General features: G+C 48.5%; 306 protein-coding genes, 2 tRNA genes, 4 pseudogenes and 3 riboswitches. Of the genes and pseudogenes, 216 read left to right on the top strand and 96 right to left on the bottom strand.

The annotated features are described in order from the left end of the window. Positions 1–158: 158 nt before the first annotated feature. The 10 genes from LG211_RS07800 (at position 159) to LG211_RS07755 (ending at position 9,607) form a co-directional block, all read left to right on the top strand. The gene (locus tag LG211_RS07800) at positions 159–1,370 is read left to right on the top strand and encodes a thiolase family protein (RefSeq protein ID WP_148398146.1); all 1,212 of its coding nucleotides are present in this window, start codon (positions 159–161) and stop codon (positions 1,368–1,370) included. Between the two features lie 22 nt (positions 1,371–1,392). After that, a complete protein-coding gene (locus LG211_RS07795; protein WP_269477292.1) occupies positions 1,393–2,250 on the top strand; it encodes a 3-hydroxyacyl-CoA dehydrogenase family protein in 858 nt (285 codons plus the stop codon). Between the two features lie 12 nt (positions 2,251–2,262). Next, positions 2,263–3,030 (top strand): enoyl-CoA hydratase/isomerase family protein, encoded by a 768-nt coding sequence (locus tag LG211_RS07790; RefSeq protein WP_269477291.1) that lies wholly within the window; start codon positions 2,263–2,265, stop codon positions 3,028–3,030. 15 nt (positions 3,031–3,045) lie between these two features. Then, complete coding sequence (locus tag LG211_RS07785; protein WP_269477290.1) at positions 3,046–4,275, top strand: 2-hydroxyacyl-CoA dehydratase subunit D; 1,230 nt, start codon at positions 3,046–3,048, stop codon at positions 4,273–4,275. 1 nt (position 4,276) lies between these two features. Continuing rightward, entirely contained in the window at positions 4,277–5,404 is a 1,128-nt protein-coding gene (locus tag LG211_RS07780; protein WP_269477289.1) for a 2-hydroxyacyl-CoA dehydratase subunit D, read from the top strand. A 31-nt stretch (positions 5,405–5,435) separates the two neighbouring features. Then, positions 5,436–6,218 (top strand): acyl-CoA dehydratase activase, encoded by a 783-nt coding sequence (locus tag LG211_RS07775; RefSeq protein ID WP_148398142.1) that lies wholly within the window; start codon positions 5,436–5,438, stop codon positions 6,216–6,218. Between the two features lies 1 nt (position 6,219). Next, positions 6,220–6,660, top strand: a complete 441-nt coding sequence (fabZ, locus tag LG211_RS07770) for a 3-hydroxyacyl-ACP dehydratase FabZ (RefSeq protein ID WP_253020675.1) — start codon at positions 6,220–6,222, stop codon at positions 6,658–6,660. 33 nt (positions 6,661–6,693) lie between these two features. Then, the gene (locus tag LG211_RS07765) at positions 6,694–8,010 is read left to right on the top strand and encodes an acetyl-CoA hydrolase/transferase family protein (protein WP_148398141.1); all 1,317 of its coding nucleotides are present in this window, start codon (positions 6,694–6,696) and stop codon (positions 8,008–8,010) included. A 197-nt stretch (positions 8,011–8,207) separates the two neighbouring features. Next, positions 8,208–8,630, top strand: coding sequence for a PaaI family thioesterase (locus LG211_RS07760; protein WP_148398140.1), 423 nt, complete (start codon positions 8,208–8,210; stop codon positions 8,628–8,630). A 29-nt stretch (positions 8,631–8,659) separates the two neighbouring features. After that, positions 8,660–9,607, top strand: a complete 948-nt coding sequence (locus LG211_RS07755; protein WP_148398139.1) for an AEC family transporter — start codon at positions 8,660–8,662, stop codon at positions 9,605–9,607. Between the two features lie 308 nt (positions 9,608–9,915). Here LG211_RS07755 and LG211_RS07750 read toward each other — a convergent pair whose 3' ends face one another. Then, complete coding sequence (locus tag LG211_RS07750; protein ID WP_148398138.1) at positions 9,916–11,649, bottom strand: phospho-sugar mutase; 1,734 nt, start codon at positions 11,647–11,649, stop codon at positions 9,916–9,918. 69 nt (positions 11,650–11,718) lie between these two features. Between LG211_RS07750 and LG211_RS07745 the strand changes: the two genes are divergently transcribed. Continuing rightward, positions 11,719–12,633, top strand: a complete 915-nt coding sequence (locus LG211_RS07745) for a glucokinase (protein WP_253020674.1) — start codon at positions 11,719–11,721, stop codon at positions 12,631–12,633. On the opposite strand, the gene LG211_RS07740 is transcribed toward LG211_RS07745, so the two are convergent. From LG211_RS07740 to LG211_RS07710, 7 genes are all read right to left on the bottom strand, one after another. Further along, positions 12,616–15,843 carry a 4-alpha-glucanotransferase gene (locus tag LG211_RS07740; RefSeq protein WP_269477288.1) on the bottom strand — a complete coding sequence of 1,076 codons (3,228 nt, stop codon included), beginning with the start codon at positions 15,841–15,843 and terminating at the stop codon, positions 12,616–12,618. The two genes, LG211_RS07745 and LG211_RS07740, sit on opposite strands and share 18 nt — an antisense overlap. 12 nt (positions 15,844–15,855) lie before the next feature. Then, positions 15,856–17,337, bottom strand: coding sequence for a glycogen synthase GlgA (glgA, locus tag LG211_RS07735; RefSeq protein WP_269477287.1), 1,482 nt, complete (start codon positions 17,335–17,337; stop codon positions 15,856–15,858). Between the two features lie 16 nt (positions 17,338–17,353). Next, a complete protein-coding gene (glgD, locus tag LG211_RS07730; RefSeq protein WP_148398135.1) occupies positions 17,354–18,457 on the bottom strand; it encodes a glucose-1-phosphate adenylyltransferase subunit GlgD in 1,104 nt (367 codons plus the stop codon). Then, on the bottom strand, positions 18,450–19,610 hold the full coding sequence (locus tag LG211_RS07725; protein ID WP_269477286.1) for a glucose-1-phosphate adenylyltransferase: 1,161 nt from the start codon (positions 19,608–19,610) through the stop codon (positions 18,450–18,452). The genes glgD and LG211_RS07725 overlap by 8 nt, the downstream gene beginning before the upstream one ends. A gap of 44 nt (positions 19,611–19,654) precedes the next feature. Next, a complete protein-coding gene (locus tag LG211_RS07720; protein WP_269477285.1) occupies positions 19,655–22,069 on the bottom strand; it encodes a glycogen/starch/alpha-glucan phosphorylase in 2,415 nt (804 codons plus the stop codon). After that, positions 22,050–24,008, bottom strand: coding sequence for a 1,4-alpha-glucan branching protein GlgB (glgB, locus tag LG211_RS07715; RefSeq protein WP_269477284.1), 1,959 nt, complete (start codon positions 24,006–24,008; stop codon positions 22,050–22,052). Before glgB ends, LG211_RS07720 begins: the two co-directional genes overlap by 20 nt. Before the next feature lie 93 nt (positions 24,009–24,101). Further along, positions 24,102–24,494, bottom strand: a complete 393-nt coding sequence (locus tag LG211_RS07710; RefSeq protein ID WP_148398131.1) for a helix-turn-helix domain-containing protein — start codon at positions 24,492–24,494, stop codon at positions 24,102–24,104. A gap of 226 nt (positions 24,495–24,720) precedes the next feature. Between LG211_RS07710 and LG211_RS07705 the strand changes: the two genes are divergently transcribed. The 15 genes from LG211_RS07705 to LG211_RS07635 all read left to right on the top strand — a co-directional run bounded on the left by LG211_RS07705 (position 24,721) and on the right by LG211_RS07635 (position 41,671). Then, positions 24,721–25,101, top strand: coding sequence for a helix-turn-helix domain-containing protein (locus LG211_RS07705; RefSeq protein ID WP_148398130.1), 381 nt, complete (start codon positions 24,721–24,723; stop codon positions 25,099–25,101). Positions 25,102–25,222: 121 nt separating this feature from the next. Continuing rightward, the gene (locus LG211_RS07700; RefSeq protein WP_269477283.1) at positions 25,223–25,966 is read left to right on the top strand and encodes a DUF4367 domain-containing protein; all 744 of its coding nucleotides are present in this window, start codon (positions 25,223–25,225) and stop codon (positions 25,964–25,966) included. A 693-nt stretch (positions 25,967–26,659) separates the two neighbouring features. After that, on the top strand, positions 26,660–27,880 hold the full coding sequence (locus tag LG211_RS07695) for a glucose-6-phosphate isomerase (protein WP_253020667.1): 1,221 nt from the start codon (positions 26,660–26,662) through the stop codon (positions 27,878–27,880). Between the two features lie 127 nt (positions 27,881–28,007). Continuing rightward, positions 28,008–28,856: a 3-hydroxybutyryl-CoA dehydrogenase gene (locus LG211_RS07690; RefSeq protein WP_148398127.1), complete on the top strand. Its 849-nt coding sequence runs from the start codon at positions 28,008–28,010 to the stop codon at positions 28,854–28,856. A 538-nt stretch (positions 28,857–29,394) separates the two neighbouring features. Continuing rightward, positions 29,395–30,900: a transcription termination factor Rho gene (gene rho / locus LG211_RS07685; RefSeq protein ID WP_253020666.1), complete on the top strand. Its 1,506-nt coding sequence runs from the start codon at positions 29,395–29,397 to the stop codon at positions 30,898–30,900. Between the two features lie 2 nt (positions 30,901–30,902). Next, positions 30,903–31,964: a DUF1385 domain-containing protein gene (locus tag LG211_RS07680; RefSeq protein ID WP_148398125.1), complete on the top strand. Its 1,062-nt coding sequence runs from the start codon at positions 30,903–30,905 to the stop codon at positions 31,962–31,964. Further along, positions 31,946–32,812 (top strand): peptide chain release factor N(5)-glutamine methyltransferase, encoded by an 867-nt coding sequence (gene prmC, locus LG211_RS07675; protein WP_148398124.1) that lies wholly within the window; start codon positions 31,946–31,948, stop codon positions 32,810–32,812. Before LG211_RS07680 ends, prmC begins: the two co-directional genes overlap by 19 nt. A gap of 209 nt (positions 32,813–33,021) precedes the next feature. Beyond that, positions 33,022–33,975 carry a [FeFe] hydrogenase H-cluster radical SAM maturase HydE gene (hydE, locus tag LG211_RS07670; RefSeq protein ID WP_269477282.1) on the top strand — a complete coding sequence of 318 codons (954 nt, stop codon included), beginning with the start codon at positions 33,022–33,024 and terminating at the stop codon, positions 33,973–33,975. Positions 33,976–33,994: 19 nt separating this feature from the next. Beyond that, positions 33,995–35,413 carry a [FeFe] hydrogenase H-cluster radical SAM maturase HydG gene (hydG, locus tag LG211_RS07665; protein WP_269477281.1) on the top strand — a complete coding sequence of 473 codons (1,419 nt, stop codon included), beginning with the start codon at positions 33,995–33,997 and terminating at the stop codon, positions 35,411–35,413. Between the two features lie 13 nt (positions 35,414–35,426). After that, complete coding sequence (gene hydF, locus LG211_RS07660) at positions 35,427–36,629, top strand: [FeFe] hydrogenase H-cluster maturation GTPase HydF (RefSeq protein WP_465250786.1); 1,203 nt, start codon at positions 35,427–35,429, stop codon at positions 36,627–36,629. Between the two features lie 121 nt (positions 36,630–36,750). Next, entirely contained in the window at positions 36,751–38,046 is a 1,296-nt protein-coding gene (locus LG211_RS07655) for a TrkH family potassium uptake protein (RefSeq protein ID WP_269477280.1), read from the top strand. Positions 38,047–38,060: 14 nt separating this feature from the next. After that, positions 38,061–38,735 (top strand): potassium channel family protein, encoded by a 675-nt coding sequence (locus tag LG211_RS07650; RefSeq protein ID WP_269477279.1) that lies wholly within the window; start codon positions 38,061–38,063, stop codon positions 38,733–38,735. 554 nt (positions 38,736–39,289) lie between these two features. Next, on the top strand, positions 39,290–39,490 hold the full coding sequence (gene rpmE / locus LG211_RS07645; protein WP_148398149.1) for a 50S ribosomal protein L31: 201 nt from the start codon (positions 39,290–39,292) through the stop codon (positions 39,488–39,490). Positions 39,491–39,510: 20 nt separating this feature from the next. Continuing rightward, a complete protein-coding gene (locus LG211_RS07640) occupies positions 39,511–39,876 on the top strand; it encodes a hypothetical protein (RefSeq protein ID WP_269477278.1) in 366 nt (121 codons plus the stop codon). Between the two features lie 169 nt (positions 39,877–40,045). After that, positions 40,046–41,671, top strand: a complete 1,626-nt coding sequence (locus LG211_RS07635) for an amidohydrolase (RefSeq protein ID WP_269477277.1) — start codon at positions 40,046–40,048, stop codon at positions 41,669–41,671. 49 nt (positions 41,672–41,720) lie between these two features. Here the strand turns inward: LG211_RS07635 and LG211_RS07630 are convergent, their stop codons facing one another. After that, a complete protein-coding gene (locus LG211_RS07630) occupies positions 41,721–43,043 on the bottom strand; it encodes a MerR family transcriptional regulator (RefSeq protein WP_269477276.1) in 1,323 nt (440 codons plus the stop codon). A 187-nt stretch (positions 43,044–43,230) separates the two neighbouring features. On the opposite strand from LG211_RS07630, the gene LG211_RS07625 reads away from it, so the two are divergent. Both LG211_RS07625 and LG211_RS07620 read left to right on the top strand, forming a co-directional pair. Further along, entirely contained in the window at positions 43,231–44,856 is a 1,626-nt protein-coding gene (locus LG211_RS07625) for an amidohydrolase (RefSeq protein WP_253020660.1), read from the top strand. A 112-nt stretch (positions 44,857–44,968) separates the two neighbouring features. Further along, positions 44,969–46,615 (top strand): APC family permease, encoded by a 1,647-nt coding sequence (locus LG211_RS07620; protein WP_227755599.1) that lies wholly within the window; start codon positions 44,969–44,971, stop codon positions 46,613–46,615. Between the two features lie 332 nt (positions 46,616–46,947). On the opposite strand, the gene LG211_RS07615 is transcribed toward LG211_RS07620, so the two are convergent. After that, a complete protein-coding gene (locus tag LG211_RS07615) occupies positions 46,948–47,739 on the bottom strand; it encodes an arylamine N-acetyltransferase family protein (RefSeq protein WP_269477275.1) in 792 nt (263 codons plus the stop codon). 234 nt (positions 47,740–47,973) lie between these two features. Here LG211_RS07615 and prfA point away from each other — a divergent pair, with 234 nt between their 5' ends. The 6 genes from prfA to LG211_RS07585 all read left to right on the top strand — a co-directional run bounded on the left by prfA (position 47,974) and on the right by LG211_RS07585 (position 53,450). Further along, positions 47,974–49,035 carry a peptide chain release factor 1 gene (gene prfA, locus LG211_RS07610; protein WP_148398091.1) on the top strand — a complete coding sequence of 354 codons (1,062 nt, stop codon included), beginning with the start codon at positions 47,974–47,976 and terminating at the stop codon, positions 49,033–49,035. Continuing rightward, the gene (locus LG211_RS07605; protein WP_269477274.1) at positions 49,035–50,039 is read left to right on the top strand and encodes an L-threonylcarbamoyladenylate synthase; all 1,005 of its coding nucleotides are present in this window, start codon (positions 49,035–49,037) and stop codon (positions 50,037–50,039) included. Before prfA ends, LG211_RS07605 begins: the two co-directional genes overlap by 1 nt. An 18-nt stretch (positions 50,040–50,057) precedes the next feature. Then, positions 50,058–50,489 carry a ribose 5-phosphate isomerase B gene (gene rpiB / locus LG211_RS07600; protein ID WP_148398089.1) on the top strand — a complete coding sequence of 144 codons (432 nt, stop codon included), beginning with the start codon at positions 50,058–50,060 and terminating at the stop codon, positions 50,487–50,489. A gap of 139 nt (positions 50,490–50,628) precedes the next feature. Continuing rightward, the gene (upp, locus tag LG211_RS07595; RefSeq protein WP_253020656.1) at positions 50,629–51,258 is read left to right on the top strand and encodes a uracil phosphoribosyltransferase; all 630 of its coding nucleotides are present in this window, start codon (positions 50,629–50,631) and stop codon (positions 51,256–51,258) included. 13 nt (positions 51,259–51,271) lie between these two features. Then, the gene (tyrS, locus tag LG211_RS07590) at positions 51,272–52,597 is read left to right on the top strand and encodes a tyrosine--tRNA ligase (RefSeq protein WP_148398087.1); all 1,326 of its coding nucleotides are present in this window, start codon (positions 51,272–51,274) and stop codon (positions 52,595–52,597) included. An 82-nt stretch (positions 52,598–52,679) separates the two neighbouring features. Beyond that, positions 52,680–53,450, top strand: a complete 771-nt coding sequence (locus LG211_RS07585) for a response regulator transcription factor (RefSeq protein WP_227755597.1) — start codon at positions 52,680–52,682, stop codon at positions 53,448–53,450. A gap of 126 nt (positions 53,451–53,576) precedes the next feature. On the opposite strand, the gene LG211_RS07580 is transcribed toward LG211_RS07585, so the two are convergent. The 4 genes from LG211_RS07580 to LG211_RS07565 are packed head-to-tail and all read right to left on the bottom strand — an operon-like array spanning position 53,577 to position 58,655. Continuing rightward, positions 53,577–54,848, bottom strand: a complete 1,272-nt coding sequence (locus LG211_RS07580) for a cysteine desulfurase-like protein (RefSeq protein ID WP_269477273.1) — start codon at positions 54,846–54,848, stop codon at positions 53,577–53,579. 10 nt (positions 54,849–54,858) lie between these two features. Next, a complete protein-coding gene (locus LG211_RS07575) occupies positions 54,859–56,049 on the bottom strand; it encodes a PucR family transcriptional regulator (protein ID WP_269477272.1) in 1,191 nt (396 codons plus the stop codon). Position 56,050: 1 nt separating this feature from the next. Next, positions 56,051–57,535 (bottom strand): Na+/H+ antiporter NhaC family protein, encoded by a 1,485-nt coding sequence (locus tag LG211_RS07570; protein ID WP_148398224.1) that lies wholly within the window; start codon positions 57,533–57,535, stop codon positions 56,051–56,053. A gap of 13 nt (positions 57,536–57,548) precedes the next feature. Next, positions 57,549–58,655 carry an alanine/ornithine racemase family PLP-dependent enzyme gene (locus tag LG211_RS07565; protein ID WP_269477271.1) on the bottom strand — a complete coding sequence of 369 codons (1,107 nt, stop codon included), beginning with the start codon at positions 58,653–58,655 and terminating at the stop codon, positions 57,549–57,551. A 243-nt stretch (positions 58,656–58,898) separates the two neighbouring features. Between LG211_RS07565 and LG211_RS07560 the strand changes: the two genes are divergently transcribed. From LG211_RS07560 to LG211_RS07485, 16 genes are all read left to right on the top strand, one after another. After that, positions 58,899–59,087: a hypothetical protein gene (locus LG211_RS07560; RefSeq protein WP_253020651.1), complete on the top strand. Its 189-nt coding sequence runs from the start codon at positions 58,899–58,901 to the stop codon at positions 59,085–59,087. After that, positions 59,081–59,227, top strand: coding sequence for a hypothetical protein (locus LG211_RS07555; RefSeq protein WP_253020650.1), 147 nt, complete (start codon positions 59,081–59,083; stop codon positions 59,225–59,227). Before LG211_RS07560 ends, LG211_RS07555 begins: the two co-directional genes overlap by 7 nt. Positions 59,228–59,710: 483 nt before the next feature. Continuing rightward, entirely contained in the window at positions 59,711–61,339 is a 1,629-nt protein-coding gene (locus tag LG211_RS07550; RefSeq protein WP_269477270.1) for an amidohydrolase, read from the top strand. Between the two features lie 12 nt (positions 61,340–61,351). Further along, entirely contained in the window at positions 61,352–62,638 is a 1,287-nt protein-coding gene (locus tag LG211_RS07545) for an MFS transporter (RefSeq protein ID WP_253020648.1), read from the top strand. After that, positions 62,635–64,251 (top strand): amidohydrolase, encoded by a 1,617-nt coding sequence (locus LG211_RS07540; RefSeq protein ID WP_269477269.1) that lies wholly within the window; start codon positions 62,635–62,637, stop codon positions 64,249–64,251. Before LG211_RS07545 ends, LG211_RS07540 begins: the two co-directional genes overlap by 4 nt. Before the next feature lie 1,617 nt (positions 64,252–65,868). Continuing rightward, positions 65,869–66,555: a response regulator transcription factor gene (locus LG211_RS07530; RefSeq protein ID WP_148398231.1), complete on the top strand. Its 687-nt coding sequence runs from the start codon at positions 65,869–65,871 to the stop codon at positions 66,553–66,555. Continuing rightward, positions 66,542–67,531 (top strand): sensor histidine kinase, encoded by a 990-nt coding sequence (locus tag LG211_RS07525; RefSeq protein ID WP_148398233.1) that lies wholly within the window; start codon positions 66,542–66,544, stop codon positions 67,529–67,531. Before LG211_RS07530 ends, LG211_RS07525 begins: the two co-directional genes overlap by 14 nt. Before the next feature lie 82 nt (positions 67,532–67,613). Further along, positions 67,614–68,303 carry an ABC transporter ATP-binding protein gene (locus LG211_RS07520; protein WP_148398235.1) on the top strand — a complete coding sequence of 230 codons (690 nt, stop codon included), beginning with the start codon at positions 67,614–67,616 and terminating at the stop codon, positions 68,301–68,303. After that, positions 68,300–70,888 (top strand): ABC transporter permease, encoded by a 2,589-nt coding sequence (locus LG211_RS07515; RefSeq protein WP_269477268.1) that lies wholly within the window; start codon positions 68,300–68,302, stop codon positions 70,886–70,888. Before LG211_RS07520 ends, LG211_RS07515 begins: the two co-directional genes overlap by 4 nt. A gap of 269 nt (positions 70,889–71,157) precedes the next feature. Next, positions 71,158–71,586, top strand: coding sequence for a 50S ribosomal protein L13 (gene rplM, locus LG211_RS07510; RefSeq protein WP_148398238.1), 429 nt, complete (start codon positions 71,158–71,160; stop codon positions 71,584–71,586). 19 nt (positions 71,587–71,605) lie between these two features. Next, complete coding sequence (rpsI, locus tag LG211_RS07505; protein ID WP_148398240.1) at positions 71,606–72,001, top strand: 30S ribosomal protein S9; 396 nt, start codon at positions 71,606–71,608, stop codon at positions 71,999–72,001. Positions 72,002–72,237: 236 nt separating this feature from the next. Beyond that, positions 72,238–72,522 carry a RhuM family protein gene (gene rhuM, locus LG211_RS20040; protein ID WP_336246041.1) on the top strand — a complete coding sequence of 95 codons (285 nt, stop codon included), beginning with the start codon at positions 72,238–72,240 and terminating at the stop codon, positions 72,520–72,522. Further along, entirely contained in the window at positions 72,497–72,712 is a 216-nt protein-coding gene (locus LG211_RS20035) for a Fic family protein (protein ID WP_336246040.1), read from the top strand. Before rhuM ends, LG211_RS20035 begins: the two co-directional genes overlap by 26 nt. A gap of 83 nt (positions 72,713–72,795) precedes the next feature. Continuing rightward, positions 72,796–73,284 (top strand): pyridoxamine 5'-phosphate oxidase family protein, encoded by a 489-nt coding sequence (locus LG211_RS07495; RefSeq protein WP_148398244.1) that lies wholly within the window; start codon positions 72,796–72,798, stop codon positions 73,282–73,284. A 183-nt stretch (positions 73,285–73,467) separates the two neighbouring features. Next, positions 73,468–73,842: a BlaI/MecI/CopY family transcriptional regulator gene (locus LG211_RS07490; RefSeq protein ID WP_269477267.1), complete on the top strand. Its 375-nt coding sequence runs from the start codon at positions 73,468–73,470 to the stop codon at positions 73,840–73,842. Next, a complete protein-coding gene (locus LG211_RS07485; protein WP_269477266.1) occupies positions 73,839–75,296 on the top strand; it encodes a M56 family metallopeptidase in 1,458 nt (485 codons plus the stop codon). Before LG211_RS07490 ends, LG211_RS07485 begins: the two co-directional genes overlap by 4 nt. Positions 75,297–75,793: 497 nt before the next feature. Here the strand turns inward: LG211_RS07485 and LG211_RS07480 are convergent, their stop codons facing one another. Further along, positions 75,794–77,092: a hypothetical protein gene (locus LG211_RS07480; protein ID WP_269477265.1), complete on the bottom strand. Its 1,299-nt coding sequence runs from the start codon at positions 77,090–77,092 to the stop codon at positions 75,794–75,796. Next, the gene (locus tag LG211_RS07475; protein WP_253020627.1) at positions 77,052–77,618 is read right to left on the bottom strand and encodes an RNA polymerase sigma factor; all 567 of its coding nucleotides are present in this window, start codon (positions 77,616–77,618) and stop codon (positions 77,052–77,054) included. The genes LG211_RS07480 and LG211_RS07475 overlap by 41 nt, the downstream gene beginning before the upstream one ends. Before the next feature lie 156 nt (positions 77,619–77,774). On the opposite strand from LG211_RS07475, the gene LG211_RS07470 reads away from it, so the two are divergent. The 10 genes from LG211_RS07470 to LG211_RS07425 all read left to right on the top strand — a co-directional run bounded on the left by LG211_RS07470 (position 77,775) and on the right by LG211_RS07425 (position 86,983). Next, positions 77,775–78,443 carry a manganese catalase family protein gene (locus LG211_RS07470; protein WP_148398253.1) on the top strand — a complete coding sequence of 223 codons (669 nt, stop codon included), beginning with the start codon at positions 77,775–77,777 and terminating at the stop codon, positions 78,441–78,443. A 650-nt stretch (positions 78,444–79,093) separates the two neighbouring features. Next, positions 79,094–79,624, top strand: a complete 531-nt coding sequence (locus tag LG211_RS07465) for a sigma-70 family RNA polymerase sigma factor (protein ID WP_148398255.1) — start codon at positions 79,094–79,096, stop codon at positions 79,622–79,624. Continuing rightward, positions 79,611–80,378, top strand: coding sequence for a hypothetical protein (locus LG211_RS07460; protein ID WP_269477264.1), 768 nt, complete (start codon positions 79,611–79,613; stop codon positions 80,376–80,378). The genes LG211_RS07465 and LG211_RS07460 overlap by 14 nt, the downstream gene beginning before the upstream one ends. Before the next feature lie 17 nt (positions 80,379–80,395). Beyond that, the gene (locus LG211_RS07455; RefSeq protein WP_148398259.1) at positions 80,396–81,271 is read left to right on the top strand and encodes an ABC transporter ATP-binding protein; all 876 of its coding nucleotides are present in this window, start codon (positions 80,396–80,398) and stop codon (positions 81,269–81,271) included. Further along, the gene (locus LG211_RS07450; protein WP_269477263.1) at positions 81,271–82,506 is read left to right on the top strand and encodes an ABC transporter permease subunit; all 1,236 of its coding nucleotides are present in this window, start codon (positions 81,271–81,273) and stop codon (positions 82,504–82,506) included. The genes LG211_RS07455 and LG211_RS07450 overlap by 1 nt, the downstream gene beginning before the upstream one ends. A gap of 368 nt (positions 82,507–82,874) precedes the next feature. Beyond that, a complete protein-coding gene (locus LG211_RS07445; protein ID WP_269477262.1) occupies positions 82,875–83,780 on the top strand; it encodes a LytR/AlgR family response regulator transcription factor in 906 nt (301 codons plus the stop codon). A 127-nt stretch (positions 83,781–83,907) separates the two neighbouring features. Then, a complete protein-coding gene (locus tag LG211_RS07440; RefSeq protein ID WP_148398264.1) occupies positions 83,908–84,750 on the top strand; it encodes an ABC transporter ATP-binding protein in 843 nt (280 codons plus the stop codon). After that, positions 84,751–85,470 (top strand): ABC transporter permease, encoded by a 720-nt coding sequence (locus LG211_RS07435; RefSeq protein WP_148398266.1) that lies wholly within the window; start codon positions 84,751–84,753, stop codon positions 85,468–85,470. It begins immediately after the preceding gene. Between the two features lie 95 nt (positions 85,471–85,565). Continuing rightward, positions 85,566–86,165 (top strand): RNA polymerase sigma factor, encoded by a 600-nt coding sequence (locus tag LG211_RS07430; protein ID WP_253020622.1) that lies wholly within the window; start codon positions 85,566–85,568, stop codon positions 86,163–86,165. Positions 86,166–86,203: 38 nt separating this feature from the next. Beyond that, on the top strand, positions 86,204–86,983 hold the full coding sequence (locus tag LG211_RS07425) for an EFR1 family ferrodoxin (protein WP_253020621.1): 780 nt from the start codon (positions 86,204–86,206) through the stop codon (positions 86,981–86,983). Here the strand turns inward: LG211_RS07425 and pdxR are convergent. Further along, on the bottom strand, positions 86,980–88,377 hold the full coding sequence (gene pdxR / locus LG211_RS07420; protein ID WP_253020620.1) for a MocR-like pyridoxine biosynthesis transcription factor PdxR: 1,398 nt from the start codon (positions 88,375–88,377) through the stop codon (positions 86,980–86,982). The genes LG211_RS07425 and pdxR overlap by 4 nt on opposite strands. 116 nt (positions 88,378–88,493) lie before the next feature. Here pdxR and LG211_RS07415 point away from each other — a divergent pair, with 116 nt between their 5' ends. From LG211_RS07415 to LG211_RS07385, 7 genes are all read left to right on the top strand, one after another. Continuing rightward, a complete protein-coding gene (locus tag LG211_RS07415; RefSeq protein ID WP_269477261.1) occupies positions 88,494–88,964 on the top strand; it encodes a pyridoxamine 5'-phosphate oxidase family protein in 471 nt (156 codons plus the stop codon). A gap of 80 nt (positions 88,965–89,044) precedes the next feature. Further along, positions 89,045–92,152: a UvrD-helicase domain-containing protein gene (locus tag LG211_RS07410; protein WP_269477260.1), complete on the top strand. Its 3,108-nt coding sequence runs from the start codon at positions 89,045–89,047 to the stop codon at positions 92,150–92,152. A 76-nt stretch (positions 92,153–92,228) separates the two neighbouring features. Then, positions 92,229–93,608: an MFS transporter gene (locus tag LG211_RS07405; protein WP_148398278.1), complete on the top strand. Its 1,380-nt coding sequence runs from the start codon at positions 92,229–92,231 to the stop codon at positions 93,606–93,608. A 162-nt stretch (positions 93,609–93,770) separates the two neighbouring features. Beyond that, complete coding sequence (locus LG211_RS07400; RefSeq protein WP_148398280.1) at positions 93,771–94,211, top strand: LytTR family DNA-binding domain-containing protein; 441 nt, start codon at positions 93,771–93,773, stop codon at positions 94,209–94,211. Positions 94,212–94,224: 13 nt separating this feature from the next. Beyond that, positions 94,225–94,668 carry a hypothetical protein gene (locus tag LG211_RS07395; protein ID WP_148398282.1) on the top strand — a complete coding sequence of 148 codons (444 nt, stop codon included), beginning with the start codon at positions 94,225–94,227 and terminating at the stop codon, positions 94,666–94,668. A gap of 163 nt (positions 94,669–94,831) precedes the next feature. Next, entirely contained in the window at positions 94,832–95,683 is an 852-nt protein-coding gene (locus LG211_RS07390; RefSeq protein WP_253020617.1) for an anthrax toxin lethal factor-related metalloendopeptidase, read from the top strand. A 600-nt stretch (positions 95,684–96,283) separates the two neighbouring features. After that, positions 96,284–97,039: an exodeoxyribonuclease III gene (locus tag LG211_RS07385; protein ID WP_269477259.1), complete on the top strand. Its 756-nt coding sequence runs from the start codon at positions 96,284–96,286 to the stop codon at positions 97,037–97,039. Positions 97,040–97,184: 145 nt separating this feature from the next. On the opposite strand, the gene LG211_RS07380 is transcribed toward LG211_RS07385, so the two are convergent. Further along, on the bottom strand, positions 97,185–97,868 hold the full coding sequence (locus LG211_RS07380; RefSeq protein WP_148398288.1) for an NAD(P)H-hydrate epimerase: 684 nt from the start codon (positions 97,866–97,868) through the stop codon (positions 97,185–97,187). A 14-nt stretch (positions 97,869–97,882) separates the two neighbouring features. Further along, entirely contained in the window at positions 97,883–99,439 is a 1,557-nt protein-coding gene (locus tag LG211_RS07375) for a phosphohexomutase domain-containing protein (RefSeq protein ID WP_148398290.1), read from the bottom strand. A 189-nt stretch (positions 99,440–99,628) separates the two neighbouring features. Between LG211_RS07375 and LG211_RS07370 the strand changes: the two genes are divergently transcribed. Next, entirely contained in the window at positions 99,629–101,029 is a 1,401-nt protein-coding gene (locus LG211_RS07370) for an alanine/glycine:cation symporter family protein (protein ID WP_148398292.1), read from the top strand. On the opposite strand, the gene LG211_RS07365 is transcribed toward LG211_RS07370, so the two are convergent. Further along, positions 100,983–101,363 carry a putative ABC transporter permease gene (locus tag LG211_RS07365; protein WP_148398294.1) on the bottom strand — a complete coding sequence of 127 codons (381 nt, stop codon included), beginning with the start codon at positions 101,361–101,363 and terminating at the stop codon, positions 100,983–100,985. The genes LG211_RS07370 and LG211_RS07365 overlap by 47 nt on opposite strands. Positions 101,364–101,437: 74 nt before the next feature. Here LG211_RS07365 and LG211_RS07360 point away from each other — a divergent pair, with 74 nt between their 5' ends. Continuing rightward, positions 101,438–101,809 carry a VOC family protein gene (locus tag LG211_RS07360; protein ID WP_148398295.1) on the top strand — a complete coding sequence of 124 codons (372 nt, stop codon included), beginning with the start codon at positions 101,438–101,440 and terminating at the stop codon, positions 101,807–101,809. Between the two features lie 43 nt (positions 101,810–101,852). Here LG211_RS07360 and LG211_RS07355 read toward each other — a convergent pair whose 3' ends face one another. The 9 genes from LG211_RS07355 to LG211_RS07315 all read right to left on the bottom strand — a co-directional run bounded on the left by LG211_RS07355 (position 101,853) and on the right by LG211_RS07315 (position 107,731). Beyond that, positions 101,853–102,569 carry an ABC transporter permease gene (locus LG211_RS07355; RefSeq protein WP_253020615.1) on the bottom strand — a complete coding sequence of 239 codons (717 nt, stop codon included), beginning with the start codon at positions 102,567–102,569 and terminating at the stop codon, positions 101,853–101,855. Between the two features lie 3 nt (positions 102,570–102,572). Further along, the gene (locus tag LG211_RS07350) at positions 102,573–103,382 is read right to left on the bottom strand and encodes an ABC transporter ATP-binding protein (RefSeq protein ID WP_269477258.1); all 810 of its coding nucleotides are present in this window, start codon (positions 103,380–103,382) and stop codon (positions 102,573–102,575) included. Beyond that, positions 103,382–104,179, bottom strand: a complete 798-nt coding sequence (locus LG211_RS07345) for a MerR family transcriptional regulator (protein ID WP_148398300.1) — start codon at positions 104,177–104,179, stop codon at positions 103,382–103,384. The genes LG211_RS07350 and LG211_RS07345 overlap by 1 nt, the downstream gene beginning before the upstream one ends. Before the next feature lie 124 nt (positions 104,180–104,303). Next, entirely contained in the window at positions 104,304–104,597 is a 294-nt protein-coding gene (locus tag LG211_RS07340; protein WP_269477257.1) for a helix-turn-helix domain-containing protein, read from the bottom strand. Beyond that, a complete protein-coding gene (locus LG211_RS07335) occupies positions 104,594–104,965 on the bottom strand; it encodes a type II toxin-antitoxin system RelE/ParE family toxin (RefSeq protein ID WP_269477256.1) in 372 nt (123 codons plus the stop codon). Before LG211_RS07335 ends, LG211_RS07340 begins: the two co-directional genes overlap by 4 nt. A 70-nt stretch (positions 104,966–105,035) precedes the next feature. Further along, positions 105,036–105,413: a MazG family protein gene (locus LG211_RS07330; protein WP_148398305.1), complete on the bottom strand. Its 378-nt coding sequence runs from the start codon at positions 105,411–105,413 to the stop codon at positions 105,036–105,038. Positions 105,414–105,425: 12 nt separating this feature from the next. Further along, positions 105,426–106,241, bottom strand: a complete 816-nt coding sequence (gene larE / locus LG211_RS07325) for an ATP-dependent sacrificial sulfur transferase LarE (RefSeq protein WP_336246039.1) — start codon at positions 106,239–106,241, stop codon at positions 105,426–105,428. 8 nt (positions 106,242–106,249) lie between these two features. Continuing rightward, positions 106,250–106,792, bottom strand: a complete 543-nt coding sequence (locus LG211_RS07320; RefSeq protein ID WP_148398307.1) for an HDIG domain-containing metalloprotein — start codon at positions 106,790–106,792, stop codon at positions 106,250–106,252. Positions 106,793–106,804: 12 nt separating this feature from the next. Continuing rightward, positions 106,805–107,731 carry a DMT family transporter gene (locus LG211_RS07315; protein WP_269477255.1) on the bottom strand — a complete coding sequence of 309 codons (927 nt, stop codon included), beginning with the start codon at positions 107,729–107,731 and terminating at the stop codon, positions 106,805–106,807. 301 nt (positions 107,732–108,032) lie between these two features. Here LG211_RS07315 and cobT point away from each other — a divergent pair, with 301 nt between their 5' ends. Genes cobT through cysK form a run of 6 tightly spaced genes read left to right on the top strand, consistent with a single transcriptional unit; the run spans position 108,033 to position 112,427 of the window. Beyond that, entirely contained in the window at positions 108,033–109,148 is a 1,116-nt protein-coding gene (gene cobT / locus LG211_RS07310; protein WP_465250785.1) for a nicotinate-nucleotide--dimethylbenzimidazole phosphoribosyltransferase, read from the top strand. Beyond that, positions 109,148–109,681, top strand: a complete 534-nt coding sequence (locus LG211_RS07305) for a bifunctional adenosylcobinamide kinase/adenosylcobinamide-phosphate guanylyltransferase (protein ID WP_148398313.1) — start codon at positions 109,148–109,150, stop codon at positions 109,679–109,681. Before cobT ends, LG211_RS07305 begins: the two co-directional genes overlap by 1 nt. 7 nt (positions 109,682–109,688) lie before the next feature. Further along, entirely contained in the window at positions 109,689–110,489 is an 801-nt protein-coding gene (locus tag LG211_RS07300; RefSeq protein ID WP_269477254.1) for an adenosylcobinamide-GDP ribazoletransferase, read from the top strand. Position 110,490: 1 nt separating this feature from the next. After that, entirely contained in the window at positions 110,491–110,865 is a 375-nt protein-coding gene (locus LG211_RS07295; RefSeq protein ID WP_148398317.1) for a hypothetical protein, read from the top strand. Positions 110,866–110,876: 11 nt separating this feature from the next. Continuing rightward, positions 110,877–111,497, top strand: coding sequence for a histidine phosphatase family protein (locus LG211_RS07290; protein WP_269477253.1), 621 nt, complete (start codon positions 110,877–110,879; stop codon positions 111,495–111,497). A 9-nt stretch (positions 111,498–111,506) separates the two neighbouring features. Further along, positions 111,507–112,427: a cysteine synthase A gene (cysK, locus tag LG211_RS07285; protein WP_269477252.1), complete on the top strand. Its 921-nt coding sequence runs from the start codon at positions 111,507–111,509 to the stop codon at positions 112,425–112,427. Positions 112,428–112,716: 289 nt separating this feature from the next. On the opposite strand, the gene LG211_RS07280 is transcribed toward cysK, so the two are convergent. From LG211_RS07280 to LG211_RS07260, 5 genes are all read right to left on the bottom strand, one after another. Further along, positions 112,717–112,863: a hypothetical protein gene (locus LG211_RS07280; protein WP_269477251.1), complete on the bottom strand. Its 147-nt coding sequence runs from the start codon at positions 112,861–112,863 to the stop codon at positions 112,717–112,719. A 142-nt stretch (positions 112,864–113,005) separates the two neighbouring features. Then, the gene (locus LG211_RS07275) at positions 113,006–114,700 is read right to left on the bottom strand and encodes an AAA family ATPase (RefSeq protein WP_269477250.1); all 1,695 of its coding nucleotides are present in this window, start codon (positions 114,698–114,700) and stop codon (positions 113,006–113,008) included. 21 nt (positions 114,701–114,721) lie between these two features. Next, positions 114,722–115,849, bottom strand: a complete 1,128-nt coding sequence (locus LG211_RS07270) for a glycoside hydrolase family 3 N-terminal domain-containing protein (RefSeq protein WP_269477249.1) — start codon at positions 115,847–115,849, stop codon at positions 114,722–114,724. Between the two features lie 26 nt (positions 115,850–115,875). Further along, positions 115,876–116,433, bottom strand: a complete 558-nt coding sequence (locus LG211_RS07265; protein ID WP_269477248.1) for a biotin transporter BioY — start codon at positions 116,431–116,433, stop codon at positions 115,876–115,878. 10 nt (positions 116,434–116,443) lie between these two features. Then, the gene (locus tag LG211_RS07260; RefSeq protein ID WP_148398328.1) at positions 116,444–117,415 is read right to left on the bottom strand and encodes a biotin--[acetyl-CoA-carboxylase] ligase; all 972 of its coding nucleotides are present in this window, start codon (positions 117,413–117,415) and stop codon (positions 116,444–116,446) included. An 858-nt stretch (positions 117,416–118,273) separates the two neighbouring features. On the opposite strand from LG211_RS07260, the gene hutH reads away from it, so the two are divergent. The 11 genes from hutH (at position 118,274) to abc-f (ending at position 130,450) form a co-directional block, all read left to right on the top strand. Beyond that, complete coding sequence (hutH, locus tag LG211_RS07255) at positions 118,274–119,809, top strand: histidine ammonia-lyase (RefSeq protein WP_269477247.1); 1,536 nt, start codon at positions 118,274–118,276, stop codon at positions 119,807–119,809. Positions 119,810–119,823: 14 nt separating this feature from the next. Next, the gene (locus LG211_RS07250; RefSeq protein ID WP_148398332.1) at positions 119,824–121,845 is read left to right on the top strand and encodes a urocanate hydratase; all 2,022 of its coding nucleotides are present in this window, start codon (positions 119,824–119,826) and stop codon (positions 121,843–121,845) included. Between the two features lie 222 nt (positions 121,846–122,067). Then, positions 122,068–123,297 carry an imidazolonepropionase gene (gene hutI, locus LG211_RS07245; RefSeq protein ID WP_148398334.1) on the top strand — a complete coding sequence of 410 codons (1,230 nt, stop codon included), beginning with the start codon at positions 122,068–122,070 and terminating at the stop codon, positions 123,295–123,297. Further along, complete coding sequence (locus tag LG211_RS07240) at positions 123,294–123,923, top strand: cyclodeaminase/cyclohydrolase family protein (RefSeq protein WP_253020602.1); 630 nt, start codon at positions 123,294–123,296, stop codon at positions 123,921–123,923. The genes hutI and LG211_RS07240 overlap by 4 nt, the downstream gene beginning before the upstream one ends. 16 nt (positions 123,924–123,939) lie before the next feature. Then, entirely contained in the window at positions 123,940–124,836 is an 897-nt protein-coding gene (ftcD, locus tag LG211_RS07235; RefSeq protein WP_269477246.1) for a glutamate formimidoyltransferase, read from the top strand. A gap of 78 nt (positions 124,837–124,914) precedes the next feature. Next, positions 124,915–126,117, top strand: a complete 1,203-nt coding sequence (locus LG211_RS07230) for a 2-oxoacid:acceptor oxidoreductase subunit alpha (protein ID WP_148398340.1) — start codon at positions 124,915–124,917, stop codon at positions 126,115–126,117. Further along, positions 126,110–126,922, top strand: coding sequence for a thiamine pyrophosphate-dependent enzyme (locus LG211_RS07225; protein ID WP_148398342.1), 813 nt, complete (start codon positions 126,110–126,112; stop codon positions 126,920–126,922). Before LG211_RS07230 ends, LG211_RS07225 begins: the two co-directional genes overlap by 8 nt. A 4-nt stretch (positions 126,923–126,926) precedes the next feature. After that, positions 126,927–127,142 carry a 4Fe-4S dicluster domain-containing protein gene (locus LG211_RS07220; RefSeq protein ID WP_148398344.1) on the top strand — a complete coding sequence of 72 codons (216 nt, stop codon included), beginning with the start codon at positions 126,927–126,929 and terminating at the stop codon, positions 127,140–127,142. Beyond that, complete coding sequence (locus tag LG211_RS07215; protein WP_148398346.1) at positions 127,139–127,705, top strand: 2-oxoacid:acceptor oxidoreductase family protein; 567 nt, start codon at positions 127,139–127,141, stop codon at positions 127,703–127,705. The genes LG211_RS07220 and LG211_RS07215 overlap by 4 nt, the downstream gene beginning before the upstream one ends. Further along, positions 127,702–128,679: a P1 family peptidase gene (locus tag LG211_RS07210; RefSeq protein WP_465250784.1), complete on the top strand. Its 978-nt coding sequence runs from the start codon at positions 127,702–127,704 to the stop codon at positions 128,677–128,679. Before LG211_RS07215 ends, LG211_RS07210 begins: the two co-directional genes overlap by 4 nt. 295 nt (positions 128,680–128,974) lie before the next feature. Next, positions 128,975–130,450 carry a ribosomal protection-like ABC-F family protein gene (gene abc-f, locus LG211_RS07205; RefSeq protein WP_269477244.1) on the top strand — a complete coding sequence of 492 codons (1,476 nt, stop codon included), beginning with the start codon at positions 128,975–128,977 and terminating at the stop codon, positions 130,448–130,450. 78 nt (positions 130,451–130,528) lie between these two features. On the opposite strand, the gene LG211_RS07200 is transcribed toward abc-f, so the two are convergent. The 8 genes from LG211_RS07200 to LG211_RS07165 form a co-directional block, all read right to left on the bottom strand. Further along, on the bottom strand, positions 130,529–133,153 hold the full coding sequence (locus tag LG211_RS07200; RefSeq protein WP_269477243.1) for a cation-translocating P-type ATPase: 2,625 nt from the start codon (positions 133,151–133,153) through the stop codon (positions 130,529–130,531). A 232-nt stretch (positions 133,154–133,385) separates the two neighbouring features. Beyond that, the gene (locus tag LG211_RS07195) at positions 133,386–134,006 is read right to left on the bottom strand and encodes a LysE/ArgO family amino acid transporter (protein ID WP_269477242.1); all 621 of its coding nucleotides are present in this window, start codon (positions 134,004–134,006) and stop codon (positions 133,386–133,388) included. 365 nt (positions 134,007–134,371) lie between these two features. Next, positions 134,372–134,800 (bottom strand): DUF4430 domain-containing protein, encoded by a 429-nt coding sequence (locus tag LG211_RS07190; protein ID WP_148398766.1) that lies wholly within the window; start codon positions 134,798–134,800, stop codon positions 134,372–134,374. A gap of 17 nt (positions 134,801–134,817) precedes the next feature. Continuing rightward, the gene (locus LG211_RS07185; RefSeq protein WP_253020597.1) at positions 134,818–135,444 is read right to left on the bottom strand and encodes a TetR/AcrR family transcriptional regulator; all 627 of its coding nucleotides are present in this window, start codon (positions 135,442–135,444) and stop codon (positions 134,818–134,820) included. Between the two features lie 52 nt (positions 135,445–135,496). Then, a complete protein-coding gene (gene alr, locus LG211_RS07180) occupies positions 135,497–136,633 on the bottom strand; it encodes an alanine racemase (RefSeq protein WP_148398762.1) in 1,137 nt (378 codons plus the stop codon). 49 nt (positions 136,634–136,682) lie between these two features. Then, positions 136,683–137,978: an adenylosuccinate synthase gene (locus LG211_RS07175; protein WP_269477241.1), complete on the bottom strand. Its 1,296-nt coding sequence runs from the start codon at positions 137,976–137,978 to the stop codon at positions 136,683–136,685. Between the two features lie 76 nt (positions 137,979–138,054). After that, the gene (purB, locus tag LG211_RS07170) at positions 138,055–139,482 is read right to left on the bottom strand and encodes an adenylosuccinate lyase (RefSeq protein ID WP_269477240.1); all 1,428 of its coding nucleotides are present in this window, start codon (positions 139,480–139,482) and stop codon (positions 138,055–138,057) included. A 152-nt stretch (positions 139,483–139,634) separates the two neighbouring features. Continuing rightward, on the bottom strand, positions 139,635–141,680 hold the full coding sequence (locus tag LG211_RS07165; RefSeq protein ID WP_269477239.1) for an oxidoreductase: 2,046 nt from the start codon (positions 141,678–141,680) through the stop codon (positions 139,635–139,637). 140 nt (positions 141,681–141,820) lie between these two features. Between LG211_RS07165 and LG211_RS07160 the strand changes: the two genes are divergently transcribed. Further along, positions 141,821–142,186 (top strand): winged helix-turn-helix transcriptional regulator, encoded by a 366-nt coding sequence (locus LG211_RS07160; RefSeq protein WP_253020594.1) that lies wholly within the window; start codon positions 141,821–141,823, stop codon positions 142,184–142,186. Between the two features lie 91 nt (positions 142,187–142,277). Here the strand turns inward: LG211_RS07160 and nrdD are convergent. Together nrdD and LG211_RS07150 are read right to left on the bottom strand one after the other, a co-directional pair. Continuing rightward, positions 142,278–142,424 (bottom strand): annotated as a pseudogene (nrdD, locus tag LG211_RS20210) (anaerobic ribonucleoside-triphosphate reductase); the annotation flags it as partial. 290 nt (positions 142,425–142,714) lie between these two features. Further along, a complete protein-coding gene (locus LG211_RS07150) occupies positions 142,715–143,467 on the bottom strand; it encodes a LuxR C-terminal-related transcriptional regulator (RefSeq protein ID WP_148398752.1) in 753 nt (250 codons plus the stop codon). Positions 143,468–143,684: 217 nt separating this feature from the next. Between LG211_RS07150 and LG211_RS07145 the strand changes: the two genes are divergently transcribed. Next, positions 143,685–144,218, top strand: a complete 534-nt coding sequence (locus tag LG211_RS07145) for a helix-turn-helix domain-containing protein (RefSeq protein WP_253020592.1) — start codon at positions 143,685–143,687, stop codon at positions 144,216–144,218. Between the two features lie 52 nt (positions 144,219–144,270). Here LG211_RS07145 and LG211_RS07140 read toward each other — a convergent pair whose 3' ends face one another. Further along, positions 144,271–145,083 (bottom strand): MATE family efflux transporter, encoded by an 813-nt coding sequence (locus tag LG211_RS07140; protein WP_269477297.1) that lies wholly within the window; start codon positions 145,081–145,083, stop codon positions 144,271–144,273. 66 nt (positions 145,084–145,149) lie between these two features. Between LG211_RS07140 and LG211_RS07135 the strand changes: the two genes are divergently transcribed. The 8 genes from LG211_RS07135 (at position 145,150) to LG211_RS07100 (ending at position 154,657) form a co-directional block, all read left to right on the top strand. Continuing rightward, positions 145,150–145,707 (top strand): helix-turn-helix transcriptional regulator, encoded by a 558-nt coding sequence (locus LG211_RS07135; protein WP_269477238.1) that lies wholly within the window; start codon positions 145,150–145,152, stop codon positions 145,705–145,707. Positions 145,708–145,899: 192 nt separating this feature from the next. Then, positions 145,900–147,264 carry a Na+/H+ antiporter NhaC family protein gene (locus tag LG211_RS07130; RefSeq protein ID WP_148398746.1) on the top strand — a complete coding sequence of 455 codons (1,365 nt, stop codon included), beginning with the start codon at positions 145,900–145,902 and terminating at the stop codon, positions 147,262–147,264. Between the two features lie 10 nt (positions 147,265–147,274). After that, positions 147,275–148,891, top strand: coding sequence for an amidohydrolase (locus tag LG211_RS07125; protein ID WP_269477237.1), 1,617 nt, complete (start codon positions 147,275–147,277; stop codon positions 148,889–148,891). Positions 148,892–148,922: 31 nt separating this feature from the next. Then, the gene (locus tag LG211_RS07120) at positions 148,923–150,098 is read left to right on the top strand and encodes a benzoate/H(+) symporter BenE family transporter (protein ID WP_269477236.1); all 1,176 of its coding nucleotides are present in this window, start codon (positions 148,923–148,925) and stop codon (positions 150,096–150,098) included. A 483-nt stretch (positions 150,099–150,581) separates the two neighbouring features. Continuing rightward, positions 150,582–151,511 carry an AEC family transporter gene (locus LG211_RS07115; protein ID WP_269477235.1) on the top strand — a complete coding sequence of 310 codons (930 nt, stop codon included), beginning with the start codon at positions 150,582–150,584 and terminating at the stop codon, positions 151,509–151,511. Positions 151,512–151,595: 84 nt separating this feature from the next. Further along, positions 151,596–151,671, top strand: a tRNA-Arg gene (locus LG211_RS07110). Positions 151,672–152,258: 587 nt separating this feature from the next. Beyond that, entirely contained in the window at positions 152,259–153,437 is a 1,179-nt protein-coding gene (locus tag LG211_RS07105; RefSeq protein WP_269477234.1) for a GGDEF domain-containing protein, read from the top strand. Beyond that, the gene (locus tag LG211_RS07100; protein WP_148397955.1) at positions 153,434–154,657 is read left to right on the top strand and encodes a GGDEF domain-containing protein; all 1,224 of its coding nucleotides are present in this window, start codon (positions 153,434–153,436) and stop codon (positions 154,655–154,657) included. The genes LG211_RS07105 and LG211_RS07100 overlap by 4 nt, the downstream gene beginning before the upstream one ends. A 115-nt stretch (positions 154,658–154,772) precedes the next feature. Here LG211_RS07100 and LG211_RS07095 read toward each other — a convergent pair whose 3' ends face one another. From LG211_RS07095 to LG211_RS07080, 4 genes are all read right to left on the bottom strand, one after another. Further along, positions 154,773–156,290: an amino acid permease gene (locus tag LG211_RS07095; protein ID WP_148397954.1), complete on the bottom strand. Its 1,518-nt coding sequence runs from the start codon at positions 156,288–156,290 to the stop codon at positions 154,773–154,775. Between the two features lie 180 nt (positions 156,291–156,470). Further along, positions 156,471–157,238, bottom strand: coding sequence for a Na-translocating system protein MpsC family protein (locus LG211_RS07090; protein WP_269477233.1), 768 nt, complete (start codon positions 157,236–157,238; stop codon positions 156,471–156,473). Between the two features lie 5 nt (positions 157,239–157,243). Beyond that, positions 157,244–159,004, bottom strand: coding sequence for a sensor histidine kinase (locus tag LG211_RS07085; RefSeq protein WP_269477232.1), 1,761 nt, complete (start codon positions 159,002–159,004; stop codon positions 157,244–157,246). 99 nt (positions 159,005–159,103) lie between these two features. Further along, positions 159,104–159,250 (bottom strand): hypothetical protein, encoded by a 147-nt coding sequence (locus LG211_RS07080; protein WP_253020582.1) that lies wholly within the window; start codon positions 159,248–159,250, stop codon positions 159,104–159,106. Between the two features lie 152 nt (positions 159,251–159,402). Here LG211_RS07080 and LG211_RS07075 point away from each other — a divergent pair, with 152 nt between their 5' ends. The 8 genes from LG211_RS07075 (at position 159,403) to LG211_RS07040 (ending at position 168,124) form a co-directional block, all read left to right on the top strand. After that, the gene (locus tag LG211_RS07075; protein WP_253020581.1) at positions 159,403–160,341 is read left to right on the top strand and encodes a LysR family transcriptional regulator; all 939 of its coding nucleotides are present in this window, start codon (positions 159,403–159,405) and stop codon (positions 160,339–160,341) included. A gap of 662 nt (positions 160,342–161,003) precedes the next feature. Beyond that, the gene (locus LG211_RS07070; RefSeq protein ID WP_148397950.1) at positions 161,004–161,591 is read left to right on the top strand and encodes a 2-oxoacid:acceptor oxidoreductase family protein; all 588 of its coding nucleotides are present in this window, start codon (positions 161,004–161,006) and stop codon (positions 161,589–161,591) included. Continuing rightward, entirely contained in the window at positions 161,591–161,896 is a 306-nt protein-coding gene (locus LG211_RS07065; protein ID WP_148397949.1) for a 4Fe-4S binding protein, read from the top strand. Before LG211_RS07070 ends, LG211_RS07065 begins: the two co-directional genes overlap by 1 nt. Further along, a complete protein-coding gene (locus LG211_RS07060; RefSeq protein WP_148397948.1) occupies positions 161,896–163,083 on the top strand; it encodes a pyruvate ferredoxin oxidoreductase in 1,188 nt (395 codons plus the stop codon). The genes LG211_RS07065 and LG211_RS07060 overlap by 1 nt, the downstream gene beginning before the upstream one ends. Next, positions 163,083–164,012, top strand: coding sequence for a thiamine pyrophosphate-dependent enzyme (locus LG211_RS07055; protein WP_269477231.1), 930 nt, complete (start codon positions 163,083–163,085; stop codon positions 164,010–164,012). Before LG211_RS07060 ends, LG211_RS07055 begins: the two co-directional genes overlap by 1 nt. Before the next feature lie 373 nt (positions 164,013–164,385). Beyond that, positions 164,386–165,381 (top strand): NADH:flavin oxidoreductase, encoded by a 996-nt coding sequence (locus LG211_RS07050; protein WP_148397946.1) that lies wholly within the window; start codon positions 164,386–164,388, stop codon positions 165,379–165,381. An 11-nt stretch (positions 165,382–165,392) separates the two neighbouring features. Further along, a complete protein-coding gene (locus LG211_RS07045; RefSeq protein WP_148397945.1) occupies positions 165,393–166,415 on the top strand; it encodes a helix-turn-helix transcriptional regulator in 1,023 nt (340 codons plus the stop codon). 89 nt (positions 166,416–166,504) lie between these two features. Beyond that, a complete protein-coding gene (locus tag LG211_RS07040) occupies positions 166,505–168,124 on the top strand; it encodes a carboxylesterase/lipase family protein (RefSeq protein ID WP_269477230.1) in 1,620 nt (539 codons plus the stop codon). A gap of 97 nt (positions 168,125–168,221) precedes the next feature. Here LG211_RS07040 and LG211_RS07035 read toward each other — a convergent pair whose 3' ends face one another. From LG211_RS07035 to LG211_RS07020, 4 genes are all read right to left on the bottom strand, one after another. Continuing rightward, on the bottom strand, positions 168,222–169,565 hold the full coding sequence (locus LG211_RS07035; RefSeq protein ID WP_269477229.1) for an APC family permease: 1,344 nt from the start codon (positions 169,563–169,565) through the stop codon (positions 168,222–168,224). A 95-nt stretch (positions 169,566–169,660) separates the two neighbouring features. Continuing rightward, a complete protein-coding gene (locus tag LG211_RS07030) occupies positions 169,661–170,944 on the bottom strand; it encodes a saccharopine dehydrogenase family protein (RefSeq protein WP_148397942.1) in 1,284 nt (427 codons plus the stop codon). 262 nt (positions 170,945–171,206) lie between these two features. Then, positions 171,207–171,434 (bottom strand): hypothetical protein, encoded by a 228-nt coding sequence (locus LG211_RS07025; RefSeq protein ID WP_269477228.1) that lies wholly within the window; start codon positions 171,432–171,434, stop codon positions 171,207–171,209. A 242-nt stretch (positions 171,435–171,676) separates the two neighbouring features. Continuing rightward, positions 171,677–172,696, bottom strand: a complete 1,020-nt coding sequence (locus LG211_RS07020; RefSeq protein ID WP_148397941.1) for a response regulator transcription factor — start codon at positions 172,694–172,696, stop codon at positions 171,677–171,679. A gap of 315 nt (positions 172,697–173,011) precedes the next feature. Here LG211_RS07020 and LG211_RS07015 point away from each other — a divergent pair, with 315 nt between their 5' ends. From LG211_RS07015 to srtB, 9 genes and pseudogenes are all read left to right on the top strand, one after another. Next, positions 173,012–173,461: a hypothetical protein gene (locus LG211_RS07015; RefSeq protein WP_148397940.1), complete on the top strand. Its 450-nt coding sequence runs from the start codon at positions 173,012–173,014 to the stop codon at positions 173,459–173,461. Between the two features lie 91 nt (positions 173,462–173,552). Further along, positions 173,553–173,666: pseudogene (locus LG211_RS07010) on the top strand (LPXTG cell wall anchor domain-containing protein); the annotation flags it as partial. 401 nt (positions 173,667–174,067) lie between these two features. Next, positions 174,068–175,378 (top strand): phenylacetate--CoA ligase family protein, encoded by a 1,311-nt coding sequence (locus LG211_RS07005; RefSeq protein ID WP_253020579.1) that lies wholly within the window; start codon positions 174,068–174,070, stop codon positions 175,376–175,378. Between the two features lie 16 nt (positions 175,379–175,394). Then, positions 175,395–177,122, top strand: coding sequence for an indolepyruvate ferredoxin oxidoreductase subunit alpha (gene iorA / locus LG211_RS07000; protein WP_148397938.1), 1,728 nt, complete (start codon positions 175,395–175,397; stop codon positions 177,120–177,122). A 2-nt stretch (positions 177,123–177,124) separates the two neighbouring features. Beyond that, positions 177,125–177,700 (top strand): indolepyruvate oxidoreductase subunit beta, encoded by a 576-nt coding sequence (locus LG211_RS06995; protein WP_253020577.1) that lies wholly within the window; start codon positions 177,125–177,127, stop codon positions 177,698–177,700. 27 nt (positions 177,701–177,727) lie between these two features. Further along, positions 177,728–179,029 (top strand): phenylacetate--CoA ligase family protein, encoded by a 1,302-nt coding sequence (locus tag LG211_RS06990; RefSeq protein ID WP_148397936.1) that lies wholly within the window; start codon positions 177,728–177,730, stop codon positions 179,027–179,029. Positions 179,030–179,052: 23 nt separating this feature from the next. Continuing rightward, the gene (locus tag LG211_RS06985; protein ID WP_148397935.1) at positions 179,053–179,496 is read left to right on the top strand and encodes an acetolactate synthase; all 444 of its coding nucleotides are present in this window, start codon (positions 179,053–179,055) and stop codon (positions 179,494–179,496) included. A 301-nt stretch (positions 179,497–179,797) separates the two neighbouring features. After that, entirely contained in the window at positions 179,798–180,595 is a 798-nt protein-coding gene (locus LG211_RS06980; RefSeq protein ID WP_253020576.1) for a hypothetical protein, read from the top strand. Between the two features lie 185 nt (positions 180,596–180,780). Further along, positions 180,781–181,539, top strand: coding sequence for a class B sortase (gene srtB, locus LG211_RS06975; RefSeq protein ID WP_148397933.1), 759 nt, complete (start codon positions 180,781–180,783; stop codon positions 181,537–181,539). Positions 181,540–181,641: 102 nt separating this feature from the next. Here the strand turns inward: srtB and LG211_RS06970 are convergent, their stop codons facing one another. Further along, complete coding sequence (locus LG211_RS06970; RefSeq protein ID WP_148397932.1) at positions 181,642–182,283, bottom strand: CvpA family protein; 642 nt, start codon at positions 182,281–182,283, stop codon at positions 181,642–181,644. 87 nt (positions 182,284–182,370) lie between these two features. Here LG211_RS06970 and LG211_RS06965 point away from each other — a divergent pair, with 87 nt between their 5' ends. The 5 genes from LG211_RS06965 (at position 182,371) to LG211_RS06945 (ending at position 186,329) form a co-directional block, all read left to right on the top strand. Beyond that, a complete protein-coding gene (locus LG211_RS06965; protein WP_148397931.1) occupies positions 182,371–183,240 on the top strand; it encodes a hypothetical protein in 870 nt (289 codons plus the stop codon). A gap of 96 nt (positions 183,241–183,336) precedes the next feature. Beyond that, on the top strand, positions 183,337–183,792 hold the full coding sequence (tadA, locus tag LG211_RS06960; RefSeq protein WP_148397930.1) for a tRNA adenosine(34) deaminase TadA: 456 nt from the start codon (positions 183,337–183,339) through the stop codon (positions 183,790–183,792). Then, on the top strand, positions 183,789–184,670 hold the full coding sequence (locus LG211_RS06955; protein WP_148397929.1) for an Ig-like domain-containing domain: 882 nt from the start codon (positions 183,789–183,791) through the stop codon (positions 184,668–184,670). Before tadA ends, LG211_RS06955 begins: the two co-directional genes overlap by 4 nt. A 44-nt stretch (positions 184,671–184,714) precedes the next feature. Next, positions 184,715–185,641, top strand: a complete 927-nt coding sequence (gene ispE, locus LG211_RS06950; RefSeq protein ID WP_269477227.1) for a 4-(cytidine 5'-diphospho)-2-C-methyl-D-erythritol kinase — start codon at positions 184,715–184,717, stop codon at positions 185,639–185,641. Positions 185,642–185,657: 16 nt separating this feature from the next. Continuing rightward, positions 185,658–186,329, top strand: coding sequence for a GntR family transcriptional regulator (locus LG211_RS06945; protein WP_148397927.1), 672 nt, complete (start codon positions 185,658–185,660; stop codon positions 186,327–186,329). A 90-nt stretch (positions 186,330–186,419) separates the two neighbouring features. Here LG211_RS06945 and LG211_RS06940 read toward each other — a convergent pair whose 3' ends face one another. Next, positions 186,420–187,994, bottom strand: a complete 1,575-nt coding sequence (locus tag LG211_RS06940; RefSeq protein ID WP_148397926.1) for a helix-turn-helix domain-containing protein — start codon at positions 187,992–187,994, stop codon at positions 186,420–186,422. 191 nt (positions 187,995–188,185) lie between these two features. Here LG211_RS06940 and aguB point away from each other — a divergent pair, with 191 nt between their 5' ends. Further along, positions 188,186–189,073, top strand: coding sequence for an N-carbamoylputrescine amidase (gene aguB / locus LG211_RS06935; RefSeq protein WP_148397925.1), 888 nt, complete (start codon positions 188,186–188,188; stop codon positions 189,071–189,073). Between the two features lie 18 nt (positions 189,074–189,091). Continuing rightward, a complete protein-coding gene (locus LG211_RS06930) occupies positions 189,092–190,729 on the top strand; it encodes an amidohydrolase (RefSeq protein WP_253020574.1) in 1,638 nt (545 codons plus the stop codon). Between the two features lie 280 nt (positions 190,730–191,009). Here the strand turns inward: LG211_RS06930 and LG211_RS06925 are convergent, their stop codons facing one another. The 8 genes from LG211_RS06925 to LG211_RS06890 all read right to left on the bottom strand — a co-directional run bounded on the left by LG211_RS06925 (position 191,010) and on the right by LG211_RS06890 (position 199,527). After that, complete coding sequence (locus LG211_RS06925; protein ID WP_148397923.1) at positions 191,010–192,239, bottom strand: shikimate kinase; 1,230 nt, start codon at positions 192,237–192,239, stop codon at positions 191,010–191,012. 11 nt (positions 192,240–192,250) lie between these two features. Further along, positions 192,251–193,393, bottom strand: coding sequence for a bifunctional chorismate mutase/prephenate dehydratase (locus LG211_RS06920; protein ID WP_148397922.1), 1,143 nt, complete (start codon positions 193,391–193,393; stop codon positions 192,251–192,253). Continuing rightward, positions 193,393–194,469 carry a chorismate synthase gene (aroC, locus tag LG211_RS06915; protein ID WP_148397921.1) on the bottom strand — a complete coding sequence of 359 codons (1,077 nt, stop codon included), beginning with the start codon at positions 194,467–194,469 and terminating at the stop codon, positions 193,393–193,395. The genes LG211_RS06920 and aroC overlap by 1 nt, the downstream gene beginning before the upstream one ends. Continuing rightward, positions 194,459–195,700 carry a 3-phosphoshikimate 1-carboxyvinyltransferase gene (locus LG211_RS06910; protein WP_269477226.1) on the bottom strand — a complete coding sequence of 414 codons (1,242 nt, stop codon included), beginning with the start codon at positions 195,698–195,700 and terminating at the stop codon, positions 194,459–194,461. The genes aroC and LG211_RS06910 overlap by 11 nt, the downstream gene beginning before the upstream one ends. Beyond that, positions 195,697–196,767, bottom strand: a complete 1,071-nt coding sequence (aroB, locus tag LG211_RS06905) for a 3-dehydroquinate synthase (RefSeq protein WP_269477225.1) — start codon at positions 196,765–196,767, stop codon at positions 195,697–195,699. The genes LG211_RS06910 and aroB overlap by 4 nt, the downstream gene beginning before the upstream one ends. Further along, entirely contained in the window at positions 196,767–197,606 is an 840-nt protein-coding gene (locus LG211_RS06900) for a prephenate dehydrogenase (RefSeq protein WP_253020570.1), read from the bottom strand. The genes aroB and LG211_RS06900 overlap by 1 nt, the downstream gene beginning before the upstream one ends. Positions 197,607–197,618: 12 nt before the next feature. Then, positions 197,619–198,626, bottom strand: a complete 1,008-nt coding sequence (aroF, locus tag LG211_RS06895; RefSeq protein WP_148397917.1) for a 3-deoxy-7-phosphoheptulonate synthase — start codon at positions 198,624–198,626, stop codon at positions 197,619–197,621. A gap of 376 nt (positions 198,627–199,002) precedes the next feature. Next, positions 199,003–199,527, bottom strand: a complete 525-nt coding sequence (locus LG211_RS06890; RefSeq protein ID WP_332108548.1) for a nitroreductase family protein — start codon at positions 199,525–199,527, stop codon at positions 199,003–199,005. A 335-nt stretch (positions 199,528–199,862) separates the two neighbouring features. On the opposite strand from LG211_RS06890, the gene LG211_RS06885 reads away from it, so the two are divergent. From LG211_RS06885 to LG211_RS06875, 3 genes are read left to right on the top strand one after another with little or no spacing between them, the layout of a single operon-like run. Next, positions 199,863–200,531, top strand: a complete 669-nt coding sequence (locus tag LG211_RS06885; protein ID WP_269477224.1) for a hypothetical protein — start codon at positions 199,863–199,865, stop codon at positions 200,529–200,531. A gap of 14 nt (positions 200,532–200,545) precedes the next feature. Continuing rightward, complete coding sequence (locus LG211_RS06880) at positions 200,546–200,848, top strand: DUF2089 family protein (RefSeq protein WP_148397915.1); 303 nt, start codon at positions 200,546–200,548, stop codon at positions 200,846–200,848. Then, a complete protein-coding gene (locus LG211_RS06875; protein ID WP_148397914.1) occupies positions 200,838–201,452 on the top strand; it encodes a hypothetical protein in 615 nt (204 codons plus the stop codon). The genes LG211_RS06880 and LG211_RS06875 overlap by 11 nt, the downstream gene beginning before the upstream one ends. A gap of 73 nt (positions 201,453–201,525) precedes the next feature. Here LG211_RS06875 and LG211_RS06870 read toward each other — a convergent pair whose 3' ends face one another. Continuing rightward, positions 201,526–201,726: a hypothetical protein gene (locus LG211_RS06870; RefSeq protein WP_148397913.1), complete on the bottom strand. Its 201-nt coding sequence runs from the start codon at positions 201,724–201,726 to the stop codon at positions 201,526–201,528. 320 nt (positions 201,727–202,046) lie between these two features. On the opposite strand from LG211_RS06870, the gene LG211_RS06865 reads away from it, so the two are divergent. From LG211_RS06865 to LG211_RS06815, 11 genes are all read left to right on the top strand, one after another. Continuing rightward, a complete protein-coding gene (locus LG211_RS06865) occupies positions 202,047–202,871 on the top strand; it encodes a DNA-formamidopyrimidine glycosylase family protein (RefSeq protein ID WP_148397911.1) in 825 nt (274 codons plus the stop codon). 13 nt (positions 202,872–202,884) lie between these two features. Then, positions 202,885–203,460 carry a pentapeptide repeat-containing protein gene (locus tag LG211_RS06860; RefSeq protein WP_253020568.1) on the top strand — a complete coding sequence of 192 codons (576 nt, stop codon included), beginning with the start codon at positions 202,885–202,887 and terminating at the stop codon, positions 203,458–203,460. Positions 203,461–203,662: 202 nt separating this feature from the next. Beyond that, a complete protein-coding gene (locus LG211_RS06855) occupies positions 203,663–205,141 on the top strand; it encodes a sigma-54 interaction domain-containing protein (protein ID WP_253020567.1) in 1,479 nt (492 codons plus the stop codon). 275 nt (positions 205,142–205,416) lie between these two features. Beyond that, positions 205,417–206,646 (top strand): saccharopine dehydrogenase family protein, encoded by a 1,230-nt coding sequence (locus LG211_RS06850; protein ID WP_253020566.1) that lies wholly within the window; start codon positions 205,417–205,419, stop codon positions 206,644–206,646. A 51-nt stretch (positions 206,647–206,697) separates the two neighbouring features. Then, positions 206,698–207,315, top strand: coding sequence for a hypothetical protein (locus LG211_RS06845; protein ID WP_253020565.1), 618 nt, complete (start codon positions 206,698–206,700; stop codon positions 207,313–207,315). 32 nt (positions 207,316–207,347) lie between these two features. Continuing rightward, positions 207,348–208,793, top strand: coding sequence for a sodium:solute symporter family protein (locus LG211_RS06840; RefSeq protein WP_253020564.1), 1,446 nt, complete (start codon positions 207,348–207,350; stop codon positions 208,791–208,793). Between the two features lie 18 nt (positions 208,794–208,811). Further along, the gene (locus LG211_RS06835; protein WP_148397905.1) at positions 208,812–209,027 is read left to right on the top strand and encodes a hypothetical protein; all 216 of its coding nucleotides are present in this window, start codon (positions 208,812–208,814) and stop codon (positions 209,025–209,027) included. A gap of 21 nt (positions 209,028–209,048) precedes the next feature. After that, complete coding sequence (locus tag LG211_RS06830; protein ID WP_253020563.1) at positions 209,049–210,656, top strand: amidohydrolase; 1,608 nt, start codon at positions 209,049–209,051, stop codon at positions 210,654–210,656. Between the two features lie 111 nt (positions 210,657–210,767). Beyond that, positions 210,768–211,742, top strand: a complete 975-nt coding sequence (locus LG211_RS06825; RefSeq protein ID WP_253020562.1) for an alpha/beta hydrolase — start codon at positions 210,768–210,770, stop codon at positions 211,740–211,742. Between the two features lie 89 nt (positions 211,743–211,831). Further along, a complete protein-coding gene (locus LG211_RS06820; protein WP_253020561.1) occupies positions 211,832–212,248 on the top strand; it encodes a secondary thiamine-phosphate synthase enzyme YjbQ in 417 nt (138 codons plus the stop codon). Between the two features lie 2 nt (positions 212,249–212,250). After that, positions 212,251–212,694: a GNAT family N-acetyltransferase gene (locus LG211_RS06815; protein WP_253020560.1), complete on the top strand. Its 444-nt coding sequence runs from the start codon at positions 212,251–212,253 to the stop codon at positions 212,692–212,694. Positions 212,695–212,713: 19 nt separating this feature from the next. On the opposite strand, the gene LG211_RS06810 is transcribed toward LG211_RS06815, so the two are convergent. The 7 genes from LG211_RS06810 to LG211_RS06780 all read right to left on the bottom strand — a co-directional run bounded on the left by LG211_RS06810 (position 212,714) and on the right by LG211_RS06780 (position 221,824). After that, positions 212,714–213,610, bottom strand: a complete 897-nt coding sequence (locus LG211_RS06810) for a DMT family transporter (protein ID WP_253020559.1) — start codon at positions 213,608–213,610, stop codon at positions 212,714–212,716. 15 nt (positions 213,611–213,625) lie between these two features. Continuing rightward, the gene (locus tag LG211_RS06805; RefSeq protein ID WP_253020558.1) at positions 213,626–214,543 is read right to left on the bottom strand and encodes an AEC family transporter; all 918 of its coding nucleotides are present in this window, start codon (positions 214,541–214,543) and stop codon (positions 213,626–213,628) included. A 147-nt stretch (positions 214,544–214,690) separates the two neighbouring features. Next, a complete protein-coding gene (leuB, locus tag LG211_RS06800; protein ID WP_272490545.1) occupies positions 214,691–215,761 on the bottom strand; it encodes a 3-isopropylmalate dehydrogenase in 1,071 nt (356 codons plus the stop codon). Positions 215,762–216,572: 811 nt separating this feature from the next. Next, a complete protein-coding gene (leuD, locus tag LG211_RS06795) occupies positions 216,573–217,052 on the bottom strand; it encodes a 3-isopropylmalate dehydratase small subunit (protein WP_253020557.1) in 480 nt (159 codons plus the stop codon). 1 nt (position 217,053) lies between these two features. Continuing rightward, positions 217,054–218,316, bottom strand: a complete 1,263-nt coding sequence (gene leuC, locus LG211_RS06790) for a 3-isopropylmalate dehydratase large subunit (RefSeq protein ID WP_269477222.1) — start codon at positions 218,314–218,316, stop codon at positions 217,054–217,056. A 15-nt stretch (positions 218,317–218,331) separates the two neighbouring features. After that, entirely contained in the window at positions 218,332–220,032 is a 1,701-nt protein-coding gene (gene leuA, locus LG211_RS06785; protein WP_253020555.1) for a 2-isopropylmalate synthase, read from the bottom strand. Positions 220,033–220,435: 403 nt separating this feature from the next. After that, positions 220,436–221,824 (bottom strand): sigma-54 interaction domain-containing protein, encoded by a 1,389-nt coding sequence (locus tag LG211_RS06780; protein ID WP_269477221.1) that lies wholly within the window; start codon positions 221,822–221,824, stop codon positions 220,436–220,438. Positions 221,825–222,106: 282 nt separating this feature from the next. Here LG211_RS06780 and LG211_RS06775 point away from each other — a divergent pair, with 282 nt between their 5' ends. From LG211_RS06775 to LG211_RS06730, 10 genes are all read left to right on the top strand, one after another. Next, positions 222,107–223,366, top strand: coding sequence for an MFS transporter (locus tag LG211_RS06775; protein WP_269477220.1), 1,260 nt, complete (start codon positions 222,107–222,109; stop codon positions 223,364–223,366). An 18-nt stretch (positions 223,367–223,384) separates the two neighbouring features. After that, positions 223,385–224,785 (top strand): amidohydrolase, encoded by a 1,401-nt coding sequence (locus tag LG211_RS06770; protein WP_269477219.1) that lies wholly within the window; start codon positions 223,385–223,387, stop codon positions 224,783–224,785. A gap of 23 nt (positions 224,786–224,808) precedes the next feature. Beyond that, positions 224,809–225,120, top strand: coding sequence for a DUF6506 family protein (locus LG211_RS06765; protein ID WP_253020551.1), 312 nt, complete (start codon positions 224,809–224,811; stop codon positions 225,118–225,120). 453 nt (positions 225,121–225,573) lie between these two features. Next, the gene (gene ilvB, locus LG211_RS06760) at positions 225,574–227,235 is read left to right on the top strand and encodes a biosynthetic-type acetolactate synthase large subunit (RefSeq protein ID WP_253020550.1); all 1,662 of its coding nucleotides are present in this window, start codon (positions 225,574–225,576) and stop codon (positions 227,233–227,235) included. 13 nt (positions 227,236–227,248) lie between these two features. Continuing rightward, positions 227,249–227,764, top strand: coding sequence for an acetolactate synthase small subunit (gene ilvN / locus LG211_RS06755; RefSeq protein ID WP_253020549.1), 516 nt, complete (start codon positions 227,249–227,251; stop codon positions 227,762–227,764). 53 nt (positions 227,765–227,817) lie between these two features. Next, positions 227,818–228,813, top strand: a complete 996-nt coding sequence (gene ilvC / locus LG211_RS06750) for a ketol-acid reductoisomerase (protein WP_148397886.1) — start codon at positions 227,818–227,820, stop codon at positions 228,811–228,813. Between the two features lie 560 nt (positions 228,814–229,373). Then, the gene (gene ilvD, locus LG211_RS06745; RefSeq protein ID WP_417448593.1) at positions 229,374–231,038 is read left to right on the top strand and encodes a dihydroxy-acid dehydratase; all 1,665 of its coding nucleotides are present in this window, start codon (positions 229,374–229,376) and stop codon (positions 231,036–231,038) included. A gap of 172 nt (positions 231,039–231,210) precedes the next feature. After that, complete coding sequence (locus tag LG211_RS06740; protein WP_148397884.1) at positions 231,211–231,720, top strand: hypothetical protein; 510 nt, start codon at positions 231,211–231,213, stop codon at positions 231,718–231,720. Between the two features lie 226 nt (positions 231,721–231,946). After that, positions 231,947–232,294: an arsenate reductase family protein gene (locus LG211_RS06735; protein ID WP_148397883.1), complete on the top strand. Its 348-nt coding sequence runs from the start codon at positions 231,947–231,949 to the stop codon at positions 232,292–232,294. Between the two features lie 43 nt (positions 232,295–232,337). After that, positions 232,338–232,511, top strand: coding sequence for a hypothetical protein (locus tag LG211_RS06730; RefSeq protein WP_269477218.1), 174 nt, complete (start codon positions 232,338–232,340; stop codon positions 232,509–232,511). Between the two features lie 340 nt (positions 232,512–232,851). Here LG211_RS06730 and LG211_RS06725 read toward each other — a convergent pair whose 3' ends face one another. Both LG211_RS06725 and LG211_RS06720 read right to left on the bottom strand, forming a co-directional pair. Then, positions 232,852–233,739 (bottom strand): DMT family transporter, encoded by an 888-nt coding sequence (locus LG211_RS06725; RefSeq protein WP_253020547.1) that lies wholly within the window; start codon positions 233,737–233,739, stop codon positions 232,852–232,854. A gap of 4 nt (positions 233,740–233,743) precedes the next feature. Beyond that, complete coding sequence (locus tag LG211_RS06720; RefSeq protein ID WP_148397881.1) at positions 233,744–234,469, bottom strand: nitroreductase family protein; 726 nt, start codon at positions 234,467–234,469, stop codon at positions 233,744–233,746. Between the two features lie 119 nt (positions 234,470–234,588). Here LG211_RS06720 and LG211_RS06715 point away from each other — a divergent pair, with 119 nt between their 5' ends. Both LG211_RS06715 and LG211_RS06710 read left to right on the top strand, forming a co-directional pair. After that, positions 234,589–235,296, top strand: a complete 708-nt coding sequence (locus LG211_RS06715) for an AzlC family ABC transporter permease (protein ID WP_253020546.1) — start codon at positions 234,589–234,591, stop codon at positions 235,294–235,296. Beyond that, positions 235,293–235,604 (top strand): AzlD domain-containing protein, encoded by a 312-nt coding sequence (locus LG211_RS06710; protein ID WP_148397879.1) that lies wholly within the window; start codon positions 235,293–235,295, stop codon positions 235,602–235,604. The genes LG211_RS06715 and LG211_RS06710 overlap by 4 nt, the downstream gene beginning before the upstream one ends. 12 nt (positions 235,605–235,616) lie before the next feature. Here the strand turns inward: LG211_RS06710 and LG211_RS06705 are convergent, their stop codons facing one another. After that, a complete protein-coding gene (locus LG211_RS06705; protein ID WP_269477217.1) occupies positions 235,617–236,840 on the bottom strand; it encodes a MerR family transcriptional regulator in 1,224 nt (407 codons plus the stop codon). Positions 236,841–236,992: 152 nt separating this feature from the next. On the opposite strand from LG211_RS06705, the gene hisD reads away from it, so the two are divergent. Next, positions 236,993–238,270: a histidinol dehydrogenase gene (gene hisD, locus LG211_RS06700; RefSeq protein WP_269477216.1), complete on the top strand. Its 1,278-nt coding sequence runs from the start codon at positions 236,993–236,995 to the stop codon at positions 238,268–238,270. Between the two features lie 18 nt (positions 238,271–238,288). Then, positions 238,289–239,776: an APC family permease gene (locus LG211_RS06695; protein WP_253020543.1), complete on the top strand. Its 1,488-nt coding sequence runs from the start codon at positions 238,289–238,291 to the stop codon at positions 239,774–239,776. Between the two features lie 44 nt (positions 239,777–239,820). Here LG211_RS06695 and LG211_RS06690 read toward each other — a convergent pair whose 3' ends face one another. Beyond that, a complete protein-coding gene (locus LG211_RS06690; protein ID WP_269477215.1) occupies positions 239,821–241,542 on the bottom strand; it encodes a hypothetical protein in 1,722 nt (573 codons plus the stop codon). A gap of 526 nt (positions 241,543–242,068) precedes the next feature. After that, a complete protein-coding gene (locus tag LG211_RS06685) occupies positions 242,069–243,262 on the bottom strand; it encodes an ATP-binding protein (RefSeq protein WP_148397865.1) in 1,194 nt (397 codons plus the stop codon). 201 nt (positions 243,263–243,463) lie between these two features. Here LG211_RS06685 and ilvA point away from each other — a divergent pair, with 201 nt between their 5' ends. Beyond that, positions 243,464–244,669 (top strand): threonine ammonia-lyase, encoded by a 1,206-nt coding sequence (ilvA, locus tag LG211_RS06680; RefSeq protein ID WP_269477214.1) that lies wholly within the window; start codon positions 243,464–243,466, stop codon positions 244,667–244,669. Between the two features lie 79 nt (positions 244,670–244,748). On the opposite strand, the gene LG211_RS06675 is transcribed toward ilvA, so the two are convergent. Beyond that, complete coding sequence (locus tag LG211_RS06675; RefSeq protein WP_269477213.1) at positions 244,749–245,819, bottom strand: branched-chain amino acid aminotransferase; 1,071 nt, start codon at positions 245,817–245,819, stop codon at positions 244,749–244,751. A 225-nt stretch (positions 245,820–246,044) separates the two neighbouring features. Between LG211_RS06675 and LG211_RS06670 the strand changes: the two genes are divergently transcribed. The 4 genes from LG211_RS06670 (at position 246,045) to LG211_RS06655 (ending at position 249,949) form a co-directional block, all read left to right on the top strand. Further along, positions 246,045–246,749 (top strand): SanA/YdcF family protein, encoded by a 705-nt coding sequence (locus LG211_RS06670; RefSeq protein ID WP_269477212.1) that lies wholly within the window; start codon positions 246,045–246,047, stop codon positions 246,747–246,749. A 98-nt stretch (positions 246,750–246,847) separates the two neighbouring features. Further along, entirely contained in the window at positions 246,848–248,020 is a 1,173-nt protein-coding gene (locus LG211_RS06665) for a DUF362 domain-containing protein (RefSeq protein WP_253020537.1), read from the top strand. 9 nt (positions 248,021–248,029) lie between these two features. Next, positions 248,030–248,761, top strand: coding sequence for a DNA alkylation repair protein (locus tag LG211_RS06660; protein WP_269477211.1), 732 nt, complete (start codon positions 248,030–248,032; stop codon positions 248,759–248,761). Positions 248,762–248,815: 54 nt separating this feature from the next. Next, entirely contained in the window at positions 248,816–249,949 is a 1,134-nt protein-coding gene (locus tag LG211_RS06655) for an aminotransferase class V-fold PLP-dependent enzyme (protein WP_253020536.1), read from the top strand. A gap of 15 nt (positions 249,950–249,964) precedes the next feature. Here the strand turns inward: LG211_RS06655 and LG211_RS06650 are convergent, their stop codons facing one another. Continuing rightward, the gene (locus LG211_RS06650) at positions 249,965–250,519 is read right to left on the bottom strand and encodes a ribonuclease H family protein (protein ID WP_148397853.1); all 555 of its coding nucleotides are present in this window, start codon (positions 250,517–250,519) and stop codon (positions 249,965–249,967) included. A gap of 107 nt (positions 250,520–250,626) precedes the next feature. On the opposite strand from LG211_RS06650, the gene LG211_RS06645 reads away from it, so the two are divergent. The 5 genes from LG211_RS06645 to LG211_RS06625 all read left to right on the top strand — a co-directional run bounded on the left by LG211_RS06645 (position 250,627) and on the right by LG211_RS06625 (position 254,797). Then, positions 250,627–251,421, top strand: coding sequence for an MBL fold metallo-hydrolase (locus LG211_RS06645; protein WP_148397851.1), 795 nt, complete (start codon positions 250,627–250,629; stop codon positions 251,419–251,421). A 3-nt stretch (positions 251,422–251,424) separates the two neighbouring features. Further along, positions 251,425–251,904 (top strand): 23S rRNA (pseudouridine(1915)-N(3))-methyltransferase RlmH, encoded by a 480-nt coding sequence (rlmH, locus tag LG211_RS06640; RefSeq protein ID WP_253020535.1) that lies wholly within the window; start codon positions 251,425–251,427, stop codon positions 251,902–251,904. Between the two features lie 14 nt (positions 251,905–251,918). After that, a complete protein-coding gene (locus tag LG211_RS06635; protein WP_148397848.1) occupies positions 251,919–252,389 on the top strand; it encodes an HD domain-containing protein in 471 nt (156 codons plus the stop codon). Positions 252,390–252,548: 159 nt separating this feature from the next. After that, entirely contained in the window at positions 252,549–253,226 is a 678-nt protein-coding gene (locus LG211_RS06630) for a Crp/Fnr family transcriptional regulator (protein WP_253020534.1), read from the top strand. Positions 253,227–253,459: 233 nt separating this feature from the next. After that, positions 253,460–254,797 carry a purple acid phosphatase family protein gene (locus tag LG211_RS06625; protein ID WP_253020533.1) on the top strand — a complete coding sequence of 446 codons (1,338 nt, stop codon included), beginning with the start codon at positions 253,460–253,462 and terminating at the stop codon, positions 254,795–254,797. A gap of 195 nt (positions 254,798–254,992) precedes the next feature. Here the strand turns inward: LG211_RS06625 and LG211_RS06620 are convergent, their stop codons facing one another. Continuing rightward, positions 254,993–255,316: an ArsR/SmtB family transcription factor gene (locus LG211_RS06620; RefSeq protein WP_148397843.1), complete on the bottom strand. Its 324-nt coding sequence runs from the start codon at positions 255,314–255,316 to the stop codon at positions 254,993–254,995. Between the two features lie 172 nt (positions 255,317–255,488). Between LG211_RS06620 and LG211_RS06615 the strand changes: the two genes are divergently transcribed. Beyond that, positions 255,489–256,145: a hypothetical protein gene (locus LG211_RS06615; protein ID WP_253020532.1), complete on the top strand. Its 657-nt coding sequence runs from the start codon at positions 255,489–255,491 to the stop codon at positions 256,143–256,145. Here the strand turns inward: LG211_RS06615 and LG211_RS06610 are convergent. Next, positions 256,139–256,903 (bottom strand): DeoR/GlpR family DNA-binding transcription regulator, encoded by a 765-nt coding sequence (locus LG211_RS06610; protein WP_269477210.1) that lies wholly within the window; start codon positions 256,901–256,903, stop codon positions 256,139–256,141. The two genes, LG211_RS06615 and LG211_RS06610, sit on opposite strands and share 7 nt — an antisense overlap. A gap of 212 nt (positions 256,904–257,115) precedes the next feature. Between LG211_RS06610 and LG211_RS06605 the strand changes: the two genes are divergently transcribed. Then, positions 257,116–258,276, top strand: a complete 1,161-nt coding sequence (locus LG211_RS06605; RefSeq protein WP_148397837.1) for a saccharopine dehydrogenase family protein — start codon at positions 257,116–257,118, stop codon at positions 258,274–258,276. A gap of 146 nt (positions 258,277–258,422) precedes the next feature. Here the strand turns inward: LG211_RS06605 and LG211_RS06600 are convergent, their stop codons facing one another. Next, a complete protein-coding gene (locus tag LG211_RS06600) occupies positions 258,423–260,222 on the bottom strand; it encodes a sensor histidine kinase (protein WP_148397835.1) in 1,800 nt (599 codons plus the stop codon). Positions 260,223–260,320: 98 nt separating this feature from the next. Here LG211_RS06600 and LG211_RS06595 point away from each other — a divergent pair, with 98 nt between their 5' ends. From LG211_RS06595 to LG211_RS06570, 6 genes are all read left to right on the top strand, one after another. Continuing rightward, positions 260,321–261,598 carry an MFS transporter gene (locus tag LG211_RS06595; RefSeq protein ID WP_148397834.1) on the top strand — a complete coding sequence of 426 codons (1,278 nt, stop codon included), beginning with the start codon at positions 260,321–260,323 and terminating at the stop codon, positions 261,596–261,598. A gap of 103 nt (positions 261,599–261,701) precedes the next feature. Beyond that, positions 261,702–263,654: a hydantoinase/oxoprolinase family protein gene (locus LG211_RS06590; protein WP_269477209.1), complete on the top strand. Its 1,953-nt coding sequence runs from the start codon at positions 261,702–261,704 to the stop codon at positions 263,652–263,654. A 463-nt stretch (positions 263,655–264,117) separates the two neighbouring features. Further along, positions 264,118–264,762: an HAD family hydrolase gene (locus LG211_RS06585; RefSeq protein WP_148397828.1), complete on the top strand. Its 645-nt coding sequence runs from the start codon at positions 264,118–264,120 to the stop codon at positions 264,760–264,762. A 241-nt stretch (positions 264,763–265,003) separates the two neighbouring features. Further along, the gene (locus LG211_RS06580; protein WP_148397826.1) at positions 265,004–265,849 is read left to right on the top strand and encodes an HAD hydrolase-like protein; all 846 of its coding nucleotides are present in this window, start codon (positions 265,004–265,006) and stop codon (positions 265,847–265,849) included. 114 nt (positions 265,850–265,963) lie between these two features. Continuing rightward, complete coding sequence (locus LG211_RS06575) at positions 265,964–267,298, top strand: MFS transporter (protein WP_148397824.1); 1,335 nt, start codon at positions 265,964–265,966, stop codon at positions 267,296–267,298. A 53-nt stretch (positions 267,299–267,351) separates the two neighbouring features. Then, positions 267,352–268,485: a 2-aminoethylphosphonate aminotransferase gene (locus LG211_RS06570; RefSeq protein ID WP_148397822.1), complete on the top strand. Its 1,134-nt coding sequence runs from the start codon at positions 267,352–267,354 to the stop codon at positions 268,483–268,485. 72 nt (positions 268,486–268,557) lie between these two features. On the opposite strand, the gene LG211_RS06565 is transcribed toward LG211_RS06570, so the two are convergent. Continuing rightward, the gene (locus tag LG211_RS06565) at positions 268,558–269,268 is read right to left on the bottom strand and encodes a response regulator transcription factor (RefSeq protein ID WP_148397820.1); all 711 of its coding nucleotides are present in this window, start codon (positions 269,266–269,268) and stop codon (positions 268,558–268,560) included. A 725-nt stretch (positions 269,269–269,993) separates the two neighbouring features. On the opposite strand from LG211_RS06565, the gene greA reads away from it, so the two are divergent. From greA to LG211_RS20205, 30 genes and pseudogenes are all read left to right on the top strand, one after another. Then, the gene (greA, locus tag LG211_RS06560) at positions 269,994–270,470 is read left to right on the top strand and encodes a transcription elongation factor GreA (RefSeq protein ID WP_148397818.1); all 477 of its coding nucleotides are present in this window, start codon (positions 269,994–269,996) and stop codon (positions 270,468–270,470) included. An 18-nt stretch (positions 270,471–270,488) separates the two neighbouring features. Continuing rightward, entirely contained in the window at positions 270,489–272,030 is a 1,542-nt protein-coding gene (gene lysS / locus LG211_RS06555) for a lysine--tRNA ligase (protein WP_148397816.1), read from the top strand. Between the two features lie 92 nt (positions 272,031–272,122). Beyond that, entirely contained in the window at positions 272,123–273,520 is a 1,398-nt protein-coding gene (gene asnS, locus LG211_RS06550) for an asparagine--tRNA ligase (RefSeq protein WP_465250788.1), read from the top strand. 35 nt (positions 273,521–273,555) lie between these two features. Beyond that, on the top strand, positions 273,556–275,649 hold the full coding sequence (locus LG211_RS06545; protein ID WP_269477208.1) for an EAL domain-containing protein: 2,094 nt from the start codon (positions 273,556–273,558) through the stop codon (positions 275,647–275,649). Positions 275,650–275,771: 122 nt separating this feature from the next. Further along, positions 275,772–277,727 (top strand): elongation factor G, encoded by a 1,956-nt coding sequence (locus LG211_RS06540; RefSeq protein WP_148397812.1) that lies wholly within the window; start codon positions 275,772–275,774, stop codon positions 277,725–277,727. Positions 277,728–277,915: 188 nt separating this feature from the next. After that, positions 277,916–278,794 carry a TerC/Alx family metal homeostasis membrane protein gene (locus tag LG211_RS06535; protein ID WP_269477207.1) on the top strand — a complete coding sequence of 293 codons (879 nt, stop codon included), beginning with the start codon at positions 277,916–277,918 and terminating at the stop codon, positions 278,792–278,794. Further along, entirely contained in the window at positions 278,763–279,617 is an 855-nt protein-coding gene (locus tag LG211_RS06530; protein WP_269477206.1) for an MBL fold metallo-hydrolase, read from the top strand. The genes LG211_RS06535 and LG211_RS06530 overlap by 32 nt, the downstream gene beginning before the upstream one ends. A 25-nt stretch (positions 279,618–279,642) precedes the next feature. Continuing rightward, positions 279,643–280,062, top strand: coding sequence for a pyridoxamine 5'-phosphate oxidase family protein (locus LG211_RS06525; protein ID WP_253020526.1), 420 nt, complete (start codon positions 279,643–279,645; stop codon positions 280,060–280,062). Between the two features lie 190 nt (positions 280,063–280,252). Then, a complete protein-coding gene (locus tag LG211_RS06515) occupies positions 280,253–280,840 on the top strand; it encodes a GNAT family N-acetyltransferase (protein WP_465250783.1) in 588 nt (195 codons plus the stop codon). A 370-nt stretch (positions 280,841–281,210) separates the two neighbouring features. Further along, a pseudogene (locus tag LG211_RS06510) lies at positions 281,211–281,774 on the top strand (helix-turn-helix domain-containing protein); the annotation flags it as partial. 86 nt (positions 281,775–281,860) lie between these two features. Continuing rightward, positions 281,861–283,741, top strand: coding sequence for a recombinase family protein (locus LG211_RS06505; RefSeq protein WP_269477205.1), 1,881 nt, complete (start codon positions 281,861–281,863; stop codon positions 283,739–283,741). 16 nt (positions 283,742–283,757) lie between these two features. Next, positions 283,758–284,111, top strand: coding sequence for a TnpV protein (locus LG211_RS06500; RefSeq protein ID WP_269477204.1), 354 nt, complete (start codon positions 283,758–283,760; stop codon positions 284,109–284,111). A 134-nt stretch (positions 284,112–284,245) separates the two neighbouring features. Continuing rightward, positions 284,246–285,211, top strand: coding sequence for a helix-turn-helix domain-containing protein (locus tag LG211_RS06495; protein ID WP_269477203.1), 966 nt, complete (start codon positions 284,246–284,248; stop codon positions 285,209–285,211). Between the two features lie 130 nt (positions 285,212–285,341). Beyond that, complete coding sequence (locus LG211_RS06490; RefSeq protein ID WP_269477202.1) at positions 285,342–285,947, top strand: MptD family putative ECF transporter S component; 606 nt, start codon at positions 285,342–285,344, stop codon at positions 285,945–285,947. Positions 285,948–286,039: 92 nt separating this feature from the next. Then, complete coding sequence (locus LG211_RS06485) at positions 286,040–286,810, top strand: energy-coupling factor transporter transmembrane component T family protein (RefSeq protein WP_269477201.1); 771 nt, start codon at positions 286,040–286,042, stop codon at positions 286,808–286,810. 2 nt (positions 286,811–286,812) lie between these two features. After that, the gene (locus LG211_RS06480; protein WP_269477200.1) at positions 286,813–288,279 is read left to right on the top strand and encodes an ABC transporter ATP-binding protein; all 1,467 of its coding nucleotides are present in this window, start codon (positions 286,813–286,815) and stop codon (positions 288,277–288,279) included. Positions 288,280–288,293: 14 nt separating this feature from the next. Continuing rightward, a complete protein-coding gene (locus LG211_RS06475; protein WP_269477199.1) occupies positions 288,294–290,078 on the top strand; it encodes an ABC transporter ATP-binding protein in 1,785 nt (594 codons plus the stop codon). Next, positions 290,079–291,824 carry an ABC transporter ATP-binding protein gene (locus LG211_RS06470; RefSeq protein WP_269477198.1) on the top strand — a complete coding sequence of 582 codons (1,746 nt, stop codon included), beginning with the start codon at positions 290,079–290,081 and terminating at the stop codon, positions 291,822–291,824. Positions 291,825–291,835: 11 nt separating this feature from the next. After that, a complete protein-coding gene (locus LG211_RS06465; protein WP_269477197.1) occupies positions 291,836–292,204 on the top strand; it encodes a metal-dependent transcriptional regulator in 369 nt (122 codons plus the stop codon). Between the two features lie 442 nt (positions 292,205–292,646). Beyond that, positions 292,647–293,084, top strand: coding sequence for an RNA polymerase sigma factor (locus tag LG211_RS06460; protein ID WP_269477196.1), 438 nt, complete (start codon positions 292,647–292,649; stop codon positions 293,082–293,084). Positions 293,085–293,168: 84 nt separating this feature from the next. Further along, a complete protein-coding gene (locus LG211_RS06455; RefSeq protein WP_269477195.1) occupies positions 293,169–293,624 on the top strand; it encodes an RNA polymerase subunit sigma-24 in 456 nt (151 codons plus the stop codon). Between the two features lie 10 nt (positions 293,625–293,634). Continuing rightward, positions 293,635–294,102, top strand: a complete 468-nt coding sequence (locus tag LG211_RS06450; protein WP_269477194.1) for a sigma factor-like helix-turn-helix DNA-binding protein — start codon at positions 293,635–293,637, stop codon at positions 294,100–294,102. After that, the gene (locus tag LG211_RS06445) at positions 294,099–294,620 is read left to right on the top strand and encodes a DUF5720 family protein (RefSeq protein WP_269477193.1); all 522 of its coding nucleotides are present in this window, start codon (positions 294,099–294,101) and stop codon (positions 294,618–294,620) included. Before LG211_RS06450 ends, LG211_RS06445 begins: the two co-directional genes overlap by 4 nt. A gap of 11 nt (positions 294,621–294,631) precedes the next feature. Further along, positions 294,632–294,913 (top strand): DUF3847 domain-containing protein, encoded by a 282-nt coding sequence (locus LG211_RS06440; RefSeq protein WP_269477192.1) that lies wholly within the window; start codon positions 294,632–294,634, stop codon positions 294,911–294,913. 302 nt (positions 294,914–295,215) lie between these two features. Beyond that, positions 295,216–296,655 (top strand): MobQ family relaxase, encoded by a 1,440-nt coding sequence (mobQ, locus tag LG211_RS06435; RefSeq protein ID WP_269477191.1) that lies wholly within the window; start codon positions 295,216–295,218, stop codon positions 296,653–296,655. Then, positions 296,652–296,801 (top strand): hypothetical protein, encoded by a 150-nt coding sequence (locus LG211_RS06430; protein WP_269477190.1) that lies wholly within the window; start codon positions 296,652–296,654, stop codon positions 296,799–296,801. The genes mobQ and LG211_RS06430 overlap by 4 nt, the downstream gene beginning before the upstream one ends. Continuing rightward, positions 296,782–297,180, top strand: coding sequence for a cysteine-rich VLP domain-containing protein (locus tag LG211_RS06425; RefSeq protein ID WP_269477189.1), 399 nt, complete (start codon positions 296,782–296,784; stop codon positions 297,178–297,180). The genes LG211_RS06430 and LG211_RS06425 overlap by 20 nt, the downstream gene beginning before the upstream one ends. A 114-nt stretch (positions 297,181–297,294) precedes the next feature. Further along, a complete protein-coding gene (locus LG211_RS06420; RefSeq protein WP_269477188.1) occupies positions 297,295–298,020 on the top strand; it encodes a phage replisome organizer N-terminal domain-containing protein in 726 nt (241 codons plus the stop codon). Continuing rightward, complete coding sequence (locus LG211_RS06415) at positions 298,017–298,874, top strand: ATP-binding protein (RefSeq protein WP_269477187.1); 858 nt, start codon at positions 298,017–298,019, stop codon at positions 298,872–298,874. Before LG211_RS06420 ends, LG211_RS06415 begins: the two co-directional genes overlap by 4 nt. Beyond that, a complete protein-coding gene (locus tag LG211_RS20205) occupies positions 298,871–299,143 on the top strand; it encodes a transposon-encoded TnpW family protein (protein ID WP_465250782.1) in 273 nt (90 codons plus the stop codon). The genes LG211_RS06415 and LG211_RS20205 overlap by 4 nt, the downstream gene beginning before the upstream one ends. 48 nt (positions 299,144–299,191) lie before the next feature. On the opposite strand, the gene LG211_RS06405 is transcribed toward LG211_RS20205, so the two are convergent. After that, complete coding sequence (locus LG211_RS06405; protein ID WP_269477186.1) at positions 299,192–299,593, bottom strand: putative toxin-antitoxin system toxin component, PIN family; 402 nt, start codon at positions 299,591–299,593, stop codon at positions 299,192–299,194. Beyond that, the gene (locus tag LG211_RS06400) at positions 299,590–299,865 is read right to left on the bottom strand and encodes an AbrB/MazE/SpoVT family DNA-binding domain-containing protein (RefSeq protein ID WP_269477185.1); all 276 of its coding nucleotides are present in this window, start codon (positions 299,863–299,865) and stop codon (positions 299,590–299,592) included. The genes LG211_RS06405 and LG211_RS06400 overlap by 4 nt, the downstream gene beginning before the upstream one ends. A gap of 383 nt (positions 299,866–300,248) precedes the next feature. Here LG211_RS06400 and LG211_RS06395 point away from each other — a divergent pair, with 383 nt between their 5' ends. The 5 genes from LG211_RS06395 (at position 300,249) to LG211_RS06375 (ending at position 308,822) form a co-directional block, all read left to right on the top strand. Then, complete coding sequence (locus LG211_RS06395; RefSeq protein ID WP_269477184.1) at positions 300,249–300,623, top strand: hypothetical protein; 375 nt, start codon at positions 300,249–300,251, stop codon at positions 300,621–300,623. After that, entirely contained in the window at positions 300,620–301,549 is a 930-nt protein-coding gene (locus tag LG211_RS06390; RefSeq protein WP_269477183.1) for a hypothetical protein, read from the top strand. Before LG211_RS06395 ends, LG211_RS06390 begins: the two co-directional genes overlap by 4 nt. Before the next feature lie 58 nt (positions 301,550–301,607). Further along, positions 301,608–302,444 (top strand): TerC/Alx family metal homeostasis membrane protein, encoded by an 837-nt coding sequence (locus LG211_RS06385; RefSeq protein ID WP_148397807.1) that lies wholly within the window; start codon positions 301,608–301,610, stop codon positions 302,442–302,444. A gap of 99 nt (positions 302,445–302,543) precedes the next feature. Then, positions 302,544–303,953, top strand: a complete 1,410-nt coding sequence (gene radA / locus LG211_RS06380) for a DNA repair protein RadA (protein WP_148397806.1) — start codon at positions 302,544–302,546, stop codon at positions 303,951–303,953. Between the two features lie 162 nt (positions 303,954–304,115). After that, a complete protein-coding gene (locus tag LG211_RS06375; protein WP_269477182.1) occupies positions 304,116–308,822 on the top strand; it encodes an LPXTG cell wall anchor domain-containing protein in 4,707 nt (1,568 codons plus the stop codon). A gap of 456 nt (positions 308,823–309,278) precedes the next feature. Here LG211_RS06375 and thiD read toward each other — a convergent pair whose 3' ends face one another. Genes thiD through thiC form a run of 4 tightly spaced genes read right to left on the bottom strand, consistent with a single transcriptional unit; the run spans position 309,279 to position 312,830 of the window. Further along, the gene (thiD, locus tag LG211_RS06370; RefSeq protein ID WP_269477181.1) at positions 309,279–310,058 is read right to left on the bottom strand and encodes a bifunctional hydroxymethylpyrimidine kinase/phosphomethylpyrimidine kinase; all 780 of its coding nucleotides are present in this window, start codon (positions 310,056–310,058) and stop codon (positions 309,279–309,281) included. After that, entirely contained in the window at positions 310,055–310,696 is a 642-nt protein-coding gene (gene thiE / locus LG211_RS06365; RefSeq protein WP_269477180.1) for a thiamine phosphate synthase, read from the bottom strand. The genes thiD and thiE overlap by 4 nt, the downstream gene beginning before the upstream one ends. Next, complete coding sequence (thiM, locus tag LG211_RS06360) at positions 310,683–311,504, bottom strand: hydroxyethylthiazole kinase (RefSeq protein WP_148398457.1); 822 nt, start codon at positions 311,502–311,504, stop codon at positions 310,683–310,685. Before thiM ends, thiE begins: the two co-directional genes overlap by 14 nt. Before the next feature lie 15 nt (positions 311,505–311,519). Continuing rightward, positions 311,520–312,830 (bottom strand): phosphomethylpyrimidine synthase ThiC, encoded by a 1,311-nt coding sequence (gene thiC, locus LG211_RS06355; protein WP_148398459.1) that lies wholly within the window; start codon positions 312,828–312,830, stop codon positions 311,520–311,522. A 67-nt stretch (positions 312,831–312,897) separates the two neighbouring features. Continuing rightward, positions 312,898–313,007, bottom strand: a riboswitch (TPP riboswitch). A 361-nt stretch (positions 313,008–313,368) separates the two neighbouring features. Here thiC and LG211_RS06350 point away from each other — a divergent pair. Then, positions 313,369–316,023, top strand: coding sequence for a cation-translocating P-type ATPase (locus LG211_RS06350; protein ID WP_269477179.1), 2,655 nt, complete (start codon positions 313,369–313,371; stop codon positions 316,021–316,023). Positions 316,024–316,174: 151 nt separating this feature from the next. Here the strand turns inward: LG211_RS06350 and LG211_RS06345 are convergent. The 6 genes and pseudogenes from LG211_RS06345 to LG211_RS06320 all read right to left on the bottom strand — a co-directional run. Further along, positions 316,175–316,528 (bottom strand): annotated as a pseudogene (locus LG211_RS06345) (phosphomethylpyrimidine synthase ThiC); the annotation flags it as partial. A gap of 37 nt (positions 316,529–316,565) precedes the next feature. Next, a riboswitch (TPP riboswitch) is annotated at positions 316,566–316,675 on the bottom strand. Between the two features lie 125 nt (positions 316,676–316,800). After that, positions 316,801–318,216, bottom strand: a complete 1,416-nt coding sequence (locus LG211_RS06340) for an MDR family MFS transporter (protein ID WP_148398461.1) — start codon at positions 318,214–318,216, stop codon at positions 316,801–316,803. Beyond that, on the bottom strand, positions 318,209–318,640 hold the full coding sequence (locus LG211_RS06335; protein WP_253020520.1) for a MarR family winged helix-turn-helix transcriptional regulator: 432 nt from the start codon (positions 318,638–318,640) through the stop codon (positions 318,209–318,211). The genes LG211_RS06340 and LG211_RS06335 overlap by 8 nt, the downstream gene beginning before the upstream one ends. 262 nt (positions 318,641–318,902) lie before the next feature. Beyond that, on the bottom strand, positions 318,903–319,097 hold the full coding sequence (locus LG211_RS06330) for a DVU_1557 family redox protein (protein ID WP_148398463.1): 195 nt from the start codon (positions 319,095–319,097) through the stop codon (positions 318,903–318,905). Beyond that, positions 319,066–321,369 (bottom strand): pyridine nucleotide-disulfide oxidoreductase/dicluster-binding protein, encoded by a 2,304-nt coding sequence (locus LG211_RS06325; protein ID WP_253020519.1) that lies wholly within the window; start codon positions 321,367–321,369, stop codon positions 319,066–319,068. The genes LG211_RS06330 and LG211_RS06325 overlap by 32 nt, the downstream gene beginning before the upstream one ends. Positions 321,370–321,458: 89 nt before the next feature. Then, the gene (locus LG211_RS06320) at positions 321,459–324,374 is read right to left on the bottom strand and encodes a molybdopterin-dependent oxidoreductase (protein WP_253020518.1); all 2,916 of its coding nucleotides are present in this window, start codon (positions 324,372–324,374) and stop codon (positions 321,459–321,461) included. Between the two features lie 79 nt (positions 324,375–324,453). Then, a riboswitch (molybdenum cofactor riboswitch) is annotated at positions 324,454–324,581 on the bottom strand. 322 nt (positions 324,582–324,903) lie between these two features. Here LG211_RS06320 and LG211_RS06315 point away from each other — a divergent pair. From LG211_RS06315 to LG211_RS06260, 12 genes are all read left to right on the top strand, one after another. Next, a complete protein-coding gene (locus LG211_RS06315; protein ID WP_269477178.1) occupies positions 324,904–326,343 on the top strand; it encodes a radical SAM protein in 1,440 nt (479 codons plus the stop codon). 16 nt (positions 326,344–326,359) lie between these two features. Beyond that, positions 326,360–327,067, top strand: coding sequence for a DVU_1556 family methyltransferase (gene trsM / locus LG211_RS06310; RefSeq protein WP_148398471.1), 708 nt, complete (start codon positions 326,360–326,362; stop codon positions 327,065–327,067). A gap of 21 nt (positions 327,068–327,088) precedes the next feature. Continuing rightward, the gene (locus LG211_RS06305; protein ID WP_148398473.1) at positions 327,089–327,460 is read left to right on the top strand and encodes a C-GCAxxG-C-C family protein; all 372 of its coding nucleotides are present in this window, start codon (positions 327,089–327,091) and stop codon (positions 327,458–327,460) included. A gap of 11 nt (positions 327,461–327,471) precedes the next feature. Continuing rightward, positions 327,472–328,476 carry a DVU_1553 family AMP-dependent CoA ligase gene (locus LG211_RS06300; RefSeq protein WP_253020517.1) on the top strand — a complete coding sequence of 335 codons (1,005 nt, stop codon included), beginning with the start codon at positions 327,472–327,474 and terminating at the stop codon, positions 328,474–328,476. Continuing rightward, positions 328,466–329,080, top strand: coding sequence for a hypothetical protein (locus tag LG211_RS06295; protein WP_148398477.1), 615 nt, complete (start codon positions 328,466–328,468; stop codon positions 329,078–329,080). The genes LG211_RS06300 and LG211_RS06295 overlap by 11 nt, the downstream gene beginning before the upstream one ends. A 21-nt stretch (positions 329,081–329,101) precedes the next feature. Then, the gene (locus LG211_RS06290) at positions 329,102–329,806 is read left to right on the top strand and encodes a DUF5714 domain-containing protein (protein ID WP_148398479.1); all 705 of its coding nucleotides are present in this window, start codon (positions 329,102–329,104) and stop codon (positions 329,804–329,806) included. Between the two features lie 62 nt (positions 329,807–329,868). Then, positions 329,869–330,690, top strand: coding sequence for an XdhC family protein (locus LG211_RS06285; protein WP_148398481.1), 822 nt, complete (start codon positions 329,869–329,871; stop codon positions 330,688–330,690). Then, positions 330,683–331,879, top strand: coding sequence for a histidine phosphatase family protein (locus tag LG211_RS06280; RefSeq protein WP_148398482.1), 1,197 nt, complete (start codon positions 330,683–330,685; stop codon positions 331,877–331,879). Before LG211_RS06285 ends, LG211_RS06280 begins: the two co-directional genes overlap by 8 nt. 26 nt (positions 331,880–331,905) lie before the next feature. After that, positions 331,906–332,877, top strand: coding sequence for a D-alanyl-D-alanine carboxypeptidase family protein (locus LG211_RS06275; protein ID WP_253020516.1), 972 nt, complete (start codon positions 331,906–331,908; stop codon positions 332,875–332,877). 73 nt (positions 332,878–332,950) lie between these two features. Next, positions 332,951–333,027: transfer RNA gene (locus LG211_RS06270), tRNA-Pro, on the top strand. Between the two features lie 278 nt (positions 333,028–333,305). After that, positions 333,306–333,599, top strand: a complete 294-nt coding sequence (locus LG211_RS06265; protein WP_269477177.1) for a type II toxin-antitoxin system RelB/DinJ family antitoxin — start codon at positions 333,306–333,308, stop codon at positions 333,597–333,599. After that, entirely contained in the window at positions 333,596–333,877 is a 282-nt protein-coding gene (locus LG211_RS06260; RefSeq protein ID WP_465250781.1) for a type II toxin-antitoxin system YafQ family toxin, read from the top strand. The genes LG211_RS06265 and LG211_RS06260 overlap by 4 nt, the downstream gene beginning before the upstream one ends. Before the next feature lie 200 nt (positions 333,878–334,077). Here the strand turns inward: LG211_RS06260 and LG211_RS20030 are convergent, their stop codons facing one another. Further along, positions 334,078–334,455, bottom strand: coding sequence for an NYN domain-containing protein (locus tag LG211_RS20030; RefSeq protein ID WP_253020515.1), 378 nt, complete (start codon positions 334,453–334,455; stop codon positions 334,078–334,080). Between the two features lie 261 nt (positions 334,456–334,716). After that, positions 334,717–336,702, bottom strand: a complete 1,986-nt coding sequence (locus LG211_RS06250; protein ID WP_269477176.1) for an oxidoreductase — start codon at positions 336,700–336,702, stop codon at positions 334,717–334,719. Positions 336,703–336,916: 214 nt separating this feature from the next. Between LG211_RS06250 and LG211_RS06245 the strand changes: the two genes are divergently transcribed. Both LG211_RS06245 and LG211_RS06240 read left to right on the top strand, forming a co-directional pair. Then, positions 336,917–338,020 (top strand): tetratricopeptide repeat-containing glycosyltransferase family 2 protein, encoded by a 1,104-nt coding sequence (locus LG211_RS06245; RefSeq protein ID WP_269477175.1) that lies wholly within the window; start codon positions 336,917–336,919, stop codon positions 338,018–338,020. After that, positions 338,010–339,986: a collagen-like domain-containing protein gene (locus LG211_RS06240; RefSeq protein WP_269477174.1), complete on the top strand. Its 1,977-nt coding sequence runs from the start codon at positions 338,010–338,012 to the stop codon at positions 339,984–339,986. The genes LG211_RS06245 and LG211_RS06240 overlap by 11 nt, the downstream gene beginning before the upstream one ends. Positions 339,987–340,159 lie beyond the last annotated feature (173 nt).

Genomic DNA, 340,159 nt, shown 5'->3' with positions numbered 1-340,159 from the left:
GGGATGCAGACCTCGGATATCATCGTGGCCATCAATAAGGATCCGGAAGCGCCGATGATGCAGCTGGCCGACTACGCCATCTGCGGCGATCTGAAGAAGGTCATTCCGGAAATCATCGAAGCCTGGGACCAGGAGTAACAACTTAAGGGAGGAAAACAATGAAACCATGCGTAATAACAGGTGCGGCAAGAACAGCCGTAGGAGCTTATCTAGGAAGCTTAAAGACAGTTGAAGCTCAGGATTTGTGCGCTGCGGCTATCACAGCTGCGGCAAAGAGATCCGATATAGAACTTGGGGATTTGGATCAAGTCATTATGGGCGATGTATATGGATACACACCTAACGTATCCAGATGCGCAGCTCTGGTTGCGGGAGTCCCTGAAGAAGTTCCTGCCTATGTCGTCGACCGTCAGTGCGCATCTTCATTGCAGGCAGTGGTTAGTGCTTGCTATGAGATCGCAGCAGGCGAAGCGGACATCGTCATGGCAGGCGGGGTAGAGGTTATGTCGAGGCTGCCCTTCTACCTAGATCCATCCGCCCGATATAAACCATTTAGGCTGGGGGATAAACCACTGTTTGACACCTTCAACCACGGGGTAACGATGGTATCGTCCAAAAAATATCCGGGTCTCAACATGGGACTGACAGCAGAAAACGTTGCTGATAAATATGGTATTACAAGGGAAGAGATGGATGCTTTTTCCGTTGACAGCCAAAGAAAAATGGCCGCGGCAAAAGCTGCGGGCAAATTCAAAGAAGAGATTGTTCCTTTCGAGGTACAAGACCGAAAAGGGAACTTTATCGTCGACGAGGATGAACATAACACGCCGAATACAACGATGGAAAGTCTGGCCAAACTGAAACCTGCTTTTAAACGGGACGGCGGTCTGGTTACAGCAGGAAACTCCTCCGGCATGAACGACGGTGCCTCTGCAGTCGTTGTCATGTCAGAAGAAAAGGCCGAGGAACTGGGTAAAAAACCTCTGGTAAAGATCATCAGCATGAGCGCGACAGGCTGCGATCCCAGAATCATGGGAATCGGCCCTGTATCGGCTGTTAAAAAAGCTTTGAAAAAGGCCAATCTAACTCTGGAAGATATGGATCTGGTGGAACTTAATGAAGCTTTTGCGGCCCAGAGCTTAGGCTGCTTGAAAGAATTAGGGATCGGCATGGACACCGATTTTTACAAGGAACGGGTCAATGTCAACGGCGGAGCTATCGCCCACGGCCATGCTCTCGCAAATAGCGGTACCAGAATCCTGACAACCCTGATTTATGAAATGAAGCGTAGGGATGCAAGATATGGTCTGGCCACTCTCTGCATTGGAGGCGGTCAGGGAATGGCAATGATCGTGGAGAATTGCAAATAGATAAGCAGGAGGAATCAAATCCATGGATATAAAAAAAGTAGGAGTTGTAGGCGCCGGCATGATGGGAGCAGAAATCGCGCTGTGCTTTGCACGGGCGGGGATTGAGACCATTATCAGCGATACTTCCCGGGAAATAGCAGAAAAAGGAAAAGAAAAACAAGCCGCAGTGCTGGATAAGAGTATAAAAAAGGGCAAGATTGATGAGGCAGCCAAAGCGGCGACGCTGGAAAAGGTTACGCCCACTGGAGATCTTTCCGATATGGCGGACTGCGATTTTATCATAGAAGCTGTTCTGGAAAATCTGGAGATCAAACAGGGAATCTATAAACAGCTGGATGAAATCTGCAAAGAGAGCACCATTATTGCCAGCAATACCTCCAGTATCTCCATCACGAAATTGGCATCTGCTGTCAGCGAAGGCAGAAAAGGCAAGTTCATTGGAACTCACTTCAACTCACCGGCCAGTGTCATGAAATTAGTAGAAATCATACCAGCGCTTTTGACCGATGACGAAACCGTAGATATTACCAAAGAGCTGCTGCTGTACATTGAGAAAGAACCGGTAAAAGTTAAGGACGTGGTAGGCTTCGGGCTGAACCGCTTATTCCACTGCTTTTACCTGGAAGCATGCAGACTGGTAGAAGAAGGCGTCTGTACACCAGAGGATGTGGATAAGATTTGTAAATACGGTCTGGGCCATCCAATGGGCATTTTTGCACTGCTTGATATTACCGGCCATGACCTGAATCAGAGCGTTGACCAAATCCTGTTTGAAGGATATGGAGAACGGTTCAGACCCAGCCCTGTTATACAAAGGCTGGTGGATTCGGGAAGACTGGGCAGAAAATCAGGAGCCGGTTTTTATGACTACGAGAAATAGGAGGCAGAGAATATGGCACAGGTATTATTAAAAAAAGAGGAGAACATTGCCATTATCCGGGTAGATCGGCCGGAAGCTCTCAATGCCCTAAGCCGCAGCATCATTGATGAAATGGATGAGCTGGTAGAAGAAGTGATGAGGGATAAGGACATTCGCTGCCTGATCCTTCACAGTGAAAAAAACTTTGCGGCAGGCGCAGATATCAAGAAAATGGTCGAGTGCAACGAAGAGGAAGCACGGGCTTTCCTCTTTTCGCCCACCTACAACAAGATTGCGGACCTGAGTATACCGGTTATCGCCGCCATTGAAGGCTATGCACTGGGCGGCGGAATGGAGCTGGCCATGACTGCAGATATCCGCATTGCCGGCGAGAGCGCCAAGATGGGTTTCCCGGAAATCACATTGGGGATCATGCCCGGAGCCGGCGGTACCATCCGCGTTCCCAGAATTATTGGAGAAGCCAGAGCAAAAGAATTAATTTTTACCGGTGATGTGATAACAGCGGAAAAAGCTCTGTCCATGGGCCTTGTTAATCGGGTGTCCGACGACGAACATGTTTTTGACGAAGCGATGAAACTGGCAAAAAAGCTGGCAAAGAGAGCCCCGATCGCAATGGCTATGGCAAAGAAGACGATCAAGGCCGGACAGGAAGAGCAAAGTCATACGAAAGGCATTGAGATTGAGGCTGACAACTGGGCAAAACTCTTCACAACCCAAGACCAGAAAGAAGGCATGCGTGCATTCCTTGAAAAGCGAAAACCGGACTTTCAGAATAAATAGTTAAGAGGAGGAGACATGATGGATGGCAAACCAATGACATCAAAAGAAATGCTCAATCATTTGGTGGCAAAACACTACGAAGGCGCTCTGCAGGCGAAAAAAGAAGGCAGACCCGTTGTCTGGGCCACCTCAATCTGCCCGCAGGAGCTGCTTGAAACAATGGACCTGACCACCGTTTATCCGGAGAACCATGCTGCGGCTATCGGAGCAAGAAAAGAGGCGCTGACCTTTATCGAACATTCCGAAGCGGAAGGCTATTCGGCGGATATCTGTTCTTATGCGAGGGTAAATATGGGATATGCGGATATTCAGCACGCAGAGGCACAGGATATACCGCTTCCGGATCTGATTTTCTGCTGCAGCAATATCTGCAATACGGTGATCAAGTGGTATGAAAATCTTGCGAAAAAGCTCAATATTCCGTTGATTATGTTTGATATGCCCTTTAACCATACATACGAAGTGCCCGAGCACAGTGTAAAGTATATGCGGGGACAGATCGAATACGCCATTAAACAATTAGAGGACTTTACAAAGAAAAAATTTGATTATGATAAATTCGGCCAGGTCATGGAGCTTTCCAACGCTACCTGTGAGTGGTGGAAAAAAGCGACTGACTGGGCCAAAGTAAAACCGTCCCCGCTCAATGGTTTTGATATGTTCAACTACATGGCCATGATCGTCTGCATGCGAGGTAATGAGGACGGACACAAACTTTTCAAATTGTGGCACGATGAGATGGAGGCTAAGGCCAAGGCAGGCAAAGGCCCGTGGAATTCCGCTGATGAGAAATACCGGGTAATCTGGGATGGAATCGCATGCTGGCCCCATTTGGCCGTGACCTTCAAGACTCTGAAAAAATACGGGATCAATATGGTAACGTCCACTTATCCCGAATCCTGGAACGTTCGTTATGAAACCAATGATCTTTCTGGTATGGCAAAGGCCTATGCGTCCAATTATGCCAACCGCAACCTGGACTATGATACAAATAATATGAAAGCTCTCGTAGAAGACTTCAGCGTGGACGGAATCGTCTATCACTCCAATCGAAGCTGCAAGCTGATGGACTTTAGACAGTATGAGGTACAGCGGAGAGTCGCCGAGGCCACAGGAGTCCCTTCTGTTGTATTTGATGGAGATCAGACCGACCCTAGAAACTTTTCTGAAGCACAGTACGAAACGAGAATTCAGGCATTAGTTGAAATGATGGAAAAAAATAAGGAAGCAAAGAGGAGGGGTTAAGATGAGCTATCAGGATACGATCAAAAAATTAGAGCAGGCGGCTCTTCATCCGGCCAAGACGGTTACTGAACAGATCAAAGAAACCAGAAAAGACGCCTTCGGATGCTTCCCCATCTACACGCCGGAAGAAATCATCTACGCGGCGGGGCTTCTGCCCATAGGCATGTGGGGAGGAAAAACTGAGCTGAAGCTGGCGGACCGGTATTTGCAGAGTTTTTGCTGCTCGATCATGCGTTCCAATATCGAATATGGGATGAAAGGTACTTATAATATGCTCAAAGGAATTATTCTACCTACCTTCTGCGATACGCTGAAATGCATCTGCGAAAACTGGAAGGTAGCGGTGCCCCAAGTACCCATCGTACCCATCGTTTATCCGCAGAACCGCAACATCGATGCAGGGTTTACCTACATCGTAGAAGAGCTGCAGCGGGTAAAAGGCGAGCTGGAAAAACGGATAGGCAAGGTTATCAGCAGCGATGATCTGGAGGCTGCCTGGGAGCTCTACGAAGAGTATCGGAAAACAATGCGGGAATTTACGGATGTTGCAGCCGAGTATCCCCACATCATAGGGGCCAAGACGCGGCATCTTATCATAAAAGCCGGATACTTTATGGATAAAAAAGCGTACACGCGAGATATCCGGGATATTATCGCCGGACTGAACGCAGAGGAAAAGAAGCCCTTTGCCGGAAACCGGGTGGTGGCGACCGGCCTTTTAGCAGAACCGGTTGAACTGCTTGATATCTTTGAAGAAAACCAGGTTGCCTTTGCAGCCGATGATCTGGCTCAGGAATCAAGGCAGTTCCGTACGCCGGGAAGAAGCCAGGGAAGTTTCTTTGAAAAAATGGCCGGCAGAATCTGTGATCAAAAAGGCGATACCTTCCTCTATGAAGAAGAAAAGACAAGAGGCCAAATGCTCATTGACCTGGTAAGAGAAAAGAAGGCTGACGCAGTTGTGATCTTTATGATGAAATTCTGTGATCCGGAAGAATTCGATTACCCGATTTATAAAAAGGAACTGGAAGCTGCGGGTATTCCGATGCTGTATCTGGAAATTGATCAGCAGATTGACTCTTTTGAACAAATTCGAACGAGAGTCCAGAGCTTTACAGAAATGCTCATATAAATGATCAAATAAATGTGGAAGGGAAAATACCATGTATTTAGGAATTGATATTGGCTCATCTTCATCGAAAGTCGCCATTCTTGATAGCCAAAAACAGATTGCTGCTGTTTCGGTTCTAAACTTGGGAACTGGGACGAATGCTTATGAAGATGTAATAAAAGATGCAATGGAACAGGCTGGTGCCGGCAAAGAGGACATTTTATATATCGTTGCTACTGGATACGGTAGAATCAACTTTAAAGGCGCAGACAAACAGATTACAGAAATTACCTGCCATGCAAAGGGCGCGGGATTTTTGATGGATGACATACATACCATTATTGACATCGGGGGTCAAGACGCAAAGGCCATCAAGCTGGGCGAAAACGGTCAGGTAGCGAACTTTGTTATGAATGAAAAGTGCGCTGCCGGAACAGGCCGGTTTCTGGAAGTAATGGCCAGAGTCCTGGGCTGCGGAATTGATGAGCTTTCATCTCTTGCCCAAAAATCCACGAAAGAAATATCGATCAGTAACGTGTGCACCGTATTCGCCGAGAGTGAAGTCATTTCCAGACTTTCGGCAGGAGAAAAAGTGGAAGATGTTGCTAGAGGGGCCCATATGGCTATTGCCAAACGGGTCATGGGTATGGCTGGAAGAGTAGGCTATGAACCAAAAGTGGCTATGACTGGCGGTGTCGCCCTCAACCAGGATATGGTAAGATGTATGTCAAAGGAAATGGGCTGCGATGTGGCGGTTGTCCCCCATTGTCAAGCGGTGGGAGCCATCGGCGCGGCAGTCTTTGCATATGAAATCAGCCATAAAGAGGAGAAATAAAATGGAAACAATCACAATGAACAAAGATCAGATCAAAGAAGTCATCCCCCATAGGGAACCGATGCTTTTAATCGATGAAGTTTTAGAAATGGTGCCGGGTGAAATGATTAAGACGGCGTTTTACCTGGATCCGGAACTGGATTTTTTCCGCGGACATTTTCCGGGTGAGCCGGTTATGCCGGGAGTATTGACCGTGGAATCCATGGCCCAGACTGCCGATGTGCTGCTTTTGTCCATGGAAAAATACGCAGGCAAGGTGCCTCTGTTCATCGGCATCGATCAGGTGAAATTCAAGAGAAAGATCGAACCGGGCGACAAAATTGAAATAGAAGCAAAGATCGTTAAGGTAAATGAACCCAAAGCCGTGGTTACCTGTGAAGCTGTCGTATATAATAAGGGCGAAATTTCCACGACAGGACTGGTAACACTAGCTATGCGTTGAACAGCATGAGACAGAAAGGATACAAAAAAGAAGATGGACTGGAAAACGATATATAAAGAAAGAACCGTCAGCGCAGAAGAAGCGCTGAGCCATGTAAAATCGGGCGACAGCGTCGTTCCCGCTCATGCTGCGGCAGAGCCGCAGTACCTGATCAACAAGCTGCTGGAACGCAAAGATCAGCTGGAAGGCGTGAGAATTACTCAGGGCCTTAACATCGGCGATGCGCCTTACGCAGCGCCGGAATACAAAGACGCCTTTGTAAACGTAAGCTTTTTCTGCGGAAAGAATAACCGCAAGTGCATCCAGGAGGGCCGGGGCGAGTTCCTGCCCATCCATTTCTACGCCCAGCCAAGGGCGATCCGGGAAGGGATCCTGCCCTGTGATATCGCGCTGGTTCAGGTGACGCCGCCGGATGAAAACGGCTATGTCAATATGGGAACCTCCTGCGACCAGACACGGGTAGCTATTGAAAAGGCCAGAGTGGCCATTGCCCAGGTAAACCAGAATATGCCTCATCTGTGCGGAGATACGCTGGTACATGTATCGGATATTGATTATTTTGTCGAATACGACGAGGATATCTATGAGATTCCGCTGATCAGCAGTGATGATCCGGTTGCAGAGAAAATTGGATATAATATATCGACTTTAATCGAGGATGGAGCTACGCTTCAAATGGGTCAGGGGACCATTCCCAACGCCATTCTCAAATTTTTGGAAGACAAAAAAGATTTGGGCATTCATACGGAAGTGTTTTCCGACAACCTGATCCCGCTGGTAAAGGCAGGTATCGTCAACGGCAGAAGAAAATCCATCAACCGGGGCAAGATCATTTCTACCTTTGTACAGGGTACAAAAGAGCTGTACGAATATGTAGATAACAACAATATGATTCAGCTGATGCCTGTGGACTATACCAATGATGTGGCGGTGATCGCAAAAAATGATAACATGGTTGCCATTAACTCGGCTCTGGAAGTAGATTTGATGGGTCAGGTCGTGGCCGATGCCATTGGATCCAAGACTTTCAGCGGTGTAGGCGGCCAGCTGGATTTCCTCAGAGGCGCAGAACAGGCAAAGAACGGCAAGCCGATCATTGCCCTGCCGTCAACGGCTAAGGGCGGTGAAATTTCGAGAATTTCCGCCGTACTCAAGCCAGGAACCCCAGTGACAACGACCAGACAGGATGTACATTATGTGGTTACCGAATATGGAATCGCCTATCTGTTTGGCAAGACCATCAAGCAGAGGGCCGAAGCTTTGATTAACATCGCCCATCCAAAATTCAGGGACCAGCTTAGAGAAGAGTTTCAGGACTACTGCAAGTCAGCAGGCCAGTTGTATTTCTAATAATCGTTCCTTCTTTTAACATTAACAATATTCAGTCAAGGAGAATGCCTCACGGAAAAAGAGTGGAGACATTCTCTTTGCTTTCGCCGGGATTGCAAAAGAAATAGTGGTCCGATCAGGGTTTTTGTTTTATAATAGAGAGTACGCAAAAAGCGGACAAAACGACAGGAAACAATTTAAAGGAGGATTTTATATATATGGAAGAACGTTTTCAAGAAATTTTAAATTATATCAAACATCCAAAAGAGGTCAGATTGAACAATATGCTGGACCCGTACTTTTTGGGGGCAGACGAAGATGAGATGATTGCCGACATCTTGTTTTGTACACAAGAATGGGAGCGGAATCAAAGAAATGAAATTCATGGAGGCGCCATCGCATCCATGTTTGACACGGCGATGGGTGTCAGCGCTGCCGCATTTCAAAAACAAGGCAGTGTTTCTACCGCCGATCTTCAAGTCAGCTTTATCCGGCCTTTTCTCAGCGGAGCGTTTATTTTTACCACGCAGATTACTAGTATGGGCAAGACACTGATCCGTGCCACCTGCATTGCACGGGAAAAGCAGAGCGGAAAAATCGTGGCCACTGCGTCTGGAACCTTTGTGCCATTTAAGAAATAGACCGGATTCTATTAGGGAGAAGAACGAGTATGTACGCCAAATATTTTGTCTTGTTTGCGATTTTGTTCACAGGATATTTTCTGCGAAAAATCAATTTTTTAGACGATAACATGAACCATGGACTTAATAAGTTCATCGTCTATTTTGCATACCCCTGTATGATCGTACATAATCTGGGGACCCTCACCATGGACAGACGGCTGATTTTCAACTTTTTATTGATGCTGATTCTGACGCTGGTCTGCTTTTTCCTTTACGCCGCATATATGTACTGGTACTGCAGACTGCGCAAGACCCCTCGGGAATTCTCCCATATTGTGGAGTTTTCCTCTTTCTGTCCTAATAATGGATTCATGGGCTTTCCCATTACCCTGATCTTCTTTGGGGAAGAAGGGCTATTTTTGATGCTGGCCCACAATGCTGCAATGAACTTTTTCTTTTTCGCTTACGGCGTGCGGCTGATGAGGCGCAATAAGGACGAGGTGAGAAAGCGGACGCCCCGGGCTGCAGCCCGTGCGGTTCTCAAGGTTCTGCTCAACCCCAACATTATTGCTCTGGCAGCAGGCTTTTTAATCAGCATTACCCATGTGGGTCTGCCCGAGCCGGTGGATGAATATCTGCTGTATATCGGAAATGTTTCAACGCCCATGGCCATGATCTTCATCGGGTCCACCCTGGCAAACTGCAATTTGCTGGAGATTATCAAAGATCATATTGTGATCGAGGCGACGGTCAACAAGTTGTTTCTGCTGCCGCTTTTGACCTTTGGCCTGGCTGTTTTCCTGCCCATCGACCCGCTGATCAAGGCGATGCTGGTGCTGGGCTGCTGCTTCCCGGCGGCTGCTATGGTATCCATGCTGGCGGAACAGGAAGGGGAGGATCAGACCATGTCCAGCAAGATCCTTTTTCTGAGCACCCTGATCTCGGTTATTACCATACCCCTGTCCATTCAGCTGCTCAGCCGAATTTTTTTGTAAGAATTTTGGCGCTAAGGGTCAGAATCGGATTCTGATGCCGGTCGGCTGTTTTCAACGATTGATCCACCTCAAATCCGGCTTGAAGCAGAAGTCTTCACTCTCTGTCAAGATCGGGCCCCGCAAACCCATTGCTCTGCGTAAAAAATAAAAAATTTTATAAAAATTTTCCCGGCCCTGGGCCATGGCCTCCAGGCCTAGAACCTGATTTCGGAACGCTGCCCAAATGGAAATCACCCTGTATAACAAAGCATTTGTCAGGAATTGCAGCCTGTAGCCGTTGGAAAAATCTCAACAATTTGGTCAATATGTCACAAAAGCTGCTCGATCAAGGAAAAGAAATCCTTCTTTGTCCGCTCCAGAGTTTCCTCCGCATCCCGGCGGCCGTTGCCGGCGACACAGAAATAAAAGCGAATCTTGGGTTCCGTGCCCGACGGTCTGGCTTTGATGAATCCGCCGTTTTCAAAAGTCAGTCCGACGATGTTGACCTTTGGAAAATCCAAATCCAGCATGCAGCCGTTTTTTAACTGCTTGCCTCTGTCATAATATTCCCGGCTGATGATTTTTTGGCCGCCGATCCGGCAGCGATCATCGGCTGCTAAGAACTTCATAATCTGGTCGATCCGTTCTTTTCCGTCTTTTCCCATGAGCGTACAAGCAACCTGTTCATCGAGGAAATAGCCGTAGGTATCAAAGAGTCCGTCCAGAACATCGGTCAATGTCTTTCCCTCGATCTCCTGATAATAGAGCGCGGCTTCCGCTACAAGTGCAGCGCCCAGGACCGCATCCTTGTCCCTGGCGTATGTGCCTTTGAGATAACCCAGACTTTCCTCAAAGCCAAACAAAAAACTTCCTTTGCCCGTCTCTTCCATCTCTTTAATCTGTTCCCCGATAAATTTAAAGCCGACCGGTACCTTTTTCAGTGGTACGGCCAGTTCCTCCGCCAGCTTTTCGGTCAGGGCAGTGGAAACGATGCTTTGCAGCATGATACCATCTGCGGGCAGGCCCTTTTCCGCTTTTTGCGATCCAATGATGTAATTGGCTAAAATGACTCCTACCTGATTGCCAGTCAAATGCTGGTATTCCCCTTTGCTGGTCCTGCACTGAACTCCCAGACGGTCCGAATCCGGATCCGTAGCCAGCAGCAGATCGGCCTGCAGTTCTTTAGCATAGGTCAAAGCAAGTTCCCATGCACCTTCATCTTCCGGATTGGGAACGTGAACCGTAGAAAATTCCGAATCGGGCTCAGCTTGTTCAGGGACAGTAAAGATCTGGGAAAATCCGTTCTGGGAAAGGATGCGCTCAACAAAAACCCGGCCAGCGCCGTGGAGCGGGGTGTAAACGATCTTCAGTCCGCAGCCCTTCTGCTGATCCAGCTGGGGATGGAGCAGCTGCTCCTGGACGCAAGTCATATAACAATCGTCCACCTCCTGGCCGATCATTTCCAACAGCCCTGAAGCAAGGGCTTCCTCGCGGGAAAGGACAGAAACATCCCATCCGCACTCGTCCATCTTGGCCATGATCTCATCGGCTTGGGCCGGAGGAAGCTGGGCGCCGTCCTCCCAGTAGACCTTATAACCGTTGTATTCTTTTGGATTATGGCTGGCGGTGATCATGACGCCGGCAATGGCATGCTTGTGGCGAATGGTAAAGGATAATTCCGGTGTTGAACGGAGAGATTCAAACAAGTATGCCCGAATACCATGAGCTGCAAGTACCAGGGCCGTCTCCATAGCAAAATCCTCTGAAAACCGGCGGGAATCATAAGCGATTGCTACTCCCCGATTTTTCGCATCTTCGCCGTGGTCTGCAATGACGCGGGCAAAGCTGGCTGTCAGTTTACGGATCAGATATAGATTCATACGATTGGTTCCGGCTCCAAGCATACCGCGCATGCCTCCAGTTCCAAACTCCAGATCGCAGTAAAAGCGATCCTCGATATCCTTTTCATCGGTTATAGCCTTGAGCTCCGCCTTCGTAGCTTCGTCAAAATACGGGCTGGTAAGCCACTGCTGATAACGGTCTTCGACTTCTTTATTTAACATAGCATTTCCCTCACTTCCTGAGTTGATCTGTGATATACTGAATATAATTAAGACACGGAGGCCTTACCTATGATCATGACAATGGATATTGGCGGAACCAAAACCTTATGCACCTTCTGGGAGGACGGCCGGCCGGCGGAGAGACAGCGGATCCCCACCGCATCAATCGATGACCTTGGCCGTCTCATATCCCAGCTGGCCTGCGGCAGGACCGTGGAATGCCTCTGCATTGCAGCCGCTGGCCCCGTCCACAGGCAGACGGTGGAACTGACCGGCACGGGGCTGCGTATTGATCGGGACTCCCTGAAAAATGCGCTTCCCCAAATCCCGACGATTATACTCATGAACGATCTTGCAGCGGTGGGATACGCATTGCCTGCCATTGCGACGGGGCAGCTCTTATCTTTAAAAGAAGGCTCTCCCCAAAAAGGCGCAAAGGCAGTCCTCTCTCTGGGAACCGGCCTGGGGGTCTGTGTGATTACCCCTGTAGGGGAAGTACTGCCATCAGAAGGCGGCCATATGGATTTTGCTCCCGGAGACCTGCGCCAGCAGCAAATCTGCGATACACTGCACAAGCAATATGGCCGTCTCAGCTGTGAACGGCTGCTATCCGGCCAGGGACTTGTCAATATCTATGGTGCACTGACCGGTGCCTGGGGCCTGAGCCCTGCGCAGATCACTGACAAAGCTTTCAAGCAAGAACCCGATGCCATGGAAACCATGACGGTGTTTTCTCAGATCCTAGGTTCTGCCTGCGGTAACTTTGGCTTGATCTTCATGGCATCGGGGGGCATTTATCTCAGCGGCGGCATTCTTCCAAAGATCCATCCTCTGCTGGACCAGAATGCTTTTTTGAACGCATTTCTAGATAAGGGCCGGGTACGAGATCTCCTGGAGGAGATCCCCATCCGTCTCATCCTGGATGAAACCGCCCCATCGCTGGGAGCGGCCCTTTACGCAGCCAGGCTATCTGCCACTGTCTAACGCCCATCTTCGCACTTTTGCTGCCAGCTCCTGTGTCAACTGAGAGGGCTGGGCCTGCCAGGTCCAATTGCCAAGTGCCCGGCCCGGCACATTCATCCGGCTTTCATCCCCCAGCCCCAGCAAATCTTGAAGAGGCGTGATGATCCAGGCGCCATTGCCTTTATATAATGACTCTATTATAGCATCACTTCCCCGGGGCTGGGTAGTATTTTCTGCGCACCATGCGGCGAGAGTCCGGTTGTCGTGGGTGCCGGTATAGTAAAGTTTTTCTGCCGCCGCCTTATCGGGCAGGCACTCCATTTCGCCATGAGAAAACTGATAGACCATCATCCCCGGATATCGGCAAAGATGGAGCAGGTTTTTAACCTGGATGTCCAGACAACCTAAATCCTCCGCTAAAAGGGGCAGCTGACCCAGATGCTTTGTTAAACAGCGGAAAAAATCCTCGCCCGGACCGGGAAGCCATACGCCCTCGCAGGCTGCTTTACCAGGAGGAATGGCGTAAGCAGCTGAAAATCCTCGAAAGTGGTCGCAGCGAATATAGTCATAATGCCTCATTGCCTGGGAAATGCGCCGGCGCCACCACCAATAGTCTTCCTTTTTCATCCGATCCCAATCACATAATGGATTACCCCAACTCTGTCCGTCCGGGCAAAATTCATCGGCGGGCGCCCCGACATAAGCCAGTGGGAGACCGTCATCCCCAAGGAGAAACAAGTCCCTGTGGGCCCAGGTATCGGCGCTGTCGGTCCCGGGACTGAAGGGCAGATCCCCGATGACCGAGATTCCTTTTTCATTGGCATAGGTCTTTAAATGTTCCCACTGGGACCAAAAGCAGAACTGACGGCGGCGGATTGCTTCCAGCCGCTGTCCCGCCTGCTGTTTCCAAGAATCCAGGTTCGTTCGATCCCGCTCGGGCTGAGGCCATTTCTGCCAGGGTAAATCCGAAAACTCTTCCTTTAACACCATATATAGCGCAAAGTCCTCCAGCCAAAAGGCTTCCTGGCGGCAAAAGGCTTGATAACGGTCCCAATCCAGGGGAGCATCCTCATCCATAAGACGCTCATCTCCCGCAAAGACTGCTGGGCTGGAATAGGGCGAATCTCCCTCCCCTCCCGCGGGGTTGAGGGGCAGGATCTGCCATAATTTCTGACCGCAATCGGACAGATAATCAATAAACTGCTTTGCTCCAGAGTCCATCTTTGCCGAAGGTATGGACGAGATGTGGCATAACACGCCTGCCCGCCGCTTCAGCGAACGCTTTTGGGGCGGATTGGTACGGCAGTCGAGGACCATGGCCGATAGCGGCGGCAGATTAACTAAGAGGCTGCCATCCTTTGGATAAAAGACCCTCGAAGTAAGAAGCTCCAGTACATAGGTCGTTTTTTCGGGCAGGGACAATTGAAAAGAGACCGCTCCAAAGATATGACGATTAACAGCGGCGATTAGCCTGCGGCCGTCCCCTTTTTCCCACCTGGTACATATAAAAACATGTTCCCCTTCCCAGGAAAACCGGTAGTCTCCATCAGCAAGAAAGGCATACTGCTTTCTCAAAGCAGCCAGCATCCGATAATGTGCCAGCAGTTCCTGGTCCTCCCGGCCCCAGGGATAGGTGCCCCGGTTATAAGGATCTTCGTATCCCTGACAGCCAGCCTCATCCCCATAGTAGACAGCGGGAACTCCCGGCAGAATGAACTGGAGCAGACTGATAAGCTTCAGCCGCTGCTTTGCCAGGGCATATTTATCCTTTGACAGTCGGTATCCCTCCTTCTTGTCGTATTCCAAATCCTGGGGAGCATCGCCCAGCACAGTGAGAATACGAGGCTGATCGTGGCTTCCAAGGAGATTAAATGACGCGTAGAAGTTCTGAGGCGGATAATTTTCAGCCAGGCTCAAAAGGCGGCGCACTGCGTTTTCCGCAGAACACCGGCCGCACATGTAATCCATTAGAAGACCGCGCAAGGGATAGTTCATCACCGCGTCCAGCTCTCCTCCCAGAAAATACCGCCGCCGCTGCCCATAGCTGATCTTGTTGCTGGCATCCTCCCACACTTCCCCGATGAGGACGCCCTTGGGATCATAATCCTCCATGGCTTTTTTGATGCCGGCAATGAAGGAATCGGGAAGCTCGTCAGCCACATCCAGTCGCCAGCCGCCTGCCCCCTCATTCAGCCAGCGGCGGATGACACTGTCTCTGCCGCCGAAGATAAATTCCTGATAGGAGGAATTGCTTTTATTAACCGCGGGAAGATCGGCAACCCCCCACCAGCTGGCATACTCATCGGGAAAACTGGTAAAGGAATACCAATCGTAATAAAGCGATTGCGGCCCCTGGCAAGCGCCGGGCTCTCGGTAGCGGCCAAAGCGGTTGAAGTATTTACTGTCGGCGCCGGTGTGGTTGAAAACCCCGTCCAGTATGAAGCGGATTCCCAGGCGCTCCCCATCTCGGATTAGGCGGGAAAACTCCTCCAGGCTGCCAAAGGACGGATCAATGCGCAGGTAGTCGGCCGTATCGTATTTGTGATTGCTGCGTGCCAAAAAAATAGGATTGAGATAGATGGTTCCCGCCCCCAAGCTTTTTAAATACAAGAGCCGGCTGCGAATTCCTTCCAGGCTGCCGCCGAAAAAAGGCCAGCGAATTACTTCTCCCTTTGTATTCCGGCTATAAAAGGGCTGATCGTACCAGTTCTGCTGAATCAGCCGCGAAGGGAAAGTCTCTGCGAATGGCTCGGCGGCGGCATCGGCCTGTCTGGAAAGCCAGGCGTCATCTCGGGCAAATCGATCAGGAAAAATTTGATAAAGAATGGAATGAGTATACCAGTCAGGAACGGAAGACGGCGCATAGACGGTAATCTGAAAGGGCGGCGGAATATGGTCGTACAGGAGGCCTTCTCCGCCGAGCTGCTGGGGATTGTTCCCATAATAAAGGGGAGATCCGTCGGTGCCGGTTATAGAAAAATAATACCAGCATAATGCCGGGCTGGCAGAAGCGACGATTTCTATGGAAAAAAGCTGCAGATTCCGGGAGTGCCGCACACCTTCCATTGCAGCAGGCTCAGCATTCGTCCCGTCCATATACAAGTACAAGAAGCAGCCGGGGCACGGACACTCCCCTTCCACCGCCAGGGAAAGACAAATGCGCGTTCCTGCAGCTACAGCGCCTTTTGGAGACCGATAAGCCGGATCCTGTGAATTGTGATAAACGTTCATAAATCATTCCTTTTATAGATGGATTAAATCCCGGTAAAGGGCAGCATATTTTTCTGCCGAAGCTTTCCAGGAAAAATTTTTTTTCATAGCGCGCACTGCCAGAGCATCCCAAGACGCTCTGCGGTTGGTGTAAAGATCCAAGGCGCTCTTGATGGTAAACAGCAGTTCATGAGCATTATAGTTGGCAAAGCTGAATCCGTCGCCGGTATCCTCATATTGGTTATAGGCGATGACGCTGTCCGCCAGCCCTCCGGTTTCCCGTACTATGGGAATCGTGCCATAACGCATAGCTGCCATTTGTGACAGGCCGCAAGGTTCGAACTTGGACGGCATCAACAGAATATCAGCAGCAGCATAAAATTTAGATGACATGGGAGCGTCAAAAGTCATGCAGGCCCGAACTTTCTGAGGCATGCGGGCCTGATAGCCGCGGAAAGCATCCTCGTATTTGGCATCCCCAACTCCCAGGACAGCCAGCTGGACTCGCTCACAGAGGAGCTCATCGAGAATTCCCAGAACCAGATCGAGGCCTTTCTGCTCAGTCAGACGGCTGATGATGACAAGAAGCGGTATGCTTTCATCCCTTTTTAGCCCCAGTTCTTCCTGAAGAGCACGTTTGTTGGCGGCCTTTCCCTGCTGAAAGGAAGACGGCCGATACCTTTCATAAAGGCATCGATCTTTAGCCGGAGAATACTTTGATTGGTCGATTCCATTGAGAATTCCAGTGAGAACGGAGCTTCGTCGTCGAAAGATTTCTTCCATGTGCTCTCCGTAATATGCAGTGCGGATTTCTTTGGCATAGGTAGGACTGACTGTGGTGAGCCGGTCGCTGTAATAAAGGGCTCCCTGAAGATAGTTAATACTCCCCTCAAAGGCCAGCTGGTCAGAGGCGGACCTGCTATGGGCAAGCCCCAGGACATCAGCCAGCATCGACTTGGGAAAAATACCTTGAAATTTAAGATTATGTACAGAAAATACGGTGCGTAGCCGCGTATATTTTGGGGCTTCCATGTATTGTTCACGGAGGAATACCGGAATTAGAGCCGTATGCCAATCATTGCAGTGGAGGATATCTGGAAAAAAATCCGGGAGATGCTGGAGGCACTCCAGTACTGACTTGCAGAAAAAAGCGGTACGCTCACCATCATCCTCATAGCCGTAAGGTCCGGACCGCTTAAAGTAATATTCGTTGTCCACAAAATAATAGGTGACGCCTTTTTCCCGCAGCATTTGGATGCCGCAGTACTGCCGCCGCCAGCCCAGCGGAACTTCAAACTGGGTAATGGTGATCATCCTGCTTTTAAATTCCTGTGGGATTGAGGCCAGCTTGGGCAGGATGACCCTTACCTGCACGCCGGTTTTGCATAAGGCAGCGGGAAGGGATCCTCCTACATCTCCCAAGCCGCCTGTTTTAATAAAAGGGTCGGCTTCGAATATGGCGTATAGAACTTTGATCGGACTTGTCTTTTGTGTATGGTTGCTTTTGTTGGTCATATTGAATTCCTTTGCTCTAAACTTCTTTACTTTTTTCGATTACCAGCGGCGTATAGCGGTTGCCGCTGAGGCGGGTATCCTCGTTAATCCGCACGAATTTGTCGCAGATCACATTTTCCATAAAGGCGCCGGTTTTAATATTGCTCTGCTGCATGATCACACAGTTTTTGACCACTGCTCCCCTGCCGATGCGGACGCTCCTTGAGAGGATGCTGTTTTCGACAGTTCCTTCGATGACACAGCCGTTTGCAATCAGCGAATTGGACACATGGGATCCAGATCGATATTTGGACGGCGGCGAGTCCTGCACCTTTGTAAAAATTTTGCGGCCGTTATTGAATAATTCGTCGCTGATTTCGGGCTTGAGCAAATCCAGCGAGCAGCGCATGTAGTCATAAGTGCTGTCAACTGCACCCACATAGCCGTCAAAACGATAGGAATCGATCTTCATATCAATTATATTTTCATAAATAATTTCCATGAGATCAACATAGCTCATGGTTTCATACCAATCCATCAAGGCCAACAGATCTTCTTGGTTAATGACAAAACAGTCCATGAACCAGGCGGCGTGACCGGCTGTCTGCCTGCGGATTCCCACCAGCCTGCCGTCCTGTCCCAGATCGAGGAAGGGGCCCTGCTTCATATGGGCGTCTGCGATCTCTTTGTAAACCATGGTGATCTGGGCGCCCGATTGGCGATGCTGGCGAATCAGCGGCTGGAGGTCCATGTTATAGATCTTATTGCTGGCGCTTACAACGACCAGATGCCCATTGGCCCGAGCAAGATACGGACGATTGTCAATAAAGTCCCGCAGCAGGAACTTTCCTTCAAACCGCTTTAATCCATAGATGGAACCCGGCAGGAAAAACAGGCCTCCTGATTTTCGATCTAAAGACCAGTACTTTCCATCTCCCAGATGGTCGATGATGGAGCGGTAGCAGTGAGAAGTGGTGATGCCCACAGAACGAACTCCGGAATGAACCATGTTGGAGAGAGGAAAATCCACCAGCCGGTATCTGCCGCCAAAGGGAATGGTAGCTGCCGGCCGGTTCTGGGCCAGGGGGCCGAAATGGCCGTTGGTATAATTGGTGGTAATCAGTCCGATAACCTTATTCATGGCTTCCTCCTTCCTGTTGCTTGAACACGGTCTGATTGTCGCCGATGACCGTGATTTCGTGTCCTTTTCTGTTTCCGCAGATAGCGTCCTCCCCTACTATGGCATGTTCGCCGACAATGGTCCGGAATACCTGGGCGCCTTTTTTCACGGACGCGCCGGGCAGGAGAATGGAATCGGATACACTGGCTCCCGCCTCAATGGAGACCTCAAAGCTGAGAATGGAATTTTTTACATCACCCAAAATGCGGCTGCCATTGCAGATGAGGCTGTTTTCCACCACAGCGCCGCGGCCGATGTAATGGGGCGGATAAATATTGGAATTACTGAAGATTCGCATATCCTCTTCAAAGATATTAAACTGGGACTGGGGATTGAGAAGCTCCATGTTTGTATGATAATAGCTGTCAATTGTTCCCACATCCTGCCAGTAGCCGGAAAAGGTATAGGCACAGAGCCTTTTGCCCTGATTTAGGAGCATGGGAATCACATTCTTGCCAAAATCATGGTCGGAGCGGGAATTTTGATGATCCCCTATAAGGGCCTCTTTTAGAACCTTCCAATTAAACATATAAATGCCCATGGAGGCCAGGTTGCTGTCGGGATCCTTCGGTTTTTCGGAAAATTTGACGATTTGATGCTTCTCATCGGCAGTCAGAATGCCGAATCGGCAGGCGTCTTCCCAGGCCACTTTCATTACGGAAATGGTCAGGTCGGCTCCGGTCTGCTTGTGTTCTTCCAGCATTAAGCTGTAATCCATTTTATAAAGATGATCGCCAGAAATAATTAAAACGTATTGAGGATCGTAGTTATCAATAAAATCTATGTTTTGAAAGATAGCATCTGCAGTTCCCTGGTACCATTGACCGCCTGCCTCGGTGGCGTAGGGCGGCAGCACGAATACGCCTCCGTAAGCATCATCCAGATCCCAGGCGGCGCCGGTACCAATGTAGGAATTGAGCAGCAAAGGTTTATACTGTGTCAGCACGCCCACCGTATTGATGTTGGAATTGGTACAATTGGACAGGCTGAAGTCAATGATTCTATATTTTCCGCCAAAAGCTACAGCCGGCTTGGCAATATTTCTGGTCAGCGCGCCCAATCGGCTGCCTTGCCCGCCGGCCAGCAGCATCGCTACGCATTCTTGCTTTCGCATAATAAACCCTCCTTAGTAAACAAGTACTTAAACGATACGACCTTTTATTTTATCTTCCAGATTTCTTTCGCATATTGGGAAATCGTGCGATCGCTGCTGAAATGCCCGGCCATTGCGATATTGGTAAGGGCCATTTTGTTCCAGCGCCGCCTGTCAGTGTAAGCCTGGTCTGCCTCAAAGAAGGCCCTCATGTAATCCTCAAAGTCCGCAAGTACAAAATATTCGTCGTTGTAGCGGATGAGGGCATCGTGTATACTCCAAAAGGCGTCCTTATCGGAGCCAAAAAATCCATTGACCAGTTGGTCGATGATTTCCATGAGTGCAGAAGAACGCTCGCAAATGTCCAAAGAACGATAGTTCCCCCGAAGATCCGTGATCTGACTGGAAGTAAGGCCGAAAAGAAACATGTTATCATCGCCTACAAGCTGATGAATCTCCACATTGGCCCCATCCATGGTTCCCAGGGTGAGGGCGCCGTTGAACATGAATTTCATATTACCGGTGCCGCTGGCCTCTTTTCCGGCAGTGGAAATCTGTTCGCTGATATCGGCGGCCGGATAGATCAGCTGGCCGATGCTGACGCTCAAATTCTCAAGAAAAACGACCTTCAGCTTTCCGCCTATCTGCGCATCATGATTGACCACATCCGCCATCGCATGAATCAGACGGATCACTTCCTTGGCGAACTCATAGCTTTGGGCTGCTTTTCCTGAGAAAAGAAAGGTATGGGGATGGAGGTTCAGATCCGGTTCTTTTTTCAGCCGATTATAAAGGTACATAATTTTAATCATATTGAGCAGCTGGCGTTTATATGCGTGAATTCGCTTTACCTGTACATCAAAGATGGATGCCGGATCGACGGTAATTCCGTTATGTTCTTTGATATATTCCGCCAGACGGCACTTTTGGACATATTTGATTTTTTCCAGCTGATTCAGAAACAAATCGTCATTGGCATAGGGGAGCAGATTTTCCAAATGATAGGCATTGGAAATCCACTCCGGTCCGATTGAAGTGGTGATCAGCCTGCCTAGAGCTGGATTGGCCTCTAGAAGAAAGCGCCTGTGGCTGACCCCATTGGTTTTATTATTGAATTTATCGGGGCTCTCCTGATAAAAGGTCTGAAAAACATCGTGTTTAAGAATATTGGTATGAATGGAGGCTACGCCGTTGACGGAATGGCTGCCGATAATGGATAAATTGGCCATGCGCACCTGGCCGTCCCAGAGGATCGCAGAGGAACGGGTCCGGTCCTGCCAATCTGCTTGGCTGCGGTCAATATTTTCGCGGTAACGTCGGTCGATTTCCTCGATAATCATGTAGACCCGCGGCAGCAATCGCTGTATGAGATCAATGGGCCACTTTTCCAGAGCCTCGGGCATGATCGTATGATTGGTAAAAGAAATTGTTTTTGTTACAATGTCCCAGGCATCATCCCATTCCAGGTTTTCTTGATCCAGGAGAATCCGCATCAGCTCCGGAACACACAGCGCCGGATGGGTATCGTTGGTATGGATGGCTGTGCGGTCTGAAAAGGCGCGCCAGTTATCTGCGCCGTATTGATGCTTATAGTTATCAATGATGGAAGCGATTCCGGCAGCGGTGAGAAAATATTCCTGTTTTAAGCGCAGTTCTTTTCCGGCAGGTGTACTGTCGTCGGGATAAAGGATGGCTGTGATCGCTTCAATCTCATTCCGCTCACGGACTGCTTCACTGTATTTACCGTTGTTAAAAGCAGCAAGGTCAATCTTTTCCTCTGCTGGTTCGGCTTGCCAGAGCCGCAGCATGTTTACAGTTTTGCCGTCATATCCCACAATGGGTACATCGTAAGGAACGGCCAGGACGGTCTGATAAGCCGTGTGCTCAAAATTGATTTTACCATCTTCATAGGTCCGTTCCACCTTACCGCCAAAGTGTACGGAAACGGCGCTATCCGAATTGCGGATCTCCCAGGGATACCCGTTGACCAGCCAGGGATCCGGTTCTTCGGTCTGACGGCCGTCCTCAATGGTCTGTTTGAATAGTCCGAATCGATAACGGGCGCCCATACCCATCCCCGCAAGATCCAGGTAGGCCATGGAATCCAAAAAACAGGCTGCCAGCCGTCCCAGTCCTCCGTTGCCCAAGCCAGGGTCCGGCTCCATGGGAAGAAGCTGATCCAAATCCTCTCCCAGTTCTTTGAGTCCTCGACGAACTGTTTCTTCGATTCCCAAGTTAATCAGGTAGTTGTTCAGCAGCCTGCCAATGAGAAACTCCATGGAAAAATAATAGACCTGCTTTCGCTGCTGGCTTATGTGCCGCAGCCTGGTTTCAGTGTGAAGCTTTGCTGCTCGGCTGCAGATCATTTTTGCCAGTACTTCGTATCTTTCCCGCTTGGTGCACTCTTCAAAGGGCTTTGCCATGGTTTTAGTAAATTCCGCCAGATATTGTTCCTTAAAGTCATCCTTGCTTGCAAACATAATTCTTGTTATCCTCCTTTAATTCCTCCGATCTTTTTTTTGGCGGACAGTAAGTAAGGATCATCCCGCCGACCGGAGGAACTAAGATCGATAGATACTGCTTCTGCCCGTGGTACTCGCCTTTTCTTGTTCTTAGGAGACGGCGGTTGACGCAGCCGCTTCCCCCGAAATCTTTATCGTCTGAATTGAATACCTCCCGGTAGATGCCCGGCTCCGGTACGCCGATCTTAAAGTCTTTATAGGTTTGAGGCTGAAAGTTGAGGAGGATGATAGCAAAATCCGTTTTTTTCTCACCCTGCCGTTTAAATATCAAAATACTTTGCCGGCAATTATCAGCATCGATCCATTGATAACCGTTCCAAGTATAGTTTTCTTTCCAAAGGGCGGACTGACGAAGATAACAGTGGTTCAGCGCTTTTACATATTGCTGATGTTTTGCATGGGCTTCATAGTCCAGCAGGAACCATTCCAGTCCTTCGTAGAATCGCCACTCGATGAATTGGCCGAATTCACTGCCCATAAAGTTAAGTTTGGCGCCGCTGTGGCACATTTGATAAAGGAGCAAGAGTCTCAGCCCCGCAAATTGCCGCCAGTAATCGCCCGGCATGCGGCCGATTAAAGAAGCTTTACCATGGACCACTTCATCGTGTGACAAGGGCAGGATAAAGTTTTCATTAAACGCATACATCATGGAAAAGGTCAGCAGGTTATGGCTGCCGTCGCGGAAAGGAAAGTCCAGTGAGCAGTATTTGAGGGTGTCGTTCATCCAGCCCATATCCCATTTGTAATGAAAGCCCAGGCCGCCTTCTTCCGGCGGATAGGTAACCAGGGGCCAGGCTGTACTTTCTTCTGCGATGGTAAAGGCATCGGGAAAGAGCTGGCCTACGGTTTGATTGAGCTTTTGCAGGAAGGCCTGTGCGTGGAGATTTTCTTCGCCTCCCCGCTCGTTATATCGCTTTAGGCTGGGCTTATCGATTCCGTAGTTGAGATAGAGCAGACTGCTGACGCCGTCCACCCGCAGCCCGTCAGCATGATATTCCTCCAGCCAAAAAACGGCGTTGCTGATAAGAAAATTAGCTACTTGCGGTCTGCTGTAGTCAAAATTAAACGTACCCCAGTGGGCGTGTTCCTGGGATTCATATAACTTTGAGCCGCAGAAGCTGCAGAGCCCATGTCCGTCTCGGCAGAAATGGCCTGGAACCCAATCCAAGATCACGCCGATGCCCGCCTGATGCAGGCAATCGATCAGATATTTGAAATCCTGCGGCGGTCCATAGCGGCTGGTAGGGGCATAATAGCCGGTGATTTGGTAGCCCCAAGAACCGTCGAAGGGATGCTCCATTACCGGCATCAATTCCACATGGGTGTACCCCATTTCTTTCACATAATCGGTCAGCTCTTTGGCCAGCTCCCGGTAAGTATAAAAGACCGGTTCCTCCCCCTCTTGTATGCCTCGCTTCTGCTTCCAAGAACCAAGGTGGACCTCATAGATGTTCAGGGGCTTTTTAAAATGAGATTGTTTTTTTCGCTGTGCCATCCAGCTGGAGTCGCACCACGTGTATGAAAGGTCTGTCAGTCTGGATGCCGTTCCCGGCCGCTTTTCGGCATAAAAGGCGAAAGGGTCTGCTTTATACAGCAGGCCGCCGGAGGGCGTCTCAATTAAGTATTTGTACAGCATGCCTTCTTTTGCATGTGGAACAAAGGTTTCCCATACCCCGCTTTCCTCTAGCTGCCGCATGGAGGTTTCCCGTCCCTGCCAATCGTCGAAGTCGCCGATGACCCGTACACTTCTTGCGCCTGGAGCCCAGACCGTAAATCGGTAACCGCTTTGGCCGTCCTTTCGATCCTTGTGGGCGCCAAAACTTTGATAGCAAAAGATATAATCGCCCTGCTCAAAAAGACGAAGTGCATTTCTGTCCGGAAAGTTGTATGTGGCCATGTGTCACCTTCTTCCTCTCAACGATATAAACCTAAATGCAATATTATGAAAGCCGGCCTCATAATATGAGTACCGGCTTTAATTTTTTTGGTGTTAATAATCCACCTGCAGAGCCTCTTGTCTTTTCCGAATGTCCAGCCGGGCCAGCTCTTCCGCCCGTTCCAGGAGTTGTCCTTTTGATACTTCCGAAAGCTTTGAATAAAGATTGAGAAGTTGGTGTTCGTCCTTGGTAATGTTCTGGTGCAGAAAGTAATCGCTTAAAATCGATTGCACATCACATTTTACCAAAGCATCCATCTCCACATGATAAAATTGAGAAAGGGAGTAAAGTGTATTGAGATCCGGCAGCCGTTCACCCTGCTCGAGCAGGCTGTAAGAAGATCTGCATAATCCGATTTTTGCGGCCAGCTCTGCTTGGTTGAGCCGGACAGTCCTTCTCAATGTTTTTAAGTTCCTGGAAAGTCTTAAATGATCATCGATTTTCATAAACACCTTCTTTCCGTAATTTAGGGTTCAAAAAACACGATATTATAGACTACAAATTTAGACAAAAAGACGCAACTTTCGACAAATGATATAAAATTTTCCAAAAATTCTCTTTAAAGATATACTTAATTACACCAATAGTTTATTTCCGCGGGAGCTGAGAACACTAGACTATAAGTAGAGATAATTGTAACTGTGAGTGGAAACAGTTCCTGGGAGGAGAAGAATGAAGAAAAAGACCAGTTTAAAGGAGATCGATCTTAAGAAAATGGGGCGGCGGATCCGGACGCAGCGTGAAGCGATTCATATGACCAGGGGGCAGCTGGCAGCCAAATTAGGCGTCTCCAGTAAGTTTGTAGCAGATATTGAATATGGAGATAAAGGGGTATCTATTCAAACCTTATATCGGTTGACGCAGATTTTGAATTTGAGTGCTGATTATATTCTGGCTGGAGACAAGGCCGCCACAGATACTGCAGATCCGGAAATAGAGCGAATTAAGGAAAATATTATGGGTCCGCTCTCGGCCTGCTCGGTAGAACAGTTGAAATGTATGGAGCAGATTGCAAGATATTATGTGGAAGGAATTGTCGGCAAGGAAGAGTGATCCGTATCGAAGCATTTGAAAGAATTGCATAGAACATTAGATTGAATTATAATAAACCTATTAAGTACACCGCAGTGGCAACTACAGATAAAGGGGTAACACCGTAAAGAAAGGAAAGAACATGGCTGAGAAAAATAAGGATGAAAGAACGACGGCAAGAAGCGCAGTTGAGAACGCATTGGTAAAGGCCCTATCTGATGATATGGGGGAAATCCCGGAAGTGTCGATTACGGTAGAGGAGCTCAAAGCTTTGGACGCTGCAGATAAAAAAAAGCGCAGAAAACGAGCGGCGAGGTGTGCTAGTGTAGCGGCAGTTGCGGTAATTGTGTGTGCAGCGGTGGTTTATATGGCGTGGCCGGAAACAGTAGTTCCGGTCGACGCCGACAAAAATACGGAACAGCGGGTTGAGACCGGGGATGGAGAGATTGTGATTAATGAAGGGGAAATCCAGGGCGATAGTGGAATGGTAGAAATTGATGAATTCGATTGGAAGAATATTGAAAATTATAGGAAAGATGTTCCTGAATTAGGGATTCCACATTATGTTCCTGAAGGATATAAGTTTAAAGTGCTTCATATCGAAATTTATAAAGAAGATGGGTTTAACGCGGAATATAAATTTAATAAAGGTGATGAAGAATTATTTATTAAACAAAGAAAATATAATAAAAGAGATGTTAAAACAGTTTTACTTGAGGGGAATGCTGAGGAAATCGTAACTAAGCAGGGTAAGGTATATATATTAAAAGATGATAAAGAACCAACTACTATTATAAAACAAAGCGGTGCTAGTGATTTAACTGTTATGGGTAAGATAAACACAGATGATTTAATAGATATTATAAATAGAATCGCTATGCCCTGAGCATAGCGATCTGAAAACATAACTAGAAAGTACCACTATAAAGAGTTCTAGAAACACTGGAAGTTCCTTTTTTACTAGTAAAGACTGCTTTAACACGATAGATTTTGCCTTTAACCAACTTAAAGGTATATGGTAAAGATAAACTTCGAGTATTCGACTTAGTACGGGATACTGTTTTTACAGAGACACCCGTTGCAGTTCTCCATGACCCGTTATACTTTTCTTGTAAAGTCATTTTAGTTGTACAGGAATCTACAACGCTCGAATATGTAACATCTGCTGATACGTTAGCAGATGTGTTACTAGTCCGGTTGGCGTTGACGGTTGCAGACGTGGTATATGCACTGACCACACTGACCGATCCAAACACCAGCACTAATGCAATAACGAGAAATAGACATTTTCTTTTCATTTTTTACCTTACCTTTCTTTCCGTTAATGTGTAATAGAATAATTAAATAACGTGAAATCAATTTATCGTTATAAAGCTATGAAGACAATGAATTGCAAGGACCGCAAAGTCGCATTGTCTTTTTTTTGGTCAAAAGCCGAAAGAGGTGACAGAATAATAGGGAAAAAACACAAATTAATACTGTTTTTTGAGTGACTTGAAGATAAATCAGGAAAACATTTTCTTGAATAACAGGAACAGGCAGATTACAATAAAAAGGATAGGGATAAAGGAGGTTTTGTATGGATATAAAGATAGACGTTTCCAGAAGCTGTTTGGTACAAGGGGATATAGACCGCAAAAGAGAAAAGGCCGATGAGGCCCTGGAAAGGCTATGGTCAGGAAAAGAAGATTTTACAGGGTGGGTAAAACTGCCTATGGAGTATGATAAACAAGAGCTGGAAAGCCTTTTGGCTGTTTCCGACGCCATTGGCCTCCAGTGCGAGCTTTTGATTGTAATCGGCATCGGCGGCTCCTACCTCGGCGCGAAAGCTGCGATCGAGGCCCTTCCCAAAGAACCCGGCGCGCCGGAGGTGAAGTTTGCGGGAACCAATCTAAGCGCTGCCTACCATGCACAGCTGCTGGAGGAAATGGGCAGAAAAGAAGTCTGCCTCTGCGTGATTTCCAAATCCGGCACTACGGTAGAGACGGCCGCCGCATTCAGCATTTTCAAAAAAGAGCTGATTCGTACATATGGAGAAGCAGAAGCGAGAAAACGGATCTATGTGATAACCGATCCGGAAAAAGGCGCTTTGCGGGAAGAAGTGGAGAAGGAAGGTTATATCAGCTTTTCTGTTCCCTCTGACATCGGCGGCCGCTACTCGGTTCTGACTCCTGTGGGACTGCTTCCCATCGCGGCTGCGGGAGCCGACGTCAAGGCCATGCTGGACGGCGCTGCGGCTGCGGCTCTTTCTACGGACTGGGATTTTGACGCCAAGGACTATGCCATCGCAAGGTATTTGCTCCTGCAAAAAGGAAAAGTCATTGAAGGGATTCAGTACTTTGAGCCCAGGCTCAAATCCTTTGTTTCATGGATGAAGCAGCTTTACGGAGAGAGCGAAGGCAAAAACGGAACCGGCCTCTTTCCGTCCGGTCTGGAATTGACCACCGACCTTCATTCCATCGGGCAGTTTTTGCAGCAGGGAAACCAGGTTTTCTTTGAAACGGTACTCAATGTGATGGAAGCGGACGTCGATCTGACCATTCCATCGGGGCCGCTGGCGGGAAAGACGCTGAACCAGCTCAATAAGGCGGCGGTCAAGGGCGTCATCCAGGCTCACAGCGGGGCGCAGATCCCCATGGTCCGCATTGACATTCCAAAGCTTGACGCCTATCATCTAGGCCAGCTGATCTACTTCTTTGAAACCACCTGCGCTCTTACCGCAATGCTGATGGAAGTAAACCCCTTCGACCAGCCGGGCGTGGAAGCATATAAAAAAGAAATGAAAAAAGAAATTTCCTAATGCAAAGAAGGCAAAAATAGTTTACAATAGATGAGTGTGTGGTATATAATATACCATGAGGATAAAGTTAATTTTTTAACAATCGGCTCCGAGAAGGCGGATTGTTACACTACAAGGAGGACATACAATGAAAAAAGTAGGAGTATTAGGAACAGGCACAATGGGTGCCGGAATTATTCAGGTTCTTGCTCAGAACGGATACGAAGTTGTACTGAGAGCCAGAAGACAGACTTCCGTTGATAACGGACTTGCTACTGTTACAAAGAATCTGGACAAAATGGTAAAGAAAGAAAAGATTACAGCTGCTGACAAAGATGAAATCCTTAGCAGAGTACATGGATCAACAGATATCAGCATCGTTAAGGACGCTGATCTGATCATCGAAGCTGCCACAGAAAACATGGAAGCAAAGAAAGCACTCTTCCAGGAACTGGACGAACTGTGCAAGCCGGATACAATCATCGCTACTAATACTTCTGCACTGTCCATCACAGAAATCGCTGCGGCAACCAACAGACCGGACAAAATCATCGGAATGCACTTTTTCAACCCGGTACCTGCCATGAAGCTGGTAGAAATTGTTAAGGGACTGACCACATCCGAAGAAACGAGAGAAACCATCATCGAGCTGACCAAGTCACTGAAAAAGACACCGGTAGATGTAGCGGAAGCTCCTGGATTCGTAGTAAACAGAATCCTGATCCCGATGGTAAACGAAGGAATCGGAATTCTTGCAGACGGAGTTGCTGATGTGGAAGGAATCGACACTGCAATGCAGCTGGGCGCCAACCACCCGATGGGACCTCTTGCACTGGGCGATTTGATTGGACTGGACGTATGCCTTGCTATCATGGAAACCCTGTACAGCGAATTCGGCGACACCAAATACAGACCGCATCCGCTGCTGAGAAAAATGGTTAGAGCCAACAAGCTGGGTAGAAAGACCGGCATTGGTTTCTACGACTACAGCAAATAAACCGATACATAAACAATCGCATAAATATAAAGCAACGAAAAAGAGACTGTTCATTTTGTGTTCAGTCTCTTTTTGATTCTATGCGCCGCGCCGATCCCTCGACGGCCGCACCCCCCCAATCAACTGCAGCTCCTCAAGTTTCCCGTTCCGCTCCAGCCGTACTAAACCGCCTCGCTGCAGCTTTCGCCCCAGCCGAAGCCTCTCCAGAAAAAATTTCATCGTGAACCGCACCGAAAAGGCAAGATCACGATAATTCCGCCCCGCCCGGCCCTTATTCATCCCGGGCCACACCTCAACACCCCAAGTGGCCGCCTTCCGGCCCGGCTTCTGCTCACAACCCCCAGCCCCGGCATATTTTTCCTTCTAACGCAAGAAAACCATTGTACCAATTCTCGAATTGGTATATATTATTAATATTAGAATGTCTCAAAATCTTATCTGTTTTATCTATTTACACGAAATCTAGTGAAATCACCAAAACAGGATGACAAAAGCAAGAAAGGAACGCACCGTTCGGATGTGCGTAGAAATGTGATTTATGGAAGAAAAGACGCTAAAGGGAAAGAAAGTGGCCGAACTGAGGGAAATGGCAAAGAATCTGGGAATGAAAGGCTGCGATTCCATGCGGAAAGCGGAACTGATTGCTGCTCTCATGCAGGAGCCTGCCCAGCCGGAGGCCAAAGCAGAGAAGCCGGAGGAAAAACCCAAAACCAAAGAAAGAACCAATAAGAACACGGCAAAGCCTGGGAACGAAAAGGGCAGGGACGGGAAGAGGGCTAAAGCGCCCAAGCCCAAGGCTGAACCAAAGCAGCTGAAAGAAAAGGAAACTGAGAAAGCAACGGAAGCGACCGCTCCGCCAGAAGAAGAAACTGGAGAAACCAGACCGAGAAAAAACGAACGAAAAATTGTACCGGATAAAGAGGACCGGCCGGAAGTAGAGGGCATCCTGGAGCTGGCCGAAGGGGGATTCGGCTTTCTGCGATTTTCCAACTTCCTCACCAGCGACAAGGACATCTACGTGTCCCCTGCTCAGATCCGCAGATTCAATCTGAAAACAGGTGATAAAATCCGCGGAATCTCAAGGAAACCCAATGAAGGAGAACGGTTCGGCGCACTGCTCTACGTGGTAACGGTCAATGGAGACGAACCGGGAGTGGCAATAAAGCGCCCTCATTTTGAAGATTTGACGCCGATCTTTCCCAACCAAAGATTGACGCTGGAAGATGGAACCAGAGATCTGTCCATGCGCCTCATCGACTTAATCGCCCCCATCGGAAAAGGGCAGAGGGGCCTGATTGTAGCGCCTCCCAAAGCGGGTAAGACGGTGCTTTTGAAAAAGGTGGCCAACAGCATTGAAAAAAAATATCCCGATGTTGAAATGATCGTGCTTTTGGTGGATGAACGGCCGGAGGAAGTTACGGATATGAAACGCTCGCTCCAGGGCGGTGAAGTGATCTATTCCACCTTCGACGAGCTGCCCCAGCATCACGTCAAGGTAGCAGAAATGGTGCTGGCCCGCGCTCAGCGCCTGGTGGAACACGGAAAAGATGTCGTTATCCTGCTGGACAGCATCACCAGATTGGCCAGAGCCTACAACCTGGTGGTACCGGCATCGGGAAGAACGCTGTCAGGTGGACTGGATCCGGGAGCGCTTCACAAGCCGAAAAAATTCTTCGGCGCCGCAAGAAACATGGAAGAAGGCGGCAGCATCACCATTCTGGCTACTGCCCTGGTGGAGACTGGAAGCCGCATGGACGACGTTATCTTCGAGGAATTTAAAGGCACCGGAAATATGGAGCTGCATCTGGATCGAAAGCTTTCCGAAAAACGGATTTTCCCGGCCATCGATCTCAACAAATCGGGAACAAGAAGAGAAGACCTGCTGATGAACCAGGAAGAGCTGGGGGCCGTATGGGCCATGCGCAGAGCCCTGTCAAACGGCAGCACCCAGGATGTGACAGAGACTATCATCGATAATCTGGCACATACCAAAAACAATCGGGACTTTATCCAGGTAATCAGGAAGGTAAGGCTTGAGGGGTAAACATGGATCTGAAACGAATATTTGTAAAAGACGCCTGTCCGACAAAGGTGGGAGGACAGGCCGTTTTAGACGGGATCATGATGAAGGGGGAGGACCGAACAGCAGTTGCCGTGCGCTTTCCCAATAAATCAATACACCTCAAAACTGAGAAATTGAAAAAACCTGCCAAATGGATGAAGATTCCGATCCTTAGAGGGGTGGGCGTCTTTGTGTCTTCCCTGGTGACAGGAACAAAGACGCTGATGTATTCGGCAGAGGTCCTGGAAGGTTATGACGGCCCCGATGCAGTGGAATATGAAGATGATAAATTGAGTCTGTGGCTGGAAAAACGGTTCGGTGAAAAGGGGGCATGGAATGTGATGCTTTACGCCTCCGTAGTGATCGCTCTGCTTTTGACCGTCGGCATCTTTATCATCCTGCCCACGGCAGCGGTCAATTGGCTGGGACACTTTACCGACAGCGGCATCCTGCTCAATCTGGTAGAAGGCGTTCTTCGTATTCTGCTCTTTATCATCTATGTGCTGGCGATTTCCAAAATGCAGGATATCCAGACTGTATTCCGCTATCATGGAGCTGAGCATAAGTGCATCCATTGCTTTGAAAACGGACTGGAGCTGACGCCGGAAAACTGTCAGAGCTTTTACACCCTTCACCCCAGATGCGGAACCAGCTTTCTCATGTTTGTCATGGTAATCAGCCTGGTACTGTTTTCCCTTTTAGGATGGCCCAATCTGTTCTGGAGGATTGCCTCAAGGCTGCTGCTCATTCCAGTGATCGCCGGTCTTTCATATGAGCTTCTCAGATGGGCGGGCCGCAGCGATAACTGGCTGGTCAAGGTTCTCAGCCTGCCAGGACTGTACTTGCAGAAGCTGACAACCTCCGAACCGGACAAGGAGCAGCTGGAAGTGGCGATTGCAGCCATGAAAGCGGTGATGGTTGACCCCGAAACGCCTTGCTTTGAAGGCTTGTGCGATAAGGACGGCAGACCCCTTGAAAAAGAGGAGGCGCAAACGAAAGAAAATGAAGGAGAGAAGGAAGACGATACATGCTCGTTAGAGAAATGATAAAGGCTGGAGAGATCAGGCTCATCGAGGCCCACTGCATGGATCCCTGGCTGGATGCGGAACTCCTGTATTATTATTTGACCGGACAGGATCGGGTGGATCTGTTTCTGGCTTCCAACAGGCCGGTGGATCCGGATTTGCAGCGCAGATACTTTGATCTTATCAGCCAGAGGGAAAAGCGGATCCCTCTGCAGCATATTACCGGATCGCAGGAATTCATGGGCTTGACCTTTCAGGTAAATCCCGATGTTCTGATTCCCCGGCAGGATACAGAGATCCTAGTTGAAGAGGCCGCGAAGATTCTACGGGGAGATAACCCCCGCATCCCAGGCAGAAGGAGCTGGAGAGTGCTGGATCTTTGCTGCGGAAGCGGCGCTGTCGGCATCTCCCTGGCCCGGATCTGCCAAAACATAAAAGTGACCGCCAGCGATTACAGCGGACCGGCCCTTGAGACAGCCAGATTTAATGCAGAGAAAAACCGGGTAAAAATCCGTTTTGCGCAGGGCGACCTTTATGAAGCGGTGGCCAAGAAACGATTTGATATGATCGTTTCCAACCCGCCTTACATCCGCACCCATATGATTCCCATTTTACAGGATGAAGTAAAATCCTTTGAGCCTCTGATGGCTTTGGACGGAGGAGAGGACGGTCTGGACTTCTATCGCAGGATCATCGCAGGAGCGCCGGCCCGTCTGCGCAAAAAAGGAATCCTGGCGCTGGAAATCGGCCATGACCAGGCAAAAGACGTGTCCGAGCTGATTAGAGCGACAAGGAAGTTTACCAAAGTCAATGTGGTGAAGGACCTGGCAGGGCATGATCGGGTCGTATATGCAGCAACATTGTACTGAAAATGAGGTGGTTGAATTTCCATTTTTGTGGTAAAATCATATTACACCTGAGAAAAAGGGATTAACCGATTTCAAAGGGACAGAAATATAAATCGTACTGAACCAGAAAGAAGGGATTCTTATGGAAAGGCGGTGGCATATGTATAAAAGGAACAATCTCTGTACAGCCATAGCCTGGGCAGAGATTTTTTGATTGAATGGAGTAAGTTATGGACAAAAACGAGTTGGTAAGATTGCTGGCCCTGGAGGATTTCGGCCCGGTCTATGAAAAAGCCGACCAGGTGAGGCGGGAAAATGTGGGCGATGAAGTACAGATCAGAGCCATCATCGAGTTTTCCAACATCTGCGGAAGAAAATGCAGATACTGCGGAATAAACAGCACCAACAAAAGCATCATCCGCTACCGCATGTCCCCGGAGGAGATTGTGGAAACCGCAAGGCAGGCGGTGTCGGCAGGATACCGTACTATTGTTTTACAGTCCGGGGAAGATCCGTGCTTCCATAAAGAGACGATGGGTCAAATCGTCAAAGCAATCAAGCAAATGGGAGCGGCCGTGACCCTTAGCTGCGGCGAGCTCACCTCCAGCGAGCTGGCGTACCTGAAGGAATGCGGCGCTGATCGCTATCTTTTAAAACATGAAACAGCCGATCCGATTCTCTATCGAAAGCTTCATCCGTGCGGCACCTTAGAAGATCGGATTGAATGCCTGCGGACCATCGATCGTCTTGGGTATGAGACAGGCAGCGGATTTATGATTGGTCTGCCCGGGCAAAGCCTAAAGACCATTGCCGATGATCTCTTGCTGCTAAAGCAGCTTCATTGCAAAATGGCGGGAATCGGCCCCTTTATTCCCCACCCGGATACGCCCCTTTGGAATGAAAAAGAAGGAAGTCCGGAACTGACCAAGCGGGCGGTGGCCCTGGCCAGGCTGGTTCTGCCCAAAGCCAACCTGCCAGTGACCACTTCCCTGGGCGTGATTAATCAAAAGGAAAAAGAAAACGCCTTTGCCTGCGGGGCTAACGTCATCATGAAAAAAGTAACGCCGGATCCTTATAAAGAGGCATACCAAATCTATCCGGCAAAGCTGGAGAAAACCGATATTCAAAAAGACAGGAATTTATTAGAGGAGCAGATTAGAGGGCTGGGAAGAATTCCCCTCTAGAAAAAAGGAAGGAAGAACCATGTACAACAGTAAATCCAAAATCGCAACTGAATTTATCGATGATGCAGAAATTAAACGCACCCTGGAATACGCCAAAGAGCATAAAGACGATCTGGACGCCATGCGCCGGATTCTGAAGAGAGCGGAAGACTGTAAGGGACTTAGCTATGAGGAAGCCGCCCTGCTCCTGGAATGTGAAGATCCCGAAATCCATCAGGAGATTTTCAGCCTGGCCGAGCGGATCAAAGAGAAGTTTTACGGCAACCGTATTGTGATGTTTGCTCCGCTGTACCTTTCCAATTACTGTATTAACGGCTGCAAATACTGCCCTTATCACGGACAGAATAAGCACATTCGCCGCAAAAAACTGACGCAGGAAGAAATCGTGCAGGAAGTAACGGCCCTGCAGGATATGGGCCATAAGAGGCTGGCACTAGAAACCGGCGAAGACCCCAAGATGAACCCGATTGAGTATGTACTAGAATCCATAAAAACCATTTATGGAATCAAACATAAAAACGGCGCCATCCGCAGGGTGAACGTCAACATTGCCGCTACCACCGTGGAAAACTATAAAAAGCTCAAGGAAGCAGGAATCGGCACCTACATCCTCTTCCAGGAAACCTATAACAAAGAAGCGTATGAAGACCTTCATCCATCGGGACCAAAGAGCGATTATGCTTATCATACCGAAGCCATGGACCGGGCCATGGAAGCAGGCATCGATGATGTGGGCTGCGGTGTTCTCTTCGGGCTTAACTTATATAAATATGATTTTGTGGGAATTCTGATGCACGCCAAGCATTTGGAAGACACCTTCGGATGCGGACCCCATACGATCAGCGTGCCACGGGTGCGTACGGCAGACGATATCGATCCGGATGCATTTGACAACGGGGTACCCGATGAAATCTTTAAGCGGATTATTGCCTTACTTAGAATCGCAGTTCCTTACACGGGAATTATCATGTCCACAAGAGAGAGCAAAGAAATGCGTGCAGCAGCCCTTCATCTGGGAGTATCCCAGCTCAGCGGCGGCAGCCGTACCAGCGTGGGCGGATATGTGGAGGAAGAAGCGGAAGAGGATAATTCCGCCCAGTTCGAAGTCAGCGATACAAGAACGCTGAACCAAGTGGTTGACTGGCTGATCGATGAAGGACACGTACCCAGCTTCTGCACAGCCTGCTATCGGGAAGGCCGGACGGGTGACCGTTTTATGAGCCTGGTAAAGAACGGGCAAATCGCGAATATCTGTCAGCCTAATGCGCTGATGACCTTAAAGGAATATCTGGAAGACTATGCTTCACCGGAGACGAAAGCCAAAGGCGAGGAGATCATTGCCAAGAGGTTGGAAATGATCCCCAACGAAAAGGTGAGAGAAGTCGTGAGGGAACACCTCGGCGATATCCATGAGGGGCGCCGCGATTTCAGACTGTAACTTTGAGGAGGATATGATGAGTTTAAATGAAACACCGAGAGCGGACAGACTGCATGTTGCCATTTTCGGAAAGAGAAATACAGGAAAATCTTCGCTGATCAATGCTTTGACCGGTCAGAATATTTCTTTGGTATCCGACCGGCCGGGAACGACGACAGACCCGGTGTTCAAAGCTATGGAGCTGCATCCCATCGGGCCGGTTGTATTCATTGATACTGCCGGATTTGATGATGATGATGGAGAACTGGGGCTGCTGCGGGTTGAAAAAACCAGTGAAATAATTAGTCAGACCGATGTGGCTGTTATGCTCTTTGAAGACGTAGATTTCAGCAAAGAAAAACGCTGGGTACAAAAACTGGAGGCAGCAGGAATTCCGGTAATCCCGGTGATCGGAAAGGCTGACGAGATTTATGGAGAAAGTTCGCTGGCAAAGGCCATAAAGGAAGAAATGGAGATTGACCCTATTTTTGTAAGTGCCCTTAGAAGAGAAGGGATGGACGAGATTAAGGAGGCGATTGAAAAGGCGGTGCCGGAAGACTTCAAGAGGAAACGAATTTTGGGGGACTTGGTTAAACATGGTGAACTGGTTATGCTGGTCATGCCTCAAGATATTCAGGCGCCGAAGGGGCGGCTGATTCTGCCGCAGGTGCAGACGATCCGCGAGCTTTTGGATAATAAGTGCACTACCGTATGTACGACTGCCGATGGGTTCATTCGAAGCCTTAAAGCACTGGGACGCGCGCCTGGGCTGATTATTACCGATTCTCAGTGCTTTAAGGAAGTGTTCGAACATAAACCCAGAGAAAGCCGCCTGACATCATTCTCTGTTCTCTTTGCCGCTTATAAAGGGGATATCCATGTTTTCGCAGAAGGAGCAGCGGCTATAGACAACTTAACGGCTCGTTCCAAGGTACTGATCGCTGAGGCTTGTACCCATGCGCCGTTGGAAGAGGATATCGGCCGGGAGAAAATTCCGCGCATGCTGCGAAATCGTTTTGGAGAAAATCTGCAGATCGATATGACAGCCGGAGCAAAGTTTCCTTCGGATTTAAGCAAATACGATTTAATCATACATTGCGGAGCTTGTATGTTCAACAGACGGCATCTTCTCTCTCGGATTTCGGAAGCCCAGGCCGCAGGGGTAGCCATCACCAACTATGGCATTACAATGGCTAAGCTCAATGGGATTTTGGATAAAATCCAGATGCCGGAATAGGGAAGGACTTTTAAGTACATAATAGGAATAAATTACATGGGCAAATATGTTTTATTTGCCCATATTGTGCTATAATAATCCCGTCTGCCAGAAATAGACTTTAAGGAGAGGTCAAACGAACATGAAATCGAAAAGGTTGAAGCCCAGGAGGATGGTCGTTCTTGGGTTTTTATGCGTAATATTATTGGGGACGGTTCTTCTCATGCTGCCTGCTGCCTCTGCGACAGACAGGGGCATTTCCTTTGTGGACAGCTTGTTTACTTCTACTAGCGCCGTATGCGTAACAGGGCTGGTCAGTGTCGATGCAGGAACATCTTTCAGCTTGTTCGGACAGGTGGTCTTGGCGGCGCTGATACAAATCGGGGGCCTGGGTATTACCTCCATCGGTGTAATTGTCATTTTGAGCGCAGGCGGCCGGTTTGGTATCGGAAAGCAGCGGCTGATTAAAGAATCTCTCAACCTTTCTTCGGGAAAGGGGCTGACTGCGGTGGTGAGGGCTGTATTGTATGTGACGGTAGCCTTTGAGCTTTTAGGGGCAGTGTGCAGTTATATATCGTTTTCCAAAGATTTTTCCACCGGGGATGCTATTGGGGTAAGCCTGTTTCACTCCATCGCGGCCTTTAACAATGCCGGCTTTGATGTGCTGGGCAATTTTCAAAGTCTGACCGGATACCATTCCGATGTGTGGCTTTGCCTGGTGACCAGCGGTTTGATCATTTTCGGAGGGCTGGGTTTTTTTGTGATCAGCGAGATGGTTTCAGGTAAATCCCCTAGAAGATGGTCACTGCAGACGAAAGTGGTTCTTTCCACAACGCTGATTCTTTTGGCAGGCGGAACGGTTCTGCTCAAATTTACGGAAGGCAGTTCCTTTACCTGGCTGGATGCTTTTTTCCAAAGTGTATCCGCACGGACGGCGGGATTTGCCAGTGTTGAGATCGGCGCTATGAGCAAGGCCGGCTTGTTGGTTCTGATGGTACTGATGTTCATTGGGGCGTCTCCGGGATCAACGGGAGGCGGTGTGAAAACAACTACGATTTTTGTTTTATTTCAGAAGGCGCGCAGTGTTATTTTTAATAAGCACTGTACGGTTTTTAAACGAAAGATCCCAGAGGCGGTTGTGATGAAGGCATTCACGGTTTTCGCCATGGCGGTGGGCGTGATTATATTCAGTACCTTTCTTGTTTGTGTTCTGGAGCCGGAATTCACCTTTCAGCAGATCTTTTTTGAGATCATCAGCGGATATGCGACTACGGGGCTTTCTACGGGAATTACCCCTTCCCTGTGCGGGGCAAGCAAGATTATTATTTCTATTACCATGTTTGTAGGAAGACTGGGGCCTTTGACAATTGCGACGATTTGGCTCAATAGAGATGCCCCGGCCGTTACCTATTCGGAAGAAGATGTGACGATCGGATAAGGAGGTTAGTTAGGATGAAGGAAGGAAGAAGATCCGGGTTCGGGATCATAGGGTTAGGCCGTTTCGGCCTGGCGCTAGCAAAAACGCTGGCGGAGTCAGGCGCCGAGGTAATTGCTATTGATGGCGATGAAAATAAACTGCGGCTGATCCGAAATCATGTTCAGGATGCGTTCAGGCTGGGAAAGCTGACTAAGGACGCCCTTGAAGAGACAGGTATTGGAGAATGCGAGACGGTTGTGGTTTGTATTGGTGAGAAGGTGGACGTAAGCCTTTTGACCACTCTCAATGTTTTAAATTTGGGCGTGCCCAGGGTCATCGCCAAGGCTGACAGCGTGGAGCACGGAATCATACTGGAGCGGATCGGCGCGGAAGTGGTTCATCCGGAAATGGAGACGGCTACCCGTCTGGCTGCTGTTTTGCTGGGATCGAAGGCGCTGGATATGATGCGGCTCAACGATGACTATGTGATCTCGGAGATTAAAGTCAACAAGCATCTTTATGGCAAAACGATTCGGGAGCTGCATTTGGATAAATATGACTTAAATTTAATCGCGCTGGAGAAAGAGCCCAATATAACTTTGCCAGGCGCCAGTCAGGACGAGATGTTGACAGAGGATGACGCCATTTTAGTCATCGGAAAGTTCGCCGACGCCGATCGCTTTGAGCGGAAAGTGATGAACCGGGATTAGGCGGGGCGGAGTATATTGGCAATGAAAATTTTTGTTGTCTTTCTGTAAATTTGGTGTATAATAAAAATAGAAAGAGAGCCAGTGATAACCGGCTCACCAAAACTATAACGAATGATTTGAAAAACCACTCAGCTTGGCAGAGCAATGAGTGGTTTTTACTTTACCGGATTTTGTTAGCTATGTATGAAGCATAGCTAAACATCATGCCGATAGCCGTAAATAATAACGACAATAGCTCAAACACGATGGCTGCCTCTCCTTTCATTAGATTTGGTCATGAAACCACCTCCTTGAAAGATGTACAGCCGGTCACCACTCTTCGGTAAGGCTCTTTTCCATTATTATACATTAAATCTGCAATATAGACAATAAATTTTGTCTTGATTCGTAATAAGTAATAATTTAAAATGAACATCACTATGTCTTGCCTTGACGAATAAAAGGATTGCAAAAAAACACTTGTTTTTCAGAGCCAGCTGTGGTATATTATATAGGCTGTATATCAGTAATTTTGCAAAGGGTGGTAAGACCCGAGCAGGAAAGAGGTGAGAAGCATGAAGGAAGGAATCCATCCTGACTATAAGGAATGTAAAGTAACTTGCGCATGCGGTAACACATTTGTTACAAAGTCCACACAGGAAGAAATCCGTTTGGACGTTTGCTCAGAGTGTCATCCATTCTTTACAGGTCAGCAGAAGTTCATCAATCGTGGTGGACGTGTTGAGAAGTTCAAGAACAAGTACAAATTGGACTAGTTCAAAGCAAATTGATTATTATGATAGCCATCTTTTGGGCGCTGTTTTCTGCAGAGATGCAGGGGAGCATAGCGCTGGGAGGTGGTTATTTTTTTGTGGAGAAGAAGGAGAGTGGAAGGAAAATTATATTCCCAGGAAAACCTTTACTTATAGCTGGTGAATCAGCAGACTATCAGAAACCAGCCGAAAATCCTGCGATATTCATACTTTTGCGGCCACCTCGTAACGCAATGCAGGAAAGGAAGATGACGATAATAAACCGAATTGCGCATCTCGCCTCCCCGCCAATCTGGCGGCGGCTCAACGAGCGCCGCCTCATTTCCCCAAAACCTAAAGCATCACTTCAGATTTTTCACAAAAACAAATCAAAATACATCTTGACTTAACCCCTAGAGAAGATACTATAATTAATTAAATAGTAAAAATTTTTAAAAAATTAGCATAACAAGGCGGGCTCTGTGATAGATTTCATGAAAAGGCGTTGGGCGGTCCGGCGGCTGACAATTATAAGATATTTCCAAGAGAGCCCGGGATTGAAAAAAAGAGGAGGAAAAAATGAGCGCGGATAAACTATTTATAAACGGCAAAATTTACACAGTGAACAAGGACCAGGAGTGGGCGCAGGCCGTCGCCGTAGAAGGAAACCGGATTGTTTACGTGGGGGATAGGGACGGAGCGGAAGCGCTATGCGACGAGAATACGAAGATTTGCGATCTGGAAGGAAAGATGATGCTGCCAGGTTTCATCGACGGCCACTGCCACCCTGTGATGGCAGCCCATTACCTTTGCGGCGTATATCTTCAGATCGAATGGAGCCCGGAGGAATGTCTGGCGGAAATCCAGCGGTTTGTGAAAGAACATCCTGAAAGCGACACTTATTTTGGCATCGGATACGCGGAGTGGATGTTCGATGAAACCGGACCCAAAAAAGAACTGCTGGATGCCATCTGCCCAGATAAGCCGATGATGATCCTCGGCAGCAGCGCCCACGAGGCATGGGTCAATACCAAGGCCTTGGAACTGGCTGGAATCACCAGAGATACGCCGGATCCCATCCCAGGATTTCATTATTTCCACAGAGACGGGGAGGGAAATCCCACCGGCCACCTGCTGGAGATGGCCACGCAGAATATGATTATGGAAAACATAAATTTCTTTGATGCGGACAAGATCGAAGAAGTGCTGGCAGCGGCCTCAGATGGCTATGCGGCCATGGGCGTCACATCGACCTGTGACATGGGCGCGCCGGAATTTGTTATGCGAGCCTATTTTGAGACTGTGCCGGAAATGATTGAAAAAGGCTCTTACAAACAGAGATTCGTCGGCTGCGGCCGCATGGTTTCCGAAAAGAGCGATGTGGAAATCGTGATGCCCAGGCTTAGAAGGTATAAAGAAACCTATGACACCGATCAATTCAGAATTAACTTCCTGAAAATCATTAATGACGGAACCCTTGAAACCAGATCCGCAGCCCTGAGCCAGCCTTATGATGAGGACGGCAGCATGGTAAAGCCGCTTTTTACAAGAGAAGAAATCGCACAGCTGGGCGTGGAGGCCGCAAAGGAAGGGCTGAATATCAATGTCCACGGCATCGGCGACGAAGCCATCAGCGGGACTCTGGCCATGGCAAAGGCAGTCCGGGAAGCGGGGTACGAAGATTGCCGCATTACCAATTCCCACTGCGATTATGTGAAGGACGAAGAGCTGGAGCTGTTCGGCAAATACAATGTGATCGCCAACACTACCTGCGTATGGCATTACGGAAACCCGGACATGGAAAAAGTAATCGGCGACAGACAGAATCATACATTCAGGATCAAAACCATGATAAAAGGCGGCTGCCGCATGGGACAGGGCTCCGACTTTCCGGTGGATGAATTCGGAAGAGAACCCCTCAAAGGCATTGAAATGGGATGCACGAGACAGCTGTTCAATCATCCCGAGCTGCCGGTGCTGAAACCTTACGAAGAAAAGCTTTCCGTCAAGGACGGGATCGAAAGCTACACCATAAATAATGCTTACCAGATGCACATGGATGATAGGCTCGGCTCCATAGAAGCAGGTAAATATGCAGATTTGGTTATCCTGGAAAAGAACATCTTTGATGTTCCGCTGTCCGAAATCCATAAGGTTAAAGTATGTGAAACAATTATGGACGGCAAAACCGTATATAAGAGCTAGCAATCAAAAGATACATCGAGGCAAGGTACGTTCAATCCAACCAAAACGGCTATAGAATCCTGCGTTTAGCAAGATAGACGATGTTGGTTCTGGTGTCCCCGGCGATATGATATTCAAAAAATCGGCCGGGGTTGTACCCCTTGCTTATTTTTTCGATTTTTTCCATGATAAAGTCATTTTTCTCCAAGGTCGTTTTGACAAAATCGAAGGTAAAGACATCAGCGGCCGCATTGGAATATAGCTCGTGAATTCTCCTAATGGAAGGACTGCCGGGGCAATAATATTCTGCTGTACCTACCGCTAGTGCATCCGGCGCGATATAAGGGATAACCGTATCCAAATAGTGAGTTTTCTGAAAGAATCCCAGATTACAGGAACCCATGTAGTCGATTATGACATCGATGCAGCCATTTTTAAGGGGCAGACGTCCATTTTGATTGATGATATACGCCACCTTTAGATTGGGATTGGCATTTGCGATATGCTGCCTCATGGAGCGGATTGATCGTTCGGATAAAGCCGTAACCAGGAAGATGCAATTACGGGCATTCTCTCCGTCATGGCGGCTGTATAAATACTGGCAGGACAGATCCGGAAAAAGGATCGTTTTTCCGCGAAAATCGTAGCTGGACAGCGCATTATATATCCAGAGACTGCTTTTATATAAGTTGGTCAGATACTCATTGCTGTGCTCTTTCATCCCCATTAAAAGCATCCCATCCTCATTAGTGATTAGATTTTCTTCACCAAAATAACATTCCAGGAACTTGGGGTCATTCTCCAAATCCTTTAAATTCTCAGTAAACACCACTCCGTTTCGAATCGCTGCATGATATCCGCAGCTGCAGGTCAGAATGCCGCTCACAATTGAATCACCGCAAATATCCACATTGGAAAGTGTGAGCTTGCATTGGCAGTGAGGACAATAAAGCAAAGTGACCGCGCTGAGAGGAAAGCCTGGCAGCTGGCCGTTCTGTTCAGGCATAGCCGTATATACGGTCTTGCCCGCCGAATAGATGTGATCGGCTTCTATTTCTTTGATTTTCTTATTGATCATCCGGATATAGGTATTAATTTGATTGCGTTCCTCATACAAACGATTCTTTTTATCATTCAAGTATTCCACAAGCTTTTCATAGAGAAAGTAATCGTCCTTGTTGTAAAAACGGAAGATACTCAGATATTTATTCAATTCATTCAGCTTGAATCCGGCATCCTTCATAGAAATGATAATTTCCATCTCCTTACAATCAGAAGCAGTAAATCGGTATTGGAATCCATCTTTTTCAGGCACCAGCAGCCCAAGATTGATATAATGACGGACCGTAGAAACAGAAACATTGAACTTTTTCGAGAACTCCCCGATTTTCATGACGCACCCCCCACCCTAAAACGACAACTACTGAGGGACATTATAGCACAAATGTAAAGTATTACTTTGCGTTTTTTAGAAAATACCTGAAAAAACACCTTGACCTAACCCCTAGGCAAGATAATATAATAAATGAAAAGTTGAAATTTTTAAAAAATTTAAATGATTATTATAAAAGGAGGATATCATGAGCGCAGATAAACTTTACACAAACGGCAGGATTTTCACAGTAAACAAGGATTGCGAGTGGGTCGAAGCCGTGGTTACCCGCGGCAATAAAATCGTTTACGCAGGCGATCAGGCCGGTGCGGACGCATTTTGCGATGCCAACACGCAAGTCTGCGATTTGAAGGGCAAAATGATGCTGCCCGGGTTCATCGACGGACATTGCCACCCGGTGATGGCGGCCCATGTGCTGTCTGGAGTCGTATTCGATATCGATTGGACCCTGGATGAGTGCCTTGCAGAGATTAAACGATATGTGGAAGAGCATCCCGATAACAAAACTTATTTCGGCCTGGGCTATGCGGAATGGATTTTCGATGAGAAAGGGCCGCGCAAGGAACTTTTGGACGCCATCTGTATGGATAAACCGATGTTTTTCCTGGGAAGCGGCGCTCATGAGGCTTGGGGAAACAGCAAATGCTTTGAGGCTGCGGGAATTACCAAAGACACGCCCGATCCTGTGCCAGGACTTCATTATTTTTCAAGAGACGCGGAAGGAAATCCGGCAGGTCATATTGTGGAAGGTCAGCCTCAAGCGATGATTATGAGCAAGATCGACTTCTTTGATGAAGAAAGCGTGATCAACCTCATGGCCAAAAACTCTGAGGACTATGCGGCCATGGGCGTTACAGGCACTGCGGATATGGGAATGTATACTTACTTGGAGAAGCAGTATTTCGAAGCTCTGGATGCCATAAAAGGCAGCGGCAGATATTTGCAGCGATTTGTGGGCTGCACCTGCCACGTGGATGATACGCAGATGGTAGATTTTCGAATTTCCGAACTTTTGAAGGCACAGAAGATTTACAACGATGATAAGTTCAGAATGAACTTTCTCAAGATCATAAATGACGGTACCATGGAAAGCCGCTCAGCGGCCATCAGTGAGCCATACCCGGAAGACGGCTCTGTGGTTAAACCCCTCATGGATGAAAAGCTGTCCGCTGAGGTGGGCGTAAAAGCGGCGAAAGCCGGTCTGAATATCAATATGCATGCCATCGGGGATGTGGCGGCCAAGTCGGTGATCGCAATGGCTAAGGCGGTAAGAGAAGCAGGTTATGACGATTGCCGCATCACATGCTCCCATTCTCAGTATATTGCGCCCGATGACATACCGCTGTTCGGCAAATACAACATAATTGCTAATTCCACAGGTGTATGGATGTATGGCAATCCATTGATGGATAAAGTGCTGGGTCACATCAACAATGAAACCTTCCGCATGAGGAGCATTATCGACAGCGGCGCCCGCATGGCATTGGGGAGCGACTTCCCGGTGGACGAATACGGCAGGCAGCCTCTTAAAAGCATTGAAATGTGCGTAACTAGAAAAATGTACGGACAGCCGGAGGCTCCGGTGCTGGAACCCAGCGGCGAAGCCGCGACTGTGAAAGAGGCCATCGAAGGATTTACCATCAATAATGCCTATCAGATGCATATGGAAGATGTCATTGGATCCATCGAAGCGGGTAAATATGCTGATTTTGTGATCCTGGAAGAAAATATTTTAGAGATACCTCCAGAAAACATTCATAAAGTCAAGGTTTGCGAGACCATTATGGACGGAGTAACCACTTACAAAGCGTAGTGGACATTTATTACAGTTACAAACCAGTTTGGTTATGTATATCGATCATTCGAATTTTTGAATGATCGGGCAATCATTTTATTATTTTAATCATGTTGAAAGGAGACAAACGATGTCCAAAAAAGGTTACACAGGGGGGCAGGTACTACTTGATGCCACACCTGGGTTAAAGAAAAAGACCTTCACGCTGGCAGCCATGACGTTCTTCATTTATTGCGCTTGCGCGGGCGGTGCGTTTGGTATCGAGTCAATGATTTCATCGGCAGGCCCGGGACTTACATTGATTCTGCTAGTGTTGATTCCAATTCTATGGGCCATGCCCATCGGGCTTTATTGCTCAGAGCTTACAAACCTGGCTCCGGTAGAATCCGGCCCATATGTTTGGGCCAAGATGGCCTTCGGCGAATTCTGGGGATTTTCATTCGGATTTTGGATTTCCCTGGCCATGTATTTGACCGGAGCGGCTTATGTCGTGCTGGCCGCGGACTATATCGGGCTTTTCGTAAATCTTACGCCCCTGATGTCTTTTGCCATTAAAGCAGCAATCATCATTATTTTTACCATCGTCAATTTGATGGGACTGGAAGAGGTAAGTACAGCCAGTACGATTTTCAGTATCATTATTCTGATCGCTTTTGCGGCTGTGGCTTTCGTAGGTATGGCCAATTGGCAGTATAATCCTATGGACCCAATCGTTATCCAGGGACAGAACGCTCTGTCCAGCTGGGGAACCGGAATTGCCATCGGCGTTTGGATGTACTGCGGTTATGTGGCGGTTTCCTTCCTGGGCGGCGAGATTGAAAATCCGCAGATTATCCCTAAAGGAATGAAAATCGGCATCGTTGTCATCGCCCTCAGCTACATTCTGCCTACCTTGGGCGGTATCGTATCTACGGGACCGTGGACCGAATGGGGCGTCAGCATCGACTATTCATCGGTACTGTACCAGCATGTAGGACCTTGGGCAGGCGCGGCTTTCATGATCGTTGCCGTTATCGCCCAATGTGCGATTTTCAACGCAGCGATTACCGCGGCATCAAGGAGCTTTATTGTATTGTGTCAGGATAATCTTTGTCCCAAATTCTTATCCACTGTTTCCAAGAAGAGAAGAGTGCCTGTCTGGCCGATCCTGATCCTGGCAGCGCTCAACCTGGTGCTGGTAAACCTGAACTTTGAAATCCTGGTTACCATCTTGTCGCCGGTTCTGTTCGTTTTGTATGTGGGCCTCAGCTTTGCATATGTCAAGATCAGAAAGGATTATCCGGTTGAAAAAAGAGGAAATCTGTACTATATGAAAGGAAAACTGGCTCCCCTTTACATATGCGGAGGACCGCTGATCGTAGGAATTATCAGCTTCCTGGTAAACGGAACTGAATATTTCCTTCTGGGATTCATCGCTATCATTGCGGCTGTCATCTTCTACCCCATCTTCAAATGGATTTATGGCGGTCTGAGCAAAACCGACCCGGAAGGAAATCCGATCAACCCCAAGACCAAGCTGGCCAAGGGCGACATCGGAAGATTTGGAATCTTTTTCCTTCTGTTTGGCATCATTGCTTTCCTGGGGTCCTTCTTTCTGGTATGGTACGAAGGGTCATGGGGACCTGATTATTATCTGGAAACCTACGGCTCCGGCATCATGAGCAATTTCTGGGGAATGATTAAGATCGCTCGCTGGGGCGGTGTAGCCATGCTGGCTCTGGGCGCTGTTTTGTTCCTGGTTGGAAAGAAGTGTGACCCGATTCCAAAAGAAGATTAAAGAAAACATTTTAAAAGAATCGTACGGACATTGGGCTGCTGCGTGAAGCTAATCGCTTTTCATGCAGCAGCCTTTTTGTGGTACGCCCAGCAGCATATTTTTTAATTTCCAGCGCTGCGGTTTTTCGGAAATAAATTAAAATAAATTTTAGTTTTTACGCATTTTTCAACGATTGCGCCCCCTCAAACTCAGCCAGAGGCAGCAAAGCCTGCTTTTTCTTACTATCAGGCCTCGCAAACCCACAACTCTGCGTAAAAACCGAAAACTTTCTATAAAGTTTTCCCGATTGAAGCCAATGCACCGCGAAGGCGGATTGCAAACGCGGCACCAACCTAAAGATGAAAGACCTCCGCCAGCAGTGCTTTCTCCCGCTTCTTTGTGAGATCGGCCTCGATGATTTCCTCCACACCGCCCCGCTCTTTGAGAAAGGACCCGGAGCGAAGGGCATAAAAACAGCCGTCTATGTACAAAGAAACTTTCGTCCTTTTATTGATCCTGGAATCGGGATGAGCCTCTGCATAGAAGGTGGCGGGCACAAAATCCAGATCAATATGCGGCTCCTCGGTGAAGCCCAGCTTTCTGCGCCATCCATGGCCCGGCCGGTTCTGCCACATCACCCAGCCCCAGAATTCATCGCGGACCAGCTTGTACTCGCATTCTCCATCCGACTGGACCAGGTTTTCCTCAAGGAGCAAGGGAATTCGGTGATGCTCATAGTTAAACCCGGCATCGGTGAGATAAATCCTGCCATCCAACTTCACACCCATCACCCGATGACTCTGGGGCTGAATGGGCAGCGTTTTGGCGATGATGCGGGAACTGTAGCTGACAACCTGAAAGCCCAGGGACTCCAGCAGCCAGTTGTACAGGGTATTGATCTCCGAACAGACGCCTCCCCGGCCGCCTCGGATCATTTTCCCATATAGAACTTCCCTTTCCAGGGACGTTTTTTTGTTTGCCATGATATCCAGGTTTTCGTAGGGGATGTGCTGCATATGAGCCCATTGCAAACGGGAAAGATAGGATAGATCCAGGCTTTCCGGAGCCGGCATTCCGATCCGCTTCAAATATGCGTTTATCTTTTCCGGCGGCATGGGCGCGCCGTTTATTTGGTTATGTATCATTTCCTTCGCCTCATTTTCAAAGATGGCTCTATTGTATAAAAGCCGGAAAGAGCTGTCAATGCGGCCGTATAAAAAACGACGCGGGCAGAGTAAATATGCATAATTGATAAAAAAGTTGAGAATGATCGAAGATAATCAAATTTTTGGTTTGTTTTTTTCCCATATGGTGCTATAATATTAAGTTGAAGTAGTAGGCTTGAAAGCCCAAAAAATACAGAATCGCGGGAGTTAAACATGTTTGATAAATTAGACTTCATTTTGGAAAAATATGAAGAGCTTTCACAGAAGGTTTCCGATCCGGCCATCATTAACAATCAGCCGGTTTGGCAGAAGTATGTGAAAGAGATGGGGGAAATGGAACCCATCGTAAAAAAATACAAAGAGTATAAAAAGGCAAAATCCGAGCTGGCTGACGCCAAGGAAATGCTGGAAGAGAGCGACGAGGAAATGCGGGAACTGGCCAAGATGGAAATCTCCGAGCTGGAAGAGACCATCGGCCAGCAGGAAGAAGATTTGAAGGTCTTGCTGCTGCCCAAGGACCCCAACGATGAGAAAAACGTAATCCTGGAAGTCCGCGCCGGAACCGGCGGCGAAGAGGCGGCTCTCTTTGGCAGCGACCTTTTGCGCATGTACAGCAGGTACGCGGAAAGAAAGGGCTGGAAAACCGAATTGATGGAAATCAACGATACCGGTCTTGGCGGCATCAAGGAAGCGGTTATGCTCATCAAGGGCAAAGGCGCTTATTCCAGGCTTAAATACGAAAGCGGCGCCCATCGCGTCCAGCGAGTACCCGAGACCGAATCCAGCGGCAGAGTTCATACGTCGGCGGCTACGGTGGCGGTGCTGCCTGAGGTGGACGACGTGGAAGTGGATCTCAATCCCAATGATGTGCGGGTAGACGTGTACCGCGCATCTGGAAACGGCGGACAATGTGTAAACACGACGGACTCCGCTGTCCGGCTGACCCACGAGCCCACCGGACTTGTTGTAACCTGTCAGGACGAAAAATCGCAGATTAAAAATAAAGATAAAGCCTTCAAGGTTCTCAAATCCAGATTGTACGATTTGAAAATGCAGGAGCAGAACGACGAAATTTCCGCCCAGAGAAAGAGTCAGGTTGGAAGCGGTGACCGGAGCGAACGAATCCGTACCTACAACTTCCCCCAGGGCCGGGTTTCCGAACACAGAACCGGCGTCACCCTCTACAAGCTGGACTATATTCTGGACGGCGATTTGGACGAAATTATTGATGGCCTGATCACCAGCGACCAGGCGGAAAAGATGAAGAATTTCTAATGGATACGAAACTATTAACTGAGAAAGATATAAAAGTAGCGGCGGATATTATTAAAAACGGAGGGCTGGTCGCTTTCCCGACGGAAACCGTATATGGATTGGGCGCCGATGCGCTCAACGCCCAGGCGGTTGCCAAGGTCTATGAGGCAAAGGGCCGTCCCAGCGACAATCCAATGATCGTTCATATCGGCAGAGCCAGCGATATCGGACAGCTGACGCCCAGGCTCAGCCCGGATATCGTAGCCCTGATCGAGAACTTCTGGCCCGGTCCTCTGACCCTGGTGGTCAAGCGCAAGTCCTGCGTTCCGGACAGAACCACCGGCGGCCTGGACACTGTGGGCGTTCGCATGCCTGACAGCAAAATCGCACTGGATCTGATCACCTGGTCCGGATGCCCTATTGCGGCTCCCAGCGCCAATCTATCGGGGAAGCCCAGTCCCACCAAGGCAGAGCATGTGATCGAGGATCTGCAGGGCAAGGTTGACGCCATCATAAAGGGACCCGACTGCAGAGTCGGCATTGAATCCACAGTCTTGGACGTGACCGGCGATACGCCGACAATTCTTCGGCCAGGGGTCATTACTGCAGAGAACATCGAAGCAGCCATCGGCAAAAAAGTGGCGGTGGATCCGGCGCTGTACGTCAATCGGCCCCGGGATGTGAGCGACGAGGAATTTAAACCCAAGTCCCCGGGAATGAAGTACAAGCATTATGCGCCCAAGGCGGATATGACCATCATCGAAGGCAGCCGGGACAAAGTGAAAACCGAGATTGAACGGCTGCGCGTTCTCAACGAGCGAATTGGAAATAAAGTCGGGGTCATTCTCTTTGAAGAAAGAGCCTTTATCGAGGCAGCCCATGACTTCTTCGCAAAGCTGCGAGAATTGGACAAGCAGGAAGTAGATTTGATCCTGGCGGGAGCCATGAGCGACACCGACGGTGTGGGCTTTGCAGTCATGAACCGAATGCTCAAATCAGCGGGATACAATATTGTAAGAGTATAGAATAAAGGAGAAAGGCCGATGAAAATAGCCATTGCCAGCGACCACGGCGGTTACCAGTTAAAAGAAGAAGTAAAAAAATATCTGCAAGAGAGGGGAATCGAGGTCCTGGATTTGGGGACCGATTCTGAAGAATCGGTGGATTATCCAGCCTTTGGATATGCCTGCGGCGAAGCGGTTGCTCAGGGAAAAGCCGACCGGGGCATCGTATGCTGCGGCACTGGCATTGGAATTTCAATCGCTGCCAACAAAGTGAAAGGAATCCGCTGCTCCCTGTGCACCAATGTGACTATGGCCGAACTGACCAGGAAGCACAACGATTCCAATATTCTCGCCATGGGCGGGAGAATAACCGATACCGAGACCGGGCTGGCGATCACGGCCGCCTGGCTGGATACGGAGTTCGAAGGCGGACGCCATCAGCGCCGTGTCGATATGCTCAATCGTTACTAATGCGGGATACCGCATTCAGATAAAGAAATCATTTCGACAGGACGCAGCCAGAAAGAGCCTGTTGAAATGTACTCGATGCAGTTGATAAATTAATTCAAGCACAAGAGGACTTTAACAGGTCTTGCAGGGAGGTAAAAAAATGGGTAATGTATATGTATTCGATCATCCGTTAATTCAGCACAAAACAGCAATGATAAGACAATCGGAAACAAGCGTCAAAGATTTTCGCGAACTGGTTAAAGAAATCGCCATGCTGATGGGCTATGAAGCTACGAGAAAGCTTCCGCTGGAGGAAGTGAAAATTACAACGCCTATTTGCGATACAATGGTCAATATGTTAAAAGGCGAGGACATCGCCATTATACCGATCCTGAGAGCAGGACTGGGCATGGTAGACGGAATGCTGGCGCTGGTACCCAATGCGAAAGTTGGACACATCGGATTATACAGAGATCCGGATACCCATGAACCGGTTGAATATTACTGCAAACTCCCCAATGATATTGAAAAGAGAGAGATTTTCGTTGTGGACCCGATGCTGGCCACTGGTGGAAGCGCGGCCGCAGCCATCGATTTCATCAAGGCAAGAGGCGGTAAAAAGATCATCTTCATGTGCCTGATCGCGGCTCCGGAAGGCATCGAAGTGCTTCAGAAGGCCCATCCCGACGTTGATATCTTCATCGCCGCCAAGGACGAAAAATTAAATGAACACGCATACATTGTTCCAGGCCTGGGAGATGCGGGGGACCGGCTGTACGGAACAAAGTAACTGGAGGAAAAGAATGAATTTTATACCTGATCATGTTAGCCAACATACCAACGTATATGATGTATTAAAAGAAAGAGGCTTTATCGAGCAGACCACCGATGACGAAGCCATTCGGGAGCTGCTGGGAAAAGAAAAGATAAAATTTTATATCGGCTTCGACCCGACGGCCGACTGCCTGCACGTAGGGCATTTCATGCAGGTCATCATCATGATGTACATGCAGAAGTACGGCCATACGCCGGTGGTTCTCATCGGCGGAGGCACGGGAATGGTAGGCGACCCTTCCGGCCGCACGGATATGCGGCAGATGATGACGCCGGACACCATTCAGGACAACTGCAGCTGCTTTAAAAAACTTTTCGAGAAATTTATCGATTTTGATGAAGAGTGGCAGTACAGCGGCAACAACGGCGTATATAGCCCGGGAAAAGAGAATAAGACGCCTGAGCCGGGAAAAGCGGTCTGCGTCAATAACGCATCCTGGCTGCTGCCCCTCAACTATATTGAGTTTATCCGTGAGATCGGCTGCCATTTCAGCGTCAACAACATGCTGCGGGCCGAGTGCTTTAAGCAGAGAATGGAAAAGGGCCTGTCCTTCCTGGAGTTCAACTATATGCTGATGCAGAGCTACGACTTCATGGTTATGGCCAGGGACTTCGGCGTCAAGATGCAGTTCGGCGGAAATGACCAGTGGTCCAACGTGCTGGGCGGTATCGAGCTGACCAGAAAAGCTTGCGACAAACAGGTTTACGGAATGACCTTTTCCCTGCTGACCACCAGTGAAGGCAAGAAAATGGGCAAGACTCAGAAAGGCGCTCTGTGGCTCAATGCGGAAAAAACGTCTCCCTATGAATTCTACCAGTACTGGAGAAATGTCGCTGACGCAGATGTGGAAAAATGCCTGCGCATGCTGACCTTCCTGCCCATGGATGAAGTTCGCGCTCTGGCCGCTCTAAAAGGAGCTGAGCTGAATAAAGCGAAAGAAATTCTGGCTTACCAGGTTACCGAGCTGGTTCACGGCGAGGAAGAAGCAAAGAAAGCTCAGGAGGGCGCTCGTGCGGCCTTTGGCGGCGGCGGATCCCTGGAAAACATTCCAACCGTGCAGAAAGCGGCAGAAGACCTGGCGGGTGAAGGCATCGGCGTCGTTACTTTCATCAAGGAACTGGGGCTTGTACCCAGCAACCGGGAAGGCTTCATGACCATCGAACAGGGCGGACTGAAGCTGGACGGCGAAAAGGTGACGGACAAAAAGATGATGATTACAGCTGACACCTTTAAGGATGGAAAACTGCTGGTTGAAAAAGGAAAGAAGAAGAAACTGGTCGTTGAATTAGTATAAATAACAATCAGCCGTCCGGGGAAGGAAGTTCCTGCCGGACGGCTGATTTTGCATTACAAGCCCGATGGGAGAGAATTTGAAAATGGCTGAAACACTTTTAAACAATGAATGGAACTTTGTTCATGAGATCACATTAAAAGTTCATACCCATGACGATGTGGATCAAATGAGAAAGGAGTTTCTGACCCTGCTGCAAACGCTGATCCGATTTGATTATGCGTCCTTTTACCTAGAGGAAGAGGGAAAGCCTGCCCGGCCTGTAGGCGTGGGGCTATCCAGGGAAGAGCTGGAATTCTATATCCGGGAATTGGAGCCGATCGATCCTTTTCGGCCCTTATGGTCCCTGCTTTCCGACCCAAAACATTCTGCCATCAGAGTGAGCGACTATGTTCTAAATCGGGAAATCGAAGAGACCGAATACTATCAGCGGACTTGGAAACCGAAAAACATTCAATATTCTCTGTTCGCCGGTTTGGGATATGAGGGGAGGCCCCTTGGCTCCCTGAGCCTTTACCGGACAGGACAGGGAGAGGAGTTTTCAGACAAAGAAATCCTGATCCTGAATCTTTTAAAGTCCCATCTCAACCTCTGGCTTTGGAAGCAAAGGAAACCGCAGATCTTGAACCAGGAATTCAGTCCCTCCCTGTATGCTCTAAAAAAAGCTTACGCAGTTACCGATCGTGAGCTGGAAGTCATTGATCTGTGGAGCAAAGGCCTGACAGACAGTGAAATCTGCCAGGAAATTTCCATCTCCAAAAACACTCTGAAAAAACATATCAGCAATATTTTTAGCAAGCTCAGCATTAACAACCGGGTGGAACTGCTGAAACGACTAAAGAAGCCGCAAGGGTGAAAATGTCCGGGCGGCGGTGTGAAGGCGGTGGGTTGCCGGTGCTGTTGGTTTACCGTAATGAAAACGGGATTTTTGACGCAAATTAGTGCAATTCTAGGTCTCAGATGGAGGCAGGAATCCTTTCTCTTATCTTCCAAACTCCTTTACCACTTCATACACCCGGTCAACCTCAGACATGAGGTTATAAGGCGCGAATCCGACTCGGACAAGCCCGCCGACCGGTTCAAGTCCCAGAACATCTCTTATGGTGGCGATGGCATAGTAGTCTCCATCCCAGACATTAAGCCCCTTATCAGCAAGGGCAGCGGCAATGTCATGGGCATGGACGCCTTCGATCCGGAAGGAAACAGTGGGTGTTCTTGGAGCCCCTTCTCCCGGGCCGTAAATTTTGAGCCCTGCGATATCCGTTAGCTTTGCCCTAAGCGCATCCGCCAGTTCGTCCTCATAATATTCGAAGGCCTTCATGCCTGCTGCGATTTCTTTTCTCAGGCCCGAATAATTCTTAACCTCATCTTCCAACTGATTCATGTGATGTTTCCCTGCGTCTGCGATGAATTTAACTGCTTCTGCTGCGCCGTTTACAAGCTCCATGGCTAGGGTGCCGGTTTCAAGCTTGAGCGGCATCCGGGTATTATCATATGCCTGGACTTTGGTTGAATTCAGCTTGTCGCCCAGTTCCTTTTTACAGTATGTAACGCCAAGGTGGGGGCCAAAGTATTTATAGGCGGAACACTGTAAAATATCGGTGTCGATCTCTTTCACGTCAATGAGCTTGTGAGGCGCGTAGTGTACAGAGTCTACGATCGTAATCGCTCCGTACTTATGAGCCTCGGCGATAAATTTTTTAACATCCGTAATCGTTCCGCATGAGTTGGCGGCCCAGTTGATTGCAAATAGCTTGGTCTTATGAGAAAGCTTTGACTGAAAGTCTTCAAAATCCAGTGTTATTGTTTCAGGATGAATATCGACAACCTTAACGACAAAACCCAGCTGCTCCAAAAGCCTCCACGGCGAACGGTTCGCCTCATGATCGATGTTGGTAATTAAAATTTCATCTCCGGGCTCAAACATCCTTGCGAAACAAAAGGCCATCTTAAAGTTATTGGATGAAGTGTTTTCACCGAAAGCAACTTCGCAGGGGTCGCAGTTAAAGAACTCAGCAAAAATTTTCCTGCAGTTTACAACCAGCTCGTCGCTCTTGACGGATGTTCGGAATGCGCCTTCTTCGTTGGCGTTGTAGTAAAACAGATAGTCGCATACGGCCCTGGCGACTCTGCGCGGCACCTGTGTCCCTCCGGGGCCGTCCAGAAATGCTTCGTGATATCCGTTTACTGTTTTCGCCAATGCCGGGAACTGCTCCCTGATGTAGTCCACGTCAAATTTAAAATTCTTTTTCATTTCTTTCTCCTTATAGATTTATCATTACCTGCAATATCTTATAGAGTCTTGCTAAGAGATACATATGCACATAAGCATCTTCCGGCTTGTCCGTTCCAATGATCGATCTTATCCGCTCCAGCCTGTGCCGAATCGTATTTTCGTGCTGGAGCATCTTTGCCGCAGTCAGAGAGATGCTGCCCTCGCTTTCCGCATAGGTCATCAGAGTTTCAAACAGCCGTGCATTATGTTTTCTGTCGTACTTGTTGAGTTTATCTACCTCCCCTTCATAGACTGTCCGGATCCAGCTATGATTGCAAATTGGAATCAGAAGCGAATCCATTCCAAGATCACAATATCTGAGCACGGCCTCTCTGTCCACGGAAGCCGATATGTTGGCGTACATGCTTTCTTTCAGCGCAAAGCTAAACTCATTATGCTTATGATGGACATCGCTAAAACCGATAAATAGTTTTTTTCTCATGGCCAGCGCCGAAAGAATTTTTTCCGCACATTGAAAAACCGACTGATCACCTGCTTCTGCTTTCATAGAGAAAATAATAAGAAAGGAATCTCTAAGCTTGATTGCAGCAGAAAAGCTGTTTTCAAAATTTGAACACTGGGTTTGGAAATATTCTCTGGCTTGTTCACACTGCTCCACGACCAGAGTGCCGATCCTCTGGTCTTTGTGATATCTTGGCGTTGCATACATGCAGAGATAATGTTCATAAAGGAAGGGACTGACCCTGTTCATAGCCTTTGCGGAGTCCTCGCGGGATGGCTCTTCACTCCAAAGAAGCTCTTCGATTTTTTCCGCCGCAACATCTCTTACCACATCTTCCTGAAGGGCGTTTCTGACAACAAAGATAATGTCATCCGTGTAAGTGTCTTCAAATAAAAATATGGGAACATGTTTTTCGTTTGCCAATCGGATGATTTCCTTTGGCACGGACTTATAAAAAAGGGTTTTTATACATACGACAGATGCGTGATTTTCCAAAAGTGCCTTGAATCTTCGCAGCAAATCGTCGGGCCTGTATTTGGCTTCACTCAATGTGGTGATTATGAATTCTCTCCTGGAAAAGGTCCTCGCCATGTCTTCTGGCTCTTCCCAGTCAAAGATTCCTGTCCCCAGAACTTCATTATACAGCCCTTTATGGCCTGCAACGATTCGAAACCCTTTGAACAGCGGGTCCGCCATGATATCCTGAACCGTTATCATATCAACTCCTTTCAGCTATTTTTTCATTTGCATATTTTTTAAGCCTTACTGCAGGTTCCTTGGGGATTCCAAATTTGGGGAAGATTCGATCTAACCCTGTAAGTGTGAGAACGAGCAGTGAAAGCACCGAAATCCATGCAAAGAAATTGAGCGGAATCAGATCAAAGGCCCCGAACTTAACCAGTGGATAGACGGCTCCCGCCAGTCCTACATAATAGATATTGCATACATGCCAGGGAATCAGTTCGCCTGCAAGGACCCCGATGGCATCGCCGTACATCGCGTTTCTGCATCTGAGATCGTACAAATCCTCTTCGCTGCCCTCAACGCCTTCGTCAACAATATTTTTAATAACGGGCCCCATGGTCGCCATCTGCGCCTGGTCGTCGGACAAGAGCATATTGCCGATGATACAAAGAACCGCATTCCAGAACATCAAATGGCGGACCTTTCTTGAAAGCATCATGCACAGTTTGGCTAACGGTTCAAAGGCGCCCATCTCCCGCATGACTCCGCCAAAGAAAATAACCCACATAACCATGATCAGAATCCAGCTTCCTGCATCGGCAAATGAATCGTACATCATCTGCGTAAATTCAGTGAAGGAGGTAATGGTTCCGATAAATGCGCCCATGACTGCCGCGCTGATAATTCCGGAAGCCAGACAAACGAGGGTAGGGAAGTGCAGCACTGCCATAGCAATGATTATGATGATGGGAATGATCATCCAAATCGGGATACTGCCTCCTTCGACTTGATGGAGAAGCTCAACCGCCGCGGGCCTTTCTTCTTCCAGCGTACTCCATGCAGCCGCAGGGATATCAGATATCGCGTTGGATGCCTCAGCCGCCTCCGTGGGCAATCCTTTTACGATTCCGACGATGTAGAAGAGAACGGATGCAAGGGCTACGTTTGTAAGGGACCATGCCAATTGCTTGTTAAACCGATCAACGACCTCAACCTTCTGGATGGCGCATGTCATAATGGTTGTATCGGAGATGAGCGCTACGTTATCACCAAACGCCGCTCCGCCGGCGCATGCGCACATGGTCATTACCGGATCGCCGCCCACAATATGGCCGAGCCACATAAAAATTGGAATGGTTGCCGCAAAGGTCCCCCAGGAAGTCCCGGTTGCCATCGATAACACGCAGCTGACCAGAAAGGCTACGACGGCGATGCTCCGGCCGCTGACGCCCATTTTAATTGCCGCTAGAATAACGCTGGCACCAACGCCTGTGGTCATAAAGAATGTCGCGACTGCGTAGGCCAGCATAAAAATGAAAAAGACCATCATGGCATCTTTTACGCCGCCTAATGCGCTCTCCAATATATCCATGACTTTTCGCTTTGTGGTAAGCCAGCAAATGATTGCCGCGTAAAGCAGAGCGATCGGGGCAGCCATCAGGGTATCAAAGCCTTTCATTACCAAACCGCAGAGAAGAAATATGGGTGAAAGCTTCACAATTATTAAAAGTGGTTTCATTTTTTTCCTCCTTTCACTTATAAATTACATTCACATATGGATCATTGCTTAAATACATCATTGAGGGATAGCTGATATGAAATGTGACGATATTTCCAACTTTGACTTCTTCTTTGCAGTCTTCAATGTCGAGAATCATGTGGTCGCTGCTGGAGCCGATTACCGCGGCTCCTTCCAGCTTGGGGAATATTTTATCATCAAGGGTAAAGTCCAGCTTGCCTGCCGCCAAAAGTGCTCTCTTTCGAATGCCCCTGTCCTTGTACTCAGGCTGTCTGCCGAAAGAATCGATGCATATTTCACCGACCGGGTGGGACGGTTTATTCCTTACCTCAATGACTTCAGCCTGGAAGGTAAAGACATCCTGGTACATGTTTTCTATATCAAGGCCCCATATTTCCGGTAAATCGTAGTTATTCAGGATTCCTTCTCCGATCCTCAGATGGTTGATTCTCTCCGGCATGGATTGATCCAGGACAAGGACGTAGGAACTGGTCGCTCCGCCCGAAATGATGTCCAGCTTTCGACTGATTCGTGTTTCCACAAGCTCTGCGATGGATATGAGGTCATTCATTTTCGCGACAGTGGGCTTGATGGACCCATAGCATCCCAGGTTTGTTCCCACACCTTTGAGAACGATATGGTCCAGCTCTGTTTCGATAACCTCCGCGCAGCTGGCCAGTTCTTCCTGGTCCCAGAACCCTTCGCGCAAATCGCCCAGATCAGCCATAAGAATCACCTCGTGGGACGTCCCAGCTTTCGCGGCCGCATCATTCAGCGCCCGGATCACCTGCAGATCACTATTCAGGCTAATATCCGCATATTTTACCACATCGTCTGCTTCACTGAGCATCGGCACTCGAAGGAGCAGGTACTTGGCATTTATGCCCAGCATGGTAAGTTCTTTTATCGTCCGCATGCGGGATGTTCCCAACTGGGAAAAGCCGGCTTGGGCAAATTCTTCTACGGCTTTTGGAAGGCCGTTAAATCCTTTAATGGCTCCGCAGACGCTAATGTTTGCCTGATTACAATTTTCCAAAACCACGTCAATATTGTGCCTGAGTTTTTTCAGATCGACGATCAATTTTGGGTAGGGCGCATTTGTGATATTGTTTGAATTCATCGCTGTTTCACCTCCTTTTAATTCTCTTCATTCTAGCTCTGAAAAAAAGCTTTTACAATTGTCGGATAATTCACATTATTGCCTTTCTCATTGTAGGTTTCTACACTTCCGCGGCTTTAAAGCTGAGTTTTTCAGGGGCAGAAGCGGGCGAGGTTTTTGTGAACTTTAAACCTTGATACTGGGAAAATCGCTTGCTTCAGACAGCACAGATGGGGCATTCGCGATTTAGACTTGGATAAAGTGATGGAATTACATCAAATCATATACGGCCTTCTGGCAGCGCAGATTGAGTTCGGTACATATCGATACAAAGACCCATTGCCCAAAATGGAGGAAGTCAGCCAGTGGTTTTCCGTTTCATTGGGTACAGTCAAAACTAATGTGGACCCCAAAAAACGGACACCAAGGGACAAGGCACTGATAATATGGTAAAGGTCAGTCCAAGAGAAGAAGAAAACGAGAAGATTTATCATAACCTTCTGGAGAGCTTTCTTGCCAGCAGGTGCTCCATGGGAGCAAGAAGAATCGCGCCAGAACGAACAAACCGGAAATTCGTCAGCGACACGACCTAGATCGCAACGGAAGAAGGCTGGCTGTATTTAGCGGCAATTATGGACTTGTACGGTCGAACGATCGTAGGGGTGGCCGTTAGTCCCCATAACGATCAGGAACTGGTCATCGAGGCTCTGAAAGACGCGAAGAGGTGAATCGGGAAAGAGAAACTGAGGGGGTGCATCCTTCATTCAGACCGGGGTTCCACCTATTTTTTACTTTTGTAATGTTCGTTACCACAATTAAAATAAAGTGCATATTTCTTGCGCGAATACCCAAAGACTATTTAAGCCCTAAAGTAGTTACGAAAGACTACAGGGGGCTTTTTTCATTATGCAGCAAATTTCAATACCCCTTATACTTCCATCGAAGTATTCTGGTAAAAAAGAGGTACGACCGGTAGTAGAAAAATACAGATTCTAAGTGTTTTAAAAATTTTCAAAAGATTTAAACTTTAATTAAACGAATTCGTTGAACATTACAAAGGAAACGAGGAAGCAATTATGGAGAGAGCAGATTACATATTGAAAGGAGCCGCAATCTTTGATGCGGTTGCGGATGAACCCTTCGCAGGTTTTCTTGCAGTCAAAGGCCGGCGAATCATCAAAGTCGGCCGGGGAGACGCGGATGAGCAGAATTTTATTGACAGCCATACCCAGGTTATCGATTGCGGCGGCGGGCTCATCATGCCGGGACTGATCGATGCACATATGCACTTTTTTGACGGCATTTTTCAAAACAGCAAGTACATGTGCAGAGAACTCTTCGCCTGCAAATCCGCCCGCCAATGCGTGTCGGTAATCAGAAAATTTGCAGAAGAGCATCCCGACTACAAAACGATTACAGGAATGGGATGGTTTATTCCAAGCTGGGAAGATGGGGAGCCGCCCCACAAGAACATGCTGGATCAAATTTGCCCGGACAGGCCTGTTTACCTGATGTGCGCTGACGGACATTCCTTTTGGCTCAACTCAAAAGCCCTGGAAGAATGCCGGGTCGATCCCAACAGAAAGCTGCTTTTCGGCTCCATCGAGGTGGATGAAACGGGCGAGCCTAACGGCCTGCTCCATGAGATGGATGCCTGCGCGCCCTGTGCGGCGGCGGCTCAGGCCCTGCCGGAAGGGCAGAAACGGGAGCTGATTGTGGACTTTATCCGCCAGCTTTCCAGCCATGGAATCACCAGCACCACCGACATCACCGTGCTCCCGGAGCCGGGTCCTGTTAGCGAAGAATTGGAGATCGTTGGGGATCTGGAAAAGGAGGGAAATCTGGATATACGGCTCCATCTTTATCCCAGCCTGGGGACATCGCCGGACTTCACCACAATTGAGGAATACCGGCAGCGGTTTCATTCGAATAAATTGCGCGTGGCCGGTCTGAAAGCATTTGTGGACGGCGTTCATGGAAACCATACGGCGCTGCTGCTAAGCCCATATGCGGATCAGGCGGACGGAGCAGGCGCTTCCTTTTACCCGTTTGAACATTACAAGAGGCAGGTCACCGCTGCCAATGGGTGCGGTCTTGGCGTCAAGCTCCACTGTACTGGCGAGGGGGCCGTGAGAATGGCTCTGGATGCATATGAAGCTTCCCGTCAGGCCAACGGACCGCTGCCGGTGAGAAATTCCATCGAACACGTGGAAACGCTCCAAGAATCCGATATTAAGCGATTTGCCAAGCTGGATGTTACCGCTTCCATGCAGCCGGTTCATTTAATGGCCATCGGCAGCGGTTTGAAAGATAAGCTGGGCGAAGAACGGGCCAGATACCAATATGCAGTCAGGTCCCTGCTGGAAATCGGCGCCAATGCAGCTTTCGGCACCGATTATCCGGTGGCGCCTTTCCAGCCATTGCCGAATGTCTATTTTGCTGTAACAAGGTGCGATGAAGAGGGACAGCAGGTGGAAGAGCCGATTCGGGAAAATATCACGTTAGCGCAGGCACTTCGGGCGTACACCTATGGCAGCGCTTACTGCCTTCATGCAGAGCAGCAGCTGGGCACCCTGGAGGAGGGAAAGCTGGCCGACATAGCCGTTTTCAGCGAAAACCTCTTCCAACTGGAGCCCAGGGAGCTTTTAAAAGCGCGGATTTGCTTGACTATGGTGGATGGAACGATTGTATATAAACAGAAATAGGAGGTAAGTATTATGAAATCATTCTCGTTCAAAGATGAAAACGGAAAATTTTATTACGGATGGTGGATCGTCATCACCGGTGCCATTATTACCGGTCTGGTTTACAGCGGCATTGTGTCCGTGACCGGCGTCTTTATGCTGCCGGTCACCCAGGACCTGGGCCTTTCGGTGGCAGCCTATTCCTTTTACCTGACCATCATGTCCATCACCGGAATCATTACCCTGGCCATTGTCTCAAAATTCTTGGACGAAAAGCGGATTAAAAAAATCATGATCACCGCGGGAATCATCGGGGTCATTTCCTTTATTGGGTTCGCTTCAGCTAAAAGTCTGACCATGTTTTATATCTTTGCCGTGCCTCAGGGCTTTTGCTTTGCTGCCATGACCATGACTCCATGCCAGCTGCTGGTGTCCAACTGGTTTGGCGAAAAAGCAAAGGGCAGGGCGATCAGCCTGCTGCTCACCGGTATGACACTGGTTTACATCGCAGAGCTCAATATCCTCAATTTGGTGATCGGCAAAATGGGATGGCGCGCAGGATACATCGTCCTGGCTGTATGTGTGGCAATTGCCGTTTTAATCGCAGCAAAGCTGGTCGTCTGGAGTCCGGAGAAAAAGGGTCTAAAACGAATCGGTGATGTGGAAGACGCAGAAAGGGAGCAGCTGCAAGCTTCGGGAACCAGAGGAATTGCTTTCAGCGTCGCTATTCGCAGGCCCATTACCTGGCTGGTGCTGATTTCATGCAGCCTGGCTGTGATCGCGTCCAGCTCCATTTTACAGCACGGCATTCCCACCATGGTAATTGCCGGATTCTCCGCGCCCCAGGCCACGGCCATCACCTCTATCCTTTCCCTGATCATGGTGGTAACAGGACCCGTAGTAGGATGGATCTGCGATCGGTGGCGTCTGTCCATCGCTGCAGTAGGCAGTGCCCTGTGCTTTGCCGGATCTGCTGTGGGACTGTCCCTTCTCAGCGTTTCCAAGAGCGCGGTCATCGTGTACAGCGCCTTCTATATCTTCGGTGTTGCCAGCATCAATATCATTTCCCCGCTTTTGATGAACTACATGTACGGCGAAAAGGATATGCCCAGGCTCATCGGATATGTCAACATGTTCGTTGGAATCGGCGGAGCCTTTGGAGCCGCCGGGCTGGGAGCCTTGTACGAACATTTCGGTTCCTATCAGATTCCATGGCTGATCATGGCGGCTATTCTGGCAGTGGTAGCTGTGATCCGTGGCTTCAGTACCACTAAAAAAAGAAAATATTGCCCGGACAATGAAGGAGTGGAAAGCAAGTGAAAGCAGATTTGATTTTGAAAAGCAGGACCATCTTTACGGGGCTTGATGATGCTCCCATCTCCGGCTCGGTGATCATAAAAGGAAACCGCATCCTCTCAGTGGGAGAAACGGACCTTTCCCAATATGACTGCGATGTGGTTTTGGACTATGGAGACAAGCTGATTCTTCCGGGTTTTGTAGACGCCCACGTCCATTATTTCCTGGGAGCGATCGCAGAAAGCGGCCGTATGTGTACGGAAATCGCAAAGGCCGCATCTGAAGAGGAATGTCTGCGGATGGTGAAAGCCTTTGCCGCCCGACACCCGGAGGAAAAGCGCATTCTGGGAATGGGCTGGTTTCCGGCCAACTGGAACGATGCGCCCCTTCCGGATAAACGATCTTTAGACGCAATTTTTACAGATAAGCCGGTCTATCTCATTTCCGCGGATGTCCACACCTTTTGGCTCAACAGCAGGGCCCTGGAAGAAGCGGGGATTACGGAAGATTTGCGTCCCAGGAGCGGGTCTGTCGGTAAATTTGAAAACGGTGAGCTGAGTGGACTGCTCTTTGAGCCGGAAGCCTTTGGTCCTGCGATGGCCAAAGTCATGGATTTTGATGCCCAAGAGATGAAACAGTTTCATAAAACATTCCTATCCCGCATCAATGCCTGCGGTGTTACCTCCATCAGCGAAATGTCCGCCGATGATTACAACGAGACGGCAAATCGGAATTATGCGATCATAAAGGAAATGGAAGAGGCTGGAGAACTCACCTGCCGTCTGCACATTTATACCCGTTTGGATGGCTATACGGACTTTGAAAAAGCTAAGAAACTGCAGGCCAGGTACTGCTCGGAAAAGCTGCGGCTGTCGGGAGTAAAGGGGTTTCTTGATGGGGTCACTTCCACCTATACGGGTCTGCTGCTGGAGCCTTATTCCGATCGGCCTCAGACCTGCGGGGAGGGGGTGCCGGGTGCTCCCTTTGAGGAAAACCAGGCATCCGTTACGGCGGCCAACAAGGCGGGGCTTGGCGTGAGGCTTCATTGTATCGGAGACGGCGCGGTTCGTATGGCACTGGACCTGTATGAAGGATCGCTGAAAGCCAATGGAAACCACGGCCAGGTGAACACCATTGAACATATTGAAAGCATCCATCCTCAAGACCTTCCCCGCTTTGCCCGGCTGGGCGTGATCCCTTCCATGCAGCCTTACCATCTGGTTCTGGATCAGAATGAAAAAATCAGCCGCATCGGAGAAGCCCGCTGCAGATGGGAATGGCCTCACCGTTCCATTTTGGATGAGGGCGGCCAGCTGGCCTTTGGCACCGATTATCCGGTGGTGGATTTTAATCCGTTTCCATCGATCTATGCGGCTGTCACCCGGATGGACGATCAGGGACAGCCCGCAGGGGTCAATCCGCAAGAACGCATCAGTCTGGCGGAAGCATTGAAAGCTTATACATCCGGGGCGGCGAGGGCGTATGGAAGGGAGGATATCGGAGCCCTGCAGGAAGGAAAGCTGGCGGATCTTGCAGTGGTGGACCGGAATCTGTTCGCAGCGGATGCCAGTGAAATCAAGGATGCCTCCGTTGTGTTGACGGTGATGGATGGAAAAACTGTATATTCGGGGATATAAAGTGTTGAAAATCTGTTGAAATGAGACGGGACTTTTGCAGTTCCGTCTTTGCCGTGCCTTGGCTTAAATTGGGAAAATTTTATTGGAAGTTTTCGCTTTTTACGCAAAGCAGTAGGCTTGCAGGGCCTGATCCCGGCAGCTTACGGTCCTCGTGGCCTCGCTGCGAATTTGACAGCGCCAGATCGTTGGAACTTGCGTAAAAAGCGAAAGTTTGTTTCAGTTTTTTCCCGAAGATCCCCACATTGTATCTCCAAGCCGCCGCAGCCTGGCATTGCGGAAAACTTCTGTAAAAATCTGCATTTTTTACGCAAAGTTGTAGGCTTGCAGGGCCTGATCTCGGCAGCTTACGGTCCTCGTGGCCTCATAGCGAATTTGACAGCGCCAAATCGTTAAAACTTGCGTAAAAAGCGAAAGTTTGTTTCAGTTTTTTCCCGAAGAACCCACAGCCTATCTCCAAGCCGCCGCAGCCTCACATTGCGGAAAACTTCTGTAAAAATCTGCATTTTTTACGCAAAGCAGTGGGTTTGCGGGGCCTGATCCCGGCAGCTTGCGGCCCTCGCGGCCTTGCTGCGAATTTGACAGCGCCAAATTGTTGGAACTTGCGTAAAAATTGAAAGTTTGTTTCAGTTTTTTCCCGAAGAACCCACAGCCTATCTCCAAGCCGCCGCAGCCTGGCATTGCGGAAAACTTCTGTAAAAATCTGCATTTTTTACGCAAAGTTGTAGGTTTGCAGGGCCTGATCCCGGCAGCTTGCGGTCCTTGTGGCCTCATAGCGAATTTGACAGCGCCAAATCGTTGAAACTTGCGTAAAAATTGAAAGTTTGTTTTAGTTTTTTCCCGAAGATCCCCACATTGTATCTCCAAGCCGCCGCAGCCTGGCATTGCGGAAAACTTCTGTAAAAATTTGCATTCTTTACGCAAAGTTGTGGGTTTGCAGGGCCTGATCCCGGCAGCTTGCGGTCCTCGCGGCCTCATAGCGAATTTGACAGCGCCTGGTCGTTGGAACTTGCGTAAAAAGCGAAAGTTTGTTTCAGTTTTTTCCCGAAGCGCCGGGCGGCCTATCTTCACTCCTGTAAACAGGGCTGTCACATGAAAACTTATAAAAGTGTGATGATGCACACAGAATTATCAATAATTGTGTGATTGAATTGTGATTTTATGATAAACTGCATGTATAAAATGGTTTGAAGCACTTCTGAAAAGAACATACTTTCTGAAACGGCGTTTTCGTTTTCGCCAAACGAGTATATTTCAATCCACTGCAAACTGTTTGAGGGAATATTCATCTTGCGGTGTTTGTTTCAAGGCTGTGGCAAATCCATATTTTCGGAGAGGGCAATACGCGAACAACGGCCGTGTTCTTTATTAAGTATCTGAGAACACTTGGCTTTTCAGCGGCAAATGATATCTTTGCAGAACATGCGTGGTATTTCAGAAATGCCCTTGTTCGCGCCAACTATACCGACCTGCAGCAAGGTATTTACGGGACAACGGAGTACCTTGAAGCGTTCCTCAGAAATCTGCTTTTGGATGAAAAAAAAGCTGCACAATCAGAATCTGCACATAAAGAAGTAATCGTCTGAAGAGGTGCTGCAAAATCATGTAAGGAGGGATCCAATGCCACGAATTTTTTTAGTCGAGGACGACAAGGCCATTTCCAAAAATCTAATGCTGCTGCTCCGCTCCGAGGGCTTTACGGTTACCTGCGCCGGCTCGCGCGGAGAAGCCCTGGAGGCACTGGAGGAAAATAAGTTTGATCTGGCCCTTGTGGACATCTCCCTGCCCGATGGCAACGGCTTCACCGTTTGCACGGAAATTAAGGCGTCCCAGGACATTCCCGTGATTTTTCTGACGGCTTCCGGCGACGAAGCCAGCGTGGTTACCGGACTCAATATGGGAGCAGACGATTATATCACCAAACCGTTCCGCCCCCGCGAGCTGATTGCCAGAATCAAGACGGCTCTGCGGAAAAGGGGACGCCCCGGATCGGAGGTTGAGATCGGAGGACTTCATGTGGATACGGCCAGCGGCGTTGTTCGAAAGGACGGCAGTGAGGTGTTTCTTTCCGCCCTGGAGTACCGCCTGCTGCTGATCTTTATCAGCAATCCCAAGAGCATTATTACCAGAGGTAGGCTGCTGGACGAACTATGGGATGCAGCCGGCGAATTCGTCAATGACAACACACTGACGGTCTACATCAAGCGCCTGCGGGAAAAGATCGAAAGGGACCCGGCAAACCCGCAGATCATCCTCACTGTTCGCGGGACCGGTTACAGACTGGGGGACGGATATGCTTCGGAATAGAGAATTTCGCAGGTTCGCCCTGGTGTTTACCCTGATCGCCGCCATTTTTACAGCGCTGGGATTTTCCATAAACGCGGCCGCGGGAATCCTTTTCCTGGGCGGAGCCGCTGCTTTTGCGACGGCTTTTTGTGTGTTTACCAAAGCCCGGTATCAAAACATAGCTCGAATCTCCGACCAGATCGATCAGGTGCTTCATAATGCGGAGCATCTGTTTATCAGCGATTCGGAAGAGGGGGAGCTTTCCATCCTCAGCAGCGAAATCCAAAAAATGACGCTGCGGATTCGGGAGCAGAACGATATTTTAAAAAAAGAAAAGGCACATCTTGCCGAATCCCTGGCCGACATCGCCCACCAGCTCCGCACCCCGCTGACCTCGGTAAACCTGATTTTATCCTTGCTGGACAATTGCACGGATGAAAAGGAGCGGAAAGCCTTTGTGCGGGAAACAGAAGAACTCCTGGTGCAGATGGACTGGCTGCTCACTTCCTTATTAAAGCTGTCCCGCCTGGATGCAGGGGTTGTTGTCTTTCAGTGCCAGCAGGTGGATGTGAGAGAAATGATCTCCGCCGCCGTCCGGCCGCTGGCCATTTCCATGGAGCTGCGCGATATCGATCTGACGGTGGACGTGCCTGAAGGAATGGTGATTGAAGGAGATGGCGGCTGGCTTTCAGAAGCGGTTCAGAACATTATCAAAAACTGCATGGAAAGCGCTGGGGAAAAGGGGACAATTCAGATTTATTGCGCAGATAACCCGCTGTTTGCCCAGATTACCATCCGCGACAGCGGCAAAGGCTTTGAGAAAGAGGACTTGCTTCATCTGTTTGACCGGTTTTACCGGGGAAAAAGCGAAAACGCAGCCGGATATGGCATTGGGCTGGCCCTCTGCAAGACCATCCTTACGCGCCAGGGCGGAGCGATTACAGCCAAGAATCATCCCAAAGGAGGGGCGGTTTTCATCATCCGTTTTCCAAAGTGACGGATCTCTCACTTGAAAGTCACGGAGATGTAAGTTTAAGGTTCTATTATATGGGTAAACCAAGAGAAAGGAGACTCACATAATGGACTTTTTAAGAATTGAAAATCTAAGTAAGGTCTACGGCAAGGGCGCCAACCAAGTGATCGCCCTGGACCACGTTTCACTGACAATCCAAAAGGGGGAATTTACTGCCATCATCGGTTCGTCAGGATCGGGCAAATCCACCTTGCTGCACATCATCGGCGGCGTGGATGTGCCCACAGGCGGCAAAGTGTACTTGGACGGACAGGACGTTTATGCTCAGAACAATGAAAAGCTGGCTGTTTTCCGCCGTCGTCAGGTGGGGCTGATTTATCAGTTTCACAATCTCATTCCAACCCTCAATGTGGTGGAAAACATTACCCTGCCCATCCTGATGGATAAGCGCAAGGTAAACCAGGAGCGGCTTAGCGATCTGCTGGAGCTTTTGGGTCTGCAGGATCGGAGGAACCATTTGCCCAATCAGCTTTCAGGAGGCCAGCAGCAGCGGGTTTCCATCGGGCGGGCTCTGATGAACGCCCCGCAGGTCTGCCTTGCCGATGAGCCAACCGGCAGCTTGGACAGCAAGAACGGACAGGAAATTATAAGCCTGCTCAAGCTGAGCAATCGAAAATACGGCCAAACCCTGATCCTGGTTACCCATGATGAGAACATTGCTCTGCAGGCAGACCGCATTATTTCCATCGCGGACGGAAAAGTCGTGCGGGACGAGAGGCAGGCGGTACGGCTATGAACATCTTTAATAAAGTTGCCCTCCAAGGCATGAAAAAGAGTCCGACCCGTACCATCGTAACGGTGATCGGCGTGATTCTATCCGCTGCGATGATTACGGCGGTTGCCGCGTTTGCTGTCTCTTTGCAAACCTATATGGTAAAGGGCGCAATGGAGAAATACGGAGATTGGCATGTGGAGTTTCTGGACGTAAATGACGCTTTTGTCAAGGAACAGGCCAAAGATCAAGAAGTTAAAAATACCGCGGCCATTGAAAATATTGGCTATGCAGCGCTCAAGGGCGGAAAAAACCCGGAAAAACCGTATTTGTTTGTGGCGGGATTTTCTAAGGAAGCCTTTGATACCCTGCCGATTGATCTTCTTTCCGGGCGGATGCCTGAAAACAGCGGGGAAGTTGTTCTTCCTGCCCACGTGGCTTCAAACGGAGGCGTGAAATACGAAGTGGGCGATACCTTGTCCCTGGCTGTCGGCGATCGGGAAGCGGGCGGAAAGGAGTTGGGCCAGCACGACCCGTACGCTGCCGGCAATGAGAAGAATGCGGTCAGAGAACATCTGGAAACAAATGACCAAAGGACTTACAAAATCGTCGGAATCTGCGAAAGACCGGCTTTTGAAGAGTTTTCCTCACCGGGCTATACCCTGATTACTGCGGCGGACTCGGCGCACCCAGCAGGCAGTCTCAGTGTCTTTGTCACCCTGGACAATCCCAAGGGAACCCGGGATTATGCAGCCAGCGCGGCCGGAAGCCATGCCTGCGTCTTTAACGACGATGTGCTGCGGTTCATGGGTCTTTCAAACGACAACTTGTTCAATATGCTTTTGTATTCAGTGGTGGGAATTCTGGTCGTTATGATCATGATCGGCTCGATCTTTTTGATCTATAATTCCTTCAACATTTCCCTGAATGAACGCACGCGGCAGTTCGGAATCTTATCATCGGTAGGAGCTACAGCCAGACAGCTGCGAAACTCGGTGCTCTTTGAAGGATTTTGCATCGGCGCGGTGGGCATACCCATCGGCGTGCTGGCGGGAATCGGCAGCATCAGCCTGGTCATTTCCATAATCTCCAAAAACTTTGCCAGCTTTGCTTACAGCAGCGTACCTTTGAAACTGATGGTGTCCGTTCCGGCCATTATCGCTGCGGCGGTGGTGAGCATGATTACCATTTTGATTTCCGCTTATATCCCGGCTAAGAAAGCTGCCGGCACTCCTGTGATGGAGAACATTCGGCAGACCAATGAGGTGAAAGTGGACCCAAAAGCCGTTAAAACATCAAAGCTGGCGCAGCGGCTTTACGGTTTGGAGGGCACACTGGCTTTGAAAAACTTTAAACGCAACAAGGGGCGTTATCGGAGCATTGTCCTCTCTCTCACTTTGAGCGTGGTTCTGTTCGTTTCGGCAGGAACGTTCGGTGCTCATCTGAAGCAGGGAGCGGAGCGGTCGGCGGTAAACAGCGACTATGATATCTGTCTCTATACACAAAATGGAAATGACGACGAGTTATTTGGACTTTATGACCGGCTTCGGACTGCGGGAGGTGTTTACGAAAGTTCTTATCAGAGCATTTTAAAGTACAGCTGTCCGGCCGCAGCCGGGGATTTTTCCCAGGGGTCTCAAAAAGCTGCCGGACTTGATGGGACAAAGGAAACGGTTGATCTGTCCATGGATATTCAATTCATCGAGGACAGCATATATCTGGATTTTATCAAAAGCCTGGGTTTGTCTCCAACAGAATATACCGGGGAAAACGCCAAATTGATCGCTGCTGCCAAGGTGAAAAATGACAGGCAGAAGCAGGATGAAAAGAATTCCCTGATTGATTTGTTCGCAAAAAACTCAATTGACGTGCGCATTGCGCCTGAAAAAGACGGTAAGCCCCAGGCAAAGCAGGGACAGGATGTGAGCATCACCTTTGTCGATACCATCCCGTCGGATACGCTGCCAACAGATCCTTCTGAGGTAAAGCGGTATGTTTTTATCGCAGTGGCTCCTTATCAGTTAAAGGATCGATTCGATGGTGCCGGGGTCCAAAATCAGATGGGATTGACGTTCCTCTCAAAGAACCCGGCCCAGTCGACGGCGGAAATGGAAAAGATGATCCAGGGTGCGGGACTTGCATCCAAATATACCCTTTACAATGTGCATAAAATATTTGAGCAAAACCGCAGCTTGCTCTTTGTGGTAAATCTGTTCGCATACGTTTTTATTATCATGATTTCGCTGATTGCCATTGCCAATGTGTTCAATACCATTTCCACTAATATCAGACTGCGCAGGCGGGAGCTGGCTATGCTTCGTTCTGTGGGAATGTCTGATCGGGATTTCCAGAAAATGATGAATTTTGAATGCGCCTTTTATGGCATGCGCACCCTGCTGCTGGGACTTCCCATCGCAGCGGTCCTCTCCTTTCTGATTTACAAGGTGATGGCAGCGGGCGGGCTGGATCTGGAATTCATCTTCCCATGGAGCAGCATGGGCATCAGTATAGCCGGGGTGTTCCTGGTCATTTTTATCACCATGCTCTATGCCATCAGCCGCATCAAAAAAGAAAATATTATCGATGTGCTCCGTGACGATATGGCCTGATTTTAGTCCGATTTGCGGTAATTGGGCCTGAAAGGAAAAGAAAATGCCCAAAAGGTGCAAAAACCTTTGACTTTCAGGCCCAGTAAGTGTAAAATATCCTCGTGTCGCAAACAGTGGCACGTTTTTCGCGCGAGCAGGATGGGAGAGCCGTCCGGAGCGAGCGCGGCTAAAAATCGTTTTAGTTCGTCGAAACCAATTCTTTAGAATTCGAGTAGACAGAGCCGAACCAGATCCCGCAGGGATCCCAGTAGGTAGAAAGGAAAAGGAAAATGAGTTCATTTATCGCAAAGCCTCATGAAGTTGAACGTAAATGGTACGTTGTAGACGCAGAAGGCAAGAACCTCGGCAGAATGGCTTCGCAGGTCGCGGCTATTTTAAGAGGAAAGAACAAACCGACTTACACACCTCACGTTGACTGCGGTGATTATGTGATCATCGTCAATGCTGACAAAGTGGAAGTGACAGGCAAGAAGAGAAAAGAAAAGATCTACAAGAGACATACCGGATATCCGGGCGGTCTGAGAGAGGTCACTTTCGAGCAGTTAATGGAAAAACATCCGACTGAAGTGGTAAGACATGCGATCAAAGGCATGATGCCAAACGGCAAACTCGGCAGACAGATGTACAAGAAACTGAAGGTTTATGCGGGACCGGAACACGATCACGCAGCGCAGAAGCCGGAAGTTTTGGATATTTAGAGAAGGGAGGAATTGAACAATGGCAAAAACGCAATATTACGGAACAGGAAGAAGAAAGTCTTCAGTTGCTAGAGTGAGATTAATCCCTGGTACTGGAAACGTGACAGTAAACGGAAAACCTCTGGACGATTATCTGGCAATGGAAATCGTAAAAAGAGAAGTTAAGCGGCCTTTCGAAATCGCAGGCTGCGAAGGCAAGTTTGACGTAATCGCTACCGTGAGCGGCGGCGGATACACCGGACAGGCCGGAGCTCTGAGACATGGTATTTCAAGAGCACTGTGCGAAGCGGACAGAGACGCCTACAGAGCGCCGCTGAAAGCTGCCGGATTCCTGACAAGAGATTCAAGGATGAAGGAAAGAAAGAAATACGGACTCAAAAAAGCCAGAAGAGCAAGCCAGTTCTCAAAACGTTAAGAACTGCACCGCAATTCGAACTATCATCAAACCCCTTCCGGGAGCTATCCGGAAGGGGTTTTTTGGAAAGGCGCCCAGCATCGGGCCGGGGAGGCTGGGATATTGAGGCAGCAAGGCTTTAAAAGTTTTTGCACGATGAATGACCTTGATGAATAATCTTGAAGTCTGGCAAAATGCTTGTCCAAATTTAGCCTCTCACGATAGCAAATGAAACAACTTGGATTAATAGAACTCAAATGGCAGAACTATTTGGTCGGGATATTAAAACAATAGGAAAACATATTAATAATGCTTTGCGAGAAGAACTTTCAGAGGAAAACTCAGTTGTCGCAAAATTTGCGACAACTGCTTCAGATGGAAAAACCTATATGACAGAACACTATAATCTTGATGCCATCATTTCCGTAGGATATCGCGTAAAATCTAAAAGAGGAGTAGAATTTCGGGTGGGGAAGATTTATATCCCACTAGTTAGAAGAGAAAGCTGCGAATTTATTGTACTTTGTCACAAAGAACCATAGCTTTTCAGACGGAAATAAACGAATAGCAGCAACCATATTTCTTTACTTCATGGATAAGAATAATGCGTTGTTTCATGAAGGTGAAAAACAGATTGATGACCATACGCTTGTGGCGCTCACAATCATAATGGAGTCAAATCCGGAAGAAAAAGAAATGATGATAAGTGTGATTATGAATTGCCTAAAATAATTAATTTGGATATTATTTTCTTTTTGTACCTGCCGGGCTAAATGAGATATAATAATTCAAAACATAAGAAAGAGGTGATCCATATGTTTCGACCTATGAGACGCAAGAATCAGGAGTTATCGTTTGGAGAAAGCGCGGCGATTTTGGAGAGAGGCACTTCTGGCGTGCTGGCCGCGGCAGGGGATGATGAATATCCATACGCAGTTCCCCTCAGCTATGTGTATGCAGACTCAAAGATCTTTTTCCACTGTGCAGCGGAAGGCCATAAGATGGATGCCATTGCAAGGAACCATAAAGTGTCTTTTTGCGTCATCGACCAGGACCAGATCGTTCCCGAAAAATACACCACTTATTTTCGGAGCGCAATCGCCTTTGGAAAGGCAAGGGTGCTGGAAGACGAAGGGGAAAAACGGGCGGCCATAGAGCTTTTGGCAGAGAAATATTCACCGGAGTTTGAAGAGGGCCGCAAGCAGGAAATAGACAGTCAATTTGAGCAGGTGCGCATGGTTGAGATCGATATTGAACACTTGACCGGCAAAGAAGCGATTGAATTGGTGAAGGCGAAGGGTTAATTGAGTATGCACTTACGAAACTTGGGGAAGAACGATTAAAGTATCTGCCAGCAAAATAAACTTTTAAAATTGGCGCGTGTATAGGAAAAAATGGTGTGGTCCTTGACATCTTCTACAAACGTAGTATATATTACTACAGATGTAGAAGATGTTTTTTAATGCCTGCAGAAGGGAGGGATAACAATGGGTGATATGAAAAGACTGCCGGAAAGTGAGCTGGAGATCATGCAGATCGTTTGGCGCAGCACGCCTCCGGTCTCAAGGGCGGTCGTTGAAAGCGAGCTGAAGGAATCGCACCAGCTGGCGCCGACCACCATTCTTACGCTTTTGACCCGCCTGTGCGACAAGAACTTCCTCGCCATTGAAAAAAAGGGCCGTACCAATTATTACATACCACTGATCACGGAGCGGGAATACCTGGCCTCGGAGAGCCGCAACCTTTTGGACCGGCTTTACGGCGGCTCCCTGACCACACTGGCCACTGCCCTGTGCGACAGCGGAATCAGCAAGGAAGAACTGAAAAAGCTTCATGATCTTCTGGAAAGGGGCGAATTATGACGATGATGGGACTTCGAATTTTCTGGTCCGTTTTTCTGGCCTCTATGCTTGCCTACGGATTTCGCCGCTCATGGAGAATCGAACATGGACAAACGCAAAAGCTGATCGGGGACACGGATGAAGCCGTCGTATGGATAACGCCCCTGATCTTTCCTATGATTGTTGTGATTATCTTCCTGGCCGATTTTATACTTGGCGGAGTGGGAGAGATCAAACAATTTATGCGGCTGGCGGTGGACATTTTTATCAGTATGAGTGTGTATTTTTTCTTTCTAATGATCCTGCTGCCGGTACTGCGCAGATATTTCAGCGCCAGAGCCTGTGCGACCCTATGGCTGCTGCCGGTGCTGCTCTTTTACCAGCCGGTCACATTGGCGGACAGCGCCTTTGTGCCGCTGTTTACCTTCTATATCCCGGGAAATGTTCTGCAGGTATTCGGCTATATTTGGATGACTTTTGCTGCTGCCATATTTACTGGAGAAATCCTTTTCGGCCTGGTTTTCCGCCGCAAGCTGCTCAAAGGAGCCTGGCCGATTGAGGATAAAAGGATCCTGCAGCTGTGGGAAGAGGAGAAAAGAGCCATTCGCTACAGCAAGTCAGTGCGCCTTATGACCAGCGCGGATATTACCACGCCTTTGTCCATGGGCATGTTTGCGAAAAGCCAGGTAACCCTTTTGCCGGAGCGCTTTTATACGATGGATGAACTGCGGCTCATTTTTCGCCACGAACTCCATCACATCCAGCGGCGGGACGTGGATACCAAAGTTTTTTTGAGCTTTTGCAGGGCCATGTGCTGGTTCAACCCGCTGGTATGGATCGCCATTCGCAAAGCCAGCGATGATCTGGAGCTTTCCTGCGATGAGATCGTTTTGGAAGATGCCGGGGACCAGGAGCGGCGGCGATACGCCCAGCTGCTTTTGCATACTGCCGGGAGTTCCAGGGGCTTTACCACCTGCTTATCGGCCGCGGCTGGTTCTCTGCGATATCGGCTGAAATGCGTCATGCAGCGCCGCCGGCGCCGGGCGGGTATCCTTCTTTTAGTGGTTATGATGCTTATATGCTGCATGAGTTATGGCAGCATTGCCATGGCCAGCGAGCGGGGAACGGTTGGAGACCTGCTTCTGTCCGGCACTGCCGCTGAAGACGTTTATGCTCTTTCTTATTACGATAATCTGAAGGATGAAGAAGACCAGGGGCATACGCTGCATGCTTGCAGTGAAGAGCTGCTTGCCTATATAAAGGGGCTGGAGGCAGATAAACTTTTCAGCAGCGGCCGCTGGTCTTATGAAGGAGGACCGGTGGTGGACTGGGAGGTCGCAGCGGAAGAAGGTATGCTTTATTTATCGTTAAATGAAACGTTTCTCAGTGTGGAAAATAGCGACACAAACCAGACGTCATACTATAAACTGCGCTCTTCTGTGGACACTGACTATATCCGGGGATTTTTCGAATAACGGCCGGATGGGGAGACGTAGTACATTTAGAGGTTGAAAAGGCGGCCGGCTGGCAGCGGCCGCAGAGCTTGAAGGCGCCTGGTGTCGTGATTGCAGTTGCGTCAGTGATGCAGGAGTCAAAATGACAGCTCGATTTCAGTTTTTTTCTCAGTTTCTATTCGAAATGGCCCAAATAGGCAGCAAGGTCCATATAAAAAGGGGAAATCCTTCTTTACAAAACTCCTGACAGAAACTAGTTTGCGGTAGCCCCTCTAATAAATGCGCAAAAGTTTGCACTAACTCCGCGCCGCCAGACTAGTTTCCCACAAATATTTCTCTTAAAACGCCGCGAAAGGCCAAATCTATATGGACATTGCCTCCAAAACAGGGCATTTCGAATAGAAACGGCTCAAAATACTTTTTTGGAAGGCAGCTAAGCCGCGATACAACCGGCACGATCATAGCAATTAGGCAGCTGGAATCTTTCCAGCCGCCCTTCAATCACGAACATCTAAAAACTACAAATTCAGCTTCCCAAGGATATCCGACAAATCCTTCTCACTCACCGGCGAATCCCAATCGAAATCGTCACAACATTGTTTAAGGCTATCCTGCCACGCCTGATACAATTTTTTTTCCGCTTCCGTAGCTGTGCTGTACTTGGCTTCCAGCTGAGCAGATAGGCGATCCGCTTCTTTGGGGTCGGTGGTAGCAAGACAACTTTTTTCCATAGCCTTATAATCATGATCCCATGCCGCCTCGGTCCACTGGGTCACGACCCGGGTTTGCAGCTCATCCAGATCAATACCCAGCTCACTTTGGGATGTTTTCTCAAATTTTTCATCAATAGCACTGCACAAGCGCTGATACTCTTTTTCATCAGCCTCTGAAGTGAGCCGGTCAATGGAAACCGTAACATAGCCGCCGCCGGTATCGGCAAAGCAAGTGTAGCCGATGATCTTACTGCTGTCATTATTCGCCTTTTTGGGAACACAGATAAAATCTTGACCGGATTTAGTCGTATGAGTAAAGGCCTGATCCTGCTTCAACAGATCGGTGCCTTCACCGGGGGCCAGGCAGAATCCGTTCCAGGGAAAGGATCCTTTAGGCGTATAAGAAATGGACACCGGAGTGTTGCCTAAAGTCTGATCTTTGCTTGGAAGAACATAGGAAACAAAGAAATTGCCGTCGTCAAAAATAAAAGCGGTTTCTTTATCAAAAAGAGTCGGATCAGGCAACGCTCCTGCTAAGGAAGTTCCTAGAAAATCAGGAATATGGTTCTTCTTCATTGCCTCTTTTACTTGGTCCAAAGACGTGATATCCGTCCTGCGGGAAGCATACTTTAGATGATATTTTGTGGATAGTTCCTTCACCTTATCTGCATCAGCGTAGATGGGATAATCCACCGGATCGTATACCGACTTCTCCAGCGTCTTGTAGTTTTGATTAAGATAAGACGCATAGTCGCTGGCGGCCTTGTATTCATTGGAATCAAGCGCTGCGTTGACCGAATTGGCGGTGCCATCGTTAAATCCCACAGCAGGAAAGAGCAATCCCGCCGCGTATGCAACGGTGGCAAAGGCCAGCAGCGCTGCCAGAGCGGCTGCCAGAACCACAGGCCGTCTGCGGTTTTTCTTTTTTCGTAAGGCAGCATTTTCATTTTTTTTATGTTTGGATAAAGATTGGATTCTGCCGACAAAGTCCTGGGGCATATCGGGTATCTCAATGGAGACCAAATCCGCTGCCAGCTGATCGGCCAGAGCGATGTCGCCGTCATCAATAGCTTGATTCAGTTTTCTTTTCATATTTTCTTTCATAACAGCCTCCCTTACACTCTTGAAAATCAATTTCGGAAATAATTTTGCGGATCTCTTTTCTAAGACGGACGTAACGCATGCGCAGAGCCGGTTCCTTTAATCCCAGAGACGCGGCGATGTCCTTCATTGGTTCATGGTTTAAATAGTAGCGATTGTAAAGCTCTTTTTGTTCCAAGCTGAGCTTTCCTAACACTTCCGGAACATGATCCATCTCATCGATCTGCCTGTCTTCTTCCAAGGCCAGGATTTCTGCCGGCTCTTTATCCAAAGAAGGGATCCCTTCGCTTAGCGACTCCTCTCCGCGAGCTTGAATTTTGCGCAGCGCAGAACAGGTCAAAAATTTTGCTGTTTTGTAGAGAAAGGCCGCCGGTTTTTCATGGGACAAAAACAGGTCTCCTTTTTCATAAGCCGCCAAAAAAACGTCCTGCACGAGATCTTCAGTTAAGGTTTGGTTATTTGTCATTACATAGATGTAGCGGTAAATTCGTTTATAATTTTCATCACACAATACATTAAAACGTTCCACGTATATCTCACCTCCTGTACAAAGATATAGCGCGATTTCTTTATTGTAACAAAAAAAGCGGACAAACCGCATAAAAAATTTGTAAATACACCAGGCCGGAGTTTTTTCTTTTTTTTAGGGAAAGCTAAAAATGAATAAAAAAATGGAGGTAATCTTATGTTTAAACATGAAAAACCATTGTTTCATCCAGTGGCAGTCGAACGGCCAAACCCGCAGTATGCGGCGCTTCTGCAAGAGCAGCTGGGCGGAGCAAACGGCGAATTGAAAGCGGCGCTGCAGTATATGTCCCAGAGTTTCCGTATCAAAGATCCGGAGATTAAAGATCTGTTTATGGACATTGCGGCTGAAGAATTGGGCCATATGGAAATGGTCGCCCAAACCATCAATCTTCTCAATGGACATGATGTGGATTTCACCAAGACCGATGCCGGGGAAATCCAGACCCACGTGCTGCTGGGATTAAATCCGGGGCTCATTAACGCTTCCGGCTATTCGTGGACCGCAGATTATGTGTCTGTAACCGGCGATCTTTGCGCTGACCTGCTCTCCAACATCGCATCTGAGCAGCGGGCCAAGGTGGTGTATGAATATCTGTATCGCCAGATCGACGACAAAAAGGTGAAGGAAACCATCGACTTCCTGCTCAATCGGGAAGAGGCTCACAACGCCATGTTCAGAGAAGCCTTTAACAAAGTGCAGGATACCGGTTCCAACAGAGACTTCGGAACCACTCAGGCGGCTAAAATGTACTTTAGCATGTCGGAGCCTTCTCCGAAAAATACGACTCTGGACGGAATTGCAGGAAAACCGCCGGCGTTCCAATAAGAAAAGAGCCGCGGTCTTATAAAAATTTTGTGCGGAGAAACAGGCGCACAGATGGCAAAAGGGGCTGAGCATGAAACGTTTTCTTGTTCAGCCTCTTTCATTGGGAAAAAGGTTGAAATTATGTGGATAAAATAAAATCAAGATTCTCAAAAACATTGTAATTTCAATATATAAGGAGGATGATTTATCCACATCTATCCTTGGGATAAAAAACAAAAATCTGTTCAAAAACTGTCTGTTTATGACCTGAAAAGGCAGAACTTTGAAAGTTGATGCGGATATTAACAATTTGAACAGCCCTTTATTAAGATGTTTGAAACAACGTTCATTTGCGATACGGAAAATCTGTGGATAGAAAAAAGAAGTAATACATAGAAACGTTGAAATTTAAGAAGTTAAAGGCATATACTTATCCACAAAACCAATGGGATAAAAATGTGAATAACAGAAAAGATGCTGTGGATAAGGAAACTGTTTGTCTTTTTTCCACGCTCATATGAAAAAAATTTTGCAGAATTTAATCATTTTTGAAGGGAGAAAAGGTTATATAATATGATGGATGTGAAAAAGTCTCTGCGGTGAGGCCGCATCTGTCATGCCATATGGCGCGTGCATGCACAAAAAGGATAGGATTTCAGGAGGAAGCCGTTGTGACCAGAGAGGCTAGTCTGCTTAAAAAAATTGAAGAGGACGATTTAACGCGTCTGGATCAGCTGATCACTCACTATTACGGAGATATTTTCCGTTATTGCTTGTGGCATACAGACAGCCGTCAGACGGCTGAAGATGCGGCTCAGGAGACCTTTCTTAAATTTGTCCGCTACTATGACCGCAAAAGCTATGGCAGAAAAATCCGCGCCTATCTGTACAAGATCGCTGTCAACGTTTGCATTGATCTGAGCAAACGGCCTCCCATGGACCAGCTGCCAGAAGAGCTGCCTGCCTGCGAACCGGGATATGAAGACGCGGAACATAATGCGGATTTTCTTCAGCTGGTCCGCCGGCTGCCAAAGGATCAGCAGGACTTGGTCGTTCTCAGGTTCGGACAAGACCTTACGATTCGCGAGTGCGCCGAGATAACAGGGCTTCCTCTGCGCACAGTACAATCCAGACTGCGCAGCGCACTGAAAAAAATAAAAATGGAGATCCAAAAAAGGGGGATCGAAGATGAATCTAAATAAAAAAATCAGACAAGAACTAATGAATTATGGCCGGGGAGACTGGTCAGAACAAGCCTTGAAGGAGACCTGCGCTGCGGCCCATGATGTTTACACACAGAAAAAACAGCGCCGCCGGATCGGATTCGGAACCTTCCTGCTGAGGCAGGTCCGGTTCACCGCCGGCAGAGTTTGGATGCTTCAGGCCGGAGTGCTGATCGCGCTCTGCCTGGTGCTGGATCTGCAGCTTAAGACTGGTTCGGGCAGTTACAGCTCTCTGGGGTTTGCCTTCAGCCTGGTGTCCGCAGTCACAGCGATGACAGGAATTCCTTATATCTGCCGGTCAGCCAGATGGGGCATGTATGAGATGGAAACCGCCTCCAGGGTGTCTTTTTCCGGGCTTCTCTGCGCACGGCTGGCTATTACCGGGGCCGGCAATTTAATCATGCTGGCAGCCTTTTTTACTTTGGCCCATTTAAAATTATCCATGCCTTTGAATACAGCTTCCTACATGCTGCTGCCCTTTTTCATCGTTTGGATGGGAGTTATGCTGCTGGTTCGAAGGGCCTGCGACAAATTTCTTCCTCTCTATTGCGGCGCCTTCAGCATCCTCATAATCGCCTCGCTCTTTGGGCTCCACCAGCTGGCGCCCCGGGCTTTTGGGCCGGATGCGGCAATGCTTTGGAACATCATGTGTATTGTTATCATCGCAGGGCTTTCGATACAGATACGAGCCCTGATAAAAAAACCTTCCCACATGGACGGCGTATCCGTGTAAACGAATAGGAGACGATCATGAAACTAGAAATCAGAAATTTAAAGAAAACGTATAAAGATAAGACGGCTGTTAACGGCGTCACCCTTGAAATTACACCGGGAGTCTGGGGGCTTCTGGGAGCCAATGGCGCCGGCAAAACGACGCTGATGCGAATGATCGCAGGGATTCTGACTCCGACTGAGGGAGAAATTCTTTATGACGGGGTTAAAATCAAAGATTTGGGCGGAGCCTACCGGGACATCTTCGGCTACCTGCCTCAGAATTTCGGATTTTACCCGGAATTTCGAGTAAAGGATTACCTGGAATATATGGCGGCGCTGAAGGGGCTGTCAAAGAAAGATACCGCTCGTAAGATCGATGAGCTGATGGATAAACTTACCCTACGAGAGATTCGAAATAAACAGATTCGAAAGCTTTCTGGAGGTATGCAGCGCAGGGTGGGAATCGCCCAGGCACTGCTCAACGAACCCGAAGTGCTGATTTTAGATGAACCCACCAGCGGTCTGGACCCTGGAGAGCGGATCCGGTTTCGCAATCTGCTGTCCGAGTTCGCAAAGGACCGGATCGTGGTGATCTCAACCCACATCGTGCCCGATGTGGAATACATCGCCACCTGCAACGCGCTGATGAAGAATGGAAAAATTATCGACATCGGCACCACAGAGGAATTGGTAAAGCTGGTGAAAGGAAAAGTGTGGGAAGCCAGCCTGGAGCCGGAACATCTACCCCGCTATGAAATCAGCCTCAATATCATCAACGTGCGCAACGAGGATACGGGGCGGGTCCGCGTCCGCTATTTGTCGGATATTCCTGCGGTTGCGGGCTCCCAGTCCGTTTCCCCGAGGCTGGAAGATTTGTATCTCTTTCTGTTTTCGGAAAAGGAGGGTGCATAATGATTCGTTTAATCAGATTGGAAATGAAAAAGGTGCTCAAGAGCAGGATGCCCAAGATTCTTCTATCCCTGGCTCTGATCCTTTCAGTAGTCATGGCCCTGGCTGTGATTCACTATGCAAATTATACTTACCAGGATGCACAGGGGAAGGAAGTAACGCTCACCGGATTTAAAGCCATTGAAAAAAACAAGGAAATGATGGAACCTTATGAAGGACCCTTGACCCCAGAAAAGATTGAGCATGTATTCCGTGTTAACCGGGAAGCTGAAAAGACATACGAGGAAGGTATTCCGGCGGATAGCCAGGAGAAAGAGCGTTATCCTGCTAAACGGATTTTAGGATCCTTGCGGCAGGTATATTTTGATAAAGAAGGAATGCCCAGATCGCTGAGCCAGATCGATGATAAAGACGCCCGGAATTTTTACCAGGTACGGGATGGGGTCGTGGCAGACTCGATTGCCTCCAAATATCCCAAGAGCCCTCTGATCCAGGATAAGGCGCTTGCCCTCAACGATCAAATCGAAAAGCCCTTTACCTTTCTTTACGGTTATGCCACCAGTGACAGCGCCGATTATGTGCTGATGCTGCTGATCGTGCTGATGCTCCTTTGCGGCATTTTGACAGCTCCGGTATTTTCATCGGATTACCAGACCGGAGCAGATGATATCCTCCGCTGCACCAAGAATGGAAGGGTGAGGCTGGCCGGAGCGAAAGTTCTTTCCGCTTTCCTTCTTTCCGGGCTCTGCTTTATCATCTGTATGACCATCTACCTGCTGATCGTCAATACGGCCTTTGGTTGGGACAGCCTGAAAGCCTCCATCCAGTTTACTTACAATGTGACGGTCATCGCTCCGCTGACGGCAGGAGGCGTGCAAAAACTCACGGCAGGAGCCGGTCTGCTCATCTTCCTTGCGATGATCAGCTTCATTCTCATGATCTCGTCCAAAACCAAAACCGCCATGGTTTCCATGATTCTGGCGCTGGTATTCTGTTTTCTGCCGTCACTGGTTTCAGCGATCGGCAGCGGCAGCATCATCCAATGGATCTGCTGCCTTATGCCCGCGGGCGGGGCCGGACTGACCCACAGCTTCTTATTCGAGCTGCTGGGAACGAATTTCTTGCCAGCGGGAGACACCGGGTTCTGGTCGCCTTACGTAATCCTGATCGCAGCTGCGATCCAGCTGCCGCTGTTTATCATTCTAACCATTCGCTTTTACTGTAGACACGAGGCGTAGTATTTTTTCCATTGAGTGCGGCAGCCTGAAAAACACTGAGGCGTCCTGGGGCGATCTCAAGCCGCCGCTCGAAGTCGATTGTCAGATAAATCTTTTTTCAGAATGGACTTTCCACTTGCTGCCACGATCAGGCCCAGCAAACCCACGATTTTGCGTTAAAAAAAGGTGAAACCTTTTCCGGGATACGGAAGATGGGCTCCGAGGTCCGGCCTCCCGACTTTATAACACTACCCCCTGGGCCAGAATAGTGAGACTTACGGTACCGGTAAGACGGCTGCATAAAACGGCAGCCGTTTTGCATGCGTCCAGGTTTTTGGCAGCGCCAATTTGTGATACAATAAGGCGAACATGTAAGGAGGATTGGGAAAATGCCAAGGGAATACACCAATATTGAAGATTTATTACAAAGTCTAACAATCTTTCAGGGAATCCACATTGAATGCAGTCAGGATGAGGAAAAAGAAATCTTCAAAACGTTTCTGCGGCTCTACGGCAGGCGAGGCGTATCCTATATTATGCGGACAGACAGGGGGTATGACCGCCAAACGGTGGGAGAATATCTGAAATTTTTCGAAAAGCTGTCTGCAAGCCGTTTGAGCTGCAAAGAAACGATGCGGGATTTTCAGCTGGAGGACATTCGAAGGAAAAAATTGCGGGAATGTACGGTGAGCGAACACATGCGGGTCAATTTTGCCAGGATTCGTTTAGCAGAAAATCGGCTGTGTTTTTTAGAAAATCCCATTTCCGACCTGGACGGCCTCAGTCAAAAGGTTATTTTGGAATGGATGGGAAAACAAGCGGAAGCAGAAGTTAAATTCGTTACCACCACTTCTTCCCTGCGCCATGCGCTGCTGCTTCCGGGAATGGCCTTCTATCAGGAAGAAGGACGGTACGTCCAAGTCCCCGATGAAGAAGAGACTGCCTCCTCCGATGGAGCCGTCCATAAGAAGATAGCAGCCAAATCCGGAAGCAAAACCCTGCTCTTTGAGCCAAAGGATATTGATTTTATTGAAAGCCTTAATAAAGCCAATTTTTTGTCCGTCAGAGATTCCAGTTATCAGGTTGGATATACCATGGATGAACTGGAGGAGATGCTGAAAGATTTCGGTTTTTTCCGCTGCCATAGGTCCTATATCGTCAATGTACAAAAAGTAGAAGAAATTGAAAAGTGGACCAAGAATAGCTACAGTCTGCGCCTGAATAACCCCCAGCACAGCCAGGTTCCGCTGGCCAAAGGCCGAGTCGCCCAAATGCGGAAAACCTATAACTGGTGAGAAGCGGCTCCATTGGTCGCCTTATGGCTCCCCTGGTCCCAGATTCGACTCCCCTGGTTACTGCGCTATTGCAAAGAAAGGAAGCTTCCCCCATAATCGGGTTCAGAAGATAGAAGGAGGAACAAGTATGGAATATTTAATTGAACTAAAAAAGGTTTGCCTGCAGTTTGATTTGGGCTTTGCCATCGAAAACCTGACCTTCGGTGTCAAAGAAAAGGAGATTTTCGGCTTCCTGGGGCCAAGCGGGGCCGGTAAGACCACGACCATTAAGCTGCTGACCAAGCAGCTGAAACGAAAGTCGGGCAGTATTTCCCTGCTGGGAAAGGACATCGATCAGGTAACCCGCAGCGATTATGACCAGATCGGAATTTTATCCGATACCAGCAATCTTTATGAGCGGATGAGCATCCAGGATAATCTGAACTTTTTCGCTGGTCTGAGAGGCATTGGCCGCGGCCAGGTGGAGGACATACTGCAGCGGGTCGGACTCAAAGAGCAGAGGAAACAAGTATTTAAAAAATGTTCACGAGGTATGAAGCAGAGAGCAATTTTGGCCTCAGCGGTATTACACCGTCCAAGGCTCTTGTTTTTAGATGAACCTACCAGCGGCCTGGATCCGGCCACCAGCCAGGAGATCCACCGGCTGCTTTTGCAACTCAACAAGACCGGCACAACAATATTCCTCACAACCCACAACATGGAAGAAGCCGATAAGCTCTGCCATCGGGTGGGGATCATCAACCAAGGAAAACTGATCGCCTGCGGTGCTCCCCGGGACTTGAAGCTGGAATTCGCCAGGGATGAGATCCGTGTTATGAAAAGAGACCGACAGTACATCACAGTAAAAAAAGACGAAGCCGGCGCAAAACGGATTGCGGAACTGATTCAGGCAGGGGACTGTGTGACCATCCACAGCAATGAACCAAACCTGGAAGAAATCTTTTTGCAGTTAACAGGGAGGGAGTTTTAAATGGATATTTCAATGAGAAAAATTGGCGTTTTATTTAAAAAGGACTTTACAGACTTTTTTAAGAATATGGCGGTGTTTGTAAGCTGTATCATTCCGGTGATCTTCGCTGTAGTTTATAAGTATATGCTGGCGGATATGGGTGTGGGTGCGCTATATTTGATGAATATGATCCTGGGGCTGAATCTGGCCATGATTTCAGTGATGCTGACGGCGACCACGATTGCCGAAGAAAAAGAAAAGTTCACCCTGCGGACACTGATGCTCTCCAATGTGAGCGGCGTCGAAGTGTTTACCTCTAAAATGCTGGTAACCAGCCTGATCATGCTCATCAGCAATACGCTCATTTTCCTGATCTCCGGGGTCGAAATCGGCCTGCTGCCCCTTTACATCGTGATAACTGTCATCGGGGGAATACCACTAATCCTGCTGGGAGCTTCGGTAGGCATCCTGGCCAGAGATCAGATGAATGCGGGCGTGTATGAAGTTCCGGTCATGCTGCTCTTCGTGCTGCCGACGGTTTTTAGCGGTATCAACAGCACGGTTGATAAGATCGCGGCCTTTACCCCTTGCCAGCCGACGCTGGATTTGGTCTTTCGGCTGCAGACGGGGAAGCTGGCATCCGGGGAGTCTCTGATGAACGCGGCGGTGATCTTGGCCTGGATCGTAATTGCGGCTATCATTCTGATACTGCTGTATCGGAAACGGGGAACGGATAACTAGCCGCCAGGTACTGCTCGTAATTATTAGGTAGCATTTGTTTCTCTAGTTGGTTATACTTTAAGAAAAGATGAATCAAGTAAAAAAGGGAGGCAAATATGGACGAGAAAGAAAAAGAAACTTTACTATGCAGCAAATATAATCGTATTAATCGGATTTTGGCCATATACGGGGTCAGCCCGCAAGACCGGGAAGACTTACTGCATGAAGTTTTTATGAACGCGCTGCGGCATCTGTCCCAGCTTCGGGATACCGAAAAAATGGAAGCTTGGCTTTGGACGATTACCAGGAACACGCTCAATCATTATTGGGAAGAGATTCGAACAAGCAGCAAATCAAAGATTTCCATCGAAGGCATGGATGAAAAGAACCAGGATATCTTCGATGATGCTGCATATGAACGCTTTATACCTGAACTAAGTGAGCGCTTTCGCCATGAAGAGCTGGTTCAGGCTTTAAGACAGCTTAGCCGGGCATCATTAACGCTTCTTAGACTCCATTATTATGAAGGCTACAAGTTAAAAGAAATTGCGCAGATCATCGGAGAGACTGAGAGTTCAGTGAAAAGCCGCCATCAAAGAGCAATCGCAAGGCTGCGGCGGATTCTGATTAAAAGCCAGTGGGCACAAGAAGCTGAGACAGGAGATCAGCGGCCGCCGGGCTTGCTGACTGCAGAATTAAATCCCGCTCTTCTTTGAGGACTCCTGTAAAATTAAGCGAAGGAAAGGAAAATAAAATGAAACGGGTAATCACAATGTATTTTAGCCCAACAGGTACCAGCAGAAAGATTGCAGAAGCCATATCAAGTGCGATCTGTGCCCAATTCGGATGTGAAATGGAAACTATAAACTTAACTGAGAAAGAAATTAGAGACGGGGAGCACGAGTTTGAGGAGGATGCTTTACTGGTACTGGGCTATCCGGTATATGCAGGAAGAGTTCCCGAGGTGCTGCAGGCGCCGCTGCGCAGGTTAAAGGGCAGTGGTAATGCGGCAGTACTGGCCGCGGTCTATGGAAATCGGGATTATGAGGATGCCTTAGTAGAAGGACAGGACATTCTTACAAAAGCCGGATTCTCGGTCATCGGCGCAGGAGCATTCATCGGTGAACATTCCTATTCCAAGAAGGTGGCTGCCGGGCGGCCCGATGAAACGGATATCCTGAAGGCTCAAGCATTCGGCCGCCAATTTGCAGAAAAGCTGGAGCAGGGCAGCACAGCGGAAATCAAAATCAAGGGAAATCGCCCATATAAAGACCCGATGCCTGACCTGCCTTTTGTTCCTAAGACTACGGACGCCTGTTCAAACTGCGGAATCTGCGTAAAAAAATGTCCGATGCAGGTTATTCATAAAGAAAACCCGCGGGTGGTTGATTCGGGCTGCATTCTGTGCAGCGCCTGTGTAAAGTGCTGTCCTGAGGAGGCCAAGATTATCGACGCAGAACCGATTCTCAAGATAAAAGCCATGCTAGAGTCTAAGTTTACCCATCGGAAAGAGCCTGAACTGTTTCTGTTTTAAATTTCCCACACCTTTTTCAGCTCTGTCAGTATGGACGTAAAGGCCTCTACTGGAATGGTTGGAAACCCCAGCAGCAGCTGGGAGCGTGGACAGTTTTGCGGATCAATATAAAGAATCTGTGTGGAATAAAAACGAATGCCAATGCTTTCAGCCCTTTCAATCAGCTGATCCTGAGAGAAGGGGCTTTTTATATCCAGCAAAAGGTGGATGCCGGCGCCGCCTCCGCAGACCGAGACCGAATCTCCGAAGATTTCCTCCAGGGCAAAAAGCAGTGCAGCCTGCTTTTTCCGATAGACCGTGCGCAGCCGGTTGATGTGGCGCTCGTAATGGCCGCCTGATATGAAGTCTGCCAGAGCCAGCTGATGCAGCGGCGATACTTGGGCATTATACCGCTGATAATAAGCCTTGTAGGCCGGGATCAAGGACTTGGGAAAGACAATATAGGCGGTGCGCATGGACGGAGCCAGGGACTTGGAAAAGGTACCGGTATAAATAGTCCTATCGTGGATGTCCAGCGATTGGAGGGCCGGTATGGGGTTGGTATAATAGCGCAGCTCACTGTCATAGTCGTCCTCGATCAGATAAGTATTGGTTTCCTGGGCCCATGACAGCAGCTGCCTTCGCTTTCCGACAGGTAGAACGGCGCCAGTAGGGAACTGATGAGAGGGTGTAACATATAAAAGGTCGGTGTCTAGTTTTTCCACAGCTGTCATGGAAATGCCGTCAGACTCCACCGGTACCGGCTGGAGCTGAAAACGATGGTTGGCAAAAATCGCCCGAATGCCGTCGTACCCCGGTTCTTCCATAGCAAACCGCTTCCCTGTGTTTTCAAAGATGTTGGCGATCATTTCCATGGAATGCTGCTGACCGCAGGTTATGACCATTTGGTCCGGGTCGCAGACAACTCCCCTGGAACGCTGCAGATAGCGGGCAATTTCGAGGCGCAGAGCCGGTTCTCCCTGGCGGCAGGGATATTGGATCGCCGGATTAAGTTCCATTGTGGTCAAGGCATTATTCACACTTTTCCTCCACTGCCCATGAGGAAAAACGGAGTTATCGACAGAGCCGTATGCAAAATCATAGCGGGCAGGCATCTTATATAAAGGCCCTTCCTCCCTACTGCGGCTGTGGGCCGGCGCTCCAGCATCCAGCTGGAGAGGGATTTTGCACACAAGAAATCCGCTGCCGATTCGGGATTCGATGTAGCCCTCAGCGGCCAGCTGCTGATAGGCTTTATCCACGGTATTCCTTCCCACGGAAAGTTCTTCGGCCAGTTTTCTGGTAGCTGGAAGCCGGTCTCCTGCGGCCAGGGCCCCTGTAAGGATTTCACGGACAAAGGCGGCGTAAATTTGTTCGTAGAGCGGCGATGCGCTGTCGCGGTCAATGTATAACATAAATGTTCCTTTTGTAATTGGATCCTGTCAAAATTTGAAAATTGGTGCTTACGTTAAAGCCAATTTCATTGTATACTCATGGCAAGAAGAAATCAAGAAAAACAGGAGGTATCAATATGGATAAAGAAATGAGAAGAAGTGAAAAAGCTATGACTCGTGAGGAGTCGATGGAGGTCTTGGAAAAAGCGGAATACGGCGTGCTTTCAACAATCAGTACCGACCAGACGCCATACGGAACACCGATGAATTTTGTCTATCAGGATGGCGCCATCTATTTTCACTGCGCACTTACAGGGCACAGACTGGAAAACTTGGCAGCCAACAGCAGCGCCTGTCTGACGGTTACAGACTCAGTAAAGCTGATGCCTGAGAAATTCAATACCCAGTACAGGTCGGTCATCGTCTTTGGAACCGTTCAGGTGGTGGAAGATCAAAAGGAAAAGAGAAAGGGGATCACAGCCATTTTAAAAAAACTGTCACCGGACCATTTAAAAGCGGGTGAGGACTATATCAATTCCGCGTTCGAAAAGCTGCATGTTCTTAGGCTGGATATCGAGAAGATCAGCGGAAAAGCGACCAGAGGATAGAACTGGCGAAATATTTTGCTTCCCTATTTCCCAGGAGCGATTTATAATAAAAGCATCTTGGGAAAAGCAGGTGAAGCAACATGTACATTGCCGATTTACATATTCATTCCAAATATTCACGGGCGACCAGTAGAGAATGCGTGCCGGAACATCTTGACCTTTGGGCCAGGAGGAAAGGCATCGATATCCTGGGGACCGGAGACTTTACCCATCCGGCCTGGAGGCAGGAGCTGAAAGAAAAGCTTCTGCCTGCGGAGGATGGGCTTTATATACTCAAGGACGAATATCGAATCCGAGATGCTGCGACAGCTGATGAAAAACAGCCCCGCTTCATTCTTTCCGGTGAAATCAGCTCCATCTATAAGCAGGATGGGAAAACGAGAAAGGTGCATAATCTGATTTTGCTGCCAAGCCTGGAGGATGGGGAGCAATTGTCACGGAGGCTTGCGGCTATTGGAAACATTCATTCCGACGGCAGGCCTATACTGGGCCTTTCCAGCAGAGACTTGCTGGAGATCACCCTGGATGTCTGCCCGCAGGCCATCTTCATCCCGGCGCATATCTGGACGCCTCACTTCTCCCTGTTCGGCGCTTTTTCCGGTTTTGATACCATTGGAGAATGCTTCGGCGACTTGACCCCATACATTCATGCGCTGGAAACGGGATTATCCTCCGATCCGCCGATGAACTGGCAGCTGTCGGCGCTGGATGGGTACAATCTGGTGTCCAACTCCGACGCCCACTCCCCGTCAAAACTGGGGCGGGAAGCCAATTTGCTGGATATTCCCCTATCCTATGAGGGAATGAAGGAAGCTTTGGAGAAGGGCAGCGGGCTTTGCGGCACCATTGAATTTTTCCCGGAGGAAGGCAAATACCATATGGACGGCCATCGGAAATGCGCGCTGAGCCTGAGCCCGGCGGAAACCGATCAGTACGGCGGCAGGTGTCCGGTATGCGGAAAAAAGATCACCATCGGCGTACTCCATAGGGTACAGCAGCTGGCGGATCGGGAAGAGGGCTGCTATAAACCGGAGGGCGGATATTTCGAAAGCCTGGTACCCCTGCCGGAGGTCATCGCCGCGTCCACGGACAAGTCGGCGGCCAGCGTGAAAGTGCAGCGCCAGTATGAGGCCATGCTCAAGGAGTTGGGGACGGAATTCACGATCTTGCGGGAGATGCCCCTGGAGGAGATCGGCAGAATGGCAGGTCCGTGCATTGAAGAGGGCATCAGGCGGCTTCGCCAGGGCAAGGTGGAGCGGATTCCCGGGTATGACGGAGAGTATGGAAAGATCAAGATTATTGGAAAAGAGGAAATCGAGGAGTTGTGCGGGCAGATGAGCCTCTTTGCCGGATGTCCCCTCCCGGCCGGAGAGAAGCCTAAAAAGAAACTTAAGCCAGCGGCGGCGCCTCCAAAAGAGCCTGCAAAAGAAGAACCGTCTCATAAAGGTGCCAATTGCGAGCAGCTAGCGGCTATCGAAACAAAACAGTCTGTGACAGCGGTGATTGCAGGTCCCGGCACAGGCAAGACATATACATTAATTGAGCGGATCGCCTTTTTGATTGAGAAACTGGATCAGAAACCTTCGGATATAACAGCGGTCACCTTTACCAATAAAGCGGCGGCGGAGATGCGGCTGCGGCTGGTGGAAAAGCTGGGATCGAATCGGGGCAGGTCTGTGAGGGTGGGAACCTTCCATGGGATTTGCCGGGAAATGCTGATTCAGGCGGGCTTGGCTGTCGCTTTGGCGGACGAAACCATCCAGCTTGAGCTGGCCGGACAGGCGAAAGTGGCGTGCGGGGTTTCCGTATCGCCGGTCAAGCTGCTGCGCCAGGTTTCTGCATATAAGATGGGGATGCTCCCGGAAGATAAAAAAATTCTCCAAGCATGCGAGGACTATACGAACAGGCTTCAGGATACGGGACTTCTAGACTTTGACGATCTGCTGCTGGAGGTGCTTAAGCGCTGGGATCAATCTCCCCGGCATCCGGCCTTTTCCGCCGGCAGACATATTCTGGTGGATGAGCTGCAGGATATCAATGAGATCCAGTATCAGCTGATTCGGGCCTGGAGCGCCCAGGCCGATACCCTCTTTGTCATCGGAGATCCGGATCAGTCCATATACGGTTTTCGCGGATCCGATCCCGGCGTCTTTGGCCGGATTGAAAAGGAATATTCCCAGATTGACAGAATCCGCCTCACCCAAAATTACCGAAGCACGCCTCAGATTATCGACTGTGCATTGTCTGTGATTGACCATAACGACGGCCAACCCAGAACGCTGCTCGCAAGTGGGGCCGTCGGACAGCAGGTGCGACTGGTCACAGCGGAAAGCCGTATGGCGGAAGCCGTTTTTATTGCCAAAGAAATTAACCGTATGACTGGCGGTATGGATATGATGGACGCCCAGAATTTCGCATCCGCAAGGGAGCATCATCGAAGCTTCAGCGATATGGCGGTTCTTTATCGTACCCATTTTCAGGCCAAGCTTCTGGAACAATGTTTGAAAAAAGAAAGCATACCCTGCATCATCACGGGTAAAGAACCCTTTCAAGAAGATCCGGCGGTGCAGGCGGCGATCTGGTTTTTCCTTTATCTTTTGGAGCCAAAGGCCTATGAGGAGCAGATGAAGCGGGTTTGCAAAGGGATCTTTGAGACTGATCTTCAAGAAACTTGCCAATATCTAAAAGACTTGCTGCTGCCCCAACTAAAAGGAACCAAGCCGGAAACCCTCTTGCGGACCTGGGCGGAGAAAACAGGCCTTTCTTCTCATGAACCCCTGGAGCGTTTGTCAGGCATGGCTGTCTTTTATGATGATATGAGGACCTTTTTAGACCAGCTGCTGCTGGGTGAGGAGCAGGACTTGGAGCGAAGCGCTTCCGGCAAACGGTACGACTCAGGCGCGGTCAGACTCATGACCCTTCACGCAGCAAAGGGCCTGGAATTTCCTGTGATTTTTCTATGCGGCGTCAATGAAGACTTTATTCCTATGGCGAAGGGGGACATCCAGGAGGAGCGCCGGCTCTTTTATGTGGGCATGACCCGGGCTAAGGAGGAATTAATTTTGTCCGTATCCGGACAGCCATCCCCTTTCTTGGCGGAAATACCAGAAAACCATCTGACTGTGAAAGAGGCTTTCAAAAAGAAATCCGCTCCCAATATGGAGCAGCTGAAGTTGTTTGATTTTTAGAATGTGCGAAAATGCAACAAAAAAAGATGGCAAAACCCATTGACTATCCGGTAGCACGATAGGGTATTATAGTGGTATGGAAAAATTAAGATTTCGGAATAAAATTGAATATGCTTCAGCTGCTTACGGAGATGCCGCATCTTATGGTTTTATCAGTGCGTTTTTACTGTTTTTTCTTACCACAGTCGCTGGTGTGGAACCCGCTTTCGCAGGAACGATCACAGTGGTAGGAGCGCTGTGGAATACTCTGATCAACCCAATCGTTGGCTATCTCAGCGATCATGCCATGACCAGATGGGGGCGGCGCAGACCGTTCATGGTCATCATGTCGCTGCCTATGGCCGCATCTACCTATATGCTTTTTACTGCGGTGGATTTGCTGCCTCAGATCAAGCCCCTTTATTATGGGGCGATCCTGCTGATTTTCTGGACGTCTTACACAGGCTTCTTTGTTCCCTATCTGGCTCTGGGAGCAGAATATACCAAAGACTACAACGAACGCACTGAGCTGCGGTCCTATGCCTCGATTTTTAACATGCTGGGCAATGTGGTGGCTATGGTTATGCCGTCTATTCTCGTGGCTTTCCTTACAGACAGGGGCCTCTCCACGCCCGGAGCATGGTCTGCCACAGGGGCCATTGTGGGGATTACATCCATGGCGTCGATTTTTATTACCGCCCGTGCGGCTAAGAATACGGATCAGTCTGCTCCCTGCGGGGAGCGAACCGGCCTGCCCAGGCCCAATCTGGTTAAAATTTTCCGGGAATACTGGCAGGTGCTCAAACTCAAGCCAGTGAAGTCACTGCTGTTTACCAGTCTCTTCGCCCTTGTGAGTTACGCCATGTTTACCTCGGATTTGGTCTATTACTTTACATATAATCAGGGTCTTTCCCCAGAACAGGTATCGGGGATGTTCTTATATCGTACATTTGCCTGTCTGGTCCTTATTTTGATTATGCGCAAAATCAGCGCTGCCACTGACAAGCGGACAGCTTTGATGTGGGTGTTCGTCATTGGAGCCGTATCGGTTACCATTGCCAGAATCATCGGTGTGGAGTCGATGTGGCAGCTTTATGTATTTGTTTTCTTTGTGGCGGTGTCCACCTCTGTCTATTGGCAGCTGATGCCTTCCATCATTTATGATGTGTGCGAATACGACGAGCTGGAAAACGGAAAAAAACGTCAGGGGACAATTGTTTCTCTTCAGGGACTGGTGGAGGCTCTGGCCACTGGCATGGGTTCGCAGATTTTGGGTATTGTTTTGCAGCTGGCGGGATTTGACGGCAGCGCGCAGGTACAGACAGAGACGGCCCTAACCTGGGTGCAGAATTCGGTAACGGTCCTGCCGGCCGGATTTCTAATCCTGGCGATGATTGCGCTCTCCAGATATCCGATTACCAAAGAGCGCTTTGAAGAGATTCAGCGAAAACTGGCGGAACGAAATAAAACCGAATAAAGTTGCAATGACTTTAAGGCTGCCCACAAACATATTTGTAGGCGGTCTTTTTGCATCTTAGAAAGAAATCTGCGCACCATAGGCAAACTGCCTTGCAAGGGGACGGACTGCCGGATAAGATAGTATTAGAAAACAGAGAGGGCCATCTCGGAAGGAGGGCTTATGAAAATTCAAATCAACGAAAATCAGGAGCTTCAGGAGACAGAGGTCATTATCAACTGCAGGGAGACTACTCCCCAGATACTTAAGGTGATCGCACTTCTACGGGCTTCGGATAAAAAAATTACTGGAATGAGGGAAGGCCGGACCTATATCTTGGAAGCTTCGAAAATACTTTACATAGACACTGTGGATAAAAAGACATTTTTCTATACATCCAAAGAGGTCTATGAGACGCCGCTGCGGCTGTACGAGCTGGAGGAACAGCTGATCAGCAGCGACTTTTTCAGGGCATCCAAATCCACGATTATTAATTTTAACCAAATTCAGTCTTTGAGACCGGACTTCGGCGGCCGCATGCTGGTGCAGATGAACAATGGGGAGAATCTCAACGTTTCTCGGCAGTATGTCTCAACGATTAAAGAAAAGTTGGGACTTTTATGAGGAGGTATGGAAAATGAAAAAGTTTATATCTGGAGTAATAACGTGGAAAAATTACGCCTGCATGATGTTCACAGGGTGCGTGTGCCTTTACGGTGCAATTACGCTTGCCCAGGGAGGAGATAGCCTCAATATATGGGTATTGCTGCAATTGATAATCCTATCGGCGCTGGGCACGCTGATCCAAGGGATTGCCTTTTACCCGGGCTGGGTGATTAAAAATGCCAAATATACGACCAGGCTGATTATTTTTATCATACCGTTTCTGATCCTGCTGACAGCCTTTGCTTTGATCTTTCATTGGTTTCCGGCAGACCGGATGATAAATTGGGTCGTCTTTATCGGAATCTTTATCGCAATCACGGTTGTTCTCACGCTGAGCTTTGAGCTTGCATTCCGGATTACCGGGAAACGGTACGACGGACTTCTGGGGCAATATAAAAAGAGAAAAAAGGAGTAAGAAAAGAGCGCCCAATCTTGTCCGTAATGCCCAGAGATACCGGAATTAAAAAAGGTTACAGTGAAATTCTTAGAAACGTTGAAAGTTCTTGCTTTTAAGTGTTGACAGACAGGCGCGGAAAAGTATAGAATAAGGTTACATCCGAAGAGGAAGGGGTGTAATTATGAGTGCGACAAAAAAAGAAGCTTTAACGAAGGTTTGTATTGCTCTGATCATGGTATCTATGATCGGACTTTGCATCGCCAATCCCAATGAAGAGGCAGGAACGGATTGTATCATCTCCGGCCAGGTTGTGATCATTGAGGATGACGCGCCGCCTTTGGCTGCCACTGTTTCTAAAACCACAACAAAGACAACCGTAAAAAAGAAAACTCAGGTTAAGAAATTAAAGAAAAAAGCCAAAAAGAGCAAAACGACGACTAAGAAAAAGACAAAGAAGAGCACAAGTACTAAGAAATACAGCACAAAGACGGTAAAAACTCAGAAGACAGTCGTAACGACAACAAAGACGATAATCAAGAAGAAATCGAAAAAGAAAAAGATCAAAACGACGATTAAGACGACAATCAAGACTACGACTACGACACAGACCACTACGGCTGCCGGCGGCGAAGTGAAGATAAGAAGCATCGCGCCAAAGGCAGATCCAGATGTTCTCAACGCTTTTGAGAGCGGCGGCTACAAAGTTGTGGTTAATCCAAAGGTAAGCTATTCCGGCGTTTTCCGCTCTGCGACTAAGACCATTGAATTGAAGGCTGCCAATGCTGTTGTCTACCATGAACTGGGGCATTTTGTCTCTTATCGGACAGGAAGAGCGGACAGCACCAGCGAGTTCAAGGATATTTATAACGATGAGAAGAGCAAGTACAACTATAGCGACAAGGCCTATGTAACCCAGAGTTCGGGTGAGTACTTCGCCGAATCCTTTAAAAACTATACGGAGAATCCGAGCAGGCTGAAAAGCGAACGGCCGCGGACATACAGCTATGTGAAGTCAAAGGTAGATCAATTCTAGCGGGGCCGAACAAGTCCTTTGGCAGAGGCGGCTTGAGCCTGGAAAGTCGATTACTTAGAAGTTTCAATACGCAGTTGTCTCGCCCAATAAAGACATCGTAGACGAGACCAAAAGGGGTTCGATAAATCCGGAAACAATGCACCGGGATATAAGCCGGGCATCACACGAAGTTATGAAAAGGTATATTCTAAAACCTATGAATGTTTTGGAGTGTACCTTTTTTGTGGTATAAGAACGGCGGCTTTGCAAAACGCTGGTCAGCGACTCTGCCGGCTGGGAGTGTCGGAATAGCAGCAAAACGTATTTATTTCTGATAGTTTGGACCTCAGATGGCTTCGAGGGCAAGAAGGGAGTGGGAGAAGTGTCAAAGAACGGGTTGAAAGTCACCGGGGTTAGGATATTCAGGTGGCCTTCTGCCAAGCCAAAGAGGGGAAAAGTATCAGTCTGGAACTGGTTTTGGCTGAAATCTTGCGGGCCCGTAATCAGATGCCAGTCCGGCTGCGCACACACCGGCGCTATGCAGGATGAGAATTTGTGCTATAATAGAAATCATTCCAGCTTCCTGGCGGAGCTGGCGATTAATAACAAAGGAGAAAAAGAATGAAACTCATATCATGGAACGTAAATGGAATCCGAGCCTGTATGGGCAAAGGATTTGTGGATATCATAAAGGAACAAGATGGAGACATCGTTTGTATTCAGGAAACCAAGATGCAGGAAGGGCAGGCAGAGGTGCCGGTGGAAGGATATTATCAATACTGGTGCTCCGCAGAAAAAAAAGGATATTCAGGCACTGCGATTTTTACGAAAGAAAAACCGCTCTCGGCAGCTTATGGACTGGGGATCGATGCCCACGATCATGAAGGCAGAGTGATCACATTGGAATATGAAACCTTTTATTTGGTTAATGTGTACGTGCCCAACTCGCAGAACGAGCTCAAGCGCTTGGGCTACCGGATGGAATGGGAAGATGCCTTCCGCACCTATGTATGCGATCTTGACCAAAAAAAGCCGGTTATTATTTGCGGCGATATGAATGTGGCTCATAAAGAAATTGACCTGAAAAATCCAAAAACCAATGTGAAAAATGCAGGGTTCACACCGGAGGAACGGGAAAAAATGACCATTTTGCAGGACGCAGGATTTGTCGATAGTTTCCGTTATTTCTATCCGCAAGCAGAAGGCATCTATTCCTGGTGGAGCTACCGTTTTAACGCCAGAAAGAATAACGCCGGATGGCGGATCGACTATTTTCTGGTATCTGAAAAGCTGAAAGATAAGATGAAAGATGCTTCCATTCTGACGGATGTCATGGGCAGCGACCACTGCCCAGTCGTTCTGGAGCTGGAGGTATAGTATTTTTACCATCTGTACGGCGTTGCTGTAAGGCGATCATTAAGAGTTAGGCTCAACAATCGAGGAGAACAACTCGATTGTTGAGCTAAAACACAGACTAATATCAACAATAAGTCAAAATGTTATACGATATACCCGCAACAGTTTACCAGAGCGCGTCCTCATCGATGCCGATATCTGCAATGAACGTTTCGCCGCAGTATTTCCTGGCAAAAGACTTGAGATGTACCGGCTTCTTATTGTGAAAGGTTACGGTCAAATGCGCCTGCACCGCGTTGGCATCGATGTGCTGCCTTTGAATGGCATCGCCGCCCAAACCTGACGGAATGTCCAAGGCGCAGATCAAGGCTTTATCGGAGAATTGATTGATAAAAGCGGCGGCTTTTAAAGCATTGGGCCGCAATTTCCCGTGGAACCCGGTCCCGTAGATCGCATCCACGAGAATATCCTGTCTGCCTCGAATTTCCATAAAAGGTGATTCGGTCTTTGTCATATCGATAATTTGGACCTGATCCTTTATCAAAGAAAAATTGGTGACAGCATCATCAGCAGTGGGTGCGCCATCTACCAGGACAATGGTAATGGAGGCGCCCTGTTCCATAAATTTTCTGGCTGCGACAAAGCCGTCTCCGCCATTATTGCCTTTGCCGCAGAAGAGGATGATCTTTACCTTAGACAGTGGTTTTCCATACTTGGCGGCAAATTTAGCGGCAATTAGTTCGGCAGCGGCAGTACCTGCCCGTTCCATCATCTCATAATAGGACAGACCTGCCGCGTTAGCACGTTTCTCTAGGATTTTCATTTGCCCGCAAGTCACAAAATCTTTCATGATTCCACCTTCTTTTAATAATTCATAGGGGATAGATCCAGCTCTTGATAAGCGGATAAAAAGCTTCGAACCTTTTCCAGAATCTCCGCACAGCCCCCCTTTCTTTCCGACTCTGCATTCAGCGGCATAATCGGATCATGGAGTGACTTTCGGAGAAGACACCAACCGCCCGCAAAGGCGATGCGCACGCCTTCATAATTGGGAGACACCACCGTCATGTCCGGATCCTGATCAGCAAAAGCCTTCAGATCGGCAAGGACCTGATCACCGTAGGATGCAAAATCGGAGGCAGTGATGGGAATCCGGACTTCTATTGCTTCTTCCGGCTGTTTAAGGCCTTCGATTAAGCTGTCCAAATTTTTGCCGGCCAGATGCAGCTGGGCCGTTTTAATAACAATTTTCGTGGCCAGATAAGCGCCGTCATCGAGGAAATAGTTTTCCTTGAGCGCCGCATGACCTGAAGTTTCGATGGCCAGCTGACAGTCAATTCCCTGCTCGTTCAGCTCGATGGCTTTATTGATGACATTCTTATAACCGCGTTTATAACGCAAATGTTTAAGCCCCAGCCCCTCTTCCAGGAATACGGTTAGGGGGTCGCTGGTTATACTATCGGTAACAACCGTGCTTCCAGGATGCTCTTCTGCAATCAGCGCAGCAGCCAGCCCTACGATTCCATTCCTAGCGATTTCGCGGCCGCGGTGATCGACTGCCGCCGAACGGTCAACGTCCGTATCAAAGATGAGCCCCAGGTCAGCACCGCTTGAAATAGTTTTTAGAGCAACGGACTCCATGGCCTGCCGATCCTCCGGATTGGGCGGATGATTGGGAAAGCTGCCATCCGGTGAAAGAAACTGGCTGGCACTGATATCAGCACCCAAGGGCGCCAGCACCTTGCGCGGATAAAAGCCTCCGCTTCCGTTGCCCGCATCAACAACAATTTTTAAACCGGTAAGGGGTTTATCATAAAAATCGGGGTGGTTTACTCCCTTTTGAATTATGCTTCGCAGATGAGAACAATAGGTATCCATCAGATCAGCTTCTTCAGTGGGATAGCTCTTTTTGCCAAAAACGAAAATCTGCCTGTTCCAGTCCGGTTCACCCAGTGAGGATAGTTTTTCATCTGATTGGGCAAACTCAATGATCTGAGCAATATCGCTCTTGTTAAGACCGCCCTCTTTATCAAAGAATTTAAAGCCATTGCGGTTAAAAGGCAAGTGACTGGCAGTGATCATAATTGCACCGTCGCAGTTGTATTGAGGAAAGACGGTAGACATGAACATTGCCGGCGTGGAAGAAAGACCGCAGTCGAGAATACGGACACCGTAAGGTCCAAGCCCCATGAACAATCCGTTTTTCAAATGCTGGCCGGACATCCTTGGATCACGTCCTACGGAGATGGTTATCGTATCGGTGTTCTTGCCCGTTTTTTTACACAACCAGAGTAGATACCCTTTGGCCAGCCTTTCCGCTTCCGTATCGGTCAGATTTGGCAGCTGTCCTGGAACGCCGGTTAGGGAAATTCCGCGGATATCGCTGCCGTTTTGTAAGTTTTTAAAATTATAGTTCGTCATAAAGTATTCTCCTTGTACATAGATGCCTTGGCATATTCCACTTTGCGGCAATAAAAATTCCATGATTGAATATGCTATGTATTTATGTTAAATTTAAAGGCGTGTGGGTTTTATTACCCCTAGAACCATTATAAAAGAAAAGTGTTTGCAGTAAAAGATTTTTTTGCCAGAATTTAAAGGAGTGAGAGAATGAAGCAATTTACAGAGGTTCTGAATATAGCAAATGAGTTTCTGTACAGCAAGTTTTTAATCATTTTGCTGATTATTGTCGGAGTGTACTTTACCATTCGCACGGGATTTGTTCAGATTCGGCTGTTCCCTGATTCCCTCAGGGTCGTTCGGGAAAAGAGCCATGAAGAGGGCAGTTTATCCTCTTTCCAAGCATTGATGATCGCTACAGCTTCCCGAGTAGGAACGGGAAACATTGCCGGCGTTTCAACAGCTATTGTTATGGGCGGCCCCGGGGCGCTGCTTTGGATGTGGATCATGGCCGTGATCGGAGGAGCATCAGCTTTCATCGAAAGTACCCTGGCACAGGTCTATAAAGAGCGGGACGGCAAAATCTTTAAAGGCGGGCCGGCCTACTATATTCAACGGGCTTTGGGCGCCAGATGGCTGGGAATTATTTTTTCCATATTGCTGATCCTTACGTTCGCCTTTGGGTTCAACGGTTTGCAGTCGTACAATATCAGTTCTGCCTTTGAATATTATGTGCCCAACTTTGCCCAGTCTAATGTTCCCATGGTTATCGGCATCATCCTGGCTGTTGGAGCCGCCGTGCTCTTCTTTGGAGGGACCCATAAAATTGGACGAGTTTCGTCAGTGCTGGTACCCATTATGGCAGTGCTTTATATCATCATCGGACTGATTATTTTTTTCGCCAATATCACATATCTTCCTCAAGCAATGAAGGAAGTGGCTGCGGCTGCTTTTGACTGGGATTCGATCTTTGGCGGATTTGCCGGCTCCTGCGTGGTGCTGGGCATCAAACGAGGCCTCTTTTCCAACGAAGCAGGTATGGGATCGGCGCCCAATGCGGCTGCCGCTGCCAATGTATCCCATCCGGCCAAGCAGGGCCTGGTACAGGTATTATCGGTATTTATCGATACCTTGCTCCTCTGCTCGACCACTGCGTTTATCGTTCTGCTGACTAATCAGTACACAGTGGGCGGGGAACTCAATGGCATTCCGCTGGTCCAGCAGTCAGTTGCTTCTGTGTTCGGTTCTGCTGGTATCCATTTTGTAACAGTAGCGATTTGCCTCTTTGCATTCACATCTTTAATTGGAAACTATTTTTATGCAGAGGCGAATATTAAATTTATTAGTGAAAATAAGATTTTTATGTTTATTTTCCGCATCCTGGCAATCCTGATGATTTTTGTCGGCGCGCAGAATGACCTGGAAACTGCCTGGGGCCTCGCAGATGTAATAATGGGCTGCATGGCAACCGTTAATATCATTGCGATCATACTGCTGGGCGGTATTGCCCTGAAAGTTTTAAAGGATTACCAGGAGCAGAAAGCACAGGGATTGGACCCTGTATTTAAGGCCGAAAAAATCGGTATCCATAATACAGACCTTTGGAAATAAGAAGTATCCCCAGACACAGAAAAAACCAGATCAGGGTGAACAGCGGGCATATCTGGCCCAATACATTGCCGGGCATTTGAGAATAGTCCCAGATGTTCCAGTGATACCAAAGGTTTACAATCAATCCCACTGCAAATTCATAAAGGGTGATGACCAAAGCTCCGCAAGCGGCTTTTAGCATTAGAGGCGCCTTATGAAATTGCAGGTTCAAATAGTATAGAGTAAGCAGGCAGGCTCCTCCGGTAAGCATCATCGTCCAATGGGTAAACCCGCGGAAAAGGACTTCCAGTGCTCCATAGCCAAGAGCGCCGACAGTGAAAATAAATATACTCATAGTTCTATTATCTGTGGCCGAGGGACAAATAATCGTGGTATAATTTGACTAGTTAAAACGAGGAGGGAACGAACATGAAATTTGAAATGTATCATAGCTGTATAACCGTTTTGGATTTGGAAAAATCGCTGGATTTTTACGAAAGAGCGCTGGGCCTCAAGCCGGTACGGACCATCGAGGCCCAGGATGGTTCCAGCAAAATTGTGTTTTTAGCCACAGAAGGAAATCCGTGCCAGCTGGAGCTGACCTGGATGAGAGATCGAAAAGAACCATACGATCTGGGAGATAATGAGATTCATGTGGGCTTTCGGGTTGACGACTACGATGCGGCTCTGGCTTATCACAAAGAAATGGGCTGCGTCTGCTTTGAAAATCCCAATTTTGGCGTTTATTTCATTGAGGACCCGGACGGATATTGGATGGAAGTGGTTCCAACAAGAGAATAAGGAGCCAAGGTGTATGTTTTAAAAGCAAACTGAAAGCTGCGTTTTACTCGGAACGCAGCTTTTTTAGCAGGATTGCGCAAAGAGCAATTGCGATTGAAAAGATAACCATTAATGGGATAAAGTCGCTCAGTTCGAATACTTGGCTGGAAAGCGAGGTATAGCTCCATGCTGCCGGCAGCAGCTTTCCAATAATTTGCAAAAATTCGGGGAGTAAATTTGCTGGAAACATAATGCCTGACAGCATGATGGAGGGTAAGAATACTAACTGGCTGAACATGGTTAGCTTTGCCTGGCTCTTGATGGACAATCCCAAGACGCAGGCTATGCTCAGCGACACAAGGATAAAAACGATCACATTTCCAAAGTAAAGTGGAAGATTAGAAGGAATTTGCGCATCAAAAGCAATGGGCGATAGGATGTAGATGATACTGCTCATAATCAGCAGATGAATAAATGCCGACAGTATTAAAGATAGCAAGCCAAAGCACAGCGGCATTCCATTTGCTTTATACACTTTTTTAATATCAGATCCATAAATTTCTGCAAGCGAGGGCGGAACGCCTATGAGAGCTCCCATAGATACGCCCATGACGGTCATGGATGAAATTAATGTGTCCTTTGCCTCCGGCATTAATGAAGTGAATATACCGCCCATGATCGCAAAAAACATGAGAGGAACAATATAACAAGTAATTAATAAAGATTTACTCCTGATATCCAACCTGAATTGGAGAGCAATCCCATATAAAAATGCGCCCATCGGTCATTCTCCTTTCGCTACCTCAATAAAATGCTGCTGGAAAGAACCTCGATTTATTTTTATATCCAGAATCGTAAGGCTTTTACTTTTATATTGTTCCAATATGGCCGGCAGAGACTCTCCAATATCATCAACCGTATAATCGTCTTTGCCGCACTCGGTTATAATTTCGATATTATACTGGGTGCCGACTTCCTCAGTCAATTCATCGACGGTTCCTAAAAAAGCGATACAGCCATGATTGAGTATGGCGATTCGACTGCATAAGGCCTCTATCTCTGCCATATCGTGACTGGCCAGAATAATCGTTTTCCCCAGCTCCTTCAACCGGCGTATTTGATTGTGCAAGGCAATCCGTCCTTCTACGTCCAGCCCGGCCGTCGGCTCATCGAGAAAAAGAATATCCGGATCTCCGATTAAAGCCAGAGCTAAATGCAGACGGCGTTTCTGCCCGGTTGATAATTGGCAATATTGCTTTCTAGCCAGTTCATCGATTCCAAGTGCGGATAAAATCGACAGTCCAACCTTTGTTTTTTTCCATTTAGCGAAAAGATGGATCGCTTCCATAGGTTTGATGCAGGCGGGCAGAGAGGCAGATTGCAGTTGAATCCCTACTTGTCCGTTTACGGAGACTTTTCCCCGCTCATATTTTCTAAGTCCCTCCATACATTCAAGAAGCGTTGTTTTTCCCGCGCCGTTAACACCTAGTATTCCAAAGATTTCCCCAATTTCCACATGAAAATTCAAATCTTTAAGTATAAGATCATTTCCATAGCTCTTGTACAAATTCTCAACCTGTATCGCATGATCCATCACCGTACCTCCTCAAAAGGATTGACTCCGATCTTCGAAAGATAGATATTCAATGCCGGTTGAATATATTCATTAACAATTGTCTGTTTTTGCACCCAATCCCTATTTTCCCCTTTCAGGTTTCCGAACTTCATGAGCTTTGGCAGCATGCGCAGATCGCCATCGGTGAACTCCATAACCATATTCCAAAACTGTTCCGCTAGTCGCTGCGCCTTTTCGTCATCCGGCGCAATGCCGCTCTTCTTGAGAGCTATAATATCCTCGTTCAGCTGGTTGAATCGATCCATAAAAAGTCTGCCGCTTTCAATATCGAAGCGGCTGCGAATATGGTCCAAGGTATCGCTGTCAAAATGCTTGATCAGCCAATAATATTCATTATCCAATTGCAAATTGATGATAATATCAGCGTACTTTTTGAAATCTACGGTTTGCATTTGCAGCACTTCTTCTTTCAGTGCTTCGATTGCATTTAAGGATTCGGAAAGAACTTCGATCTTTTCTTTCACAACAGAAGCCTGCTGGGCGAGAATATCTGCGACTTCAGCGGGCGTATTCAATGATATGAGCCGGTCTTTAATATCGCTTAAAGAAAAACCTAAGGATTTTAAAGAAAGTATCTGATGAAGACGGATCATATCCTTGTAAGTATACAATCTGCGTCCTCCGATACTTTCAGCCGATGGAGAAAGCACTCCCTCTTGATCATAATATTGTAAAGTACGGACTGTCGTACCCATTTTCTTTGCCAGTTCTCCGACAGTCATATACCCTTCGGGTATCGCTCTTTCTTTTTGCATAAACGATTCCTCCTGCTTCTATTATAACTTGTTACGCTGCGTTACAAGCAAGACATAATTTGCAAAAAAGAGCTATAACATAAGTATCCCCGTCAGTGACGATAGGCGGGCTGCATAACTGCCATTACCGTCCTCCGGATTGCTTTGATGAGGATACGGTAAGCTTTAAACCAAGCGGCTGCAAAATTTTCAGCAAGGTAGCTAAGTTTGGCATAGTCTTGAAAGATTCAATTCTTGCAACGGAAGACTGAGGAATTCCACAGATGGCAGCTAGTTCCCTCTGGCTGATTCCAAGTGCATTGCGTGTTTCTATCATTGCGCTTACAATAGCGGCGAGATTTTCAGCTTCTTCGATATCCAATTTGCTTTCAGGATCAACTGATTTTACATAGTCTTTATAATCATTCCAGGTTTTCATGACTGTTCAGCCTCCTTTCTGGATATGTAATTATCACGCTCTGATTTGGCTTTTTCAATTTCGCGGCGAGGTGTCTTTTGCGATTTCTTGCGGAACTGATGGCGAAGAACAAAGGTGTTATTATCAAAGAAGGTATACAATACACGGTTGTTTCCGGGGCGCAGTTCCCATATACCATCCCCGAGGTGTTTCGTAACATTTTCCGGAAGGCGGGTGCCATTCTCCTGCAGAAGCTGAATGTAGAAAACTGCCTGCTTATATTGTATACGGGCATCTTTATTTGTGGATGCTTTTTGCCGCAATGCTTCAAGAAATTCCCAAACGTCGGATTCTCCATTGCTTTCTTCATAGAATTCGATTGTATACATTCTTAGTATGCTCCAAAGCGAGTGAGTTATTTCTTAATGGTGTGATAGCATAAATGCTATCAAAAAGCAACTATTTCATCTCCTTCTCCTGTCTTTTAATCTGCTCCCAAAGAGACAGCCCTTCTTCCACAGACTCCACCTTGGCATCGCCAAAGACATGGGGATGGCGGCGGATCATTTTTTCGTTGACGCCCCGGACAACATCTTCCATGGTGAAGCGGCCTTCTTCCGCCGCGATCTGTGCGTGCATAACCACTTGCAGCAGCAGATCCCCCAGCTCCTCGCAGAGATTGGCGTCATCTTTATTGTCAATGGCCTGGATCACCTCGCCCGACTCTTCGATCAGGCATTCCTTCAGACTTTCATGGGTCTGCTTGATGTCCCAGGGGCAGCCGTTTTCTCCCCGCAGTGTGGCGATTGTTTTTACAAATTCATCAAAAATCTCCATAATTGTTAACCTCTATTCCTGTATTTCTTCGTTGAGACTTCCCATGCGATAGCCGATCAAGTCCAGTGTAACATAGAAAAAACCGGCTTCCTTGACCAGAGCGCTCACCCGGTCCATAAACTGCAAATCAAAGAATTTCTTGCGGTCCTCAGGAGCCACTTCGATTCTTGCCAGGTTTCCATGGCAGCGCACCCGCACCTGGCGAAATCCCAGATCACGCAGCACTGATTCGGCCCTGTATACAGCTGCCAGCTTCTCCGGCGTGAGCGTTTCCCCATAGGGAATTCTGGAAGCCAGGCAGGCAAAGGCCGGCTTGTCCCAGATATCGCCTCCCAGCTCCTTTAGAGCTCGCCGAATTTCCGCCTTGGTCAGTCCCGCCTCCTTTAAAGGACTGGCGATGCTCAACTCGGCCAGAGCTTTGTGGCCGGGCCGGTAGTCCTTCATATCGTCCAAATTAGTACCGTCCACAATGACTGCATGGGGAAACTGGGCGGCCACCTGCTGTTTCACTTGGCTGAAAATAGCTTTTTTACAGATATAGCACCGGTCCGGGGGATTATGGGAGAACTGGGAAAGGATTTCCGCACCCAGATCGACGATCAAATGGCGAATGCCCTCCTTTTGACAAAGCTCACGGGCATAAGCGATCTCATCGGGCGCGAAGTTGGGGGCTGAGGCAGTGACGGCAATCAGCTGATCGCCCAAAACTTTCTTTGAAAATAAAAGCAAAAATGTGCTGTCAACGCCGCCGGACAGGGCCAGGGCCATCTGCCCATAGTCCTTTATAATCCGCTCCAGTGAGAGCAGCTTTTCTTCATACTTCATCATGGCAGCCCCTACTGCTCGCAAGTGCGCATGGCTAAAATAGTTTCCTGGAACAGCTCGTCCAGCTCCCATCCCAGCATTTCCGCGCCCTGGCGAATCACATCCCGGGAGCAGCCTGCAGCAAACTTCTTATCTTTAAACTTTTTCTTGACGGATTTGACCTCCATGTCCTGGACGCTTTTGGATGGACGCATCAGGGCGCAGGCGCCGATCAGCCCTGTCAATTCATCGGTGGCAAAGAGAACCTTTTCCATCTGGTGGGTCGGCTCGATATCGGAGCAGATGCCGTAGCCGTGGGAGCATACCGAACGGATAAAATCTTCATCCAGGCCGCCTTCTTTTAACAGCTCCGGCGCTTTCTGACAGTGCTCGTCCGGGTACATTTCAAAGTCGATATCGTGGAGCAGTCCCACCAGCCCCCAATACTCGGGATCATGCCCCAGCTTTTCCGCAAAATAGCGCATGGTACCCTCCACCGTCAGGGCATGCTTGATGTGGAATTCTTCCTTGTTGTATGTTGTCAGTAATGCAAACGCTTCTTCTCTTGTGATCATAATAACACCTCTCTATTCATGATTTTTCGCTGACAGCCGTTCCGTCTTGGAAGGCAGCTGAGCAATAATAATGGCAGCAAACATAACAATACATCCGATCAGTTCCCTGGGCGAAATCTGTTCATGGAGAATCAGTACGCCGGAGATGGCCGCAAGCACCGATTCCAAACTTAAAAGAAGGGACGCGATGGTCGGATCCGTATCCTTTTGTGCGATAATTTGCAGCGTATAAGCCACCCCGCAGGAAATGGCGCCGGTATATAAAATGGGAAACCAGCAATCCAGAATGTCGGACCAAACGGGGGTTTCGAAGATGGCCATCGGCACCAGCGAAATGATCCCGCAGACAAAGAACTGGATGCACGACATTTTCACGCCATCGGTTTTGGGCGAAAAATGATCGATGACCAGAATATGTATGGAAAAGCCAAAGGCACACAGCAGTACCAGAAAATCGCCTTTATTGATGGACAGACCGTCCTTCATGCACAGCAAATACAGTCCAGCCAGTGAAAGAAGGACGCAGAGCCAAACGATGGGGCGAATTTTCTTGCCGATAAAAAAACTGAGTATGGGTACGATGACAATATAAAGCGCTGTGATAAATCCAGCTTTTCCGGCAGTGGTGTACACGACTCCGAACTGCTGGAGGGAACTGGCGACGAAGAGAATGACTCCGCAGGAAATTCCGCCCAGGATGAGCGTCTTATTTTCCGACTTCTTTTCTTCCTCTGTGGATTCTTCCTTGTCATCTGCTGGGTTCATTTTTCCTAAGAAAAAAATAACCGGGATTAAGACAATGCCGCCGATCAGGGAGCGGATTCCATTAAAAGTGAATGGTTCGATATAGTCCATTCCAGCCCGCTGAGCCACAAAAGACGTACCCCAGATCAGAGCCGTTAAAAGCAGCAAAAGATTGCCGCGCAATTTTTTGTTCATAAAAACCTTCCTTATCGTCAATTTGTTTTTTCATAATACAGGAAATATCGATTGCGTAGCATTTCCTGTATTTCAAAAAAGTTTACCTTGTGAAAGTGAGCGCGAAGCGCGAATAATGTTTCCAAAGAAAACTTTTTTACATGCAAGATTATTCTATCGGGTTTGCCGGTAACTTTCAAGTGTTTTCAAGGTTGAAAACCTGTACGAAAGGCGCTGGCTGTGATAAAATTGTAAACAGTGAGCCGTCCGTATGGTTTTGCGGCGATTTTGCTCATGGTGCGGATGAGGAAGGAGTTTGGAAGTGACCAATCAAGAATTACAAGATGTGATCAAGACGATCGCGCCTTTGAACCAGGAGGCCATGGAAAAGGCGCGCAGCCGTCAGCAAAGCCTGGCGAAACCGCCTGGAAGCCTGGGGCTTTTAGAGGATATTTCCATTCAGATGGCCGGGGTCACGGGAAAGGTGAACAACCACATCGAAAAAACCTGCGTAGTTGTCATGTGTGCCGATAACGGAGTTGTGGAAGAAAATGTATCCTCAGCGCCTCAGAGCGTTACCTTGGCCCAGACAATCAACTTTACCAGGAGGCTGACCGGCGTTGGGGCCCTTAGCGAAAGCTTTGGCAGCGAACTTTTGATTGTGGATGTGGGGATAAACGGATCGATTCCCCAGAATCTATATACGGAAACACCTTTTTCCGACACCCACAAGATCGTCAATCGAAGGATTGCAAAGGGAACGCGGAATTTGGCCAGGGAAAACGCCATGACCGAAGAACAGACATTGCGGGCCGTGGAAATCGGGCTGGAGATGGCGGCAGCGGTAAAAGAGAAAGGCTACGATATCTTTGGCATTGGGGAAATGGGGATCGGAAATACCACCACCAGCGCTGCGGTTTTATCCGCGCTTACCGGAGAATCGGCAGCAAAGACAGTTGGTAAGGGCGGAGGCATCGTGGATAGCAGCTTTGCCCGTAAGAAAGAGATCGTAGATGAGGCCCTGAGCCGCTGTCGGGGATTATCGCCTCTTTCGGTGCTGTCCCGAGTGGGCGGTTTTGACCTGGCGGCCATGACCGGTGCATTTCTCGGAGCGGCGGTCAGCCGGCTTCCAGTGGTGATCGACGGTTACATATCGGCGGTAGCGGCTCTGACAGCATCCAGAATCGCCCCCGCCTGCGTTTCCTATATGTTCCCGTCTCACAGCTCTTATGAAAGGGGTTACCGTTTAGCCATGGAAGGTCTGGGGCTGATGCCCTATCTGGATCTGAAGATGCGCCTGGGCGAAGGCAGCGGGTGCCCGCTGGCTTTCAAGATCATTGAGGGGGCGTGTGGGGTTATGAACCGGATGGCAACCTTTGAAGAGGCTGAAATCAACGATGATTATTTGGAAGAAATCCGCAGAGGGGATTGTTTCTGATGAATTTGTTTATCAGCGGTGGCTGCAAAAACGGCAAATCGTTTTTCGCTCAGCAGCAGGCCAGGCAGCAGGCGGATGAGCTGGGGGTGCCACTTTATTATTTAGCGACGATGATCCCCGCGGATGGGGAGGATCGGGAGCGGATCAAGCGCCATCTCAAGGAACGGGAAGGCTGGGGCTTTGCCACCATCGAGCAGGGGAAAAATATCCTACAGGCTCTGGGGCAGGCTGATCCTGACGGCGTTTTTCTGCTGGACAGCGTGACCGCCCTTTTGTCCAATGAAATGTTCGACGAGCAGGGCGGGGCAGATGAAGATGCTCCCCGGCGGGTGAGCAGGGAGCTGGTCCAATTTGCGCAGCGGACAGGAAATACGATCTTTGTGTCCGACTATATTTATGGGGATGCTGCCCGCTATGAGCATCTGACGGAAAGCTATCGCAGCGGCCTGGCTTTGTGCGACCGGAGTTTGGCCCGGATCTGCGACCAAGTAGTGGAAGTTTCATACGGAAGCTTTCATTATTTTAAGAGGTAGGATGAGAATGAAAGCAATAACTGGTTTTTTTATGGCTTGGGGGAATTTCTGCGCCATCCCCTGCCCCTGCAAAAAGTGGGATGAAAAGGCAAGGCCCCATATGCTGGTCATGTTCCCGGTGGTCGGGCTTATCATGGGCATCCTGTGGTATGGATTGTTTTTGCTGGTTGATGCGGCGGGTATTCCCAGGCCGCTGGCGGCCGCCCTATTGACGGCATATCCCTTTGTCGTCAGCGGTTTCATCCATCTGGATGGATTTATGGATTGCAACGACGCCATCCTCTCCAGGAGAGCTCTGGAAGAACGGCGCCGAATTCTTAAGGATTCCCATGTGGGAGCATTTGCGGTTATCACGGCAATTTTACTGTTTCTGCTGTTTTATGCATCCATGAGTTCGGCGCTGGAACGGGAAAACCCTCATATTATGTGGAGCCTGATCCTAATTCCTGTTCTCGCAAGAACCATGTCCGCAAGAGCGGTCATCGTCCACCAGCCTTTGTCCACTAGCCAGTATCAAAAGATCTTTGCTTCTTCCAAAGGACGGAGGTTTAAATGGGCAGTCAGCCTGATTTGGCTCCTGGCGGCGCTGCTTTTAATCGGCGGCGGGCTGCTGGAAGCGGAGCTGAATCCAGAGGGAGGCCCGGGGCTCTTTTACACCTTCGCCGCCTTGACGGCTGCGGAATTTTGCGCATCCATTTTAAGCGGCGCCTATGCAAGGCGGCAGTTAGGAGGAATGAACGGCGATATTGCCGGGTTTGCACTGGTTTGGAGCGAACTTGCGGCAGTGATTTCGCTGGCAGTGATTTGATATGAATTTTGTATTTGGCGGAGCATATCAGGGGAAACTTGATTATGCGAAAGAAAACTTTTCTGTAAAAGAAATTTATATATGCGATGAAAAACGGGCTGAGCTGGACTTTTCCAAGGATACTATATACGGTCTGGAGGATTTTGTGCTGGCCTGCCTTCGGGCGGGCGTGGAAGCGGCGGATTACCTGCGGGAGCACATCGACCAGCTGCGTGCAAAGACGGTGATCTGCACTGATCTTTCTCAAGGCGTGGTGCCGATTGACCGGGAGCTTCGGGCGCTGCGGGAAATGACGGGAAGGACCATGATTTACCTGGCAAAAGAAGCGGACAGCGTTACCCGTGTTTTCTGCGGGCTGGGACAAACATTAAAATGAAGAGGGGAATTATGAAATCACAGATACATTTAATCAGGCATGGGATCACCGAGGGGAATCAAAGGCGGCTCTATTACGGCGCGTCGGATATTCCCCTGGCGGATGAAGGTGTTGCGGAGCTGAAAAAGCTGGTGAAAGAGGAAATTTATCCTCAGGCGGACGAAGGGGATTTTTATACGACCGGGCTCAAGCGAACTGAGCAGACGCTGGCGCTCATTTATGGGGATCGGGAGCACGAGGTGATCCCGGAGCTGAAGGAAATGGGCTTTGGCGATTTTGAGATGAAAAGCTATGAGGACTTGAAGGAAGTGCCCGAATATGTGGAGTGGATCAGCGACAAAAGCGGCAGCGCGGCCAGTCCCGGCGGAGAGAGCATCGCCGGGTTTTCCATGAGAATCAAGGAAGGTCTGCGGATTCTCCATGGAAAACATCAGCTGAAGGAGCTGTCGGTCAGACACAGCGGAGGGGATGCCGTTTCGGTCATGGTCTGCCACGGAGGAACCATTGCTACGATTATGGATGTGTGTTTTCCCGGGCAAAGGGAGCATTTTTTCAAGTGGATCCCCGATCCTGGACATGGGTACACCCTGACCCTGGAAAAGAGTGAGATTGTTAGGTATGAAGCGTTTTAGGAGGATGTTATGGAAATTAAAAATAATATTGCTGATCTGATCGGAAAAACGCCTCTGTTGAGGCTGAACCGCTATGAGAAGAAAACGGGTGCGGGCTCGGCTCTCATTGCCAAGCTGGAGTATTTTAATCCCGGCGGAAGCGCGAAGGACCGGGTGGGTTACAATATGATCCTGGAAGCTGAGCAGGAAGGGCGGCTGAAGCCGGGCGGGACGATCATTGAGCCCACCAGCGGGAACACCGGAGTGGGGATCGCGATGGTGGCTGCGGCCAGGGGCTATCGGGCCATTATGACCATGCCGGAAAGCATGAGCATGGAACGGCGCAATCTGCTCAAGGCTTATGGGGCGGAACTGGTTCTGACGGATGCGGCCCTGGGGATGCAGGGGGCTGTGGAAAAAGCTGAGGAGCTGAAAAAAGAGATTCCCGGCAGCATGATCGCCGGTCAATTCGTCAATCCAGCCAACTGGGAAATCCATTATAAAACCACGGGACCGGAGATTTGGAAAGGCACCGATGGCAAGACAGACATCTTTGTATCTGCCGTGGGCACAGGCGGAACCATTACCGGCACAGGAAAATTTCTCAAGGAAAAGAATCCCCAGATCAAAGTGGTTGCCGTGGAACCGGCCTCTTCGCCGCTGTTATCGGAGGGGAAGGCGGGTCCTCATAAAATCCAAGGCATCGGCGCCAATTTTGTGCCCCAAGTGCTGGATACTTCCATCTACGACGAGATTATCACAGTGACTGATGAGGATGCTTTTGAGACGATGAAAGAGCTGGCTCTGACAGAAGGCCTCTTTGTGGGAATTTCTTCAGGAGCCGCATTAAAGGCAGGCTTGGTGTTGGCACAGAGGACTGAAAACGCAGGGAAAAACATCGTTATCCTTCTTCCTGACACAGGGGAACGATATTTGAGTTTGTTTGTATAGGGGGATGGTTTTTTGGATTGGGAATGTGCGGGTTAAAAAGTTTAGGGGATGAGAATGTGGGAAAAAAACAAAAAAATAATGTGAAATTTACGCAGTTTTCAACGGTCAGGCGCTTTCAAATTCGCCTGGAGGCTCCTTGGGCCGCCAAGTTGCCGGGATCAGGCCCCGCAACCCCACAACTTTGCGAAAAAAATGCAAAATTTCGCAGAAGTTTTCCGGGATCCGGCGCCTCGCTGACTTGAGGTGCTTTTTCTAGAACCCAGCTGCAAGCATAGGCCGCCCCGGCAGCCTATGCCCGTATTTCGTTCAACAATAATTCCAGCATTTCATCTGCTTCATCCTCTGTATAAGGATCTTCCAGCCTGGTTCCGCACTGGGGGCAGACGAGATCTTCTGTTTCAAATTCTGTGTAGCACGCAGGACAATATTTGATCATTTACAATCACTCCTCCTAATATATAAGTGTAGGATTCAAGCACCCAACAGCCAGTTGGAACTTTCCCATCTCATTGTTAAAGCTTTTCTGAAAAGAACCGGATTTAAAATCCAGGTCTCGCGTGTAGTTATTTAGATGGTATTTACTCTTTTACCACCAAACACTCTTTTCGATAGAAACATATACCATACTTCTTGATCTCTTGATATCCTTCGGCTCTTAATGCTGCCGCATAATCCCGGTCCGCAATTTGTTTGAGCGCGGCATGACACAGTTCGTCCATCTTATGATATTCATCTGTCACTTTTAGTTCAAAAATTACGGCTGTTCCATCCCTGACCGTAGGTGTCTTCATGATCAAGTCTGGCCGCCCAGTGCCACTTTCCCGGTTGGAATAAACTCGATATTCTTTTGAAGTCTTGAGCAGCCCGGCCAGAAACCCATGGTAATAATTTTCTGTATAGTCGTAGAAACTAATCGTCTCCAGTAATAATCCGGAAAGGATACGGCCAAAGGTTTTGCAGTCGCCTGACTCGATTGCAGTAAAAAAAGTGGATAAATCAGTCTGTTGAACTTTTTCATCAAACCAAGCCAGAATCGTATCTTCGTAAATGGATATGATTTCTTCGTTTGGGATTGCCAATGTAAGATATATTTTTCTTCCATCCTTACGCTCATCTATTTTTTTCAAGTAGCCGGTAAAATACAAGAAATTCCAGAGATTATCCTTTGACTTATGTATTTCCCCATAAGTAATGTCTTCGTGTACTGGTTTTTCAATCGTATTGCCTGAAATTAGAGACTCAATCTCTGCTTTTGTCTCCAGGTCCGCATCATCAACTAGTTCCCGAATGATACTATTTGATGATGTGTTGGACCAATATGCCTTTGGAAAGGATTCATGGTCTATGGTGGCAGCCTGCACATAGTTGATAATGCTCCAGGGATTATAGATTTCTTGTTGACCAAATCGAAAGCCATCATACCAGCTTTGCACTTCCGGATATTTATCCTCTAGTTCATAATAGGTAAGCATCCGTTTTACCTCATTCTCCGTGAATCCAAAAGCGTCTGTATAGCCAGGGCTTAAGATGGAGTGTATTGCCAAATTATTTAAGCCAGTAAAAATGCTTTCCCTGCTTATGCGCAGGCATCCGGTAATCACTGCGAATTCCAGGTGAGGGTTCGTCTTCAGAGCAGACTCAAATAGGGAGCGAATAAATGTAATCATCTCTTCATAGAAACCTGAAGCCCATGCGTTTTCTAACGGAACGTCATATTCATCGATCAGGATGATTACATTCTCGCTATGGTACTTTGAGAGACAAGCGGATAAAAATTTAAGGGAATCAATATAAAGCGCCGGATCTTCTCCCAAGCCCATGATTCCTTGATATTGATCCTTTTCTTTTTCCGTTAGCTTTTGGCAGCTCAGTACATAACGATGCCGATCATATTCCGCCGCAATTTCTCTTTTTAACATGGTGTATGCTAAACTATAATTTGGTTGCTTTGCAGATTTAAGGGATAGGTTTATGACTGGGTATTGCTGTTGATGGGACAAATAGGTTTGCCCGCAGGAGCTGATTTTAAGACCTTCAAATAGGTTCCTATTATCTATTTTCTCTCCATCCTCGTCCATTTCAAATTCAAAAAAACGGCGAAGCATACTAAGGTTCAATGTTTTTCCAAATCGTCTGGGTCGTGTGAACAGGTTCACCTTATCAGTACGGTCCAACAGTTCCTTAATCATGTGACTTTTATCTACATAATAGTATCCTTTTTCAATCAACTCCCGAAAATCTTCGTAGCCTATTACAATTTGCTTTTTTTCCACTGTGCGACCCTCCTGTCCACATTATATGTCATCCAGTAAGCCCAGGTCCTCTTTCCATTGCAGGACCCGGAGAACCGACTGATCGATTTGCTCCATTGAAATTTTGTCGCTTTTCACTGCCTGGCAGACGGCAGGGATTTGCTCCTTATAGTCAGCCGTACAAAGAAGATCGTTGCCGGCGTTCACCGCAGCCACGGCAATATTATCTCCGCCGCAATATCCCTGTACGCCTTCCATGCTCAGATCATCGGTCAGGATCACCTTATCAAAAGCCAATTCCTTTCTCAGGATGTTATGCACGTTTTGGGACAGGGATGCCGGTTTGTCCGCGTCCATACATGAGACAATGTTATGGCTCATGAGTACGCAGGGGGCTCCGGCGGCGATTCCCGCCTCAAAAGGCAAAAAATCCCCGGAGACAAAGGCTTCATAGGAACGATGGTCCACAGCAATTCCTGTATGGGTATCCGCGTTTCCGCCATACCCTGGAAAATGTTTCAGAGCAGAGCCTATTTTTTTAGCATTCATCTCCTCGACCACCGCCGACACATAATCGGCAGTCTTACCTTTGTCCTGGCCCAATGTGCGGGGATAGATGAAGTCCTCCTTATCCTCGGTCATATCGCATACCGGAGCCAGGTTCACGTTAATCCCCAGAGAAAGCAGCAGGTCTGATTTTTCCCTGGCATCTGCGCGGAGCCCTTCCAATCCGCCTCTTTTATATACATCTCCCGGCGCATCAAAGGGGGCTGGCCTATAAGCCGGAAACTTGCTCACCCTCACCACCGTTCCGCCTTCTTCATCCACGGCCATCAGCATGGGGATCGCAGACGCTTTCTGATAAGAAGCGATCGCCTCCTTGGCTGAATCCCAGTCACGGCTTTTGAAAAAGTCCGCGAAAAAAAGGTAGCCGCCCGGATGGTAAGCGGCAATGTCATCCTTGCTGGCCGTACTGCTTGAAACGCAGACAAGGAACATCTGACCCACCTTTTCTTCCAGCGTCATTGATTTTAAAATTTTTGCGGCGCTGCTTTGCTGTTCCGCGGGAACAGAATCATCAGAAGCAGCCCCCAGCATTCCGGGAACCAAAAAAAGCCCCGCTCCTGCCAAGATAACAAAAGCAGCAACTGCTATTATTCGTTTTCTCACCAAATACCCACCTCTCTTAGATGAGTTTATTTTAACACAAATGACCTGGCAAGAACAGGCCTGAGCTTTTTTATCAAAAGACAAGCTGCGACAATTTTCAGCCCGTCACCGGGGAGGAAAGGGATGACGCAGGCGGCAAGGGAGACAAAAAGTCCTGAACCGCTGGACACCATAAACCAAATGGTTCCCAGCAAATAACAGGATGCCAGGCCGACGAGCATGGCGCCTGCCAGGGTCAGGAAAGAATCCTTTTTTTTCGCCAGGTGGATGACAGCTCCCGCCAAAAAAGCTGCGGCTGCATAGCCGATGATGTATCCGCCTGTGGGACCGGCGAGAATCCCCACGCCTCCTGTAAAATTATGAAAAACAGGGATGCCGGCAGCGCCGAGAACGATATAGACCAGCTGACTGATGGTGCCATATTTGTATCCCAGCAGTCCGCCTGCCAGAAAAACGGCCAGTGTGGCCAAATTGACAGGCACTGGTGTGAACGGCAGGGGAATCGAAATAAAGGAACAAACCGCGGTTAAAGCGGCAAAGAGCGCGCAGAGCATCAAGTTGGCTGTTTTCGAGTATTTTTCCATGTATGATTCCTCACATTCGAATGGAGATTTCCCCGGTAGACAGGGTTTCCCGCTCTCCGGAGGAATAGAGAACTTCCAGCCCTCCATTTTGGTCGATATTAAGAACCCGCGCCTGCTTTCCGGACGTTTTCGGGGAATACCCCCCTTTATAGACGGTAACGGTCTTTCCGATGACCATGGAATGGCTCTTGTAGTCATCGATAAAGGAGCGATCCTCCATATGATCCATAAGGGGCAGGAGCTGGTTGAGCACTTCTGCTGCCAGCTGGTTTTTCGAAAAGGCCCCTTCTAAAGCACCTGCAATTTCCAGCAAATCCTCAGGAAACTCCTTGGTGCTGCAGTTGATGCCGATGCCGACAATCAAATATTCGATCTGTCCTGTTTCAAAGCCAGTGATCGCCTCGGTCAGAATGCCGCATATTTTTTTTCCGTTGACATAAATATCGTTAACCCATTTGATTTGGGGAGCAAGGCCGCAGACTTTTTCAATGGCTCTCACGACGGCAACGGAAGCGGCTGTGGTGATGAGGACCGATTTGCTCATATCAAAGAGCGGCTTTAAGAGGACGCTCATATAGATGCCAGTGTTTGCAGGTGAAATAAAGGTGCGGCCCAGCCGCCCTTTGCCGCTGCTCTGATGAAAAGCAAGAACCGCGGTACCGTGGGCCGCGCCGTCGACAGCCAGTTTTTTCGCCACATTGTTGGTAGAATCCACAGTCTTAAATACATGCAGCGGCAGATCCCTATAAGGAGGCGCCAGATGGGCGGCGATGCCCTGGGCGGAAAGCATGTCGCTGCTGGCGGACAGGCTGTACCCTCTGTTAGTTACTGCTTCGATATCATAACCTTCTTCCCGAAGCGCTTTTATGGCTTTGTGCACCGCTGCCCGGGAGACTCCGATTTCTTCTGCCAGAGCTTCTCCGGAAAGGCAGTTTCCTTTGTTTTCTTCCAGTGCTTTTAGAACGTATTCTTTCACGGTCATGGGCGATTTCCTCCAGTTCTGCCCCGGATTGATTTGGGGCGGCCGCGTTGGCGGAGCGTAAGTGCTTTTGATTTATGGTTTACCGTAATGGAAACGGGATATTTTTAATGAAATTAGTATAAATTTTGTGGGCTTTCGGGCCTGAAATCTCAAGAAAAATAAATTTTCAAGGATTTTGACACAATTTAGCCCTTGGAAACGTTGTAATTCTACACGAAATTATTAAAAAATAAAAAAATGGTGTAATCCCAGACATGGGGCGACTGCGTGCGCCAAATTAGCTTTAATGCAACAGCCTCTTTGCGCTCGCTGCTAAAGTTACTGTGCCATACAAATCGTCAGGCCGCTTCCCCGTCCCAGCCTGCATCTTACAGTTTAAAGGAAGCCGATGAGGATGTCAACTGTGGACCTTGTTGGATTCAACCAAGCCTGAGGATCACTGAAAGTCAAGGCTACAGCTTGTACAAGGGATGCCCAAGGTCTGCGTAGAAGCTGCTCCGCGGCCAAAGACAATTCCTGAATTGTCTGACTTTAATAATTATTCACTGTAAAGGGATAATGTTTTAACGCAATAATATAAGAAAACAACAAGTTTGCTATAGACCTGCCGGTAATTTGCGCAAATTAAAAACATACAAATACAAAGGATTCTTAAAAAAACAGTAGAAAAAAATCGGCTTTTTTATTATACTATACTTACCAATGACTGAAAAAGCAGTCGCAGCGAAAAGGCTGAGGCCTTTGGATAATGAGGCTGGAAAAGGAAAAAATGATCGAAAATGTTGTACAAATTGGTTATGAATATTTATTTATAATAATTTGTAAAAATTAAAACGGACATTAGATTGGAGAAAAACTATGGCAATCGTAATTGATGGACAAAATTTGACGGTTGATGAAGTGATCCGCGTAGCGCGAAAAGGAGAACCGGTAGAGCTTTCCCTGGAGGCCAGGGCAGCGGTAAAAAAGGCCCGGGACTACGTGGACAAAAAATTGGAAGAGGGGGCGGTGATCTACGGCCTGACCACTGGTTTCGGAAAGTTTTCCGATACCTTGATTTCAAAAGAAGAGACCGCCGATTTGCAGAGAAATCTCATTATCAGCCATACTTGCGCAATGGGAGATATGCTGCCCAAAGAAGCAGTGCGGGCCGTAATGCTGCTGCGCTGCAACGCCCTTGCAAGGGGTAACTCGGGGATTCGGCCTCAGACCTTGGATACGCTTCTTTCCATGCTCAATCAAGGCGTTCACCCGCAGATTCCGGAAAAAGGTTCGCTGGGCGCCAGCGGAGACCTTGCGCCATTGTCCCACATGGTGCTGACTTTGATCGGCGAGGGCCAGGCGGAATACCAGGGACAGATTCTGCCCGGCAGAGAAGCGATGAAACTGGCGGGCATACAGCCGGTAGAGCTGGCAGCCAAGGAAGGCCTGGCTTTGATCAATGGCACCCAGGTGATGACCGCCATTGGCATCAACGTGCTTTGGGATGCGCAGAACCTCGCCAGAACAGCCGATATCGCCGCCGCCATGACTGCGGAAGCCCTGAGGGGAATTAAAAAAGCATATGATCCCAAAGTGCATCAGGTCAGGGGGCACCAGGGCCAGCAGGACTCGGCGGCCAACTTGCTAACGCTTCTTGAAGGCAGCCGCAACGCAAAGGACGTGAACCCCAATAAGGTTCAGGATCCTTACTCGCTTCGATGCGTGCCTCAAATCCACGGAGCATCCCGCGACGCCATCGAGTATGTATACGAAGCAGTGACCAGAGAGATCAACGCGGTCACCGACAATCCGCTGATTTTCCCCGATGAGGACGAGGTTATATCAGGAGGAAACTTCCACGGACAGCCCATGGCCCTCGCCTTTGATTTTCTGAAAATGGCCATATCGGAATTTGCCAGCGTTTCCGAACGGCGCAGCGAACGCTTGATCAATCCCCAGCTGTCCGAAGGGCTGGCACCCTTCTTGACCAAGCATGGCGGCGTATGCTCCGGGTTCATGATCGCTCAGTATGCAGCAGCGTCCATGGTTTCCGAAAATAAAATATACGCCCATCCCGCATGCGTGGATTCGATCCCTTCCTCAGGCAATCAGGAGGACCACGTGAGTATGGGCACCACTGCCGCAAGGACGGCGGCCATGATACTGGACAATGCACAGAAGGTGCTTGGGATCGAACTCTTCGCCGCTTCCCAGGGCATCTGGCTGAGGGGCGAGCGGGGGATTGCCGGCCTGGCCCCGGCCACAAGAAGCGTTTACGATCACATACGAAAAACAGTCGATCCTGTGGACCGGGATGTGATCATGCACGATGAGCTGGTCAAATTCGATGAAATGATCAAGAAGAATGAAATCGCAGAAGCGGCGGAACGGATAACCGGGCCGTTGAGATAAGATAGGAGGAAATTATGTTGGATAATAAAACCATTGCAGGTGCAATGACGATCAAACTGGACAATACCTTGCCCGAATATCCCGAATTTGAAGAGGGAAGGCGAAGAGCGCCGGACAGAGGTTTTCGCCTGACCGAGCAGCAGGCCAGGCTGGCGCTGAAAAACGCCCTTCGTTACGTGCCCGAAGAGCTCCATGAAACCCTGGCGCCGGAATTCATGGAGGAGCTGGTGACCTACGGCAGAATTTACGCCTATCGCTACCGGCCTCAGGGACGAATTTACGGAAAGCCCATCCATGAATACAAAGGAAACTGTTTGGAAGGAAAAGCCTTTCAGGTGATGATTGACAATAACCTGGACTTTGAAATCGCATTGTATCCCTATGAGCTGGTTACTTACGGTGAAACCGGACAGCCATGTCAGAATTGGCTCCAATACCGATTGATTAAAAAGTATCTGGAGGAACTGACGGAAAACCAGACTCTGGTGGTGGAATCGGGACATCCGCTGGGACTGTTCCCTTCAAAGCCCACGGCGCCCCGGGTCATACTCACCAACTCCCTGATGGTGGGTATGTTTGATAATCTGGACGACTGGGAGATTGCCGAAGAGATGGGCGTGGCTAATTATGGGCAAATGACAGCCGGAGGCTGGATGTACATTGGCCCCCAGGGCATCGTTCACGGCACCTTCAACACCATCCTCAACGCAGGGCGAAAATATCTGGGGGTCCCGGAACAAGGCGATTTGACCGGTCATCTATTCGTATCATCTGGTCTGGGCGGCATGAGCGGCGCTCAGCCTAAAGCAGCCAACATTGCCAGGGCCGTGGGCATCTTCGCCGAAGTGGATCGTTCCAGGATTCAGACCCGCTATGACCAGGGCTGGGTGGATGTGATTCTGGATGATCTTTCCCAAGTTTTCCAGCTGGCCGCAGAAAAGCTGGCAGCCAAAGAAAGCATCTCCATCGCCTATCACGGCAATATTGTCGATCTGCTGGAAGCCGCTGTTGAAAAAAACTTCAAAATAGATCTTCTCTCCGACCAGACTTCCTGTCATAATGTTTATAACGGCGGATACTGTCCCGCAGGGCTGACTTTTGAAGAGAGAACCCAATTGCTCCATGAGGACAGACAGGCTTTCTGCGGAAAAGTAGATGCATCGCTCCACAGACATTTCCGCGCAATCAAGGCTCTGACCCAAAAGGGAACGTATTTCTTTGACTACGGAAACTCCTTCATGAAAGCCATCTATGATTCCGGCGTAAAGGAAATCTCCAAGAACGGACACGATGAAAAGGATGGGTTTATCTGGCCGTCCTATGTGGAAGATATCATGGGCCCCATGCTCTTCGACTACGGATACGGACCGTTCCGGTGGGTGTGCCTGTCGGGAAAACCGGAGGACTTGGATGCCACCGACCAAGCGGCCATGGACTGCATCGACCCCAATAGACGGTTCCAGGATCGGGACAACTGGGTTTGGATCCGCGATGCCAAAGCCAATAAGCTGGTGGTTGGAACCCAGGCCAGGATCCTCTATCAGGACGCGGAAGGAAGGACCAGGATTGCCCTTCGTTTCAATCAGTTGGTGCGGGAAGGAAAAATTGGACCGGTCATGCTGGGCAGAGACCATCACGATGTAAGCGGCACAGACTCCCCGTTCCGGGAAACGGCCAACATTAAAGACGGGAGCAACGTCATGGCGGATATGGCAGTCCAGTGCTTTGCCGGAAATGCGGCCAGGGGAATGAGCCTGTGCGCGCTCCATAACGGCGGCGGCGTAGGAATCGGCAAGGCCATTAACGGCGGATTCGGCCTGGTTCTGGACGGCAGCGAGCGCGTGGATGAAATCATCCGTTCGGCGATGATGTGGGATGTCATGGGCGGCGTTGCCAGGAGAAACTGGGCCAGAAACCAGCACGCTCTGGAAACATCCGTCGCATACAACGAAAATTATGGCGGCAGCGGCCATATCACCATCCCCTATATCGCTGATGATCAGCTGGTGAACGGAGTTGTGAAGAAATATGTATAGTATTTTTATCAATTCGACAATTTTAGAAATCGCTCTCGGCAGCGCCGTAGCAATTGGTCGGCGTGCTATACTATTTTTACCATGAAGTACGGCGCTGCCACCACTTTTTGGTTTACCGTAATGAAGATGGGAAATTTTTGGTGGAATTCGTGTAAATTTTATGGGCTGGCGGGCCACATCAAACACACCGATCCAGGCAAAAGAGACAATTAGGAGACATTTATGAGCAAACTATTGATAAAAAATATCGGGCGGCTGCAAACCCCTCTGGGGAGCTGCAGCCATTACGGAGCAAAGCAGGGTGAGAACCAAAAGCTGGATCAGGCGGCAGTCTTGATTGAAGACGACCGGATCAAGGAGATTACATCAAATGGGACCCTGCCCCAGGAAGAGGCGGATGTGGTCATCGATGCCCAGGGCAATCTGGTGACCCCCGGCCTGGTGGAAGGCCACACCCATCTGGTGTTCGGCGGATACCGCCAGGCAGAGATACCACTCAAGCTGAAGGGGGCTGGGTATCTGGATATCCTCCGCGCCGGAGGCGGAATACTCGATACGGTTCAGAAAACCAGAGAAGCTTCCAAAGACGAACTGTATCAAAAGAGCAGAGGATTTTTGGATGAGATGCTGAGCCTGGGCGTGACCACTTGCGAAGCCAAGAGCGGCTACGGCCTGGATCTGGATACGGAAGTCAAGATGCTCCAGGTGATCCGGGAGCTGAATGACTCCCATCCGGTGGACTTAGTTGCCACCTTCATGGGAGCCCATGCGGTGCCTCCGGAATATGAAGGACGGGGCGATGCTTATATCGACCTTTTGTGCAGGGAAATGATTCCTTATGTAAAGGAACACGGCCTGGCCGAATTCTGCGATGTGTTCTGCGAGGATTCGGTCTTTGACGTAAAGCAGAGCCGCAGGTATCTAAGGTGCGCCCGGGAGAACGGACTGGGCCTGAAAATCCATGCCGATGAAATCGAAGAGATCGGCGGATCCCAGCTGGCCGGACAGATGGAAGCCATTTCTGCCGAGCATTTGATCGCCATCGGGGAAAAAGGAATGGAAGCCATGGCCGCGGCAAAGACGACAGCCATGCTCCTGCCCGCGACCTCTTTTTACCTGGGAAAAAGCTATGCGCCGGCCAGAGAGCTGATCCAAAGAGAAATTCCAGTAGCCATCGCCTCCGACTTTAACCCGGGTTCCTGTCCGTCCCTCAACCTTCAGCTGGCAATGAATCTGGGATACTTGAGATACAAGATGACACCGGAGGAGATTCTGACAGCAGTGACCATCAATCCGGCCTGCGCCATCGGGAGGGGCAGTCAGGTGGGAACCCTGGAAGCGGGCAAACAGGCCGACCTGGTTATTTGGGATGCGCCTGACATGGAAATGCTCTGCTACCGCTTCGGTTCCAACATGGCCCTGCAAGTAATTAAAAAAGGAGAATTGGTATGATGAAATTAATCGACTTAAAAGTCAGCGAATATCTGGATGTACTCAAATCGGACGCACCGGCGCCGGGAGGCGGATCGGTCAGCGCCCTTGCCGGAGCCCAGGCAGTGGGCCTGTTCATGATGGTCGCCGATTTGACCATCGGCAAAGAAAAATACGCTAAGTACCAGGATGTCTGCCAGACGGCCAAACGCAGAGGCAGTGAGCTGTATCGAGAGCTGACCGCTGCCATTGACAAGGATACGGATGCTTTTAACCTGGTTTCCAACGCCTTCAAAATGCCCAAAACTACGCCGGAAGAAAAAGCGGCCAGAAGCAAGGCCATTGCCGATGCAACCCTGGCGGCCACCGAAGTGCCTTACAATGTCATGCAATATGCGTATGAGGGTATGATGCTGGCAAAAACCATGGTGGGCAGATCCAACCCCAACGCGGCCAGCGACCTGGGTGTTTCCATCCTAAACCTGATGGCGGCGATCAAGGGAGCCTGGCTCAACGTGAAAATCAATCTGCCGGGGGTCAAGGACGAGGATAAGGCGGCAGCCTTCGAAAAGGGCGGACAAACGATCTACGACGATGCCCAGACCATGGCAAGAGAGCTGTATGATGAAATTTTAAACCAGTTATAAAAAGGAGAGGAAAACAATGGCAAAGATTATCGAAAGCGTACCAAACATCAGCGAAGGAAGAGACCAGGCAGTCATCGAAGCGTGTGTGGACCAGATCCGCAGCACACCGGGATGCACCCTGCTGGATTATTCATCCGATCCCAGCCATAACCGCAGCGTCATAACCTATATGGGAAGCCCCCAGGCGTGTGAAGAGGCCAGCGTCAAACTGGCGAAAAAAGCAGTGGAACTGATCGATCTGACCAAACACACCGGTGAACACCCACGCATGGGATGCGTTGACGTGATGCCCTTCATCCCCATAAAAGAAGCGACGATGGAGGACTGCGTGGCCCTTTCTCAGAAAGTGGGAAAACGGATTGCTGAAGAGGCGGATCTTCCAGTATTTTTATATGAGCGGTCAGCTGCCGCGCCCCACAGGGAGAATCTGGCCAAGGTCCGCAAAGGACAGTTCGAGGGCATGGCCGAGAAGGTCAAGGACCCGGATTGGATCCCGGATTTCGGCGGCCAGAGGATTCATCCCACCGGCGGAGCCGTTTGCGTAGGAGCAAGGCCGCCGCTCATCGCCTACAACATCAATCTGGGAACCGATAATCTGGAAATTGCCAGCAGAATCGCCAAGATCATCCGCAAATCCGGCGGTGGTCTGGATTGTGTAAAGGCCATGGGCGTAATGCTGGAGGACAGAAACATCGCCCAGGTATCCATCAACATGACCGATTTCACAGTGACCCCCCTGTATCGGGTCAATGAACTGGTCAAAGCGGAAGCGGCCCGCTATGGCGTCGCTGTTATTGGAACGGAGCTGATCGGACTCACTCCAATGCAGGCTCTTTTCGACGCGGCCGAATATTATTTACAGATTGAGGACTTTAAACCGGACGTACAGGTTATTGAAAACCATTTGCTGTGATATAGTAGTAAAAGAACCTGCTCTGCCATGACGGAGCGGAGCCGTCCCTGATATCTGAAAGGCGAAATGAGGTTTGTTATGGAACTAAACGCCAGCGATCCAAAAAAAGTTGTACTGCAGGGAAATGAAGCCTGCGCAAAGGGAGCTCTCTATGCGGGATGCCGGTTTTTTGCCGGCTACCCCATCACCCCTTCCACAGAAATTATAGAACTGATGTCCTCAGAAATGCAGAAGGCAGGAGGGGCCTTCATTCAGATGGAGGATGAAATCGGATCCGCATGCGCAATCATTGGCGCCAGATGGGGCGGCAAAAAAGCCATGACCGCGACTTCCGGTCCGGGATATACCTTGATGCAGGAGGCCATCGGCTATGCGGCTGTGACCGAGACGCCCATTGTGATCGTCAACGTACAGCGGGGAGGACCCTCCACCGGACAGCCCACCTTATCCTCCCAGGAGGATGTTTATCAGGCCAGATACGGCAGCCATGGGGACTATGGCATCATCGCCCTTTCCCCTTCTTCTGTGCAGGAAATGTACGATTTTACTGTGCGGGCTTTTGAACTGGCGGAACAGTTCCGCACTCCCGTTATCCTACTGTCCGATGAAGTGGTCGGGCACATGAGAGAAAAGATTACCATTCACGACGGCTCAAAGAATATTAAGACCGGAAAAGGAACCTACGTGGTTTCGCCCCACGCCGATTTTTTCCAAGGGCAGAACTCTCTGGTTGAAGGCCAGCTCCACGATGAATGGGGACGCAGGATCGGCCACGTGGCTGAGAAGAGCGGACAATTCATCCGCAATATTAATAAAAAAATACAGGACAACGCTGATCGAATCGCCGATATCCGAACTTACTGTATGGAGGACGCCGATATCGCCATCGTCGCCTATGGATCGGTAGCGCGGCCGGCGGCCGATGCGGTTAAATTGGCCAGGGGAATTAAGGATGAGCGCATCCTGCCTAAGCTGCGGGTATTTAGAGATTTGGTCAAACGGGGTGTGCCGGCCACCATGCGTACTGATTACAGTCATCTTAAGGTGGGGCTGGTCAAAGTCAACACTTTGTGGCCGTTCCCGGAAGAAGAGCTGAAGCGGGCGGCCCGAAACACGGAACTGGTCATCGTGCCGGAAATGAATGTGGGTAAGTATTGCCAGGAAGTGGAACGGGCTTTAAAAGATAAGCATGTCATATCCATGCCCAAGAGCGGCGGCGACATTCATACGCCCCATGAAATTTTAGATGAAATTTTAAAGGAGGCGGGGGTCCATGAATAAGTTGTATAAAAAGTATATTAAAACCGAATTGCTGCCCACCCTTTTTTGCCCCGGCTGCGGCAATGGCATCATCCAGTATGCAGCCATCGATGCCATTGACAAGCTGGGAATCAAGGAGGAAGTGGCCTGTGTCAGCGGAATCGGCTGCTCATCCTGGATTCCCTGCTATTATAAGCTGGATGTCATGCATACCATGCACGGCAGGGCCCTGGCCTTTGCCCAGGGGCTCAAACTGGCCCAGCCGGACAAAAAAATTCTCGTGTTCACCGGCGACGGGGACTGCCTGGCCATCGGCGGCAATCATTTACTCCATGCGTCAGCCAGGAATATCGATTTGACCGTGGTTATGGCCAATAACTATATCTATGGCATGACCGGCGGCCAGAAATCCCCCTCCACACCCAAAGGCTCCATCACCAAAACGACGCCTTTCGGCAGCATCGACGAGCCCATCGACGGCTGCAAGCTGGCAATGACCATGGGCGCCAGTTACGTAGCCAGGTGGACCACCGCCCATCCGGTGCAGCTGGCTAAAGCGATCCGCGAGGGAATGGAACACTGCGGATTTTCCTTCATCGAGGTTCTCTGCCAATGTCCGGTGCAGGCCGGAAAGGGCGTTTATGGAGAGAAAGAGCCGGCCAAAATCTTGAAATATTATAGAGAAAAAACCGATTCATATAAAGAAGGAAAGGAAATCGCAGAGGGGAAGATCCCCATCGGCACACTGAAATATGATAAAAACGCTGAGGAGTACATACAGAAGGTGAACAAGAAGCTGATCTCCCAGGGTATAAAGAGAGGATAGAGCCATGGCTATGATCACAGTGGATAAGGCTTGCTGCAAAGGATGCGATATTTGCCTGACAGTATGCCCCAAGAAAATTTTTATCCATTCTAAGAAGCGGAACAATTACGGCACCAATATGCCGGATATTTTGGGAGCGGAAAACTGCATCCTTTGCCGGATGTGCGAGCGGCTCTGCCCGGATGGAGCGATCAATGTGGAAGAGGAGGCGGATACATGAGACTCAATGTGCGATTTGCAGGAGCGGGAGGTCAGGGAGTCATCCTTTCGTCGGTACTGCTGGCCAAGGCCTACGGACTTGGAGAGGATTACAATATTTCCCAGACCCAAAGCTACGGGCCAGAAGCAAGAGGCGGCGCCTGCAAGGCGGAAGTGGTGATATCGGATGAAAATATTGATTACATGAAAGTTGACCGGGCGGATGTGTTCATCGCTTTTAATCAAATGGGATTCGACCGTTATATTGGCACGGTCAAACCGGATGCTATCGTATTGATCAACAGCACCCTGGTGGATGCAGACAATCCATCCTATTACCGAGTCCGTGCTACGCAAATCGCTGAGGAAATGGGAAAACCGTTTGTCATCAACATGGTTATGCTGGGTGCTCTCACCAAATTACTCCCCAAGCTGCATTATCCAACTGTGGAGGAAGAGATTATGAATAATTTCGCAGCCAGTATCGCGGGGATGAATTTGGTGGCCTACGGGAGGGGCTACCAGGAAATGAAACTGGAACTCCTGCGGAGAGGTGAGCTGGAAGGAGCTATGCGAGGAGAATGAATTTGAAAGAAATATCAATTATAGACATTGAAGATATAAAAATTGGAAGCGCAGAGGACCGGGAAAATGCCACTGGATGCACTGTGATCTTATGTGAGAAGGGAGCGCCGGCAGGAATCGACGTGCGGGGCGGCGGCCCGGCCAGCAGGGAATCCGAGCTGCTTAACCCGGTTGCTGCCGCCGATAAGATCCATGCCATACTGCTCAGCGGAGGCAGCGCCTTTGGATTGGATGCGGCAGGGGGCGTCATGGAATACCTGGAGCAAAAGAATGTGGGCGTGGACACAGGCGTTGCCAAGGTGCCTCTGGTCTGCTGTTCCTGTCTCTTTGATCTGCAGCTGGTAAGCAAACGGGTTCGTCCCGATAAGGCGATGGCATACAGAGCCTGCAGCGGCAGTTATCAGGATGGCAACTACGGCGCGGGTACCGGCGCTACAGTCGGCAAATACAAAGGCACGGAATTTATGATGAAGAGCGGGATCGGCAGCTATGCGGTGCAGCTGGGTGAGTTGAAGATCGGAGCCATTGTGGCAGTCAACGCCCTGGGGGATATCTTTGATTACCGGACTGGACAGCAGATCGCGGGCCTGCTCAACCAGGAGAAAGACGGCTTCCTTTCTACGGAAGAAGAAATGTATAAGCAGTGCGGTCAAGTGAAAGATCTCTTCACCGGCAACACCACCATCGGCGCTGTGATCACCAACGCCAGGTTCAACAAAGGGCAGATGAACAAAATTGCGGCCATGGCACAGAATGGATACGCCAGAGCCATTCGGCCGGTCCACACGGAAGCGGATGGCGATACCATCTACGCTTTGTCAACAGGCGATGTGACGGCGGATATTAACGGGGTGGGAACTCTGGCAGCCCAGGTGACTGCGGAGGCCATTAAAAGGGCCGTCTTTGCGGCAGACCCCGCCTATGGACTTCCGGCGGCAAAGGATCTGTTGAAAGAAAGAGACGCAAATCGTTGACCAAATCGGCGGCGTGTGTTACAATGCCTTTTGGTAACAAAAAAGAATTGAGGTGAAAAGATGCGTAATTTTTCTTGCTAACATTAGAATGCATAATGAGACAGTGCTTGTTTTGTTATGCCTGTAAGCAGGAAAGTTACCATCTGAACGCATTTTCATAATATGCGCGGAACGCCAATGTTAAGGTGTGCCGCCTCTCTGTGTCTGCCCGCCCATTCGGCGGCGCTGCATGGCTGTTATGATCTGCAGGAATTGACTTTCCTGCGGATTTTTTGCATACAGGAGGTGGTGCAGCATGTCACTGATCAATCTTTCAAACTTAACGTTTGCCTACGAAGGCAGCGATGATACGATCTTTCATCAGGTATCCCTGCGCATGGACAGCACATGGAAGCTGGGACTTGTGGGAAGAAATGGGAAGGGAAAAACGACCCTTCTCAAACTGCTGATGGGAGAATACCCGTACAGCGGAACGATTTCGTCGGATGGAAATTTTGCTTACTTTCCGATGGAGATCAAGGAGGACACTTGGATGGCCATGGAACTGATTCCGGAAGGCGTGCCGTTATGGAAAGTTCAGCGGGAGCTTTCCCTCATGGGAACGGAAGAGGAACTGCTTTACCGGCCGATTCAGACCTTGTCCGGAGGCGAAAAAACCCGGGTTATGCTGGCGGTGCTCTTCGCGCGGGAAAATTGTTTTCTCTTAATTGACGAGCCGACGGACCATTTGGATATTCAAGCCCGGAGGCAGGTGGGCGCATATTTGAATAAAAAACAGGGCTTCATTCTCGTCTCCCATGATCGGACCTTACTGGACGCTTGTACGGACCATATTCTTGCCATTAATCGGGCAACGATTGAGATTCAAAAAGGGAATTTTTCGTCCTGGTATGAGAACCGTCAAAAGCGGGATGCCTATGAGCGGGATGAGCATGAGAAGCAGGTGCGTGAGATTAATAAATTGGAAAAGGCTGCCCGCCAAACGGCCGGATGGTCGGACAAAATTGAGAAAACGAAAAAAGGGCACAAAGTATCTGGATTAAAGCCGGATAAAGGCTATATTGGGCATCAGGCCGCTAAGATGATGAAGCGCTCGAAAGCTGCTGAAAGCAGAAAAGACAAAGCGATTCAGAAACAGAAAACCCTACTTATAGATGTGGAAAAAACCTTTTCTCTCAAACTGGAACCGTTGCAATATCATACTCAAAGCCTAATAACGATGAATGACCTAACCATATACTACCAGAACCAGCCGGTGTGCGGTCCAGTAACAGCACAGATCCGTCAGGGAGAGCGAATTCTTCTGACAGGGCCCAACGGCAGCGGAAAAACCAGTATCCTCAAGCTGATCACAGGGGAACCCCTGGATTATACCGGGGAACTGCACATTGGCAGCAGGCTGATGATATCCTATGTTCCTCAGGAAACCGGGTTGCTGACAGGAACTCTGAGGGAATATGCCCGCATGTGGAAAATCGACGAAAGCCGGTTTAAGGCCATTCTCAACAAGATGGATTTTTCCAAAGAACAGTTTGACAAACCCATGGAAGTGTTCAGCCGGGGGCAAAAGAAAAAAGTCATGCTGGCCAGAAGCTTATGCCAGAGCGCTCATCTGTATATCTGGGATGAACCCTTTAATTATATCGATCTCTTTTCTAGAATGCAGATTGAAGAACTGATTCTGGCTGCGCAGCCGACCATGCTGATGGTGGAACACGATCTGGCCTTTATTGAAAAAGCAGCCACAGGAACCATTGAGCTGACACGCTAGTAAGCATACGCGACAGCAAAAAAGATCCGGAAGGCAGCAGCCATGCCGGATCTTTTTGTAGTGCTTATATAAAACCCCTTAGTTTTTTATCTTTATCAGCTTGAACAGCTGGATGACCGGAATATTGATAAAGGCCAGCCCGTATACGGTGAACAGCTGAGGCAGGACCAGTGTCTGAACCTTAAAGATTTCATGCAGCCCTGGAATGGTCAATACTGCGGTGATGAGTATGAGACCGATGAAAAAGGCGGCGATGAGATAAACGTTATTGAATACCTTGGAGGTAAAGACCACCGGTTTGTTGGATTTGCAGTTAAACCCATGAAATAATCTGGCTGTGCATAAAGTACCGAAGGCCATGGTGCTGCCCAGCAGAGCGCTGCCCTGACCGGCAGCAGTAAATACACCGTGGAAGCCGATCAGAAAGGCGATCATTGTGGTAATGCCAATGGACAGTCCGCCGGCGCCGATTCTAGTCAGGAAGGATTTGGTCAGAATCGATTCGTTGGAAGGCCGCGGCTTTTCCTTCATCAAATCCTTGGTATGAGGTTCCAGCCCCAGAGCGATCGCCGGAAGGCTATCGGTCAGCAGATTGATGAACAGCAGATGGACCGGTGCAAAGGGTACCGGCAGAGCTGCGATGGAAGCATACAAAACTGCCAAAATCGCCCCAAAATTGCCGGACAACAGGAACTGGATCGAATGTTTGATATTCTGATAAATGTTCCGGCCGTTTTCCACTGCTTTCACAATGGTGGCAAAATTATCATCGGTCAGGACCATGGAAGCCGCATCCTTGGAAACTTCGCTGCCCGTAATGCCCATGGCAACGCCGATATCGGCCTGCTTGAGCGCCGGAGCGTCGTTGACACCGTCTCCGGTCATGGCTACAATGTTGCCCTTCTCCTGCCAGGCACGGACTATGCGGATTTTGTGCTCCGGCGAAACCCGTGCATAAACAGAAATTTTCTCGACATAGCTCTTCAGCTCTTCGTCGGACATATGGTCGATGGCAGCCCCCTCGCAAGCTTCGGAATCATCTTTCAAAATGCCGATCCGCTTTGCAATGGCAGCAGCCGTTATCTTGTGGTCCCCTGTAATCATCACTGGTTTGATACCGGCGTCAATACATTCTGCTACGGCAGCCATGGATTCTTCCCGCGGCGGATCCATCATCGCAATCAAGCCTAGGAAGGTAAGGTCTGTTTCATCCTCAGTCCCCGGCTCAAAGTTTTCCGCCACTTCTTTATATGCGAAGGCCAGCACCCGCAGGCCGTTTCGTGAAAATTCCATATTCTGTTCTTCGATCGCACTGCGGTCCTGGTCAGTAACACTCCGGCTCTTGCCATGCTCTTGAATATGGGAAATCCGTTTGAGCAGAACGTCTACGGCTCCCTTGGTAACCATGAGTGATTTACCTTCTAATTGATGGCATGTGGACATCAGCTTGCGGTCGCTGTCAAAGGGAATTTCGCTGAAGCGGGGGGAATCCGACCGTATGGCCGCATAATCTTTTCCCACCTTGGAAGCAATATGAATGAGCGCGGTCTCCGTCGGATCGCCGATTTCTTTCTCTTCATCTATCGTGGAGTCATTGCAGAGCACGCTGTGAACAAGAAGCTGCATCTGCGCCGGATCGTCGGTATCGATTTCCGCTGCCGGAATCCGCCGGCCTTCCACGTAATAATCTTCCACAGTCATTTTATTCTGGGTCAAAGTTCCTGTTTTATCCGAACAGATGACCGAAACGCTGCCCAGCCCTTCCACGGCTTGCAGCTTTCGTATTATGGCATGTTCTTTGGCCATCTTTTGCGTGCCAAAGGATAAGACGATGGTAACGATGGAGCTGAGGGCTTCCGGTATGGCGGCTACAGCCAGAGCAACCGCAAAGAGAAAAGCGTTGCCCGCCGATTCTCCCCGATAAACGCTGAGGCCGAACAGGATTGCGCAAAAGATCAGAATTAAAATCGAAAGCTTTTTCCCGAAATTATCCAGATTGATTTGAAGCGGGGTCTTTTTCTCTGATGTGGTCTTGAGCAGAGTGGCAATCTTGCCCACCTCGGTCTCCATACCAATTGAAGTGACAAGGAAGGAGCCTCGGCCGTAAGTGACAAAGCTGCCAGAATAAACCATGTTGATCCGGTCTCCCAATGCCGCTTCTTTCTCGATTGGCGCGAGATCTTTTTCCACGCCCAGGCTCTCCCCTGTCAGGGCACTTTCATCTATTTTCAGGCCTGCGTTTTCCAGCAATCTTCCATCAGCTGGTACGAAATCACCGGCTTCCAGAAAAATCTGATCGCCTACCGTGACTTCACGGGAGGGAATTTGGACCACGCGTCCGCCCCGGAGAACCTTGGCTTCCGGCGCGGACATGGCCTTTAACGCAGTGAGCGATTGCTCAGCCTTTACGGTCTGAACGGTTCCCAAAATTGCGTTTATGGTAATTACGACCAGAATAACCAGCGCACTTTCCAGATCGTTGAGGGCTCCGGAAATAATGGCCGCCGCAATCAGGATGATGACCAGAAAATCTTTAAATTGCTCCAGAAAAATACGAAGAATTGATTTTTTCTTTTCTTCCGCCAGTTCGTTGGGTCCGAATTTTTCAACATTGGCCTGAACCTGGCTGTCGCTCAGCGGCTCTGCCGTTCCGTTGACAGCCTCCCGGACCTGCTGGCCTGTCATTTTATAATAGTCTTGCATATAAATTCCTTTCTCCACCTTATTTTGCAGATCTTGCAGGGAATATATACAATCAAAAAAGACTTTTACTGCATATAAACCATGCAATAAAAGTCTTGCTGTTTCATTACGAACCGGATAAGGCGATGGCCTCATCGGGATTGACGATGTCGTAAACGCCTGTCGGCGCCGGCTACTCCCTTTTATTTCTATATTCATCTTATCGGTTCGGGCTGTTTTTGTCAACCAATAATTAAAAAAATTGCCAAAAAAGCTGTACAAAAGAGATGCCCAGCTTGACCCCATAAAAGATAATGACTGCTCCGCAGATCAAATTGATCACTCTCAGGACTTTGGGCGTAATCTTGGCGCTGAAACAGGTGATGACAGTGGATAAACCTAAGAACCAGCAGCATGAAGCACAGGCCACACCAATTATAAACGCAGCTGATTGGTCAGAGGGGAGGGTAGCTTTGAAGGCTCCAAGCATCATACTTCCATCAATCAGGGCTTGTGGATTGAACCAGGTAACGACGCAGGCCGCTGTAATGACTTTTGGTATGGGGATATCCACATCCCGTCCTTTTTCCATAGAATCTTTACTTCTGAGCAGACTGATTCCAAAGTAAATAACGATGATGCTGCCGATCAGAAGGACGATCAGGGACAGCAGGCGGGAATGCTGCATGATAGCGCCTACTCCAAAAAAACAGGCTAGGGCTAATGTAATATCGAAGAAAATGATGATGAAAGCCGTTATGTATGTACGGCTTCTTGTTTGCGTCAAGGCCGTATTGATGACGAAAAGATTTTGCAGGCCAATGGGGGCTACATAGGCCAGTCCCATTGTCAGGCCCTGTAAAAAATAAATCATATGAAGTCTCCTGTGTTGTTTTTGCTGCGGGGCGGTTGCGGTTTGAGGATAGGGTGTGGGGGTTCGGGAAAAAAGCGAAAAGAGATTTCACTTTTTTTAAAAAATTTACCCAAAACTTAATTCCGGCAAGTTATGGGTTGACCAAATAATTCCTTTTTCCAAAAAAGTAAAACACCCTGGGGGGACCAAGGTGTTTTACAAGTGTGTATTGTGTGTATTCAATAAAAGAAGGAAAGTTCGCATAGAAACAATGTTTCTATGTCCCTATCTACATTTTCAATTATAGCCATGTTTTGTGATGGGATTATGAAGAAATTCAAAAAATATTAATTTTATTTAAGAATTTGTTACTTTTTGTCGATTTTTTATGGTGCTTCGTATTTCCACACGATTTTATCGCCGTCTTTCACTTCGTATTCTGAGATTTCCTTGGTTATTTTTTTCTTTCCGTTCATTTCACAAACCCACTGGCTTGTGCCGTCTGCATTCACATCATTGATGGAAGTCACATAAGGGGCATCTGCATCGGAGGTGTTAACCTCGATATTGACACCCTCCTGGTTGGAATAGGACTCTAGAATCTGCATTACGGTAGCATCCTCCTGAATCTGCATACTATAGTCTATCAAGTTCTCCTTTTGTTGGCTTTCCGGATAAAGAATACTCATGGTCACGTTGATCGTATTGACATCACTTCCGTCATCGGAAGGATCGCCGCCGCATGAGGATAAGGACAGGATCAAAAGAAAAGCAAGCGCCAGCGCTGTCATTTTTTTTGTATTAACATGTTTCATAGGTTGCTCCTTTATCTTTACTGTGCATATTTATGAAAGTCCAGATTGTTCTCAGCAAAGAGCTGCTGCAATTTAGCATGGCTTTTATCTGAGAAATAAGGCCTTATTAAAGCGTATAGATGCTGAATGATGTTATCACAGGCTTCCTGTGCCGATGCGCTGTAAGCAAGAATTGTAACATAAGTAATGCTGGTCTGAGACAAAGTCCAACAATTTTGTATCAGCATTTTTTTTGCAACAGGTTCGATCGGATCCATGATTCCGTTTTCTGTCCAGGCCTGCATAATCTTGTCGATTCGCTGCATCAGCTTGTCCGCTTGTTCCCTGTATAGTCGGCGCAGCTCCGGATCATTAACCAGCATGGCGGAAAGTTCCAGATAAAAGAATCGATAATCATATGTGATCCGTGAAAGCTGCAGAAAAAAATCCATCAAGCCTTCCTCACTGGTCTCAAGGTCAGCTTGGTTAAAAAGCTCTTCAATTTTTGGCGTCAGCATTTCCAGCCAAATGGTGCGGATCAGATGCTCTTTATTATCAAAATAATAGTAAAGGTTGCCCGGACTGATGTTCATTTCATGAGAAAGCTGAACGGTGCTCACATTCGTGGCGCCTTTTTCATTAAACATATCGATTGCTAGTTCCATTATTTTTTCTCTAGTTCCCCTACCCATTTTTATCTTACCTCCGTTTATGTTTTTATTCAATATAGACTTTCGGCAGGCGCTGTCCAAAGGCACAGACAATCTCATAATTGATCGTCCCAGTAGCATCGCCGATATCATCTGCTAGAATCGTATTCTGCCCGTCAGAACCCATGATGATCACTTCATCCCCCAACTTTACATCCGGTACATCCGTCACATCGACCATGCACTGATCCATACAGATATTTCCGGCAATTGGGGCCAACATTCCATTGACAATGACCTTTCCTACCTGCGAATAAGGACGGGGAAGTCCATCGGCATAACCCAAGGCCAATGTGGCGATCAGGCTTTCCCGGGCAGCGGTAAAGGCTCTGCCGTAGCTTATGGTGGTACCTTCAGGCACCTTCTTCAAATGAATAATATTTGCCTTTACCGACATGGCCGGCTTAATGGAAAGCTGGCTTTTATCCACCTCTGCGCTGGGATAGCAGCCGTAAAGGATAATCCCAGGGCGTACCGCGTCATAGTATACAGAAGGCAATTCCATCACAGACGCACTGTTAGCAAAAGTACGCATAGGAACCTTCACTCCGGCGGCGGTCAGTTTGGCACAAAAATCATTATATCGCCGCTCCTGCTCTTTTGCATAGGTTTTATCCGAAGCATCAGCAGTGGCGAAGTGAGAAAAAATCCCCTTGATCTTAAAATGTTCCAGCGAATCGATCCTTTTAATATCCCCAATGGTGTCAGGATCTTGAGGAAGATAGCCAATTCTCCCCATACCGGTATCGATGGCCACCAGGCCTTCGACCGTTTTTCCTGCGTTTTTCGCAGCCTGTGATATAGCCTGTGCATTGGACGCACTGCACACAACCGGTGTGAGGTCATAAGTGATGAGGGTATCCGCGTACAAGTCGGGAGTCAGGCCCAGGATAATGATTTCCTCACCAGCCCCGCTTTCTCGAAGTTTGATCGCCTCCGAAAGGGCGGCCACAGCAAAGGTCTTAACCCCGTTTCTGCGAAGCACCTCTGCCGTCTGCACACTGCCGTGACCGTAGCCGTCCGCTTTGATCACACCGATAATATCCGCATGATTCCCCACTTTGGCTTTGATATTCTTAATATTGTAGTCCAGATTGGACAAATTAATCTCAACCCAGGCGGATCGGATCGCGTCTTTATACATCGTTCAGTCTCCTAAAAATTTGTAATAGGGCGGTCGCCAACCTTTGCTGTTAAAGCTGTATGAGCGGTTTACGTTTGATGATGTCGTCCCTGCCAGGCCCATTGGAAACATAAGTAATCGGAAAACCGATTTCCTTTTCGATTTCGTTGACATAATTCTGGCATGCCTGAGGCAGCTGGTCGAATTCCCGTATCCCGCGAATGTCGCTCTTCCAGCCGGGCAGCTTTTTTAAAATCGGTTTTGCACGGTACAGATCAGTGGTGTGGGGAAACTCTTTTGTCACGTTTCCATCCACTTCATATCCGACGCAGATCGGAACTTCGTCCAAATATCCCAGCGGATCCAGTACAGTGAGGGCAACCTCTGTGGCGCCCTGCATTCTGCATCCGTAGCGGGTGGCTACTGCGTCAAACCAGCCCACTCTGCGGGGCCGGCCGGTGGTAGCGCCGTATTCGCCGCCGTCTCCGCCGCGCTTTCTCAGTTCATCAGCTTCTTCTCCAAAGAGTTCGCTGACAAAAGCGCCCGCGCCTACTGCACTGGAATAAGCTTTGACGACCGTCATTACTTCCTTGATTTCGTAAGGCGGGATTCCGGCGCCGATGGAGCCGTATCCTGCCAGGGTGGAAGATGAGGTAACCATAGGATAGATGCCGTGATCCGTATCCTTGAGGGCGCCCAGCTGGCCTTCCAGCAAGATCTTTTTTCCTTCCTTAATTGCACCGTATAAATAGGAGGAAACATTGCATACATAGGGGCGAACCATTTCCCGATATTCCAAAAGGGTGTTAAAGAGCTCATCCACATCCAGCGCCGGTTTATGATATAAATGCTCCAGAATAATATTTTTCTGCTGGCAGATCCCGTCCAGCTTTTCCCGCAGATCTGCTTCATTCATAAACAGCTCATTGACCTGAAAGCCGATCTTTGCATATTTGTCAGAATAGCAGGGTGCGATTCCCGACTTGGTGGAACCGAAGGATTTGCCGCCCAGCCGCTCTTCTTCGTACTGATCGAAGAGAATATGATAAGGCATCAAAATCTGTGCGCGATCGGAAACCAGCACTTTCGGCGCCGGAACGCCCCGATCTACGATTTCTTTGATTTCATTAAAAAGGTAAGGTATGTTCAGCGCCACGCCATTACCGAGAACACAGGTGGTATGGTCATAAAAGACGCCTGATGGAAGCATGTGGAGCGCAAATTTGCCGTAATCGTTGACGATTGTGTGGCCTGCGTTGCTTCCGCCCTGAAAACGGACAATAATATCCGATTCCTTTGCCAGCATATCCGTGATTTTCCCTTTTCCTTCATCGCCCCAATTGGCGCCAACTATTGCTTTTACCATTTAAAACTATCTCCTTTATCTGTTCTGAGGGCCGGGTCTGCGATTGATGCGGCCCGAGCTTTATTGAACGTTTGCGTTATACGTTGATTTCGGCAGAAATGCCGAGCAAATGCTTATTTTTTTCAAGTACCGGGTTGACCATCTGTTCCAGAAATTCGGAAGTCTGGGCAGGTGCGCAGCCTACAAAATTTTCCGGCTTCATAAGGCTCTGCAGCTGGTCTTTTGTCATGTTGAAGGCGGGGTCAGCAGCGATTCGATCCAGCAGATCGTTTTCTTTGCCTTCCTCCTTAACCACTTTGCCCGCGGCCATGGAATGGGTGCGGATTCGTTCGTGGAGCTCCTGGCGGTCGCCGCCGGCTTTGACAGCGTCCATGAGGATGTTTTCCGTAGCCATGAAAGGAAGCTCGCTCATCAGACGGGCTTCGATGACTTTTGGATAAACGACCAGTCCCGATGCCACATTGATGTACAGCTCCAGGATTCCGTCAACGGCCAGAAAGCCTTCCGACATGCTGAGCCGCTTGTTGGCCGAATCATCCAGTGTTCGTTCGAACCACTGGGTTGCAGCCGTCAGCGCCGGGTTCATAGCGTCGGACATAACGTAATTGGCCAGGGCCGCGATCCGTTCACTGCGCATAGGATTGCGCTTATAGGCCATGGCGGAAGAACCGATCTGATTCTTTTCAAAGGGTTCTTCGACTTCTTTCAAGTGCTGCAGGAGGCGGATATCATTGGAAAATTTATGGGCGCTCTGGGCGATTCCGCTGAGTACATTGAGAACGCGGCTGTCTACTTTTCTGGAATAGGTCTGCCCGGAAACCGGGTAGCAGCCTTCATAACCCATTTTTTCCGCGATCAGCTGATCCAGCTGCTTTACCTTTTCCCTGCTGCCGTCAAACAGCTCCAGGAAGCTGGCCTGGGTGCCGGTGGTTCCTTTGGAGCCCAAGAGGCGCAGCGTGCTTAGCAGGTATTCCACATCGGATAAATCCATAAGAAGGTCTTGAATCCATAGGGTTGCCCGTTTTCCTACCGTCGTTGGCTGAGCTGGCTGAAAATGGGTGAAACCCAGAGTTGGCAGCGATTTATAGTTATCTGCAAACTGTGAGAGCTTTGCGATGACATTGATCAGCTTTGTGCGGATCAGCTTGAGGCCTTCGGCCATGATGATCAGATCCGTATTGTCGCCCACATAGCAAGATGTTGCTCCCAGATGAATGATCCCCTTTGCCTTGGGACATTGAACACCGTAAGCATACACATGGGACATGACGTCGTGACGCACGATGGCTTCCCGCTGCCTGGCCTCATCGTAGTTGATATCATCGGCGTGGGCCTTAAGCTCATTTATTTGTTCCTGGGTGATATCGAGCCCCAGCTCTTTTTCAGCTTCGGCGAGGGCGATCCACAATTTTCTCCAGGTTCTGAATTTCATTTCCGGAGAGAAAAGATACTTCATTTCCTTGCTGGGATACCGTTCGGATAAAGGGCTGTTATAGTTTTTCATATATTAAAATCTCCTCCCTATTTTATTCGCTAAAACACCGAGTACAGTATAGCATTTTTAGCGTGTAAACACAAGAAAAACGGTACTTGACATAGAAAGGCCCGCTTTCTCTTTGCTGAAAAAGCGGGTCATTTGCTTTGCAAAAGACTTTCTTAAACTTTCAATGCCAGATCGCAGGCCGATTGTACGGCGCTGAGTACGGTGCCGATTTGCTGGCAGTCGCCCAGGGAGCGGATATCCTTCGTTGGAAAGGCTTGCTGCAGTTGTTGAAACACTTGAGTGCAGGGGTCGGAACCAATGGCAGAGACGATGGTATCAAACTCCAGGTCTGCGAGGTAAGTCTCAGTTTGGTCCAGCCTGCGGTCCCGAACGGTATATTCCAGGCGGAGCCGGTTATCTCTGATGGATAGAATCTTTGCCTCCGTATAGCTGCGGACGCCCAGACGTTTGAGATCCGCCAGCACCGGCCAGCCTGTCCCCGGCGCATAGCCGCCGCCGATCCGGGGGAGCGCCTCAATAATAGCGATATCCCGCCTAGTGGAGTTTGCCATCGAAGCGATTTTTTCCGGAGATTCCACTTTTTGAGCACTGTAGTAATAGAATTGGTCGGGGGAAATAGAACCTTCACGGGCCAGAAACTGTGCCGTTTCACAGCCCACTGAGCCGCCGCCGACGATGAGGACCCGCCGCCCTGCCATACGGCGGCCCAGCAGGATGTCCTGGGCAGAAACAAGGGCTTGCGGATCCAGGCCTTCTAAGTTCAGCGCCTTGGGGTGGCTGCCGCAGGCAACAATAATAGAATCTGCGTTCGTGGAAGAAATTGCTTCCTTTTCAACCGATTGTCCCAGCAGCACTTCGACGCCGGCCTGCTTGAGAGCAGCGGCATAGTAGGCGGGCAGGAAGCTGAATTCGTGTTTCCCGGGAGGAGCAGCCGCTGCTGTCAGCTGGCCGCCCAGGGAATCCGTCTTTTCCCAAAGCGCCACCTGATGTCCCAGCTGAGCGGCAGCGATGGCAAAGGTACATCCGGCCGGACCGCCGCCAATGACCAAGAGCTTTTTTTTGACAGACCTCCGGCTGGCTGTGAACGCCGATTCCCGCCCGGCGGTTCCGTTTACCAGACATTGGACCGGCTTGTTCTGAAAGATGTTGGCCAGACAGCCTTGATTACAGCCTACGCACCGGCGAATCAAAGATTCTTCGCCTGCTTTTGCTTTGGATGCCCACCGGGGGTCGGCCACAAGCGCCCGGCACAGCCCTACCATGTCGCAGGATTCCAGGGCGATTAGCTTTTCAGCAATGGCCGGGTCATTGATGCGGTTGGCTGCGATGACCGGGATGGATACGGCGTCTTTTATTGCCTGGGAAAGATAAGCAAAACTACCTCTGGGGACATCGCCGGTGATCTGAGGAACTTTGGACTCATGCCAGCCGGCTGTTACGTGGATGGCGTCGATGCCTGCGTGTTCGGCCAGTTTGGCAAATCGCACCGCATCTTCAAGATTATTTCCGCCGGGAACCAGATCGTTTGCTGCCAGACGCAAGGTGAGGGGATAGTCCGGCCCCAATGCTTTTCTGAGCGCCGCGATCACTTCCAGCGGAAAGCGGCAGCGATTTTCAAAACTGCCTCCGTATTGGTCATTGCGCTGATTGGTAAGGGGGGACAGGAACTGGCAGAGAAGATAGCCGGCGGAGCAGAGAATTTCCACCAGATCAAATCCCGCCTCCCGCGCTCTCAGAGCTGCGGCAGCCCATTTTTCGATGAGCTGCTCCATATCCTGCAGGGTCATCTCCCGGGGAATTTCCCTGGTAAACCCGGACCGAACAGCAGAAGGCGCCATGGGATATGCTCCGTTGAGACAGTTCTCTTTTTTTGTATATGCCCCCGCATGGAATAGCTGAACGCCTACTTTCGCTCCCCGCTGGTGGCACCCGTCTGTGAATTCCCGGTATCCCGGGATGAATGAGTCATCTGACAGGCTCATCATACCGTAGACACAGCCGCTGTCGTCAAAGCGGCAGCCGCCAGTCATGATCAGACCTATTTCATTTTCAGCCCGCTTCCAGTAATAGGATTTAAAGCGATCGGTAACATAGCCTTCATAGGTGGTGTAGATCATATGGGAAGGGGACTGGACGATGCGATTTTTCAGTGTCAGGGAATTTATGGTTATGGGTGAAAATAATTTTTCGTATTTCATATTCTTCTCCTTTATTTCTTTACGGCAGCCGGCATTGTTTATATAATAAAAGATAGATGAAAAAAAGGCTGTGCGCAAGTACGCACTTTTTTGTTCCTGCCTGCAACGAGCAGACATTGAAAAGAAAGGAGCAGGATGCAATGAAAAACGATCCTATGAGCAGACATTGTCCCATTGTGTACGCGATGGACCGGATCGGAGGCAAGTGGAAAATGCCTTTAATCTGGCTGATCCATCAGTATCCGGGAGTGCGTTACGGTCAGATACGCAAGGCCTACGCAGGGATTACCAATACGGTGCTGACCCGCGCCCTGCAGGAGCTGGAGCAGGATGGACTGATCCGGCGGGTGGATTTTGAGGAAGTGCCGCCTCGGGTGGAATACCATTTGACCGGTAAAGGGAAGGCCGCCGTGCCGGCTGTCCTGGCAATTACTGATTGGGGACGGGAGCAGATGGAAGCAGATGGAAAGCGGCCTCTGCTGGCAGTGATTGAAGAAGAAAAATAAAAGGAACTGTCCGGCGCATTTGCATTATGCCGGCAGTTCCTTTTTATGATGATGAATAAAGCTTGAAGCAAAATTGCTGTTTTTAGGAATCTTAAAACTGTTCCATGGCGGCTTTCGGGTTGGTATCTCCCAGAGAATGCTTTACCCGGTCTTTTTCCTCGGCCGTCTTGGCGTCATTCCAATGATCCATGGTTCCCACAAGATAACCGGTAATGCGCCGAATCCGTTCAAATGGTACGTGGGAAAACTTATAGTTTAAATCCGCATATTCGCCGTCAACCTGAATATCCAGGCTCTCTAATTTTCTCCCATACTTTTCCTCTAAATAATTCACATAAGCTTGTGCTTCTTTTGGATCAGCATTTCCTGTAACTGCTACGTTCACGTAAGCCCACCTCCTGAAATTGATAATTTATATATGCCCGCAATTGGGGTGATGAAACAACAAATCGAATTTATTATACACCCAAACACTACATTTTGTATAGAGGTTTCTCAAAAAAGTGCATATGTGGTGGATTAGAGAAATTACTTGAACAGTCGGAACAGCTCCAGCGTGCTGCTGATCTTGAGCTTTTTGTAAATGTTGACCAAATGCTTTTTTAAGGTATTGGGGCTGATGCATAGCTGGTCGGCGATGGCTTCCCGCTGAAAACCTTCCAGCAGCATAGAGGTAACTTCAGCTTCCCGCCGGGTAAGATGATACGTATCGATCAGTTTTTTGTTTCCTAGAAAATGTTTGCGCTGCACTGGCGCGGAAGCAGAGATGGAACGGAACAAAAGACAGTTGAGATGATCTCCCAAAAGCCCGAAGAGAAACAGATCTTTATCGGAAAAGTCTCCGTGTTTCCGATGGCGGAAAAGATTAATCACACCTAAAAAAGTCCCCTCGTGAATGATGGTAAGGAGCATGGAATAATGCAGCCCGGTAGGGGAAAAGAGCGCCCTGTAATAAGGGGTGGCCACCCGGATCTTGTCCTGGAGCAGATCGGTTTCCCGATAGGCTTTGCCGGAAGGGGCGGCAAAGGTCCACCTGGTATAGTCCAGCTCCTGATACTCTTCCAGATAAAGCTGGAGATCCTGATCGCTCACGTTGATTGCCACAGGGTCGGTCAGCTCATACGGCGTTTCTGATGAGGCCAGAAAAAAAGTCCCTGCGTCATAAGGAATCAGGAACTGAAGGGCTTCCAGAACAGAAAACCGCATCTCATCGAAATCGTCGATATTGTAGATTTTATGAATGATGGAATCAAACAGCATGATATCGTTTTTTTCTAACATAGCTCAGGCTCCCCGGATTGTGTAATAGTAGTGTTTGTAGGTATACCCTAGTCTGTACTTTTTCTGTTTATTGCTACTTCTTTCCTCAATATTTTAACCCGTTTTGAGTTATATGTAAATATAACAAACGCATATTTCGTTAATACCTTTATATTTTCTTTTCTTTCTATACTTTATTAAAGTAGCATCTGGATAAATGAACGGTGAGGAAAAACTTATGCAAAGAAACCAATTTCAAAAAAATTTAAGGAAGGCTCGTCAAGCTGCAGGCTTGTCCGGTACGAAAATGGCCCAGCTTTTAAATATTCCGGCTACAACCTACAGGGGCTACGAAAATTCCGGACGGCAGCCGGATTTTGAAACACTGCTTAAAATCTCCGATATTCTGGGAGTGCCGGCCGATACACTCATTCGGGATTCGTCACAAGGAAAGTCGAAGAATATCAGAAAAACCTTCTCGGCAAAGCTAAAATCAGCCAGAGAGAAAAAAGGCATTACCCAGCAGGCTCTGGCGGAACAGATTGGAATCAGCGCCAGTACTGTGGGGAAGTGGGAGACAGGCATCATTGAGCCGGATCTGACCGACTTGTTTTTTCTCAGCCACGCTTTAGATGTGAGCGTCGATACTCTTTTAGGCATTGATCGCAAAAGTGCCGATTCCATTCTGGATATCGTTCATATGCTCGATCGTCTGGATGAGCATCAGCTGCAGACCTTCCGTGATTTTCTGGAAACGTTGGTTCAGAAATGAGGATAGGGGATTTTGAGAAAAGAAAGCTCAGAACGGATAAATGGGTTATGCTTCATAATGTTACCTCCCTTGTGAGATTTTTTACAATGTTGGCAATGGAGCTGGCGGCAACGGCATCGCTTCCCAAGTGTCCCATGATGACAGAATACATGGTAAATCCCATGCCCCATACCAGATAATCGCCAAGCATGGGCAGGCTGTATCTCCAATAATCCCCTGACAAAATTCGATCGCCAGTAAAGCAGAACTTTCCATGAAGGCGTACATGGTTTTTCCGTAAAGACTCCCCATGGACCCAGGCCAGTTCGATCAATTTTGAAATAGAGGTGGCAAGGGCTGCACCGGAAATTCCCATTTTAGGAGAAAAGAAGATGCCATAGATCAGCGCTGCGTTCAAAAAAATATTGATTACCACAGCAGTAGAGCCAATGATCATGCTTTTCACGGCGTGCCCGGTATTCTTTAAAATGCAGAGATAGATTTGCGAGATGCCGGTAAACAGGTAAGATGCGGCCGCAATGCGAAGATAAAGAATGCCTCCAGCAATAAGCCGGGGTTCTGCCGTAAAAATCCGCATCAGCAATTGGGGAACAAAAAGTGAGGCCAAAAAGAAAACGGCGGAGATTAAAAACGACACTTTCGTAACATAGGCAAAGATTTTTTCAATCGAAAGCGTATCACCCTTCCCATAATACTGTGCCGCTAGAATACTTGTTCCCATGGTCAGGCCGCCCATAAAGAGATTAAAAACAAAGGTGATCTGCGTGGCCAGCGATACAGCCGAAAGTGACTCCTGGCTGACAAAACCAAGCATGAGCGCATCGGATGCGTTTACTGCTGCAAGCATAAACTGTTGAAAGGCGATGGGTAAAACCAGCGCAAACAGCTTACGGTAAAAACCGGAATTCTTTCCGGCCCTGATTTGTAACCAATGCTATCCGCAAATTCCAGACTTTTTCATTTTCTTCTGGATCCTTCCACCGATCAGTTTTCGGACGAGTACATTCATTTTAAAATAGAAGACGATTGCAACATCCGGGTATTGCTTGAAATGATGGTCATTGAATATGCAAACAAGCAAGAGGACACACAAGCCGTTTTGAAACCCCTGGTGCTGTCTTTTTTAATGCAGATTGCCCGGCAATATTCGGCGGCAAGCAATGAATTCCTTCCTGACCGGCTTTCCGATAAAATTATTCATTACATGAGCCAGCATTTTGATACGGTTACGCTTAAAGACATCGCTAACCGATTTTCTTATCACCCCAACTATATTTCCACCCTGCTGCATCGTGAGACCGGAAAATCCTTTTCCGAAATTCTGTTAGAGCAGCGGATGGAGCGGGCGGTCATTCTTTTAAGAGGGACCAATCTACCGATTGAAGAAATCTCACGGCTGCTGGGTTATAGCAACAGCAGCAACTTTTATAAAACCTTTAAAGCATATTACAATCAGTCTCCACGCGATTATGTGACGTCTGGAATGTAATAACTGCTCCGCCCATACTCCTAAATAATTAAAAACCTACTCCTTACGGACTTTTTTCCGTCCAAAAGGGCAAAAAAATGGTCAAAAGTAATAATTTTTAAATATTCTGACTTTTGATACTATTTATTTGCAGCGTCGCGGCTATGCATAACAGTTTTAGCTTTATACGAACGAACGGAGGAGGTGGAACCTATGGAGTATGGGATAATTTCCTGTATACCAATCCTTGTACTAATTGTTGGCGCACTAATCACGAAAAAAATGCCGGAGATGATTATCTTGTCATCCCTGGTGGGGGCAATATTGGTCTATAAACAAAACTTTTTCCCCAATTATCTGCAAATGATCTACTCGGCTATTTCCAATGAATCCTACCAATTCCTGCTGATGATTCTTCTGGGCTTCGGAGGAATGATCAGGCTCTTTGAGAAATCAGGAGCACTTCAGGGGTTTTCCAATATTATAGGCAAGTTCGCCAATACGCGGAAAAAATCCATGTTATTGACCTGGCTCATGGGCATCATCATGTTTGTGGATGATTACCTCAATGTTCTGGCCGTGTCTTTTGCTATGAAAGAAACGACCGACAGAAACCGGATTCCAAGAGAACATCTGGCTTACGGAGTAAACTCGATGGGCGCCTGCGTCTGCGTCTTGATTCCGTTTACCAGCTGGGCGGCGTTTGCTGTAGGCTGTATGGCAGACCAGGGCCTGGGCTTTGGCGACTATCTGCGGGCGATTCCCTTTATGTTTTTCCCATTGGTTGCTGTCGTGGTCTGCCTGCTGGTGGGACTGGGGATCATTCCCAAGGTTGGCCGGCTGAAAAAGGCTTATCAGCGGGTCGATGAGGGCGGTCCGCTCCTGGTGGAAGAAAAAGTGGGTGCTTCCATCGTCAATGTGGGTGATGGAGATAATACGGATGTAAAACCATCCTCCCCGCTGAACTTTTTTATTCCCATTATTGCCTTGATCGCAGGTATGTTTCTCTGTAATAATGATGTAGTAAGCGGAATTCTCATAGCGCTGGCGGTACAGCTGGTCCTGTATCTTGTACAGAAGATCATGACGCTGACAGAGTTTATGGATAATCTTTTCGCAGGTATCTCTTCAATGGCTCCGCTGGCAGTCGTCATTTGTTTCGCATATGTATTGAATATTGCCAACACGGAGATGGGGTTTGCCGAATACCTGATCGGCGGAATGCAGCGGATGATTCCGGAGAGCATGTATGCTCTGGTGCCGGCCTTTGTATTTATCATCGTTGGTCTGGTCGCCTTTGCAGCAGCCAGCTTCTGGGTGCTGATTCTGCTCACCATTCCCATTTTCGTTCCGCTCAGCACGACCATGGGGATCGACCCGGCGCTGGTCGTTGCGGCGATCATGTCCGGCGTGGCCTTTGGCAGCAAATTCTGTTTCTATTCCGATGCGGTATTTATGACATCAGCAGGGACGGGGATTTCCAACATGACCCAGATTAAGGTCGTGGCGCCGTATGTTTTGGGGTCAGCGGTTTTGGCAGTGATTTTCTTTGCTGCTGCGGGACTTATTATGACTTAGGAGGTTTGATATGAAAGCAGATTTAGTATTAAAGAGCAAGGCTATTTTTAATGGCCGTGATAAAAAGGTCTTTTCAGGAGCGGTGGCTATCCGGGGAAATCAAATTCTCTGCGCGGGGGAAGCGGCTGAGGAGCTGATCGGCGCGGATACGCGGGTTATTGACTGCGGTGACAAACTGGTCATGCCGGCGTTCGTCGATGCCCATACCCATTATTTTTCCGGGGCAATCTCGTCCAGCGACCATATGTGTACGGAAATCAGTCAGTCTCAGTCCGAGGAGGAATGCGCGGAGATGATACGCCAGTATGCTCTGGCGCATCCTGATGAAAAAAGAATTCGGGGAATGGGATGGTTCCCTGCCAATTGGCAGGATGCACCTCTGCCGACAAAGGCTTCTCTGGATGCGGCAGTTCCGGATCGGCCGGTGTATTTGCTGGCGGCAGACGCCCATACCTGCTGGCTCAATTCAAAGGCTCTTGCGGAAGCGGGCATCACGCCTGATATGAAGCCCAAAAGCGGTTCGGTGGGCGTGGATGAAGAGGGACGGATGACTGGCCTCCTCTTCGAGCCGGAGGCGTACAAGCCGGCTATGGATAAGATCATGGACATAGAACCGGAAATAATGAAAGAGATCAATCGGGATTTCATCGCCGGTCTCAACGCCTGCGGCATCACGTCTGCCAGCGAGATGATGGGAGATGACTATGATGCAGCTACTTACAAAAAATACGATTCCATCATGCGGCTGGAGGAAGATGATGAACTTACGCTGAGGCTCCATATATTCGGACGTATGGACGGGTATACGGATTTTACTAAGGCTTTGGACATGCAGAAAAGGTACGCGTCAGAAAAACTGCGGTTTTCCGGAGTCAAGGGTTTTATCGATGGGGTGACCTCCACTTTTACCGGATTGCTGCTGGAACCTTATGCGGACAAGCCGGAAACCTGCGGGATCGGTGTGCCCCTGGCTTCCTGGGAGGATAACAAGCGTTATGTGACGGCGGCCAACAGCTATGGCCTTCCGGTAAGACTGCACTGCATCGCCGACGGTTCGGTGCGCATGGCGCTGGATTTATTCCAGGCTTCCATAGAGAAGAACGGCAGACATGGACTGCGCAATACGGTAGAGCATATTGAGACCATCCATCCCGATGATATTCCTAGGTTCGCACAGCTGGATGTGATTCCATCCATGCAGCCTTATCACCTCACCTTGGATTTCAATGAAAAGATCCGCCGGGTGGGCGAAGAGCGGTGCCGTTGGGAATGGCCCCATAAGACGATTCTCAACCATGGCGGGCAGCTGGCCTTCGGCACCGATTATCCGGTGGTGGAATATAATCCATTCCCCAATATCTATTCCGCTGTTACCAGATGTGATGATGATGGCAATCCGACAGGGGTAAATCCTCAAGAGTGCATAGGGCTGGACGATACATTGATTGCCTATACCAGCGGCGCAGCCAGAGCATACAGTAGAGATGATATCGGAGTGCTGGAAGAAGGAAAGCTGGCGGACGTTATTGTGGTGGATCGCAATCTCTTTGCAATTGATCCTATGGAAATAAAGGATGCGGCAGTGGAAATGACCATCATGGACGGCAAAATTGTTTTTGAAAGATGATTCTGAGGCCGGGAGGAAAGGAGGCGTATCTTTGAAGAAAAGTCGGATGACTTCTGAGAGCATCAGTACGGTTTTGACGGCGCTGATCTTTGTGATCGCAGGGGCTGTTCCCATCTTTACGGCCATGGGAGTTTCTGCGGGTTTGACGGCTGTAGAAATTACTTCTCTTCTCATGTGCGGAATGTTTGCCGGCGGAATTATGAGTGTGTATCTTTCCCGACGCTTTAAAATGCCTGTTTACGCGGTTCCGTCCATTACAGCGGTAGCTGTGGCGGGGCCGCTGCTCCAGGAGTTTTCTCTGGGGGAGATGGTGTTCGGCTATTTGGCTGCGGGCGCTGCCTTGTTTCTGATGGGCCGCCTGAAACTGATCGGAAAGATCATCCAGTATGTGCCCATTCCCATTGTTTTGGCCATGGTTGCAGGGGTATATATGAACTATGGGTTGAATTTGATAAACGGTGTGGGGGAACTGCCGCTGGCCGGTGGGTGTATTGTGGCAGCCTATTTCCTGATCAATCTGGTTTCTTCCAAGGTGCCGCCCCAAGCTGCAGCGCTGGTTATGGCCATTGCAGCTGCCTGCCTTATGAAAGGCGGCGGGGCCGGATCGCTGGAGCTGGGGTGGAGCCTGCCTGTTGGGATTGTTCCAGTTGTAAACCTCAACGTCCTTGTTTATGTCAGCCTGCCTTTGGTGATCATGGCGGTATCGGATCTGTTTAAGGGGTACGGTGTGCTGAAGGCTAACGGGTATGATCTGCCGTTGGACGAAGTCGTCGCTTTTTGCGGGATTGGTTCCATGATCGTTTCTTTTGGTTTGAGTCATACCATTTCTTTGGCCGGGCCTACCATAGCCATTTTGGCGGGTGAAAACGCGGGGAAAAAAGAGCATCGATATTTCGGATCGATGGTGCTCTGCGGGATAACCGCAGCAGTGGCGCTGTTGGCAAGCCTTGTCACCGGTCTGGTATCGCTGCTGCCTGCTGCGATCATCGATATTATCTGCGGTCTGGCGATGATCGGGCTTTTGACCAGTTCGCTGACTGCGGCTTTCGGTGAAAAACGGTTTGTGCTGGGGGCTTTGACCGCTTTTGTGGTCGGGCTGTCCCATCTTACGATCCTGGGGATCGGTGCGCCGGTGTGGGCTATTGTTTTTGGTATTTCAGTATCTTTTCTGACAGAAAGGAAGGATTTTCAGTTGGTGCGTGAGTAAGCGCGTTTTGGGTGCCGGGCTTTTCAAGGGGCGTTGAAAGCCTGGCGCTTTTGTGTTTTTGAGGGGATAGCAGTCAGGGTGAAGAAAGGGGGCGGGGGAGCTGCACTGTACTATGGCAGAATGCTCATCTTGGGTAAAAACAAAAAATATTTTCTAAAATTTTCTCTTTTTTCAACGGTTGCGGCCTCTCCAGTTCGGCTTGAAGCTGAAAATTCTGCTTTTTGCCGGGACCAGGCCCTGCAACGCAGCATTTTTGCGTAAAAACCATCAATTTTTATTAAAAATTACCGGGCTATAGATGGAGCGGGTGCAAGGCCGGGCCGCGCTGATTTTCTCCTCAGCCAAAAAAAATAATTGAAAAAACTTTGGAATCCAGTTATTATATAAAAAAGAAATCATTGCCGAAGTGCTATAAATTTTCTTGTTTTTGAGTTATAAACAAGAGCATTTATAGCACTTTTTTCTAATAGAGGGAGGTGTAAGATGCTTATTGGAGAGATTTTAAGTTCACTGATCATGATCTTTATACTGATCCTGCCGGGAATTTTTTTTCGTAAGAAAGAGCTGATCAGCGATCATCAAAGCGAAGCGGTATCGGCCATCGTGGTAAACCTGACCTGGCCGTGCATGGTTATCAACGCTATGCAGATGGAGTTTAGTTTTCAAATTTTGAAAGACAGCGGCTATATGATGGCTGTGGCGCTGATTGTGTTTACCATATTGATCGCTGTAAGTTTTCCGCTGGCAAGATTGCTGCGTATGTCCAAAACAAAGCAGTATATGGCGGTGTTTATGCTGATTTTCGGGAATACAGGCTTTCTTGGAATCCCGGTTATCAAAGCGTTATATGGCACGGAAGCTGTATTTTTTGCTGCAATTCTGGAAATGATCAATGATGTGCTGATGTTTACCATTGGAATTGTGCTGATTCAGTTATCGGCGGGGGCTGATCTGAAGATTCGGGCCAAACAATTCCTGAATCCGGGGTTGATTGGAGTCATGATCGGCTTGGCGCTGTTCCTGCTCAACTGCCGTCTGCCCGAGCTTTTGGGCGGTTCCATTGAGATGATCGGAGCGGCGACGACACCTCTTACGATGTTTGCTATCGGCTATCAGCTGGGAGCCTTAAAAATTAAGGAAATTGTAGGAGATTGGCAGGTCTATGTAATCTCTTTTGTCAAACTGCTGATCGTTCCGGTAGTCACGCTTGTGATTGTAAAGCTTTGGGCCGGGGAATTCACTCTGTTGGAAAAGGTTTTGATTATCAGTTTTGCAATGCCGGTGGCTTCGGCATCGACGATTTTCAGCCAGCAATACAAAGGCGAGGTGGCGTTCGCCACTAAGACGGTGCTGCTGTCAACGGTCCTTTCGATCATAACGATTCCGATCTTTGCGATTATCATCGAATTGTAAAGTGAGGAGGCCTGCAATTCATGGCTGAAAAATGTTGAAATCCTCATGGGATATGTGGTATTATAGTAAAGCAGTCATTTGCATGCTCCCGTAGCTCAGGGGATAGAGCGTCGGTTTCCTAAACCGTGCGTCGGAGGTTCGAATCCTCTCGGGAGTGCCATGAATAAACGGCAGGGAAATAAACCCCTGTCGTTTTTCTGTTTCAAAAGGAACGATTCGGACCTCCGGCGCAAAGGGAGGTGGGGAAGAGTATCTTCCCCATGAGAGCCAGTGGGATAAAAGTGATCAAGGCTGGCGGGCCACCGCTCCGGGGAATGACAGCGATTTCATCGCGGAAGCACCGAAAATTGGCCGCCAGCGATAATTTTTGGCGAATTTGGCGGTCAATTTGGCATAATGTGGAGCCAAATTATCCCCTAAACGAGTCTTTGTTGCCGGATAGCGATAAAAAATTATCGTGGAGCTTCACAGGAAAGCTGAATCGCGATGATTTCACCTATAGCCGAGGCCCGTAGCCGGGCCCCGGCAAGTCCAACAGGCTCGGCAAGCCCAACAATCCAAATAGCTCCAACAGGCCCTTCAGGAGCACGCCGCCAAAATTTCCCGCAGTGGAAAAAAGATATCCTCAATATACAGTTGTTTATTCGAATGCGCTGAACTATAATTGGGATATACGAAATAAATGCTCAGCGGTGCATGTTTGTAGAAATTTTTCTGCTGATGCTGAGAGAAATCGGATGGAGCTTTATGGAATGGACATTTTTACTTTTAACAATCCTGCTGGCGGCGTCCTCGGCAATGTGGGAGTATTTATGGGAAAAAGAGGGCGCTTTTGTTAAGTGGGATAACTGGCGGGCGCTGCAAATTGCCTTTTGTGTGGCTAGGGTAACATGGATTCTTGCGGGGGCTATTTTGGGACCATCCCTGCCCCTCTTTCTTTTGATTTTTGGAGCGCTTCATCTTGTCCCGATAAAATTGTTCAGGGATCAACAGTACAAAGCAAAGCTTGGATACTTGATTCCTTTTCTACTTTTTTCTTCCATTCTTCTGACGCTAATCGGCGCAGCGGCTCTGATTGGAAATATTACGATTGACCAGATTTTTTACAGCCCCCATATTCGGATGGGCATTCTGCTGGCCGCCAATTGTCTTCTTTGCGTGATGCTCCTTTTCTGCCGACCGTTGCTGCAATCAAGGTTCATTGAATTGAAGCACGACCGCAAGCAGGATGATTTGTTTCTCTGTTTTTTGTGGTGCGGGGTTTTATACGTGCTTGCAGATTCCATATTTTGTATGATTAAGGTTGGCAATATCGTGGCGATCCTGCTGGCCGCTGGTAATCTGCTGCTTCTTTTGCTGATTTTTCTTATTATTAGGCAAAAATGGATCATTGCCAGGGAACGAAGAGTGGAAGAAGAATACGAGCGGCTGGCCGCAGAGCGGGCGCGGGAGCAGATAATGCGGATTGAGCTTGAGACTTCCTTAAAACAAGATGCAATGACTAGGTGCTTTTCGCGGCGTTATATTACCGAATATCTCCAAAAAATGCAAGGAAAGGAGACCTGCTCGATTGCGTTTATCGATTTAGACGGATTGAAAAAAATAAACGACGAAAAAGGACATCAAGTCGGAGACCAGTTGCTGATACGGTTTGCAGAAGAACTGAAATCACATTTGACACAAGGGGAACTGCTGGCCAGAATCGGCGGGGATGAATTTCTGCTGGTTTTCCCGAACACAACGCTGGAAACGGCTGAAGAAAGAATGAAAGCTTTGCGCAATGCGATTTCCCGACTGGAAGAGCCCATGTCTTTCAGTTATGGCGCTGCCTGTGGAGAGATGGAGGTTGATGACCTGATCCGAGTTGCGGATGAGGCTATGTATCGGGATAAAAAACGGCTGAAAAAAGGCGGTGATTTGAGATGAGCACATGGTTACTAACATTTTTTGCAGCAGGAGCCGCCTACTTTTATTTCAATTGGCAGTTTTTGGCCCTGGCTGATGAGTGCTTTGGGAAAAAAACCAGTGTGCTGCGTGCAATTGGTGTATTCGTCCTCAACTACGCGGTGTTTACAGGATGCAGCCTTTTACAACTCCATTTGATCGCCAACTGGTCCATTTTTTTCTGTTTCTTGATGGCTGAAATTCATATTATCTACAGGCAGTCCTGGATAGCTGACATCTATATGGCTTTAAACGGAGTTCTAAACGGGCTGGCAGTGAATATTATCCTTCGCTGTGCCTTTGCACTGTTTATGAATAAACCATTGATGCTGTTTGATAATCAGACGTTGATGTCAGAAAATCTCAAGCGCTATCCAGTGCTGCTGGGATTTATTCTGGCTGGCGTGATTTTCCATGCGATTCGAAAATCGGGAACGGGGTCCAAGATAAAACAGCTGGCAAAAGACCGATCCAGCTTGACATTTCTAGTACGGCTGACCCTGGTTTTATATGTCTATTTGATTCTGAATCTGCTCACTTATTATACCGATGGGAATGACTTGGTTTTCAAATTGTGGGGGATTAAATCAGCTTGTTTCGCCATACTAGGATTTTATTTGGCCTCCTTTTACAGCTTCAGGATGAGCCGGCTCAACTACTATGCAGACCTGAATCGGAAAGAACGGGAAGCGCTGCTCCAGGAAAAACAAGATGATGAAAAGCTGCGGATCATTGCATATACCGATCTGCTGACCGGTTGTTATAATCGGCAATACGCAGATGATATCCTGCAAGAACTCTGGGAAAAAGAAACGCCGTTTTGCGTCTGCTTTGTAGATTTAAACGGTTTAAAGGAGGTCAATGACCAATACGGCCACTTGGAAGGCGATCAATATTTGATTACTGTGGCGAAAACCGTAAAAAAATATATCCGCCAGCAAGACTTGTTCTTTCGCTATGGTGGCGATGAATTTCTGGTTCTTTTCATGGAAGCCAATGAAACCGTTCCCATGCAACGTATGTACAGTATTAATAAGGAACTGGTGGAATACGGAAAAAAACGAAATTCTCATGCGGAAATATCCATAAGCTGGGGTGTGGCACATCGAGAAGAGGCTTCTGATATAGCGAAACTTTTGCAGATGGCAGATGAAAGGATGTACAGAAACAAACAAGAAATTTATAAAGGAAGAAAGAATTAAGACATAGAAAAACAGCAAACCCGCGGGTCTGCTGTTTTTCTATGTTATTGATGAAAGGGCAGTGCTTTTCAAAGGTAAGATATTCTATCGAAATGCAGTTCCCATTTCTGCAGTCTTAGGCTAAATCCTTACCGGTGCCTTTCTTTGTCAGGTCCGGGAAAGTTTCATCAAAGGATTTTTCCCCCTCGCTTACCATAACCACATCTCTTGCGGTTCCTCTCTTGACATTAATCCATCTTACCAGCATTGGAACAACTACGGCAGCAAGTGCAATTCCAAATACCAGCTGATCCTCGATAACCAGCATGACCAGAGCGATCACCTGTACACAGGCTCCTGCAAACGGCAGCCATTCCAGCCAGTCGCTTACTTTTGCTTTCAGACATACTCTGGGGTCGTAGCCTCTTGCCCGCAGACGCCTTCTCATGACCACCTGGGACAGGCAAATTCCGATCCAGGCCAGGGTTCCCGTAAAACCAGATATGGAAAGCAAGCTCCCGTATAAAGTCTCCAACGCTCCCGTAAGCTCTGAGATAAGGCCGAGGACAAGAACCACCCACATACATGCCAGGGTGAACCATACGCAGTTTCTTGGATTTCCATTCTTGGTCAGCTTGGTCAGGAACTTTGGCGCAAGGCCCTCACAAGCCAAACCATACATGGCGCGAACTGTTCCATAAAAGCCGGTGTTGGCACAGGAAAACGCAGCGACGAATACCACAGCTGACATGACCGTTCCAAAGAATCCCATGTCGTAGCGGTTCATGATGTCCGCAAATACCGGGTTTGAGTCATTTGCCAAATCCCAAGGATAAATAAGCAGTACCAAAATAATCGGAATAATATAAAGGCCAAGCAGCCTCCATGTTACACTTCTGCATGCCTTAGGAACAGAGCGCTCCGGATCCTGGGATTCGGCAGCGGCAAGACCTACGATCTCTGTGCCCTGGCAAGTTACGAGTACCAGTGTCATTTGCGTAAATACAATCAGCGCGCCCTTGGGGAACATAGATTCCGCAAAGCTGATGTCGCCGCCAAAGTTTATCTTTCCGCCGAGGAACTCATCGCTTCCCCAGAGACCGACCCAAATACCAAAGGCTAGAATAACAAATAAAATAATAATTATGACTTTCGTGATTGCGAGGCCTGATTCGATTTTTGCAAAAATATTGACTGCGCAGGAATTGATGACCGTGATTGCAGCCATAGCACCCACAGCTGTCGCTATATAGAAGGTTACGCTGGTGGAACCGGTCAGGTATTGAAGCACCGTGGCCATCGCCACTGCTTCCGAAGGGACATATGCAACCCAATTGCACCAGAAGGCCCAGCCCATACCAATGGACCACTGGGGACCAAGGAATTCCTTGGTATAAGATACAAAGGACCCTTTTCTAGGCAGGTTTACAAGCAGTTCTGCATAAGCTACCATAACTGCGTAGATGATAACGCCTACAATACCAAAACCAATGATGACTGCAGGACCCATAGTTTGAATGGTAAGCCCGAGTCCCAGGAAGTAGCAGGAGCCGATTACTCCGCCCAGGCCAATAAAGGTGACCTGCCAGCCTTTAATCCCGCGCTGAAGTTCCGGCGCGTCCTTTTCTGCGATGACTTTCTTCTCTTCTAACATTGATAAAACCCTCCTTTGTCATGTTGTTCCATCTAATAAAAAAGGCCAATGCAAATTATCTTTGCATTGGCCTCAGACAGCGAACAGACTCGTTTTCTTCCCGAGCTTCCAATTAAAGGAATCACGACCACTGTACCGGAATGCTTCCTCTGACACTCTTGTTTAAGTTTATCAGAAGCTTCAGACATCCTGATCCATGGTGAATATTAATTTGTTTCTGTCCTTTTCTGCGTTGATCAGGACTTCCTTCAGCCGAACTTGCTGTCCCAGGACCGATTGGATCAGCTGACAGATATCCGCTTCCTTCACAGAGTAGAACAATTCTCTGATGTGTTTAATTATAGCAATATTCTGATAATTGTCAAGGAGATTTTTTTCGAATATTGTTAAAACTTCGGATGCGAGGATTTCAATGGACCCGTTATGGATAAAAACATCAATGTCTCTGGGACCTTTTCCGGTGGTGGATTTGATAAATGCGGCAAACTGTTTTTTGATCTCGCCTTCCAGCTGCCGTTTGTTTTCCGTAAGAGCAACGCCGGCGGCTTGCCGCCTGGTGTGGAGCTCTTGCGCCAGTTCGGTCAGAGCCTGGAGCAGGTCGGACAGATTGACCGGCTTGAGCAGATATTTATCGATGCCCGCATCCACGGCGCTGAGCACTGTATCCACATCATTTACTGCGGAAATAATGATGACCGACGGCTTTCCTGTTTTTAAATCCCGAATTCGCCGGATCATTTCAATACCGTCCATTTCCGGCATATAAAGATCCGCCAAAATAATATCCGGCAAAAAATCCCGATACAGTTCCAGACCCTGCTTCCCATTTTCGGCGATCATAACCTTGCCCGCCCGGCGCTTGAGGACATCTTGAAGCTCTTCCCGGGCCTGCTCATCGTCTTCCACGTATAAAATTTTTATGTTTTTCAATAGTTGGACCGTATCCATTATTCTTAATCACACTCCTCATGTATCAGCGGTATTTTGACATGGCAGCAGACTCCCGTGGGTACGTTTTCCAGAAGAAGCCGCCCTTCCATGCGCTGCTCAATTATTTGCTTTGAGATATAAAGTCCAAGGCCAGATCCGCCCGCATGCTCTTTGGTAGTAAAATACGGTTCAAAGAGACGGTCTGCATGCTCCGGGCGGATCTGGCCGCCGTTATTGGTGATGGAAATATCTAAAAATTCTTCCTCCGTAGTGACGCGGATGGCAATTGTTCGCTCGTGAGGGGACGATTCGACAATCGCGTCACGGGCGTTGTTGAGAATGTTAAAGATGACATGGGTAAGTTCATTGGGATAGCCGAATCCACTTGCTGCTCCCTCATAATCAGAGGTGACGGTGATCCGGTGATAGCTGATGCTTTCCTCCATGAGGGATAAGGCACTTTTGACACAATCCCGGACATCAAATGAAATTTTTTCCTTTGATGGTTTGAGAAAATCGGAAAAATCGGTTATAGTTTCGGACATGTTCTCTACGATTTTTTCCACTTTAGAGACGCTTTTCTGCAGGCGCTTTTCGTCCAGATCGCCGAAGCGGTAGCTGTCGAGGAGATTGGCCAGAATCAGGTTAATGGTATTGAGCGGCTGCTTCCACTGGTGGGTAATATTACCCATCATTTCACCGGTCTTTGCCTGCCGGGACTGGTAGATGAGCATAATATCTTTTTCCTGGTTTTCTGCTTCCAAGGAGTGCTGACGTTTGATGAAAGGCAGAGAAAATACAATTAGAAACGCGATCAGAACAATGGCCAGGATAACGCCGAGTACGATTAGAACAATCGTCAAAGAGCGGATGGGCGCGAACGCTTCGGCCTTAGGCTGTATAACCATAAAAATCCATCCGTTATCCAGGCGTGAAAATCCCAGTATGTTTTCAACGCGGTCCTGCGTATAGGCAATCGTGCCGGAACGCTCCTTTGCCGCAGCTCCCAATTTTTTTCGCAGTGACGTGGAGATCTCTTCTTGGTTATCTTTACCATCGACCGACGGATGTACTACAACCTGAAAATTTTCATCCAAAAGGACGGAATAGCCGCTGTCATAAAGTTTCATGCCGCTGATGACGTTTACTGTGTCATCTGCAGAAATATCGGCCCCGGCGACGCCGACGAAGAGTCCGTCTGTGTAAATCGCACGGGAATAAGAGAACACTTCCTGCCTGATATCCTTATCGAAATAAGGACCGGTCCAAGTCCCCGCATCTTGATTCTGAGGTTCAAAAAAATAGGCCATATCCTCTTGGTACGGAAGGGTAAAGTCCCGCTTATTATTTTTGAAGTCAGCCGAAATCTCCTTGATTTTTCCGCCCATGATGGCATACCATACTTCATCATTATCTAAAGTAAGTCGGGGGTTAAAGGTTACATAAAGGCTATGAGCCGTTTCTGTTGTTGATAAAGTTTTGCGGATCATACCGGAGAGCTGTTTTTTATATTTTCCCAAATATCCCCGCGGATCCGCCTTGAATTGATTCCGATCAAAGGTGGTGCTTACATAGGCGGACAGCGAATCGGTAAGTCCCTCCATATGGTTAAAGCTGGCGCTGAAATCGTGTGCATAATTCTCCGCAGTACTGACAATTTTGCCCTGAATCTCTGCAGTCAAATAATCCGTGCTTCGTACCAGGACAATGGAGCCGATGATAAAAGCAACGGTCATAGAAAAGACGGTTATGATGCAGATAATTTTTAATACGGGTTTACTCATGCCACTATTATAACATAGCACTTAAAAAAATTCCCGATCCGCGCTCATTTTGCCCATGAAAAAAGCAGCACAGAACGTCTGCACTGCTGTGTTTTTTAATCAGGCCCACCGCCCGGGTCTGCGAACGATCAGGGTCACCTTTTCACCAGTCATCTTTTCGATCTGCTTTTCCGCTTCCGCTACCATATGATCGATGACCAGAGAGGAGTTGGCCCGGTTGTCATTTTTGAATCTGTTTAAATTCATATTCTTCACCTCAAGGTTAGGGTATCCGAAAGTTTAAAAAATATGGTAATAATCAATAAAATAATCATACATTATCTCAGACTATGCTATAATGTATGACTAATTAGAAAAGCTCTGTTTTATCAATGCAGAGGGGGAGTGTGATTTGAGTAATGAATGTAGTACATCTGAAGTATGCGGTTGAGGTGGAAAAAACAGGGTCCATCAGTCAGGCGGCTGAGAATCTGTTTATGGCCCAGCCCAACCTTAGCAAAGCGATTAAGGAACTGGAAAACGACCTTGGAATAACAATTTTTAAACGTACAGAAAAAGGCGTGGAACCAACGAAAAAAGGCCGAGAATTCCTTGTTTATGCAAAGGGACTTCTGGACCAGTTGGACCAGATCGAAGAACGCTACCAGAGGACCAAGCCCGATCGAATTTCTTTTGGCATTTGTACGCCCCGGGCCAGTTATATTACCCAGGCGTTTACTAATTTCATTAATAATATCGCCCCGGATCAGGGGATTGATATCGACTTTAAGGAAACGGGAACTATGGACGCCATCAAGAACGTGATAGGCGGGGAGGAAGAAGTCGCCATAATCCGCTATCCGGTTCTTCACGAGGATTATTTCAGCGGGCTGATCCAAAATAAAGGCATTGAATGGCGAAGTGTATTCGAGTTTGAGTATTTGGTCCTCATGCCCAATAAGCATCCCATGGCAAATAAGGCAATCCTTGACCCGGAGGATCTGTGGAGATACACGGAGATCATACATGGAGATACGACAATACCCTACTTGTCAGTAAAAGAAAATTTGAAAGAAAACAGTTCCCAAGTAGAAGGCAAGCGGGAGATTTATGTATATGAAAGGAGCAGCCAATTCGATATTCTATCCAATATAGAGACCAGCTATATGTGGGTATCTCCCATTCCAGGCGAATTGCTCAAGCGTTACCACCTGGTGCAGAAACCATGCAAAGCGGCAGATCGAAAGTACCGGGATTCGATCATTTATCATAAAAATCTCAAGGACAATAAAATGCTTATTGACTTCCTGAAAGAAGTCAACAAAGTCATAAAAGAACTGAGAAAGCAGACATATTGATACCTACATATCGATATGTCTTTTTTTAATTTCACCTTTCAGAAGGGGAGTGGTATCGTAATGCCAGAAGCAGAACGGGATAATTGGAATGGAAGGCGCTTGCCTGGCAGCCCATGTCATCGCTTTTCAGGGGTCTTATGCAAAGAACGACATGCCACTGATTAGAAAGGTTATTTTTGCTCCATGCAGCAGACTCGGTTTGGCAAAATGTGCAAAAACGTAGTGATTAGACACAAGAAAAAAATAATTTTTTTGTGTAAAATATATAAAAAATATTGACAGCCTGAATCCTATGGGTTAGAATACACAAAGATAATTAAATAGAAATAAAGACATTGACGAAGAGAGTAGGCACTTTTGAATGGTAAGCGAATCGGGGACGGTGGAAGCCCGAGGCAGGAGAAGGTAGACCGAAAATCACTTCCGAGTCGCAGGGCTGAACGGTAAAGTAAGTCCTGACGGGTATTCCTCCGTTATCAGGAACGCGTATGATAGTATGTTGTATTAGGTGGTATAGCGGAAGCTTATGGCTTTCGTCCTTATACAAGGACGAAAGCTTTTTTAATACTCCGGAAGAATCGACAAAGACTGCTTCTATTATGAAGCGGCAAGCCGACTTTGTTCATTAATACAACGACACCAGGAAAGGAAGGAAAATCGACATGACAAAGAAAAATGAGGCCGTGGAAATCAGATGGCATGGAAGAGGCGGACAGGGCGCCAAGACCGCGTGCCTGCTGCTGGCAGACGTAGCTTTCAACTCGGGCAAACATGTGCAGGGTTTCCCGGAATACGGCCCGGAAAGAATGGGAGCGCCCATTACGGCTTACAACCGGATCACTGATGAACCTTGTAAAGTTCATTCAAATATTTATCATCCCGACTATGTAGTAGTCGTAGATGAAACCCTTTTGGGAACCGTGGATGTTACTAAAGGCATCAAAGAAGGAGGCGCGCTGATCATTAACAGCAAAAAGGACCCAGCTGAAATTCGCAAGATGCTGCCGGACTTTGACGGTAAGATTTGCGCTGTGGATGCAGAGAAAATTTCCATGGAAACCCTGGGGAAGAATTACCCCAACACGCCTATGCTGGCGGCAGCTGTCAAAGTGAGCCGGGTCATCGACCAGGACCAGTTCATAAAAGACATGGAAGAATCCTTCCGTCATAAATTTTCCCACAAGCCGGATGTCATTTCCGGCAATATGAAGGCCCTGAAGAAATCAATGGAAGAGGTAAAGGTGAGCTAATGAACAAGAAAGCACAGGATATCAACGAACAATCCACCTGGCAGGAGCTGACTGTCGGGGCGGAAATCTACGAACCTGCCACATCGCTGCTGGTTAATACCGGAGACTGGCGCACCATGCGTCCGGTGTTTCTGGAGGACAAATGCAAACATTGTATGCTGTGTATACCATACTGTCCGGACAGCTCTATTCCGGTAAAAGACGGCAAACGCCTGGATTTTGACTACCTGCACTGCAAGGGATGCGGTATTTGTGTCAAGGTATGTCCGTTTAAAGCGATCGATTTGGTGAAGGAGGTTAAATAATGGCAATCAGAGACAGGATGTCCGGCAACGAAGCTGTTGCGATGGCAATGAAACAGATTAATCCGGACGTAATGGGGGCATTTCCCATTACCCCATCCACAGAAATTCCTCAATACTTTTCCGAATACATAGCCAACGGATTGGTGGACACAGAATTCATTGCAGTCGAATCGGAGCATAGCGCCATGTCAACCTGCATCGGAGCATCAGCTGCCGGCGCAAGGGCAGTTACCGCCACCTCATCAGCCGGTCTGGCCTTGATGTGGGAGCTTCTTTATGTGGCGGCCTCCTCAAGACTGCCCATCACTATGGCCGTTGTAAACCGAGCTCTGACCGGCCCGATCAATATTAATAACGACCATTCCGACTCCATGGGAGCACGAGACTCTGGATGGCTGCAGATGTATGCAGAGACCAACCAGGAGGTATACGATAACTTTATCCAGGGAATTCTCATTTCCGAAGCGTGCCGGCTGCCGATCATGATCTGCCAGGACGGGTTTATTACCAGCCACGGCGTTTCAAATATCGAGCTGATCGAGGACGAAAGGGTGAGAGAATTCATCGGAGAATACAACCCGGAAAACTACCTGCTCAAGCATGAGAACCCGCTGGCCGTAGGACCTTATGGAATTTCTCCTTATTATATGGAGATCAAGAGACAGCAGGCTCAGGCCATGAAGGACGCCATGCCAGTGATCCGCGATGTGGCGGAAAAATTTGAAGACTTAACTGGAAGAAGCTACGGCTTTTTTGAAGAATACATGATGGACGATGCGGAGGTAGCTCTGGTAATCATTGGTTCCAGCGCCGGAACGGGCAAGGAAGCGGTGGACAGACTGCGTGCCGAAGGCAAGAAGGTGGGTCTGATCAAACTGAGAGTGTTTCGCCCATTCCCGCGGATCCCGCTGGCAGAAGCCATGTGTAAGGTAAAGGCGGTTGCGATTATGGATAAGGCTGAGAGCTTTTCCAACAGCGGCGGACCGCTGTTCAACGAAGCCCGGAATTCTCTGTATGATCTGGAAAACAAGCCCTACGCCGTCAACTACATTTACGGGCTGGGCGGCAGAGACGTTACGGTGGAAGATTTTTATGATATTTATCAGGATCTGTTCGTGATCTACGACAACGACGATCCGGGAGATGTTTATCGCTACATTGGTGTGAGAGATTCGAGGTTTATATAATGGCATATAATTTAAAAAAAGAAGTAGAAAAACAGGAACGGCTGGCAGGCGGCCACCGTCTCTGTGCCGGATGCGGCGCCGGTGTTGCGGTGCGCGGCGTGCTTCGGGCACTGGAAGAGGGGGATAAAGCAGTGGTAGGAAACGCTACCAGCTGTCTGGAGGTTTCCACCTTTATTTATCCCAATACAGCCTATACGGACAGCTATATTCATACAGCCTTTGAAAACGCGGCCGCTACCATCAGCGGCGTGGAAGCTGCTTATAAAGTGCTGAAAAAGAAAGGTAAGATCAAGGATAACTTTAAGTTTATCACCTTCGGCGGCGACGGCGGCACCTATGATATTGGCCTCCAGTCTCTGTCCGGAGCCATGGAGCGGGGCCATGACATGGTCTATGTGTGCTATGACAATGAAGCGTACATGAATACGGGGATTCAGCGATCCTCCTCAACCCCCCGCTATGCCGACGCCACCACTTCCCCAGTGGGAACGGTCAGCCCGGGAAAGATTCAGTGCAAAAAGAATCTGACGGAAATCATCGCTGCCCACAACATCCCTTACGCCGCTCAAACGACCTTTATCGGCAACTTCAAAGATTTGCACGAAAAGGCCCACAAGGCGATTTACACCAAGGGACCGTGCTTTCTGAACATTCTTTCACCGTGCCCGAGAGGCTGGCGCTATGAGGCCGAGGATCTGGCGGAAATCTGCCAGCTGGCAGTGGATACCTGCGTATGGCCGCTGTACGAGATCGAGAACGGCAAGTGGAAGCTGACCTACGAGCCGAAGCGGAAAAAGCCGGTGGAAGAATTCCTTTCCAGGCAGGGCCGTTTTAAGCACATGTTCCGGCCGGGAAACGAATGGATGATTGAGAATACACAGGAGTACGTGGATGATCAGTGGGAGAAACTGCTGAAGAGATGTAAATAGTTAGAAAGTAATGAAGGCCGATTGCTCTTCCGGTTAGGCGGGGCGGTCGGCTTTTTCGTTTTTTAGGGTCGTGTAGTCTGGGGAAAAGATTTTCGTTTTTTGCTAAAATTTACGCAAATTCCAACGGTTTGCAGCTGCAAAAATTGGCTGGGCGGCCAAAATCCCCATTTGAAGCAGGATCGAAACCCGCAAATCCATTGGATTGCGTAAAAAGGAAAAATATTTTCAAAAGTTTTCCCAGAAGAAGTTAAAACAATAAAGGTGTAAGGAAATGGCACAGCGCAAAAATGCGTTGACGAAAACAAGCCGGGCCGTGGTATAATAGAAGTGTTCAATTTAGAGATGAAACGATGATAAAAGGAAGTGACGGAAAATGGCAATTATCAATACCCCCCTGGCAGCAGGAAAGATTACCTTTAAGAACAGGCTGATCTATCCGCCGATCACCATTGCCAAAGCATCGCCTGACGGCAAGGTGACCGATGATTCGCTGGCTTATTACCAGGATAAGATGCGCGGCGGAGCTTTTTCCCTGGCCATTGTAGAGCATTGCTATATCATGCAGCAGGGCAAGGCTTCTGCCGGACAGGTTTCCATCGCACAGGACGATACCGTTCCTGGACTGGCGAAGCTGGCCCGGGTCATTAAAGGAGCGGGCACCAGAGCGGTCCTGCAGATGAACCATGCCGGAAGCTGCACAACGCCGGAAGTGACGGGCATGGAATTAAAAGGACCTTCTCCTGTGATGAATCCCAGGCAGGGAGGCGTGCCCGAAGAGATGACCAAGGCAGATATCGCCCGAGTGGTGGATGCTTTCGCAGATGCCGCTGTTCGGGCAAAAGCGGCCGGCTATGACGGCGTAGAAATTCATTCGGCCCACTCTTATCTGCTCAATCAGTTTTACTCGCCTCTGACCAACCTGCGAAACGATGAATACGGCGGCAGACTGGAAAACCGCATTCGCATTCACCTGGAAGTGATCGATGCGGTGAGGAAGGCAGTAGGGCGCGATTATCCGCTGTTTCTGCGGCTGGGCGCCTGTGACTATCTGCAGGGTGGCAATAAGGCGGAAGATGCGGCAGCGGCAGCAAAGATTTTCGAAGATGCTGGAATCGACGTGCTGGATATTTCCGGCGGAATGTGCGGGTATGTCAACCCGGAAAACAGTAAGCCGGGATACTTTGGCGCCGAATCAAAGGCGGTCAAAGATGCTGTTTCTATCCCAGTGATTTCCACCGGCGGCGTTAAAGACCCGGAAGACGTGGAAGCGCTTTTGGAGGCTGAGATTGCGGATCTGATCGGGGTCGGCAGAACGGTTATGAAAGATTCCCAGTGGGCGGAACGGACGCTTAATTTTTATAGAAAATAAGGGGAAGGAAAATGTATATAAATATCGTTTTCTTTGGATACATGGCCGCGGTGTTTTTGGGTCTGGCAGGGATCGCTGCCATGGGTCTGGCCGCGGTATCCCGGCCTTTTCACAGAACAAGACAGTACACCTGCGTACTGTCTTTTGTTACTTGCGCCTTTCTCTACAGCCTGCTGTATTTTCTTTTTTATTATAGAGAGAATGTCTTGCAAGTTTATGAATTGGGCCTGGGATGGAGACTGCTGGATTATCTGGTGGGATGCGGGATCATGCTGCTGTGGCTGCTGCTCATTGGCAGCCTGGATGAGGAACTGGTAGCAGCCCGACGGTTCCTTGCGGCGGCGGTCGTCATTGTGGGCCTGCGGTCTGTTTTTTCCTGCATCATGACCGGCGTCTTTATGGATGGTTATTACCAGATCCATCAATCCGGCGCAGCCGGGCCGCTATCTTACGTGGAAATGCTGTTTATTGTCCTGACCATACTTCTGATTCTATACGGCTGCTGGAAAGCGGCCAGGGATGTGCCCCTCCTTATGCACAGGATTTATATTTTCGTAGTTTCCGCAGCCTTGATCCTGCTGGATCTGTCCCAGGCTGCCGTTAATTTAAAATTGTATTTTGGAAAGTTCGGCATTTCCGCCTGGGATCTGCATACCTTTGACCCTACGGGGCCGCTGCTGGCTGTCATAGGCCTGGCGACGCTGATCTTTATTTTTCGAACGGATTTCACACCCATCTATATTGCCGGCCCGCCTGCCCAAAAGGGAGCGGATGCCCAGCAAGAGACGATGCCGCAGATCTCCCCGCTGGATTTGGCAGCGGAAAAACATCGCCTTACCCGCCGCGAGCGAGAGATCATGGAGCTGGTTTACGACGGACTATCCAATCCGGACATTGCCCAGCAGCTCTGCATCTCCCGCAACACCGTAAAACAGCATATCCACAACATTTTTGAAAAAATGGATGTTTCCACAAGGATCGAGCTGGTCCATCTCATCAATTCTGAAAAAGAAATGACCAAATATTCGAATTAATCAAAAAACCACCCACCTGGGTGATAGACAAAACCGCCTCTATTCAAGTACACTCACCGCAAGATGTTACCTTGAAAGGAGGTTTTTTCATGAAGAGAAAAAGTTTGATCGCGGCCGCAATCCTGATTTTGTGCCTTGGTCTCCTCGCCGGATGCGGCAGTCAGGAGAAAGAAAAGGCAGAGGCGGCGGACGGTGTAAAGTGTCAGAACGGCAATATGATCGGTACGGTAAATGAGGGCGTATCTTCCTATAAAGGGATCCCTTATGCAAAAGCGCCGACAGGCGATTTGAGGTGGAAAGCGCCGCAGGACCCGGATGACAGCGATGAGGATGTGGATGCTTTCGATTATGGTTATTCGGCGATCCAGACCGAATGGTTTTCAGAAGCAGCATCCAAGCGGGAGCAGAGTGAAGACTGTCTGACTCTCAACGTTTGGACCGCATCGCCTAACAGCGATGAAAAGAAACCGGTCATGGTATTTTTCCATGGCGGCGCATATGGCTGGGGCGGTTCCGGCGATCCGCTGTATGACGGACAGAGTTTTGTTAAGGCCCACGATGATGTGATCCTGGTGACAGCCAATTATCGAATTGGAATCATGGGATTTATCGATTTTTCCTCCGTTGAGGGCGGAAGCGATTACGGGGATGCGCCCAATCTGGGCCTGCTGGATCACGTCCAGGCGCTGAAATGGGTGAAAGAAAATATCGCGCAATTTGGAGGCGACCCGGAGAATGTAACGATCTTCGGTGAATCGGCAGGCGGTGGAACCACATCTCTGATGCTGGCCATGGATGAAGCGAAGGGGCTCTTTAAGCGCTGCATTTCTGAGAGCGGATCAGCTGCTCTGACTTACAGCAAGGAGGACTGCCAGGAACTTACCAAGACGATTCTGGAGGTAAGCGGCGCCAAGAATATGAAAGAACTGGCGGCGCTGTCCGAAGAGGAACTAAAGAAGATCAATGCTGCAGAAATTGATGATGAAGGAACGACGGTCAATGATCTGACCAATATGCCCCAGCGTGACGGAAAGGTACTGCCTGAATCTCTGGAGGAACTGTATGCTGCTTATGAAAAGGGCGCGGGCAAAGATGTGGATCTAATGATCGGCACCAATAAAAATGAGTGGAACTACTGGATCGGCGAAATGGCCGTAGGGGATGAAGAGGAAAACTATGAGGCCTTCCAGGGCTGGATGGCGGAGCGTTTTGCAGGGGATAAAGAGGCAATGAGCAAAAAAGACCGAAAGACCGTAGACGAATTTATCTCTTTACAGAGCGACAAGGAAGAACCGTGGAAAACCGTAGAGTTTTACAATGACATCGCCTTCCGCGTACCGGCATGCATTGAAGCGGCTAATCATGCCAAAGCAGGCGGCAAGACCTACATGTATTATTGGACCTATCCATCCGCCATCGAGCGCTACGGAGCCTGTCACGCGGTGGAACTGTCCTATGTATTCAACAACCTGCAGGATACTTCCTTTACCGGCGAAAACCCCAATAAGGAGTTGGCTGCGAAAGTACAGGAGGCCTGGGTCAACTTTGCCAAGACCGGCGATCCCAGCATCGAAGGAGCCGATTGGCCCCAGTACAACGGCGATACCAGGCAGACCATGATCATCGGCGAGGAATGGAAGGTAGAGAAGGATCCCCTGTCCAAGCAGAGAGAGCTGATCGAGACGCTGATCAAATATGATATTAAATAGCTGCCAGTGAGTAAATATGAAAAGGGAGGATAACCGATCGGCTATCCTCCCCTTCCTTTATGTCAGAAGAATTTATTGCGAAAATAACAAATGTTTTTTATGCGGAGCGTTTCTCCTCGTTTTTATGACATTCTTCCCAGTAGCGTCCGCCTCTGTACAGCTTTTTGAAGAAGAGGTAAGCTGGAATAGAGGTGGCAGCCAGGCCTAATCCTACGATCCAGTTGTCTGTAAACACGCTGGCGCCGTAGATGACGATTGGAAAACACAAATACACAATATAGGCCTTGTTGGGAAGCGGAACTTTAAAGTCCAGCCTCAAATCCGGATTTTTAACTCTCAGCTTGATGTTTGCGATGAACATCATGATAACGGGAACCGCATATAAGATCGAGGCAATTCCTACGAACTCAATGAAGCTGCCGGAAGAACATAAAACGATGCTGACACCAGAGAGAATGATGATCGCCATGTAAGGCGTTTTGAACTTTTTATGTTCTTTGGAGAAAATCTTGAAAAACTGTCCCTTTTCACTAAAGGATTTCATTACATATGCGTAAGCCAGTATGTATTCGCAGAGAATCATCATGCTGGCCAGGCTTCCTGCAGCGACGAACGCCCATCTCAAAGGAGCCCCGCCTACGATCTGTCCGATTTCTACGAAGGAAAGAGGACCTTCGGAGGACCAATCCTGCCAGTTTCCAACGGAAGCCAGCGCAGGAATTACCCACAGGATATACATTACAGAGATAAAGGGAATGGCGATTACAATCGCTTTTGGAACCTTTTTCGATCCGTTTTCAATATCTCCGGACATGGTGGAGATGGTTTCAAATCCGGTGTTGAACCAGATGCCGATCAAAAGTCCGTTGCCAGCAGCTTCCAGGAAGGACATGTTTTCAGGAAGCATTGGCTCTACCGGGCTGTAGTTGATATCCATCAGGGACAGAACCACCAGAACGATAAATGGAATGATGCACAGGAGTGTAACAACCGTCGCCATGTTACTAACGAGTTTGATACCGATGACATTAATAATAGCAAAAATAACAATGAGAGCCGCGCACAGGCACCAGTAAACAAAATCGTTAACTTCGATGGGCAGGAGCATTTTCATGTAATTGGCGCTTAATACGGCGAAGGTTGCAGGTTCAACGAATCCAGCAATGGTGTAACACCAGCCGCTGACAAAACCGGCTTTTTCGCCCAGGCCATTTTTTGCCCAAGTGTACATTCCGCCGTCTTCAGGATATGCGGAAGACAGTTCGGCGGAAGAGAGTCCAAAAGGAAGGGACCAAACGAATGGAATCAGGATAAATACTAAAAGCGTCATTCCAGGTCCGACAGAACCAACCAGGTCCTCGATCCCAAATCCACCGCCTGCAACGGTAACGCAGATCATCATTACCAGGGCAAAGGTGGAAATCTTCTTTTTTTGTGACATAACAGCAATTTTCCTTTCAATAGCGTAATAAAATGGAAGAGCAGAGCCGGGTCAATGCGCCGGCCCTGCTAATATCCGTATTTTGCGAAATAGTTTTATTTTAACTGTTCCAGCATTGCCTGCTCGTTGAGCATATCCGCATATTCGGAATCCATTTCTCTGATTCCAGCCGGGAATTCATACTTAGCCAGTCTTTCTACGAATGGATCTGGATCAAAGTGTTCTGGTCCCCATGCACCGGCATCGCTCCAAATGCCTTTGGCGATCAGTTCCATCATGATAACTGGGCCTACTGCTGTCTGTGCTACTACAGAGTTGGTTGTATACTTCTTGATGCAATCCTGATTGTCTGCGATCTGATACAGGTAAATGGATCTGTATTTTCCGTCTTTCCAGCCTGTTACCCATGTTCCTGCGCAGCCTTTTCCGGTCATGGTTGTGGTAGCGTCTACCGGGCTCGGAATTACCTTACATACGAAGTCTCTCGGTGTAATTTCGCTGTCGCCGACCTTGATCTTGGTCTTCTTGTCAGCCAGTCCATACTCATGCAGCACCAGCAGCTTTCTTCTGAAGTCAGCAGGTACGCCGTATTTGAAGGTTACGCGGTTACAGTCGATTTCTCTTGGAACCAGCAGTACTTCTTCGTGTTCTACGTTAACAACTTCTACGTCGCCGATTCCGCCAGGGAAGTTGAATACTTCAGGCTCGGAGAACTGCTCGGTACAGAACCAGTGGCCTTCCGGATGCTCTTCGTTCTTTTCCCAGATTACTGGCGGCTGCAGACATTCTTCGATGGTCGTCCATACGGAGAAACCGAAGTCGGAATCAGTATTTCCATAGTTGTCGCCGTCTCTTACGTCTACACGATCGATGGTATCAAACAGGTGCTTCTGTGCATATTTAGCGAATACGTCCGCCATACCAGGTTCAACACCGGATCCGCATACTGCGATTTTACCGGAAGCTTCCCATTCCTTCTGCTTCGCGAACTGGTAGTCACCCAGCTTGATGTTAGCCAGCTCATAAGGCTTTTCCGGATGCTCAGTTCCCAGAGTCATCGCGCAGTCCAGATATCCGATTCCTGCTTCCAGGCAAGTGTCGAAGATCGTTTCGTTCATTCTAGGATCGCAAGCGTTCATTGCGAAGTCAACATCGTGTTCTTTTACTACCGATTTAATGCTTTCTGCGTCCATGGCATTGATCTGAGCCGGAACGAATTTTCCGCCGCCGCAAATCTCATTGGCAACTTTCTTTGCTCTGTCGAAATCGTAGTCAGCCACTACTACTTTTTCTGCCCAGTCGCCTTCTGCGCCTCTGCGTTCAATGATCTTTGCCGCTGATGTTCCTACGCCGCCTGCTCCGATAATAAGTAATTTCATCTTCTGTTCCTCCAATTTACATAATAGCTTTGTGCCGCATCTTTGCGCGGACACATTTAAAAGTGTAACTGTATTTTATGGCAAAACAAAACCTTCTGACAATTAGCCACGTGGGTTATTTAAGCAAAAACGCTATGGACCGGATGGGTTATTGTGTTGGAATTTCAAGGATTTAATCGAACAGGCCCGAAAGATACAGAATTATCGGACTAATAATAGACTTAAAGTTTTTGGCGATAAAAGAAAAGACTGGTGTCAGCAGTTAAACTTTTTTGGCTGAATTCTGCAACTTTTCAGAAAACGATTCAGGTTTTTGCTGGATGGCGGAGCTGCCCTTGGCCTTGCGGAAACGTTTACCGGAATGCGAGGCGGCTGCAGGGTGACTGGCACCAGGCATCAGGAGGATACAGAAAAACGAAATTTCAGGGATTTTGTAGCTGCTTTCAACCTCCAGAGGGCAATTTTCTAAAAACCTGTAAAAAATTTTCATAGACCGCCCTAGGCCGCGTGGGTCGCCTGGAGGACGCCTCCCCAAAGGGCCCAGTATCATAATTGCGTCTGAAAGGCTTTGATTCTGACAGTTTCGCCCAAAAAAAGTAAGGCTGCCCCCGTTTAACGGGACGCAGCCACATTAGATAGTATTATAATAACGGGACTTGTTTTCAAATGCCGTTATTTTCGTATAACGCGAGTCGGCATTTCAAGGCGAAACCGCTGTCAGACTGTCTTAATTCATCCTTCCCCGGACGCATCCTGATACTTGCTGTAATCCTTGGACTGAATCAAATGGACCAGCTCCATTCTGGAAGCGACTTCTAACTTTTCAAAGATATTGTGCATATGCCGCTTTACCGTATGTTTGGATATAAATAACTTTTCTGCGATGTCCGGATTCGTCAGCCCCTGATAAGCCAGGATCATCACATCCCGCTCCCGCTCGGTAAGACGGCGGCTTTGTGCGACCAAATCCAGGAATGCTTCCTCAGTGAGCTCCCGGGAGACCTGTTCCTTTTTGCCAAAATAAAAAGGAGAAAAATCCTTCTTATATAAATAAAGAACGGTAAACAAATTAATCACCAGCAGCAGAATAGAAGTGATGCCATAGAGCATGGAGAGACTGATGTTCAGGCTTCTTTCTCTAGTGAATACGGAAATAACCAGAGTGTTATTCCACAGGTTATTGAAGTTGACCAGCAGACTGATGACGATAATGTATCCCCTGCTGGCTGTATCAGTGAGATCTTTATAGCCGATCAAAATATAGGCAAGGGTAAACACAACTACAGTGAGGCCGAGGACAACTTCCCAGGTTATAACCACCGCTTCCGACCAGATCGCATGGGTGCGATAATTTTCATCCAGCAGGAATATGTAAATGACCGCTGATAGAAACATCAGGCAGGCAAAGGCTTTGTCCGTATATTTGCGCCACCAGTCCATGCGGGGACTGGGTGAAGCGATAATTTTATCAATCAGCTTGACCCAAGTAAGACCTAGTGCATAAAAAATCACCGCGTCAAGAGCACGGAGAAAGATTCCGGCAGTGAATTGATGCAGCACCAGTTCGCGGTAATAGGTAATGTAATAAAAAAGCCCCAGAATTACAGAAATGATCACAAAATTTCTTGCAGCCTTTAGAAGTTCCGTGCTTCCGGAATCATTGTGTTTGATGATCATGATCACCAGGGTAACGGCCTGCAGGCCGATAAAACACATAATGGTATATGTGATAAAGATTGTATTTGAAATCATCCTTGCTCCCTCAATAACTATTTCAATCAGCAATTAAAGTATAGCACCAAAGCGGGGTTTCCACCAGTAAAAATCCGTACTGCGTCAAAAGAAAAAAACAATGAACCGGAACCAAGAGGATGCCGCTGAGCCGTCCGCAAGAGTAAAGGCTGATGCCCGCGGATAAATCGTCGAAAAAAAATGGAATTTGTACGATGACAGCGCTCCTGAAAATCGGCTACAATGGAGACGAGCACAATTTTATCAAGAAAGAAACATACATAAGATGAACCTGCTATTTATGCTGATTGTGTAACTTTTACAAAGGAGAAGAACATGAAAAGAAAAATAGCGGGTATTTTATTTGCCCTTATGACGTTGACCGTAGCATCCAGCTTGGTATTTGCTGATACGGCCGGACAAAAAGGAGGGATGCGGCCCCACCCGGATACAGAAGTTAATTTTACAGCAAAGCTGCATTATGATACAGGTATGGACGACCATGTGGAACTGGAGCTGAACAATCACGGGAATTCGGACATGCTGATTTCCAGGCAGGCGCATTACATAGATGAGATCGGTTCCGCCGGGTCTTGGGACTGTTGTGCGGAGGCGGATTTTTCGATCGGACCGCAGCAGTCAGAGCGCATAAAGTTTGAAACTGCTGATGCTGTGACGCATGGAAAGAATTCAATTCTTTGTTTCTTTTTCCGCTATGGAGGCAAGTGGTACTTGGGAAAAGTGGGAGAGAATAATGGCGTGGAATTCTTCTTGCAGCATAATTAAATGAGATTGTTTTGGAGAAGGAACTGAAATGTAACTCTTATAATGGTCAGCAACTACCACAGAGGAAGATGCTGATGCAGACCCGGATGTAAAAACGGGAGATGATACCAACATGGCGCTTTATGTTGCGCTGCTGATCCTGGCGGCCGCTGCTGCCGGCGCTGTAATTGCAACTGGGCGAAGAAAAAGAAGTACAAAGAAATAAAGTAAAAATATAAAAAGCAATTTGTTTCATACGGCAGCCATCTAAAGTGGCCTGGTGTCTAGGATTGCACTAATTTTGCAGCTTCAATCAAAATTAGTGCAATTTTTATTGTTCAGAGGTTAATTGTGTGAAAATCATTGAAAATCTACATATTGAAAAATTTCAAGGCTGCAAACCCACAAAATTTACACTAACTTGAAAGAAAAATAAGTTGTTTTCATTATGGTAAACCAAAAAGCACCGGCCCCGCAGCTTCCAAACCGATAAAGTTGTGTAAATCTGATAAGCTTCCTGGAAGGGTTTGATTTTTTGGGAAATATGTTATAAAATATTTCTATTAGCGAATTGGGCTCGAATGCCTGAAATTTGAGGAAAAAGAAAGAAAAAAGATGAGAGAAAATATGGAACACATTATTTGGAACAGACAGATGGAGTGCGCTGACAGAGAAACCATCCGCCAAATTCAGCTGGAGCGGCTGAAAAAAATTGTGGATGTCTGCTATAACAGAGTGCCCCTGTACAAACGCAAATTTGATGAGATCGGATTAAAGCCGGAGCACATAAAAACGCTGGACGATGTGCGCCATCTACCCTTTACCACTGCAGATGACCTGAGAGACAGCTATCCGTTCGGCATGTTTGCCGTTGATAAAAGAGACGTCGTCCGGATCCACGGTTCTTCCGGGACCACAGGAAAGCCAAAAATCGTAGGCTATACCAAACAGGATTTAGATAACTGGTCCGAGATCATGGCTAGAGTCATCTGCGCTGCAGGCGGAACTCCCGATGATATTGTTCAGATTGCCTTTGGCTACGGGCTTTTTACCGGCGGATTCGGCTTGCATTACGGCATGGAAAAGCTGGGGGCCATGGTTGTGCCTCTTTCCAGCGGAAACACGGAACGGCAGCTGATGCTCATGCAGGATTTCGGCTCCACCATCTTGATTGCGACCCCGTCCTACGCCCTTTACCTGGCGGATGAAATGGAGAAAAAGGGCATTGATAAGGACAAGATTAAGCTGCGCCTTGCTCTCTTTGGAGGAGAAGGCCACACCGAGGAAATGCGCGCCAAGATTGAAAAGCAGCTGGGCATTCTGGCCACTGAAAATTACGGCCTTTCGGAAGTCGGCGGACCGGGATACTCGGGTGAATGTTACTTAAAACAGGGCATGCACATCGCAGAAGATCAATACTTTTCCGAGATTATTGATCCAAACACGCTGGAGCCGCTTCCTGTAGGAGAAAAAGGCGAACTCGTCATCACCACGCTGACAAAACAGGCCTTTCCTGTACTTAGATATAGAACCAGAGATATCAGCTGGTTCAATGACCAGCCCTGTCAGTGCGGCCGCACGACCATGCGCATGGCGAAAGTTCAGGGAAGAACCGACGATATGCTGGTGATTCGAGGCGTCAACGTATTCCCCTCTCAGATTGAATCTGTTATCATGAGTATGAAGGAAGTGGAGCCGTTTTACGAGATCGTGCTCACCACCGAAGGATATATGGATCGAATCGAAGTAAAAGTGGAATTCTCCGATGCTTCACTTTTGGACGATTTCACCAAGCTGGAAGAGCTCAGAGCCAAGATCAAGCACAACCTGAGGGTCATTTTAAACATTGACGCCAAGGTGTCGCTGGTATCTCCAGGTACACTGCCCAGATTTGAAGGAAAAGCCAAGAGAGTCATCGATCATAGAAAAAATAAATAGAGTAAAGAGGTTGGACATGGAAAAGAAAATAATGTTAGGAAATGAGGCCTTTGCTAGAGGGGCCTTTGAAGCGGGAGTAAGAGTCATTTCTTCCTACCCGGGAACACCCAGTACAGAAGTCACGGAAGCTGCGGCTCAGTATGACGAAATGCATGTGGAATGGGCCCCCAATGAAAAAGTGGGAACAGAAGTGGCGGTAGGCGCATCCATCGGCGGTGCCAGAGCGTTATCCTGCATGAAACATGTAGGTCTTAACGTAGCAGCCGATCCGTTTTTTACTGCTGCATATACAGGTGTTACCGGCGGACTGGTGGTTTTGGTAGCTGACGACAACGGATGCCACTCCAGCCAGAATGAGCAGGATTCCCGCTACCACGGCAGAGGCGCGGGCGTACCGATACTGGAACCGGCTAATGCGCAGGAATGCAAAGACTTTATGAAATACGCTTATGAACTGAGCGAAAAATACGACACGCCGGTTCTCATGAGGTCCAATACAAGGATTTCCCACTCCAGAGGAATCGTTACCGTAGAAGATCGCAAGGAAAAAGAACTGATCCCTTACGAAAAAAATATTCAAAAATATGTAGCGATGCCGGCTATGGCCAAAAAGCTGCATGTGATTCAGGAAAAGCGGCTGAACCAGATTGAAGAAGATTCAAAAGATTTTCCAATCAACCGCATAGAACTGAATGATAAAAAGATCGGTATCATAACTAGCGGAATCTGCTATCAGTATGTAAAAGAAGCGCTGCCTCAGGCCAGCGTCCTCAAAATGGGCATCATCAACCCGCTGCCCAAAGCTCTTATTGAAGAGTTTGCAAAGCAGGTGGAAGAGGTCTATGTAATTGAAGAGGGAAACCCCTTCTTCGAAGAACAGATTCGCGCCATGGGTATTCCGACAAAAGGCAAGGCGATGTTCACGATTCAGGGAGAATACTCGGCCAACATGATCCGGGAGGCCTTTACCGGAGAAGCGCCAGAGCATGTAGCCCCACAGGAGGCGCCGGCAAGACCGCCGCTCATGTGCGCGGGATGCCCGCATCGAGGACTGTTCTACATATTGGGAAAACTGAAAAAGCATGTCATGGGCGATATTGGATGTTATACTTTGGGCTCCCTGCCTCCAACATCGGCAATGGATGCCTGTCTGTGCATGGGCGCATCCATCACCATGGCCCACGGATTCGAAAAGGCTAGAGGTAAAGAGGCGGCCAGAGATACGGTAGCTGTTCTGGGAGATTCGACTTTCTTCCATTCCGGCGTTACCGGATTGATTAATATGAACTATAATCAGGCGACTGGAACGGTGATTATTCTTGATAACCGGATCACTGGCATGACCGGCCATCAGGATAACCCTTCCACTGGAAAGAATGCCAAAGGTCAGGAAGCTCCTGCCATCGATATCGCCCAGCTCTGCAAAGCCTGCGGCGTAGAGCATATTGTGGAAGTGGATCCATTCGACCTGCCAGCTGTAGAAAAGGCTGTTAAAGAAGAGACAGCCAGAGAAGAGCTGTCGGTCATCATTACCAAGCGGCCCTGTGCCTTGATTGTCAAGCAGCCGGATATACCTCATCTGATTACAGATAAGTGCAAGAACTGTAAAATGTGCATGGGAATTGGATGCCCTGCCATTGAACTGGAGAATGGAAAACCTGTAATCGCAGCTGAACGCTGTGTTGGCTGCGGGCTGTGCAAACGCGTATGCCCGTTCGACGCCATTGAAGAGGAGGTAAAATAAAGATGAAAGACATAAATATCTTGATCGTGGGAGTCGGCGGCCAGGGGACTCTTTTGGCCAGCGTGCTTCTGGGAAATATCGCCCTGGAGGAAGGGTATGACGTAAAGCTGGCGGAAGTCCATGGCATGGCCCAGAGGGGCGGGAGCGTGGTGACTCATGTAAGAATCAGCGAGAACGAAGTGCGTTCGCCTCTCATCGAAGAAGGCGGGGCCGATGTGATCGTAGCCTTTGAAGAACTGGAGGCGTATAGATGGATTCCCTACCTGAAACAGGGCGGCGCCATCTTTGTCAATACGCAGCAGATCAAGCCAATGCCGGTTATTATGGGAGCGGCCCAGTATCCTGCTGAAATCGTCGATTTCCTTAAAGATAACGCGGACAAAGTGACTTGTCTGGATGCACTGGGCATCGCAACGGAATGCGGCAGCATCAAAGCCGTAAACACCGTACTGCTGGGCGCAATGGCCAAAGAGCTGCCTTTCTCTAAGGAAACCTGGATCCGGCAGATTGAAAAAACAGTAAAACCAAAATTTGTAGAACTGAATAAAACCGCTTTTGAAAAGGGTTATCAGGCATAGAAAATACGATGGAGAGGTGAAAGAAATATGATTTGGAATGAAGCAATCGAATGCGCTGATCGGGAAACCATGCAGGCCATTCAGCTGGAAAGATTGAAAAAGACCGTGGCGCATGTCTATAAAAATGTGCAGCCGTACCGAGCGAAGATGGATGAAAAGGGCGTAAAGCCGGAGGACATCCAGCAGCTGTCCGATATTACAAAACTGCCGTTCATCACCAAAGAGGACCTGGCCAACAACTATCCCAATGGGTTGTTTGCGGCCGATATGGATGATATCGTGCGTATCCACGCATCCTCCGGAACCACCGGAAAACCCAAGATTGCCGGCTATACGAGAAGCGACCTGGATATGTGGGGCGAATGCGTAGCCAGATGTTTATCAATGGCAGGAGCCACCAAGAGCTCTGTCGTTCAGGTTGCTTATGGATACGGACTGTTCACAGGCGGTCTGGGAGCACATATCGGCGCTGAAACCATGGGCGCTACCGTTATTCCCATGAGCAGCGGCAACACCCAGAAACAGCTGATGTTCATGATGGATATGAAGAGCACTCATCTTTGCTGCACGCCGTCCTATGCTCTGACCATCGCCGAAGCAGCTGAAAAAGCGGGTCTGAAGCCGGATGAAATTCCCCTTCAGGGAGGTGTTTTCGGAGCAGAGCCCTGGACAGAAGGCATGAGAAACGAAATTGAAAAACGACTGGGCATTCATGCCCACGATATTTACGGACTTTCCGAGATCATGGGGCCTGGCGTTTCCACAAGCTGCAGCGAAAACGATGGTATGCATATCATGGAGGACTATTTCTTCCCGGAAATCATCGACCCGGATACGCTGGAACCGCTGCCGGACGGTGAAAAGGGAGAGCTGGTCATTACGACGATCGGAAAAGAAGGTATGCCGCTGGTTCGCTACAGAACGAGAGATATCTGTTCGCTGACCCATGAAAAATGCAAATGCGGCAGAACCCTGGTGAGAATGAGCCGCGTATTCGGACGTACCGACGACATGCTCATTATCCGCGGAGTCAATGTATTCCCATCACAGGTAGAAACTGTAATCGCTCAGTTTGCCGATACGCTGACCATGAACTACAAGCTGTATGTGGGCAGAGAGGACAACAAGGATACTTTCGAACTGGCTGTAGAGCTGGCTGATGGTCTGGCAATCGATGATATCAAGTTTGTTGAAAACCTGAGAAGCCGTGTCGATCATGAATTGAGAGGCATCCTGGGAATCGGATGTAAGATCCGCTTCCTCAATGCCGGAACCCTTCCTAGAAGTGAAGGTAAGGCCGTTAGAGTTGAAGATACAAGGAAACTGTAGTGTGGAGTTAGGAGGTAACAAAGATGTTAATTAAACAGATGTCCGTGTTCGTGGAGAACACCACTGGAAGGCTGGCGGAACTGACGAGAGTGCTGGGCAACGATGGAATCGATATCAAAGCTTCCTGTATCGCCGATACAGTAGACTTTGGTATCCTCAGATGTATTGTTGACGATCCGGAGGAAGCGACGAAAGTGCTCAAGGAAAACGGATTTACCGCAAGTATCACAGAAGTCATCGCGGTGGAGCTGGAAGACCGTCCCGGCGGATTCGCAGATGTGCTGGAAATCCTGGCAAAAGAACAGATCGGCGTGGACTATATTTATTCCACCATCCGTTCCAAGGAAGGCGCGGCAATTATCGTGCTTAAAGTTCAGGATCCGCAGAAAGCCATTGACGTTCTGCTGGCCCACGATGTAAAGCTGTACAAGATGGAAGAAATCAGCAAAATGAGCCACGTAAAATAAGGAAGAACTTGAAAGGGCTGTCGTATGAGGGAGAAGGGATGATTCCTTTTATACGACCGCCCCTTTTCAATTACAAAGGGAATATCGATGAAATCGATATTTGCACCAGCAGCCAGACTTTATCAGGATGCCGCGGCTTGCCATCTGAATCAGACCAGGTTAGGCTGCCGGGTTGCTATCAAAAAATGAGGCACTTTAAAGGATTTAAGACAGAATACAAATACAAGTATAATCGAGATAATTATATTTAATTGACGCAGGTGAAACGCTTAGATGTCTCTTTATTAAGGAGGAAAGGAAAATGAGCAGTAGGAAAAAACATGCTGCCCTGATCATTGGGATGATCATGGCATTCGCCGTTGTTCCAGGAGGGATGATTGTCGACACGGCATCCGCAGACACAGAATTGTCCAAGCCAAAGCTGGTTAATTACGCAGCCAGCGGCACCAGCATCAAAAATACCTGGAAAAGAGTGAAGGGCGCCAAGGGCTATGAAGTATATCGGGCAACTAAGGAAAAAGGCAGATACAAAAAGGTCAAGACCATCAAGAGCGGCAAGACTGTGTCCTGGACGAACAAAAAGCTTAAGAAGAACAAGAATTATTTCTATAAAGTCAGAGCTTATAAAAAAAGCGGCAGCCGTAAGGAATACAGCGAATTCAGCGGTATAGAATGGGCGGTTCCAACAAATGAACCTAACTGGGAATATGCGATGGCCTCCAAAACAAAGAAAACCAGTAAAGTAGCTGTCAGAATTACCAATAAAAGCAGCAAAAAAATGCAATTCCAATCGGATGGATGGTACTTTAAGGATCAAAAGGCGTTAAACTTATATTTGAATTTATCTCAAGAAGAATGGGAAAGCATGACAAACGACCAGTTGTTTGCGAAAGGCATTATTCAAATAAAAGGAAAAAAGAAAACCATAGTTCCGGGGAAATCCGTAACCTTATCTTATAAAACCTATAAAAACGGCCGTGTAACCAAGATCAAATATACCAAAAAAGGCATTGTTGAAAATAAATTCACCTATAACGGCGGGCGGTTCTGGATGGAAACTGGTTGGAAATATGGCTGCCAATGGGGTGAATTGGAATAATACTGGCGCTTATGCGAGGTACAGTATTTTCTGCAGCAATCGGAACCCGGTGATTTTTACCGGGCATGAACATCCGGCACAGCTTTGCACCGCTGTCCGGAATGGGGCAGATTATATAAAAAACCAATGCGGCCACTATCACTTTATGATAAAATAGGAATAGAAAAGAAGCAAAAGGGGAAAGCATGAGCACAGGAAGAAAAATTGTTTTTGTAATCGCCCTGATGGTGTTCGTAGGGTCTTTGGGGGCGATCCTCAATCACTACCTGACAGGGTGGAGAGCAGAGAAGGCCCTTACGGATTTGGGTGAGCTGAAAACAGAACAAGAAGATTTGGTGACAGACAAAGGGATTGTCATCGGAAAATATGTGGATCTTTATAAAAAGAATTCCGATCTTATAGGATGGCTTACGGTAGAGGGGACCCGCATGGATTATCCGGTCATGCAGACACAGCGCGATCCGGAATTTTACCTGAGGCGCAATTTTGATAAAGAATACAGCATCTCCGGCGTACCGTTCATGGATGCTCAAAGCGACATTTTTAAACCAACATCTAACTGGATGCTCTACGGCCACAATATGAAGGACGGAACCATGTTCCACGACCTTTTGGATTTTGCGGAAGAAGATTTTTACCAGGAGCACAAAACCATCAAATTCGATACTATCTACAAGGGTGGACAAGGAGAATACGAAATTGTAGCAGCCTTTTATTCACAGATTTACCCGGAAAACAAAAACGTGTTCAAATACTATAACCACGCAGGGCTTACTGGAAAGAAACAGTTCAACGAATACGTCAAGGAAGTCAAAAACCTGTCTGAATACGACACGGGAGTGGACGCCCAATACGGAGAACAGCTGATTACCCTATCTACTTGCAGCTATCACGTGCCGGATAAGCTGGGCAGATTCGCAGTTGTCGCCAAACGGGTAAAATAACAACGCGACGTATGATTAAAAAAATCAGCGCCGGAAACCGATTTCATATAAGAAATCAGGCTTCCGGCGCTGTTGTCATATAAAGCCCCTAATACAATCACATTATGTAAGTAAATCGCCGATGACCAGCACGATAAAATTGCTGTCATAAAGGGTCCGGCTGAAATAAGAAGCGTCCAGACTATCCAGAATCAGCTGCGTACTGGCCGGCGATACCAAATTCACCACCGGCAGCAAGAGCGCCAGAAAAAGAAAGACAAAGAGGACCCCGCGAATCATACCGGCAGCCAGGCCCAACAGCCCGTCCAAAAAACCGACAAACCCTTTGTTCTGCCTTTTAGATAGGGCCAAGGTTAGAAAAAAGGCAATCAATTTGACGGCCAGCAGGATGAGCAGAAAAGAGACAATCGTCATCGTCAGCTCGGTCAGCCTGCCGGCAATGTTCTGAGCCGCCTCCGACGCCGCTGTGTCGATTCCTTTTCCCAAAATCAAGGGCAGCGTGTCGGATGATGCTGCTAGCGAATCGGAGGACAGAGAAAGCTTGTCATAAAAGGCTTTATAAATCTGATCGTCCAGCTGGGTAGTATCGATCAAATACTTCCGCAGGGGCGATGCAAAAAAGAAGGCTGCGATCATGGCCCCCAGCCACCCCAGTGTATGGGTAAATGTATAAATAAACCCTTTGCGGAATCCGGAAACCATCGTCAGGATCAAAATGATAGCAACAACGATATCTAAAAACAAAATATACCTCCACTTTATTCGAATAGCCAGTTAAACCTGTTCATATATTACTAGAAAAACAGTGAAAAATCAAGGAGGTCGCAGACCATGGAGTATATGAGTCATAAAAAAAGCTTTATTATGCTGGATGAACAGAACCGGAACTTTGCCTTGGACAAAAACAAACAAATCCGTGGATACATAAAGTTGGAGACCGGTGGAAATCGAGGATCCCTGCGGGTAGGAGCAGAAAATCTCAGGTGCTTTGAACGAGGCAGCTATGTCTATAAGTTGATTTTATTCGGCAAGAAGAATGAAAAAACAATCTATAAAATTGTCGGTAACCTGATGATCAGCAGCAGAGGGCGCGGTGAAACCTATCTTCGAATTAATCCGGCAGATGTAGATGGAAATGGAAACGGCTTGGATTACTTTACCATTGCCATAATCGTCGCAGTATCGGCAACAGATAATCGGGAGCCGCTTCATCCGATTCTTCGGGGGACGCTGGAAGCAAAGATTGAAGCCGCAGGCAAGAAAGGGCCCGAGACCTATAATGACTATTATAACCACTACGTCCTGCAATGCTGTGAAGCGATTGAAAACAAAAAAGAACTTTACGACAGGCTGATTCCTTTTAAGGAAGACCGAACTGGAGCTGACTGGAGAAGGATCGTCAACTTGGGGAAATTCCCGCTGGTATCCCCGGGCGCTCAATATACCATGTCCAGATACAGACATTTCATCTTTGGCCTGAGCAAGGACTACTATTTTATCGGAGTACCGGGCCGCTATTTGGAACAAGAACAGCCGGACAGCGGCAATTCCGGATTTGTTCTCTGGCAGCCGATCATGGGTGCAGAAGGTTATCAAGCCGATGCTGAAGGCGCATCCTTAAAAAATAGGCAAGTGGCCTACGGCTATTGGATTGCGGCAGTCAACCGTTCGACTGGTTCAATCGAAGAATTTAAGAAATAACCCTCCGGCTTCCTCCCGATTTTCCCGTTAAACGGCGAATTTTGCTTGATAGAAACCAGAAAATATGGTAACATTGTAGGGTATATGAGGAAGTACATGTTAGAAGCCTTAAAAGAGGCGCAAATCGCTTATGATCTGGGTGAAGTCCCCATTGGAGCCGTAGTTGAAAAAGACGGCATGATCATAGGACGCGGACACAATTTAACAGAGAGAGCAAAAGATCCGACAGCCCATGCAGAGATGATCGCCTTGCGAGAGGCAGCGCAGGTGCTGGGCGGCTGGAGACTTTTGGGCTGTAATCTGTATGTTACGGCTGAGCCATGTGCCATGTGTGCGGGAGCCATTGTTTGGGCCCGCATTAAAAAACTTTACATTGGAACGATGGATCCCAAGGGAGGCGCATGCGGCTCTGTTTTCAATATACCGCAGGAACCGCGGCTCAATCATTATGTCGAAATTGAGACGGGCATCATGCAGCAGGAATGTCATGACATACTCAAAGCATTCTTTAAACAATTGAGAAAGAAGAAGTCGGAGGAAATACAACTATGAAAAGAATAGGCGCTATCTTATGCCTTTCCGTTATGCTGGTATTCATGTCAGCATCCGTTTGTTTTGCAGGACAAGGCGACTTGGCGATAAAAGATCAATACCCAAAGGACGGAGCTACGGGGACCGCAGTAGAAAATGCAAGTATTAAGATTTGGTTTAATCAGGATGTAAGGCCCAAGTCCAAAGATATTCGCAAGGCCAACAAAAAAGCTGTTAAACTGGTGGATGAAAAAGGCAAGGATGTTCCCATCTATGTGGCATACAGCCCCGACGAAGACGGGCTGATGATGGTTCTCAGCAGCGCAGACGCTAAAATCCAGGGAGACACGGAATATACCTTGACCATTGATCCCGAATTTCAGGCTACCAACGGAGATACGCTCGCTAAAGGAGATAAAGTTTCATTTAAAACGCTGGATCAATCCAAAAATATGACCGTAAACATGGTTATGATGGGTGTGATGATGGTCGGCATGATCTTTTTCTCATCCAGAAGCATGAAAAAACAGATGGAAAAGGAAAAGGCGGCAAAAGGCAAACATGATACGGTAAATCCATATAAAGAAGCCAAGCGCACAGGTAAATCCGTTGAAGAGATCGTAGAAAAGGATCAGAAGACAAAAGAAAAAGAAGCGGCGGCTGCTGCAAAACGAGCTGCCAAGCGGGCAAAAGAAGAAAAAGAACTGCTTGAGAAAGAAGCGAACAAAAAGCGGGTGGCGGGGCCGAGACCGATTTCTGCAGGCGGTGGAAAGTATAAGGCACCGAAAAAAGCAAAACCGAAAAAATCCCAGCAGCCAAATAAAGGAACAACCAGACCGAAGAACCAGACGGGAAAACAGAAGAACAGCAAGAACAAAAACAATTCCAAGAAAAAATAATGAAAAAGAGCGGGGGTATCCCGCTCTTTTTTGAGGAGGAGAAGATGCAGAGAATCCAAGTAAAAGCCTGTGGAAAAATCAATCTTTCCCTGGACGTAAAGAAAAGACTTGAAAATGGATATCACCAAGTGGAAATGGTTATGCAGCAGATTTTACTGCACGATGATGTTGCAGTGCGGTGGTTTGAAAACCAAAACGGCCGAGTTGAGATCGAAGTATCCACAAACAGACCCTATCTGCCGAGAGACAGCCGCAACTTAGCTTACAAGGCGGCGGATTTGATGATCCGCCAATACGGAGAAGCACGCAGCGGTAAGATTCGGATCGATATAAAAAAGAGGATTCCCGTGGCTGCCGGGCTGGCGGGAGGCAGCAGCAACGGAGCTGCTGTGCTTCACGCTCTAAATCAACTTTGGAGTTTGGGTTTGACTGTGAAAGATATGTGTGAAATGGGCAGTGAACTTGGATCGGATGTTCCCTTTTCCATCATGGGGCAGGCAAAGGAAAACCCGGATTTGGGACTTGCCAATGATCCCTTGGCTGCACACTGCGCCGTGGCCCGGGGAACAGGAACTGATTTGGAACCAATCATCGGGCTAAAGAGCCATCTGGTTCTCACCAAGCCGTCTATTGGTGTGTCAACTGCGGAAGTCTATCAGGGACTTGCACTTGATAAAATTGAAGAACGTCCCAATACAGCTGAGCTTGTTGCTGCTCTTGCCGAAAAAAATTATAAAATAATTCAAAAAAATATGATCAATGTACTTGAAAATTTTACTCTTACAAGGTATCCTAATGTTATGTATACAAAGAACAAGGTTGAAAGGCTGTTTGACGAAGAGGCAGTTTTAATGAGCGGAAGTGGTCCCACTATCTTCGCACTGTGTAGAAACAGGGGCGAAGCGCAGCGCGCTTATGAAGAGCTGAAAGCCTATAATAAAGAAACGTTCTGGACCAGAACTACCTATTAATGTGAGAGGAAAAAAGATGCTGAATTTTGATATCCAAAACCATAGACCCCTTAGAGAAATCGTATATGAAGAGCTGAAAATGCAGATACTGACTGGAAAGATCGTGCCGGGGACGAGAATGATGGAAGTGGAATTGGCAGAAGACATGGGTGTCAGCAGGACTCCAATCCGCGAAGCAATTCGCAAGCTGGAGAAAGAAGGTCTGGTGACTATAGAACCTAGAAGGGGCGCATATGCTTCTCAAATATCCACAAAGGATATGGTTGATATCCTGGAAGTGCGCCAGGACATGGAAGGGCTGGCGGCGTTTTTTGCTGCATCTCGTATGACTGACGGACAGATGGCGGAACTAAAAAAAGCGTCCGACTCCTACAACCAAGCAGTCGCAGAAGGCAACACCGCCAATATGATCGCTTATGATACCAAGTTTCACAGGATCATTGTGGAATCCTGCAACAACAATATTTTGGTACAAATGATTGAACAGCTGCAGGAGCTGGTTCTGAGATTCCGCTATATATACTATGATAACTTCCGCCGGGCGGAGAACATGCCGGAAGAGCATAGGCAAATCATGGAGGCCATTCGCGACGGGCGGGCTGCTGATGCCAGGGCCGCCGCTGATATACATATTGACCGGCTGAAGGACATGGTGATCCGGGACGGCATTGCCCAGGGACGCCGATAAAAGGCAACATAGCTGCAACCCAAAAGCCTGCGAGCCTTTTGGGTTGTTTTTTTGCTTACGATCTGAAGACTGGACAGCGGTATCCCCCGCTCACTCCTCCTTCCTTAACTCCAAAAATCGGATTTCATTTGCAGATAGGTTGGCGGAAAGGGTGCAGCTGCCCCACGGCGAAATCATCTGATAAACGGTCCTGGGCGCTGACAGCGCTTGTATGCTCTCGAATTCCTGACTAGTCAGCTGGCTCTTAAAATTAAGTTGCTTCCAGCCGCTGATGCAGGAGTCGCCGGCTTGAAACCGCCGCTCTGTAATCTGATATTCGCCGGAAATTTTAAAGAGGCTGAACTCATAGCTTTGGGATTCATCTTTGTTATCGTTGAAAAACAAAAGCTGATAGTTTTCCCCGCTTTTTACCAGCAGAAAAGTATCTTCCGCGCATACTACCGTTTCATACATTGTGGACAAAAGCGCATATAAGTAGTACTGGGGTTTTTTGAGCCCATTGATCGCCTTTAGCCCGGCCGTGTCCTGAGGCGAGTCGAACAAAGGCAGCTGGGGGATTTGATGGGGCGGCTTTACCAAAGCCTTTACCATGGAAAGACATTGGGTAAAAGGATCATAATGATCATAGAGTTTCTTGGGAATCAACCGGTGGCGGATGGGCAGGATGGTGCCTTCGGGTTCTTTTTTTAAGTCGATTTTCGCAGAGCGAATGATCCCACTGGCGCCGATAAATACCGGAAATTCGGAATAAGAATCGATGACATCGTTGATGCTTTCCAGAGGTAGTTCTTCGATTCGTTCCGCAGCATTCCCTAGAATCTGATCTTTGTAAAGCTGGCGGTATTCCTTGGGATGACAGCCGAACCACTCTTTAAAATTTTCCACATAATATTTTGCATTAGAGAAGCCGACGTTTTGCGAAATTTGTGAGACGGAGGCATTTGTAGTCAAAAGCTGCGCCTCTGACATTTCAACGCGAACCATACTGACAAAGTTGCGAAAGCTGTCGCCGATCTGCTTTTGGAAAAGATGGGACAGGTAATAGGTGTTGATGTTTTCTTTTTCTGCAATGGCAGCCAGACTTATTTTGTAGGGGTAGTTTTTATATACCAGGCTGACCACGCGGCTGACCCGGTCGATTTGCAGGATGTCGTGGGATATCATATGTTCAAAGCTGCGGTTGACCCGATCCACCTTGAAGCCCCGAAAATCCTTATATAAGGCGTCCATTAACTCCAAAGACAGATCTTTCATGCGGTTTTTGTAACCGCGTTTTTTTGCGTACAATTCGGAAATGATGGCGAAGATATGGGCTTTCATGGCCAGCTGCCTTTTGTAGGTGGCCACATCCTCGCTGCCCTTCGTGGTAAATACTTGGGTGTCCAGCTCCGGATAGAACTGGGAGAAGTAATCCATATTAAGACTGAGGACAACAACTAAGTTATTTTCTGTAAGGCCTTTTACTCCATGTACGTCATCACTATGAATAAAATGCATATGATTTTTTGAAAGATAATAGCGAGTGTAGGTCATTTTTAGATCAATCTCACCTTCCAGCACGTAGATGACTTGAATGTCATTGTGCATATGCCAAGGATACTCTTGAATCTTCAATACTTGTACCTTTATAGGCAGACCATCTTCATACTGAATCTTCTTTAACATTATGAATTCCTTTCCGGTTTCAGCTAGTCTTAGTTGCTATTTTTGATTATATCACATTCGGAAGGATCTGGGAAATACACAAGAAAAAATCTGAATATTTAAAAAAAGACATTAAACTGCGCAAGAGAGTTATAGATTGAGGCAGCTATTTTGGATACAATTTGATCAAAGAAATGTCGAGGAGGGAAACGATGAAGAAGGTAACGGTTGCTGCAACGCAGATGATATGCGAAAAAGATCCGCAACTAAATGCAGATCGTGCAGAGAAATTAATTCGTCAGGCCGCCGCACAGGGAGCCAATATTATTCAGATTCAGGAACTATTTCACACCCAGTATTTTGCCCAAGTGGTCGATTATGAGAATTTAAAAATCGCAAGGCCGGCAGAAGGACATCCGTTAATTAAACGATTCTCCAAGCTGGCAAAAGAACTGAATGTGGTTCTTCCGATCAGCTTTTATGAAGAAAGCGGATGCTGCCGCTTTAATTCCATAATGGTCATCGATGCCGACGGCACCAATCTGGGAATTTACCGAAAAACCCATATTCCAGATGATCCCGGCTACTACGAAAAGTTTTATTTCAGTCCCGGGGACACAGGCTTTAAGGTTTGGGATACCCGTTTTGCCAAGATTGGAATCGGAATCTGCTGGGATCAATGGTTCCCGGAAGCCGCAAGGTGCATGGCTCTGATGGGCGCCGAGATTCTGCTGTATCCTACGGCCATCGGGACTTTTGCCGTACCGGAGCCGGAACTGGCCAGTGAGCCCGATGATTTTGATCACTGGCAAAATACCATGTTAGGCCATGCGGCGGCCAATATGGTGCCTGTTGTGGCTTCAAACCGTATTGGAATTGAAAAGATGGGCACAACGGCGATCCGCTTCTGGGGAGCATCCTTTATCTCCGATAACCGGGGAAACAAGGTTGCGGAGGCCGATACCGAACATGAGGCCGTGCTCACCGTATCTTTTGATCTGGATGAACTTGCAGCCTATCGAAGAGAGGTCTGTGTGTTCAGGGACCGCCGCCCCGAGTGCTATCAGAAATTGCTCACATTGGACGGAAAGAGTAAATAAAAGGATAAGGAGGCGGAAGTGAGAGTAACAAAAATATTTTACAATGGGGCCGTTTACACGGCTGACCGGCAGTGGAGCAAAGCCCAGGCCGTTGCTCTGGCAGGGACCAAAATCGCTGGTGTGGGAAGCAGCGATCAGATATTAGCATATAAAGAGGAGAACACGCAGGTGATCGATCTTCAGGGAAAAATGGTACTCCCAGGATTTGTCGACTCCCACGCCCATCCTTCCTGGGGCGGGACCGAGCTTTTATATAAAGTGGATCTGTTTGACTGTAAAGACGTCGACGAGTATTTGAGACGGATTGAAGCATTCCTGGAAGAGTATCCCCATATAACCTTTCTTCAGGGCGTTGGGTGGGTAAATCCTCATTTTCCGCCGCAGGGGCCGTCGCGCTTTATGCTGGATAAGATCAGGCCCGATCTTCCAATGGCCTTTGATTCAGGAGATCATCATTCCGTATGGGCCAACTCCAAGGCCATGGAGCTGGCCGGCATCGATGAGAATACGGTTTGCCCGGAGGGAGGAGTCATTGAGAAAGATCCAGTTACTGGGGAACTGACCGGAACCTTCCGTGAAGCGGCCCAGGATTTGGTGCGCAAGATCGTCCCCGACTATTCCGTAGAGGAATACATGGCAGGGCTTCTTAAGTATCAGGAGATTATGGCTTCCTACGGGATCACCATGTCCCATGATGCCATGATTGACGGAGACGGACCGGCTTATCAGGCGCTGCTTCGTCTGGAAAAAGAAAATAAGCTCATCTCTAAAATGAATGTTTCGTTTAATACTTATGCGGACGACCCACTGAAAGATGCGGATCAGTATGAGCGCTATCGTCAAGAGACGGACGGGATCATGCTCAAGGGCAAGCATGTCAAATTTTTTGTTGACGGTGTTATTGAGGCGTCTACTGCGTGGCTGAAGGAACCTTATGCCAATCGGCCCGATTACTGCGGCGAGCCTATCTGGAAGGAAGCGGATTTGAAGCAGGTAGTGGTTTTGGCAGATCAGGCGGGGCTGATGCCCCACTTCCACGTGATCGGCGATCGGGCGGCGGAGCAGATGCTGGATGTATTGGAATATGTTGAACAGGTGGGCGGTCCCAAGAAGAGGATGCCGCTGGCCGCCCATGTTCAGCTGCTGGATCCGATCGATCTGCCGCGGATGAAGCCGCTCAATGTGGCCATATCGGCGGACCCTTACTGGTATGTAAAGGACCCAGGATATTACTTCAAACTGGAAGAGCCGTTTTTGGGTAAAGAGCGGGTTGAAAAAGAATACCCCATGAAGACCTTCTTTGATGCCGGCCTGATCGTCGCATCGGCCAGCGATTTCAGTGTGACGCCTGTGCCCAAGCCTCTTCGGGGGATTCAGATGGGAGTCAATCGTTGTTATCCGGAAATGAACAAGGAGGACCCAAACTGCGTACTTGGTAAAGAGGAGCGGGTGTCTCTGCGGCAGATGATTGAATCCTTTACCATCAATGGCGCCAAAGTGCTGGGACGCGAGGATGAGACAGGTTCCATCGAGTCCGGAAAAGATGCGGATTTGGTCATTCTGGAGAAGGACCTCTTCGAGATACCGGAGGATGAAATTGCATTCGTTGAAGTTTGCGAGACGATTTGCAGAGGGGAGACGATTTTTAAAGGGTAGATGGGGATAGGCCCTTCGGGGGCCCGTCGGGCCCGGATTAATAAAGGATGAAAAGCAAAATCATCGCTTGCGCTCGTTTTGGATTAAGTTTGCGATGATTTTTCATCGTGGGAAAAGCAAAACAGCAAGAAAAGCGATAATTTCCTGCTGTTCTTAGGCAAATTAGCAGCGAAAAAGGCCTAAAATCATCGTGGAAAAGGCTGCTGGCCACAGATCGCGATGATTTGCTCCCGGCCTCGAAACCTGCGAGAACATGATGCTTTCAGTTTTTTTGCCGGCTCTAATCCAAGAGCGCCAGCAATCTGGCCGCGCTCTCCTCCGCACCGGGAACCGTTTGAAAAGAAAGCTGGCTGTACGCCTCATACAGAGGAAGGCGCACTTCATACATATGGGCCAGGGCAGCGCGGTCTTTTGAAAGGGGCCGCCCTTCCATGGCCAGCTCATCCAAAGGCCGCTGGAGAAAGACGATGCGCCCGTTCTGACCTAAAGCTGCCATATTTTCAGGGCGAAGAACAACGCCGCCGCCGGTTGCAATGACCTGACCCTTTTCTTTGCCCAGGCTGCGGGCGGCTTCCGTTTCCAGGCTGCGGAAATGGGCTTCGCCTGATTCGGCAAAAATCTCAGGAATCGATTTGCCGGCAGTTTGCTCGATGACCGAATCCATATCCACAAAGGATTTACCCAGCTTTTCTGCCAGCAGTTTGCCTAAAGTCGTCTTTCCGCAGCCCGGCATGCCGATGAGGACAATGTTTTCGATTTGCCGCCGCAGCTGGTGAAGAATGGATTCGTTGTGCTGCTGAAATCCGGTTTCGCCGAGAAAATATTCCGCAGCCGCCGTAGCCTGCGCCACCAGCATAGGAAGCCCATTGGTACAGGCAATGCCCCGCTCCCTGGCCTGCTGCAGCAGCACGGTGGAGAAGGGGTTATAAATAACGTCAATGACACCAGAGCAGGCGGGAAAATCCGCAAGGTCGATCAGGCTTTCGCCATTATGGGGATAAGTGCCTGCCGGGGTGGTGTTGACAATAAGATCGATATCTTTGTGGGACGAAAGCTCCTCATAAGAAATGCAGCCCGCCTCGCCCCGCCGGGTGGTGATGAGAATCCGGCGGGCACCTTGGTCTTTTGCCGCTTTGCGCGCCATGAGACTGGTGCCGCCGTTGCCCAAGATCAATACTTTTTTATTTTCAAAGGAGATCCCGGCCGCCTGAGCAGCATAGAGAAACCCTTGATAATCCGTGTTGGTGCCACAGAGCTGGCCGTCTCGGAAATAGAGGGTATTCACCGCTCCGATCTCCCGGGCCAGATCCGACACTTGATCGCAAAAGGGGATGACGGCCTTTTTATAAGGAATGGTAATATTCAGGCCGTCAAAGTTTCTGGCTGCGATAAAGGATTCAAATTCTGTTTTGCTGAGGCTGAAAAGCTGGTATGAATATTTGCCCAGGCTTTCGTGGATCTGCTGAGAATAGCTGTGCCCCAGCTTCTCGCCTATGAGTCCGTATGTCATGGCATGCTCCGTTAAATCGTTTCCGAATAGCTGCCCAGGAATACGAAGATTTCAGGCTGGTTTTCCAGCTGGCCCAGCAGATTGATCAGCTCCGGCGAATAAACGGAAGCCTCCATGTCGAAATAAAACATGAATTCGAAATCGCTTCCCGGCACTGGTCTGGATTCCAGCTTGGTCAGGTTGACACCCAGAGCGGAAAACTTGGCGATCATATGGTAGAGAGCGCTGGGTTTGTGAGGCAGGGAAAGCATCAAGCTGATCTTGTTTGCGCCCGGATAAATCTCCAGATTCTTGGAGATACAGATGAAGCGGGTGTAATTGTTGTCGCTGACCTGAATGTTGTTGTTGAGGGATTCCAGCCCGTACAACTCGATGCAATCGCTGGAGCAGATAGCGGCCACATCGCTGCGGTCGGATTCGGCGACCATCTTGGCAGCTCTGGCCGTATTTTCACAGACGGTAATTTCCACATCTTTCAGGGTTTTGAGGAATTCTCCGCATTGACCGATGGCCTGTTCGTGGGAGAAAATTTCCTTTACATCCTTCATCTGAGTGCCCGGTTTTGCCAGCAGATTGTGGCTGACCCTGAGACGAATGCTCTTGACAATATGGAAATTGTAGTTTTTCATCAAGTCATAGACCGTGCCCACAGAGCCATAGGAGCTGTTTTCGATGGGCAGAATTCCATATTGGCACAGGCCCTTTTCAACCGCGTTGAAAACACCTTCAAAGCTGTTGAAGTACATGGTGCTGGGAACCTCGAAAAGCTTTTCGCAGGCAGCCTGAGAATAGGAGCCGGCAACCCCCTGACAGGCAACAACTGCTTTTTTCGGGAACAGCTTAGGCGTTTCTGCCAAAGCTTTTTCAATGCGGTCGCCGATATCGGAGATGCGGGACAAGTAATTGTTCTGATAAGAACGGCTGAGATCAAAGAGCGTGTTGAAGAGAATTCTTGCGTAACCGTCCAGCGGCTCGCCGATCTCATCGGAAATGCGATGCAGGATCTCCTTTTCCCTGGAAGTGTTGACAACCGGCAGGCTGTTTTCTTTCTTTTCCTTGGCGATTTCCAGGGCCAGGTTCATACGGTCCTTGAACAGCTGGGCAATCTGTGAATCCAACTGGTCGATGTCTTTTCTGATGTCTTCTAATTTCATTATTTTTCCTCCATAATCATATCTAAAAGTCCAATGGCGAGTGCGGCCTGACAAACGGGTACGGCGCGGACGGCCACACAAGGGTCGTGCCTGCCTCGAATGGACAGTTTTTCATTTTCTTTCTTGCTGAGACTGACGGACCGCTGCTCCTTGGCGATGGATGGCGTCGGCTTGAAAGCCAGTCTGGCGATCAGCGGCATTCCGGAAGTGATTCCCCCCAGGATGCCCCCGTGGTTGTTGGTTTCGGTTCGAATTTGATCTCCTTCGACAAAAAACGGGTCATTGTTTTCTGAGCCGTAAAGACGGGCGCTTTCAAAGCCGGCGCCGAACTCCAGACCCTTGACCGCAGGAATACCAAAGAAGATAGGAGCGAGGACGCTTTCCACGCCGTCATACATGGGCCCGCCCAGACCAACCGGACAATTTCTGGCATAGACCTCGACAATACCGCCGATCGAATCTCCATCCTTTCTCGCCTGGAGAATCAGTTCCTGCATTTTTTCCCCCGCATCCTCAGAGATAACGGCAAAGGGGCGCTCAGGCGCATGGGGATCCAGGGGATTCAGCGGCGCGTCGCAGGCTGAGCCAACCGAATAAAGGTGAGCGCCCGTCTCAATACCTTCCTTGCGTAAAAGCTGGAGGGCGATTCCACCTGCTATGCACAGAGGAGCAGTCATTCTGGCGGAGAAGGGACCGCCGCCGGACATGTTCAGGCTGCCGCCGTACTTGACCCGGGCGGGAAAATCCGCATGACCGGGGCGGGGAACATCCCGCAGATTCTTGTAATCCCCTGATCGGGTATTGGTGTTGGCAATGGCCATGGTGATAGAGCGATCCATGGTGATCGCCAGATTATCGATTACCCGGATGCCGGATTTGGGCTGGACCAAGTCCGCTTCCTTGCGGGTGGTGGCAAAGGGACTGTTGCCTGGAGCCCGCCGGTCGAGAAATCGCTGGAGCTCCGTCAGATCAAATGCTGTGCGGCGGGGCAATCCGGTGATGGTCACGCCGATTTCTGGCTCATGGGAACCGCCGAAAATGGTTACCTTTATATTTTTTCCAAAACTAGAGAACATGGTATTCACCTCCCAAAGCCTCAAAATCCTCAAAAAACGTCGGATAAGACTTGTTGACTGCTTCGGCGCCCTCTATGATGATGGGAGCTTCTGAAACAATCGATGCCACGGTCATAGCCATGACAATGCGGTGGTCGTTGTAGCCGCTGACAGTACCGCCTTTTAACCTGGGAACCCCTTCAACGATCAGACCTCCCGGCTCTTCCGTAATCTTTGCTCCCACCCGGGAAAGACAATCGTACATGGCGGCCAGACGATCCGACTCCTTGATTCGCAGCCGATGGGCATTGTGTATGCGGGTAGTGCCCTTTGCTGTGGAAGCGGCTACCGCCAAGATGGGGACCAAATCCGGAATTGGGGAAGCATCCACATGAATGCCGCTCAGGACATTGGCCATGGAAAGAACGCTGTTTCCTTTTACAGTAAGGTTTCCGCCCATTCTGCGGGCCAGATTGAGGATTTCCCGGTCGCCCTGCATGGATCGGGGGTTGATTCCGTTGCAGATTATCCCCGAATCGGAGGAAAGGATGCCGGCGATGATCCAAAAGGCAATATTGGACCAATCTCCTTCCGCCGCCAGGTCCCCCGGCGGAAGGTACTTCTGACCGCCCGGAATTTTATAAGTGGGACAGCCTTCCTTTTCTTCGATATAGACTTCAATGTGAAATTGTTTCAGCACATCCAGCGTCAAATCCACATAACCTCTGGACTCCAGCGGAGTCGTAATGCGGATTTGGCTGCCGGACTCCAGCAGGGGCAGCGCGTAGAGAAGGCCGGTGATATACTGAGAGCTTACATTTCCGGGAAGGGTAAAGACTCCCGCCTGCAAACGGCCCTGTATTTCACAAATCTCAGCGGAATTTCCCTTTTTGCGATGCTTATTGATAAACTTGCATCCGTGGGCCTCCATTTCTTCCTTTAGCGGAGAGATGGGGCGCTGCGGCAGTCTCCCGCAGCCGAGAAACAGGGCACGTTCCTTCAGCGCCATGGTAACTGGCAGCAGGAACCGCAAGGTTGATCCGCTTTCTTTACAGTCCAGGACAGGATGGTCCTTTTTCAGCTGCAAAAGACAAGCCCTGGTGGCTTCAATGTCCTGGGACGTGGTATCGATGGATATGGCTGGGGTCCGCTTGGATAAGGCAGCGGCGATCAGCAGCCGGTGAGCGTGGGATTTGGAGGCAACGGCCTTGACGCTGCCGACCAATGGTTGTGGAATGATTTCAATTTTCATGAAAGTCCTGCCTTTATAAATTCTTCTAATTGGGTGACGGGAATGGTTTTCAATGTACAGTTTCCCAAGGTAAGGGGGACGACCAGCGTGATCTTGTCTCCCATGCGTTTTTTATCGTTTAATGCGGCTGCGGTGAGCTCCTGGGCCGTATAAGGGCATTCCAGCGGGAAGGAAAACTTCTTCAAACTGGAAAGGATCGGCCTCAGGCAGTCCTCCTTGGACCATTCCAGTGCAAGCGAAGCCCGGGAACAAATCACCATGCCGATGGCCACCGCATGGCCGTGACTGATGGAAAAATCGCTGCATCTTTCAATGGCATGGCCGATGGTATGGCCGAAGTTAAGCAGCTGCCTCACGCCGGTATCCCGTTCGTCAGCCTCCACCACTTGCCGTTTAATTTCAATAGCCCGCTGGCTCAAATGACGGATGGTTTCCGGCGCATCCAGCCGGGGAGCCTGCTGGATATAGGCAAAAAGCTCCTTATCGGCAATGGCTCCTGCTTTAATGGCTTCTGCGGCTCCATCCAGCAGCAAGTCGTAGGAAAGGGTCTTCATGGTGTCAATATCAAAGAGAACCAGCGATGGCTGCCAGAAGGCGCCGGCCAGGTTTTTCCCCGATGTCAAATTGACGCCTGTTTTGCCGCCCACCGAGGAGTCCACTGCGGCCAGAAGCGTGGTCGGAACCTGGACAAAGTCGATTCCCCGCAGATAGACGGCGGCTGCAAATCCGGCCAGATCGCCGGTGATGCCGCCACCCAGAGCGACGATTCCATCGGAGCGGGTCAGCTGGCTTTCCGCCAGAAACTCTAAAAGATGGGACACGGTATCCAGGCTTTTGGAAGCTTCTCCTGGAGGAAAGGTGAACTTTACCGTTTCGTATCCCGCTTTCAGCAGCGATTCCGCCAGCGCCTTACTGTAGAGCCGATCAACGGTATCATCGGCGACGATGCAAAGCTTTCGGGCTTTACCTGGCAGCGCCGCGCTGATCAGTTTTCCGGCCTGATACAGCAGCCCTTGACCTGTGAGAACCTGATACGTTTTTGAAGCTGTAATTTGAATGGTATCCATTAGAATATTTCTCCGTCTATCATTGCTTTTTTCTCCCTGCCGTCCTTTAACAAGCTGCGCAGAGTTTCTCCGTCCTTAGCTTTGATGGCTGCGCTGTATTCTTTCAGCCGATCAGCGATGCCGTCGATCTCCTCCGCCAGATAATCCGAATTGTCGAGAAACAGTTCCGTCCACATATCTTCGTTCAGCTTGGCTACACGAGTCAGATCCCGGTAGCTTCCGGCGGAAAATCCTTTATGCTTTATAGCCGCGGGGCTTTTAATGTAAGCGCTGGATACTGCGTGGGCCAGCTGGGAGGTAAAGGCGATCATCTGATCGTGCTCCTGCGGTGTTGCGATCTGCAGGTTGGTAAAGCCGATTGCAGTAAATAAATCTTTTACTTTTTCCACATCCTGTACGCTGCCCTTTGTCGGGGTTAGGATCATAGAAGCGTTTTTAAAAAGGGCCTTCTTTGCATGGTCAAAGCCGGAATGCTCCAAACCGGCCATGGGATGTCCGCCGATAAAGACGAAGCCCTGTTTCAGTGCCATGGGCTCGACCTGGCTGCAGACAATTTGTTTTACTCCGCAGCAGTCCAGCACAATGGAGCCTTTTTTAAACATCTCCTGATGCTCCCTGATATAATCGACAGCGGCCTTAGGATAAAGAGCCACGATAGTCAGGTCACATTCTTTCAGCAGGTTGTCTGTCAGCGCCTGGTCGATGGCGCCGATCAGCTGAGCTTTTTTTATGACCGTATCCTTCCTGTCGTATCCATATACGATGTGATCGGTGTTTTCTTTAATCGCTTTTGCCATGGAGCCGCCGATCAGCCCCAGACCGATAATTGCAATTTTCATGACAGATGCTCCTTAACCCTTGTATGCGTGGGGCAAAATGGCGTTGACTGCTTCCACCACGTCGGTGAACGCTTCTGGTGTGAGAGACTGAGCTCCGTCGCAGAGGGCATGAGGCGGATCGTTGTGCACCTCGATCATCAGTCCGTCGGCGCCGGCCGCTGCTGCTGCCATAGCCATTGGTTTTACCAGATGGGCAATTCCGGTGGCGTGGCTGGGATCGACGACGATAGGCAGGTGGGTCATGGTCTTAAGAAGCGGTACTGCCGCCAGGTCCAAGGTATTTCTGGTGGCGGTTTCGAAGGTCCGGATTCCTCTTTCGCAGAGGATCACATTCTCATTGCCGCCGGCCATGATGTATTCTGCGCTCATAAGCAGTTCCTGCAAGGTGCTGGAAAGGCCCCGTTTGAGCAAAATCGGCTTATCCAGATGTCCCAGCTCTTTCAAAAGTTCGAAGTTCTGCATATTTCTGGCGCCGACCTGGATGACGTCCACATCCTCGAAAAGGGGAAGATGGGATAAATCCATTACTTCTGTAACGATGGGCAGCCCAGATTCTTTCTTGGCTTCCAGCAGCAGATTGATTCCTTCGGAGCGCATGCCCTGGAATGCGTATGGTGAAGTTCTCGGCTTGAAAGCGCCGCCGCGATAGAGATGAGCGCCGGCTTTTTTCACGTCCTTGGCGATCTGGCAGACCTGCTCTCTGGATTCGACGGAGCAGGGTCCTGCGATGATCTGAAAATTTCCGCCCCCGATTTTAGCGCCGGCAACGTCTACGATCGTGTCCTGAGGGTGGAACTTGCGGTTCACATTTTTATAAGGTTCCTGGACTCTCTTTACGGTTTCCACAATATCGAGGGCGTTGATGAGATCGATGTCTACGGCGGAAGTATCACCGATCAATCCAAGAATGGTGGTATTTTTTCCCTGACTGAAGTGAATGTCCAGGTTCATGCTCTTGAGCCAGGCGATTAAATTTTCAAGTTGTTTTTCTTCCGGATTGTCTTTTAAAATAATAATCATGCTATTCTCCTTTTCCTTAAAACGAAAAAACTCCGCAAGTGAATTTCACTTGCGGAGAGTATCTCGTGGTATTGATTGGCTTTCAACTAGTTAAACGAGTTATCCCATTGCAGCAAAATTCACTTTACCCTTAAAAAAGAAAGTAAAGTAAAAATAAAAGTATTCAGCTGCAAATGTGTTGAATTTGTTTAACATCGCTTTTATCCTCTCTTGATAATCTGTAAGCATTTTACCACAGGGCATCCGCAGATGTAAAGCGGTTTTTGTGAAAAACCATAAAAAACTTTACAAAATTTGTGCTGCGTAAATAATGAACTTGCTGACACCGGTGCATGGTCTGCCGAGCCGATTGCCGTATTTTCAGCTGATTGCAAGACTAAGCACGGATGATGCGGCCGGATTTTCTCTCCGGGGGCAGGGGCAGATCGCAGTCCGCATAGCCTAGAGCCAGGGAGCCGATTCCCGCAAAGCCTTCGGGGATCCCCCACTGCTTCATCAGATCTTTGCCTTCTTCGGTTTGGAACATTTCCCGCTCACGGTGAATCCAGCAGGCCGCCAGCCCGATGGAATGGGCCGCCAGCATCATGGTATCCAGCACACAGCTGGCATCTTCAATATAAGTGGTGCGCTCTTCCGGCGCAAAGACAAGAATGACGGTAGGCGCGCCGTAGTAAGGATTCTTGTCGGATCCCAGGACCTGGGCGTTCATCTTTACGATCTTGGCCATGGTATCCGGCGCCTGTACGGCTACCAGAATCGGGCACTGCATGCCCCTGCCGGAGGGCGCGTAAGTGCCGGCCTCTAAAACAGTCTCCAGTTCCTCCTCTTTAATCTGGGTTTGTTTATATTTACGAATGGATCTTCTTGTTACGATATTTTGCAATACCTCATTTTTCATCATAAGCATCTCCTTTCCGTTTCGCTCCCGCCCTTCGCCAGGAAAACAAGCTCCGGCTGGGCAGGACATCCAATCTTGAATTTTGCCGCAGATTAGCTGCGGAGCTTTGCTATAATACAGGAAATATCGATTGCGTAGCATTTCCTGTATTTCAAAAAAGTTTACCTTGTGAAAGTGAGCGCGAAGCGCGAATAACGTTTCCAAAGGAAACTTTTTTATTATTGTAGTCTCTTTCTGAAAAGGTGTCAAATGGGTTTTATGAAAAATAAATATTAATATAATATTGACTTTAATAAAATTAAATGTTATTTTAAAATTATTAAAGGAGGGACGTGTGTATGACTTCATTTATATGGATTGGCTATATATCAGCCCTATCGGTGTTCACCGGCCTTTGCCTGATTATCGCCGCTATTGCGGCAGAGGTCCAGCTGGTTAAGAGAAAGAAAAAAACTGCGGTCGTTTTAATTGCGGCGGCACTGGTCCTTGGAACCGGAAGCAGTGTGTTTTTCAGTGTGGTAACCGAACATAGGTCTCCAGCAGCCCGCAGTGAAATTTACATTTATAAGGATCCCGAGAACTTTGAGGACGCTGTGGGAAAATTCCAGGTCGTCCAGGATGAACAAGACCAGATCCAGGGCTTCGGCAAACTGGCCGTCAAGGAAGGCGGGACCATCAAATATATGGATATGGAATTCGACCGGCAGCACCGAATGATCGGCGGCAAAGAGGCTTTACAATATGAAACGGCTGTTAACGACGCGCTGAAAGCAGAGTGGGCGGGCAATACAATGATCGGCAAATCAGCCGCCATCGATGAGCTGAACAAGATCAGAGAAGGCTATGACAGTGAAATTACGTATTTTGACAAAAGCCTGTTTCCAAGGAATTTTCTGATTCATAACCTTCTCACAATGGTCCTGCTTGCCATTTATCTGGCCGGTAAGATCAGGGAAAAACGAAAAAGAGCCTCTGGGCTGGACAGCACGAAAATACAGGATCTATAAGGAGGAAATCAATTATGACCATTGAACTGGTACCGGAATGGATGGCGGGTTTGGAAGAAGAGGACGTTACGTTTATTAAACGGTTTGTTTTATCCTCAGGGTCTTTGAAGGATATGGCCCGCCAATATGAAGTCACATATCCCACAGTCAGGCTGCGTCTGGACCGGCTGATCCAAAAAATTCAGATGGAAGAGGAAAAAGGCCCGGAACCTTATGTGGATTTCATCAAGAAACTGGCCTTAAACGATAAGCTGGACTTTGAAACGGCCAAGTTGATTATCAATGAGTATAGAAAGGAGCGGCAGGATGGAGCGTAATGCCATGATATGGTTTCTGATCTTTCTTGTTTTCATTATTGTGCTTTTAGGCCTGGAACTTCTGCTTTCCACCCGCAGGAACAAATGGTGGGGTTTGATCCCGATGGCGGCGGCAGCGGCTATTGTGATCTGCCTGAATTTAAGCTTGTTAGAGGCATCCAGCTCCTATACCGTAAAAAAACTTACCGCAGAGGACGGCGGCAATCAGTTTGCGATCAGCCTTCGTTATGATAAAAAGGGAGAACTGGTGGACTTCTCTGATCTGCAGGTTCGCGACAAAAGGGGAACCTTGATCGATGAGGTCTATTTATCCTTTGACAAAAGCGGCAGGCTGGAGAGCGAAAGCGACAGGGCCATCTACCAGGAAACGATCGACAGGATGCTGGATGGGAGCAAGCTGACCGGTTTTCCCGCCGGGGATGCAATTGAGAAAGATATGATTCCCCTTGGCGACGGACTTTATGTAAGTACGACGAGCTCCTGGGTTGCCAGTGTCTTATGGGTGGTCGTTCCCATGATTCCGGTTTATGTGATCGGACGCCTGGTGGTGCGGGCCAGGAGGCGGAAAGCGGAGCTGAAAAAGCTGCAGGTGGAGGGGCTTTAAATGTTTTGTGCGGTCCGCCGACTGGCTGGATTTGCGATCCCACCGATCAAATGGAATTTATCCATTTGGTCGATTACTTCTTATTGGAAGTATCTTCATCATCAGACCTCTTATTCTTACTCTGGGCACTTGCTCCAAAGCAAAGGCAAGCAGAACCTAAGCACAGCCAAATTACGCCGGATGAAAAGCCCGAATTGATAAACTTAGTAATAGCGACTATGTAAAATAACACCGAAGCTAAATAGTATAAAGTCACGGTTGTTTTCTTGTTCATAATATTTTCTCCTCCCATTTCCTAGTTCAATTCTGTCTGTTTCAAAGATGGAATAGATGCATCTACATTGTACCATACACCATAATTTCCATCCATAGGGTTTCATTCAGATTGGCCATCTTCGCCCTACGATTGTAAACATTGTGCTTGTTCTCGCACGGAGGAGAGCAAAATACGGCGCTGGGTCTGCTTACGACAAATGCTTTGGTGCAATGCCGCCATACGCTCCGGCATGAATTTGCAGCGAATCGCTGGTGCATATTGACCTGCCGGCACAAACGTGTGATAATTGTGACAACGAATATAGGAGGATCGGATACATGATTGAAATTCCAGAAAGCAGCACGCTGGCAAAGCAGCTCAACCAGACCATCCGCGGAAAAGGCATCGAGACTGTAAATGCGGCAAAGTCGCCCCACAAATTCGCTTTTTTCACAGGGGATCCGCAAGACTATCCCAGCAAGCTGGAGGGCCAGACAGTCCATGAAGCCCAAGCCCTCGCAGGCATCGTACAGCTTCATATTGGCGATCTGTGTCTGACCTTCAACGACGGCACAAATCTGCGATTTTTTCAAGCAGATGAAAAAAAGCCGGAAAAGCATCAGCTGTTTATCGAATTCACAGACAAAACAGCATTGACATGCAGTGTTCAGATGTACGGCGGGATCCATTTATTCAAAGAGGATGAGAATGATGATATGTATTATTCAGTGGCAAAATCAAAGCCGTCTCCATTGACGGAAGCTTTTGATTTTTATCATTTCTGCTCAATATGGGATGAGGCCAAACAGATCCTCAGCATCAAAGGGCTCCTGGCTACGGAGCAACGCATTCCCGGTCTGGGAAACGGTGTCTTGCAGGATATTTTGTTCCGTGCAGGTGTAAACCCCAAAAGCAAGCTGTGTGACTTGGAAGAAAAGCGGCGGCGGATTTTTGAAAGTATAAAGGAAACTCTGGCGGAGATGGCGGAAAAAGGCGGCAGGAATACGGAGAAGGATTTATTTGGAAATCCCGGAGGCTATAAATCGATTCTTTCCAGCAAAACTTGGAAAGAACCCTGCCCGGTCTGCGGCAGCGCCATTGAAAGAAAGGCCTATCTGGGAGGAAACGTCTATTACTGCCCGGTATGCCAGTCATTAAAGTGAGGGGATGAAGCGGATGCTGTATGAGTATGAAGAATTTGAAAAACTGCAATATGAAGGCGGCCTTGTGGAAGACTGCATTTTTACCGACTGCATCTTTAAGGAGTGCAGGTTCCTGGAGATGGAGATTCGGCATTGTTCCTTCAAAAGCTGTACGTTCCAGAGCTGCACGATTTTAAACAACGATTTTAAATTTACCGATGCTACGGACAACCGTTTTGAAGGCTGCTCGGTGATTGGCATGGCCTGGAATGAAGTGGAAAAGGAAAATAATATTATGCTTCCTTTCTCGGCTTTTGAAGCATGTACCCTGAAACACAATTTATTCGTGGGATTCAAGATGAAGAAGTTCCGGTTCGATGATTGTGATTTGATCGGCAGTTCCTTTCAGCAGTGCGATTTGAAGGACAGCTCGTTTCGGCGCGCCGGGCTGAAGGATGTCAGCTTTCAGCAGAACAACCTGACCGGAGCTGATTTTCGCGATGCCCAGGATTATCTGATTTCCCTGGAGAATAATCAGCTGAAAAAAGCGAAGTTTACCTTTCCGGATGCCATTCGCCTGCTTTCCGCAACTGGAATTATTGTGGAGTGATTGGCTTCTCAGAAGCCAGGGGATCATTTTTTCAGGATGAGGCCCTGCAAACCAACCCATGACTTTGTGAAAAAATGTGATTATCACCAGCCCCGCAGTAAAGCGGGGCCTTTTTCCTGTATGACGGCATTTTAATCAAATTGACGGAATCTTCAAGCTATTATACAATAAACATTAATCTATTTTAAAGGAGGCGTGCGGCATGCAGGGAACAAAACTGATCGGCGTAAACAGAAAACTGGTAAAACAGGAAACGGACGCAGAGCTTTATTTTGAAGAGGAAAAACTGATTAAAGCGCTGCCCAAAGAGCTCTTGATGAAATGTTCGGAAAAGGAACTGCAATCGATTATCGACTGTATTTACGATGGCATTTACATAACAGACGGACAAGGCTACACTCTGATGGTCAATCAGGCATCGGCAAAATATGTGGAAGAACTTCCCCCTGATATCATCGGCAAGAACGTAAGGGAAATGGTTGAAGAGGGATACTGGAGCGAATCAATCTGTCTGGAAGTGATCAAATATAGAAAAATGATAAGCAAAGTTCAGATGGTGGAAGGCAAAGAAGTACTGACCACAGCAATTCCCTATTTTGATAATGGAGAATTGGTGAGGATTGTCGCAACTGATCGTGATATCTCACAGCTGCAGGAGATGCAGGAAAAACTCAGACAAATGGAGGAAACGGCCGAACAATACGAGTCCCGCCTGGAGTATTATCGGAAAAAGAACCTGGACGGAGACGCGCTGATCTATAAAAGCAAGAAGATGAAAAACTTGGTCGATTCGGCTGTGAGAGTGGCAAAGCAGGATGTGACCATCTTGATCCAAGGTGAATCGGGGACAGGAAAAGAAAAACTGACCGATCTGATCTACAAAAACAGCCTGCGCAGCGAAGGTCCCTTTGTCAAAATCAACTGTGCGGCCATTCCTGAGAATCTAATCGAATCCGAATTATTCGGCTATGAAAAAGGAACCTTTACCGGGGCAGAGAAAAGTGGAAAAAAGGGCCTCTTCGAAGTGGCGGACAAGGGCACATTGCTTCTGGATGAAATTGGGGAATTACCGCTTCACCTGCAATCCAACCTGCTGCGAGTTATTCAGGAGAAAGAAATCATGCGCATCGGCGGCAGAAAACGGGTGCCCATCGATGTGAGAATCATAGCCGCTACCAATGTAAATTTGCAGGAGGCTGTAAAGGAAGGCAAATTCAGAGAAGATTTGTACTATCGATTAAATGTGATTCCCCTGATAATTCCGCCGCTCAGAGAGCGCAGGGAGGATGTGGCGGAGCTTATCGACTGGTTCCTCGACAGTTACAATCGGAAGTATAAAACCAAAATTGGCATTTCACAAAAAGCAATTGAAGTATTCACCGATTATGACTGGCCGGGGAATGTCCGTGAATTAAAAAATGTGATCGAGCGCCTGATTATCATCTTGGAAGGTGAAGAGATTACGGAAAAACAAGCTGCCAGGCAAGTGGGCGGCAGTGTAAATGAAGAGCTGCAGCCGGATGAAAGCCTATCACTTACCCAGCAAGTAGAGAATTTCGAAAAAAGCCTACTGCAATCCACTATGAAGAGGGCTGGGACAGGAAGTGAAGTGGCAAAGCTTTTAAAAGTCAGCAAATCAACCGTTTCCAAGAAATTTAAAAAACATGGTTTATCATTTTGAAAGGCTATCGGTTTCCAATCGGAAACCGATAGTTTCTATCTGGAAACATAAAAAAGGAAGCGATTAAGGGACATTGGACAGGAAATTGAGGCACTGAGTTTCCAAATAGAAATTAAATAATGAAATTTTTCAGAAAAATTAGATAAAGTGAAGATTTTGAAAACTTATTGATCGGAAAAACGTTGATATTTAAACCTTCTTAACTTGTGGCACGGGATTTGCGATTTATAGAGGCATCGCGATACAAACATTTTCACATAATGAGGAGGAACGAAATGAAAGTATTGATTGTTGGTGCCGGAGGTCAGGGCGGTGCGTGCGCATCGATTTTGGCAAGACAAAGTGAGATCGAGGAAATACGACTGGTAGACTTAAAAGAAGAGACTGCCCTCGCTGTTGCAAAAGAAATCAACAGCCCCAAAGTAAAGACGGGATCCGTCAATGCGACTGATCCGGAAGATGTGGCGAAAGCTGCCGAGGGTGTAGATGTGGTCGTAGATATGGTAATGCCATGGATGGTCACCTATGTGATGAAAGGCGCGCTGAAGGCAAAGGCGAACTATATCAACACGGCCTTTGACGATCCCTATTGGGATGAATTTTTGGAAGGAAAAGACGTGGAGGAACTGACCCTCTGCAAAGAATTTAAAGACGCCGGGCTGACCGCGCTCTTTGGCTGCGGGTTCGCCCCGGGAATGACCAATGTTTTAGCGAGAAGATTTGCCAACAAAATGGACCAGGTGGACAGCATTAAGATGCGGGTCGGCAAGGCCAATGTCCTGCCGGGGGAAGGCGCTTACGACTGGGTGCTGCGCCCCTGGAATCCGGGATGGTCGCCAAAGCAGGCGCTGGTGGATTGCGCAAGCCCGACCTATGCCCTGGAAGAAGGAAAATTTGTCCGATACGAGCCTTTCGGCGGAATGGAAATGTGCGATTTCCCAGAACCAGTTGGGAGTCTTCCTGTTACCCATCATTCCCACGAAGAGATCTATAGTATGCCGACCACCTTTGCCGGCGTAAAGAATCTGGATTTCAAATATTATCTGATGTACCAGCCGGCAATTTTTTACGCTTCGGGACTTTGCTCCCAGGAAAAAGTGAAAGTAGGGGATCAGGAAGTAGCGCCCATCGATGTGATCGCTGCCATGGTACCGCCGCCGCAAAACAATATCTTCGGCGCTACGGACGAAGAGCTGAAAAAGGCCGATGAGACTGCGTTTATCGAACTGATCGTAGAAGTATCTGGCCAAAAGAACGGAAAAAAAGTCACATACAAGGCCAATTGTCCAAAGATGAATGCGCCGGGGCCTGAATTGAAAAAACTCTTTGGAACAGCTTTGGTATATGTTGCCCTTCCCCTGGCCATCGGTACAATTATGATTGGAACGCAGCCTCTTGAGAAAGGCATTATCTTTGCGGATCAGTTGGATCCGGACGCTTTCCTTAAGAGAATGATGGAAACGGGATACCCATACAACTGGAAAGAAGTGTGCATAGAGGGATAACGAAAACAGAAGGAATCGGAATGAAATAGAAAGGATGAACCAGGTGATGATATGGTAAAACGGTTAGAAAAACGAGAACAACTGGGGAAAGTTTGGTACACACCCATAACGCAGGATCGTGAAGAAGCTGTGGAGAAAAAACTACGCCTTCTGCACGGCAGTTTTTTCGGAAAGCCCATCGTAAAGTTTGAAGTCAATGCCCGGAAGGATGTCTACGTACCATATTGTTATCTGGTCTATCATTTTCATGCGGAAAGAGGCATTCTGTTTCGGAAAAACGGCCTGGAAAAAGTGGGAGACGCAGGCGTGATATTCGACCTGAACGAAGCCCATCCCTTCCAATACGATGTTTATGAGAGCGGCGGCCTCAAGCTGACAAAGAAGATCGCCGGTTCGCTGAAGCGGACGGCGCTGCCGGCGGGAATATCTCAACAGCAAATGCAGGAGCAGACAGAAGAATACATTCAGGACAAAATTATGAAACGCTTCTATGGCAGACCGGGACAACTGGAGCTGAAGAAACAGCAGTATTTTTTCAGACCGGCGGTAGAGCTTCAAATCGTATACAAAAACGGCGCCGTAAATAAGAGGTATGCCTATCTGGACGACTTTGGCGTTGAGAGCGAACACATTCTGGGCCTCAAATACAGAGTAGAAAACAATTTCTGATTTCATTTTGCTGTCACAGGAGGAGAAAGAAAATGATTGATTTTACAAAGATATGGTCTGGGCTGGACTGGGGAATTATCGTAGTTTATTTCCTTTTAATTATCACAGTAGGGCTGGTCATGCGCAAACGGGCCAGTAAAAATATGAAGAGCTTTTTCGTGGCTTCAAGAAGGCTGACAATTCCCGTGCTGATCGGTGTGGGCGCCGCAAGCTGGATCGACTCCTGGTCCATTGTCGGTCTTGCGGAATGCGGAACTACCATGGGAATTTGCATTCTGTTTATCTATGTTATTCCCAATACCATACTGAGACTGCCGCTGGCATTGTGGATTGGGCCTTTCGTAAGGGATAAGATGCCTGATTGGGTTATCACGATGCCCGATTTGATGGCCTATATGTACAGCAAAAAGACAAAACTGATTATGGCGATCGGAATGCTGCCTCCATTTTTATACGAAGCGGCGCTGCTGACAGCAGGCGGCCAGGTGATCGCCTATGTGACAGGAATCAATATGTGGGTAGCCTTTGGGATCCTGGGCGTAATCATTATTTTTTACACGTCGCTTTCCGGGCTTTGGGGCCTGGCTGTTACAGATATGATGCAGTTCATCGTCATGTCTGTGGCGGCAGGCGTGCTGTGCCTGGGAATGTACAGCCACTTCGGAGGGTTCGCCACTTTGTTTGAACAGGCGGGAGCCATCAATCCAAACCTGATCACCATCTCCGGAGGCAACAATATGATGGAGATTTTGTCCTGGGCCATCGGAGCATTGGCGATGTATGCAAACTCTCAGTCATACCAGAGATTCGGGTCTTCCAAATCAGGGGGAGATATAAAGGTGTCCTATTCCTGCATTATGCTGTTTGGAATTTTTTTCAGCACAATCATGGTTTTGGCAGGGATGGCGGCACTAGTAGAATATCCGGAGGTTGCAGCAGCTTCTCCCTCGGAGGCTTTCTGGGGAATCGTGTTCACGACCCTGCCCATCGGACTTCGGGGACTCTTTGTTGCAGCTGTATTGTCGGCGGTCATGTCTACGGTAAGCGCCGATTATCTGATCTGCGGAGCCGTAGTGGTGCACGATATATTCAAGGGATTCATCAAACCGGAACTGGGAGACAAAGCGGAAGTAAAAGGAACCCGTATCGTAATCTGGTGCGTCGGCATTGCCATGATCATTGCGACTTATTTCTGGCAGGACGGAATTTCAAAAGCCTACTACTATTGCGGCGGTTTCCAGGTTGCGGCATTCATCGTACCGCTGATGTTCGGTCTGTTCTACAGACGTAAGACTGCTGCCGCCGGATTCTGGAGCCTTTTGCTGACAATCGTAATGTACGCGGTATGGCAGTTTGTTCTTGAATGTCCGGGCGGTGTTCCAACCAATCTGGCTTGCATCATTTTCAGCGCTCTGGTTTATGTAATCGTTGCAAAGCTGACGTACAAAAAAGAGGATGCCAAGAAAATAGCGGCATAAGTGAGGAGGATAGAAATCATGGACGATAAGAAAAAACAAAAGCTGGCTTACATATGGGCCTTGTTGACCGTCATCGTGACCTGCATCGTGGGAGCGCTGGTTGCAAATTATTCCGATCAGATCCTGCCTGTGTTTTTAGGATGCGCGGCTGTCCTGTTCGGACCGATCACAGGGATCCTATATCTGGTTGAAGTAAAACGCGGAGTCTTCAAAGTGGAGGAAGAGGAGAAGTAGCAGAAAAGGCAAGGTATAATTATGAATAGAAAAGCATTCCGGTGCAAACACATATATACTGCTGTGTCACCTGAGCTGATCGATGGCTATGTTATCATAGAAAATGAGAAAATAGAATTTGTCGGACCGGAGAAGGAGGCGGGAGCATTCCTGTCCGGAAGCACGAAAGTGATCGATGTTTCAGAACACTTCCTTATGCCCGGGTTTAACGATTACCATGTGCACATTGTAAACTCAGGGCTTTTGGAAAAAGACGGAATTTTGCGCTACACAAGCTCAGAGGAAGAGGCAGCCGCTTATCTGTGGGAGCTGCATAAAGACAGAAAAGAGAAAAGCTGGATTATGGGAGGGGCATGGGATCCCCTCCTGTGGCCCGGACAAAAACTGCCGACCAAAGAATCCTTAGACCGTTATTTCCCGGACAGACCAGTGTTTCTGCTGAATAAAGAATGTCATGGAGCATGGGTGAATTCGGAAGCCCTGAGAAGATTTCATATTACCGGAGATACGCCGGACCCTGAGAACGGAGAATACGGCCGTCTGGAAAATGGAGAGCCCAGCGGATATATTCACGAAATGGCTGCTATTAAAATGCAGGAGAAAATCTTTCAATCCATAAGCGATGAGGAAGTCGCCGCCTACAGCAAAACGTTTATCGATAAGGCGAATCAATATGGCATCACTTCCCTGGGAGATGTGGCCGGCGGGGCGCCGATGCGGGAGACTGCCTATAAACTCCTGGAGGATAGGGGTCTGCTTACGGCCAGGATACATTTTTCTCTTCCCTTCGATGAAGGTGTGGAGACGATTCTGGAAAAAAAGAAGATATATAACAGTAGAAAGCTGCAATGCAGTGGAGTCAAAGCGTTTATCGATGGGACGCCGCAGGGCTATACCGGATACATGCTGGAGGACTATTGGGACGATCCGGGAAATCGAAGCGGACCGATGATCGAACCGAGCCTGTTCAAGAGGCAGGTATGCCAGTTTGATGCCGCTGGAATCCAGACCAGGGTTCACGCTTGCGGCGATGCGGGGGCAAGACTTTGTCTGGATGCGATTGAGGATGCGCGAAGGCAAAACGGGCCCAACGGTCTGCGCCATTGCATCGAGCATCTGGAATCCATGTCCAGACAGGATATTCCCAGGTTTGGAAGGCTGGGAGTGATCGCTTCCGTACAGCCGGAGCACATGCCCAAATACAAATTTTCGGAGCACCCGTTTCACAGGATCCTCGGTGAGGAGCGGATGAAGTATTCGTGGCCTTTCGAATCCATAAGGAGAACGGGCGGCAGGCTGGCTTTTGGTACAGATTCGCCGGTGGTCGACATTTCACCCTTCCGGGGAATCTTCAGAGCTGTCACACGTCTGACCAATGAACTTGAACCGGAAGGCGGCTGGAACCCATGGGAAAAAGTGACCATTCACGAAGCGCTAAGGGCCTATACCTATGGAGGCGCATATGCGGCTGGCCGCGAGACAGAGCTGGGAACGCTGGAAAAGGGCAAACTGGCCGATCTGGCGATCATTGACAAAAATCTGTTCGACTGTGCGGAGGAGTGTGAAACCATGTTCCGTATGAAGGTGCTGATGACCGTTATGAATGGATCCATTGTCTATGCTGAATGATAGAAATCAGTAATGAAGAGGTTGTTGTTTCAAGGCAGCAGCCTCTTTTTCAGTATTGCAAACCAATACACTCCATTTGACAGCGGAAGAAAAGGCGTATACCATATAGGTATGAAGAACAAGAGAGCTTTAAAAATCACAGGCATCGTAATTATTTGCGCAGTTGTCCTGGCAGTTTCCGTTTGCGGGGCAACCGGAATCTATGTATATAACGCCTCCGTCCACGCAGTCAATCAGGAGAGGCGGCCTTTAGCGTGCAAGAAAGAATCCCTGGAAAAGCACGGCTTTGACGTGGATCGTTTCGAAGCCGGCTGCCATGTGGAACAAGTAGAGATCCCGTCAACCTTTGATGACCACCACATTCCCGCCAACTATTTGACCATTGACGGCAAAAAAGAGCGAAAGACCGTGGTAATGGCCCATGGACTCAACGGCAACCGCTTGACCGGATATCCGGTGGCGGCCATGCTCATGAAGCACGGCTATAACATCCTCACCTACGATCAGCGGGATTCGGGAGAAAACCAGGCCCAGTACATGACCTGCGGCTACTGGGAAAGCAAAGACTTTAAGGACTGCGTTGATTATGTAAGAGCGCAGGCCGGCCCGGAAATTCAAGTGGGCGGATGGGGGTCCTCCATCGGAGGAGCCACCATCGGGTTTTACCTGGGAACGAGTGATGCGGAACAAAAGCTTGATTTCGCCGTCCTCGACTGCCCGGTCAGCAACATGCGGGAGATCATCGGCTTTCTCGTAAGGCAAACCACTTGGCTGCCCATGGAATTCAAGCTGGATATGGGCGACCTGGCAACGCAGCTGCGATTGGGATATGGATATGAGGAAGGGGACGTGCGGGATTACGTGCGCAATACCACAGTGCCGGTGCTGATTTTCAACAGTCGGGTGGATAAAGTGACCCCGTATCATATGGGCGTTTCTTTGTATCAGGCAATGAAAAAGAATGAAAAACAGTTGTTGACCGTGGATGACAGCAAGCATACGGACATCTATTTGGACGATCCAAAGCTTTATGAAGACACGATGATGACCTTCATTGAAAAGCACGGCAGCAGGCAGGCAAGTTAACGGTGGAAATTTTTCCCCAGACTATATATAATGGAACAAAGTCGGCTTCGCCGATGCTTATAATATAAAAAATGGAGAGGAGAATAAGGATGAAATCATTTAGAAAGGTACTGCATTTTCGTTTGCCTTCCAGAAGAGGCTTGGTGAATATTACAAAAGACGTGCAGAAAGCCATTGATGACAGCGGAATCCTGGAAGGACTGGTGCTGGTCAATGCCATGAACATTACCGCATCTGTTTTTATCAACGATGATGAAAGCGGACTGCATCAGGACTACGAGACCTGGCTGGAAGGTCTGGCGCCGGAAAAACCGTACAGCCAGTATCAGCACAACGGATATGAGGATAATGCTGACGCCCATCTGAAGAGGACCATTATGGGAAGAGAAACCGTGGTGGCGGTTACCGACGGCCAGCTGGATTTTGGTACCTGGGAACAAATCTTTTATTTCGAATTTGACGGCAAACGGGATAAACGAGTGTTGATTAAGATAATCGGGGAATAAGAATGAAAATCGTAATCAAGAAGTTTCATGAGTTGAGTACGGAGGAACTTTATCAGATTTTAAAGCTGCGTTCCGATGTATTTGTGGTAGAACAGAAGTGCGCTTATCCGGACTGTGACGGCAAGGACCGCCATGCCCACCACCTGTTCGTCGAACAGAACAATCACATTGTGGGGTATCTGAGGATTCTGGAAAAGGGGCAGACCTTCGATGCCATCGCCATCGGCAGAGTGGCGGTCGATCCAGATTACCGCGGCATCGGATTGGCCAGGCATATGATGAACAAAGCCTTGCTGTTTATAAACGAATACCTATACGAAAAGCAGGTTAAAATCTCTGCTCAGCAGCACCTGACCAAATTTTACGAGTCCGTGGGCTTTCTGCCCATTTCGGAGAGCTATCTGGAGGACGGCATTCCTCATATTGATATGGAATATCGAGTATAAGCGAAGGGCGGCCCGTTTTCTACCCGTGTCTTGTTTCGTCTGGCGCGGCGGCCGATTCTGCCTGCTGGCTTTTGTTTTCAGCAATGCACCAGATGGTAACCGCAGCAATGACGATCATGCCGCCGATAAACGCAAAGAATCCTGGCCTTTCTCCGTCAAAAAGGAAGACCCAAACCGGATTCAGCAGCGGCTCCAGCATGCCGATGAGGGAGCAGGCCAGCGGCGAACAGTCCTTGGCAGCGATGGCATACAGCACATAGGGGATTCCCAGCTGAAAGACTCCCAGAATTATCACGAACCAAATCTCAGACGGAGCGATGGATGAAGTAAAGTATGCTCCGACGGGAATGCCTGCGGCTGCGGTGAGGATGTGGGCGAAGAGAATTCCACTCATGCGGATGGAATCGTCATCGCCGCCCTGTCCCACCAGTACGAACATGATCGACAAAAACAGGCCGGCCAGGATACCCAGGATGTTGCCGGCGATGTTCCCCGGCGAAAGCTGGTCCAGGAAGAACAGCACAATACCGGCGGCAGTAATGATCACGACTACGATCTCCCGCCGTTTGATTTTTTGGTGCAGAAATAGCACGGAAATGATCAAAATGAAGATGGGTGCCGTATATTGTAAAACGATGGCATTGGCAGCGGTAGTCAGCTTGTTGGCCGATACGAAGCACATAAAAGAAATTGCCAGGCTGACACCCGCCCCTGCGGAAAAGCCGCAGACCTTGACAGGAATCTTGGCTATGTACATATACAGGCCCAGGACCATCGCAGATATCAAACTCCGGCCGCCTGCGATGAGAAATGGACTCCAGGAAATCCATTTAATAAAGATACCACTGATGCTCCAAAGGCATGCGCACAGCGCCATGAGGAACATCGCTTTTTTTTGCGCATTTTTCGTTTCCATGTTTCCTCCGTAACGTTATTGTAATAGAAAGCACCATCCGGTGATGGTGAACAATGATAACAGCGTTGATAAAACAACCACCTTGGAAGCCAGCTCCGCATCCCCGTGGTATTGGGCGGCCAAAAGAGCGGTGGTCGTGCCGGCCGGCATTCCCGATAGTATGACCGAAACGCCGGTGATCAGCGGATCGATCTGGAGTCCTTTGCACACAAGAAAGACAACTCCGGGAATGAGAACGAGCCGCAGGCCGCAGAAAAGCAGGTTGGGAATGGAAACCATGGTTTTCCATTCCACGTCCATCAGCAGCATGCCTACCACCAGCATGGACATGGCGGTGCAGCAGCCGCCCAGTTTGTCCAGTGTGTCCGTGATGAGGACGGGCAGGGGAACCTGCAGGAACATAATCAAAAGACCGATATAGACAGCGATCATACAGGGGTGGAGCCCCACTTTGAGGATCATCGCCCGGCGGTTTTTGGCTCTGGCAAAATAAGAGAGTCCGGCCGACCACATGACGATCCGCAAAGGAATCAGATAAATAGCGGCATAGGATAAACCAGTCAGGCCGTAAATGCTTTCCGCCATGGGGTAACCCATGAATCCCGAGTTGGAGCAGACTGTGGCATATTGGAAAATATGCTTGGCATCTTCCTCCAGCCGGTTGAACAGAAAGCGGCTGAGAAGCAGACAAAAAATCTGAACGCCGGCCGCGATCAAAAGGATAATCGCAAAGTTGAGGAGCATCCGATAGGAAAATTCTATGATAAAGGACTTTACGATGTTGCATGGCAAAATCACATAAAGGACCAGATTGGTCAGACATCGCCGGCCTTCCGGCGTGACCAGCTTTTTCTTGCCTGTCACCATGCCGATGATGATGAAAATAAACAGCATGCCCTGCAGGTCCAGCATCTGTATGAGCGCATTTCCCATTTTCCAGCTCCTTTCTCAATATTTCCAGATTGTACAGCATCCATTATATAGCCCCAAAATCAGGAAGTCAAAGGAAAGCACACAAAAAAACAAGCCTTCCGTTTTGCCGCCGGCAGGCTCGTTTTTTCGTTCTATAAAAGGCGCATCTTAGATGGCTGCCAGAATCCGATCTCCGGCTTCCTGCGTACCCATCTGCTTTCCTCCATTCGCCATCAGATCCGGTGTCCGATAACCGTCTGCCAGGACTTTTTTGACAGCAGCTTCGATATCGTTTGCTTCATCGGAAAGGCCGAAGGTGTAGCGGAGCATCATCGCAGCCGATAGAATGGTTGCCATGGGATTAGCTTTATCCTGTCCGGCGATATCCGGAGCGGAGCCGTGTACCGGTTCGTACATGCCAAAGTTGCCTTTTGCCAGGCTGGCTGACGGGAGCATGCCGATGGAGCCGGTGATCTGGCTCGCCTCATCAGAAAGAATATCTCCGAAAATATTGCTGGTCACGATGACGTCGAACTGCTTGGGGTTGAGGATCATCTGCATGGCGGCATTGTCCACATACAAGTTGTTCAGCTCCACATCCGGATAGTCTTTAGCCACTTCGGCGACGACTCTCCTCCAGAGGCGGGAGCTTTCCAGCACATTGGCCTTATCCACGCTGGTGACTTTTTTATTCCGTTTCATGGCCATATCAAAGGCGACGATGGCGATTCTGCGGACTTCTTCTTCCGCATACTGCTCCACGTCATAAGCGGCGGGACCCAAATCCGTATCCTTCACGCCCTTTTCTCCAAAATAGATGCCGCCGGTCAGCTCCCGGACAACGACAATATCCAGTCCCCCGGCCGTGATTTCCGGTTTGAGGGGGCAGGCTTGGCTGAGCTCATCGAAGAGAATTGCCGGCCGCAGATTGGCGAAAAGACCCAGCTCTTTTCTAAGACCCAAAAGGGCGCGCTCGGGGCGCTCATCTCCGGGAAGGGTATCCCATTTCCACCCTCCAACAGCTCCCAGCATAACGGCATCGCTGGCCTTGCACACTTCTACGGTTTCCCGAGGAAGGCATCCTCCGGTGGCATCGATGGCCGCGCCTCCGGCCAGGACCTTGGTGTATTCGAAGTGGTGGTTATATTTTTCTCCGATCCGATCCAGGACTCTCAGAGCCTGGGTGGTGACTTCGGGGCCGATCCCGTCTCCGGGGACGACTGCTATTTTGTAATTCATAATCGTATCTCCTATCTTTATATGTACATGCCTAATTATAAACCGTGAGGGCCTTTTTTGCAACGGTTACCGACCCTTACAGAAATGTAAGAAATTCGTAAGATAAATCGATGGATTCGTTAATAATTGGAAGTTATACTTAGATCATAAAGTGATACAAGGAAAGAGAGGATGGGGTGTATGAAAAAATTTATAGTTGGGGCTATTGCAGTAGCGATTATTGCCGTCGGATTTTGCGGCGCTGCCATCAAGGATAAAATTCCGTCAGCATAGAAGAAAAAAGTGTGTTCAGTATTCAATGAAAGGAGATCATATATGAAACTTATGTTAGGACTCATGGCCGTGACAGTCATCGGAATCGGATTTTGCATCGCGGCGCTGAAAAATAAGTTTTCTGTCAAGAAAACCACAGTGTAATCATAAGAAACGTCTTAAAGTGTGTAGAAGGATTAAATATAAAACGTGTGCATAGGAAGCTGCGCCTCCCATGCACACGTTTTTTATTATACGAGTTTTGCGAAGCATTGAAGCAAGAAAGCCCTGAAAAAATTACACCTTCGAGGCGTAAGCTAAATGTGGAAAATTATATTGAAAGTTTTCCTTTTTTACGCAAAGTTATGGGTTTGCGGGGCCGGATCCGGAGAAATGATGGGATTAGCTGCTTCTGGCTGATATCGAGAGGGTGCAACCGTTGAAAATAGCGTAAAAACTTGAAATTTTTTTGATTCTTTGCCGCAATCCCAGAAACCTATTCCCCTAATAAAAAATAACGGCAAAGCATAAAGCTGAGCCGTTATTCCTTTTTTGTTTCTCACTTCAAACTGTTCATCAGGCCGCCTTTTGCCATAATGTCCTTGATAAAATCAGGGAATGGCAGGGCCTGGTAGGTTTCGTTCTTTGTCAGGTTGGTGATGAGTCCGGTGTTGAAATCCACACTGACTTCATCCCCATCCTCTATTTTTTTGCTCGCTTCCGCGCATTCCAGGATCGGCAGTCCGATATTGATGGCGTTGCGGTAGAAAATACGGGCAAAGGTGTTGGCGATCACACAGCTGATGCCGCTGGCCTTAATGGCGATCGGCGCATGCTCTCTGGAAGAGCCGCAGCCGAAGTTGTCCCCTGCGACCATGATATCGCCGTCCTTTACTTTGGCGACGAATTCCTTGTCGATATCTTCCATGCAGTGAGACGCCAGTTCTTTGTGATCCTGAGTGTTTAAATGTCTTGCGGGAATGATAACGTCTGTATCTACATTATTTCCATATTTATGTACTCTGCCTTTTGCATCCATCCTATTTGCCTCCTTTCGGTCCGCTGATCTTTCCGGCGATGGCCGATGCTGCCGCTACTGCGGGACTGGCCAGATATACTTCGCTTTCCGTGTGTCCCATTCTTCCCACAAAGTTGCGGTTGGTGGTGGCGACGCACCGCTCGCCTGCCGCCAGAATTCCCATGTGTCCGCCCAGGCAGGGTCCGCAGGTTGGGGTGGAAACAACGCATCCGGCATCGATGAAGATGTCCAGATATCCCAGCTTGATGCAGTCCTTATAAATCTGCTGGGTGGCGGGGATGATGATCGCCCTTACATCGGGATGAATGTGCTGGCCTTTTAAGATTTCAGCCGCGATACGCATGTCGCTCAGCCTTCCGTTGGTACAGGAACCGATCACAACCTGCTGAATAGGAACATCGCCCACCTGATCAATGGTCCTGGTGTTTTCAGGAAGGTGGGGGAAAGAAACCGTAGGCTTGAGGGACGATAGGTCGATCACGTAAGTTTCGTCGTATTGGGCGTCGGCGTCCGCCTCGTACTTCGTCCATTCCCGGTTTACCCGGCCGTCCATATATGCTTCGGTAACTTCATCCACCGGGAAAATTCCGTTCTTGGCTCCGGCTTCGATGGCCATGTTGGCAATGCACAGGCGGTCGTCCATGGTCAGGCTGGCTACGCCTTCTCCTGTAAATTCCATGGATTTATAGAGAGCGCCGTCAACGCCGATCATGCCGATGATGTGCAGAATGACATCCTTGCCGCTGACGTTTTCAGGCAGAGCGCCGGTCAGTTGGAATTTCAGAGCTGTCGGGATTTTAAACCATGCCTGGCCTGTTGCGATACCCGCCGCCAGATCGGTGCTCCCAACGCCTGTGGAAAAAGCGCCCAGCGCGCCGTATGTGCAAGTGTGGGAGTCGGCTCCGATGATAGCGTCGCCTGCCGCGACCAACCCCTTTTCAGGGAGAAGGGCATGTTCAATGCCCATGTTCCCCACATCATAAAAATGATCGATGTCAAACCGTTTGGCAAAGGTCCGGCACTGTTTGCACTGCTCCGCCGATTTGATGTCCTTATTAGGTGTAAAATGGTCCATAACCAGAGAAACCTTGCTTTTATCAAAGACTTCTCCGAACTGGGCTTTTTCAAATTCATTGATGGCAACGGGACCGGTGATATCGTTGGCCAGAACCATATCCAGGTTGGCCCGGATCAATTGGCCGGGTACAACGTGATCCAGACCGGCGTGGGCTGCCAGGATTTTTTGTGTCATTGTCATTCCCATGTCTGTTTCCTCCTTTTATTTTACAAACTTTCTTATCTTGTTTTCCCGATTGAGGGCACTGACCAATGCGTTGACAGAGGCCAGAATGATATCCTCGTGGGTTCCTACGCCCCAGTACTCTCCGCCTTCGCTGTCCGCAATGCAGATGTAGGCTGCGGCTCTTGAACTGGAGCTTGATTCCAACGCATGCTCCGAGTAAGTGACCAGGGTGTAATCGAAGTGATACGGCGTCTTTTTCAAAGCGTTGTTGATTGCGTTGAGACGCCCGTTTCCTTCGGCAGTAATCTCGAAAACATCGCCGCCGATGTCAACCCGCATATCGACGATCATGCCGTCATCCGCTTTGTAGGTGGACATCTTTTTAAAGGTGGCATCCGTGATGTCGATGGGATCGAAGTAATTGATATATTCCTCACTGAAAACTTTAAAAATTTCCTCCGAGGACAGCTCTTTGTGGGAGCGGTCGGAAATATCCTTCATCATATAGCCCACTTCTTCCCGCATCTGTTTGGGCAGGTCGAAACCATAATCCCGTTCGAGAATGTAGGCGATTCCGCCTTTTCCCGACTGGCTGTTGATCCGAATGACATCCCCTTCGTATTCCCGGCCCACATCCTTGGGATCGATGGGCAGATAGGGGACGGTCCATTGGTGAAGCTTTTTGTGTTTTCTCCACTTCATGCCCTTGGCAATGGCGTCCTGGTGGGAACCGGAGAATGCGGCAAACACCAGCTGTCCGCCGTAGGGCTGACGAGGATGAACCTTGATGTCAGTGAACTTTTCATACATTTCCACCACTTCCGGCATGTTGGAAAAGTCCAGCTTTGGATCCACGCCGTGGGAGAAGAGATTCATTGCCAGAGTGACCACATCCACGTTTCCGGTCCGCTCTCCATTTCCAAACAGGGTTCCTTCGATTCGGTCGCCGCCTGCCAAAAGACCCAATTCCGCATCGGCAACTCCAGTGCCCCGGTCATTGTGGGGATGGAGGGAAATCAGGATGTTCTCCCGGTTGTGGAGCGTTTTGCACATGTACTCGATCTGATTTGCATAAACGTGGGGCATGGACATGGATACCGTTGCCGGCAGGTTGATGATAACCTTATTTTCCGGAGTCGGTTCCCAGATATCGATCACGGCATTGCAGATGTCCCGGGCAAAATCCATTTCTGTGCCGGTAAAGCTTTCCGGGGAATACTCAAATTGAAATTCCGTTTCCGGATACTTGGCGGCGTATTTTTTGATCAGTTTGGCGCCGCTGGCCGCGATATCGATGATCTCATCTTTTTCCGCTTTAAAAACCTGTTCTCTCTGGGCCAGGGAAGTGGAATTATATAAATGTACGATTGCTTTCTTGGCGCCCACCAGAGACTCGAAGGTTTTCTTGATAATATGTTTTCTGGACTGGGTCAGCACCTGAATGGTGACATCTTCCGGGATCAGATCGTCATCGATCAGTCTCCGCAGAAATTCATATTCAGTTTCCGATGCAGCGGGAAAGCCTACTTCGATTTCTTTGAAACCCAGTTTGACAAGGAACTGGAAAAACTCCAGCTTTTCCTCCAGACTCATGGGAACGATCAGAGCCTGATTTCCATCTCGCAGGTCCACGCTGCACCAAATCGGTGCCTTTTCAACGTGATCTTTTTTGATCCATTCCATTTCTGTCTGCGGCGGCGGAAAATACCCCACCTGATACTTGTCGTAATTTTTCATTTCCAGTCTGTTCCTTCCTTTCTTCTAAATCGTAAGCATATTCCTGGGAATCGGCAAAGCCGGCTTTGTTCTAAAAAAATACCTCCGCCTTTTATGCAGATTGCTGCATAAGAGACGAAGGTTTGATTTCAAACTTCCGCGGTACCACTCTTATTGGTCCCGGCTATCACCAGGGGCCCACTCTGGGCATTCAAGCCGATCGGCTGAATGCTGAAAGATGCCCGGCATAAGGCGCATCTTTTAAGATTTTGCTCCGGGGTGAGACACCAGCCCTATGATCTGCAGCCTTTCCACCCGCCGGCTGCTCTCTGTAAGATGTTTGAGGTCTGATTTATTCCCTTCAACGCAACAATATGAAATTTCAAAAGTTACTAATCAGTATAACCGTTCGTGGAGGCGTTTGTCAATCAATTTTATATTTTTTTAGTTTTCTGGAGATCGTGGACTGGTCCACTTTGAGCTGACGGCCGATTTCAGCGGTTGTCTGATATCGTATCTTTGCTTCTGTCAGCAGAGTTCGTTCAAAATGGTCCCTCAGCTGCTGATACGTTGAATGCTCCACATCCATGGTGCAAGAGAGAGGCGCAGGATCTTCCGGCTCGAGAATTCCTGGCAGATGATTCACCGTAAGCACCTTTTCAGTGGAAAACAGGACCAGCCTTTCAATGAGGTTTTCCAATTCTCTGACATTGCCGCGGAGCTGGAGCTGGGACAGATGATTGATGAGCTCGTGGCTCAAAACTTTTTGCAGCTGATAACGTTCATTGAATTTAAGGCGGAAGGTTTCCGCTAAAATAGGAATGTCTTCAGCCCGCTCCCGCAAAGGGGGGATTTGCAGGTTGAGGACATTGAGCCGATAGTACAAATCTTCCCGGAAACGCTTCTTTTCAATCTGCTCTTTCAGATTTTGATTGGTGGCAGCGATGATCCGGGTATTTACTTTTAAAGGACGGGTTCCACCGATTCGAAAAAATTCTTTTTCCTGCAAGAGACGCAGCAGCTTTACCTGGAGATCATATGGCATGTCGCCGATTTCGTCTAGAAACAGAGTCCCGTTGTCGGCCAGTTCTACAAGGCCCTGTTTCCCAGAGGGCTGGGCACCGGTGAAGGCTCCCTTTTCATAGCCGAAGAGCTCCGACTCGATCAGAGATTCGGGGACAGCGCCGCAGTTGATGGTAAGAAATGTGTTGTCCGCCCGCTGGCTGTTATCGTGAAGAAATCTGGCGATCATGCTTTTTCCCGTTCCGGATTCGCCGAGAATTAGAGCAGTGGAATCCGTCTTAGCAATGATTTCCGCCTTATCAATGATCGTTTGCATCAGGGGGCTTCGATAGACAATGCCGGCGTTGGCTGCCGCGTCTTTTTTCAGCTGCAGCAGTTCCATGCTGTATTTCAGATTGCTGGCCGTCAAATCCTCGATTATGCGGCGCTTATCGCTAATATCAAAGAGGCAGCAGATGACATACTCGATTTCTTTGGATTGGCCCCAATAGGGAATCCCCTTTACCATGACTAAATACTCAGAACCGGAGCTGCCTGCCGATAGCTGTTCCAGAACGACGGTTTGTTTCTGCCTCATGACTTTTCGCGAAACGGAATCGTGGATGATCTTTTTTTCAATCATGTCACCCACCGTCATGCCGGTCAGATAGCGGTCCGTGTAGCCTGTCAATTTTTCATATTCCAGATTGGTCATAATCACGTTTTCGTTCTTGTCGATTAAAATAATGGCGCAGGCGGCATTGTTGACAATAAACCGCAATAAGTTTAAATCCGTAATTTTTTCAATCATTTTTATGTCCTCTTGGAAGTAATGGGAGGAAATGTATGCAAAATTACATACACTATGAATTTTATCATACATTTCTTGAAAACAAAAGAAACTTCAACGAAGATGGACAAGAAAAGGTATGAATTTTTGCATGGATCGGAAAGCGGTCTAAGGGAAATCGGCTGAATTTTATGAAAAATAACGGGCTTTAATGGTTTTAACGAGAAAAAAGGGTGGCACAGTAATTGCATTTATCCATAAACAGAATAAATATTTCATTCGGAACGCAGGGAGGTATCGTTTATGAACAAAGTAGGGTTAAGACAAAATGGAAGGTTTTATTATGGCTGGGTGCTGATGATTGTGGGATTTCTCATGATGTCAATCGCCTACACGGGATGTATTTCCATCACAAGTGTATTTGTAATACCGGTTACGGAAGCTTTCGGGGTCGATCGAGGATCCTTCCTTTTGTACCAAACCATTCTTCTGTTGGTGTCAATTGGAGTGACGGCTTATTATGGAAAGCGTATGGCAAAGGGCAATGTCAAACGAATCGTTGTGATTTCCGCACTGGTTGCGGCTGCCGGTTACGTTATTTTTGCAATGGCAAAATCCTTGTACATGTTTTACTTCGGCGCGATTTTTCTCGGTGTGGGATTTTCCAATTGTACAGTTCTGCCTTTGTCCATCATCCTTAACAACTGGTTCGGCGGCAAAGTAAGGGGAACAGCAATGGGATTCTGCTTTGTAGGAAGCGGCGTCGGCGGGCTGGTTATTCTGCCGCTGCTCAACTCAGTTATTTCCAGTTCGGGCTGGAGAACGGGATACTTGGTTCTGGCTGTTCTCTTCGGAGTGGTAGCGGCCATGGCATTGATTTTTCTTGTGAAAACACCAGAGCAAAGAGGCTTTGTAAGAATGGGAGAGACCCTTGCGGAAACTCAAAAAGAAAGTACTGGCGAAGCAAAAGGCATGGTTGTAAGAGAAGCTCTGAAAACGCCTATGTTTTGGATGATCGCGGCATCTGCGATCTTGACGACTTTTGGTTCTACGGCCATTCTTTTCAACTCGGCGCCCTTTTTCATCGATTGCGGGTTTTCCGTGGAAAAGGCTGCCCTGATCGCATCCTTCAATTTGGGCATGATCGCCATCGGAAAAATTTTGATCGGTTTTCTGTGCGATAAGTTTGGAACAAAGTTCGGATCCATTTTTTCGGCTGTGATCTTTGGACTGCAGTTTGTATGTTTGGCTCTGATGACCATAAATCCAGTGGTGTTTGTCTTTGGCGCAGTCATTTGTTACGGAATCGGAGGCGGAGGAATTACCGTCTGCCCGCCGCTGCTTGTAAACGCGCTCTTTGGTGAGAAGGATTACGGCAATATTGCAGCGGGAATGAATATGGCGACCAACTTTGGGGGCACCTTCGGAGGAACCCTGGCAGCTGTCATCTTCGATGTGACAGGCAGCTATGTGGCATTCTGGTGCATGGCGGCCGGTTCCATGGCGATCGTTGTTATTCTAAGATTGATCTGTTTCAGATTGAGAAAAAAATATACATATTAGTGCGGGAGGTTATGAAGTATGAAAACATTAAAAACACAAGCAATTTCCTGGATCGAGGACAATCAGGATAAGCTGATGGACATATCATGGAAGATATGGGAAAATCCAGAATTAAGCATGCAGGAGTATTACGCATCGTCCTTGCTTACGGATTACTTGGACAAAGAAGGATATCAGGTTGAGAAAGGAGCGGCGGGAATGCCCACGGCCTTTCTTGCGGAATATGGTGATGAGGGGCCGGTAATCGGATTTAACTGCGAGTATGACGCCCTGCCGGGGTTGTCCCAGGACAAGAATTGCGCTTACCCGGAAAGCTTGCAGAAAGGAGCTCCGGGACACGGGTGCGGACATAATCTAATGGCAATCGGAGGAGTTACGCCCGCCACTGCCCTAAAGTCGCTGATTGATGCAAAAAAACTGAAAGCCAGAATCAAGATATTTGGGACTCCGGCCGAAGAAATGTGCCTGGCAAAACCATTCTTTGCAAGAGAAGGATATTTTAAAGGGCTGGACTGTGTATTGGATTGGCATGTAATGCCTTATACCAAGGCCGGCTTCACAGAATGCGTAGCCTTTTTCAACTTCCAGTATCATTTTAAAGGAAGAACCGCCCACGGAAATTCTCCGTGGCTTGGAAGAAGTGCGCTGGACGCGGCCGTGCTCATGGGCAATGCTCTGGAGTTTTTGCGGGAACATGCCCAGCCTGGAAAGCCTGGCGGTGAGACCACATTGAATTATACGTTCGCAGATATCGGCGGGGGTCCCAATGTGGTGCCAGACCGGGCCACGCTATGGTGCGTGGGCAGGATGGGAGACTCGGAATCCATGCGGCAACTGGCGGCAAGGGTGGATGACTGCGCCAACGGTATTGCCCTGGCTACCGGGACAACCGTAGAAAAAGAGATCATTACCATGACCCATGAAAAACTGCCCAACAAGACCATTTCTCAAGTCATGAGCCGCAATCTGGAACTGGTGGGTATGCCGAAATTTTCCCAAGAGGACTGCCGGTTTATTGCAAAGATACAGGAAGAGGCCGGCGTTGAAGTCACACCTATGGGACGTCCGCCGCTGCCTTTTGAATGCAGCAGCATGCCGGTCAATGACTCGTCGGAATACAGCTGGTTTGCGCCGATGGATATTCTGCTGATTGAAATGGTACCTGAGGGACTGCCTCTCCACAACTGGGTCGTTACAGCCCTTGCGGGCCGCGATGCCGGCAGACAGGCGGTCATGACCGCAGCTAAAACATTGGCCTGTACAGCAGTGGAACTAGTGGAAAATCCCCAGCTGATCGAAGAGGCGAAAGAGGAGCTGAGGCAGCGTCAGGGAGGCAGGCCATATGAAGTGCTCTTAGATCCAAAGCTAAAGCCGGCGCTGGATGCCAATGCGGCGGAAATGAGTAAATATAGAAAATAAAGGTTAAAAAGGAGGCGCGGACTATGAAAAGAAAAGTCGCTTTTATGTTTATTAATGGTGATTTGAAAGAAGCGCAGAGAGCCGTCATGAAAACCGGGGAAAAGGGCGAATTGATTTTGATCGGTGTCGGAAGCTATGAACAGGCGGTAGAGCAAGCGGGGAAACTGGCCGAAGAGGGAGTCGTTTCTCTGGAACTGTGCGGAGGCTTCGGAGTGCTGGGACATGGCCAAGTGGTAAAAGCCGCCAATGGGGCATATCCGGTAGGCATTGTACGCTTTGATAATCATCCGGGATATGATGGTTTATCAGGGGATGAAAAGTGGATGCAGGCATGAACAAGTTCAACTGAATTTGATTAAAAAGCGCGGGTATCGGTCCAGGCCATTGGACTGGTATCCGCTGTTTTATCTTTCTCTTTTGGATGGCCCTGGACAGGCGTATCACAGGCCAAAAACTGTCTAAAATGAAAGGCGTTTAAAAGATTTTGATAGAGGAGCATTTATTTTTCGGATCACAGCTTTCCCCTTGTACAGGGGTATAATGAAATTTCCACGACCTGATATGCAAAGCCGGATTTTCGAGTAATTAAAGTTTTAAAAAGTTGAATTTGTGATTATAAACTATAAAAATAAAAAAATATTGTGAAAAAACACAAAAACGCATTGACTTTATTAAAAAAAGCTCTATAATAGGTTGTGCTAGAACAAAAAATGGTGTATAAGTGTAAATAACATCCATTATTGAGAAGGACAAATACGAAAAATTTGAAAGTAAAGGAAGAATGCGAAATGAAGTTAACAGGATCACAGTTAGTAGCGGAAATTTTGTTGGAGCATGGTGTGGATACGGTATTCGGATACCCGGGCGGAACAGCCTTGAATCTATACGATGTGCTGTACGAGTACAGAGACAAAATTAAGCACGTCCTTACAGCCCATGAGCAGGGCGCTGCCCATGCAGCGGATGGCTATTACAGAGCTACTGGAAAAACAGGCGTTGTCTTTGCCACCAGCGGGCCGGGAGCAACCAATCTGGTCACAGGCATCGCGACGGCTTTCATGGACAGTGTTCCCATGATTGCCATAACGGCCAACGTACCGGACAGTTTGATCGGACGTGATGCTTTTCAGGAAATATGCATTACTGGTGTGACCTTGCCCATTACGAAACACAGCTTCTTTGTAAATAGAATTGAGGATTTGGAGCATGCCATACGGGAATCCTTCCGCATTGCAAACAGCGGCAGAAAAGGTCCGGTGCTGATCGATATTACTAAAGACGTTACAGCCGACACCATTGACTATAAAAAAGGAAAACCACTTGAGCTTCAGCCCCATCCTTTGGCTGACGACGATGAGGTGGCGGAAATCGCAGCCATGATCAATCAGGCGGAACGGCCGGTCATCTATTTCGGAGGCGGCGTACCGGCTTCGGACGCGGGAGATGAGCTCAATCAATTGATCGAAAAGGCCGATATCCCAGCTACATATACGTTGATGGCCGCCGGAATTCTGGGATACGAAAACAAAAGAAACCTGGGGCTGATCGGCATGCACGGCAGCATTGCCGCCAACCGGGCGGTAGACCGGGCTGACCTTCTGGTGGCTCTGGGATGCAGGTTCAGCGACCGTGTAGCGCTCAACCCGAAGAAATTTGCCAAGCGGGCGAAAAAAGTTCAGGTGGACATCGATAAGAGCGAAATCAATAAAAATGTAATTGTAGATAAAAGCGTTATCAGCGATGTTAAGGATTTTCTGCAAAAACTGCTGCCCATGATCGAAAAACGAGACCATGGAGAATGGGTGGCCCAATCCACCGAATGGAAGAAAAAGACCGGCGATGTTAAGTGCCAGGATGCGGAGCTGCATCCAAGCGAAGTTGTAACAGCGGTATGCGACTTGACGGATAAAGAAACGATTTATGTGACGGATGTAGGACAGCACCAAATGTGGGCTGCTCAATATCTCAAGCATGACAAAACAAAAGATTTCATCACCAGCGGCGGACTGGGAACCATGGGCTTCGGCTATGGAGCGGCCATCGGCGCTCAGGTGGGATGTCCGGAAAAACGGGTCATCCACTTCACAGGAGACGGTTCCTTCCATATGAACCTCAACGAGGCATGCACCGCTGTCAGTGAAGAACTTCCTATTATAACCATCATTATGAATAACCGGGTGCTGGGGATGGTTTATCAGTGGCAGACCAGCTTTTATGGACGCCGCTATTCGGCCACAACGCCGGAACGAAAAACCGATTTCCCCAAATTGGCTGAAGCCTTTGGTGCAAAGGGTTATTCCGCCTCAACACCTACGGAGTTTGAAGATGTGTTCAAAAAAGCCTTGAAAGAAAAGGGCCCGGTATGGATCGACTGTGCCATTGCAAGGGAAGAACGAGTACTGCCTATGATTCCAGGCGGCGGTACGGTTGAAGATATGATTATCGGATAGGAAGGAGAAGGCAATGGATAAAACACTGAAAAAAGAAGTAATCAGCATTTTAGTCGATAACCAGTCCAACGTTTTGACTCGGGTAGTCAGCCTTTTCGGCAGAAGGGGATTCAACATCGATTCGCTGACTGTTTCCGCGACCAATACCCCGGAGATTTCCAGGATTACCATTGTGTTTACAGGAACAGAGCAGGCCCTGCACCAGATTCTTACTCAGACAGAAAAACTAGAAGTGGTGCGTGATATTTTCACGCTGGATGCGGGAAACAGTCTTTACAGAGAGCTGCTGCTGGTTAAGATTAAATGCGATAAAAACGACCGGACGGCCATCCGGGAGATTATTGAAATCTATAGAGGAAAAATTATCGACTTGTCCAAAGACAGTATGATCGTAGAGCTCACCGGAGCGCCGGAAAAGCTGGACGGCTTTATGGATATGATGAATTGCTACGATATTGCTGAGGTGTGCAGAACCGGTATCACAGGTATTGAAAGAGGGATACGGGAACATAACATCGAGAAAAATTAATGTTTAACAACTAAAGTTTATTTCAATTAAATATGTAAAGGAGATTTTTTAAAATGATTAAGAAGTATTATGATCAGGATTGTAATTTAGGATTATTAGACGGAAAAACCGTAGCGATCATCGGATTTGGAAGCCAGGGCCATGCTCATGCGATGAATCTCAATGAAAGCGGCGTTAATGTAGTAGTAGGTCTGAGACCCGGATCCGCCCACGCTGCAAAAGCAGAAGCAGCAGGACTGAAAGTTGTAGGCATTGAAGAGGCAGCTGAAGCAGGAGATATCGTAATGATGCTGGTGCCGGACGAACTGGCTGCCGATATTTATAAGGAACAGGTTCAGCAGCACATGAAGGAAGGCAACATTCTGGCATTTGCTCACGGCTTTAACATCCACTTCAATCAGATCGCGCCCGCTGCCAACGTAGACGTTATCATGATTGCTCCGAAAGGACCTGGTCATACAGTAAGATCTCAGTATGTAGAAGGCAAGGGCGTACCAAGCCTGATCGCAGTTTATCAGGACGCATCCGGCAAAGCCAAGGACTATGCTCTGGCATATGCTTCCGGTATCGGCGCTGGCCGTGCGGGAATCCTGGAAACAACCTTTAAAGAAGAGACAGAAACAGACCTCTTCGGTGAGCAGGCTGTACTGTGCGGCGGCGTAACCGAGCTGATGAAGGCTGGATTTGATACACTGGTAGAAGCCGGATATGAGCCGGAAATGGCATACTTCGAATGTATCCACGAAATGAAGCTGATCGTTGACCTGATCAATGAAGGCGGTTTCGATAAGATGAGATATTCCATCTCCAATACAGCGGAATACGGTGATTACAGAACCGGAACAAGACTGATCACAGAGGATACTCGTAAGGAAATGAAGAAAGTCTTGTCCGAAATTCAGGATGGAACCTTTGCCAGCGAGTTCATTCAGGAGTTCAAGGCAGGCGGAAGAGCGAGATTCTTGGCAACAAGAAAGAAGGAGTCCGAACATCTGCTGTGCAAGGTCGGCGCTGAGCTGAGAAAGATGATGAGCTGGTTGAAGAAATAGAGGAGGAAAACGTTTTGCTCCGGCAAGGCCTTTTTCCCCGGGGCTTTAGCGCCGCTGGGAAAACGGACAGCGAAGCGACCGGCGGGAGCGGAGGAGCGGGCCCTTGGCCCGCGTTGTCCTCGGCTGCGCCTGCGGAGTTTGCTTGCGCAAGAACGTTTTCCTTGGCGGGGAGTTGGGGCAAAATCGGGTTGATTATCGTAAAACTCCCCATTTGCTCTGCTCCACGATGATTTCTTATCGCTGATTGCACAATATGGGCTGATCAGCGATGGTTTTTCTCCATTTTAGGGCCGGTGGACCGCAAAATGGCCCTGTATTTATCGTGGAATGGTTGATTTTCTGGCCGGAGCGATAATTTGCGGCCGGAAGGGCGCCCCCCCGAGCTCGTCTGGGCGCCTGGGGCGCTGGAATTGCCCCGCGGCCGCATCTGTTTTTGGTTTACCATAATGAAAATAGATTGTTTTCTGCAAAATTGGTGCAATCTTTAATATCGGGCGGCCGCATGGAGCAAAATCGCTTTTATGCGACAGCCCCATTGGTGTAGAAAGGAAGAATAACCTATGACACTGAGAAGTGCGAAAGTTACCCAAGGTGTGGAAAAGGCTCCCATGAGGAGTTTGTTCTATGCCATGGGATATACGAAGGAAGAGCTGGATCGGCCGCTGATCGGCGTTGTTTCAGCGAAAAGTGAAATTGTGCCGGGACATATGCACCTGGATAAAGTAGCGGAAGCTGTAAAAGCCGGTGTGAGAATGGCTGGCGGAACTCCGATTGAAATTCCGTCCATTGGTGTGTGCGATGGCATTGCCATGGGTCATATCGGAATGAAGTACAGCCTGGCCAGCCGGGAACTGATTGCCGACAGTGTGGAGACGATGGTCATGGGTCATGCCTTAGACGGAGTTGTGCTGGTTCCCAATTGCGACAAGATTGTTCCGGGCATGGTGATGGCGGCTGTGCGAATGGACATTCCGGCTGTCGTTTGCTCCGGAGGGCCGATGATGTCCGGACTAGTAAACGGCGAGGAAACCAGCTTGTCCAAGATGTTTGAAGCAGTAGGAGCGAGAAAAGCAAATCTAATCGATGACGACAAGCTAGAAGAATTTGAACAGAACACCTGCCCGGGATGCGGATCCTGCTCAGGTATGTACACGGCCAACAGCATGAACTGCCTGTGTGAAGCCATCGGCATCGCCCTGCCTGGAAATGGAACGATTCCAGCTGTGGAGAGCGGCCGAATTCGTTTGGCAAAACATGCGGGTATGGCGATTATGGAGCTGGTGGAGAAGGATATTACTGCCAGAGATATTATTAACGAAAAGTCGATTAAGAATGCCCTGGCCTGTGATATGGCGCTGGGCTGTTCATCCAACAGCGTTCTCCATTTGCTGGCCATCGCCAATGAAGCGGGAATCGAGTTGAACCTGGATATCTTTAACCAATTCAGCGGCAAGGTTCCCAATCTGTGCCACCTGGCACCTGCAGGCGATACCCATATGCACGATCTCAACAGGGCCGGCGGCTTGATGGCTGTCTTTAGTGAACTGGATAAGAAAGGCTTGATCGATAAGAGCCTGATTACGGCCACCGGCAAGACGGTTGGTGAGAATATGGAAGGCGCCTCAGTAAAGGACTATGAGATCATTCGTCCGGTGAGCGACCCTTACAGTGAAACCGGCGGCATTGCCATACTTTGGGGAAATATTGCACAGAACGGATGCGTCGTTAAGAGAAGCGCGGTAGCGCCTGAAATGCTGGTTCACAGCGGACCTGCCCGCGTGTTCAACAGCGAAGAGGAGGCCATCGAAGCCATCTACGGCGGCAAGATCGTGGACGGAGATGTGGTTGTGATTCGCTATGAGGGACCAAAGGGCGGCCCGGGCATGCGGGAAATGCTCAACCCAACCAGCGCTTTGGCCGGTATGAAGCTGGATAAGACGGTCGCTTTGATTACGGATGGACGGTTCAGCGGCGCCAGCAGAGGCGCCTCGATCGGACACGTTGCTCCTGAAGCGGCTGCCGGAGGAAACATTGCTTACTTGCAGGAAGGCGACTTGATTGAAATTGATATCCCTGCTTCGACGATCAATGCCAAGATCAGCGACGAGGAATTCCAGAAGAGAATGGCAGCGTATAAAGCGCCTGATTTTGGAGCAAAGTCAGGATGGCTTGCAAGATATCAAAGAAACGTGACTTCTGCAGATAAAGGGGCCGTTATGGAGTAGAAAAGCCAGGGGATCAATGTTTGGCTGTGATTTTGAAAAAATAAGTAGTTGAAGCAGGCAGTGCAAAATTTTAGGATGCCTGCTTTTTCTATGGAAAATATTTGAAAACTATCTTGAGAATCCTTCATGAATATGGTAGGATATAAGGGCTATAGGAGAGAAGGAAGGAAATATGGACATCGAAGAAATGGGCTTGAGACTGGCCATGGCGTATGATAAGATACGGGCCAGTAATACAGATATAAAAAATGAGGCCGATGGTCTCAAGGGGGAATTGAATACGCAGTTGTCCAACATGGATCAAGAACTGGAGATGGAAAAAGACAGTCTGCGGGCGGTTATGAAGGCTGAACTCTGCGAATTAAGAAAAGCCTTGAAAACACAAACTGATGATCTGCGAAAAGAACTTCAGGATGAACTGGCGGATATTGAAGGCGGAACGGAAAGCGAGTCGTCTGAGGACATTCCTCAAAAAAAAGTCGTACCGCTGACAAAAGAGATGGAATCTGAGCTGGAAGAAATGAAGGCGCAGATGCAGCTGACGATAAAAGAGATGGAGGAGCAGTCCCAGCAGGAAATGACCGATCTCATCGAGCGGTCGGGAGATGAACTAAGCGCTGCTCTTGAAGAAATAATCGCAAAGGCAAGAACTACCCCTGTGCAAGAGGACGAGGAAAAATGACGTGCAAAAGGGAGCTGGTATCTTTTTGATGCCAGTTTTTTTGTAAAGAAAATCCGATTCACGCATATAATAAAGAACGTGCGCAGGACAAAGGGTCCCATCAAAGCTTGCCAGATGGCAGATTTGGGGAACGCAGGCATGACATGGGCCGAAGAATCCTGCGGGGATAACAGTTGCAATAACCGGTCAACTGGTTTATGATAAAAGAGAAAGAGAGGTACAAGAGATGAAAGTTTATTGCTATCCAAAATGCACAACCTGCAAGAAAGCGCTCAAATGGCTGGATGAGCAGGGGAAAGCATATGAGGAGATCGACATAAAAGAACATAACCCATCCAGGGAGGTCCTGAAAGATGCTTATGAAAAAAGCGGACTTCCTTTGAAAAAGTTTTTTAATACCAGCGGGCTTAAATATAAAGAGCTGCACTTGAAAGACAAGCTGGCGGACATGTCCGAAGACGAGCAACTGGATTTGCTGGCTACGGACGGAATGCTGGTGAAGCGTCCTTTGATCATCAACGATGATGTTGTTCTGACGGGGTTCAAGGAAGCGGAGTGGGCTGAAAAGCTTTAGGCGCGCCGGAACGTTATAGGTTACAAAAGGGAGGAATATGATTATGAAACAGGGATTCGCAGCGAAGAGACACGGAGCACCAAAGGAAGATATCACAAGAGATCGGGAGCCAAAGACAAAAGGCCTTCTGGGAGGATTGGCGGTCACCACCGTTCTCCTGGCAGGAATTGCGGCGATCAGTCTGCGGCTTGCTCAAAAACTTAAAAAAGAGGATTAGAGAAGAGGGAAAAGGGCTGCCGCATAAAGAATGAGTTCTACAGTGTGCGGCGTCCAGCGCTTGCAGCGGCACCATTTTTGCGATTTTGCGAAAGTGGTGCTTTTTTCGTGCCTTTTAAAGGGGCTATCAAAGCAGGGGTCCTGGAGAATTCAGACACGTGAAGTTGTAACATTCCAATCACTGGGGGCAGCGATCAAATTGTCATAAAATAAAAATTCTCTCCATTTATATTCGAAATGGGGCATTTCGCAAGCAATGTCCATAGAAATATGGCCTTTTGGGGATATCGAATAGAAATCGGCAAAAAAAGTGAAAAAGGGCACCGTTCGCCCTGGAGGGCTCACTCCTCCGAGGATGGCATCACAGAGGCCAAGGTGATTCCGATCGCGATGAGGACTGCTCCCGCCAATCCCGCCAGCGACAGGCGCTCGCCGAGGATAAAAAAGGAAGCGATTGCAGTAAAGACCGGCTCTGTGCAAAAAGCCAGCGAGACAAAGGTGGCCGAGACTTTACGCAGGGCAATGTTCTGCAGGATATAGGCAATGCAGGTGCACGCCACCGCAAGATACACGACGGAGGCCCACCCTTCCGGCGAGGCCTGGCCCAGATCTTTGATATCCTCAAAGACAACAGCGAAGAGAAACGACACGATGGCCGTAATCGCGGCTTGGGCAGCCGAAAGGGCAAGGGGGCCAATGGCTGTGACGTGTTTTGAACTGTAGATTAACATGCCGGCGCCGGATAAAGCGCTGAGCAGGGCCAGCAGTTCTCCCGCGCCGAAGGTGAATTTGCCCCCGTTGGCGCACAGAAAATAAAGACCGACCACTACCATGAAAATAATCAAAGCGAAGCGGCGGCTGATGGTTTGCCGGAGGATAAAAAAAGAGAGAATGGGGGTGAAGACCACCGAAAATGCCAGTAAAAACCCCACAACGGTAGCATCCGCCAAATGCAGGGCAAAGGTGGAAAAAATAAAGGAAGCGGCAGTAAAAAGACCGATCACAATACAGTTTGCAAGATATTCCTTTTTAAACTGGGGGATGATCTGCCTGCCGAAAGCCAGCATGAATAAAGCAAACGCTAACGTAAAGCGAATGCCCATACAAGAAAAAGGCGGTATTGTTTCCACACTGATCTTGGTGATCGGATTACCGATCCCCCAGATCAGGCATTGCAGTATAACCAGACTGCCGTAAAAGACAGGCGTCCTCTCTTTCTTATCGGACATTCAATCACTCCTCCTCCATGGAAACATATTTGGCGCTGTTGCCCAGTTCAAATTTGCCGCCGGCGGCCAGCTCAAAATGAGCCTTGGCGATCCCCAAATCCACATAATCAAATCGATCCGTATCCGGTACAGAAGCGCGGAGAACCCCGGCCTTATAGAGAAACAAAACCTTTTGCGTATTGCGGGTAGACGGAGCCTTCTGCACAGCCTTCATCCCTTTTTTTAGCCAGAGCGGCGGTTCACCCACCACCTCGGACATCTCACCGATGGATTTTGTTTTACGATGGATTGCTTTGTAAATCATCCGTTCCCGAAGTGTTTCTTCCTCCGGCACATTGCCCACTGTGATCACACAGATCAGATCCTCGTCTGGAGCTTTGCGGATGCCGGAAGCATCAAAGGTTCCGCCGACCCAGCAGGTTCCAAGCCCCAGAGCAGTTGCCTCCAGGATCAAAAGCTCGCCGTAGTAACCGATCTTTTCCTTAAGATAAGGATCCTTTGCAGGGCCTTTCATGATGAAGAGGGAGCGGACGCCTTTAAATAAACCGTAACTTTTGCGGATGCCGGAAAAAGCCGCGCTTCCGTTCTCCATAAAGCGGATGGTTAAATTAGATTTCTGGTTGTATTCCTCGATACGACTTTTGAGCAGCGCTGTCTTTGCGGGCTCGATGGGCGTGCTCAGGTAGGTTCTGCGGGATTTTCGAATGTCAATCGCTTGCGTAATATTCATAGTTCACCTCCAATGTCTGTGAGGAAACGATACCACAATTTTGTCCCAAATTCAACCTTGGGAAGAAAGGGATTCTATGTTAAAATAACAAAGTATGAGTAGAAATTTAGGAGTAAGTGATGAGAAACGAAATTGCAAGAGGTATGAAAGATGCGATCCCAATCTGCGCAGGATATCTGGCGGTGGGGTTTACGTTTGGAATGGCGGCTGTAGCAACCGGAGCCACTGCCGGCGGCGCGGCCCTGATTTCCTTTACCAACCTGACTTCGGCGGGCCAGTTTGCCGGACTCACTGTGATTGCGGCCGCAGCGCCGTATTTTGAAATGGCGCTGACCCAGCTGGTCATCAATCTCAGGTACGCCCTTATGTCGCTGTCATTATCACAAAAACTGGAACCCTCCATAACCAGAGTGGAACGGTGCATCATTGCCTTCAGTATAACGGACGAAGCCTTTGCCTTGGTCAGCACCCAAGACGGGCGGGTTGGAAAACACTACATATATGGAATCATGTCAGTGTGTATCGCATCCTGGACATCGGGAACCTTTTTTGGAGCTGTCGCCAGCTCTGCCCTGCCTGAAGCGGTCAGCAGCGCCCTGGGCATTGCCATCTACGGCATGTTTCTGGCCATTATCATTCCGCCGGCTAAGCGGGAAAAATCCATTACCGCTGTGATTCTGATCGCCGTGATTTTGAGCTCGGTACTCCGCTGGGTACCGGTACTGGATCAGATTTCGCCGGGATTTGCCATCATCATTTGTACTATGATCGCTTCCGCGGCAGGGGCGGTCATCCATCCCATCAAAGAGGAGGAGCTGTATTCATGAACTTTTATTTATACGTTCTGGTGATGGCGGTTGTAACCTATTTGATCCGCATGATCCCGCTGGTGCTGGTGGACCGGGAAATTAAAAACACGTTCATAAAGTCCTTTTTGTACTATGTGCCTTATGCGGCACTGGCATCCATGACCTTTCCGGCGATCCTCTTTTCCACCACGCAGATGGCGGCTGCCATCGCAGGTTTCGCAGTGGCGGTTTTCATGGCGCTTCGGGAAAAGGGGCTGCTGCTGGTAGCTTTGGGCGCCTGCATAACCGTGTTTGTGGTGGAGCAGGGAATGGCTTTTCTGATGTAAAATCCCCTTGAATCAAAGCCTGGCCAAATAGGAGCGAAGGTACATTTTTTCACCCTCATGGTGGAAGCTGAACCCGATGTTGACGCCTGAGCTGGTGGTGAAGCCGCAGTCCTCCTGCTGCACGATCGTATCTGCCATATGGCGGAGAAAATAGTCCAGATTGAAATTATCCGTGGAAGATGTGGGGTATTCCCGCAGCAGGTTTTCCATGGATTTTTTTCCGTGGTCAAAGTAAAAATAGGTGCCTAGCAGCAGGGCCTCAGAGCTGAAATAAGGCATCAGCTCGTCATAGAGGAAGGTGTTATGGTAAAAATTATGTTCATTGACTGCGAAATAATCGATGTTCAAATCGATGCAGCCGGGCTTTAAAGGCAGACGGGTGCTGCTGTCGGCGATGAACAGGATGTCCAGCCCATAGCCTTGTTTTTCCATGAGGGTTTTATACATGCGCAGCATTTCCGGATACTTATCGACAACGATATATTGACCTTGCGGGTCCAGATACTGCTGGTGGTTATGGAGAAAGAACCAGGCGTTGATATAGGTTTCCAGTACCACCTTGCCGGATAAATCCATATGCTCCAGCTTTTCCACCATCCAGTTAAAGGATCGCTGAAACAAGCTGATGAGGGCAGGGGGGAGGTCCCGGTACAGCTTGCGGTCCAGATCAGGGGTGTCGTATAAATCCTTATTTTTGTTGGGTGTCAGCAGGATGCCGTCCTCAATGGAGGCGGTGTAGCCGCAGGAGCATCGCAGGCTGCCGCTGAAAATATATTTGAGATCCATTCGTACATTATCCAGTGAAAAGCTGCCGCCGCAGGCCGGACAGCACAAGTGATCCAGCATGCGGACCGGAAGTCCGATGTCGGGGCGATTGTCAGGAAGCAGAGCGCTCAAATCCGCGATTTTTCTTTCCAGGTTTTCAATGTTTTTTTCGGTCCGCAGCTTCTCGCTGCGCAGATCGTGGAGTTTGTCGGTATAGATTCTGCGCAGATCCTCCACATCCTGGTTGACCGCAAGGCCGGAAATTCGATAAAGAGACAGGATCCGGTGGATCTCTTTCAAAGAAAAATTCATTTCTTTCAATTCCAGAACAAGCTCCAGATCCTTCAGGGTCTGGCTGTCGAATACATACTGGCCGCCGGGCCTGGGGGGCACAAGAAGGCCGTAATTGATGTAGTAATATAGATTGTCTACGGATATTTGATATTTTTTAGAAACCTGACCTATTCTCAAACCGCTCACCTCCAAGGTTTTTCTGCCTATATGGTATCACAAATCTGGAGTGCACTCAAGGTTTGGCCGGAATTCTCCAAATAACGCCCTTGACAATTAGCTGGCTCGATGCTGTATTATAGTAAAGTAGTAAATGAGAGGAGATGAAAAGCGTGAAAGAATTAAAGAGCTCCAAAAAAAGAACAGAAGCCGATCGTACGGCCCTCAGACAGGCAGTGGGGGATATCATCGATTGTGTGATAAAAGATGGAGACGCGGCTCTGCAGGAATATAATAAACAGTTTGACCAGTGCGATAGGCAGGCCCTGCGAATCTCCAAACAGGAAATCGAGGAAGCTTACCAGCAGGTATCGGATGAAGAACTGTCGGATATCAAAAAGGCGGCTGCCAATATCGAGGCCTTTGCCAACGCGCAGAAGGAAACAGTAGGAAGTTTGAAAGATTTTTCCCCTTCGCCGGGGATCAAGCTGGGGCATCGGGTAATTCCGGTCCAGTCCTGCTGCTGCTATGTTCCTGGAGGCGGCTATCCCCTTTACTCCACAGCGCTGATGCTGGGGATTCCGGCCAGAGTAGCGGGCGTTGAACGAATTACCGCCTGTTCCCCGGTGATCAAAGGGACAACGACGATTCATCCCAAGACGCTGGTTGCCATGGATGTGGCCGGCATCAATGAAATTTACGCGCTGGGCGGCGCGCAGGCCATTGCCGCTTTTTCCTATGGAACGGATCAGATCAAGCCGGTCAATATGATCGTAGGGCCTGGCAATCATTTTGTGACAGAAGCCAAACGGCAGTGCTACGGAAAAGTGGGCATCGATTTTGTGGCGGGCCCCAGCGAGGTTCTAGTCATCGCCGATCAGACGGCGGACCCGGAAGTGATCGCAGCCGATCTGCTGGCCCAGTCGGAGCACGATAAGGCGGCCAAGGGACTGGTGGTGACCACAGATGAGAATCTGGGAAAGGCCATTCTCCAGGCAGTGAACCGTCAGCTGCCTGCGCTGGATACGGAGGAAATCGCAAGAAGCTCATGGAATGATTACGGTGAAATTCTCATTGCCGATGATTTGTCCGAAGCGGTAAATTACGCCAATGATTATGCGCCGGAGCACTTGGAAGTCAATGTGGCAGAAGAAAAGATCGATGGGGTCGTGGCCGCGCTGCGCAATTACGGGTCCCTGTTTATCGGCGGCAATACGGCTGAAGTGTTCGGCGACTATGCATCCGGCACCAACCATACGCTGCCAACCCTGGGAGCGGCCAGATACACAGGAGGCGTTTGGGTGGGCACGTTCCTGAAGACGTGCACGTATCAGAGTATGTCCAAACAAGCGATGCTGGATATTGCTCCCCTGGTTTCCAACCTGGCGAGAGGCGAAGGGCTGACCGGCCATGCCAGGGCTGCGGAAATCCGGATGGAGAAGGAAAAATAAAGAGAGGAGAACGAAAACATGGAAAATGAAAGTCGTATGCTCAAACGAACCTTTGGCATGAAAGAGGCTGTTACCATTACCGTAGGTACAGTCGTAGGCGTGGGGCTGTTTACCACCGGCGCCAACGTGGTAGGTATGCTGGGATCCGCGGTGATTATCGCTACTTTTGTGGCAATGCTCATCAGCATCTATCCGGCGCTGCTGTATGCGGAAATGGGTGCTGCGCTGCCTTATGCGGGAGGTACATACAAATATGCGTCCCTGGGGATTGGAAAGCCTTTTGGTATGCTGGCAGGCTGGAACTTTATTATTTCTCTGGTGGCGGTTACCAGCGGCGAAGCCCTTGCCTTCAGCTTTTACTTCAAAACCTTCTTGGGAGCACTGGGCCTGGAGATACCCGGCGGCGGCACCAGCGATATCATCATTGCCTGCATTGCAGTTGTGGTATTCATGGTCTGCAGTGTGGGCGGCGTGGAAATCACAGGCAGGCTTCAAAACGGATTTATGTTTTTCTTCTGGGGCGTGGCGATTATCTGGTTCCTGATCATGATCCCCAACGTGGGTCTGTCCAATTTTGTTCAGCTGCCGGAATATGTGGATTTTTCCGCAGGCGGTTTTATTGGATCGGTAGCCTTAATTTGGTGGTGCTTTGCCGGGTTTGAAACCTGCTGTGCTATGGGAGAAGAAATCAAATATCCCCACATCAATATCCCAAGAGCGCTGTTTTTGGCACCGTTTATCGTCTTTGCCGTAAACGCTTTCTTCCAATGGTTCCTGGTGGGAATTGTTCCTACGGATCAGCTTCCGGCTATCGCCGATGCTTCGGCTCCTTATGCGGAAGCTATGACCATTGCCGGAATTCTGGGATTTCCGCTGATTATGCTGGCTGCGGGCATTGCCTTTGGCGGCGATTTTTCAACGCTCAACTCCAGCATTTCCGTACCGCCCAGATACCTGTTCACCATGGCCCGTGACGGTGCGATGCCCAAGTTCTTTGCCAAAGTTCATCCCAAATATAAGACGCCTTACGTGGCGATTCTGGTCCTGGGCGTTTTGACGGTGCTGCTGATTGCGACCAATTCTATGATTTATATCGCGTCCTTGAGCCTGTTCGCCGATTTGTTCTACTATGTGATCGGGATCATTGCCTGCGGGATGCTGAGAAAACGCCAGCCCGATCTGGAGCGGCCCTATAAGGCTCCACTCTGGCAGGTGGGCGTTCCGGTCAGCGCTATCATTTATATCATCATGATGACACAGCTGGATCGGGAGGCTTTCTGGACGGGCGTCATCTGGTGCGCGGTGGGTCTGGTGATCTTCTTCATCTGTCAGGCTAAGTACGGAAAATCGGGCGATGAGGACTTAAAGGCCCAGATCGTGGCCCATCAAGAGCCGCCGGCAGAGGAAAAAGCTAAGATGGATAAGGAGTTCAAGATTTGGCGCACCGTCGTGGCCATCGTGGTGGTGATTGCGATTTTGATTTATGTGATACCGTTTGTGGGTTAAATGAAAAAAGGGGGCTGTCTTGTGACAGTCCCCTTTTGGATAGATCAGCCAGCCGGCGTAAGCTTCCCGCCGCCTGAAAGAGAGAGCGTTTTTCCATCCAGCCACTTGTTGGCTGCGTTGGACTTATCGTAATAAAGCGTAAAGCCATTGGATTTAATGTTGGAGCAGGCGGTATCCTTATTTGTGATTGCTGATACATAGCTGTCGCCCGTCATGGTCCAGGTACTGGACTTGTCTAAGTGAATGGTCGCAGACTTGGCGGAATTTCCAGCGTTAATACTTCCCTTAAAGGCTGATTTCTCAGTTAAATTAAGAGTGACCGTACTGATTTGATCACATTTCACATTTCCTTCCAAATTCTGAGAGATTCCGGTCAGGGTAAAGTTCCCTCCGTTTTCTCCCGCCTTTCCCCAGTTGTTGGTTTTGTTTCCGGCTGCATTTATAAGAATGCCGCTGCTATAATAGAGCTTTGTATTTTTAAGCGTTGCCGAAGCCTCCGTATTGGTCACATAAAACATTGGGCCTTTAGAGGTGGTCGTCAGCGTTGAGTCAGCGGCATTAAAACTTGCTTCTCCTTCTGCCGCATCACCGGAAGTGCTCTGATAGAGCATAATGCCGTTTTTACCTGCACCCTGCAAAACGCAGTGATCCAAAGAAATACTATTCTTTCCTTCTACCACAGCGATTTGGCTGCCAGTTGCATATCCGGTAACATTTGCGGCTGTGATGGTTCCCGTTGAATAAATACAGGGGCTTCCGTCTCCTTCAGCGCTGACAGACGTATCGCTGACCTGAATAGTACCTTCGCCCCGGTCGGTGGCAATGGGCGCGCAGTGCGAACCTTTGGTGGAGATATCGCCTCCTGTTGCGATAATTGTACCTTTATAAGTGGCATCCAAACCACGAGCCGAGTCTCCTGTCGTGTATATGGAGAAGTTTTTTGCAACGATTTTGGAACCTTTTCCGGTGGCAAAGATGGCGTTTGATCCGTCGGAACTGGATGTGAGCGTCGTCCCGTCCAACGTTATTTTACTGCCTCCTGATGCAGATAGAATTGCGTTCAGTCCGTAAAAATTACTTTCGGTATCATCGGTGGTGTCTCCCGACTTTATGAGAGAACCGCCGCTGATCGCAAGGCTGCCTTTATTCTCTACCAGGACAGCACTGACATTTGCTTCTTCTGATTCATAATCCTTGTTGGCGGATGTCTGCTTTCCGCCGCTTACTGTGAAAGTAGCGCTGGTTTTTGTAGCGCCAGTCTCTGAACCGGCGCTGCCGCCCGGAGCATTGCCTGGCTGGTGGATGATTTCGATTGCTGTTACCGTATCGTCATCAAGTGTCAATTTGACAAGGATTCCTTCTTCCAAACCGGTGATATCGATATTATCTGAAAGAATATAAGTGGCTGACCCACCATCAGCAGTGAAGCCGTTTATACCCTCAGGAAATCTTCCGTTTGAACGGTCTTGACCGCTGCTGTCTGATGGCTGTCCGCCATCGGATATTTGTGGGGGCTCATTGCTGTCCGCCGCTTTATTGTCAGCCTTGGATGTGCTATCGGTCTGGGAGCCGGTTTCAGATTGGGTGGAGCTGTTCTTTTCCAATTTGGGAGGCTCTTCATATGCTCCCGTTTCTACGGTTATTTTTGTATCATTAATCTTCGTTATTTTTCCATAGACTTCATCATCTTTGCTGGTGCAGGCCGTCATTGCCGTCAGCAGGAGAATGGCAGAAAAAACTGCAATGGCTATCTTTAATTTCCCCATCGTGACCTCCTTGTTTCGTTGATGATAAGACTATTTTAACGGAACAATGTGATATTCTGGTGGAAACTGTGAGAAAGAAAGGTGTTATTATCCGGATTGCGGTAAACTTCTGAAAAGCCGGAAATTTTTACTCCCAAAAAAGGGTGGCTGCATTAGGCTTCGCGCAGGCCGGCCAAACAGGTAAAAAACTTTTTTTGCTGGTTTCTATTCGAAATGGCCTATTGTGGATGTAAAGTCCATATAAAAACAGGAGATTTTGCTAGTTTCGCAGCAAGTGAGGCTGAGTGGAGACATTGATTTGCGGTGTGTTGATGCGTATGAGAGATTTATATGTGGTTAGCGACACATAACAGTTGACCTGATGTGGGAGAATGCCCGGTATTACGACATTTTATATGGACATTGACTGCCAAAAGGCCAGTTTCGAATAGGATTAACGAAAATTTGTGTTCTGGGGGAATTGTGAGGGGCTGCCGCAGCAACATCTTTCGTTGACGTGACAGCCCCTATATCACAGGCCAGTATATTAAATTCCAATCTTCACAAGTTCAATGAACTGCTTGGCTACCCGCGGACTTCTGCCGTTGCAGCGGAGAGCGTGAGCCTCAGCTTTGCGGAAAAGCTCGTCTTTAGGCATATCGACCCCATAATCTTTGGCCAGGTTTTCCACGATGTTCAGGTATTCTTCTTTATCCGGCCGCTGGTAAGTGATGGTGAGGCCGAAGCGGGCCGCCAGACTCATGGTCTCCTGAAGCGTATCGTTGATATGAAGCTCATCGCCGGCCCGGTCGCCCATGGTTTCTTTGACCAGGTGGCGGCGGTTGCTGGTAGCGTAAATGGCAATGTTTTTTCCGCAGGCTGAGACGCTGCCTTCCAGGATCGCTTTCAAGGCGGAAAAATTGTCGTCATTGCTGGTAAAGCTCAGATCATCGATGAATACTACGAATTTCAGCGGATTATTGGAAAGCTCTTCGATCACGTAAGGGATCCGGTAAATTTCATTTTTCTTTACTTCCAAGAGGCGCAGCCCTTGGTCGGCGTAATGATTGCAGACTGCTTTGATGGTTGAACTTTTTCCGGTGCCAGCATCGCCGTACAGGAGCATATTGCTGGCACCTTCCCCGGACAGAAGCGCCTGGGTGTTTTTAATAATCAAAGCCTGTTCCCGTTCATACCCGAATAATTCTTCCAGCTTCTGCCCATCGGGATGCTTTACCGGAACGATTCTGTCGCTTTTCAGGCGAAAGACCGAATACTTGGAATAGATGCCGTAGCCCGTATATGGAAGCTTGTGGATGCGCTCTTGATAATCGTAGCGAAAATCAAAGATCGTTGTTTCCCAGTCAGGGAGGAAGCCTTTGTAATTGATCAGATCCCGGATGGACTGAGAAGTGATTTGGGACAGCTCCTGCAGGATATCCAGTTCAGAAAACAAGCAGGCCTCCACAGCCTGAGAGACCAGGCTTCCGCAGGCCTTTTCTTTGACATAAAAATTATCGTCATTCAGCAGCACATTATTGATGTAGACGCTCAGATTGGCGTTTGCCTGATAAAGACAAGAAGTGAACTGGCAGTAAGCTTCGACCTGCTTTCTCGACTCCTTCTCTTCAATGGCATCGGCCATTATTTGAAAATTGGCGATCACCGGATCTGTGAGCAGATCGCGAAAGATCACCAGTGAGTTTAATTTCAAATTTAATTCGGCAAGTTTTTTCTTCATGTAACGTTCCTCGGTTCTTAAATGATTTGCTCTTATTATAATGAAAAAATGATGGGAATGCAAATCGAAAGCCCTTGCAAATCCCAATAAAAGCATTACAATAGATACATGACCCGAAGCAGGTCTCCGAAAGGAACAGGAGACGAAGCGAAGCGAGGGCCGACAAGACAAGGCCCGTTATTGAAAAAAGGAGGGCAGATCATGCTAACGCTTGACAAAATTTATCATGCCGCATTTACCTTGAAAGATGCTGTGAGAAAGACCGATTTAATCTTAGCTCCAGCACTCAGCGCCAAAAATCAAATTTATCTGAAAACCGAAAACCTGCAGATGACAGGCAGCTTTAAAGTGCGGGGCGCTTATTATAAAATCAGCCGACTCAGCGACGAGGAAAAAGCCAAAGGAATCATTGCCTGCAGCGCGGGCAATCACGCCCAAGGAGTGGCTATGGCGGCGAAAAAGAACCAGATCCCTTCCCTGATCTGCATGCCGGACGGCGCGCCCATCAGCAAAGTGGAGGCCACCAAGAGCTTTGGCGCGGAAGTGTGCCTGGTCAGCGATACATATGACGATGCTTACAACAAGGCCATCGAGCTGCAGAAAGAAAAGGGTTACACCTTTATCCATCCTTTTGATGACGTGGATGTGATCGCCGGCCAGGGGACCATCGGGCTGGAGATTCTGGATCAGCTGGTTGATGTGGACGCGGTCGTGGTGCCGGTGGGCGGCGGCGGGCTGATCAGCGGCGTGGCCTATGCGATCAAGCAGCTCAAGCCGGAATGCAAGATCTACGGCGTCCAGGCGGCGGGTGCACCCAGCATGTACGAATCTGTCAAGGCCCATGAAAAGAAGACTTTGGAAACGGTGGACACCTTTGCCGACGGAATCGCAGTCAAAGTGCCGGGCAATGAGACTTACGAGCTGGTAAACAAATATGTGGATGAAATGATTACGGTTACTGAGGACGAAATTGCCACAGCCATTTTGACATTGATGGAAAAACAGAAGCTGGTAGCCGAGGGTGCCGGCGCCGTATCGGTGGCAGCGGTGATGTTCGATAAAATCCCGCTGAAAAAGAAGAAGATTGTCTGTGTGGTCAGCGGGGGAAATATTGATGTAAACATTCTCAATCGGGTCATTACCCGAGGTTTGATCATGAGCGGCAGGAGAAACACCCTGACCATCGCACTGATGGATAAACCGGGCCAGCTGGTGGGCGTAAGCACGGTGATCAGCCGCTGCGGCGGCAATGTGGTTGCGGTACATCACGATAACGGCGATCCCAATATGGCGATCAACAGCTGCTTCTTGAAGGTGGTTATGGAAACCAGAGACAGCGCACAGGCAGAATTGATCAAGCGTCAGTTAGAAGAAGAAGGATTCCAGCTGGTCAACGAACGAGTTTAAACCATTAAAAAACAGCCGGAAGGAGAAAGTCTTGCGCTGCTCCCGCTTTCCGGCTGTTTGATTCTTCTTTGAAAAACGCTTATTTTACTTCTACTGTCCAGCCCATGGTATCAACGACAGCTCCAGTCTGAATGCCGTACAGGGTGTCGTAAAGCTTCTGCGCGATAGCGCCGATCTGGCCATTGTTGATGATCATTTTTTCGCCCTTATAGCAGAGCTCACCCACCGGTGAGATGACAGCCGCAGTTCCGGAAGCGAACATCTCCTGGAATTTACCGTCTTTATAAGCCTGGGCCACTTCATCGATGGAAAGTCTTCTTTCTGTAATCTTGATTCCTTCTTTTTTCAGCAGAGCGATAACCGAGTCTCTGGTAATACCCGGCAGGATGGTGCCATCCAAAGGCGCGGTGATGACTTCATTATCGATTACGAAAAAAGCATTGGATGTTCCGATCTCTTCCACGTATTTCCGTTCTACGCCGTCCAGCCACAAAATCTGTTCATACCCCTTTGCGTGGGCTTCTTCCTGCGCTTTCAGGCTGGCTGCATAGTTGCCTCCGCACTTGGCTTCACCGGTACCGCCGTCGGTGGCGCGGACATATTTATCTTCCACGTAAATCTTTGTCGGCGTCAGCCCGCCCACATAGTAAGGACCTACCGGGCTGAGGATGATGATAAATTTATAATGATTGGAGCGTCTTACGCCGAGGAACGGCTCGTCGGCAATAATGAACGGGCGGATGTAAAGGGACGTGCCTTCTTTTTCCGGTATCCAGTCAGCATCCACGTGTACCAGCGCTTTAATCGCTTCCACATACAAGGTTTCATCAATCTGAGGAATACAAAGCCTGTCGTTGGTGCGGTTGGTTCTCTTGGCGTTCATGTCCGGACGGAACAGCTGTACTTTTCCTTTTTTGGTTTTGTACGCTTTCAGCCCTTCGAACATTTCCTGCGCATAGTGGAAAACAACAGCAGCCGGATCCAGAGAAAGGGGTGCGTAAGGGACGATTCTGCCATCGTGCCAGCCTTTTCCCTCTTCATAGTCCATGATAAACATGTGGTCTGTAAAGTCAACGCCGAACCTGAGGGTATCCGGGTCCGGTTTCGCCTTAGGATTTGTAGTCTTTGTTACTGGAAAATCATATTTCATTTTACCGTTCTCCTTCTATATTTATCTGTATCTCTTTGTTAACAGCTTTATCATAGCGCTTGATTTGTGTGTTGTCAACAATTTAACCCCACAATATTTAGAAAAAATAACAAAAATGCAAAAGGGGCCGCATGCTTTCATCCGATTTGCTGACCTGTTATAATAACAATAGCCGTTAACATGTCTATTGTAACAGAAAGTGTGTATGAAATGGAAAAAAAGAAGATGAAAATTTGGAAAAAGGTTCTGCTTCAGCTGGCAGTTTTGGTTGTGATCTTGGCTGCGGCGTTGCTGGGCATCAACCAGTACGTGGTAAGCTCAGCCCAGGGAGATGTTCTCTGCACGGTTTCCGATAAAGCCAATACCATATCCAAGACAGATCTGGATCGGCTTGCGCAAAAGGATGCGGATTGCATTTTGGTGCTGGGCGCCCTTGTGCGCAAGGACGGGAGCCCCAGCTACATGCTGCAGGACCGGCTGGATGTGGGGATCAAACTATACAAGGCGGGAGCGGCTCCCAAACTTTTGTTGTCGGGAGATCATGGACAAGTCCGCTACGATGAAGTCAACGTTATGAAAGAGTATGCTCTGGAGCAGGGTGTGCCCAAGAAAGACATTTTTCTCGACCATGCCGGGTTCTCTACCTATGATTCCATCTATCGGGCAAAGGCGGTGTTCCAGGTGGAAAAGATGATCGTTGTGACCCAGGGCTACCACCAGTACAGGGCCTTATACGGGTGTGAGAAAATGGGGATCGATGCCTGGGGTGCGGCTGCGGATCAGACGACCTACCGGGGACAGAAAATGCGTGACTTGCGGGAGATCGCGGCCAGAGATAAGGATTTTGTGAAATGGATGGTAAGACCGGAACCTACATATCTGGGGGACGCCATTCCCATCAGCGGCAGCGGGATTAAAAGTCAGGATTAGGATTTGGCTGGGGCCGATTGATCAGCGTCTTGCGGCGTTGAATCTTGCGCAGGCGTGTCTGGCAAGGTATACTATAGAAGAACTGAGGGAGGTGCCAGATGAAGAGTAAAGTGGCAATCGTTGATTGCAGAAAATATAAAAGCGAGCTGGTGGACCATGCGGTTGGAGCAGCCGTAGAACTTTTGGGCGGCTGGCAGGAATTCGTGAGCCCGGATGAGAGCATTATCCTCAAGCCCAACCTTCTTGCCAGGACGGAACCGGAAACTGCCTGCACCACCCATCCCCGGGTGTTTGGGGCTGTGGGCCGCCTTTTAAAACAAGCGGGATTTCAAAATCTGTATTACGGGGATTCGCCGGGCAACCACCTGATCGGCGTGGAACAGACCGCCGAAGGATGCGGAATTCGCCAGGAAGCGGAGGCGCTTCAGATCGAGGCCGCCAACTTTTCGGAAGGGGAGCAGGTGCCTTTTCCCCAGGGCCACGCCGCTGACCACTTTGTCCTCTGCAAAGGCGTTTTGGAAAAAGATGCGATTATCAACCTGTGTAAGATGAAAACCCACCAGCTGGAACGGATTACCGGTGCCATGAAAAATACCTTCGGCTGCGTCTATGGCTTTAACAAAGGCGCCAGCCACGCGCGGTTTCCCAATGCGGACGCTTTCGGCAAAATGATCGGCGACCTGAATTTATTAGTTCGCCCCAGGCTTCATATTATGGACGGGATCATGGCCATGGAGGGAAACGGCCCCCAGTCCGGCGATCCGACGCCGATGTACGTCATTCTGGCGTCTGCCGATCCGGTGGCCTTGGACAGCGTATTCTGCCGTCTCGTCAACTTAAATCCGGAGCTGGTAGCAACCAATGTCTACGGGAAAGAGTACGGCATCGGCACCTGCAAAATGGAAGAAATCGAGCTGATCACAGAAGAGGGCGTTTTATCCATGGAGGAAGCTTTTTCCCGCTGGGGAAACCCGGACTTTAACGTGGAGCGGGATCCGGGTTTCCACGGCCAGCTGAAAAGCATCGGATTTTTACAGCCCCTTTTGGACCGGAAGCCTTACATAAAAAAGGCCAACTGCGTGGGCTGCGGCATCTGCGTGCAGGCCTGCCCGCTGGACGAAAAAGCAATCTATATGAAAAAGGGAAAACCCGCCTACCGCTATCGGAAATGTATCAAATGCTACTGCTGTCAGGAAATGTGTCCGGAGAAGGCCATTGATGTAAAGACCACCAGGCTGGCCAGGATCGCTGACCGAAATTGGAAATTGTAAGGGAAAAGAATGAGAGAAGAAAGACTGAAACAGCTGCGGAAAATGGCCGATGAAGAATACAAGGCGTTCAACTGCAAACTGATACCAGGCATCAATAAGGAGCGGACGCTGGGCGTCCGCGTTCCCGCCATCCGAAAGCTGGCGAAAGAGATTGTAAAAGGCGGCTGGGAGAGATACCTGGAGGAGCTGGAAAACTGCAAACTGGCTCCCGGCGGTATCGGCGGAACGGAACTCTTCTACGAAGAGGTCATGCTGCAGGGGATGATCATCGCGGCTGCCAAGATGGAACGGGAAACGCGGCTGGCGTATATTGCCCGTTTCGTTCCCCGCATCGATAACTGGGCTGTCTGCGATACCTTTTGCGGTGATTTGAAATTCGCGGATAGAGAGGAAAACCGCCGGAGGGTCTGGGAGTTTCTCCAGAGCTATCTTTCCGACGACCGGGAATATTTTCTCCGGTTCGGCGTGGTCATGATTATGGATCACTATATAGATGTAAGTCATATTGATTCTATATTAAAAATCCTGGCGGGGATTCACCACGAGGGCTATTATGTGAAAATGGCCGTCGCCTGGGCGCTGTCCATGTGCTATGTCGCTTTTCCGCAGAAAACGGAAGCGCTGATAAAAAACAATCGGATGGACGATTTTACACACAACAAAACCATACAGAAAATTCGAGAATCCTACCGGGTTTCCAAAGAGGATAAGGAGCGGCTCAAAGGGCTCAAACGAAAGTAAGAAAACACTTTCTGCTATTTTCCCGCATATCCTATACTTTAGGAGGGAAACCCAATGATTTATTTAGACAATGGAGCAACATCTTTCCCTAAGCCAAAAGGTATGATCGAGGCAATGGACTCGTGCATGTCATCCTATTGCGGCAACCCGGGGCGCTCGGGGCACGATCTGTCCCGCCGGACCGGGGAAGAAGTCTATCAAGCAAGAAAAATGCTGGCCCGTTTTTTTAAAATCGAAAAGCCGGACCGGATCGTTTTTACAAATAATACGACCCAGGCCCTGAATATGGGCATCAAAGGCGTTCTCAAGGAAGGCGACCATGTGATCACCACGGTGATGGAGCACAACTCTGTGCTGCGTCCGCTGCGGGCGCTGAAGGATCAGGGGGTGGAATATACTCTGGTTCAGTGTGGGAGCGACGGAAGCTTGGATCTTACCAACGTTGAGCAAGCGATCAGAGAAAATACCCGGCTAATCATCTGCACGCAGGCGTCCAATGTGACCGGAACCATTATGCCGGTGCAGGACTTGGGAATTTTGTGCAAAAAGAAAGGCATCCTCTTTATGGTAGATGGAGCCCAGGGAGCCGGCCATATGCCTATGGATGTGAAAAACATCGATCTGCTGGCGGTGCCGGGACATAAGGGTCTTTTGGGGCCTTTGGGAACCGGCATGCTTTATGTACGGGAAGGCGTATCGCTTCGCCCTTTGATGGAAGGGGGAACCGGCACCGTTTCCAGGGACATCAAACAGCCCGCAGAGCTGCCGGAAGGCTTTGAAACCGGCACCATCAATGCGCCGGGCATTATCGGCCTGGGATATTCGGCCGGGCTTGTGAATAAAATCGGCGTCGATATCATCCGCCAGCACCAGCTGGAGCTGACTCGGATTCTCGATAGCAGCCTGCGGAATATGAAAAATGTGACGGTTTATGGTCCTTCTGACTGTAAGAAAAAGGTGGGAATTGTCACATTTAATATTAATGGATACAATTGTGAAGATGTTGCATCGCTATTAAACGATGATTATGGAATTGCAGTGCGGGGCGGCTATCATTGCGCCGGATTGGCCCATAAGGCCATCGGAACATGGGATTGCGGCGCAGTGCGGATGAGCATGGGAATCTATAACAATGGAAAAGAAATGAAAGCAGCTGCCGATGCGGTGTATGCCATTTCAAAAGGATAAACTGGGGGCTGATTTTCAGCCCCGAATTTGGTTGATGCCCACATTGGCCAGCTCGTCGGCCCGGTTGTTTTTTTCGGTCACGTACTGAAAATCCTCAAAGGAAAAGCGGCTGCCGTTCCATTCTACGAACTTATCGTAGAGCTTATGAAAATTGGTCGAAGCGCTGGCAAGATTTACGTGGCCTTTCACCCGGTAAAAGGTGATCTGATGCTGATCCAAAAACGGCAGCAGCGCTTCCCAGAGGTCCCGGTTTTCCACCGGTTTTTTGGCAGCGGTTTTCCAGCCGTTTTTCAGCCAGTTTTTATACCATTTTTTCCGAAAACAATCCATCAGATAGGAACTATCGGAAAACACTTCAATCGTCTGGCCTTCTTTTTTTATGGCGCGGAAAGCTTCCAGCAGAGCAGTCATTTCCATGCGGTTGTTGGTGGTGTCGGCTTCGCCGCCGTAAAGCTCCTTTTGGTGTCCGGCAAACTCCATCACAGCGCCCCAGCCGCCGAAATTCTTTTCACTCTGATTTCCCGAACATCCTCCGTCGGTATAGATTCTTAAAACATTGTCATTTCTCATAAACATTACCTCTATCTTTCATCTTTCGTATTATACGATAGATTGACAGGCCCGCACAAGTGGAGTATCCTATAAAAATAGAAAACGACGAGAAGCGAGGACAAAATATGGCATTAAATTTTTGCTCTTTTGCCAGCGGCAGCAGTGGAAACTGCTATATGGTCAGAAGCGGCGGGACGGTGGTGCTGGTTGATGTGGGAATCAGCGGAAAACGGATTTTTGAAGGGCTGGAAAAGGCCGGGGCTGAGCTGGAACAGATACAGGCCGTCTTGATTACCCATGAACATATCGACCATGTGAAAAGCCTGCCTATTGTTACAAAAAAAGCCTGCAACGCAAAAGCGTACGCCAACCAGGCCACCTGGGACAACATTGAACGAAAGGTCGCAGAAGAGAAAAAGGCGTTCTTTACCACAGGCGAAGATTTTTACATAAACGATATTTTAATCAGGCCCTTTGCCATCCCCCATGATGCGGCGGAGCCGGTGGGCTTTTCTTTTTATGCGGATGGCAGGCAGATCAGTATTCTGACCGATGCCGGCTGCATCACAAAAGAGATTTTCGAGGAAATCGTGGATGCGGATCTGCTGGTTCTGGAGGCCAACCATGAAGTAGAGGTGCTGAAAATGTGCAGCTATCCTTATCAGACAAAGCGCAGAATCCTGGGAGACCATGGACATCTTTCCAATGTGACGGCGGGCAAATGTATCTGCAAGCTGATGGAAGTGAAAGACAAAGCGCGCAGAGTTCTGCTGGGACATTTGAGCCATCAGAACAATGAGCCAGAGCTGGCGAAAATGACCATTACCAATATTCTTCAGGAGGAAGATATTTATGTGGGCGACAGACTGAAAATGGATGTGATGCTGCGGGATCATGTCAGCGCGGTATATGAGGTGTAAGGCTTGAATATAACCATAATCTGTATAGGAAAATTAAAAGAACGATATTGGACCGAGGCGGCTGCTGAGTACTGCAAGCGTTTGGGGAAATACTGCAAAATGACCATTGAGGAGCTGAAAGAGGCCAGGCTGCCGGATCGCGCTTCTTCGGCGGAGGAGCAGGCGGTAAAGCTGGAAGAAGGCCAGTCCATCCTGAGCAGGATTAAGAAGAACGATTATGTGATCACCCTGGAGATTGATGGAAAGCCGCTCACTTCAGAGAAATTGTCGCAGAAGCTCGGGCAGCTTTCCGCAGAAGGCTGGGGCCGGGTGGTCTTTGTCATCGGCGGCTCGCTGGGCCTTTCCCATGAGGTGTCAAAGCGGGCGGATTTCAAGCTGTCCTTTTCGCAAATGACGTTTCCCCATCAGATGATGCGGATCATCCTGCTGGAGCAGGTGTACAGAAGCTTTAAAATATTGAAAAATGAACCCTATCATAAGTAGGGCAGGAGGTTAATATGAAAAAGATCTTGAGACTGCAGAGCGCTCTGCTGAAAGAAATCGATAAGTATGAAAAGCTGGTAACAGAGCGTTCCCATTTCATCGACTGGGAACGGGTGCACATTGTCAGCTGCGCCAAGCTGGGCTATCTCTTTGCCGAAGAGCGGGGCGTGGATCCGATTCTGGCTGCCGCGGCCTGCGCGGTACACGATTACGGCAGGATCATCACCGGCAAGCAGGAGAACCATGCAGAAGCAGGGTACGAGCCGGCCATGGAATTCCTGAGAGGAACGGGCCTCTTTGAAGAGGATGAAATTCAGCAGATTGGAATCGCTGTGAAAAACCACAGCAAAAAAGCAGAGATCGGAAATCCGTTGGAGGAGATTGTGAAAGATGCCGACGTGCTGGACTTCTATCAGTACGGATACGGATTCGCCAGGGAAGAACAGAAGGTGCGCCTGGAAAAGCTGCTGGGGAGAGAGGTATAGCTTTCTTTGCCGCGGGCGAAATGAAAATTATCAATATTTTCCGGAATTTGATACCGGTAGAATCCGGTCCCGGCAGTCGCAGATGACAGCATAAGTGAAACTTGCTTGATGCGACACAAAAGTTACAAAAAACAGCCGAAGGAAATGAGGGATACAAACATGAAACCATCAAAACCAGCAGATACGGAACAGATGACAACCATTGAAGCCTGCGGCATTTTGAGGGAGGTTCCCCAAAAGCTTCATCTCATGGCAGTCAACGGGATGAAAATCAAAGTAAAAGAATATGCAGAGGAAGAGATTATCTTTTCTGAAGAAGAGTTGATTCATAGAATTGCCATCCTCCATTCGGGAACCGTAAGAGGTGAGAAATTCCATCTTGAAGGCAGCGTAGATCTGATGTACATGTATCAGCGAGGAGAAATCTTCGGCGCTGAAGCCACCGTTTCCAGGCGGCGAACATCACCTCTGACTTATGTGGCCAATGAAGCTGCTGTTGTACTCTTTGCTGATTTTTCCGATATTCTTCGCAGCGATTATTCCAAGGAGCTGATGCTGGCGCTGCTTCATATTCTTGCCGACGATAACATTAAAAAATTATATAAGCTCGAGGCTCTCTCCAAGAGAGGTCTGCGAGACCGTATTATGACCTACCTGCGGATCATGGGCAGAAAGTCCGGATCGGATACCTTTTCAATACATATGGACCGGGAGCAGTTCGCCCAATATCTGTGCGTCAACCGGAGCGCCTTGTCCTACGAGCTGAACCAGATGAAACGGGACGGTCTGATTGAGTTTAAAAAGGATGAATTTAAACTTTTAGAAAAAATTTTATAAAATGTTGGCATGCCAACGACATTAAAGGGGGAGTTGTGATATAGTATGAACTGTGGTACAAACCATGACTTTTCTTCAAAACATTAATAATAATTTGCCCAGGGAAACGGGACTGCTGCATAAAGCCATGCGATAGTCCCATTTTTCATGGAACCGGTACGAAGCGGTCAGCGAGGCGATCCGCATATGAATTTCCTGTTTGACATATAATAATACTTCCAGGAGGAAGGATTATGAAACGTTTTTGCATTGCAGCGCTCATGAGTATCATTTTACTTTTTTTACTTTCCGCCCCGGTCTTTGCGGCGGAGTACGACAGCGATCAGATTATTTTATCGTGGACTGATGACAGCGCTCATACCCAAACTATTACTTGGCACAGTGCATCTAAGAAAGATGGATATGTCCAATACAATCGGGAGGGCATGCAGCTTTCTCCGCAGCATCAGGTGAAGGCCAAGATCATCGAGGTCAAAGAGGATCAGTACTATCGGTACGAGGCCACGATCAGGGGTTTGAGTCAAAAGACAACTTATGAATATCGAGTCGGGGACGGTACCAGCTGGAGCAAAGTGCACACCTTTTCGACGGCGCCTACTTGGGAAACTTCTAGGATTACTACCACTGACGATGCCCAATCTTTTGAATTTTTATATTTGGGAGATATTCAATATAAAAAACGGAGTCAGGATTATAAAACTTGGGGTAGGATGGTTGAAGATATCAGACAGAGAAATCCTGGTATTGCCTTCGCCCTTATGGGCGGGGATATGGTTAATTCGCCCCGAAATATGAATGATTGGAATCTGTTTTTATCACAGGCTACATCGGTTTTTGCAGGGATTCCCATGATGACAGCTATTGGTAATCACGAAACGACTGTCAAAGCGGATATGTACCTGAAGATGCTGGCGCTGCCCCAGAATGGTCCCAAAGGGGTGTCCGAAGAGTTTTATTCCTTTGATTATGGGAACTGCCATTTTGCAGTTGTTAATACCAGTTTTTTTCTGGACAATCGAAAAGCCGCTATGGAGGAAGAATGGGAGCAGCAGCTGACTGCCATCAGCAGCTGGCTGGAGCAAGACTTGACAGAGAGCGGTGCCAGATGGAAGGTGGTCGTCATGCACCATCCTGCTTATGGGATTTCAGACGGAGATCCCATCTACGATGCTATTCGGGAGGAATGGGAACCGGTCTTTGAACAGGGTGAGGTGGATTTGGTCCTATGCGGTCATCAGCATCTATATATGCGTACCAAAGAGATCGGCAATATCACTTATGTGATGGGAAACTCAGGAAAGAGAAGGAGCACGTATTTTAATGGAGAAAATGTTCCTGAATACGTGGAAGCGATCAATGCGACAGACAGCAATTATCAAATCATCAAAGTGAGTGAGGATAAGCTGACCTTGGAATCCTATGATGAAGAAGGGCAGATCATTGATAAATGGTCTAAAAATAAATCGGTTTCGCCGCTTCTGAAAGCGGTGGCAGCAGCAGGGATCATTGTTGTTGTAGGAGCAGGAGCTGTCTTGATTCGTTTGAGAGTTCGAAAAAGAGGATCGCTTTAAAAAGTATGCTGGTAAGACCCATCTGATCGGCGGAAAACCATTTCAAAGGGCAGATTCTGTCCGGTTTGGATAGTACAAGGGAAATCACGATGGATGTGGGGCTCGAGCAATAGCGGTCTGATGAAGGAAACATTAAAGGGGCTGGAAAAACCGGTCATGCTGTCCATTTGACAAGCGACCGGTTTTCGGTGCGCTTTAGATCTGTCCGAATTTCTTGGTCGCTGCCAGATAACGAGCCAAAGCGCCCATATTGGCATAATAATAAGAATATTTATCAACCTTTTTTACTTCAATTAAGCTGGAATCGACCAGCTTTTTTATATGCTGGGAAACCGTTGCCTGGGAATAGTCAAAAGCAGCGACAACATCTTTATTGCAGACGTTTTCTCTTTGCCGATTGCATTGCATGATAAAGCGGTAAATATTGATTCGAGCCGGATGGGCGAGTGCGTCGGATACTTTTGCTATTAGCAGGACTTCTTCGTCCTGAATGGTGTCGGATTCTTTTCTAAGTCTCATGTTGCTCCTCCTACTAAAATACACTGCTCATTAACAATACACTTTCCTGTAGGTTTTTGTCAAGAAATATGGTAAGATTTTCATACAATGTTCTGCCCGGATGGGTGTGGGGCCGTGCCTGTGCAAGATGCCGCATCACAGGAGTGGGAAATCAGAGAACAAGGAGAATTATATGACAATGCCAAAAGAGAGGATTTATGACCTGAGAGGACTAAAAATTATTTTTGCAGCCATTACTACTCAGCTGATCATGACAGGAATTGGGGCGTTTCTGGGAGAAATCCTTCTGTTGCAATTTCTGTTTGTTTTGATCTGGCTGGCAATTTATGTTGCAATTTTTATCGGTACAATCGGCATGAGCAGCTGCAATGGATACTTTCAAGAAGCAAAGAAAATGATGATACTGCTGGTGATTCTGGAGATTCTGCAGATTCTCGCAGCGCTGGGCAATATGGCGGCAGCTGAATCCGGCATAATGATGACCCGATCGATCACCCGTATGCAAACGATTTCCGCCATTCTCATGCTCAAGTATGTTTACGATCTGCTCCAGGGCTGCCAAATGATTGGCCATGCTGAACAAGATTATGATCTGAGTGACCGCTGCCGCAGAGCATGGCCGCTGTACCTGACCTGCATCATTGCTTCGGTAGTAATAAGCTTTATCCTTATGGCATTTCCACAAATTCTTGTAAAAAACCTATTTCTCTTTCTGGGAACGCTGACGGCGGAGATAATATTGGGAATGCTAGCCGATGTATTTATTCTGAGAGCGATCCACAAGACTTATTGCTTGTATGAGGGAAAGGCGCAGCATGGCTTTTACTGATCAGCCAGCACCAGTTTTACATTGGCATCTTCAAAACGTGTGATCAGCTCAGGATTGAGCCTGGCGCCGGTAATGACCAGGTCTACGGCGCTGATCGGACAGACGTGGGCCAGCACGTTATGTCCAAACTTGCTGTTATCTGCTACCAGAATCGTTTCCTGAGACTGTTCAACAACCTTTTTTCTTACCAGCGCTTCCTCAATATTATAGTCAGAGAGCCCCCTTTCCAAGGTGACGCCTCCTGCACTGATAATCGCTTTGCCTATATGAAAGTTTTCCAGCTCAAACATAGACACTGCCCCTGAGATGGAACCTTCTCCATGGCGGATTTTTCCTCCCACCACATAGATTTCAAAGTCCGTATCCATCAATTCATTGACAACATGAATGGAGTTAGTGATGATCATCAGGTTCTTTTTGCTTCTGAGCGCTTTCGCTACCTGCAAAGTGGTCGTGCCCACTTCGATCAAGACGGAATCACCGTCACTGATGAACTCGGCGCATTTTTTTCCGATGGCGGTTTTTTCCGATAGATTTCGCGTCATTCTGTCCGAGGTGGCAGGCTCTTTGTCCTCTTTTTTCATCAGGGTGGCCCCGCCGTAAATCTTTTTTATAATCCCCTCTCTTTCCAAATGATTAAGATCCCTTCTGGCCGTTTCAATAGAAATATCAAAGCGTTTCATCATTTGATCGACCTTGATAATTTCATGTTCTTGCAGAAATTGGATTAATTGACTGTAGCGTTCCTGAGGCAGCATAGCGTTATCCTCCTTCGAAAGTTGGTTCCGATTAAACAGAACCTTTTAAATGTATGATTATTATAGCATAAATGACCTAATTTTGACAATATTTTTACCAACTTAATAAAAATTTGTAAAAAACTATTTACAAACTGATAATAATATGGTAACTTATACTCAAGAGTTGGTAATAAAGTAGTCAATTGAAAGGTTTGTCAGGAGGTACAGGTATGAAGGTATTTTGTTTAGGCGGAGCGGGGAGAATTTGCAGAGAGTCAACTTTAGATTTGGTGCAGTTTTCCGATTTCGAGCAGATTACAGTTGGTGACTATGACGAGAAGGCCGGTAAGGAAGTTGTCAAATGGCTCGATGATCCGAGAGTGGATTTTGTAAAAGTGGATGTCAATGACCATGATGCTACAGTAAAACAAATGAAAGGCTATGACATAGTAATGGATGGAACCACCATTGCCCTCAATGGAAAAACGACGGCGTGTATTGCAGAGGCGGGCTGCCATGGAGTTAACCTCAATGGATTCGGCGAAGAAAATCAATACGCAGAGATCTTTAAGAAGAATGGGAGAGCTTGTGTTCCAGGGTTTGGCATGACGCCGGGCACCACCCAGATGATGGCCATGTACGGCGCCAACCAGCTGGACACGGTGGAAATTGTCCGCGTCAGTCACGGGGCTTATCGTCCGTTCGCCTTTTCCAAGGCCATAACGGCTACAACAACTTATGAATACGACCCCAATCTGCCGACCAGGACCGTCTTTGAGGATGGAAAATTCATTCAGGTGCCTCCTTTTGCAAGACCAAGGGACATCGCGCTTCCGGAGCCATATGGAACTCATCCCCAGTACATTATTCCCCATTCGGAAACCGTGACACTGGCCGAAGCGTTGAAAGATAAAGGCGTCAGGCTGATTGAGACAAGAGGTACCTGGCCGCAGAAGAATATGCAGCTGGTCCGGGCTCTCTATGATTGGGGTATTTTGCGCAATGACCCGATCACCATCAACGGCAAAGAGATCGGTGTTATGGACTGCGTGGCGGAATATCTGCTCAACAGCAAAGAAGGGACGGAGACAGAGCTATACGGGTATGCACTACATATCGAAGTAGTGGGCACGAAAAACGGCAAAAAAGTGCAGCATATCCTGACGCATACCCATCCCAAATCCGACGGCTCTGTGCCGGGCTGGGAAAAGTTGAGAGCTTATACCAGGAACGTGGGAATCCCCATGTCTGTGGCTGTTCAGCTGATCGCAAAAGGAAAAGTCAAGGATACCGGGCTTTTGATTCCGGAGTATGCCTTTGATCCAAAGGACGTATTCGACGAATTGGAAAAGCGGGAAATATACATTCACGAAGAAATCAACGAGCTTTAAAGAAAGAAGGATAATCCCATATAAAGAAGGCCGCCCGGGAAAGCGTAATCGCTGCCTGGGCGGCCTTTTGCCAGCTTGGAGCCTTGGGCCACAGGAAGCCGCACCCGCCTTGGACTCTGACTTTGGTGCGCCCATTAACAAGCAAGCTAAATATAATAAGGAATAACAAAGAAAATTTCCGCGCCCCCGTACTGGTTATTCTTTGCTCCCATTCGTCCCGAGTGCTGAATTACGATTTCCTTAGATATGAACAATCCCAGGCCGGAATTGGAAGGGCCGGAAGCGAATCCCTGAATATTTTCCGGATGGCGGTTGGCGCCCGAAGCGATCCTGCGTCCGCCGCTGAAATTGCGCTCAAAGACTCTGGCCAAATCTTTTTCCGGGATGCCGTCTCCTCGATCGCTTACAGTAAAGACAACTTCACCTTCTGGAATTGTACAATCATCATCATCGGGAACGCTATGAAGCAGGTCCTCGTTGAGATAAGTACGGCATGACACTTGGATTTCTTTTCCAATCGGCGTGTGGCGGATAGAATTGCTGATCAGATTGGATACCACCTGCTGAATCCGGTAGGGATCAATAATGAGAATAGCATCAGAGGAAACAGCGGATTCGATAATCGCTTTACGGCCTGATTGGGATATTTGGAACTCACATTGGTTCAATAGCTCATCGAAGACTTCTTTTGCAGATTGTTCATAAAATCGGTATTCCAGGCTCTGAGAAGTAAAATCGGAACTCTGTGCCAAATCATCCACTAAGGTCGTCAGCATCATGGCTTTGGAATTAATCATTTTCAAATAAGTATCCGTGGATTCCACGGGCACCACCTTGTCCAGCAGACTTTCCGTGTAACCCTGGATTAAAGTCACCGGAGTTTTAATTTCATGGGAGATATCTTCTAAAAATTCTTTTTTCGCTTTTTGAGCTGCCTTGAGATTTTCCTCCATTTTTTTTCGCTCTGTAATGTCACGCAAAATTCCTTCAATGGCAGATACAGTGCCGGTATTATCGCGGATTGGGAGATAGTGTATTTCCGTCCATTTTTTAATAATCCCGTTTTTATAAAGACATAGGACACCCTTTCCAGGCTTTGCAATTGGTCTGGAAAATATTCCCACAACATCCTTGGATTTTTTTACCGTGTTGACATAATCAAAAAATCGGTCCGGCATTTCATACAGCTGCTTATCGGTAACGCCGATCAGTTCGGATATGGCGGGGCTGACATATTCAAATTCCTGCTTTTTATAATCATATAGGAACATGGAATCCGAAGAATTTTCCACAAGAAGACGAAAACGAGAAGCCTGCCGCGTGTCGAGAAAGCGGGTTTTTTTAAAGTAAATAATGATCAGGAATAAAATCAGCACGTTAACTGTGAATAAACCGATAAAATACGTGGAGATTGCAAGGGCTGTGTGTTTTAGAGTGAATCCGAAATGATTGATAAAAATTCCCCAGACGATAATAAAAAAGCTGGCCAGTATCTTTTCCGGCAGATTTTGTGTCCAGGAGTAGGAAATAAACATGCAGCCGGAAATGATCAGCATCCCGGAACAGTAAATGATATTGGGGATAATTACCAGGGTTTGCAGGAACGCAGAAGCCGGATACAGCAGAATCAGGAGCGCAGACAGCAGAGTGGTCCAAAGAAGGCCCTTCCATGGTTTTCGCTGGAAGAAATGATGGGTGCCCAGAATAAACAGATGGGAGCCGGCCAGCGCTGCCATCTGCCGAAGCATAATATAATAGATGGCGAACGCTTGAAGCTGGAGATTTAAAAAATCCACCAAAAACATTGCGGAATAGATCAGCCAGGAAATTCCCCAAAGACGCATGTAAGTTTTGCCGCTCTGGTGGGATAAAATCAAAAATATAATACTCAATACCAATGTGGTTGCAGTGGCGGACAGCATCGAATAGCTGGGAATTAAATACATGAGATGTACTCCTTATCTGAGGAATAAATTTGAATCCTTTACACTTTTATGATAAATTAAAGACAGTAAATTGTAAATAGCGGTTTAAGGAGTCTCCAGTGGATAAAAAATTTAGCCAATGTAAATGGATCAGCCTGCTAACCTTTGCATTGATGTACAATTTGGTATATTTAGGCCGATTCAACGTGAATAATATGCTGGACATCATGTCTCGGGATTTAGATATTACTGCTGTCAGAGAAGAAATGATCGCCATGAGTGTGTTTATCAGCTATGCGCTGGGAAGTTTTATTAATGGATACCTGGCTGACCGCATTGGAGCAAAAAAAGTGATAATTATCGGCGGCGTAATGTCGGTATTTCTCAATATGGCAGTGGCTTTTCAAAACAATTGGGCGGCTGTACTGATGATCTGGCTGGCCAACGGATATTTTCAAAGTATGATTTGGGTCGGGGGGATCGCGCTGCTGGCAAATTGGTGGACACAAGGAGAACGGGGCAAAGGCATCGGCATCGCCAATTTCTTTTCTGGAATGTCCCATGCTACAGCTTATTTGATTCCGGCTGCGCTGATGGCTGCCTGGCCGGACATGGATTGGCGGGTAAATTTCATCCTGCCGATGCTCATTCTGCTGGCATTTCTCTATCTTTTCGGTGTGGCGGCTGTGGAAAAACCTGAAGAGAGGGGACTCCTGGACTATGAGATAAAAAATCACAGGCATCAGGCTAGAGAGCAGGCTTTGCTGCGAATTTCCAATAGAAAACAAGGACCATGGCGATATTTTTTCAGTCAGAAGAAATTTTGGTGGTGGTGCGGGATCGCGATGCTGTCTAGTATCTGTAGATATGGGCTGCTTAACTGGATTCCGCTTTATTATGAAGAGGAGCGAGGAGGACAGATTCTCAGCAGTACCTTTTCAAATCTAACGCTGCCCATTGGTATGGCCTTTGGAACATTGATTATCACTTGGATCGCAGGGACGAAACTTTTTAATAATAAAGGTATTATTGTTACTGCCATGGCAGCGGTCTGCGGAACTTTAGTGGTGATTTTTCCCATGATTGAGGATACCAGGGCTGTTTTGGTAGGTATCTTTTTTACGGGGTTTGCGCTCTATGGGATCAATGGTATCCTATGGCTTCACGCTATTGATCAGGGCTGCCGAGTTTTTCCAGGAAGCGCGGCCGGAATCCTGAATGGATTTGCTTATTTGGGAGCATGTGCAGAGGGCGTTTTATTCCCAGCTGTCATGGGCTTTTTTGACGACAAAATGGCGGTGTTTGTTATAATGGAAGGCTTGTGCATCGGTATGGTCATATGCGGGATGGTCGTCAGCAAGAAAAACACGGTGGTCATACCGGAAGTGCGGGAATAGAGAACAAAAGTATAAGATTATTTAAAGAATTCTGATTTTATATTGAAAAATAGACATAACCGGATTAACATAAACCCATCAAAGATCATGGAAGGAGCCGATTATGTCTTTTATATTGGGAATGGATACGGGTGGAACCTATACCGACGGAGTCATCGTAAATTCTTCGGAGCGTAAAATTGTCTGCAAGGCAAAAGCGCTGACCACAAAAGAAGATTTAACCATTGGCATTAAAAACTGCATCGACAATCTGGATTTTGACAAAATGGAAGACATTAGTCTGGTGTCTCTTTCGACGACGCTGGCTACCAATGCCATTGTGGAAGGACGGGGCGCTTCTGTGGGATTGATTTACATGGGAACGGAACTGGATGAAGACGTTCCTGCGGAAATCGCAGTCAAAGTGAAAGGCAGATTCGATATTATGGGCCGCCTGCAGGAAGACCCGGACCCCAAGGAGGTACGGGAAGCCTTGTCAAAAATGAAAGGCCGTGTGGACGCCTTGGCTGTATCCGGGTATGCCAGCGTGCGCAACCCGAAGCACGAAAAGGAAATAAAACGGATTGCAGACGAGGTTTTGGGCGTTCCGGTTGTCTGCGCTCATCAGCTGACATCGGCGCTGGGATTTTATCACAGGACCATAACCGCTGTACTCAACGGCAGATTGATTCCCATCATCGATGGACTTCTTAAATCCACAAAAAAGGTACTGCATGAAAAGAACATTTATGCAGCGATTATGATCGTAAAAGGCGACGGCACCTTGATGACCGAAGCCATGGCAAAGGAACGGCCCATCGATACGATTCTCTCAGGCCCGGCAGCCAGCGTGATCGGGGGACTGGCACTCACAGGGAAACGAGATGGCCTTGTTCTGGATATGGGCGGAACCACGACTGATATCGCCAACGTATCGGAAGGTTCGGTAAAAATAAAGAAGGAAGGCGCCAGAGTAGGCGGCTGGCGGACGAGAGTTAAGGCTGTAGAAATTTCAACCTTCGGTCTGGGCGGCGACAGCCGGATTTATCTGGACAAAAAGGGAAATGTTCAGATCGGACCGCAGAAAGTATGGCCGCTGTGTGTGATCGGCATGGAGTATCCGCAGCTGGTACATGAGCTGCAAAGTTTCAAACGGGTCGGCGAATTAAAAACCTATTCCCAGCAGGAAGCCGATTGTTTTATGTATGTAGGCGGACAGCTGGCGAAGGATGCGCCGGCTCATGAAAAAAAGATCTTGGAAAAGCTTCAGGGCGGGCCTCATAGCCTGACGTATTTGGCGAGGGCCATTGGGGAGGACCCTGAAACGATAGATTTAACTCCATTGGTTGAATCCGGGATCCTGGCGAGAATATCTGTTACACCAACGGATATTCTCCACGTCCAGGGCAAGTACAACCAATGGAACCGGGACTTGTCCCAGGCGGGTGTGGAAATTTTGGCCAGAAGAAAAGAAATGCCAGTAGGCAAATTCGTAAAGATGGTCGAAAACGCAATCCACACCAAACTAGCCATGACCTGTATCCAGAGCGCTGCTGATTTTGAGGGAGAGGATTTTACCTTTACTGAAAGTCCGGAAGCTATGTTCCTGATTGAAGCGGCACTGCGCAAAGACCGGGGTGTTCTGTTAAGTCCCAGGTTTCACCTTAGCAAGCCGATCGTAGCGATCGGGGCTCCGGCATGCGCATGGACCTATGATGCCGGCAAGCTGTTAAATGCAAAGGTGATTGTTCCGCAAGATGCGGATGTGGCAAATGCATACGGGGCGGCGGTGGGAAAAGTAACTGCTACTGTGGAGCTTTTGATCAGCCTGGACGAAGATCAGTATATCCTCAATACCCCATGGGAGCGTTTCATATATGGAAGCAAAGACGAAGCCATGTTCTATGCCATACATGAAGGCCGCAAATATATCGAGCATCAGCTAATGGATGCCGGCTGTAATACTTGGTCCATTGAAGAAAAACCGTCGGATATCATGGTTGAAACCAAGGAGAATGAACCCAAGGTCTACATGGGGACAAAAATGGTCATCACTGGAGCAGGTTCCGCGTTTTAAAAAGATCCTAATTATTAATGCAGCTAAACTCAATAATTTGCCCCTTTTCACAATACTGGTCATCGGAATGTCAGTCCGAGGACACCCTTTTATCAGAGCAAAAGCCGCCGCTTTTTGGGCGGTTTTTGCTTTGATGAATGCGCTTATATTTGCGGGCGACTCCGGTCGGATTGCCAAAATCGGAGTGCTCCTTGGCAGAGTGTCAAAAGTCAACTCGAAATAAGCGGAAAACTATCAAAATCCGCCCTGAAAAAAGTTTTATCTGATAGCCGGCATCGCTGCCGGTCCGCCGAAACCTGCCTCACCCAACCAGTCCGTCCAAATCTGGTCCGCCAAGGCAGCCCGCCAAAGCCCGCTCCCACCCGCCTCAAGAAGAAGCTCCCGTCCTATCGCTCAAACTTGCTGCATCGCGATATGCAGGCTATAATAAAGGCATCTACTAAGAAAAAAGGAGACTCCACCGATGAAACGTTTTAAAGGCGCCATTTTTGACATGGACGGCACGCTGACCGACTCCATGTATATTTGGGATACAACTGGCATTACCTACTTAAAGCAGCAGGGAAAGGTCCCCAAGCCCGATCTCAAGAAGCGGCTTCGGCCTCTCAGCCTGGTACAGGCGGCGGAATTGTTTCAAGAAGAATACGGCATAACCCAACAGATCGATGAAATACTCCAAGGCTTTAACAGGATCGTAGAGGAGGAATATCGAACAAACGTAACCTTAAAACCCGGAGTTAGAGATTTACTGAAGCGGTTGAAGGAGGAGGAACTTGTCCTATCTGTGGCCAGTTCGTCGCCCCGCGATATTGTGACTATGGTTTTAGACCGGCTGAGCGTTTCCGGCTACTTTTCCCATGTTGTTACCTGCGGCGATGTGGGCCGTGGCAAAGATCACCCTCTGGTGTACGATCGAGCCGCGGAGCTGATGGGGACCAGCAGGGACAGTACCGTTATTTTTGAGGACGCGCTGCATGCTGTAAAGACTGCTGCCGCTGCCGGGTATTATGTAGTAGGTGTTTATGATCAAAGTGAAGGTATTAATGAAGACCAAATTAAGGCATTATGCAGCCGATATGTAAAAACCTTGGATGGATTTAGGTTGTAGGGATTATGCCGGAAAAGACGCTTGAACGCTTCAGGAAGCGAGGAAACTTGCCCCTTGGAGCGTTTTTCTTTGTAAGCAAATAATTTCAGACTATTCACTCTTTAACGAATCTTTAGAATTCCTTATACAAAGCTAAAGGTTATCTTGATGGGGACTTTAAACGGGTCGGTTATAGTATAGACATAAACAAAAACAAAGTTAATGAAATGGAAATCACCATTATTTTAAAGGAGGAACAAACATGTATAACAGACGTTACACAGGAAAGATCGAATTAGCCGTACTGGACACAGCAGGAACATTTTGCGATGGCCCTGGAGACCTGAGAAACAGATGGGCACTGGATGACCTGAGAGGATGTAAAGCACCGGTTGTACCTTTCTACGAAGCATTACAGCAGTTCGGCATCGAATGTGACTGGGCTACAATCAGAAAGCCGATGGGTAACTTCAAACCAACTCACCTGAGAATGCTGCTGAGCCTGCCGGAAGTTTCCGCACAGTGGGAAGAAAAATACGGACGTCCTTGGAACGAAGATGACTTTGATAACGTACTTGCAGCGTTCCGTCCACTGATGAGCAAATACATTGTTGACGAAGATTTAGCAAAACCAATCCCAGGAGCTGTTGAATGTATCGACAAACTGCGTGAAGCTGGAATCCTGATCGGTTGTGATACCGGATACTATCAGGAAGACTCCATCGCACTGAACAAGATGCTGGAAGAAAAATTCGGCATGAAGTTTGACGTAGTAACCAACGCTGAAAAGGTTCCGGGCAGACCGGCTCCGTTCATGGTATATGACTGCATGCTGCAGGCTTATGAGATCACGAAGAAGGCTATTCCTTGCGAAGCAGTAGTAAAAATTGATGATACGGCAGCTGGTATGAAATGCGGTAACAACGCAGGCGCATGGACCATTGGTCTTTATGCATCCGGCTCAAATACATATGACGAGTTAGCGGCTTCAAAGCCTGACTTCCTCGTACCGCACGTAGGATATGTTCCAGAAATCATCTTCGGACAGATCGAACCGAGACTTAGAAGAGGCGAAAGACCGGGACAGGGCATCATCGAGACAATTTAAGTTTAGCTTACCAACGAGGCACTCCCGCACTCCAGTCGCATGAGGGAGTGCCTCGCTTTCATGTAAAGTGGAATTATTGATTGATTTTTAAGGTAGAAAGTAGGAGGATTGCTAATGGAAAACAAAGAGAAAAAAGTTGTGGATACATTAGGCTATACTCCGGAAGAGTATAAACTTTTTAATAAAAATTCTTGGATCGTGTTATTGGCCTTCTCAGTTTTGTACTGTATCCTCTACTGCGGCCGGCAGAACCTCTCGTATGTAATGCCTGCGATGATAGAGGAAGAGGGCTGGACAAAGTTGGATTTGGGGATTTTATCGTCAGTACTGTTCTGGACCTATGGTATCGGACATTTATTTAATGGAAGACTTGGAGAAATTTTCGGTGTAAACAGATTCATTGTTGTCGGGATGTTTATGTCCGCTGCGGCCAATTTGCTGATTGGATTCCAATCCAGCCTTGTGATCATCGCTATTCTCTGGGGTATAAATGGATACGCCCAGTCTATGCTGTGGTCGCCTGGAATGGCGCTTCTTTCCAAATGGTGGCCCGGCAACAAGCGCGGGTTTGCCACAGGATTTGCAAACGCATTTTCCGGATTCGGGCAAGTACTGGCCGCTCTTACCGTATCCCTTGCATTTATCATCATGCCGGGGTTCGGATGGAAAGCCGGATTCATTCTGCCGGTGGTATTCATGGTAATTGCCGGCATCGCTTACAAATTCATTTGTAAAGATAGCCCATCTAAGATTGGGCTGAAAGAATATGTGGACAGCAATGCCAAGAGGAACCAGCAGGATGAGGAATTAATGCAATTGGTTAAGGAAAAAGGCAAACTTTATCCTTATGCTCATCTTTTCAAGATGTGGAGATTCGATTGCTGGCTGCTGATTATAGCTGGGGCCAGCATAGCAAGATATGGCCTTTTGAACTGGGTTCCTACATATTATGTAGAAAATTTCGGCGTGGACATTGAAGACGGCGCATTAGGTACCGTTCTGCTGCCGCTGGGAATGGCTTTTGGAACATTTGTTATTCCATGGCTGTCAGATAAATTTTTCTCTGACAATAGGCTTCCTATGGTAATTATCTGTGCAGCAGTTTCAGGCGCAACCGTATTCTTTTTCAGAACTGTTGAACCAGGTGTTCTGGCAGGCGCACTGCTGTTCATCGCAGGATTTTTCATCTATGCGATTAATGGTCTGGTTTGGGCCTATGCTACAGACGTAGGCGGAAGAGCCTTTGCTGGAACCGCAGCAGGTATACTGGACTGTTTTGCATATCTGGGGGCGTCTGTTCAGGCAATTTACTTTGGAAGTATGCTCACAAGCAGCGGCAACTGGAATTTGGTATTCACAGCTATCGCCGGCGTATGCATCGCGATCATCGTAATTTCCATCGCTGCCGGATGGGGCCTGAATAAAAAGAATACAGAAAAAACAGTATAATCATCGTTAAGGTAACTGGTTTGTTAGAACTTAAGTATAAAGGAGGAAGAAAAATGGATTATCCAAAAGTAAAAAGAAATGTACTGTTGAACCCTGGTCCTGCTACGACAACTGATACGGTCAAGTATGCACAGGTAGTTCCTGATATCTGCCCTAGGGAAAAAGAATTCGGTCAGATCATGAAGGAAATGGGTGAAGACCTGGTTAAAATTGTTCATGGTGATCTGAATAAATACACTGCCGTATTATTTACAGGTTCCGGAACTATCAACATCGACGCTTGCGTCAGCTCCTTGGTTCCTGCAGGGAAAAAGATTTTAATCCTCAACAACGGCGCATACTCTGCAAGAGGCGCGGAAGTTGCCCAATACTATCATATGGACCATATCAACCTGAAGCTTCCGATCACAGAACCCATCGACGTGGCAAAAGCGGAAGAAGCCATCAAAGCTGATCCGGACATCGCAGTTGTATACTGCTGTCACCACGAGACAGGTACCGGTATCCTGAATCCAATTCGGGAAATCGGCGCTGTAGCCCATAAATATGATAAGACCATGGTCGTTGATACCACTTCTACTTACGCAATGATACCGATCGACATGGATAAAGACAATCTGGACTTTATCATGGCATCCGCTCAGAAGGGCCTCATGTCCATGACAGGTTTGTCCTATGTAATCGGAAATACGGCGAAATTGGAAGAGTCAAAAGACTATCCGACCAGATCCTACTACACCAATTTGTATATGCAGTATGACTTCATCAAAAATAAGGGCGAAATGCACTTCACACCTCCGGTACAGACCATCTATGCGACCCGGCAGGCGATCAAGGAATACTGGGAAGTTGGCGAACAGGCCAAGTGGGAAAGACATCAGTCCTTATGGGAAGCAATTTATAAGGGCCTCGACAGATTGGGATTCCAGACGATCATTCCAAGAGAGATGCAGTCCAAACTGGTCGTATCCGTACTGTATCCAAACGACCCGAACTTTGACTTCACCACGATCCATGACTATGTATATGAGAGAGGGTTCACGATTTATCCGGGCAAGGTTTCCGACCTGCCGACATTCAGACTGTGTGCACTGGGCACCATCGTACCAAAGGATGTTGACGATTTCTTCGTTTGCCTCGAAGAAGGGCTCAAATCAATGGGCGTACAGGTTCCTGTGAAATATTAAAGACATTTTTAAAACACTCACAAAGAGGGCTGCCTGCGGGCAGCTTTCTTTGTGACTTTTCGATCGTAGACATCATTGAGATACCAATTTATACCCGACTCCCCGAACCGTTAAAATATATTGAGGTTTCTCCGGATTGGGCTCAATTTTTTTTCGAAGATTGCTGATATGTACCATGACTGTACGGACATCGTCGTCAATTCCATAGGTGTCCCAGAGATTGTCAAAAATCTGTCTGCCAGTAAAGACACGGTTGGGATATTTGGATAAGAGCACTAGGAGCTCGAATTCCTTGGCTGTCAGATGAACTGGCGTACCGTCCACCGTTACCGTATGAGCGGACAAATCGATCTCCAGACGGCCTACGGAAAGAATGTTCCGCTGCTCCTCAGATATGCCGCCGGAGGAATTACTTAAATGTCTTCTTCGTAAATGGGCCTTGACACGCGCCACCAGCTCGGTTGGGCTGAACGGCTTGGTGATGTAATCGTCTCCGCCTATGGACAGCCCCAGAACTTTGTCCATATCCTGGCCTTTGCAGCTGACGAAGAGGATCGGTACATCGCTGTATTCGCGGATTTTCCCGCACAATTCAATCCCGGAAAGCCCGGGCATCACCACATCCAGCAAAATCAAATCCGGATTTTGTTCCTGAGCCATCGCAGCCGCTTTCGTGCTGTCTGTCGTCCAGATCACATCGTAGCCTTCTCTTGAAAGATACAGCTTCATTAGCTGAATAATTTCCATTTCATTATCCACAACCATAATTTTGTCTTGTGACATTGAAGACCTCCCTTTTGGTGCTGTAGATGCTTTATGCTTTTTTATTCTACCTTAAAATGAGTTGTGTTACAAGAACCTAGATTGGAAAAAACTAGGGCATAAAAGCACATGTTTTGTAGAATGGTGAAATTGCGGTCAAATTGTATGCTATTCTGACCATCGGATAGACAAGGTCGGTTTAAAAAGAAAGTGAGTTTACATTACAGAAGTTTACCGGGATGCGAAGCGGCTGCGGCTTGAAGAGAGGATGTGGAGACCCTGTGGGGAGCTTTGGGAAAAAAGTAAAAAAAGATTTCAATATTTACGCAGGTTTCAACGGCCAGGCGCTTTCAGATTCGCCTTGAGGCTGTGCAGGCCGCAAGTTGCCCAGATCAGACCTCGCAAACCCACAACTTTGCGTAAAAAATAAAACCTTTCAATAAAATTTTCCCGATTTGAGACAATGCGCCCTAAGCGGGTCTGATTACATTGGACGGCTTTCCCTGTTGCCAGAACTGTCTCAGCCAACCGGCCACAATAACCTTAAGAGAAACATCTTTCTCAACCATATTTTCCCTGAAAAAAGCGCCCGCCAATTTGATCTGAATCGAACAAATTATCGAATAAAGAAGAATTAGAAGAGATGGTCCTGTATGAGCGCGGTAAAGTCCCCTCAAATCATTGACATTTTAAGCTCTGCGCATTATAATATTACGATATGACATGGGTCGAAAGGAGATTAACGAATGACAGAAGAAATACTGTTAACCAAAGAAGGATACGATAAAATCGTAAGGGAGCATGAGGAGCTTGTCGCAGTAAAAAGAGCGGAAGTGGCAGAAAAACTCAAAGATGCCATTGCACAAGGGGATATATCCGAAAATGCGGACTATGATGCTGCTAAGAACGAACAGGCTGAGCTGGAGGAGAAGATCAACAAGCTGGAGAATATGATTCGAAAAGCAAAGATCATCGATGACAGTGAACTCGCTGGAGACCAGGTGACCGTAGGGCTGACTGTAAAAGTACAGGATTTAGATACAAAAGAAGAAGAGATGTTTACCATAGTAGGCTCAACAGAGGCAGACCCGTTTGAAGGAAAGATCTCCAATGAATCCCTGGTGGGCAGGGCACTGCTGGGCAACAAGGCTGGACAGGAAGTAACAGTCGAAGTTCCGGATGGAATCATTACGTATAAAATATTAGACATCATAAAAAAATAAAGTTAGAGGTAGTACAAAATGAGCGAACAAAAGAAAACGCAGAATGTGAATCCGGAAACAGAGGAACTGACTGAAGAAGGATTAAACGAGCAGAGGAAAATACGAAGGGATAAGCTGAAAAATCTGCAGGAAGCAGGCAGAAATCCGTTTTTGGTGGAAAAATGGGATGTGAATGCTTACAGTCAGGATATTAAGGACAGCTTTGAACAAATGGACGGAAAAGAAGTATCCATTGCCGGAAGAATGATGGCCAAGAGAGGCATGGGCAAAGCTTCTTTCATCGATATTCAGGACTATAAAGGCCGGATCCAGTGCCACGTGAAAAAGGACATCCTGGGGGATGAAGAATATAAATGGTTTAAAACTTCCGATATCGGAGATATTTACGGGATCGTGGGAAAAGTATTCAAAACCCAGAGGGGCGAGATCACCATCGAGGTATCCAGCATGGTGCTGCTCTCCAAATCCCTGCAGGTACTGCCCAACAAATGGCATGGTCTGAAAGATACGGACATTCGCTACAGACAGCGCTATGTGGATCTGATCATGAACCAGGACGTAAAGGAAATGTTCATTAAGCGTGCTGCGATCATCAAGGAGATCAAGCGGGTATTGGAAGAAGATTACGGATATCTGGAAGTGGATACTCCGATCCTCACCACCATTGCCGGCGGCGCCAATGCGCGTCCCTTTGAGACCCACCACAATACGCTGGATCTGGATATGAAAATGCGTATTTCCAACGAACTCTACCTCAAAAGATTGGTAGTAGGCGGCCTGGACCGGGTTTATGAAATGGGCAAGATGTTCAGAAATGAAGGCATGGATAGAAACCATAACCCGGAATTCACATCCATGGAATGTTACATGGCCTACGGCAACATGGAAACAACGATGGAAGTGACAGAGCAGGTTGTATCTAAGGCTGCGCTGAAGGCCACCGGAAGCATGGTTATCAATTATCAGGGAAAATCCTTTGACCTGACTCCGCCATGGAGAAGGCTGAAGATGAGCGATGCGATCAAAGAGATCACCGGCGTGGACTTTGATCAGATCACCACAGATGAAGAAGCCAGAAAAGCGGCGATCGGCCAGGGCATGGATAAAGATGAAGTCAAGGATATGACCAGAGGAAAGATTCTTGCGGAAATGTTCGAGGAATATTGTGAAGACGTTCCGGGATATCTGGACGGTCCGGTATTCGTCACCGGCCATCCGGTGGAAATTTCGCCTCTCTCCAAGAGGGACCCGGAAGACCCGAGAATTACCAGAAGGTTTGAAGCCTATATCAATGGCTGGGAGATCGCCAACGCGTTCTCGGAGCTCAACGACCCCATCGACCAGTATGAGCGATTTAAAGAGCAGCAGGCACAGCTGGACGACGGCACGGACGATGAAGCCCATCCAATGGATGAAGACTTTGTAAATGCATTGGAAGTAGGACTGCCGCCGACAGGAGGGCTGGGTATCGGTATCGACCGAGTGATCATGCTGATTACTGATGCGCCGAGCATTCGGGATATTATTCTCTTCCCGACAATGAAACCGCTGGAGAAATAGGAAGATACGGCCGGAATCCTTTGGTTTCCGGCTTTTTTCAAATAAAAAATTTGTGATGGCAGGGGATCACAATGATAAAAAAGGAGAACTGAATAATGAAGGACATACAACTGAGAACCCTTTTCAGGGAGACAGAGAAATATGCGGATCAAGAAATCGTGGTTCACGGCTGGGTAAGAACCAACCGCGGCTCCAACAAATTCGGGTTCATTGAACTGAACGACGGCACGTTTTTTAAATCCGTGCAGGTTGTCTATGAAGCGGAATTTATTGATAATTTTGAAGAGATTGCCAAGGTTCCGGTGGCGGCAGCCTTGAAAGTAAAAGGCGACTTTGTGCTGACTCCAAATGCCAAGCAGCCTTTCGAAATTAAAGCGAAAGAAGTGGTGGTCGAGGCCGATTCGGCGTCGGATTACCCGCTGCAGAAAAAACGCCATAGTATGGAGTTTTTGCGGGAAATCGCTCATTTAAGACCAAGGAGCAACACCTTTTCTGCCGTGTTCCGGATACGGTCTTTAGTGTCTTACGCCATTCATAAATTTTTTCAAGAAAACGATTTTGTATATGTGCATACGCCAATCGTAACCGGCAGCGACTGCGAGGGGGCCGGCGAAATGTTCCGCATCACCACGTTGGATATGGACAACCCGCCAAGAATGGAAAACGATTCCATTGATTACAGCCAGGACTTTTTCGGCAAGGAAACCAGTCTTACGGTAAGCGGGCAGCTGGAAGCGGAAACCTTTGCTCTGGCATTCCGCAACGTTTATACCTTTGGGCCCACCTTCCGGGCGGAGAACTCCAACACGGCAAGACATGCATCCGAATTCTGGATGATTGAGCCGGAGGTGGCCTTTGCTGATCTTTCCGATAATATGGATTTAGCAGAAGCAATGATCAAGTATATCATTCAGTATGTCTTGGAGCATGCGCCGGAAGAAATGGAATTCTTTAATAAATTCATGGATAAAGGACTGCTGGATCGACTGACTGCGCTGGTAAACGCGGAGTTTGCCCGCGTCACCTATACGGAGGCTGTGGAGCTTCTGAAAAAGTCCGGCAAAAAATTTGAATATCCGGTTGAATGGGGGATTGATCTGCAGACAGAGCATGAACGCTATTTGACCGAAGAAATCTATAAAAAACCAGTTTTTGTAACCGATTATCCCAAGGAGATCAAGGCCTTCTACATGCGCCTCAATGATGATAACAAGACAGTAGCGGCCTGCGACCTGCTGGTGCCCGGTGTGGGCGAAATCATCGGCGGCAGCCAGAGGGAAGAGCGTTATGATGTTCTGAAAGCCAGAATGGATGAACTGGGTTTGGACGAAAAAGACTATTGGTGGTACATGGATCTCCGCAGATACGGCGGCGTCAAGCATGCGGGCTACGGACTGGGTCTGGAACGGATTATCATGTATCTGACCGGTATGGGCAATATTCGTGACGTTCTGCCGTTCCCGAGGACGCCAAAGACGGCGGAATTTTAGAGATGTCGGGCCTGGAGGGCCCAAGCAGCAGAGAGATGAAACGAATTTTAGAGCTGTATAAAACGCCATATGGATTATCAATAAAACGAGGACTGGCATTGGCGACCCCATTTTTGATTGTGGGGTCGCTTGCGTTGTTATTAAACAGCTTTCCCCATGAAGGATATCAGGCTTTTTTGAGCACCATGGCAGGGGGGACTGTCAGCAAGCTTTTGGGATTTTTATATACGGTTACCTTGGGATCGCTGGCGCTGATTCTACTTATCACCATCAGTATCTCTTTTGGACAGATGGTGCAGAAGGATGAGGCTCCCCTCTATCCGGTGGCGGCCGTGTGCGCGTATCTGGCCTTTTGCGGCGGCCTGCAGGGGCAGAGCGTATATGTGTTTGGAGCGGACTGGGTTTTTTCCGCCATGTGCATTGCTCTGATTTCCAGCGGTCTGCTGAGAAAACTCATGGGTTTGATCCATCGCGTCAAAAAGCTGCATACCATTGGGGCTGACTTTATGTTCAATCTGTCCATCAAAGGACTGGTTCCTATTGCCGTTATTTGCGTTTTTTTCGGGATTTTGGGACTTGCGCTGCGTTCGGTGACAGATACAGGAAATATTACCAACTTCGGTTCTTATCTGTTCTTAAAACTTTTCAATGAAATCGGAAAAAATCTTCTGGGCATTCTTTTGTATGTGTTTTTCTCCCACCTGCTTTGGTTCTTTGGGATCCATGGAACCAATACGCTGGAGGCAGTAGCAAAACAATTTTTTGAGGAAGGTGTGGAAATAAACCAGGCTCTTATCAGTGCAGGACAGGCGCCGACAGAGATTTTTTCGAAAACCTTTCTCGATACCTTTGCCTTTATTGGAGGATGCGGAGCTGCGTTCTGCTTGGTGCTGGCGCTTTTTATTGCCTCAAGGAAAAGCAACAATCGCAAATTGGCTCAGGTGGCCAGTCCTTTTGTGTTTTTCAATATCAGCGAAATTGTTATTTTTGGTTTTCCTGTAATCTTTAACTCAGCTATGATCATTCCCTTCATCGCCGCACCGATCGTGCTGACCCTGATCAGCAGCGGGGCTATGGCGCTGGGGCTGGTGCCGATGGTGAGCAATTCGGTGGAATGGACGGCTCCCGTTTTGTTCAGCGGATATCAGGCCACCGGCTCTATGGCCGGCAGTTTGCTTCAGCTGTTCAATGTGGCCGTAGGGACCTGCATCTATATCCCTTTTATAAAGATCAGCGAACGAAAGCAGACTGCCGCTTTCCGCACTTCTGTGAAGGATATGGAGAAGGCGATGTTTCAATGCGAGACAGCGGGAAAAGCCCCTGAATTGATGACTGGAACCAGCCCCTTTGAGTATGCGGCCAAAGCGCTGGCTTTGGATATGGAAAACGCAATTGACAGGGGGCAGGTGCAGCTTCATTATCAGATACAGATCAACAGGGATAAAACCATACATGGTGCGGAGGCGCTTTTGCGATGGGAACATCCGGTGGCAGGAAACATCTCGCCGCCGCTGCTCATTGATATTGCCTATGAAGGCGGGTTTCTGCCGAAGCTGGGGCTCTATATCATAGAAAAGGTTTGTCAGGATGTGCAGCATATGAACCAGATTTACTTCAAGAAACTGAACGTCTCCATCAATCTGTCTCCTTACCAGATGGAGGATGATGCCCATTTGGAAAAGGCCCTTCAGATGATTGATGGATATGATTTGGGGGATGCCCAGTTGGTCTTTGAGATCACAGAGCGGGTACTGCTCAACAGCTCGCCCCAGATGCAGCAGCGGATCAACCGGCTGCGTGAAAAGGGCTATAAGGTGAGCATCGATGATTTTGGCATGGGTCATGGGTCCATGCTCTATCTCCAGAACATGGCCTTTGATGAAGTGAAGCTGGATGGGAAGCTGGTAACACAAATGCTGGACAACAGAAGGTCCAAGGATATTATTTCCGGAATTATCAAGCTATCAGAGGATTTGGATTTCCGCGTGGTCGCCGAATATGTGGAAACGAAGCAGCAGCGGGATCTGCTGCGGGAGCTGGGCTGCGACATTTATCAAGGGCATTTCTACGGGAAAGCAGAGCCTTTGGAGGAGTTTGTAAAGCGATACCTGGGAAACGGCCTGAATTAGCGGAAGATTTTGTCTCCACTTTACTTAAAATTCAGAAAACATGAGCCTGTTATATTGCTATCAATCTGCATCGATGATATAATATGGGCATTAGTGAAAAAAGAGATTTAGGAGGTCTTAATATGAAAGGCTATACGAGCGAAACTATCAGAAATGTTGCACTTGTCGGGCATGGCGGATGTGGTAAAACTACTTTTCTGGAATCTGCACTTCTCGAAACGGGCGTAATCGGCAGATTAGGTAAAGTAGAAGATGGAAATACGGTTTCTGACTACGATAAAATGGAGGTTGAAAAAGGCTTTTCCATCAACACTTCGATCGTTCCGGTTGAATGGAAGGACAGTAAGATCAATTTCATCGACACTCCGGGATATTTTGATTTCATCGGAGAAGTTAACGCAGCACTGAGAGCTTCCGAAGCTGCAGTAATCCTGGTGGATGCCGGAGCAGGTATTCAGGTGGGAACTGAGCATGCGTGGAAAGCCTGCGAACGATACAAGATGCCTAGATTCATTGTTATAAATAAAAGGGACAAGGACGAATTTGACTTCTATAAGACCTTCGATGAACTGAAGGCGAAATTTGGAGAAACGCTTATCCCGTTCAGCTGGCCTCTGTCAGCTGAGATCGACGAAGACCTTAAGGAAGCCATCGCCATGACAGACGATGAGCTGATGGAAAAGTATTTTAACGGCGATGCTTTTACCGATGAAGAGATTAAAAAAGGTCTGGTAAAAGGAATCGCGGACGGCGGAATCGTTCCGGTATGCTCATCGGCATTCTCTTTGGGACATGGAATCGAAGGGCTGCTGGATCTGTTGGTTACATATGTACCAACACCGCTGCAGCATGGCCCTTACAAAGGCTTTAACGATAAGAACGAACCGGTTGAGCGGCTGTGCGTAGTAGACGCATCTCCATCAGCGTTCGTATTTAAAACCATCGTTGACCCGTTCGTAGGAAAGATTTCCGTGATGAAAGTGGTTACAGGCAAACTCACCTCCGGTATGGAAATCCTCAACGAGAGAGCAGGCAAAACTGAAAAGCTGGGTAAGCTGTTCTTCCTCAGGGGCAAGGAACAGCAGGAATTAAATTATGCGGAAGCAGGCGATATTGTAGCGGTAACCAAGCTGCAGAATACCCTTTCCGGTGATACCCTTTGCGATAAAAACGATATTATTCGTTACCTGCCGCTGGACTTCCCGGCACCGTCTCTGTTTGTAGCAATTGAAGCTGCCGACAAGAAAGACGAAGATAAAGTGTTCTCTGGCCTTTCCAGGTTAAAAGAAGAGGACCCGTCCTTCGTAGTTGAAAGGAACAACGAAACCCATCAGACACTGCTGGGCGGTCAAGGCGAAATGCAGCTGAACATCATCATGGCCAAGCTGAAAGACCGCTTTGGAGTAGAAGTAAAAACCCTTCCCCAGAAGATTGCTTATAGAGAGACGATCAAGGGTACTTCAGACGTTCAGGGCAAACATAAGAAGCAATCCGGAGGCGCCGGCCAGTATGGTGACGTGCATATCAAGTTCTCGCCGTCTCAGGAAGAGTTCGAGTTTACCGAATCCTTGTTCGGCGGAGCAATTCCCAAGAACTATGTGCCGGCAGTTGAAAAGGGTCTGATCGAATCTACCGAAAAGGGACCTCTCGCCGGATGTAAAGTTGTAAACGTGAAAGCGGATCTGTATGATGGTTCCTATCACGATGTAGACTCCAATGAAATGGCCTTCAAGATCGCCGCTTCTTTAGCCTTTAAAAAAGGAATTAAAGAAGCCAAGCCGGTTCTGCTGGAACCTGTTATGCATCTGGATATTATGGTTCCGGACGAATACATGGGCGATGTAATGGGCGACATGAATAAAAGAAGAGGGAAAATCCTCGGTATGGAACCACAGGCGGACGGAAGCCAGAAGCTGATGGCAGAAGCTCCCCAGGCAGAACTTTTCGACTACGCGATTACACTGAGAGCCATGACTCAGGCAAGAGGAACCTTTGCCATGAAGTTTGAACGGTATGAAGAGGTTCCGGCTCAGATCGCACAGAAGATCATCGATGCCTATAATTCCGAAGATAAGTAAAAACCAAGCTTGAACCAATCATTAAAGGGGAGTAGCTTACAAGTAATGGGATCAACAGCCGGCTGAAGCACAGCCTGGTCCCATTCTCCGAAAGGATAGCAAGACCTTAATGTTCACCTGTTAAAGGGGACATTAGGGTCTTTTTTCATCAGGAGAAGGCAGTGTCTGAAGAAGAGAAGGAGGATCGGTTGAGACATATATTGAAATCGTTGAAATGGGTACTGTTTTGGATGGGATTGGCAATTCTGTTCAATTTGGGAATATGGTATTTTATGGGCGAGCAAAAAGCGCTGGAATTTTTAGGCGGGTATTTAATTGAGCTGAGCCTCAGCGTGGATAATTTATTTGTCTTTATTACCATTTTTATGAGCTATGGTATCAAAGAGCATGCACAGCACAGAGTTTTGGGATACGGTATCGCCGGTGCCGTCATCCTGCGGTTTATCTTTATCTTCTTCGGCGTTAAAATCGTCAACATGTTTGAATGGGTATTGTACATATTCGGTGCTGTTTTGATCATCAATGGTGTGAAGATGTTTCAAAAGGAGAAAGAAAAGGACCCTCACGACAGTCCCATTGTCAGGGCCATTGCAAAAGTCCTGCCCATGACAAAGGAGTTTTCCGGGGAGAAATTTATGGTCCGGGAAAATGGCAAACGATTGTTTACGCCGCTTTTCGCGGTGCTTTGCCTGATCGAATGCTCAGATATTCTCTTTGCCATCGACTCTGTGCCTGCAGTCTTTTCGGTTTCAACCGATCTTTTAATCGTCTATACGTCAAATATTTTTGCCATTCTGGGGTTGCGCCAGCTCTATTTTGTGCTGGAACACCTCCACGAACGATTTGCATATGTGAAATATGGCGTGGCGACAATCCTGATGTTTACAGGCGTTAAACTGGCCGGCCTCATGTTCGGCCTGCATATATCCATTCCGGTTTCCATCGGGGTAATCGCAGGGGTGTTAGTTATCAGCATCATAGTATCCATCTTGGTTTCAAAAGGGAAAAAACAGGAGAAGGGGAAAGGAAAGAAAAATGAAGATTTCGAAGCAGGTTCACCAGATTAGGATTTACTTTCATGTTACAGAAGAGATTGAACGATTTGTCAATGTCTATCTGATTGAGGGGAAGGAAGGATGTCATTTGATCGATACCGGAGTGGCAGGCGCGGAAAAGCTGATAAAAAAATCTCTGCTGAGGCATGAGAGGCAGCCGTCTCAACTAAAGAGCATCTTTCTTACCCACTCCCACCCCGATCATATGGGAGCCGCATGCCGCATTAAGAAACGAACTGGCGCCAAAGTTTATGCCAGTGCAGTCGAAAAACCTTGGATTGAAGACATCGGCCGCCAGTTTGCGGCGCGCCCAATCCCCAATTTTTACAAGCTGCTGGAAGACAGCGTTTCTGTAGATGAAAGTCTGGAAGGCGGCGAGGTGCTTTGCCTGGAGCCGGGCGTTACCATCCGGGCTCTGGCAACGCCGGGGCATTCTGCAGGTTCGCTCTCGTATTTTTTCGAAGAAGAAGGGATCCTCTTTACCGGAGATGCGGTACCGGTCGCCGATGAAACGCCCATTTATGTGAATTACCAGCAGAGCCTGGAAAGCCTGGACCGGATCGAGGAGATGGATCAGGTTCAACTCTATTGCTCAGCGTGGGCAGATGTTTGGCAGGCCGGGGAAGGCAGGAAGCGGGTCGCAGAAGCCAAAGACCTGCTGGCGGGGATCAACAAAACTGTCGGCAAGGCTTTAGAAGAAGATGAAAGTCTGGAAAATACCGCTGTTTTTAAACGAGTATGCGAAGCGATGGAACTTGACTCCACCAAGGCCAATCCGTTGTTCCGCACATCCATTTATGCTAATATTGAAGAACTGAGGAGCGACCGCAAGTGATCAATAAGAAAGGAAGGACAAGGCAATGATGCGAGATCCAGTAAAGACGATCGGAAATTTGATTGACAAGCAGAAAACCGCCTACATCAGCTCCATTGACAAGGACGGTTACCCCAATACCAAGGCCATGCTGGCGCCGCGAAAGAGGGAGGGAATCCAGGTCTTTTATTTCACTTCCAATACTTCTTCCATGAGAGCGGCTCAATATCGGGAGAACCCTAAAGCCTGCATCTATTTTTGCGACCGGCGTTTCTTCCGGGGCGTCATGCTGCGGGGAACGATGGAAGTCCTTGAAGATGCTGAGAGCAAGGAAATGATCTGGCAGGAGGGGGATACCATGTATTACCCGCTGGGCGTTACCGATCCGGATTACTGCGTGCTCAAATTCACAGCAGAGGACGGGCGCTACTACAGCAATTTCAAATCAGAGGATTTTACTGTATGAACAGAGGGGCTGCCAAATTTGCGGCAGCCCTGTCTATTTTTCCACCAATGGTCGGTCGCAAAGATCTGGACCTATGAATGTTTCTTGTCTTTGTCTTTTTGGCTTTTTCGGATCTTTCTTACATTGATAAATAAAGCGATTACCAGGACTATTGTTGCGACATTTATGAATTTGAATGATGGAGGTGGATATGGCGAAGGAAATTGGACCACAAATCAGAGAACGCCGTTTGGAATTAAATATGACACAGGATATGCTGGCCAAGGAACTAAATGTCAGCAGGTCAGCCGTTTCTAACTGGGAAATTATACTTTGGAGGAATAAAGAAATGGAGCTAAGAAAGTATCAATCATCAGATTGCAAAGAAGTGACGGAGCTATTTTATAATACTGTTCACATTATCAATGCAAAGGATTACACAAAAGAGCAGCTTGATGTATGGGCAACAGGAGAAGTAGATTTAGAAAAATGGAATCAGTCTCTTCAAGAACCTTATAGCATAGTTGCTGTTGATAATGAAATTATTGTAGGTTTCGGAGATGTAGATAAAGACGGTTATCTTGACCGCTTGTTTGTTCATGCAGATTATCAAGGAAAAGGGATTGCAACAGCTATTTGTAAACAACTTGAACAAGCAGTTGAAGGAAAAATTACAACTCACGCTTCTATTACAGCGAAACCATTTTTTGAAAAACGAGGATATAAAGTCATGAAGAAACAAGAAGTAGAAAGACAAGGTATTTTTCTTACTAACTTTGTTATGGAGAAAGATAGATAAGCAAATTCCAGTTTGTGCAGAAGATAAGCTAAAAATCTCAGTAACCGACGGAGTGATCCGCCAGCGGTGGCGGTCGTAAGACATATCGCCACGCCAGCTTGCTGGCGAGCGGGCGGTTCACTTCGGCGGTTTGGCGAGCTTGCGAGCCGTTCAAAGCCCCCGTTATCTAACAAGGGGGCACAAAAAACAAAAGACAATAGATAAAAGCAAGCGGAAAACGCTGTATTTACAGGGCAAAACCGTATTTTTAAAGGTGTGAAATAAAACACAGCAATATCACATAGCAAAAACTGAATATTGGAAGCATAGGACAGTTGATTTTAGATTGACTGTCCTTTTTTCATGCAAAGAAACAGAAAGGACGGATAACATGAACAACAATGATTTTATACAGGAACTAAAGGAAAAACGTGAGGAATACGGCATTTCGCAATCCAGATTTGCCTTTGCCTGCGGTATCAGCCGAGAATACTATAACCGTATCGAGAATGGCAGGACACCGCTCACAGAAGAATTAAAGCAGGAAATCACAAAACAGTTGGAGCGTTTCAACCCAGACGAACCGCTGTTCCTGCTGATTGATTACTTCCGTGTCCGCTTCCCTACCACGGACGCGCTGACCGTTATAAAAAATGTCCTGCATATCAAGATAAAACATATGCTCCATGAGGACTACGGGAAATACGGCTATGAGGAGCAGTATTTTACAGGCAATATCGTTTTGCTGGTATCTTCTAATCCTGTATTAGGCGTTCTGCTGGAACTGAAAGGAAAAGGCTGTCGGCAAATGGAAGCCTATCTGACCGCAGAGGGGCGGAGCTGGTTTGATTTTATGATGGACTGTCTAAGTGCCGGCGCTTTGATGAAACGTCTTGACCTAGCAATCAATGACAGGGCTGGTATCTTAAATATCCCTATGTTACAGGTGTTATATGCTCTAAGTGACTTCTTAATCACGATTTTTTCTCATGGTTAGTGAAGCGACAATTAGAGCATTTTTCACGCAAGGAGGACAACGCTATGCTGAAAACCAAGATAACACCCCTATACGAGAGATTAAGCCATGACGATGAATTAAACGGGGAATCCAACTCCATTAGCAACCAGAAATCCATGTTGGAGGACTACGCCAGACGCAACGGCTTTCCCAATCCGACCCACTTCACGGACGATGGGATTTCAGGAACACGCTTTGACCGCCCCGGATTTAACGCTATGATGGAGGAAGTCGAGGCTGGCCGTGTGGAGGCAATCATCATCAAGGATATGAGCCGGTTAGGGCGAGACTATCTCAAAGTCGGTCAGATTATGGAGATTCTGCGGATTAAGGGTGTGCGGCTGATCGCTATCAATGACGGTGTGGACAGTATCAACGGCGATGATGATTTTACCCCTTTCCGCAACATCATGAATGAGTATTATGCCCGCGATACCAGCAAGAAAATTAAATCCGTGTTCAAGGCGAAAGGCATGAGTGGAAAGCACCTGACCGGCACCGTTATTTACGGCTACCTGTGGGACGAAAAGCGGGAATACTGGCTTGTGGATGAAGAAGCTGCCGCCGTTGTCAGGCAGATTTTCCGGCTGACAATGGAGGGCTTCGGCCCTTATCAAATCTCACAGCTTTTGAAACAGCAGAAAGTGGAAATCCCGTCCGTCCACCTTGCCCGGTACGGCGAGGGAGTGAACAAAAATAAGACGGTCAAGGACATTTATGGCTGGGGATCGTCCACTATCGTCAATATTCTGAAAAAGCGCGAATACTTAGGCCATACCATCAATTTCAAGACCCGCAAGCACTTCAAGGACAAGAAAAGCCACTATGTTGACGAGAGCGAATGGACAATTTTTGAGAATACCCATGAAGCAATCATAGATCAGGAAACCTTTGATAATGTGCAGCGCATCCGGGGAAATGTGAAGCGTTACCCGGACGGCTGGGGCGAGGCTGCCCCGCTGACCGGACTTCTCTACTGTGCCGACTGCGGCGCAAAGATGTATGTTCACCGTATGAATAACGGCAAGCGCATTTCGCAATATACCTGTGCCAATTACAGCAAGACGCCGGTGGGCGTTCTCTGCCCCACACAGCACCGTATCAACGAGAGCGCGGTTCTGAACCTTGTTTCTGATATGCTCCGGGCGATTGCCGATTACTCCAAGAACAACCGTACTGAATTTGTTCGGACGGTTCAGGAGACACAGGCAGCACAGCAGGCCAGCGACATTTCCAAGAAGAAAAAGCGGCTGGCCGCCGCGCAGAAACGCGCCGGGGAACTGGAAAAGCTGATGTGCCGGATTTATGAGGATAACGTATTAGGCAAGCTGCCGGATGCCCGGTACGCCGCCCTTGACGCACAGTACGCGAAAGAACAGGGGGAACTTGCCAGCGAGATCGCGGAGCTGGAAAAGGCAATCCGGGACTATGAGCAGACCCGGAAATCTGCGGAGAAGTTTATCGCACTGATTGACAAATATGAGAATTTTGACAATCTGACGACTGTTATGCTCAATGAGTTTGTAGAAAAAATCCTTGTCCATGAGCGAGACCGGAAAGGCAGCATTGAAACCACACAGGAGATTGAGATTTATTTCAACTTTGTCGGGAAATATGTGCCGCCCCACTTTGGGGAAGTTGATCTGACCCCGGAGGAATTAGAAGCTCTGCGGAAGAAAGAGGAACGCAAGGACAGGCTTCATCAGAACTATTTGAAGCGGAAAGCCAGCGGCTGGCAGAGGGAATATTATGAGCGTACCAAAAGCGAGAAACGCCGGAGAATGGAAGAAGCTAAAGCAGCTATCCGGGCCGAGGATATGGCAAGGGGCGTGTTTATTCCAGTGAGCCAGTTACCGAAGCAGGAGCCGCAGAAAGCACCGGCGCAGACCCGCGCCGCCGTATGACAAAGGAGGATTTCACATGAAAGAGCTGACCTATATCCGTGTTGGAGATTACTACATCCCGAATCTGAAGCTGGCAGAACAGCCGGACAAGCCCATCGGCAAGTATGGGCGTATGCGGCGGCGGTATTTGAAAGAATACCGCCCTGCCCTTTACAGTAGCCTGTTACTCTCCGAGAAACTGTATTCCCACCTGTTACAGATTGACGAGGCTGCAAATGAGCGCATGGATATTCTCATGCCGCAGCTTATGAAAGCCGCCGGTGTGACCGAGGAGTTAAAGGCTGCCGATCAAATGAAATGGGTGGGGCTGGCAAATAATTGTAGGGCGCAGGCGGAGGAAATTATTTTAGCAGAACTAATTTTCAATTAACATATACACAGAGGCCGCTTAATACGGCTTCTGTGTTTTTGCTTCTGTGTTTTTGGCAACAGCAAATTGACTTTTCTGGGTTGGTGTTGTAAACTGTAATTAGTCTATGCTAACCGCAAGGAGGGCACTCATATATGACAAATCAATACATGAATAATCTTTATCGTGATCTGCTCTCTAATTCACCGCAGACGATCACCATAGATATTCCGGCAGATATGGGAACTGGACAGATTTCGCAGATCGTCACGAAACAGGGAGCAGTTGTTTCAGATTGGAGAATGAATTACTTTTCGGATATGAACGTGCAGGGGGTGAGCAGTGAAGAGTACATACAAATGCTATTCTGTTTCAATGACGGTGTTTCCTGGAATATTGCAGACAACCGGCAAAGTGCCAGCATACAAAAAGGGGAATCCTGTATCTATCGCGGTCACGGGAAAATGGAGTACCTGTGCTATTCAAAAAAGAGCGATTTCCTTTTCAAAAATGTGAAAATACCTCTATCCTATTTCTATAAGATTTTGAATGACTACTTTGAGACCGGTGAGATTGAGGCCTATCAGAAAAAATTATTGGACGGCATATCAAAGGTAAATATTACGCCCTATATGGAGCATATTTTTGCGGAGCTGAAAGACTTCACACAATATCGCGGCGGGTTGGGATATCTGTTTCTGGAAAGCAAGGTCTTTGAACTGCTATCGGTATATTTGAGCGAGGTTCTGGAGCTGAGTATTCTCGCGTCAACCTATGTTGCAATTTCCAGAAGTGACCGGGATTCCATCATTGAGGCAAAGAGAATTATTGACAGTCAGCTTGCTCTGGCTCCGAGCTGTGAGGAATTGGCGAGACAGGTCAATATCAGCACTTCAAAATTGACAAAGGGCTTCTCATCCCTATTCGGAACATCGGTTCATGCGTATGTCATCGACCAACGGTTAGAAAAGGCGGCAAGCCTGCTATTAGAAAGTAATCTGAATGTCAGCCAGGTGGCTATGTTGGTGGGATATTCAAAAGCGAGCAATTTTGCGGCGGCGTTCAAAAAGAAATACGGAGTAAATCCGAAAAATTATAAAGCGGAGGCTACGATTGGATAAACGCAAAAATACTGATTTTGGGTAGAATAAAATTGGTTTTGGGTTGGAATCGTGGGCGTAAGTTGTTATTATATGTGGTGTGGTTAGAAGAAGCTAACCTCACCACATTTTCAATTTAGGAGGAATTGACATGAACAAAAAGTTGAATGCAAAGAATTTTATCCTGATCGGCGTTCTGACTGCTCTCATGTGGATTATTTGCATGATTATCAGTACCATAATGAGCATTGCCGGTCCCGTCACCAATGTTTTCTATCCTGCTGTGGTAGCGATCCCTAACGGAATTGTTATGATGCTGCTGCTGGCAAAAGTCCCGAAGAAAGGCGTGTTTACCATCTGCGGCACGATCCAGGGAATCCTGTTCCTGCTGGTCGGCGGATTCTGGCTTATCCCGGTTGCGCTGATTATAGGCGGAGGAATCTGTGACTTCCTGATTATGGGCAGGAATGAAATCACGATGAAGTCCATGATGATCGCTTACACGATTTTCAGCGGAATCTTTGCTTTTGGAGCGATCGTAGGGCCTATGAGCTTCTTGCAGGACGCTTTTGTAAGGGCGATGGAAAAGAACAATATTGCACAGGAATACATAGATGGCATGATCCAGATTACTTCCGGTTTTATGCCTATCGTGATTGTAGCCGCTGGTCTGCTTGGCGGCTTGCTTGGCGGTTACATTGGACAAAAGGCATTGAAGAAACACTTTATCAAGGCTGGGCTTGTATCGGTAAAGTAACAGCTCCCAAAAAGCACATGGTTTTGTCGGTAAACTGCCTGAAATCAAAAACGGGGCTGGGGTCTCAGCTCCGTTTGTTTTTGGAGGACAGTATGGAAGAAAGCATAAAGGAAATTATTACTCAAAGGCAATTCAAGCGGACAGCCGCTTTAGACCCCCGGTGCAAGGTAGCTTTACTGATTCTGATTGGATGTGTCAGTTACTTCTTGAATGGAGAGATTTGCAGCTTGGTACTTGTTGCTTCCTTTGCGTTGTTTATTGCTGTCGGCAATGGAACAAAATGGGCCGCGAAGATGTTGATATTTTATATTGTTATAGCCTATCTCAATGCCTTGCTGCGCTATGTTTCTATTCCAGTACTCAGCGTGATTATGAGCGTATTTGGCGTGACAATTTTGAAATTGGTTCCCATTGCCATGATGGGAATATGGATTCTGCGTACTACCCATATGGATGATCTTATGGTAGCTCTTCAAAGAATGAGGTTGCCGCAGGCCGTCACCATTCCGCTGGTTGTCATGTTTCGGTACATCCCGACTTTGCGGATCGAGTACCGCATGATCCGCAATACAATGGATATTCGCGGGATCAGCGATACGGTATGGAAACAGATCACACATCCGCTTTCTACGATTGAATATATCCTGATTCCCTTGCTTATGAGGTGCCTGAAAGTGACGGATGAATTGGCAGCATCCGGTACGACCCGCGGTCTGGAACTGGAAGAACGGAGATATGCGTTAAATCCGGTTCACTTTTCGTGGAAAGAGTACATGGTTACTGCTTTAGGGATTGCCTTTTTAGCAGGACTTTTATTCCTCGACTATACCTCTATCGGGGAACTCATCATATGGAGGGTATAGCGATGATTGCATTTGAAAATTTCTCTTTTCGATACGAAGAAAGGGACGATTTTACATTAAAGGACATTAACCTGACAATACAGACAGGAGAATTTGTTTTACTGACAGGTCGGAGCGGATGCGGGAAAACTACCCTGATTCGTTGTCTGAATGGACTAATTCCACATTTCTATTCAGGAGAGTCAAAAGGAGATATTCTGCTGGACGGACAATCTTTGCTGGAATTGAAACCGTCTGATTTAGCTGGTAAGGTGGGAACCGTATTTCAAGATCCGCGCTCGCAATTTTTTATGACAGATACAACGCGAGAGCTTGCCTTTGGATGCGAAAATATGGGCTATCCCCGTGAAAAGACGATTGACCGTATCGCAAAGACAGCATTGGATTTGAAACTGGCTGATTATTTGAACCGGAGCATTTTTGATCTATCAAGCGGAGAAAAACAACAGATTGCCATTGGTTCTGTGTATGCTCTTTTGCCGAAAGTTTATATTTTTGATGAACCGTCCGCAAACCTGGATTATGCCGCCACAAAACGGCTGGCAGAAATTATGAAAAGCCTGAAAGAAGATGGATACACCATTATCGTTGTCGAACACCGCTTTTATTATCTGCGTGATCTGCTTGATCGGGCCTTTCTGATTCAGGATGGAAAATTGACAAGGGCTTTTACAAAAGATGAATTTTGCTCATTACCGGATGAAACCCGTATCGAATATGGACTGCGTACCGCCTATCCAGAACGGGATGCGGAGCGGTATCAAAAAAGGGCTGTACCGCATAAAGCTGGCAGCATATTGAAAGTGAGTGACCTCTCTTTTGCATATAAGAAAGGGCCGGATGTTTTACGAAACATCAATTTTGAAGCCCATCAGGGTGATGTAATTGGCATTCTGGGACATAACGGAGCCGGAAAAACCACCCTGCTCTCAATTATGACAGGACTTCTGAAAGAGAAAACCGGAAGTATCTGTTATAACGAAAAAAAACTGTCCCCGCGCCAGAGAAGAAACCTATCCTATCTTGTCATGCAGGATACTGATTATCAGCTTTTTGCCAGCAGCGTGGAAGAAGAATTGTCATTGGGAATTGAAAATGACTGTTCTGGAAAAGTTACGGAAACTTTAGAGGCTCTGGAACTCAGTGAATACCGGGAGTGTCATCCTGCGTCCTTATCAGGAGGCCAGAAACAGCGGGTGACAATAGGCGCTGCCATTGTCAAGGACAGTCCGGTCATCTACTTTGATGAACCCACCAGTGGCCTTGACTACGATTCTATGGTGAGGGTAAGCCATTTGATAGAGCAGCTTGCAGCCGCCGGTGTGATTGTTTTCGTTGTGTCACACGATTTTGAATTTATTACCCGCACCTGTTCGGAAGTGTTACAGCTTGACGGTCAGGATTCGATCAAGAATCAGGTTTTGACCCCGGAAATTCTGCTGTCACTTTCAAAACAATATTTTAATTGATTGGAGGTTTTGTTATGTTCAAAAAAGTATTTGAGTATGCAGGGCCGCACAAAAAGGACTTATACCGTGCAACTTTTATTGTGCTTCTTAGCGTCCTTATGGGTGTTCTGCCTTTTGTGCTGGCTTATCAGGTGATTTCACCGCTTATTATGGGTGAAACTGTGGGGAGTGGTTATGTGACTTCACGGGTAATTGGGGTTTTGATTTGTCTGGTTTTGCAGGCGGTTCTTTATGGATGGGGGCTGAATGTTTCCCATAAAGCGGCTTACAATACCCTGCTCAGGCTGCGTACAGCCCTGCAGAAACGCTTTGAATCCCTGCCGCTCGGATTTATCCAGGACAAGGGAACGGGTACGATTAAAAAGCTGTTTGTGGATGATGTGGACAGTCTGGAAGTATTGCTGGCACATTCCTTGCCGGAAGGAATTGCAAACCTTATGATTCCATTGGCAATTTATATTGCCATGTTCTTCATTGACTGGAAACTGGCTTTATTATCTCTTGCATCAATCCCTGTCAGCTTTGCGGCTATGATGATTATGTACTCTGTCGGCATGAAGAAAATGGGGCCGTACTATATGGCAGGGCAGAAAATGAACAATACCATTATCGAATATATCAACGGTATGGAGGTTGTAAAGGTATTTAATAAAGACGCTGAATCCTATGAGCGTTTTCGCAAGGATATTTCCGACTATCGGGATTACACGCTGGAATGGTACAAAGCGGCATGGCCGTGGATGGCGGTTTACAGCAGTCTGCTCCCCTGCACGATTATTCTTACCTTGCCTTTGGGTGCATGGTTCGTCCTTTCAGGATTTTCAACTTTGCCTGATTTGATTCTCATTCTCTGCCTGTCGCTTAGCATTGGCATACCGCTGTTAAAGTCATTAGGGTTTTTACCGACTATGCCACAGCTTAACTATAAAATCTCGGCTTTAGAGCAGGTGCTGGAAACTGCGCCTTTAAAGCAGACAAATGATGCTTTTCATGGGAAGAACCTCGATATTTGTTTTGACCATATCACTTTTGGATATGAGAAAACCCAGCCGGGGCCGGATGGAAAGCCAATGGTGACAATGGATGAAGTTATCATAGACGTCAGTTTTACCGTAAAAGCCGGACAGAAAACGGCTTTAGTCGGTGAATCCGGTTCCGGGAAAAGTACGCTTGCAAAACTGTTAATCCACTACTATGACCCACAGCAGGGAAGTATTTCTATCGGAGGGCAGAAAATAACAGAAATGAGCCTTGAAGCATTAAACAGCCAGATTTCTTATGTGGCACAGGATCAGTATTTGTTTAACACTTCTCTGCTTGAGAATATCCGAATGGGAAAACCGGACGCTACGGATGAAGAAGTCCTTGAAGCGGCGAAAAAAGCACAGTGTTTAGAATTTCTTGAAAAACTGCCGATGGGAATCCGTTCAATGGCTGGTGATGCGGGCAAGATGCTTTCCGGAGGTCAGCGCCAACGTATATCTCTGGCTCGTGCAATCCTAAAAAATGCCCCTATTATCGTACTTGATGAAGCGACTGCATATGCTGACCCGGAAAATGAGGAAAAAATGGAAGCCGCAATTGCAGAGCTGGTAAAGGGAAAAACCTTATTTGTGATTGCCCACAAACTCCCTGCGATTATGAATGCTGACCAGATTTGTGTAATAGAGCATGGAAAGTTAGCTGCAACAGGTACTCATAAAGAATTGCTGCAGACCTGTGGGGAATACCAGAAATTATGGAAAGCGGCACAGGGCAGCGCAGAATGGAAAGTAAATACTGCAAAGGAGGGGAAATAAATGCTTGCACTTTTTTCAAGAATTTTAAAGCTCTCCGGCAAATATAAGAGCCGGATTCAGGGGGCGTTTTTATGTGCTTTTATTGAATCCATACTGGCAAAAATGCCTATCTTTTTGGCGTTTCTTGTACTCTCTGGATTCTATCAGAAAACTTTAACCGGAACAGACTGTCTGCATATCGGGATTGGGCTTGCCGCAGTAGTGGTTGCACAGGCTGTTGTTCACTACCTTTGTGACAGGCTGCAAAGTGCCGCCGGATATATGATTTTTACAGATAAAAGAATGGAGCTTGGAGGACATCTCCGCAAGCTGCCTATGGGATATTTTACATCTGGTAATATCGGGAAGATCAGTTCTGTACTCAGCACGGATATGGTATTTATTGAAGAAGCTGCTATGAGTACCCTCGGCAATATGATGAGCTATATGCTTTCTGCCTTTATTTTACTGGTATTTATGTTTTTTCTGGACTGGAGGCTTGGTCTGATTGCTGCAATCGTGACATTGTTTGCATCGTTTGTTGCAAAGGGGATGAATAAAGTTTCCCTGAAAGAAGCTGCCGGAAGGCAGAATCAAAGTGAACATTTGACGGATGCGGTTCTCTCCTTTGCCGAGGGAATTGGTGTTATTAAGAGCTATAACCTGATCGGTGAAAAATCAGAGGAACTGACTGAAAATTTTAAACGCTCAAGAGATACATCAACCGAATTTGAGCGGAAAATGACGCCCTGGACGAGAGGACTGAATATTTTGTATGCGTTTGGGATTGCTGCTATATTTGCGCTTTCTGTCTGGCTTGAACAAAACGGCATACTCACTCTGCCCTATTTGCTTGGCGTGCTGCTCTTTGTCTTTGACTTGTTTGGGCCGCTAAAAGCATTATATGGCGAGGCATCTCGTCTTACCGTTATGAATGCTGCCTTAGATCGTATTGAAGAAGTCCTGGATGAAAAGGAATTACCGGATAAAGGTACACAGCATATTTCCAAAGTGGATGTAACTTCTCCGGAGGTTTGTTTTGACCATGTGGCTTTTGCTTATCAGGATAAAGAAGTGCTGCATAATATCAACTTCTCCATGAAGAAGAATACAATGACTGCACTTGTAGGGCCGTCTGGCGGTGGGAAATCTACCATTGCAAACCTGTTAGCTCGTTTATGGGATGTGAAATCTGGTAAGGTAATGGTTCGTGGCACGGATATTCGGAATGTTCCGCTTTCTGAATTGATGAATCAGATCAGCATGGTTTTCCAGCGTGTATATTTGTTTCAGGATACGATTTATAACAATATCAGCATGGGAAAACCGGACGCTACGGAACAAGAAGTTTACGAGGCGGCAAAGAAAGCCCGATGTTATGATTTTATCATGGCGTTACCGGAAGGATTTCAAACCGTGATCGGTGAGGGTGGTGCTACGTTGTCCGGTGGAGAAAAACAGCGTATTTCTATTGCCCGCTGCATTTTGAAGGATGCGCCGATTGTAATTTTGGACGAAGCAACTGCCAGTGTTGATACAGATAACGAGAGTTACATTCAGGAGGCTATCAGTGAGTTGGTGAAGGGTAAGACACTGCTTGTGATTGCACATCGTCTGAATACGATCCGGGAGGCCGATCAGATTCTGGTTATCTCGGACGGGCGTATCAGTGAGCAGGGTACACATGATGAACTTATGGCAAAAGCCGGAATTTATCAGGGTTTTGTGAATATCCGTAAAAAGTCCTCCGGCTGGAGCCTTGCATAAAGGAGAAAACAATGAAGATTCATACGTCGGGCGAGGATTATTTAGAGGCTGTGCTGGTACTCCAAAAGAAGCAGGGCATGGTACGTTCCGTTGATCTTGCTCGGTACATGGGTTTTAGCAAACCGAGCATCAGCCATGCGGTAGGCGTTTTGAAGAACGGCGGTTTTCTGACCGTGGATGGAGACGGATTCCTCCATCTGACCGATATAGGCCGGGAGGTTGCCGAAAAAATCTATGAGCGACACCTATTCTTTACGGAGCAGCTTGTGGCCGCTGGCGTTGATCTTGAAACGGCGGAACAAGAGGCTTGCCGGATGGAGCACGCGATCAGCGAAGATTCTTTTCAGAAGTTGAAAGAAAAAGTACAGGGAACCGATTAGCGCACACCGGTTCCGCGCTGCATAATAAGTTATCTGCCCCGTCCGGGGAAAGAAAAAAACCGTTTGACCGGGGCAGATAGTTTCGTGCGCTCATTTTGAATTTTACCCTGTCGGCGGTTTTGAAGAACATTTCAAGGCCGCCGTTCCTTTTGGCCTATCTCATATCGCATAAGCGCGGCGGCTTTAGGAGGGAGCCGCCATGATACGATCTGACCGCCGACAAATTCTGACGATGTTTTCACTACCGTCAAAAAAATCCAGACCGCTCATTGGGAGCAGTCTACCAGTGATTGCGAAAATCGTCGCTTTTTAACTGAATATCGTGTTTTTTGCGCTCGAATAGCTTTATGCTGTCCGGGCGTTTTTCTATTTTCTCCCCGGTGCCGCTCCCCGCCTGCCCCGTTCAGATTTTTTCAAAAAATTCTGAACGGAGGAAAGGCAGATGGAAGTTACCATCAATTATAACAGACAAGCCCTGTCCGTGGAAGTCACGGTTGAAGTTTACGAATACCTTGACCGCGCCGATCACAAGACGGAAAACCTTGCCCATGAACAGCGGCGGCATTGGGACGGGCGGGAGTTTGACGAGTACATAGCTTTTACCGAGGGCGTGGGCGTTTACAGGGAAACGCCGGAGGACTATCTTTGCCGGAAAGAAACGCTGAATGAATTGCTTGCGATTCTGGATAGTTGCACCGAAGTGCAGCGCCGCCGGTTCCTGCTCTATGCGCTGGATGGATTAAGCTATTCGGAAATCGCTGCCCGGTGTGGCTGTTCCAAATATGCAGTACGAGATTCGATTGTAGCGGTCAGAAAAATTTTTGAAACTTTTTTGAGAAACCGCCCCCCACGATTGACCTGTTTTCTGGCTACCCAGTGAGAGGAACTTTTCTCTCAACATATTACCGGAGAGGACAAGCAGTTTGAAGCTGCCTGTCCTCTCTGCATTTAGGAGGATAAGCCCATGAAAACAATCAATCTGCGGAACTATTACTATCCCTGTTACAAAGAGGATGTGCTTGTGGAGGTCAGCGATGAAGTGGCCGAAGCCATCATCCGGTCTGTCCGGGAGATGGAAAACCATTACCGCCGCACCTGCCGCCACAAGGCGTATTACTCGCTGGACGCTTTTGACTGGACGGAGAACTACGCGCTGGAGCACAGCCCGTCCCCGGAGGACTTGCTTTTGCTTTCAGAGGAACAGGCCGACCATGAACGGCTGCTGTCCATGCTGGAGGAAGCGCTCACGCAGGTCACGGAGATTCAGGCGCGCCGCATCCGCCGCTATTACTTTCAGGGATTCAATTTCACACAGATCGCAGAGGCGGAGGGCGTCAACAAGGATGTGGTATGCCGCTCTGTCCATGCCGGTCTGAAGCGTCTGCGGAAGTTTTACAGCCGCCAGCGCCGGACGGAATGAGGTGCCGCCCATGCAGACGGTCAACCTGAAAAAATACTATTACGAGCTTTACCGGAAAGACACGTTTGTGGAGGTCAGCGATGAAGTGGCCGAGGCGCTCCTGCTCATGCTCCGGGAGGAAAACAACCGCGTCAGAAAAATCTATTACCATAAGGCGTACTTCTCCCTTGACCGGGAGGACGGGATTGAAAATGACGCACTGTGCGGATTTGAAAAATCCCCGGAGGATATTTTTATGGAGCAGGAGGAAGAACGGTTCTTTCTGCTGACGCTGGAACGGCTGGACGAGGCGCTTTCCCATCTCACACCGGCACAGGAGCGGCGAATCCGCGCCCGGTATCTGGACGGGAGGAAAGCAAAGGAGATCGCAGACGCCGAGGGCGTGAGTATCCATGTGATCTATGAATCTTTACAGCGGGGATTAAAAAGCCTGCAGCGCTATTTTGCCAGGAAGAAATGGAGGGAATTTGAAGAATGAGATTTACACAAAGCGAATTGGAACTGATCTGCCAGTACGCCATGCCGGGAGGCAAGGATGCCACTCTGACCGAATTGCGGGCTGTCCGGCGGGCGGCAAAAGAGCCGCTGACAAAGGCTATTGTGGAGAACACCATCGACAAGCTGCTGGAAGTGCCGGAGCCGGAGTGCAGCCGATTTATTGCCGACACGAAAGCCCGGTTTTTGGAGCGGCGCGACCAGTCCATCCGTGACCGGCTGGCCGCTGCCAGAGCGCAGGAGCCGCCCATGCTGGGGCATGACCTGTTCGGGCTGGAACGGTATTCGCCCCATACCCGGCACATGGTTGTGGTGGACATCCTGACCTCTGACAGCCCGGTGGGATGCCCCGGCGAGCGTTACCGTTTCTTTCTCTCGGACGAGGGTTATAAGAACGCGAAGAAAAGCGCGGAGCGCGGGGAAATCAAAATCCGCAGCCATGCCGCTGTCGGTGTCGGGCGGCTTTACCATGACAAGAAGCTGACCGGCCCACAGCGATGAAAGGGGCCACTATGAAAGAACTGGAACGATTACAGACGAAGCAGCAGAAAGTACAGAATGAAATCCGCCAGTTGGAGAACCGGCAAAAGATTCTCTTAAACCGCCAGAGCGATGCGGAGCGCAGGGCGAGGACGCGCCGCCTGATCGAGCATGGGGCAATTTTAGAAAGCGTCTTTCCCGCGGTCTCTGCCATGTCCGGCGAGGAAGTCCAAGCGTTTCTGCTGTCCGTTTCCCGTTTGCCGGGAATACCGAAGCTGCCGCAGGACAAGCCCGGAAGCCCCGGTACGGAGTAACTGCGGAATTTCCAACGGCGCACTTATACACCGTAACCGGTGCTGTGCGCCCTGCCGGGGGCTTTTGCGCTCTCCGAGCGCGATGGGGAGCTACTCTCCCCAAACCCCTCGTCGTCGCAAAGTCCGCTTTGTTCCGTTTCCGCCTTGCGGCGAAAACTGCACACACTCCCTTGCTCATCCTCTCCCCACAAAGTCAGCGACTTTGCGGGGACCCCTGAATATCCCGCGCAGCATGATACCCGCCCTGCGGCTGTCATGCTCTGCGGAGCCTATATATCCCCACCCGAAAGGAGGCTGTACCAATGGATTTCTGCCATTTTCCCGTCAAGATCGTGAAGCGCAGCAAGGGCCGGTCTGCCGTAGAAGCTGCCGCTTACCGGAGCGGGACAAAAATGACAAACGAATGGGACGGGCAGACCCATGACTATACCCGAAAACGCGGCGTTGTCCATACGGAGATCATGCTGCCGCCCCATGCCCCGCAAGAATTTTTTGACCGCTCTACCCTCTGGAACAGCGTGGAGCAGATCGAGAAAGCGAAAGATTGCCAGCTTGCCCGCGATATAGAAGCAGCCCTGCCCCGTGAATTATCCAGAGAACAGCAGCTTGCCCTTATCCGTTCTTTTGTGAAAGACACCTTTGTAGATAAAGGGATGTGCGCCGATTTTGCACTCCATGACAAAGGCAACGGCAACCCTCATGTCCATATCCTGCTGACAGTGCGCCCTCTGAAAGAATCCGGCGCATGGGGAGCCAAGTGCCGCAAGGTTTACGATCTGGACGAGCGCGGCCAGCGCATCCCGGACGGGAAAGGCGGCTGGAAGAACCACAGGGAAGATACCACTGACTGGAACGATAAAGGAAATGTGGAATTATGGCGCAAAGCGTGGGCGGACTATGTGAACCGGGCGCAGGCGGCTATCGGCCTGTCAGACCGGATCGACCACCGCAGCTATAAACGTCAGGGCATTGATAAGATACCCTCTGTCCATCTGGGCGTTGCGGCTTTCCAGATGGAACAGCGCGGCATCAAAACCCGCAAGGGCGATCTGAACCGGCAGATTGCCGCCGATAATAAGCTGCTGAAAGAGATCAAAGCCCGCATTACCCGGCTTTATAACTGGTCTAAGGAAGAAGCCGCAAAACCGCAGGACAAGGGCAGCATTATGAATCAGCTATGGCAGGCGCAGCATGAAATGAACCACAGCGCCGCCCGGTCTAACTATGGCAAAGCGAAAGCCTTGAAGCAGAGCGCCGCCCTGTTCAATTTCCTGCATGGAAACGGCATCACTTCCATGCAGCAGCTTCACGAAAAAATCTCCGCCATGAACGGCGCTTACTATGACCTGCGCGGCCAGATCGTCAGCGGGGAACGCCGGTTGAAAGTGCTGGACGAACATTTGAAGATGTGGGCGCAATATGAAAAACACAAAGGAACCCGCCGCCAGCTTGACAAAGTGAAACCCGAAAAACGGGAACTGTTTGAGCAGAGGCACAGCGCAGAACTTGCCCTGTACGAAGCCGCCGCCCGGTATCTGGAAAATCTGAAAACCAGCGGCGAGCTAATCACACCGAAGAAATGGCAGGCCGAAGCCGAAAAGCTGACCGCGCAGAAAGAGTTACAGTATCAGCAGATGAAAGCCATGCGGGAAGAAATCAAGGCTGTGGAGGGCTTGCGGAAAGCGGCTGAACAGCTTGCTAAGACCGAGCAGACCCATAAAAAGGAGGAACATGAATTATGACCGAGATCGTCTTGATTATTACCATCACGCTTCCGGAGCCGGAGCCGACCATGCCGGACGGAGCCGAGAAGCCGGAGCAGTTTTTAACAAAGGAGCAGCCGCTTGTATGCCGCTGCCATGTGCGCTATGGAAAGAAAGCGGCATGATTCCATTCCCGTCATGGACTACCGGCAATGCCGGCGGGCGCGGCGGCTGGTGCATGAGTGCTGTAACTATGATTGCGGCAGCTGTATCGCGCTGGACGATGGAGAGGAATGTGTCTGTGTCCAGAGCATTTCCTACTCCCTGTTGTGCCGGTGGTTCCGGGCGGCGGTGCTGCCGCTGGATAAGGAACTGGAAACAGCCCTGCTTTACCGGCTGGACGCGAAACGGTGCGCCGTATGCGGGGCGCTGTTCCGGCCCGGTTCCAACCGCGCCAAATACTGCCCGGACTGTGCCGCTGCCATGAAGCGAATCAAAGCTGCCGCGCGCAAGCGGAAACAAAGGGCAAAATGTCACGCTTTAGGAGCTGAAAAACCCTTGTAAATCAAGGACTTTTGCGAGGGTGTCAAAGGGGGCGTGATACATTTATCCTCTTACCCCCAAAACAGCCCTTAAAATGCGTACAGACCCCATGACAGACCCAAAGGAGAGCAACCTATGTCAGATAATCGAAAATATTATTACCTGAAGCTGAAAGAAAACTATTTTGACGATGATTCCATTGTCTTGCTGGAAAGTATGCAGGACGGGATTCTGTATTCTTACATCCTGCTGAAGCTGTACTTGAAATCCCTGAAATACGGCGGCAAGCTCCAGCTTGACGAGAATATTCCCTACACAGCGCAGATGATCGCCACCCTCACCCGCCAGCAGGTAGGAACTGTGGAACGCGCCCTGAAAATTTATTTACAGTTGGGGCTTGTGGAGCTTATGACGGACGGAGCCTATTACATGAGCAACATCGAGCTTCTGATCGGACAATCCTCTACCGAGGGGGAACGAAAGAAACAGGCAAGGATGGCTTTGCAGGCGCAGAAAAAGCGTGGTGGACATTTGTCCGACATTCGTCCACCAGAGATAGAGAAAGAGATAGAGATAGAGTTAGAGAAAGAGAGAGAGTTAGAAAAGGGACAAACCGCGCCCGCTTATGGACGCTATCAGAACGTATTCTTGACGGAAAAGGAATTGTCCGAACTGCAGGCGGAGATTCCTGATCTTTGGAAAAGCTATGTGGAACGGCTGTCGGAATATATGGCGTCTACCGGGAAAACTTACAAAAACCATGCCGCCACCATCCGGCGCTGGGCTGCCGAGGATAAAAAGAAAGCAGCGCCGCAGAGCCGGAACCGGGATTACAGCGTACAGGAGGGAGAAACCGTATGATCGAGATTACCGCAGAAATCAGAACCATCATTGACCGCGCCGCCGCAGACCTTTCGCTGGCAGAGGATGAATACATAGACCCGGCTGACGGGCTTATCCACTGTAAACATTGCGGCGGAAACCGTCAGACCGTTGTTCCCTGCTTCGGGAAATCCGGCTATTTCATGCCCCGCTGCGTCTGCCCCTGTCAGGCGGAGGCGGAACGCCAGCGAAAAGAGGCCGAGGAACAGCGCAACCGTATGGAGAGCATTCAGCGCAGGCGGGCGCAGGGGCTTCAAGACCGCTATCTGTATGACTACACTTTTGCCAATGACAACGGGCAGAATCCGCTGATAAAGAAAGCCCGCGCCTATGTGGATAACTGGAAACAGGCATATCAGGACAATACCGGGCTTCTCCTGTTCGGGGATGTGGGGACGGGAAAATCTTTTTTCGCCGGTTGTATCGCCAACGCCCTGCTTGACCGGGATATTCCGGTGCTGATGACGAACTTTCCCTCTATCCTGAACCGGCTAACCGGTATGTTTTCCGAGGACAGGGCGGACTTTATCGCCAGTCTGGGGATGTATGACCTTTTGATTATTGACGATCTGGGCGTGGAGCGGAATACCGAATACGCAATGGAGCAGATGTTCCATGTGATCGACTGCCGCTACCGCAGCCGGAAACCCATGATTATTACAACCAACTTGAAGCTGGAAGAAATCAAGAACCCGCCCGATCTGGCCCATGCGCGCATCTATGACCGCATATTGGAACGGTGCGCCCCGATTCTCTTTGACGGGAAGAACTTCCGGGAGGAAAACGCCGAGATTACCAAAGCGGCGGCAAAGGGGATTATATCCCAAAAATGAAACTGGAAACCGACAGATTGGAGCATTTCCCCGCCGCCATCGGCGGGGCATCCGGGAAAGGAGTATATGACCCTATGAGCAATATGAAAAACGCCCCTGAAATGACAGCAGCACCCAAAACCGGCGCAGAACAAAAGGATGCGCCCGCACTGGTAAAGAAGATCGGAAAAACGACTTATGTTGTCCGGGTACATTTCAGCGAAACCAGCAAGGAAACCATGAGCGATAAAATCAAGCGTATGCTGAAAAATGAGGTTGAGCAGATGTAAAAATGCGGAGCCGGAAACCGTCTCATAGGTTCCCGGCTCCGCGCCGTTTCAGTATTGGAGAAATTCAGCCGGTGTCATAATCATTGGATTTTTCACGCCGGATTCTAAAAAGTCTTTATCGCCGGTCAGTAAAATATCGGCCTTTGCTTCTATGGCTGCCCGAAGAATCGGGCGGTCATTTACATCACGGATTTGTTTCTCTGAAATATTTTCCTCTGTCGGAACCGGAACCAGTTCCAAAGTCAGGAGCGCAACGGAAAGAAATTTATCCAGAGATGCAAGTCGATTCGGAAATTTCTTGTTAAATATCCGCTTCATTTCGTCCACATTCTGCTCACAGATCAGCCCATGATGAGGATAGGACGCTGCTTTTACATACGCCTGAAAAGGGATGCCGTTTGCGCTTAGGGCAGCAGAAATCAGGACATTGGTATCAATCAAAACTCTCATGCGTTCTCGTCCTCATTTCTCAATTCTTTCACAAGCGCCATGACATCATCATCGGAGGTCAGACCAGCGCGTTCTGCTTCTCCGGCCATCTCTTTTTGAAGCACCTGCATAGCGTAGACAGCAGAATTGACAATGCGGACGGTGTTTCCCTCAACGATAAACGTAATGCGATCACCGCTTGCCACGCCAAGGACTTCCCGAATATCTTTTGGAATTGTAATCTGCCCCTTTGCCATGACTTTTGCGTTGTCTATAAACGTATTTGCTAACATGATTTTACACCACCTTTCTGAAATATGGAAAGTAGGGATTTCCCTACTCTTATTATATGCAGAGGACACAGAAAAATCAAGGGAAAATGCTGGAAGTAGTATAGATTGAGAGACTGCCATTTTTGAATTTTCTGTGAATTTGATTAAAAAGTCCTTTACAAATCGTCTCTGGGAAAACATGGAAGAGGATATGGGTGTACAGGACATAAAAAAGGTGGACATCGTTGGAACAAATGGAACCATTAAATCCTTTAATTTTTGATCCCATTCTTTGATCTCATTTTTCCATGATAACGACACGATTAATCCATGACATGCCCATGTTTCATTCACCTGATAGCGATATGATGCGAATGTAAATTTACGCTGACAAGGAGGATGAAATGAGAAGATGGAAGAATTGGGTGTGCGCGTTGATGCTGGTTTTAGTGACAATCGCGGTTTGCGCCTGTGGAACCGAGGAGAAGTCCGCATCATTGGAAGGCTATGAACAAAATAACCAAGCGCTTGCCTTTGACAACAGCAAGTGGAATTACGATGCAGATAACGATGTATACTGGCAGGTGAAAGTAAGCTACTGCTCAGAGCCAGTCTGGATTATGCAGACGCTGCCTATGAATGGAATATGGGCCAATATTCGACGGAAGGCACTCGCGCGGAAAACACCTGGACTTCGGCCCTTTCACAAGATTTGGCGGAAAGCTATGCTGCGTATATCAATGACCTGCAGCTTGCCGATGAAGAGGGAGAGATTTTGAAGCTGGAGAAATCTGCCGATGGGATTTACACGTCCGGTTCCTACTATAATTATCTGCTTTCCGTTATAGAAACCTCGCTCAACCATTTTCTCAATGATACGGAATTTCCGTATGCAAAGACTTCTGACCAGGAAAAATCAGGCGGAGGTTTTGGCGGTGGGGCGCCCGGATCTGAGGGAAAGCCTGATGATGGCAGCGCTCCTGATGGGAAACCGCAGGCAGGAAAACCGCCTGAGCAGGAAATACCCGATAATCAGAAAATGGAGCAGGCAGGAAACGAAAAAGAGGAAGAACGCACATATGCCTCCCCACAGGAGTATATCGATGATCTCAATGGGGATGGAAAATGGGTGGAATACGATGCAAAGACAGGAAAAGCCACCGTTATCAGCATGGAGGGATTTGTAAAGCATTGCAAACAGGCTGGAAAAGCAGTGGGCGCCTTCGACGATACAAACCGCAGTCAAGCAGAGAATAAACTCTTTGGAAACGATGACAACGACGCATTGCATTTTGACTCACAGCTGGCAAATCTGCTGGAGAAAAACCAAAGCAAATATGAGAACTTTGATGACTGGGAGTCTTCGATCGTGGAAGATTATAAAAACGATCTTGGTGAAGTGGATAAGCTGGGCACTGATTTACAGACACGGCAGAATATGTATAATCCGATGTACGATCTCTCCAGTTATTACAAAGGAGAAAACACTTCTACAGTAGCTCCTTACTGGAGGATACGAAGCGGTATAGAACAGAATGATACGGCACTTACAACAGAAACCAATCTTGCCTTAGCCTTGAAGCAGAATGAAAGTGTTAAAGACGTGGATTTCGAAACAGTATGGGGCCAGGGACATACCTCTGCAGAACGCAGTGGAAACAGCAGCGAAAACTTTATCAAATGGATCAACGATTGTCTCAAGTAGGAGGCTTTTACGTATAATGCGAAAACCCCTGCATAAAGTGTTATGCAGGGGTGATGAAATGAAAAATATTTTTAAATCAATCAAATGGCTGCTGTTCTGGATGATGCTGGCGATGACCTTCTGCGGCGGCATCTATTATTTCCTCGGACACCAGAAAGCGCTGGAATTTATGGGAGGTTATCTCATCGAGCTGAGTCTCAGCATGGATAATCTCTTTGTTTTTGTAACAATCTTCGCCAGTTTCCGCATTCGGGAACATGCCCAGCATCGGGTATTGGGCTACGGCATCGCAGGCGCGATCATTCTGCGGTTCTTCTTTATCTTCTTCGGCGTTCATCTGGTCAGCCGTTTTGAATGGATTCTGTATCTGTTCGGCGGAATTCTCATTATCAACGGACTCAAAATGCTGAAAGATGATACTGGCAAGGATCCCCACGACAGCCTGGTTATCAAAATCGTGTCCAAAATTCTGCCCATGACCCGCAGCCTGTCAGGCGACCGTTTTTTGGTGCGGGGACGGGATGGAAAACGGCTTTTTACGCCGCTGTTTGCGGTGGTCTGTCTCATCGAGTGTTCCGACATTCTTTTTGCCATGGATTCTGTGCCGGCCGTATTTTCTGTATCCACCGATCTTTTCATCGTGTACACTTCTAATATCTTTGCCATACTGGGACTTCGGCAATTCTACTTTGTTTTGGAACATCTTCATGAACGGTTTGCCTATGTGAAATATGGAATTTCCATTATCCTGGTGTTTACAGGCATGAAGCTGGCCGGGCTGGCAATCGGATGGTACATTCCCATCCCCGAGTCCATTGCCGTTATCGCAATTGTATTGGCCCTGAGCATTCTCATATCCGTGCTTCTTTCCGGGCGCAGGACAGCCAGGCTCTAGCCCAGTGTCCGGAACTTGAGATATCCTTCACCATATATTGACGGGGCGCAGGCAGGAGGATATAATAAAACATATGTTTGCAAAAGGGGGCGAATGATTATGGCAAAAAAAGCAAAGACCGTGTTCGTCTGCCAGGAGTGCGGCTATGAAAGCGCCAAATGGCAGGGACAATGCATCTGCGGCGCTTGGAACTCCATGGTAGAAGAAAAGGTGCTGCCTGCTTCTGACGCGCAGGACAAGCGGCGGCGGACGGGAACGATAAAGGGTGCTGCCGAAAGCGGACAAGCCGGGAAAATAAAAAACCGGCCGTCAAAATTATCCCAGGTTGAGTCCGGCAGCTATACCCGCATGGACACGGGCATCGGTGAATTGAATCGAGTTCTGGGCGGCGGCATGGTAAAAGGCTCTCTCACACTAATATCCGGCGAGCCGGGCATTGGAAAATCGACCATTATCATACAAGCAGCGGCCAACATCGCCAAGAAATACGGACGGGTTTTATACGTTTCCGGAGAGGAATCAGAAGACCAGATCAAGATGCGGGCAGACCGGGTCTGCAAAGAATTGACGGACAACCTGTTCATCCTGGCTGAGACCAACATGGAGAACATTTCCGCCATCGCAGAAGAATTGAAGCCGGAATTTGTGATTATCGATTCCATTCAGACCATGTACAGCAGCGATCTGGACTCAGCCCCCGGCAGCGTATCCCAGGTACGGGCCTGCGGAAACGAATTGATGCGGGTAGGAAAAACCTATAACATCCCCATTTTCATTGTGGCCCATGTTACCAAGAGCGGCGAATTGGCCGGCCCGAAAATCGTAGAACATCTGGTGGACTGCGTACTGCATTTCAACGGCGAGCGGAATCAGGAGCTGAGAATTCTGCGGGCTTTTAAAAACCGCTTCGGAACTACGAGCGAAATCGGCGCCTTTGAGATGGCCGAAGAAGGATTAATTGAGATTGAAAACCTATCCAAAAGCTTCCTCGAGGGTATGGAGGATGGAGCGGAGGGATCCATGGCCGCCGCGGTCTATGAGGGGACCAGACCTCTGCTGCTGGAAGTTCAGGCGCTGGCGGCCCCAACCAACGTGGGATTTGCCAGACGGTCTTCCATCGGCGTCGAGCTTTCCCGCCTCAATATGATTCTGGCGGTACTGGAACGAAAGGCCGGTCTTAATTTGATCAACCAGGACATTTACGTCAATGTGGTGGGTGGGCTCAAGCCGGAAGGGACTTCCATTGATCTGGCCGTGGCGCTGGCTATTTATTCCACGGTAAGAGGAAAGCCCTGCTCGGGGAAAACCATTGCTTTGGGAGAAATCGGGCTGACCGGCGACCTCCGGTCCGTGCAGAACAGCGAGAAAATCGTCCGCGAAGCAGCGAGAATGGGTTTTGAACGCATCATCCTTCCTAAGAAAAATGCAGACAGGCTGACAGAATTGGATCTTAAGGGCATGCGGCTGACTGGGGTAAAGCATATTATTGATGCGATTAAGATGTTTTAGGATTAAGAATAAATATACTAAAAAAATCAGGTTTGAGTAAAAACCTGATTTTTTTAGTGGAAAAGTTAAAATGTAACCGAAAGGTAACTGACGAAGCATATAATAAAAAAATATTAAGAAAGTATGCGTACGAACGATATTCATAAATGGAAGGAGAAAAGGATGAAGAGAGGGAAAAGCAGGATTGCAGTTGCTGTATTATTATGCATTGCAATGATTAATTCCGTATTGTTCGGCAGTGCGGCAGTATTTGCTGAAAGCGGGGATGCAGAAAGCGCCTCCAAAGCACAGGTTTCTTCTAAAATAGAGGATTATTTATATGACAGTCAGATTCTGACAGGGAGCGGAGAAGCTTATAATCCGGAAAATAGCATGAAACCGAGCGATTCTTTTTCTGTTAAGCTGATGTTCTCCGAAATATCCAGTGGTAAGAATGCCCGGCAGTTTCCGGATGATGGAGTGATGACCTACCAGATTCCGACAGATGTGATAACTGGCTTTGAGGCCGTAAAAGATCTTCCAATCAAAGAGATTGCGTCAGGAAACAAAATCGGTACTTACAGCATCAATGCGAGCGGCTTGATTATGGTTGATCTTAATGATGAATATGTTCAACGCTATAGAAACATAGAGGCCTACCTGACTTTTGAAGGCTCTTTCAGCCAAAAAGTCCAGGAAGGCGGCTCTACTGCGGAAATTAATTTCAGCGACAGCGTATCCATTACAGTTAAGCTGGAAGAGAAAACAAAACTTGAAATCAGCAAAGAAAGCGGCAGTTATAATTACGAAGAGAACACTCTGGGCTACACAATCAAGGTAAAAGCCGAATACGGTGCAAAAAATGTAACCGTGACGGATACCATGAGCGAATTATTGGCTATGACAGGAGGCACACAGGGGAAACCGCTGACGGTGAAAGACAGTAAAGGAAATGCTGTTCCATACAGCATTCTGGATGCCGGCGATGCTACTTGGAAAATCAATGTGGGTGATATGGCAGCGGGAGAAGTATATACAATCGCCTATACGGCAAAAGTGACAGACAAGGCATTTGCTGGTATTGCAGCGGACCGGAATGCTTCCTATAATCTCAACCCGAAAAACACTGTGACCGCAGAGGCGGATAATGCAGATAAAGTGACCGCTAATAACCAGCCGTCTATTCGTTTTCAGAGAATTGATAAGACCTACAGCGAACAGAACGGGAAACTGACCTGGACGGTGGTCATTAACGCCGACAAGTATCTGGATCTGGGTGGAGTTACAGTTACCGACACGATGGAGAGCGGATTGGTTCTGGATAAATCCTCGAACATCACCATTGCGAAAAACGAGGAGGCTGCGACAAAACTTGACTGGAAGGACGTTTCCAGCCTCGACAGCCAGTGGTCTTACACCTTCCCGAAAGATGCAGGAAAGAATACCTATACCTTTACCTACAAGACGAATATTCCGGAAGTGACAGGAATAGCGCAGAACGGTGCTACTGAGAGCTTTAAAAATAAAGTAGCACTGAGAATGTCTTCAGATATCATTTATACAGGTGACAAAGCTTATCAGAAGACCGGAAATCGTTTCTACAAGCATAAGTTCCGCACTGTGTATGGGGCTGATAAAGGCTCCAATCTTAAGATAGATTCGGAAGGCAACGTTTACATCCGCTGGACCAGTGTGATTCGTGTACCAAGCACCGGCCTGAAGAATTTTATCTTTGAAGATTATATTTTGAATAAAACTGGAGCGCAGCATGAGTTTCCGACAGGACTGCAGGTTGTGAAGAAAACACCATCCACAGGCGATGCTTACAATACGATCAATGTAGAGGCAACGAGTGGAGTAAATCTTTCTGGTGTAGATATTAAGCTGGCATCTGGAGTGTCCGATGCAACAAAAGGGAAACATTCCAAAGAAGGCATAAAAGACGGCTTTACCCTGTACTTTAACACAAATATAGCGGATAAGAGCAAATCTTTCCTTCCGGCAGCCGGCAAGGCGTATGATGTGCGCATTACCGGCTATACAAAGGTGATTGGAACGGAAAACGGGGCTCGTCGAAACAATGCCCGCATCACATCCGGAACTGCGAGCGATTTTGACTATGAAGACTATTCCATCAATATGAAAATGACCGGCTCTAAAGCTAAGGCACAGTTTGCGGATGGGAAAATTCTCTGGAACGTTAAATTTAACGGCCATTACGCTTCCATGGAGGAAGGGGATGTAATTGTAAAAGATACTTTTTCCGATAACCAAGAATTCGATGACAATTATACTGTGGTTCTGACAGAGAACGGCACGTCGATGAATCGAACGATCAAAGTAACAAAAGATACCAGCGACAAGAAAAATTGCACCTACCGGTTCAACCTGGGAAAACTGGATAACAATAAACAATATGTCCTGAAGTACCAGACCAAGGTGAAAAGCGACGTTTTCACAGCATCAGGGATCAAGACCTTTAAAAATACGGCATGGATATCGATTGATGGGGAAGAAAAGCTCGAGGTAAAGAATTCCTTTGATGTGAACAATGATATTGTTTCCAAGAAAATTACAACGCAGCCGGAGCGCAAAAACCAGTATAAAGCCGGATTTACGATTCAGGTAAATCCAAATGGTGCTTTACTCAACTCCAACTCGGCTGCGGAGCCAGAAGATTATGTAATTGCGGACACCTATAGTAAAACAATGGCAATCGATTTGGATTCCATTAGTATTATCCGAGACGACGCAGAGAAACTGAAAAATGACGAGTATACAGTAGCAATCGATACCAGCGGAAAAGAAAATAAGCTGGAGATTAGGATTCCAAAGGCGGACGGACACAAGTATACGATTAAATACAATGCAGCGATACAGGGAGAAATTGGCGAAACCATAGAATACTCCAACACTGCAAAACTAACAGTCAATAAAGAGATCGATGAAGGTGATGTTTCAGATAAGGTGCTTATCAAGGAGCAGGCATCAGATGCTGGAGCCAGCGGAAGCTTGCTGAACATCAATGTGCATAAGCGCGATCGTGCGAATTCGTTAAAATCGTTGCAGGGCGCAGAGTTCCAGCTTTATAAAGACCAAGTATCCGAGAAAAATCTTTTGGGAACAGAAGTAACAGGCGCAGACGGAATTGCTGTCTTTGGGCAGGATACAAACGGAAAGACCAACCTCACCAGTGAGGGCAAGGATTACTATTTGGAAGCAGGGGTAAAATATATCCTTAAAGAAAGTGCTGCGCCAGATGGGTATGCATTGGATTCCAGCGAGACCGTGTTCCAGATCCGCGATAAAGGAACGGCACTGCTTGATCCGGAAAAAATCGATCCTTATAATATGGGCGCCATCATCGACCGCTTTAATGATAAGTATAATTTTAATTTAAAGAAAATCGCGAGTGAAACAGGCAATGCTTTGTCTGGTGCGGAATTCACCCTTTACACAGACAAGGAGTGTAAAGGCGACGGCACGACAGTCACCGGCAATAAGGATGGAATATTCACCTTTAAGGGGCTGAAGCCGGGCACCTATTATCTGAAAGAAACCAAGGTCCCCAAGGGATATTATGATTCAGGCAAGGTCTACAAAGTTGAAATTGACCGAAACGGCGATGCGGCCATCGACGGCGAAGCGGTAAACAGCCAGGATCGAACTTATGAAATTACCAATACACTGGCCGGCAGCATCCGGGTAACCAAGGAAGTAAAAGAAGACGGTGTTGGCGTGAACAGCTATGAAACCTTCTATACGGCTTTATTCAGCGACAGCGATCTGAAGGATCGGGTCAGCCAAGTGAAGGCCCTGGAGATGAACGGCAACCAATCTTCCACGGCAACCTTCGACAATTTAAAAGTAAATGAAACCTATTACGTTGCCGAAACCGACAAAGATGGAACGGCCTATTCAGACCAGGATAACAGCGATCAATGGGCAATCGCCTATGACAACCAGGTCGTAACTTTAGACCCGGCCAACCTGACCGCTGAAAGCAAGATTACCAACAGCTTTTACTCACAGTATTACTGGGCGGGATCCATCGATGTTACAAAACGGGTGACCCTGGATGGCAAGGACTTTGAGACCAACAGCATTTTCTATGCAGGCCTTTATACCGATGAGGACTGCACACAGCAGGTGGGTGATATCAAACCACTGGTTATGAATGGGAAATCCAGTACCACAGTGACCTTCTCCGATTTGAGCATCAATCAAACCTATTATGTAGCGGAAACCGATGCTGAGGGAAAGGTGATTACCAATGCCCAGGAGCAGCTGGGCTGCAAGATGAGCATCGATCAAAACACCTTTACTCTGACCGAAGCGAATACGGAAGGAAAAGCGGTGATCACCAATGACTTCCACGATGAAGAACAGTTCTATTACGGTGGACAGATTACAATCAATAAGACGACCACCTTCAAGGGAAAGGCATATGAGACAAACGAAGTGTTCTATGTGGCGCTTTTTGCAGATCAGGCCCACAAAGAACGAGTGACTGATGTCAAGGCCCTGGAGATGAACGGCAAGACTGCCGCTAAAGTCAGCTTTGAAAATCTGGCTTATGGAACCTACTATCTGGCCGAAACCGATCAAAGCGGCAATGCTCTGACGGATTTGGAAGCTGCGGAATTGGGCTTCACCAATGTGCTGGATGAAGAAATCAAGCTGGATGTGGATGCGGCTGAGATCGAGCTGGAGAATCAGATGACCGAAGAATATGTAACAAAAAATGGTGATGATGCGGATAACCCCAAAGGCACAGCGACTCAGACCGGAGATGACAGCAACATGACGCTGCTGATCCTGGGGATGTTGATCGCGCTCACTGCAATGGGAATCGTACTCATCACCAGCAGAAGGCGGAAGAATTCTTAATAGATACGGTAGATAACAATGGGGCTGCCGCATTGGTGCGACAGCCTTTTTTTCGATCCATTTTGTGAACGATTGGAAACACGAAACATTCGGGGAGGCGCTGCTCTGCCATTCTGGAGCTGAAGGAACGGGCCCTTCGGGCCCGGATTAATAGAAGGTGAAAAGTAAAATGATCGCTCCAGCTTGTTTTGGTCTAAGTTTGCGATGAATTTTCATCGTGGGAAAAGAAAAAAAGCTAGAAAAGCGATAATTTCTTGCTCTCTTTAGGTGGATTAGCAGCGAAAAAGGCCTAAAATCATCGCTGGGAAGGCTGCCAGACACAGATCGCGATGATTTGCTCCCGACCTCGACTCCCGGCCTCTTTCCCCGAACCCCGAGCCTCCGAGAACAGGACGCTTCATTATGGTAAACCAAAATGGCGGCGCTACTGTCATAATAAGCTGCCTCTGGCAGCCTTTACAGCTTATATACGTGATTGAGAGGACCAGGTCCTTTTCCCAGATCCAGGCCGTCACGCAGCGCGCCTGAAAGATAAGCTTTCGCCTGCTCCACACTTTTGTTCAAAGAATGGCCGGCAGCCATATTACAGGCGATAGCCGAAGACAGAGTACAGCCGGTGCCGTGGGTGTTGGGATTGTCGATCCGATCCTCTTCATACCAGAAAGCTGTTCCTTCTGCATAAAGGAGATCGGCGGCAGTCCCCGGCAAGTGGCCGCCTTTGATCAGAACTGCCATATGCAGATCATCAGCAATGCGCGCCGCTGCCTTCAGCATATCCGGTTTTCTTGCGATGGAAAACCCACAGAGTACCTCTGCTTCGGGAATGTTGGGCGTTACCAGCGTTCCAAGGGGAAGGAGCTTTGCGATCAGAACTTCCACCGCATCCTCTGAGAGAAGGCGGCTGCCGCTGGTGGAGATCATGACCGGGTCAATAACGATGTTTTGCGCCTGATATTCTTCCAGCTTTTCGCTGATAGCCTCAATGATCCCGGCGGCGGAAACCATGCCGATTTTTACGGCGTCGGGAAGGATATCGGTAAAAATCGCATCCAGCTGCTGACGGACAAACTGCGGGTCAGCGTCCATGATCCCGTAGACACCGGTGGTATTTTGTGCAGTCAGCGATGTGATCGCGCTCATGGCATACATCTTGTGAGCAGTAATGGTTTTAATATCTGCCTGAATACCGGCTCCTCCGCTGCAATCGGAGCCGGCTATGGTCAATACTTTTTTCATTTTGCGATCATCTCCTGCGACAGCCTGCGAAGATCTCTGCAAGTCTGTTCAATATCCGAGCTGGAAAAAATAGCCGAAACCACAGCCACGCCGTCGATTCCCGTTCCCGAGAGCCTGCGAATATTTTCCCTGGTGATGCCGCCGATGGCACAGATGGGAATGGAAACTGCCTGGCGAATAGCTTTTACTGTATCATGGCTGACCGGATTGGCATCTTTTTTTGTAGAAGTATCAAAGACAGCTCCCACGCCCAGATAGTCGGCGCCGTTTTTTTCCGCCAGAACGGCCTGCTCCACAGTCTGAGCGGAAACGCCCAGGAGCCGGTCATCTCCGATCAATTCCCGAACTGCGCCGGCCTGCATATCATGCTGACCCACATGAACGCCGTCAGCGCCGCATTTGACGGCAAGCGGCGCATTATCGTTGATAATAAAGGGAACGTGATACTGATGGCACAAGGTTTTTATTTTTACCGCTTCATCCAAAAAAGCATCCTCCGGCAGATCCTTTTCCCGCAGCTGCACACAAGTGACGCCGCCTTTGAGAGCCGCCTCCACCTGCTCATAGAGCGTTTGGCGGCCGGTCCAGGAGCGGTCGGTTACCGCATACAGGAGCATGGTTTTTTTATCGCACTTCATAGTTGGCACCCCTTTCTAACTCATCGCCGCTCAGGCAGTATACCGCATCGATGAGACGGCTGCGAAATGTACCGCTGCCTTCTCCTTCTTTCAGATGGGAATAGGCGATTTCGCCGCACAGACCCATGGCGCAGACGGCCGCCGCTGCCGCCGCAAGAGGCGTATCCCGATTGGCGGTCAGGTAAGCCGCCATCATGGCAGAGAGCATACAGCCGCTGCCAGTGATCCGGCTCAACATGGGATGACCGTTTCTGATAATGAAAGCTTGCTGCCGGTCGCAGACCAAATCAATGACCCCGGTGATGGTGATAACAGCGCCGGTCCGGGCAGAAAAATCCTGAGCAAAACGGATAGACTCATCCAGGTTGTCCTCGGTGATGGCATCGGCCAAATCGGCGTCAACTCCCCTGGTAGTGGCAGAACCCAGAGACAGAGCTTTGATCTCAGATACATTGCCGCGAATGGCAGTAAACGAGACTTGATCCAGCAGCTGTCCGGCCGTTTGGGTCCGCAGAGGTGAAGCCCCCGCGCCCACCGGATCCAGCAGCACCGGGCGGCCGCATTGATTGGCTTTCTTGCCTGCTGCCAGCATAGCCGGAATGGTGGATTGGTTCAAGGTTCCGATATTGATGTTCAATCCGCCGCAGATGGAGGTAATATCAGCGGCTTCCGCCGGATCGTCGGCCATAATGGGCGAACCGCCGCAGGCCAGCAGGATATTGGCGCAGTCGTTAACGGTTACATAGTTGGTAATATTATGTACAAGCGGCGCTTGGCTGCGTACATTTTCCAATTGTTCCTTTAGCATAAAGCAGCCCCTTTCCTATTCATCAAAGATGGAAACAAGTTCGCCATCCAGGATACGGTTCATATTTTTCACTGCGCAGAAGTTTCCGCACATGGTGCAGGTGTCCTCCTTTTCAGGAGAGGAGGAAGCGCGGTATTCTTTGGCCTTAACCGGATCGATGGCCAGGTCGAACATCTTGTCCCAATCCAGATCTTTTCTCGCCTGGCTCATTTGGTTGTCCCAATCCATAGCCCCGGGGATCCCTTTGGCAATGTCCGCAGAATGGGCGGCGATCCTGGCGGCAATGATTCCTTCTTTCACATCCTCCAGGGTGGGCAGCCGCAGGTGCTCCGCAGGAGTGACGTAACAGAGGAAAGCCGCGCCGCTGGCAGCTGCCAGCGCGCCTCCGATGGCAGAAGTGATGTGGTCATAGCCGGGAGCGACGTCGGTGACAATGGGCCCAAGCACATAGAAGGGCGCGCCATGGCACAATGTTTTTTGGATTTCCATATTGGCCGCGATTTGGTTCAGGGGCATGTGTCCGGGTCCCTCGATCATGATCTGCACATCCTTTTCCCAGGCCCGCAGGGTCAGCTCACCCAAGGCAATCAGCTCCTCGATCTGGCTGGCATCAGTACCGTCTGCCAGGCAGCCGGGCCTGCAGGCATCTCCCAGACTTAGGGTGATGTCGTACTCCCTGCAAATGTCCAAAAGCTCATCAAAACGTTCATAAAAGGGATTCTCCTTGCCGGTCATTTCCATCCAGGCAAAGATGATGGAGCCGCCTCGGGACACGATATTGGTCAGCCTCTTATTGCGCTTGAATTTATGCGCGGTTTCTTTGTTGATGCCGCAGTGAATGGTCAGAAAATCTACGCCGTCTTCTGCGTGCATACGGGCAATATCCAGCCACTCTTCAGTAGTGATCTCAATGAGAGGCTTATGATAATAGACCACGGCATCGTAAATGGGAACCGTTCCAATCATAGCCGGGCACGTTTCCGTCAAGCGGCGGCGGAACTTACGGGTATCCCCATAGGAACTCAGGTCCATGATCGCTTCTGCGCCCATGTCCACCGCGCTCTGTACTTTGGCTAATTCCATGTCCAGGTCGGTCATATCCCGGGATGTTCCCAGATTGACATTAATCTTCGTTTTCAGAGAAGAACCCAATCCGCTGGGAGATATGGCTTTATGGCGCTTGTTGCAGGGGATAATGGCCTTGCCCTCACTCATCAGCTTCATCAGCTGCTCGGCGGGAATGCCCTCCTTTTCAGCGACAATTTCCATTTCTCTGGTGAGAATGCCCTTGCGTGCGGCATCCATCTGCGTCGTGTAATGTTTCATATTAACTTCCTTTCCTTTCAGGGCAAGAAAAAACGGAGAACCCTGACTTTGGTATTCTCCGTAATGAAAACATAATCTTGCTTCTTCCTACGTTGGCATTACCCAAATCAGGTTTGAAGGGTCGAAGTTCGATTACTTCCTCTCAGCCTGCTTATACAAGCTCCCCTGAAATATTTCCTGTATTATATTATAAGAAAGGAGGGCTGTCAATCCATTTGCCACTGCTTTTTAATTAATAAAAAAGAATTGTGAATCTATTGTGAATTTTCCAAGAAGGGCCTTGACGCAGGCAGCCGTTTTTCATATAATGAAGCTCAACTATTTTGAAGAAAGGAACCACCATGGACGACACCGATAGCAGCGACGCTGACCGATGTTACATTTCTAAAATAATAAAATCATTCATATGAAAAGAAAGGCATAACCTGCGCCTGTTTTACGGCGGTTCAGGCTGTGTCTTTTTGTGTTTCTGCTGATCAACGCCGGACGGCGTATCAGATAAATTATTTTTTATTAATGAAAGGAGTGATATTTCCTTATGGATCATCACAAACAGAAGCCTTGGCACGCGCAAACCATCTGTCAGGTATTAGAGACGTTCGATACTTCACAGGAAGGTCTGAGCGATGCTGAGGCGTTACAGAGATTAAACAAAAACGGGCGCAATGAATTGCGCGCAAAACCCCCGAAAAGCTTTGGTCAGATGCTGAAGGCGCAGATTGTCGATCCGATGATTTTGATTCTCATCGGTGCGGCCATATTTTCTGCGATTCTTGAGCAGTGGACCGAAGCCATCGTCATTTTTTCCATCGTCGTGATCAACGCATTGATTGGTATCGTACAGGAGAAAAAAGCCCAGTCGTCGCTGGAGGCCCTGCGAAACATGAGCTCGCCTACTGCCCGGGTACTGCGCCAGGGCGAGGAAAGTATTGTTCCGGCTGCCGAGTTGGTAACAGGCGATGTGGTTTTTCTCAGCGACGGCGATCTGGTACCGGCTGATATGAGACTGATTGATTCAGCCAATCTCAAGGTCCAGGAAGCCGCCCTCACCGGCGAGTCCCTGTCATCGGAAAAAGATGAGGATGCTGTTCTGCCGGAGGATTGTCCGCTGGGCGATCGCGCCAATATGGTGTATACCTCGGCGATGGTTACCTACGGACGAGGAACCGGAGTAGTCGTGGCTGCGGGAATGGACACGGAAGTGGGCCAGATTGCCCGAATGCTGGAAAATCAGGATGAACTGGATACGCCGCTGAAACAGAAATTGAATAAGGTGGGAAAAACCTTGACCATCATTGGACTGATTGTGTGCGTGCTGATTTTCGCCATCGGTGCTATCTATCACCGGCCCCTGATTCCTCAATTTCTGGTGGCCGTCTCTTTGGCGATCTCCATTATCCCGGAAGGCCTGCCTGCTACGGCGACCATTGTAATGGCGCTGGGTGTGCAGAGAATGGCAAAGCAAAACGCATTGGTCCGAAAACTTCCGGCCGTTGAGACGCTGGGAAGCGCAAGTGTGATTTGCAGCGATAAAACGGGGACTTTGACTTTAAATAAAATGACCGTGACACAGATTGCTGCCAACGGCGATTTTGAAACGGGCGCTGCAACGCTGGCGGAGGACGCCGCTGACCAGCATCCAAGGGTTTACAAGGACATCGTCTATGCGGCTGCCCTCTGCAATGACGCCAGCATTGACCCGGACCGGGAAGGCGCTATTATCGGCGATCCGACCGAGGGAGCGTTGATCCATCTGGCTAAGGACTTCGGCATCTGTCATGAAGCGCTGGAGGATCAATACCCGCGGCTATATGAGCAGCCCTTTGACTCTCATCGAAAACGTATGACGACCGTGCATAGGATTGAAGGTCAGACAATCGCATACACAAAAGGAGCGGTGGATGAACTGCTTCCCCTGTGTACGCACATCATGACGGATCAGGGCGTTCGCCCCATGACCCAGGAGGATCGAAGAAAGGTATCTGGACTCTGTTTATCCATGTCGGAGAAAGCTCTACGAGTTCTGGGATTTGCCAAGAAGCCCCTTGATGATGTCCCGGAGCAGGATGACCAAGACTTGGAATTTGATATGATCTTTCTGGGAGCCGTAGGAATGATCGACCCGCCGAGACAGGAAGTCAGGGAATCCGTTCGTACCTGCCGCAGCGCGGGAATCCGAACAATTATGATCACCGGTGACCATAAGGTGACGGCCATGGCCATTGCCAGGGAGCTGGATATTTACCGGAGCGGAGATCTGGTTCTCTCCGGAGAAGAGCTCAATTCCATGACGGATAAAGATCTGGATGAGGCAGTAAAAAACACCTCCGTCTTTGCCCGTGTATCACCTGCAGATAAACTGCGTATCATCCAATCCCTGAAGCGTAACGGGGAAATTGCTGCTATGACTGGCGATGGAGTCAACGATTCTCCGGCTCTGAAAGCGGCCGATATAGGCGTAGCCATGGGAATGACCGGTACCGACGCGGCGAAGGACGCATCGGACATGATCCTTCTGGACGACAGCTTTACTACCATCGCTTATGCCATCAAGGAGGGACGACGCGTATATCGGAATATCCAGAAGGTCATTCAATTTTTGCTGGTAGGAAATATCGCAGAGATTCTGGCGCTTTTCATAGCAACCGTGTTCAACTGGAATTCGCCGCTGCTGGCTCTCCATATCCTTTGGGTAAATCTGGCTACGGCGACCCTTCCGGCTCTAGCTCTGGGCGTGGATCCGGCCAGCAAACATATCATGGAGCACCAGCCGGTGAAATCGGGTACATTGTTTGAAAAGGATCTGGTACGCAGAGTGGTGATTCAGGGAATCTTTGTGGCCGGGATGACGCTGATTGCTTATTGGATCGGCGCAAATAGCGGCGGCCATACGGCCGGCCAGACAATGGCGTTCTGCGTGCTGGCCTTTTCTCAGATGCTGAGGGCCTTTAATCAGCGTTCCAATACCGAGCCTATCTGGGTAAGGGCGGAAGGCCTCAATCCATGGCTGGTCGTTTCTTTCGCTGTATCCTTGGCCTTTATGCTGGCGATTCTCTTTGTTCCGGTATTGCAAAATGCCTTCAAACTCACACTGCTGACCGGGGATCAGTGGCTGGCAGTCGTTGGATTGTCGCTGCTGTCTATTTTACAGGTGGAAGCAGGAAAGGGGATAAAACGTTTGAAAAAAGGTTAAATTCATAAAAAGGGCACATCGCATGCGCGGTGTGCCTTGTTTTGATCCATTTTGTGAAAGGCGCGGGCCCCAGCCCCGCTGCCTTATTTTTCTTCCAAAGACTTTTCCAGCTGTGCCATTTTGCCCTTGGCCTTCACTTCCTCGGACATCTCTGCACATCCTTTTCCCAGTCACGCAGGGTCAGCTCGCCCAAGGCAATCAGTTCCTCGATCTGGCTGGCATCGGCACCGTCTGCCAGCCAGCCGGGTCTGCAGGCATCTCCCAGACTCAGGGTGATGTCGTACTCCCTGCAAATGCCCAAAAGCTCATCAAAACGTTCATAAAAGGGATTCTCCTTGCCGGTCATTTCCATCCAGGCAAAGATGATGGAGCCGCCTCGGGACACGATATTGGTCAGCCTCTTATTGCGTTTGAATTTATGCGCGGTTTCTTTGTTGATGCCGCAGTGAATGGTCAGAAAATCAACGCCGTCCTCTGCGTGCATACGGGCAATATCCAGCCACTCTAACGGAGAATCCTGACTTTGGTATTCTCCGTAATGAAAACATAATCTTGCTTCTTCCTACGTTGGCATTACCCAAATCAGGTTTGAAGGGTCGAAGTTCGATTACTTCCTCTCAGCCTGCTTACACAAGCTCCCCTGAAATATTGTCTGTATTATAATACAGACAATATGCACATGCCAATCCGTTTGTCTGTTTACTGTAAAATTTTATATTGACAAGATTGGACGCATTATGACGGATAGTTCATCTATTATACACGAATCGATCCCATTTATGAGATGATTTCCGTGTGGGCTCTGCCTCCTTTTACTAAAAATGCAGCGATGAAAACTAAAATAAGAGTTGCCGCAGACATTGCCAAAAAGGTCATATTTAGTCCATGTATAGCGGCATTTTCTCCATAGCGATCGATCGAATGATTGGTTACCATGGTCATTATTCCTACAAAAACAGCAGTTCCGATGGCTCCGGAAATTGTCCGCAAAGAGTTTACTAATGCTGTCCCGTGGGCTGTCAGCTCCGGCTGAATACCGCTGATCCCCCAAGTAACCAGAGGCATCATCAAACAGCCGATTGCGGCGCATCGCATCATATTATAAAAAGATGCGATCCAAATAGACATTTCCTTTGTAATAAAGAACATCCCAATATTGCTGAGCAGCATACAAAACGCTCCTGCCACAAATAACTTTTTCATGCCGATCCGGTCATAAATGATGCCGGCAAAAGGACTGATCGCAGCCATTACTAGAGAACCGGGCAGAGTTACTAGGCCGGAGGTCGTCACGGAATAACCCATAATCGACTGCACATAAAGGGGAATAATAATCGATGATCCCATCATTACCAGATAGAGCAACATACTTCCCAATACACTTAAGGCATATTGTTTCTGTTTTAAAATCCTCAGCTCTAAAAAAGGCTCTTTTATATGAAGCTGCCGGTAAACAAAAAAGGCTGCGGAAATGATCCCAATGACCAGCGGCATGTAGGTTTGCGCGGCTGTAGGGCTGCGGCTGCCTATATTGCCAATCCCCAGAGTAATGCCTCCAAAAGCCAAAGCGCTGAGAACAAAGGAGAATCCATCAAATTTTCGCTTCATAGTAGCAAGAACATTATCAAAAACGCCGATTGCAAAAATCAGAGAGATCAGCATAATACCGATTGAGATGTAAAAGATCATTCTCCATCCGAAAGAATCAACTAAAATTCCCGCCAACGTAGGTGAAATTACTGGTGCCGCACCGATCGACAGGCCATATAAGCCCATGATAGTACCCCTTTTCTCCGGCGGATAAATGGTCAGAAGGATTACCTGTGACATAGACAGAAGTATCCCGTTTCCGCAGGCTTGGAGGACCCTCCCCAACATCATAATAGGAAACCAGCGGGCAATCACACAACAAGTCAAACCGGCAATAAAGAATAGTATCCCCAGTAAATACAGTCTTTTCGTCGGAAATCTGGTAATCAGAAAGGCTGTCAAAGGCATCATAATTCCCATAGCCAAGGAGTATCCGCTTGTCAGCCACTGGCCTGTAGTTACACTGATGTGAAAGTCGGCCATAATCGGAGGAAGGGCGGTTGTTAGGGCCGTAGCAAGCATAGAAGAGGCAATGCATGTTATTAAAATATCCACAAAAATCAGCGTGCGTTTTTTGTTTGTAAGGATTGTATGATTACTCATGACCATTCCCTCGGTTATAATAGTCTTGCAATTTCAGCAGAATTTTATAAAATTGATTTTTTTCTTCCTCAGACAGAACCGTTAACATGCTGTTTAGCGACTCTTCTCGTTTTTTGCGATAGTACGCTATTTGTTTGTTACCGGATTCAGTCAATGAAATGAGAAAGCTCCGTTTATCTTCCTGAGAGGGTATTCGGGCGATATACCCTTTTTTTTCCAATTTGGAGAGCAGTTCACTTAAGGAAGCGGGTCGGATTTTTAAAGCATCCGACAGCTTCTTTTGATTGATTGTTCCAATATAATCTAAAAGCAGCATGCAGCGCCATTGTCCAATATAGTAACGATGGTCATTGTCAGTAATATGTTTGCTTAGTTTTGCCACATAAAAAAAGAGCTCGATAATTTCCTTATCATTTGGTTTCAAAAATAATCCCTCGTTTCTTGTTTCGACTTACAATCCATTTAATTAGGTACCTAACTATTATAATAACAAAGCACCGCTTTTGTCAAACAAAATTTGTTTTTTGAGTGCATTAAAAAGCTGCCTGGCGGATCCGGTCAATCGGACGAGGCAGCTTTTGCTATCGTATAGAAAATATCGAATACTTGGCATTTCCAATACTTCGAAAGACTTCACCTTGTGAAGATGAGCGTGAAGCACGTATAACGTTTGTGAGGGAACCGCTTTATTTTTCTTCCAAAGACTTTTCCAGCTGTGCCATTTTGCCCTTGGCCAAATCTTCAGGAATAAAGACCTGGCCGCACTGAGGGCACCGCAGCACCTTGTGACGGAACTTTTTATCCAGATAAGTAAACTGGGTATCGATTTCCGCAAGGCCGCATTTGCATTTATTGCAGATCAGTGTCTTGTTTGATGCCATTCCAGACCGCCTCCAATTCTATCTTTGTTCTGTGCGCGTACGCGTTGACCAGCTCGAACCGGCCGTCCGCCTCATTGAGCACTTTGTACTCCACCCAATAGGTCATATAGCCGATCACGCAGTAGCCGGACAAGGTACCGGTTTCTTCGTTGAAAATGGTCCGGTTATGACGCTGGCAGAAATCGATGGTGTGGAGGACCTGCTCTTCCAGGATCCGTTCCTGATCCAGCTTGGCCTTCACTTCCTCGGACATCTCCACCGTAATCGGGTACTCGGTTTGTTTGATTTCCATTTCTTCCTCCCAGAAAAATTCCAAAAGTGTCTTTTTGAGGACCCTTCTGTTTTCCTGACGCTCGGTAACCGTCGGCAGATGCTGCTGACCGTCGCCTTCGCCAAAGAGCAGCTCCAGAATATGATGGGCCGGTTTGCCCTGCTTGAGGAAAATATCCCGGCAGTTGATACAATAGGTGATGTAAGGCGTCTTGCTTTCAGCAATTCGCTTTTTGGCTACAAAATCCGCATACTCCGGATTGGCGATGGCTCCGTGGCCGCCATAGCCGCAGCAAGTGTAGTATTGATTGTTGTCCGGCAAAGGCTCCAGCGTTACGCCGATGTCTTGGGCCAGATCCCGTACAGACTGGCGGACATCTGCTTCGCCGCGGGCGGAGCAGGGATCAAAGACGCAAAAGGTTTGTTCGCAGCAGCCGCCGCTGATCTCCCATTCCTGCAAAATCTCAAACAGAGAAATGACCGGTATTTCCGGAAGATATTCTTTAAAATGCTTCAGGCAGGTCATACAGCCCATAATCATGGTCGGCTCTCCCAGACTTCGCCACTGGTCTCTGATTTCCTCAAGGCCCAGGTCGAATTTGGCCCGGTCGCCGGCCCAAAGCTGGGGAACTCCGCAGCAGCGGAGGAACATGGCCGTATCCGGATGCTGGTTGAGCAGAGAATCGTAAATTTTAACGATCAGCTCCGGCTCCGACGCGCCCAGCTGACAACCGGGGAATAGGGCATACCCGCATTTGCTGCTGCCTTTGGGTGGACGGACCAGACTGGATTCTTCGCTGTCAGCCTGCGCCATATCCCGAAGCCAGAAATCGTGGTAAGGCCAGGGCATTTTTCCCTGATTGTGCATTTTCTGCCGCCCGGCCAGGAAAAGGCCGTCCAGATCAATATCCTCCGGACAGATTTCTTTACAGATTCCACATTGATTGCACATGGACATAAGCCTCCTGGCGGGAGTGGCCTTCAGTTCGCTCTTACCCTCCAGAGTGGTGGCAATGATTTCATCCTTGACACGAACCGGCCCCTTACTGGAAAATTCCAACAGATCGCAGTGGTCTTTGCAGGCCCGGCACTGACATTCCACGCAGCGGGCTGCTTCCTCCATGGCCTCTTCCTTTGTATAATGACCATCGGCTGCAGCCACAGCCTCCGATGTGCCTTCAATTTGAACCAGCCCCTGGCACATGCGGGTCCGCTTACTTTCTCTGGGGTAGTACAGGCTGCCGGTTTTTAGGTAATTGTCAATGACCGTTCCCATAGCCAGGCCGCCGGACAGAGCGTGGAGGGGAGAATCGCCGATCAATTCGCCGCCTGCAAAATATCCGGTTCCGCCCTGCTCCATACAGAAGGGGTCGCCGGAAGCACTGCGGGCATTCAATAGTCCAAAATCTGGGCCGTTTTTTCCAGTGGCGATAAAAACAGCGTCGAAGTTTCCGTCCTTCAGATCACTAAGATCCTGGATCTCTGTGTTGAAATGTATGTCATAGTCCTGATGAGCCAGTTGCTCGTTGAAATCCTTCATGAAAATTTTCGGATCCATGGTATTGTGCAGATGACCGCCAATGCGGCCGCTCTTTTCAAAGACCTCCAGCGTATACTTCTTCGTAGAAAGGCGAAGCAGCGCTGCCATTCCCGCAAGTCCGGCGCCGACGATGGCGACCCGCTCTTTTTTCATCGGGATGTTATAGTCGGTAGCCGAGGTGTCTTTTGCAAATTCTATGGCTGCCTTTTCCAGAAGCGACAGCTCAATGGCGCCCCCGCAGTCTTTCCGCGGGCAGGCTTTTTTACAGGGTTCATCGCAAAGAGCATTGGCGATCCGGGGAAAGCCGGTGGCGTTGCGATAGACCTTAAAGGCAGCTTTAAAAGCGCCCCGCCGTGTTTTTTCTATAAAATTTAGAATATCCATATCAAAGGGGCAGTCGCCCACGCAATAAGGAATTTCTTTTTCCATACAGTCTTCAAAGTTTTTAAGATATCTCTTCATAAGTATCATCTCTCCATACAAGTATCGGCTTAAGGTTACCCCTAAGCCGATAAGATTGTATCATTGTTTTGCTGTTTTTATCAAGTGGTTTAGTCTGGAATATTGGTGATGGACTCGTAATCTTCCTTCTTATCCTCTGGGAACATGTCTTCGAACAGGTCAACCATCGGATTGTTCTTGATGTATTCCATTTCTTCGTAGAAATCCGAGCCCAGGAAGTATTTCTTAGGAGGCAGAACCTCTTCGCCCTTGGCGATCTTGTCGAGACCTTCCTTGATCTTTTCCGGGTAAGCCGGGATTTCGTAAATTCTTACGCCGCAAGCATTGTCGATGGCGTTTATAACAGCCATGTGTCCAGCGGACTGGAATGCTTCGGATGCGCCGGAGGAACCAAACGGGTTGGTATTTCTCGGCGTACAGTGATGGATCAGGTTGAAGTTGTCCGGGATATCCTTGATAGTCGGGATCCCTGCGCCGGCGATGTTGCTGTGCTTCTTGACATCTTCATAATTTTCCGTCAGAGCGAAGCCTATGCAGTGGGACAATCCGCCGTAAGCCTGACCGTTAACCGCAGCAATGTTTCCGATAACGCCAACGTCGTCTACACACCAGTAACCGATACAAGTAGCCTTGCCTGTCTTGGTGTCAACTTCAACTTCTGCCATATGCAGAGCATAGGTAAAGGCAGGAGTCGGATTTCCTACGCCTGTATTCGGATCCAGATATTTCAGCGTCATATCTTCCGGATTCTGGTACTGCGTTTCATATTTGGTCGGAATGCCTTCCGCAACCATTTCATCATAGGTTCTGTAAGTGCCGTCCGGCTTTCTCATAGCGTTCATCAGTTCATCAGCAGCCATGACAACGGCTTTACTGTTCATGTAATGCTGTCTTGATGATGCGGTAGCACCGGAGTCAGGACAGAATTTGGAGTCATTCTGAATCAGCACGATGTCGTCAGGGGTTACACCCAGAGGCTTGAGAGCTTCCAAAGTGGTAACCAGAGCGCCTACATCGCCGCCCTGTCCCTGATCCTGCCAGGTGTCGTATTTGGCAAATTTGCCGTTGGGCAGTAATTCCAGAGCAACGGTACACTGGTCGAAGATACCTTCTGTTACGTTGTATCCGCCCCATGCGATACCTACGCCTCTCTTCTTTTCAGGAGTAGATTCTTTGGCAACTCTTTCTTTTACTTCCTCATAAATCGGTTTTAAGATATCCATCATCTTTTCCATCGGGTATTCACGGAAAGGATACTGGTTGATGTTGGTATCTCCAGGTCTTGCGATGTTCTTATATCTGAATTCGAACGGATCCATGCCAATCTTCTTAGCCATCATATCAACCAGCGCCTCGGATGCTGTGTATGCCTGTGGTGATCCGTAGCCTCTGTACGCAGTTCCGTAGTTGTGGTTGGTGCAGGCAACTCTTGTCAGTCCCAGACAGTTGGGAATGTTGTATGGGAAGAACATGAACTTGGCCGGTCTTGTGATCAAGTCGTCGCCCAGTTCGTTGTAGGAACCGTGGTCCATACCGCAATCCCATTCTGCTCCGACGATCTTGCCGTCCTTGTCGCAGGCCAATCTTCCGTTGGTGTAGGACGGAGCGCGCTTTCCGGACAGAGCCATGAACTCAGGATAAGTAATGGATAATGCTACCGGCATATCGTCGCATGCCATGCAGGCAATCGCTGCCATCGCATATGTAGCTGCCGCGATACCCCAGCCGAAGGTAGCGCCTGTCGGGTTTTCGATGACTCTGATCTTCTCTGCAGGAAGGCCGGTCGCCTCTGCGATATCACCGATGTTGGAGTAAATCTGCATCGCTTTGCAATGAACGGTCAGCAGGCCGTCATCGCCCCAGTAAGCCTGTACTGTATCGCCTTCGATCGGCATATGGGGCTCTCTGGATGAATAGAAGGAACCTTCTACTACATAAGGCGCCTCGTCGATCAGTTCCGGCGTATCGTGTCCTGCGCCCTTAACGTTGGGCTGTTCGGACCATACGTTGGGATGATCGTCATGTATTCTCATGGCATCCGGCATAGCTGCTTCCAGATAAGTCTTGTATTCAGGCAGCTGTTCCCAATCGATGGTAACTTTCTTTGCCGCTTCCTGGGCGTGAGCCTTTGTATCGGCTACAACCAGAGCTACAACATCACCGTAGTTAAAGATCTTGTCTTCAACAAGGATTGGGTGGGACTGGCCGGTAGCCAGAGTTCTCGGTGTGAACGGCATGAATCCAAGTCTGTTGGGGCCTTTGATATCGGCCGCTGTAACAACCTTGTAAACGCCGGGCATTTTTTCTGCTTCTTCTTTATGTATAGCTTTCAGTTTTGCGTGGAAGGCGACTTTCGGCTGTACCAGTACGGCATGCAGCGTGTTCTCCGGCATCTTCAGTTCAATGTCGTCGCCGTAATCAGCAAGTCCGCATACCTTTGCCAGAGCAGCGGGACGAACCAGCGGCTGGCCGTAATATTCTTTGTTCTCCGGAAGTTTTACCATAATGTCTTCCAGAGCGCATTCGCCTCTCATAACCTTTGCAGCGTTCATGACAGCATCTACGATCTGCTTATAGCCTGTGCAGCGGCAGATGTTTCTGTTTTTCTGGAACCAGTCTCTTACCTCTTCTCTAGTCGGATCAGGGTTAGCCTGAAGCAGCGCGTAGGCCGATACAATGAATCCTGGAGTACAGAATCCGCATTGTACGGCTCCGGCATGCATAAATGCTACCTGAATCGGATGGAGATATCTGGGAGCTCCAATTCCTTCAATCGTTACTACTTCGCTGTACTCTTCGACCTTAGCGATCTTTTTCGTACAGGAACGAACTAGTTTGCCGTCCAGCATTACGGTACAAGAACCGCATACGCCGGATCCGCAGCCAACTTTTGTACCTGTGAGCCCTAAACGTCTGACAACATCAGCCAGAGTATCCTTTTCAGGATCACAGATGAACATTCGATCGGCACCATTGATGTTTAACGTCATTTTTCTCAATTTCATAATAATTTGCCTCCAATTAATTTTTCAATTGAACATACTTTAACGTTTCACATCCAATAACAAAGGCCTTTTCGTGCGTTTCGAAATGGTACACGAACCTTTCCAAACGCGGGAGGCTCATATGTTTCCACATAAACCCAACGTTTCCGCCTCCATAGCATTTTTTCAAAAGCCGTAGGAGCTCGGAAATCGGATTGTGTATTGAATTGTTACTACGGTTTTCATTTTATCAGTTCGTTCAGGGGCCTGTCAACCGCGGAAACCCTGATTTCAGTACAATCTTGCGGTCAAGCCCAGTACTAAGTAGCTATTATTTGAATTGTCTTAAATTTGTAAAAAATTTGTTACAATTTGCCGTAAAAACGGCCTCTTTTCGATCCGGCGGCGAACCTCCCCGGCGGCCTTACGGCCCGGTCCTGCAAAACATTTTCGGTCGCCCCTTGCCCATTTTGGGAATTTATAATAGAATGAAAAACAGATACTTTGTCCCCCAACCGGTTTGGGGGAGAGTAGGAACAGGAGAAGAAACATGAAACGATTATCGGAAGTTCAAAGCATATGCCCAGTCTGTGAAAAGCCGATCAAAGCTTTTTATACAGAGCGGGAGGGCAAAGTATTCTTTGAAAAAACATGTGAAGAACATGGCGAATTTCGCGCACTGGTTTCAAACCGCACAGATGATTATCTGGATTGGATCAAAAATCCGGTTGTCAATATTCCGCCCAAAACGGCGATGACCAAGGGCAGCGGGCAGGATGAATGCCCCCTTCACTGCGGCACCTGCGAAAACCATTTGCAGACCGCCTGCTGCGTGCTGATCGATATTACCAAGCGGTGCAATCAGCATTGTCCCTTCTGCTTTGCAAGGGCGGAAATGGATTCGGAGGAACCGGGCGATCCCAGCTTAAAAGAACTGGAAGCAAAATTCGATCTGCTGGTGGAGCTGGGGGAAGAACGGCCTTTCAACATTCAGCTGTCAGGAGGGGAGCCCACTGTCCGCGACGATCTGCCCCAGATCATCCGCATGGCCAGGTCCAAAGGATTTGAATACATACAGATTAACAGCAACGGCAGGCGAATCGCCCGCGAGGCCGGGTATGCCGCGGCGCTCAAAGAGGCGGGAGCATCGGTGATTTTCATGCAGTTTGATGGAACCACCGATGAGATTTACATGCAGATGCGGGGAGAGCCTTTATTTAAAGAAAAGAAACAAGCCATCGAAAACTGCAGGAAAGCCGGTCTGCCGGTGACGCTGGTACCGACGGTCGCCAGAAACGTCAACTTGGACAACATCGGGGCAATGATGGAGTTTCTGCTGGAGAACATAGCCGTTGTCAAAGGGATCCATTTCCAACCGGTGAGCTTTTTCGGCAGGCATCCCGACCCGGACCATGAAAACCGGGTGACCATGTTCGATGTGCTCCATGAAATTGAAAACCAGTGTCCGGGCTTTCATTATGAGGATTTCTGTCCCATCGCCACCGGCCATACCCTGTGCTGCTTTTACAGTACTTATTTAAAGGAAAAAGACGGTATAACATGTATGGTCAGCAAAAAGGAAAAAGAGGCGGGCATCAGCTGCTGCGATACACAGCAGGACTCCTGCTGCTGCGAGCCGGATCCTCTGGAAATCATAAAAAAGGACCGGGACTTTGTGCTCAACAAATGGGACTTGCCCCAGGAGCAGGAAACAAGCGAGGTAGACTGCTGCTCCTGCTGCGAGCCGGCCGATACGGCCGCGGCCGGAGAGGAACCCTGCTGTCAGGCGGAGCAGGAGGAAGAGATCATGGATTTGGATCAGTTCCTTACCTATTATAAGCAGAACACCTTTACGGTGACCGGCATGGCCTTCCAGGACAGCACCAACCTGGATGCAGAGCGATTGAAGCGGTGCCGGGTGCAGGTGCTTTCCGCGGACAACCGGCTGGTGCCTTTCTGCGGATATAACAGTATTTATCGAAAATCTTAGTTTTAAGGAGAAGAAAATGAGTTTAGTAAGACCAGGTAAATTTGAGATTACGGACAAGGCTATGGAGCTTTGCCAGCTTGACAAAGGAGCCAAGGTGCTGGATGTGGGCTGCGGAGACGGAACAGCGGCCGAGTACCTGCAGGACAAATACGGGTACCAGGTGACGGGGATCGATCTTAATCTGGCAAAGATCAGCGAAGGAAAAGAGCGAAACGGCAAACTGGATCTGCGCATGGGCGACGGAGAGTTCTTGGACGAATTCCCATCCTATTCTTTTGACTGCGTGATGATGGAATGCACATTGTCCCTGATCAACCTGCCGGATGAAGCGCTCCATGAAGCCTACTGCGTTCTTAAAAAGGGAGGAAAGCTGTTTATCAGCGATCTATATATGAAGAATCCCGATCCCAAGCAGGTACAGGCCATCAAGATCGAAGCCGAGCGCCAGGCAAAGATTCCCCATAAAGAGGAGGACTGCGGCGAAGGACAGATGCGTTTTGTGGACTTCCGCTTTGAAGGGGCCTTTATCAAAGAGCCCATGATCGCATATCTGGAGGAAGTGGGATATCAAGTAGTCGCTTTTGAGGACCGCTCGGATGATTTGGATACATACGTGGCGGAAACGATCCTGCAGGAGGGATCGCTGGATAATTGCGTCACCTGCGCAAAAGGGAAGAAGGGGATCGGATACTTCATGCTGGTAGCGGAAAAACCGGCAAAATAAGAAAGTTGGGGAGGAAAGAGGATGAATCAGGAGATTTTGGATCTGAAATTAAAGGGGTATTGCTGCAGTCAGATGATTATGGAAATGGGTCTGCGCAGGATGGAGAAGGAAAACCAGGATCTGGTGGCGGCCATGGCCGGTCTGTGCGACGGCATGTGGTCCGGCAGAGTCTGCGGTATTTTGTCCGCGGCAATCTGCCTGCTGTATCTGGCTGATCCCAAAGAAGCCAGCCAGGGCCTGACAGCAGAGCTGACGGAATGGTTTGAGGATGCCTTCGGCTTTACGGACTGTCACGATCTAATGGAGGACAATCCTCTGAATAAAGTGGAAAAATGCCCGATGATGCTGGAAGCCACGTTCCAGAAGGTGGAAGAACTGTTGGAGTGGGACTAGTGGAGCGGTATTTGGATATTTGGACAGCCCGCAAATTGGGGGTAAATACTCTCACGAGGGATGCCATAGAGAACTATCAGCTGGAAAAAATAAAAGAAACCATCAATTGGGCTGCGAAGAACAGCCCTTTTTATGGTGAACTGTATCGCGGGGTTACCGTAGAAACCTGGGAGGACTTCCGGCGCCTTCCTTTCACTTCGCCTGCGGATGTGTATGAGCGGGGCATGGATATGGTTTGCGTGGCGCAAAGCCAGATCAGCAGAATCGTTACCATGGACACCAGCGGAACAACGGGGCGGCCAAAGCGGATTTATTTTACTGAGGAAGATCAGGAGCTGACCACCGATTTTTTTCATAATGGCATGCAGCTGATGGTGGATTCCTCCGATACGGTGATGATCCTGATGCCCTGCCGCAGGCCGGGATCAATCGGCGATCTGCTGAAAAAAGGGCTGGAGCGGTTTCATGTGCGGGTGATCCCCTACGGACTTCCGGATGGCTCGGACGATAATCTCATATTGGCGATGATGGAGCAGGAGCAGGTGACCTGCGCGGTGGCCCTGCCGACTCAGCTTGCCGCGCTGGCAGAAAAAGCCGGGGGCCGCAGGATCCCCATGGGAACAGTACTCCTGTCTGCGGAATATGTATCCCCGGAGAGCCGGAGAATCATTGAAAAGGCCTGGGGATGCCGCATCTTTGAACATTATGGGATGACGGAAATGGGTCTGGGATGCGCAGTCAGCTGCCCGCAGCTTTGCGGCTGCCACATTCGAGAATCGGATTTGTATCTGGAGATCATTGACCCTGTGACCGGACAAGTGGTGCCAGATGGGGAAGAAGGCGAAGTGGTTTTTACCACCCTCACCAGGAAGGGAATGCCCTTCATCCGTTATCGAACCGGCGATTGGAGCAGCTTTTTGACCCAGCCCTGCGGCTGCGGCAGCGTGCTCAAGCGGATCAGCCGGGTCGGCGACCGGGGCGTCAGGAAGGGAGCGTGGAAAGTTAATGAGCGGTAAGACGAAACGAATCCTATTCTGCATTTTTGTCTTTGCGGCCGGCTGTCTGGCAGGGGTCCTTTCCAAGTATCTGGATACGGTTCCCGGAGACGGAACGCCTGTCCATGATTTGATGGAGACGGCCGGACAGCTGTTGTCCGAACTGCCCTTCTGGGTGTTCGCCGGGTGCGTCATCGCCTATTACAGCAGAACAGCCAATGCGGCGGCCATACATACTTTGTTGTTTTTTGCAGGGCTGCTCATCAGCTACTACATCTATACGGCAATCTTGTTCGGCGTGCTGCCGGCAGAGCAGGTGATTCGTTGGGCAGTCTTTGCCGGCTGTTCGGCGCTGGCCGGGTATACGGTCTGGTATGCGGGCAAAAAGGGGTGGCCTCCGGCGCTTTGCGCGGCAATCCCCATCGGCTATCTGATTACAGAAGGTTATCCGGTTTTTTACACCTACGATTTCAAAGATATGGCGGCGCTGGTCATGGCGGCGGCTCTGTATGTGATGATGCCCAGATCAAAGGATCAGAAACTGCGGGTGCTGCCGCTGACCGGCCTGGTGGTGCTGATCATTATCCGTTTTGACCTGGTGGCATGGCTCTTCGGCGGATTATAACGCGATAAGGAGGAAAAGGACATGAATACGGAAAACTGCTTGATCTGCGGGAAACCGCTCCGCTATCTGAAAGACCAGAAAGAGATGACCTGCGCCATCTGCGGCAATGTTTTTTGGAGCAACGCCCAGTGTGAAGAGGGACATTTTGTCTGCGACAGCTGTCACCAGGAAAAGGGCCTGGAGACCATTCTTAGCACATGCCTGAAAACAGAGTCGAAAAAACCCATTCAAATTGCTCAGGCGATCATGGAGGACCCATATATCTACATGCATGGGCCAGAGCACCACATTCTGGTGGGAGCATCCCTCTTAGCCGCCTATCGCAATGCCGGCGGCAAAATCGACCTGAAAAGCTGTTTGGAAGAAATGATTAAAAGAGGGAGCCAGGTACCGGGAGGCTTTTGCGGCCTTTGGGGATGCTGCGGCGCTGCGGTAAGCTGCGGCATTTACGCCAGTATTGTAACAGAAGCGACCCCTTTAAGCGATAAAGCATGGTCCTTATCACAAAGACTTACAGCCCTGGCCCTGGAAAATATCGCAGCTTATGACGGCCCCAGGTGCTGTAAAAGGGATTCTTTTTTGAGCATCCTTTCTGCCATTGAATTTACAAGACGTCATCTGAATGTGGAGATGGAGGGCAGCGGCGACGCGATTGCCTGTATGTTTTCGCCCCGCAATGAGCAGTGCATTGGAGGCCGATGCCCGTTCCTGGGAACTGAGCGTTGAAAAAGGAAAAGCCCTGTGATAAACTGGGGACATAATTGAGAAACGAACGTAAGGAGGACAACATGTCGGACAAGATCATATATTTTGCAAGAGATTTATTGGAAAAGGGCGAGGATTTTGTAATTGCCAAAGTGGTGGACACACATGGCTCCACGCCCAGGAAAAAGGGTGCCTGGCTGCTGATGAAGCAGGACGGAACAACTGCTGGAACCGTGGGCGGCGGCAGACTGGAAGCGGAGACGGAAAAGCTGTGCAAAGAGACCTTCAAGACCAGGGAGAAGAGCAAGCTTCACCATTTCAAGCTGAACACGGAGGAGAGGGATGCTCTGGATATGGGCTGCGGCGGCGATGCGGACGTGCTGATCGAATATATCGATGCTTCCCATCCGGAGGAGTTTGTGGAAGAGTTTCATTTGGAAACCACCGCCTATATTTTCGGAGCCGGACACGTTGGGCTGGCGCTGGAACCGGTGCTGCGCTACATCAACTTTAAAACGGTGGCCATCGATGACCGGGAAGAATACGCCAACCGGGAGCGTTTCCCCCAGGCGGCCGATGTGAAGGTAATCCAGGATTTCAAGCATGCCTTCGAAGACATCGAGACGGACGAGGACAGCTATATTATCATCGTTACCCGGGGACATATGGGCGATTACGATGTTTTGAAGGATGCGCTGAAGCAGAAGAGCGCTTACGTTGGCATGATCGGCAGCAGAAAGAAGAACTCCATGCTCTTTGACATGCTTCGTAAGGAAGGTTATTCGGAGGACGATATCGCCAGAGTCCATGCGCCCATCGGCCTTTCGATCCAGGCGGAGACTCCGGAGGAGATCGCCATCAGTATTGCTGCGGAAATGATTCAGGTAAGGGCGAACAATGACTGATAAACGGTTTGGCGCCTTGATTTTGGCAGCAGGTTTTTCGTCAAGAATGGGCAAGTTTAAACCTTTATTGTCATTAGGCGATGAATTAGTGATTGAAAGGGTTCTAAAGGTGTCAAAGTCTGTCGGAATCAAAGATATCGTGGTGGTGACCGGGTATAAGAAAGAGGCTTTGGTGCCGATCATCCGCCGGCAGGGCGCCCGCGAGGCTTTTAACCCGGATTTTGAGAAGGGGATGTTCACTTCCATCCAGGCGGGGGCGGCGGCAATGCCTTCTGACCTGGATGGTTTTTTCATCATGCCGGTGGATTGTCCTCTGATGACCGGCGCTGTTTTGGAAGGGCTTATAGGCCAGTTTGAGGAGGATCGGTTCTGCGTTCCCTGCTATCGGGGCAAGAAGGGCCACCCGCTGCTGGTCCCCATTACCTATCGGGAGGAAATTATCTGCCACGATGGAACAAATGGGCTGAAGGCCATCACGGACCGGGATCCGGAAAAGATGAAGCGGATTGAAGTCGATGATGAGGGCGTGGTCATGGATATGGACACGCCCCAGGCCTATGAGGAGATCAAGGCATATCTTTCCCGGGGATGCCGGTCGGAAAGCCTGACAGCGCTGGCTGCGGGCAGGCGGTTTTTCCTCATCCGGCACGGGCAGATCCGCCAGCATAAAGAGAAGATCTTCTTAGGTCAGACCGATGTTCCTTTGAGCGGGGAAGGCAGGCAGCAGGCAGCTGCTGCTGCGGAAAAGCTGGCATCCATCCCGCTGCAGACGGATCGGATTTATGCCAGCGATTTGCTGCGGGCATCGGAAAGCGCGCAGATCATTGCACAGCATATCGGAGAAAAGAAGCTGATTATGGAGCCGGGCCTTCGGGAAATGAACCTGGGTCCTTGGGACGGGAAATTCATCAGCCAGATCAAGCAGGAGTACCCTGAGGAATACCAAAGGCGGGGCCGGGATCTCATGACCTATAAAATGGGCAATGGCAGCGAGAACTTTTTTGATCTCCAATATCGGGTGGTGAAAACGTTGATCAAAATCCTGAAAGAGGATCAAAACAGAGATTTAATTCTGGTGGCCCACAGCGGTGTGCTGCGGGCTGTCAGCAATAACTTGCGGGGAAAGGATATCGCGGAACCCTGGGATAAATTGGGCAACGGTCAGATGGAAACCATCGACCGGATTTGATCGGTTGAATCAGGAGGAATTGAGCCATGAGAACGGATTTGGATAAACGGAAGCGGGCAAGGAGAAAAAAGGTGCTGGCTGTGATCAGCTGCCTGATGGCCGTGGTGCTGGTGATCAACGGATGGTTTATCATACGGACCCTTGTGGGAAAGGGCGGCGCTTCTGATTCCACTCAGTCTCAACCTGCGGAAAGGACTCCTCTCAAATCCATCGAAGCGGATGTTTTCAGCGATCAGATGATTGTTATGGATCTGACCCACAACAAGGTCCTCTTTAAAAAAGCGGCCGATGAAAAGACCCGCCCCGCTTCTTTGGCCAAAATGATGACGGCCCTGGTGGTCATTGAGCATACGGAGGACTTTGATGAACGCTTAAAAATACCCCATGACATCTATACCTATTTGAACGGTTCCGGGATCGCGGTGGCAGGGTTTGAGGACGGCGAGCGGCTTACAGTGGAGGACTTGCTCTACGGCATGCTGTTCAACTCGGGAGCGGAGTGCTGCCTGACCCTGGCGCGGCATACGGCCGGTTCCGAAGCTGCATTTGTGAAGATGATGAACGAAAAGGCCTCTGAGCTGGGAATGAAAAACACCACCTTCGGCAACTGCATCGGGCTGGACAATCCGGCCTGCTATACCACGGCCCGCGACTGGATGAGGCTGACAAGGTATGCTTTGAAAAATGAACACTTCCGCCAAATCTTTACCAGCTATACCTATGAGATCAAGCCGACCAATAAGTGCGATGAGACGCGGACCATTCGCAACGCGGCTGTCCGCCGTTTTGGAAATGACCGGGCCGGTGTTTTCGGCGGCAAGCTGGGAAATACGACGCAGGCCCAGCTCTGCCTGGCATCCATCGCAAAGATCGACGGATGGGAATACGTCTGCATCTCCATGCATGCTCAGAGAACGGAAGAACACTATAATCCCCATGTGGATGATGCGCGAACTGTGTATAAACAAATAGCGGAAAAGCTGAAGGAACAGGAATAAGAAAAAAAGTTGAAGATGTTTGAAAAAAACTCTTTCATTTTTTTCTCAAACGTGTATAATAGATAAGGCAGGGCGAGGCATAGCTCAGCTTGGTAGAGCGTTGCGTTCGGGACGCAAAGGCCACAGGTTCGAATCCTGCTGCCTCGACCAAAAATGGACCGTTGAGAGATCAACGGTCTTTTCTATTTGTTAGAGCCTTGACGTAAATTTGACGTAAAACTGGATAAATCGTCTGCAATTTGATTTCCACGGTGTCTGTCTGCATATAGGCAAGGGAAGATGTATGCGTGTGACGGAGGTGGTGACGACAAGATTCGACAATTTATCACAAAAATTTATTATATAAAAATGTTTTACAATGTATTGATATTGTTGATACAAGAAGATATACTATAAGATATAAGCAAGGCTTTAAGGAGGTGAGCATAATGGCTAAGACGGCTAATATCAACATTCGTATTGATCCAGAAACAAAAGCCGGAGCGGAAAAACTTTTTGCCAGTTTTGGTATAACGGTTACTGATGCAATTACTATCTTTTTACGCAAATCTATCATGGAAGGCGGATTGCCTTTTGAAATGAAGCAGCCCCGGTATAATGCCGAGACAGAGGCCGCCATGCAGGAAGCAAGAGATATTATGAATGGTAATGTTTCCACAAAAACCTATTCCTCTGCCCGTGAGCTGTTTACAGAGCTTGACACAGAAATGGGCGATGAATGATGTTACAATTAAAAACAACCGGACAATTTCGGAAAGATTATAAGCGAGTAAAAAAGAGAGGATATGATATGAATCTGCTGGAAGATGTAATCCAAACACTTTTAGAAGAAAAGTTACTTGCAGAGAAGTACCGTGATCATTCCCTAACTGGAAACTATACAGGATTCCGTGAGTGTCATATTTTACCGGATTGGCTGCTCATTTATGCAATAAAGCAAGACAAACTGGTTTTAACAGCTTCACGCACTGGAACACATTCCGACTTGTTTGGTAGGTAAATTATATAAAAATCCAAATAAAGTCCACCATCATTTAGTGAAGGTGGACTTTATTAAATAAGCTGAAATTTTTGTCGTAGCCTTGACATAAGGGTGCCGGAAACCGTGCAAAGTAATATAGGGCAAACCATTTTCCTTTGGAATCAGCGCTAATACAAACTTTTAAATACCATATGTTTTTCCTCTCTCATTGTTCCTGCTCACCTTTTCTTTGTTTTTAGTGGATTTGGTGCAAAAGTGCGTAATCCGTCTATGTGTTCAAATAACTCTGGCTTTATATCAACCCACATTGGATCCAATACGAAATCTATCCCTTCTCTTCGTGCGAGTTTAGCAGCAGGGACAAAATCGCTATCACCAGATATTAAAACAATTTTATCCACCTGTTTTTTATAGGCAAGGGAAGCTATATCGATACCGATTTTCATATCAACGCCTTTTTGCTTAACGTCGAGGGTAAAGTGTTTTTCCTCTAAATCAGTTAACTGCAAAGTGCCGTGGCAAATCTTTTTAACAGCATCAGGGCGTAACGTATAACATGCTTGTGCATCTGCAAGTGACCCAAGACGTAGAGCCACTTTCCGTCGTCCTTTTAAGGCATCTACAATATGTAATCAACTCATCAAGTCTTTTCGTTGGGGCTTTTTCATCATAGAGGAATTGCGCTCGACGCCTATAGAATCCCCCATCAACCAATATTGCGATTTTTGACATTGTGTAGGTTCCTTTCTAAAAAAACACCCCTGGGTTCGCTACTTCCCTTATTGCGGGAGAGGTACTGCCAGGGGCAAAATTAACTTTGTAACTCCATTGCTGATCCTCAGATGCATAGCCAACTATTAAAGATTGCGGGCAACCTCGTAAGCGTTCCAGATGGAATACATGATATTATGTACTTTGCTGGAATCCCCTACATTATATACAGGGATATCCAGATCCTTCAGTTCATCGTAAAGCTTGTCATTGGATTCATAGCCCACAGAAAGGACGATTGTTTCCGCTGGGAGCTCATAGCTCTGATCTCCTTCCTGGATGGTCGCCGTATCTGCGTTTGTATCCAGGACTTTGGCATTGGTGTGGATTCCGATCTTATGATATTTCAGCAGATCGCGGAGCATGAATTCGTTCATATGGGGCAGCGCTCCATGTCCGCCTAAAATCTCCGGCAGCACTTCGACCACGTTCACTTCCTTGCCCTGCTGAGCCAACCAAAGAGCGGTTTCGCATCCTACCAGGCCGCCGCCTACTACCAGGACCTTGCTGCCGCACGGCGACTTCTCCAGCAGGATATCTTCCGCGTTCACCGGTTTTCCCGATCCGGGCAGGGTGATGGTTTTCGCATGAGAGCCTGTTGCCGCCACCAAAACATCCGGCTTGTATTGAGATACGGACTCTGGGGTTACTTCTGTCTGATAATGAACGTCTACGCCCAACAGCTCCAGCTGACGTTTGTAATATTGGATTAATTTGTGATCGTTTCGCTTGAAATGGGGTACGCCGCCGGGGATCAGGTTACCGCCCAAAGCGTCGGATTTTTCGCAGAGGATGACCTCATGTCCCGATTCCGCCGCAACTCTGGCTGCTTCCAGACCGGCCACGCCGCCGCCGATGACCAGCACACGTTTTTTCTTAGCCGCAGGCACGATGCCGTAGATGGTTTCACGGCCGCAGGCCGGGTTTACCGCGCAGCTTACAGGAGCATTGCCGATCCGGCCCAAACAGCCCTCGTGACAGCCCAGACACGGTCTTACTTCGTCCAGCCTTCCGGTCCGCAGTTTTTCAATATATTCAGCATCGGTCAAGAGCTGTCTGCCGTAGCTGACAATATCGCAGCAGGTTCCAAGGGCTTCTACCGCCATCTTGGGATCCTCCATTTTACCAGCCAGTATAATGGGAACGTCCACTTCTTTTTTCAGTATCTCTCCGAACTCACGGTAACAGCCGTCCTCAAAATACATAGGCGGGTGGTTCCAATACCAGGAGTCGTAGGTTCCCGCATCCACATTGAGCGCGTCATAACCGGCATCCACCAGAATTTTGGCTGCTGCGATTCCTTCCTCAATGTCCTTGCCCGCTTCTTCATACTCTTCCCCAGGCAGTCCGCCCTGGCGGAGAGCCTTCATACAGCTTTTGAGACTGTAACGCAGGCTGACAGGGAAATCCGGTCCGCAGAATTTCTTGATGCCCTTAACGATTTCTGTGGAAACCCGCAATCTGTTTTCCAGACTGCCGCCGAATTCGTCGTCACGGTGGTTGAAAATTTCAATGGCAAATTGATCCAGCAGGTATCCTTCGTGGACCGCGTGAATCTCCACGCCGTCAAATCCGGCTTTTTTTGCAACAACCGCGGAAGCGATGAATTTTTGGATCAAATTCATGATTTCTTCCTTGGTCATTTCCCGATGGATCGCATTGGGATCAAACCGGTTTCCCTGCTCAGAAGGGGCGATTTGCTTGGATACAAATCCGGGAAGCGCGCTCCTGCCCAGGCCGCCGGTCAACTGAAGAAAGATTTTCGTACCATAGGCGTGTACCCGCTCGTTCATCTGATAGGTGCTGTGAATGAATGCCAGCGGCTGGGTGGTCGGGCAGGGAAGACCCATGGAAGGAAGCCCTTCGATATTGGTGTCCACGCTGCAGATCCCCGTAAAGATCAGTCCAACGCCGTACTTTGCCCGTTCCACATAATAGTCCTGAAGCCGCTGGTTGAATCCGCCGAAGGCATCGGCGTAGCCAACAGGCCCCATGGGCGCCATGGATGTTTTGTTCTTGATTTTGCATGTCCCGATCTGTGCTGGTTCAAACAATTCTTTGTAGTCAGTCATAATAACCTCCTCTACAATCTCTCAGTTGCTGCCAGTGCGATTTTCGCAAGGGCCATTTTCTTCATTATATCGTATTAAGGCCCATTCAACAACTTAACTTAAATGTTTTCCGCAGGATGAAAATCATTTTTCCCCCGCACCTGGCCCATGTAGCCTTTTTCACCACTGCCGCATACCATAAAGAGAAGTCATGGAAGAAAGTTGGAGGTGCGGCATGGTAACGATAAGTCTGTGCATGATCGTAAAAAATGAAGAGGATGTTTTGGAACGATGTTTACTGTCTGCCAAAGAGCTGGTTGATGAAATCATAATCGTCGATACCGGTTCTGCTGACAGAACGAAAAGCATTGCTCTTCGGTTTACAGATAAACTTTATGAGTATACCTGGAAAGATAATTTTGCAGATGCGAGGAACTATTCCTTTTCGAAAGCTAGCATGGATTACTGCATGTGGCTGGATGCCGACGATGTAATTTTACAAGAGGATCAAAAGAAATTTCTTGAATTAAAGGAAGAAATGGACGGAAGTGAGGATATCGTCATGCTGCCCTATCATGCGGCTTTCGATATAACCGGCTGCCCAACCTTCACTTATAACCGGGAACGGCTGATTAAGAACTGCGGCCGCTTTTTCTGGGAAGGAGAAGTACACGAGGCGATAACGCCAACTGGAAAAATCCTTTATAGAGAGGCTTCTGTGACTCATAAGAAGATGAAGCCGGGTGATCCGGATCGGAATCTTCGAATCCTTGAGAAGAAAAGACAATCAGGGATAACGCTTCCACCGCGTCAAAAATTTTACTATGGGCAGGAATTGTATTTTCATAAGAGGTATGAAGAAACGGTCCTGGTCTTGAAAGAATTTATAGAGGAAGACGGAGGGTGGATCGAAAATAAATTAGAAGCTTGCAAATTGCTGTCGGACTGTTATCTGAAAATTGATAAGGAAATCCTTGCCTTGAGAGCTTTATTGAAAAGTTTGGAGCTGGATGAACCTCGGGCAGAAATCTGCTGTCAGCTGGGGGAATATTTTTTAGATCGAAACCAGCTGAAACAAGCGGCATTTTGGTTTGAGACAGCGCGTACAAGAGAGCCGGATCTGAGATCGGGAGGATTTGTACAGCCTGAGTGCTACGGCTATATTCCTAATCTGCAATTGGCTGTCTGCTATGACAAAATGGGGCAATGGGAAATGGCAAGTCGCTGCAATGAACAAGCTGCTGTTTTCAAACCGGATTCGGATGCGGTAAGCTACAATCGAATCTATTTTGAAAACAAATTAAAAGCAATTAAAGGGGAGACTTTTAATGAGTTATAAAACAAATTTTACCGGGTTTGTAAATCAAGCCCATGGAGCAAACCTAGGAAATTCCTGCGACTGTAATAATTCGACTGACAGCCAGTGCGGCTGCGGCGGGCAGTCGGGGGGAAACTGCGGCTGTGGATGCGGCCAGAGCGGAGACTGCGGGTGCGGATGTCCACCGACGCCTCCAAAACCTCCGGTATGCTGTACAGGACCGACCGGCCCAACGGGACCAACCGGCCCTGCAGGGGCAGGCATTACTATTTTAGGACATTACAATTCGTATGAAGAATTGGTTGCTGCTCATCCAGTAGGCTGCATAGGTGATGCGTATATTGTAAATGGTGAGCTATATGTGTGGGATCCGGATACCTGCAGATGGAAAAACACCGGAGTTATACAAGGGCCGACCGGCCCGCAGGGACCAGTGGGTCCGCAGGGACCAGAAGGAAGACCAGGCCCAACCGGTGCAACAGGTCCAAATGGAGCAACCGGTCCGCAGGGACCAGCTGGCCCTGCAGGAGCTACCGGGGCAACCGGGCCCCAGGGGTTTGCTGGAGTGACTGGAGCCACAGGCGCAACCGGTCCGCAGGGGCCGACTGGGCTGCAGGGAGCAACTGGTAATGCAGGCCCGACTGGTGCAACTGGCCCGAGCGGTGCAACCGGTCCGCAGGGGCCGACTGGGCTGCAGGGAGCAACTGGTAATGCAGGCCCGACCGGTCCAACAGGCCCGAGCGGTGCAACCGGTCCGCAGGGGCCGACTGGGCTGCAGGGAGTAACTGGTAATGCAGGCCCGACCGGTCCAACAGGCCCGAGCGGTGCAACCGGTCCGCAGGGGCCGACTGGGCTGCAGGGAGTAACTGGTAATGCAGGCCCGACCGGTCCAACAGGCCCGAGCGGTCCGAGTGGAGCAACAGGGCCCACAGGAGCAAGAGGAGCCACAGGCCCGACCGGTCCAACAGGCCCGACCGGTCCGACTGGTCCCAGGGGAGATGATGGAACTCCTGGAACAGCAGAAACCATTCAAATACAGAACACAACTACCGGTGAGCCTGGAACAGATGCGCAAGTCGTTGACGTAGCCGGATCGCCGGACCATGTTCTCGAGTTCATCATTCCAAGAGGCCACACAGGAGCCACGGGCCCAACCGGTCCGACAGGCCAGACAGGAGCCACTGGAGCCACGGGCCTGCAAGGTATTCAGGGCCAAAGAGGAGATCAAGGTCCAAGAGGTGAACAGGGTCCGGAGGGACCGGAAGGTCCACAGGGCCCTCAGGGACAGCCAGGACAATTAGGCGCCACTGGAGCAACTGGTCCAACAGGCCCAACAGGCCCAACCGGAGCCACGGGTCCTGCGGGCGCAGTAGGAGCCACCGGACCACAGGGCGATACGGGAGAACCAGGTCCTGCCGCAACCATCCGTATTGGAAATGTAATAACTGGAGATCCGGGTACGGCTGCTGAAGTAATCAATACCGGAAATGAGAATGATGCCATCTTTGATTTTATCATTCCCCGCGGAGAACCGGGAGGCGCCGGGATACCTGAAGTGCTGGCGACGATAGATACGACTAATCAGACATCAACTGCTGGAGCACCATTGACCTTCAGTGAAACGCCGCTGATCTCCGGATCAGCAATCACTCACCAGGCAGGATCTGCACAGGTGGAAATTCACCAGAACGGCGTTTATCAGGCAGCTTTCCACAGCACTGCAGCAGTCAATCCAGGAACTGCTATTCCGGCAACTGTTACTGCACAGCTTTATTTAAACGGAGCCCCTGTAAGCGGTGCAATTACACGTCACACCTTTGCTTCGACCAATGAAGCTGCGACCTTGTCCTTTAATGTACCGTTCCTGGTGGATGCAGCCCCTTCCACAGTGGAAGTTGTAGTTGCGCAGGATGGATTTACGTTTAGTGACCTGGCTTTGACCATTACTCGCTTAGGAGAAGCCACCAATGTCAGAAGCAACGTATAACGTGAAAATAAAAGGATGAGCTAAATCTAATCCTTTAGCATAAAAGGGCTGCTCCATGAAGAAAAATGATTTACTTCATGGGGCAGCCCAATTTTTATGACGTGGAAAATGCTGACTTTGCCAGGTGTCGCCGGAGTATTCCTTCAAAGAGGCTTGAATAAAGAAACCTGCCA

The sequence above is a fragment of the Hominibacterium faecale genome, assembly GCF_020734085.1.
GTDB classification, from domain to species: domain Bacteria; phylum Bacillota; class Clostridia; order Peptostreptococcales; family Anaerovoracaceae; genus Hominibacterium; species Hominibacterium faecale.
The sequence above is the reverse complement of the archived record's forward strand: the minus strand, read 5'-3'. Positions and strand labels throughout refer to the sequence as shown.

Coding starts and splice junctions, on each gene's coding strand:
- LG211_RS07530 (WP_148398231.1), top strand. CDS start 65,869: ATGCCACGAATTTTTTTAGTCGAGGACGACAAGGCCATTTCCAAAAAT.
- LG211_RS06585 (WP_148397828.1), top strand. CDS start 264,118: ATGAAACGTTTTAAAGGCGCCATTTTTGACATGGACGGCACGCTGACC.
- LG211_RS07315 (WP_269477255.1), bottom strand. CDS start 107,731: ATGAACAAAAAATTGCGCGGCAATCTTTTGCTGCTTTTAACGGCTCTG.
- LG211_RS07295 (WP_148398317.1), top strand. CDS start 110,491: ATGAATTTTGTATTTGGCGGAGCATATCAGGGGAAACTTGATTATGCG.
- LG211_RS07640 (WP_269477278.1), top strand. CDS start 39,511: ATGATAGCCATCTTTTGGGCGCTGTTTTCTGCAGAGATGCAGGGGAGC.
- LG211_RS06515 (WP_465250783.1), top strand. CDS start 280,253: ATGGCGAAGGAAATTGGACCACAAATCAGAGAACGCCGTTTGGAATTA.
- LG211_RS07775 (WP_148398142.1), top strand. CDS start 5,436: ATGTATTTAGGAATTGATATTGGCTCATCTTCATCGAAAGTCGCCATT.
- LG211_RS07215 (WP_148398346.1), top strand. CDS start 127,139: ATGAGACTCAATGTGCGATTTGCAGGAGCGGGAGGTCAGGGAGTCATC.
- LG211_RS07355 (WP_253020615.1), bottom strand. CDS start 102,569: ATGGGCGCATTTTTATATGGGATTGCTCTCCAATTCAGGTTGGATATC.
- tyrS (WP_148398087.1), top strand. CDS start 51,272: ATGAATTTTATACCTGATCATGTTAGCCAACATACCAACGTATATGAT.
- LG211_RS06650 (WP_148397853.1), bottom strand. CDS start 250,519: ATGAGAAATGACAATGTTTTAAGAATCTATACCGACGGAGGATGTTCG.
- LG211_RS06415 (WP_269477187.1), top strand. CDS start 298,017: ATGATCGAGATTACCGCAGAAATCAGAACCATCATTGACCGCGCCGCC.
- fabZ (WP_253020675.1), top strand. CDS start 6,220: ATGGAAACAATCACAATGAACAAAGATCAGATCAAAGAAGTCATCCCC.
- LG211_RS07405 (WP_148398278.1), top strand. CDS start 92,229: ATGGAAAAATTAAGATTTCGGAATAAAATTGAATATGCTTCAGCTGCT.
- rplM (WP_148398238.1), top strand. CDS start 71,158: ATGAGTTCATTTATCGCAAAGCCTCATGAAGTTGAACGTAAATGGTAC.
- LG211_RS07495 (WP_148398244.1), top strand. CDS start 72,796: ATGTTTCGACCTATGAGACGCAAGAATCAGGAGTTATCGTTTGGAGAA.
- LG211_RS07570 (WP_148398224.1), bottom strand. CDS start 57,535: ATGAAACCACTTTTAATAATTGTGAAGCTTTCACCCATATTTCTTCTC.
- LG211_RS06615 (WP_253020532.1), top strand. CDS start 255,489: ATGACAATGCCAAAAGAGAGGATTTATGACCTGAGAGGACTAAAAATT.
- LG211_RS06480 (WP_269477200.1), top strand. CDS start 286,813: ATGATTGCATTTGAAAATTTCTCTTTTCGATACGAAGAAAGGGACGAT.
- LG211_RS07185 (WP_253020597.1), bottom strand. CDS start 135,444: ATGGAACTAGCAATCGATATGTTTAATGAAAAAGGCGCCACGAATGTG.
- LG211_RS06245 (WP_269477175.1), top strand. CDS start 336,917: ATGGTAACGATAAGTCTGTGCATGATCGTAAAAAATGAAGAGGATGTT.
- LG211_RS07095 (WP_148397954.1), bottom strand. CDS start 156,290: ATGTTAGAAGAGAAGAAAGTCATCGCAGAAAAGGACGCGCCGGAACTT.
- hutH (WP_269477247.1), top strand. CDS start 118,274: ATGGCAATCGTAATTGATGGACAAAATTTGACGGTTGATGAAGTGATC.
- LG211_RS06845 (WP_253020565.1), top strand. CDS start 206,698: ATGGTAAAACGGTTAGAAAAACGAGAACAACTGGGGAAAGTTTGGTAC.
- LG211_RS06280 (WP_148398482.1), top strand. CDS start 330,683: ATGACTGATAAACGGTTTGGCGCCTTGATTTTGGCAGCAGGTTTTTCG.
- LG211_RS07520 (WP_148398235.1), top strand. CDS start 67,614: ATGGACTTTTTAAGAATTGAAAATCTAAGTAAGGTCTACGGCAAGGGC.
- LG211_RS06405 (WP_269477186.1), bottom strand. CDS start 299,593: ATGAGAGTTTTGATTGATACCAATGTCCTGATTTCTGCTGCCCTAAGC.
- LG211_RS07755 (WP_148398139.1), top strand. CDS start 8,660: ATGTACGCCAAATATTTTGTCTTGTTTGCGATTTTGTTCACAGGATAT.
- glgD (WP_148398135.1), bottom strand. CDS start 18,457: ATGAATAAGGTTATCGGACTGATTACCACCAATTATACCAACGGCCAT.
- LG211_RS07145 (WP_253020592.1), top strand. CDS start 143,685: ATGCAAAGAAACCAATTTCAAAAAAATTTAAGGAAGGCTCGTCAAGCT.
- hutI (WP_148398334.1), top strand. CDS start 122,068: ATGAGCAAACTATTGATAAAAAATATCGGGCGGCTGCAAACCCCTCTG.
- LG211_RS06735 (WP_148397883.1), top strand. CDS start 231,947: ATGAAAGTTTATTGCTATCCAAAATGCACAACCTGCAAGAAAGCGCTC.
- LG211_RS07370 (WP_148398292.1), top strand. CDS start 99,629: ATGAAGCAATTTACAGAGGTTCTGAATATAGCAAATGAGTTTCTGTAC.
- LG211_RS07390 (WP_253020617.1), top strand. CDS start 94,832: ATGAGTGCGACAAAAAAAGAAGCTTTAACGAAGGTTTGTATTGCTCTG.
- LG211_RS07470 (WP_148398253.1), top strand. CDS start 77,775: ATGTTTAAACATGAAAAACCATTGTTTCATCCAGTGGCAGTCGAACGG.
- LG211_RS07680 (WP_148398125.1), top strand. CDS start 30,903: ATGGATCTGAAACGAATATTTGTAAAAGACGCCTGTCCGACAAAGGTG.
- LG211_RS06810 (WP_253020559.1), bottom strand. CDS start 213,610: ATGGAAACGAAAAATGCGCAAAAAAAAGCGATGTTCCTCATGGCGCTG.
- LG211_RS06890 (WP_332108548.1), bottom strand. CDS start 199,527: ATGATGAAAAATGAGGTATTGCAAAATATCGTAACAAGAAGATCCATT.
- greA (WP_148397818.1), top strand. CDS start 269,994: ATGACAGAAGAAATACTGTTAACCAAAGAAGGATACGATAAAATCGTA.
- LG211_RS07630 (WP_269477276.1), bottom strand. CDS start 43,043: ATGAAAATCGGGGAGTTCTCGAAAAAGTTCAATGTTTCTGTTTCTACG.
- LG211_RS06490 (WP_269477202.1), top strand. CDS start 285,342: ATGAACAAAAAGTTGAATGCAAAGAATTTTATCCTGATCGGCGTTCTG.
- LG211_RS07100 (WP_148397955.1), top strand. CDS start 153,434: ATGAGCACATGGTTACTAACATTTTTTGCAGCAGGAGCCGCCTACTTT.
- LG211_RS06900 (WP_253020570.1), bottom strand. CDS start 197,606: ATGAAAATTGCAATTATCGGTCTGGGGCTGATCGGCGGCTCCATGGCA.
- LG211_RS07705 (WP_148398130.1), top strand. CDS start 24,721: ATGAAGAAAAAGACCAGTTTAAAGGAGATCGATCTTAAGAAAATGGGG.
- LG211_RS06505 (WP_269477205.1), top strand. CDS start 281,861: ATGCTGAAAACCAAGATAACACCCCTATACGAGAGATTAAGCCATGAC.
- LG211_RS06540 (WP_148397812.1), top strand. CDS start 275,772: ATGAAAGGCTATACGAGCGAAACTATCAGAAATGTTGCACTTGTCGGG.
- LG211_RS07395 (WP_148398282.1), top strand. CDS start 94,225: ATGAAAAAGTTTATATCTGGAGTAATAACGTGGAAAAATTACGCCTGC.
- LG211_RS06675 (WP_269477213.1), bottom strand. CDS start 245,819: ATGAAATATGATTTTCCAGTAACAAAGACTACAAATCCTAAGGCGAAA.
- LG211_RS06665 (WP_253020537.1), top strand. CDS start 246,848: ATGAAGAGTAAAGTGGCAATCGTTGATTGCAGAAAATATAAAAGCGAG.
- LG211_RS06260 (WP_465250781.1), top strand. CDS start 333,596: ATGATGTTACAATTAAAAACAACCGGACAATTTCGGAAAGATTATAAG.
- LG211_RS07800 (WP_148398146.1), top strand. CDS start 159: ATGAAACCATGCGTAATAACAGGTGCGGCAAGAACAGCCGTAGGAGCT.
- LG211_RS06655 (WP_253020536.1), top strand. CDS start 248,816: ATGATTTATTTAGACAATGGAGCAACATCTTTCCCTAAGCCAAAAGGT.
- LG211_RS06860 (WP_253020568.1), top strand. CDS start 202,885: ATGCTGTATGAGTATGAAGAATTTGAAAAACTGCAATATGAAGGCGGC.
- LG211_RS07250 (WP_148398332.1), top strand. CDS start 119,824: ATGTTGGATAATAAAACCATTGCAGGTGCAATGACGATCAAACTGGAC.
- LG211_RS06880 (WP_148397915.1), top strand. CDS start 200,546: ATGACCATTGAACTGGTACCGGAATGGATGGCGGGTTTGGAAGAAGAG.
- LG211_RS06475 (WP_269477199.1), top strand. CDS start 288,294: ATGTTCAAAAAAGTATTTGAGTATGCAGGGCCGCACAAAAAGGACTTA.
- LG211_RS06625 (WP_253020533.1), top strand. CDS start 253,460: ATGAAACGTTTTTGCATTGCAGCGCTCATGAGTATCATTTTACTTTTT.
- LG211_RS07130 (WP_148398746.1), top strand. CDS start 145,900: ATGGAGTATGGGATAATTTCCTGTATACCAATCCTTGTACTAATTGTT.
- LG211_RS07280 (WP_269477251.1), bottom strand. CDS start 112,863: ATGATCAAATATTGTCCTGCGTGCTACACAGAATTTGAAACAGAAGAT.
- LG211_RS06295 (WP_148398477.1), top strand. CDS start 328,466: ATGAGCGGTAAGACGAAACGAATCCTATTCTGCATTTTTGTCTTTGCG.
- LG211_RS06770 (WP_269477219.1), top strand. CDS start 223,385: ATGAAAACATTAAAAACACAAGCAATTTCCTGGATCGAGGACAATCAG.
- LG211_RS06580 (WP_148397826.1), top strand. CDS start 265,004: ATGTATAACAGACGTTACACAGGAAAGATCGAATTAGCCGTACTGGAC.
- LG211_RS07020 (WP_148397941.1), bottom strand. CDS start 172,696: ATGATTTCAAATACAATCTTTATCACATATACCATTATGTGTTTTATC.
- LG211_RS06835 (WP_148397905.1), top strand. CDS start 208,812: ATGGACGATAAGAAAAAACAAAAGCTGGCTTACATATGGGCCTTGTTG.
- LG211_RS07305 (WP_148398313.1), top strand. CDS start 109,148: ATGAATTTGTTTATCAGCGGTGGCTGCAAAAACGGCAAATCGTTTTTC.
- ilvA (WP_269477214.1), top strand. CDS start 243,464: ATGCTAACGCTTGACAAAATTTATCATGCCGCATTTACCTTGAAAGAT.
- LG211_RS07290 (WP_269477253.1), top strand. CDS start 110,877: ATGAAATCACAGATACATTTAATCAGGCATGGGATCACCGAGGGGAAT.
- LG211_RS07455 (WP_148398259.1), top strand. CDS start 80,396: ATGAAACTAGAAATCAGAAATTTAAAGAAAACGTATAAAGATAAGACG.
- LG211_RS07220 (WP_148398344.1), top strand. CDS start 126,927: ATGGCTATGATCACAGTGGATAAGGCTTGCTGCAAAGGATGCGATATT.
- mobQ (WP_269477191.1), top strand. CDS start 295,216: ATGGATTTCTGCCATTTTCCCGTCAAGATCGTGAAGCGCAGCAAGGGC.
- LG211_RS07410 (WP_269477260.1), top strand. CDS start 89,045: ATGTACATTGCCGATTTACATATTCATTCCAAATATTCACGGGCGACC.
- LG211_RS07025 (WP_269477228.1), bottom strand. CDS start 171,434: ATGAAAATTTTTTACAGGTTTTTAGAAAATTGCCCTCTGGAGGTTGAA.
- LG211_RS07360 (WP_148398295.1), top strand. CDS start 101,438: ATGAAATTTGAAATGTATCATAGCTGTATAACCGTTTTGGATTTGGAA.
- LG211_RS06965 (WP_148397931.1), top strand. CDS start 182,371: ATGGAGTATATGAGTCATAAAAAAAGCTTTATTATGCTGGATGAACAG.
- LG211_RS06290 (WP_148398479.1), top strand. CDS start 329,102: ATGAATACGGAAAACTGCTTGATCTGCGGGAAACCGCTCCGCTATCTG.
- ilvC (WP_148397886.1), top strand. CDS start 227,818: ATGATTAAGAAGTATTATGATCAGGATTGTAATTTAGGATTATTAGAC.
- LG211_RS07560 (WP_253020651.1), top strand. CDS start 58,899: ATGGAATTACATCAAATCATATACGGCCTTCTGGCAGCGCAGATTGAG.
- LG211_RS07795 (WP_269477292.1), top strand. CDS start 1,393: ATGGATATAAAAAAAGTAGGAGTTGTAGGCGCCGGCATGATGGGAGCA.
- rpiB (WP_148398089.1), top strand. CDS start 50,058: ATGAAAATAGCCATTGCCAGCGACCACGGCGGTTACCAGTTAAAAGAA.
- LG211_RS07760 (WP_148398140.1), top strand. CDS start 8,208: ATGGAAGAACGTTTTCAAGAAATTTTAAATTATATCAAACATCCAAAA.
- LG211_RS06660 (WP_269477211.1), top strand. CDS start 248,030: ATGAGAGAAGAAAGACTGAAACAGCTGCGGAAAATGGCCGATGAAGAA.
- LG211_RS07260 (WP_148398328.1), bottom strand. CDS start 117,415: ATGACCGTGAAAGAATACGTTCTAAAAGCACTGGAAGAAAACAAAGGA.
- radA (WP_148397806.1), top strand. CDS start 302,544: ATGGCAAAAAAAGCAAAGACCGTGTTCGTCTGCCAGGAGTGCGGCTAT.
- LG211_RS07330 (WP_148398305.1), bottom strand. CDS start 105,413: ATGGAGATTTTTGATGAATTTGTAAAAACAATCGCCACACTGCGGGGA.
- LG211_RS06780 (WP_269477221.1), bottom strand. CDS start 221,824: ATGATTGAAAAAATTACGGATTTAAACTTATTGCGGTTTATTGTCAAC.
- LG211_RS07075 (WP_253020581.1), top strand. CDS start 159,403: ATGAATGTAGTACATCTGAAGTATGCGGTTGAGGTGGAAAAAACAGGG.
- LG211_RS07695 (WP_253020667.1), top strand. CDS start 26,660: ATGGATATAAAGATAGACGTTTCCAGAAGCTGTTTGGTACAAGGGGAT.
- LG211_RS07720 (WP_269477285.1), bottom strand. CDS start 22,069: ATGTTTGCAAGCAAGGATGACTTTAAGGAACAATATCTGGCGGAATTT.
- rho (WP_253020666.1), top strand. CDS start 29,395: ATGGAAGAAAAGACGCTAAAGGGAAAGAAAGTGGCCGAACTGAGGGAA.
- LG211_RS07790 (WP_269477291.1), top strand. CDS start 2,263: ATGGCACAGGTATTATTAAAAAAAGAGGAGAACATTGCCATTATCCGG.
- LG211_RS06740 (WP_148397884.1), top strand. CDS start 231,211: ATGGACATCGAAGAAATGGGCTTGAGACTGGCCATGGCGTATGATAAG.
- LG211_RS06375 (WP_269477182.1), top strand. CDS start 304,116: ATGAAGAGAGGGAAAAGCAGGATTGCAGTTGCTGTATTATTATGCATT.
- LG211_RS06710 (WP_148397879.1), top strand. CDS start 235,293: ATGAACTTTTATTTATACGTTCTGGTGATGGCGGTTGTAACCTATTTG.
- LG211_RS06275 (WP_253020516.1), top strand. CDS start 331,906: ATGAGAACGGATTTGGATAAACGGAAGCGGGCAAGGAGAAAAAAGGTG.
- LG211_RS06565 (WP_148397820.1), bottom strand. CDS start 269,268: ATGTCACAAGACAAAATTATGGTTGTGGATAATGAAATGGAAATTATT.
- LG211_RS07050 (WP_148397946.1), top strand. CDS start 164,386: ATGGCAATTATCAATACCCCCCTGGCAGCAGGAAAGATTACCTTTAAG.
- LG211_RS07030 (WP_148397942.1), bottom strand. CDS start 170,944: ATGAAATTACTTATTATCGGAGCAGGCGGCGTAGGAACATCAGCGGCA.
- thiM (WP_148398457.1), bottom strand. CDS start 311,504: ATGCTAAAGGAACAATTGGAAAATGTACGCAGCCAAGCGCCGCTTGTA.
- LG211_RS06495 (WP_269477203.1), top strand. CDS start 284,246: ATGACAAATCAATACATGAATAATCTTTATCGTGATCTGCTCTCTAAT.
- LG211_RS06340 (WP_148398461.1), bottom strand. CDS start 318,216: ATGAGTAATCATACAATCCTTACAAACAAAAAACGCACGCTGATTTTT.
- LG211_RS06400 (WP_269477185.1), bottom strand. CDS start 299,865: ATGTTAGCAAATACGTTTATAGACAACGCAAAAGTCATGGCAAAGGGG.
- LG211_RS07425 (WP_253020621.1), top strand. CDS start 86,204: ATGAAACGGGTAATCACAATGTATTTTAGCCCAACAGGTACCAGCAGA.
- trsM (WP_148398471.1), top strand. CDS start 326,360: ATGAGTTTAGTAAGACCAGGTAAATTTGAGATTACGGACAAGGCTATG.
- hydE (WP_269477282.1), top strand. CDS start 33,022: ATGGACAAAAACGAGTTGGTAAGATTGCTGGCCCTGGAGGATTTCGGC.
- LG211_RS07550 (WP_269477270.1), top strand. CDS start 59,711: ATGGAGAGAGCAGATTACATATTGAAAGGAGCCGCAATCTTTGATGCG.
- LG211_RS07460 (WP_269477264.1), top strand. CDS start 79,611: ATGAATCTAAATAAAAAAATCAGACAAGAACTAATGAATTATGGCCGG.
- LG211_RS07385 (WP_269477259.1), top strand. CDS start 96,284: ATGAAACTCATATCATGGAACGTAAATGGAATCCGAGCCTGTATGGGC.
- LG211_RS07750 (WP_148398138.1), bottom strand. CDS start 11,649: ATGTTAAATAAAGAAGTCGAAGACCGTTATCAGCAGTGGCTTACCAGC.
- LG211_RS06250 (WP_269477176.1), bottom strand. CDS start 336,702: ATGACTGACTACAAAGAATTGTTTGAACCAGCACAGATCGGGACATGC.
- cysK (WP_269477252.1), top strand. CDS start 111,507: ATGGAAATTAAAAATAATATTGCTGATCTGATCGGAAAAACGCCTCTG.
- iorA (WP_148397938.1), top strand. CDS start 175,395: ATGGAAAAGAAAATAATGTTAGGAAATGAGGCCTTTGCTAGAGGGGCC.
- LG211_RS06775 (WP_269477220.1), top strand. CDS start 222,107: ATGAACAAAGTAGGGTTAAGACAAAATGGAAGGTTTTATTATGGCTGG.
- LG211_RS06240 (WP_269477174.1), top strand. CDS start 338,010: ATGAGTTATAAAACAAATTTTACCGGGTTTGTAAATCAAGCCCATGGA.
- glgB (WP_269477284.1), bottom strand. CDS start 24,008: ATGGCCACATACAACTTTCCGGACAGAAATGCACTTCGTCTTTTTGAG.
- LG211_RS06820 (WP_253020561.1), top strand. CDS start 211,832: ATGAAATCATTTAGAAAGGTACTGCATTTTCGTTTGCCTTCCAGAAGA.
- LG211_RS06870 (WP_148397913.1), bottom strand. CDS start 201,726: ATGAACAAGAAAACAACCGTGACTTTATACTATTTAGCTTCGGTGTTA.
- LG211_RS07710 (WP_148398131.1), bottom strand. CDS start 24,494: ATGAAAATCGATGATCATTTAAGACTTTCCAGGAACTTAAAAACATTG.
- LG211_RS07300 (WP_269477254.1), top strand. CDS start 109,689: ATGAAAGCAATAACTGGTTTTTTTATGGCTTGGGGGAATTTCTGCGCC.
- LG211_RS06620 (WP_148397843.1), bottom strand. CDS start 255,316: ATGAGACTTAGAAAAGAATCCGACACCATTCAGGACGAAGAAGTCCTG.
- LG211_RS06320 (WP_253020518.1), bottom strand. CDS start 324,374: ATGAAATTGAGAAAAATGACGTTAAACATCAATGGTGCCGATCGAATG.
- LG211_RS06570 (WP_148397822.1), top strand. CDS start 267,352: ATGGATTATCCAAAAGTAAAAAGAAATGTACTGTTGAACCCTGGTCCT.
- LG211_RS06445 (WP_269477193.1), top strand. CDS start 294,099: ATGAGATTTACACAAAGCGAATTGGAACTGATCTGCCAGTACGCCATG.
- LG211_RS07655 (WP_269477280.1), top strand. CDS start 36,751: ATGAAATCGAAAAGGTTGAAGCCCAGGAGGATGGTCGTTCTTGGGTTT.
- LG211_RS07015 (WP_148397940.1), top strand. CDS start 173,012: ATGAAAAGAAAAATAGCGGGTATTTTATTTGCCCTTATGACGTTGACC.
- LG211_RS06635 (WP_148397848.1), top strand. CDS start 251,919: ATGAAAAAGATCTTGAGACTGCAGAGCGCTCTGCTGAAAGAAATCGAT.
- LG211_RS07525 (WP_148398233.1), top strand. CDS start 66,542: ATGCTTCGGAATAGAGAATTTCGCAGGTTCGCCCTGGTGTTTACCCTG.
- LG211_RS06925 (WP_148397923.1), bottom strand. CDS start 192,239: ATGACATACGGACTCATAGGCGAGAAGCTGGGGCACAGCTATTCTCAG.
- LG211_RS07035 (WP_269477229.1), bottom strand. CDS start 169,565: ATGTCACAAAAAAAGAAGATTTCCACCTTTGCCCTGGTAATGATGATC.
- LG211_RS07580 (WP_269477273.1), bottom strand. CDS start 54,848: ATGAAAAAGAATTTTAAATTTGACGTGGACTACATCAGGGAGCAGTTC.
- LG211_RS07340 (WP_269477257.1), bottom strand. CDS start 104,597: ATGAAAACCTGGAATGATTATAAAGACTATGTAAAATCAGTTGATCCT.
- LG211_RS06980 (WP_253020576.1), top strand. CDS start 179,798: ATGAGCAGTAGGAAAAAACATGCTGCCCTGATCATTGGGATGATCATG.
- rpmE (WP_148398149.1), top strand. CDS start 39,290: ATGAAGGAAGGAATCCATCCTGACTATAAGGAATGTAAAGTAACTTGC.
- LG211_RS07575 (WP_269477272.1), bottom strand. CDS start 56,049: ATGATAACGGTTCAGGATATCATGGCGGACCCGCTGTTCAAAGGGTTT.
- LG211_RS06455 (WP_269477195.1), top strand. CDS start 293,169: ATGAAAACAATCAATCTGCGGAACTATTACTATCCCTGTTACAAAGAG.
- LG211_RS06910 (WP_269477226.1), bottom strand. CDS start 195,700: ATGAAAATTGAAATCATTCCACAACCATTGGTCGGCAGCGTCAAGGCC.
- LG211_RS06830 (WP_253020563.1), top strand. CDS start 209,049: ATGAATAGAAAAGCATTCCGGTGCAAACACATATATACTGCTGTGTCA.
- LG211_RS07350 (WP_269477258.1), bottom strand. CDS start 103,382: ATGGATCATGCGATACAGGTTGAGAATTTGTACAAGAGCTATGGAAAT.
- pdxR (WP_253020620.1), bottom strand. CDS start 88,377: ATGTTATACATTGACCGCGACAGCGCATCGCCGCTCTACGAACAAATT.
- LG211_RS07060 (WP_148397948.1), top strand. CDS start 161,896: ATGGCAATCAGAGACAGGATGTCCGGCAACGAAGCTGTTGCGATGGCA.
- LG211_RS07005 (WP_253020579.1), top strand. CDS start 174,068: ATGGAACACATTATTTGGAACAGACAGATGGAGTGCGCTGACAGAGAA.
- abc-f (WP_269477244.1), top strand. CDS start 128,975: ATGTCACTGATCAATCTTTCAAACTTAACGTTTGCCTACGAAGGCAGC.
- leuC (WP_269477222.1), bottom strand. CDS start 218,316: ATGGGAATGACAATGACACAAAAAATCCTGGCAGCCCACGCCGGTCTG.
- LG211_RS07070 (WP_148397950.1), top strand. CDS start 161,004: ATGACAAAGAAAAATGAGGCCGTGGAAATCAGATGGCATGGAAGAGGC.
- LG211_RS07555 (WP_253020650.1), top strand. CDS start 59,081: ATGGTAAAGGTCAGTCCAAGAGAAGAAGAAAACGAGAAGATTTATCAT.
- LG211_RS07080 (WP_253020582.1), bottom strand. CDS start 159,250: ATGAATTTAAACAGATTCAAAAATGACAACCGGGCCAACTCCTCTCTG.
- LG211_RS07650 (WP_269477279.1), top strand. CDS start 38,061: ATGAAGGAAGGAAGAAGATCCGGGTTCGGGATCATAGGGTTAGGCCGT.
- LG211_RS06610 (WP_269477210.1), bottom strand. CDS start 256,903: ATGCTGCCTCAGGAACGCTACAGTCAATTAATCCAATTTCTGCAAGAA.
- aroF (WP_148397917.1), bottom strand. CDS start 198,626: ATGATTATTATTTTAAAAGACAATCCGGAAGAAAAACAACTTGAAAAT.
- LG211_RS06420 (WP_269477188.1), top strand. CDS start 297,295: ATGTCAGATAATCGAAAATATTATTACCTGAAGCTGAAAGAAAACTAT.
- LG211_RS07380 (WP_148398288.1), bottom strand. CDS start 97,868: ATGAAAGATTTTGTGACTTGCGGGCAAATGAAAATCCTAGAGAAACGT.
- LG211_RS07165 (WP_269477239.1), bottom strand. CDS start 141,680: ATGAAATACGAAAAATTATTTTCACCCATAACCATAAATTCCCTGACA.
- aguB (WP_148397925.1), top strand. CDS start 188,186: ATGAAGAAGGTAACGGTTGCTGCAACGCAGATGATATGCGAAAAAGAT.
- LG211_RS07725 (WP_269477286.1), bottom strand. CDS start 19,610: ATGCGAAAGCAAGAATGCGTAGCGATGCTGCTGGCCGGCGGGCAAGGC.
- LG211_RS07040 (WP_269477230.1), top strand. CDS start 166,505: ATGAAGAGAAAAAGTTTGATCGCGGCCGCAATCCTGATTTTGTGCCTT.
- LG211_RS06525 (WP_253020526.1), top strand. CDS start 279,643: ATGATGCGAGATCCAGTAAAGACGATCGGAAATTTGATTGACAAGCAG.
- LG211_RS07115 (WP_269477235.1), top strand. CDS start 150,582: ATGCTTATTGGAGAGATTTTAAGTTCACTGATCATGATCTTTATACTG.
- LG211_RS07225 (WP_148398342.1), top strand. CDS start 126,110: ATGAATAAGTTGTATAAAAAGTATATTAAAACCGAATTGCTGCCCACC.
- LG211_RS07375 (WP_148398290.1), bottom strand. CDS start 99,439: ATGACGAACTATAATTTTAAAAACTTACAAAACGGCAGCGATATCCGC.
- LG211_RS06805 (WP_253020558.1), bottom strand. CDS start 214,543: ATGGGAAATGCGCTCATACAGATGCTGGACCTGCAGGGCATGCTGTTT.
- LG211_RS06940 (WP_148397926.1), bottom strand. CDS start 187,994: ATGTTAAAGAAGATTCAGTATGAAGATGGTCTGCCTATAAAGGTACAA.
- LG211_RS07515 (WP_269477268.1), top strand. CDS start 68,300: ATGAACATCTTTAATAAAGTTGCCCTCCAAGGCATGAAAAAGAGTCCG.
- LG211_RS07210 (WP_465250784.1), top strand. CDS start 127,702: ATGAATTTGAAAGAAATATCAATTATAGACATTGAAGATATAAAAATT.
- LG211_RS07765 (WP_148398141.1), top strand. CDS start 6,694: ATGGACTGGAAAACGATATATAAAGAAAGAACCGTCAGCGCAGAAGAA.
- LG211_RS06430 (WP_269477190.1), top strand. CDS start 296,652: ATGACCGAGATCGTCTTGATTATTACCATCACGCTTCCGGAGCCGGAG.
- LG211_RS06500 (WP_269477204.1), top strand. CDS start 283,758: ATGAAAGAGCTGACCTATATCCGTGTTGGAGATTACTACATCCCGAAT.
- ispE (WP_269477227.1), top strand. CDS start 184,715: ATGCAGAGAATCCAAGTAAAAGCCTGTGGAAAAATCAATCTTTCCCTG.
- LG211_RS07780 (WP_269477289.1), top strand. CDS start 4,277: ATGAGCTATCAGGATACGATCAAAAAATTAGAGCAGGCGGCTCTTCAT.
- ftcD (WP_269477246.1), top strand. CDS start 123,940: ATGGCAAAGATTATCGAAAGCGTACCAAACATCAGCGAAGGAAGAGAC.
- LG211_RS06690 (WP_269477215.1), bottom strand. CDS start 241,542: ATGGGGAAATTAAAGATAGCCATTGCAGTTTTTTCTGCCATTCTCCTG.
- LG211_RS07605 (WP_269477274.1), top strand. CDS start 49,035: ATGGATACGAAACTATTAACTGAGAAAGATATAAAAGTAGCGGCGGAT.
- thiE (WP_269477180.1), bottom strand. CDS start 310,696: ATGAAGTGCGATAAAAAAACCATGCTCCTGTATGCGGTAACCGACCGC.
- LG211_RS06670 (WP_269477212.1), top strand. CDS start 246,045: ATGAAAATTTGGAAAAAGGTTCTGCTTCAGCTGGCAGTTTTGGTTGTG.
- LG211_RS06840 (WP_253020564.1), top strand. CDS start 207,348: ATGATTGATTTTACAAAGATATGGTCTGGGCTGGACTGGGGAATTATC.
- LG211_RS06265 (WP_269477177.1), top strand. CDS start 333,306: ATGGCTAAGACGGCTAATATCAACATTCGTATTGATCCAGAAACAAAA.
- hydG (WP_269477281.1), top strand. CDS start 33,995: ATGTACAACAGTAAATCCAAAATCGCAACTGAATTTATCGATGATGCA.
- LG211_RS06545 (WP_269477208.1), top strand. CDS start 273,556: ATGAAACGAATTTTAGAGCTGTATAAAACGCCATATGGATTATCAATA.
- aroB (WP_269477225.1), bottom strand. CDS start 196,767: ATGGATACCATTCAAATTACAGCTTCAAAAACGTATCAGGTTCTCACA.
- LG211_RS06305 (WP_148398473.1), top strand. CDS start 327,089: ATGAATCAGGAGATTTTGGATCTGAAATTAAAGGGGTATTGCTGCAGT.
- LG211_RS06575 (WP_148397824.1), top strand. CDS start 265,964: ATGGAAAACAAAGAGAAAAAAGTTGTGGATACATTAGGCTATACTCCG.
- LG211_RS07690 (WP_148398127.1), top strand. CDS start 28,008: ATGAAAAAAGTAGGAGTATTAGGAACAGGCACAATGGGTGCCGGAATT.
- upp (WP_253020656.1), top strand. CDS start 50,629: ATGGGTAATGTATATGTATTCGATCATCCGTTAATTCAGCACAAAACA.
- LG211_RS06645 (WP_148397851.1), top strand. CDS start 250,627: ATGGCATTAAATTTTTGCTCTTTTGCCAGCGGCAGCAGTGGAAACTGC.
- LG211_RS06715 (WP_253020546.1), top strand. CDS start 234,589: ATGAGAAACGAAATTGCAAGAGGTATGAAAGATGCGATCCCAATCTGC.
- LG211_RS07230 (WP_148398340.1), top strand. CDS start 124,915: ATGGAACTAAACGCCAGCGATCCAAAAAAAGTTGTACTGCAGGGAAAT.
- rpsI (WP_148398240.1), top strand. CDS start 71,606: ATGGCAAAAACGCAATATTACGGAACAGGAAGAAGAAAGTCTTCAGTT.
- LG211_RS06725 (WP_253020547.1), bottom strand. CDS start 233,739: ATGTCCGATAAGAAAGAGAGGACGCCTGTCTTTTACGGCAGTCTGGTT.
- LG211_RS06530 (WP_269477206.1), top strand. CDS start 278,763: ATGAAGATTTCGAAGCAGGTTCACCAGATTAGGATTTACTTTCATGTT.
- LG211_RS07190 (WP_148398766.1), bottom strand. CDS start 134,800: ATGAAACATGTTAATACAAAAAAAATGACAGCGCTGGCGCTTGCTTTT.
- LG211_RS07445 (WP_269477262.1), top strand. CDS start 82,875: ATGCCAAGGGAATACACCAATATTGAAGATTTATTACAAAGTCTAACA.
- LG211_RS07125 (WP_269477237.1), top strand. CDS start 147,275: ATGAAAGCAGATTTAGTATTAAAGAGCAAGGCTATTTTTAATGGCCGT.
- LG211_RS06350 (WP_269477179.1), top strand. CDS start 313,369: ATGGATCATCACAAACAGAAGCCTTGGCACGCGCAAACCATCTGTCAG.
- LG211_RS06605 (WP_148397837.1), top strand. CDS start 257,116: ATGAAGGTATTTTGTTTAGGCGGAGCGGGGAGAATTTGCAGAGAGTCA.
- LG211_RS06990 (WP_148397936.1), top strand. CDS start 177,728: ATGATTTGGAATGAAGCAATCGAATGCGCTGATCGGGAAACCATGCAG.
- LG211_RS07620 (WP_227755599.1), top strand. CDS start 44,969: ATGTCCAAAAAAGGTTACACAGGGGGGCAGGTACTACTTGATGCCACA.
- LG211_RS07105 (WP_269477234.1), top strand. CDS start 152,259: ATGGAATGGACATTTTTACTTTTAACAATCCTGCTGGCGGCGTCCTCG.
- tadA (WP_148397930.1), top strand. CDS start 183,337: ATGTTAGAAGCCTTAAAAGAGGCGCAAATCGCTTATGATCTGGGTGAA.
- LG211_RS07160 (WP_253020594.1), top strand. CDS start 141,821: ATGAAAAACGATCCTATGAGCAGACATTGTCCCATTGTGTACGCGATG.
- LG211_RS06395 (WP_269477184.1), top strand. CDS start 300,249: ATGAGAAGATGGAAGAATTGGGTGTGCGCGTTGATGCTGGTTTTAGTG.
- LG211_RS07565 (WP_269477271.1), bottom strand. CDS start 58,655: ATGAATTCAAACAATATCACAAATGCGCCCTACCCAAAATTGATCGTC.
- lysS (WP_148397816.1), top strand. CDS start 270,489: ATGAGCGAACAAAAGAAAACGCAGAATGTGAATCCGGAAACAGAGGAA.
- LG211_RS07150 (WP_148398752.1), bottom strand. CDS start 143,467: ATGTTAGAAAAAAACGATATCATGCTGTTTGATTCCATCATTCATAAA.
- LG211_RS06815 (WP_253020560.1), top strand. CDS start 212,251: ATGAAAATCGTAATCAAGAAGTTTCATGAGTTGAGTACGGAGGAACTT.
- LG211_RS06720 (WP_148397881.1), bottom strand. CDS start 234,469: ATGAATATTACGCAAGCGATTGACATTCGAAAATCCCGCAGAACCTAC.
- LG211_RS07335 (WP_269477256.1), bottom strand. CDS start 104,965: ATGTATACAATCGAATTCTATGAAGAAAGCAATGGAGAATCCGACGTT.
- LG211_RS06695 (WP_253020543.1), top strand. CDS start 238,289: ATGGAAAATGAAAGTCGTATGCTCAAACGAACCTTTGGCATGAAAGAG.
- LG211_RS07175 (WP_269477241.1), bottom strand. CDS start 137,978: ATGGTAAAAGCAATAGTTGGCGCCAATTGGGGCGATGAAGGAAAAGGG.
- hydF (WP_465250786.1), top strand. CDS start 35,427: ATGATGAGTTTAAATGAAACACCGAGAGCGGACAGACTGCATGTTGCC.
- LG211_RS06885 (WP_269477224.1), top strand. CDS start 199,863: ATGACTTCATTTATATGGATTGGCTATATATCAGCCCTATCGGTGTTC.
- LG211_RS06630 (WP_253020534.1), top strand. CDS start 252,549: ATGAAACCATCAAAACCAGCAGATACGGAACAGATGACAACCATTGAA.
- LG211_RS07200 (WP_269477243.1), bottom strand. CDS start 133,153: ATGCAAGACTATTATAAAATGACAGGCCAGCAGGTCCGGGAGGCTGTC.
- LG211_RS06285 (WP_148398481.1), top strand. CDS start 329,869: ATGTCGGACAAGATCATATATTTTGCAAGAGATTTATTGGAAAAGGGC.
- LG211_RS07785 (WP_269477290.1), top strand. CDS start 3,046: ATGATGGATGGCAAACCAATGACATCAAAAGAAATGCTCAATCATTTG.
- prmC (WP_148398124.1), top strand. CDS start 31,946: ATGCTCGTTAGAGAAATGATAAAGGCTGGAGAGATCAGGCTCATCGAG.
- LG211_RS06425 (WP_269477189.1), top strand. CDS start 296,782: ATGGAAAGAAAGCGGCATGATTCCATTCCCGTCATGGACTACCGGCAA.
- LG211_RS06850 (WP_253020566.1), top strand. CDS start 205,417: ATGAAAGTATTGATTGTTGGTGCCGGAGGTCAGGGCGGTGCGTGCGCA.
- LG211_RS07345 (WP_148398300.1), bottom strand. CDS start 104,179: ATGCAAAAAGAAAGAGCGATACCCGAAGGGTATATGACTGTCGGAGAA.
- LG211_RS07480 (WP_269477265.1), bottom strand. CDS start 77,092: ATGAAAGAAAATATGAAAAGAAAACTGAATCAAGCTATTGATGACGGC.
- purB (WP_269477240.1), bottom strand. CDS start 139,482: ATGAAAAACTATAACAGCCCTTTATCCGAACGGTATCCCAGCAAGGAA.
- LG211_RS06470 (WP_269477198.1), top strand. CDS start 290,079: ATGCTTGCACTTTTTTCAAGAATTTTAAAGCTCTCCGGCAAATATAAG.
- ilvN (WP_253020549.1), top strand. CDS start 227,249: ATGGATAAAACACTGAAAAAAGAAGTAATCAGCATTTTAGTCGATAAC.
- LG211_RS20205 (WP_465250782.1), top strand. CDS start 298,871: ATGAAACTGGAAACCGACAGATTGGAGCATTTCCCCGCCGCCATCGGC.
- LG211_RS06440 (WP_269477192.1), top strand. CDS start 294,632: ATGAAAGAACTGGAACGATTACAGACGAAGCAGCAGAAAGTACAGAAT.
- LG211_RS07625 (WP_253020660.1), top strand. CDS start 43,231: ATGAGCGCAGATAAACTTTACACAAACGGCAGGATTTTCACAGTAAAC.
- LG211_RS06460 (WP_269477196.1), top strand. CDS start 292,647: ATGGAAGTTACCATCAATTATAACAGACAAGCCCTGTCCGTGGAAGTC.
- LG211_RS07585 (WP_227755597.1), top strand. CDS start 52,680: ATGGCTGAAACACTTTTAAACAATGAATGGAACTTTGTTCATGAGATC.
- LG211_RS06825 (WP_253020562.1), top strand. CDS start 210,768: ATGAAGAACAAGAGAGCTTTAAAAATCACAGGCATCGTAATTATTTGC.
- LG211_RS06325 (WP_253020519.1), bottom strand. CDS start 321,369: ATGAAGAGATATCTTAAAAACTTTGAAGACTGTATGGAAAAAGAAATT.
- LG211_RS06315 (WP_269477178.1), top strand. CDS start 324,904: ATGAAACGATTATCGGAAGTTCAAAGCATATGCCCAGTCTGTGAAAAG.
- ilvB (WP_253020550.1), top strand. CDS start 225,574: ATGAAGTTAACAGGATCACAGTTAGTAGCGGAAATTTTGTTGGAGCAT.
- aroC (WP_148397921.1), bottom strand. CDS start 194,469: ATGTTCTCTAGTTTTGGAAAAAATATAAAGGTAACCATTTTCGGCGGT.
- LG211_RS06955 (WP_148397929.1), top strand. CDS start 183,789: ATGAAAAGAATAGGCGCTATCTTATGCCTTTCCGTTATGCTGGTATTC.
- leuB (WP_272490545.1), bottom strand. CDS start 215,761: ATGAATTACAAAATAGCAGTCGTCCCCGGAGACGGGATCGGCCCCGAA.
- LG211_RS07485 (WP_269477266.1), top strand. CDS start 73,839: ATGACGATGATGGGACTTCGAATTTTCTGGTCCGTTTTTCTGGCCTCT.
- glgA (WP_269477287.1), bottom strand. CDS start 17,337: ATGACCAACAAAAGCAACCATACACAAAAGACAAGTCCGATCAAAGTT.
- LG211_RS06330 (WP_148398463.1), bottom strand. CDS start 319,097: ATGGCATCAAACAAGACACTGATCTGCAATAAATGCAAATGCGGCCTT.
- LG211_RS07745 (WP_253020674.1), top strand. CDS start 11,719: ATGATCATGACAATGGATATTGGCGGAACCAAAACCTTATGCACCTTC.
- prfA (WP_148398091.1), top strand. CDS start 47,974: ATGTTTGATAAATTAGACTTCATTTTGGAAAAATATGAAGAGCTTTCA.
- LG211_RS06450 (WP_269477194.1), top strand. CDS start 293,635: ATGCAGACGGTCAACCTGAAAAAATACTATTACGAGCTTTACCGGAAA.
- LG211_RS07365 (WP_148398294.1), bottom strand. CDS start 101,363: ATGAGTATATTTATTTTCACTGTCGGCGCTCTTGGCTATGGAGCACTG.
- thiC (WP_148398459.1), bottom strand. CDS start 312,830: ATGAAACATTACACGACGCAGATGGATGCCGCACGCAAGGGCATTCTC.
- LG211_RS07240 (WP_253020602.1), top strand. CDS start 123,294: ATGATGAAATTAATCGACTTAAAAGTCAGCGAATATCTGGATGTACTC.
- LG211_RS07635 (WP_269477277.1), top strand. CDS start 40,046: ATGAGCGCGGATAAACTATTTATAAACGGCAAAATTTACACAGTGAAC.
- LG211_RS07265 (WP_269477248.1), bottom strand. CDS start 116,433: ATGGAAAAATACTCGAAAACAGCCAACTTGATGCTCTGCGCGCTCTTT.
- srtB (WP_148397933.1), top strand. CDS start 180,781: ATGAGCACAGGAAGAAAAATTGTTTTTGTAATCGCCCTGATGGTGTTC.
- LG211_RS07615 (WP_269477275.1), bottom strand. CDS start 47,739: ATGATACATAACCAAATAAACGGCGCGCCCATGCCGCCGGAAAAGATA.
- LG211_RS07400 (WP_148398280.1), top strand. CDS start 93,771: ATGAAAATTCAAATCAACGAAAATCAGGAGCTTCAGGAGACAGAGGTC.
- LG211_RS06385 (WP_148397807.1), top strand. CDS start 301,608: ATGAAAAATATTTTTAAATCAATCAAATGGCTGCTGTTCTGGATGATG.
- LG211_RS06945 (WP_148397927.1), top strand. CDS start 185,658: ATGCTGAATTTTGATATCCAAAACCATAGACCCCTTAGAGAAATCGTA.
- LG211_RS06985 (WP_148397935.1), top strand. CDS start 179,053: ATGTTAATTAAACAGATGTCCGTGTTCGTGGAGAACACCACTGGAAGG.
- LG211_RS06995 (WP_253020577.1), top strand. CDS start 177,125: ATGAAAGACATAAATATCTTGATCGTGGGAGTCGGCGGCCAGGGGACT.
- leuA (WP_253020555.1), bottom strand. CDS start 220,032: ATGAAAAATTACGACAAGTATCAGGTGGGGTATTTTCCGCCGCCGCAG.
- LG211_RS06590 (WP_269477209.1), top strand. CDS start 261,702: ATGTCTTTTATATTGGGAATGGATACGGGTGGAACCTATACCGACGGA.
- LG211_RS07440 (WP_148398264.1), top strand. CDS start 83,908: ATGGAATATTTAATTGAACTAAAAAAGGTTTGCCTGCAGTTTGATTTG.
- LG211_RS07435 (WP_148398266.1), top strand. CDS start 84,751: ATGGATATTTCAATGAGAAAAATTGGCGTTTTATTTAAAAAGGACTTT.
- LG211_RS07195 (WP_269477242.1), bottom strand. CDS start 134,006: ATGATTTATTTTTTACAGGGCCTGACAATGGGACTGGCCTATGTAGCC.
- LG211_RS06465 (WP_269477197.1), top strand. CDS start 291,836: ATGAAGATTCATACGTCGGGCGAGGATTATTTAGAGGCTGTGCTGGTA.
- LG211_RS07430 (WP_253020622.1), top strand. CDS start 85,566: ATGGACGAGAAAGAAAAAGAAACTTTACTATGCAGCAAATATAATCGT.
- LG211_RS07700 (WP_269477283.1), top strand. CDS start 25,223: ATGGCTGAGAAAAATAAGGATGAAAGAACGACGGCAAGAAGCGCAGTT.
- thiD (WP_269477181.1), bottom strand. CDS start 310,058: ATGAAAAAAGTATTGACCATAGCCGGCTCCGATTGCAGCGGAGGAGCC.
- LG211_RS07740 (WP_269477288.1), bottom strand. CDS start 15,843: ATGAACGTTTATCACAATTCACAGGATCCGGCTTATCGGTCTCCAAAA.
- ilvD (WP_417448593.1), top strand. CDS start 229,374: ATGACACTGAGAAGTGCGAAAGTTACCCAAGGTGTGGAAAAGGCTCCC.
- LG211_RS06875 (WP_148397914.1), top strand. CDS start 200,838: ATGGAGCGTAATGCCATGATATGGTTTCTGATCTTTCTTGTTTTCATT.
- LG211_RS07135 (WP_269477238.1), top strand. CDS start 145,150: ATGCTATCCGCAAATTCCAGACTTTTTCATTTTCTTCTGGATCCTTCC.
- LG211_RS06855 (WP_253020567.1), top strand. CDS start 203,663: ATGCAGGGAACAAAACTGATCGGCGTAAACAGAAAACTGGTAAAACAG.
- LG211_RS06685 (WP_148397865.1), bottom strand. CDS start 243,262: ATGAAGAAAAAACTTGCCGAATTAAATTTGAAATTAAACTCACTGGTG.
- LG211_RS06765 (WP_253020551.1), top strand. CDS start 224,809: ATGAAAAGAAAAGTCGCTTTTATGTTTATTAATGGTGATTTGAAAGAA.
- LG211_RS07045 (WP_148397945.1), top strand. CDS start 165,393: ATGTATATAAATATCGTTTTCTTTGGATACATGGCCGCGGTGTTTTTG.
- rhuM (WP_336246041.1), top strand. CDS start 72,238: ATGGCAGAACTATTTGGTCGGGATATTAAAACAATAGGAAAACATATT.
- LG211_RS07490 (WP_269477267.1), top strand. CDS start 73,468: ATGGGTGATATGAAAAGACTGCCGGAAAGTGAGCTGGAGATCATGCAG.
- LG211_RS06865 (WP_148397911.1), top strand. CDS start 202,047: ATGATTGAAATTCCAGAAAGCAGCACGCTGGCAAAGCAGCTCAACCAG.
- LG211_RS06730 (WP_269477218.1), top strand. CDS start 232,338: ATGAAACAGGGATTCGCAGCGAAGAGACACGGAGCACCAAAGGAAGAT.
- LG211_RS07320 (WP_148398307.1), bottom strand. CDS start 106,792: ATGATCACAAGAGAAGAAGCGTTTGCATTACTGACAACATACAACAAG.
- LG211_RS07450 (WP_269477263.1), top strand. CDS start 81,271: ATGATTCGTTTAATCAGATTGGAAATGAAAAAGGTGCTCAAGAGCAGG.
- LG211_RS07090 (WP_269477233.1), bottom strand. CDS start 157,238: ATGGATACGGTCCAACTATTGAAAAACATAAAAATTTTATACGTGGAA.
- LG211_RS07085 (WP_269477232.1), bottom strand. CDS start 159,004: ATGAGTAAACCCGTATTAAAAATTATCTGCATCATAACCGTCTTTTCT.
- leuD (WP_253020557.1), bottom strand. CDS start 217,052: ATGGATGCAAAAGGCAGAGTACATAAATATGGAAATAATGTAGATACA.
- LG211_RS06600 (WP_148397835.1), bottom strand. CDS start 260,222: ATGTATTTAATTCCCAGCTATTCGATGCTGTCCGCCACTGCAACCACA.
- LG211_RS07065 (WP_148397949.1), top strand. CDS start 161,591: ATGAACAAGAAAGCACAGGATATCAACGAACAATCCACCTGGCAGGAG.
- LG211_RS06920 (WP_148397922.1), bottom strand. CDS start 193,393: ATGAAATTAGAAGACATCAGAAAAGACATCGACCAGTTGGATTCACAG.
- LG211_RS06485 (WP_269477201.1), top strand. CDS start 286,040: ATGGAAGAAAGCATAAAGGAAATTATTACTCAAAGGCAATTCAAGCGG.
- LG211_RS07415 (WP_269477261.1), top strand. CDS start 88,494: ATGGATAAAGAAATGAGAAGAAGTGAAAAAGCTATGACTCGTGAGGAG.
- larE (WP_336246039.1), bottom strand. CDS start 106,241: ATGATGAAGTATGAAGAAAAGCTGCTCTCACTGGAGCGGATTATAAAG.
- LG211_RS07055 (WP_269477231.1), top strand. CDS start 163,083: ATGGCATATAATTTAAAAAAAGAAGTAGAAAAACAGGAACGGCTGGCA.
- LG211_RS07545 (WP_253020648.1), top strand. CDS start 61,352: ATGAAATCATTCTCGTTCAAAGATGAAAACGGAAAATTTTATTACGGA.
- alr (WP_148398762.1), bottom strand. CDS start 136,633: ATGTATAAAGACGCGATCCGATCCGCCTGGGTTGAGATTAATTTGTCC.